Here is a 454,264-nt window from a genome sequence, read left to right on the forward strand (position 1 = left end):
CGATGTCGAGGTAGGAGAGGATCTTCTCGTACTGCTGCTGGGAAGCCTGGGCGCCGACCATGGTCTCGGTGTCCAGCGGGTCGCCGCGCTTGATCGCCCTGACCTTTTTCAGCACCTCTTCCATGAACGCCGGGTAGATCGACTCCTGGACCAGCGCGCGGGACGGGCAGGTGCACACCTCGCCCTGGTTGAAGAAGGCCAGCACCAGGCCCTCGGCGGCCTTCTCGATGAACGCCGGCTCGGCCTGCATGATGTCTTCGAAATAGATGTTCGGGCTCTTGCCGCCCAGCTCGACGGTGGAGGGAATGATGTTCTCCGCCGCGCACTTGAGGATGTGCGAGCCGACCGGGGTGGAACCGGTGAAGGCGATCTTGGCGATGCGCTTGCTGGTGGCCAGGGCCTCGCCGGCCTCCCTGCCGAAGCCCTGGACGACGTTGAGCACGCCCGGCGGCAGCAGGTCGCCGATGAGTTCCAGCAGCACGCAGATGCCCAGCGGGGTCTGCTCGGCCGGCTTGAGCACCACGCAGTTGCCGGCGGCCAGCGCCGGGGCCAGCTTCCAGGCGGCCATCAGCAGCGGGAAGTTCCACGGGATGATCTGCCCGACCACGCCCAAGGGCTCGTGGATGTGGTAGGCCACGGTGCTGTCGTTGATCTCGGCGGCGGAGCCTTCCTGGGCGCGGATGCAGCCGGCGAAGTAGCGGAAGTGGTCGGCGGCCAGGGGGATGTCGGCGTTGAGGGTCTCGCGCACGGCCTTGCCGTTGTCCCAGGTCTCGGTGACGGCGAGCAGTTCCAGGTTCTGCTCGATGCGGTCGGCGATCTTCAGCAGGATGTTCGAGCGCTCCTGCACCGAGGTGCGGCCCCAGGCGTCGGCGGCGGCGTGGGCGGCGTCGAGGGCCTTGTCGATGTCCTCGGCGGTGGAACGGGGGAACTCGGCGATCGGCTGGCCGTTCACCGGCGAGGTGTTGGTGAAGTACTGGCCCTTGACCGGAGGCACGAACTCGCCGCCGATGTAGTTGCCGTAGCGGGCCTTGAAGGAAACGATGGCGCCTTCGCTACCGGGATGGGCGTAACGCATGATGGTATCTCCTGGCTCTTGTGCTTATTAGGGGAGGACGCGCTGTCGCGCTTGTCGTAAGCCTGGAGCAAGGGCCGGGCCAGAGTGGCGAAAGGCCCGGAGTAGAGCGTCCTGGAGGTTTCGCAGGGGAGCTTGCGAACGCTCCCTGTCACGCGGGCGGGACGCTCGTGAGTGACACTCTGTACCGTTTTCGGCGCAGCTCATGACTCATCGGTCAGTCCGTCGTTGCATTGCGCCCCGGCCTGTTGGATGCTGCACCGATAGCCGTCCTGAGAGTCGCGGACCGATCCACCGCGCCCAGGCAAGAGACGGCCCGTCCCTCGCGGAGAACCATAACAATGCCTGCCAGTTCCATGAGCCGCCACGCGCGGCAAGTGCTGACCGTCGCCCAGGGCAAGATCCCGCCGGGCGGCCCTGCGACCGATCCGTCCATCGCCCGCTCCTGGCTGCGCTGCCTGGAACAGCACCATCTCGATCCCGGCCAGCCGATGGCGCCGATGGTGCTGGAGCACGCGCGCATGCTCGAACGCCGCGAGCGCCTGCAACAGGTGCTGGAGATCGCCGATGGCGAGATGCACAGCCTCTACCAGCAGCTGTCCGGCAACGACCACGCGGTACTGCTCACCGATGCCCGCGGGGTGATCCTCAATTGCGTCAACGCCGACGCCCAGCGCCAGACCTTCGAACACGCCGGCCTCTGGCTCGGCGCCGACTGGAGCGAGCCCTGCGAAGGCACCAACGGCATCGGCACCTGCGTGGTCGAGCGGCAGGCCCTGACCATCCAGCAGGAAGAGCACTTCCGTAGCCGCCACACCGGCCTGACCTGCTCGGCGAGCCCGGTGTTCGATCCGCAGGGCGAGCTGATGGCGGTGCTCGACGTGTCTTCGGCGCGCCAGGAAGTCTCGCGGCAGAGCCAGTTCCACACCATGGCGCTGGTCAACCTGTCGGCGAAGATCATCGAGGGCTGCTATTTCCTCCGTCGCTTCGAGGGCTCCTGGCTGCTGCGCTTCCATGTCCAGGGCGACTATGTCGGCCTGTTCAGCGAAGGGCTGCTGGCCTTCGAGGAAGACGGGCGGATCCGCGCGGTGAACCAGAGCGCGCTGAACCTGCTCGGTTGTCCGCGCCAGCGCCTGCTCGGCCAGCCGGTGGAGACCTTCTTCGATTGCTGTCTCGACGACCTGCTCGGTCGCGCCTCGCCGCAACCCAGCGCCAGCTGGCCGCTGCGCACCCGCGAGGGACGGACCCTGTACGCCATGCTGCGCGGCGCGCCGCGGGCGATACCCCAGGGCCTGGCGGTGCCCACGGCAGCGAAGCCGGCGCCTGCCGCGCCCGGCCTGTGCCTGGGCGACGCCGAGCTGGCCGCCGATTTCCGCCGGGCGCTGAAGGTCTACGCGCGCGACGTGCCGCTGCTGCTCAACGGCGAGACCGGTTCCGGCAAGGAGGCCTTCGCCAAGGCCGTGCACCTGGCCGGCCCGCGCGCGGAACAGGCGTTCGTCGCGCTGAACTGCGCGGCGATCCCGGAAACCCTGATCGAGAGCGAACTGTTCGGTTATCGCGGCGGCAGCTTCACCGGCGCGCGCAAGGAGGGCATGCGCGGCAAGTTGCAGCAGGCTGACGGCGGCACCCTGTTCCTCGACGAGATCGGCGACATGCCGCTGGCCTTGCAGACCCGCCTGCTGCGGGTGCTGGAAGAGCGTCGGGTAGTACCGCTGGGCGGCGAGCCAGAGGATGTCGACGTGCGCCTGATCAGCGCTACCCACCGCGACCTGGCCGAGCTGGTCGCCGATGGACGCTTCCGCGAGGATCTCTACTACCGCCTCAATGGCATGGTCGTGAGCCTGCCGCCGCTGCGCGAGCGCAGCGACCGCGAGGAGCTGCTGGACTACCTGCTGGCCGAGGAAGCCAGGGGCCAGCGCATCCAGCTCGACGGCGAGGTTCGCCAGGGCCTGCTGGCCTACCGCTGGCCGGGCAACGTCCGGCAGATGCGCACGGTGCTGCGGACCCTGGTGGCACTCTGCGAGGACGGCCGGGTCGGCCTGCGCGACCTGCCCGCGGATATCCGCCAGGCCCTGGCGGCGCTGCCGCCCGCCGCAGCGGCGCCCGCCCCGGCCGCGGGCAACAGCCTGGACGACGCCGAGCGAGCCGCGTTGCTGGCGGCGCTGGACGGCCAGCGCTGGCACGTGAGCCGGGTGGCCGAGCAACTGGGGATCAGCCGCAACACCCTGTATCGCAAGCTGCGCCGGCACGGCCTGGTGCGCGGCCAGGCCTGACGGGCGGGACGGCTCCAGGCGGGCCGCCGCGAGGCCGGCGGGAACCCCGCCGACGCCGCGTCGTCTGATGCCGCGACGCCGGGCGGCCGGCGCCTCCGCTGTGCTAATCTGCCGCCCATTCACAGCGCCTTCGACGGCTTGATCTGCAGGAGTCTGCATGCACATCCACGTACTCGGCATCTGCGGGACCTTCATGGGCTCGCTGGCCGTGCTGGCCAAGGAACTGGGCCACCGGGTGACCGGTTCCGACGCCAACGTCTACCCCCCCATGAGCACCCAACTGCAAGCCCAGGGCATCGAGTTGATGCAGGGCTACGATCCGGCCCACCTGGAGCCGGCGCCGGACCTGGTAGTGATCGGCAACGCCCTGTCGCGCGGCAATCCGGCGGTGGAGCATGTCCTGAACAAGGGCCTGCCCTACGTTTCCGGCCCGCAGTGGCTGGCCGACCACGTGCTGCAAGGACGCTGGGTGCTGGCGGTGGCCGGTACCCACGGCAAGACCACCACCACCAGCATGCTCGCCTGGGTCCTGGAGCACGCCGGCATGAGCCCGGGCTTCCTGATCGGCGGGGTGCCGCAGAACTTCGGGGTTTCGGCGCGCCTGGGCGGTACGCCGTTCTTCGTGGTCGAGGCCGACGAGTACGACAGCGCTTTCTTCGACAAGCGCTCGAAGTTCGTCCATTACCGCCCGCGCACGGCGATCCTGAACAACCTGGAATTCGACCACGCGGATATCTTCCCCGACCTCGCGGCCATCGAGCGGCAGTTCCACCATCTGGTGCGCACCGTGCCGGGCGAGGGCCTGATCATTCGCCCGAGCGCCGAGAAAGCCCTGGAGCGCGTACTCGGGATGGGCTGCTGGACCCCGGTGCAGACCACCGGCGAAGGCGGCCAGTGGCAGGCGCGCCTGCTCGCCGAGGACGGCTCGCGCTTCGAGGTGCTGTTCGACGGCATCGTCCAGGGCGAGGTGGACTGGCCGCTGACCGGCCTGCACAACGTCGCCAACGCCCTCGCCAGCCTGGCGGCGGCGCGCCATGTCGGTGTGGTGCCCAGCCAGGGCGCGGCAGCGCTCAGCGAGTTCCGCAACGTCAAGCGGCGCATGGAGAAGGTCGCGGAGGTCCGGGGCGTGACCCTCTACGACGACTTCGCCCACCATCCGACCGCCATCGCCACCACCCTCGACGGCCTGCGCAAGCAGGTTGGCGCGGATACCCAGGTGATCGCCATCGTCGAGCCGCGTTCCAACTCGATGAAGCTCGGCGCTCATCGCGACGGCCTGCCGGACAGCGTGCGCCAGGCCGACCAGGTGCTCTGGTACGCGCCGCCGAACCTGGGCTGGGACCTGGCCGCCACCGCCGCGCAATGCGCGATACCGTCGCAGGTCTGCGATACCCTGGAGGCGATCATCGAGCAGGTGCGCCAGCAGGCCAGGCCCGGCGCGCAAGTGGTGATCATGAGCAACGGCGGCTTCGGCGGCTTGCACGGCAAGCTGGCCGCGGCGCTGGCCGAGTGAGGGGCGCGATGAGCGGTCCGGAACGCATTACCCTGGCGATGACCGGCGCCTCCGGCGCCCAGTACGGCCTGCGCTTGCTCGATTGCCTGGTGCAGGAAGAGCGCGAGGTGCACTTCCTGATCTCCAAGGCCGCGCAACTGGTGATGGCCACCGAGACCGACGTGGCCTTGCCGGCCAAGCCGCAGGCGATGCAGGCCTTCCTCACCGAATATTGCGGTGCCGCCGCCGGACAGATCCGCGTGTTCGGCCAGAACGACTGGATGGCGCCGCCGGCCTCCGGCTCCAGCGCGCCCAATGCCATGGTGATCTGCCCGTGTTCCACCGGCACCCTGTCGGCGGTCGCCACGGGGGCCTGCAACAACCTCATCGAGCGCGCCGCCGATGTCGCCCTGAAGGAGCGCCGGCCGCTGGTGCTGGTGCCGCGCGAGGCGCCGTTCTCCAGTATCCACCTGGAAAACATGCTCAAGCTGTCCAACCTCGGCGCGGTGATCCTGCCGGCGGCGCCGGGCTTCTACCACCAGCCGCAATCGGTGGAGGACCTGGTGGACTTCGTCGTCGCGCGAATCCTCAACACCCTGGGGATTCCCCAGGATATGCTGCCGCGCTGGGGGGAACAGCACCTTGTCAGCGACGAGTAGGGTGCTGCTGCTGGTCCTGGCGGTGCAGATGGGCGGTTGCGCCACCGTGCGCACCCTGGATGCGGCCAAGCCAGGGGCGCCGGTGGTCTACGCCGGCACCCGGCTGGACTGGTACAGCCTGCACGGCGGCTGCTGCCCGATGGAACGCTTCGGCGCGGAGGCGCCGGCCCATCCGGGGCTCGACCTGCCGGGCAGCGCGCTGCTGGACACCCTGTTGCTGCCGTTCTCGCTGGCCACCGCCATCGGCCTCAACCTCGGCGTCAGCGGCGGCATGTAGGGCGGGATCCGCCCCAGGCTCATTTCCCCAGCTTGCGCAGTTCGTCGGACTCGACGAAGCGCACGCCCTTGCCTTCCTCCAGCGCCAGGCGCCAGAGCGCGCGGGCCAGGTCGCAGGCCTCGATGCCGTGGTACTTGCCGGGAAGGATGCGGGCGATCGGCGCAGCGAGGATCTCGGCCAGGCGGAATTCCTCGCGCGGGCCGAACAGCAGCGATGGCCGGGCGATGGTCAGTTGTGGCCAGCCCTGTTCCTGCAGGGCCTGCTCCAGTTCGCCCTTGACCCGGTTGTAGAAGATCGACGACTTGGCGTCGGCGCCCAGGGCGCTGACCACCAGGTAATGCCGGGCGCCCATCTCCAGCGCGCGCTTGCCCACCGCCAGCGGCAGGTCGAAATCGACCGCGCGGAAGGCCTCCTCCGAGCCGGCTTCCTTGATCGTGGTGCCGAGGCAGCAGAAGGCGGTATCGATGCTGCCGTCGAGTTGCGGCAGCAGCTCGGCCAGCGGGCCGACCGGGTTGTCCAGCCGCGGATGCTCGGCCAGCGCCTTGCGGGCAGGGGCGATGACCTTGGCCAGGGTCGGCTCGCTCAATATCCGATCCAACAGGTGCTCGCCGGTAAGACCGGTCGCGCCGGCGAGCAGAACGCGCTTGGGCGTCGAGTGCATGTGTGTTTCTCCCCTTCCACACCAATGAGCGTAGTGCGCGGCGTATCTATTTGCCCGCCGCGCCCTCGCCGGTTTTTCCTTCCCGGGACGCGAGCGCGCGCTCGGCTTGCTGCCCCCGCAGCGTCCGCCAGTGCGCGAGCACGCGTTCCGGTAACCAGGCTTGCGGTTCCGAAGCTTCGAAACTTTCCTCCTTCTCCCTTTGACGCACTTCCTCTTTCGCCAGTTCGAACGCTTTGGACAGATCGTCGGTGCGGTTCAGCGCATTGGCCAGCAAGGCGCGGCCGAAATAGGTGAAGTCGGCGTCGTCGGAACAGCCGAACGAGACCCGGTCGGCACGCGCGGCGGTCAGGATCAGGGTACGTTCGTCTTTCAGCGGCGGGATGAAGCCCCCGCTGTAGCAGGCCGATACCACCAGCACCTTGTCGCGCTGGCGCAGCGGCGCGAGCAGTTCGGCCAGTTCCGCGGCCGGCAGGTCGCCGAGGTTCAGGCCGGGCATGTCCAGGGCCAACTGGTGGTCGCTGGAGCCGTGGCTGGTCAGGTAGATGAAGACCAGGTCTTCCGGCCCGCTGCGTTCGGCCAGGGTGCGCACGGCGCGGGACAGGCTTTCCCGGGTAGCCAGCGGGCGGTCGCCGAAGTGGTCGCGGTGGTTGACCAGGCGAATCACGCCACGAGCGGCGAAACGCTGGCCGAGCAGGTCACCGGCGTAATCGGCCTCGCGCAGGAACACGCCCTGGCGGCCATCGCCGCCCAGGCTCAGGGCATAGAGTTCGCTGGCCGGCGTCGAGGCCGGGATCTTGCGCAGTTCTTCGTCGAGCAGGCGACCCTGGGCCAACAGGCCGATTTCCAGGGTGTCGGGCAGGGCCTTGCCGGCGGCGTCGCGGATGCGCTTGCCGTCGGCCCAGAGTCCCTGCTCACGGCTGCCGTCGGCGCGGTCCAGGGTGCCTTGGCCGGCATAGGCGCCGGCGGCGAAGCCGCCTTCGTAGCGGGTGCCGTCCAGTTGTTCGAGCAGGCCCTGGCCATGGAAGCGCCAGAACTGGAAACCGCCGCGGTAGCGGCTGCCGTCGGCGCCGAGAAGCTCGCCGGGGCCGTTCAGCGCGCCTTCGCTGAAGCGGCCGATCCAGACATCGCCGCTGGCGCTTTCGTAGCGCCCCTGGCCATGGAACTGGTTGTCCTTGAACTGGCCGACGTAGCGGTCGCCATCGGGCCCGCTCCAGCGCCCCTTGCCGTTCAGTTGCCCGTCGCGGAAGGTACCGGCGTACTGGTTGCCCTGGCTGTCGCTGAAGCTGCCTTCGCCTTCCAGGCGGCCCTGGCGGAAGCTGCCCTGGTAGCGGCTGCCATCGCTGCCGTCCAGCGTGCCCTGGCCGCTGTACAGGCCCTTGCGGAAACCGCCGCGGTAGCGAGTGCCCTGTTGTTCCAGGCTGCCTTCGCCATCGAACAGGCCCTGGCGGAAACCGCCCTGGTAGACGCTGCCATCGGCCATCGCCAGGCGTCCCTGACCGTCGAACAGGCCGGCCGCGAAGCCACCGCTGTAGCGGCTGCCGTCGGCGCCCTGCCAGGTGCCATGGCCGTGCAGCAGGCCATGCTCGAAGCGGCCGGCGTACCAGGCGCCGTTGTCGTAGTCCAGCCGGCCCTGGCCTTCCAGGCGCCCGTCCACCAGCTCGCCGCGATAGCGCGCGCCGTCAGGCAGGCGCGCATCGGCCGGGAGCAGCGGTTCGCCCTCGCCACAGGCGGCGAGCAGGATGACCAGGGCGGAGCAGAGCGAGAGAGACCTGGCGGGGCGAAGCATGCGGCGTTCCCGATGAGTGGTTCGGTCCGAGGGTGGAGGGGAGACAGTGTGGCGGAAAAATCGTTGCCTGGCAGTAGGGTATTTCCCTGCCGGCCCAGAGCGCCCCCGCGAGCGGGGGCTTTTGGAAGGGGGGAGAGGGGCGCGAAGGCGCCTGGCCGTCAAGCGAACGGCAGCGCTCGCTGGGGCGGGCTCAGACGAAGCAGAGGCTGAGGGTCTCGGCGATGTAGGCGGGTTTCTCCTGGCCTTCGATCTCCAGGGTGGCGCGCGCCTTGATCAGCCACTGGCCGGGATTCTTCTCGTTGACGTCGAGCAGGGTCAGGCCCAGGCGGACCCGCGAGCCGACCCGCACCGGCTGGATGAAGCGCACCGTATCGAGGCCGTAGTTGACCGCCATCTTCAGTCCTTCGGGAAGCACCAGCAGGCCTTCCATCAGCTTCGGGATCAGCGACAGGGACAGGAAACCGTGGGCGATGGTGCCGCCGAAGGGCGTCTTCGCCGCCTTCTCCGGATCGACGTGGATGAACTGGTGGTCGCCGGTGCATTCGGCGAACTGGTCGACCCGCTCCTGGTCGATGGTGAGCCATTCGGAATGGCCGAGATCCTTGCCGACATAGTCCTTGAGCGCTGCTACGGGTACGAATGGCATAAGTCCTCCGGGAGGATGGCTGTTGTTCTCATGGTGCAGGAAGATCAGCACGCGTTGGCGACCGGGTCAAGAAACCATCGGCCTGGCGAATATCGCGTCATGCGGTGCCGCGACTGCGACTGATGGATAGGCGAGGAGCGTGCCAATGTCCCGGCGGGCTGGGCATAATGGTCGGCCCTTGCTGGAGGTGCCCATGTTGCTTCGTGGTCTGACCTGGCTGGTGCTGTTCCAGTTGCTCGGCACAGGTCTGAACGTTCTGTTGTTGCCCATGCTGCCCGGTCCGATCATCGGCCTGGTGCTGCTGTTCGGTTATTTCCTGGCGCGTGGCGAGGTCGGCAAGCCGGTCAACGAGGCGGCCGGCTCGTTGCTGCGCTACCTGCCGCTGCTGCTGGTGCCGGCGGCGGTCGGGGTGATGGCCTATGCGCGGGAGATCGCCGCCGACTTCTGGGCCATCGTCGGCGCGCTGGTATTGTCGCTGGTGCTGTCGTTCCTGTTCGCCGGCTGGATGATGCAGAAGCTCATCGATCGCCAGCAACGTCGCCGGGAGGAGTCCTGATGGCCTGGCAGGCCGCCCTCGAGGCGGTGATCCACCATCCGCTGTTCGGCGTCGGCGTGACCCTGGGCGCCTACCAGTTGGCCCTGGCCGCCTATGAACGGACCCGCTGGGTGTTCCTGCAGCCGGTGCTGGTGTCGATGCTGGTGGTGATCGGCGTACTGCTGCTTTGCGGCATCGACTACGACGAATACAGTGCCAGCGCCAAGGTCCTGACCATTCTCCTCGGCCCCGCCACGGTGGCCCTGGCGGTGCCGCTGTTCCTCAACCTGCGGCGTATCCGACAATTGTTCTGGCCGACCCTGCTGACCCTGGTGGTCGCCGGTACGCTGGCGACGGTGCTGGGCATCGCATTCGGCTGGTTGTTCGGTGCCGAGCCGCGGATGCTGATGAGCATGGCGCCGAAGTCGGTGACCTCGCCGATCGCCATGCTGGTGGCCAGCCAGATCGGCGGCGTGGCGGCGCTGGCCGCCGTGTTCGTACTGATCACCGGGGTACTCGGGGCGATCCTCGGGCCGGAGCTGCTGCGCGCCATCGGCGTCCGGCACCCCGCCGCGCAGGGCATGGCGCTGGGCATGACGGCCCACGCGGTAGGCACTTCGCGGGCCTTGCAGGAAGGCGAGGAGTGCGGCGCCTTCGCCGCCCTGGCGATGAGCCTGATGGGCGTTGCCACCGCAGTGCTGCTACCGTTGGCGGTAGCGCTGGTTGCCTGACGATGCCCGAGGAGTCGCGATGAAGTTGCCGTTGTTTCCCCTCAACGCCGTGCTGTTCCCCGGTTGCCGCCTGGACCTGCAGATCTTCGAGGCGCGCTACCTGGACATGATCAGCCGCTGCATGAAGCAGGGCACCGGTTTCGGCGTGGTGACCATCGGCGAAGGGCGGGAGGTCGGCGAAGCGCCGAGCCGCCTGGCGATGGTCGGCTGCGAGGCCTCGGTCCGCGACTGGCAGCAGCGCCCGAACGGCCTGCTGGGCATCCGCGTGGAGGGCGGTCGGCGTTTCCAGGTGCTGTCGGTGGAGGTCCAGGCCGACCAGCTCAGCGTTGGCGAGATCGAGTGGTTCGAAGACCTGCCGGAGCAACCCCTGACCTACGAACACAACGATCTCGCCGCGTTGCTCAGCGTGCTGGCCGAGCATCCGATGGTGGCCGCGCTGGAGATGGGCGGCGAGCCCGGCGGCCAGCAGGACCTGGCCAACCAGTTGGCCTACCTGCTGCCGTTCGATACCGAACGCAAGCTCGAACTGCTCGCCCTGCCCGACGCGCAGATGCAACTGGCGCGGATCCAGGTGCTGCTGGAGCACCTGCAGGGCGAGTTGGGTATCGACTGAGCGCCAACCCTCACAGCGGCCGGTAGCGCGCAATGGCTTCCGGCAGGGCCCAGCCGGCGGCGATCGCCAGGGTCGCCACGCAGACCGGCAACAGCAGCCACCAGACCCGTTGCGGCAGCGCCGGCAGCGACTCGCGGCGCTGGCTCAGCCACAGGCTGGCGGCGCAGACCGTAGTGGCGAGCAGGGCGCCGGCGACGATGTCCGACGGCCAGTGCACGCCAAGGTAGACCCGCGACAGGGCGATGCTCAGCGACGGGATCACCGCCAGCAGTACCCAGGTCAGGCGCCAGCGCGGCGGTTGCTGGCGGCTGGCGAGGACGCCCAGGGTGAGGAAGAAGGCGAAGGACGCCGAGCTGTGTCCGCTGGGGAAGCTGAAGCTGCTCAGCGGTTCGGCCAGCACTTCCGGGCGGGCGCGGGCGAACAGGGTCTTCAGGGTCTGGTTGGCCAGCGCGGTACCCACCAGGGTGCCGATGGCGAAGATGGCCGGACGCCATTGCCGGGTCAGCAGGAGGATACCGCCGAGCAGCGCGCCGGCGATGAACTGGGTGCGGAAATCGCCGAGCCGGGTGACCACCACCATCACCGGGTTCAGGTCGGCGTTGCGATGCTCCTGGACCAGCGTCATCAGGCCCTGGTCGAGGTCCTGGAGGTACGGCCAGGCGACGGTCATCGCCAGCAGCAGGACCAGGCTCAGCGCGGCCGCCACAGCGGTTGCCCAGCGTTTGCGCCGCAGGCTGGCCTGGACTACCACGCCGACCAGCACCGCCAGGCAGGCCGCGACGATCCCGGCTTCGCTCCAGAAGCCTTCCGGCAACGGCAGGCGCAGGGCTGCGCCGGTGGCCCAGCCGGGCAACAGGTAGGCGACCGCCCAGCCGGCGGCGGCGATCAGCGAAACGCCGAGAAAACGGCCGAACGGCATGTCGAGCATGCCGGCGACCATCGGCAGCATCGGTCGCAGGGCGCCGATGAAGCGGCCGACCAGCAGGCTGGCGATACCGTAGCGTTCGAAGTACACCTCGGCGGCGGTGATCCACTGCGGATGGCTGCGCAGGCCGGGCAGGCGGCGGATGTTCTGGTGGAAGCGGCGGCCGATCCAGTACGAGCTGAGGTCGCCCAGCACCCCGCCGGCGTAGGCCAGCAGCAGGGTTTCGCCGAGGCCGAGGGCGCCGCTGCCGGCGATCACCGCGACGCCGAACAGCAGCACCACGCCGGGGAGGACGATACCGACGATGGCCGCGCATTCGAGGAAGGCGATGAGGAAGATGGCCAGCCCCAGCCACTCGGGGTTGGCGGCCATCCAGGCGTTGAAGCTGTCGAGACTCATTGCAGGTGCGGGTCCTGATGTCCGAGTAGATGATAGTCGCGCCCGGCGACCTGGCCGCGGCGCAGTGGGTTGCGGGTGCAGAAGGCGGCGAAGGTGGCATCGACGAAACGGTACGGCAGGTGTTCGTCGCGCCCCTTCGGAATGCCCAGCCGAGCGGCCTGGATCACCTGGCTGGGGCGCTCGCCGACATCGTCGACGAACAGTCGCTGCGGGTCGAAGCGCTGTGCGTCCCACTCCGGCACCTTCAGCCCCATGGCCTTGCACAGCAGGGTCTGGCCGGCGCACAGGCGGCCGATCTCGCGGGGCCGGCCCTGGCTGTCCGGGTTCAGGCTCTGCATCCGCTCCAGCGCCGTGTGGTCGCTGATGCGATCCAGCCAGGGATGGCCGGACTTGATCAGCACCGCATTGCCCGGCCCGCCGGCGCTGAAGTTCAGCGAGTCGCCGCCGCGCGCGTAATACATATAGATGTGCCCGCCGTCGAGGAACAGTGCCTTGCGCTTCTCGGTGTAGCCGAGCGAGGCATGGCTGCCTTTCTCCTCCAGGTAGTAGGCCTCGGTCTCGATGATTCGCGCCGCCAGCCAGAGATTGCCCTGGCGATGGCGGATCACCTTGCCCAGCAGCTCGCGGGCGACCAGCAACGCATCGCGGTCGAAGAAGGTGTCGGGGAGTGGCCGGGCGTCGGGCCAGGGCAAACTAAGGATGGGATCGCGGGACATGGGATTGTCGCTGGGACCATGGCAGTCATAGGCTGGCGAATGATAACAACAAGAGCCTGAATCATGGTTGAACGAGAGCGTGTCGACAGTGCCCACATCACGCCCAGCGCCCATTACACCGGGTACGTCTGGTTCCGCCATCGACTCGCCGAACCGGCCTTCGCCACCGTCTTCGGCCGCTGGGTACACGGCTTCGTCGCGCCGATCAACTGGGGCGCGCAGCTCGGTTTCGGACTGAACATCGAGGATTTCCTGTTACAAAGACACCTCATGATCGACGCGCGCCTGACCCAGGCCGTCGAACGCGAGGGAGTGGTCCAGGTGGTGGAAATGGCCTGCGGGCTCTCGCCGCGTGGGCGACGCTTCCGGCAACGCTATCCACAGTTGCGCTACCTGGAGGCCGACCTGCCGCCGATGGCCGCGCGCAAGGCGGCGTTGCTCCGCGAGCAGGGTTGGCTGGGCCCGGAGCACGCGGTGGCGGCTGTGGATATCCTCGCCGAGGACGGCGAGCGCAGCCTTGCCGCGCTGTTCGCCGGGCTCGATCGCGAGCGCCCGCTGGTGGTGATCACTGAGGGGTTGGTGAACTATTTCCAGCGCCCGGTGATCGAGGCCTTCTGGAGTCGCCTGGCGACCGAACTTAAACGCTTCCCCCAGGGCACCTACCTGACCGACCTCTATCCCGATCTCCGCGAGCACCCGCGTTACCGGCAGATCCGCTGGGGAGTGGGGATCATCGGGCGGCTGACGCGGGGAAGCTATCCGTTGCATTACCGCAATGCCGCGGAAATCGAGGCGGCCTTCGCCCGCTGCGGCTTCGCCTCCACCCTGGTGCTCGACCCGCAGCGCGAAGGCGCCGCCCTGGGCTTGCCGCAGGGACGCCTGCCGAGCCTGGTGCGGGTAATCGAAAGCCGCACGGCATAGCCGCCTCTCAGGCGACCTCCGCTCGCTCCCAGGCGGCGAGGAGGTCGGCCAGTCCGGCGCTGGCCGCCGGATCGGAGTGCGGGAAGATGAAGGCGAAGCCGTCGGCGGTCGAGCGCAGGGGCAGGATGTCCAAGTCCGCCAGGCCGTCGCAGCACAACCGCCAGCCGCGTTGCGGGCGGGATTCGGGCAGCTCGGCGTGCAGCCGCCCGCCGAAATAGCCGAGTTCCATCAGTTCCGCCGCATAGACGCCGAACTGCGGATGTTCCAGCCGAGCGTGCCCTTGGGCTGGCCGATGGCGGACCTCGAAGCGTCGCTCCAGGTCGAGCAGGCGCGTGCGCGGGATCCGCGTGCTGCCCTCGGCGCGCTCCGGCAGTGCCTCGCCGCGCAGGAACGGGCCGTAGAGCCGGGCGCAGGCCTCGCGTCGTTCGAACTGGGCAAGATGGTCGGCGTCGTGGATCAGGGCGAACTCGGCGTTCCCGCAGGCATGGGCGAACACCGCATGTTCCCAGGGCTGGGTGAAATGGTCGTACTCGCCGGCGAGCACCAGGGTCGGGCAGGTCGGGTGCCGCTCGAAGCCGCCGAAGGCCAGCAGGCGCCGGCTATTCTGCCGGTAGCGTTCGATCTCCGCCGCGGTCAGGCGTTGCAACTGGCGCAGCATGGCCTTGCGAAATACCGGGGAGACGCCGGTACGTTCCAGCTGTAGCGGGTTGATCAGGCCGGTCAGTACGCCGTGGGCGAAGGCGCTCTGGTCGCCCTCGTCGAGCCGGGCCAGGGCTTCTTCCAGCAGCAGCCGCGCACCGGGGCGGCCGAATGCGGTGATGCCGGCCAGTAGCAGGCGCGCGCAGCGGCGCGGATGGCGGGCGGCGAACAGCGCGGCCAGGGCCGAGCCGTAGGACAGGCCGATGGGCATCAACGGCGGCAGGCCGAGCTGTTCGGCGAAGGCCGCGATCAGGTCGGCGAGGTCTTCCAGGCTCAGTTCCGCCGCCAGTTGCAGGTTGCCGCCCTGGCTCGGCAGGTCGAGCAGGATCACCGGGTGCTCGGCGAGCAGTTCGCTGACCTCGCCGGTGAACGAGCGGAAGCTCTGGAAGGCGCCGCCCAGCAGGAGCACCGGCGGGCGCGGGTCGTCGGCGCGGGCGGCGAAGGCCTGGTAGCGCAGTTGCCAGCCGTCTAGGAAGAGGATATCCGGTTCGCTGCTCAGCGACTGTGCGCTGTAGTCGGTACGGTAGCGCATGGCGAGGCCCCGCGGTGTGTGCGTCGTTATTGTTGTTCTGCCGAGCGGGTGCCGGTGGGTGGCAGTGGCCAGGCTCGCCTCGAAGGTAAACAGAGGTAGCAATTTTGTTTACCTATCCTTCGGCCGGCGCCTGCGCCCGGGTGTCACCGTCTCGCGCACAGCCCCAGGCGCAGCGGGGCTGCCGCGTTACCGCCGGGGGCGATGGAACGCACTGTCTACCGACCGGCTGTTGCGGCTGGGCGCGCCGGGGCTGGCTCGCTATAATCGCGCATTTCCCTGACGCCAGATGCCGAGACCATGACCGAGTCCGTCCTCGACTATATGAGCCGCCTTGGCCGCGATGCCCGCGCCGCCTCGCGGTTGCTCGCGCGCGCCGCCACCGCGCAGAAGAACCGCGCCCTGCTGGCCGCGGCCGATGCGTTGGACGCCGCCCGCGCGGAGTTGTCCCACGCCAACGAGCAGGACCTCGCCGCCGGCCGCGCCAATGGCCTGGAGCCGGCGATGCTGGACCGCCTGGCGCTGACCCCGGCGCGCATCGACGACATGATCGAGGGCCTGCGCCAGGTCGCCACGCTGCCCGACCCGATCGGCGAGATCCGCGACATGCGCTATGTGCCCTCGGGCATCCAGATCGGCAAGATGCGCGTGCCGCTGGGCGTGGTCGGGATCATCTACGAGTCGCGGCCGAACGTGACCATCGACGCCGCCAGCCTGTGCCTGAAGTCCGGCAACGCGACCATCCTGCGCGGCGGCTCCGAGGCGATCCACTCCAACCAGGCGATCGCCCGCTGCATCCAGCAGGGCCTGGCCGAGGCCGGCCTGCCGGCCGCCGCCGTGCAGGTGGTGGAAACCACCGACCGCGCCGCGGTCGGCGCGCTGATCAGCATGCCCGAATACGTCGACGTGATCGTCCCGCGCGGCGGCAAGGGCCTGATCGAGCGCATCAGCCGCGAGGCCAAGGTGCCGGTGATCAAGCACCTGGACGGCATCTGCCACGTCTACATCGATGTCGCCGCCGACCTGGACAAGGCGATTCGCGTCGCCGACAACGCCAAGACCCAGCGCTATGCACCGTGCAACACCATGGAGACGCTGCTGGTGCATGCCGGCATCGCCGAGCAGATGCTGCCGCCGCTGGCCACGATCTACCGCGAGAAGGGCGTGGAACTGCGCGGCGACGCCGCGACCCGCGCGCTGCTCGGCGCAGACGTGCTGGAGGCTACCGAGGAGGACTGGCGTACCGAGTACAACGCGCCGATCCTGTCGATCCGCATCGTCGACGGGCTGGACGCGGCGATCGAGCACATCAACACCTACGGCTCGCAGCACACCGACGCGATCATTACCGAGAATTTCAGCGATGCGCGGCGTTTCCTCGCCGAAGTGGATTCCGCTTCGGTGATGGTCAACGCCTCGACCCGCTTCGCCGACGGCTTCGAGTACGGCCTCGGCGCCGAGATCGGGATTTCCACCGACAAGCTGCACGCCCGCGGCCCGGTCGGCCTGGAAGGCCTGACCAGCGAGAAGTACGTCGTCTTCGGCGACGGTCACGTGCGCACCTGATGGGCAAACGTATCGGCCTGTTCGGCGGCACTTTCGACCCCGTGCATATCGGACATATGCGCAGCGCCGTGGAAATGGCCGAGCAGTTCGCCCTCGACGAACTGCGCCTGCTGCCCAATGCGCGGCCGCCGCACCGGGAAACCCCGCAGGTGTCGGCCGCGCAGCGGTTGGCGATGGTCGAGCGGGCGGTGGCGGGAGTCGAGCGATTGACGGTCGATCCCCGCGAACTGCAGCGCGACAAGCCGTCCTACACCATCGACACCCTGGAGTCGGTGCGGGCGGAGCTGGCGGCCGACGACCAGTTGTTCATGCTGATCGGCTGGGATGCCTTCTGTGGCTTGCCGACGTGGCACCGCTGGGAGGCGTTGCTGGATCACTGCCACATCGTCGTGTTGCAGCGTCCGGATGCCGACAGCGAGCCGCCGGAGTCGCTGCGCGACCTGCTGGCGGCGCGGAGCGTGGCCGACCCGCAGGCCCTGAAAGGGCCGGGCGGACAGATCACCTTCGTCTGGCAGACGCCGCTGGCGGTGTCCGCCACCCAGATCCGCGCGCTGCTGGGTGCCGGGCGCTCCGTGCGTTTCCTGGTGCCGGACGCGGTATTGAACTACATCGAGGCGCACCACCTGTATCGTGCGCCACACTGATAAAGAAACAGAGACCGACTCAATGCAAACCGAACAACTCGTCCAAGTGGCCATCGATGCCCTGGAAGACCTCAAGGCCCAGGACATCGTGACCCTCGATGTGCGGGACAAGACCAGCGTCACCGACTACATGGTGATCGCCTGCGGCAGTTCCAGCCGCCAGGTCAAGTCGCTGGCCGACAACGTCCTGACCAAGGCCAAGGAAAACGGCGTCAAGCCCCTGGGCAGCGAAGGCCTGGAGTCCGGCGAATGGGCGCTGCTCGACCTGGGCGACGTGGTGGTCCACGTGATGCTCCCGGCGACCCGCCAGTTCTACGACCTGGAGCGCCTGTGGCAGGGCGCCGAGCAGAGCCGCGCCCAGCACCAGCCGGAAGAGTGACGCCGGCATGCGGTTGCGCCTGATCGCGGTTGGCTCGCGCATGCCTCGCTGGGTCGAGGAAGGCTGGCAGGAATACGTCAAGCGCCTGCCGGCCGAGCTGTCCCTCGAACTGGTGGAGATCCCGCTCAACACCCGCGGCAAGAACGCCGATGTGGCGCGCCTGATCCGTCAGGAAGGCGAGGCCATGCTGGCGCGCGTCCAGCCGGGGGAACGGGTGGTGACCCTGGAGGTCGAAGGTCGGCCCTGGAGCACCGAGCAACTGGCTCGCGAACTGGATCGCTGGCGTCTCGACGCACGCACCGTGAATCTCATGGTCGGCGGCCCGGAAGGGCTGGCGCCGGAGGTCTGCGCGCGCAGCGAGCAGCGCTGGTCGCTGTCGCCGTTGACGCTGCCGCACCCGTTGGTGCGGATCCTGGTCGGCGAGCAGATCTACCGGGCCTGGACCGTATTGTCCGGGCACCCCTACCACAAATAGTCCCCAGTCCCGATGCCGCAGCCGATCCACCTGAAAGACCACGAGAAAGACGCCCGCCTGGTGCGTCGGCGCGTCATCGTCGGGGCGGTGGCGGTGGTCTTGCTGACCCTGGTGCTGGTGGCGCGCATGTACCACCTGCAGGTGACCCAGTACGAGTACCATTCGACGCTGTCGGAGAACAACCGGGTCCATGTGCAGCCGATCCCGCCGACCCGCGGGATCATCTTCGACCGCAACGGCGTGATCATCGCCGACAACCGGCCGAGCTTCAGCCTGACCATCACCCGCGAACGCACCGAGGACCTGCAGAAGACCCTCGACACGCTGGTGGAGATCCTCGGCCTGACCGAGGACGACCGGGCCATCTTCGAGAAGCGCATGAAGCAGGGGCGGCGTCCGTTCGAGCCGGTTCCCATCATGTTCGAACTCAACGAGGAACAGATCGCCCGCATCGCGGTGAACCAGTTCCGCCTGCCGGGCGTCGACGTGGCGACCCAGTTCGTCCGCCACTACCCGCTGAAGGAGCACTTCGCCCATTCGGTCGGGTACGTCGGGCGGATCAACGAGCAGGAACTGAAGAACCTCGACCCGATCAACTACAGCGGCACCCACCATATCGGCAAGACCGGCATCGAGCGCTTCTACGAGAGCGAGTTGCACGGCACGGTTGGCTACGAGGAAGTCGAGACCAACGCCCGCGGGCGGGTGCTGCGGGTGCTCAAGCGCACCGACCCGATTCCCGGCAAGGACATCGTCCTGAGCATCGACAGCCGCCTGCAGGAGGCCGCCGAGAACGCCCTGGCCGGGCGGCGGGGCGCCATCGTGGCGATCCAGCCGTCCACCGGCGACGTGCTGGCGATGGTCAGCCAGCCGAGCTACGACCCCAACCTGTTCGTCACCGGCATCAGCTTCAAGGCCTATGCCGAGCTGCGCGACTCCATCGACCGGCCGCTGTACAACCGCGTCCTGCGCGGGCTCTATCCGCCGGGCTCGACGGTGAAGCCGGCGGTGGCGCTGGCCGGCCTCGACGCCGGGGTGGTCACGCCGACCTCGCGGGTCTTCGACCCCGGCTACTACCAGTTGCCCAACTACGACCACAAGTACCGTAACTGGAACCGCTACGGCGATGGCTGGGTGAGCCTGGAGTCGGCGATCTACCGGTCCAACGACACCTATTTCTACGACCTCGCGCACAAGCTGGGGATCGACCGCCTGCACGCCTTCATGAGCCGCTTCGGCTTCGGCCAGAAAGTCGCCCTGGACATGTTCGGCGAAGCCGACGGGCTGATGCCCTCGCGCGAATGGAAGCGCAAGACCCGCCGCCAGGTCTGGTACCCGGGCGAGACCCTGATCCTCGGCATCGGCCAGGGCTACATGCAGGCGACGCCGATCCAACTGGCGCAGATGACCGCGCTGCTGGCCAACAAGGGCCACTGGATCCGCCCGCACCTGGCCAAGACCATCGACGGCCAGCCGCCGGTCGACCCCGACCCGATGCCCGACATCGTGCTGCGCGACCCGGCCAACTGGGACCGCGTCGACTACGGCATGCAGCAGGTGGTGCATGGCGCCCGCGGCACGGCGCGCAAGGTCGGCGCCACCTCGGCCTACCTGATCGCCGGCAAGAGCGGTACCGCCCAAGTGGTGGCGATCAAGCAGAACGAGCGCTACGACCGCTCCAAGCTGCTCGAGCGGCACCGCGACCACGCCCTGTTCGTCGGCTTCGCGCCGGCCAACAACCCGCAGATCGCGGTGGCGGTGATGGTGGAGAACGGCGAGTCCGGCTCCGGCGTCGCCGCCCCGGTGGTCAAGCAGGTGATGGACGCCTGGCTGCTCGACGAGCACGGCAAGCTCAAGGCCGAATACGCGGAACCCGTCGCGCCGCTCGCGGCGGCGGTGGCCAAGCCCGAACCCACGGCAGCCGAGCCGGAGGCGCCCGCCCTTGAACAGTAACTTCGACCGCACCCTGTCCAACGAAGACGTGATGCGCCGGCGCGCCAGCCTGTTGCAGCGCCTGCACATCGACGGGATTCTCCTGCTGCTGTTGCTGATCCTCGGCGCCACCGGCCTGTTCGTCCTCTATTCGGCGAGCGGCAAGAGCTGGGACATGCTGATGAAGCAGGCCACCTCGTTCGGCCTGGGACTGGGCATGATGGTGGTCATCGCCCAGATCGAGCCGCGCTTCATGGCCCGCTGGGTGCCGCTGGGCTACCTGGTGGGGGTCGCGCTGCTGGTGGTGGTCGACGTGATCGGCCACGACGCCAAGGGGGCGACGCGCTGGATCAACATCCCCGGGGTGATCCGCTTCCAGCCCTCGGAGTTCATGAAGCTGCTGATGCCGATGACGGTGGCCTGGTACCTGTCCAAGCGCAACCTGCCGCCGGGGCTCAAGCACATGGTGATCAGCCTGGCGATCATCATCACCCCGTTCGTGCTGATCCTGAAACAACCCGACCTCGGCACCGCCATGCTGATCCTCGCTTCCGGCGGCTTCGTGCTGTTCGTCGGCGGCCTGCGCTGGCGCTGGATCGTCGGCGCGGTGTCGGCGGCGGTGCCGATCGCCGTGGCGATGTGGTTCTTCATCATGCACGACTACCAGAAACAGCGGGTGCTGACCTTCCTCGACCCGGAAAGCGACCCGCTGGGCACCGGCTGGAACATCATCCAGTCTAAGGCGGCCATCGGTTCCGGCGGGGTATTCGGCAAGGGCTGGCTGCTGGGCACCCAGTCGCACCTGGATTTTTTGCCGGAAAGCCACACCGACTTTATCATTGCGGTCCTCGGCGAGGAGTTCGGCCTGGTCGGCGTCTGCCTGCTGCTGGTGCTCTACCTGCTGCTGATCAGTCGTGGCCTGGTGATCACCGCCCAGGCGCAGACGCTCTACGGCAAACTGCTGGCCGGTGGCATCACCATGACGTTTTTCGTTTATGTCTTCGTGAATATCGGTATGGTGAGCGGGTTGTTGCCGGTGGTGGGGGTACCGCTGCCTTTCATTAGTTATGGCGGAACTTCGCTGGTTACCCTGTTGTCAGGGTTCGGGGTTCTGATGTCGATCCATACCCATCGGAAGTGGATCGCCCAGGTTTGAGACCAAGAGTGAAGAACGCAATGCAAGTACTGCGTACATGGGCGGCCAGGGGCGTCCAATGGGTCGGCGTAGCCGGCGTCATTGGCCTGTCCGGGGCGGCCCAGGCGGGGGACTACGACGGCTCGCCGCAAGTGGCCGAGTTCGTCAGCGAAATGACCCGCGACTACGGCTTCGCCGGAGAGCAGCTGATGGGGCTGTTCCGCGACGTGAACCGCAAGCAGTCGATCCTCGATGCGATCTCGCGCCCGGCCGAGCGGGTCAAGCAGTGGAAGGAATACCGGCCGATCTTCATCAGCGACGCGCGCATCAGTCGTGGTGTCGACTTCTGGAACAAGCATGCCGAAGACCTGGCGCGGGCAGAGAAGGAATACGGCGTGCCGGCCGAGATCATCGTCTCGATCATCGGCGTGGAAACCTTCTTCGGCCGCAACACCGGCAGCTACCGGGTGATGGACGCGCTGTCCACCCTCGGCTTCGACTACCCGCCGCGGGCCGACTTCTTCCGCAAGGAGTTGCGCGAGTTCCTCCTGCTCGCCCGCGAACAGCAGGTCGACCCGCTCAGCCTGACCGGCTCCTACGCCGGCGCCATGGGCCTGCCGCAATTCATGCCGAGCAGCTTCCGCGCCTACGCGGTGGACTTCGACGGCGATGGCCACATCAATATCTGGAGCGACCCGACCGACGCCATCGGTAGCGTCGCCAGCTACTTCAAGCAGCACGGCTGGGTCACCGGCGAGCCGGTGGTCTCGGTGGCCGAGATCAACGACGAGAGCGCCGAGAGCGCGGTGACCAGGGGCGTCGACCCGACCATGAGCCTGGGCGAGCTGCGTGCCCGCGGCTGGCGCACCCACGATGCGCTGCGCGACGACCAGAAGGTCACGGCGATGCGTTTCGTCGGCGACAAGGGCATCGAGTATTGGGTCGGTTTGCCGAACTTCTACGTGATCACCCGCTATAATCGCAGCGCCATGTATGCCATGGCGGTTTATCAGCTGGCGGGCGAGATTGCCCGCGCGCGAGGTGCCCATTGAGCAAGCGTGTCCGCTCCTCCCTGATCCTGCCCGCCGTCTGCGGCCTCGGGCTGGCGGCCGTGCTGTTGAGCAGTTGCTCCAGCAAGGCGCCCCAGCAGCCGGCCAGGCAGGCGGGCATTTCCGGGCCGGGCGACTATTCCCGTCCGCATCGCGACGGCGCCCCCTGGTGGGACGTCGACGTGTCGCGGATCCCCGATGCGGTACCGATGCCGCACAACGGTTCGGTGAAGGCCAACCCCTACACCGTGCTGGGCAAGACCTACTACCCGATGAACGATGCGCGGGCCTACCGGATGGTCGGCACCGCGTCCTGGTACGGCACCAAGTTCCACGGCCAGGCCACCGCCAACGGCGAGACCTACGACCTCTACGGCATGACCGCCGCGCACAAGACCCTGCCGTTGCCGAGCTATGTGCGGGTGACCAACCTGGACAACGGCAAGAGCGTGATCGTCCGCGTCAACGACCGCGGCCCGTTCTATTCCGACCGGGTCATCGACCTGTCCTTCGCCGCGGCGAAGAAGCTCGGTTATGCCGAGACCGGCACCGCGCGAGTCAAGGTCGAAGGCATCGACCCGGTGCAGTGGTGGGCCCAGCGCGGCCGGCCGGCACCGATGGTCCTGGCGCAGCCCAAGCAGGCGGTGGCCCAGGCCGCTCCCGCCGCGGCGCAGACGCAGGCGGTGGCGATGGCCCAGCCGATCGAGACCTACACTCCGCCGCCGGCACAGCACGCGGCCGCCGTGCTGCCGGTGCAGATCGACTCAAAAAAAAACGCTTCATTACCAGCCGATGGCCTGTATCTCCAGGTGGGCGCCTTCGCCAACCCGGATGCGGCGGAGCTGCTGAAGGCCAAGCTGAGCGGCGTGACGGCTGCGCCGGTGTTTATCAGCTCGGTCGTGCGCAACCAGCAGATTCTGCACCGGGTGCGGCTGGGACCGATCGGTTCGGCGGACGAGGTTAGCCGCACCCAGGACAGCATCCGCGTGGCCAACCTTGGCCAGCCGACGCTGGTACGCCCCGACTGAGCGCCTACTCACGCAGGGAATTCCCGCAAGGGATTGTTTGACCATTGGTAGAACCAGAGAGACGGATGAACATCACCACTATCGCGAAACGCTTGTCACTGCTTGTCCTGTTCATCGCCCCTACGGCTGGCTGGGCTGCTGAATCCATGGTTCCGGCGCCGCCGCAACTGGCCGCCAAGTCGTACGTCCTGATGGACGGCGAGAGCGGCCAGGTTCTGGTCGAGAACAACGGCGACCAGCGCCTGCCGCCGGCCAGCCTGACCAAACTGATGACCGCCTACATCGCCACCAAGGAGATCGAGGCCGGCCGCATCGGCGAGAACGACCTGGTCACCGTCAGCGAACATGCCTGGCGCACCGGCGGTTCGCGGATGTTCATCAAGGTCGGCAGCCAGGTCTCGGTGAGCGACCTGCTGCATGGCATCATCATCCAGTCCGGCAACGACGCCAGCGTCGCCCTGGCCGAGCATATCGCCGGCAGCGAAGACGCCTTCGCCGACATGATGAACACCACCGCGCAGAAGCTGGGCCTGACCAACTCCCACTTCATGGACGCCACCGGCCTGCCCAACCCGGACCACTATTCCTCCGCCCGCGACATGGCGGTGCTGGCCCGCGCGATCATCTACGGTGAGCCGAGCCACTACGCGATCTACGCGCAGAAGGAATTCCTCTGGAACAACATCAAGCAGCCGAACCGCAACCTGCTGCTGTGGCGCGACAAAACCGTCGACGGCCTGAAGACCGGCCACACCGACGAAGCCGGCTACTGCCTGGTGGCTTCCGCGGTACGCGACGGCCAGCGCATGATCGCCGTGGTGTTCGGCACCAACAGCGAGCAGGCCCGCGCCGCCGAGACCCAGAAGCTGCTGACCTATGGCTTCCGCTTCTTCGAAAGCCGCAACTTCTACAAGAAGGGCACCGAGCTGACCAAGGGCCTGGTCTGGAAGGGTTCCGAGCATGAAGTGAAAGCCGGCCTCGCCGAAGATCTGACCATGACCCTGCCGCGCGGCCAGATGCAGAAGCTGCAGGCCAGCATGGTCCTGGAGCCGCAACTGATGGCGCCGATCCAGCAGGGCCAGGTGATCGGCAAGGTGGAAGTGAAGCTGGACGACAAGGTCATCCGCAGCGCCGACCTGGTCGCCCTCAACGCCGTCGAGGAGGGTGGTTTCTTCCGCCGCCTGTGGGATAGCATCCGCCTGTTCTTCTACGGTTTGTTCAACTGACCGACCGGCGCCCGCCCGCTCACGAGGCCAGCGGGCGCCCGTCCCCGCGGACCACGGGTCCGCCGCCGCCATGACCGATACCCCTGACGTTCAACCCCCGAAAATCGAATTCCCCTGCGAGCGTTATCCGATCAAGGTGATCGGCGACGCCGGCGAAGGTTTCTCCGACCTGGTCGTGGAAATCATCCAGCGCCACGCGCCGGATCTCGACGTCGAGACCCTGGTGGTCCGTGACAGCAGCAAGGGGCGATTCCTCTCGGTGCAGGTGCTGATCACCGCCACCGATGTCGACCAACTGCAAGCCATCCATAACGACCTGCGCGCGACCGGACGCGTGCACATGGTGCTCTGATGGGACTCGAGCTGGGCTTCCGTGAGCTCGGCGAGGTTCCCTACGAACCGACCTGGCATGCCATGCAGCGCTTCGTTGCCGAACGCGACAAATCGGTAATGGACGAAGCCTGGCTGTTGCAGCACCCTGCGGTCTTCACCCAGGGGCAGGCCGGCAAGGCGGAGCATGTGCTGTTCCCCGGCGACATCCCGGTGATCCAGGTAGATCGCGGCGGCCAGGTGACCTACCACGGCCCCGGCCAGTTGGTCACCTACCTGCTGCTCGATGTCCGCCGCCTGGGACTGGGCGTGCGCGAGCTGGTCAGCCGGATCGAGCAGAGCCTGATCGGCCTGCTGGCGTCCTATGACGTGCAGGCCGTGGCCAAGCCGGACGCGCCGGGTGTCTACGTCGACGGGGCGAAGATCGCCTCCCTCGGCCTGCGCATCCGCAACGGCTGTTCCTTCCATGGCCTGGCGCTGAACCTGGACATGGACCTGCGACCGTTCCAACGAATCAATCCCTGCGGCTACGCCGGGATGCCCATGACCCAACTGCGCGACCTGGTTGGGCCGGTGGATTTTGCCGAGGTGTGTACCCGATTGCGCGCTGAGCTCGTCTCACGCCTTGGCTACGCTGAACAGAAGACCCTTACGGGCGGGATCGAACTGACATGAGCACTGTTGTGGAGAAGTCCGGAGAAGCCAAGCCGGGCAAGGTGGAAGTCGGCGTGAAGCTGCGCGGCGCGGAAAAGGTCGCGCGGATTCCGGTGAAGATCATTCCCACCGAGGAACTGCCGAAGAAACCCGACTGGATCCGCGTGCGCATCCCGGTTTCCCCCGAGGTCGACCGCATCAAGCAACTGCTGCGCAAGCACAAGCTGCACAGCGTCTGCGAAGAGGCGTCCTGCCCGAACCTGGGCGAGTGCTTCTCCGGCGGCACCGCGACCTTCATGATCATGGGCGATATCTGCACCCGACGCTGCCCGTTCTGCGACGTCGGTCATGGCCGGCCGAAGCCGCTGGACGTCGACGAGCCGACCAACCTGGCCATCGCCATCGCCGACCTGCGGCTGAAGTACGTGGTGATCACCTCGGTGGACCGCGACGATCTGCGCGACGGCGGCGCCCAGCACTTCGCCGACTGCCTGCGCGAGATCCGCAAGCTGTCGCCGGGGATCCAGCTGGAAACCCTGGTGCCCGACTATCGCGGTCGCATGGACATCGCCCTGGAGATCACCGCCAACGAGCCGCCGGACGTGTTCAACCATAACCTGGAGACGGTACCGCGCCTGTACCGCTCCTCGCGGCCGGGCTCGGACTTCGAGTGGTCGCTGGACCTGCTGCAGAAGTTCAAGCAGATGGTTCCGCACGTACCGACCAAGTCCGGGCTGATGCTCGGCCTGGGCGAGACCGACGATGAGGTCATCGAGGTCATGCAGCGGATGCGCGAGCACGACATCGACATGCTGACCCTCGGCCAGTACCTGCAGCCGTCGCGCAACCACCTGCCGGTGCAGCGCTTCGTGCATCCGGACACCTTCGCCTGGTTCGCCGAGGAAGGCGAGAAGATGGGCTTCAAGAACGTCGCGTCCGGTCCGCTGGTGCGTTCGTCCTACCATGCCGACCAGCAGGCGCACGGCAACAAGATCGGCTGATCGACGCCGCGCCAATGCCTCCGACGCCGCGTCCCTGCACAGGGACGCGGCGTTTTTCTTTGGGCAGCCACGAAGCCTCTTCGGTCGGAGGACGAATAACCGCTTGCGGTTATCCGCCGGCGCGTAGGTGGGTACCGTTTGCTCTCATCCCTGTGCGGTAACGAAGCGACTGCGCTGGCCGAGCTGCCGCACCGCCTCGATCAGTGCATCGGCCGCCAGGCTGGGTTGGCGCGAGAAGGCGTAGAAACGCGCCTCCGGCAGCGTCGGAAAACCCTGTTCCGGGCCCAGTTCGCGCAGCCCCTCGCGCATCTGGCTGCGCGCCATCACCGTCACGGCGAAACCAGCCAGCGCGGCGGACAGGCAGCCGGCCATGCTGGCGCTCTCGAACACCAGGCGCCAGGGACGCGCAGCGGCGCCGAGGGCTGTAATCGCCGCTTCGCGGTAGACGCAGGGTTCGGGGAACAGCGCCAGCGGCAGCGGTTCGCCCGCGGGCAGCTCGATCGCGGTCGCCGCGGCCCAGACCAGCGGTTCCTCCCAGAGCAGTTCGCCGTCGTCTCCTACCCGCCGGCACTGCTTGCCGAACACCACGTCGGTGCGCCCCTGGGCCTGCTGGCGGAGCAGGTCGGTGGTGATACCGACCTTGAGTTCGATGGATGCTTCGGGGTGCCAGCGGCGAAAGCGTTGCAGGACGCGTGGCAGCCAGGCGCTGGCGAAGTCCTCCGAAGCGCCGATGCGCAGGCGGTCGCGGATCGGCGTGCCGTGCAGCCTGGCGCGGGCCTCGCGCTCCAGCTCGACGATGTTGCGGGCATAGGCGTAGAGCGTCTCGCCCGCCTGGGTCAGCTCCAGGCGGCGAGTGGTGCGGCTGAGCAGGCTGACGCCGGCTGTCTGTTCCAGGCGCTTGATATGCCCGCTGACTGCGGAGGGGGTGAGCGCGAGATTGTCCGCGGCGAGGGCGAAACCGCCGCTGTCGACCACTTCGAGAAAGGTACGCAACAACACGATATCCAGGGATTGGGAGGTGGGGACGGCAAGCTCCATGAGGTCTTCCATTCATCTCGTTTCATGAATAGTAGACGCTAACTATTCATGAATCACCCTTGGCAAGCGTCCTAGGATGTCCCTTCTTTCTCTTGGAGAGGTCCGATGAGCCGCTATGCCTTCGTTTCCGCCGATGTCCTGGATATCGCCTACCTGGAGTGGAATCCGCAGGGGGCGCGCAGCGCCGTCTTGTTGCACGGTTGGCCGGACAGCCCGCATACCTGGAAAGACCTGGCGGAGTCCCTGGCGGACGCCGGCTATCGGGTGCTGGCACCAGCCCTCCGGGGATTCGCCCCGACCCGCTTCCGCGATGCGTCTACTCCGCGCAGCGGGCAACTGGCGGCTCTGGCTTGCGATCTGCTGGCATTCGTCGACAGCCTGGCATTGCAACGTCCCCTGCTGGTCGGCCATGACTGGGGGGCTCGCGCGGTGGCTAGTGCCTGCGGACTGCGCGAGGGCGTAGCCTCGCACCTGGTGATGCTCTCGGTGGGGTACGCCAGCAACGATCCGCAGCAAGTTCTTTCCCTGCCGCAGGCCCGTAGCTTCTGGTACCAGTGGTTCATGGCTACGCCACGCGGAGAGCGCGCGCTGCGCGAGGAGGGCGAGGCATTCGCCCGGCAGATGTGGGACACCTGGTCGCCGCCGGGATGGTATGCCGAGCGCGATTTCCAGGAGGCCGCCCAGGCCTTCTCCGGGCCGGACTGGGTCGCCGTGGTGCTGCACTATTACCGGCATCGCTGGGGCTTCGTCGCGGGGGAGCCGCGCTACGGGGCGGCGGAACAGCGCTTGCTCCCGGCACCGCGCCTGGCGCTGCCGACCCTGGTGCTGCACGGCGGCGCGGATGCCTGCACCCACCCCGACGGCACCCGCGGACGCGAGCACTACTTCAGCGGGCGCTACCAGCGGCTGGTGCTGGAGAGCGTCGGCCATTTTCCGCAGCGCGAGGCGGCCGCCCAGGTGGCGGACGCTATCCTGCGGTTCTGCGCGGATGACTAGGTCCTGGACACCGCAGCGGCGGATAACGCCCATGGCGTTATCCGCCCTACGAACCGGTGTGCCGCGAGCGGTCGCGGCGGACGTGGGGTCGTAAGCTCCGCCGGTGGCCCTATGGCGTCCGCAGGCGGTCGAGCAGCGCCGGGGTCGGATAGCCGTCCGCCGGCCAGCCGAACTCCTGCTGGCAGGCGCGGATCGCCTTGCGCGTATTGGCGCCGATGATGCCATCCACCGCGCCCGGATCGTGTCCGCGGGCGGCCAGTTGCCGTTGCAGCTCGATGCGCTGCGAGCGGCTCAGCGGAACATCCTCCAGCGGCCAGGCGCCGACTATCCGGCCGCCGCCCTTGAAGCTGTCGGCGAGCAGGCCGACGGCCAGGGCGTAGGCGCTGGAGTTGTTGTACTTGAGGATGGCGCGGAAGTTGTGCAGCACCAGGAAGGCCGGGCCGCGGTGCCCGGCCGGCAGCAGCAGCGAGGCCTGTTCGCCGGAGAGTCCGGAGGGCAGGGGGCCGCCGTTGACGCCTTGTACGCCCATCCCTTGCCATTCGCCCAGGGGCTTGCGGATGGTGAGTTCCGCCAGGGAATAGTCGAAGCCTGCCGGCAGGCGGACTTCGAAACCCCAGGGTTGTCCGGCGATCCAGCCGGAGGCTTTCAGGTAGTTGGCGGTGGAGGCCAGGGCGTCGCCGGGCGAGCCCCAGATGTCACGCTTGCCGTCGCCGTCGAAGTCCACGGCATACTGGTTGTAGGTGGTCGGGATGAACTGGGTCTGGCCCATGGCGCCGGCCCAGGAGCCGATCATGAAGGAGGCCGGAACGTCGCCGTGCTGGAGAATCTTCAGGGCGGCGAGCAACTGGGCGTGGGCGAATTCCGGGCGGCGTCCTTCATAGGCGAGGGTCGCCAGGGAGCGGATCACGTTCTTGTTGCCCATGTGCGAACCGTAGTTGCTCTCCATGCCCCAGATCGCCACCACCGCATCCGCATCCACCGCATAGCGCGCGTCGACTTCGCCGAGGATGCGCGCATGCTGCGCCAGGCGCGCCTGGCCCTGGCGAACGCGCAGCGGATCGAGGGCGCCTTCCAGGTACTTCCATACCGGTCGGGTGAATTCCGGCTGGCTGCGGTCGGCTTCGACCACGGCGGGATCGGGCTGGACGCCGGCGAAGGCGCGATCGAAGGTCTGCGCATCGATTCCACCGGCCAGCGCCTGTTGACGGAAGGCGTCACGCCACTGTTCGAAGCTTTGCCCAGGCTGGGCCTCGTTCGGCGCGCCAGCGGGCACCGAGGCGGCCGGGCCGGCGCCGGAGAAGGGCGCCTTGGTCTGCAGGGGAGCGGCAGGCTGGTTGTATTCGACTGTCGGATTCTTCTGCGCGCAGGCGCTGGAGAGGCCAAGCCCCATGGCGACGACGGTGCTGCCCAGCAGCCCGCTCACCTTCAGCAGGGCGGATCGTTCGGGGTTACGCATTGCTCTCCTCAGCAGGGTCCTCGGGACGGGCCACCTTAGCACGCCGGCCAGGACGCGTCTGCCGTCGTTGGACGCGCCGGCGGGGCCCCGGGTTCGCCAATGTGGTTCCATCGGCGCGGTGGATATCGTTCGCCATATGTTCGGTCACTGTCGGGCGGCCAATGGTTTCGTCCGTACCGCTCCGCCGCCTGTCGAAGCCTCGCGGCGCACCCGAGTCGGGATCGGCGACGGGGCGCGCGGCATGCTCGAGGCCTTCGACTTCTTCTTCCTGGCCTTCGTTCTGCGCGACATGGCTACCCGCTTCGGCGTCGGCATCGAACGCCCGAGCCTGGTTCGTGCGCTGTAATGGCCAGAGGGTTGCCAGTCGGCCGCGCGGGATGTCGAGGCCGCGGATCATGATGGAGGAACCATTGGCTTTTCGCCCAACCCGATGGGGCCAGGGCTTGCGCGCCGACGATAGTGTGCCCATGGGCGGCAGGCTGGCGGTGGGGTTGGTCTTGTCGACGGGCTTCGGGCGGGGTAGGCGGGGCGCGTGGGTGAGGAGGGCGTTGCGGGAGGATGGACCAGCGGCTGTTTCAGGCCGCCATAACGAAAGAAGCCTCCCAGTTACGGGAGGCTTCGCGGCGGTAGCTGCCTTTGCCTTTCTTCGCCTGTTCCTGGCGGCTGCGGAACAGTGGCTGGGCGACCAGGGATTTGGCCTTGTTCGGCCGCTTGCTTTTCTTTGCCATGGCATAGGTCCTCGAAGGTGATCGGGCTGGCGCTCGCCAGCGCGCGCATCATCTGCCTGTCGCCGCGGATTGTCCAGTGCTGGTTGCGCCTTCAGGCTGCCGGCAGGCCGAGGCGCTGGCCGGCGAGGCTCAGGGCGAGAAGCGAGAGACCGCTCCAGGGGCTGCCGGGTGCCTGTCCCTTGATCTGCGCGTCGATCAACTGGGCATCCCTCAGCATCTGGTTCCAGCGGCTGCTGGAGTGGCGTTGCAGGGCACGGGTCAGCAGCGGACGGCGCTTGTCCCAGACCGGCGGACGCGCCTGGGCGAAGGCTTTCTCCAGCGGGATGCCCTGGCCGTATTGCTGGGACAGGCCAGCCAGCAGGCGGATCTCGCGGGCCAGGCCCCAGAGGATCACCGGCGGCTCGATGCCTTCGCCGCGCAGTCCTTCCAGGATGCGCAGGGCGTGGGCCGCTTCACCGCCAAGGGCAGCGTCGATCAGGCCGAAGACATCGAAGCGTGCGCTGTCGGCGACCGCGGCCTGTACGGTGGCGGCGTCGATCTGGTTGCCCTCGGCGAGCAGCTTGAGCTTTTCGATTTCCTGGGCGGCGGCGAGCAGGTTGCCTTCCACGCGCGCGGCGATCAGCTCCAGGGCTTCGGGGCTGGCGGACAGGCCGGCCTGGGACAGGCGCTGGCGAATCCACTGCGGCAACTGGTGGACGTCGACCGGCCAGACCTGGATGAACTGCGCGGCGTTGCCATCGATCAGGGCCTTGGCCCACTTGGTCTTCTGCGTGCTGCCATCGAGCTTGGGCAGACTGAGCAGGAGCACGGTGTCTTCCGGCGGCCGTTGCAGGTATTCCTGGAGAATCGCCGCGCCTTTGTCGCCGGGCTTGCCGGAGGGCAGGCGCAGTTCGATCAGGCGCTTCTCGGCGAACAGCGACAGGCTGGCGCCGGCCTCCAGCAGCAAGCCCCAATCGAAGTTGGCTTCGGCATTGAATACCTGGCGCTCGCCGAAGTCGCGCTCGCGGCAGGCCTGGCGAATGGCATCGCAGGCTTCCTGGCAGAGCAGCGGTTCATCGCCGCTGACGACATAGACGGGCGCCAGGGGGCCCTGGAGGTGCTTGGCGAGTTGGGCGGGAGTCAGCTTCATAGGAGAAGACGGGGCCGGCGAAACCGGCCCCGGGGCATCACGGGGTGGGGAACTCGATCGGCGACTGCTGCGGCTCGGCGGCGCGGCGCTGGCGCTCCGCCTCGTCGGCGGCGCGCAGGGCTTCGGCTTCCGCCTTGGCCTTGGCTTCTGCCTGGCGCTGGGCTTCGTCGAGTTGCGCCGGGGTCAGCGCCTGGAGGCGCATGGACAACTGCTGGATCAGGTCGCGCCGCATCTCGCTGCGCAGCTGCGCGGCTTCCTGGTCGGAACCGATCAGGTTGTTTTCGTCGTGCACGTAGACCTTCTGCACCTGTACCTGGTTGCTCATCAGGACCAGGTCGTTGGCGCCGACGATCTCGTAGTTGATCGTGTTGGTCAGCTCGAACTCCGCGCCGCGCGCGGAACCGGTGTAGCTGACGGTGCGCTGCTGGTTGTCCTCGCGGACCAGCACCAGGTGGTAGGGCGCGTTGCTGGTGACCTTCACGCCGCTGTTTTCCAGGGTTTCCTTCAGTTCGCGCACGGTCGGGCCGTAGGCGTTGCGCGCGGACACGTCGATTTCCTTGAGCGCGAATTGCGCATCGCCCAGGCCGCGCAGTTGGAAGCCGCAGGCGGCCAGCAGGGTGGTCATACCGATCAGCGCGGCGCTGGTCAGGATACGTTTCATCAAGCTTCCCTCACTCCTGTTGATCAGCGCCCCCGGATGGCCGGGGGCGTCCAATGGAATCGCGTATCAGTTGGCGACGATGTTGACCAGTTTGCCCGGTACCACGATGACCTTGCGGATGCTCAGGCCTTCGGTGAAACGCAGCACGTTCTCGTTGGCGCGCGCGGCGGCCTCGACATCCTCGCGGCTGGCGCTGGCGGCCACGTCGATGTGTCCGCGCAGCTTGCCGTTGACCTGCACCACCAGTTGCAGGGTGTCCTGCACCAGTGCGCTCTCGTCGACGCTCGGCCAGCGCGCATCGATCACCGCTTCGGCATGGCCGAGCTGGCCCCAGAGCACGTGGCAGATGTGCGGAGTGATGGGCGCCAGCAGCAGGACCACGGTTTCCAGGCCTTCCTGGATCAGGGCGCGGTCCTGGGCGTCCTGGTTCGGCGCCTTCTCCAGCACGTTCATCAGGGTCATCACCGCGGCGATGGCGGTGTTGAACTTGTGGTGCTGGCCGACATCCTGGCTGGCCTGCCTGATCGCCAGGTGGATGGCGCGGCGGACCTGCTTCTGCGCGTCGCTCAGGGCGGCGACGTCCAGCGCGCCGGGGAGGCCGGCGCTGACGTGGGCGTGAGCCAGTCGCCAGACGCGGCGGAGGAAGCGGTTGGCGCCCTCGACGCCGGCGTCCGACCACTCCAGGCTCATGTCCGGCGGCGAGGCGAACATCATGAACAGGCGGCAGGTATCGGCACCGTACTGGTCGATCATCGATTGCGGGTCGACGCCGTTGTTCTTCGACTTCGACATCTTCTCGGTGCCGCCGATCTCGACCGGCTGGCCGTCGCTCTTCAGGCGCGCGCCGACGACCTTGGCCTTGGCGTCACGCTCGACCTCGACGTCGGCCGGGTTGAACCAGTCCTTGCCGCCGTTGGCGGTGGTCCGGTAGTAGGTATCGGCGACCACCATGCCCTGGGTCAGCAGGTTCTTGAACGGTTCGTCGCTGCCGACCAGGCCTTCGTCGCGCATCAGCTTGTGGAAGAAGCGCGCATAGAGCAGGTGCAGGATGGCGTGCTCGATGCCGCCGATGTACTGGTCGACCGGCAGCCAGTAGTCGGCCGCCTTCCTGTCCAGCATGCCGCCTTCGAACTGCGGGCAGGCGTAGCGGGCGAAATACCAGGACGACTCGACGAAGGTGTCCATGGTGTCGGTTTCGCGCTTGGCCGGCTGGCCGCATTTCGGGCAGTTGCATTCGTAGAATTCCGGCATCTTCGCCAGCGGCGAACCGGAGCCGTCCGGTACCACGTCTTCCGGCAGCACCACCGGCAACTGGTCGGCCGGCACCGGGACGTCGCCGCAAGCCTCGCAGTGGATGATCGGGATCGGGCAGCCCCAGTAGCGCTGGCGGCTGATGCCCCAGTCGCGCAGGCGGAACTGGGTGCGCGCCTGGCCCAGGCCCTTGGCCTCGAGGTCGGCGCCGATGGCGTCGAAGGCGGCCTGGTAGCCGAGGTTGTCGTACTTGCCGGAGTTGACGGTGAGCACGGACTCGTCCTTGGCGCCGTACCACTCCTTCCAGACGCTGGACTCGAAGTCGTTGTCGCCCTCGACCTTGGCGATCACCTGGCGGATCGGCAGGCCGTACTTGTTGGCGAACTCGAAGTCGCGCTCGTCATGGCCGGGCACCGCCATCACCGCGCCTTCGCCGTAGTTCATCAGCACGTAGTTGGCGACCCATACCGGCAGCTTGTCGCCGGTCAGCGGGTGTTCGACGAACAGGGAAGTGGCCATGCCTTTCTTCTCCTGGGTGGCGATGTCGGCCTCGGCGACGCCGCCGCGCTTGCATTCGTCGATGAACGCCTGCAACTGCGGGTCGTTCTGCGCGGCCTGGGTGGCCAGCGGGTGTTCGGCGGCGACGGCGACGTAGGTGGCGCCCATCAGGGTGTCCGGACGGGTGGTGAACACCTTCAGTTGGCCGGCGTGGCCGATGGAGGCCTGGTCGTAGGGGAAGCCGATCTCCATCCCGCGCGACTTGCCGATCCAGTTGCGCTGCATGGTCTTCACCTGCTCCGGCCAGCCGGGCAGGTTGTCGAGGCTCTCCAGCAGTTCCTCGGCGTAGGCGGTGATCTTGAAGTAGTACATCGGGATCTCGCGCTTCTCGATCAGCGCGCCGGAGCGCCAGCCGCGCCCGTCGATCACCTGCTCGTTGGCGAGTACGGTCTGGTCGACCGGATCCCAATTGACCGTGCCGTTCTTGCGGTAGATCACCCCTTTTTCGAACAGGCGGGTGAACAGCCACTGCTCCCAGCGGTAGTAGTCCGGCTTGCAGGTGGTGACCTCGCGGCTCCAGTCGATCGCCAGGCCGAGGCTGTCCAGCTGCGACTTCATGTAGGCGATGTTGTCGTAGGTCCAGGCCGCCGGGGCGACGTTGTTCTTCATCGCGGCGTTTTCCGCCGGCATGCCGAACGCGTCCCAGCCCATCGGCTGCAGCACGTTGCGGCCCTGCATGCGGTGGTAGCGGCTGATCACGTCGCCGATGGTGTAGTTGCGCACGTGGCCCATGTGCAGCTTGCCGCTCGGATACGGGAACATCGACAGGCAGTAGAACTTCTCCTTGTCGGGTAGCTCCCTGACGAGGAAGGACTGGTGTTCTTTCCAGTAGTTCTGGGCCTGGGTTTCGATCTCGAGTGGCTGATATTGCTCGTGCATGGCGCTACTTAGACGTGACTGTTCGAAAGCCTCGTAGCATACATGACCCCCACTCCTGTCGATAGCCCGCGCCGTTTGTCGCCGGGGGCGGTTCAGCCGAACGGGAACGCTAAGCTTGCCCTATGGGCCGTCGATGGCTGGCTGCCCAGTGGTACCTTCAGAGGTGTTCGATGGCTGAGCTGCAACGCGCGAGTGTGACGGGAGGTGGGCTGTACGAGAGGCTGCTGCAGCGTCTCGCCCTGGCTCTGGATGAAGCGGATACGGCCGAGCGCCTGCGTGACGAGCATCCCACGGAGCTTGAGTTGCGTGGTTTGAGCGAAGCGGAGATGGGGCTGATACGCGCCTATCTCGACCAGGACCTGCACTGGTTGCGCGGCTGGCATGCGGCCGCCGAGGAGCTGGCGCTGCTCGAGCGCCAGCCCGGCAGGACACCCCGGCCGCCCCGGCCGCAACCGCCGGCGCCCCGTCGCCACGTCTCGTTGAAACAGCGGCAACTGCTCTGTGCGCTCTGCGGTGCGCCGGTGCAGTGGAGCAAGGGGCATGGCGTGTTGCCGTGCGGCCATTGCGGCTCGCAACTGTTCCGTTCGGGCAACGGCCGCTAGGGTCTCTTTCCGGGAAGTTTCGCCAGGCGTCGCGCAATCCTTTAGATTGCCTCTTCCGACAGGGAGGGGGCGATGCCGATCCGTTATTTCTTCAAGCAACTTCTGCTGCCGCCGGGCGGCCTGTTGCTGCTGCTGTTTTTCGCTTTCTGGTGGCGCACCAGCCGACCGAGGCTGGCGCGGCTGTGCGGTGTCTGCGGGTTCTTCGGTCTGTGGCTGATGAGCATGCCGCTCAGCGTGGAGTGGATGGCGCGCTGGCTCGAAAGCGAACCGGCCCTGCTGGCGGAGGATCTACCGGGCCTGGCGCAGCGCGCCGACGCCATCGTCATCCTCGGTGCCGGCCGGCAGACCAACGACCCGGCCTGGGGCGACGATGCGCCGAGCCTGCTGGCGGCCGAGCGGCTGCGCTATGCCGCGCGGCTGGCCAAGACCTCGGCGCTGCCGGTACTGATCAGCGGCGGGTTGCATTACGGACGCCCGCCCAGCGAGGCGGCGCTGATGGCCAATGCCCTGTTGCAGGACTTCGGCGTGCCGACGCGCTGGCAGGAAGGTCTCAGCCGTACCACCTGGGAAAACGCCACCCTGAGCGCCCCGCAGTTGCGCGAGGCCGGCGTGCGCCGGGTGGTGCTGGTGACCCAGGCCTGGCACATGCAGCGGGCACGCTGGAGCTTCGAGCGCCAGGGGTTCGAGGTGATCCCGGCGCCGGTCGGCTTCCTCGGCGGGGCCAACCTGCGGCCCTTCGGCGGCTGGCTGCCGGAAGCGCAGGCCTTCTGGCAGAGCGGCATGCTGCTGAACGAGGCGATCGGCCTGGTCGGCTATCGCCTGTTCTACCGCTGAGACGCAACCGGCGCCGCAGGGGCGCCGGTCTTTCCAGGAGGGGCTGGTTTCAGCCGAACAGGCGTCGCTCCTGCGGACGCAACTGGCGGCCGAGCAGAGCCCATAGCAGCAGCACGCCGGCCAACCCGGCCAGCGGCCAGACGCGGTATTGCAGATAGGGCGTCAGGCCCTGCATGGGTATCACCTCGCCGCGCAGGATGCCCTGCTGGAACTGCGGGATCTGCCGGACGATCCGGCCATAGGGATCGATCAGGCCGGTGACGCCGTTGTTGGTCGCGCGGATCATCCAGCGACCGCTTTCCAGGGCGCGCATCTGTGCCATCTGCAGGTGCTGCAACGGGCCTATGGAAGTGCCGAACCAGGTGTCGTTGCTCACTGTCAGCAACACCTGGCTCTGCGCCGCGAGCGCGGCGGCGAACTCCGGGTAGACCACTTCGTAGCAGATGTACGGGGCGATCTGGTAGCCCTTGGCCTTGAGCAGCGGCTGGTCGGCCGGACCGCGAGCGAAGTCGGACATCGGCAGGTCGAAGAAGGCGATCAGGCCGCGCAGCAGGTCCTGCAGCGGCACGTACTCGCCGAACGGCACCAGCTTCTGCTTGAGGTAGGTGCCCGCGCCTTCGCCGACCACGGTGATGCCGTTGAAGTAGCGACTCTTGCCGTCGGCGAGACGTTCACGCACCGGGACCCCGGTGATCAGCGCGGCGTTCTTCTCGTCGGCGACCTGGCCCATGGCGCCGAGGTAGCCGCTGGCCATGTCCTGGAGAATCGGCACCGCGGTTTCCGGCCAGACGATCAGGTCGACGTCCTGCTGCGGCAGGCTCAGGTCGCGGTAGAGGTCGAGTTGCGCGCGGACCTGATTCGGGTCCCATTTCAGCTCCTGGGCGATGTTGCCCTGGATCGCCACTACCCTCAGCGGTTCGCCGGCCGAATGGGTCCAGGCGTGGCCCTTGAGATAGAGGCCGGCCGCCCACGGGCCGAGCAGCAGGACCAGCCCCAGAAGCAGGCTGGCACCGTGCGGGAAGAGGCGCGGCAGGTTCACCAGCAGGGCCGCGCTGAGGGCGATGACGAAGGAGGACAGCCATACTCCGCCCACCGGTACCAGCCCGGCCAGCGGTCCCTGCAACTGGCTATAGCCGGCGTAGAGCCAGGGGAAACCGGTAAGGAACCAACTGCGGAACAGCTCCAGTGCCAGCCACAGGGCGGCGAACGCCAGGGCGTCGCCCAGCGGCGCGTTGTCGCGGCGCAGGCAGCGCGCCCACAGCCAGGCCGGCAGGGCGAAGAAGAAGGCGACGCCGGCGGTGAAGCCGAGCATGAGGAAGCTTGCCAGCGGCACCGAGGCGGCGCCGTAGTCATGGATACTGACGTAGATCCAGCTGGTGCCGGCGCCGAACGCGCCGAAACCGTACCACCAGCCGCGCCACAGGGCGGACTTGCCGGGAAGGCCGCGCAAGCCGAGATAGAGCAGGGCGATCGAGAGGATCGCCAGCGGCCAGTAGTCGAAGGGCGCCAGGGCCAGGGGTGTGAGCGCGCCTGCGGCGAGTGCCAGCAGGTGTCCGGGCCAGCCGGGACGAGAAATCCAACGCATCGAATGTCCTTAGAGCCTGTTCAATGTCCGACTGCGCAGACCGGGGCCGCCTTCGGCTGCCGGACGGCAACGTCCGCGGCGACAGGGGAGTCTGGCGCAAGGCGCAAGAGTAAAGGAGGGGCTGGCGAGACGCCAGAAGGACGGCGCGGGAAGATGCCCCCTCCGCCGCGGCGGAGGGGGCGCGCTCAGTTCTGCAGGGGAGACAGGCGCAGCAGATGGACGCGGCGGCTGTCGGCGTTGAGTACGCGGAAACGGAACTCGCCCAGCTCGACCACTTCGTTGCGCTTGGGCAGGTGGCCGAAGGCGCTCATCACCAGGCCGCCCACGGTATCGAATTCCTCGTCAGAGAATTCCGAGCCGAAGAAGTCGTTGAAGGCGTCCACGGGGGTCAGCGCCTTGACGATGAAATCGCCGCTGGGCAGCGGCTTGATGTAGCTGTCCTCCTCGACGTCGTGCTCGTCCTCGATATCACCGACGATCTGTTCCAGCACGTCCTCGATGGTCACCAGGCCGGCCACGCCGCCGTATTCGTCGATGACGATGGCCATGTGGTTGCGGTTGGCGCGGAATTCGCGGAGCAGCACGTTGAGGCGCTTGGATTCGGGGACGAAGGTAGCCGGACGCAGCAGTTCCTTGATGTCGAAGGGACGCTCGTCGTTGTGCAGGATCAGTGGCAGGAGGTCCTTGGCCAGCAGTACGCCCATGACGTCGTCGAGGCTTTCGCCGACCACCGGGTAGCGCGAGTGGGCGGCTTCGATGATGGCCGGAAGGAATTCCTTCGGCGTCTGGGTCGAGCGGATGCTCATCATCTGCGAGCGCGGCACCATGATGTCGCGCACCTGCAGGTCGGCGACCTGGATCGCCCCCTCGACGATGGACAGCGCCTCGCTGTCCAGCAGCTTGTTGTCGTGGGCATCGCGCAGCAGCTCGAGTAGCTCCTGGCGGTTTCTCGGCTCGTGGGCAAAAGCCTGGGTGATCTTGTCCAGCCAGGACTTGTGCCCGTTGCTCGATCGGTCTTCGCTCATTTTTCCTTGCTCGGTGGCTCTTTGTCGTCGCAGGCGTACGGATCGGGATGACCCAGTTCCGCCAGCAATTCACGTTCCAGTGTTTCCATTTCTTCCGCTTCGGCGTCGTCGATGTGGTCGTAGCCGAGCAGGTGCAGGCAGCCGTGGATCACCAGGTGGGCCCAGTGGGCCTGCAACGGCTTGCGCTGTTCCAGGGCTTCGCGGGCGACCACCGGGGCGCAGATCACCAGGTCGCCGAGCAGCGGGATATCGAGAAGCTCGTCCGGGACATCGGCGGGGAAGGACAGCACGTTGGTCGCGTAGTCCTTGTGCCGGTAGGTGCTGTTCAGTTCCAGGCCTTCGGCCTCGTCCACCAGGCGGATGGTCAGCTCCGACTCCGGACGCTGGCGCAGGGCCAGTTCGCACCAGGCGCGGAACTGCGCTTCGGAGGGCAGGTCCGGGGCGGCGCTGGCGACCTGCAGGTCGAGCTCAAGCGGCATCGTGACCGCCCTTGCCCGTTCCCTCGACCGGCCGCACCTGGCCTTGCTGGCGGCTCTCGTGACGCTCGTAGGCTTCGACGATACGCTGCACCAGCGGGTGGCGGACCACATCCTTGGGCTTGAAGTGGGTGAAGCTGATGCCGGGGACGTCCTGCAGGACCTCGATCACGTGCTTGAGGCCGGAGCGGGTGCCGCGGGGCAGGTCGACCTGGGTGACGTCGCCGGTGATCACCGCGGTGGAGCCGAAGCCGATCCGGGTGAGGAACATCTTCATCTGCTCGACGGTGGTGTTCTGGCTCTCGTCGAGGATGATGAAGCTGTTGTTCAGCGTGCGCCCGCGCATGTAGGCCAGCGGCGCGACCTCGATGACGTTGCGCTCGATCAGCTTGGCCACGTGTTCGAAGCCGAGCATCTCGTAGAGCGCGTCGTAGAGCGGGCGCAGGTAGGGGTCGATCTTCTGCGACAGGTCGCCGGGAAGGAAACCGAGCTTCTCGCCGGCCTCGACCGCCGGGCGCACCAGCAGGATGCGGCGGATCTGCTCGCGCTCCAGGGCGTCGACGGCGCAGGCCACGGCGAGATAGGTCTTGCCGGTGCCGGCCGGGCCGATGCCGAAGTTGATGTCGTGGTCGAGGATCGCCTTGACGTAGCGCTGCTGGTTGGCGCCGCGCGGGCGGATGTGCGCCTTGCGCGACTTCAGGGTGACCTGCGGCGCGCTCTGCAATTCCTCGAGGTCTTCCAGGCCGGACTCCTGCAGGTACAGGTGCACGGTGTCGGGAGTGAGATCGGTGCCGTTCTGCGCCTCGCGGTAGAGACGCTGCAGCAGGCGTTCGGCAACCTTGGTCCGGCGCGGTTCGCCGGCCAGTTCGAACTGGTTGCCGCGGTTGCGGATCTCGATGTCGAGGCGTTTCTCGATCTGGTGGAGATGCTCGTCGAACTGCCCGCAAAGTGTCGCGAAGCTGCGGGCGTCGAACGGCTCGAGGATAAAGCGATGAAGTTCCTGGGGGGCGTTCAAGGTGTTCTGTCGTACTCGCCAGTGGCTGATTGATAGGGAAGAGAATAACCGCTGGATATCGTCGCGCAAAGTTGCCGTATCGCGGCGGCGCTTTCCCGGTTCCCGCTGAAACGTTGGTGCACCGTGGCGGCGGGAAGGTTCAGCGAGCCCGCCGTACGGTCGTCGGCCTCAATGCAGGGTGCTGTCGATCAGGGTGCCGCGCAGCGAGTGCGGCAGCGCGTCGTCGATGTGCACCTGGGCGAACTGGCCGATCAGGCGCGGATTGTCGCAGCGGAAGTTGACGATCCGGTTGTTCTCGGTGCGCCCCTGGAGCATGCCCGGGTCCTTCTTCGAGAAGTCGGTGACCAGGATCCGCTGGGTGCTGCCGACCATGCGCCGGCTGATCTCGTAGCCTTGCTGGTGGATGCGGCTCTGGAGGATCTGCAGGCGCTGTTTCTTCACTTCTTCCGGCAGGTCGTCGGCGAGGTCGGCGGCGGGCGTGCCGGGCCGCGCGCTGTAGATGAAGGAGAAGGAGAAGTCGAAGCCGACGTCCTCCACCAGCTTCATGGTCTGCTCGAAGTCCTTCTCGGTTTCGCCGGGGAAACCGACGATGAAGTCGGAGCTGATGCAGATGTCCGGTACCGCGGCCTTCAGCTTGCGGATACGCGACTTGTATTCCAGCACGGTATGGTTGCGCTTCATCGCCGCCAGCACGCGGTCGGAGCCCGACTGCACCGGCAGGTGGATGAATTTCACCAGCTCCGGCACCTCGGCGTGGGCCTGGATCAGCGCGTCGGAGAATTCCAGCGGGTGCGAGGTGGTATAGCGGATGCGCTCGATACCGTCGACGGCGGCGACCACCCGCAGCAGTTCGGCGAAGTCGGCCAGGCGGCCATCGTGGGTCAGGCCGCGGAAGCCGTTGACGTTCTGTCCCAGCAGGGTGACTTCGCGGACGCCGTTCTCGGCCAGGTGGATCACTTCGGCGATCACGTCGTCGAATGGTCGGCTGACTTCCTCGCCGCGGGTGTAGGGCACCACGCAGAAGCTGCAGTACTTGCTGCAGCCTTCCATCACCGAGACGAAGGCGGTGGGGCCATCGACCCGCGGTTCCGGCAGGCGGTCGAATTTCTCGATTTCCGGGAAGGACACGTCGACCTGCGGCTTGCGCGTGCTGCGCGCGGCGTCGATCATTTCCGGCAGGCGGTGCAGGGTCTGCGGGCCGAAGACCACGTCGACATAGGGCGCGCGCTCACGGATCGCGGCGCCTTCCTGGCTGGCCACGCAGCCGCCGACGCCGATCACCAGGTCGGGATTCTGCTGCTTCAGCTCGCGCCACATGCCGAGCTTGGAAAACACCTTTTCCTGGGCCTTCTCGCGGATCGAGCAGGTATTGAGCAGGATGACGTCGGCCTCGGCGGCGTTTTCGGTCACCTCGAGGGCTTGGTGTTCACCGAGCAGGTCCGCCATTCGCGACGAGTCGTACTCGTTCATCTGGCAGCCGTGGGTTTCGATGAAAAGCTTCTTGGCCATGCGCTTCGTCGGACAGTTCGAAAAGGACCGCGCATTATAGAGGGCGGGGCCCCCGGTTCCTAGCGTTGCTGGCCGAAAGGCTGTGCTATGATTCGCGCCCTTCATTTTCCGGCATTGCTTTCCCCGCCATGAACAAGCGCGAAAACCCCATCTACAAGGTGATTTTCCTCAACCAGGGCCAGGTCTTCGAGATGTATGCCAAGCAGATCTACCAGAGCGATCTGTGGGGCTTCCTGGAAATCGAGGAGTTCGTCTTCGGCGAGCGCACCCAGGTGGTGGTGGACCCCAGCGAGGAGAAGCTCAAGGCGCAGTTCGAAGGCGTTCTGCGCAGCTTCGTGCCGATGCACGCGATCGTCCGCATCGACGAGGTCGAGCGCCTGGGTACGCCGAAGATCAGCGAGGCCAAGGGCGCGGGCAACGTCATGCCGTTCCCCATGCCGATGCCCGGCAAGAGCGACTGATTCGCGAAAGGGACGTCAGGGCAGCGGCGCGAAGGGCGTGACGCCGCCGGCAGTCTGCAGTTCGATCAGGTAGTTGCGGAAGATCTGCCCCAGCACCCGGGTGGCGATGTCCAGTTCGTCGCGGTTCATCTGCTCGGCTACCAGGTCGGCGCTGTCCAGGGCGTCCTCGGCGCCGTTCACCGCTGCCATCTTCAGCACGATGTAGGCCTGTACGTTGTTCGCCGGAACCCCTTCGCCACGGAAGAACATGGTGCCGAGGTGGTACTGGGCCTGGGCATGGCCCTGTAGAGAAGCTTTCTCGAACCAGTTGAGGGCGGCCTGGAGGTCGCGCGGGATGCGCTCGCCGTCGTAGAAGAATTCGCCCAGTTCGTATTGCGCCTCGGCGTCGCCGCCATTGGCGACCTGCTGGCAGGCGGCGAGCGCCTGTTGCAATTCTTCGGGAACGGTGTTCAGCGCGCAGCGGCCGGTCGCTGGAATCAGCAACGAGTTGCCTCCCGCCTGCGCGAGCAGCGGCTGGAGGATCAACAGGCAACCCAGGGCGAGGGTGCGGCCGGTACGGAACATGAGGGGAAGACACCTCCTGGATCGGGGCGGGCAAGGGCTGCCCGGCCAACGAAATGCGCTGACCCTCACATTATGAAATAAGCCGACGCCTCCTTACAAAGTCTTTACTGTCTTTTCGGGAACTTTGTCGGCGCGTTTATGCATTTCGGCTAGGAAGGCGTTCCGGCGGGGTGGAGGGCGGCGCCCGGGAAGGGCGCCGCGAAGAGGGTCATTTCAGCGCGGCGAAGGCTTTTTCGGCGGCGTTCAGCGTGATTTCCAGCTCCTTGTCGCCATGGGCGATGGAGGTGAAGCCGGCCTCGAAGGCGCTAGGCGCAAGGTACACGCCACCGTCGAGCATCAGGTGGAAGAAGCGCTTGAAGCGTTCGACGTCGCTGGCCATCACGTCCTCGAAGGTGACGATGGCGTCGGCGCCGCTGAAGTACAGGCCGAACATGCCGCCCGCCTGGGTGGTGACGAAGGGGATGCCGGCGGCGTCCGCGCGCTGTTGCAGGCCGTCGAGCATGCGCGTGGTGTAGGCGGTCAGTTCGTCGTGGAAACCGGGGCGGCTGATCAGGCGCAGGGTGGTCAGGCCGGCGGCCATTGCCAGCGGGTTGCCCGAGAGCGTGCCGGCCTGGTAGACCGGGCCCAGCGGGGAAATCTGCTGCATGATCTCGCGCTTGCCGCCGAAGGCTCCCACCGGCATGCCGCCGCCGATGATCTTGCCGAAGGTCGACAGGTCCGGGGTGACCCCGTAGTAGGCCTGGGCGCCGCCGAGGGCGACACGGAAGCCGGTCATCACTTCGTCGAAGATCAGCACCACGCCGTGTTCGTCGCAGGCTTCGCGCAGGCCTTCGAGGAAGCCCGGCGCCGGCGGCACACAGTTCATGTTGCCGGCAACCGGCTCGACGATGATGCAGGCGACCTCCTTGCCGACTTCGCCCAGGGTCTTGCGCACCGCCTCGATGTCGTTGAACGGCAGGGTCAGGGTGTGCTTGGCGAAGGCCGCCGGAACGCCCGGGGAGTTCGGCACGCCGAAGGTCAGGGCGCCGGAGCCGACCTTCACCAGCAGGCTGTCGGAGTGACCGTGGTAGCAGCCTTCGAACTTGATGATGCTGTCGCGCCCGGTGTAGCCGCGGGCCAGGCGGATGGCGCTCATGGTCGCCTCGGTGCCGGAGCTGACCATGCGCACCATCTCCATCGACGGCACCATGGAGCAGACCAGGTCGGCCATTTCCACTTCCAGCGCGGTCGGCGCGCCATAGGACAGGCCGTGGTCGAGTTGCCGGCGCACCGCGTCGAGCACGTCCGGATGGCTGTGGCCGAGGATCATCGGGCCCCAGGAGCCGACATAGTCCACGTAGCGCTTGTCGTCCTCGTCCAGTACATAGGCGCCTTCGGCGTGCTTGAAGAACAGCGGGGTGCCGCCGACGCTCTTGAAGGCGCGCACCGGGGAGTTGACCCCGCCGGGAATGTGTTTCTGGGCGTTGTTGAACAGCGTTTCGGAACGGGACATGGCTAGCTCTCTATCTCTCGGGCGAGGCGCGGAGGCGTCAGGCAGGTTCGAACAGGGCGCTGAAGGCGCGGGCGCGGCGTTCCACCTCGGCGGCGGACGCGGCGGCGAACAGCGCATGGATCACGGCGACCAGATCGACGCCGCGGGCGATCAGGCCGGGCGCGGTGTCGAGGCTGATGCCGCCGATGGCGGTGATCGGCAGGTGCAGGCGCGGCCGGGCCTGGTCGAGCAGTTCGACGCTGGCGGCGGGGGCGCCGGGTTTGGTGCTGGAATTGAAGAAGCGGCCGAAGGCGACGTAGCTGGCGCCCTCGGCCACCGCCTGCTCGGCCAGTTCCAGTTGGGCGTGGCAGGTGGCGCCGATGATCGCCTGGCGGCCGAGCAGGGCGCGCGCCGCCGACAGCGAACCGTCGGTCTGGCCGAGGTGCAGGCCGACGCCCAGGCGCGCGGCGAGTTCGGCGTCGTCGTTGACGATCAACTGCGCGCCGTGGCGTTCGCAGAGTTCGCGCAGGCTTTCCGCCTCGCGCAGGCGCCGCGCCTGGTCGCTGGATTTGTCGCGGTATTGCAGCAGGCGCGCGCCGCCGCGGAGCGCGGCTTCGACGTAGGGCAGCAGGCGGCCGTCGTCCAGTAGCTGGCTATCGGTGATGGCGTACAGGCCGCGCAGTTTCATCGGCTGGCTCTCAGTGACAGAAGTCGGTGGGCAGGCGGCGCGGCACGTATTGGCCGTGGCCCGGACTCTCGGCGTCGCGCAGGGTCCGCCAGGTGTAGTCGAGGGCGCTCTGCACGGCGCCGTGCAGCGCTTCGCCGAAGGCGATGCGACCGGCCAGGGCGCTGGCCAGGGTGCAGCCGGAGCCATGGTAGCTGCCGGGCAGGCGCTGGCAGGTGAAGGTGCGGCGGCTGCCGTCGCGGCTGTACAGGCGATTGTGCACTTCGCTTTCGTCGCCGTGTCCGCCGGTGATCAACAGGTGCTCGCAGTGTTCCAGCAGGCGCTCGGCGCACTGGTCGGCGCTGCCCTCGGGCAGGTCGGCGAGCAGGCGCGCTTCCGGCAGGTTCGGCGTGGCGATGGTGGCGCGCGGCAGCAGCCGCTCGCGCATGGCGAAGCCGACGTCGCCCTTGCCCAACGCACCGCCGCCGCCGGCGCGCAGCACCGGATCGCAGACCACCGGCAAGTGCGGGTGGGCGGCGAGGATCTCGGCCACCGTGTCGACCATCTCCAGCGAGCCGAGCATACCCAGCTTGACCGCCGCGACGGGCAGGTCGGCGAGTACGGCGTTGGCCTGGGCCAGCACCCACTCGCGGTCGAGGACGCGGAAGTCGCTGACGTTGACGGTGTCCTGCACGGTCAGCGCGGTGACCGCCGGGGCGGCGTGGCAGCCCTGGGCGAGCAGGGCTTCGATGTCGGCTTGCAGTCCGGCGCCACCACTGGGGTCGTGACCGGACAGGCAGAGCACTACGGGGCGGGAAGTCGGTGTTTTCATGGCGCGTGAGCTTACCACTAAAAGCGCTTCGTGGCGGCTGCGCGGACGACCTTTCGGGCGCCGCGCCCGGGCCCTGCGTGACACGTCCCGGGCCTGACGTGGCGTGGCGTGTGCTAAAGTTCGGCGAATATTCATACAACGCTCGCCAAGGGCGGACCATGACGTGGGAGGTGGGGCTCCCGGTCCGTTCGAGGAGCACTGCGGGGCATCATGCGGCACTGGCTGATTCTCTTTCTTATTGCGTTGCCGTGCCTGGCGGGTGCGGTGAGCTTCAACGAGCAGGTCGAGCGCCTGCCGCTGGGGCAGTCCATCGACGTGTTCGAGGACGTGCGCGGTAGCGCCGATATCAACGACATCACCTCGCGGGCCATCGACAGCAGCTTCCGCCGCCATGACAAGGACGTGCTCAATGCCGGCTATTCGCGCTCGGTGTTCTGGTTGCGCCTGGACCTGGACTACCGGCCGGTCGCCTCCAGCGATCCGCGCACCTGGCTGCTGGAGCTGGCCTATCCGCCGCTGGACAAGCTCGACCTCTACCTGCCCGATGGCCAGGGCGGCTACCGCCTCGCCCAGCGCACCGGCGACACATTGCCGTTCGCCAGTCGGCCGATCCGGCAGAACAACTACCTGTTCGAACTCGGCCTCGAGCCGAACAAGCCGCAGCGTGTCTACCTGCGGCTGGAAAGCCAGGGGTCGATCCAGGCGCCGCTGACCCTGTGGTCGCCCAAGGCCTACCTGGAGGAGCAGCCCGAACGCATCTATGTGCTCGGCATCATCTATGGCGTGCTGCTGGTGATGCTGATCTACAACCTGTTCATCTTCCTCAGCGTCCGCGATACCAGCTATCTCTACTACATCCTCTATATCGCTTCGTTCGGGCTCTACCAGGTCTCGGTGAACGGCGCCGGCATCGAGTACTTCTGGCCCGACAGCCCCTGGTGGGCGAACGCCGCCACGCCATTCCTGATCGGTTCGGCGGCGCTGTTCGGCTGCCAGTTCGCGCGCAGCTTCCTGCATACCCGCGACCACAGCGTGTGGGTCGACCGCGGCCTGCTGGCGCTGATGGCGGTCGGCGCGCTGGTCATGCTGATGGCGCTGACCATGAGCTACGCCGTGGCCCTGCGCCTGGCCACCTACCTGGCGCTGGCCTTCACCGGCCTGATCTTCGCCGCCGGCATCCTCGCCTGGCTGCGCGGCATGCGCGTGGCGCGCTATTTCATCATCGCCTGGACCGCCTTCCTTCTCGGCGGCATCGTCAACACCTTGATGGTCCTCGGCTACCTGCCGAACATGTTCCTCACCATGTATGCCAGCCAGATCGGTTCGGCGCTGGAGGTGGGCTTGCTGTCGCTGGCACTGGCCGACCGGATCAACGCAATGAAGGAGGAGCGCGCGCGAATCCTCCAGGAGTCCAGCCGCAAGCTGGAAGCGCTGAACCAGGAACTGGCCAACAGCAACCGCCTGAAGGACGAGTTCCTCGCCACCGTCACCCACGAACTGCGCACCCCGATGAGCGGGGTGATCGGTTCGCTGGAGCTGATGCAGACGGTGCCGATGGACGTCGAACTCGCCGAGTACCAGCGCACCGCCGCCGGTTCGGCGCGGGACATGATGCGGATGGTCAACGACATCCTCGCCCTCATCGAACTGCAGGCCGGCAAGCTCTACCCGCGCCGCGAGCCGTTCAGCCTGCGCGGCCTGTTCGACAGCCTGCGCGCGCAGTACGCGCCGCGCGCCGAGGAGAAGGGCCTGCGCTTCGCCCTGCAACTGGACGACAGCCTGCCGGATACCCTCGAAGGTGATGCCGGCAAGCTGGCCCAGGCGCTGGGCTACCTGGTCGACAACGCGATCAAGTTCACCGCCAGGGGCAGCGTGACCCTGCGCGTCGCCGCCGGGCGTACCCATGACGGGGTGGCGCTGCGGGTGGAAGTGATCGACACCGGCATCGGTTTCGACATGGCCGCCGGCAGCGACCTCTACCAGCGTTTCGTCCAGGCCGACAGCTCGTTGACCCGTGGCTACGGAGGCCTCGGCATCGGCCTGGCTCTGTGCCGCAAGCTGGTGGAGCTGCTTGGCGGCGAGCTGACCCACGAGTCCCGGCCGGGACAGGGCAGCCGCTTCCTCCTGCGCCTGCAACTGACCCAGCCGGCCCAGGGCCTGGCGCCGCCGCCGCGGCGCGCCGGCGGGCAGGCGGTGCGGCGTCCCGAGGAGTGCACGGTGCTGGTGGTGGAGGACAACGCCATCAACCAGTTGGTGACTCGCGGCATGCTGCTCAAGCTCGGCTACCGGGTGCGCACCGCCGACAACGGCAGCGAGGCCCTGGAGTTGCTGGCGCGCGAGCGGCCGGACGGCGTACTGCTCGACTGCCAGATGCCGGTGATGGACGGCTTCGCCACCTGTCGGGCGATCCGCGCGCTGCCCGGCTGCGCGGAACTGCCGGTGCTGGCGTTGACCGCCCACAGCCACAGCGGCGATCGCGAGCGCTGCCTGGCGGCGGGCATGAGCGACTACATGGCCAAGCCGGTCAAGTTCGAAGAGTTGCAGACCCTGCTGCACGATTGGCTGCTGTGCCAGCCGATCGTCACCAAGTCCGCCTGAAGCCTTTCCGCGGCTGGCTGAAATGCCGGCCTGCGCGACCTGTATGTCTCTTTAGGCAAAGCCTGAAGCGTGATTCACTGGGAAAAAGTGAATCCGGATTCAGTCATGGTCTATCGTGTCACCGAACGCCGCCTGCAACGCGATTCCGCGCTGCGCGAGCGCATCCTCCAGCTAGGCCTGCGGCGTGTCGCGGAGGGCGGTTTCGCCGCGCTGACCATGCAGGCCCTGGCCGACGACGCGGGGATCGCCACCGGCAGCCTGTACCGCCACTTCCGGGGCAAGGGCGAGCTGGCGGCGGAAATCTTCCGCCGCGCCAGCCAGCGTGAGGTCGATGCCCTGGCCGTGGTCCTGCGCGGTCCCGGCGCGCCCGCCTGGCGCCTGGCCGAGGGCTTGCGGCGCTTTGCCGCGCGCGCCTGGAGCAGCCAGCGGCTGGCCTTCGCCCTGATCGCCGAGCCGGTGGATCCTGAAGTCGACGAGCAGCGCCTGCGCTATCGCGAGGCCTACGCCGCACTGTTCGTCGAACTGCTCGAGGAGGGCCGGCGCAGTGGCGCATTCCAGCTTTCCCTGGTGCCGCTTGCCGCGGCCTGCCTGGTCGGGGCCATCGCCGAGGCGCTGGTCGGCCCCTTGTCTCCCCCGGCGCGCGCCGCTCGCGACAGCGGCCAGCCGGAACCGAGTCTGGAGCCGGTGAGTACGGCTCTGGTGAACTTCTGCCTGCGCGCGGTGGGCGCGCCTGTCTGCGAGGAACCCTCATGAACCTGCACCAGTACGCCGAAACCCACGAAGTGACCAACCAGGTACCGTCGCTGGATGGCGCCAACCTCTACCGCCTCGACCTGCCTCTCCAGGAGTGGGTGCGTCGCTACCAGGGCGGCTGGGCCGAGGAGCGCCTGCAGCGCTACGGCGAGCTGACCGGCGGCCCGCTGATGGCGGCCGGCTTCCTGGCCAACCAGCACAAGCCGGAGTTCCATAGCCACGACCGCTACGGCAACCGCGTCGACCTGGTGGAGTTCCATCCCGCCTACCACGAGCTGATGCGTGCCGCCATCGAACACGAACTGCCCTCGCTGCCCTGGACCGACCCGCGCCCCGGCGCCCAGGTGGCGCGGGCCGGGCTGTCCTACCTGCACAGCCAGGCGGAGGCCGGCACCGGTTGCCCGTTGACCATGACCTACGCCAGCGTGCCGGCGATTCGCCTGCAGGCGGACCTGGCCGAGAAATGGCTGCCGAAGATCCTCTCCCGCGAGTACGACCCGCGCAACGTGCCGATGGAGCAGAAGGCGGGCGTCACCATCGGCATGGCGATGACCGAGAAGCAGGGCGGCACCGACGTCCGGGCCAATACCACGCGGGCCTACCCGGTGGGGATTCCCGGGCCGGGGCAGGCCTACGAACTGGTCGGGCACAAGTGGTTCTGCTCGGCGCCGATGTGCGACGCCTTCCTCACCCTGGCCTACACCGACAAGGGCCTGACCTGCTTCCTGCTGCCGCGCCACCGGCCGGACGGCAGCCGCAACCAGTTCTACATCCAGCGCCTGAAGGACAAGCTGGGCAACTGGTCGAACGCCTCCAGCGAAATCGAGTATCGCGGCGCCCTGGCCTGGATGGTCGGCGAGGAGGGCCGTGGCGTGCCGACCATCATCGAGATGGTCGCCATGACCCGCTTCGACTGCATGATCGGCTCCAGCGCACTGATGCGTCAGGCGTTGACCCAGGCCGCCCACCACTGTGCCTACCGCAAGGTCGGCGGGCGGGTGCTGGCCGAGCAACCGCTGATGCAGAACGTGCTCGCCGACCTGGCCCTGGAAAGCGAGGCGGCGCTGGCCCTGACCCTGCGCATGGGGCATGCCCTGGACCGTGCCCACGACGAGCAGGAGGAGAAGTTCGCCCGCCTGGTCACCGCGGTGGGCAAATACTGGATCTGCAAGCGTGCCCCGGCGATGATCAACGAAGCCTCCGAATGCATGGGCGGTGCCGGCTACGTCGAGGAAACCATCCTGCCGCGGCTGTACCGCGAGGCCCCGGTGAACTCGATCTGGGAAGGTTCCGGCAACGTGCAGTGCCTGGACGTGCTGCGTGCCCTGTCGAAGGAGCCGGGGGTGCTCGACGCGTTGTTCGCCGAACTGGGCGACGGCCATGGCGACGCCCGTCTCGCCGCGCACATCGGCAACCTCAAAGCGGCCTTCGCCGACACCGCCGACATCCAGTACCGCGCCCGCCAGCTCACCGAGGACGTGGCGATCGCCCTGCAGGCCAAGCTGTTGCTGGAAGCCGGCAACTCCGCGGTGTCCGACGCCTTCATCGGCAGTCGCCTGGGGGACGGCGGGCGTGTCTACGGCACCCTCCCGCGCGGCGTCGAGGTCGAGGCGCTGTTGGCTCGCGCCACCCCGCACCTGACCTGAGGCGCGTCGCGATGCAGGCGCATCCGCGCTACCGGGAGCTGGTCGAGCAGGGCTTCGCCGCGGCCAGTTTCGTCGGCGACCTCGGCATCCGTCCGCTGGACTGCGGGCCGGGTTGGGTCGAAGCGGGGCTGGACATCCTGCCCCGCCACGCCCAGCAGAACGGCTTCATCCATGCCGGGGTCCAGGCGACCCTGGCCGACCATGCCGCCGGGGCCGCCGCCGCGACCCTGGTGGAGGAGGGGCAGACGGTGCTGACCCTGGAGTTCAAGCTCAACCTGTTGCGCCCGGCGCTTTGCCAGCGCCTGTTGTGTCGCGCCGAGGTGCTCAAGGCCGGGCGCCAGGTGACGGTGGTCGAGGCCGAGGTGTTCGCCGAGCGGGACGGTCGGCGGCACCTGTTCAGCAAGGCCACCGTGACCATGGCGGTGGTGGCGCTGGCCGAATGAGATAACGGGAGAAAAGCGCTGTGTTTTCCTGTCGGTACAGGCAAGATGTTTTCCATGCGAACCGACAGGAAGCCCACCATGAGTATCGATTCCGACGACGGGTTCGTCGTCGCCCGCACGGCCGAGGAGGCCGTCGACCGTCTTGCCGAGCTGCACCGCCAGGCCACCGCGGCGCTGAGCCAGGCGCTCAAGCGCTACATCAAGGAGCGCATCGAGCCAAGCGAGGCCGAGCGGCAGAACTTCCACTACCCGCAACTGCGCATCGGCTACCGCTGCCAGGGCGAGGTGCCGTCCACCACCCGCGCCTACGCCAAGGTCCAGGTGCCGGGCGAATACAGCGTCACCGTCACCCACCCCGACGCCTTCCGCAAGTACCTGCTGGAACAGTTGCGTCCGCTGATGGACGATTTCACCGTGCAGGTGCAGGTCGGCCCGAGCCAACAGGACATCCCCTATCCCTACGTGGTCGAGCAGGGCGACGAGCTGGCCGGCTCCGGGGTGACCGCCGCCGAGCTGGCGCGGGTGTTCCCCAGCACCGACCTGTCCGCCGCTTCCGACGACATCGCCGACGGCCTCTACGAATGGGAACGCGCCGACCAGTTGCCGCTGGCGCTGTTCGACGCCGCGCGGGTGGACTTCTCCCTGCGCCGCCTGGTGCACTACACCGGCAGCGACTGGCGCCACGTGCAGCCGTGGATCCTGCTGACCAACTACCACCGCTACGTCGACCAGTTCATCCGCCTCGGCCTGACCCGCCTGCGCGAGGACCCGCGCTTCGTGCGCATGGTCCTGCCGGGCAACGTGATCATCGAACGCGGGATGGACGAAGGCGAGGCCAACGCCATCGTCGCCGGGGTGGTCTGGCACCGCTACCAGATGCCGGCCTACCACCTGATCGCCGCCGATGGCGACGGCATCACCCTGGTCAACATCGGGGTCGGCCCGTCCAACGCGAAGAACATCACCGACCACCTGGCGGTGTTGCGTCCGCATTGCTGGCTGATGATCGGCCACTGCGGCGGCCTGCGGCAGTCGCAGACCATCGGCGACTACGTACTGGCGCACGCCTACATGCGCCGCGACGGCATCCTCGACCGCGCGCTGCCGCCGCACATCCCGATCCCGGCGCTGGCCGAAGTCCAGGTCGCCTTGCAGGAAGCCGCCGCCGAAGTCACCGGCGAGCGCGGCGAGTCGCTCAAGCGACGCTTGCGCACCGGCACCGTGCTCACCTACGACGACCGCAACTGGGAGCTGCGCTGGGCCCAGGAGCGGCCACTGATCAACCTGGCGCGGGCCATCGCGGTGGACATGGAGAGCGGCACCATCGCCGCCCAGGGCTACCGCCTGCGGGTGCCCTACGGCACGTTGCTGTGCGTCTCGGACAAGCCGCTGCACAGCGAGATCAAGCTGCCCGGCTCGGCCAACGCCTTCTACGAGCGCGCGGTGAACCAGCACCTGCGGATCGGCATCGCCGCCCTCGACCTGTTGCGCAGCCAGCTCAACTCGCTGCACTCGCGCAAGCTGCGGAGTTTCGACGAGCCGCCGTTCCGTTGATCGGACGCGCCGCGGTTTCCGTGCGGAAACCGCGGCGCGCTTCTACGCCTTGCGGCGCCGAGGCCCTACAATGATGGCCCTTCGCCCTGCGTGGAACCGCGGCGCCCTCTGCCGGTCGGAACGACCACGCCTGCCATCGATGTGATCCCCATGCCGTTCAGCGTCCCCACTCATCTCAGCAACCCGCTCCGTCGCTTCGCCCGCCGCCTGGTGCCCGATGCCGCGCCGGAAGTGGCAGCGCCGTTGCCGATGCCGGAAAGCCTGGCCGGCGAACCGTGGTTCTCGGTCGGGCGGGCGGTCGAGGCCCTCGGCGGCGAGCGGGTCGATGGCTGGATCCTGGAAGAATGGCGTGGCTTGGCCCTGCGCGCGCGTTTCAGCGCTTGCTGGCGCGATCCGCGCGGCAACCTGTGGAATGTCCTGCCGCAGGCGGGCGCCATCGCTTTCCTGGCCGACCCGCAGCGGCGCTACGAAGGCGTGCCGCTGGCCGACCAGTACCAGGCGCTCAGCCGCGATGTCCTGCTGGAAGACTATCTCGGCCTGCGGCGCCAACTGGCCCGCGCCGGCCTGGACGACGAGGCCCGCGAGCGCCTGGCCGGGATGGCCGCGCGCCTGGAAAGCTGGCTGGCCCTGGGCGGCCGTGGCGAGCAGGCTTGTCCGTGCGGCAGCGGCAAGCGCTACCGCAACTGCTGCTCCCGCCTGGTGGCCTCGGCCTCCTGAGCGACGTTGCGCGGTGCGACGCGCCACTGCTCGCCGGGTTTCGGCGTGCCGAAGGTCGCCGGGTCCACGCCTTGGCTGCGCAGTGCCGCCTGGAGCGCCTTGGGCGGGTCGTCCTGCTGTTCGTCGGTGAGATTGAAGGTACCGAAGTGGATGGCCATGCTGGTCTGCGCCTGCAGCGTGCGATGGGCCTGCACCGCGTCGTCGGGATTCATGTGGTGGTCGCGCATGAACCAGCGCGGCTCGTAGGCGCCGATCGGCAGGGCGGCGAAACGCATCGCCCCGAAGCGCTGGTTGATCAGCCCGAACTCCGGGCCGAGCCCGGTATCGCCGGGAAACAGCAGCGGGCCATCCGGCGAGTCGATGACGAAGCCGAGCCAGAGCGTGCGGTTGGTGTCGCTGCGGGTGCGCGACGACCAGTGCTGCACCGGTACGCCATGCAGCGTCAGGCCAGCGCCCAGCGGCACGGCCTGCCACCAGTCGATCTCCACGACGTCGGCGAAACCTGTCTGGCGGATCAGCCCGGCGTTGCCCAGGCCGCTGACCACCTTGGCCGTCGGCCAGCGCCGGTGGAGCTGGCGCAGGGTTTCCAGGTCGAGGTGGTCGTAGTGGTTGTGGCTCACCAGCACCAGGTCGATCGGTGGCAACTGGTCGAGCGTCAACCCGGGCGGATGGTGGCGCTTCGGGCCGATGAAGGCGAGCGGGCTGACCCGTTGCGACCAGACCGGGTCGGTGAGGATGTTCAGGCCGCGGTGCTGGATCAGCAGGGTGGCGTGGTTGATGTAGGTGACCCGCAGTTCTTCGCCGCGGGCGCGCTCGTTCACCCTTGGCGGCGTTGCCGTCGGCGGCAGGGCGACCCACGGGCGTTGCGGCGGGCGGTTCCACTGCCACTTGAGCAGGTCGCGCAGGCTCTTGTGCGCGGTCGGCTGGATATTGCGGAAACGTTCGCCGTCGAAATGGTCCGAAGGCGGACCCTGATAGGCGCTGCCAGCGCAGCCGGCCAGGGTCAGCAGGCTGATCAGCCAGGTGGGACGCAGGGAGGGCATGAGGGGATGCTCTTGCGGTCAGGCTCTCGGACAACCTAGCATGCCGCCCGGTACCCCGATCAAGCCAACTCGTTTCCAGTCATGTCCCGTCCCCCGCGTCCTTCCCCGCGTTATCCCGTCCGCCCTGCGCCACGCCGGGTGGCCAAGGCGCCGCCGAGCGAGCCGAAGCTGCTGCTGTTCAACAAGCCGTTCGACGTACTGACCCAGTTCAACGACGAGCAAGGGCGTTCGACCCTCAAGGACTTCATCCCGGTGCCGGGCGTGTATCCGGCCGGGCGCCTGGACCGCGACAGCGAGGGCCTGTTGCTGCTGACCAACGACGGTCGCCTGCAGGCGCGCATCGCCGACCCCCGGCACAAGCTGCCGAAGACCTACTGGGTGCAGGTCGAAGGTACGCCGGACGAGGAGCAATTGTGGCGCCTGCGCGAGGGCGTGACGCTCAACGACGGCCCGACGCTGCCCGCCGAGGCGCGTCTGCTGGATGAGCCGACGTTGTGGGAGCGGGTGCCGCCGGTGCGTTTTCGCAAGTCGGTGCCGACCCACTGGCTGGAATTGGTGATCCGCGAGGGGCGCAATCGCCAGGTGCGGCGGATGACGGCGGCGGTGGGCTTGCCGACGCTGCGGCTGGTGCGGGTGCGGATCGGCCCCTGGAGCCTGGACGGCCTGGGCCTCGGGGAATGGCGGGAAGTGCCGGCGCGGCTGGACTGACGAGAGGGGCGTCGTCCAGCGGGCGCGGAACGATCAGTAGTACGACTTGATCACGGCGATGCCGCGACCCATCACGTCGCGCCAGGCGTCGCGGGTCTCGGCGTCGCAGTCGCGGTCGTGCTCGGCGACCGCCATCAGCAGGGCGTCCAGCCACAGGTCGTAGAGTTCCGGGCGGATATCCAGCGCGGCGCGCGAATGGCTGGCGCCGAGGGCGCGCAGCTTGCTGTCGGACATGCCGCGGGCGTACATCACCAGGTTCATGATCCCGGCACGCAGCAGGTGTTTCTGCGCAGTCATGTCGGTGGTGGCGAACTTGGCGCGAATCTGCGGGGAACTGGCAAGGAAATGCCGGTAGAAATCATCGAAGAATCCGGTGCTGGCACAGCAGCGTCCATAACTCTGCATGACGCGGTCGGCGGCGTTCATGGCGACTCCCTTGTTCTAGGCAATGGCAAGGCGAGCCGGCCCCGTTGGCCGGGGCCGGCGGATGATTACGAGTGGTTGGATGACGCGCGTGGCGCCGGGGTTACATGCCCGCGCCTTCGAGGCTGCCGATGACCAGGCCCTTGATGATGAAGCCCAGTACGCCCAGGCCGAGGGCGAAGAACAGGATCAGGGTTCCGAACTTGCCGGCTTTCGACTTCTTCGCCAGGTCCCACACGATGAAAGCCATGAACAGGATAAGCACGGTCACCAGACCGGTCATCATCCACTCTTCGAACAGTTCGGGATCCATTGGCAACCTCCGGATTTTCAAGCAAACGAAGTCCGGCTCGCGGTCGGACGGAGCGTGCCATGGGGGGCGGGCAAGGCGTTTATCATTCTACGAGCAGGCTGCTCTTTATATGCGGGGGCCACGCGGGCATGACAACTGAAACAGGCTGCCGATTATACGGCATGCCGCCTGTTCCGTGTCATGTCCCAGGTCTCGCTACGATCAATCGCGCAGGTGCTCCAGCGGCAGTTCGGTACTCGCCAGCACCTGGTTGAGGACGAAGCTGGAGCGCACGCTGGAGACCCCCTCGATGCGCGTCAGGGTACCCAGCAGGAGTTTCTGGTAATGGTCCATGTCCGGCACCACGACCTTCAACTGGTAGTCCGCGTCCATCCCGGTGACCAGGCTGCACTCCAGCACTTCCGGGCATTTGCCGATGACTTCCTGGAAATGTTCGAAGCGTTCCGGGGTGTGTCGGTCCATGCCTATGAGGACGAAGGCGGTGAGGCTCAGGCCGAGCTTCTTGCGGTCCAGCAAGGCTACCTGGCGGACGATGTAGCCGTCGTCCTCGAGCTGCTTGACCCGTCGCGAACAGGGCGATGGCGACAGGCCTATCCGTTCTGCCAGTTCCTGGTTGGAGATGCGTGCGTCGCGCTGGAGTTCTTCGAGGATACGCAGGTCGTAGCGATCGAGTTTGTTCATGGCGAGGATTTCTTTCAGGTTGATTGCCATTGGCAAGGTGAATTTGAGTGATTTATTGCGCAATCAAGGTTCTGGTGAGCAATATTAGCAATCATTGGTCGCGCCTGGCGACGTATTCTTTTACCCAGATTCACGGCCCGGACATCTCGTCCATCACGGCTCGCCCAATCAGGCCAGCCGTGGCCGCCGACCCTACAGGGTTGCGCCGGCCTCCGGGTTGCACACCGCCCAGAAGGTGGAGTGAGGTGAGCCGTCGCCAACAGCGCCGAGCCAGGACAGTTACCCCAGAAGGGAGGTCGACGGGCCTCCCTTTTTCTTTGCCCGCGATCCGGCCCGTGCCGCGCTTTTACCCATTCTTTACCCGGCGTTTACCCACCCTTGGCGGAAAACGGCGGAAAGTCGTTCCCGGGATCATTCGAACGTGGCCGGGCGACCAGGCCCGGGGCGAGGCAGACGATGAACGGTGGATGGTGGCGAATGCTCGGGGTGGGCGCTCTCTCGCTGAGCCTGTGCGTCCAGGCGCAGGCCGACGACGGCCGAGGGGGACGCGGCGGACCTGGCGGCGAGCGCGGTGTTGCCCACGGACAACCGGGACATGGCCGCGGCGAAGCGCATGGCGGCAGTTGGGGACCGCATCCCGACTGGCGTCCGGGCCGGGTGGTGGAGGCCTTGCCGCGCGGGCACCTGCGGGTGCCCTATCGCGGCGGCGAGTATTTCTTCGACGACGGCTACTGGTACCGACCCGACGGCCCGCGCTATGTGCTGGTCGTGCCGCCCCGCGGGGTGCGCGTCCGCAGCCTGCCGCCCTATGCGGAGCAGGTCTGGCTGGGCAGCGTGCTGTACTTCCTTGCCGCCGGCACTTACTACCTGTGGCATGCCGACACCCGCGAGTACGAAGTGGTCAGCCCGCCGCCGCGGGCAGCGGGACCCGTTTATCCGGTCAGCGGGCCGGCCGCCAGCTACGACGTGGTGGCCTACCCCGCGCGCGGCCAGGGGCCCGACCAGCAGGGCCGCGACCGCTACGAGTGCCACCGCTGGGCGGTGGGCGAGAGCGGCTTCGACCCGGCGGGGGCGACCTACGCGCCGGCCGCCGAGGTCGCCAACGGCTACCGCCGGGCCATGGCCGCCTGCCTGAGCGGGCGCGGCTACAGCGTCAACTGACGGTTTCCTTGCCGACCACTTCCTGCGGGTCGGCATGGATCAGCACCTCGGCCTTCGGGTATTCGCGCTTGATCGCCAGCACTGCGCGGTCGGTCAGGGCGTGGGCCACCGACAGGCTCAGCTCGCCGGGCAGTTCGAGGTGCAACTGGACGAACCAGTGGTTGCCGGAAATCCGCGTGCGCACGTCGTGCGCGCCGAGCACTCCCGGCACGCTGCAGGCGAGTTCGCGCATGCGCTCGCTGATGTCGGTAGGCAGTTCCCGGTCCATCAGGATCGACACCGACTCGCGAGCGATCTGCAGGGCGCTCCAGAGGATGTACAGGGCGATGCCCAGGCCGAACAGGCCGTCGCTCTGTGGCCAGCCGTAGCGGGCCAGGAGCAGTGCCACGAGGATGCTGGCGTTGAGCAGCAGGTCCGAGCGGTAGTGCAGCGAGTCGGCGCGTATCGCGGTGGAACCGGTGCGGCGGATGACGTGGGTCTGGAAGGCCAGGAGAAGGGCCGTGAGCAGCAGCGACAGCAGCATCACCGCGATGCCCCAGGTGGCCGCGCCGAGGGGCTGCGGGTCGCGCAATTGCTCGACCGCCTGGATAGCCACCAGCACCGCGCTGGCACCGATGAACATGGCCTGGGCCAGGCCGGCCAGGGCCTCGGCCTTGCCGTGGCCGTAGCGGTGGTCGTCGTCGGCCGGGCGTAGCGAATAGTGCACCGCCAGCAGGTTGAGCAGCGAGGCGGCACTGTCCAGCAGGGAGTCGGTGAGGCCGGCGAGCAGGCTCACCGAACCGCTCAGCCACCAGGCAATGGCCTTGCCGATGACCAGGGTGACGGCGACACCGAGCGAGGCCAGGGTGGCCAGGCGCAGCAGGCGGGCGTGGGGGGAATCGGGACTCATGGGGCGCTTCTGTCAGGAGGGACGGCGCCACTGTAAACCAACCGGGCGGCGACCGGGCACTGACGCACGGTCGCGCTCGGAGGGCGGATCAGGCGGCCGGCTTCAGGCCATAGGCCGCCAGTTGCTCGACGCTGCCGCTGTGGCGGATGAGGCGCGGGTCGTCGAGCGGCAGTTCACGGCCGATCTCGCGTTCGAGGATGGCCTTGAGCTTGCGGTTGTCGACCTTGCCGTCCGCGCCGACGGCATCCTTGAGCACTTCCGGGGCGACCGAGTACTTGGCGTCGGGCAGGTAGATGGCGCCGGTGGCGAAGTCGACGCCGAAGGCGATCAGGCCGGGGATGATATAGAACAGCAGGCCGATGGCGTCGAAGGCGACGATGGCCGGATCGATGCGACCGTCGATCTGGCCGCGTCGCTCGGGGTAGAACAGCGTACCGCAGGCCGACAACTGGCTCAGCAGGGCTGCACTGAGAATGGCACAGGAAACGCGGGTGGCAAGGCGCATTTATGACCTCCGGGTGAACATGACGGCGAACTATAGCAATCGACCAGCGTTCGGCAATCTTCTGCCGCGACGATGACGATAAGACCGTCGAAAGCGCCTGCCGGTTCGCCGGTATACTTCGTCGGTCAGTCCGGAGCCAGCATGATTTCCCTACCCATCGACGCCGTTGTTCCCGCCCTGCGCCAGGCCCTTGGCGCACAACACCAGGCCGTCCTGGAAGCCCCGCCGGGTGCCGGCAAGACCACCCGGGTGCCGCTGGCCCTGCTCGACGAGCCCTGGCTCGCCGGCCAACGCATCCTCATGCTCGAACCGCGACGCCTGGCGGCGCGGGCCGCGGCCGAGCGGCTGGCCGCCGAGCTGGGCGAAAAGGTCGGCGAGACCGTCGGCTACCGGATCCGCCTGGAGAGCAGGGTCGGCCCGAAGACCCGCATCGAAGTGGTCACCGAGGGTATCCTTGCCCGTCGCCTGCAAGACGACCCGGTGCTGGACGGTGTCGGCCTGGTGATCTTCGACGAATTCCACGTTTTGCCATTTGCACCGAATTAACCTGCTTTTTTTGTCAAAAAATAGAACATTCTCCTGCCACAACTGACCTCCCTCCAGAACATCTCCCCAGCCTTATTAGTCGCTTGTCGCTCCCTGACCAGCCCAGATGAGATCCACAATCCTAACGCCGGTAGGTGCCAAGGTCTCGAATCTGGTTTACCAGATTAAGTCTTTCACAAAGCCCGAGTTCAACAACGTCGCCTCATACTGACCTGTGTAGACACTCATCAGCGGGCACCACAGCTTCGGCCTTTGGTATGCACCCAAACGGAGTCCTATGTGATGGATCAATTTCGCAGTTCTTAGTCGCAGAAATAACTTTGGTGTCACTATGATGGCGTTGTACCTTGGCCATCCACAAATGCATAAGGATCTGCACATGACGATGATTTCGGGCTATAAGTTGAAGGTGGGTGGTTTCCTTCAGGCTGACATTTTGCTTACCAGCTCAAATAAGAGGATGCGTCCATCGCAGATTCCATCCTTCAAGCCTGATGCCGGAAGCCCTGCATTGCGTGCTCACGCCGTGGCTGGTTTGTGTCAAAAAATTCTCGTGGTGAACGATCACTTCGCTGTAGCTTTCGCCGGGGATGTGCGAACGATTCAGGCGATTGTACGGCTTATCGAGAGGCTAGTAGATGAGCACCCCGTATTGACGGGAAAACGTTTTTCGGATGCAGTACTTGCCGACGATACCATCGATAGTGCAAAGATCAGAATTATCGCTCTAAGTGTTGAGGGGAATGAAATCCACATATCTAATGTTTATGCGGATTGCGGGCATCGCAATGAAAACTTTGAGCTTTGGGTTGGTGGGTCTGGTGCGGGTCATGTAAGGTCGCATTATCAGGATTACCCGCCACATGCGTTTGATGTTCTTGAAGAAGATATTGTGGTGCAGGGTACCTGCATGGCTCTCGATCAATTTGCAAACCATTTAAAGAATGAATTTGAGGGTAAGTATAAGTCGGAGTCGATTGCGAGTCTGTTTGGAGGCGGTTACGAGGTAGTGGCATTTTATGATGGGCGGTTTCAAAAGATTTCTAATATCGTTTATGCCTTTGCGGATGCAGAACTTGATGCTGAGGGAGTGCTGCAAGTCGACTTTCCAAAATGTCTGATTAAGTCCGAATATAAAGGTGAGGACTTAAAAATCAGGAGCGTTGAGTTGCATTTTGATGAGGAGTTCGATGAATATGTCCCTGTTAATGACCGAACCTTCACGATAGCGCCTGTGTCACGCTATGAAGAGACTATGGTTGAAGATGATATCGATGACTTGAGGTTTAGGGGGCATTTCCTTTGCTTCTTGATAAATTACAAGACTGATAAAGGCGCCATGACTATACCTTTTATCAAAAAATACGAAAATGATTTTAATTTTTTGTATAAGGCATTCATGGCCAGCGTGAAACCTGGGTTTGCTCAAATAAACTACTCAGATATATTTCGTGGTGAAGTGAGTGATTACGTGCTGGGGTTCATGGAGCAAGTTGAAGCTAGCTTCAACTCTGAGTAAGTCAAGATTTGGTTTGCCCAGCGTTGGTTTATGCCCCTAAGGCAAGTAGATACAAAAAGCCACCTTGCGGTGGCTTCAAGTGGTAGGGGGGAGCGAATAGGCCTGCGCCACGTTCGGTCTGATTTTATGGGCTTAGCTCAGCTCCCAGTGACCCTCATCTTTCTTTGTTATTCCTGCGCGCTGGTCAGGTTTGTGCCGATGCCGGACGATGTAGAACAGATCCCGGAACACTTTCGTCACGTCGGCTACATAGCTGTGGCCTAAGCCGAACATGTCCCTACCAGCACTGGAGACATCGATAGTCGACAGGTGATCCATGACCAGAGGTGGGTTGGCGCCGCCCGCCCTTGGATTGCTGTGCACAAGCTGAGACGCAGTGATAGCTCGATCGTTGCGGGACGCATAAAGCGTTACTTGCTCGTACAGGTTAAACACCCGCCCAAACTGCTTGAAGCGCTTGGCGTCGACGTCGGGAGCCGCAAGGATGATCTGGCTGATCGGGGTAGCGCCCGGCTTGTTCTCCCAGTTTTCCAGTACAGCGAGAAGAGCCCGATTACCCATGCTGTGGGCGACAATGTGCAACGACGTCAGGCCCAGGTTTTCTGTGACGTTCGTCAGATACTCCTTCAGATGGGCTGCTGACCAATCTACCGTCGCCTCGTCGGCAGGGTAGCCAGTCGTACTGCCAAGCGACGCCCAGGAAAAGCACAGCATTAGACCTGGGAATTTGAGGTCATGGCACAGCTGTGCAGACCGCCACAATGCCGCGTCGAAAGTCACGTTGTACCCGTGGATGAATAGCAAGCCTTCACGGCCAGTGGATGTTTCGCTGATCTTCGCGAGATAGGTCTTGGCGTTGTTGTACCATTCTTCCAGCTCAAAAAGAGCAGACTCGTGGATGACAATATGCTTGTTGGGGTTCCCCTTTGAGGTAGAAGGCCACAACACGGGCCGTTCCAGTTTGCCTTCCTTATGGATGTGAGGGATGGACACCTCTGCGATGCCATAGGACACGACATCATCACTGCGGAACCCGCCAAACCTCACAGTCCTTGGCGATTCCAACAGGCGATCCGTTCCGAAGTAGACGGCGTATTTCGTAAATTTCTGATCGACCGGAGCTCGGCTATAGTGGGTGGGTAACCGTTCGCTGCTGAGCGAGGCTCCAATGCTGTAATCGTCTTGGGCGATTAGTTCTTCGTACTCCACCATATCTTCAGGGACGCTGATCACTAGCTTGACTGCGGCTTTGAAGCTCGGTTGCCGGATCGTCGACAACGTCGACGCGTACCCCTCGCTCAGTAGCCGTTTTGCCTCCACAACGTCTGTCAGTAACTTCAGCTCATCCACTCGTTGGAGGAGCTGCGTAAAGACCATCTTTGCCCTGCTGCCTGAAACTCTGTCGTGCAGGACATCAATGAACATACCCGCCGGCGCCTTTCTCCAGCACAGGAGCAACTGCGATGAACTCAGTATCCGCTTGTGTGAGTTATAGGTGGCGAAGTTGATGTAGAGAATCGCAAGCGCGATCTTGAGGTCGACCGGACTCCGGGCAGGCATATCCATATGTAAGCTCTGTTGAAAAAAGCTTAATCTAGTGCCGCTTTGCCATCATGGCAACCTGGTCTGTCTAGCAGTCATGCTCTGCCGATTGCCCCGAACCACCTGGATCGCCAGTTCGCCTCGGATCGCGCCAATCGGCACTGTGTCTCGGACATGACCTACGTGCAGACGACCCAAGGACGGCTGTATCTGGCCGTCGTGCTCGATCTCTATTCACGCGCTGTCGTCGGCTGGGCGACGCAACATCGTATGCAGCAGGCCCTAGTGCATGCCGCTCTGGAGATGACCGTTGCACGCTGACAGCCGAAAGAACCAGTGCTGCGCACTCGGAACGTGGCAGCCAATACTGGGCGTATGATTACCAGGCCTTGCTTCGGCGATATCGAATTGTGCCCAGCCATTCACGTCCGCGGAATTGCTGGGATAACGCCGCGATGGAGAGCTTCTTCCGTTCGCTGAAGGCTGAGCGGGTGTACCTGACTCGCTACGCCAGCCACCAAGAGGCGAAAACCGACCAGTTCGACTACATCGGCTTTTAATCACCGCCGTCGCCACTCGACGTTGGGCTATCTCAGTCCGATGGAGTTTGAGCAGCGAAATGCGAGCAGTAGCTCTTAACTACCTGTTCCGGGACAGATCAGCCTTGGATCCCTCCTGCGGGGTGAGCAGGGGCGCTCTGAAATTTTGGCGCTTATCCCTCATGCCCCTGGTGCTTGCCGCCTCCGTCTGCGCATATTGGGCAGTGAGCTTACTGAGCCGCTGGAGTAGGAGCTCGTCATTGAAACCGCAGGCGAGGTTGATTCGCTCAACTTCGAACTGACCTGCCCCCAGTTTTAGTACCGCTGCCTAGTTAGTAGGCCCTGGGGTTGATATTAATTTTTCCTGCTTCAGCTGCTGCTGGCGAGTTCGCCAACTTGCAGCAAATTCTGCTGGGGTGAGATTGCCAATCGCGCTGTGCGGTCGGTGTTCGTTGTAATCCCGCCGCCAGGCCGCGATGCGGATTCTCGCTTCGGCCAGCGAACAGAACCAGTGCTCATTGAGGCATTCGTCCCGGAACTTACCGTTGAACGACTCGATGAAGGCATTCTGCGTGGGCTTACCAGGCTGAATCAGCTTCAGCTTGATGTCGCGCTGATAGGCCCATTGATCGAGTGCCTTGCCGGTGAACTCGGGCCCCTGGTCGGTGCGGATCGCTTTCGGGTAGCCGCGAAACCGCGCCATCTCGTCCAGCGCCCGTGTGACGCGAAAGCCGCTGATACCGTGCTCCACCAGGATGCCGACCGACTCCTTGGTGAAGTCATCGACCACCGTCAGGCATTTGATCCACCGCCCGGTGCTCAGTGCATCGAAGACGAAGTCCATCGACCAGACCTGGTTTGGTGCGCTCGGCAAACTCAGACGTTCGCGCTCCACCGCGATGCCATGGCGGCGCCGCCGTTTCACCATCAAGCCGGCAGCGCGGTACAGGCGATAGATCCGCTTGTGGTTGACCTGCACGCCAGCACGCCGCAGCAGGATGTGCAGGCGGCGATAGCCAAAGCGCCGGCGCTCTTGGGCCAGTTCCACCAGTTGGGCTTGCAGCTCGGTGTTTTGCATACTGGCTCGCGGCTGGTAGCGCAACACCGAGCGGGACAGCCCGATCAACTGACAGGCACGACGTTCGGAAATGCCGGTTCGCGCCTGCATCTCCTGCACCGCCTCCCGCCGTGCTGTCGGGCTTACCCTTTTCCCCGGGCGACCACTTTCAGCGACTCGATGTCGAGGTGGGCCTCGGCGAGCAACTTCTTCAATCGGCTATTTTCCAGTTCAAGATCCTTCAACCGTTTGGCGTCCGCCACGGTCATACCGCCAAACTTGGCCCGCCAGGTGTAGAACGAGGCATCACTGAAGCCGTGTCGGCGACACAGTTCCTTCACCGGCACACCGGCCTCCGCCTGCTTGAGGAAGTCGAGAATCTGCTCTTCGGTAAAACGCTTTTTCACTGCCGTCTCCTGCTCGGAAAACGGACTCTACTAAGTTTGACGTGGTACTGAAATCGGGGGCAGGTCACCGATATTGAGTTCTGTGCCTGCCTGGTTATAGAGTCTTAGTGTGAAAGTGGTTTTAAATCCAAAATCATCCCAGTTGTCTGAGAATAAGACAGCCGTATTTCGAAGGCCGCTATTTATGCTGGCTCTATATGAGGCTTTAATAAAGATAAAACTCATGGTCGCGTCCTTTCGTAGGTGTAGGCGTGAGTTTTCGCCTTCAGGTAGATTAGTATGTAACCGAGATTATCTTATTAGCGCTAGCTCTTTCAAAGCTATTGATTGCTGCTTGGTGGGGCGGAGTGATTAGTCAAGGAAAGGTATACTGACTGACTTCGTTAGGAGCCCCCATGATCCAGCTGCCCATCGATGCCGCAATCCCCTCTCTGCGCCAGGCCCTGGCTGACCACGACTCCGTCGTATTACAGGCCCCACCAGGTGCCGGTAAGACCACACGCGTTCCCCTCGCTTTGCTGAACGAGCCATGGTTGGCCGATCAGAGCATCCTAATGCTCCAGCCTCGCCGGGTGGCTGCACGTGCCGCTGCTGAGCGCATGGCCAGTGAGCTGGGCGAGAAGGTGGGTGAGACCGTTGGTTACCGTATTCGCCTGGAGAGTCGGGTCGGCCCGAGTACGCGGATCGAGGTAGTCACTGAAGGGATCCTTGCGCGCCGGCTCCAGGATGACCCTTCGCTGGAGGGTGTCGGTCTCGTCATATTCGATGAGTTCCACCTTCGGAGCTTGGACTCTGATTTGGCCCTTGCGCTATGCCTGAATGGCCGTGAGCTGTTCCGTGATGACCAGCCACTGAAGCTTCTAGTGATGTCGGCGACCTTGGAGGGAGCTCGTCTTTCAAATCTCCTGGGTGATGCTCCGGTCGTGACCAGTGAGGGACGGATGTTCCCCGTCGACACTGTATGGGGTCAGCCCTACCAGACCGGTGAGTACATCGAGCCCAAGGTTGTCCGAGCCTGCCTCGATGCTGTCCATGATCAACAAGGCAGCATTCTGGTCTTCCTGCCCGGCCAGGCCGAAATCCGCCACGTGCATCAGGAGCTCAGCGACAAACTCGCGGGGCGTGATGACCTTCTGTTGTGTGCTCTGCATGGCGAGCTGGATCTGAGTGCCCAGCGCGCGGCTATCGAACCGGCGCCACCGGGCAAGCGCAAGATCGTGCTGGCGACCAACATTGCTGAGACGAGCTTGACCATTGAGGGTGTGCGCGTAGTGATCGACTCCGGTCTGGAGCGGGTGCCACGGTTTGACCCGTCAAGCGGAATGACCCGCCTCGCGACACAACGCATATCCCAGGCCAGTGCCGCTCAGCGTGCCGGCCGCGCAGGGCGCCTGGAGCCGGGCGTATGCTACCGCTTGTGGTCGGAGAGCCAGCATGAGCAGTTGCCTGCCTACGGCACGGCGGAAATCCTCCAGGCCGATCTGGCCGGGCTGGCCCTGCAACTGGCGCGCTGGGGCGTGGCGCCGGAGGAGCTGGCCTGGCTCGACGCGCCGCCCGCGGCGGCCTACGCCCAGGCCCGCGAGCTGCTCGGGCGGCTGGGGGCGCTGTACGCCAGCGGCGCGTTGAGTGCCCATGGCCAGGCGATGGCCGAATTGCCGACCCATCCGCGCATTGCCCACCTGCTGCTGCGCGGCCAGGCCCTCGGCCTTGGCGAACTGGCTTGCGACGTAGCGGCGCTCCTCGGCGAACGTGACATACAGCGTGGCGGCGGCGCCGACCTGCACAGCCGTCTCGCCCTGCTCGCCGGCGAGGCCCGCACTGGCGCCTCGCGCGGCGCGGTACAGCGCGCCCGGCAACTGGCCCGGCAGTTCCGCGGTTACCTGCGCGGCGCCGCCAGCGAGGCGGTCGTCGATCCCGGTCATCCGCGTTGGCTGGGTTGCCTGCTGGCCTTCGCCTATCCCGACCGCATCGCTCGCCAGCGCCGCGCCGGTGGCGGCGACTACCGGCTGGCCAATGGACGCGCTGCGCAGTTCGGCGAACCGGACAGCCTGATGAAGCAGCCCTGGCTGGTGATCGCCGATCTGGGCAGCCGCCAGGGCCAGCGCGAAGAGCGGATCTACCTGGCCGCCGAACTCGATCCGAGGTTGTTCGATACGGTCCTGGCGGAGCAGGTCAGCCAGCGCGACGAGCTGCAGTGGGACGAGCGCGAAGGCGTGCTGCGCGCCGAGCGCCAGCGCCGGGTCGGCGAACTGGTGCTGTCCAGCGAGGCGCTACCCGGCCTCGACGAAGCGGCGCGCAGCCAGGCGCTGCTCGGCCTGGTCCGGCGCAAGGGCCTGGAGTTGTTGCCCTGGACCCCGGAACTGCGCCAGTGGCAGGCGCGCATCGGCTTGCTGCGCCGGCTGGACCTGGAAGACAAGGGCGAGAGCGAGTGGCCGGACGTCAGCGACGCCGCGTTGCTGGAACGGTTGGAGGAATGGTTGCCGGCCTATCTCGGCAAGGTCACCCGCCTGGCTCACTTCGCCAACCTCGACCTGGCTTCGATCCTCGCCGGGCTGTTGCCCTGGCCATTACCGCAGCGTCTCGACGAGTGGGCGCCGAAAACCCTGGAAGTCCCCTCCGGCTCGCGCATCCGCCTGGACTACAGCGAAACCCCGCCGATCCTCGCGGTGCGCCTGCAGGAACTGTTCGGCCTCGGCGACACTCCGCGCATCGCCCAGGGCCGCCTGGCAGTGAAGCTGCACCTGCTGTCTCCCGCGCATCGCCCGGTGCAGGTGACCCAGGACCTGGCGAACTTCTGGCGCAGCACCTATGCGGAAGTCAGGAAGGACCTGAAGGGACGCTATCCGAAGCATTATTGGCCGGACGACCCGCTGGTGGCCGAGGCCACTACCCGGGCCAAGCCACGCAAGTAGTCGACGGCGCTCAGAGCACCCGGGTCAGGTCGTCGTCGAGGAAGTGCCGGAAACTCAGGCGCTGGCCGTCGGCGAAGTCGAAGTGGCTGTCCAGGGTCGGGCCGTTGAGGACGAACTCCAGGGCCAGCAGGCGCACACCGACCAGGCCGCGCTGCCGGCCGAGGTCGTGCAGGCGGTACTCGCCCGGGCCTTCGTCGTTCTCGCAGGGCCGCGGCGCTTCGCCGCTGCGCCAGAACACCGTCTCGCCCTCGAAGTAGAGGCGATACCAGCGTTGCTCGAACTGCAGGTAGACCACGTTCACCGGATCGGCCGGACGGCCTTCCCACCACCATTCCTGGATCAGCAGCGACTGGCAGACCTGTCCGCGCAGGGCGGGCTGTTCGCCGTTGATCGTGCAGCAGGGGATGGCGGTATGCATCGGGCTCCTCCTCCGGGGTCGGTTCACAGCAGGGACAGGTCGGCGCCGTCGCTCCGCAACTGGTCGTAGGCCTGGTCCAGGCGGTCGCGCAGCGCTTCGGCGCCGGGAATGTGGCGCGAGACGATCATCCGCAGCGGCAGGCGGTACAGTTCCTGGCTTGCCAACGCCTGGCGGCTGGCCGCTTCCACCGGCGCCTGGTAGTCGAGCAGGTAGTCGCCGCGCCCGAGTTCGAGCATGCGCAAGGCGGCGTGGTGGGTGCCGGTGCGGTACAGGCGCAGGTGCAGGTTGGGGTCCTGGATGAAGTTGGTGACCGGTTTCCAGTAGCTGTAGCCGCTGATCAGGATCAGCCGGCGTCCGGCCAGGTCCTGGGGAACCCGCGGTGCCGGCTGGTGCGCCGGGTAGTACAGGTTCAGGCTGACGTGGCCGAGCACGCGCCGCGCCTGGAGGGTGTCGGCGGCCAGCTCCGGCTTGGCCGCGCCGGCCCACAGCGCCACGCTGCCATCCTGCAGCCCCAGGTACAGGCGCGCGCTGGGCAGGGCGCGGAACGCCGGACGATAGCCGGCCCGCTCCAGCAGCAGGCGGACCAGGCGGGCGCCGGAACCGGCGGCGTGGCCATCCCGGGCGGTATAGATGTAGGGGGGGAATTCGTAGTAGCCGACGTTCAACGACGGCCTTGCGTCCTGCGCATGGAGCTGCGGGGCGGCCAGCAGGGCGAACGCCAGCAGCGCGAGCAGGGGCGTTGTGGTGCGTAGGGGCATGGTGTGCGGCCTTGCCGTTTTTTGTTGTTATGAATGGGGGCGAAGCATGCGGCGCGCCGGGCCGCTTGTCCAGCCCGGCGCGCGCCCGGTCAATGGGGCAGCAGGAAGCGCGCGGCGAGCGGCAGGTGGTTGGAGATCTGCAGCGTATCGCTGCGCCGGACCCGGGCATCGAGACGGGTCAGCGAGGGGCTGTGGAACAGGTAGTCGAGGGTCCGATCCGGCCCCTGGACCCGTGGGTCGTTGGGGAAGTGCGTGTACCAGCGAACCTGGTCGACGCCACTGGCCTCTTCCAGCGACGGCACCATCGGGAAGCGCCCGCTCAGGATGGCCAGTTCGCTGTCTTCCCGGTAGGGCGCGCGCAGCGGCGCCAGCAGGTAGGGATACTGGCCGGGCGGCAGCAGGTTGAGGTCGCCGCCGAGCAGCCAGGGCGTGCGCCTGGCCTGCAGTTCGTCGAGCAGCGTACGGGTGGTCTCGACCTGGCGCTCGAGGGTGTCGTCGTTCGCCTGCGGGCGGTCGAAGCGGGCGTTGAGCACGGCCAGCTCGCCGCCGCCGTCGATCGGCAGGTGGCTGACCAGGATCGCCGGGCGCGGCCCGAACAGGCGGTCGAACAGCCCGCCATCGCGTGGCGGCAACTGGCGCCGCTCGGCGCTATCGATGCGATAGCGGCTCAGGGTGGCCTGCTTGCGGCCGACGCTGCCGAAGATGTGCGGCGTCGGCACGAAGGCCGACTTCCACTCGTAGGCCTGGGCGCTGCAATGGTAGAGATCGTTGATGCGCTCCTGGATCAGCGCCAGTTGGTCCTGATCGTCGGTGGCGCTGGAGCCATCGTCGATCTCCTGGAGCAGGACCAGGTCCGGCTGCTCGTCGCGGATCACCCGGACCACCTCGTCGAGGGTGAACGCCAGGTCTTCGGCGGTGGGGCGCTGGTCCGGGCCGGTGGCATCCGGCAGGTCGTCCCAGAAGACGTAGCGCTTGCCGGCCAGGTACTGGATGTTCCAGGTCATCACCTTCAGGGCCTGCCCCGGCTTCAGCGCCGGCGCGGCGCCCTGGCAATGCAGGGGCGCGGCTTCGCGATCGGCGGGTTGCCAGCTCAGCAGGTAGCTGGCGAGCAGGGCACCGCCGACCAGCAGGAGCAGGCCGACGAACAGCAGGTTGCGTAGACGGGGCAGTGACATCGCAATCGAGACTATGCTGGAAAGGACCAGAGCATAGAGCTTGCCGCCGCGCATTTCACCCTTGCAGGTCGAATTGACGCAAGGGTTCGCGTTTTTTCGAGCGGGAGGGTACCGCATGCCGCGCAAGGTATTCAGCAGCCAGGCCTACCGCCACAAGGTGGTGCTGGTCAGCGGCGGCTGTTCCGGCATCGGTCGCGCGCTGGCGCTGCGTTTCGCCCGGGCCGGTGCGCGACTGGCGATCCTCGACCTCGACCAGGCGGCGCTGGACAGTTTGGTCCAGCACCTGCGCGACCATCTCGGCGGCGAGGCGCTCGGCCTGCGCTGCGACGTCGCCGACGCCGATGCGGTGGAGCGTGCCGTGGCGCTGGCGGTGGAGCGCTTCGGCGGCATCGACGTGCTGGTCAACAACGCCGGCATCACCCACCGCGGTACCTTCGCCGAAACCGGCCTGGGGGTTTTCCGCAAGGTCATGGCGGTGAACTTCTTCGGCGCCGTGCATTGCACCCGCGCGGCGCTGCCGAGCCTGCTCGAACGGCGCGGGCAGATCGTCGTGCTCGGTTCGCTGACCGGTTTCGCCCCGTTGCTCTACCGCAGCGCCTACAACGCCAGCAAGCATGCCTTGCACGGTCTGTTCGATACCCTGCGGATGGAGCTGGAAGGCACCGGCGTCAGCGTGACCCTGGCCTGCCCGGGATTCACCGCCACCGACCTGCGCAAGAACGCGCTGGTCGGCGATGGCTCGGTGACTCGCCAGCCGGTGCAAGTGCTGGGCAGCCAGGTGGCATCGCCGGTGGAGGTCGCCGAGGCGATCTTCCAGGGCGCCGCGCGGCGCCGGCGCCTGCTGGTGCTGTCCAACGTCAACTGGCGGGCGCGGCTGCTGGCGCGCTTCTTTCCGCGTCTCTTCGAAAAGCTGCTGGTGCCGCGCCTGTCGGGACTCAAGCCGCAACCCTGACGGTGCTCAGTGGGCGTGGTCGTGGGCGTCGAAGCCCTGGCTCATGTCCCAGTAGGAGGCCTCGACCTTGTGCCCGTCGAGGTCGCGGATGAAACACCCGTAGTAGGGCTCGCCGTACAGCGGACGCGGGCCCGGCGCGCCCTCGTCGCGTGCGCCGGCGGCCAGGGCCGCGGCGTGGAAGGCGTCGACCTGGGCCTTGCTGTCGGCGAAGAAGCCGACGTGGCTGCCGTTGCCGACGCTGGCGGGACGGCCGTCGATCGGCGCCTGCACCCAGAACTCCGGATAGAGCTTGCCGTAGGCTACGGCGCCGGGGTATTCGAGGATCACCTTGCAGCCGAGGGCGGCCATCACCGCGTCGTAGAAGGCTCGGGCACGGGGAAAGTCGTTGGTGCCGATGGACAGGTGGGAAATGCAGCTGGGGTTGGCCGATTCGTCGCTCATGGTCCGTTCCTCGAGGCAGGGCTCGTCAAGCATAGGCCAGCGCGGCGAATCGGCGCGCGGCGCCGTTCACATCCCGTTGCGTGGCGCCGGACCGAGGCTGTAGATGCGGAAGGCGACGATGGTCAACAGCAGCTGGAAGAACCCGCTGAGCGTATGCAGGGCGACCCGCAGCACGACGGCGTCGCCGGCCGAATCGGCGAGCCAGGCTTCCAGGCTCCAGACCGGCAGCAGGATCACCAGCGAACAGGCGAGGATCAGGAAGAATCGCCCACGGGTGAACTCGAAGCTTTCCCGCAGCGCCTGCAGCGGACTACGGCCGCGCAGCACCAGGCAGAATTCGGCGAAGGACAGCTTCACCATGACGAAGATGCCCGGCAGGATCAGCAGCGACAGGCCGAGCACGATCAGCAGCGAAGTCAGCGCCGCGAGTAGCGCGAAGGCTGGCCACAGTCGCAGCGCGGCGCTCCACAGCTGGCCGACGCGAGGCCGCTCGTCGCGCCCGCGCGCGTCCATGAACAGGATCAGGGCTGCGGTGTAGAGCGGGTAGAAGAGCAGTCCGGCGACCAGGCTCCAGGCGCCCATCTGCTGGGGGCCGACGGCTTCTTCGATCTGCTGCTGGAGCAGGCTTTCGAGGAATATCCAGGGCAGGCAGAGCGGCACCAGGGTGGTCAGGTGGCGGGTGAAGAAGAACCAGGCGTCACGCAGCGGCAGCAGAGGATTCATCGCGGGTCGGCAGATCGGATACGAGCCCGCGACTCTAACCCAGCCGGCCGCCGAGGCCAACGCCTGGCGGCCGCCGTTGCCGTTCAGGCCGCTTCGCGAGCCTGGGCCTGCTCCAGTTCGCGGACCAGCGGCAACACGTGCTTGCCGAAATACTCCACTTCTTCGTGGAAGTGCAGGAAGGCCGACAGCACCAGGTCGACCCCGGCCGCCTTCAGCGCGACGATGCGCTCGGCGATCTGCCGTGGCGTGCCGATCAGGTTGGTCTTGAAGCCGTCGTTGTATTGCACCAGGTCTTCGAAGGTGGATTTGGCCCAGTTGCCATCGCCCTCCGGCGAGGCCTTGCCGGCCTGTTTCACCGCGTCGCCGAAGGCGTTCACCGCCTCGTAGTCGGCCTTGGCGATGATCTCGTCGAGCACCGCCCGCGCTTCCTCCTCGGTGTCGCGGGCAATGATGAAGGCGTTCACTCCGACCTTGACCGAATGGCCGTTGGCCGCCGCCTTGGCGCGGATGTCCTCGACCTGGGCGCGGATGCCGTCGATGCTGTTGCCGTTGGTGAAGTACCAGTCGGACACGCGCGAGGCCATGTCCCGCGCCGCCCGCGAGCTGCCGCCCTGGAAGATTTCCGGGTGCGGCTGCTGGATCGGCTTGGGTTTCAGGGTGTAGTCGTGGAAACGATAGAAATCGCCCTTGAAGGTGAAGTTTTCCTCGGTCCAGATGCCTTTCAGCACGCGGATGAACTCCTCGGAGCGCCGATAGCGTTCGTCGTGCTCCAGCCAAGGTTCGCCGATGCCGGTGAACTCTCCCTTGAACCAGCCGCTGACGATGTTCACCGCGACCCGGCCATTGGTCAGTTGGTCGATCGTCGCCAGTTGCTTGGCCACCACCGCCGGATGCCAGGGGCCAGGCAGGATCGCCGCGATCACCTTGAGCTTCTCGGTGGCCGCCAGCAGGGCGTGGCTGATGGCCACCGACTCGTGCTGGTACTCGGCGCCGTAGCCGGCGGTGAAGCGGATCTGCGAGAGGGCGTAGTCGAAGCCGTTGCGTTCCGCCAACTGGGCCAGCTTGCGGTTGTAGTCGATGTCCCAGCTGGTGCGTTGCTCGATCTTGCTCACCACCAGGCCGCCGCTGACGTTGGGGACCCAGTAGGCGAAGCGGATCGGCTGTTGCTCTTGGCTCATCGGGGGTATCTCCGGGTAGGGGCGTGGTCCGGTGTCTATGAAGGAACCGTGCCATCCCGGATTCATGTTTTCGAATCAATGGCTTATGGGGGATATGGCGGAACCGGCCTGTCTTCTGCCGGACAGCCCTGTTGTCCCGCTGTTGCCCGGCAGACAGTCAGGCCGGCAAGCGCTGCAACAGTTCGGCGGCGCGCAGTACCACGGCGTACTCGCCGTGCAGGTTGGCCAACGCCATCGCATGCACCTCGTCGGCGCTGCGCGGGGTGCCGTGGAAATCGGGCTTGGCGAAGGTGAAGCAGGCGTCGGCCACTACCCAGGTCTGGAAGCCGAGGTTGCCGGCGCTGCGTGCGCTGGCTTCCACCGAGTTCTCCGTGGCTACCCCGACGAGCGCCACCTGGCGGATGTCGCGGACATGGAGCCAGCGTTGCAGGCCGCTGTTGATGAAGGCGTCGGGAACGTTCTTCTCGAACACCGCCTCGTCGTCGCGCGGCGCCAGCGCTGGCTGGAACTCCACGCCAGGCTGGCCGGGCGCGAAGGGCGAGCCGGGCTGCCGGGATACGTGCCGGACGTGCACCACCGGCCAGCCGGCGGCGCGCCAGGCGGCAAGCAGTTCGACGATGCGCGCCTCGGCGCCGGGATTGTTGCGCGGCGGCAGGTCGTGGCGCTGCATGCCGCGTTGCAGGTCGACGATCAGCAGGGCGACCTGGGACCGTGCGGAGCGCTGGGCATCGTCATTCATCGGGAATTCACCGGAGGAACTTGAGATCGTGCAGGGTGCTCCAATATTTCCCTTTGGTGCAATCCATCCTTCCTTCTCGAAATGCAGTCGAGGCGTGCGATGAAATCCGATGAGAAAACCCTGATCGACGGCCTGTTCAGCCGCCTGCGCGAGGCCGAGGGGCAGTCCGCTCCGCGTGACGCCGAGGCCGAGGCGCAGATCAACCAGCACCTGGTGCGGCAGCCGGCGGCGCCGTACTACATGGCGCAGGTGGTGCTGATCCAGGAAGCCGCGCTGAAGCGCCTCGACCAACGGGTGAAGGAGCTCGAGGCGCAGGTCGCCCAGTTGCAGCAGAGCCGTCCGAGCAGCGGCGGCTTCCTCTCCGGCCTGTTCGGCGGCGGCGCGCGCGACGAGCCGGCGCCGAGCCAATCGGGGCGCCCGGCGGGCTGGGGCGAGACGCGTTTCTCCAATCCGGCGGCGGCCGGCGACATGCGTCCGGGTATGGCGCCCGCCGCGGCGGCCGCGCCTTCGCGGGCCAGCGGCTTTCTCGGCGGTGCGCTGCAGACGGCCGCTGGGGTCGCTGGCGGGATGCTGGTGGCCGACCTGCTCACCGGCATGTTCCGCCACAGCCAGCCGCAGGAAATCGTCGAGGTGATCCAGGACGTCCCGGTGGATAACCTCGACGCCAGCCAGTTTGCCGATCCCGAGCCGGCGACCGAGCGCTTCGCCGATAGCGACTATCCCGCCGACGGCGGTTTCGCCGATGGCGATTTCAGCGACAGCGACTTCAACGACGACTCCAGCTTCCTCGGCGACGACGATTTGTTCACCTGACCGTTAGGGTTGCGGGCCGTGGGCTGCGATAATGGTGGCCCACTGCCGTCGTTCCGGAGTTCCCCTTGAGTCGTCCCGAGTCGCCCGCGGCGAAGAAGATCGCTGTCTTCGCCGATGTGCAGAACCTCTACTACACCGTGCGCCAGGCCTACGGCTGCCATCTCAACTACGCCGCCCTGTGGGCAGACATCGCTCGCGGCGGGAGCATCGTCGAGGCCTATGCCTACGCCATCGACCGCGGCGACCCGCGTCAGCAGCAGTTCCAGCAGATTCTGCGCAACCTCGGTTTCACGGTGAAGCTGAAGCCCTACATCCAGCGTGCCGACGGCTCGGCCAAGGGTGACTGGGATGTCGGCATCACCATCGACGTACTGGATGCCGCGCCACGGGTGGACGAAGTGGTGCTGCTGTCCGGTGACGGCGACTTCGATCTGCTGCTGGAGAAGGTCATCCGCGCCCACGGCGTCGTGGCTACGGCCTACGGGGTGCCTGGCCTGACCGCCAACGCGCTGATCCGAGCGGCGTCGCGCTACGTGCCGATCGAGGGCGGATTGCTACTCAAGGGCTGACCGGCCGCGCTCCAGAGGACGATGGGAGACGGCGAATCCGCTAGAATGCCGTCCGTTTCCTTTTTTCCGAGTCGCTCATGACGTTCGCTTCCCTCGGTCTGCTCGACCCCCTGCTCAAGGCCCTCGAAGGGCTCGGCCACGGCACGCCTACGCCGATCCAGGCCCAAGCCATACCCCCGGCGCTCAAGGGCCGCGACCTGCTCGCCGCAGCACAGACCGGCACCGGCAAGACCGCCGGTTTCGCCCTGCCGTTGCTGCAGCGGCTGACCCTGGAGGGGCCGCAGGTCGCTGCGAACTCGGTGCGTGCACTGGTCCTGGTCCCGACCCGCGAACTGGCCGAGCAGGTCCACGCCAGCGTCCGCGACTACGGCCAGCACCTGCCGCTGCGTACCGCGGTGGCCTACGGTGGGGTCAGCATCAACCCGCAGATGATGAAGCTGCGCAAGGGAGTGGATATCCTCGTCGCCACTCCCGGGCGGCTGCTCGACCTGTATCGGCAGAACGCGGTGAAGTTCGCCCAGCTCCAGGCGTTGGTGCTGGACGAAGCCGATCGCATGCTCGACCTCGGTTTCGCCCGCGAGCTGGACGAACTGTTCGCCGCGCTGCCGCGCAAGCGCCAGACCCTGCTGTTTTCCGCGACCTTCTCCGACGCCATCCGCACGCTGGCCCGTGAACTGCTGCGCGACCCGCTGTCCATCGAGGTCAGTCCGCGCAATACCGCGGCGAAGAGCGTCAGGCAATGGCTGGTGCCGGTGGACAAGAAGCGCAAGGCCGAGCTGTTCTGCCACCTGTTGCAGGCCAATCGCTGGCGCCAGGCGCTGGTCTTCGCCAAGACCCGCAAGAGCGTCGAGGAACTGGTCGGACTGTTGCAGCGGCAGGGTATCGCCGCCGACTCGATCCATGGCGACAAGCCGCAGCCGGCGCGGCTGCGCGCCTTGCAGCGGTTCAAGGCCGGCGAGGTAGACCTGCTGGTAGCCACCGACGTGGCCGCGCGTGGCCTGGATATCGAGGAAATGCCGCTGGTGGTCAACTTCGACCTGCCGATCGTCGCCGAGGACTACGTGCATCGCATCGGCCGTACCGGCCGTGCCGGTGCCTCCGGCCAGGCGGTGTCGCTGGTCTGCGCCGACGAAGTGGAGCTGCTGGCGGCGATCGAAACACTGATCGGGCAGACCCTGCAACGCCGCGAGGAGCCCGACTTCGAGCCGGAGCACCGGGTGCCGCAGACCGCACCGGGCGGCGTGGTGCTGAAGAAACCGAAGAAGCCGAAGAAACCCAAGGCCGCGGAGAGCGTCGGCAAGCCCGGCAAGATCCACTTGGGCAGTTGGTTCGACAGCAGCGCGCCGACGGTCAAGGCGGTGCGCAAGGCACCGGGCTTCGGCGCGGGTGCGGCGGGCAAGCCGAAGAAGCGGCCGTCCGGCAAATAGCGAGGCGCTGGCGTACCGGTCTCTAGCGCCTGCCGCGCAACCAGGCCAGCGCGCCGAGTCCGGCCACGCGCCCGCTGGCGAAGCAGGCGGTCAACAGGTAGCCGCCGGTGGGCGCCTCCCAGTCGAGCATTTCCCCAGCGCAGAACACGCCGGGCAGGCCATCGAGCATCAGGTTGCGGTCGAGCGCCTCGAAGCGTACGCCGCCGGCGCTGCTGATCGCTTCGTCCAGCGGACGCGGGCGCAGCAGCGTCAGCGGCAGGCGCTTGATCGCCGCCGCCAGGCGGGCCGGCTCGGTATAGGTGGCGGCGGGGGTGAGTTCACGCAGGAGGCCGGCCCGAACCCCATCGATGCCCAACTGGCTGCGCAGGTGATTGGCCATCGACCTGGAACCGCGCGGGCGAGCCAGGGCTGCCTCGATCTGCTCGCGACGCCTGTTCGGCAACAGGTCCAGCCATACTTCGGCCGAGCCCCGTGCCTCGATCCGTTCGCGGATGGCGGCGGAGAGGGCATAGACCAGGCTGCCCTCGATACCGTCGCGGGTCACGACGAATTCGCCCTGGCGCGGCGTTTCGCCCGCCAGTCCCATGGCCACCGGTTTGACCGGAGCGCCGGAGAACTTGTCGCGAAACAGCTCGCTCCAGCCGTCGATCTCGAAACCGCAATTGCTTGGCCGCAGGGGCTCGACCTCGATGCCACGGGCGCGCAGCAGGGGCACCCAGGCGCCGTCGGAGCCCAGGCGCTGCCAACTGCCGCCACCGAGCGCCAGGATCACGGCGTCGGCGCGTATCGACAGGCGCTCGGCGGCGCTCTGGATGTCCAGCGTACCGTCCGCGTTCCAGCCCAGCCAACGGCAGCGGGTGTGGATGAGCACGCCTTGCTCGCGCAGGCGCTTGAGCCAGGCACGGAGCAACGGCGCGGCCTTCATGTCGGAGGGGAACACCCGGCCGGAACTGCCGACGAAGGTGTCGATACCCAGGCCGTGGATCCAGGCGCGCAACGCATCCGCGTCGAATTCGCCGAGCAGTGCGGCGATTTCCTTCTGGCGCCTGCCATAGCGGCCGAGGAATTGTTCCCTGGCCTCGGCATGGGTGATGTTCATGCCGCCGACGCCCGCGAGGAGGAATTTCCGGCCGACCGAGGGCATGGCGTCGAACACTTCCGTGCGTACGCCCGCCTGGCTCAGGACCTCCGCGGCCATCAGGCCTGCGGGACCGCCGCCGACGATGGCGACCTGGGGGGAAGGGGAGGATGCTTGACTGGGCATGTGGACGACGAGCGAGACCTGGGGAAACCGGCGTGCAGTGTAACCGAGGCGAAGACCGCCTCCGAGCCTTGTCGATGCCACCTGGTCCGCTCGCCGTGCGCCTGGTCAGGAACTGATCAACCGTCGCAAGGCCAGGCACGATGCGCTGCGCGAAGCGTTTTTCGCACCTTATCCACAGGCGGTTCCACACGCTTTGTGGAAATCCGCCGACGCTCGTCGTGTGGCAGGAACGGCTTCCGGTCGCGCTTGCCCGAAGGTGCGCTAGGCCTTGGCTTCGACAGCCAAGCGCCAGGTCAGTGGATCAGCGAATTGCGCTTGGCGAACTCTGCGAGGTCGACCAGCGAACCCAGGCCGAGCTTCTGCAGCAGGCGGGTCTTGTAGGTGCTGACGGTCTTGTTGCTGAGGAACAGCTTCTCGCCGATGGCCTTGTTCGAATAGCCCATGGCGAGATGCTGGAGGACGATCATCTCGCGGTCGGAGAGCAGGCCGATAAGCTCGCTTTCGGAAATGCGTTCCGGCGGGGTGCCGAGGGTATCGAACGTGAGCGAAGGAAAGAACGTGTAGCCAGCGGTCACCGCGTTCAGGGCGTTGATCAGGTTGTTCAGGTCTTCTTCCTTGTTGACGAACCCACGGGCACCGACCTGGATGCAGCGCTTGCAGAACGCCTCTGCGGATTGCGAAGTGAGTACCAGCACCTGGCTACGCAGTCCCAGGGACTTGATCCGCGAGATCACGGTCAGGCCATCGAGTTTGGGAATGCCGATGTCGAGAATCACCACGTCCGGTTCGTGCTCCCGGACCAACTGGATGGCATCCACGCCATTGTCCGTCTCGGCGACCACCTGCAGACCATGCTTTTCCAGCAGGACGCGCACGGCGAGACGGATGACGGGGTGGTCGTCGACGATCAGGACGGTATGCATAAATTCGATTTACCTTGAGGGACCGGGACAGGGTCGGGATTCGATTTCCCGGGCGCTGCCGCTGGTGGTCATCCATGTTGGGCGCTAGGCCGAGATCGCCGTCCAGAATAGCCTGTTAAGGCGGGGCGACTCGGTTTTTCATATGGAACCATGCTAATCCAACCGAACCTCCAAATCAGTAGGAAAATTCCCACAAAACATGGGGACTTGTCCCATAGGTCTAGTAAGGGAAACACAGCAGTATATCGCCGGTATTTCCTGGAAACCCTGTGTGGACCGTGATGAATGATTTGAATGTTCTGGTGTTGGAGGATGAGCCTTTTCAGCGCCTGGTAGCCGTCACAGCCCTGAAGAAAGTGGTGCCCGGATCGATCCTCGAGGCGGCGGACGGCAAGGAGGCGGTGGCGATCCTGGAGTCCTGCGGACACGTCGACATCGCCATCTGCGACCTGCAGATGAGCGGCATGGACGGCCTGGCGTTCCTTCGCCACGCAAGCCTGAGCGGCAAGGTCCATTCGGTGATCCTCAGCAGCGAGGTGGATCCCATCCTGCGCCAGGCCACCATTTCGATGATCGAGTGCCTGGGCCTCAATTTTCTCGGCGACCTCGGCAAGCCATTCAGCCTGGAGCGGATCACCGCCCTGTTGACCCGCTACAACGCTCGTCGCCAGGACCTGCCGCGACAGATCGAAGTCGCCGAGCTGCCCTCCGTGGCGGACGTGGTGCGCGGCCTCGACAACGGCGAGTTCGAAGCCTACTACCAGCCCAAGGTGGCCCTGGATGGCGGCGGCCTGATCGGCGCCGAGGTCCTGGCACGCTGGAACCACCCGCATCTCGGCGTATTGCCGCCGTCGCATTTCCTCTATGTGATGGAAACCTACAACCTGGTCGACAAGCTGTTCTGGCAACTGTTCAGCCAGGGGCTGGCGACGCGCAGGAAGCTGGCGCAGTTGGGGCAGCCGATCAACCTGGCGTTCAACGTCCATCCTTCGCAACTGGGTTCGCGTGCCCTGGCCGAGAACATCTCGGCGTTGCTGACCGAGTTCCACCTGCCGCCCAGTTCGGTGATGTTCGAGATCACCGAGACCGGGTTGATCAGCGCTCCTGCCAGCAGCCTGGAGAACCTCGTGCGTCTGCGGATCATGGGCTGCGGCCTGGCGATGGACGATTTCGGCGCCGGCTATTCGTCCCTCGACCGGCTCTGCGAGTTTCCCTTCAGCCAGATCAAGCTGGACAGAACCTTCGTCCAGAAGATGAAGACCCAGCCCAGGAGTTGCGCCGTCATCAGCAGTGTCGTGGCGTTGGCGCAGGCGCTGGGAATTTCCCTGGTGGTGGAAGGGGTGGAGAGCGACGAACAACGGGTACGCCTGATCGAACTCGGTTGCTCCATAGCCCAGGGCTACCTGTTCGCCCGGCCGATGCCGGAACAGCACTTTCTCGACTATTGCTCCGGATCCTGACGCCGCCGCCCTGGCCTCGGCTGCCTCTAGCCGAACGCCGGGCCTCGCGCCGGACGCGTTTCCTTTCCATACAACTGCCGGCCCTGCCGCACAGACCTTTCATGCGATCAAAACTATTCCTGCTGTTCTTCTGCCTGCTGCTGTCGGGCGGACGCCTGTTCGCCGTCGAAGCGCATCCGTCCCTGACGCTGTTCAGCCAGTTGCGCATCGAGCACGAGGACATGGCGATCGCCGAGGACGACTGGGCCTGGCTGCGTCACAAGGGTCACCTGAGGCTCGGCGCGGCGCTGGACGAGACCTCGCCCTTCAACGTCCGGCTCGACGACGAGAACTACGAAGGCATAACGGCGGACGTCGCCACGCTGGTCGGGCAGTTGCTCGGCATGCGCATCAAGGTCGTGAGCTTCGATACCCATGCGGATGCCGTGGCGGCGCTCGCTGCCGGAAAGATCGACCTGCTTGGCAGCCATTACAGCTCGGCGGGTGATTCCTCCCTGGTGCTCAGCCAACCCTATGCCCGTGATCGATTGGCGGTGTTCAAGCGGATGGGGGAAAAGCGCAACTCGCCGGAGGATCTCGCCGGACTCAGCGTGGCGGTGGCCCGGGAGCATGTCGGGGAATTGCGCCAGCGTTTCCCGCGGGCGCGTTTCGTGGTCTTCGGCAGCCATGACGAGGCCGTTGCCGCGGTGGCTTTCGGACATACCGACCTGTATCTCGACGATGTGCTCAGCGCCTACCACCGGATCAATCGGTCCTATTACGGCTACGTGAGGTTCGAGCGGTTTGCCGATGCCCGCCTGGAAGGGGGCTACGGCTTCCTCCTTCGTCGCGGCGACACGAACCTGTTGCGCGTCGTCAACTCGGCCATCGGCGCGATCAACCAGGACCGTCTCGAAAGCATCGCCAGGCGCTGGGTCGGCAGCGGTTCCCTGCCAACGGGCCAGCGTATCGCGCTGACGCCGCAGGAGAGTCGCTGGATCGCTCGCCACCCGGTGGTGCGGTTGGTCATCAACGACGACCTGGCGCCGCTGGCCTTCTTCAATTCCGACGAGACCTTCTCGGGCATCGCCTCCGACCTGCTGGACATGATTTCCCGCCGCACCGGCCTGCATTTCCAGGTCACGCCTCGCAGTGGCGGCTTCCCCGAGCAGATCGGCGTATTGGCCAGGAAGGAGGCGGACCTGGCGATCATGAGCCGCAGCAGCAAGCGCGAGGAAATGCTGCGTTTCACCCGCTCGTTCCTGTCCACCTCGTACGTCCTCGTCACCCGGGCGGACGACAAGGGACGCGCGGAGAGCCCCGGGAGCCTCGACGGCAAGCGCATAGCGATTCCCGCCGGCCATGTGGGCATGCAACAGGTGCGCGAGCGCTATCCGCAGGCCTCGATGGTGGAGGTCGGCGTCGCGCTGGATGCCATGAACCTGGTCTACGAAGGACGGGCCGACGCGGCGGTGGTGCCGCTGGTCACCGCTCGCTACTACATCGTCCGGTTGTTCCGCGAGAGGCTGGCGATCGCCGACCTGGTTCCCATCGGTGCGGCCACCGCCCACTTCGCCGTTCGCCGAGGCGACGCCGAACTCCAGTCGATTCTCGACAAGGCCTTGCTGAGCATCTCGCCGGACGACCTGAGCGATATCGTCAATCGCTGGCGCTCGCCGCCGGGAATGAGCGGCCAGACCTGGGTCGACTACATCCTGGTGATCACCGAGATCCTGGCGATCGCAGCGGCCTTGCTGCTGCTCTGCCTGGGCTGGGTCACTTATCAGCGCCGGCAGATCAGGGTGCGCGCGCGGGTCGAACAGGCGCTCAGCGACCAGTTGCGGTTCGTCGAGGCCCTGACCGACTGCATGCCTCCGCCGCTGTATGTGCGCGATGTCAACGGACGGATGCTGTCCTGCAACCGCAGCTACCTGCAGAGCGTCGGCTTGAGTTCCGAGGAGGTGATGAACCGCACCGTGCTCGAACTGCCCATGGAAAACTTCGAGACCGCTCCGGAGTTCCATCGCAGCTACCTGATGGCCATGCGCGAGGGCAGGACCATCGAGGCGGTCTACCCGGTGGCGCTGGGCGGTCGGGAGCGCTGGATCGACCACTGGATCCAGCCGTTCCGCGATTCCAGCGGGACCATCCGCGGTGTCATCTGTGGCTGGCTGGACATCACCGAGCACCGCCAGTTGATCGATGAGCTGGAAGAGGCAAAGAATCTGGCCGACGAAGCGAGCCGGGCCAAGACCACCTTCCTGGCGACCATGAGCCACGAGATCCGCACGCCGATGAACGCGGTGATCGGTATCCTCGAACTGGCGCTCAAGCGTGCCGAGACCGGTCGGGTGGACCGTTCCAGCATCGAGATCGCCTATGCCTCGGCGAAGAGCCTGCTGGAGCTGATCGGCGATATTCTCGACATCGCCCGCATCGAGTCAGGTCGCCTCAGCCTGTCGCCGAAACGGGCCAACCTGCGCGAGCTGGTGGAATCGGTGGCACGGGTATTCGAAGGCCTGGCCCGGCAAAAGCGCCTGAGCCTGGTGCTGGAGATCGATTCGAGCATCAACGGCGACGTACTGCTGGATGCCATGCGCTTCAAGCAGATCCTCTCCAACCTGGTCAGCAACGCGATCAAGTTCACCGACGAAGGCTCGATCCGCATCCGCATCGATGGCCGCCAGGTGGAGCCGTCGCTGTTGCAGGTCAATCTCTGTGTGGAAGACACCGGCATCGGTATTTCCCTGGGCGACCAGCAGCAGTTGTTCCGGCCTTTCGCCCAGGTCAACCGCAACCTGCAGAACACCGAGGGCACCGGGCTCGGCCTGGTGATCTCGCGCTCGCTGTGCGAAATGATGGGAGGGCGCCTGGTGATGAGCAGCGAGCTGGGGCAGGGTACGCGGATCGACGTCGAGCTGCGCCTGCAGGTGCTGGAACCGATCGTCGAGAACGTGCGGGCGATCCCGCTCGGCAGTCGCCAGGCGCGGCGGTTGCAGGTGCTGGTGGTGGACGATCATGCGGTCAACCGGCAGATCCTCCATCAACAGCTGAGCTTCCTCGGTCATGACGTGGAGGAAGCGGAGAACGGCCTGAGCGCTCTCAACCTCTGGCATGGGCAACCGTTCGACATGGTCATCACCGACTGCCACATGCCGCTGATGAGCGGCTCCGACCTCGCCCGCTCGATCCGCCAGGAGGAGCGCGAGAATGGCGAGGAACCGGTGGTCATCATCGGCCTCACCGCGGACGCCCAGCCGGAGGAGATCGAGCGTTGCATCCAGGCTGGAATGAACGAATGCCTGATCAAGCCCATCGGTCTCGATGTTCTCGAGGAGCGTCTTCTGGCCCTGGGCTTCGCCGACGACGACCTGCCCGTCACCATCGACGCCGAACCCGTCGCGATACCGTCGGACCCCCGTCTCTACGACCTGGATTCCCTGCATGCGCTGACCGGCGGCGAGCCGACGATGCTCAGGCGGCTGCTCGATGAACTGCTGACCAGCAACCGCAAGGACCTGGAGACCCTCGAGGGACTGGTGCAACGCCAGGAGACCGGCGAACTGGCCGAGCTGGCGCATCGGATCAAGGGCGCGGCGAGGGTGGTGCGTGGCGAGCAACTGGTGGAAAGCTGCCGGCGCCTCGAGGATGCCTGCCTCAGCCCGAACGCCTCGTTCGCCTGGGTGGAAGAGTGCGCCGTTGGGGTGAAACTGGCGATCCTCGCCCTGGACGAAAGCCTGGTGGAAGAGTGCACGGATTGACGTGGCCCGCGCCCGTTGCCCGGGCGGTAAACCAATCGTCATCGCTTTGCCCGAGGATCGGGCATGTCCAGGCGCGGAAAAGACTACACTCCGGTTGGGTAGCCTTTTCCGCGAAGCCTGACCAAAGATCGGAATACCGCCCTCGCGGGCACCCCAGCCGATTCCTGCGGTCAGATAGTCCTTCTGGAGTGCGTTGAACGAAAGGAACCAAGCGATGGCCGACCTGACCAGCCTGAGCATCGAGCATCTGCGCTCGCCACGGCTGTATACCCACCGTCTGATCCTGCGGCCCTGGCTGGTGCAGGACCGAGCCAGGTTCGCCGAGCTGAATGCCGACCCGCGGGTGATGGAGTTCTTTCCGTCCTGCCTGGATCGCGCCCAGAGCGACGCGTTGCTGCGCCGCATCGACGCGCACTTCGCCGAGCACGGTTTTGGCTGGTGGGCGCTGCAGGTCAAGGGCGGCGATCCTTTCATCGGCTACGTGGGGCTGGAGGTCGTGGACTTCGATGCGCCCTTCGTACCCGCGGTGGCCATCGGCTGGCGTCTCGCCGCCGAGCATTGGGCGGAGGGCTTCGCCCACGAGGCGGCCGAGGCGGCGCTGAGCTACGCCTTCGATACCCTTGGCCTGGACCAGGTGGTGGCTTTCACCGTACCGGCCAACGAGAACTCCCTGGGACTGATGGAGCGCCTGGGGATGCATCGCGATCCCACCGACGACTTCGAGCATCCCGACCTGCCCCCCGGCCACCGCTTGCGGCATCATGTGCTGTACCGGTTGACGCGCGAGGACTGGCTTCGCAGATGAGTCGGCCGTTTCCGAAAAGGCCTCCCATGAACGCGAACCTTCCCCCTCCCGCCATTTCCGAACTGCATGGCCCGCGCCTGCTGCTGCGCGCCTGGCGCGACAGCGACCGCGAGGCGTTCGCCGAGATGTGCGCCGATCCGCAGGTAATGGAGTTCTTCCCCAGTGTGCTCGACCGCGCGCAGAGCGACGCCTTGGTCGATCGCGTCCAGGCGCATTTTGCCGAGCGTGGCTACGGGCCCTGGGCCCTGGAGCTACCGGGCGAGGCGGCGTTCATCGGATTCACCGGCCTGTTCGACGTGACCATGGACGTGCACTTCGCCCCGACCGTGGAGATCGGCTGGCGCCTGGCGCCCGCCTACTGGGGCCGTGGATTCGCCCGCGAAGCGGCGGAAACCGCCTTGGACTTCGCCTTCGAGCGGCTGCGCCTGCCCGAGGTGGTGGCCTTCACCACGCCGCCCAACCGCCGCTCCTGGGGCTTGATGGAGCGCCTGGGCATGCGTCGCGATCCGGCCGAGGATTTCGACCACCCACTCCTGGCAGCGGATCACCCGATGCGCCGGCATATCCTCTATCGCGTCGACGCGGCCCGCTGGGCGGAGCGGTGAACATGGGCGACGGCGGCGGCGAGGTGCTCTCCTACCATCGCCTCAGCATGCATCGCCCGGAGCGCTACGCTCCCGGTCCCGGCGGACTGGACTGGGCGACCCAGCCGGCGCCGTTCCGCCAGTACCGGGGCTGCCGGCAAGTCGAACTGCTGCATCGGCCGCTGGAGGAGTCGCCACCCTACGACGGGGTGTTTTCCGGGCCGGCGGCCGCGCCCTCCCGGCTCGATCGCCGCAGCCTCTCGCAGATGCTCTACGACGGATTGGCGCTGTCGGCCTGGAAGGAGGCCGGCGGCACTCGCTGGGCGCTACGGGTCAATCCGTCGAGCGGCAACCTGCATCCCACCGAAGCCTACCTGCTGCTTCCCGGCGGTACCCTGGAGCCGGCGCCACTGCTCGCCCACTACCGTCCCGACAAACATGCCCTGGAGGTGCGCGGCGAACTGCCGGCGCCGCTGGCTTCGCTGCTGGATGACTGCTTGCCGGCCGGCGGCTGCCTCCTGGCATTGACCAGCGTGCCCTGGCGCGAGGCCTGGAAATACGGTGAGCGAGCCTATCGCTACTGCCAGCATGACCTCGGCCACGCGCTGGCCTGCCTCTCGATCGCCGCGGCGATCCAGGGCTGGGAGATGCGCCTGCTGCGCGGCGTCGCCGAAAGCGCACTGGACGGCCTGTTCGGCCTTGACCGGGACGGCTTCGCCGAGTGCGAGAGCGTCGACGCACTGTTCTGGATCGGGCCGGCGCTCACGCAGGAGCCTTCCCTTTCGCCGCGCCTGTGCGAAGGGCTGGCGGCCCTGCCATTGGCCGGCGCACCGAACCGGCTGTCGCGGGAGTACCGGGACTGGCCGGAGTTGCAGCGGATACATGGGCTATGCCGGGCGCCGCGCCTGCCGGCACGCCCGTGGAGGGTCGCACCGGGCGAGCCCGGCAACGACAACCCCGGCCTGCCGCTGCGACCGCTGCTGCATCGGCGGCGTAGCGCGCAGCGCATGGACGGGCGCGCCGGCATCGATGTCGAACTGCTGCGGGCCTGGCTGCGCAGGCTGCTGCCGGAGCGCTCGCCGGTGCCTTTCGCGGTCACCGGCGAGGCCGCGCGGGTCGATCTGCTGCTGTTCGTCCATCGCGTCCGGGGCCTGGTGCCGGGGTTGTACTGGCTGGACCGCAGCGGCCTGCGGCGGCCGCCGATGCGCGAGGACTTCCTCTGGCAGCACGTCGATCCGGAGTTGCCGCTGTACCTGTTGCAGGAAGGCGATGCACGCGCGCTGTCGGCGTATCTCTCCTGCCAGCAGGACATCGCCGGCGACGGCTGCGTCGCGCTCGCCATGCTCGCCCATCTCGGCGCGGCGCTCGAAGAAGGTCCCTGGTGCTATCCGCGGCTGTACTGGGAATGCGGGCAGGTCGGCCAGTTGCTCTACCTCGAGGCGGAGGCCGCCGGGCTGTCTGGGACGGGTATCGGCTGCTACTACGACCCCCTGGTGCATGAGCTGCTTGGACTAACGGATGAGTCCATGGCCAGTCTCTACCATTTCACCCTCGGCCGCGCGGTGTGGGACACTCGTCTTTGCAACATGCCCGCGTACCCGGCCATGCGCCGCGACTAGCCCGTCGACAGCCCGAATTCGAGGAAACACCCCATGACCCAGATACTGGACAACCTGGTGGCTTTGCTGAGCCTGGAACCCATCGAGGAGAACCTGTTCCGGGGCATGAGCCAGGATCTCGGCTTCCGCCAGCTCTATGGCGGCCAGGTCCTGGGGCAGGCGCTGTCGGCGGCCAGCCAGACGGTGGAGGACGATCGCCACGTACACTCCATGCACGGCTACTTCCTGCGTCCCGGCGACGCCAGCATGCCGGTGGTGTACCAGGTGGACCGGGTGCGCGACGGCGGCAGCTTCAGCACCCGCCGGGTCACCGCGATCCAGAAAGGCCAGCCGATCTTCACCCTGAGCAGCTCCTTCCAGTACGACGAGGAAGGTTTCCACCACCAGATCGAGATGCCCGAGGTGGTTGGCCCGGATAATCTGCCTTCGGAACTGGAGCTGACCCGCCAGCGCGCCGAGCGGATTCCCGAGCGCATCCGCGACAAGCTGCTGTATCCGAAGCCCATCGAGATTCGTCCGGTCACCCAGCACGACCCCTACGACCCGCAGCCCGACGAACCGGTGAAGTACCTCTGGTTCCGTGCCGACGGCAAGCTGCCGGACGTCCCGGCGCTGCACAAGTACCTGCTGGCCTACGCCTCGGATTTCGGTTTCCTTACCACCTCGATGCAGCCCCATGCCGTTTCGGTGTGGCAGAAGACCATGCAGGTCGCCAGCCTCGACCACGCCCTGTGGTTCCACCGCGACCTGCGCGCGGACGAGTGGCTGCTCTACGCCATCGACAGCCCCTGGGCCGGCAACGCACGCGGTTTCGTGCGCGGCAGCATCTTCAACCAGAGCGGCCAGCTGGTCGCCTCGTCGAGCCAGGAAGGCCTGATCCGCAAGCGTGAGGACTGGGCGTGAGGCTGGCCGACATCCGCCACTGGGTGTTCGACATGGACGGCACCCTGACCCGGGCCGTGCACGACTTCCCGGCGATCCGCCGAGCGCTGGACATCCCCGAGCAGGACGACATCCTGCTGCACCTCGCCGCCCTGCCCGAGGCCGAGGCGGCGGCCAAGCACGCCTGGCTGCTCGAACACGAGCGCGCCCTGGCCGAGGCCGCGCGGCCGGCGCCGGGCGCACTGGAACTGGTGCGCGAGTTGCAGCGGCGCGGCGTGCGCCTGGGCATCCTGACCCGCAACGACCACCAGTTGGCGCTGATCACCCTCGAAGCGATCGGCCTGGGCGGCTGCTTCCCCACCGAGCACATCCTCGGGCGCGGCGAGGCGCGGCCCAAGCCGGACCCTGATGGCTTGCTGCGCATCGCCCGACGCTGGAACGTGACGCCGGCGGAGCTGGTGATGGTCGGCGACTACCGTTTCGACCTCGACTGCGGACGCGCCGCGGGTAGTCGCACGGTGCTGGTCAACCTGCCGGAAAACCCCTGGCCGGAGCTGGCCGACTGGCACGCTGCCGATTGCCATGCGTTGCTCGAGCAACTGCAAACGCCGTAGGAATATCCGGCGGAAAACCTCGAGGGCGGCAGCGCCAGCGGCTCCCCCGAAAACGAAAAAAGCGCAGGAGGCCAGGCTCCTGCGCTTTTTTCCTGCGCATCCGTGCGGGATGCGGCGGCCGTTATCAGCCGTTGATCGCGTCGGTCAGCGCCTTGGCCGGAACGAACTTGGCTACACGCTTGGCAGCGATCTCGATCGCCTTGCCGGTCTGCGGGTTGCGGCCGGTGCGCGCGGGACGCTCGGAGACCTTCAGCTTGCCGATACCCGGCAGGGTGATTTCGCCATCGTTCTCCAGGGCGTCCTTGACGATCTCGGCGAGCTGGTCGAGCGCGCTGCGAACGGTGGTCTTCTGCGCGTCGATGGCTTCGGCGATGTCCTGGATCAGTTGGTCTTTGGTCAGTGCCATGGTGGTGTAGCTCCTTGGTAAAAGACTGCGCGAGGGGCCTCGCACAGAAACGGGCGTGATTTTAAACAGCTTGGCGCGAATAAGGTTCCCTTTTCTCCGCTTATTTGTTTCCTCGCACGACGCGCATGACAGAGCCGTTACAGAGGTTTTCGCGGCTGTCCGGAATGATGCCGGCGTCGGTTGCCCGACGCATCCTCATGGTTCTGCCAGGGGCGCATGCCTCCGGTTCTTAGTTAAGGATTATTGGTTATTTATAGGTTAGGGTTTCATCCATTAGGGTTATAAGCAGGACATCCCGTCCCTTTCCATCACCGGAGCCTGCTTACCTCGCGCCAACGCCTGGCCCTCGCTCCCCGTTCGAGGTGCCGCATGAGCGAAGCCCGGCTCCACTCGCCAGACCCCAGGACACCGCGACCCATGGCCGGTTGGGCGGCAAGCCTGCGCGACAGTGGACTGCTGGCGCTGGCAGTGCCGCGCGTGTTCGCCGGCATGGAGCGGGACTGGGGGGAAATCTTCGCTGGCGTCCGCCACCTGGCCGAGCAGGAACTCGAGCTGGCACGGCGCCTGGCCCTGCATCATCTGCAGATCGCTTCCATTCGCCTGCTGGGTAGTCCTGAACAGCAGCGCCGCCTGTTGCCGGCCAGCGTCGAGCGTCGCTGGCTGTGGAGCGAGGCGGTCGATCTGCGGCGCGCCCAGCCCGAAGCGCAGGAGCACTGGCGGGGCGGTTTCCTGGTGGGTGGGCGGGGTAGCGATTGCTTCGCCGTGGAAGACGTGGATCGCTTGCTGATCTCAGCCTGGCACGCGCCCTCCCGCGCTCACCTGATCGCTGTCGCCGAAACGGGGCGGGCAGGCATCGACATCTCCGGCCTCGCCGATGGCTCGGGGCTGTTCTTGCCCGCCGGGCAGCGGCTGCATTACCAGCGGCTGCGGCTGCATCCCGAGGACATCCTGGTGCCGCCCGGCCTGCCGCCGACCCCGTGCGGGCAACTGCGCGAAGGCTTGACCCGATTGGCCCAGGCCAACCTCGACCTGGGCCAGGCTGCGCGGGTGCCGGGCGAGGTGGCGGGGCAGGGAGAGGCGCCGCGTCTCCTCGCCCTCGCGCTGCGTCTTGTCGAACTGGCGGCGGAGTCCTTCCAGGCGGCATTCGCCCGCGGCGGCGCGCTGACATTCCGCGAAAGCGCGGCGGCGTCGCTGCTGGCGAGCGAGGCGGAGGCGGTGGCCCGCGCCGGGCTGCTCGCCTGCCTGCGCCGACAGGCCCTGGAAGCCCGTCTGCTGGGCGCGGCCCTGTAGGGACGGGGGGCATGGAGCAAGGGCGGAAGGGCATCCGGGTGCGCGTTCGCGCTCATAAACTAATTCCAAAATATTATTTATATCGCTTTTTTTATATCTGTAATCTGCATCGCACCGGACCACCGGACTCGCTGTCGCCACCCATTGCCCGTCCCTGGTCCGTTCTCCTCCGGAGCGCGGCACCGTTGCCTCCGAGGTTCGCCCGATGAAACGCCCGAATTCCCTGCACCGCCTGGTGGCAGCCCTGGCCTTTGCCAGCCTTTCCGTCGCCGCCCAGGCCGCCGACATCACGGTCGGCTACCAGACCGGCATCGACCCGACCAAGGTGCTCCAGGCCGATGGCCTGTACGAGAAAGCCATCGGCGAGAAGATCGACTGGCGCCGCTTCAACAGCGGTCCGGAAGTGATCGCCGCGCTCGCCTCCGGCGACCTGCAACTCGGCAACATCGGGTCCAGCCCGCTGGCAGCGGCGACCTCGCGCAAGCTGCCGATCGTCGCCTTCATCGTTTCCGCGCAGATCAACGCCGCCGAGGCGCTGGTGGTGCGCAATGGAAGCGGGATCGGGAAACCCGAGGACCTGGTCGGCAAGACCATCGCTACCCCGTTCGTTTCAACCTCCCACTACAGCCTGCTCGGCGCCCTCAAGCACTGGCAGATCGATCCGTCCAAGGTGAAGATCGTCAACCTCAACCCGGCCGAGATCGCCGCCGCCTGGCGTCGCGGCGACATCGACGGGGCCTTCGTCTGGTCGCCGGCGCTGGGCGAGATCAAGAAAAGTGGCAAGGTCCTCACCGACGCCGCCGAAGTCGGCCAGTGGGGTGCGCCGACCTTCGAGGTGTGGGTGGCGCGCAAGGACTTCGCCGAGAAGCATCCTGAAATCGTCGCCCGCTTCGCCCGCGTCAGCCTCGATTCCTTCGCCGACTACAACGCGCACAAGGCCGAATGGACCGCCGACTCCGAGCCGGTGAAGAAGATCGCCCGGCTGACCGGCGCCGATCCCAGGGACGTCCCCGAACTGCTGGCCGGCTCGACCTTCCCGGAAAGCCAGGCGCAACTGTCCGCCGACCTGCTCGGCGGCGGCACCGCCAAGGCTATCGCCGGCACTGCCGAATTCCTCAAGGAACAGAAGCGCGTGCCGGCCGTCCTCGGCGACTACTCGCCCTACGTCAGCGCCGACTTCGTGCGCCAGGCGGAGCAGGTCCAGGTCGGCCAGCGCTGAATTCCGCGCCTCCGCTCCGGCCTGTCGGAGCGGAGGCTTTCTTACCCTACGGAGGGCAGAACACATGAGCCGTCTGACGGCCGAGGCGATCAGCCTCTCATTCGAACAGCGCGGCCAGCGCCGCGCCATCCTCCGCGATCTCAGCCTGGGCCTGGCCAAGGGCGAGTCGCTGGTGGTGCTGGGTCCTTCGGGCTGCGGCAAGTCGACACTGCTGAACATCCTCGCCGGTTTCCAGACGCCGGACCAGGGACGCGTGCAGATCGACGGCCGGACACTCGAAGGGCCTGGCGGCGAGCGCGGCGTGGTATTCCAGGACGACGCCCTGATGCCCTGGCTCAACGCCCTCGACAACGTCGCCCTGGGCCTGCGCATCCGTGGCCTGGGCAAGGCCGAGCGCACCGCGCGGGCGCGCCAGGTCCTGCAACTGGTGGGCCTCCAGGAGTACGCCGAGCAGTCCGTCGCCCAGCTCTCCGGCGGCCAGCGGCAACGCCTCGGGCTGGCACGCGCGCTGGCGGTCGAGCCGGACTTCCTGCTGCTCGACGAGCCGTTCGGCGCGCTCGACGCGCTGACCCGCGAGCGCATGCAGGTGCTCCTGCTGGACCTGTGGAAGCAGACCGGCAAGGGCCTCTTCCTGATCACCCACAGCGTCGACGAAGCCCTGTTCCTGGCTACCGACCTGGTGGTGATGGACGGCCCGCCGGCGCGCATCGTCAAGCGCCTGCCGGTGGACTTCGCGCGGCGTTACGCCGCCGGCGAAACGGTGCGTTCGATCAAGGCTGATCCCGAGTTCGGCCGTTTGCGCCAGGCGTTGCTGGACGAATTCCTCGATGTCGCGGAGGCCGAACATGCCCACTGATACCCTCGGACTCGCCGTTGCCAATCCTGTCCCGCGCAAGCGCCGTCTGCCCGGCGACCGTCGGCGCTGGGCCGCCGGTGCCAGCGTGCTGGCCCTGGCCCTGCTGTGGTGGGCGGCGACCCGTTTCGGCTGGGTCGACGTGCTGTTCCTGCCGGCGCCCGAACAGCTCTTCGAAGCCCTGCAACGGCTATGGCAGGAGGGCTACCTCGATGCCAGCCTGCTGCAACACGTCGGCACCAGCCTGCTGCGGGTGCTCCTGGCGCTCGGCGCGGCGGTGCTGACGGCGATCCCGCTGGGCGTGCTGATGGGCCTCAATCCCTTGGCCGGAGCGGCCCTCGATCCGCTGGTGGAGTTCTACCGGCCGATCCCGCCGTTGGCCTACCTGCCGTTGATCGTCATCTGGTTCGGCATCGGCGAGCTGAGCAAGGTGCTGCTGATCTACCTGGCGCTGTTCGCGCCGCTGCTGATCGCTACCGCCGCCGGCGTGCGTCGCGTAGACCGATCGCGGGTGCAGGCGGTGCGCTGCCTGGGGGCCAGCCGCTGGCAGGTGGTGCGCTACGTGATCCTGCCGAGTGCCTTGCCGGAGGTCCTCACCGGCCTGCGCATCGCCCTCGGCGTCGGCTGGTCGACCCTGGTCGCCGCCGAGCTGATCGCGGCCAACCGAGGCCTCGGCTTCATGGTCCAGTCCGCCGCGCAATTCCTCGCCACCGACGTGGTGGTGGTCGGCATCCTGCTGATCGCCGCCATCGCCCTGGCCTTCGAACTGGGGCTGCGCTGGGTCCAGCGGCGCTTCGCCGCCTGGGGTTGAGCGCGAGAGTCCCGAGTCATTTCCGAACCGGCCTTCACTCACGCGGCGAAGGCCGGAGCGAGGGCGCGCAGGGCGCGCCCGCAACCTGCCCGACGAGTAGCACGACATGAGCCTGACCATCCAACCCATCAGCCCGGCCCTGGGCGCCATCGTTTCCGGCATCGACCTCGGCGCGCCGCTGGACGACACCGGCCAGCGGGCCATCGAGCAGGCCCTGCTCGAACACCAGGTGCTGTTCTTCCGCGACCAGCCGCTGGAACCCAGGAGCCAGGCGCGCTTCGCCGCCCGCTTCGGCGACCTGCACATCCATCCGATCTACCCCAGCGTGCCGGAGCAGCCGGAGGTCATCGTCCTCGACACCGCGGTCACCGACGTGCGCGACAATGCCATCTGGCACACCGACGTGACCTTCCTCGAGACCCCGGCGCTGGGAGCCGTGCTCGCCGCCAAGCAATTGCCGCCGTACGGCGGCGACACCCTCTGGGCGAGCAGCACGGCGGCCTACGAGGCGCTGTCGGCGCCGCTGCGGCGTCTGCTGGACGGCCTCACGGCGACCCACGACATCGGCAAGTCCTTCCCCCGCGAGCGCTTCGGCGTCACGGAGGCCGACCTGGCGCGCCTGGAGGAGGCCCGCCTGAAGAATCCGCCGCGCTCGCATCCGGTGGTGCGCACCCATCCGGTCACCGGGCGCAAGGGCCTGTTCGTCAGCGATGGCTTCACCACCCGCATCAACGAACTGGAGCCGGCCGAGAGCGATGCGCTGCTGAAGTTCCTCTTCGCCCATGCCACGCGACCTGAATTCACCGTGCGCTGGCGCTGGCAGGAAAACGACGTGGCGTTCTGGGACAACCGCGTGACGCAGCACTACGCGGTGGACGATTACCGGCCACAGCGGCGGGTCATGCATCGCGCCACCATCCTCGGCGACAAGCCCTTCTGACGACGCCGCGCGCGGGCTTCCTCCGGCGGCCCGCGCCGGCAACTGTCCGTTCCGCCAGCTTTTGCTCTCGAAAAGGTCGCCTCTGCGACATTCGCTGTCGTGTCCCGGCGTGCCGCTCTCGCCTAAGCTTGGCGGGTCCAATTGTTTCGAGAGTTTTCATCCATGCAAGAACGCATCCCGGATGAGCTGACCCTGCCAGAGCTCACCCTGCGTGGCCTGATCCTCGGTGCGCTGATCACCGTGGTCTTCACCGCCTCCAACGTCTACCTCGGTCTGAAGGTCGGCCTGACCTTCGCCTCGTCGATCCCGGCGGCGGTGATCTCGATGGCCGTCCTGCGCTACTTCTCCGGCGCCAACATCCTCGAGAACAACATGGTGCAGACCCAGGCCTCGGCGGCCGGCACTCTGTCCTCGATCATCTTCATCCTTCCCGGCCTGCTGATGATCGGCTACTGGAGTGGCTTCCCGTTCTGGCAGACCGCGGCGATCTGCTCCATCGGCGGCATTCTCGGGGTGCTCTATACCATTCCGCTGCGCCGGGTGATGGTGGTGCAGAGCGAACTGCCGTATCCGGAAGGGGTGGCGGCGGCGGAAATCCTCCGGGTCGGCAGCGACGGCGCCGAGGACGAGGAAGACGCCCGCGCGCCGCGTGCCGCCGGTAACGCGCCGGGGCTCTACGACATCCTCGGCGGCGGCCTGGTGGCGGCGCTGTTCAGCCTCTGGAGCAGCGGCTTCAAGGTTCTCGCCGAAGGCTTCAGCGTCTGGCTCAGTGCCGGGCAGGCGGCGTTCCGCCTTTCCACCGGTTTTTCCCTGGCGCTGGTCGGTGCCGGCTACCTGATGGGCATCACCGCCGGCATCGCGATCCTCATCGGCGTGGTGATCTCCTGGGGCGTCGCGGTGCCGCTGCTGACCGTCAACAGCGTGCCGGCCGACGGCCAGAGCCTGTCGGACCTGGCCACCCAACTGTGGAGTTCGCAGGTGCGCTTCCTCGGCGCCGGCACCATCGGCGTGGCCGCGCTGTGGACCCTGGCGACCCTGTTCAAGCCGATGGTGCGGGGCGTCTGGGCCTCCCTCGGGGCAGTGCGCGGCAATAGCCAGGCGAACAGCCTGCGCACCGAGCTGGACATGCCGGCCAAGTGGATCCTGCTGATCGCCGGGATACTGCTGGTCTCGCTGTTCGTGGTCTTCAGCCACTTCCTCGGTGCCGCCGCGCCGGACATGGCCAGCCCGCAGTTCTGGAGTCTGGTGGCGGTATGCGTGGTGTTCGCCTTCTTCTTCGGCTTCCTGATCGCCGCCGCCTGCGGCTACATGGCCGGCCTGGTCGGTTCGTCGAGCAGTCCGATCTCGGGGATCGGAATCATCGCGGTCATCCTGGTGTCGTTGCTGATACTCGGCTTCGGCAGCATCGAGGGCGGCCTGCTGGACCGCCAGAACGGCAAGCTGGCGATCGCCCTGGCGCTGTTTACCACCTCGGTGGTGCTGGCCATCGCGGCGATCTCCAACGACAACCTGCAGGACCTCAAGACCGGCTACCTGGTCGGCGCCACGCCCTGGCGCCAGCAGGTCGCGCTGATCGTCGGCTGCATCGTCGGCGCGCTGGTGATCCCCCCGGTGCTGGAACTGCTCTACAGCGCCTACGGCTTCACCGGGGCCCTGCCGCGCGAGGGAATGGACCCCGGCCAGGCCCTGGCCGCGCCGCAGGCGACCCTGATGACGGCGATCGCCAGCGGGATTTTCCACGACGCGCTGAACTGGAACATGATCCTCATCGGCGTCGCCCTGGGCATCGCCCTGATCCTCGTCGACCTGCTCCTGCGCCGTACCGGCAAGGCCTGCCTGCCGGTGCTGGCGGTGGGCCTGGGGATCTACCTGCCGCCGACCATCGGCATGACCCTGGTGGTCGGTGCGCTGATTTCCTGGCTGCTGGAAAATGCCCTGAAGAAGCGTGCGGCGGCGGCCGGGGTCGACGAAGAGGCTTATGCCGAAGAGCCGAAGCGACGCGGCGTGCTGCTGGCTTCGGGGCTGATCGTCGGCGAGAGCCTGATGGGCATCCTGCTCGCCGGGGTGATCGGCGCCACCGGCGAGGACGCGCCGCTGGCGCTGGCCGGCGCCGGCTTCGCGGGCATCGCCCAGTGGCTGGGACTGGTGGTATTCGTCGCGATCTGCGTGCTGTTCTACCGGCGAGTGCTGGCGCGCTGAGGGATTCGCAGCTGCACGGGGATGGGATGTTGCCGCTAGCGTCATTCCCCGCGGTCAGGGACGGAGGATGAGGGAAGGGGCGCCCTGCGCGCCCCCTTTTCCTGCGCTCAACGCACCAGGTGCAGGAACTGCAGGTGCCGCTCGTACTGGTCGAGCATGTCGTTGATGATCTGCTCCTTGGTGTAGCCCATCAGATCGTAGTCCTGGCTACCTTCGGCGAGATGCACCTCGGCACGGAAGTAGCGGCGATTCTTCAGGTGCAGGCCGCCCATGCCGGCACGCGCGAAGGACGGCGTGAAGTAGCCGCGCATCAGCACCTGGTAGAGGAACCGATGCTGCTCGCCATGACCGATCTCCAGGCTCAGCGAGGCGTTGCCCGGGTCGAGCTGGGCGTCCACCGCCAGGCCCTTCTCGCGGAACACCTCGGAAACCTCGCTGATCGCCGGGCGCACCACGTCGTTCATGAAGCGGTACACCTCGTCCCGCGAGGGGAAGTGCACGGCCTGCGACAGGCGTCGCTTCCAGCCGCCGGAGCGCTTGCCGTTGCCGCTCATCAGCGGCGCCAGGGAGTGGCTCCGCGCCCGCTGGCGCTGCGACTCCATGTAGAAGGCCTTGTGCAGGCCCCACATCATCAATAGCAGGATCAGCGAGAAGGGCAGGGATGTCAGCACCACCGCCGACTTCAGCGCGTCGATGCTGCCGGCGAACAGCAGCCCGCCGGTGACCAGCGCGGTGACCGAGCCCCAGAACACCCGCAGCCACTTCGGCCCGTCGTCGTCGGCGCTGCCGCCGTGGGCGGAGAGGGTGGAGAGGACCACGGTGCCGGAGTCCGCCGAGGTGACGAAGAAGACGAAGCTGACCAGCACCGTGACGGTGATCACCGCGCGGCTCCAGGGGTAGTTCTGGAGCATCTGGTAGAGGGCCATCGACGGCTGCTCGATGGCCACCCGGCCGAGTTCGCTGGCGCCGCCGAGGGCCTGCTCCAGGGCGCTGTTGCCGAAGATCGACATCCACGCCAGGGTGAAGCCGAGCGGGATGAACAGCACGCCGAAGACGAATTCGCGGATCGTCCGGCCGCGCGAGATGCGCGCGATGAACAGGCCGACGAAGGGCGCCCAGGCGATCCACCAGGCCCAGTAGAACACCGTCCACGAGCCCAGCCAGTCGCTGGGGCCGCCGTAGGCGTAGAGGTCGAAGCTCTTGCCCGGCAGGTGGCCGAGGTAGTCGCCGACGTTCTGCACCAGGGTGTTGAGCAGGTGCTGGGTCGGACCGGCGAACAGCACGAACAGCAACAGGCTGCAAGCCAGCAGCATGTTGATGTCGGAGAGGATGCGGATGCCCTTGTCGACCCCGGAGACCGCCACCGAGATCGCCGCGCCCATCATCAGCACGATGAGCACCATCTGCACCGCATGGGTATGCGGTATGGCGTACAGGTAGTCCAGCCCGGAATTGAGCTGGAGCACGCCGAAGCCCATGTCGGCGCCGAGGCCGAACACCGTGGCGATGATGCCGAAGCAGTCCACCGTGTAGCCGATCGGCCCGTTGATACGCTTGCCGATCAACGGGTAGAGCGCCGAACGCAGGGCCAGCGGCAGGTTGTGGCGGTAGGCGAAGTAGGCCAGCGCCATCGCCACCAGGGCGAATACGCCCCAGCCGTGCAGGCCCCAGTGCAGGAACAGCAGTTCCATGGCCTGCCGCGCGGCTTCCTGGGTACCGGCCTCGCCTTGCGGCGGCTGGAGGAAGTGGGTCAGCGGTTCGGATACGCAGAAGAAGAACAGGGTGATGCTGATGCCGGCGGCGAACAGCATGCCGGCCCAGGACAGGTAGCTGAATTCCGGCTCGTCGTGGTCGGCACCGAGCTTGATCTTGCCGTAGCCGGAAAGCGCGGTGACCACCACGAAGATCAGGTACAGCGTCATCGCCAGCAGGTAGTACCAGCCGACGGTCTGCGAGGCCCAGGTCTGCGCGGCCAGCAGCCATTCGCCGGCGCGCTGGGGGAAGCCGATGACCACTGCGGCGAACAGCAGGATCAGGATCGCCGCACCGTAGAACACCGGGGGATTCATGCGGATGGGCGTGGGGGTGGAGGGGGTGGCGGAGGGCGATTGTGCGTCAGTCAAAACAGGCTGGTCTCCTCGTCCTTAATTTGATCAAGCGTTCAATATAAACACGATCAAGGGCCCGGGAGCCAATCCTTCGGACGTATGGAAGCCTTCGGCGCCGCGCTTTTCCCGCACGTTCGCCGAAGGATTCCTTCAGTTCGCCGCCAGTCCCAAGCGCCGCCTTCCCGCCTCCTCGTCGCCGCCTGCCTGCTCGGTGGCCAGTTGCAGGAGCAGGGCCTGTATCTGCTCCAGCGACGGCGCTCCGGCTTGGCCGAGCAGGCGCCGCAGACCGGCCAGCGATGGGTCTGGCGTTGCCCCGCCAAAATTCAGATGCTGCGGCAGGATTTCTTCCTTGTCGCTGACCAGCAGGGCGAAGTGGACGACGTTTTCCAGCTCGCGGATGTTGCCTGGCCAGGGATAGCTCTCGAGGATCCGCTGGGTTTCCACGCCGATGGTCGGCACCGGCAGGTCCAGGCGCTGGGCATAGACGCCGACGAAGTATTCCGCCAGCGGCAGGATGTCTCCCGGACGTTCGCGCAATGGCGGCAGGCTCAGGCGGCCGTCGTGCAGGTATTGTTGCAAGCCGGCCAGGAACTTGCCGGCGCGCACCGCCTGGTCCAGGTCGACGCTGGTGGCGGTGACCAGGCGCACGTCATGGGGAATCGGCTGCTGCGCGCCGACCCGCAGCACCTCGCGTTCCTCCAGCGTCTGTAGCAGCCTGGCCTGCAGCGTCAGCGGCAGGTCGGCGATCTCGTCCAGGTACAGGGTGCCGCCATTGGCCGAACCGAACCAGCCGGCGCGGCTGCCGACCGGGCCGTTATGGGCGCCGGGAGCGTAGCCGAACAGCTCGGCTTCGGCATGGTTGCGACTGAGGGCGCTGCAACTGACCGCAACGAACAGACCGGCGCGTTCGCTGTGGCGGTGGATCTGCCGGGCGAGCAGCTCCTTGCCGGTGCCGGTCTCGCCTTCGATCAGCACCGGCTGGCCCTGTGGCGCGAGGCGCTCGAGTTCTTCGCGGACCCGGTGCGAGCGTGGGTCGAAGAACACCAGGGCCTTGGCGCGGATGCTCAGCGGACTGCGGTCGGCGTCGGGGAAGGTCAGCGGCGCGGGGCGTGGTTTCTCGCTCATGGGTAACTCCTTGACGGCACGGGGCGCCTCCAGCGCCTGCGCCGCGACGACGGCCGGAACGGCTGCGGGCGGGGGCCGTTGCGGAAAAAGAAACGCCGGTGCAAGCCATGCGACACCGGCGTGAACAAGGGGCGCTGCAACGGCGCCCAGCGTGGGAGTCGGGATGGGCTGGGGTCAGAAGGCCGGGACCACCGCGCCGGCATATTTCTTCTCGATGAAGGCTTTCACTTCCGGGCTGGTCAGCGCGGCGGAAAGCTTCTTCAGGGCGTCGCTGTCCTTGTTGTCCGGACGCGCCACCAGGTAGTTCACATAGGGCGAGTCGCGGTCTTCCAGGACCAGCGCGTCCTTGGCCGGGTTGAGCTTGGCCTCCAGCGCGTAGTTGGTGTTGATCAGGTCCAGGTCGACCTGGTCCAGCACGCGCGGCAACAGGGCCGATTCGAGTTCCTTGAATTTCAGGTTCTTCGGGTTCTCGGCGATGTCCTTGGGCGTGGCCAGGGCGTTGTTCGGATCCTTCAACTTGAGCAGGCCGGCCTTCTGCAACAGCAGCAGGGCGCGCCCGCTGTTGCTGCCTTCGTTGGGGATGGCGACGGTGGCGCCGTCGGGCAGCTCGGCCAGCGACTTGTATTTCCTCGAATAACCACCGAAGGGCTCGACGTGTACGCCGACCACGGTGACCAGGTTGGTGCCCTTGCCTTTGTTGAAGTTCTCCAGGTACGGCAGGGTCTGGAAGTAGTTGGCGTCCAGGCGCTTCTCGGCGACCTGCACGTTGGGCTGCACGTAGTCGGTGAACACCTTGATCTGCAGGTCGACGCCTTCCTTCGCCAGGGTCGGCTTGATCAGCTCGAGGATTTCCGCGTGGGGGATCGGCGTGGCGGCGACGAGGAGCTTTTCCGCTGCGTTGGCGGAAACGCTGATGACGGAGGCCAGGGCAGTCAGCAGGAGCAGTTTTTTCATTCTTCGATCCTTGTAGGGCGATGTCCGCCGCTGCGTTCAGGGCGGTGAAGGAGGGGCGCCAACACGCGAGGGGCGGCTTGAAGGGGAGAGTAGCGACTCTTTTTATTCCATAAAAATATTATTTGTTTATTTTTATATTCTATTAATGAATATGAGAGAGCTGAGGCAATTTGTCTCGCGACAACCGACCACAGCAGGACGGTCTAGGCTAACGGGTAAGATTTTCGTACCGAATTGCTCTGCATCAAGGCGGGCGGTCCGGGAATCTGCTTGCGACCCTTCCCGCATTCCTGCCATCCAGGGCTGCGGTCGCTTTCCAATGACAAGAACGATAGCTGAAGGATGTGTTCCAAAACCTTGCGTAGCGTTGCGCGTGAGGAAGCACGGCCGAATCCGCACGTAAGCCGGAAGGGCCGAGAACCTGAAGAGGAGTTGCCATGTTCGGATTGGAGGCTATCGACCTTGCCCGCATCCAGTTCGCGTTCACCGTGTCCTTCCACATCATCTTCCCGGCGATCACCATCGGGTTGGCCAGCTACCTGGCCGTACTGGAAGGCCTCTGGCTGAAAACGAACGAAGAGGTCTACCGCGACCTCTATCATTTCTGGTCGAAGATTTTCGCGGTCAACTTCGGCATGGGCGTGGTGTCCGGGCTGGTCATGGCGTACCAGTTCGGCACCAACTGGAGCCATTTCTCCGACTTCGCCGGGTCCATCACCGGTCCGCTGCTGACCTACGAGGTGCTCACCGCGTTCTTCCTCGAGGCCGGTTTCCTCGGCGTCATGCTGTTCGGCTGGAACCGCGTGGGACCGGGCCTGCATTTCTTCGCCACGGTGATGGTGGCGATCGGCACGCTGATCTCGACGTTCTGGATCCTCGCTTCCAACAGCTGGATGCAGACCCCGCAGGGTTTCGAGATCGTCGACGGCCGGGTGATCCCGGTGGACTGGCTGGCGGTGATCTTCAACCCGTCGTTCCCCTACCGCCTGCTGCACATGTCGGTCGCCGCGTTCCTCGCCACCGCCTTCTTCGTCGGCGCCTCGGCCGCCTGGCACCTGCTGCGCGGGCGCGACAACCCGGCGATCCGCAAGATGCTCTCGATGGCCATGTGGATGGCGCTGATCGTCGCCCCGGTACAGGCGCTGATCGGCGACGCCCATGGCCTCAATACCCTGGAGCACCAGCCGGCGAAGATCGCCGCGATGGAAGGCCACTGGGACAACAGCAGCGGCGAGCCGACCCCGCTGATCCTGTTCGGCTGGCCGGACATGCAGCGCGAGGAAACCCGCTTCAAGGTGGAGATCCCGGTGCTCGGCAGCCTGATCCTCAAGCACAGCCTGACCGAGCCGATCCCGGCGCTGAAGGACTTCCCGCCGGAAGACCGGCCGAACTCCACCGTGGTGTTCTGGTCGTTCCGGATCATGGCCGGCCTCGGCATGCTGATGATCCTGGTCGGCGTCTGGAGCCTGTGGCTGCGCTGGCGCGGCCAGGACAAGCTGTTCAACTCGAAGGCCTTCCTGCGCCTGACCCTGCTGATGGGACCGTCCGGCCTGATCGCGATCCTCGCCGGCTGGTTCACCACCGAGATGGGCCGCCAGCCCTGGGTGGTCTACGGACTGATGCGCACCGCCGACGCCTCCTCGGCGCAGAGCGTGACGCAGATGAGCCTGACCCTGCTGACCTTCGTGGTGGTGTACTTCTCGCTGTTCGGCGTCGGTATCGGCTACATGATGCGCCTGGTGCGCAAGGGCCCGGTCACCCATGAGGGACGCGAGACCAACCCGGGAGGCGCCGGGCAGAAGCGCACGCCGGCACGGCCGTTGTCGGCCGCCGGCGAAGGTTTCGACGAAGAGCACGACGGCCACGCGCAAGCGGCCGACCGCGACCAGGACAAGAGGAACTGAGACATGGGTATCGATCTTCCCCTCATCTGGGCGGTCATCATCATCTTCGGCATCATGATGTACGTGGTGATGGACGGCTTCGACCTGGGCATCGGCATGCTCTATCCGTTCTTCAAGGACAGCGGCGACCGCGATGTGATGATGAACACCGTGGCGCCGGTCTGGGACGGCAACGAGACCTGGCTGGTGCTGGGCGGCGCGGCGTTGTTCGGGGCCTTCCCGCTGGCCTACGCGGTGGTCCTGTCGGCGCTCTACCTGCCGTTGATCTTCATGCTCGTCGGGCTGATCTTCCGCGGCGTCGCCTTCGAGTTCCGCTTCAAGGCCAAGCCGGCCAAGCAGCACATCTGGGACAAGGCGTTCATCGGCGGTTCGCTGGTGGCGACCTTCTTCCAGGGCGTGGCGCTGGGCGCCTTCATCGAAGGCATCCCGGTGGAGAACCGCAGCTTCGCCGGCGGTTCGCTGGACTGGATCGCGCCGTTCCCGCTGTTCTGCGGCCTGGCCCTGATCGTCGCCTACACCCTGCTCGGCTGCACCTGGCTGATCATGAAGACCGAAGGCCGCCTGCAGGAGCGCATGCACGACCTGGCGCGCCCGCTGGCGTTGGTGCTGCTGGCGATCATCGGGGTGGTCAGCCTGTGGACGCCGCTGGCCCATGCCGAGATCGCCGCACGCTGGTTCAGCCTGCCGAACCTGTTCTGGTTCCTGCCGGTGCCGATCCTGGTCCTGGTGACCTTCTATGCGCTGCTGCGCTCGGTGGCCAACAACGACCACGTGAAGCCGTTCGTGCTCACCCTGGTGTTGATCTTCCTCGGCTACAGCGGCCTGGGGATCAGCCTGTGGCCGAACATCATCCCGCCGGCGGTGAGCATCTGGGAGGCCTCGGCGCCGCCGCAGAGCCAGGGCTTCATGCTGGTCGGCGCGCTGTTCATCATTCCCTTCATCCTCGGCTACACCGCCTGGAGCTACTACGTGTTCCGCGGCAAGGTGAAGCACGGCGATGGCTATCACTGAGGAGGCGCCGCATATGGTCCGTACGCCGAGTCATCCCGAACGAGATAGCGCGGCCAAGCCAGCGCTCTGGCGACGCCTGGCCTGGCTGGCGGGTATCTGGACCGCCAGCGTGCTGGCCCTGGGCGTCGCCGCCTGGCTGATGCGCCTGTTCATGAGCGCGGCGGGGCTGGGCGTCCCGCACTGATCGACGATCCCATCCGGGCGCTCCGGCGCCCTTTTCCGAGAGCCCTCCGCTGGAGGGCTTCTTTTTGTCCGCCGATCCGCCAGTGCTCGGTGTTGCGCCGTAGGGCGTCAATCCTCGCGTTCCCGCCTTGCACCATCCAGGCCGGTTCGGCGGATAACCGCGCTGCGGTTATGCGCCCTACGGGAGCGGCGGATGCGCCCTACTGAAGCCTTGGTAGGGCGAATAACGCCGCAGGCGTTATCCGCCGATTCGCCATTGCTTGGCGTTGCGCCGTGGGGCATCAGTCCTCGCGGCCCCTGACCCGTGCCAGTTGCTCCAGTCGCCCCAGGTAGTCGCGCGGGGTTTCGCCGAGCAGGCGGCGGAACATGCTGCTGAAGGCCCGCGTACTGCCGTAGCCGAGGTCGCGGGCGACCACCTGCACGCTGTCGCCGGCCAGCAGGCGCGGCAGGGCTTCGGTCAGGCGCAGTTGCTGGCGCCACTCATGGAAGCTCATCTGCAGTTCCTGGGCGAACAGCCGCGCCAGGGTGCGCGAGCTGGCGCCGACCCGCAGGCCCCAGTCATCGAGGGTCAGCCCCAGTTCCGGCTGTTTCAGCAATGCCTGGCAGATCGCCTGCAAGCGGCGGTCGCGGGGCATCGGCAGGTACAGCGGCATCCGTTCGAGGTTGGCGATCTCGCTGAGGATCAGCCCTTGCAGGCGCTGACGGAAGTCGTCCAGGCGCGGCTGGCTCTCGAGGTGGATGGCGCGCAGGATCATTTCCCGCAGCAGCGGCGTCACCGCCAGTACGCAACAGTCGCTTAGCGGTGTCGGCGTTTCGGGTTGCTCGATGAACAGGGTGCGCATGTGCACCTCGCCGGACATGAATATCTCGTGCTCCACCCGGGGCGGAATCCATACCGCGCGGGTCGGCGGGATCACCCAGGCGCCGTGGTGGGTGGCCAGGCGCATCAGGCCGCGAGCGGCGTAGAGGAACTGCGCCTGCGGGTGGAAATGCCGCCCCAGGTGATGGCCGTCGGGGAAGTCGAGGGAGATGGCGGCCAGCAGGCCGTCCGGGCGGTGCTCGATCAGCATGTCCGTTTCGATGACCTCGCTGTCCTGTCTGCGCTTTTCGGTCAACCTATCATGCCCGGGTCATGACGCCCATTCCTCACCGACCATTCAGACCGCACGCCATGAACCGACCTCGAACCGTTATCCGCTTCATCAACGCCGCGCATGTCATCGACCACATGTTCATGCTGATCTTCCCCGCCGCCGTGCTCGGCATGGCCGGCAGCTTCGACCTCGACTACGCCGGTCTGATCGGCCTGTCGCTGGGCGGTTTCATCGCCTTCGGCGCCTGTTCGCTGCCGGCCGGCTGGCTGGGCGATACCTGGAGCCGGCGGCGGATGATGCTGTTGTTCTTCTTCGGTATCGGCGCCGCCGCACTGCTCACCGGGCTGGCCGGCAGCGTACCGATGCTGGTGACCGGGCTGACCCTGATCGGGGTATTCGCCGCGATCTACCACCCGGTCGGCACCGCGATGCTGGTGGCACACGCGGAGAACCGCGGCCGCGAGATCGGCATCAACGGCATGTGGGGTAACCTCGGGGTCGCCTTCGCCGCGCTGCTTACCGGCTTTCTCACCGCGCACTTCGGTTGGCGTGCGGCGTTCATCCTGCCCGGCGGGGTGGCCATCCTGCTCGGCATCGGCTTTTTCTTCTGCGTGCGCGAGGAGCCATCGCCGCACCTGTCGGCCAAGGCCGCGGCGCGTGGCGAGGACAGCGAGGGCCTGTCGATGCGCCGGGTGTTCGGCGTGCTGGCGCTGGTCACCGCCACCGGCGGGGTGGTGTTCAACGCCAGCACCGTGACCTACCCGAAGCTGTTCCAGGAGCGCCTGAGCGACTTGCTGGCGTCGCCGCAGACCCTCGGCGTGGTGGTCAGCCTGGCCTATGCCTTCGGCGCGGTGGCGCAACTGATCATGGGGCGCCTGATCGATCGCCTGAACCTGAAGTTGCCGTTCGTCTTCCTCACCTTCTGCCAGGTGCCGCTGCTGCTGGCCCTGGCCTACGGCCACGGCAGCGCAGTGGTGCTGTTCGGCGCGCTGTTCATGTTCGCGGTGTTCGGCCAGGTGACGGTGAACGATGCGATGGTCGCCCACTTCGTCGCGCCGCAGTGGCAGGCGCGGGTCTTCGCCCTGCGCTATTTCCTGTCGTTCGGCGCCAGCGCGGCGGCGATCCCGATGATTGCCTACCTGGAACCACGGCAGGGGCTGCTGGGGTTGTACCTGGTACTGGCGGGCTTCGCCGCGCTGACCTTCGCCGCGGCGCTGGTGTTTCCGCGTCCGGCGCGCAGCGCCGCGGTGGGCACCTGAGGAAGAGGGCGCCCGGACAGCGCGAGCCGGCCGGGCGCCGATGGCTCAACGCCGTATCAGAGCAGTTCGAGCGCCACGGCGGTGGCTTCGCCGCCGCCGATGCACAGCGAGGCGACGCCGCGCTTGCCGCCTTTCTGGCGCAGGGCGTTGATCAGGGTGAGGATGATCCGCGAGCCGGTGGAGCCGACCGGATGGCCCTGGGCGCAGGCGCCGCCATAGACATTGACCTTGGCATGATCGAGGCCGTGTTCGCGCATGGCGAGCATGGTGACCATGGCGAAGGCTTCGTTGATCTCGAACAGGTCGACGTCGTCCTTGCTCCAGCCGGTCCTGGCGAACAGGTTGGTCATCGCGCCGATCGGCGCCAGGGTGAACTCGCTCGGGTCCTGGCTCTGGGTGGCATGGCCGACGATTCGCGCCAGCGGCTTCAGGCCACGGCGCTGGGCTTCCTCGGCGGTCATCAGGACCAGCGCGGAGGCGCCGTCGGAGATCGAGCTGGCATTGGCGGCGGTGATGGTACCGTCCTTGCGGAACGCCGGCCTGAGGCTCGGGATCTTCTCCAGGTTGGCGGTCAGCGGTTGCTCGTCGTCCTTCACCACGCTCTCGCCCTTGCGGCTGGTGACGGTGACCGGGACGATTTCCGCCGCCAGCGAGCCATCGGCGATGGCGGCCTGGGCGCGCTTGAGCGATTCGATGGCATAGGCGTCCATCTCCTCGCGGGTCACGCCGTACTTGTCGGCGGTCTCCTGGGCGAACGAACCCATCAAACGGCCGGTACGGGCGTCCTCCAGGCCGTCGAGGAACATGTGGTCCTTGATCTCGCCGTGGCCCATGCGCAGGCCGCTGCGGGCTTTCTCCAGGACATAGGGCGCGTTGGACATGCTTTCCATGCCACCGGCGACCATCACCTGGTTGGTGCCAGCCTTGAGCAGGTCGTGGGCCAGCATCACCGCCTTCATCCCCGAGCCGCACAGCTTGTTGATGGTGGTGCAGCCGGTGGCGGCGGGCAGGCCGGCCGCCAGCGCGGCCTGGCGGGCCGGGCCCTGCTTCAGGCCGGCGGGCAGGACGCAACCCATGATCACTTCCTGTACGTCCTCGGCGGCGATGCCGGCGCGCTGCACCGCTTCGCGGATCACGACGGCACCCAGGTCGACCGCGGAAACGCCGGCCAGGCTGCCCTGGAAGCCGCCCATGGGAGTACGGGCGCCGGCGACGATGACGATATCGGACATGGAACGTTACCTCTTGTTCTGGATAGGGTCTGAACGATTCAGTGGGCGGATTCTATCTTGTGACCGGGAGGCTCCGAAAGGTCACGGGGCAAATCACTCTTTTGACTGATGAACAAAGCCCGCCGACGGCTCTAGAGTCGGCCTCATCCTGACAACGAACCCGCTCCCAGGTGTACGCCCCATGCTGAAGACCCGTCTCATCCCGGCCGCCGCCGGCGCTTATCAGTATCCGTTGCTGATCAAGAGCCTGATGCTTTCCGGCCGTCGTTACGAAAAGAGTCATGAAATCGTCTACCGCGACCAGGTGCGCTACAGCTACGCCACCTTCAACGAGCGCGTCGCGCGCCTGGCCAACGTACTCAGCGAGGCCGGGGTGAAGGCCGGCGACACGGTGGCGGTGATGGACTGGGACAGCCATCGCTACCTGGAATGCATGTTCGCCATCCCGATGATCGGGGCGGTGCTGCATACCATCAACATCCGCCTCTCCCCGGAACAGATCCTCTACACCATGAACCACGCCGAGGATCGCTTCGTGCTGGTGAACAGCGAGTTCGTCCCGCTCTACCAGGCGGTGGCGGGGCAGCTGGCCACGGTGGAGCGGACCATCCTGCTCACCGACGGCGCGGAGAAGAGCGCCGAACTGCCCGGCCTGGTCGGCGAATACGAGTCGCTGCTGGCCGCGGCCAGCCCGCGCTACGACTTCCCCGATTTCGACGAGAACTCCATCGCCACCACCTTCTACACCACCGGCACCACCGGCAATCCGAAAGGTGTGTATTTCAGCCACCGGCAACTGGTCCTGCACACCCTGGCGATGGCTTCGACCATCGGCAGCCTGGACAGCATCCGCCTGCTCGGTACCAGCGACGTGTACATGCCGATCACCCCGATGTTCCATGTCCACGCCTGGGGCACTCCGTACGTGGCGACCATGCTCGGGGTCAAGCAGGTCTATCCCGGGCGTTACGATCCGGAACTGCTGGTCGAACTGTGGAAGCGCGAGAAGGTCACCTTCTCCCACTGCGTGCCGACCATCCTGCAGATGGTGATGAACGCCAGGGCTGCCCAGGGCGTGGACTTCAAGGGCTGGAAGGTGATCATCGGCGGGAGCGCGCTGAACCGCTCGCTCTACGAGGCGGCCAAGGCGCGCGGCATCCAGCTGACCGCCGCCTACGGCATGTCGGAGACCTGTCCGCTGATTTCCTGCGCCTACCTCAACGACGAACTGCTGGCCGGAAGCGAGGACGAGCGCACCACCTACCGGATCAAGGCCGGCGTGCCGGTGCCGCTGGTGGATGCGGCGATCATGGACGAACAGGGCCGCTTCCTCCCGGCCGACGGCGAATCCCAGGGCGAGCTGGTGTTGCGCTCGCCATGGCTGACCCAGGGGTATTTCCGCGAACCCGAGCGCGGCGAGGAGTTGTGGCGCGGCGGCTGGATGCACACCGGCGACGTGGCGACCCTGGACGGCATGGGCTTCATCGAGATCCGCGACCGCATCAAGGACGTGATCAAGACCGGCGGCGAGTGGCTGTCCTCCCTGGAGCTGGAAGACCTGATCAGCCGCCATCCGGCGGTACGCGAAGTGGCGGTGGTCGGGGTGCCCGATCCGCAATGGGGCGAGCGCCCGTTCGCCCTGCTGGTGGTGCGCGAGGGCCAGCAACTGGACGCCCGTGGCCTGAAGGAGCACCTCAAGCCTTTCGTCGAGCAGGGCAACATCAACAAGTGGGCGATCCCCTCGCAGATCGCGGTTGTTACCGATATTCCCAAGACCAGCGTCGGCAAGCTGGACAAGAAGCGCATCCGTATCGAGATCGCCCAGTGGCAGGAAGCCGGCAGCGCCTTCCTGTCGACCGTCTGACGGGGCTTTCCTACACCGCCGAAACGCCCGGAGGCCAAGCAAACGCTTGGTCTCCGCGTTTTCGCGACCGCCCGGTCATTCTCCATCCGCCGCAAAGGCGCGAGCCAGAGTGGTTGCGCCGCGCAAATCACACTTTCGAGGGATCAAGCGGCAGGCAGCGCTAGCTATAGTCCACGCACTCATAACAAAAAACACACATGGAGTAGCGTCGATGACAACCCGTAATCCGTTCTCGCGTCGGGCCCGGTTGCCGTTGGCCGTCAGCCTGGCTTCCTCGCTGGCGGCTCCGGCCTTTGGGGTGACCTTCAACATCGGGGAAATCGAAGGTTCCTTCGACTCGGCGTTGTCGGTCGGGGCCAGTTGGTCGACCGCCAAGCCGAACAAGAACCTGATCGGTGTGAACAACGGCGGCAAGGGACTTTCCCAGACCTCCGACGACAGCCACTTGAACTTCAAGCGTGGGGAAACGTTCTCGAAGGTCTTCAAGGGCATCCATGACCTCGAACTGAAGTACGGCGATACCGGTGTGTTCCTGCGCGGCAAGTACTGGTACGACTTCGAGCTGAAGGACGAGCACCGCGAGTTCAAGGACATCGACGACAGCGGCCGCAAGACCCTGGCCAAGTCCTCCGGCGCCGAACTGCTCGACGCCTTCATCTACCACAACTATGCCATCGGCGACCTGCCGGGCAGCGTGCGTCTGGGCAAGCAGGTGGTGAACTGGGGCGAGAGCACCTTCATCCAGAACGGCATCAGCGCCATCAACCCGATCGACGTCACCGCCTTCCGCCGGCCCGGCTCGGAGATCAAGGAAGGCCTGATCCCGGTGAACATGTTCTACCTGTCGCAGAACCTCACCGACAACCTGTCCGCCGAAGGCTTCTACCAGATCGAGTGGGACCAGACGGTGGTCGACAACTGTGGCACCTTCTTCTCCCAGCCGGACGTGGTGGCCGATGGCTGCGACCAGAACCTGGCGGTGCTGACCAACAACAAGGCGTCCATCAACCTGCTCAACAACGTGCTCGCCGGGGCTGGCCTGAGCGTTACCCCGTCGCCCTGGGACGAGGGCATCCTGGTCCGCCGCGGGCCGGACCGCGACGCTCGCGACAGCGGCCAGTACGGCTTCGCCCTGCGCTACTTCGCCGACGAACTGAACACCGAGTTCGGCGCCTACTACATGAACTACCACAGCCGCCTGCCGATCTTCAGCGGCCAGGGCGCCTCGGCCAGCACCATGGCGGCGATCAACGACCTCGCCACCCGCCTCGCCGCGATCAACCCGGCACTGGCCGCCCAGGCCGCGGCGGCGGCCACCGCCGGCAACTCCAGCTACTTCATCGAGTACCCGGAGGATATCCGCATGTTCGGCCTGAGCTTCTCCACCACGTTGCCCAACGGCACCGCGTGGAGCGGCGAAGTCAGCTACCGGCCCAACGCGCCGGTGCAGTTGAACACCACCGACATCCTCTTCGCCGGCCTCGACCCGGTGAGCATCGGCGGCAACCGCCCCTACGACAACGCCTCGGTGCTGAACGGCCAGGCCGGGCAGGACCTGCACGGCTATCGGCGCAAGGAGATCACCCAACTGCAGACCACCCTGACGCACTTCTTCGACCAGGTGATGGGCGCCGAGCGCCTGACCCTGGTGGGCGAGATCGGCTGGACCCACGTCGGCGGCCTGGAAAGCACCTCCAAGGCACGCTACGGGCGTGACCCGGTCTTCGGACCGGGGCCGCTGCCGGGGACCATCTCCGGCCTGGCCAGCTGCCAGGCGCTGAACGTCAGCACGCTGGGCACCGCCGAAGCGAACAACGTCAGCCGCTACTGCGAGAACGATGGCTATACCACCTCGGACGCCTGGGGTTATCGCGCCCGTGCGATCTGGGACTACAACGACGTGTTCATGGGTGTGAACCTCAAGCCCAGCGTGGCCTGGTCGCACGACGTCGATGGCTATTCGCCCGGCCCCGGCGCCAACTTCGAGGAAGGCCGCAAGGCGGTCAGCCTGGGGGTGGACGCGGAGTACCAGAACACCTACACCGCGAGCCTCTCCTACACCAACTTCTTCGACGGCAAGTACACCACCGTGGACGATCGCGACTTCGTCGCGCTCAGCTTCGGCATGAACTTCTGATGTACGCCGGCCCGGTGCGAACCGGGCCGGCGAGCAGGACTTAACGAGGACGACGAGCGAATGAAAACAACGAAGATTCTTCTGCATACCGGTGTACTGGCCCTGAGCCTGCTGGCCACCCAGGTGATGGCGGCGGTATCCGCCGACGAAGCGGCCAAGCTCGGCACCAGCCTGACTCCGTTGGGGGCGGAGAAGGCCGGCAACGCCGACGGCAGCATCCCCGCCTGGGACGGCGGCCTGGCGACCAACGCCGGCAGCGTCGACAGCCGTGGCTTCCTCGCCAACCCCTATGCCAGCGAGCAACCGCTGTTCACCATCACCGCGCAGAACGTCGACCAGTACAAGGACAAGCTGACTCCCGGCCAACTGGCCATGTTCAAGCGCTACCCGGATACCTACAAGATCCCGGTATACAAGACCCACCGCAGCGCCACCGTCCCGGCGGCGGTGCAGGAGGCGGCCAAGCGCAACGCCACCACCACCAAGCTGGTGGAAGGCGGCAACGGCCTGGAGAACTTCGATACCGCCAACCCGTTCCCGATCCCGCAGAACGGCCTGGAGGTGATCTGGAACCACATCACCCGCTACCGCGGCGGCAGCGTCCGGCGCCTGGTGACCCAGGCCACTCCGCAGGTCAACGGCTCCTACCAGCTGGTCTACTTCCAGGATGCCTTCACCTTCCGTACCAACCTGAAGGACTACAACCCGAACAAGCCGAGCAACGTGCTGTTCTACTTCAAGCAGCGGGTCACCGCGCCCTCGCGCCTGGCCGGTAACGTGCTGCTGGTCCACGAGACCCTCAACCAGGTCAAGGAGCCGCGCCTGGCGTGGCTCTACAACGCCGGCCAGCGCCGCGTGCGGCGGGCTCCGCAGGTGTCCTACGACGGTCCCGGCACCGCCGCCGACGGCCTGCGCACCTCGGACAACTTCGACATGTACAACGGTGCGCCGGACCGCTACGACTGGAAGCTGGAAGGCAAGAAGGAAATCTACATTCCCTACAACAGCTACAAGCTCGACGATCCGAAGATCAAGTACAGCGAAATCGTCAAGGCCGGCCACATCAACCAGGACCTGACCCGCTACGAGCTGCACCGCGTCTGGCATGTGGTCGCGACCCTGAAGCCGGGTGAGCGGCACATCTACGCCAAGCGTGACTTCTACATCGACGAGGACACCTGGCAGGCCGCCGAGATCGACCATTACGACGGTCGCGGCACCCTGTGGCGCGTGGCCGAGGCGCATGCCGAGCAGTACTACGACAAGCAGGTGCCCTGGTACGCGGTGGAAACCCTCTACGACCTGCTCTCCGGCCGCTACCTGGCGCTGGGCATGAAGAACGAGGAGAAACAGGCCTACGACTTCAACTACAGCGCTTCGGAAAGCGACTACACCCCGGCGGCGCTGCGCCAGGAAGGGGTACGCTGAGAAACGGCGTTCCTAGCCACGAAGAAACCGGCCTTGTGCCGGTTTCTTCGTTTTCGCGGGTGGCGCTGCCGCTCCGGCCGTCAATTCATTACAAAGTGTTTTCCCGCCTCCCCCGCGGATTCCGCCGCTGCCATTCTCCCGGCGGGCACCTGTGTGGCCGGGAAACGTTTGCCGCGCCTGGACCGCGCCGGGAAACCGGTCTTTCCTTGGTTATCGAGCTGAAGCGCCGGTGCGCTATTTCGTCCGAGCCGATGGATAGTGCTTCAAATAGCCATCACTTGTGGTTAGTCTCCGGAGCGTTCACGCCCCATACATAAACCAAGAAACCGGGTGATGACTGACTTCTCGCGCACCTTCTCGGGCACTCCATCCGCCGTCCTGCCGACGGCCAACCGCTTTTTCCGCCCCCCGCTGCCGTCGGCCCATGTGGCGCGCCCGCGTCTTTGCCGTCGACTGCGCGACGGACTGGACGGTCGCCTGCTGCTGATCGCCGCGCCCGCCGGATTCGGCAAGAGTTCCCTGGCCATCGAGTTCTGCGAAAGCCTCGATCCGCGCTGGCAGAGCCTCTGGCTGGGACTGAGCAGCCGCGAGAGCGATCCCGGACGTTTCCTCGAACGCCTGCTCGATGGCTTGCGACAGTACCACCCGACCCTGGGCGAAGAGGCCCTCGGCCTGCTGAAGATGCGCCAGCGTCACCAGCCGTTCGCCTTCGAGACCTGGCTCGACGACCTGCTCGACGAACTCGCCCCCTGCCTGGACCCGCAGCGTCCCCTGCTACTGGTGCTGGACGATTACCACCTGGCCCAGGGCGCGGTGCTCGACCGTTGCCTGCAATTCCTCCTCAATCACCTGCCCGAGGGCCTGGTGCTGCTGGTCACCAGCCGGCAGCGGCCGGACTGGCACCTGGCGCGCCTGCGCCTGTCGCGGCAATTGCTCGAACTCAGCGAACAGGACCTGCGCCTGACCGCCGAGGAGAGCGGGGCGCTGATGGCCGCCAGCGGCCTCGAACTCGACGAGGACGCGCTGGACGCGCTGCTCGAGCGCAGCGAAGGCTGGGTCGCCGGGCTACGCCTCTGGCTGCTGGCGCGCGGCGATCCAGAGGAGCAGGTCAGCCCCGGGGTACACGGCGCCGACGAACTGATCCGCGACTACCTGCTGGAGGAGGTGATCGAGCGGCAGCCGCCCGAGGTCCAGGCGTTCCTCGCCCAGACCGCGCGCTTCGAGCGCTTCTGCGCCGAGCTCTGCGATACCGTGCGCGAGGCCGGCGACAGCGCGGCGATCCTCGACCACCTGCAGCAGCACCAGGTCTTCCTCGTGCCGCTGGACGAAAACGGCCAGTGGTTCCGCTACCACCACCTGTTCTCCGACCTGCTGCTGGCGCGTCCCTTGCCCGACTTCGGTCCGTCCGCCGGCTCCCTGCACCTGCGCGCCTGCGGCTGGTTCAGCCGCCATGGCCTGCTCGACCAGGCGGTGGAGCAGGCGCTGCGCGCCGGCCAGCCGGACGTGGCGGCGAGCCTGGTGCAGAACCTGTCGGAAGAGCAACTGCTGGCGGAGCAGAACATCGCCACCCTGCTGCGCTGGAAGATGGACCTGCCGGACAGCCTCCTGGCGAGCACGCCGCGCCTGATCCTGCTGTACGGCTGGGCGCTGGCGCTGGCCTGCCAGCTGGATGCCGCGGAAGAACTGGCCGGCCAACTGGCGCGTTTCCTGCCGGCGCCGGACGAGTCCGCGCAGCGCGACCTGCTGGCCCAGTGGCAGGCCCTGAGCGGGGTGATCGCGCGCGGCCGCGGCGATATCGACAAGGCCGAGGCGCACTGCCGCGAGGCCTTGCAGGACCTCGCCGGGGAGCGCTACGGCACTCGCCTGCAATGCCTGTCGACGCTGAGCAACCTGGCGGTGACCCGTGGCGACTTCTGGCAGGCGCGCAACTACAACCGCGACGCCCTGGAGTTCGCCCAGCGCTACGGCAACCCGCTGTTCGAGGCGCTGGTCCATTACGACCGCGCCCGCGTCCTCCAGGCGCGCGGCGAGGTGGCGCGCGCCGAGGAGGAGGTGCGCCAGGGCCTGGAACGCCTCCAGCACCTGCCGGCGCAACGCCGCTACGCGGTGCGCGGGCGGCTCCTGCTGTACCGCGGCTACCTGCGCAGCCTGGCGCTGCAGCCGGACGAAGCGCGCAAATGGATCAAGCAGGGAATCGAGGAAACCCGCAGTTGCCGGGATGTCAGCCTGGTGATCGGCTATTGCGTCCTGGCCAGCCTGGAAGGGCGCCTGGGCAACTACGCGGCGGCGTTCGCCCGGCTTGGCGACGTCGAGCGGCTGATGCATGCCTGGGATATCCCGCCGATCTACTACCTGGCGGCGATCACCCTGATCAAGTGCGAACTCTGGCTGGCCCAGGGCCAGACCGAACTGGCCGGCGTCTGGCTACAGCGCCTGGGCGGCACCTACGGCGGGCAGGCGGCCACGCCGCCGGAATGCAGTCCGCTGCTGCCGCTGCATGTGGAGTTGCTCCAGGCCGGCCTGGAGCGCCGCGAAGGACGCCCGGAGGAGGCCGCCCGGCGTCTGGATCGGCTGGCCCGCTCGACGCGGGAGAACGGCGCATTGCTGCCGGCTCGCCTGGCCCTCGGCCAACTGGCCGCGCTGCACCTGGAGCAGGGCCGCGAGCGCGAGGCGCTGGCGACCCTGCAACAGGCCATGGAGGGCGCAGTCGGGGGAGCCTTGCTGCCGCTCCACGAATTGCTCGTGCAGCAGCCGGAATGGTTGCGCGAACAGTTGCAGCGCTTCCCTGCCTGTCCCGGCGCCCAGCGCATGCGCGCGCTGTTGCCGGAGCCGCCCGCCGAGCCCGCGGGCGGTGCGGGCGAGGTGCTCAGCGGGCGCGAACTGGCGGTGCTGGAGCTGATCGCCCAGGGGTTATCCAACCAGGAGATCAGCGAGCGGCTGTTCATCTCGCTGCATACGGTGAAGAGCCACGCCCGCCATATCAACGACAAGCTCGGCGTCGAGCGTCGCACCCAGGCGGTGGCGCGGGCCAAGCACATGGGGTTGTTGCGCTAGGCGCGCCACCCTATGTGCCTGGCGTGCTGGCTCAGGGCTTCCAGCGTCGCAGGAGCAGGGCGTTGCCGACCACGCTGACGCTGGAGAAGGCCATCGCTGCGCCCGCCACCATCGGGTTGAGCAGGCCGAAGGCCGCCAGCGGGATGCCGATCACGTTGTAGATGAAGGCCCAGAACAGGTTCTGGCGGATCTTCGCGTAGGTCCGCCGCGAGATGTCCAGCGCCGCCGGCACCAGGCGCGGGTCGCCGCGCATCAGGGTGATGCCGGCGGCGTGCATGGCCACGTCGGTGCCGCCACCCATGGCGATGCCTACGTCGGCAGCGGCCAGCGCCGGGGCGTCGTTGATGCCGTCGCCGACCATCGCCACCACCCGGCCCCGGCCTTTCAGCTCGGCGACCGTGGCGGCCTTGTCCGCCGGCAGCACTTCCGCGTGTACGTCGTCGATGCCCAGGGCCTTGGCCACCACCGCCGCGCTGCCGCGGTTGTCGCCGGTGATCAGGTGGCTGTGGATATCCCGTCCGCGCAGGGCCTCCACCGCTTCGGCGGCGCCGTCCTTGAGGCTGTCGCCGAAGGCGAACAGGCCGAGCACGCGTTTCTCCGGAGCCAGTTCCAGCAGCCAGGACAGGGTGCGGCCCTCGGCCTCCCAGTCCGCGGCGGCACTCGCCAGCGCGCCGGGCTTGAGTTCCTGCTCGTCGAGCAGGCGGCGGTTGCCCAGGGCCAGCCGGCGACCCTCGACCTCGCCCTGGATGCCGCGACCGCTGAGGGCCTGGCTGGCGTTCACCGGCGGAACCTCCAGGTCGCGCTCGGCGCAGCGCTCGAGCACGGCCTTGGCCAGCGGGTGCTCGCTGCCGCGTTGCAGGGCGCCGGCGAGCCTGAGCAGTTGCTCCTGGTCGTCGCCGCCGAGGTGGATGATCTGCGGTCGCCCGGAGGTCAGGGTGCCGGTCTTGTCGAAGGCCACGCTGGTGACCGCATGGGCGACTTCCAGGGACTCGGCGTCCTTGATCAGGATGCCGTGGCGCGCGGCCACGCCGGTGCCGGCCATGATCGCGGTCGGGGTGGCCAGGCCGAGGGCGCAGGGGCAGGCGATCACCAGCACCGCCACGGCGTTAACCAGGGCCTGCTCCAGGCCGACCCCGGCGACCAGCCAGGCGCCGAGGGTGACCAGCGCGATGAGGATCACCACCGGGACGAAGACCTGGCTGACCTTGTCCACCAGCTTCTGGATCGGCGCCTTGGCGGCCTGGGCGTCTTCCACCAGGCGGATGATCTTCGCCAGCACCGTTTCCCCGCCGAGCGCAGTGGTGCGCAGGAGCAGGCGGCCTTCGCCGTTGATCGCGCCGCCGGTGACCTTGTCGCCGGGAGCCTTGGGCACCGGCAGGCTCTCGCCGGTGATCAGCGCCTCGTCGGCGTGGCTGCTGCCGTCGAGCACCTCGCCGTCCACCGGGAAGCGTTCGCCGGGACGCACCACCACCTCGTCGCCGAGGCGCAACTCGGCGATCGCCACCTCTTCCTCGCGACCGTCGCGCAGGCGCACCGCGCGCTCCGGGCGCAACGCCTCGAGGGCGCGGATGGCGCTGGCGGTCTGGCGCTTGGCGCGGCTTTCCAGGTACTTGCCGAGGAGGATCAGGGCGATCACCACGGTGGAGGCTTCGAAGTAGAGGTGCGGCATGTGGCCGGGCGGGGCGGTCAGCCAGAGGTAGACGCTGAGGCCGTAGCCGGCGCTGGTGCCGAGGGCGACCAGCAGGTCCATGTTGCCGGCACCGGCCTTCACCGCGCGCCAGGCGGAGACATAGAAGCGCGCGCCGATGACGAACTGCACCGGGGTCGCCAGGAGGAACTGCGCCCACGGCGGCAGCATCCAGTGCAGGCCGGCCCATTCCACCAGCATCGGCAGCACCAGCGGCAACGCCAGCAACAGCGCGGCGATCACCCACCAGCGTTCGCGGCGCAGGCGGCGCTCGGCATCGTCCTGGCGTGGTTGCCCCGCGTCGAGCAGGCGGGCCTTGTAGCCGGCCTGTTCCACCGCCTGTAGCAAGGCCTGGCTGTCCACGGCGCCGAGCAGCTCGAGGTGGGCGCGCTCGCTGGCCAGGTTGACGCTGACCTCGCGTACGCCGGGCACCTTCTTCAGCGCCCGCTCGACCCGGCCGACGCAACTGGCGCAGGTCATGCCCTCGATGGACAGTTCCAGGCTGCGCGCCGGAACCTGGTAGCCGGCCTGCTCGACCGCCGCCACCAGGGCCGGCAGGCTGTCCGCCGGGGCCTGTACGCGGGCCTGCTCGCTGGCCAGGTTGACCGAGGCGGCCGCGACCCCGGGCACTTTCTTCAGGGCTCGTTCGACACGGCCGGCGCAGGACGCGCAAGTCATGCCGCTGACCGGCAGATCGAGCTCGGTTAGCGTGGCGCTGTTCATGAGTCCTCCTTGGAATGGACAGAAGTGGCACCGCAGGCGCCCTGGGAGGCGCCGGTGAGATCTGTCGCCAGGTTCAGCCTTGACATCGTGTCAAGGTCAAGCCCCGGATTCATACAGGAAGGCGGCGCAGGGCGCAGTGGCGGCTTTATGTCGCAGGAGCAGGGGGGAGGGGGAATGGCGCTGGAAAACCGTTGCGGCACGGAAAAGCGGAGGGTTTTCACAGGGGTGGGACCGATAACACTAGACCTCGCGAAGGGCTGCGCCAAGGTATTTCGTCGCTTGCGGAAAAAAAACCTGCTGATGACGAAAAGTACTTTTTACCGTCATATTTTTTGCGGTATTTGTGGAACCGTAGACCGCCGAACCCTGCAGCACAGGTGGCGGCCCCGGCCCTCACCTCTGCTGTCAGGCTCTCCCCACCGGAAGAGAGAAGGCGGCTCGCCCCCCGGCGGAGCGCCGACCCGGCATTCCGTCGCCAGGCCCTTAGCAGAAGGTGATCGCGTATGGATGACCACGGACGTTCCCGCCCCACCCAGCCCACCCTGTACGTCCTCGATACCAATGTCCTGATCCACGATCCGAATGCCCTGTTGAACTTCCAGGAACACCGCGTCGCGATCCCGATGACGGTGCTCGAAGAGCTGGACAAGCTGAAGACCGGAAAGCACACCATCGCCGCCGAGTGCCGCCAGGCCATCCGCCTGATCGACCAGGTACTCGGCGAGGCCACGCCCGAGCAGGTAGAGGGAGGGGTACCGATCCAGCGTGGCAAGAACGGCCCCAGCGGCAGCCTGTCGATCCTCATGAGCAAGCGTGCCGAGCCCATCACCTGGCTGCCGGAGCACCTCAACGACAACAAGATCATCAACCAGTTGGTCGAGCTGAAGAGCCGCCACAGCGGCGTGCGCGTGGTGCTGGTGACCAAGGACATCAACATGCGCCTGAAGGCGCGCGCCTGCGGGGTGGACGCGGAGGACTACCACACCGACCAGTTGATCGACGACGTGGCCCTGCTGTCGCGCGGCTACCATTCCCTCGCCGGCTCTTTCTGGGACCGCGTGAGCAAGGTCGAGACCCGCCAGGACCACGGCCGTACCTGGCATCGCGTGCAGCTCACCGACAACCTGCCGGCGGTGCACATCAACGAGTTCATCGTCGACGAACAGGGCTTCGTCGGCTGGATCAAGGGCATCCAGCAGGACGAGCTGACCATCCTCGACCTGCACCAGGAGCCGCTCCTGCACCAGGAAGCCTGGGGCCTGCGGCCACGCGACGTGTACCAGTCGCTGGCGCTGTACGCGCTGCTCGACCCGGACATCCACCTGGTCAACCTGTCCGGTGCCGCCGGTTCCGGCAAGACCATCCTGGCGCTCGCCGCGGCCATCGAGCAGACCATGGTCAGCAAGCGCTACCGGCGCATCATCGCCACCCGCAGCGTGCAGGGCCTGGACGAGGACATCGGCTTCCTGCCCGGCACCGAGGCGGAAAAGATGGAGCCCTGGCTCGGCGCCATCACCGACAACCTCGAAGCGCTGCACATGGACGACGAATGCACCCATGGCAGCGTCGACTACATCCTCAGCAAGGTGCCGTTGCAGTTCAAGTCGCTGAACTACATCCGCGGGCGCAGCTTCCAGCAGAGCCTGATCCTCATCGACGAATGCCAGAACCTCACGCCGCACCAGATGAAGACCATCATCACCCGCGCCGGCAGCGGTTCGAAGGTGATCTGCCTGGGCAACCTGGCGCAGATCGACACGCCCTACCTGTCCGCCACCAGCTCCGGCCTGACCTACCTCACCGAACGCTTCAAGGACTTCCCCCACGGCGTGCACGTGACCCTGCAAGGGGTGCCGCGCTCGGTGCTGGCGGAGTACGCCGAGGCGCACATGTGAAGTAGCCGGCGGCAATCGCCGGCCGATATCCCGCCCGGTTGAAAAAGCCGGGCGGGATATACATCCTGCCAGGCCCGGTCCGGGGACCGGGCCCGCATCGTTACCCGATCGGGATGAGGCGCCTTGCGCCGGCCTGCCCTACCTCTTTATGTATACAATCATCCCCCTTCCGAACCTCCCCCAGGCATCGCGTCATGCCCTCCAGGGCTTACAATGACTGGCCAGTATCCTCTTCCAGGAGCACCCACGTGCTGACCCATCTCGATTCCCAGGGCCGCGCCAACATGGTCGACGTCACGGAAAAGGCCGTGACCTCCCGTGAAGCCACGGCCGAGGCCGTGGTGCGCATGCGCCCGGAAACCCTGCAACTGATCCAGGACGGCGGCCATCCCAAGGGCGACGTCTTCGCCGTGGCGCGGATCGCCGGCATCCAGGCGGCCAAGCGCACCCACGAACTGATCCCGCTGTGCCATCCGCTGCTGCTCACCAGCGTCAAGCTCGAACTGCAGGCCGAGGCGCCGGACGCCGTGCGCATCCGCGCGCGTTGCCGGCTGGCCGGGCAGACCGGCGTGGAGATGGAGGCGCTCACCGCCGCCAGCGTCGCGGCCCTGACCATCTACGACATGTGCAAGGCGGTGGACCGCGGGATGGTCATCGAGCAGGTCCAGTTGCTGGAGAAGCTCGGCGGCAAGAGCGGCCACTACCGCAAAGAGGAGGAAGGGCAGGCATGATCCGCGTGCAGTATTTCGCCCGTTACCGCGAAGCCCTAGGCATCGACGGCGAGCAGTTGAACTGGGACGCCGGGCTGGCGACCCTCGGCGCCTTGCGCCAGCTCCTGGTGGAGCGCGGCGGGGCCTGGGAGCGTACCCTCGGCGAGCAGAACCTGATGTGTGCGCGCAATCAGGAACTGTGCGGCCTCGACGAGCCGTTGCAGGACGGCGACGAAGTCGCCTTCTTCCCCACCGTCACCGGAGGTTGAACCCATGGCCATCCGCGTCCAGCAGGCCGCTTTCGATCCGGGGCAGGAGCTTAACGCCCTGCATGCGCAGAACGTCGGCATCGGCGCGGTGGTCGGCTTCGTCGGCTACGTGCGCGACTTCAACGACGGTCGCGAGGTCGGCGGGATGTTCCTCGAACATTATCCGGGCATGACCGAGAAGGCCCTCGGCAAGATCGCCGCCGAGGCCGGGCAGCGCTGGCCGCTGCTGCGCCTGGAGATCCTCCACCGCATCGGCCGCCTGGAGCCGGGCGAGCCGATCGTCTTCGTCGGTTGCGCCAGCGCCCACCGGCAGGCGGCGTTCGACGCCTGCAACTTCGTCATGGACTACCTGAAGACCCGCGCGCCGTTCTGGAAGAAGGAAGACACCGCCGAAGGCCCGCGCTGGGTCGAAGGCCGCTGCAGCGACCAGGCCGCCGCGCAGCGCTGGGAGGAGTGACGTCTACCTCCTCGCGCCGCCGGCTTACCTCTTCGGAGGAATAGCCAGCCGGGGGCCCGCGGTTCAGGCTGAGGCATCGCCCGTTCCTAGGACTCCCTTCCATGAGCCACCTGGCCACCTCCACCTTCCAGCCGCTGAACATCGCCATCCTCACCGTCAGCGACACCCGTACCCTGGAAACCGATACTTCCGGCCAGACCCTCGCCGACGCGCTGCTGGCCGCCGGTCATCGCCTGCACCAGCGGAGCCTGAAGTCCGATGACATCTACCAGATCCGCGCGGTGGTCTCGGCCTGGATCGCCGACCCCGAGGTACAGGTCGGCCTGATCACCGGCGGCACCGGCTTCACCGCGCGGGACAACACCCCGCAGGCGGTCGGGCCGCTGTTCGAGCGCGATGTCGAGGGCTTCGGCGAACTGTTCCGCCAGGTCTCGCAGCGCGAGATCGGCACTTCCACCATCCAGTCGCGGGCGCTGGCCGGGCTCAGCAACGGTACCCTGGTGTGCTGCCTGCCCGGCTCGCCGGGCGCCTGTCGCACCGCCTGGAACGAGATTCTCCTGGCGCAACTGGACAGCCGCACCCGCCCGTGCAATTTCGTCCCGCACCTGAAGACCCCGCCAGCCGTGGCGCCGGTGGCCGGCTGCGGGTGCCGCTCGTGAGCGCTTGCGCCTGCGATGGCAGCCAACTGCGCCCGCTCGACGAGGCGCTGGCCGAACTGCTGGCGCGCGCGCCGCGCCCGCCAGCCTGCGAGAGCCTGGCCCTGGAGCGGGCGCTGGGACGAGTGCTCGGCGAGGACCTGCTGGCGCCGATGGACCTGCCGCATTGGGACAACAGTGCGATGGACGGCTACGCCTTGTGCTCCGCCGACCTGCCGCGCAGCGGCGGCAGCCTGACGGTCGGCGCGCGGATCGCCGCCGGCGACACCCGCGGCATGAGCCTGCCGCTGGGCCAGGCGGCGCGGATCTTCACCGGCGCGCCGCTGCCGACCGGCGCCGACTGCGTGGTGCCGCAGGAACTCTGCGTGGTCGACGGCGAGCGCGTGCAGTTGCCGCCGGTGAGCGCCGGCCAGCATGTGCGCCGGCGCGGCGAGGAGTTGCGTCGCGGCGCGCCGGTGCTGCGTGCCGGACAGCGCTTGCGCCCGCAGGAACTCGGCCTGCTGGCGAGTCTCGGCGTCGCCACGGTCTCGGTGCGTCGGCGCTTGCGCATCGGCCTGCTGAGCAGCGGCGACGAATTGCGCGAGCCCGGCCAGACACTGTTGGCCGGGCAGATCTACAACGCCAACCGTTACTGCATCGGCGCCTTGCTGCGCGGTCTCGGCTTCGAGGTGCACGACGAGGAAGTGCTCGCCGACGAACTGGTGGCCAGCCGCGATGCGCTCAGCCTGGCGGCCTCCGAATGGGACGCGCTGGTCACCAGCGGCGGTGTCTCGGTAGGCGAGGAAGACCACCTCAAGCGCGCCATCGCCGAGCTTGGCGAGGTCAACCTGTGGCGCCTGGCGATCCAGCCGGGCAAGCCGTTCGCCTTCGGCTCCGTGGCCGGCAAGCCCTGGCTGGGGCTGCCCGGCAACCCTGCGGCGGCGCTGGTCACCGCATTGCTGGTGGCGCGTCCGTTCCTGCTTCGCCAGCAGGGACTGTTCGACGTAGTGCCGCGGCCGCTGGCGCTGCCGGCGGCCTTCGACTGGCCGCAACCGCGGGCGCGTCGCCAGTACCTGCGGGCGCGGCTCGATGAACGGGGGCGGGTGGAAATCCACCCGCAGCAGGGCTCGGCGATGCTGCTTGCCGCCAGTTGGGCGGACGGGCTGGCGGTGATCGAGCGCGGCGCCACCCTGGGCGTGGGTGATGCGATCGACTTTCTGCCGTTCTCCGCACTGATGGCCTGAGGCCTTCTTGATCCCGGTCAAGCGCCGACCGGGAGCGTCTTTCTAGAGTGTGGCGCCTGTGCCCCGGGGTTGCCCACTGCCGCGGAGCGCGTTTTTCGCCAGAGGAGCAACCCCATGCAACTGGTCTGTCCGGCGGGCAGCCTGCCCGCCTTGAAGTCGGCCCTGCGACAGGGCGCCGATGCCATCTACGTCGGTTTCCGCGACGACACCAACGCCCGCCATTTCGCCGGCCTCAACCTTGACGAACGCCAGTTGCAGGAAGGCCTGCGGCGAGTCCACGAGGCCGGGCGGCAGCTCTACGTAGCGGTCAACACCTATTCCAGCGCGCAGGGCTGGGAGCGCTGGCAGCGCGCGGTGGACCAGGCCGCCGACCTCGGCGTCGATGCGTTGATCGCCGCCGACGTGGCGGTGCTCGGCTATGCCGCGAAGCGTCATCCGCGGCTCAACCTGCATCTGTCGGTGCAGGGCTCGGCAACCAATGCCGCGGCCCTGGCCCTCTATCACGAACGCTACGGCATCCGTCGCGCGGTCCTGCCCCGCGTGCTATCGCTGGCGCAGGTACGCCAGGTGGCGGCCGGTAGCCCGGTGCCGGTGGAGGTGTTCGCCTTCGGCAGCCTGTGCATCATGGCCGAGGGCCGCTGCCACCTGTCCTCCTACGTCACCGGCGAGTCGCCGAACCTCTGCGGCGTCTGTTCGCCGGCCAGGGCGGTGCGCTGGAGCGAGGAACCGGAGGGGTTGACCTCGCGCCTCAACGAAGTGCTCATCGACCGCTACGCCGCCGGCGAGGCGGCCGGCTACCCGACCCTCTGCAAGGGCCGTTTCCTGGTCAATGGCCAGCGCTTCCATGCGCTGGAGGAACCGACCAGCCTGAACACCCTGGACCTGGTCCCGCAACTGGCGGAAATCGGCGTGGCGGCGGTGAAGATCGAAGGCCGCCAGCGCAGCCCGGCCTACGTCGAGCAGGTCACCCGGGTCTGGCGCCAGGCGCTGGACAGCTACGCCAGCGCGCCGGGCGCCTATAGCGTGCAGCCGCAATGGCAGCGCGCGCTGGCCGGACTTTCCGAAGGGCACCAGACCACCCTGGGCGCCTATCACCGTTCCTGGCAGTGAGGACCGCCGCGATGAAACTGAGCCTGGGACCGCTGCTGTTCTACTGGGACAAGCGGCAGATATTCGATTTCTACGCCGAGATGGCCAGCCAGCCGCTCGACGTCATCTACCTCGGCGAGACCGTCTGCGCCAAGCGCCGGGCGCTGTCCCTGAATGACTGGCAGGCGCTGGCCCGCGAGCTGGCGCAGGCGACCCGTGCCGAGCTGGTGCTCTCCGGGCTGGCGCTGATCGAGGCCGCTTCGGAGCTGTCCAGCCTGCGCCGGCTATGCGAGAACGGCGAACTCCGGGTCGAGGCCAACGACATGGCCGCCGTCTATTACCTCAGCCAGCGCGGCGTGCCCTTTGTCGGCGGTCCGGCGCTGAACCTCTACAACGGTCATGCCCTGGCCGAACTGTATTCCTGGGGCATGCGCCGCTGGATTCCGCCGGTGGAAGTCTCCGGCAAGCTGCTGCGCGGGGTGCTCGACCAGGCTGCGCAGCTGGGCCTGGAGCAATTGCAGACCGAGGTCTTCGCCTACGGTCACCTGCCGCTGGCCTACTCGGCGCGCTGCTTCACCGCGCGGGCGGAGAACCGGCCCAAGGACGACTGTCAGTTCTGCTGCCAGCAGTATCCCGAAGGTATCCCGCTGCTCAGCCAGGAGGGCGAGGCGCTGTTCACCCTCAACGGCATCCAGACCATGTCCGGCAAGGTCAGCAACCTGCTGGCCGACTACCGCTCGCTGGAACATAGCGGCGCCGACCTGCTACGCCTGAGCCCTCGGGCGCAGGGCATGGCCGAGGTGATCGCGGCCTTCGACCGGGTACGCCAGGGTGCCGCTCCGCCGCTCGCCGTGGAAGGCTGCAACGGCTACTGGCACGGCCGGCCGGGGATGCTGCGGGCAGAGGAGGCGGGGCTATGCTGAACCGCCAACGCCTGCTCCTCGGCGTCGCCGGACGCCTGTTGCCGCTGGCGGCGAGGGTTCCGCGCGGGCTCCAGCACCTGGTCCTGCAACGGGTCGCCAACCGGCTGTTCGCCCAGCCGCTGGAGGAGGGCGCCTTCGACCTGCTGGAAGGTCGCTGGCTGCGCCTGGAAGTCAGGGACCTCGGCGTCGGCTGGTGCGTCACCCGGGTGCCCGGCGGCCTGCGCCTGGTCGAACGGCCACGGGCCAGCGTGACCATCCGCGGCGACTGGCGCGACTTCCTGCTGCTGGCCAGCCGGCATGAGGACCCGGATACCCTGTTCTTCCGCCGCCGCCTGGTGATCGAGGGCGACACCGAGCTGGGCCTGGCGGTCAAGAACCTCCTCGACAGCCTCGACCCGGAGCACCTGCCGCCCTGGTTGTGGAACGCCGTGGAACGGGCCGGGCGGGCAGTGCAGGAGGAGCGCGGCGAGGCGCTCCAGGGGCCGGTCTAGGGGGCGCGGGGCGGCTGAGGTCGGTGGAAAGGGGCGTATAGCGACGCCAATGTCGCTGGGCGCGCCCCTCCGATTGGGTGTATTCCCTGAAGCCTGAAACTCACTGAGGCTCTTTTCAGCGAGGCAACGCCCGGTTCGTTGCCGCATGGGCGGCGCGGAGCGAATGGACGTTTCCCCTGACCAAACGGATAGCCTGTCTGTCCCCGTAACGCCCCTGTCAACTTGCCCCGGTAAACCGGACCTTCGTGAAGCCTGCGGAGAACTCCGGTATGAGTGGGATGGACCTCAAGCGCCGTCGCGTCGTGCAAGGCCTGGGCGCTGGACTGCTGTTGCCGGCGCTGGGCGCGCCGGCGGTGATCGCCTCGCCCAGGGCGCGGCCGAAGCTGACCGATGGCGTGCAATCCGGCGATGTGCAGGGCGACCGCGCGCTGGTCTGGAGCCGCACCGACCGCCCGGCGCGGATGATCGTCGAATGGGACACCCGTAGCGTCTTCAGCGAGCCGCGTCGGCTGGTCTCGCCGGTCACCGACGAGCGCCTCGACTACACCGCGCGCATCGACCTGCGTGGCCTGCCGGCCGACCAGTCGATCTTCTACCGGGTGCGCTTCGAGGATGCCCGCGACGGCAGCCTGAGCAAGCCCTGGTTCGGCCACCTGCGCAGTGCGCCGAGCGAGGCGCGCAATATCCGTTTCGTCTGGAGCGGCGACACCTGCGGGCAAGGTTTCGGGATCAATCCGGATATCGGCGGCATGCGTATCTACGAAGCCATGCGCCGGCGCCAGCCGGATTTCTTCCTGCACAGCGGCGACACCATCTATGCCGATGGGCCGATCCCCGAACGCATCGAGACCGAGAGCGGGCGCATCTGGCGCAACCGGGTGACCGAGGCCAAGAGCAAGGTCGCCGAGACCCTCGACGAGTTCCGCGGCAACTACCGCTACAACCTGCTCGACGACAACCTGCGCCGCTTCAACGCCGAGGTGCCGCAGATCTGGCAATGGGACGACCACGAGACCACCAACAACTGGTCCTCCAGCAAGCAGCTCGACGAGCGCTACCAGGTGAAGGACATCGACGTGCTGGCGGCCCGTGCACGCCAGGCGTTCCTCGAATACGCGCCGCTGCGCTTCCAGCGCCAGGGGCGCGACGGGCGGATCTACCGCAAGGTCGCCTACGGCCCTTTGCTCGACGTGTTCGTCCTCGACATGCGCAGCTACCGCGGCGGCAACAGCGCCAACCTGCAGGCGCGGCGCAGCGCCGCCACCGATTTCCTCGGCCGTGAGCAGTTGCAATGGCTCAAGCGCGAGTTGCGCGGTTCGCGTGCGCAGTGGAAGGTGATCGCCGCCGACATGCCGATCGGCCTCTGCGTGCCCGATGGCAAGGACGCCCAGGGTCGCGACCGCTGGGAGGCCATCGCCAACGGCAACGACGGCGCCGCCCTCGGCCGCGAGCTGGAGATCGCCGACCTGCTGCGCTTCGTCCAGCGCGCCGAGGTGCGCAACACCGTCTGGCTGACCGCCGACGTGCATTACTGCGCAGCCCACCACTACAGCCCGGAGCGTGCCGCGTTCAAGGACTTCGCGCCGTTCTGGGAGTTCGTCGCCGGGCCTCTCAATGCCGGTAGTTTCGGACCCAACGCGCTGGATGGCACGTTCGGCCCGCAGGTGATGTTCCAGAAGGCCCCGCTGGTCCAGAACAGTTCCCCCTTCGCCGGCTACCAGTTCTTCGGCGAGGTGGAGATCGATGCGCAAAGCCGCGCGCTCACCGTCACCCTGCGCGACCTCGACGGCGAGCCGGTGTTTTCCCAGGAACTGCAGCCCGACGGCGCCTGAGCCGCGGCGACCCCATTCCGATAAAGGAGTATCCCGATGCACCCCTTGCGTAACGCCGCCCTGCTGGGCGGCCTGGCCCTGCTGGGCCTGCCGGTGGCCAACGCCGCCGAGCTGATCATCTCCGAGTATGTCGAAGGCAGCGGCAACAACAAGGCGCTGGAGTTCTACAACAGCGGCAGCCAGGTCCTCGACCTCTCCGCCTACCGCGTCGAGTTCTATTTCAACGGCGCCAGCGCGGCGGGCCGCAGCATCGACCTGAGCGGCAGCCTGGCGCCGGGCAAGACCTTCGTCCTCGCCAACGGCGTGGCCGACCCGGCGTTGCTGGCGCTGGCCAGCCAGCGGGTGGAAGGCAGCTGGTTCAATGGCAACGATGCGGTGCTGCTGCGCCGGCGCGGCGGCGAGATCCTCGACAGCCTCGGCCAGGTCGGCTTCAACCCCGGCACGACCTGGGGCAGCGGCGATGTGCAGACCCTCGACCGGAGCCTGGTGCGCAAGGCCGACATCCGCGACGGCGACAGCGATCCCAGCGACGCCTTCGACCCGGCGGCGCAATGGCTGGGCTACCCGCGCGACACCTTCGCCAACCTCGGCCAGCATGGCGCTGGTGAGCCCGGCGGCGGCGAGGAGGCCGGCCTGCGACCGATCCACGAGGTGCAGGGCGCCGGCGCCGAAAGTCCGCTGGTGAACCAGCGGGTCGCCATCGAGGGCGTGGTGGTCGGCGACTTCCAGAACGCCAGCGAGCTGAAGGGCTTCTACGTGCAGCAGGAAGATGCCACGGTGGACGGCGACCCGGCGACCTCCGAAGGCATCTTCGTCTACGACGGCGGCAACGGCAGCGACGTCAAGCTCGGCGACCGCGTCCGGGTGACCGGCCAGGTCCGCGAGTTCAACGGCCTCACCGAACTGGTCGGGCCGCTGCAGGTCAGCGTCCTGGCGAGCGGCGTGGCCTTGCCGACGCCGGCCGGCATCAGCCTGCCGCTGGCCAGCGCCGATGCGCTGGAGCGCTACGAAGGCATGCGCGTGCAGCTCCGCCAGACGCTGACCGTCAACGAGGTCTACAACCTCGGCCGCTACGGCGAGGTCCTGCTGTCCTCCGGCGGCCGCCAGATGACTCCGACCAACGTGGTGGCTCCCGGCGAACAGGCCAAGGCCATGCAGGCGCGCAACGACCTCGACCGGATTCTCCTCGACGACGGCCGCAGCGGGCAGAACCCCGACCCGATCCGCTACCCGGCACCGGAACTGAGCGCCTACAACAGCCTGCGCGTCGGCGACCGTACCAGCGCCATCGACGGCGTGCTCGACTACTCGGCCGGCAGCTACCGTATCCAGCCGTTGCAGACGCCGACCTTCGAGGCGGCCAATCCGCGTCCGGCCCAGCCGGCGGTGGAAGGGCGCCTGCGGGTGGCCAGCTTCAACGTGCTCAACTACTTCAACGGCGATGGCAAGGGCGGCGGTTTCCCCACCTCGCGCGGAGCCAACACGGCCGAGGAGTTCCAACGGCAGAAAGCGAAGATCGTCGCGGCGATCCTCGCCTCGAAGGCGGACATTGTCGGCCTGATGGAGATCGAGAACGACGGCTACGGCGAGTTCAGCGCCATCGCCGACCTGGTCAACGGCCTCAACGCCAGCCTGCCCCAGGGCCAGCGCTATGCCTTCGTCAACCCGAACCGGGCGAAGCTGGGCAGCGACGAAATTGCCGTGGGGCTGATCTATCGCGGCGACAAGGTCCGCACCTATCGATCCGCGGCGGTGCTCGACAGTTCGGTGAACCCGGAGTTCGACGACACCCGCAACCGTCCGACCCTGGCCCAGACCTTCCAGGAGATCAATGGCGGCGAACGCCTGACCATCGCGGTGAACCACCTGAAGTCGAAGGGCTCGGCCTGCGACGGCGACCCGGACACCGGCGACGGCCAGGGCAACTGCAACCTGACCCGGGCGCGCGCCGCCCAGGCCCTGGTGGACTGGCTGGCGGGCGATCCGACGGGCGCCAAGGAGCCTGATCGCCTGATCATCGGCGACCTCAATTCCTATGCCAAGGAAGACCCGGTGAACGTCATCCGCAGCGCCGGCTACACCGACCTGGTGGCGCGTCAGGCGGGCGCAGGAAAGGGCTATTCCTACGTGTTCTCCGGGCAGTCCGGCTACCTTGACCACGCCCTCGCCAACGCCAGCCTGGCGCGCCAGGTACGTGGCGCGGTGGAGTGGCACATCAACGCCGACGAGCCCCGGGTGCTGGACTACAACGTCGAGTTCAAGACCCCTCGGCAGCAGGACAGCCTGTACAACGCCGAGCCGTACCGGGCCTCCGACCACGACCCGGTGGTGATCGGTATCGACCTGCGCCGGGTGGCGATGAAGAAGCACCGCAGGTAGGCAGCGGATAGCGCCCGTGGCGTTGGTCGCCATGCAGAAAGGCCACCCTCGGGTGGCCTTTCTGCATGGCACGTGGGCCTGTAGGGCGAATAACCGCTTGCGGTTATCCGCCGTTGCGGCGGGATGCCGGCGGATAACGCCGGTGGCGTTATTCGCCCTACGGAACGGAGCCCCCTCCAGGGTGGCCTTCCAGTGTGGCACGTGGGCCTGGTGGGGCGAATAACCGCTTGCGGCTATCCGCCGTTGCGGCGGGATATCGGCGGATAACGCCGGTGGCGTATTCGTCCCACGGAACGGAGGTCACTCCAGGGTGGCCTTGCTGCGTGGCACGTGGGCCTGGTAGGGCGAATAACCGCCTGCGGTTATCCGCCGTTGCGGCGGGAGGTCGGGGATAACGCCGGTGGCGTATTCGCCCCACGGAACGGAGGCCCCACCAGGTTCGTACGTCGTCAGCCGCGCAGCGGCGGCAGGTAGCCCAGTTCCATCAGCTTGATGTCCGCTTCGCCGACGCACTCGAAATGTTCGCGACGGGTTTCGTCCATCGGTTCGCGGCCGTTCAGCAGCAGGGTGCCACGGCCGGGAATGTCGACCAGCTCCGTAGCCGCCGGGAAGTCCGTGGCCCTTAGCGGATGCGGGCAGAAGCCGATCCAGCCGATGCTGCGGCGGTCCGGGAAGGTCCGCTGGTGTATGAAGTACGCATGCGGAGCGAGCATGCCCCAGGTCGTTTCGGGCCAGATTTCCAGCGCCGCGAGGAAGATCGCGACGAAGGAGGACGCCGGTGCGTCGAACACCTGCAGCAGGCTGCCGGCATCTTCCAACTGGAGCCTGGACGAGACGGCCCTGCCGCTGGCCTCGTAGTCCAGCGACAACCCGCCCTTGAGCGGATCCTCCTCGCCGTTCCATAGCACCAGTTCCACCGCCCGGGTGCGTCGGTCACGCGACAGGGCCTTGGCGAGATCCTGGCGGTGCTCGGTGACGTTGTGGCTGAGGGCATCGCGCAGGGAGTCGCCGCACAGGTACCAGTTCTCCAGCACCGGATGGAGGGGCGCGAGGGCATCGAGGAAGCGTTCTATCCGTTGCAGGTGCTGGTCGTCGTCCAGTTCGAGGAGCCGTGCCGGATCGAAGTACAGCTCGAATATGTAGCGCCTGAAAGCCTTGGCGTCCGTCATGCGCAATACCCCGGGTTCTCTTCGCAAAACCTTTTCATCTCTTCCTGTTCCTTCGCGCGGGTTTCCTGGTAGTCGTCGTGCTCGTCCGTTCCCGGCATCGGATTCCAGAATGCCTTCAGGTTGGCCAGTCCCATGCGCAGGTACTCCGCGGCGCAGTACTCGTAGACGATCCGCTGCAGGAAGTGCCATTCGACGAACACCGGCGGGGTCGGTCGGGCCTTGTCGCTGTGGACCTCGGCCTTCTGCAGCAGGTCCGACCTCACCTTGGCCCGTGCCCAGGGCCTGGGCACGCCGAGCAGCGGGACGAACAGGAAGGCGTAGTTGGCCTTCGCCTCCAGCAGGGTGCAGCGCGGCTCGTCGAAGCCGTCCCACCAGGTGCCGCTCCAGAACCATTCGTGGGGAAACGGGAAATTGGTCACCCACTGCTGGTAGCGCGCGGACAGGTCCGACATGCTGTGGCCCTTGCCGTTATTGGCGATGGCCATTTCGCCCCGGGACGGCGGGCACTCCACGCAGTCCTTGTCGCGGCCCTGGCTCTTGCTGCAATCGCGCTCGGCTTCCCGGGTCCGGTCGCGGCTCAGCGTGCCGGTCTCGGTCCTGGGCAGGGTCTGCGGAACCGGCATCGGACGCGGTACCGGCCTGGGCATCGGCAAGTGCGGCCGGGGCGGCGCGGGTAGTTCGAAGGGCAGCCGCGGACCCATGCGGGGCAGCGGTCGGAAAAGCGCGCCTATGCCGCTCATGCCGGTCTCCCCGAGGTTTCGTACGCGCGCCATTTCTGGCTGGCCAGGCGAAACTCGACGATCCGTTCGTAGTCCTGGAAGCGTTGTTCCGGGCTGTCCGCCAGCGGCCGGCGCATGTGTGCGAGAAACGCCGGCGTGTCCTGGAAAGCGGGGAAGGCCAGGCCGTGCAGAAGAAAGCGTTCGATCGTCCCGGGCTCTTCGATACCCAGTTCCAGCGCCGTCGCGCGCAGCTCGCCGAGTTGCCGGATGGCGGGCAGCAGGCCGCGTCGTTCGAGCCAGGCGGGAGCCTCCCGGCGTACCTCCAGCAGGACCCGCTCGATGACTTCGTCGTCGCGGACCCGCTGCAGGCGATCCAGTTGGCCGGCATCCAGTTCAAGCATCGGCGGTCCGCTCCGTTTCCCGGTCATAGACGAGGTAGCCGCCCTGCAGGGGCTGCCAGACCTGCCAACGCTCCAGCGGCGCCATCACTTGCGTCCATTGCCGCGCGGTCATGACCTGTTCCAGCGCCCGGCGCACTTCCGGGCTGTAGTAGCGCAACAGCGCCCGGCGGCCGTCGGGCATGCGGGTGAAGAGCAGCCCGGCGAAGTGTTTCGCGAGGTTTTCGAAGGACGCCCGGCTCCACAGCCAGGAGGCCATGGGCGAGCGGCGGTCCCAGTCGCGCAGCCAGCCGAGGAACTCGCCCGATGACGAAAGCGGGGCGCTGTCCATGAATTCGATCAGGACCGGCCCGGCATGGGCGATTTCGTCCAGCTCGCTCCCGGCCAGCAGCCAGCGCGAGCGGATTTCCCCCGCGGCCTTTTCCAGGCGGGTGTCCAGGGTCAGGTAGCGGGCGCCGTCCGCCAGGGCGAACAGGCGGCTGTCCGGCGTAGGCGCCGCGAGCGCCGGCTGGAGCCGGCTCACGGTGCGCCGCCGAGGCTTTCCAGGGGCACCAGGGCCTGGTTGCGGCGTGCCGCCAGCAGCAGGCATTGCAGGCACAGCTTCGGTGGGGCGAGGGCGAGAGCGGGTGCGCCGCCGCCGCTGTTGCCGATCAGCACCGTGCCCGCCCCGCCGACCACCAGGTTGCCGTGGGTGCCGACGCTACCTACCACGGTGGCGGGCTTGCCGTTGATCAGTACGTTGGCGATGACGTTGGCGCTGAGGGTGGCGCCGCAGGCGGTGGCGTCGCCCTGGCGGGCAGCGGACAGATGGTCGAAGAAGACGTCGGGCGAGCCGCCGACGATCGGGTTGCTGCCGTGGCCCGGCAGCGGACACGCGGTCGGATCGCCCAGGCGCGCAGCGGGTTTGCCGCTCATGCTCAAGTCCCTATGAGATAAACCCTGGCACTCTGCCGTGCCACTCGGGGGCGGACAACCTATCTGAACTGCTCAGGAGGCACCTTCGGAAACGGCTTGGGCAACCGCGTCCTTGCCTGGTTGCGCTTGAAGGGATTTCCTACCTGGAAGTCTCGTCACCCGCCTGCGAAAGGCGCAGGCGTACGGAGCGATGGCGCGATGGGGAGGGGAGCCTGGGAGGAGGGAAGGAGGCGTTTCGCGCAGCGTCGCGTTCGCTTTGCCTGCGCAGGGACTGTCCGCCGATATCGCGCTGGAGCGACGGATAGCCGCGATAGGGTTATCCGCCCTGCGCCGAGACCGCCGGGGGAGGAGCCAGGGAGGCTGTCCCTGGCTCCTCCCGTGCGATCAGTGATGCTCGCGCGTCGCGCGGAAGCGGATGTCCGGCCAGCGTTCTTCCATCAGGCTGAGGTTGACGCGGGTCGGCGCCAGGTAGGTGAGGTGCCCGCCGCCGTCCACGGAGAGGTTCTCGAAGGCCTTGTCCTTGAACTCCTTGAGCTTCTTCTCGTCGTCGCACTCGATCCAGCGTGCCGACCAGACGTTGATCGCCTCGTAGGCGCACTCGACCTTGTATTCCTCCTTCAGGCGGCTGGCGACCACGTCGAACTGCAGCACGCCCACCGCACCGAGGATGATGTCGTTGTTGCGCTCGGGGAAGAACACCTGGGTCGCACCTTCCTCGGCCAGTTCCTGCAGGCCCTGGCGCAACTGCTTGGATTTCAGCGGGTCTTTCAGGCGCACGCGGCGGAACAGTTCCGGGGCGAAGTGCGGGATGCCGGTGAAACCGAAGTTCTCGCCTTCGCTGAAGGTGTCGCCGATCTGGATGGTGCCGTGGTTGTGCAGGCCGATGATGTCGCCGGCATAGGCCTCTTCCAGTTGCTCGCGCTCGGAGGAGAAGAAGGTCAGCGCGTCGGCGATCTTCACGTCCTTGCCCAGGCGCACGTGGCGCATCTTCATGCCTTTCTCGTACTTGCCCGAGCAGATGCGCATGAAGGCGATGCGGTCGCGGTGCTTGGGATCCATGTTCGCCTGGATCTTGAACACGAAGCCGGAAAACTTCTCCTCGGTCGGCTCCACGCTGCGTTCGTGGGTGGCGCGCGACAGCGGCTGCGGCGCCCAGTCGACGATGCAGTCGAGGACCTGGTCGACGCCGAAGTTGCCCAGCGCGGTGCCGAAGAACACCGGGGTCATCTCGCCCTTGAGGAAGGCGTCCTTGTCGAATTCGTGGCAGGCGCCTTGCACCAGCTCCAGCTCCTCGACGAAATTGTCGTAGAGATCGCCGAGGTGGGCGCGGGCTTCGTCGGAGTCGAGCTTTTCGATGACCTTGGTCTCGATGCGCTCGTGGCCGTGGCCCGGGACGTAGACGATGATCCTGTCGTCGGCCAGGTGGTAGACGCCCTTGAAGTCCTTGTAGCAGCCGATCGGCCAGGTGATCGGCGCGGCCTTGATCTTCAGCACCGCCTCGATCTCGTCGAGCAGCTCGATGGGGTCGCGGATGTCGCGGTCGAGCTTGTTGATGAAGCTGACGATGGGCGTGTCGCGCAGCCGGCAGACTTCCATCAGGGCGATGGTCCGCGGTTCGACGCCCTTGCCGCCGTCGAGCACCATCAGCGCCGAGTCCACCGCGGTCAGGGTGCGGTAGGTGTCTTCGGAGAAGTCTTCGTGGCCGGGGGTGTCGAGCAGGTTGATCATGTGCTCGCGGTAGGGGAACTGCATCACCGAGGTGGTGATGGAGATGCCGCGCTGCTTTTCCATCTCCATCCAGTCGGACGTGGCGTGGCGGTCGGACTTGCGCGACTTCACGGTACCGGCGACGGCGATCGCCTTGCCCATCAGCAGGAGCTTCTCGGTGATGGTGGTCTTACCGGCGTCGGGGTGGGAAATGATCGCGAAGGTACGGCGCTTCGCGACTTCGGCGGCCTGAGTGGTCATGGATGCGTGCCTGCTGGAATCCGTTGGCGTGGGCGCGGGACGGCCCGGAAAAACGCGGGATTATAGCGGTAAAACGCGGCGCGTCGGGATGCCTGTCATCCGGCGATCGATGGAATTGCCGGTGGACAGCGAACTTGTCGCAGTCGTGCCGTTCCAAGCAGCCAGCGGCGGCCACCGCCGGATAGACTGCTTTCATTTCACCCGATCGAAGGAAATCACCATGAACGGAGTATCCAGACTGCTCTCCCTGGCGTTGCTGGGCGCGGCGCTGCACTGGGCGCCGGCCCAGGCCGAGGAGCAGCCGCGGCTGTTCGAACTGCTCGGCCAGCCCGGCTACAAGGCCACCTGGCACGCCATGTTCAAGGGCGAGAGCGACGTGCCGAAATGGGTTTCCGACGCCAGCGGCCCGAGTTCCCCGTCCACCAGCCTGAGCCTGGAGGGCCAGCCCTACGTCCTGGCCAACAGTTGCAAACCCCACGATTGCGGCAACAACCGCCTGCTGGTGGCGTTCCGCGGCGACAAGAGTGCCGCCTACGGGCTGCAGGTGAGCCTGCCGGACGAGCCCGCCGAAGTCATGCAGACGCCGAGCAAGTACGCCACCTATCGCTGGTACGGCGAACCCTCCAGGCAGGTCCGCGAGCTGCTGATGAAACAGTTGGAGAGCGATCCGAACTGGAAGTGACGCCGGGCCTGAGGGTAACCAGGCCCGGCGGCGGGGAGGGCGGATGATCGCTGGCGATCGTCCGCCGTTGCGCCATGCGCTCCCGCGGTCTTTCTTCAGAAACCGACCGAGGCCTGTACGTACAGGGTGCGCGGCTGGCCGACGTAGAGGCCCTTGTTGTTGTCGTCGAACGAGCGGGTGTAGTAGCGGCGATCGAACAGGTTCTTCACCCCCAGGCCGAGCTTGAGGTCGTTCAGTTGCGGGCCGAAGTCGTAGGTGCCGCGCGCGCTCCAGACCATCCAGCCGGCGATCCGCCCGGTGCTGCCGTCGGCGCTTTCGCTCTCGGTGTTGGCGTTGTCGGCGTACTGGCTGGTCTGGAAGCTGCCGTCGAGGTTGTAGCTCCAGGCGCCGGTGCGGTAGTTGGCGCCAAGGGTGCCCTTGTGCTTCGAGGAGAACGGCACCTGGTTGCCCTTGTTCGGCCCGTCTTCGCGAATGCTCGCGTCGACGTAGGCGTAGCTGGCATAGACGTCGAAGCCGGAGAGCAGCGGGTCGAGGTCGGCCAGGTCGTAGGCGATCGCCGCCTCGATGCCCTTGTGCCGGGTCTTGCCGCGGGCGGTCACGCTGTCGGTCTGCTGGTTGCTCTCGTACTGGTTGTCGAAGTTGATCAGGAAGGCGCCCAGTTCGGCGCGCAGGATGCCGTCGTCGTAGCGGCTGCCGAGTTCCCAGGTGCGGGCCTTCTCCGGCTCGATGTCGCCGCTGCGCACCGCCTTGCCCATCTGGCTGTACTGCACGGTGCCGAACGAGCCCTCGGTGTTGGCGTAGAGGTTCCAGCTCGGCGTGAGGTGGTAGATCACGTTGAGCGCCGGCAGCGAGGCGTTGTAGCGGCCGCTGTCCTTGCTGTTCTTCAGCAGGTTCTTCTGTTCGGAATCGATCTTCTCGTAGCGGATGCCGGGGGTGATGGTCCAGTTGCCGATGTCGATGCGATCGTCGATGTAGAACGCGTTGGCTTCGGTGCTGCCGCGGGTGTCGCGGTCGTTGCGGCTGCCGGTGCTGGGTAGCTGGCCGCTGTCGGCGCGGGTCCAGTAGCGCAGCTCGTGGCTGGCTTCGTTGACGTAGCGGTGGCCGATGCCCACTTCGTGGCGACTTTCGCCCAGCTCGAAGCCCTGGCTGAAGCGGGTTTCCAGGCCTCGCACCCAGTATTCGCGCGGCGACAGGGTGAGGTTGCGGCCCTGGTCGAGGTAGCCGCTGCGCAGGGTCTTGGTGAAGAAGCCGGTGACGTTGAGCTTCTGGCTGGCGTTGGGGGTGTATTCGTAGCTGGCGCTGGCCAGGGTACGGCGGCCCCAGAACTTGTCGTAGGGACGGGTCGACTGGTACGGGTCGTCGCGGTAGGCCGCGGTGCCGAGGCCGCCGGGCATGTCGGCCTCGCCGTCGTAGTACTGGGTCATCGCCGAAAACGCGTGTTCGTCGCTGGGCTGGAAGCGGCCCTTGAGGATCAGGTCGTCGATCCGCGTATCGCTGTGCTCGCGCCAATCGCCGCCGCGGGTGCCGGAGTAGAGCAGGGCGCCGCCGAGGCCGTTGGCGCCGGTGCCGCCGATCAGCACGTTGTGGGTGGTCTTCAGGCCGTCCTGGCTGGAGCTGGGGCTGAGTTCGCTGTGCACGTCGAGCTTGGTGGCGAAGTCCTCGGGGATCGCCCGGGTCACGAAGTTGACGATGCCGCCGACGTTCTGCGGCCCGTAGCGCACCGCGCCGCCGCCGCGGACCACGTCCACCGCGTCCATGTTGCCGATGGACACCGGCGCCAGCGACAACTGTGGCTGGCCGTAGGGGGCGAAGGGCACCGGGATGCCGTCCATCAGCACCGTCGAGCGCGACGCCAGGCGCGGGTTGAGGCCGCGAATGCCGAAGTTCAATGCCAGGTCGTGGCTGCCGGTGCCGTTGTTGAGCGGCGCGCTGACCCCGGGAATGCGCTCCAGCACTTCGCGGGTGCTGGCCGCGCCTTGGGCCTGGAACTGCTCGCGGCGGACCACGTCGCGCGCACCGGGATGCTCGAAGACGTCGGCGGCGCTGGCGTCGGCCAGCCAGTCGCCGACCACGGTGAGCGCCTGCAGGTTGGCCGGGTCTTCCACCGGCAGCGCTTCCAGGGTGTAGGCGCCGTCGCCGCGGGCGCGCGCCTCCAGGCCGGAGCCGGCGAGCAGGGCGGCCAGGGCTTCCTCCAGGGTGTACTCGCCGTCCAGCGCCTGGCTGCGTCGCGCGGCGGTCTGTTCCGGGCTGAAGGCGATCAGCACGCCGGCCTGGCGGCCTAGGTGGTTCAACGCCTGCTCCAGTGGCTCGGCAGGCAGGCGGTAGTACTGGCGGGCATCGGTGCGGATCTCGGCGGCGCAGGCGCTGCCGGCGGAAACCAGGACGGGACCGCCGAGGCAGGCGAGGAGCAGGGCGCGGCTGAGCGGCGACAGGGCGCGTGACGGGGACATGAGGGACACTCCAGTGGATCTTTCGAGGTTGGCTTTCCTCCTCTGTCACGCGAGGTGGGGAAAAAGGCTCAGGTGCGCGGAAATATCTTTCCGCTCATTCGCGCGGGTGCACGCCGACCCAGTAGCGGGTGACGCGCCGTACCTCCACAGGTAGCACCGCCGGCAGGGTGGCGAGGATCCGCTCGCTATCGTCCAGCGGATAGCTGCCGGAAATCCGCAGGCCGCCGATGCGCGGGTCGCAGCCCAGCCGGCCGGGGCGGTAGCGCGCGACTTCGGCGAGGAATTCGTCCAGGCGCATGCCGGCGGCCACCAGCATGCCGTCGGTCCAGGCGCCGCTGCCGACCGGCAGCGGCTGCGGAGCGCCGAGTCGCTCGCGGTCGAAGTCCAGTTGCCGGCCGCTGGGCAACAGCAGGCCCTGGCCGGCGCGGTTCTCCACCTGTACCGCGCCTTCGTGGACGGCGACGCGGGTGCGTCCGGCGAACTGGCGCACGTCGAACCGGGTGCCCACCGGTCGCAGCCGGCCTTCCGCGCTGTACACGTGCAGCGGGCGCGGGTCGTGGCCGGTGCTGAGCTGGATTTCCCCGCGCAGCAGGAGCAGGCGCCGTTCGCCGGCATCGAAGCGGACATCCACCGCCGTGTCGCTGTTCAGCTCGAGGCGACTGCCGTCGGCCAGGGCCAGGCGCCGGCGTTCGCCGACGCCGGTGGCATAGTCGGCGCTCCAGCGCTGCAGGCTGCCGCTCTCGCGCAGGCCCCAGGCGCTGCCGCCGGCGGCCAGGACCAGCAGCAGGGTCTTCAGCGCGCGCCGGCGTTGCGGCGAATGCGGTGCGTTGATGGCGGCCAGGGCCAGTGGCGTGCCTATCCCGGCCAGGCGCTGGTTGACCGCCTCGATGTGGCGCCAGGCCTGCTCGTGTTCCGGGGCCGCCTGGCGCCAGCACTGCCAGGCCTGGCGCAGGCGTTCGTCGTCGGCGCCGCCCTGCAGCTCGACCAGCCAGCGCACGGCCTGTTCGGCCACCTGCGGCGGCACCTTGGGCGCGGCGGGCAGGCTCATGGCAGCTCGGCGAAGTAGCAGCGTTGCGCAGCCTTGAGCATGTAGCGCTTGACGCTGCTCAGGGAGATGCCCAGCTGCGTGGCGATCTCGGCGTAGCCCAGGCCGTCGAGTTGGGCCAGCAGGAAGGTCTCCTTGGCCAGCGGCGGCAGACCGTCGAGCAGACGGTCCAGCTCGACCAGGGTCTCCAGGACGATGGCGCGGGTCTCTTCGCTGGGGACTTCCCGCTCGGGCAGGCTGGCCAGGGCTTCCAGGTAGGCGCGCTCGACGTCCTGGCGGCGGTAGTGGTTGCACAGCACGCGGCGGGCGATGGTGGTGAGGAAGGCGCGCGGTTCGTCGATGCGCGCGGCTTGGCGCGAAACCAGGACCTTGACGAAGGTGTCCTGGGCCAGGTCGGCGGCGTTCTGCGGGCAGCCGAGGCGGCGCCGCAGCCAGCCCGTGAGCCAGTGGTGGTGGTCGCTGTAGAGGGTATGCAACGCGGCCGCATGGGCGAGGTCGGCGCTCGACACCTGGACATTCCCGGAGCAGAAGGATTAACGAATGATAATAGTTATCATTTTATGCTGCGGGAATGCCTGCCTACAACCGCAGGCTGTCGGCGCCTGGCTTTCAGGAGGCTTTCAGGGCGGCGCGGTACTGCCCCGGGGTGGCGCCATGGGCTTCGCGGAAGCGCCGGTTGAAATGGCTCGGACTGGCGAAGCCGCAGGCCAGCGAGACCTCCTGGAGCGGCTGCGCGGAGTACGCCAGCAGGTCGCGGGCCCGCGCCAGGCGTCGTTCCAGCACGTAGCGGTGCGGCGGCAGGCCGAAGGATACGCGGAACATGCGCGCGAAGTGGTACTCGGAGAGCGCCGCCAGCTCCGCCAGCGACCCCAGTTCCAGCGGGTGCTCCAGGTGGCTTTCGATGTAGTCGGCCAGGCGCCGCCGCACGTGCGCGGCCAGCCCGCCCTGCCAGCGTACGTCGGTACGCCTGCCGCACCCGGTGAGCAGCAGGTGGTCCACCGCCTGGTGGGCGAGGCTGGTGCATAGCAGGCGCTCGCCGGGTTCGTTCCAGTCCTGTCGTTCCAGGGTCCGGCACAGGGCGGCCAGCGGCTCGTCCTGGATGTAGGTGCGCTCCTCCAGTTGCAGGCTGCGTGGTTCGCAATCGAGGGTGCGTACCGCCGCGCCGGCCAGGCGTTCCGGGCTGATGTACAGGTGCATGAAGCCCAGGCCGCGTGTCACCGCCCAGTCGGAGTGGTGTTCGGCCGGCATCACGCAAAAGCGGTCGGGGCCGCCATAGAGCCCGGGACGATCGCGGCGGAAGGTCTGCCAGCCGCCCTGCAGGTAGAGCGACAGGGTGTGATGGCCGGGGTCGCTGTAGCCGAGGATCTCCGCTTCGTCGCGGTACCAATGGGCGAGCGCCAGGCCGTCGCTGAGCGTGCTGCTGCGCAGCAGGCGCGCATTGGAGGTCCGGTCGAGGGTGCGGAATACCTGGAAATCACTGGGTTGGTGCATGCCGGCCATGCTACCCGCGCCCGGACGCTGCCGCGAGAGGCGGCGGATGAAAAGCGCAAGAATGGACAATGGTCGCGCCCGGCCTCGCCCGCAGACTGACGGCATCCTGTCGTTGCGGAGTCGCCATGAATCTTTCGCTGTACCTGCTCACCGTGCTCATCTGGGGCACCACCTGGATCGCCATCAAGCTGCAGATGGGCCCGGTGGCGATCACCCTGTCGATCGCCTACCGCTTCGCCCTGGCGGCGCTGGTGCTGTTCGCCGTGCTGCTGCTCGGCCGCCGCCTGCAAAGGCTGGACGCACGGGGCCAACGCCTGTGCATGGCCCAGGGCGTATGCCTGTTCTGCCTGAATTTCATCTGCTTCTATACCGCCAGCCAGTGGATTCCCAGCGGCCTGGTGGCCGTGGTGTTCTCCACCGCCACCCTGTGGAATGCGCTGAACGCCCGCCTGTGGTTCGGCCAGCGCATCGCGTCGAACGTGATGGCCGGTGGCGGTCTCGGCCTGCTCGGACTGGGGCTGCTGTTCTGGCCGGAATTGGTGGGTCACCAGGCCACCCCGGAAACCTTCTACGGCCTCGGCCTGGCCCTGCTAGGCACGCTGTGCTTCTCCACCGGCAACATGCTTTCCAGCCTGCAACAGAAGGCCGGCATCCGCCCGCTCACCGGCAATGCCTGGAGCATGCTCTACGGCACCCTGATCCTCCTGGCGCTGTGCCTGTTCCAGGGCGTGCCGCTGAATTTCGACTGGAGCGCGCGCTACGTCGGCTCGCTGCTGTACCTGGCGATCCCCGGCTCGGTGATCGGCTTCACCGCCTACCTGACCCTGGTCGGGCGCATGGGCCCGGATCGCGCCGCCTACTGCACCGTGCTGTTCCCGGTGGTGGCGCTGAACATCTCGGCCTTCGCCGAGGGCTACCGCTGGACCGCACCGGCGCTGGCCGGGCTGGTCCTGGTGATGCTCGGCAACGTCTTGGTGTTCCGCAAGCCGAAGGCGCCGGCGCTGGCCGGGCCGGCGCGCTCGACCTAGCGGAGAGGGAGGCGCGCTCAGCCGCGTCGCCACACCTGTGGATTGACCAGGTCCAAAGGCCGCTCGCCGCGCAGGGCCGCCTCGAAGTTCTGCAGCGCCCGCTCGGCCATGGCCCGGCGGGTCTCGTGGGTGGCCGAGCCGATGTGCGGCAGGGTCACCACGTTGTCCAGGGCGAACAGCGGCGATTCGGCCAGCGGTTCCTTCTCGTAGACATCCAGGCCGGCGCCGAGGATGCGCTTCTCCCGCAGGGCGGCGACCAGCGCGGCCTCGTCGACCACCTGGCCGCGGGCGACGTTGACCAGGATCGCCGAGGGTTTCATCAGGCCCAGTTCGCGCGCACCGATCAACTGCCGGGTCTGCGCTCCCAGCGGCACCACCACGCAGACGAAGTCGGCCTCGCCGAGCAGTTCGTCGAAGCCGAGGAAGCGCGCGCCGAGTTCCTGTTCCAGTTCCGGCTTGCGGTTGTTGCCGTGGTAGAGCACCTGCATGCCGAAGCCGAAACGGCCGCGCCGGGCGATGGCCGCGCCGATCCGGCCGAGGCCGAGGATGCCGAGTTTCTTGCCATGCACGTCGGTGCCGAACTGCGGGGCGTCGACGGTGCGCTTCCAGTTCCCGGCCTTGACCCAGGCGTCCAGCTCGGCGACCCGTCGCGCGGCGCTGATCAGCAGGGCGAAGCCGAGGTCGGCGGTGGTCTCGGTGAGGACGTCGGGCGTGTTGGTGAGAGCGATGCCGCGGCGGTTCAGGTAGTCCAGGTCATAGTTGTCGTAGCCGACCGAGACGCTGGAGATGACTTCCAGCTGCATCGCCTGTTCCAGTTGCCTGGCGCCGAGCGGCCGGCCGACGCCGATCATGCCGTGGGTATCGGGCAGGGCGGCGGCGTACTGGGCGTCGATGTCGCCCTGTTTCGGTTCGAGCACGCGGACGTTGAACTGGCATTGCAGGCGTTCGAGATGCTCGGGGGCGAGGCGACTGAAGACGAAGACGTTCTTTTTCATGACGGGACTCTGCAAGCGGGAGCGAAAGCGCCGACCATACCACCGCCATCGAAGCGGCGGGCAGGGGCCCGCCACTGGGCGGGCGATTATCGGCTCAGGAGGGTCTTCCGAGTTCCAGGCCCAGCTCCACCAGCGCCGCTTCGTCGCGCTGGAGCAGGCCGGGCAGGCTTTCCTTGAGGTATTCCACCCAGGTCTTGATCTTCGCGTCGAGATACTGCCGCGAAGGGTACAGCGCATAGACGTTGAGCTGTTGCAGGCGGTGTTGCGGCAGGACCCGCACCAGGGTGCCCTTGCCCAGGTCCTCGATGGCCGAATACACCGGCAGGATACCGATGCCCAGCCCGGAGCGGATCGCCTCGGTCATGGCGTCGCCGACATTGACCTGGAACGGCGAGGCGCCGATGGAGACCATTTCCTGGCCGTTGGGACCGTCGAACAGCCAGCGATCCAGCGGCACCACCGGGCTGACCAGGCGCAGGCAGTCGTGGCTGGCCAGCTCCGAAGGCTCGCTCGGCGTGCCGTTCAGGCGCAGGTACTCCGGCGAGGCGCAAAGAATGCTGTAGGTCTCGCCGATGCGCTGGGAAATGAAGCCGGAATCGGGCAGCTCGGAGGCCACCACGATGGCCACGTCGAAGCCCTCGTCGAGCAGGTCCGGCACGCGGTTGGCCATGGTCAGATCGAAGGTCACGTCGCGGTACTGCTGGCGGTAGCCGGCGATGGCACGGATCACGTAGTGCTGGCCGATGCCGGTCATCGAATGCAGCTTCAGCTTGCCGGCGGGACGGGCATGGGCATCGCTGGCTTCGGCCTCGGCTTCCTCGACGTAGGCGAGGATCTGCTCGCAGCGCAGCAGGTAGCGCTGACCGGCCTCGGTGAGGGCGATGCGACGAGTGGTACGGTTGAGCAGGCGGGTGCGCAGGTGCGTCTCGAGGTTGGCCACCGCCCGCGAAACATAGGCGGTGGTGGTGTTGAGCTGCTGGGACGCCGCGGTGAAGCTTCCGGTTTCCGCCACGCAGACGAAGGCTCGCATGTTTTGCAGGGTGTCCATCGACGGGGCCTCCTAGGCACGCGCAGAAGTGTGTCAGATTGTTGCGAGGGCGGATTATTTCACATTACGCAATAAACAATCGCACTTGAGCCAGCTTATCAGCAGCCGCCAGCCTCTTAAAATTCATCGGCCCCCGAGCGCACGAACGCTCGAGCGGGTTGAACGGCGCCCGTACCGTTCAAATTCCGTGCTTCGCCCCTCCAGGATCAGACAACGTGCCGCGTGCTCTCAGGAAGGAACTGACCTTGGTCGGCTCCTTCGTCGGTTTTCTCGTCGTTTTCTCCGCAATATCCGGTTGTGTCAGTACAGGCGATATCGCCCCCGAGGCCGCCACGCTCGACGCCAACGCCCTGGCCACCGACCATGCGATCCAGGCTGCCGCCCGCGAGGCCGGCTGGCCGCAGGCGCAGTGGTGGAAGGTGTATGCCGATCCGCAGCTGGACGCCTGGATCGAGAAGGCGCTGGACGGCAATCCAGGCCTGGCGGTAGCCCATGCGCGGGTACGCCAGGCGAAGTCCATGGCCGGGCTGGTGGAGTCCATCGAGTCGCCGCAGATCGAGGGCAAGGGCTCGCTGGTCCGCCACCGCTGGCCGGACGACTATTTCTACGGCCCCGGCGACCTGGCGCGGACCACTTCCTGGAACAACTCCACCGAGATCGGCCTGAACTACAAGCTCGATCTCTGGGGGCGCGACCGCAGCGACAGCGAGCGCGCCGTCGACCTGGCCCACATGGCCGCCGCCGAGGCGCGCCAGGCGCAGCTCGAGCTGGAGGGCAACATCGTCCGCGCCTACGTCCAGCTCTCGTTGCAGTACGCCGAGATGGACATCGCCAAGGCCATGCTGCAACAGCAGCGCGACATCCTCGCCCTGGCCCAGCGTCGCCTGCGCGGCGGCATCGGCACGCATTTCGAGGTCAGCCAGGCGGAAGTGCCGCTGCCCGAGACCGAGCGCCGCATCGAGGTGATCGACGAAGAAATCCAGCTCACCCGCAACCTGCTCGCCGCCCTGGCCGGCAAGGGCCCGGGCGAAGGCCGCACGATCCGCCGGCCAAGCCTGAACCTGGCGGCGCAGCCGAGCCTGCCCAGCGCCTTGCCGGCCGAACTGCTCGGTCGCCGCCCGGATGTGGTCGCCCGCCGCTGGCAGGTCGCCGCCCTGGCCAAGGGCGTGGACGTGGCGCGCGCCGACTTCTACCCCAACGTCGACCTGATGGCCTCGGTCGGCTTCAGTGCCGTCGGCGGCGGCATGCTGGAGTTCTTCCGCAGCGCCAAGTACACCTACAGCGCCGGCCCGGCGGTGACCCTGCCGATCTTCGACGGCGGCCGCCTGCGTTCGCAGTTGGGCGAGGCGGCGGCCGGCTACGACGCGGCGGTGGAGCAATACAACCAAACCCTGGTGGATGCGCTGAAGAACATTTCCGACCAGTTGATCCGCCTGCATTCGGTGGACATCCAGAAGGACTTCGCCGCGCAATCGGTGGCTTCCGCGCAGAAGACCTACGATATCGCCACCCTGGCCTACCAGCGCGGCCTCACCGATTACCTCAACGTGCTCAACGCGCAGACCCGGCTGTTCCAGCAGCAACTGGTCCAGGAGCAGGTGCAGGCCGCCCGGCTGGCCGCCCATGCCAGCCTGCTCACCGCCCTCGGCGGCGGCGTCGGGGCCGGCGCCGATACGCCGGTGCAGCGGAAGCTGGCGCCGGAGAACGTCCCGGTCAGAGCGGTGTCTTCGCGATGAGCGGCCGCTCCGCTGGTTTCGCCCTGCCCAGCCGCGACGAGTGGCGGCGCGCGCTGGCCGAGTGGGCGCGCAGCGACGGGGCGACCTGGATCTACGTGTTCAAGGTGCTCTGCGCGGCCTTCCTGACCCTCTGGCTGGCGATGCGCCTGGAATTGCCGCAGCCGAGCACGGCGACCATCACCGTGTTCATCGTCATGCAGCCGCAGAGCGGCCAGGTGTTCGCCAAGAGCTTCTACCGCATCCTCGGCACCCTGGTCGGCCTCAGCGTGATGGTCACCCTGATCGCCCTGTTCGCCCAGGAGCGAGTGCTGTTCCTGCTCAGCTCGGCGATCTGGATCGGCCTCTGCACCGCCGGGGCCGCCCGCTACCGTGACTTCCGCTCCTACGCCTGCGTGCTCGCCGGCTACACCGCGACGCTGATCGGCATCCCCGCCACCAGCCATCCGGAAGGCGCCTTCATGCAGGCGATCTGGCGGGTCCTGGAAATCAGCCTGGCGATCCTCTGCTCGGGGGTGGTCAGCGCGGTGATCATGCCGCAGACCACCAGCGCGGCGATGCGCAATGCGCTGTACGTGCGCTTCGGCCTGTTCGCCGCGTTCGTCCTCGACAGCCTGCGCGGGGTCGGCGGGCGCGAGCGCTTCGAAAGCAGCAACGTGGCCTTCGCCGCCCAGGCGGTGGGCCTGGAGACGATGCGCGCGGCGAGCGCCTTCGAGGATCCGCACATGCGCCTGCGCAATGGCCGGCTGATTCGCCTGAGCAGCGAGTTCATGGCCATGAATACCCGTTTCCACGCCCTCCACCAGTTGCTCGAACGCTTGCGCGCGCAGGGCTCCACCCAGGTGCTGGATGCGTTCGAGCCGTGCCTGGAGGAAATCACCGGGCTGCTCGAGGAGATCCGTGGCCGCGCCGTCACCGACCATGACGCCGAGCGCTTCGCCCAGCGCCTCGCCGACTGCCGCGAACGCCTGATGGCGCGTATCCGCCAGGCGCGCGGCGAGCTGCTGGCGCGGGAGCCGGGCGAAGAGGCGCGGCTGGACTTCAATACCGCCGCCGAGCTGCTCTACCGTTTCGCCGAGGAAATGCACGACTACGCCCTGACCCATGCCTCGCTGGCCGCCCACCGCCACGAGCGCGAGCAGTGGAAGGACGCCTTCACCGCCAAGGCCAACGCGGTGGCGGCGGCAGTGGCGGGGATGCGCACCGGGTTGATGATCCTGCTGTTCGGCTGTTTCTGGATCTACAGCACCTGGCCCAGCGGCGGCACCTTCGCCCTCAACGCGGTGGCGGTCTCGGCGCTGGCCTCGGCGGCGCCGAACCCGAAGAAGGTCGCCATGCAGATGGCCATCGGCACCATGGCGGCGGCGCTGCTCGGCTTCAGCGAGATGTTCTTCGTCTACCCGCATATCGACGGTTTCCCGCTGCTATGCCTGGTACTGGCGCCGGTGTTCGCCCTCGGCGCGTTCATCTCCTCGCGGCCGCAGTGGGCCGGCTACGGTCTCGGCCTGCTGGTGTTCTTCTGCTTCGGTTCGGTGCCGGCGAACCTGTCCGTCTACGACCCGGCCCACGTGATCAACGAGTACATCGCCCTGATCCTCTCGATGCTGCTCTCGGCCGCGGCCGCCGCGGTCATTCTGCCGCCCAACAGCGCCTGGCTGTGGAAGCGCCTCGAGCGCGACCTGCGGATGCGCGTGGTGTTCGCCATCAGCGGCAGGAGCAGGGGGCTTGGCTCGGCCTTCGAAAGCGGTACCCGCGACCTGCTGAACCAGGCCTATGGCGTCGCCGCCGGGCGCCCGGACGTGCAGCGCGGGCTGCTGCGCTGGATGTTCCTGGTGCTCGAGGTCGGCCACGCGATCATCGAGCTGCGTCGCGAGCAGGAGCGCCTGCCGGACGAACCCTGCTACGCCGAGGCCATGCCCTGGCGCCAGGCGATCCGCGCCATGGGGCGGGCCCTGATCCGGCTGTTCGTGCGCCCCGGTGCGGAGAACCTGGAGCGCGCCCTGGCGGCTGTCGACCAGGCCATCCACGCGGCCAGGAACACCGACGAACCCTGCGCGCCGCACTTCGACAGCTCGCCGCTACGGCGGGTGCGCAGCTACCTGCACTTCATCCGTTCTTCCCTGCTCGCGCCGACCTCGCCACTGACCGAACTGGCCGGCCGGACGAGCGGCCAAGGTACCGTCCATGCCTCGTGAAATCGCCATCCATGGGGTCTACATGCCGACCCTGACGCTGTTGTTCGTGATCGCCGCGGCGCTCACCTGGGGGCTCGACCGGATCTTCGCCTCGGTTGGCCTGTATCGCTTCACCTGGCACCCGGCGCTGTTCCGGGTCAGCCTGTTCGCCTGCCTGTACGGCGGCCTGTCCCTGACCATCTACCGCTGAGGCGGTAGCGCACCTCTTCGTTATCGTGAGCCGACCATGACCTTGAAATCCGTAATCAGCCTGCTGGCGACCCTGCTGATCCTGCTGGTCGCCGTATTCATCGGGCGGACCCTGTGGGTCAACTACATGGACACCCCCTGGACCCGTGACGGTCGCGTGCGCGCCGACGTGATCAATGTCGCCGCCGACGTTTCCGGGATCGTCGTCGACGTCCCGGTGCGCGACAACCAGTTGGTGAAGAAAGGCGACCTGCTGATGCAGATCGACCCCGACCACTACCGTATTGCGGTGAAGCAGGCCGAGTCGCTGGTTGCCTCGCGCAAGGCGACCCTGGAGATGCGCCAGTTGAACGCCCGGCGGCGCGCGGAAATGGATGAGATGGTGGTCTCCCGCGAAAGCCGCGACGACGCCCACAACACCGCCGCCGCGGCGATGGCCGACTACGAGCAGGCCAAGGCCCAGCTCGACGCCGCGCGCCTGAACCTGGAGCGCACCCGGGTGGTGGCGCAGGTCGACGGCTACGTCACCAACCTCAACGTGCACCGTGGCGACTACGCGCGGGTCGGCGAGGCGAAGATGGCGGTGATCGACAAGAACTCCTACTGGGTCTACGGCTACTTCGAGGAAACCAAGCTGCCGTACATCCGCGAAGGCGACCCGGTGGACATGCAGCTGATGAGCGGCGAACACCTCAAGGGCCACGTGGAAAGCATCGCCCGCGGCATCTACGACCGCGACAACCCGGAAAGCCGCGAGCTGACCGCCGACGTCAACCCCACTTTCAACTGGGTGCGCCTGGCCCAGCGCGTGCCGGTGCGGGTACACATCGACGAAGTGCCGGACGGCGTGCTGCTCTCGGCGGGGATCACCTGCACGGTGATCGTCAAGCCGCAAGGGCGCGACGACCAGGCCTCGGCGGCGCAGGCGCCGGGGCGGGCCGGTTGAGTGGAAGGGGCAGGGAGAAGCCCGGCGGATGCCGGGCTTTTTCGTTTCGGCGGGGCGGAAGAGGGCGCCACTCGCCAGGAATACGCTGCGGTTGGCGGCTGCCGGCGGTGAATATCCACCCGGCGGCCTAGGCTCCGACCTGTTCGGCCGGCGACACGATCAGGCCCTTGCCGCCGCGCGAGCGGCCGGAGCTGAGGTAGTCGGCGATGGATTCCTGGGTGACCTCGCCGAGGAACTGCTGGTCGGGGTCGAGCACCGGCAGCCAGGAGCTGTTGAACTCGTACATCCGCGACAACAGGATGCGCAGGTGCTCGTCGTGGCTGGCGGTGACCCGGAACGGGGTGACGAACGGCGCGCAGGTGCCCTCCTGGCGGCGCAGGTCCTTGCGTCGCACGTAGCCCAGGCCCTTGCCCTGGTCATCCACCACGATCAGGTAGCGCCGGTCGTTCTCGTCCATCAGTTCCAGCGCCTCGGCCACCGGGGTCTGCGGCCGGGCGGTGACCAGGCTGCTGTCGGCGGCGTCTTCGGCGCGCACCAGGAGCAGGCGCTTGAGCGTGCTGTCCTGGCCGGTGAAGGCGCTGACGAACTCGTCCGCCGGGTGCGCCAGCAGGGTGTCCGGGTGGTCGTACTGGAGCAGCCGGCCGCTCTTGAACACCGCCACCTTGTCACCCAGCTTGATGGCTTCGTCGATGTCGTGGCTGACCATGATCACGGTCATGCCGAGCTTGCGCTGCATTTCGAAGAACTCGTTCTGGATCGACTCGCGGTTGATCGGATCGACCGCGCCGAACGGCTCGTCCATCAGCAGCAGCGGCGCGTCCGCCGCCAGCGCGCGGATCACCCCGACGCGCTGCTGCTGGCCGCCGGAGAGTTCGCGCGGGTAGCGTTGCAGGTACTGCTTGGGCTCCAGCTTGACCATGCTCATCAGCTCGCGGGCCTTCTCCTTGCAGCGCGCCTTGTCCCAGCCGAGCAGGCGCGGCACGACCATGATGTTTTCCTCGATGGTCATGTTCGGGAACAGGCCGATCTGCTGGATTACGTAGCCGATGTGGCGGCGCAGGGTGACTTCGTCGAGGTCCGCGGTGTCCTGGCCGTCGATCAGCACGCGGCCGGAGGTCGGCGGGATGATCCGGTTGATCATCTTCAGGGTGGTGGTCTTGCCGCAGCCGGAGGGGCCGAGGAAGACGCAGATCTCGCCTTTCTCCACGGTCAGGCTGACGGAATCGACGGCGCGGAACTCCTTGCCGTTCTTCTGGGTGAAGGTCTTGCTGAGCTTGTCCAGTTCGATCATGTTCGGCTCCTGTCAGTGCGCGCTGGCGCGCAGTCCCTTGGGGGTGAGGATGCGTTGCAGCCATTGCAGCAGCAGGTCGGCGGCGATGGCCAGGAGGCTGACCAGTACCGCGCCGACCACCAGCATCGGCATGTTGCTCTGGCTGATGGAAGTGAGGATCAGCACGCCCAGGCCGCCGGCGCCGATCACCGCGGCGATGGTCATCACGCCGATGTTCATCACCACGGCGGTGCGTACGCCGGCGAGGATCACCGGCACCGCGAGGGGAATGTCGACCATCCGCAGGCGTTGCCAGAAGGTCATGCCGATGCCCTTGCCGGCCTCGCGGATGCCCGCTTCGACGCCGGTCAGGGCGAGGTAGGTGTTGCGCAGGATCGGCAGCAGCGAATAGAGGAACACCGCGGTGATCGCCGGCAGCGGCCCGAGGCCCTGGCCGAATACCGAGTAGACCGGCATCAGCAGGCCGAACAGGGCGATCGAGGGGATGGTCAGCATCACCGTGGCGGCGCCCTGCAACGGGCCGGCCAGCCACGTGAAGCGGGTCATCAGCACGCCCAGCGGCACGCCGACGAGGATCGCCAGGCCTACGGCGACCAGTACCAGCAGCAGGTGCTGGAGGGTGAGCTGGCCGACCTGGGACCAGTCGAGATGGGAAAGCACGCTGAAGAAGTCCATTACTGGCTACCTCCCTGGCCGGCCTGGCCGTCGTCGAGCAGGTGGTGTTCGCGGAGGAAGTCGGCGGCGACCTTCTGTGGCGTCTGCTGCTCGATATCGACCCGTGCGTTGAGCGCCTGCATGGTGGCGTCGTCGAGCCGCTCGATGATCGGATCGAACAGCGTGGCGAACTCCGGATGGCGCTGCATGACCTCCTTACGCACCACCGGGGCGGCGTTGTAGAAGGGGAAGTACTGCTTGTCGTCCTTCAGCACGCGCAGCTTGAAATCCTTCAGGCGGCCGTCGGTGGTGTAGACGAGGCCGAGGAACACCTGGCGGTTCTTCAGCGCGGTGTAGACCAGCCCGGCGTCCATCTGGCGGATGTCGTTGCGGGTGAAGTGCAGGCCGTACAGCTCGCTCATGGGGCCGAGGCCGTCGGGGCGGCCGGCGAACTCCGGGTCCATGGCGAACAGGTGGGTGCTCCCGGGCTCGGCCTCCTGCTGTTCGGCGAGCACCCGCGCGAGATCGCTGACGCTCTGGATGCCCAGGTGCTCGGCCTGTTCCTCGGGCATGGCCAGGGCATAGGTGTTGTTGAAGCGGGTCGGCTTCAGCCAGACCAGGCCCTGGGCTTCGTCGAGTTGCTTGACCCGGCGGTAGGAAGCCGCGGCGTCGAGCTTCTCGTCGATGTGGTTGTAGACGATCAGCGACGAGCCGGTGTACTCCCAGACGATATCCAGTTGGCCGCTTTCCTGGGCGGCGCGGGCCAGGGTGCTGCCCAGGCCGGTGGTGACCGTCACGTCGTAGCCGCGCTTCTGCAGGAACTGCGCGGTGATGGCGGTGAGGATGCGCTGCTCGGTGAAGGTCTTGCCGCCGATGCGCAGGGTTTCCGCCTGCGCCAGGCCGGCGGCGAACAGGCCGGCGCAGGCCAGGCAGAGTGAGCGGATCAGTCGGTTCATCAGGCCTCCTTGGCGGTCAGGCCGCGTTCCAGGAACATGCGGCTGAACAGCACCACCAGGGCGTCCAGCAGCAGGGCGAGGAGCGCCGTGCAGGCGGCGCCGAGCAGCAGTTGCTGGTGGTTGTTCAGGTAGATGCCGGGGAAGATCAGGCTGCCCAGGCTGTTGGCGCCGATCAGGAACGCCAGCGGCGCGGAGCCGACGTTCAGCGCCAGGGCCACGCGCACGCCGCCGACGATGATCGGCACCGCGTTCGGCAGTTCCACCCGCAGCAGCACCTGGTTGGGCGTCATGCCGATGCCGGTGGCGGCTTCCTTCAGCGCCGGCGAGACATTGCGCAGGCCCTCGTAGGTGTTGCGCACGATCGGCAGCAGCGAGGCGAGGAACAGGGCGAGGATTGCCGGGCCGTTGCCGATGCCGATGATCGCCAGGGCGATGGCCAGCACCGCCAGCGGCGGGATGGTGTTGCCGACGTTGAACACCTGCATCAGGCGTTCGGCCTGGGCCTGCATGCCGGGACGGCTGAGCAGGATGCCGGCCGGCACGCCGACCAGCAGGGCGGCCGCCATCGAACTGAAGACCAGCACCAGGTGGGCCTGCAAGTAGAACAGCAGGTCCTCGCGGTAGTGGAGGATGGTCGCGGGGGTGATCCAGTGGATCAGCAAGGCCAGTACGGCGGCTGCGGCGCAGAGGCCGAGCAGGGCCTTGCCACAGGTTTTCACCATGGTCGGGACTCCCTTCGGAATGAGCGTTGGCTACGCTGTCGGGCGCTTCGTCGAAGCGCGGAAACAGGCCGGAAATCAAAGGCTTCGGATGGGCACCGAATTCCCGACCCTGAAAGGGTTGACCGTTCGTCGTTCGCGGAGGTTCAACGAAACGGCCATGCTTGTGCCATGGCCGGGCCTGGGCAAGCGGCCGCAGCCGCCGTCTCGCCTGGGCTGGCGGCGAACGAAGAAATTTTCCCCGGGGAAGCGGTCGATAATGGCGCTGCCGCGTCGGCGGCGCGCCATGCACCGTATCGGTGCGCTGGACGTCCAGGGCTTTTCTGCGGTTATGATGCGGGTTCCGAAATTTTCTCGGGCTTTTCCAGACATTCGCACCCCACGGTTCACGGATCGGCCTTTTGGGGTAGGTGTTTTACCTTCTGCTAAGGGAGTACCCCGCGTCATGCTCGATCTCGTCGCGGCATTCATTGCCTTGACCACCTTGCTCACCTACGTGAACTACCGCTTCATCCGCCTGCCGCCGACCATCGGCGTGATGGCCACGGCGCTGGTGTTCTCGCTGATCGTCCAGGGGCTGTCGGAACTGGGCTATCCGATCCTCGAGGTGGAGATGCAGGAAATCATCCGCCGCATCGACTTCTCCGAAGTGCTGATGACCTGGTTCCTGCCCGCGCTGCTGTTCGCCGGCGCACTGCACGTCGACCTCTCCGACCTGCGCAGCTACAAGTGGCCGATCGGCCTGCTGGCCACCGCCGGGGTGCTGATCGCCACCTTCGTCATCGGTGGCCTGGCCTACTACACCTTCCCGCTGTTCGGCTGGCAGGTGGATTTCATCTACTGCCTGCTGTTCGGCGCGCTGATCTCGCCGACCGACCCCATTGCCGTGCTCGGCATCCTCAAGTCCGCCGGCGCGCCGAAACCGCTGGCGACCACCATCGTCGGCGAGTCGCTGTTCAACGACGGCACCGCGGTGGTGGTGTTCGCCATCATCCTCGGCATCCTCCAGCTCGGCGAGGCGCCCACGGTCAGCGCCACGGCGATCCTCTTCGTCCAGGAAGCCATCGGCGGCGTGGTCTTCGGTGCGGTGCTCGGCTACGGGGTGTTCGTGATGATGCGCGGCATCGACCAGTACCAGGTGGAGGTCATGCTGACCCTCGCCCTGGTCATCGGCGGTGCCGCGCTGGCCGCGCGCCTGCACGTATCGGCGCCGATCGCGATGGTGGTGGCCGGGCTGATCATCGGCAACCACGGACGCCACTACGCGATGTCGGACGAGACCCGGCGCTACGTGGACAAGTTCTGGGAACTGATCGACGAGATCCTCAACGCCCTGCTGTTCGCCCTGATCGGCCTGGAGCTGCTGCTGTTGCCGTTCTCCTGGCTGCACGTGGCGGCGGCCTTCGCCCTAGGCGGCGCGGTGCTGGTCTCGCGCCTGCTCACGGTGGGCCCGGCGATCCTGGTCCTGCGCCGTTTCCGTGGCGCCAACCGGCAGGTACCGGCGGGCACCATCCGCATCCTGGTCTGGGGTGGGCTGCGCGGCGGCGTCTCGGTGGCGCTGGCGCTGTCCCTGCCGTTGGGGCCGGAGCGCGACCTGATCCTCAGCCTGACCTACATCGTGGTGCTGGTATCGATCCTGCTCCAGGGGCTTTCCATCGGCCCGCTGGTGCGTCGTATCTACGCCGGCCAGCCGCTGGAGAAAAGCGAGGGGGCGCACTGAGCGCAGCCTTCGCAAAGCGAGCGCCCGCCGTCATGGCGGGCGTTTTCGTTGGCGGCCATCAGGCGCTGTCCTGTGGCGCTTCGTTGCGATGGGTGCCGCGCAGGTTCATCGCCGCCAGGCAGACCTGCAGCAGGATCAGCGCATAGGCCTGGGCGTACAGGCCCCAGGCGATCCACAGCAGGTTGCTGGCGAGGAACACCCAGAAGCCGACCTTGCGTCTTCGCCGATGCGCCGACGCCACCAGCCAGGCGGCCACCACTGTGACCAGCATGGCGGGCCATTGCAGGTAGTCCAGCCAGTGCATGCGTGCATCCTTTTTCCGACCTTTGAGGGTCAGACCAGCCCTGGCGCGGCAAAGTGCGGTCGGATCGGATAGCCGTGCAGCAGCGACCTGACCCGCTCCTCGTCGAGTGCTCCGTTGAACTCGGCGCCCAGGGCTTCGCGGTGGATGCCGGTGGCGCCCAGCCAGAGCGTATCGATGCGCGCGGCGAGGGCGCCGGGGACGTCGGTCACCAGCGAGTCGCCGACGAACAGGATGTGCCGCGCGCCGCGCGCTTCCAGTTGCCGCTGGGCGATGCGGAAGGCCGCCGGGTCGGGCTTGCCGTACCAGCTGACCTGGCCGCCTTCCTCGCTGAACAGCTCGGCGAGCATGCCCGCGCCGTATACCGTGCGGCCGCCGGAAACCACCACGCGGTCCGGGTTGGCGCAGAGGAACGGCAGGTCGGTGGCGCCGCGCAGGGGCGCGAAGCGCTGTTCCAGTTCATCCTGGGGAAAGCTGCCGACGCCGACGATCAGCGCCGCCTGGGCGATGTCCTCGACGAAGCGCTCGCGGATTTCCGCCGGCCAGCTCTGCTGGGCCAGGCCGACGCCGGCCAGGTAGATACCGCCACGCCGGTATTCGGCGGTTTGCAGCAGGGCGTCGATGGTCAACTGGCCGGACGTGGTGATGCCGGCGAACCAGTCGCGCCGGATGCCCAGGCGCTCGAGCCCGGCGCTCATTTCCGCCACGCTGCTGGACGAGTTGCTGAGGAACCAGACCGGGCGGCCTTCGGCGTGCCGCCGGGCGAGCCAGGCAAGGGCGCCGGGGAACGCCTCGGCGCCGTCCATCACTACGCCCCAGAGATCGAGAAGGAAGCCGTCATAGTCGGCGCAGAGCGCCTCCAGTTGCGCATGGTCGAGCAGGCGGGTGCTGGTGGCGGCGCTGAAGCGCGGGGAGGTCGGGGCATCGCTCATGGGAGTCTCGTCGCGGCTGTCGAAGTGGGCCGCCGCGTGCGGCGGCGAGTCCCAAGGGTGCCAAACTTGCGTGACGGGACCAAGCCTTTCGGCCCTGCGCGTGTTTACGGCCGGTCGAGCGCCTGGGCCATCCACTCGCGCACATGGCAGACGGCGAAGCGCGACGGGCTGCATTCGCCGTTGGCCATCGCCAGGCGCAGGCCGTCGACGTCGGCGCCGCGCACATAGGCGCTGGCGTCGCGCATGTCGTCCTCGTCGCCGAAACCGCCGTGCTGCATTTCCTCCAGCGCGGCCTGCTTGTCCCAGCCCTGCACGACGATGCGGTACATGGCGGCGAACAGTCCGGTGCGGTTGTTGCCGTGCTTGCAGTGCATCAGTACCGGGCCTTCGCGCTCGGCGGCCTGCAACTGGCGGAGGACGCTGAGCACCTCGGCGTCGTCGACCCGGTCGGCGTGGGTCGGCAGGCTGAGCACCCGCACCGGAGCCTGGCCCAGCCAGGCGCGGTCGTCGTCCTTGATGAAGCTGACCACCGTCTTCACCTGCAGGCGTTGCAGCAGCGCGACGCTCTGTGCGTTGGGCAGCGCGCTGCGATAGAGGGTGGGGCTCATGCGGTAGAGGTTGATCGACGGGTCGACCGCTTGCGCCCAGGCTGGCGAACGCGTGGCGGCAGTCTCGGCGGCATGCAGCGGGCCGCCGAGCAGGAAGGCGCCGAGCACGGCGGCGAGGAGCAGGCGGAGCCAGGCGAGCGGTGAACGGTGCATGTCGGCCTCGTGCGGTGGGTGGCCAACACTAGGCGAGGGCGGGTCAAGCCGAGCTGAAGAGAATGTGAAGAATTCGTTGAGGCAGCCTCACCTGTCAGCGCAGGAAGAATCCATAGACCCTGCCGGAGAAGAACACCAGCAACAGCGCCGGATAGCACAGGTAGTGCAGCACCACGATGAGCAGTGCCGCCGGGCTGGGATCGCCTTTCAGCGAGGCGAGGCCGACCAGCAGCAGGTAAAGGACCCCGAGCACTCCGCCATACAGGGCGACCAGGCGCAAGCGCTCGCCCCAGGTCGGCCAGCGCCGCTGCGCGCGGGCGAACCACCAGGCCAGGCCGCCGGCGACCAGCGCGGCGATCAGCAGGCTGGCCGGCAGGCCGCCGAAGCGGACCACCCCGCGCAGCAGCACGTTGAGCAGGATCGCCGCGGCGATCCCGGCCAGGGCGTAGTAGCGGATGGGTACGGCAAGGCGGTCGCCCATGGCGGTATCTCCTGGCGGTTTCAGAGGCGCGTGTCGAGACCGAAGCGCTTCTTCAGCAGCCGCTCCAGCAGGCCGCGCGGTAGCCAGCGGGCCAGCGCCGGCAGGGCCCGGCTGCCATTGCCGATGCGCACCAGCGGCGGGCGCGGACGGCGCTGCACGGCGGCTAGCAACTGGCGGGCGAAGTCTTCGGCGGACGTGGGATTGTCCTGGGATGCCGCGGCGCGCGCCTGGATCTGCCGGCGCAACGGCCACCAGGGCGAGCGTTCGTCGACCACGCTGTCCAGCTCGCGGCTGGCGCTGGCGCCGAAGTTCGAGGCGATGGCGCCCGGCTGCACTTCCAGCACCTCGACGCCGAACGGTGCCAGCTCCAGGCGCAGGGCATCGCTCAGCGCATGCACCGCGGCCTTGGAGGCGCAGTAGGCGCCGGCGAAGGGCGTGACCAGCACGCCGGAGACGCTGCCGACGTTCACCACCAGGCCGGACTTGCGCCTCAGTAGCGGGAACAGCGCGCGGGTCACGCCGACCACGGCGAACACGTTGGTCTCGAACTGCCGGCGCATGGCTTCGACGCCGCCGTCCAGCAGCGGACCCATGGCGCCGTAGCCGGCGTTGTTGACCAGCACGTCGAGGCCGGCGGCTTCGACTTCCAGTTCCTCGGCCAGACGGGCCAGCGCGGCGGCGTCGTTGACGTCCAGTTGCACCGCCTGGAAGCCGGCCTCGGCCAGGGCACGCACGTCGTCCTCCTTGCGCGCGCTGGCCCAGACCCGGTAGCCGGCGCGCTGGAAGGCGTCGGCGAGGGCGCGGCCGATGCCGCTGGAGCAGCCGGTGACGAAGGCGACGGGTTGGCTCATGGGCAGCGTTCCTTGGCTGGGAGTTGGAAGGAGGGCGGCCTACCGTACTGGATTCGCCGGCCGCGGAAAACCGCTCGAAGGCTCGGTCAGGCGTCCTTGCGCGCGATCCGCAGCGCCAGCGGCATGCGAACCCTGCGTGTCGAGGTCGGCTCGCCCCAGAGCGCGGCGACCCGTTGCAGGGCCTGGCGCACGAAAGCGTTGCCCTGCGCCTCGCGGCACAGGCGGCTGGCCGACCAGGTGGCCATGTAGTCGAACAACCGGGCCAGGCTCCATTGTTGCTCGATGACGAAGGCCGGCGCGGGGAGTTCGCCCAGCGGCAGCTCGACATCCCGGTAGGCGTTCCACAGCAGGCGGTTCTGTTGCGCCCAGTACGGGCCGATCGGGCGCAGGTATTCCTCGTCGATGGCGGCATCGATCTGCGCGTCGATGCTGAACCAGCCGTAGCCCCAGGCGGCGAACACGCCGCCGGGACGCAGCACGCGCAGCAGCTCGCGGTTGAAGCGCGAATGGTCGAACCAGTGCCAGGCCTGGGCTACGCAGACCAGGTCGAAGGCGGCGTCGGGATAGTCGGTGGCTTCGGCGTCCTGCACGCTGTAGCGGATACCCGTATGGACAACGGCGTGTTCGATCTGCTGCGCGCTGGTGTCGCTGGCGAGGACTTCGCCGAAGTACTGCGCCAGGCCGAGCGCGGCCTGGCCGGTACCGGTGGCGCAGTCCCAGGCGCGCCGGCGCTGGCCGCAGAGCCCGGCGAGATGGCGGTAGAGCGCATCGGGATAACGCGGGCGGGCGCTGGCGTAGGCAGCGGAGCCCTGGTCGAACAGACGGCGGGTTTCCATCGGGTCCTCCCTCGGTCAGTTGCCGAAACGCCCGTCCAGGCGTTCGGCGCGGAATTCCAGGGTGCTGGCGCGATAGCCCGGACGCAGCGGCGGCAGCGGCAGGCAATCGTGCCAGCTGTCGCCGCCGAGCAGGGCGTTCGGCGCCCGGTAGCGCGGGCTGTCGAAGCTGGTGTCGGCCAGGTTGACGCTGTCGCCGGGGCGGTAGGCGGCGATCCTCCAGCGTAGCTCCAGCAACGGTCGGTCGCTGCCGTTCTTCAGTTCGACCGCCAGCGGCCGGTCCACCGGACAGCGTTCCGGCGCATAGCTCAGGCGCAGTTCCTGGCGTTGCAGGTGGCGGCTTTCGTCGTTGTCCTGCCAGATCACCCAGGCCGCCACCAGGCCCAGCCCGACGAGAGCCGCCAGGGAGACCGGCAGGGCCTTGGCCGGGTATCGGACGAGGAGGATGACCCAGGTGAGAACCAGCAGCGCACCGATCAGCATTGAAATGTCCTTTCTTCGAAGCCGAGGGGACATCCTAGCGCACTGCTGCGTATCGCAGGCGGTACGGGCACGCTTACGCGGCGGAGGCGCCGCGATATGCGCGAGGGAGGCCGAAAGGCGGGGATGCGGGTTTCGGCAGGCTGGGGATAGCCGCCGCCCCCGGCCTCGCCGTCATTCGCAGCGGCGCTTGCCGCCCGGCGTCAGCAGACGCTCCAGCTCGACGAACAGGCGCTCGGCGTCCTGCGCCTCGCAGTCCTCGCCGTAGCGCTTCTTCAGGCCGTGTTCGCTGAGGGTCAGGTGCAGGGTCGGGACTACCTCGTGGCGCGCCAGGCAGCCTTTCACGCAATGCAGCGGGCAACCGTCGAGGGCCAGGATCGGTCGCCCGGAGCGGGCCCGGCGGACCAGCAGCGGGACGTCGCCGCCGACTCCGGCGATGCAGGACATCTCCGCCAGCCGGGCGCGATCCAGGCGCAGCGCGAGATCGTTGGCCAGTTGCGCCACGTTGGAGCAGCCGGAGCAGGCGTAGACCAGGGGAAGGGGATCGTCGGGGCTGCGTTCGAACATCATGACGGGCGCCTCGTGGAAGGAAGCCGCCAGTATCGACGCAGCGCCGCGGTGGATTTCTTGACCGGAATCAAGCCCGCGCGCGGCTCACACCAGGTCGTTCTCCACCGCCCACACCGCGGCCTCGACCCGCGAACGCATGCCGAGCTTGTGCAGCACCCGCTTGACATGGACCTTCACCGTGCCTTCGGTGATGTCCAGCTTTCGCGCGATCATCTTGTTGCTGTAGCCGTGGGCGATCTGGCGGAGGATCTGCCGTTCGCGCTCGGTCAGCTCGTCGAGGCTCTTCGAGCGGTCGTCGCCCCGCAGGGCCTGGGCGAGGATCTGGGTCAACTGCGGGCTGAGGGTCATCTGTCCGGTGGCGGCCTGGCGGATGTGCTCGAGCAGGCGCTCCGGCTCCATGTCCTTGAGCAGGTAGCCGTCGGCGCCGGCGCGCAGGACGTTGACCACGTCGCCCTTGTCGTCGGACACGGTGAACACCACGATGCGCGCGTCGACTCCGGCCTCGCGCAACGCGCGCAGGGTGTCCAGGCCGTTCATGCCCTTCATGTTCAGGTCCAGCAGGATCATGTCCGGGTCCAGCTCGGCGGCCAGGCGCAGGGCTTCCTCGCCGCTGCCGGCCTCGCCGACCACGCTGAGGTCGTCTTCCAGTTCGAGCAACTGGGCGACGCCCTTGCGCATCATCGGATGGTCGTCCACCAGCAGCAGGCGAACCGGTTCGTCGGCGGTGGCTGGCATGTCCGTCATGGGGTCGGCTCCTTGGCGGCGGAGGGTTGCAGGGCGGTCGGCACGAAGCTGAAGAGCACTCGCGTGCCGTGAGGTGCGCGCGCTTCGAAGCGCAACTGGCTGCCGAGGGTCTGGCCGCGCTCCTGCATGATGGTAAGCCCATAATGGCCGCTACGGTTCTGCTGCGGATCAAAGCCGACGCCATCGTCCTCGACGGCGATGCTCACCTGGCCGTCGGCCTGGCTGCTCAGGCGCACCCAGGCCCGTTGCGCCTGCGAATGGCGAACCACGTTGGAGAGCGCCTCGCGGACGATCTGCAGGACGTGGATTTCCTCGTTGGGGCTCAGCGGCACGTGTTGCAGGCGGTTGTCCAGTTCGATCGTCACCTCGCCGCGCTCGCCGAACTCGGCCACGGCGTTCCCCAGCGCGGCTTCCAGGCTCGGCTCGTCGAGGCTGAGGCGGAAGGTGGTGAGCAGTTCGCGCAGTTGCCGGTAGGCGCCGTTGAGGCCTTCGCGCAGTTCGTCGAGGGTGTCCTCGATCTTCTCCGCCGGCGCCTCGCGCTTGAGCAGGGTGCCCAGGCGGCTGACCTGGATCTTCAGGTAGGACAGCGACTGTGCCAGCGAGTCGTGCAGTTCGCGGGCGATGGTGCCGCGCTCGGCGAACAGGGCCAGGCGGCTTTCCTGTTCCTGTTGCAGGGACAGGGCGAAGGTGCGGGCGATGTTGTCGCAGAAGGTCTCGATCAGTTGCTGCTGCCAGTTCTCCAGGCGGCCGCTGCGGCTTTCGATGAACAGTTCGCCGAAACGGTGGCCGGCGATGGACAAGGGCTGCATCAGCAATGGCTGGGCCAGGGACGAGGGTTGGTCGCAGGCGCTGGCCTGCTCGCGGCAGCTACCGCAGTCGCCCTGCAGGCAGAAGTCCGCCGGGCGCTCGGTGGTGGTCAGCGAACTGTAGGCGCGCTCGACCCCGTCCTTGTTCAGGCAGAGGGTCACGCGGCCGGCGTCGAGCACTTTCTCCAACTGGTTCAGCAGCGGTTGCAGGGTGCGGCTGTCGTAGGGGTTCTCGCCCAGCCGGCGGGCGCTGGCGTAGAGCAGTTCGAGGCGCTGGTGGCTCTGCGAGAGGGCGCGGGTCTTGTCCTCCACGCGCTCTTCCAGGTCGCCGTAGATGCTCTTCAGCTCGCCGGCCATCTGGTTGAAGCGCTCGCCCAGTTGCGCCAGTTCGTCCTCGCCGCTGTAGGTGACCCGCGCGTCCAGCTCGCCGCGGCCCAGGCGGCGGGCGGTGCTGGTGAGTTCGCGCAGCGGGCCGATGACGTGATAGCTGAGGTCGTAGAGGGTGACGAACACCACCAGCAGGCTGAGGAACAGGCACAGGCCCTGCACCGTGCTGAGCAGTTGCGAGCGGCGCTCGGCCTTGGCCTGGAGGATGCCGACGAAACGGTCGATGTCGCCGACGTAGGCGTCCAGCACGGCGCGTCCGGGCAGCGCGCGCGGGTCCAGGCGCGCGAGGCCCTCGCGCAGCTCCTGGTGCAACTGGCGGATCGGGTCGTCGGCGTCCTGGCGTTGCAGCAGGCGGCGGATGTCGCCGCTGTCGAGGCGTTCGCCGAGGGTCCCGAGCAGCGCCTGGCGGCCTTCCAGGCTGGGCTCCAGGGCGACCCGGTAGGTGAGCATGCGCAACGAGCCGGCGTGGTTGATCACCGCGGCGTCCTGGTGCGTGTAGTCGGCGAAGAGCAGGGCGCTGAACATCCCGATCAGCGCCAGCGATACCAGCAGGGTGAGGTAGCAGCCGAAGCGGACTACCAGGGAGCGGCGCAGGATCGGCTTTCCGGCCCTGTCACTACCTCCAAAGAATCTGTCCCGCTGGTCAGCGTCCGGCGCGGTCGCCTTGTTCATGAGAAAAGCCTTTTAAAACAGTGAGTTGCGCAATAATTTCAGCCGTACCTCTTTCGAGGTAGGGGCGCGCATCTAGGCACGGAACGGCCGGTATTTCATTGATTCCTATCAAATTTGCATAGGAACACCTTCCCTAGGCTCTCGCTGAACGCTGTCCGTGCAGAGAGTTTAGCCATGGCTTCCCTACGTCAGAAACAGTACTCCGTCCTCGGCATGAGTACCTTGTCCTTCGCGGTGAATTTCGCCGTGTGGACGATGTTTTCGATCATCGGCATCCGCATCAAGGACGAGCTCGGCCTGAGCGAATCCCAGTTCGGCCTGATGGTCGCCCTGCCGATCCTCACCGGCTCCCTGGTGCGCCTGCCGCTGGGCCTGATCACCGACCGCTTCGGCGGCCGCATCGTGTTCTTCATCCACATGCTGCTGGTGGCCATCCCGATCTACGGCCTGGCCTTCGCCAGCCAGTACTGGCACTACCTGGTGCTCGGCCTGTTCGTCGGCCTGGCCGGCGGCTCCTTCGCGGTCGGCATCGCCTACACCTCGGCCTGGTTCGAGAAGGAGCGCCAGGGCACCGCGATGGGCATCTTCGGTGCTGGCAATGCCGGCGCGGCGATCACCAACCTGGTGGCGCCGATGATCGTGGTCGCCTTCGGCTGGCGCATGGTGCCGCAGGTCTACTCGGTGGCCATGCTGGTCACCGCCGTGCTGTTCTGGCTGTTCACCTGGACCGATCCGGCGCACCTCAAGGGCGCCGCCGAGGCCAGCCAGCGGCCGACCCTGGCCAAGCAACTGGCGCCGCTCGCCGAGCTGCGCGTCTGGCGCTTCGGCCTGTACTACTTCTTCGTCTTCGGCGGCTTCGTCGCCCTGGCCCTGTGGCTGCCGAAGTACTACATCGCCGAATACGGCCTGGACCTGAAGACCGCGTCCTTCATCACCATGCTGTTCACCCTGCCGTCCGGCCTGATCCGCGCCCTCGGTGGTTGGTTCAGCGACCACTACGGCGCGCGCTCGGTGAACTGGGGCGTGTTCTGGGTCTGCCTGGTGTGCCTGTTCTTCCTCTCCTACCCGCAGACCACCATGACCATCCACGGCATCCAGGGCGACCTCAGCCTGGGCATCGGCCTGAACGTCTGGCTGTTCACCTTCCTGGTGTTCGTCGTCGGCATTGCCCAGGGCTTCGGCAAGGCCAGCGTGTACCGGATCATCCACGACTACTACCCGAGCAACATGGGCACCGTCGGCGGCATGGTCGGGGTGATCGGCGGCCTCGGCGGCTTCTGCCTGCCGATCCTGTTCGGCTACGCCGCCGACCACATCGGCGTGCGCTCCTCCTGCTTCATGTTGCTGTTCGGCCTGACCGTGGTCTGCATGGTCTGGATGCACTACGCGATCAAGCAGCAACGCCGCATCGACGGCCAGGCCGCCTCGGCCGACGTCGACCTTCCTCCCACCCTTCCCACCCACTCCTGAGGAATGCCGTCATGGGCATGATCGCCAATACCCAACTGAAAGCCGCACGGGGACCGCTGCTGCTCGACTGGCGCCCCGAGGACCCCGAGTTCTGGGCGCGCAACGGCAAGCGCATCGCCAGCCGCAACCTGTGGATCTCGATCCCCGCGCTGCTGCTCGCCTTCGCCGTGTGGATGATCTGGAGCACGGTGACTGTGCGCCTGAACAGCGCCGGCTTCGCCTTCAGCAACGACCAGCTGTTCCTGCTCGCGGCGCTGCCGTCGATCTCCGGCGCCACCCTGCGGGTGTTCTATTCGTTCATGGTGCCGATCTTCGGCGGTCGTCGCTGGACCGCCCTGAGCACCGCCTCGATGCTGATCCCGTGCATCTGGCTGGGCTTCGCCGTGCAGGACCCGAGTACCCCGTACTGGGTGTTCGCCCTGATCGCGCTGCTCTGCGGCTTCGGCGGCGGCAACTTCGCCTCGAGCATGTCCAATATCAGCTTCTTCTATCCGAAGAGCCAGCAGGGCACCGCCCTCGGCCTGAATGCCGGGCTCGGCAACCTTGGCGTCTCGGTGATGCAGTTCGCCGTGCCGCTGGCGGTGGCCGGCGGCCTGTTCGGCGCCTTCGGCGGCGAGCCGCAGCAGCTCGGCGACGGCGGTCGCCTGTGGCTGCAGAACGCCGGCTGGATCTGGGTGCCGTTCATCGCCGTGGTATCGGTCGCGGCCTGGTTCGGGATGAACGACATCGCCGACGCCAAGGCCTCGTTCCGCGACCAGGCGGTGATCTTCAAGCGCAAGCACAACTGGCTGATGTGCTGGCTGTACGTGGCCACCTTCGGCTCGTTCATCGGCTTCTCGGCCGGCTTCGCGATGCTCAGCAAGACCCAGTTCCCCGACGTCAACCCGCTGCAATACGCCTTCCTCGGTCCGCTGGTGGGCGCCCTCAGCCGGCCCCTGGGCGGCTGGCTGGCGGACAAGTTCGGCGGCGCGCGGATCACCCTGTGGAACTACGCGCTGATGATCGGCGGGGTGTTCGCGGTGATCGCCTTCCTGCCGGGCGACGGCGGCCAGGGCAACTTCTTCGGCTTCCTTGGCGCCTTCATCCTGCTGTTCTTCTTCGCCGGCATCGGCAACGGCTCCACCTTCCGCATGATCCCGGTGATCTTCCGCAACGAGTGGGCCCGGCGGGTGCGCGACGGCCAGGCCGACGAAGCCGGCGCGGCGCGCAACGCGAGCATGGAGTCGGCCGCGGTGATCGGCTTCTCCGCCGCCATCGGCGCCTTCGGCGGGTTCTTCATCCCGAAGGCGTTCGGCACCTCGCTGCACATGACCGGCAGCGCCGAGGGCGCCCTCTACGTGTTCATCGCCTACTACCTGAGCTGCATCGTCGCCACCTGGTGGTGGTACGCGCGCAAGGGTGCGGAGAGTCCCTGTTGAGTCCGTCGGCAGCAGCCCGCGGCAACCCCTGATTAGCGTTGTAACGCCCGGCACAGACCGGGTGAGGAGATCAAGATGAGTCACCTGCTCGACCGCCTGCAGTTCTTCAAGAAGAAGCAGGGCGAATTCGCCGATGGCCACGGCGAGACCAGCAACGAGAGCCGCGCCTGGGAAGGTGCCTACCGGCAGCGCTGGCAGCACGACAAGATCGTGCGCTCCACCCACGGGGTGAACTGCACCGGCTCCTGCTCCTGGAAGATCTACGTGAAGAACGGCCTGATCACCTGGGAAACCCAGCAGACCGACTACCCGCGCACCCGTCCGGACCTGCCCAACCACGAGCCGCGCGGCTGCCCGCGCGGGGCCAGCTATTCCTGGTACATCTACAGCGCCAACCGCCTGAAGTACCCGAAGGTGCGCAAGCCGTTGCTCAAGCTCTGGCGCGAGGCGCGGGCGCAGCACGGCGACCCGGTGAACGCCTGGGCCAGCATCGTCGAGGACGCCGCCAAGGCGAAGAGCTACAAGAGCCAGCGCGGCCTGGGCGGCTTCGTCCGTTCCAGCTGGGACGAGGTCACCGAGATCATCGCCGCGGCCAACGTCTACACCACCAAGACCTACGGTCCGGACCGGGTGATCGGCTTCTCGCCGATCCCGGCCATGTCGATGGTCAGCTACGCCGCCGGCGCCCGCTACCTGTCGCTGATCGGCGGGGTCTGCCTGAGCTTCTACGACTGGTACTGCGACCTGCCGCCGGCCAGCCCGCAGATCTGGGGCGAGCAGACCGACGTGCCGGAGTCGGCCGACTGGTACAACTCCAGCTACATCATCGCCTGGGGCTCCAACGTGCCGCAGACGCGGACCCCGGACGCGCACTTCTTCACCGAGGTGCGCTACAAGGGCACCAAGACCGTCTCCATCACCCCGGACTATTCCGAGGTGGCCAAGCTCACCGACCTCTGGCTCAACCCCAAGCAGGGCACCGACGCCGCGCTGGGCATGGCCTTCGGTCACGTGATCCTGAAGGAGTTCCACCTCGACCGGCCGAGCGCCTACTTCGTCGACTACTGCCGCCAGTACACCGACATGCCGATGCTGGTGTTGCTGGAAGAACACGCCGGCGGCGCGTTCAAGCCGACCCGCTACCTGCGCGCCGCCGACCTGGCGGACAACCTCGGCCAGGACAACAACCCCGAGTGGAAGACCATCGCCTACGACGAGCGCAGCGGCGGGCTGGTCTCGCCCACCGGCGCCATCGGCTACCGCTGGGGCGAGTCTGGCAAGTGGAACATCGCCGAGCTGGACGGCAGGAGCGGTGACCAGACGCGCCTGCAACTGTCGCTGCTCGATGGCCCGGAACATGCCTGCGAGGTGGCCTTCCCGTACTTCGCCGGGCAGGAGCACCCGCACTTCAAGGGCGTCGCCAACGACGAGGTACTGCTGCGCCGGGTGCCGTTCCGCGAGATCGTCGCGGCGGACGGCAAGCGCCTGCGGGTGGCCACCGTCTATGACCTGCAGATGGCCAACTACAGCATCGACCGCGGCCTGGGCGGCGACAACGTGGCGACCTCCTACGAGGACGCCGACACGCCCTATACCCCGGCCTGGCAGGAGCGCATCACCGGCGTCCCGGCGGCGCGCGCGACGCAGGTCGCCCGCGAGTTCGCCGACAGCGCCGACAAGACCCGCGGCAAGGCGATGGTGATCATCGGCGCGGCGATGAACCACTGGTACCACATGGACATGAACTACCGCGCGGTCATCAACATGCTGATGATGTGCGGCTGCATCGGCCAGAGCGGCGGCGGCTGGGCGCACTATGTCGGCCAGGAGAAGCTGCGCCCGCAGACCGGCTGGGCGCCGCTGGCCTTCGGCCTGGACTGGAGCCGGCCGCCGCGGCAGATGAACGGCACCAGCTTCTTCTACCTGCACAGCTCGCAATGGCGCCACGAGAAGCTGTCGATGCACGAGGTGCTGTCGCCGCTGGCCGACGCCAGCCGCTTCGCCGAACACGCCCTGGACTACAACATCCAGGCCGAACGCCTCGGCTGGCTGCCGTCGGCGCCGCAACTGAACCGCAACCCGCTGCGCATCGCCGCCGAGGCCGAGGCCGCCGGCCTGCCGGTCGCCGACTATGTGGTGCGCGAACTGAAGAGCGGCGGCCTGCGCTTCGCCAGCGAATCGCCGGACGATCCGCAGAACTTCCCGCGCAACATGTTCATCTGGCGCTCCAACCTGCTGGGCTCCTCCGGCAAGGGGCACGAGTACATGCTCAAGTACCTGCTCGGGGCGAAGAACGGGGTGATGAACGATGACCTCGGCAAGGCCGGCGGTCCGCGTCCCACCGAGGTCGACTGGGTCGACGACGGTGCCGAGGGCAAGCTCGACCTGGTCACCACCCTGGACTTCCGCATGTCCTCCACCTGCATGTACTCGGACATCGTCCTGCCGACCGCTACCTGGTACGAGAAGGACGACCTCAACACCTCCGACATGCACCCCTTCATCCATCCGCTGTCGGCGGCCACCGATCCGGCCTGGGAAGCCAAGAGCGACTGGGAGATCTACAAGGCCATCGCCAAGAAGTTCTCCGCCGTCGCCGAAGGCCACCTCGGCGTGGAGCAGGACCTGGTCACGGTGCCGCTGCTGCATGACACCCCCACCGAGCTGGCGCAGCCGTTCGGCGGCGACGGCCATGACTGGAAGAAGGGCGAGTGCGAGCCGGTGCCGGGACGCAACCTGCCGACGCTGCACCTGGTCGAGCGCGACTACCCGAACGTCTACCGCAAGTTCACCTCGCTCGGTCCGCTGCTGGACAAGCTGGGCAACGGCGGCAAGGGCATCGGCTGGAACACCGAGAAGGAAGTGAAGCTGGTCGGCGACCTCAACCATCGCGTGGTCGAGAGCGGCGTCAGCCAGGGCCGGCCGCGTATCGACAGCGCCATCGACGCCGCCGAGGTGGTCCTCGCCCTGGCTCCGGAAACCAACGGCCAGGTCGCGGTCAAGGCCTGGGAAGCGCTGTCGAAGATCACCGGCCGCGAGCACGCCCACCTGGCGCTGCCCAAGGAAGACGAGAAGATCCGCTTCCGCGACATCCAGGTGCAGCCGCGCAAGATCATCTCCAGCCCGACCTGGTCCGGCCTCGAGGACGAGCACGTCAGCTACAACGCCGGCTACACCAACGTCCACGAGCTGATCCCGTGGCGCACCATCACCGGTCGCCAGCAGTTCTACCAGGATCACCCGTGGATGCAGGCGTTCGGCGAAGGCTTCGTCAGCTACCGGCCGCCGGTCAACACCCGGACCACCGAGAAACTGTTGAACAGGAAGCCCAACGGCAACCCGGAGATCACCCTGAACTGGATCACCCCGCACCAGAAATGGGGCATCCACTCCACCTACAGCGACAACCTGCTGATGCTCACCCTGTCGCGCGGCGGTCCGATCATCTGGCTCAGCGAGCACGACGCGGCCAAGGCCGGGATCGTCGATAACGACTGGGTCGAGGTGTTCAACGCCAACGGCGCGGCGACCTGCCGCGCGGTGGTCAGCCAGCGGGTCAAGGACGGCATGGTGATGATGTACCACGCCCAGGAACGCATCGTGAACGTACCCGGCAGCGAGACCACCGGCACCCGTGGCGGCCACCACAACTCGGTGACCCGCGTGGTGCTCAAACCGACCCACATGATCGGCGGCTACGCCCAGCAGGCCTGGGGCTTCAACTACTACGGCACGGTCGGCTGCAACCGCGACGAGTTCGTCGTGGTGCGCAAGATGAGCAAGGTCGACTGGCTGGACGAACCCCGCCACGGCGGACTCGGCGGCGACGCCCTGCCGCAACCGCTGCCCCAGGACATTTGAGGAGAGACGCCATGAAAATTCGTTCGCAAGTCGGCATGGTGCTGAACCTCGACAAGTGCATTGGTTGCCACACCTGCTCGATCACCTGCAAGAACGTCTGGACCAGCCGCGAAGGCATGGAGTACGCCTGGTTCAACAACGTCGAGACCAAGCCCGGGATCGGCTACCCGAAGGAATGGGAAAACCAGGAGAAGTGGAAGGGCGGCTGGGTGCGCGCGGCGGACGGTTCGATCCGCCCGCGCATCGGCGGCAAGTTCCGCGTGCTGGCGAACATCTTCGCCAACCCGGACCTGCCCGAGATCGACGACTACTACGAACCGTTCGACTTCGACTACCAGCACCTGCATACCGCGCCCAAGGCCGAGCACCAGCCGGTGGCGCGCCCGCGCTCGCTGGTCTCCGGGCAGCGCATGGAGAAGATCGAGTGGGGCCCGAACTGGGAGGAGATCCTCGGCACCGAGTTCGCCAAGCGGCGCAAGGACAAGAACTTCGACCAGGTCCAGGCGGACATCTACGGTGAGTACGAGAACACCTTCATGATGTACCTGCCGCGCCTCTGCGAGCACTGCCTGAACCCGGCGTGCGTGGCGTCCTGCCCGAGCGGGGCGATCTACAAGCGCGAGGAGGACGGCATCGTCCTGATCGACCAGGACAAGTGCCGCGGCTGGCGGATGTGCATCTCCGGCTGCCCGTACAAGAAGATCTACTTCAACTGGAAGAGCGGCAAGTCCGAGAAGTGCATCTTCTGCTACCCGCGCATCGAGGCCGGCCAGCCCACCGTCTGCTCGGAGACCTGCGTCGGGCGCATCCGCTACCTCGGCGTGCTGCTCTACGACGCCGACCGCATCCACGAAGTGGCCAGTTGCGAGAACGAGCGCGAGCTGTACGAGAAGCAACTGGAGATCTTCCTCGATCCGTTCGACCCGGCGGTGATCGCCCAGGCGCGCAAGGACGGGGTGGCCGACAGCGTCATCGAGGCGGCGCAGAAGTCGCCGGTGTACAAGCTGGCGATGGACTGGAAGCTGGCCCTGCCGCTGCACCCGGAATACCGCACGCTGCCGATGGTCTGGTACGTGCCGCCGCTGTCGCCGATCCAGAACGCAGCCGCCGAGGGGCACATCGGCAGCGACGGGGTGATCCCGGACGTCGAGTCGCTGCGCATCCCCGTGCAGTACCTGGCCAACCTGCTCACCGCCGGCGACACCGCGCCGGTGCTGCTGGCGCTCAAGCGCCTGCTGGCGATGCGCGCCTACAAGCGCGCCGAGCACGTCGAAGGCCGCCAGGACCTGGAGGTGCTGGCCAAGGTCGGGTTGAGCGTGGAGCAGGTGGAGGAGATGTACCGCTACCTGGCCATCGCCAACTACGAGGATCGCTTCGTGATCCCCAGCGCGCACCGCGAGGAAGCGCTTTCCGATGCCTTCGCCGAGCGTTCCGGCTGTGGCTTCAGCTTCGGCAACGGCTGTTCCGGCGGCAGCAACTCCGCCGTCAACCTGTTCGGCGGCAAGCCGACCAACCGCCGCGACGTGATCCAGGTCGTGCAGATCCAGGAGTGAGCGCCATGAACGATCACAGCCAACTGTTCCGCCTGCTCGCCCTGCTACTCGACTATCCACGCGCCGAGCTGCGCGAGGAGAGCCTCGGCCTGCATGCGCTGATCCGCACCTGCGAACTGCCGGAAGCGCTGCGCGACGGCCTCGCGGCGCTGCTCAACGAGCTCTGCCAGGGCGACCTGCTGGACGTCCAGGCGCGCTACGACGGTCTCTTCGAGCGCGGCCGCTCGGTCTCGCTGCTGCTCTTCGAGCACGTCCACGGCGAGAGCCGCGACCGTGGCCAGGCGATGGTCGACCTGCTCGACCGCTATACCGGGGCCGGCCTGCAAATCGACGTACCGGAGCTGCCGGACTACCTGCCGCTGTACCTCGAATACCTGTCGCTGCTGCCGTTCGCGGCGGCCAGCGAAGGGCTCGCCGAAGTGGCGCACATCCTCGGCCTGCTGGCGCTGCGCCTGGAGGAACGCGGCAGCGCCTATGCGGCGATTTTCGAGGCGTTGCTGGAACTCGGCGGCGAGCGCCCGGACCTCGGCGCGTTGCGTCGCGACCAGGCCCAGGAACAGCGCGACGACAGCCTGGAGGCCATCGACCGGGCCTGGGAGGAAACCCCGGTGAGCTTCACCGACCCCGCCGGCGGTTGCCCGTCGAGCAGCGGCCGCCGTCCAACGGCGTCCACCGAACAACCATTGCAATGGGTCGCCCAGCCGGTACCGCAGATGCAGTACCGCGCGGCCCGCGAAGGAGTCTGAGCATGTCGACCAATCTTCTGTTCTTCGGGATCTATCCCTATGTCGCGCTGCTGATCTGCCTGGTCGGCAGCTGGGCGCGCTTCGACCTCTCGCAGTACACCTGGAAGGCCGGTTCCAGCCAGATGCTCAGCAAGAAGGGCATGCGGGTATACAGCAACCTGTTCCACGTCGGCGTGCTGTTCATCCTCGCCGGCCACTTCGTCGGCCTGCTGACCCCGGCCTCGGTCTACCACCACCTGATCAGCACCGAGAACAAGCAACTGCTGGCGATGGTCTCCGGCGGCTTCTTCGGCGTGCTCTGCTTCATCGGCCTGAGCGGACTGATCCTGCGCCGCCTGACCGACGCGCGGGTGCGCGCCACCGGCAACGCCTCCGACCTGATGATCCTGCTGGTGCTCTACGCCCAGCTGATCCTCGGCCTCTCCACCATCGTCGCCTCGACCCATCACATGGATGGCTCGGTGATGGTGATGCTCGCCGACTGGGCCCAGGCCATCGTCACCCTGCGTCCGCTGGCGGCGGCCGAAGCCATCGCGCCGGTGGGCCTGGTCTACAAGCTGCACGTCGGCCTGGGCCTGACCCTGTTCGTGCTGTTCCCCTTCACCCGCCTGGTGCACATCGTCAGCGCGCCGGTGTGGTACCTGGGCCGGCGCTACCAGATCGTGCGCCAGAAACGTCCTGCCTGAACCCTGGGCGGCCGGCGCATCCGGCGCCGGCCCGCCGAACCGAGGTGATCGATCATGAGTTGCTCCCACTACGAAGAACGCGTCGAGAAGGTCGAACTGCCGCAACTGAAGGTCAACGGCGTGGCCATCGGCGAAGACCTGCTGGCCCGCGAACTGCAATACCACCCGGCGGACAGCTACGCGCTGGCGCTGGAGGCCGCCTGCCGTGCGCTGATCGTCCGCCAGTTGCTCCTGCAACGGGCCGACGCGCTGGGCATCGAGGCCCGCTGCGAAGACGGCGAGACGCCGGAGGAAGCGCGCATCCGCCAATTGCTGGAGGAAGAGGTGCAGGTCCCGGAAGCCGACGAAGACGCCTGCCGGACCTGGTACGCGGCCAATCCTGGACGCCTGCTCGGCCCCTGGCGCCTGCAATTGCGCCATGTGCTGCTGGCTTGCGCGCCGGACGACCTGGAAGGCCGCGAGACGGCGCGCAAGCAGGCCGCGGAGCTGCTCGACGAGTTGCGCGGGCATCCCGAGCGCTTCGTCGACCTGGCCCGGCGTTTCTCCGCCTGTCCGTCGAAGGAGTCGGGTGGCGACCTTGGCTGGATCGAGCCGGGGCAGACCGTCCCCGAATTCGAGAAGCGCCTGCTGCGCCGCGCGCCCGGGCTGCTCGAGCATCCGCTGGAAAGCCGCTATGGCCTGCATGTGGTGGAACTGCTGGCGCGCGAAGGCGGCGAGCCGCTCGACTTCGACGCGGCCCGCGCACAGATCGCCGCGCACCTGCAAGCGCAAGTGTTGCAGCGGGCCGTGGGGCAGTACATCGGCGTGCTGGCGGGAGACGCCTGCATCGAGGGCTTCGCCTTCGAGGGCGCGGATGGGGCGCTGGTGCAATAGGTTTCGGCGCCGTTGTTTCCCTCTTCCTCCCGAAGATCAAACGGAGTACCCAGGACATGACCGACTGGATCGATGGCCAAGGCCGACAGATCGACTACCTGCGCCTGTCGGTCACCGACCGTTGCGACTTCCGCTGTGTCTACTGCATGGCCGAGGACATGCGCTTCCTGCCGCGCCAGCAGGTGCTGACCCTGGAGGAGATCGAGCGGGTCGCCCGGCTGTTCGTCGCCGGCGGTGTGCGCAAGCTGCGCCTGACCGGCGGCGAGCCGCTGGTGCGGCCCGGCATCGTCGGCCTGTGCGAGCGCCTGGCGGCACTGCCGGGGCTGCGCGAACTGTGCATGACCAGCAACGGCTCGCAACTGGTGCGCTACGCCCGGCCGTTGTACGACGCCGGCCTGTCGCGTCTCAACATCAGCCTCGACACCCTCGATCCGCTGCGCTTCCGGGCGATCACCCGCAACGGCGAGCTGGACAAGGTGCTGGCCGGCATCGACGCCGCCCAGGCCGCCGGTTTCCGCCGGATCAAGCTGAACGCGGTGGTGATGAAGGGGCGCAACGCCGATGAGGTGCCGGCGCTGGTGGACTTCGCCATCGCCCGCGGCCTGGATATCAGCTTCATCGAGGAGATGCCGCTTGGCCAGGTCGGCCGCGAACGTGGCGAGAGCTTCTGCTCCAGCGACGAAGTACGCGCGCTGATCGCCCAGCGCCACGCCTTGCTCGACAGCGCCGAGCAGAGCGGAGGGCCGGCGCGCTACGTGCGCCTGGTCGAGCATCCGCAGACACGCATCGGCTTCATCTCGCCGCACTCGCACAACTTCTGCGCCACCTGCAACCGCCTGCGCCTGACCGTCGAGGGCCGCCTGCTGCTGTGCCTCGGCCACGAGCATTCGCTCGACCTGCGCGCGCTGCTGCGCCGCCACCCGCTGCACGACGGGCCGTTGCTGGAAGCGATCGGCGAGGCGCTCCAGCGCAAGCCGGCGCGCCATGAATTCAGCGCCGCCGGCGAGGTGCAGGTGCTGCGCTTCATGAACATGAGCGGCGGCTGAGGCGACTCGGGGCGCCTCCAGCGGGCCTTCGCCAGCGGCCAGGGCGAGGCCGCTCTTCTGGTAGGCCAGCAGGGTCTCGTCGCCGGTCTCGCTGCTGTACAGCTCGCCCCCGGAAAACATCACGGCATAACCGTCGCAGGAACTGCGTGCGATCACCTAGCTGCGCCGCGCGTCCGGGTGGCCGGGCATGTCCAGCCCGACCGGGTCCCGTACGTCGCTCAGGCACCCTTCGGTACTCGCGCTCGGCGCCGACCTGGGCGCGCTAGCTGGCGGAGCGCGGCTTGCGACGGGTAGCGAAGCCTCTCAAGGGCGTTGACGAAACGAAAAAATCCCCGCGGCATGAGCGTGACGCGGGGATCCAGGCGTAAATAGAGCCTTAACCGTGATAGCTGAAATGGAGCAAGGGGTGATGTCTGCGTAGCGGAACACCTCGCGGGGTGGCTGTGTATGGCTCAAGACTAAGTCCCGCGGGCCGGCGGGCCTATTCCTCGAAGGAGGTAAGGAGGGGTAGCGGAGGAGGGACGGCGATTGACGATGTATACTTTTTGGTCCAGATTGGACGAAAAGTATAAAGGCGGATCACCGTCTGTTTCCTGCCCGGGCCGCGGGCGCACCTTCGTCACCCCTGGAGTCGTCCATGATCAAGTCGCTGAACACCAAGAACCTGCTGGGAGGCCTGCTGCTCGGCGTGCTCGCCAGCGGATCCGCCGTCGCCGCCGATGGCAACCTGCGGATCGGCATCGAGGCCGCCTACCCGCCGTTTTCCTTCAAGACCGCCGAAGGCGAACTGGCCGGCTTCGACTACGACATCGGCAACGCGCTGTGCGCGCAGATGCAGGTGAAGTGCCAGTGGATCGAGCAGGAGTACGATGGCCTGATTCCCTCGCTGAAAGTTCGCAAGATAGACGCCGCGCTGTCCTCCATCACCATCACCGAGGAACGCCGGCGCTCGGTGGACTTCACCCACAAGTACTACTTCACGCCGGGCCGCCTGGTGATGAAGGAAGGCGCCCAGCTCGACGACAGCTTCAGCCAGTTGGCCGGCAAGCGCATCGGCGTGCAGCGCGGCGCTACCGCCGACCGCTTCGCCAGTGCGGTGCTGGCCAAGGCCGGTGCCGAAGTGGTGCGCTACACCAGCCAGGACGAGATCTACCTGGACCTGGTGGCCGGCCGCCTCGACGCCACCTTCGCCGACTCCATCCCGCTGCAGACCGGCTTCCTCGATACCCCGCGCGGCAAGGGCTACGCCTTCGTCGGGCCGGAGTTCAAGGACCCGAAATACTTCGGCGAGGGCGCCGGGATCGCGGTGCGCAAGGGGGACGCCGAGCTGGTCGGCAAGCTCAACGCGGCGATCGACGCGATTCGTGCCGACGGGACCTACAAGCGCATCGAGGGCAAGTACTTCAAGAGCGACATCTACGGCGACTGACCGCTCGCCGGCGGCGGCTGCCGTCAGTCGCCGCCTTCCTTCAGCTCCTTGAGGTGCTTGTAGACTGTGGCCCGGCCCATGTTCAGCACGTTGGCCACATAGTTGGCCGCGCTCTTGCCCTTGAACGCGCCCTCGGCGTGCAGGGCCAGGACCAGTTCGCGCTTGTGCTCGCGGGTCAGCAGGTTCAAGCCGAGCTGGCGCTGCCGCAGCCAGCCGTGCAGGAAGGTGTTGATGCGCTCCTGCCAGTCGTCGCGGAACAGCGCGTCCGGTTGCGGGATCAGCTTGCTCGGCGAGAGGAACAGGTCGAGTGCCGCCTTGGCGCTCTCGAACAGGCTGATGTTCAGGTTGATGCACAGCACCGCCAGCGGCTGGCCGGCGGAGTCGCGCAGCACGGTGCTGACCGAGCGGATCTTCTGCCCGTCCCAGTTGAGCTTCTCGTAGGGACCGATGTTGCGCTCGTCGCTATCGCCTTCGAGCATGTCTTCCAGCGCCGAGTCGTCGCCGACCTCGCGCTTGGACAGGTTGTTGGCGATGTAGTCGACCCGCTGGCTGCGCAGGTCGTGCAGGACCACTTCGGCGTGGGGGAAGAACAGGGTGGCGATGCCGTCGGCGATCGCCCGGTAGTTCTCCAGGCTGGGGTCTTGGCTCGGGCTCATGCGCAGGAACTCTCGTGGGACGGCGGGCGAGGCGAGTGTGCCGCAAACCCGCCGCCGGGTCATCAGGGGGACAGGCGGCGCGGCGACAGCATCGCCTCGTCCAGGCCGTGCTCGCGCAGGTGCGCCGGCAGCGGCTGGTGGCGGATCAGCGCGGCGCTGGCCTCGCCCATCGCCGCCGAGGTCTGGATACCGTAGCCGCCCTGGGCGGCGACCCAGAAGAAGCCTTCCGCATCGGCGGCGTAGCCGGCCACCAGGTCGCCGTCGGCGACGAACGAGCGCAGCCCTGCCCAGGTGTGTTCCGGGCGGCGAATGGTGAGGGTGGTGGCTTCTTCGATCAGGTACATGCCGGTGGCGATGTCCAGTTGCTCGGGCTGCACGTCGTGGGCTTCGACCGGATCGGCGTTGGCCGGCGAGCCGAGCAACATGCCGGCGTCCGGCTTCAGGTAGAAGGATTCGTCGAGGCTGACCAGCATCGGCCAGTCGTGGCAGTCGATGCCCGGCGGCGGGGCGAAGATGAAGGCTGAGCGGCGCTTGGGCTGCAGGCCCAGCGGGCGGACGCCGGCCAGCCCGGCGATGGCGTCGCACCAGGCGCCTGCGGCGTTGACCAGCACCGCCGCGCGGTAGCTGCCGGCGTCGCAGCGGACTTCCCAGGCGCCGTCGACCCGGCGGATCTCCAGCGCTTCGTGGTTGCATAGGACCTGCCCCTGGTTGCGGCGGATGCCGCGCAGGTAGCCCTGGTGCAGGGCGTCGGTATCGATGTCGGCGCCGGTGGGGTCGTAGGTGGCGCCGAAGACCTTGTCGCGACGCAGCACCGGCACGATCGAGCAGGCCTGTTCCGCGTCCAGCAGGCGCATCTGCGGCACCAGCGCCTTGCCGCTTTCGTATTGACGGCGGAGTTCTTCCGGATCGTCGCTGAAGTCGACCACCATTTCCGGACGCGGGCTGAGCAGCGGATGCTCGCAGAAGCCGGCCGGCGGGTTGTCGAAGAAGGCCCGGCTGGCGGCGGTGAGCGCGCGCACCTGGGGTGTGCCGTAGGCCACCGTGTAGTGCGCGGCGGAGCGGCCGGTGGAGTGGTAGCCGGGCTGCGCCTCGCGCTCCAGCACCACGACCCGGCCGTGGGCCGACAGCCAGTAGCCGGTGGATGCGCCGGCGATGCCGGCACCGATGACGAGGTAATCCGCTTCGATCATGCTGCTCTCCTGCATCGCGCGATCAGCCTGCCTGGCGCAGGCGGTAGAGGGCGTTGGCCAGGGCTACGTCTTCCAGGCCCAGGCCGATCGAGCGGAAGAACGCCGGGCGCCGGTATTCCGGACGTGGCGCCTGGCCGCTGAGCAGTTCGGCGAGGTCGCCGCGGATCGCCTCGGGGCTCCAGCCATGCTGTTCGGCGGCGATCAGCATCTCGCCGGCGGAGCCTGGGGTGGTGTGCCGGTAGTCGCAATAGACGTCCATGGCCGCCAGGCTTTCCGCCGGTACCTCATGGGCGCGGGGCGCGTTGGTGCTGATCGAGGTGACCAGCGCCGGGCGCTTGAGTTGGCGCGGGTCGATCACTGCTCGGGCCGAGGAGGTGCAGAGCAGGATCACATCGGCTTCGTCCAGCGCTTCCTCCAGGCTGCCGGCGGCTTCGGCGCGCGGGTCGATGGCGCGCAGGCTTTGCAGGCGGCGCTCGTCCAGGCACGGCGAATGGACTCGCACGCCCTGCCAGTCACGCAGGCCCTTCACGTATTGCAGGTGGGCATGGGCTACCGGTCCGCTGCCGATCAGCGCCAGGCGGCCGGCTTCGGCCGGAGCCAGGGCATCCACCGCCACCGCGGTGGTGGCGGCGGTGCGCGCGGTGGTCAGCCGGGCGGCATCGCAGAGCAGCAAGGGCTGGCCGGTCTGCATCGACATCAGCAGGGTCCAGGCGGTGACCAACGGGCCCTGTTCGCGGACGATGTAGGGCGAAGTCTTGACCCCGTAGACCTGTTCCTGGGCGAGCACGCCGAGGTAGTTGATGAAGTCGCCGCGACCGGCGGGGAACTCCACCAGTTGCTGGGCCGGCTGGAGCGCCTGGCCGGCGGCCAGGTCGAGGAACAGCTGGCGCATGGCCTGGAGGACGTCGATACGGGCGAGCAGTTGCTCGGCTTCGGCCTGCTGGACGATCAGGGGAGTGGCGGCGCTCATGCGATCTCCGGAATGGATGTAAACAATTTGTCCATTCTGGACTTTAAGGTATTGCCGGGCAAGCGCCGACCCGCCTCGATGACCGACGGCGGCACCTGCGTGTCGCAGAAACGAAAAAGGCGAAGCCGGATGGCTTCGCCTTTTTTCTCCACGCCTGCGTTCAGTGCTTGCGCGGTACCGGCTTGAGCAGTTCGGCCGGCGGCATCTCGCAGGTGATCTTGCGGCCCAGCAGTTCTTCGATCGGCGGCAGGGCGAAGGCATCGTCCTCGCCGGCGAAGCTGATCGAGGTGCCCGAGGCGCCGGCGCGGCCGGTACGACCGATACGGTGCACGTAGTCGTCCGGGTCCTCCGGCAGGGTGAAGTTGATCACATGGCTGATGCCGTCGATGTGGATGCCGCGGCCGGCCACGTCGGTTGCCACCAGGACGCGGATCTTGCCTTCGCGGAAGCCTTCCAGGGTGCGGATGCGCTTGTGCTGCGGTACGTCGCCGGACATCTGGGCGGCGCTGATGCCGTCCTTGGTCAGGCGTTCCTCGATGCGGCGGACTTCGTCCTTGCGGTTGGCGAAGACCATCACCCGTTCCCAGTTGTTCTGCGCCACCAGGTTGTACAGCAGCTTGTACTTGTCGCTGCCGGCCACGGCGTAGACATGCTGCTCGACGGTGTCGCTGGCGACGTTCTCCGGCTCGATCTCGACGATCGCCGGATCGACGGTCCACTGCTTGGCGAGGTTCATCACGTCGTCGGTGAAGGTCGCCGAGAACAGCAGGGTCTGGCGTTCGCCCTTGTGCGGGGTCTGCCGGATGATCTGCCGGACCTGCGGGATGAAACCCATGTCGAGCATGCGGTCGGCTTCGTCGAGGACCATCACCTCGACCATGTCCAGGTGCACCTCGCCGCGCTGGTTGAAGTCCAGCAGACGGCCTGGGGTGGCTACCAGGATGTCGCAGAAGCGCGCTTCCAGCTGCTTGAGTTGCTTGTCGAAGTCCATGCCGCCGACGAAGGTCATCACGTTCAGCCCGGTGTACTTGGTCAGCGCCGCGGCGTCCTTGGCGATCTGTACCACCAGTTCGCGGGTCGGGGCGATGATCAGCGCGCGCGGCTCGCCCATGTAGCGCTCTTTCGGCGGCGGGGTCTGCAGCAATTGGGTGATGATCGAGATGAGGAACGCGGCGGTCTTGCCGGTGCCGGTCTGTGCGCGGCCGATGGCGTCCTGGCCGCGCAGGGTGAAGCCCAGTACCTGCGCCTGGATCGGGGTGCAGTAGGGGAAGCCGAGGTCATGGATGGCGTGCATCAGGCTCGGGGCGAGGTTGAAGTCGTGGAAGCGGGTCTTGCCTTCCTGCGGTTCGACCACGAAGTCTTCCAGCTTCCAGTTGTCCACCGGCTTCGGCTTGCGTTCGCGGCGCGGCTTGTCGCTGCGCGGCTTGGCGTCCCGGCCTTCTTTGGCGGCGGGTTTGGCGGGCTTTTCGCCTTTCTCGGCCTTTTCAGCGGCGCGCGGGGCGCCGGACTCGTTGTCGGCGCGCGGGGGGCGCGGTTTGCGTGGGCGTTTCTCGGTCGGCTTTTCGCCGGTGGGGGCGGTACCTTTCGCGGTAGCGCCGGCAGGGCCTTGCGGGACCGGGGAGGAACCGCTCTGCGGCTGGGTTCCGTCGGCCTTGCCGAAGATTTTCTTGAGTGCTTTGAGCACGGCGATCTCGTAGTGGTTAAGGAATGAACGGGCGCCAGTGTAAAGCATGTTGCCAGCGGGGAGAAATCCATGCTTGGCCGGCGCCCTCCAGCCCTGGCCGGACGGGGCCTGGAGGGGGCTGCGCGAAGCTCCCGGGGCAGCCTTCGGGAGGACTCGTGCGCGCGACCGGTGGCGCGCTACAAAAAGACAACGGTAGGGCGACGACGGGGGTGGCATCTTCGGGACGGTGCCGGAGCGATCCGGCGAGTGTCCGCCCACTCACCAACGGAAGAACAAGAAAACCATGAATCCGTCCCCATCGATCGCCGGGCTGAGCGATATCGAAGCCCTGGAACGCGTGCCGCTGGAACAGCGTGACCTGCCGTCCAGCACCTACGAACTGTTGCAACGCTCGGCCCAGCGCCACGGCCAGCGTATCGCCCTGAGCTGCCTGCTGCATGGCAGCGCCGCCGAAGAACCGCTGCGGATCAGCTATGCCGAGCTGTTCGCCCGCGTCACCCAGACCGCCAACGCCTTGCACCGGCTGGGCCTGGAAAGCCACCAGGCGGTGTCCTTCCTGCTGCCCAACCTGCCGCAGACCCACTACGTGATCTGGGGCGGCGAGGCTGCCGGGATCGTCAATGCGATCAACCCGCTGCTGGAGCCGGAGCACATCGCCGAGCTGATCCGCGCCTCCAACACCCGGGTGCTGGTGACCCTGGCGCCGTTCCCCGGCACCGACCTGTGGCAGAAGGTCGCCGGCCTGCGCGCGCAGCTGCCGGAGCTGTACGCGATCGTCGTGGTCGATCCGGCCAACCTGTTGCCGGCGCCGCAGCGCGAGGCGCTCAAGGCCCAGCGCGGGCCGCTGCCGGAGGGCGTGCTGGACTTCGATACGCTGATCGCCGACTGCCCGGCAGACCGCCTGGAGAGCGGACGGGCGATCCATCCGGACGACGTCGCTTCCTATTTCCACACCGGCGGCACCACCGGCACGCCGAAGCTGGCGCCGCACAGCCACTTCAACGAGGTGGCGATGGCCGAGATCATGGGCCTGAACGCCGACTACGGGGTGGACGACGTGCTGCTCTGCGGCCTGCCGCTGTTCCACGTCAACGGCGTGATGGTTACCGGCCTGGCGCCCTTCCATCGCGGCGCCCAGGTGCTCCTGGCCGGGCCCCAGGGCTACCGCAATCCGACCCTGATCCAGGACTTCTGGAAGCTGGTGGAACGCTACCGGGTCACCAGCTTCAGTGGCGTGCCGACCATCTACGCGGCGTTGCTGCAGGTCCCCAGCGATGGCCGCGACCTGTCCAGCCTGCGTTTCGCCCTGTGCGGCGCGGCGCCGATGCCGGTGGAGCTGATCCGCCAGTTCGAGGCGCGTACCGGGCTCAAGGTGATCGAGGGCTACGGCCTCACCGAAGGTACCTGCGGCACCAGTTGCAACCCGCGTGGCGGCGAGCGCCGGCCGGGTTCGATCGGCCTGCGCCTGCCGTACTGCCAGGTGAAGGTCGCGGTGCTCGACGGCGAGGGCAATTACCTGCGCGATGCCGCGCCGAACGAGGTGGGCAACCTCTGCCTGAAGGGCCCGACGGTGTTCAAGGGCTACCTGCAACAGGACCGGAACCGCGATATCTGGATCGGCGATGGCTGGTTCAATACCGGCGACCTCGGTCGTATCGACGAGGACGGCTACATCTGGCTCACCGGGCGCAGCAAGGACCTGATCATTCGCGGTGGCCACAACATCGACCCACAGATGATCGAAGAAGCGCTGCACCGGCATCCGGCCGTGGCCCTGGCGGCGGCGGTGGGCAAGCCGGACGCCAAGGCCGGCGAGCTGCCGGTGGCGTATATCCAGCTCAAGCCCGGCGCCAGCGCCAGCGAGGAAGAGCTGCTGGAGCACGCCAGCCGCCACGTACCGGAGCGCGCGGCGGTGCCCAAGGATATCTGGCTGATCGAGAGCATGCCGGTCACCGCGGTGGGCAAGACCTTCAAGCCGGCGCTGCGCCTGGACGCGATCCGCCGGGTGCTGGAGGAGGAAAGCCGGAGGATCGCCGAGGATATCCGCGTGGAGGTGGTCGCCGACGAGCGCCACGGCCAGCTCGCCCACCTGCACGTTCCCGCGCTTGACGAAAGACGCCAGGCGGCGCTGGAAGAGCTGCTCGGCGGCTACGCGCTGAACTACCGGCTGCACGCCGTCTGAGAGAAGCTCCGGGCGTCAGAGGCGCTTGCGCAGCCAGGCGCCGATGTCGTGGATTTCCTCCAGGGACACCTCGTGGCCCATCGGGTAGTCGTGCCAGCCCACCTCCACGCCCTGCGCCTGCAAGGCGTCATGGGCCGCGCGGCCAAGCGCCGGGTCGACCACGTCGTCCTGGCTGCCGTGCAGGTGCAGGACCGGAATCCGCTTGTGGCGCTCGTCCAGCGCCAGGTCGTCGAAGGTCGGCGCGTAGGTGGATAGCGCCAGCACCCCGCCGAGCGGCTGGGCGTAGCGGCGGAAGGCGGTATGCAGGACCACCGCGCCGCCCTGCGAGAAACCGGCGAGGATGATCCGCTCGGCGGCGATGCCCTTGGCGCGCTGTTCATCGATGAGAGCGATGACCTGGTCGGCGGAGGCGTTCAACTGGTCTTCGTCGATGGCCCGCGCCGGACTGAAGGCAAGGATGTCGTACCAGCTCGGCATGACCCAGCCGCCATTGACCGTCACCGCCTGGCTCGGCGCCTGGGGGAGGATGAAGCGGGTGCTCGGCAGGACCATCTGCAGGGCTTCGGCCACCGGTTTGAAGTCGGTACGGTCGGCGCCCAGGCCGTGCAGCCAGATGATACAGGCGTCGGCATTCGGGGCATCGAGGATCAGGGGTTCGCTCATGACGGCTCCAGGCAGGGGGCATATGCGTTCGGAATGGGAGGACCATTCGACAACAGGCGCTTTCCCGCTCGCAAGTCGGCCAGATTGTCGCAGATCATGCATTCGCCAATTTCCCGCGGATGCGCTTTGCTAAGGGAAGTGCGCCGGGTACGCCGTTCGTCGCCCGCCGCCGTCGCGCCGCCGGCTGCCTCTGCCGGTGCCGCGGCGCTTGCGGTTACAGTGCGGCGACCGGCCCGGGAAGCGACCGGCGCGGGGCCGGCGGTTCACCCAGGGGCGGCGAAGGGAGTGGCGAACAGATGACAATAATGAAAGGTACCTGGCTGCTGCTGGCCGCTGTCTGCCTCGGCGCCAGCGCCACGGCCGAGGCCGGTGCGACGCTGGATGCGGTGAAGCGCAAGGGCTACGTGCAGTGCGGCGTCAGCGACGGCCTGCCGGGGTTCTCCTACGCCGACGCCAAGGGCCGTTTCAAGGGGCTCGACGTCGACATCTGCCGGGCGCTGGCCGCCGCGCTGTTCGGCGATGCCGAGAAGGTGCGCTTCACCCCGCTGTCCGCCACCGAGCGGTTTTCGGCGTTGCAGTCCGGCACGGTCGATCTGCTGTCGCGCAACACCTCATGGACCAGCTCGCGGGATACCGCGCTGGGCATCCACTTCACCGGCGTCACCTATTTCGACGGCCAGGGCTTCCTGGTCAATCGCAAGCTCGGCGTGTCCAGCGCCCGCGAACTGAAGGACGCGACGGTGTGCATCCAGTCCGGCACCACCAACGAGCTGAACGTGGCGGACTACTTCCGGGCCCACGGCATCCGCTACAAGGCGGTGCTCGACGACAGCTACGAGAAGAGCGCCCGTGCACTGGAGGCGGGGCAGTGCGACGTGCTCAGCTCCGACCAGTCGCAGCTCTACGCCCAGCGCCTGAAGCTGGCCAAGCCGGAGCAGTACGTGGTGCTGCCGGAAGTGATCTCCAAGGAGCCGCTCGGCCCGGCCGTGCGGCAGGGCGACGAAGCCTGGTTCAACATCGTCCGCTGGACCCTGTACGGCCTGCTCAACGCGGAGGAGCTGGGGGTCACCTCGAGCAACGTCGAGCGCCAGGCCAGGGACAGCCGCAACCCGGACGTCGCCCGCCTGCTCGGCAGCGAGGGCGACGCCGGCAAGGACTTGCAACTGCCGCGCGACTGGGTGGTGCAGATGGTGCGCCAGGTCGGCAACTATGGCGAGATCTTCGCCCGCAACGTCGGCGACGGCAGCCCGCTGAAGATGCCGCGCGGCCTCAACGCGCAATGGAATCTCGGCGGCCTGCACTATGCGCCGCCGATTCGCTGACCGGCGGGGCTGGCTGAACTCTCGCCAGCACCGACAATCCGATAACAGACAGACGCACCGGTGCCGGTGCACTATAGAGCGACGCGTCATGCCGAACACCGAACAAGAGAAATGCCCGTGAACCTATCGATGACTCCCATCAACAAAGCCAAGGCCTGGGGCGTCCACGCCGTCACCGCCAGTGGCGTGATCCTGGCCTTGCTGGCCCTGCTCGCGCTGGTCGACAACAAACCCCAGGCCTGTCTGCTCTGGCTCGGCCTGGCCCTGCTGGTGGACGGCCTCGACGGCACCCTGGCGCGCAAGTACGAAGTCAAGGAAATGCTGCCGCATTTCGACGGCTCGGTGCTCGACCTGGTGATCGACTACCTGACCTACGTGTTCATCCCGGCCATCTTCATCTACCGCTACATCCCCCTGCCGGAGCATTTCGAGCTGCTGGCGGTGGGCGTGATCCTGGTTTCATCGCTGTTCTGCTTCTGCAACGTCAACATGAAGAGCACCGATAACTACTTCGTCGGCTTCCCGGCCGCCTGGAACGTGGTGGCGGTGTACTTCTACGTGCTCGACCTGCACCCCTGGGTCAACCTCGCCACGGTGCTGGTGCTGGCTGCCCTGACCCTGACCCGGATGAAGTTCCTCCACCCGTTCCGCGTGCGCCAGTTCATGCCGCTGAACATCGCCGTGACTTTCGTCTGGCTGATCAGCAGCGGTCTGCTGATCGTTCAGCAGCCGGCCGACCTGCCGATCCTGCTCGGCCTGTGGTTCGCCGCCTCGGCCTATTTCGTCGGTATCTGCCTCTGGCGCAGCGCCCGCGAGTGGTTCGGCTGAAACGACCCGGCACGACGGCGTTCCCGCCTGGGGACGCCTGGCAAGTCCCTATCATCGCAAGGAACCCCGCATGGCCCACCCCAACGCCGAATTGATCGAGCGCTTCTACCAGGCCTTCCAGCGCCTCGACGGCGAGGCCATGGCGGCCTGCTACGCTCCCCAGGCGACCTTCCACGACCCGGCCTTCGGCGAACTGCGCGGGCGCGAGGTGGGCGACATGTGGCGCCTGCTGACCAGCCGGGCGCGGGACTTCCGCCTGGACTACGCGAACGTCCGCGCCGACGAGAACGAGGGGCGTGCGCAATGGGTGGCCCACTACCTGTTCACCCAGACCGGGCGCAGGGTGGAGAATCGCATCGAGGCCCGTTTCCGCTTCGCCGGCGGTTTGATCGTCGAGCATCGCGACCAGTTCGACCTGTGGCGCTGGAGCCGCCAGGCGCTTGGCGCCAAGGGCCTGCTGCTGGGCTGGGCGCCGCCGGTGCAGCGGGCGATCCGCGGGCAGGCGCGCAAGGGCCTGGCCGCCTACCAGGCTGCCCATCCGGCGGCCGGCTGAGGCTGTCGGTGGCCGAAGCGCGGATAATCTCCTAAGCTCGCCGCGGACAACCCGCAGGACGCCGCGATGATCACGCTCTTCCAGTTTCCCGCCGCATTCAACGTACCCAATGCCAGTCCCTACTGCCTGAAACTGGAAACCTGGTTGCGCCTGGCCGGCCTGGAGTATCAGGTGAAGGTCGTCAGCGACCCGCGCAAGGCGCCCAAGGGCAAGCTGCCCTACGTGCGTATCGAGGGCGAGGCGATCGGTGACAGCGAGATCGTCATCCGTACCCTCGGCGAGCGCTACGGGGTCACTCTCGACGCCGGCCTGGATGCCCGGGGCAAGGGTTGGGCACGGGCGATCACGCGCCTGTGCGACGAACACCTGTACTACCTGATGCTGTATTTCCGCTGGTTCGACGAGGACAGCTGGCGCGTGCTCAAGCCGGTGTTCTTCGGCTCGCTGCCATTCGGCGTGCGCGACGCGGTGGCCTGGGCCATGCGCCGCAAGGTCCGCGCTACCCTCAGGGCGCAGGGACTCGGGGTCCACGGCAGGGACGAACTGCTGGCCTTCGCCCGCGACGACCTCGATGCCCTCGACGGCCTGCTTGGCCAGGTCCCGTACTACGGCGGCGAACATCCGTGCAGCGCCGATGCCGCCGCTTACGGTATCCTCGCCAACCTCATCGAGGCGACCCTGGATACCCCACTCAGCCATGTGGCGCGAGGCTATCCGCGCCAGGTGGCGTATTGCGAGCGGATGCGGGAGCGGGTCTGGAGTGAGTGAGGCGACGGCCGCCACGGCGGCGATCGGGAAGTGTTGGTCGGTCTACCTGGTGAGGGCGGAAAACGGCGCGTTGTACTGCGGCATCAGCGACGATCCGCTGCGCCGCTTCGACACTCATTGCAGCGGCAAGGGCGCGCGGTTCTTCCATTCCAGCCCCGCCCGCGCGCTGGTCTACGTCGAGGCCTGCGCCAGCAAGGGCGACGCCCTGCGCCGCGAGCGGGCGATCAAGGCCCTGAGCAAGCGCGCCAAGGAGCGCCTGTTGGTCGGCGTACCGGTGTTGCGCGAGGTCGGCGAGCCGGCAATCTAGGACGTTCATCTGCGGTCATGGGGTATTCGTGGGTTACCTGAAGAATCATTGGTGGAAACGCTGGATCCGCCGCCGCGGCTGCAAGCTGGCCGGCGGCCCGGCCAGTGTCGGCAAGCGCACCACGCTGGTGCTCGAGGAGCAGGTCGAACTCGGCCACCTGCGCATCGTCCCACCGAGGCTGGAGATCGGCGCCTACAGCTATGTGCGCAGCGGCACCGACCTGTCCCTGGTGGCGTCCATCGGGCGTTTCTGCTCGATCGGCTCGGACTGTTTCATCGGCCAGGAAAAACACACCCATCCCAGCGACTGGGTGAGCAGCCACCCCTTCCAGCACACCGGCACCGCGCTGCGCTACGAGCCGGCGCTGAGCTACGCGGAAATCGGCCACGACGTCTGGATCGGGCACAGCGCGATGGTGATGGAAGGGGTCAAGGTCGGGACCGGGGCGATCATCGCCACGCGCGCCGTGGTCACTCGCGACGTGCCGCCCTACGCCATCGTCGCCGGCACCCCGGCGCAGGTGATCCGCTACCGGCATCCGCCGGAGATCATCGAGGGTCTGCTCGCCTCGCGCTGGTGGGAGCTGGATAGCGCCTTCCTCACCGGCCTGCCGCTGGACCGTCCCCGGGAGTTCCTCGCCGCCCTGGAGGCGCGCGAGGCGCCGCGTGCGGCGTACCGGCGGATGACCATCACCCGCCAGGGGTGCCGGCTGGATTGAGCGCGCCCATCGCCAGGCCCATCGGGCCAGGCGATGGGGCGCCCTTCATGTCCCGGATTGTCATAGGCGTGTTTTCCCAGCCGCGCTAAGCTGGTGCCTCACATCCGCCCGGAGGCGCCCATGTCAGAGCTGATCCTGCATCACTATCCCACTTCGCCCTTCGCCGAGAAGGCGCGCCTGCTGCTCGGTTTCAAGCAACTGTCCTGGCGTTCGGTGATGATTCCGCCGGTGATGCCCAAGCCGGACCTGGTGGCGCTGACCGGCGGCTATCGGAAGACCCCGGTGTTGCAGGTCGGCGCCGATGTGTATTGCGATACCGCGTTGATCGCCCGTCGCCTGGAGCAGGAAAAGGCGGTTCCGGCGCTGTTTCCCGAAGGCCAGGAGATGGTCGCCGCGAGCTTCGCCCAGTGGGCCGACGCGGTGCTGTTCCAGCACGCGGTAAGCCTGGCGTTCGCCCCGGAGTCCATCGCCGTGCGTTTCGGCAAGCTGCCGCCGGAATTCCTCAAGGCCTTCATGGCCGATCGCAGCCAGCTATTCAGCGGCGGCAGCGCCGGCCGCCTGCCGCTGGAACAGGCGCGCCACCAGTGGCCGGCATTCATGGCGCGACTGGAGCGCCAGTTGTCGCGCGAGGACGGCGATTTCCTGTTCGGCGAAGCGTCCGTCGCCGACTTCGCCGTGGCGCACTGCCTGTGGTTCCTCAAGGGCACGCCGGTCACCGCGCCGCTGGTCGACGATTACCCGCAGGTGCAGGCCTGGTTGGGACGGGTGCTCGGCTTCGGCCATGGCGCGCCAGCCGAGATGAGTGCGGAGGAAGCCCTGGAGGTGGCTCGCGGCAGCCAGCCCGCGGCATTGCCGGACGAATCCTTCAGCGACCCCAACGGTTTCCTGCCCGGCCAGGCGGTCGCCATCGCCGCCACCGACTACGGTGTCGACGCGGTACAGGGCGAACTGCTCTTCGCCGGCAGCGAGGAACTCATCCTGCGCCGCGAAGACCCGCGGGCGGGTACCGTGCATGTGCATTTCCCGCGCCTGGGCTTTCGCATCGAGGCGCGTTGAGGCATGCCGGCGGAGACCCCGCCGCTGCGGCCGGACGCCGATCCGCCGCAGTGCGCGTTGCCCGAGGCGAGGCCGGACCGCGACGCCGGCACCAAGCTGCGCGCCGCGGTGCTCGGTGCCAACGATGGCCTGGTGTCGAACCTGTGCCTGGTGATGGGCGTGGCGGGTGCGAGCATGGCGCATTCGTCCATCGTCCTCACCGGGATGGCCGGACTGGTGTCCGGGGCCTGCTCGATGGCCCTCGGCGAGTGGCTGTCGGTGACCAACGCCCGCGAGATGGCGAGCAAGCGCATCGCCGAGGAAGAACGCCTGCTCAGGCTCTGCCCGGACACCGAGACCCAGGAACTGATCGATATCTTCACCGCCAAGGGGCTGAGCGAGGTATCCGCCCGGCGCGTGGCCCTGCAACTGATGAACGACGGTCGTGGCGCGCTGGACACCTTGTCCCGCGAGGCCCTCGGCATCGATCCGACGGAGTTGGGCGGCAACCCGTGGAACGCGGCGGGCACGTCGTTCCTGCTGTTTTCCCTTGGCGCCCTGGTGCCGGTGGCGCCGTTCCTGTTCCTCGACGGCGCCGCGGCGCTGGTCGCAAGCCTGCTGTTCAGCCTGCTTGCGCTGCTGTTCAGCGGCGCGGTCACCGCCCGTTTCACCGGGCGGCCGCTGGCGTTCTCGGCGTTGCGCCAGGTGCTGGTCGGTACCCTTGCCGCGGCCTTCACCTATGGGTTGGGTACCGCGCTCGGCGTGGGCCTGGGCTGAAAGTCCTTCGCCTGCGGGGGACTCCGTTTTACACTGAGACACCCGGCCGGCGTGGCCGGGAACAGGAAAAACCGACCAGGGAGTGGCCATGAAAGCCTACGACATCGAAATCGTCAACGACGCCGCGCACGCCGGCGAAGCCAACCACGGCTGGTGCTTCGGCCTGCCGCCGGGCATCCGTCCGGAGCAGTGGCCGCTGGATCCGGACACCGGCTATCCGCTGATGCACGGCTTCACCCTGCTGCTGCCGGAGGACTACCGGGTGCATGGCCCGGAGATCGTCGCGCTGAGCTTCTTCTCCCTCGCCCCGGACCAGAACGACGGTGGACCGACCAGCGTCGACGGCATTCGCGAGATGCTCATCGATCCGCCCGCGCAACCGCCGGCCGACGCGGAACTGCGGCCGTTCTGGGAGGCCGGGCGCAATAGCCATCCGCGTCTGCACCGGATGGAGGACATCCTCGGCGGTGCCTATGCGTTGATCCTGCTCGACGCCGCTGAATTCAGCGGCGCGCCCTGCCAGCCGCCGGCGCTGCCGGCGGGCAACCCGCTGCTGGCGCAGACCGAGCCGCCGCAGTGGCTGGAGGCTGGTTCGGCGGCCAGCTTCGTGCCGGACTGGGCGGAGGACGACTACTACCTGCTGCGCGCCCTCGGTGGTCGCCCGGCGGCCGGCCACCAGCAGCGCTACCCCCTGCGCTGGACGGCGCGGGCGCAAGACCCCAACGCCGGGGTGGTGCCCAGCGAATACGGCGACGGCGGCTACCAGCTGCCGCACTACTGGCTGGACGGCAAGATCGAGCGCGACAACTACCGCGAGCATCCCTGGGTGGAAGGGCTCCTGCCGAACCATATCGGCGGCACCATGCGTCCGGTGCAGGGCGTGCCGGAGATGAGTCCCTTCTACGTAGAGTTCGAGGAATACCTGGGCGGCTACAACTTCGGCGGCGGCAACGCCCAGCTCGATTTCCGCGACATGCGCTTCGACTGGGCCTGCGGCTGAGGAGGGAAAGGGAGCGCCGGCGGCGCTCCGGGGCGGCGCGGGTCAGTCCTTGCGCCGCTTGAGCTGGTCCTTCAACTGGGTCGGCAACTGGCGGATGATCAGCATGTCGCGCTCTTCGTCGTATTCCACCTTGGAGCCCAGCAGGTGCGCCTCGAAGCTGATCGACAGGCCTTCGGCGCGGCCGGTGAAGCGGCGGAACTGGTTGAGGGTGCGCTTGTCCGCCGGGATTTCCGGCGACAGGCCGTAGTCCTTGTTACGGATGTAGTCGTAGAACGCCCGCGGTTGCTGGTCGTCCATCAGTTCCGAAAGCGCGTCGAGGGTCATCGGCTCGCCGATGCGCGCCTGGGAGGTGGCGTAGTCGACCAGCGTCTCGGTCTTCTCGCGGGCCTGTTCCTCGGCCATGTCCTCGCTTTCCACGAAATCGCTGAAGGCTTTCAGCAGGGTGCGCGTCTCGCTCGGCGAATCCACCCCTTCCTGGCAGCCGATGAAGTCGCGGAAATAGTCGGAGACCTTCTTCCCGCCCTTGCCCTTGATGAACGAGATGTACTGCTTCGACTGCTTGTTGTTGCGCCATTCGGAGATATTGATCCGCGCGGCCAGGTGCAACTGGCCGAGGTCCAGGTGGCGCGACGGGGTGACCTCCAGCGACTCGTTCACCGCCACGCCTTCGCTGTGGTGCAGCAGGGCGATCGCCAGGTAGTCGGTCATGCCTTGCTGGTAGTGGGCGAACAGGATGTGGCCGCCGGTGGAGAGATTGGACTCCTCCATCAGCTTCTGCAGGTGTTCGACCGCTTCGCGGCTGAAGCCGACGAAGTCGCGATCGCCCTCCAGGTACTCACCGAGCCAGCCGCTGAACGGGTAGGCCCCGGACTCGCCCTGGAAGAAGCCCCAGGCCTTGTTCTTGGCGTTGTAGCTTTCGTTGAGGTCGGCCAGCAGGTTCTCGATGGCCTGGGAGTCGCCCAACTCGGCGTCGCGCGCGTGGAGCACGGCCGGGGTGCCGTCGGGCTTCTTCTCGATCAGGTGGACGATGGCGTGATGGATCGGCATGTCAGGTTCGACCTTTCAGGTAATCGGCGGCGCCGCGCAGGTTTCCGCGACGCTGCGGGACACGCCGCTGGCGCGCCCGCGGATCGGCCAGTTTACCCGAGGTTGCCGGCTTCTGCCTGCGTCGCCTGGCGTTCCTGCAGACCGTGCAGGCGCTTGATCACGAAGTTCAGGTGCAGGTGCAGCTCGTACAGCTCGTGGTAGTAGGAGAGCGGCACCTCCACGGTGTTCAGCTCGCTCTCCAGTTTCTCCAGCCGCTCGATCTCGCTTCTCAGTTGCTCGGCGTCGGTACCGCTGTCGAGCTTGCGGTCGATGTCGCGGATGTAGCGGTACCAGCGGTAGATGCGCGCGCGGATGCGCCAGCGATACAGCGGGCCGATGGACTTCATCAGCGGGATGAGGATGGCGATGAACGGGATCAGCAGGATGATGTAGCGGTCCGCCAGGGAGGCGATGCGGAACGGCAGGTAGCGCTGCAGCAGCGGCAGGCCGCTCTTGTAGTAGCGCTCGGCGTCCTCGTGCAGGCGCAGGGTGCGCGGCTCGGCGCTGGGGAAGGCGCCGGGCTTGTCGAGCAGGCTGCCGTCCTTCATCACCTCGCGCGCGGCTTCCAGCACCAGCGGGATCAGCGCCGGGTGGAAGCGTTCGTTGATCACCAGGGTGGCCACCGGCGACAGGGTGCTGATGTTTCGTTCCGGCACGTTGCGCGGCAGGTTGAGCAGGCCCTCGCCGACCTCGACCCGCTTGAGGAACGGCAGGCGCGCCTCGTAGGCGGCGCTGCGGCGGAAGTTGACCAGGCGAAGCTGGTCGTTGTCGGCCAATTTCTGGATCGCCGGGTTCTCCGCCGGGCCGACGATGAACGCCGCGTCCAGCTTGCCGGCCAGCAGGTCGTCGACCACCGCGTTGCCGCCGCGGGCTTCCCAGGTGATCGGATAGTGTCCCGGGGCGATGTCGTTGGCCTGCAGGATCGCCTCGGTGGCGGCGCGGGTGCCGCTGCCGTCGCTGCCGATGGCCAGGCGCAGGTGCAGCAGGTCGCTGAGCTGGTCGATGTGCACGTTGCTGCGGTGGAACAGCCAGAGCGGTTCCTGGTAGACCGCGCCGAGGGTCTGCAACTGGCGCGCCTGCCCGGCTTCGAGCTGGCGCTCCTGGCCGCTCTGGACCAGGGCGATGTCGACCTCGCCGGTGCCGAGCAGGCGCTCCAGGTTGTCGCGCGAGCCGGCGCTGGGCACCAGCTTCAGTTCGAAGCCCTGCTCCTTGAGCTTTTCCCGGAGCTTGCCGGCGAACACGGCGTAGCCGCCGCCCTCGGCGCCGGTGGCCATGGTCGCGCTCATCGGCGGCGGCGGGGCGACGAAATAGAACACCGCGGCGACCAGGGCGGCGATCACCGGGATCAGCCAGAGGTTGGCGCGGATCAGGATGGCGAGGTCCTTGAGCAGGTGCTTGATGCGATTCATGAGCGGTCCTTGTGCTGCTCTCCAGAAGGGTATGACGGATGCGGGCGGGCGCACTCCTCAGCGTAGCCGAGGGTCACCGGCGGTCCGTGCGGAACTGCCGGCAGAGCACCCGGTGGCGATGCCGGAAGATGCGGGTGAGGAACCAGCGTACCAGTCCGGCGGCGAATAGCGGGCGCACGGTCAACTGGTCGACCAGCAGGCATTCCCCGGCCTCGCCCGGTGTCGGCAGGATGCGTCGCTCGTGGCGCCAGAGGCGCATGCCGGTCATCGGCGACTGTTCGATGAAGCCGTGGCCGGGCGTCAACTCCAGCAGGGTCAGTTGCGAAGTGCCCAGCGGCAGCAAGCCGAACAGGCGCATGTGGCTGCGGAACAGCGGGCGCCGGGGCACCACCTCCAGGTCTTCGAGGCTGCGGATACCGGGCGGTACGCTCATGCTCAGCAACGGGCGTATCTCGCGGAGTATCCCGTCCACCGAGGTGATCCACCGCCAGAGCTGTTCGGGGCTGGCCTGCAGGCGCGATTCGAAATGCAGGCTGATATTCATCGCAGGCTCCTGCTAGGGTTGTGGGAGGACGCGCTGTCCATGGCGCCCGTGCCGTGCAAGCCTAAGCCAGACGAACCGAGACGTCGAACCGAAGGAGGACGCCATGCTGATCCGCGCCGCAACCTCGACCCTGCTGGTGGTCGATATCCAGGAACGCCTGCTGCCGGCCATCGACGACGGTCCGGCGCTGGTCGAGTACAGCCAGTGGTTGTTGCGCGTGGCCCGCGCACTGGACGTGCCGGTGCTGGCCAGCGAGCAGTACAGCAAGGGCCTGGGGCCGACGGTGGCGGCCCTGCGCGATGAGCTGGAGCCCACGCAGATCCTCGAGAAGCTGGACTTCTCGGCCGCCGCCGACGGCGCCCTGCTGCGCGCGCCCGGCGGCGACCGCCGGCAGTTCGTGGTTTGCGGCAGCGAGGCGCACGTCTGCGTGCTGCAGACCGTGCTCGACCTGCTTGGCCGTGGTCGCGAAGTGTTCGTCGTGGAGGAGGCGATCGGCTCGCGGCGGCCGAGCGACAAGGCGCTGGCCGTGGAGCGGATGCGCCAGGCCGGGGCGATGATCGTGTCGCGGGAGATGGTCGCCTTCGAATGGATGGAACGCGCCGGCAGCGACCGCTTCCGCGAGATCAGCCGCAACTTCATTCGCTGAGCGGCGGTTGCTCGGCCTGGTAGCGCCGGGCCTCCTCGCGCAGCCAGTCGGCGAAGGCCTGGTGGCGGTCGCTCGGCGGCTCGCGCTGCGGCCAGACCAGCCAGTAGGGATAGGGGTAGGGCACGCGGATGTCGCCCAGTTGCACCAGGCGGCCCTCGGCGAGGGCGCCGGCGACCAGGCTGCGACGCTCGAGGGCGATGCCCTGGCCCAGGCGCACGGCTTCCAGCAGCAGGTTCGAGTCATTGATCAGCAGTCCGTGCTGCGGTTCCGCCACGCCGGCACGCTGGCACCAGAGCGCCCAGGATTCGGTGGAGCGCAGTGTAGGGCAGGCGACGATCTCGCTCGGCGTGCGCGGCAGGCGGCCGCCGTTGAAGTCGGGCGCGGCGACCATCAGCAACTCGTCGTCGAACAGGCGTTCCCGACCGACCCCTTCCCAGTCGCCCTTGCCGATGCGTACGCCGAGGTCGGCCAGGCCCTGGCGCAGGTTCTGCACGTCAAGACTGGCCACCAGCCGCACGCGACAGTGCGGATGGCGCTCGCGAAAGCGCGGCAGGCGCGGCAGCAGCCAGTTCAGGCCGAAGGACGGCATCACCGTGACCACCAGCTCACCCTCCCGTGGACGCGCCCGCACCACCCGCGTGGCGTCGGCGATCTCGCCCAGAGAGGCGCGTACCTGCAGGGCGTAGAACCGGCCGTTCTCGCTCAGGCGCAGGCCTCGCCCCTCGCGGACGAACAGGGCCAGGCCGAGGAGGTTTTCCAGCAGCTTGATCTGCTGGCTGATCGCTGAGTGGGTGACGTGCAGCTCGCTGGCGGCCTGGCTGATGCTGCCGAGCCGGGCGACCGCTTCGAAGCTGCGCAGGGCGGTGAGGGGAGGGAGGTCGCTCATGTAAGTTTTTCTAAAGGATTCGCTGAATTTATCTCGATATTTTTCGCGTTGTGCAACGACTAGAGTGATTTTCCCAGGCGTCGCCCTCTTAGCGGCGCTTAATCATCGACAAAGGATGCCGCGATGCAACTGATCGGTATGCTGGATTCGCCTTTTGTGCGCCGGGTCGCCATCGCCCTGCGCCTGCTGGACCTGCCCTACGAGCACCGGCCGCTGTCGGTGTTCCGCAATTTCCAGGCGTTCAGCCTGTTCAACCCGATGGTCAAGGCGCCCACGCTGGTGCTGGACGATGGCACCGTGCTGATGGACTCCAGCCTGATCCTCGATTACCTGGAGTGCCTGGCCGGCCGCGAACGCAGTCTGCTGCCGCAACGGCCGCAGGCCCGTGCACGGGCGTTGAGTCTGATCGGCGCGGCGCTGGTGGCCTGCGAGAAATCCGTGCAGATCTACTACGAACTGAACCTGCGTCCCGAGGAACGCCGCCACGGCCCCTGGCTGGAGCGGGTGGAGGGGCAGTTGCTGGCGGCCTACGACTGGCTGGAGGCAGCGCTGCGCCAGGAGCCGCTGGCACGCGACGGTGGCATCGAGCTGGTCGGGGTGACCGTCGCGGTGGCCTGGCGCTTCAGCCAACTGGTGGTCGCGGAGCGGGTCGCCGCCAGCGAATACCCGGAACTGGCAAGCTATTCGGATTATGCGGAGGGGTTGCCGGTGTTCCTCGAGACGCCGCCGGTCTGAGCCCGCGAGGCGCCAGGCTGGCGCCCCTCGAACGGCTCGATTCCGCCTGCGCCCGGCCTCGGTTCGCTGTAGGTCGCTGCCGTCGTCACGGCCCGGACCGGTTGTTGCGAACTGCTGTTCGGCGCCGGCCTGGAGGCGGCCCGGCCCTGGCTCAGCCTGGTCCTGAGCGCGGCCCTCGGCTTGCTCTTCGGCATGCTGCTGAGCGGGCTCTGGTTCGGCTACTGGATCCGCCAGGAGGGATTGCAACTGACCCACCTGCTGCTGGTGGTCTGGGTGCTGGCGAACTTCTTCGTGCTCAACGTCCGCTGGAACTGATGGGGACTGCCGGTACGAGGAGCAGGACGCGAGGACGGCGACAGTGGAGCGAGCCGGACGCCCGTCGATAGCGCGAAGTCGCATCTCGCTCCTGCCACCCGATCCCTCGGCTCCCCTCTGTTCGCACGCGCTGCATGGGCTGACGCAGTTGGAACTGCCCCCGGGCAGTGGCAGCCGGCTGCCTCGAGGGCAGGTGCTCCGGCTGGCTCGGCATGGTCAATGGAGTTAAGCCCCGGGGGCTTCGAGGAAAGCAGAACCTGCGGCATCGGCTCCTTTCGCCCGACTGGGCTCAGCGTAGCTCTTCGGCGGCGGCGACCAGTTGTTCGAGTTGATGGTGGATCTGGGCCCTGTCCAGCAACTGCAAGGGCTGGCGGTTCCAGAGCAGCCGTTCGCCGCTTTCGGGGTCACGGCCCAGGATCGGCTTGCAAGGGTCCTGGCTGAACAGGTTCTGCTCGTTGGCCGTAGCGTCTCCTTGTCCTTCCAGGCGGGTGAACATCAACAGGTGATCGGTCGGATGTTCTGCCAGATGGCAGAGATGCGGGCCCACCTGCAGGCTGAGTACGCTCTCCTCGTCGTTGGGCGTCGGGAGATCGAGAGCGAGAAAAAGCTGGTGGATGGCGGCGCGGTAGAGTGGATTCATGGCGTGTTCCGAGTCACTGGAGGCAGCCATTAGAGCAGTGCCAGCCCGGAGAGACTGTTAATCGTGGTTCTCTTTTTTTAGGTTTTGCCGCTGCCGATTCCAGTGAAAAAACGGCGGCCAATCCTGATAGGCGATGGGGTTTCCCGTTCCTAGACTGGCGGAGAAACATCAGGAGAAGGCAACCATCATGCATATTCAATCGCTTCAGCAGAGTCCGTCTTTCGCCGTCGAATTGCACCAGGCCGCCAGTGGGCGTTTGGGACAGATTGAGGCCCGCCAGGTCGCCACCCCCAGTGAAGCGCAGCAGTTGGCCCAGCGCCAGGACGCGCCGAAGGGTGAGGGGCTGCTCGCTCGCTTGGGTGCGGCACTCGTGCGTCCCTTCGTGGCGATCATGGACTGGCTGGGCAAGCTGTTGGGCTCCCACGCCCGCACCGGCCCGCAGCCCAGTCAGGACGCGCAGCCTGCGGTCATGTCCTCGGCCGTCGTGTTCAAGCAGATGGTGCTGCAGCAGGCATTGCCCATGACCTTGAAGGGACTCGACAAGGCGAGCGAGCTGGCGACCCTGACACCGGAAGGACTGGCCCGGGAGCACTCCCGCCTGGCCAGCGGAGATGGGGCGCTGCGTTCGCTGAGCACCGCCTTGGCCGGCATTCGTGCCGGCAGCCAGGTCGAGGAGTCCCGTATCCAGGCTGGCCGCCTGCTCGAACGGAGCATCGGCGGGATCGCGCTGCAGCAGTGGGGCACCACCGGCGGTGCCGCGAGTCAACTGGTGCTCGACGCAAGCCCGGAACTGCGGCGCGAAATCACCGACCAGTTGCATCAGGTAATGAGCGAGGTCGCACTGTTGCGCCAAGCGGTAGAGAGCGAGGTCAGCAGAGTATCGGCCGACAAGGCGCTGGCGGATGGCCTGGTGAAGCGGTTCGGGGCGGATGCGGAAAAGTACCTGAGCAGACAGCCTGGTGGCATCCACAGTGACGCCGAAGTGATGGCGCTTGGTCTCTACACCGGCATTCACTACGCGGACCTGAATCGCGCTCTGCGTCAGGGGCAGGAGCTGGATGCGGGACAAAAGCTGATCGACCAAGGTATGTCCGCGGCCTTCGAGAAGAGCGGACAGGCTGAACAGGTAGTGAAGACTTTCCGTGGCACCCGTGGCGGGGATGCCTTCAACGCCGTGGAAGAGGGCAAGGTTGGCCACGACGACGGCTATCTCTCCACCTCCCTGAACCCCGGTGTCGCGAGGAGCTTCGGGCAGGGCACGATATCCACCGTGTTCGGCAGGTCCGGAATCGATGTCAGCGGGATATCGAACTACAAGAATGAAAAAGAGATTCTCTATAACAAAGAGACCGACATGCGCGTGCTGCTGAGCGCCAGCGATGAGCAGGGAGTGACCCGCCGGGTCCTCGAAGAGGCGGCCCTGGGGGAGCAGAGTGGCCATAGCCAGGGACTGCTCGATGCTCTCGACCTGGCAAGCAAACCGGAACGTTCAGGCGAGGTCCAGGAACAGGATGTACGCCTGAGGATGCGCGGCCTTGATCTGGCCTGACCGGTCGTAAAAGAAAGACGTCACGAACGGACACCTTGGGGTGTCCGATTCTTGGCTCGGCAGCGGATCCGGGTGGAGAGGCGTGCTGGCTATTCGCCCAGTGGTTCCAGGAGGGCTGCTGTCCAACGCTCCTTGCGCCAGGCCCGGCGCTGCTTCTTGTCGAGGTAGGTCCAGGCGACGAAGCGGCTCTGCTTCTGTCCCTGGGCCATGTCCACCACGCGGATATCGCTGGCGCCCAACGTCTTCAGGCGCTCCTGGAGGTTCGGCAGGTTGCTCGCCTTGGATACCAGGGTGGTGAACCAGAACACCTGCGTGGCGAACGCCCGGCTTTCCTCGGCCATGCCGGCCAGGAAGGCCGCTTCGCCGCCCTCGCAGTACAGCTCGGCGCCCTGGCCGCCAAAGTTCAGTAGCGGCAGGGTACGGGTCGGGTCGAGCTTGCCGAGGTTCTTCCACTTGCGCCGGCTGCCGCGCGTGGCTTCGTCCAGCGAGGCGTGGAAGGGCGGGTTGCAGAGGGTCATGTCGAAGCGCTCATCGACGCCGATCAGGCCCTGGAATATCTGCCTGCGATCAGGCTGCCGGCGCAACTCGATGGCAGCGGCGAAGCGTGGGTTGGCGGCGAGGATCGCAGCGGCCGAGGCCAGCGATTGCGGGTCGATGTCGGCGCCGACGAAGCGCCAGCCGTATTCGTGGTGGCCGAGCAGCGGGTAGATGCAGTTGGCTCCGGTTCCGACGTCCAGCGCACGCAGGCCGGGACCGCGTGGAATCAGGCCATCGTGGCTGGCGCCGAGCAGGTCGGCCAGGTAGTGCAGGTAGTCGGCGCGACCGGGAATGGGCGGGCACAGGTAACCATCGGGTATATCCCACTCGCGTACGTCGTAGAACTGTTGCAGCAGCGCGCGGTTGAAGGCTTTCACCGCCGCCGGATCAGCGAAGTCGATGCTCTGCCTGCCGTACGGATTGAGGATGACGAAGCGCTCCAGTTCCGGGCTGCCGGCGATCAGGCGCGGAAAGTCGTAGCGTCCCAGGTGGCGATTGCGCGGGTGCAGCGGGCTGGCGCTCTTGCGCTCGGCGTCGGGATGCGGGCTGGTCGGGCGGGGCATGTTCTCGGTTTCCGTGACGGCGAGGCGGGCATTATTCACATCCGCCGGAGGCTGGCCAGTGTTTCTGCCGAGCGGCGCGCTCCTAGCCCGGTCACAATGGAAACAGCCACGGAATCACCAGCACGCAGACGAACATCACCAGCAGGGTAAATGGCACGCCGATCCGGACGAAGTCGCCGAAGCGGTATTGGCCAGGGCCCAGCACCAGGGTGTTCACCGGCGAGGAAATCGGCGTCATGAAGGCTGCCGAGGCCGCCACCGCCACCACCATGGCGAAGGGGTAGGGCGAGGCGCCGATCTGCTTGGCGGTGGCGATGGCGATCGGCGCCATCAGCACCGCGGTAGCGGTGTTGGAGATGAACAGGCCGATGGCCGCGGTGAGCAGGAACAGGCTGGCCAGCAGCACGCGCGGGCCGGCGTCGCCGAGGGCGTCGACCAGCAGCGAGACCACCAGGTCGATACCGCCGGTCTTCTGCAGGGCCAGGGCGAAGGGCAGCATGCCGACGATCAGGACCAGGCTTTGCCAATGGATGGCGCGGTAGGCGCCGTCCATGTCGATGCAACGGAACAGGCCCATCAACAGGCAGCCGACCAGTGCCGCGACCACGTTGGGCACCACCCCGCTGACCATCAGCGCCACCATCACGGCCAGGCTGAGCAGGGCGTGCGGCGCCTTGCTCAGGGCCGGCGCCACCTCGTCGATCTCCGCCGGCAGGCTGAGCACCAGGAAATCGCGGTTGCGTCCCTGCAACTGGCGGATCGCCTTCCAGGCGCCGATCACCAGCAGGGTATCGCCCAGGCGCAGCTTCTCTTCCAGCATGCCGTCGGTGAGCGCTTCGTGGTCGCGACGCAGGCCGACCACGTTGAGCCCGTACTGCGAACGGAAGCCCAGTTCCAGGACGCTCTTGCCGAGCAGGGTGGAGTCCGGCGGCAGAGTCACCTCGGCCATGCCGACCTCCCGCGACTGGTCGATGAAGTAGCTGGCGCGGAACGGCAGGCGCACCAGGTTCAGCTCGGCGCAGCGCCGGTCCATGTCCTCCGGAGGGGCGAAGACGTCCAGCAGCAACACGTCGCCCGCCTTCAGCTCGGTGCTGCCGCCGACCTTGACCACCTCGCTGTGGAACTTGCGTACCCGCTCCAGGCCGACCACGTTGGCGCCCAGGCGGGTGCGCAGTTGCAGTTCTTCCAGGGTGCTGCCGATCAACGGCGAGCCGAGCTGGACCTGCAGGCGCCGTTCGCGGCCGGCCAGGCGATAGTCGCGGATCAGGTCGCGCAGGGTCCGCCGTGCCTTCGGCGCGCCGACTTCCGCCGGGCTGGCGGCGTTCAGCCAGTTGCGCGTGAGCAGCATGTAGGCCACGCCGATGGCGAGCACCATGAGGCCTATCGGGGTGAAGGCGAAGAAGCCGAAGCCGGCATGACCCTCGCGCGCCAGCTCGCTGTTGACCACCATGTTCGGTGGCGTGGCGACCAGGGTCATCATGCCGCTGATCAGTCCGGCGAAGGCCAGCGGCATCATCAGCCGGCCCGGAGGGATCTTCAGCTTGGCGGCGATGCTCAGGACCACCGGGATGAAGATCGCCACCACCCCGGTGGAACTCATCACCGAGCCCAACCCGGCCACCGCCAGCATCAGCAGTACCAGCAGGCGCGCTTCGCTGCTGCCGGCGCGGGCGATCAGCCAGTCGCCGACCTGGTAGGCCACCCCGGTACGCACCAGGCCTTCGCCGATCACGAACAGCGCGGCGATCAGTATCACGCTGGGATCGCTGAAGCCGGCCAGGGCTTCGTTGAGGGTAAGGGTTCCGCTGACGCTGAAGGCCATGATCACCAGCAGGGCGATCACGTCCAGGCGCAGGCGGTTGTGGATGAAGAGGGCGACGGTGGTGGCGAGCAGGCCGACCACCCAGAGCAGTTCGAGGTTCATGCGGGCATCTGAGCGGGAGGATGCCTGCGAGTGTGGCAGACGGACGCGGATCGCGCCTTGATCTGCTGCAGGTCGACGGCGCCTCCCCGCTTCGCAGCGAAGAGGCGCCGCGGCCCTGTCAGCCGAGGAGGAGGGCGTCGTCGGCGAGCTTCTCGCCGCGCACCTTCTCGAACATCGCCAGCAGGTCCGGTACGTCGAGGCCCTTGCGTTGCTCGCCGGAGACGTCCAGCACCACCTGGCCCTGGTGCAGCATCACCGTGCGCTCGCCCACGTCCAGCGCCTGGCGCATGCTGTGGGTGACCATCATGGTGGTGAGTTTCTTCTCGGCGACGATCCGTGCGGTGAGATGCAGGACGAAGTCGGCGGTGCGCGGGTCGAGCGCCGCGGTGTGTTCGTCGAGCAACAGGATACGCGACGGCTGCAGCGCCGCCATCAGCAGGCTGACGGCCTGGCGCTGGCCGCCGGAGAGCAGGCCGATGCGGTCGCCGAGGCGGTTCTCCAGGCCGAGGCCGAGGGTCGCCAGGCTTTCCCGGAAACCGTCGCGCATCGATGCCTGCACCGCCCTGCCGAGGCCGCGACCGGCACCGCGACGCTGCGCCAGGGCCATGTTCTCCTCGATGGTGAGGTCCTCGCAGGTACCCGCCATGGGGTCCTGGAACACCCGCGCGACGCGGTTGGCGCGGGCCCAGACCGGCTTGCGGGTGACGTCTTCGTCGTCGATCAGGATCTGTCCGCTGTCGATCGGCAGGTCGCCGGAGACTGCGTTGAGGAAGGTCGACTTGCCGGCGCCGTTGGAGCCGATCACGGTGACGAACTGGCCGGCCGGGATGTCCAGCGACAGGCCGCGCAGGGCGCGGGTCTCGATGGGGGTGCCGGGGTTGAAGGTGATCTTCAGGTTCTTCGCGCTGAGCATGGTCAGGCTCCCTTCTTGCCGAGCAGGCGTTTCTTCATCATCGGAATCACCAGGGCGACGGTGACCAGCACCGCGGTGACCAGGTTCAGGTCCTGGGCCTGCAAGCCGATGAAATCGCTGTTCAGCGCCAGGGCGATGAAGAAGCGGTAGACGATGGCACCGAGGATCACCGCGAGGGTCGCCAGGATCAGCCGGCGCGAGGGCAGGATGCTCTCGCCGACGATCACCGCGGCCAGGCCGATGACGATGGTGCCGATACCCATGGAGATATCGGCGCCGCCCTGGGTCTGCGCGAACAGCGCGCCGGCCAACGCCACCAGCGCGTTGGAGATGGCCATGCCGAGCAGGATCATGCCGCCGGTGTTGACCCCCTGGGCACGGGCCATCCGCGGGTTGGAGCCGGTGGCGCGGATCGCCAGGCCTTTCTGGGTGGTGAAGAACCAGTCCAGCAGCAGCTTCGCGGCGATCACGATGAACACCAGCAGCAGCGGCCGGAACACGTAGTCGCTGAGCCATTCCGGCTGCAGCAGGGTGAACAATGTCGGCTCGGCGATCAGCGGTACGTTGGGCTTGCCCATGATGCGCAGGTTGATCGAGTAGAGCGCGATCATCATCAGGATGCTGGCGAGCAGGTCCATGATCTTCAGCTTGACGTTGAGCAGGCCGGTGGCCAGCCCGGCCAGTGCGCCGGCTGCGGTGGCCGCCAGGGTCGCGCTGTACGGGTCCCAGCCGAGGGCGATGAGGGTCGCGCAGACCGCGCCGCCGAGCGGGAAGCTGCCGTCCACCGTGAGGTCGGGGAAGCGCAGCAGGCGGAAGGAGATGAACACGCCGAGTGCCACGAGGCTGAAGATCAGGCCGATCTCCAGGGCACCGAACAGGGAAAACAGAGACATGACTTCGTAACCGAGTGCGTGAAGGCAGGATTATCGTGCCGTCCGGCCACGGGCGGGAGGCCCGCGGCCGGCGGCCGCTTTTTTTACTTGATGACTTCCGCGGCTGACTTGAGCAGTTCGTCGGACAGGGTCACGCCTTGCTTCTGCGCGGCCCCGGGATTGACGAACAGCTGCAGGTTGTCGCTGGTCTCCGGCTTGATCTCGCCCGGCTTCTCGCCCTTGAGGATGCGCACCACCATGCGGCCGGTCTGCTTGCCCATCTCCTTGTAGTTGATGCCGAGGGCGGCGATGGCGCCGCGCTTGACGCTGTCGGTGTCGGAGGCGATCAGCGGGATCTTCGCATCGTTGCCGACCTTGACCAGCGCCTCGTAGGCGGACACCACGTTGTTGTCGGTGTTGGTGTAGATCGCGTCGACCTTGCCGACCAGGCTGCGCGCCGCCGAGCTGACGTCCACCGAACGCGGTGCCGAGGCTTCGACCAGGCTCAGGCCCATCTTCGGCAGCAGTTCCTTCAGCTCCTTGACCACCACCACGGAGTTGGCTTCGCCCGGGTTGTAGACCATGCCGATGCGCTTGGCGCCCGGCACCACTTTCTTGATCAGCTCGATCTGCTTGTCCAGCGCGAGCATGTCGGAAACCCCGGTGACGTTGGTGCCGGAGGCTTCCCAGCTCGGCGTCAGGTGCGCGCCGACCGGGTCGGTGACGGTGCTGAAGACGATCGGGATGCTCTTGGTCGCGGCCACCAGCGCCTGGGCCGACGGAGTGGCGATGCCGACGATCACGTCGGGCTTGTCGCCGATGAACTTGCGGGCGATCTGCGCGGCGGTGCCGGTGTTGCCCTGGGCGCTCTGGTACTGCCACTTGAGGTTCTTGCCGTCTTCGTAGCCGGCCTCCTGGAGGGCCTCCTTGACCCCGTCGCGAGCGGCGTCCAGCGCCGGGTGCTCGACGATGGCGGTCACGGCCACCGACTTCTGCTCTTCGGCGTTGGCGCCGAAGGACAGGGCCATGCCAAGGGCCAGGGCACTGAGGGGCAACCATTTATTCTTATAGGCCTGCATCATGCGGCGATCTCCTGATTGTATTGGCGCGCTGTAGCGAATTGTTCTGATTGGGCGGTGCGGGTACAGCGTGGCCGAAACATCGCATTTTTCGCGCAAGTCGTCAGCAGGTTTGATGTTTTTTCTTGCGGTGGGATTACCGCTGGGGGGGCAAGGGGGAGTGCCTGCCTTTGCGAAAATTCGATGAGGGCCCGCGTGGCCTCCGAACAGAAGGTCATCGGTTTCGAGCCCAACCAAAGATATGTGGCCAATTGATGGCCTTGTGGTACACGTCTCCCGAGTTGCAAGGACGCGTACCGCACCGCCTGCCTGGGAGCGGTGCTTTGCGCCCGGTCTGCGTGCCTGCCATGGGGGTGGGCTCTGGGGGATGCATGGTGGGGCGTTGGAGTGCGTGGATCGTCGCCGTGGCGATCTGTCTCATGGTCGGGGACGCGACCGCCGCTGGCTGGCGTTCGGCAAACTTCCGTGTCTATAGCGGCGACTACAATGGCGACGGTCAGCCGGACCTCTACCTGAAGGCGGTCACTTCGGTGGTCGTGGTGGGAGGCGAAGTGGCTACGCCGATTCCGCTCCTGCCACCGTTGAAGAATGTCGTCCTGCTGCGCAATGGTGCCAGCTACAGCGCCCTCTACGATCCACCGGCGGCGGATCTGAACGCCGTGGCCTGGACGGCGGCGCCCTACCAGAGCTTCATCGGCGACCTGAATCGCGATGGCATCCTCGACCTGATCCTGCAGCCGAACGATTCCAGCGACTCGCTGCTGATCGTCAGCGGCAACCCTTCCGCGCACGGCGTACTGCAGGTAGCCAGCGGTACCGGGCTGGGCACCGAGATCGGCTATGACGCCGGCGCTCGTTTCGCCCTTGGCGATTGGCTGGGCAACGGCGGTACCAGCATTCGAGTCAGCCATCCGACCCAGGGGCAGAGCACGTTGTTCATCGATGCCGGTGGACAACTGGTGGCTCGCTACCTGAGCGTACCCACTCCGCTTCCCGGCGTGGTACTGGGCAAGGCAGCGGAAGCCTTCACAGCCTTGAACCTGCTGGCTCCCCAGGCAGGTGTGAGAGGCGACGGTGGGGTGGACTACCGCTATCCCCTTGAGCTGCCGCCAGGCATTGCTGGGCTGCAACCCGAGCTGGCGCTGGTCCAGGGCGGTGGGGGCGGCGTGCTGGGCGAAGGTTGGAGCCTGGCTGGGCTGTCGTCGATCGAGCGTTGTCCGGCGAGCATCGCCCAGGATGGGCAGAACCGCCAGGTCGGCCTGTTGGAGTCGGATCGCCTATGCCTGGATGGCATGCGCCTGCAGTTGCTGTCCGGCGAGTACTTCAAGCCGGGCAGCGTCTATCGTACCGAGATCGACAGCTTCTCCCGAGTCCAGGCCACCGGCAGCGCCGCCTCGCTCGGTTTCGAAGTACGCACTCGGGACGGTCGGATCCTGACCTATGGCGGCGCGGCTGCGATTAAGGCGCAAGGAGCGGCGGTTCCCTATCAATGGGGCATCAGTTCGGCGACGGACCGCTTCGGTAATACCATCGAGTACCGCTACCTGGCCGCCAACAGTCTGGTCCCCAGCGAAATACTCTATGCCGGTAACCGGGTTTCCTTCGAGTACGCAGGCGCCTTGCGCAGCGTGCCGCGCTATTTCGCCGGTGGCTATACCAGCGCCACCCATGTGTTGACCGCGGTCGCCGTGCGAGGGCCTGCCGCGCAGCAGTTGTTTCGTACCGAGCTTGCCTACGAGCGCACCCAGGGGGACGCCAGCAAGGTGCGTTTGAAGCAGGTGCAACGGTGCGCCTGGGGGAGCGCCGGCAAGGAGTGTCTGAGTCCGGTTGCCTTCGACTACCTGGCGGGCGTCTATGGTTATACCGGGACGGCTGAATCCGCTGGCTTGGACAAGTTCGACTATGTGCTGATCAGCCAGGCCAGCTTCGTCACCGCCGATCTGAATGGCGACGGCCGCCACGCCCTGGTCAACGCCACCATGGGCAAGCTGAAGGCGGTGACCTACGACGGCGGCAGCCTGGTCGAGCGGCTATTGTACGACGCCGATAATACGCCGTTGTTTTCCCTGACGCGGATGGATTTCAACGGCGACGGCAAGGACGAGATCCTCTTCCTGCGCATGAGGAAGGATCCGAATTCCGCGAACGCCGACATGCAGTGGATGCTGTATACGGCCAATGGCGTGGTTGCCCTGGGCGATACCTGGACCGCCCCGCCGGCCGGCCCCAACGGCATCGTCTATTCCCTGGCCGGCGGTTCCACCGGCTTCGCCACCTACGCGCCGCTGGTGGCTGATCTGGACCAGAACGGCTCGCTTGACCTGTTCCTGCCCATCAATGGCAGTTGGGTGGCTTACCTCAATCGTTCCGGAGCCATCCCCTCCTTCGCTCGTAGTGCCCTGCTCAGCGGCTTCAAGACCATCGACTATGGCTGGTTCTCCTACTGGGGCAGTGATCCCGGCGGCGGCGTGCGCCTGGCCAGCGGCAAGGCCGGCAAGCTGTCTGCAGGTATCTGGCGCAGTGGCAGCGGCATGGCGCCGGCGGCGATGGTCGACCTTGGCATCGAGCTGGCGCGGGCGCTGACCGCCGATGTCAATGGCGATGGGCAGATGGACTACCTGGTACCCAACGCCTCCGACAAGGTCGATCTGTTGCTGAATACCGGCGGCCCCCTGTCGGCGGGTTTGTTCCAGCGCCTGGGGACTTCGTTGTCGGCTGCCCAGTTGCTGCCAGAGTACAGGTTTCGCGCCTCGCTCCAGGACTACGCGGCCAAGGCCGTCGACTACGATGGAGACGGCCGCGAGGAAATCCTCTATCCCCGCGCTTCCGGCACTTTCGGTCTGCTCCGCTTTACCGGCAACGGCTTCGAGGAACTGGACTCCGGGGTTCCGCTGAGCCGCCGTTTGGCAACCTCGACGACGTAACTGGACAAGAGTTGCCAGGATGCCCTGGCGGTCTGGAAGCGGATCATGGACACCGCGCCGGATGCCGCCGGGCGCGAGTCGGCGAGTTGGCTGTACTACCAGACCGCCGCCAACTGCGGCTTCAGCCCGGAAGGCCTGCTGGTAGACCCCTACGAGATGTTCGTCGCGGACGTCAACGGCGACGGTTTCCAGGATGTGCTGGTCGGCGGCAGCCTGGTCGTCGAGCCGCTCAGGCGCAGCATCCATTGGCGGGCGTTCCTGCACAACCGACGCTCGCCGGAACTGCTCAGTCGGATCGACGCCGGCAGCGGCAACAGCCTCGGCATCGAATACGCCCGGCTCAACGATCCCGCCGTGCATACGCCGCAGGTCAGCGCCTTCCCCCAGGTTTCGCTGAATATTCCCAGACCGGTGGTCAGCCGCCTGCGGGTCGCCGACGGTATCGGCGGCACGCGCGACTACCAGTATCTCTATCAGGGGGCGCGGCTGGACCTGCTCGGCCGCGGCTTCCTCGGTTTCCGCCAGATGGAGGTTCGCGATCTGGCACGCGGGCGCACCCAGGTGAGGATGTTGCGCCAGGACTTCCCCTTCGTCGGGCGCCTGGACAAAGAGGAAACCAGCCTCGCCGGAAAACTCCTGGCGCGTCAGCAGAACCAGTGGAAGTCCGCCGCGACCATCGCCGGCAAGTCTTTCTTCGTCTACCCGGCCCAGTTCAACGAGGAACGCTTCGACCAGGGCGCGCCGGTCAGCGCCACGCGGCGCAAGGTGGTGATGGACGAAAGCTACGGCAATCCCACCCAGGTAACCGATGAAACCGCCGCCAGCCTGGCCGGTGGGGCCTTGCACAGCCGGGTGGTGCAACGCCAGTACAGCAATGACGGCGCCTCCTGGCTGATCGGCTTCGTCACCCGCGAGACCGAAAGCACCAGCGGCGACGGCGACAGCAAGTCGCGGGTGCAGGCGCGCAGCGCGAAACCGGGAACCCTGGCGCCGGCCAGTGAAACGTCCTTCAGTGGCGCACCGGGCGCGGAGATCACCCGTCAATACAGCTACGATGGCAACGGCCGGATCGTCCGGATTACCACCAGCGGCGCCGGACTGGCGGCGCGCAGCGAACAGTTCGGCGCCTACCAGGGGCCCTGGCCGGGCACTCGGTCCAATGCCCTCGGCCATGTCGAGCGCTTCGCCTACGAGGCGGCCCGCGGCCAACCGACCAGCAAGGTCGACGCCAACGGCCTGGCCGAGAGTTATCTCTACGACGCTTTCGGCCGGGAAACCCTGCGCCGCTTCGCCGACGGTAGCCTGCTCGCCACCGACTATCTGGTTTGCGGCAGCCGGGCGATCTGTGCCAGCGGCGCCAAGGTAGCCGTGCGCACGCGTACCGTCAGGGGCAGCCAGCAGGGCGCAGCGGAACGCTGGCAGTACCTGGATGGCTTCGGTCGGGTCCTGCGCGACCGTCGCCAGGCCTTCGACGGTCGTTGGATCAATGTCGACAACAGTTACGACGCGCTGGGCCGGCAGCGTTCGACTACCGAGCCTTACATCGAGGCGGCGACCGTCCTGCAGACCACCTGGGACGCCCAGGACCGGCCGCTGACCCGGCAGTTGCCCAGCGGTGCGCGGATCAGCTACAGCTACGGCGCTCGCGCCGCCGGTGGCAGTTGGAAGCAATATAGCCTCGGCTACGACGGAAGAAGCCTGACCGAGCGCCGCGAATACGATGCGCGCGGCAAGCTGGTGCTCAGTACCAATGCCCTGGGCAGCGCCGGCGAGGTGTCCGTTCGCTACCGCTACGACGCCGACGGCAACCTGGCCTGGACCCAGGTCGCCGGCGACAGCCGCAGCGAGATCCGCATGAGCTACGACGCGGCGGGTCGTCGCACCGGCCTTTTCGACCCGAACAGCGGCCAGGAAAGCGTGCAGTACGATGCCCTGGGTCAGGCCCTGGTGCGTACCGCCAGCGACGGCAGTCGCACCGAGCGCAAGTACGACCTGCTCGGCCGGGTGCTCGAGCAGACCGACCGCCTGGGCGGCCAGGCCAACATTTCGCGCTGGCAGTACGACACGGGAACGAAAAGCCTGGGCAAGCTGGTCGGCGTGGCCGGGCCGGGCTATCGCCAGGCGCTGCTCTACGACGATCTCGCGCGGTTGAAGGCGAGAGGCTGGGATATCGAAGTCGACGGTGTCACCCGCAGCTACCAGGAGTCGTATGGCTACGACGGTTTCAGCCGCCTGGCGAGCACCACCCTGGCCAACGGCCAGGTGCTGCGCCATCTCTACAATGGATACGGCTTCGCCGCTGGGGAGCAGGACGGCGCCGGGACGACGCTGCGGCAGATCCAGGCTCGCGACGCCCGCGACCAGATCGTTCGCGAAAGCTACGGCAACGGTGTGCTAAGCCAGCGCGACTACCAGCCCGCCACCGGCTGGTTGACGCGCATCCAGGCGAGCAAGGGCGGCAGTGTCCTGCAGAGCCTGAGCTACCGCTACGATGGCCTCGGCAACCTGCTGGAGCGCAGCGACGCCCGCGGCTACAGCGAAGTGCTGAGCTACGATGACCTCAATCGACTGTTGCGCAGCGCGCGGACCCTGGATGGCACACAGGTGGTCCAGGACTTTACCTACGACGCCCTGGGCAACCTGACCGGCAAGAGCGGTGTCGGCGCCTATCGCTACGGCAGCTATTCGAGCGCCGAGCAGCAGCTCTGTGCTGGTCGCGGCGGGGTGGCCCAGCCCGGACCGCACGCCGTGCGCGGCACCAGCGCCGGGACGTATTGCTATGACGCTCGCGGCAACCAGCTCAGCGGGCCGGGGCGACAAGTCAAGTACGCATCGTTCGATAAACCCGTGGAAATTTCCGCAGGTTCCAGCCTCAGCCGCTTCTCCTACGATCCCGAGCGCAAGCGCTACCTGCAGACGGTGGATGGGCGCACCTCCGTCTACCTGGACGAGGGGCGTTTCGAGGAGGTCAACGACGGCGGGCGCAGTTGGCAGGACGCCTACGTCGGCGACTACCTGATCCTGCGCAAGGAAGGGGGCGCCGTCAAAAAGCTCTACCTGCTGCGCGATGCGCTCGGCTCGGTGGAAATCCTGCTCGACGCCAACGGTGCCGTCAGCGAACGCCAGTCTTTCGCCGCGTTCGGCGAACACCGTGGCGCTGACTGGAAGGACAACGGCAACCAACCCACCGCCACCTCCACCCGGCGTGGCTTCACCGGCCACGAGCACCTGGAGGAGTCCGGGCTCGTCCATATGAACGGGCGGGTCTATGACCCGGTGATCGGGCGGTTCCTCAGCGCCGATATCGTCTATCAGGATACGGCCAATGCGCAGGCCTACAACCGTTACTCCTATGGCTGGAATAATCCGATCGCCAGTGTGGATCCGACGGGGTATGCGTTGGAGGAAATTTCGTCTGGCAATAGTTGGTACTCACCGTTTATAAGTAATAGTTGGCTGGTTTTGGGGAATGCCTTTAAAGGTAATCTTCCAGATAGTTACTGGGACTTAGGGGTGGGGGCGTTCAAGCAGAATCTTAACTTTGCGGCGACTACCCTTGCTGGAAATCCATTTTCTATTTATGGGTTTTCGCGGGTAAGTGAAAGTTTTGATAATTTACTTTCCCCTAAAGGTGTAGATCAGAGGGCAGGAGCTGGAGTGTATGAGCTTGGCAGTCTATTTTTCCCAACTGCAGGAGATAAAGTATCTGGATGGGTTGCAGGTTTTGCGAGTCGCCTCAGATTTGCTCCAGCCTTAAGAGGAGGGATAGGAGTTTCTAGTCCTGCTTGGAAAGGTTCTGGGCCGACTCCTGGGGTTTTAGGGGTAGAGCCAGGTTCACTATCCTCTAAATCGTTGAGGAATTATTATCCGAGCACTGATAGTGGTTCTATAGAGTATGTGTTTGATCCGATAAGTAAAAGCTTTGCGGTGGGAAGACCTAAAGATTTTCGTCCAATGTTGAGTCAGCATCAGCAATTGGCTGATTCAATTGGGGCTGCTGATGCTACAGTTGTCGGTGGAAAATTTTGGCGTGGCCCAAATGGTGAATTCTTTACCAATGAATATAGTGGGCACTACTGGAGGAATTGGTCGGAAGAAAATCGCAAAGTGTTTGTTGATGTGATGAATAAATATGGTGTGAAGGTTGAGCACCGGAGAGGGATGTGATGGCTGATTTTGAATATTATATTAAAGGTGATATGGCGCTACGGTGTAATTCAGAAGGGTTGTGGTATTTGTCCGTGGGGGATCAGGTTTTTTTTCTCCAGGAGGAAGAGAGTTTTTGGAGGGTTCTGGTTTTATTGGAGAAACCTTACGAAGAGGTTAGGGAAAAGCTTGGGGGGGGATTTTGTTACTTAAATGTTGTTTTGGCGGGACTAGCTAGTGAGTCTGACTACTGGATTGGTTTGGCACTTTCTTGGATAGAGCAAGGAGGAGCAGAAGCCAGTGATCTACTACTAGCACGCTTGAAGGGGGTGGTTGAGGGGCGGAGCGCCAATCAAAAAAACAGGCATAAAGCTTTTTCAGTATTGAGAAAAATAGGTGGGTAACTACTTGGATATTGGTTTTTCTAAAAGCATAGTTGCTTTAGTTGGTTGATAGAGCGGGTTTTGAAGTTTTTGCAGCGGGTGTTGTTGTGTTTTTTTGTTATGGCTGGTTTGAAATTTTTTGTTGGTGTTTTCTGTTTCTAGATTTAAGACGGTTTCTATGGCCAGAGTACTGATTTTTTTGTGGGGTGGTGAAGAAATGCTTTGTATATCGTTGAAAAATGGCATTTAGGAGGTTATATGGGCAAGAGAGTGGTTGTATTGCTATGGCTGCTATTCACATCAATGTCAGCCCACGCCATCGATAAAAAAGTCAACAACGTCACCATCATGCGTGTGGGCTTCATGGTAGACGCGAATTCTCCGGGTGGAGGCTGGGGCTTCATCGTCAGCAAGCCGGGAGCGGCGGATTGCGGCTTTGGCCTGATGCGCCTGCCGCCGATGAATACCGATGCCGGCAAGGCCATGCTGTCGCTGATGCTGAGCGCCCAGGCCACACAGAACAAACTGCCGGAGATCGCCTATTCGGCCAGCGCCACGGTGAACGCGGTATGCCAGATCACTTCGGCGCAGATAGACAGCGGCGCCTGAGGGGAGAAAGGTACGAGGCCGCAGCCCCGTACCTTGGCGAGAGTGCTTAGAGCGCGGCGATCTTCTGCCGTTGCTCGGCCAGCTTGGCCAGGGCCTGTTCGGCCTCGGCGAGCTTGGCGCGTTCCTTCTCGATCACGTCGGCCGGGGCCTTGGCGACGAAGCCTTCGTTGGACAGCTTGCCGCCGACGCGCTTGACCTCGCCTTCCAGGCGCTGGATCTCCTTGTCCAGGCGCCCCAGTTCGGCGCTCTTGTCGATCAGGCCGGCCATCGGCACCAATACTTCCATGTCGCCGACCAGGGCGGTGGCGGACATCGGCGCTTCCTCGCCGGCTTCCAGCACGCGGATGCTTTCCAGCTTGGCCAGTTTCATCAGCAGCGGCTCGTTGTCGGCCAGGCGGCGGTGGTCGCTGGGCGAGGCGTTCCTGAGGATGATGTCGATGCGCTTGGCCATGGAGATGTTCATCTCGCCGCGGATCTGCCGCACGCCGAGCATCAGCGCCTTGACCCACTCGATGTCGCCTTCGGCGGCGGCGTCGATCCTGCCTTCGTCGGCCACCGGCCAGGGTTGCAGCATCAGGGTCGGACCTTCCTTGCCGGCCTGGCCCTTGATGCGCTGCCAGATTTCCTCGGTGATGAACGGCATGAACGGGTGCGCCAGGCGCAGGGCCGTCTCCAGCACGCGGATCAGGGTGCGACGAGTGCCGCGCTGGCGCTCGATGGGGGCGTTCTCATCCCACAGCACCGGCTTGACCAGCTCCAGGTACCAGGCGCAGTACTCGTCCCAGATGAACTCATAGAGGGCCTGGGCGGCCAGGTCGAAGCGGAAGGCGTCGAGCTGGCGGGTGACTTCCTGCTCGGTGCGCTGCAACTGGGAGATGATCCAGCGGTCGACCGAGGACAGCTCGACCGGCTCGCCGTTGACCCCGGTGTCCTGGCCATCGGTGTTCTCGATGACGAAGTTGGCGGCGTTCCAGATCTTGTTGCAGAAGTTGCGGAAGCCTTCGACGCGGCCCATGTCGAACTTGATGTCGCGGCCGGTGGAGGCCAGCGAGCAGAAGGTGAAGCGCAGGGCGTCGGTGCCGTAGCTGGCGATGCCTTCGGGGAATTCGGCGCGGGTCTGCTTGGCGATCTTCTCCGCCAGCTTCGGCTGCATCATGCCGCTGGTGCGCTTTTGCAGCAGGGTATCGAGGTCGATGCCGTCGACGATGTCCAGCGGGTCGAGCACGTTGCCCTTGGACTTGGACATCTTCTGGCCCTGGCCGTCGCGCACCAGGCCGTGGACATAGACGGTCTTGAACGGGATCTGCGGGGTGCCGTCGGGGTTCTTCACCAGGTGCATGGTGAGCATGATCATCCGCGCGACCCAGAAGAAGATGATGTCGAAGCCGGTGACCAGTACGTCGGTGGGGTGGAAGGTCTTGAGGAACTCGGTCTGCTGCGGCCAGCCGAGGGTGGAGAAGGTCCACAGGCCGGAGCTGAACCAGGTGTCGAGAACGTCTTCGTCCTGGCGCAACTCGACCTCGTTGCCGAGCTTGTGCTTGGTGCGCACCTCGACCTCGTCGCGGCCGACGTAGACGTTGCCGGCCTCGTCGTACCAGGCCGGGATGCGGTGGCCCCACCAGAGCTGGCGGCTGATGCACCAGTCCTGGATGTCGCGCATCCAGGAGAAGTACATGTTCTCGTACTGCTTGGGCACGAACTGGATACGGCCGTCTTCCACGGCGGCGATGGCGTCTTCGGCCAGCGGCTTGGTGCTGACGTACCACTGGTCGGTCAGCCAGGGCTCGATGACGGTGCCGGAGCGGTCGCCCTTCGGTACTTTCAGCGCGTGGTCGTCGACCTTCTCGAGCAAGCCCATGGCCTCGAACTCGGCGACGATGGCCTTGCGCGCGGCGAAGCGGTCCATGCCGGCGTAGCTCTGCGGCAGGCTGGGGTCGAGGTTCGGGTTGACGCTGCCGTCGAGGTGGAACACCTGGGCCTGGGCCAGCACCGCGGCGTTCTTGTCGAAGATGTTGATCAGCGGCAGGTCGTGGCGCTTGCCCACTTCGTAGTCGTTGAAGTCGTGGGCCGGGGTGATCTTCACGCAGCCGGTGCCGAATTCGCGGTCGACGTACTCGTCGGCGATGATCGGGATGTGCCGGCCGACGATCGGCAGTTCGGCGAACTGGCCGATCAGCTTGGCGTAGCGCTCGTCTTCCGGGTGCACCGCGACCGCGGCGTCGCCCAGCAGGGTTTCCGGACGGGTGGTGGCGACCACCAGGTAATCCAGGCCTTCGCTGGTCTTCGCGCCGTTCACCAGCGGGTAGCGCAGGTGCCAGAGGTGGCCCTTCTCGTCGTGGTTTTCCACTTCCAGGTCGGAAATCGCGGTGTGCAGCTTGGTGTCCCAGTTCACCAGGCGTTTGCCGCGGTAGATCAGGCCGTCTTCATGCAGGCGCACGAAGGCTTCCTTGACCGCTTCGGAGAGGCCGTCGTCCATGGTGAAGCGCTCGCGCGACCAGTCCACCGAGGAGCCCAGGCGACGAATCTGCCGGGTGATGTTGCCGCCGGACTGTTCCTTCCATTCCCAGACTTTCTCCAGGAACTTCTCCCGGCCGAGGTCGTGGCGGCTCACGCCCTGGGCGCCGAGCTGGCGCTCGACCACCATCTGGGTGGCGATGCCGGCGTGATCGGTGCCCGGCTGCCACAGGGTGTTGCGGCCCTGCATGCGGCGGTAGCGGATCAGCGCGTCCATGATCGCGTTGTTGAAGCCATGGCCCATGTGCAGGCTGCCGGTCACGTTCGGCGGCGGGATCATGATGGTGTAGGGCTGGCCTTCGCCGCTCGGAGCGAAGTAGTCGTTGGACTCCCAGGTCTCGTACCAGGAAGTCTCGATGGCGTGCGGCTGGTAAGTCTTGTCCATGCGAAAGGGGACCAAAGCTGAATATGGCTGGGGAAAATGCGAAGAAAGTCCGGGAGTATAGCGGGGATGGCAGCCCGGGGGTAAGGCCGCGGGCCGCGGCGGGCGCCCGCCGCGTCCGGATCAGCCGTTGCGTTGGCCGAGCAGGCGACCCAGGCGGGCTTGCAGGCGGCGGCGCAGTTCGGCTTCGATCTGCGGGGCGAAGTCGTCGATGACTTCCTGCAGGATCAGTTCGGCGGACGCTCGCAACTCGTCGTCCAGGCGCTCCTGTTCGGCGGGCGCCAACCCTGCCGTGGTGGCTGCTGCGGCCTGCGGCTCTGGCGCGCGCGGTGCGGTACCGGGGGAGACGACGTCGGAAAGCAGGGGAATGTTGTCCGGCTCGAAGGATTCGGTCAGCAAGGGCGGCTCGTTCCGTTCGTAGAGCAGGTCGTGGATCGACTCCAGATCATCGAGCAACTGCTCCGGAGGTTGTGTCGGTTTGTGGCTGTCCATGGTCGTGCACTTCAGATACGCGGCAGGCGATGGTCCTGTAGAGGATAGCCCTGCTCCCGGTAGAAGCGGAATTTATCCCGTGCCGCCTGGCGGATCGCCGGCTCCTCGACCACCAGTTCGGCCACCCGCGAAAAGTTCGGGACGAAGCCGGGGGCCTCGAGGGTCAGGTTGATCAGCAGGTCGCGATGGTTCCCCGGGGGCTCGCCCAGGCCCAGGGCGACGGGCGCCTCGGCGTCTTCCTCGGCCAGGCTGTGAGGAATGAAGGCCTCGCCGCGGAAGCTCCACAGGCGGCCGTCCAACTCGCTGCGCTGCGCCTCGTCGGCGCAATGCAGGTAGACATGCATGCCCTGCCGCCAGGCCTTCTCGGCCAGGCGGCAGGCGACCTGCAGGCGCGCCGACGGATCGGCGCTGGGGATCACGTAGAAATCGACCCGGGTCACTTGGCCCGTTCCAGCAGGTACTGGGTCAACAACGGAACCGGGCGGCCGGTGGCGCCTTTGTCCTTGCCGCCGCTGATCCAGGCGGTGCCGGCGATGTCCAGGTGCGCCCAGTGGTATTTCTTGGCGAAGCGCGAGAGGAAGCAGCCGGCGGTGATGGTGCCGGCCTTCGGCCCGCCGATGTTGGCGATGTCGGCGAACGGGCTGTCCAGCTGTTCCTGGTATTCGTCGAACAGCGGCAATTGCCAGGCGCGGTCGTCGGCGAACTCGCCGGCCTTGAGCAGTTGCCTGACCAGCGCTTCGTTGTTGCCCATAAGGCCCGAGGTGTTGCTGCCCAGGGCGACGATGCAGGCGCCGGTAAGGGTGGCGATGTCGATCACCGACTGAGGCTTGAAGCGCTCGGCGTAGGTCAGTGCGTCGCACAGCACCAGGCGCCCTTCGGCGTCGGTGTTGAGGATCTCGACGGTCTGCCCGCTCATGGTGGTGACGATGTCGCCCGGACGGGTGGCTCCGCCGCTGGGCATGTTCTCGGCGCAGGCGAGCAGGCCGACCAGGTTGATCGGCAACTGCAGTTCGAGCACCGCGCGGAAGGTGCCGAAGACGCTGGCGGCGCCGCACATGTCGAACTTCATCTCGTCCATGCCCTGGCCCGGCTTGAGGCTGATGCCGCCGGTGTCGAAGGTGATGCCCTTGCCGACCAGCACGTGCGGGGCCTGGTCCTTCTTCGCGCCGTTGTATTGCAGGACGATCAGCCGCGGCGGCTGGTCGCTGCCCTGGGCGACGGCGAGGAACGAGCCCATGCCCAGCTCGCGCAGTTTCTTCTCGTCGAGGACCTCGACCTTCAGGCCCTTGAACTCCTTGGCCAGGCCCTTGGCCTGCTCGCCGAGGAACGTCGGATGGCAGACGTTCGGCGGAAGGTTGCCGAGATCGCGGGTCAGGGCCATGCCATTGGCGATGGCCTGAGCTTCCTTGCTGCCTTGCTCGACGGCGGCGCTGTCGGCCTTGTCGGCGAGCAGGGTCAGCTTCTTCAGTTTCAGCGGCTCGGCTTTCTGGCTCTTGTAGCGATCGAACACGTACAGGCCATCGGCCAGGGTTTCCACCAGCAGACGCGCCTTCGCGTGGGCATCGCGGCCTTTCACCGCGAGATCGCCGAGGGCCAGCACGGCATCGGCGCCGGCCAGGCCCTTGAGGGTCGACAGCACGGCGGAGGCCAGCTTGCGGTACTGGCGGTCGCCCAGTTCGCGCTCCTTGCCGGCGCCGACCAGCAGCACGCGCTCGGCCTTGAGATTGGGCAGGCTCTGCAGGAGCAGGGTCTGGCCGACCTTGCCGGCCAGGTCGCCACGCTTGAGCACTGCGCTGATGGCGCCGCCGGTGGCGTCGTCGACCGCCTTGGCGCTGGCGCCGAGCTTGCGGCCTTCGCCTACGGCGAGCACCAGGGTGGCGGTTTTCAGGGTTTCCGGGCGTACGCTTTTAACAAGGAATTCCATGGAAGAGGTCCCCAATACAGACAGTCGGGATGGCGCAAGGGGCGGCATCCGTTAGCGGTAAGCGATTGTTCCGAGCACGATTCGTCCCGAGGACTGACGGTCGCCGCCGGGGCGGTGACGCAGGCAGCGACAGCTTAGTCGTTGCGGCGGGGGTCGTTCCATGCCGAGGATGGCAACCGAGGTTCTACAGCGCCGGAGCCGGGTTGGCGGTGCCTCCCGGCCGTTGCCGCACATGGTCGCACAACTGCGGTGTGTCTGGCACGACTGTGTACGCATGGGAACCCGCGGCCATGCCGCGTCCCTATAATGAACGTTTCGTTCCGCAGGAGTCGCACCGTGCCCGCCAGCAAACCAGTCGCGGATCCCGCCCGGAGTACCGATCCGCGCGATTACCAGCGAGTCGGCCGGCCGCTCGGGGTCATGGCCAAGACCTTCCCGGCGGGGTTCGTGGTCGCCGAGCACCGGCACGAGCGGGCGCAGTTGATCCATGCCCTGTCGGGCGTGATCGAACTGCATGTCGGTCGCACGCTATGGCTGGTCCCGCCGCAGCGCGCGGTATGGATGCCGGCGGGGATGGCGCACGCGATGCTGGCGCGCGGCGAGGTCCGCTTGCACACCGTCTATGCCCGGCCGCAGTCCTGCCCGCCGGAATTCCCCCGGGTGCCGCGCGGAGTGATGGTCAGCCCATTGTTGCGCGAGTTGATCGTGCGCGCCGCCGGCCTGCCGTTGTTGTACGACGAGCGCGGCCGGGAGGGGCGGTTGATGGCGGTGCTGCTGGACGAACTGGAGTGGTCGCGGGAACAGCCCCTGGCCTTGCCCGACCCCGCGGACCGACGCCTGGGAAGAATCTGCCAGGCGCTGCTGGAGAACCCGGCCGACCCTCGCGGGCTGGAGGAGTGGGCGCGCTACGTGGGGGCGTCCTCGCGGACCCTGGCACGGCTGTTTCTCTCCGAACTGGGAGTGACCTTCGTCCATTGGCGCCACCAGGTGCGCCTGGCCGCCGCCCTGCCACGCCTGGCGGCTGGCGAAGCGGTGGCGCGGATCGCCGTGGATCTCGGCTACCAGACGCCCAGCGCATTCAGTGCCATGTTCCGACGCCTGACCGGGAGCACGCCGAGCCGCTACTTCGCCTTGTCCGATTCGGCGTAGCCTTCGTCCGTTGGCGGACGGCGCCGACGCGGCAGGATTCCTATGCTGGGCCCGTTTCCAGACGACCGCCCCGGGAGGCAAGCATGCAACGACTGAACGTGGAATTCCGCTCCGAGGGTGTCGCCCTGCGCGGCTGGCTGTATTTGCCGGAAGCGCGTGCCGAGCGGCCGGCGATCGTCATGACGCACGGTTTTTCCGGGGTGAAGGAGCAGTACCTGGACCGTTACGCCGAGGTATTCGCCGCCGCCGGCTTCGTCGTGCTCCTCTACGATCATCCGAACTTCGGCGACAGCGACGGCGAGCCGCGCCAGGAAATCGATCCGGTGATGCAGCGTCGCGGCTATCGCGACGCGATCACCTGGTTGGGCGCCCAGGCACGGGTCGACGCGAGGCGCATCGGCATCTGGGGAACCAGCTACAGCGGCGGACATGTGCTGGAAGTGGCCGCACTGGATCGGCGGGTGAAATGCGTGGTGGCGCAGGTGCCGACCGTCAGCGGCCATGCCTCGGCGTTGCGCCGGACCCGCGCCGAGCAGTTGCCGGCATTGCTGGCAAGCTTCGACGCGGACCGCCAGCGGCGCTTCGAGGGCTTGCCGCCGGCGCTGTTGCCGGCGGTCGCCGCGAGCCCCGACGAGCCTTGCGCGATGGCCGGCGCGGACGCCCACCGGTTCTTCACCGACAGCGCGGCGCTGGCACCGAACTGGTGCAACCGGGTGACCCTGCGTAGCGCCGAGCTGGCGCGAGAGAACGAGCCGGGCATTCACATTGGGCGGATCAGCCCCACGCCGCTGCTGATGATCGTCGCCGACCGGGACCTGCTTACGCCCACGGACCTTTGCCTGGAGGCCTACCAGCGGGCGTTGCCGCCCAAGCGGCTGCTGATGCTCGCCGGCGGCCATTTCACGCCGTACATCGAGCATTTCGACGCCACCAGCCAGGCTGCGGCAGACTGGTTCGTCCGTCATCTCGGAGAGGGCGGCGAGCAGCCAGCGACAGTCGTCGAATAAATCGGCAAGCGCTGAACGAGCGTTCGCCTCGACGGTCTATCGGGCTCTTGGTTCGGCCTGCGCAGTGACAGGCCCGCCGAATCGCAGGATAATGCCGGCTATTTTCTCCGCGCCATGCCGCCATGGCCGGAAACGCGTGATGACGGGGCCGACGGGCCCCGTCAGAGCCTGGCAACCCAGGAGTGTCCGGATTGATCGTTTTCCGTTATTTGTCCCGTGAAGTGCTGGTCACCATGAGCGCCGTCAGCGCCGTGCTGCTGGTGATCATCATGAGTGGCCGTTTCATCAAGTACCTGGCGCAAGCGGCGCAGGGGTTGCTCGACCCCGGTTCGCTGTTCCTGATCATGGCGTTCCGGATTCCCGGCTTCCTGCAGCTGATCCTGCCGCTTGGCCTGTTCCTCGGCATCCTGCTGGCCTACGGGCGACTCTATCTGGAAAGCGAGATGACCGTGCTCTCGGCGACCGGCATGAGCCAGAAGCGCCTGCTCGGCTATACCATGGCGCCGGCGCTGCTGGTGGCGATCCTGGTGGCCTGGCTGAGCCTGTTCCTGGCGCCCCAGGGCATCAACCAGTTCGCCCTGCTGTTGAACAAGCAGGATACCCTGACCGAGTTCGACACCCTGGTCCCGGGCCGTTTCCAGGCAATGCGCGACGGTACCCGGGTGACCTATACCGAGGAACTGTCGAAGGATCGCGGCGAACTGGCCGGCATCTTCATTTCGCAGAAGGACCTCAACAGCAGCAACCAGGAACGCGGCATCTCCATCCTGGTGGCGGAGAAGGGCACCCAGAACATCCAGGCGGATGGCAGCCGTTACCTGATCCTGCACAACGGCTACCGCTACGACGGCAATCCCGGGCAGGCCAACTACCGGGCGATCCAGTACGACACCTATGGCGTGATGCTGCCCAAGCCCGAGGCCAGCAGCGAGGTGAGCGAGCGTGACGCGGTGCCCACCGCCGACCTGTTCGGCAGCGACAACCCACGCTACCAGGCCGAATTGCAGTGGCGCCTGTCGACCCCGCTGCTGGTGTTCGTGGTGACCCTGCTGGCGGTGCCGCTGTCGCGGGTCAACCCACGCCAGGGGCGCTTCCTCAAGCTGCTGCCGGCGATCCTCCTTTATATGGGCTACCTGGCCCTGCTGATCGCTGTCCGTGGCCAGCTGGACAAAGGCAAGATCCCCATGGCCATCGGCCTGTGGTGGGTCCACGGACTATTCCTGGCGATCGGTCTTCTTCTGTTCTATTGGGAACCCTTGCGCCTGAAGCTGGCGTCCTCCCGTGCCGGTCGCGAGGTGGCGCATGGTTAAGCTCGATCGTTACATCGGTGTCACCGTCTTCGTCGCGATCCTCGCGGTGCTCGGGGTGATCCTCGGCCTGGCGCTGCTGTTCGCCTTCATCGACGAACTCAACGACATCAGCGCCAGCTACGGCATCGGCGACGCCCTGCGCTTCATCTTCCTCACCGCGCCACGGCGGGCCTACGACATGCTGCCGATGGCGGCGCTGATCGGCTGCCTGGTCGGCCTCGGCACCCTGGCCAGCAACAGCGAACTGACCATCATGCGCGCGGCCGGGGTATCCCTGTCGCGGATCGTCTGGGCGGTGATGAAACCGATGCTGGTGCTGATGCTGGCCGGCATCCTGGTTGGCGAGTACGTCGCGCCCTGGACCGAGAACATCGCCCAGAGCGGCCGCGCCCTGGCCCAGGGCGGCGGCGATTCGCAAAGCTCCAAGCGCGGTCTGTGGCATCGCCAGGGGCGCGAGTACATCCACATCAACGCGGTGCAGCCCAATGGCGTGCTGTACGGCGTGACCCGCTACCGCTTCGACGAGCAGCGTGGCCTGGAATCGGCCAGTTTCGCCAAGCGCGCGCGCTTCGAGACCGATCACTGGCAACTGGAAGAGGTCACCACCACCTTGCTGCATCCGAGGGAAAAGCGTTCCGAGGTGGTCAAGCTACCGACCGAACGCTGGGATGCCCAGCTCAGCCCGCAACTGCTGAACACTGTGGTGATGGAGCCCGAGGCGCTGTCTATCAGCGGTCTCTGGCAGTACATCCACTATCTCGCCGACCAGGGCCTGAACAACAACCGCTACTGGCTGGCGTTCTGGACCAAGGTCCTGCAACCGCTGGTGACCGCCGCGCTGGTGCTGATGGCGATTTCCTTCATCTTCGGTCCGTTGCGCTCGGTGACCCTGGGCCAGCGGATCTTCACCGGCGTGCTGGTGGGCTTCGTCTTCCGCATCGCCCAGGACCTGCTCGGACCCTCCAGCCTGGTGTTCGACTTCCCGCCGCTGCTGGCGGTGGTGATCCCCGCCTCGATCTGCGCACTGGCGGGTGTCTGGCTGCTACGCCGGGCGGGCTGACAGGCCCGGCAGGCCGGGTATGAAAAAAGGCCACCCACGGGTGGCCTTTGTGCTTCCTTGTCGCGTCGGGCTGGAGCCTGGCCGCCGGCGCGACAAAGGCCAAAACAGCGCGTTCTGCGGACCTGTTTCGCTCACTTCTTGTGAGTGTTCTTCGGCAGCCTGACCACCTGGCTCTCCGAATAGCGGTCGTGCCACGTACGCTTGTCCTTGTCCCAGAGCATCCAGAGGAAGCCGAGGCCGAGGCACAGCCAGGAGGCGATGGCGATCATGAAGCGCAGCAGCGCCTGGAGCAGGCTGATGGCGCTGCCGTCGCGGTTCTGCACGCGCAGTCCCCAGACCTGCATGCCCAGGGTCTGGCCGTTGTGGGTCCAGAATTTGGCGAAGAAGCCGAACAGGGCGAACACCAGCAAGGTCGAGAGCAGCGGGTCGCCGATCAGCGCGCCGCGGTCGGCCAGTTCGCGCAGATGGTCGCTGCCGTAGATCAGTCGAAGGATGCCTTGCTGGTAGACCAGGGTGACCACCATCATCAGCGCCACGCAGAGCAGGAAGTCATAGAACATCGCCGCCAGGCGGCGGATCAGACCGGCAGAGGCATAGTCGCCCTGGGGAGAAAGCATGTGTTTCGGCATCGGCGTGTTCCGTGCGGGGCAAAGCCGGGGATTATACGTCCATCCGCAGCTTGCGCCGCCCACCCGGGCAACGCTTTTCCCCGGCTGTTCTAGTCTTTGCGCAGACCCCAATCATTACGAGTCTTTTCTATGCCGATTCCGGTGAAGCGAGCCAGGAGAAAGGCGCTCCGGCTGTCGTTGTCCGTGCTGGTCGGGGTGATGCCGATCGTCCTGGGGCTGCTCATCCTCTACTGGCAGGCCGAGCGAAGCCTCCAGGAGACGTCCGAGCAGGCAGCCGGGAATGCGGTGCGGCAGTTCGAACGGATGCTCGACAACGCTGCGTTGGCGGCGCGCAAGGTCATGCCGGTGGCGGGGCGCCCTTGTCCCGAGGCCGAACTGGCGCTGCGCGAGCAAGTGGCGATCATGCCGTTCGTGCGCTCGGTCAATTTGACGCGCGACAATACGATCTATTGCACGTCGTTGTTCGGCGGCTTCGACGAGCCGGTGCGGATCGAGAACTATGTCGACGGACGCCTCCTGCTGATGCCCGGCAACCAGGTCACGCCGGACGCCGCGCTGCTGGTCCTGCGGGACTTCGACGGCAAGCGCGGGGTATTGGCGGCGATCGACGGGCGCTACTTGAGCTACGTGCTGGACCTCGTTGACCGACGCAGCCGCCAGATGCTGGTGGTCGGTCCCAATTGGCTGGATGCCGAGGGCCGCACTCACCGCGACGCGCCGCCCACCTATGAGGTCGCCGCCGTATCGCTCGCTTCGCAGCGTTATCCGTTGCGGGTGCTGTCGGGCTTCCCCGAGGGCGAGGAATGGCGATCGATCCGCTCGCAGAACCCAGCGATGTTCGGCCTGCTACTGTTCTTCGGACTGCTGGCCGGCACTCTGTGCTACTGGCTATCCAGGCGGGTCGCCTCGCCCAGCAGCGAACTGCGCCGGGCCCTGGAGGCCAACGAGTTCATTCCCTACTACCAGCCGCTGAGTCCCGGCCAGGGTGGACGCTGGATAGGCGTCGAGGTGCTCATGCGCTGGCGTCATCCGCGCGAGGGACTGATCCGGCCCGACCTGTTCATACCTTTCGCCGAGCGCTCGGGACTGATCGTACCGATGACGCGCGCGCTGATGCGCCAGGTCGCGGAAGACCTGGGCGGGCATGCCGGGAAGCTGGAGCCAGGCTTCCACATCGGTTTCAACATCAGTGCCACCCATTGCCACGAACTGGCCTTGGTGGACGACTGTCGCGAGCTGTTGGCGGCGTTTCCGCCCGGGCACATCACCCTGGTCCTGGAACTGACCGAGCGCGAGCTGATCGAGTCGAGCGAAGTCACCGACCGCCTGTTCGACGAATTGCATGCCCTGGGAGTGAAGATCGCCATCGACGATTTCGGCACTGGACATTCCAGCCTGGCCTACCTGCGCAAGTTCCAGGTGGACTGCCTGAAGATCGACCAGAGCTTCGTCGCCCGCATCGGCATCGATACCCTTTCCGGGCATATTCTCGACAGCATCGTCGAGCTGTCCGCCAAGCTCGACCTGGATATCGTCGCCGAAGGCGTGGAGACCCCCGAGCAGCGTGACTACCTGGCCGCCCGCGGGGTGGATTACCTGCAGGGCTACCTGATCGGCCGGCCGATGCCGCTGGAGAGTCTGCTTTCCAGCCTGACTGTGCAGGAAGGGCAGGGGGCTTCCGTCGTCGCACTTCCGGCGGACCGAGGCTAGCGGCTGAAAGTCCCGCGCCAGGGGCGAGCTGCCAGCTTATTCGTCACGGATGAGCAAAAGACCCGCAGACCGAACAGGTGCAAACCGCCCCTGGCGCGACAAGAAGCCCGCATCCGCGGGGCTTCTTTTTGGCGTTGGCTGTGGTAGATTTTTTTTCGCCGAGCTGGGAAGACAGCAGCTCGGGTAAAAGGCAGCGTCTCGACTCCAGCGCTGCCTTTTTTTATTTGCAGGCCGGATCAGCCAGATCGCGGACAACAAAAAACCGGCGCGAAGGCCGGTTTCTCTGCTGTCCTGGGCTCCCCTGGAAACGCTTGGGAAGTCAGGATGGTGCCTCGGGAGAGACTCGAACTCTCACTCTGTCGCCAGAAACGGATTTTGAATCCGCCGCGTCTACCGATTCCGCCACCGAGGCAATGGCGGCGCAGTATAGGGAGGCGCCTACCGTTGGTCAATCGGGTTCGTGGCGGGGAAAACACATTTCCGGTAAGCTACGCGGCCTTTCGAGAGTCTCCCCATGCGTGTCGCCGATTTTCATTTCGACTTGCCCGAGGCCCTGATCGCCCGTCATCCCCTGCCTGAACGCCGCGCAAGCCGCCTGTTGGCGCTGGATGGCCCGACGGGAACCCTCGCTCACAGACAATTCGCCGATCTCCTGGACTACCTGCGTCCGGGCGACCTGATGGTGTTCAACAATACCCGGGTGATCCCGGCGCGCCTGTTCGGCCAGAAGGAATCCGGCGGCAAGCTGGAAGTCCTGGTCGAGCGCGTGCTCGACCAGCACCGGGTGCTTGCCCATATACGCGCCAGCAAGGCGCCCAAGCCCGGTACGCGGATCCTCGTCGAAGGCGGTGGCAGCGCGGAGATGCTGCAGCGCCACGACGCTCTGTTCGAACTCGCTTTCGCCGAGCCTGTGTTGCCTTTGCTGGAGCGGGTCGGGCACATGCCGTTGCCTCCCTATATCGACCGACCGGACGATGCGGCCGACCGCGAGCGCTACCAGACCGTCTACGCCCAGCGCGCCGGTGCGGTGGCGGCCCCGACCGCCGGCCTGCACTTCGACGAGGCGCTGCTCGAGGCGATCCGCGCGAAGGGGGTGGATACCGCCTTCGTTACCCTGCATGTCGGCGCCGGTACCTTCCAGCCGGTGCGTGTCGAGCGCATCGAGGACCATGTGATGCACCGCGAATGGCTGGAGGTCGGCCAGGACGTGGTGGACGCGGTTTCCGCCTGCCGGGCTCGCGGGGGCCGGGTAGTCGCCGTCGGCACCACCAGCGTGCGCTCGCTGGAAAGCGCGGCACGCGACGGTGAGCTGAAGCCCTTCAGCGGCGACACCGACATCTTCATCTACCCGGGCCGGCCGTTCCATGTGGTCGATGCCCTGGTCACCAACTTCCACCTGCCCGAATCCACCCTGCTGATGCTGGTCTCGGCCTTCGCCGGCTACCCGGAGACCATGGCCGCCTACGCCGCGGCGGTGGCGCAGGGCTATCGCTTCTTCAGTTACGGTGATGCCATGTTCATCACCCGCAATCCCGCGCCCCGCGGACCCGAGGACTGATCCATGAGCTTCATGAACTTCGAGCTGCTGGCGACCGACGGCAAGGCCCGTCGCGGCCGCCTGACCTTCCCCCGCGGCGTGGTCGAGACCCCGGCCTTCATGCCGGTGGGCACCTACGGCACGGTGAAGGGCATGTTGCCGCGCGACATCGAGGACATCGGCGCGCAGATCATCCTCGGCAACACCTTCCATCTCTGGTTGCGCCCGGGCACCGAGGTGATCCAGCGCCACGGCGACCTGCACGACTTCATGCAGTGGAAAGGCCCGATCCTCACCGATTCCGGCGGTTTCCAGGTGTTCAGCCTGGGAGCCATGCGCAAGATCAAGGAGGAGGGCGTGACCTTCGCCTCGCCGGTGGACGGCGCCAAGGTCTTCATGGGGCCGGAGGAGTCCATGGCGGTGCAACGCGCCCTGGGCTCGGACATCGTGATGATCTTCGACGAATGCACGCCGTACCCGGCCGACCATGACGTCGCCAAGCGCTCCATGGAGCTGTCGCTGCGCTGGGCCAAGCGCTCGAAGATCGCCCATGGCGATAGCCCGTCGGCGCTGTTCGGCATCGTCCAGGGCGGTATGCACGAGGACCTGCGCCTGCGCTCGCTGGATGGCTTGCAGGAGATCGGCTTCGACGGCCTGGCCATCGGTGGTTTGTCGGTGGGCGAGCCGAAGGAAGAGATGATCCGCGTGCTCGATTTCCTGCCGCCGCAGATGCCGGCCGACAAGCCGCGCTACCTGATGGGCGTGGGCAAGCCGGAAGACCTGGTGGAAGGCGTGCGCCGCGGCGTGGACATGTTCGACTGTGTGATGCCGACGCGCAATGCGCGCAACGGCCACCTGTTCGTCGACAGCGGGGTGATCAAGATCCGCAACTCGGTACACAAGCACGACGACTCCACGCTCGACCCGACCTGCGACTGTTACACCTGCAAACATTTTTCCCGCGCCTATCTGCACCACTTGGACAAGTGCGGGGAAATGCTCGGTAGCATGCTCAATACCATCCACAACTTGCGGCATTATCAGCGGGTTATGGCTGGTTTGCGCGAGGCAATCCAACAGGGTACATTGGCCGCCTTTGTCGATGCCTTCTATGCCAAGCGCGGCCTTCCCACGCCGCCGCTGGATGCCTGACTTTCCTTTATCCAACTCTATTGCTTTGTGACAGGAGTGCTACATGAGCTTTCTAATTCCCGCTGCCTACGCCGACGCAGCCGCTCCGGCAGCCGCTGGCCCGGCCGGCACCGGTTTCGAGTGGGTCTTCCTGGTTGGTTTCCTGGTCATCTTCTACCTGATGATCTGGCGTCCCCAGGCCAAGCGCGCCAAGGAACACAAGAACCTGCTGGGCAACCTGCAAAAAGGTGACGAAGTCGTCACTTCCGGCGGTATCGCCGGCAAGGTGACCAAGGTCGCCGACGATTTCGTCGTCGTCGAGGTCTCCGACAACGTCGAGCTGAAGTTCCAGAAGGCCGCGATTGCCGCGACCCTGCCGAAAGGCACCCTGAAAGCGATCTGATTTTCACCTAAACACATGACGGGGCGCGCAAGGCGCCCCGCGTCATAACGGGCGGTGTCATGCTCAACAAGTATCCTCTGTGGAAATATCTGCTGATCCTGGCGGTCCTCGCCGTCGGGTTCATCTATTCCGCACCCAACCTCTACCCGGACGACCCGGCGGTGCAGATCAGCGGCGCCAGCACGGCGCTGCAGGTCACCCAGGCCGACGTCGACCGCGCTGCCAAGGCGCTGACCGACGCCGGTATCGCGGTGAAGGCCAACAGCCTGTCGAAGAAGGGCGGCCTGATCCGCCTGGTCAAGCAGGACGACCAGCTTCCCGCCAAGGAAGTGGTGCGCCGGACCCTGGGCGACGACTACGTGGTGGCGCTGAACCTGGCCCAGACCACTCCCGAGTGGCTGCGCAAGCTGGGCGGCAGCCCAATGAAGCTCGGCCTGGACCTGTCCGGCGGCGTGCACTTCCTGCTGGAAGTGGACATGGACAAGGCGGTCGATGCCCGCCTGAAGGTCTATGAAAGCGAAGTGAAGAGCCTGCTGCGCAAGGAGCGCGTGCGCTACCGCAGCCTGCCGATCCAGGATCGCGCGATCCAGCTCGGTTTCACCGACAGCGAATCCCTGGACAAGGCGCGCAGCCTGATCGCCAAGGACTTCCGCGATTTCGAGGTCGTGCCCGAAGAGCGCAACGGCCTGCAGGTCCTGCGCGTCGCCCTGACCCAGGCCAAACTGGCGGAAATCCGCGAATACTCCATCAAGCAGAACCTCACCACCGTCCGCAACCGGGTCAACGAGCTGGGCGTATCCGAGCCGCTGGTGCAGCGCCAGGGCGCCAATCGCATCGTGGTCGAGCTGCCGGGCGTGCAGGACACCGCGGAAGCCAAGCGGATCCTCGGCAAGACCGCCAACCTAGAATTCCGCCTGGCCGCCGAGCCGGACGCCCTGAAGTCCGCCACCGAGACCTTCGAGTTCCGCGAGCCGCGCCGGCCGCCGGTGCCGCTGGAGCGCGGGGTGATCATCACCGGCGACCAGGTCACCGACGCCAGCGCCAGTTTCGACGAGAACGGCCGCCCGCAGGTGAACATCCGTCTGGATGGCCATGGCGGCGAGCTGATGAACCGCGCCACCCGCAACAACGTCGGCCGCAGCATGGCGGTGGTGTTCATCGAGCAGAAGCCGGTGACCCGCTACACCAAGCAGATGGTCGATGGCGTCGAGAAGGAGGTCGCGGTTCCGGCGTTCAAGGAAGAGAAGCAGATCATCAGCCTGGCGACCATCCAGTCGCCGCTGGGCAACCAGTTCCGTATCACCGGCCTCGATGGCCCGGGCGAGTCCTCCGAGCTGGCCCTGCTGCTGCGTGCCGGCGGCCTGGCTGCGCCGATGTACTTCGCCGAAGAACGCACCATCGGCCCGAGCCTGGGGGCGGACAACATCGCCAAGGGTGTCGATGCGTCGCTCTGGGGCATGCTCTTCGTATCGCTGTTCATCATCGTCATCTACCGTTTCTTCGGCATGATCGCCACCGTTGCGCTGGCCTTCAACATGGTCATGCTGGTAGCGCTGATGTCGATCCTCGGCGCGACCCTGACCCTGCCGGGCATCGCCGGTATCGTGCTGACCATGGGCATGGCGGTGGACGCCAACGTGCTGATCTTCTCGCGGATACGCGAGGAACTGGCCAATGGCATGTCGGTCCAGAGGGCGATCCACGAAGGCTTCAACCGTGCCTTCACCGCGATCCTCGACGCCAACCTGACCTCGCTGCTGGTCGGCGGCATCCTCTACGCCATGGGCACCGGCCCGGTGAAAGGATTTGCCGTGACCATGTCGCTCGGCATCATCACCTCGATGTTCACGGCCATCATGGTCACCCGCGCAATGGTCAACCTGATCTTCGGCGGGCGTGACTTCAAGAAGCTGTGGATCTAAGGGGACTGAGATGAATATCAAGATCGGTACCATCAACTTCATGGGCATCCGCAACGTCGCGTTTGCCGTCACCCTGATCCTGACCGTCATCGCCCTGGGCAGCTGGTTCACCAAGGGCATCAACTTCGGCCTCGACTTCACCGGCGGTACGCTGATCGAGCTGACCTACGAACAACCGGCCGATCTCGGCAAGGTGCGTGGTCAACTGGTCGGCGCCGGCTACGAGGACGCCGTGGTGCAGAGCTTCGGCGACGCCCGCGACGTGCTGGTGCGGATGCCCAGCGAGGACCCGGAACTGGGCAAGAAGGTCGCTACCGCCTTGCAGCAGGCCGATGCCGGCAACCCGGCGAACCTGAAGCGGGTCGAGTACGTCGGCCCGCAGGTGGGTGAAGAACTGCGCGACCAGGGCGGCCTCGGCATGCTCCTGGCGCTGGGCGGCATCCTGCTGTACGTCGGCTTCCGCTTCCAGTGGAAGTTCGCCCTCGGGGCGATCCTCTCGCTGGTGCACGATGCGATCATCGTGATGGGCGTGCTGTCGTTCTTCCAGGTGACCTTCGACCTGACCGTCCTCGCCGCGGTGCTGGCGGTGGTCGGTTACTCGCTGAACGACACCATCGTGATCTTCGACCGGGTGCGCGAGAACTTCCGCGTGCTGCGCAAGGCCAGTCTGATCGAGAACCTGAACATCTCCACCAGCCAGACCCTGTTGCGCACCATCGCCACCTCGGTCTCCACGCTGCTGGCCATCGCCGCGCTGCTGTTCTTCGGCGGCGACAACCTGTTCGGTTTCTCCATCGCCCTGTTCGTCGGTGTAATGGCGGGTACCTACTCGTCGATCTACATCGCCAACGTGGTCTTGATCTGGCTGAACCTGACCAGTGAGGACCTGATCCCGCCGCAGGCCAAGGACACCGTCGACGATCGCCCCTGAGGCGCTCTGGTTCGGCACTCCGGCGCCTGCCGGTCACTCGAGGACTCCCGCTTTTGGCGGGAGTTTTCGTATCTGCGCCAACGAAACGTTTGTCGGGAGCCTGGAACTTGGTGGTTTTTGCCCAGTCCTAGGCAAGGCAAAGGGCGAACATAGCCCGCATTGGATGAAAGCCAGGAGGTACATGTGAACAAGTCGATGCTCGTCGGGGCCGTTCTGGGTGCCGTAGGCGTGACCGCAGGTGGCGCGGTAGCCACCTATAGCCTGGTGGATCGCGGTCCCGACTACGCCGAGGTCGTCGCTGTCCAGCCGGTCAAGGAAACCATCAAGACGCCGCGCCAGGTCTGCAAGGACGTGGCCGTGACCCGCCAGCGTCCGGTCAAGGACCAGCACCAGATCGCCGGTACCGCCATCGGTGCGGTGGTCGGCGGCTTGCTGGGCAACCAGATCGGCGGCGGTACCGGCAAGAAGATCGCCACCGTGGCCGGCGCCGTCGGCGGCGGCTACGCCGGCAACAAGGTGCAGGAAGGCATGCAGGAGCGTGACACCTACACCACCACCGAAACCCGCTGCAGCACCGTGCACGACAGCAGCGAGAAGGTCGTCGGCTATGACGTGAAGTACATGCTCGACGGTAAGGCCGGGCAGATCCGCATGGAGCGCGATCCGGGCAGCCAGATCCCGGTCGACAAGAACGGCCGGCTGATCCTCAGCCAGGGCGAAACGCTGCGCTGAGCCTGACTGTCGCAATGATGCACAAGGGCGCCCGCGGGCGCCCTTGTGCATTTTTATGGAGATGAAAAACCCGGCGCCAGGCCGGGTTCTTCGTCAGCGGCGGATCAGCGCTTCAGCGACGGCGGCAGGTGCGGCTGGATGGTGGTCAGCAGTGCCTTGAAGCATTTGGTGTTGCCGGCGACGATGTGACCCTTCTCGAGGAATTCGTGGCTGCCGGTGAAGTCGCTCACCAGGCCGCCGGCTTCCTGTACCAGCAGGGCGCCTGCCGCCATGTCCCATTCGGACAGGCCGAATTCCCAGAAGGCGTCGTAGCGTCCGGCGGCGACGTAGGCCAGGTCCAGACTGGCGGCGCCGGCGCGGCGGATGCCGGCGGTCTGGCCGACCAGGCTGCGGAACATGTTCAGGTAGTTGTCGAGATTGTCGATCTGGTTGTCGCGGAACGGGAACCCGGTGCCGAGCAGGGCGCCTTCCAGGCTCTTGCGGCCGCTGACGCGCAGGCGGCGACCGTTGAGGGCGGCGCCGCGACCGCGGCTGGCGGTGAATTCTTCCTGGCGTACCGGGTCGAGGACCACGGCGTGCTCCAGGCGGCCCTTGTACTTGCAGGCGATGCTCACGGCGAAGTGCGGTACGCCATGGATGAAGTTGGTGGTGCCGTCCAGCGGATCGATCACCCAGAGGTAATCGGCGCCCTCGCCGCTGCCTTCGATGAAGCCGCCTTCCTCGCCCATGATCGCGTGAGTCGGATAGGCCTTGCGCAGCGCGGCGACGATGGTCTGCTCGGCGGCGCGATCGACTTCGGTCACGTAGTCCTTGGCATCCTTCTCGTTGACCGAGATGACATCCAGGCGTTCGATGGAGCGGAAAATCAGTTCACCGGCGCTGCGAGCGGCGCGCAGGGCGATATTCAGCATAGGCTGCATGGAGAGGTCACCTGGGTCGTTAAAGAAAGCCGGCCATTCTAGCAGAAACCGATGGCGTTTGAAGGGCGACCTGTCGGCCGCATGGTATAAAGCTGACCTCTGCTGTAGGATTTCACACCCTTCAGTAACTTGGCGTTGGAGAGCATCGGCGTTGCTCGACCGTATTCGTGTGGTGTTGGTCAACACCAGTCATCCCGGCAACATCGGCGGGGCGGCCCGTGCCATGAAGAACATGGGCCTGTCGCAACTGGTGCTGGTGCAGCCGGAAAGCTTTCCCCACGGCGACGCGGTGGCGCGGGCTTCCGGCGCCACCGACATCCTCGACGCCGCAAGGGTGGTGGACACCCTGGAAGAGGCCCTGAGCGGCTGCAGCGTGGTGCTCGGCACCAGCGCCCGCGACCGGCGGATTCCCTGGCCGCTGCTGGATCCGCGCGAGTGCGCGACGACCTGCCTGGAGCACCTGGAGGCGAATGGCGAGGTGGCCCTGGTATTCGGGCGCGAATATGCGGGTTTGACCAACGAAGAATTGCAGCGCTGCCAGTTCCATGTGCATATCCCCTCCGATCCCGAGTTCGGCTCGCTGAACCTGGCGGCCGCGGTCCAGGTGCTCACCTACGAGGTGCGCATGGCGTGGCTGGCGGCCCAGGGCAAGCCGACCAAGATGGAAAAGTTCGAGTCCACCTCGATGCTCAACACCGAGCTGGTGACGGCCGACGAGCTGGAACTCTATTACGCGCATCTGGAGAGGACGCTGATCGATATCGGCTTCCTCGATCCGGAGAAGCCGCGCCACCTGATGTCGCGGTTGCGGCGCCTGTATGGGCGCAGCGCGATCAGCAAGCTGGAAATGAATATCCTGCGCGGGATCCTGACCGAAACCCAGAAGGTGGCCCGAGGCCTGTCCTACAAGCGGAGTGACGACTGATGTTCGAACGTGTGCGTGAAGATATCCAAAGCGTATTCCACCGTGATCCGGCGGCTCGCAACGCACTCGAGGTCCTCACCTGTTATCCGGGCCTGCACGCCGTCTGGCTGCATCGGCTGGCCCACGGCTTGTGGACGTCCGGCTGGAAGTGGCTGGCGCGCCTGGTGTCCAATTTCGGCCGCTGGATGACCGGCATCGAGATCCACCCGGGGGCCAGGATCGGCCGGCGCTTCTTCATCGACCACGGCATGGGCATCGTCATCGGCGAAACCGCCGAGATCGGCGACGACGTCACCCTCTACCAGGGCGTCACCCTGGGCGGTACCACCTGGAACAAGGGCAAGCGCCACCCCACCCTCGGCAACAACGTGGTGGTCGGTGCCGGTGCCAAGGTGCTCGGCCCGTTCACCGTCGGCGAGGGCGCCAAGGTCGGCTCCAATGCCGTGGTGACCAAGGAGGTCCCGCCGGGTGCCACCGTGGTCGGCATTCCTGGGCGGATCATCATGCGCGAGGATACCGAGCAGCAGGCCAAGCGCCAGGCGATGGCGGAGAAACTCGGCTTCGATGCCTACGGAGTCAGCCAGGACATGCCGGACCCGGTGGCGCGTGCCATTGGTCAGTTGCTCGATCACCTGCAGGCCGTCGACGGCCGGCTCGAGGGCATGTGCCAGGCGCTCACCGCCCTGGGGAGCGACTATTGCGCGAAGGATCTGCCGGTATTGCGCGAGGAGGATTTCGCCGGGGTCAAGGACGAGGATGGCAATCCGGCCGCGTAATGCGCGGCCGGCGGCTTTCTGCTAGCATGTAGCGCCCTGAATTTGCCTAATCCTGAGTAATTTGATCGGTCTTATAGTTGACCTAATTACTCGGATAAGAGCATAATCCGCGTCAACCCCGAATGATCCCGATGGGAAAAGCCCATGCGTCTGACCACCAAAGGCCGCTACGCCGTAACCGCCATGCTCGACCTGGCGCTGCATGCTCAGCAAGGTCCGGTCTCGCTGGCCGATATCTCCGAACGCCAAGGCATTTCCCTGTCCTATCTCGAACAGCTGTTCGCCAAGTTGCGCCGTGGCAACCTGGTGACCAGCGTGCGCGGCCCGGGCGGCGGCTACCAGCTGTCCCGCCATATGTCGGGCATCCATGTGGCGCAGGTGATCGACGCGGTCAACGAATCCGTCGACGCGACCCGCTGCCAGGGGCAGGGCGATTGCCACTCCGGCGATACCTGTCTGACCCACCACCTGTGGTGCGACCTCAGTTTGCAGATCCATGAGTTCCTCAGCGGCATCAGCCTGGCCGATCTGGTCAGCCGCCAGGAGGTCCAGGAGGTCGCGCTGCGCCAGGACGAACGCCGTTGCTCAGGCAAGACGCCTCGTCTCGACAAGATTGAAGCGTCCGCCATCGACTGAGCAGGGCGCCAGCCTGTAGGAGTTACCTGATGAAATTGCCGATCTACCTCGATTACTCCGCGACCACTCCCGTCGATCCCCGCGTCGCCCAGAAAATGAGCGAATGCCTGCTGATGGACGGCAACTTCGGCAACCCGGCTTCGCGTTCCCACGTGTTCGGCTGGAAAGCCGAGGAGGCCGTGGAGAACGCCCGTCGCCAGGTGGCCGAACTGGTCAACGCCGATCCCCGCGAGATCGTCTGGACCTCCGGCGCCACCGAGTCCGACAACCTGGCGATCAAGGGCGTCGCGCACTTCTACTCGGGCAAGGGCAAGCACATCATCACCTCGAAGATCGAGCACAAGGCGGTCCTCGACACCTGCCGCCAGCTGGAGCGCGAAGGTTTCGAAGTGACCTACCTGGAGCCGGGCGAAGATGGCCTGATCACTCCGGCACTGGTCGAGGCGGCGCTGCGTGACGACACCATCCTGGTCTCGGTCATGCACGTGAACAACGAGATCGGCACCGTCAACGACATCGCCGCCATCGGCGAGCTGACCCGCTCCCGCGGCGTGCTGTTCCACGTCGACGCCGCACAGTCGACCGGCAAGGTCGAGATCGACCTGGACAAGCTCAAGGTCGACCTGATGTCCTTCTCCGCGCACAAGACCTACGGCCCGAAAGGCATTGGCGCGCTCTACGTCCGGCGCAAGCCGCGCGTCCGCATCGAGGGCCAGATGCACGGCGGCGGCCATGAGCGCGGCATGCGTTCCGGCACCCTGGCCACCCACCAGATCGTCGGCATGGGCGAGGCGTTCCGCATCGCCAAGGAAGAAATGGCCCAGGAGAACGCCCGCGTGCTGGCGCTCCGCGACCGCTTCTTCGCGCAGATCGACGGCCTGGAAGAGCTCTACATCAACGGCAGCATGACCTCCCGCGTCCCGCACAACCTCAACGTCAGCTTCAACTACGTCGAGGGCGAGTCGCTGATCATGGCGCTCAAGGACCTCGCGGTCTCCTCCGGTTCGGCCTGTACCTCGGCGTCCCTGGAACCGTCCTACGTATTGCGCGCCCTGGGCCGCAACGACGAACTGGCGCATAGCTCCATCCGCTTCACCTTCGGTCGCTTCACCACCGAGGAAGAGATCGACTATGCCGCGAAGAAGGTGGTCGAGGCCGTTTCCAAGCTGCGCGAACTGTCGCCGCTGTGGGATATGTACAAAGAGGGCGTCGACCTGTCCCAGGTCGAATGGCAGGCGCACTGAGCGCCTCGTGCCCCGGAAAACGTGAGGATTAGCCATGGCATATAGCGAAAAGGTCATCGACCACTACGAAAACCCGCGCAACGTCGGCAAGCTCGACGCTGCCGATCCCAACGTCGGCACCGGCATGGTCGGCGCGCCGGCCTGCGGCGACGTGATGCGCCTGCAGATCAAGGTCAACGAGCAGGGCGTGATCGAAGACGCCAAGTTCAAGACCTACGGTTGCGGTTCCGCGATCGCCTCCAGCTCCCTCGCCACCGAGTGGATGAAGGGCAAGACCCTGGACGAGGCGGAAACCATCAAGAACACCACCATCGCCGAAGAGCTGGCCCTACCGCCGGTGAAGATCCACTGCTCCGTTCTCGCCGAAGACGCCATCAAGGCCGCCGTTCGCGACTACAAGCAGAAGAAGGGTTTGCTCTAAGCCGCTCGTGACGAGTAAGGAGTTGCAATGGCCATCAGCATGACCGAAGCCGCCGCCAAACACGTGCAGCGCTCCCTCGAGGGGCGCGGCAAGGGCGAGGGTATCCGTCTTGGCGTGCGCACCACTGGCTGTTCCGGGCTTGCCTATGTCCTCGAATTCGTCGATGAACTGGCGGCCGAGGACCTGGTCTTCGAGAGCCATGGCGTGAAGGTCATCATCGACCCGAAAAGCCTGGTCTATCTCGATGGCACCGAGCTGGACTTCACTCGCGAAGGGCTCAACGAAGGCTTCAAGTTCAACAATCCCAACGTTCGTGGCGAATGCGGCTGCGGCGAAAGCTTCAACGTCTGAGGCCGGCGTGGGTAAACCCTGTCATTTCGCCCAGTTCGACCTGCAACCGGCTTTCCTGGTCGATCTCGACGAGCTCGGCCAGCGCTATCGCGAGTTGGTGCGCAGCGTCCATCCTGACCGTTTCGCCGACGCTCCCGAGCGCGAGCAGCGTCTCGCCCTGGAACGCGCGGCGCAACTGAACGAGGCCTACCAGACCCTGAAGAGCGCTCCGCGCCGGGCCCTGTACCTGTTGACCCTGAGTGGTCACGAGTTGCCCTTGGAGGCTACGGTGCAGGATCCGGAGTTTCTCCTGCAGCAGATGCAGCTGCGCGAGGAACTGGAGGAGTTGCAGGACAGCGCCGACCTGGCCGGCGTGGCGACCTTCAAGCGTCGGCTCAAGGCCGCCCAGGCCGAGCTGGAGCGTGAGTTCGCCGCGTGCTGGGACGATGCGCAGCGCCGCGAAGAGGCCGAACGCCTGGTCCGTCGCATGCAGTTCCTCGACAAGCTCGCGCAGGAAGTGCGCCAGCTGGAAGAGCGACTCGACGATTAATCCCTGCGGCCCCCGGGCCGCACCCCATAGTTAAGACAGAGCATGGCCCTACTGCAGATCGCCGAGCCCGGTCAGAGTCCCAAGCCCCATGAGCGTCGCCTGGCGGTTGGGATCGACCTGGGTACCACCAATTCGCTGGTCGCCGCGGTGCGTAGCGGCGTCGCCGAGCCCTTGCCGGATGCGCAGGGGCGCCTGATCCTGCCTTCCGCGGTGCGTTATCACGCCGAGCGGGCGGAAGTGGGCGAGAGCGCCCGCGCGGCCGCCGCGGAGGATCCCTTCAATACCGTCATTTCGGTCAAGCGCCTGATGGGGCGCGGCCTGGAGGACGTCAAGCAACTGGGCGAGCAATTGCCCTACCGCTTCCGCCAGGGCGAGTCGCACATGCCCTTCATCGAGACCGTACAGGGGTTGAAGAGTCCTGTGGAAGTCTCGGCGGACATCCTGCGTGAGCTGCGCCAGCGCGCCGAAACCACCCTCGGTGGCGAGCTGGTGGGTGCGGTGATCACTGTGCCGGCCTATTTCGACGACGCCCAGCGCCAGGCTACCAAGGATGCCGCGCGCCTGGCCGGACTGAACGTCCTGCGCCTGCTCAACGAGCCGACCGCCGCCGCCGTGGCCTACGGCCTGGACAAGGGCGCGGAAGGCCTGGTGGCCATCTATGACCTGGGTGGTGGAACCTTCGACATTTCCATCCTGCGCCTGACCCGCGGTGTCTTCGAAGTCCTGGCCACCGGCGGCGATACGGCCCTGGGCGGCGACGACTTCGACCATGCCATCGCTGGCTGGGTGATCGAGGAGGCTGGCCTTTCTGCCGATCTGGACCCGGGCAGCCAGCGGCAGTTGCTGCAAATCGCCTGTGCGGCCAAGGAGCGTCTTACCGACGAGGCGTCGGTCCGGGTCGCCTACGGCGACTGGAGCGGCGAGCTGAGCCGGGCGACGCTCGACGAGTTGATCGAGCCGTTCGTCGCTCGCAGCCTGAAGTCCTGCCGCCGAGCGGTGCGCGACTCCGGTGTCGATCTGGAAGAAATCCGCTCGGTGGTGATGGTCGGTGGCTCGACCCGCGTGCCCCGTGTGCGCACGGCGGTTGGCGAGTTGTTCGGCTGCGAGCCGCTGACCGATATCGATCCGGACCAGGTGGTCGCCATCGGCGCGGCCATCCAGGCCGATGCCCTGGCCGGCAACAAGCGCGGCGAGGAATTGCTGCTGCTGGACGTCATTCCGCTGTCGCTCGGCCTGGAAACCATGGGCGGGCTGATGGAGAAGGTGATTCCGCGCAATACCACCATCCCGGTGGCGCGCGCCCAGGAGTTCACCACCTACAAGGACGGCCAGACGGCCATGATGATCCACGTGCTGCAGGGCGAGCGCGAGCTGGTGAAGGATTGTCGTTCGCTGGCGCGCTTCGAGCTGCGCGGCATTCCGCCGATGGTGGCGGGCGCGGCGAAAATCCGGGTGACCTTCCAGGTCGACGCCGACGGCTTGCTCGGCGTGTCCGCACGCGAACTGAGTTCCGGCGTCGAGGCCAGCATCCAGGTCAAGCCGTCCTATGGGCTGACCGACGGCGAGATCGCGCGGATGCTCAAGGACTCCTTCGACTACGCCGGCGACGACAAGGCTGCCCGCGCCCTGCGCGAACAGCAGGTCGAGGCGCAGCGGCTGCTGGAGGCCGTGCAGTCGGCGCTGGACGTCGACGGAGAGCGGCTCCTGGACGAAGAGGAGCGCCTGGCCATCACGGCGCAGATGGACACCTTGCGTGAACTGGCCGGTGGTAGCGACACCGCGGCCATCGAGAACCAGATCAAGCGCCTGTCCCAGGTGACCGACGCTTTCGCCGCACGGCGGATGGACGCGACCGTCAAGGCCGCGCTCTCCGGCCGCCGGCTCAACGAAATCGAGGAATAAGCGAAGATGCCGCAGATCGTGATTCTGCCCCATGCCGACCACTGCCCCGAGGGGGCGGTATTCGAGGCGAAGCCCGGCGAAACCATCCTGGATGCCGCGTTGCGCAATGGCATCGAGATCGAGCATGCCTGTGAGAAATCCTGCGCCTGCACGACCTGCCACGTAATCGTCCGCGAAGGCCTCGATTCCATGGAGCCGTCCGACGAACTCGAAGACGACATGCTGGACAAGGCCTGGGGCCTGGAGCCCGATTCGCGGCTATCCTGCCAGGCAGTGGTGGCCGACGAAGACCTGGTGGTCGAGATTCCCAAGTACACCATCAACCAGGTGTCGGAAGGCCACTGAGCCCGGCGGTAGAGAGGAGCGTGCAATGAGCCTGAAATGGACCGATGTGCTGGAAATCGCCATCCAGCTCGACGAAAGCAAGCCGGAGGTCGATCCGCGATATGTCAACTTCGTCGATCTGCGGCGCTGGGTGGTGGAACTTCCAGAGTTCTCCGACGATCCTCAGCGTAGCGGGGAGAAAGTCCTGGAGGCCATCCAGGCCGCCTGGATCGAGGAACGGGACTAGCCATAGGCCCGCCCTACGCATTTGCCGGGAACCCGCGTATAATTCGCGGGTTTTATTTTAGGTAAGGCCTGAAATCGCCCGCGGGCGCATTCCAGGCTAGGCGCGCCGGGCCCGATGCCAGGCGCAGCCACGCTGATTCCGGCCCTTTCGGGCCGTTTTCGTCAGCGTCCTGAACGAATCACGGCGTCCCGCCCCGCTGGCGGGGCCGCCCATGCTAGACAACCTTGTTTCGGAGTTTTACCAATGGCACTGCAACGCACCCTGTCCATCATCAAGCCGGACGCCGTTTCCAAGAACGTGATCGGCGAAATCCTGACCCGCTTCGAGAAAGCCGGCCTGCGCGTCGTCGCCGCTAAAATGGTTCAGCTGTCCGAGCGTGAAGCCGGTGGCTTCTATGCCGAGCACAAAGAGCGTCCGTTCTTCAAGGACCTGGTTTCCTTCATGACTTCCGGTCCGGTTGTAGTCCAGGTCCTGGAAGGCGAGGACGCCATCGCCAAGAACCGCGAGCTGATGGGCGCCACCGATCCGAAGAAAGCCGACGCCGGTACCATCCGCGCCGACTTCGCCGTCTCCATCGACGAGAACGCCGTCCACGGTTCCGATTCCGAAGCTTCCGCCGCTCGCGAGATCGCCTACTTCTTCGCGGCTACCGAAGTCTGCGAGCGCATTCGCTGATCGAGCGTGGGTGAGGGTGAAACCATGACAACGACCACCGCCGGCAAGGTGAACCTGCTGGGCCTGTCCCAGCCGCAGCTGGAACAGTTCTTCGAGTCCATCGGCGAGAAGCGTTTCCGGGCCGGCCAGGTCATGAAGTGGATTCACCACTTTGGCGTCGACGATTTCGACGCCATGACCAACGTCGGCAAGGCCTTGCGCGAAAAGCTCAAGGCCTCAGCCGAGATACGCGGTCCCGAGATCGTCAGCCAGGATATTTCCGCCGACGGCACCCGCAAGTGGGTGGTCCGGGTGGCGTCCGGCAGTTGCGTCGAGACCGTGTACATCCCCCAGGGCGGACGCGGCACCCTGTGCGTGTCCTCCCAGGCGGGCTGCGCCCTGGATTGCAGTTTCTGCTCCACCGGCAAGCAGGGTTTCAACAGCGACCTCACCGCCGCCGAGGTGATCGGCCAGGTGTGGATCGCCAACAAGTCGTTCGGTACCGTTCCGGCCAAGATCGACCGCGCCATCACCAATGTCGTGATGATGGGCATGGGCGAGCCGCTGCTGAACTTCGACAACGTGGTCGCCGCCATGAACATCATGATGGACGACCTCGGCTACGGTATTTCCAAGCGCAAGGTGACCCTGTCCACCTCCGGCGTGGTGCCGATGATCGACAAGCTCGGCGAGGTGATCGACGTGTCCCTGGCCCTGTCGCTGCACGCACCGAACGACGAGTTGCGCAACAAGCTGGTGCCGATCAACAAGAAATATCCGCTGGGCATGCTGCTGGATGCCTGCCGCCGGTATATTTCCCGGCTCGGCGAGAAGCGCGTGCTGACCGTCGAATACACCCTGCTCAAGGATGTCAACGATCAGCCCGAGCATGCTGAGCAGATGATCGCATTGCTGAAAGACACGCCTTGCAAGATCAACCTGATTCCGTTTAATCCATTCCCGCACTCCGGCTACGAGCGCCCGAGCAACAATGCCATCCGGCGTTTCCAGGACATGTTGCACAAGGGCGGCTTCAACGTGACCGTGCGTACCACCCGCGGCGACGACATCGACGCGGCCTGTGGCCAACTGGTTGGTCAGGTCATGGATCGTACCCGCCGGAGCGAACGTTATATTGCCGTGCGCCAACTGGCCGAGTCCGAGTCGGCGGCGAATCGAAATTGAGTGAGAGGAGGGTTCCGATGACTGTACGCGCCGCGCTGGTGTTCCTGTTGGCAGTTGGGCTGACAGGCTGCGTGACGAGCGGAGATCAGAATCCCCTGAAAACCGACAAGGGCCGTGACGAGGCGCGCGACGCCTATATCCAGCTTGGCCTCGGCTATCTCCAGCGGGGGAACACCGAGCAGGCCAAGGTGCCGCTGCGCAAGGCCCTCGAGATCGACCCTTCCAGCGCCGACGCGCACGCCGCGCTGGCGGTGGTGTTCCAGACCGAGATGGAGCCCAAGCTGGCCGACGAGGAGTACCGCAAGGCGCTCGCCAGCGATAGCCGCAATGCCCGGGTACTGAACAACTACGGCGGTTTCCTCTACGAGCAGAAGCGCTACGAGGAGGCCTACCAGCGTCTCCTGGAGGCCAGCCAGGACACCCTCTATCCCGAGCGCTCGCGGGTCTTCGAGAACCTCGGCCTGGTTTCGCTGCAAATGAAGAAACCGGCCCAGGCCAAGGAGTACTTCGAGAAATCCCTGCGTCTGAACCGTAACCAGCCCAGCGTCGCGCTGGAGATGGCCGACCTGCTCTACAAGGAGCGCGAGTACGTGCCGGCTCGCCAGTACTATGATCTCTTTGCCCAGGGCGGCGGGCAGAACGCCCGCAGTCTGTTGCTGGGCATTCGTCTCGCGAAGGTCTTCGAAGACCGCGACACGGCCGCCAGCTATGGCCTGCAGTTGAAACGCCTGTACCCAGGCTCTCCCGAATATCAGGAATTCCAGGCGGAAAAATGATGAAAGCGCCGCAGCCCGAAGTCGTAGCCACCGCTTCCCGTCAGAACCCCGGGGAAACCCTGCGCCAGGCGCGCGAGCAGAAGGGCCTGTCGCTGTCGCAGGTGGCCGGGCAACTGAACCTGACCGAGAATTCGCTGCGTCAGCTGGAAAACGGCGCGTTCGACAAGCTGCCGGGACACACCTTCTCGCGCGGCTACATCCGCGCCTACGCCAAGCTCATGGGCCTCGACCAGGCCGAGCTGGTCAACAGCTTCGACCATTTCACCGGCACCAATGCCAGCGGCAGCACCGTACAGAGCTTGGGACGGGTCGCCGAGCCGGTGCGCCTGTCGCGCAACGTGCTGCGTATCGTCAGTCTGTTACTGCTCGCCCTGCTGATCGGCTTCGGCTACTTCTGGTGGCAGGAGCATTCCGCGCGCACGCCGGAAACCGCCGGTCTGAGCCTTGAGCATGTCGAAGTGGAAAGCGCCGACGGCACCACCGAGATCCATACCCTGGACGAGCCTGAAGACCAGGCGGTGATCGAAGCGCAGAAGGAAGGCGAGCAAGCGCCCGCCGAGGTTTCTCCGGAAGTCGCTGCCCAGGCTGAGGGAGCGCCGCCGGTGGCGAGCGAGGGCGCGCAGGTTCTCGCCGCTCCGGCCCAGGGCACCCCCGCCGCACCCCAGCAGCCCGTTACCGCCGCGCCTGCCGGCACGGCTCCCGCTCCCGCTCCCGGTACTGCTCCAGCCGTTCCAGCGACGGCCAGTCCGGCCGCCCCGCCAGCGCCGAGCGAACCTGCCGCCGCGCCCGTGGTGGCCGGCGAGGGCCAGGGGGTGGTCAAGGTACAGTTCGTCGCCGATTGCTGGACCCAGGTCACCGACGCCAACGGCAAGGTCCTGGTCAGCGCGCTGAAGCGCAAGGGCGACAGCCTGGAATTGGCCGGCAAGGCCCCGCTGGAGCTGCGCCTCGGTTTCGCTCGCGGCGCCCAGGTCAGCTACAACGGCCAGCCGGTGGACGTGACCCCCTTCGTCCGCGGCGAAACGGCCCGTCTGAAGGTAGGACAATGAGCATTCATAGCGCTTCTCCGATCATTCGCCGCAAGTCTCGGAAAATCTGGGTCGGCAACGTCCCGGTGGGCGGCGATGCGCCGATCGCCGTGCAGAGCATGACCAACACCGAGACCTGCGACGTCGCTGCCACCGTCGCGCAGATCCGCCGCCTGGAAGATGCCGGCGCGGACATCGTGCGGGTTTCCGTCCCCGACATGGACGCCGCCGAGGCATTCGGCAAGATCAAGCAGCAGGTCAACGTGCCGCTGGTCGCCGACATCCACTTCGACTATCGCATCGCCCTGCGCGTCGCCGAGCTGGGAGTGGACTGCCTGCGCATCAATCCGGGCAACATCGGTCGCGAGGACCGGGTCAAGGCCGTGGTCGATGCCGCGCGCGAGCGCAACATCCCGATCCGTATCGGCGTCAATGCCGGCTCGCTGGAAAAGGACCTGCAGAAGAAATACGGCGAACCGACCCCGGAAGCCCTGCTCGAATCGGCCATGCGCCACGTCGATCATCTCGACAAGCTGGACTTCCAGAACTTCAAGGTCAGCGTCAAGGCCTCCGACGTCTTCATGGCCGTCGCCGCCTATCGCCTGCTGGCCAGGCAGATCGAGCAGCCCCTGCACCTGGGCATCACCGAGGCCGGCGGCCTGCGCTCCGGCACGGTGAAGTCGGCGGTGGGGCTGGGCATGCTCCTGGCCGAGGGAATCGGCGACACCATCCGGATTTCCCTGGCTGCCGATCCGGTCGAGGAGATCAAGGTCGGTTTCGACATCCTCAAGTCCCTGCACCTGCGCTCCCGTGGCATCAACTTCATCGCCTGCCCGAGCTGTTCGCGGCAGAACTTCGACGTGGTGAAGACCATGAACGAGCTGGAAGGGCGCCTGGAGGACCTGCTGGTGCCGATGGACGTGGCCGTGATCGGTTGCGTCGTCAACGGTCCGGGCGAAGCCAAGGAGGCCCATGTCGGCCTCACCGGCGGCACTCCGAACCTGGTGTATATCGACGGCAAGCCGTCGCAGAAACTGACCAACGACAACCTGGTGGACGAGCTGGAACGGCTGATCCGCCAGAAGGCGGCCGAGAAGGCCGAGGCCGATGCGAGCCTGATCGCCCGCGGCTGACCCGTTTAAGGACCCTACGTGAGCAAGTCCCTGCAAGCCATTCGTGGCATGAACGACATCCTGCCGGAGCAGACTCCGGCCTGGCGCTATCTGGAACGCACCTTCGCCGGCCTGCTGGACGGCTACGGCTACAGCGAGATCCGCCTGCCCATCCTCGAGTTCACCGAACTCTTCGCCCGCGGCATCGGCGAAGGCACCGATGTGGTCGACAAGGAGATGTACACCTTCCTCGACCGCAACGGCGAATCCCTGACCATGCGTCCGGAAGGTACCGCCGGTTGCGTGCGCGCCGTGCTGGAGCACGGCCTGAGCGGCGGTGGCCAGGTGCAGAAGCTCTGGTACACCGGGCCGATGTTCCGTTACGAGAAACCGCAGAAAGGTCGCTACCGGCAGTTCCACCAGATCGGCGTGGAAGTCTTCAACCTGCCCGGTCCGGACATCGACGCCGAGTTGATCATCCTCACCTGGCGCCTGTGGCAGAAGCTCGGCATGGCCGACGCGGTGACCCTGCAGCTCAACACCCTCGGCTCCAGCGAGGCCCGCGCACGCTATCGCGAGGCCCTGGTGGCCTATCTGCAGGAGCGCTTCGAGCAACTCGACGAAGACAGCCAGCGGCGCATGACCACCAATCCGCTGCGAATCCTCGACAGCAAGGTGGAGAGCACCCAGGCGTTGCTGGTTGGCGCGCCGACCCTGCACGACTATCTCGACGAAGAATCGATCGCCCACTTCGAGGGTCTCAAGGCCCGCCTGGATGCTGTCGGACTGCGCTACGAAATCAACCAGAAGCTGGTGCGCGGCCTGGACTATTACTGCCGCACGGCTTTCGAATGGGTCACCGACAAGCTTGGCGCCCAGGGCACCGTTTGCGGCGGTGGCCGCTACGACGGGCTGGTCAGCCAGTTCGGCGGCAAGCCGACCCCGGGCGTCGGTTTCGCCATGGGCGTGGAACGCCTGGTGCTGCTGCTGGAAACCTTGGGGGTGATCCCCGCCGAACTGAACCGTCCGGCCGACCTCTACGTCTGCGCCTTCGGCGAACCGGCCGAGCTGGCCGCCCTGACCCTGGCCGAACAGTTGCGCAGCGCCATTCCCGGCATACGCCTGCTGGTCAATGCCGGCGCCGGTAGCTTCAAGAGCCAGTTCAAGAAGGCCGACAAGAGCGGCGCGCGCTTTGCCCTGATCCTCGGGGAGGACGAGGTGGCCAATCGCGTGGTAGGTTTCAAGCCCCTGCGTGACGAGGGCGAGCAACAAAGCATTGCCTGGGATGCTCTGCCCGAGCACCTGGCAGCCTGTCTGGCACAGGCTTGAGAACATAAAGAATAGGAGTGATTGGGGTGACATCGCGTACCGAAGACGAAGACCTGGCGCAGATCAAGGACTGGTGGCAGCGCAACGGCAAGCCCCTGGTCACCGGCGGCATCCTCGCGCTGGCAGTGGTATTCGGCTGGCAGGCCTGGCAGAAGTACCAGACCAACCAGGCGCAGGGCGCCTCGATCGTCTACCAGCAACTGATCGAAACCGCGCTGAATCCGGCCGGCCAGCCGGATCCGGCGAAGGTGGCGGAGCTGGCTGGCAAGCTGAAGAGCGAGTTCGGCGGCACCCATTATGCCCAGTACGGCAGCCTGTTCGTGGCCAAGGTCGCGGTCGACAGCGGCAAGCTGGATGACGCCGTTGCCGAGCTGAAGGCGGTCATGGACAAGCCGGCCGACGCCACCCTCGGCGAACTGGCGCGGCAGCGCCTGGCCCGGGTCCTGGCGGCCCAGGGCAAGGTCGAGGAAGGCCTGAAGCTGCTCGATGGCGATGCCGACAAGGCCTACGTCTCGACCCGCGAGGAGCTCAGGGGCGACCTGCTGGTGCAGCTCAAGCGCACCGACGAGGCGCGCGCGGCCTACGAGAAAGCCAAGCAGTCGCTGCCCGAAGACGGTGCCGGCGATGCCCTGCAGATCAAGCTCGACGACCTGTCCAAGGGAGAGGCCTGAGATGGTGCAATGGAAACACGCGGCGCTGCTCGCCCTGGCCCTGGCGGTCGTGGGTTGCAGCAGCAACAGCAAGAAGGAACTCCCGCCCGCCGAACTGACCGACTTCAAAGAGGAAGTCGTGTTGAGCAAGCAGTGGAGCCGCTCGGTCGGTGATGGCCAGGGTGACCTGTACAACCTGCTCGAACCGGCCGTCGATGGTTCCACCATCTACGCCGCGTCCGCCGAAGGGCGGGTGATGGCGATCCAGCGCGAGACCGGCGACGTGCTCTGGAAGAAGGACCTGGAACGTCCGGTTTCCGGCGGTGTCGGCGTTGGCTACGGCCTGGTGCTGGTGGGTACCCTGCGCGGTGACGTGATCGCCCTCGACGAAGCCACCGGCAAGAAGAAGTGGACCAAGCGAGTCAACAGCGAAGTGCTGTCGGCGCCGGCCACCAACGGCGACGTGGTGGTGGTGCAGACCCAGGACGACAAGCTGATCGGCCTCGATGCGGCCAGCGGCGACCAGCGCTGGATCTACGAAAGCACCGTGCCGGTGCTGACCCTGCGCGGCACCGGCGCGCCGCTGATCGCCGGCAACATGGCCCTGGCCGGCCTGGCCAGCGGCAAGGTGGTGGCGGTCGACGTACAGCGCGGCCTGCCGATCTGGGAGCAGCGGGTAGCGATTCCCCAGGGGCGTTCCGAACTGGATCGCGTGGTGGACATCGACGGCGGCCTCCTGCTGTCCGGCGACACCCTCTACGTGGTCAGCTACCAGGGCCGTGCCGCGGCGCTGGACGTGAACAGCGGCCGCCTGCTCTGGCAGCGCGAAGCGTCGAGCTACGTCGGCGTCGCCGAAGGCTTCGGCAATATCTACGTCAGCCAGGCCAGCGGTTCGGTGGAAGGCCTGGACTCGCGCGGTGCCTCTTCGCTGTGGAACAACGACGCCCTGGCGCGTCGCCAACTGTCGGCTCCGGCGGTGTTCTCCAGCAACGTGGTGGTCGGCGACCTGGAAGGCTACGTGCATCTGCTGAGCCAGGTGGACGGTCGCTTCGTCGGTCGCGAGCGGGTCGACAGCGATGGCGTGCGGGTTCGTCCGCTGGTGGTCGGGAGCTGGATGTACGTGTTCGGCAACGGTGGCAAGCTCGTCGCCTACACCATCCGCTAGACTGGGTTTCAAGTGTCCGGCCGCTGCCGTCCGACGTCAGCGGCCTTTGTGTTTTCTGAATTCTCGTGGAGAGCCGCATGGTTCCCGTTATTGCCCTGGTGGGTCGCCCGAACGTCGGCAAGTCCACTCTGTTCAACCGCCTGACCAAGTCGCGCGACGCCATCGTGGCGGAGTACGCAGGCCTGACTCGCGATCGCCAGTACGGCGAGGCGCGCTGGCAGGGCCGCACCTATATCGTCATCGATACCGGAGGCATCTCCGGCGATGAGGAAGGCATTGATGCGAAAATGGCCGAGCAATCGTTGCAGGCCATCGAGGAGGCGGATGCCGTCCTGTTCCTGGTCGATTCGCGCGCCGGCATGACCGCCGCCGACCAGATGATCGCCGAGCACCTGCGCAAGCGGAACAAGCGCAGCTTCCTGATCGCCAACAAGGTCGACACCATCGATCCCGATCTCGCTCGCGCCGAGTTCAGCCCGCTGGGCCTGGGCGATGCGCTGCCGATCGCCGCCGCCCACGGTCGCGGCATCAACCATATGCTGCAGGAAGCCCTGGGGATCTTCCCCAAGGACAACGCGGAGGAAGAGGGCGAGGGCGAGCCGGCGAGCGAAGAGGTCGCCGAAGGCGAGGAACCGACCCGGATTCCCGGTCCCAGCGAGAAGGACGGGATCAAGATTGCCATCATCGGCCGGCCCAACGTGGGCAAGTCGACCCTGGTCAACCGCATGCTCGGCGAAGAGCGGGTGATCGTCTACGACCAGGCCGGCACCACCCGCGACAGCATCTACATCCCGTTCGAGCGCAACGAGGAGAAGTACACCCTGATCGACACCGCTGGCGTGCGGCGTCGCGGCAAGATCTTCGAGGCGGTGGAAAAGTTCTCGGTGGTGAAGACCCTCCAGGCGATCCAGGACGCCAACGTGGTGATCTTCGTCATGGACGCCCGCGAAGGGGTGGTCGAGCACGACCTCAACCTGCTCGGCTTCGTCCTCGAGACCGGCCGTGCCCTGGTCATCGCCCTGAACAAATGGGATGGCATGGAGGTGGCCGAGCGTGACTACGTGAAGACCGAACTGGAGCGGCGCCTGCTGTTCGTCGACTTCGCCGACATCCATTTCATTTCGGCCCTGCATGGCACCGGCGTCGGCCATCTCTACAAGTCGGTCCAGGAGTCCTTCCGTTCGGCGGTGACCCGCTGGCCGACCAGCCGCCTGACCAGCATCCTCGAGGACGCCGTGCAGGTGCACCAGCCGCCGATGGTCAACGGTCGCCGGATCAAGCTGCGCTACGCCCACCTGGGCGGCGCCAATCCGCCGCTGATCGTGATCCACGGCAACCAGGTGGACGCGGTGCCGAAGGCCTATACCCGCTACCTGGAGAAGACCTACCGGCGGGTATTGAAGCTGGTCGGTACGCCGATCCGCATCGAGTACAAGGGCGGCGAGAACCCCTACGAGGGCAAGAAGAACTCGCTCACCGCGCGCCAGGTCAACAAGAAGCGCCGGCTGATGTCGCACCACAAGAAAGCCGAGAAGAAGAAGAAGGACAAGCGCCGCTGAGGGTGGTGTTTCCTTCGTCGAAAGGCCCGGCAGGTATCCCTGTCGGGCCTTTTTCATTGGCCGCGGCTGTAGCCCGCGGGACGAACCAGGCCGCCGGCGTTGACCGCCGATTCCCTGTCGTGGCGACGAATGATCGCGAGGTGGTTATTCGTCCTGCGCCATCGCCTGGCGCATATTCCCCTCTGACCTGAAGCGGTCACGGTTTTTTCTAAGGCGTGCCCCTGCAGCGTCGCTCCCGGATCGGCTATCCTGCCCTGCCACCCGTCTGGCCGGGCTGTCGTCCGGCGAGTCTCTGCAGGAAGTCCCGATGATTCAGAGCAAGCTGCCGAATGTCGGCACCACCATCTTCACCCGCATGTCGCAACTGGCCGCCGAGTGTGGCGCGATCAACCTCTCCCAGGGCTTTCCCGATTTCGACGGCCCGCCGGAGTTGCGCGAGGCGGTAGGCAGGCATATCGCCGCCGGGCACAACCAGTACGCGCCGATGACCGGCTTGCCGGCCCTGCGCGAGCAGGTGGCGAAGAAGATCGAGCAGTTCTATGGACGCCGGGTGAGCGCCGACAGCGAGGTGACCATCACGCCGGGGGCGACCGAGGCGATCTTCAGCGCGATCCAGGCGCTGGTCCATCCGGGCGACGAAGTGGTGGTACTCGACCCGTCCTACGACAGCTACGAACCCTCCGTGCAACTCGCCGGCGGGCGTTGCGTGCACGTGCCGCTGGTGCTGCCGGACTTCTCCATCGACTGGCAGCGCATGGCCGAGGCCATCGGGCCGCGTACCCGGCTGGTCATCATCAATACCCCGCACAACCCCAGCGGCGCGCTGATCAGCCGCGAGGAACTGGACCGCCTGGCCGCGCTGATCCGCGACCGGGATATCTATCTGATCAGCGACGAGGTCTACGAGCACCTGGTGTTCGATGGTGTCGCCCATACCAGCGTGCTGTCCCACGACGAGTTGTATCCGCGTTCCTTCGTGGTCAGTTCGTTCGGCAAGACCTACCACGTCACCGGCTGGAAGACCGGCTACGTGGTCGCGCCGCCGGCGCTCAGCGCGGAGCTGCGCAAGGTTCACCAGTACGTCAACTTCTGTGGCGTCACGCCGCTGCAATGGGCATTGGCGGACTACATGGCCGGCCATCCGGAGCACTTGCGGCAATTGCCCGGCTTCTACCAGGCCAAGCGCGACCTGTTCTGCGACCTGCTGCTGGACTCTCGCTTCCGTTTTACCCGTGCGCCGGGCACCTACTTCCAGTGCGTGGACTATTCGGCCATCCGTCCGGACCTGGACGACGTGGCCATGGCCGAGTGGCTGACCCGCGAACACGGAGTGGCGGCGATCCCGGTTTCGGTGTTTTATGAAAAGGCTCCGGACGCCATGCGGCTGGTCCGGTTCTGTTACGCCAAACGCGAGGAGACGCTGCGTCAGGCAGCGGAAAAGCTATGCGCGATCTGACGGTTCTGCCGGACCTGGACATCGCCCTGGTCCAATCCTCCCTGGTCTGGCACGACGCCCAGGCCAACCGCGAGCATTTCGCCGCCCTGCTGGAGAGCGCCGCCGGTGCCGACCTGGTGGTCCTCCCGGAGATGTTCACCACGGGTTTCAGCATGGCTTCGGCCGAGCAGGCCGAGCCCGAACTGGGGCCGACCCATGCCTGGCTGCTGGAGCAGGCCCGGCGCCTTGGCGCGGTGGTCACCGGCAGCCTGATCGTCCAGCTCGCCGACGGCAGCCATCGCAACCGCCTGCTCTGGGCGCGTCCGGACGGCGAGATGCTGCACTACGACAAGCGCCATCTGTTCCGCATGGCCGGCGAACACGAGCACTACAGTCCCGGCGAACGCCAGGAACTGTTCGAACTCAAGGGCTGGCGGGTGCGCCCGCTGATCTGCTACGACCTGCGTTTCCCGGTGTGGAGCCGCGACCCGCACGACACCGACCTGTTGCTCTACACCGCCAACTGGCCCGCGCCTCGTCGACAGCACTGGAACCGCCTGCTGCCGGCGCGGGCGATCGAGAACCTTTGCTACGTGGTGGCGGTGAACCGTATCGGCGAAGACGGCAACGCCTTGCGCTACGCTGGGGATAGCCAGGTCCTGGACTTCCAGGGCGACAGCCTGTTCAACGCGGCGGACGCCGACGGCGTGTTCCGCGTCCGGCTGGACGCGGCGGCACTGGCGGCCTATCGCCAGCGTTTCCCGGCCTACATGGACGCGGATCGCTTCGAAATCCATCCTTGAGTGCCGGAACGTCCGCTTCCGGTCGATGTCCGAGGCCATGACCCGGCGCTGCGCATGATGGCGCAGTGCCGGGAATGGAGTTACCCGTATCCCGCGGCGCCGCGCCGTGGGCATCAGATCAGGAGGAAGACCAATGGGACTGCTCGATTCGATTCTCGGTTCGGCGCTGGGTGGCTCTGAAGGACAGGGAGGTGCTCGCGATCCGAAAGTGGCCCTGTTGATCGGGCTGGTGACCATGCTGATGTCGCGCCAGGGCGGTGCGGCACAGGGCGGTGGCGATGGCGGTGGTCTGCTCGGTTCGCTGGGCAGCATCCTTGGTGGTGCCGGCGGCGGGGCCGCGAGCGGCGGGCTGGGTGGCGTCCTCGGCGATCTGCTCGGTGGCGCCGCGGGCGGTGCCGGGCAGGCGGCGCCGGGCGTGGAGGCCGGCTCACTGGGCGGACTCGGCGGGTTGTTCCAGATGCTCCAGAACGCAGGCCTGGGCGATGCCCTGAATTCCTGGATCGGCGGTGGGCCGAACCAGTCGGTGTCGGCGGCGGACATTTCCCGGGTCTTCGGCGACGGTCAATTGCAGCAACTGGCGGACTCCGCCGGAGTCAGCCAGGGCGAGGCGGCCGAACACCTGAGCAGCCTGCTGCCGGAACTGGTCAACAAGCTGACGCCGGACGGCCAGGCGCCGCAGGGCGACCTGGACATCGGTTCGCTGCTGGCGCGCTTCAGCTAAGGCTTTCCCGTCGATGCGGAGCGGATAGCCGCGATACGGTTATCCGCTCCACTCAACGGGGCGAGGCCGCCCTCGACGGCAGGTCGGTCAATAGGCGCTGGCGCTGTCCAGGCGGTGGATCGCCTGTTCGTCGAGCTTCAGGTGGGTGGCGGCGATCAGGTCGTCGAGCTGTTCCAGGCTGGTGGCGCTGGCGATCGGCGCGGTCACCGTCGGACGAGCGATGAGCCAGGCCAGGGCGACCTGGGTCGGGTTGGCGTTGTACTGCTCGGCCACTTCGTCGAGCGCCGCGAGGATGGCCACGCCGCGCTCGTTGAGATAACCCTTCACCTTCTCTCCCCGGGCTCGCCCGGCGGTGTCGGCCTGGTTGCGGTACTTGCCGCTGAGGAAGCCGCTGGCCAGCGAGTAGTAGCTGATCACCCCGATACCGAGTTCTTCCACCGTCGGCTCCAGGTTGGTCTCGTAGTCGGCACGATCGTACAGGTTGTATTCGGGTTGCAGGCTCTGGTAGCTCGGCAGGTTAAGCCGGGCGCTGACCTGGCGCGCTTCGAGGAGGCGCCGGGCGTCGTAGTTGGAGGCGCCGATGACCCGTACCTTGCCTTTCTTGATCAGTTCGCCATAGGTGGAAAGGGTTTCCTCCAGGTCGGTGTGGGGATCGTCGGTGTGCGACTGGTAGAGGTCCAGGTAGTCGGTCTGCAGGCGTCGTAGCGAGCGCTCCAGGGCCTGCTCGATATAGGCGGCGGAGAGGCCTTTGTGGCCATTGCCCATGTCCATCCCGACCTTGCTGGCGATCACCATGCGGTCGCGTTTGCCGGTGCGTTTCAGCCACTTGCCGATGAGGGTTTCCGACTCGCCGCCCTGGTGCCCGGGAACCCAGCGCGAATAGACGTCGGCGGTGTCGATGCAGTTCAGGCCGGCGTCGAGCAGGGCGTCCAGCAGCCTGAAGGAGGTGCTTTCGTCGGCAGTCCAGCCGAAGACGTTGCCGCCGAATACCAGTGCCGGTATCTCCAGGCCGGAGTTGCCGAGTTTGCGTGTGGTCATGCGTCATCCCTCCTGAGTGCGGTCCTGTGTGGGCGCTTTCGTTCGCACGTCTTGCTGTGACTCCCGGCGGGCGCGGAATGTTCAGCCGGCGCGCAGCGTCCTATAGACTCTGCCGGTTGCCGGGATTTTCCAATGCCGGCCCTGGTAAAGCTTCAGTAAATATCCGCAGGGAGCACACGCATGAACAGCGACACCGAGAATCCGTTCCGCCCACCGGAGGCCCGCCTGGACGAGCCTGACGCCACCCATGGCGAGCCGCTGTACAGGCTTTCCGCGATCGGTCTGGGTACCTTCATCGGCACGCCCCTGGCCGGTGCCTTCCTCGCGGCGGTGAATCTCCGTCGCCTGGGACGGGCGCAGGAAGTCGGGAAAACCTGGCTGGTCGGCCTCTGCCTGTTTGTCCTGCTGCCAGTTCTGGGCGCGATACTGCCGGAGAACATCCCCTCGATCGGCTTCACGGTGGCGCAGATATTCGGCATGGTCTACTACGCCAAATCAGCCTTCGGTCCGGCCCTGGACAGCCACAAGGCAGCGGGCGGAGCGTTCATTTCCAACTGGCGGGCGGCGGGGATCGGCCTGCTGTTCATGTTGGTGGTCCTGTCGGTAGCGATCCCGGTGGTGATGCTGGTGGTGTGAGGGGCAGCCCGCGCTTTGCCTTATCATGAGTTCTTTATCCGCGATGACTGGCCATGACTACACAACGCTACCTGCTCGATGAACTGGAAACCGCCGACATGCTCGAGATCGACGGTCTGCACGCCTGGCGCTTCGAACTCAACGAGAACCTGCTGGACCAGGCGGACCTGGCGGCGGAAGCCGACCAGCCGTTCGCCAGCGAAGACTGGGTGCTGGCGGTGGAAAGCCTGGATGGACGCACCCGTCGCGAGTGGCGTTTTTCCTACAACGCGGTGATGGAAGCCGAGCCCCAGGCCGATGGCGAGTCCTGGCGCCTGACCACAGGGGAGGGGGCGTACCAGCTCCGTTGCCTGGGAGCGGTCAGCGCCAGCGGCGAGGATGAGTGAAGCGACTCAGCTGAAAGATGCCCATGAAAAAAGGGAGCCGCCTGGCTCCCTTTTTCCCTTCCGTGCCGGTCAGGCCGCCTTGGCCTCGGCCTGGGTCACCGCGCGGTTCAGCGCGCTGAACAGGGCGCGGAAGCTGGCGGTGGTAATGTTCTCGTCGATGCCGATGCCGTGCAGCGGGCGCTGGCCCTCCAGGCGGATCTCGATATAGGCCGCGGCCTTGGCATTGGCGCCGGCGCCGATGGCGTGCTCATGGTAGTCCATGATTTCCGCCTTGACCGGCAGGGCGGCCACCAAGGCTTCCAGCGGTCCCTTGCCGATCCCGCGCCAGTGCTGCTTCTCGCCGTCGAAGGAGACTTCCAGGTCGACGGCGCTGGTGCCGTTCTCTTCCTGCAGGCGATGGCTGGCGAGGACGTAGGGCGAGGTCGCCTTGAGGTATTCGTTTTCCAGCAGCGAGTAGATCTGTTGTGCGGTCATTTCCAGGCCGAGACGGTCGGTCTCGCCTTGCACTACCTGGCTGAACTCGATCTGCATGCGCCGCGGCAGGCTGATGCCGTACTCCTGTTCGAGCAGGAAGGTGATGCCGCCCTTGCCGGACTGGCTGTTGACCCGGATCACCGCTTCGTAGTCGCGGCCGATGTCGGCCGGATCGATCGGCAGGTACGGCACTTCCCAGATCGCGTCTTCCTTCTGCTGGGCGAAGCCCTTGCGAATGGCATCCTGGTGCGAGCCGGAGAAAGCGGTATGGACCAGGTCGCCGACATATGGATGGCGCGGGTGGACCGGCAACTGGTTGCATTCTTCGACCACCTTGCGCACCGCGTCGATGTCGGAGAAGTCCAGTTGCGGATGCAGGCCCTGGGTGTACATGTTCAAGGCCAGGGTCACCAGGTCGACGTTGCCGGTGCGCTCGCCGTTGCCGAACAGGCAACCTTCGACGCGGTCGGCGCCGGCCATCAGGCCCAGCTCGGTGGCGGCCACGCCGGTGCCACGGTCGTTGTGGGTGTGCAGGCTGATGATCACGCTGTCACGCTTGTCGACGTGGCGGCCGAACCATTCGATCTGGTCGGCGTAGACGTTCGGCGTGGCGCACTCCACGGTGGCCGGCAGGTTGAGGATGATCTTGTTGTCCGGGGTCGGTTGCCAGACGTCGATCACCGCGTTGCAGACCTCCACCGAGAACTCCAGCTCGGTAGAGCTGAAGATTTCCGGCGAGTACTGGAACGACCACTGGGTATCCGGTTGCTCGGCGGCCAGCTTCTTGATCAGTTTCGCGGCGTTGGTGGCGATGTCCACGACGCCCTGCTTGTCCTGGTTGAAGACGATGCGGCGGAACGACGGGGCGGTGGCGTTGTAGACGTGGACGATGGCCTTCTTCGCCCCGCGCAGGGATTCGAAGGTGCGGGTGATCAGGTCTTCGCGGGCCTGGGTCAGCACCTGGATGGTGACGTCGTCCGGGATGTGGTTGCCTTCGATCAACTCGCGGACGAAGTTGAAGTCGGTATCGGAAGCCGACGGGAAGGCCACTTCGATCTGCTTCAGGCCGACCTGCACCAGGGTCTTGAAGAATCGCATCTTCTTCGCCGCGTCCATCGGTTCGATCAGCGACTGGTTGCCGTCGCGCAGGTCGGAACTGCACCAGATCGGCACCTCGGTGATGGTCTTCGACGGCCAGGTGCGGTCGGGCAGATTGATGGCCGGGAATGGGCGGTATTTCTGCGAAGGGTCTTTCAACATGCTCATGGGGCTAATCCTTTGGAGTCGGTTCCTGGGCCGGCGGGGCCAGGCGAACGCAGTGACGAGATGAAGAGAAGCGTCGCTCAGCCACGCAGTCGCGGGCTGACCAGGCACAGGCAGGCGTGTTGGCGGAGCAGGATGAGGGTGTGTGGTGTTTTCATGCGTACCACACTAGTGAGACTGCATTTGAATGGCAAGCATTAAAGGAAAATTAGTAGAATTTCCCATTTGTGCGGCTTTTGTGGGTTTTTATTCTTTCTCTGCGGCGAAAGCTTGTCCTCGATTGCGCCGCCGGCACGCTCTCCGCAACGGAAAATTCTGCGGCCCCATGCCGCAGAAGAGGCAGCCGCCCTTGTGCGATCATTTCGTTCCCTGTGCCTGGGGCGTATAACGACAGGCGCATTCTTCTTTTCGGCATGACCCGGCGCGAGCGGCCATCCGGCCCGCTACGCGGTGGTCTTCATTCAAGACGGCGGGAGTCGCAGGTGGCGACCACTCTGAAACGACAAGGCATCGGTGCATGGCTGGCTCTGTTCGCCATGCTGATGATCTTCGTCGGGCCGCTGATCTCCCAGTCGATGCCGATGGACCACCCGATGCCGATGGGCGTGGGGATGGGCCACGAAGGCATGTCCCACGAGAGCATGGACCATGGCGACATGGCCCATGCCGGCTGTTCCGATGCCCAGCGCTCCGTCGTCCATGCCGGCATGCCGGGGATGGGCGGCGAGGAAGGCAATCGCCTGGCCAGCGACGTGCTCTGGGAGAAGTGCGGTTATTGCAGCCTGTTGTTCCACAGCCCGCCGCTCACCGAAGACGCCTGCCTGGCGCTGTTCTCCGTTCCCTTCGCGACGGCGCCCGCCGTCGCTTTCCTGAACGAGGCGTTCGTCGCCTCGCCGGTGTTTCCCGGCGCCCGTACCCGTGCGCCGCCGTTCCTGATCGCCTGACCTCTTTCAATCCGATAGCCGCCGCTTCCTGGGGGCACCGGCGCGTCTTCGCCGCGCCGGTGACGCGAGCCTGGCCGGGTGCCTGCTCGCCGTGGGGGCGGGGCGGAAGTCACATAGATCATGGAAAAACGTATGTCTACTCAACAACGAGCGGCCGGCAACGCCTGCCCGACCGCCGCTTTCAGCTTCGACCCTGCCCGTCTCGCACAACGCCGCCGCTGGGCGGGAGCCTTCGCCGCACTGTGCGGCCTGGCCCTGTCTCCGTCGGCGCTCCTGGCCGAGGAACACTCACAGCACCAGGATCACGCCGTGGAGCTGGCGCCGAGCGTGGTCACCGGAGTCGCCCAGAGTTCGCCGCTGACCATCGTCACCAATCCCAAGGAGCCGCGCCAACCGGTGCCGGCCAGCGATGGGGCCGACTACCTGAAGACCATTCCCGGCTTCGCGGTGATCCGCAACGGCGGCAGCAACGGCGACCCGGTGCTGCGCGGGATGTTCGGTTCGCGCCTGAACATCCTCACCAACGGCGGCATGATGCTCGGTGCCTGTCCGAACCGGATGGACGCGCCGACCTCCTACATCTCGCCGGAAACCTACGACAAGCTCACCGTGATCAAGGGCCCGCAGACGGTGCTCTGGGGGCCGGGCGCGTCGGCCGGGACGATCCTCTTCGAGCGTGAGCCGGAGCGCTTCGGCGAACTCGGCTCGCGGGTCAACGCCAGCCTGCTGGCCGGCTCCAATGGCCGCTTCGACAAGGTGCTGGACGCCGCCGCCGGCAACCGGCTCGGCTACCTGCGCTTCACCGGCAACCACGCGCAGTCCGACGATTACGAGGACGGCGCCGGGAATACCGTGCCGTCGCGCTGGAAGAAGTGGAACGGCGACGTCGCGGTCGGCTGGACCCCCGACGAGGACACCCTGATCGAACTCACCGCCGGCAAGGGCGACGGCGAGGCACGCTACGCCGGGCGCGGCATGGACGGCTCGCAGTTCAAGCGCGAGAGCCTGGGCCTGCGCTTCGTCAAATCGAACGTCAGCGATGTGCTGGAGAAGGTCGAGGCACAGGTCTACTACAACTACGCCGACCACATCATGGACAACTTCCGCCTGCGCACTCCCGACCCATCCAGCATGATGCCCATGCCGATGGCGTCCCAGGTGGACCGACGCACCCTCGGCGGTCGCCTGGCGGCCACCTGGCGCTGGGACGACTTCAAGCTGGTCACCGGGGTCGACGCCATGCGCAACGAGCACCGCGCGCGCGGCTCCAAGTACGACATGATGACCGACTACTACACCGACGCCGACCAGTTCCCCTGGAACAAGGACGCGGTGTTCCACAACTACGGGGCCTTCGGCGAACTGACCTGGTTCGCCGCCGAGCGCGACCGGCTGATCGGCGGGTTGCGCCTGGACCGCGCCTCGGTCAAGGACTACCGGCAGACCCTGAAGTCCGGGCACATGGGCCACGCCATGGCCAACCCGACGGCCAACGACACCCGCGCCGATACCCTGCCCAGCGGCTTCGTGCGCTACGAGCACGACCTCGCCGACTCGCCGACCACCCTCTACGCCGGCCTCGGCCATGCCGAGCGCTTCCCCGACTACTGGGAGCTGTTCTCGCCCAAGCGCGGGCCGAACGGGTCGGTCAACGCCTTCGACAAGATCAAGCCGGAAAAGACCACCCAGCTCGACTTCGGCCTCCAGTACAACGGCGACAAGCTGCAGGCCTGGGCCTCCGGCTACGTCGGGGTGGTCCAGGACTTCATCCTGTTCAGCTATCGCGAGGGCATGATGGGTTCCTCGACCCAGGCGACCAACGTCGACGCGCGGATCATGGGCGGCGAGCTGGGCGCTTCCTACCAGCTCACCGGCAACTGGAAGACCGACGCCAGCCTGGCCTATGCCTGGGGCAAGAACAGCTCCGACGACCGCGCGCTGCCGCAGATCCCGCCGCTGGAAGCGCGCTTCGGCCTGACCTACGAGGAAGGCGACTGGAGTGCCGGCAGCCTGTGGCGGGTGGTCGCGCCGCAGAATCGCATCGCCAGGGACCAGGGCAACGTGGTCGGCAAGGACTTCGACAAGAGCGCCGGCTTCGGCGTCTTCTCGCTCAACGGCGCCTACCGGGTGACTCGCAACGTCAAGCTGAGCGCCGGTGTCGATAACCTGTTCGACAAGGATTACACCGAGCACCTGAACAAGGCCGGCGACGCCGGCTTCGGTTTCTCCGCCAACGAAACGGTTCCCGAGCCGGGCCGGACCTTCTGGACCAAGGTCGACTTCAGCTTCTGAACCTTCAACGAGGCCCCGTCCAGCGGGGCCCGCCTTGCCTGTGTGCGCTCCGATGAGGTGATCCATGCAATCGAACGAAAAGAACGGCCGTGACTTCTACGCGCTGGCCTGGCGCTGGCATTTCTACGCTGGCCTGTTCGTCGCGCCCTTCATGATCCTGCTGGCGCTGACCGGAATCGTCTACCTGTTCAAGCCGCAACTGGATGCGCTGCTCTATCCGCAACTGCTGCGGGTCGAGGCCGGTGCGCAGATGCGCAGCGCCGACCAGTTGCTCGCCGGGGTGCGCCAGGCGCACCCGCAGGCCGCCGTCAGCCAGTACCTGCCGCCGAGCGAGGCGGGGCGCAGCGCGCAATTCGTGATTGGCGAAGAGGGCAGGCAATGGAACCTCTTCGTCGATCCCTACAGCGGGCGCGAACTCGGCCGCCAGGATGCGCAGCTGAATCTCCAGGCGGTGGCCCGGGCACTGCATGGCGAGCTGATGGTCGGGACCGTCGGCGACCGGCTGATCGAGCTGGCCGCCGGCTGGGGCATCGTCCTGGTGGTCTCCGGTCTCTATCTGTGGTGGCCGCGCGGGCGGGCGGCGAGCGCGCTGTTCTGGCCGCGCCTGCACCTGCGCGGACGACCGCTGTGGCGCGAGCTACATGTGCTCGCCGGTTTCTGGGGCAGCCTGCTGTTGCTGTTCATGCTGCTCAGCGGGATGACCTGGACCGGCTACTGGGGCAAGCAGTTCGCCGATGTCTGGAACCGCTTCCCGGCGGCGATGTGGAACGATGTGCCGACCTCCGACATGCAGGCCGGTAGCCTCAACAGCGCGTCGCGCCAGCAGGTGCCCTGGCCGCTGGAGAACACTCCGCTGCCGCGCTCGCAGCCGCCGGCGGCCGACGCCCATGCCGAGCATCGCGGGCATTCCGCCCAGGCCGGGCACGCGATGCCGATGGACATGCCGATGCCGGCGGGCATCCCTCTGCAAAGGGTGGTGGATATCGCCCGCGAGCGCGGCGTGGCGGCGGGCTACGGGATCGCCCTGCCGAGCGGGATGGAGGGGGTCTACACGATTTCCGTGTTCCCCGACGATCCGCGCCACGACGCCACCCTGCACATCGACCAGTACAGCGGCAAGGTTCTCGCCGACGTGCGTTGGCAGGACTACAACGCGGTGGCGAGGAGCGTGCAGATGGGCGTCGTGCTGCACGAAGGCAAGCTCTTCGGCCTCGGCAACCAGTTGCTGATGCTCGCGGTCTGCCTGGCGATCCTGCTCAGCTCGGCGAGCGGCCTGTGGATCTGGTGGAAGCGCAAGCCGGCCGGACGCCTTGGCGTGCCGCCGCTGCGCCACGAGCTGCCGCGCTGGAAGAGCGGCATCGCCATCATGCTGGCGCTGGGCGTGGCCTTCCCGTTGGTGGGGGCCTCGCTCCTGCTGGTCTGGGCGCTGGACTGGCTGGTGCTGTCGCGGCTGCCGGCGGTTCGCCGGGTCCTGGCTTGAGACCTGCTGCCCGGCGCTCAGTCGAGGTCGAGCTGGCGGGTCTTCCAGAGTGCCGCCAGCAACAGCACGCAGAGCAGCGCCTCGGCGCCGAGCCAGAGGAAGGTGGTTAGCGCCGGCGAGGCGTCGATCAGCACACCGTAGAGACGCGCCGCGCCGCCGCTGGCGATCACCGCCAGGGCGGCGAGCAGGCCGAGCACCAGGTAGCGGGGGCGCAGGGCGGCATAGCCGAGCAGCAGGCCGATGCCGAAGCTGGTGCCGCCGTAGCTGGCGCGCAGGTCGGTGAGGGCGGCGGGGGTGAGCGGTTCGCCGCTGGTGAGCAGGGAGGCGAGCGGGCCGGGGAAGAAGACGAAGCCCAGGCCGAGGACCACGAACAGTGCCGAGCACAGCCAGAGCAGGCGAAGCGGGTGAGTCATGCGGTGTCTCCCTTGGTCATGAAAGGGGCGCATCGACGCGCCCCCTGTTCCTTCTGACCTCAGCCGGTGCCGCGTTGCTCACTTCTCAGGGCTGGAAGGCACCGATGAAGATTGCCGGGTCGACTCGCGCGTCGTTCAGGCTGACGTTCCAGTGCATGTGCGGTCCGGTGGCCCTGCCGGTGGCGCCGACCTTGCCGAGTACGCCGCCGCGCGGCACCTGCTGGCCGAGCTTCACGTCGATCTTCGACAGGTGGCAGAACATGCTGATGAAGCCCTGGCCATGGTCGACGAACACCGTCTTGCCATTGAAGAAGTAGTCGCCGATGAGGATCACCTTGCCGGCCGCCGGCGCCTTGATCGGCGTACCGGCCGGTACCGCGAAGTCTAGACCGGAATGCGGGTTGCGCTCTTCGCCGTTGAAGAAGCGGCGCAGGCCGAAGGGGCTGGAGAGCGGACCGTCGACCGGCTTGTCGAGCATCAGGTTGCTGGGCAGGCCGGGACTGAAGCGGCGGTAGGCGGTGGTCTGCTCGGCGAGTTCGCGCTCGATGCGCTTGAGGTCTTCCGGCAGCGGATTGACCTGGCGCTTGTTCTTCAGGGTGATGCGCTGCTCGCGGTAGTGCTTGCTGCCGACGCTGAAGCGTTCCTCGTGGTTGCCGGTCGCCGCCCGCACTTCCAGCTTCTGCGGGCCGGGCTTGGTGCTCAGCGGGATGCCGACCACGGCGATCCAGCGGCGGCCTTCCTCGCGCACCACCAGCACCGGCTTGCCCTGGTAGAAGGCCCGCGGCGGCGGGCCTTCCTCGCCGAGGTCGACCACCGCCACCCCGCCGGGCACCGGCTTGTTCAGCAGGCGCATGATGAAGCTGTCGGCTTGGGCGGGCAGGGCGCAGAAAGCGGCGAGCAACAGCGTGGAAACGAAGGCTAGGGTGCGGGGCATCGGCTTCTCGACTCGTCGGGCGTCAAAGCCGTCTATGCTGGCGGAAGAGCGCGGCGGGGGAAAGCCCGCAAGGGTTGCAAACGTTTTCACCTGCGGCACTCTGTCGCGCCTGGCGTTTTTACTTTTGCCCCGCGCTCAGGCATAAAGGGCCCATTCTCCGGAGAACCGACGATGCCCCTGTCACGGCGCCCCGTGGCCTGGCTGGCCAGCCTGGCCGTGCTGATGAACCTGTTCGTGGTGCCGCTTTCGCAGGCGCTGACGACGCAGGAGCGCGCCTCGTTGCTGCTCGGCGGCTTCTGCAGCACCTCGTCCGATTCGCTGCTGCGCCTGAAGCTGAGCGCCGCGCTCAAGGACATCGATCTTCCCGACGACCACGAGAGCCTGGCCCCGCACCTCTGCTGCTGCGCCGGCGCCGCCGGCACGCCCGGACTGGTCGCCTCCTGGCCGGCATTGCCGCTGGCGCCGCTGGCCAGCCCGGCCCGTAACGCCTTCTCCGCCACCGACCTGCCTCCCCTGCGCTATTGGCGCCTCGCCAATCCGCGCGCCTCTCCTGTCGCCTGACTCCTCCCCCGCGCCTTCGACAACCTGGACCTTCGGGTCGGGGCAGGTCGCGGCGCAATACCCTAGCTTCCCCATGGAATCGCCGGTCCGACGGAAAAAGACCGGTCATACGCTACTGGAGAGTCACCATGCGCACATCCTTCTTCGCTGCCGCGGCCCTGCTGGCCGTTTCCGCTTTCGCCCAGGCCCACGAGTACAGCGCCGGCCAACTGCACATCGAGCATCCCTGGGCGCTGGCCCTGCCGCCGACCTCGCCGAACGGCGCGGCCTACTTCGTGGTGCAGAACCACGGCAAGGAAAACGACACCCTGCTTGGCGCCGACACGCCGCGCGCGGCTTCCGCCGAGGTGCACGAGCATGTGCACAAGAACGGCATGATGAGCATGCAGAAAGTCGACAGCGTCGACGTCGCACCAGGCAAGGACCTGCGCTTCGCTCCCGGCGGCTACCACCTGATGCTGATGGGCCTGAAGCAGCCACTGGTGGCCGGCGAGCGCTTCCCGCTGACGCTGCATTTCCGCAAGGCCGGCGACGTGCCGGTGGAAATCGTCGTCGAGTCCAAGGCGCCGGCCGAACAGGGCGGGCACGAGCAGCACGGCCACTGAGCGCCGTGTCGAGCAGGGGCGCCCGGCGCCCCGCCTTTGCGTGCGAGGTTCAGAGCATGAACAGCAACAGATATCCCTTGCCGGCGCAGACCGGCCTGGTGGTGGCTCCCGGCCTGCCGCCGAAGAACTCCACCCTGCGTCCGGACCAGCTCAACAAGCGCCTGAGCAGCGCCTGGCACCATCTCTACGACCTTTGCCCGGAACTGCTGAAGATCGATCCGCCGGATGGCCTGACCATCCTCCGTGGTTTCCTGCAATGGGCGGCCGAGCAGAAGGCCGCCTGGAACTGGGCGATGCACCTGCGCCTGTACTGCTGGCTGTTGCAGTCGCCGTTCGGCGCCAAGGTGACCGACGAGCATCTGGAGGTGCTGATGGACGCCTCCGCCGCGCGCTGGACGGTGGACGACACCAGCGCCAACCGCGGCATCCTCCTGGCCAGCCAGGGCGGCGCGCACATCACCCAGGACTGGAAGGCGCCGCAGGCCGGCGCCGGCACGCGTGTGCCGCTGGAGCGCCTGGACCTGCCGGCGCCGAACTGGACATTCGCCTATTGCGCGGTGCCCGACACGCGGCTGCGCGAGTTCCCGGGCTGGAAGCCGTTGCCGGCGCGCGGCTCGCTGGTCGGCTGAGCGCTCGCCGCCCCGCGTGGGGGGCGGCGCCGTTTCAGCGGTTGGCCAGGGCTCGCTGGTTGGAGTCGTAGATGTTGTCGCGTTCCGGAACGTGCCGGCCGGCGAGGCTTTCCAGCCACTCCTCGGTGCTGAGCACGGCGGCGAAGGAGGACTGCAGGACGATGCCGAAGATCCGGTGGATCTCTTCCGCGCTGGCCTGGCCGGCGCGGTTGCGGTAGGGCACCGAGCCGCTGGCGTCGTGCAGGTATTCCACCTGCCAGCCTTCGTGGATCGCCTGGCGGATGGTCGAGTCGTCGCAGTGCTGGGTCATGTAGCCGACCACGGCGAGGGTGTCGATGTCGCGCTCGCGCAGCCAGTCGGCCAGCCCGGTGCCGACGAAGGAACTGGCCAGTTGCTTTTCCACCTTGTGCTGGTAGGGCCGCGAGGCGACCACCTCGTGCAGCTCGGCCTGCCGGCTGCCGCGCGCGAACAACGGCGAGTCCGCCGGTGCCAGGTGCTGCACCACGACGATCGGGATGCCCGCCGCGTGGGCGGCATCCATGGCGGCGCCGATGCGTTCCAGCGACGATTGGATGGCGGGAAATTTGATACGCAGGTTGCCGCTGACGTATTCGTTCTGTACGTCGATGACCAGCAAGGCGCGTTTGGGTTGACGTGCGGACATGGCGTTTCCTCCTGAGTGGGTGAGGCAGATTCTGGTCCCGGCGCGGCGTAGCGAGTGAGTGGCCTGAGAGACAACTTTCGCTAGAATCGGGCCAACCCGCTCATACCCACCGAGGTGCGCATGTCCCGCCAGTCCGTGGCCGTGGTGGCCTTCGACCGCATCAGTCCGTTCCACCTGTCGGTGCCCTGCCTGGTGTTCGGCCAGGAGTGCTACGACCCCTGCGCGCAGGCCTTCGACCTGCGTGTCTGCGCCGCCGAGCCGGGCCGGCTGCGAACCACGGTGGGGTTCACCATCGAGGCCGAGGCCGGGCTGGAAGCGCTGGCCGAGGCGCAGACCGTGATCGTGCCGAGCTGGCGCGATCCACACGAGCGTCCGCCACAAGCGCTGCTGGATGCGTTGATCGCGGCCCGTGCACGCGGTGCGCAACTGGTGGGCTTGTGCCTGGGGGCCTTCGTGCTGGCCGAGGCCGGGTTGCTCGACGGTCGCCGCGCCACCACCCACTGGATGTGGGCGGAGGATTTCGCCGGGCGCTTCCCTGCGGTGCGGGTGGAGCCCGACGTGCTGTACATCGAGGACGACGGCCTGCTGACCTCGGCAGGCACCGTCGCCGGCATCGACTGCTGTCTGCACCTGGTCCGCCAGCGGCTCGGTGCGCAGACTACCAATCACCTGGCCCGGCGCCTGGTGGTGGCGCCGCATCGACAGGGCGGCCAGGCCCAGTTCATCGAGCAGCCGCTGCCGGACAGTGCCCAGGACGGCCGTCTCGGCGAGCTGCTGGTGTGGCTGCGGCAGAACCTCGACCAGGCGCACAGCCTGGACAGCCTGGCACAGCGGGTGCTGATGAGCCGGCGGACCTTCACCCGGCATTTCCGCCAGCTCACCGGCACCACCGTCAACCAGTGGCTGCAGGCCGAACGCCTGGCCCTGGCCCAGCGCCTGCTGGAAACCACCGAGCATTCGGTGCAGGCGATCGCCGGGCTGGCCGGCTTCGGTTCGGCGGTGTCGTTGCGCCAGCAGTTCTCCGCCGCGTTCGGCCTGCCGCCGCTGGGCTACCGGCGCGCCTTCGCCTCCTAGTCCGCCGGAGGGCGCTTCTGCAACTGCTGGCGCCAGAGCGCGTCCATCGCCTGCAACTGCACCGGGCCGAACAGCGCCTGCGTCGCGCCGGTGTGCCAGGCCCAGAGCTGGTCGCCGAAATCGTAGTGCCACCATTCGCTGGGCAGGTTGCTGAAACCGGCGTCGAGCATCGCGTGATAGAGCAGGCGACGGTGATCGCGGACGCGTCGCTGGCGCGTGTCGGGCTCCGCCAGGCGTTCGAAGTAGGCGGTGTAGGAGGCCGGCACAGCTTCGTCGAAGGCGCTGCCCATGTCCAGCCAGCGGCCCTGGGCGTCGCACAGGGTGACGTCCACCGCGCCGCCGGTGAGATGCGGGCTGGGCGCCTCGCGGCTGCTGCTCGGCGGCGAGACGAACTGGCGGGTGAGCCGTTCCAGCTCGGCCTCGCCGGCCCGTGGGTAGTGCGCGGCCAGGGCGCTGGACAGGCTGTCGTAGAGATACTGCTGCACGGCGAACGGCCGCCAGGCGTCCAGCACCACCAGGCGCACGCCGCCGGGGAGGGCGGCGGCGACCCGCAGGAGACGCTCGAAGACCTCGCCGCGAGCGTGGCACTCCGGGATCGCGTGAGGAATGCCGAGCTTGTGGTAGGCCGGCCAGACGCTGAACTCGCGGCTCAGCCCGAGCGCCTCCAGCGGCGTGCCGGCATCGACGATGGGGATGCCGGCCACGGCGTGCCAGTCGGGCTCCGGGAGAACGGGGATGGCTTGGGTGAAGTCGGTCATGGCGTCAATTGAGCAGGTGTGGCAGCCACAGGGTCAGGGACGGGAACAGGATCAGCAGCGACAGCACCCCCAGGGCCACGAGGATGAACGGCCAGATACCCTTGAACATTTCCAGGATATCGAGGCGGCTGATGGTCGCCACGATGAACAGGCAGGCGCCCATTGGCGGGGTGATCAGGGCGATGGTGATGTTCAGGGTGAAGATCAGCCCCAGGTGCACCGGATCCACGCCGGCGGCCAGCGCCACCGGAGCGACTATCGGCGTCAGCAGCATCAGTACCGAGACTTCTTCCATGAGCATGCCGCAGACGAAGATCACTGCGCTGATGATGAACAGCATCAGGGTCGGCGAGTGGCCGAACGGCTCCAGCAACTGGGCGAACTCGCTGGCGACCTGGGCGTAGTTGAGCAACCAGTTGACCACCGAAGCGGCGGCGATGATCACGTAGATGCTGGCGGTCAGGCGTACCGTCTCGCGCAGCGAGTTCCACAGCCCGACCAGGCTCAGTTGGCGCTGGAGCAGACCGACCAGCGCCACGTAGAGAGCGATCAAGGCGCCCGACTCGGTGGGCGTGACCAGTCCCAGGACGATTCCGGCGACGATGATCACCGGCGCGATCAGCGCGGTCAGGGCGCCGGACAGCGCCGCCAGGATCTCGCCCCAGGCCGGCGCCGCATGGCGCGCCTGCAGCCCGTTGCGGTAGGCGTACACCGCGTTCAGCAGCATGAAGGCGGCGGCCAGCAGCAGGCCGGGAATCACCCCGGCGAGGAACAGCTCGCCCACCGAGGTGTTGGTCAGCGAGGAATAGAGGATCATGAAGATGCTCGGCGGGATGATCGGACCGATCAGCGAGCTGCCCGCGGTCAGCCCGGCGGCGAAGCGCCGCGAGTAGCCTTCCTTTTCCATGGCCGGCACCAGCAGGGTGCTGAGTGCCGAAGCGTCGGCCGCGGCGGACCCGTTGACCCCGGCGAAGAACACCCCGGCGACCACGTTGACGTGGCCGAGGCCGCCGCGGAAGTGGCCGACCAGGGCGTTGGCCAGGCGCATCAGGCGCGGGGTCATGCCGGAATGGTTCATCAGGTTGCCGGCCAGCACGAACAGCGGGATCGCCATCAGCGAGAAGATGTCCATGCCGCCGAAGAAGCGCTGCGGCAGGGTGTTGGCGAACAGCGCCGGGTCGACGAAGAGGAACCCCACCAGCGCGGTGAGCAGCAGGCAGAGGAACAGCGGCAGGCCGAGCAGGAGGTTGACCACGAAGGCTGCGATCATGGCGATGGCCATCATGCCTGCGACCCTCCCTCGACGGTGGTGCTGGCCGGCTGCCGCGGCCAGGGCCCCTGGAGCAACAGCATGAGGGTCAGCAGGCCGAAGCCGAGCGGCAGGCTGAGCAACGGCCAGGTGCGGCTGATGCCCAGGCCGAGGCTGCGGAAGCGCCCGGCGTTCAGCGCGTAGCGGGTGCTGACCCAGGCGGCGAAGGCGAAGAAGGCCAGCGCCAGCAGCCACTGGTAGAGCCTGAGGGCCTGCGCCAGGCGCGGCGGCAGGCGTTGTTCCAACAGGTTGACGCGCATGTGCCCGCCTTCCATCCATACCGCGCCGAGCGCCAGCATTACTGCGCCGATGATGAGGTAGCGGGCCAGTTCGTCCATCCAGATCGGCGAGCTGCCGAGCAGGTAGCGGGCGAACACGCCGTAGATGAGCAGGACCAGGTCGAGCAGCAACAGCAGCGTGGCGAGGTTCAGCAACGCGGCGCGCATGCCCTTGAGCAATGACGGCATGGGAGGCACTCCGGAAAGTCGGACAGGCGCGCCCGGCCGACGGCAGCGGCCGTCGGGGGGCAACGCGCGAAGGTCAGGGGGCGGTGGCGAGACCGGCGTCGCGGAAGGCCATCTCGGTCCAGCGCGGCTCGATGTCCTGGGTCTTCAGCCAGGCCAGGTAGGACGGCTGGCCTTTCTCGCGGAAGGCGGCGAGGTCATCGGCGGACGGCTGGATGATCTGCATGCCCTTTTCCTTGAGGAACGCGAGGTCGCGCTCCTGCTGGGCAGCGACCGCCTCGCGGTTCAGCCGGGTGGCTTCGGCGGCGGCGTCGAGCAGGGCCTGGCGCTCCTTTGCCGGGAGGCTGGCGAGCAGATCGCCGTTGGCCACCAGGAACTGGTCGGAGTACTGGATGTTGGCCAGGGTCAGGTACTTCTGCACCTGGTAGAGGCTGCCGAGGATGATGTAGGAGGTCGGGTTCATCTGGCCGTCGGCGACGCCGGTGCGCAGGCCCATGTACAACTCGGTCCAGGGGATCGGCGTGCCGGAGGCGCCGAAGGCTTCGTAGAGCGCCACCTGGCTGGGATCCATGGCGCGGAAGCGCAGGCCCTGGAAGTCCGCCGGGCCGTGGATCGGCTTCTTGCCGTTGGTGAAGTTGAGGAAGCCGCCTTCCTCGACCACCGCCAGCAGCTCGGTGCCGGTGCGCTCGCGGAAGGCCTCGCGGGCGGCCTGCCAGTAGCTGCCGCTGTCGAAGAAGGCGTGGGCCGCGGCGGCGTCCTTGAACATGAAGGGCGTGGCGCTGACGTAGATCTCCGGGAACAGCGGGGCGATCCCGGCGAACGAGGCGATGTTCAGGCCGGGGCCGGTCATCACCTGTTCCATGCGCTGCTCCTCTTCGCCGAGCATGCTGTTGGGGTAGAGCTTGAACTGCAGTTCGCCGCCGCTCTTTTCCTCGGCCAGGCGCTTGAGGTTGCTGGCGAACAGGTGCACCAGGTTCTTCTCGCTGTCGGCGGCGCCGTTATAGCTCAGGTTGAGGGTGGTGGCGGCCTGGGCGAGGCTGCCGCCCAGGCCCAGGGCGGCGGCCAGCAGTCCGGCGGCGAAGCGGCGGGCGAGGCCGTGGCGCGGATTCGTGTGCATGTTGTTTTCCTTATGGCAGTCCGAACGGTCGGGGGATCGGCGGCACTTCTTGTCGGGGCGCGGGGCCGGGTGCTCGCACGAAAGCGAAGCAACGCTAGCCGTTGTCTCGTTGACTATTCAAGTCCGGACGTGATGCGAAAAAGACAACGCCTCAGCGCTGCGAGAGCCCGGGCGCGTCGCCACTGAAGAAGCGCATGCCGCGGCGCAGGTGTTCCAGGCAGGCGATCGCCGCCACGGTCAGCTCGCGGCCCTTGTGGCTGACGATCCGCGCGCGGGCGTCGCGCAGCGCCGGGTGGGCCAGCGGCAGGCAACGGATATGCCCGGCCTCGATCTCGTGGCTGACCGTCAACTCCGGCATGAAGGCCACGCCGATGCCGGACTTGACGAAATTGGTCAGCACCGCCACCGAGTTGGTGCGCAGCTTCGGCCTTAGCTCGATGCGCTCCAGTTGGGCGGCGATCACCGCCAGTTGGCCCATGCCGGTGCTGTTGTGGATCAACGCCAGCGACTCGTTGCGCAGCGCGCGCATCGGCACCGCACCGCGGTGTCCGGCGAGGGCATGGTTGGCGGGGATGATCAGGTCGAGGGGCTGGCGGGTGTCGACGTGCACGTCCAGTTCGCCGTCCTCGACCGGGGCGTAGACCAGGGCCAGGTCGACGGCGTCTTCCTTGACCAGCGCCACGCCTTCGTTGGCCCCGGCCATGCGGACCTCCAGCTCGATGCCGGGGTAGCGCAGGATGAAGCTCTGCAATGGCTGGGAGATCAGGTCGGCGATGAAGCCCTCGCCGACCGCCAGGCGCACCTTGCCCTGGCGCAGCCCCTGCAGGGCCGACAGACGCGACAGCACGCCCTCTTCGTTGGCCCGTTGCTGGCGGTAGTGCGCCACCAGCAGTTCGCCGGCCTCGGTAGGCGCCACGCCCTGCGGGGTGCGTTGCAGGAGGCGCACGCCGAGATGTTCCTCCAGGCTGGCGAGCTGCCGGCTGATGGCCGAGGGGTCGATGTTCAGGTGCTGGGCGGCGCGGCGAAGAGAACCGTGGTGGATCACCTCGTTGAGGTAGGCCAGGGCCCGTTGGCTGAGGCGGATCATCGCGGCTCAGTCCAGCAGCGACAGGGTCACCGGCGTCCGGTGGTTGTCCTCGACCCGCACCTCCAGTTCGCCTTCCGCGAGGCGCGCCTTCAGGCGCTGTCCCGGCTGGGTCTGGCCGGCATCGCGGATCGCCCGGCCACGCTCGTCGAGGAGGATGCTGTAGCCGCGGCCCAGGGTCGCCAGCGGGCTGACCACGTTGAGCGTCTGCGCCAGTCCTTCGAGGCGCTGACGACGATCCTTCAGTACCTCGCGGGCGGCGCGCGGCAGGCGCGCGGCGAGGCTGTCGAGCTTCTGCCGGAGCAGCGCCAGGGTGCGGCCCGGATGCTGTGCGGCGAGACGCGTCTCCAGGCGGACCAGGCGTTCGTGGCGGACCGCCAGCTGGCGCTCGAAGGCACGGCGCAGGCGCATGTCCAGGTCGTCCAGGCGCTGTGCCTGCTGGCGCAGGCGTTCGCCGGGATGGCGCAGGCGGCGGGCGACGCCTTCCAGGCGCAGGCGTTCGCGCAGCAACTGGTCGCGCATGCGCAGCACCAGGCGCCGGCGCAGGCCGTCGAGACGCTGCTGCAGGTCGCCGGCGTTGGGCGCCAGCAGTTCGGCGGCGGCCGAAGGCGTCGGCGCGCGCACGTCGGCGACGAAGTCGCTGATCGATACGTCGGTCTCGTGGCCGACCGCGCTGACGATCGGCGTGGCGCAGGCCGCCACGGCGCGCGCCACCGCTTCTTCGTTGAAGCACCAGAGGTCTTCCAGGGAACCGCCGCCACGGGCCAGGATCAGCGCGTCGAAGCCCTGCCGGTCGGCCAGTTGTAGCGCGCGGACGATCTGTGCGACGGCCTCGCGGCCCTGCACTGCGGTGGGCACCAGGGTCAGCTCGACCTGCGGTGCGCGGCGGCGAAACACGCTGATGATGTCGCGGATCACCGCCCCGCTGGGCGAACTGACGATACCGATGCGGCGCGGATGGGCGGGCAGCGGACGCTTGCGTTCGCTGGCGAACAGGCCTTCGCCGGCGAGTTTTTCCTTCAATGCCTCGAAGGCCAGGCGCAGGGCGCCGTCGCCGGCCGGCTCGACGGTATCGGCGATCAGCTGGTAGTCGCCGCGTCCCTCGAACAGCGAGATCTTCCCGCGCACCTTTACCGCCAGCCCGTCGCGCAAGGCCTGGCGTACGCGCAGGGCGTTCTGCCGGAACAGCGCGCAGCGGATCTGCGCGTTGCTGTCCTTGAGGGTGAAGTAGACATGGCCGGAGGCCGGCCGGGCGAGGTTGGACAGCTCGCCCTCGACCCAGACCTGCGGGAACACGTCTTCCAGCAGCAGGCGGGCGCGCTGGTTCAGTTGGCTGACGGTCAGCACCTCGCGATCGAGGCCGAGCCGTTGGAAGGGATCGTTACGCATGGGCGGCATGATAAGGCGGCGCACCGGGATGTGCGATCAATCCTTGGCTTCGTTCGGCAGATTCTCCAGGAAATATTCGACGAAGCCTTCCACCAGGGGGCTATCGTCGCGTCGCCAGGCCAGCGCCACCTCGCTGTATGCCTCGGCCTCGGCCAGAGACATGAAGCGCACGGCGGGCGGTGCGATGGCGCGCATCGAGGCGGGCACCAGGGCGACGCCGAAGCCGGCCTCGATCAGTTGCAACTGGCTGGTCTTGCGCGACAGCGCGCGCGCCGGGCGTGGGTAGAAACCGGCGCCGAGGCAGAGTTCGGCGGCGCGATAGCTGAGGCCGCCGCGTTGCAGGTGGGGAATGGAGACGAAGGTTTCTCCGGCCAGGGCGGCCAGGGCCACGGGGGCTTCACGGCGGGCCAGCGGATGGTCGGCGGCGAGAGCCAGGAGCAACGGCTCGCGGTACAGGGCGCGCAGGTGCAGCCGGGGATGCTGGCGCAGCACCGGCAGGCGCAGCAGGCCAAGGTCCAGGCGTCCTTCGGCGAGATCGGCGAGTTGCTGCTCGGAGGATTGCTGGGTCAGTTCCAGGCGGACGCCGCTCTGCGCCGCGAGGTAGCCGCGCAGCGCCGCTTGCAGGCCGCCCACCAGCGGCACCGAGCTGGAGTGCCCCAGGCGCAGCAGGCCATGGCCGCCTTCGCCGACCTCGCGAGCCAGGCGCCGGGCGGCCTCCAGGTCGCCGAGCAGGCGCTGCGCGCGTGGCAGGAAGGCGCGACCGGCCGGCGTCAGCTCGACCTGGCGCGGACCGCGGCGGAGCAGTGGGGTGCCGATGCTGTCCTCCAGTTCGCGCACCTGCCGGCTGAGCGCCGACTGGGCGACGAACAGGCGTTCGGCGGCACGGCTGAAGCCGCCGGACTCGACGATTTCGACGAAGTAATGGAGTTGCCGCAAAGAGATCATCGGAAGATTCCCCATGCCTTTTCGAGATGGCTACAGGGCTCGGATTGTATTGGCTGGCGCGCCGTTGCGCTCGCTAGAGTGCGCAGGTCGTCGTTCCGGGAGTCGCCATGTCCTCGCTCGATCCGTCAGTCCTGTTCGCCGCCCTGCCGTTCAGCCTATGGCAATGGCTGCTGGTCGAACTGGCCATCGTCCTCGCCTATGTGGTGTTCGGCATCGCCGGCTTCGGCACCGCGCTGGTCGCCGGCCCGTTGCTGGCCGGGGTGCTGCCGCTGTCGCAGATCATTCCGCTGCTGGTCCTGCTGGATTTCAGCGCGTCGTTCGGCAACTGGCTGCCGGCGCGGCGGCAGATCGCTGTCACTGAGCTCAAGCGTCTGCTGCCCTGCATGCTGCTGGGCTGTGCGCTCGGGGCGTACGGACTTCTGGCGCTACGCGCGGAGCTGCTGATGCTGGCCCTCGGCGTGTTCGTCAGTTTCTATGCGCTCTACGCGCTGTTCCTCCAGCCACGCGGCCAGCCGCGCTGGCGGGCGACCTGGGCGTTGCCCTTCGGTGTCTTCGGCGGGCTGTTCGGCGCGTTGTTCGGCAGCGGCGGCTTCCTTTATTCGCTGTACCTGAACGGACGCCTGGCGAGCAAGGAGCAGATGCGCGCCACCCAGAGCGCGCTGATCGGTTGTAGCACCTTCGTCCGCCTGGGGCTGTTCCTGCTCGCCGGGCTGTATGCCGCGCGCGAGCCCTGGCTGCTCGCCGCCTGCCTGCTGCCGGGCATGGCGCTGGGCCTGTGGATCGGCCGTCGGGTGACCCTGCGTCTGTCGCGTGAAGCCTTCGTCCGCCTGGTCACCTGGCTGGTGCTGTGCAGCGGCCTGGCGCTGGTCGGGCGCTACCTGGCCGCTTGAAGCGGCTGCGCCGGGCACAGGCCGAACTGTGCGGCCAGCTCTTCGAGGCGCTGGCGCTGGAAGTCGCGGAACGCCGCGTTGGGCTGCTGCAACTCGATGAAGTCGCGCAGCGGGTCGCGCACCGCGCTGCGCACGCCGCTGAGTTCTTCGATCACAGCCAAGCCGCAGAACGGCACGTAGGCTTCCGAGTAGCCGCCTTCGTGGACCACCACCAGGCGTCCGCCGGCATGCCGCTCGGCCGCGTCGCGGACCATCGCGGTCATCGCCCGGAAGCTGTCGCTGTGCAGTTGCATGCGTGCCAGCGGGTCCACCGCGTTGGCGTCGAAGCCACTGGCGACCACGATCAATTGCGGGCGGAAGCGCTCCAGCGCTGGCAACACGATGCGTTGCATGGCCTGCATGTAGGCGTCGTGACCGCCGCCGGGAAGCAGCGGCACGTTGAGGTTGAAGCCACGACCGCGATCCTCGCCGATGTCTTCGGCGCCACCGTAGCCAGGCGGGAAGCAGCCGTCCTGGTGCAGGGAAATGCTCAACACGTCGTCGCGCCGGTAGTAGATCGCCTGGGTGCCGTTGCCGTGGTGTACGTCCCAGTCCAGCACTGCGACCCGCTCGACGCCGTGGCGAGCCTTGGCCGCCTCGATGGCCACGGCGATGTTGGCGAAGAAGCAGAAGCCCATTGCCTGGTCCGGCAGGCAGTGGTGACCCGGCGGCCGCGACAGCGAGTAGGCGTTGTCCACCTCGCCGGCGAGCACCGCGTCCAGCGCGGCGATGGCCAGGCCGGCGGAGAGCCGGGCGATCTCGTAGCTGCCCGGGCCGATCGGCGCGTCCTGGCCGAGGCTGCCGCCGCCGGCGTCGCTCAACGCCTTGAAGCGTTCCAGATAGTGCGCCGGATGCACGCGCAGCAGGTCCTCGTCGCTCGCCGGCGGTGCGCTGCGCAGTTGCAGGCGGGCGGTCAGGCCGGACACGTCGAGCAGGCTTTTCAGCCGGCGCTTGGTTTCTGGTGATTCGGCGTGTCCGGCGGCGGCAGGCGGTTGCACCCAGCCGCCGACCGGCAGGGTCAGCGCGTGCGGGCCGGCGGCGTGCCAGAGGCAGAGTTCGTCGAAGAAGAAAGCGGTACGTCGGGTCATGGCGGGTATCCGTGGTTCGGGAAAGGGTTTCAGCGTGGCCGGCAGGCCAGGGCCAGCAGCAGCGAGAGGGCGGCCAGGCCGGCGGCGATCGGCAGCAGCGGGAGGAAACCGCCGCTGCCTTCGATGAGTCGTCCGGCCAGCGCCGGGCCGATGGCCAGCCCGCCGCCGATGACCAGGTTGGAGGCGTTCATCAGGCGGCCGGAGCGGTCCAGGTCGGCGAGGCAGGCGAGGATGAACGGCAGGGCGAAGGTCCAGGTGAACTTGAACAGCAGCGCGGCCAGGGCGAAGCGCGCCAGCGGTGGCTGGCCGATCAGCAGGAGGATCGCCGCGGCCATCGCCAGGTAGCCGCCGAGCAGCATCAGGTCGCGCGGCAGGCGGTTGCCGATGAAGGAGGCGCAGGCCGCCCCGGCGATGCCCATCAGGGTGGCGACGGCGAGTACCTCGCCGCTGGCGCCGGCACCGATCCCCGCGCCTTCGGCGATGGCGCCGATGAAGGTCCAGACGCCGCTGAGGCTGATATAGAAGGTGAGCACGGCGAGGATACCCAGCCCGACCCGCAGTCGCGAGTGAACCGCGCCGGTACTGGCGCGGGCTTCCGCTGGCGGGCTGCCACTGGGGAAGGCCCGCGACAACGGTAGGGCGAGGCCCATCAGGCCGGCCAGCAACAGGTAGCAGGCGGCCAGGCCGAAGCGTTCGAACAGCGCCGGCAGCAGTGCCAGGCCGACGGCGCCGACCACCAGTTGGCCCATCACCCAGAGCCCGTAGACCCGGCTCGGGGTGGCGGTGCTGGCGGCGCTGGACAGGCAGAGGATCATCAGCGAGCCGCCGGCGAGGGCGCTGCAGAAACGCAGGGCGAGCAGCAGCGGGTAGCTGCCGGCCAGCGCCGAGGCCAGGTTGGCGGCGATGAACAGCAGGCCGGCGAGCAGCGCCGCGTGGCGCCAATCGACGCGTTTCAGCCAATGGAAGGCCGGCAGCGTCGCCAGGCTCATGGCGCCTAGCTCCACCGAAAACAGGTCGCCGACCCGCGCCGGGCTCAGTTGCCACTGGGCCGCCAGTTGCGCGGCGACGGCGGGGGCGGTCATCAGGATGGTCGGGGTGATCGCGGCGAACACCACGATGGCCGCGAGCAGCGCGAGGTTGCCGGACGCCGGAGAGGCGCTGGCGAGGGTCTTGTCGGAAGCGCTCATGGCTGCGCCTCCTCAGAACACATGGACCAGGCGCAACAGGGCCTGGCTGCCATGGAACGCATTGTCGGTGGCGACGTTGCGCGAGAGACCGAACATCAGGCTGTTGCGCCGGTCCAGCCAGTGGCCTAGCTCGAAGCCGAGTTGGGTGTAGCGCTGGTGGGTGTCGTCGAGGGTATGGCCCTGCAGCTTCAGTTCGCCGCCATCGGCGTGCACCAGCTTGAGGGCGCCGTAGGTGCTCTGGCTGAAGTCGTAGGAGGCGAAGGCCTGCAGGCGATAGAGCGGTTTCTGTTCCAGGTCGCTGCCGAAGTAGTCGTCGTTCTTCGCGTAGAACTGCGCTTCCAGGTTGGCTTCCAGCACCCAGTCGCGGCCGATGCCCTGGGTGTAGTTGTAGACGAAGGTGGCGCCCCAGCGGTTGGCGCCGGGCGAGACATCGGGGTTCTTCGCGTGGTACTCGCCCAGCGGCAGGGTGATCAGGGTCAGCAGGCCGCTGTAGCGGCGCCGTTCCGGGTCGTTGACGAAAAACAGGGTGCCGCCGACCTGGGGATCGCCGAAACCGGTCTCGCCGGTATGCCCGGCGCTGCCGGGCAGGCGCGCATCGATGTCGACGAAGGGAATGATGAACTGCGGCGTGCAGAGAGTGCCGCAGATGTCGCTGAAGAACACCTGGCGGTAGGCCATCGCGTTGGTCTTGAGTTCGGCCTTGCCGTTGCGATCGGCCGGCCCGTGGAACTCATGGGCGCGGGTCGCCGGCAGGTAGAGCACGCCGAGCGTGGTGCCTGCTGGGGCGCCGAAGAAGTCGCGGGCGTTGAGGTCGGCGGCGCCGGCTTCGGCGCCCAGCAGGAGCTGGATGCCGAGCAGCGCGAGGGCGCTGGCGGTCGGTGCGGCCATCGAGGCGGTGCGGTGGGTCATGTGTCGGTCTCCCCGGTCGTTGTGTGCCCGGCGTTCGTCGCGCCGGTGGTGGTTGCGCCTTTTCGCAGGCGAAAGGGCGCCCATGCCGCCCATGGCGGGGCGGGCGAAGCGGTGATGGCAGGGGTGGAGGGCTGTCAGCCAGGCGGGAACTGATGCAGCAGGTGGGCGATGCTCGCCTTGTCGTTGACGCCGAGCTTGGAATAGATGGTGCGTATGTGATGGCGCACGGTGTTCGGCGCCAGGCCGAGGTCGCGGGCGATCTGCTTGTAGGTCTTGCCTTCGCTGAACAGCAGGGCGACGTCGCCTTCGCGATTGCTCAACTGTTCGATCGCGCTCGGTTGCCGCGCGGTGAGCAGGTAGAGGTCGCCGACCTGCCGCGAGTCGATCACCAGACGCGCATCGCGATAGCCCTGCGGGCTGGTTTCCTCCGGCAACTGCGGACCGGTCCAGCCCGGCCAGGCGCCGAGCAGCAGGTCGACGAAGCCGCGTTCGGCGCAATGCAGCACGCCGTAGCGGTCGCATACCGCCATGGCCAGAGCCTGGCGTTCGAGGGATTCGCGCAGGGCCACCAGGGTACGGATCTGGTTGGCCGAGACGGCCGCGGCCAGGTGCGCCGAGAGTTGCCCGAGGAGCAGCTTCTCCTGGTCCGCGAAGGGCGGGCCGCCAGGCGTGCGATAGAGGGCGACATGGTCGCTGAGGCGGGTGATCGGATCGACGTGGATCACGCAGAGCAGCTCACCGATGTCGTGACGTGCGCCAAGCCAGCGCAGCCCGGCGGTGGCCTGCATGTCGACGGCCACGGCGGTGCCCGGGCGGGCGTGTACCAGTCCGACGGTGATGTCGTCGTGGCTGATCGATTTCCAGTCCTCGACATAGTGCTCTTCGAGGTTGAACAGGTGTGCGCTGTGCTCCACCGGCACGCCGTCGATCAGCGCCGCGCGGCCCCACCAGGCACGCTGGAACGGCACCAGTTGCTGCAGACGTTCCAGCGCGGTGCGATGGAAACGCTCCAGGGTCTTGTCGCGCGCCAGCCGGTTGATATCCAGCACGGCGGCGCCGAACGCCGCGAGCAAGGCTGCGGATGACGAATGCGGGTCAGTGCTCCCTTTCATTCTCTCCCCCGTCCCACTTTTATAGTTCTTGGAATCGGCGTCCCGCCGCCTGGGCGGTCGCTGGGTGACGTACGCAGTATCCGGCCATCCGCCGCCGCGCTGCCATCCTGCAAATGCGGGATAGGACAGGCGGAACGGGGCCTGGCGGGCGCCTTGCAAGATATTTGCCCATTCGCCGTTTTCGGCGATCAACTGCGTTGAGCGGAAGCGCGTGGCTGGGTATAATGTCGCGCTTCCATTTTTCCCGTCTGGGAGCGCCCGCCATGCTGCGAATCAGTCAAGAAGCCCTGACTTTCGACGACGTCCTTCTGATCCCCGGTTATTCCGAAGTCCTGCCCAAGGACGTGAGTTTGAAAACTCGCCTGACCCGCGGCATCGAACTGAACATCCCGCTGGTATCCGCCGCGATGGATACCGTGACCGAAGCCCGCCTGGCCATCGCCATGGCCCAGGAAGGCGGCATCGGCATCATCCACAAGAACATGGGCATCGAGCAGCAGGCCGCGGAAGTCCGCAAGGTCAAGAAGCACGAAACGGCCATCGTCCGCGACCCGGTCACCGTGACCCCCTCGACCAAGATCATCGAACTGCTGCAGATGGCCCGCGAGTACGGCTTCTCCGGTTTCCCGGTGGTGGAGCAGGGCGAGCTGGTCGGTATCGTCACCGGTCGCGACCTGCGGGTGAAGCCGAACGCCGGCGATACCGTCGCCGCGATCATGACCCCGAAGGACAAGCTGGTCACCGCCCGCGAAGGCACCCCGCTGGAAGAGATGAAGGCCAAGCTCTACGAGAACCGCATCGAGAAGATGCTGGTGGTCGACGAGAACTTCTACCTGCGTGGCCTGGTGACCTTCCGTGACATCGAGAAGGCCAAGACCTACCCGCTGGCGTCCAAGGACGAGCAGGGCCGCCTGCGCGTCGGCGCCGCCGTCGGCACCGGCGCCGATACCGGCGAGCGCGTTGCCGCGCTGGTCGCCGCCGGGGTCGACGTGGTGGTGGTGGACACCGCCCACGGCCACTCCAAGGGCGTGATCGAGCGTGTGCGCTGGGTCAAGCAGACCTTCCCGGACGTCCAGGTGATCGGCGGCAACATCGCCACCGCCGAGGCCGCCAAGGCCCTCGCCGAGGCTGGCGCCGACGCGGTCAAGGTCGGCATCGGCCCGGGCTCGATCTGCACCACCCGCATCGTCGCCGGTGTCGGCGTGCCGCAGATCTCCGCCATCGCCAACGTTGCCGCCGCCCTCGAAGGCACCGGCGTACCGCTGATCGCCGACGGCGGCATCCGCTTCTCCGGCGACCTGGCCAAGGCCATGGTCGCCGGCGCCTACTGCGTGATGATGGGCTCGATGTTCGCCGGTACCGAGGAAGCGCCGGGCGAGATCGAGCTGTTCCAGGGCCGTTCCTACAAGTCCTACCGCGGCATGGGTTCGCTGGGCGCCATGTCCGGCTCCCAGGGCTCGTCCGACCGCTACTTCCAGGACGCCTCCGCCGGCGCCGAGAAGCTGGTGCCGGAAGGCATCGAGGGTCGCGTGCCGTACAAGGGTGCCCTGTCCGCCATCGTCCACCAGCTGATGGGCGGCCTGCGCGCCGCCATGGGCTACACCGGCAGCGCCGACATCCAGCAGATGCGCACGCAGCCGCAGTTCGTCCGGATCACCGGCGCGGGCATGGCCGAGTCCCATGTCCACGACGTCCAGATCACCAAGGAAGCCCCCAACTACCGGGTTGGTTGAGGCTGATTGAAATGAGTGCTGCACGGGGCTGTTCGATTCAGCCCCGTGTCGTTTTCGAATTCCGTAGCGAGAGATGGCCATGTCCCAAGACATTCACGCCCACCGTATCCTGATCCTCGATTTCGGCTCCCAGTACACCCAACTGATCGCCCGCCGCGTGCGCGAGATCGGCGTGTATTGCGAAATCCATCCCTTCGACATGAGCAACGAGGCGATCATCGCCTTCGCGCCGCGCGGCATCATCCTCGCCGGTGGCCCCGAGTCGGTACACGAAGCCGACAGCCCGCGCGCGCCGCAGGCGGTGTTCGACCTGAAGGTGCCGCTGTTCGGCATCTGCTACGGCATGCAGACCATGGCCGAGCAGATGGGCGGCAAGGTGCAGGGCTCCGACCTGCGCGAGTTCGGCTACGCCCGCGTCGACGTGGTCGGCAAGGCGCGCCTGCTGGACGGCATCGAGGACCACGTGGACGACGACGGCGTGCTCGGCCTCGACGTGTGGATGAGCCACGGCGACAAGGTCACCGAGATGCCGGCCGGCTTCCACATCCTGGCCAGCACCCCGAGCTGCCCGATCGCCGCCATGGCCGACGATGCCCGCGCCTACTACGGCGTGCAATTCCACCCGGAAGTCACCCACACCAAGCAGGGCCTGCGCATTCTCTCGCGCTTCGTCCTCGACATCTGCGGTTGCGCCGCGCTGTGGACCCCCTCGAACATCGTCGACGACGCCATCGCCACCGTGCGCGCCCAGGTCGGTTCCTCCAAGGTCCTGCTAGGCCTCTCCGGCGGCGTGGACTCCTCGGTGGTCGCCGCGCTGCTGCACAAGGCCATCGGCGACCAACTGACCTGCGTGTTCGTCGACAACGGCCTGCTGCGCCTGCACGAAGGCGACCAGGTGATGGCCATGTTCGCCGAGAACATGGGCGTGAAGGTGATCCGCGCCAACGCCGAGGACAAGTTCCTCGGCCGCCTGGCCGGCGTCGCCGACCCGGAAGAGAAGCGCAAGATCATCGGCCGCACCTTCATCGAAGTTTTCGACGAAGAAGCCACCAAGCTGCAGGACGTGAAGTTCCTCGCCCAGGGCACCATCTACCCCGACGTGATCGAGTCGGCCGGCGCCAAGACCGGCAAGGCCCACGTGATCAAGTCGCACCACAACGTCGGCGGCCTGCCGGAGGACATGCAGTTCGAACTGGTCGAGCCGCTGCGCGAACTGTTCAAGGACGAAGTGCGCAAGATCGGCCTGGAGCTGGGCCTGCCCTACGACATGGTCTACCGCCACCCGTTCCCCGGCCCGGGCCTGGGCGTGCGCATCCTCGGCGAGGTGAAGAAGGAGTACGCCGACCTGCTGCGCCAGGCCGACCACATCTTCATCGAGGAACTGCGCGCCTTCGACTGGTACCACAAGACCAGCCAGGCGTTCGTGGTGTTCCAGCCAGTGAAATCGGTCGGCGTGGTCGGCGACGGCCGTCGCTACGCCTGGGTCGTCGCCCTGCGCGCGGTGGAGACCATCGACTTCATGACCGCGCGCTGGGCGCACCTGCCCTACGAACTGCTGGAGAAGGTCTCGAACCGCATCATCAACGAGATCGCCGGTATCTCCCGGGTCACCTACGACGTGTCGAGCAAGCCGCCGGCGACTATCGAGTGGGAGTGAGGTCACTTCCCTAAAGCATATGTGACAAACGACGGCCGGCAGGCCGTCGTTTTTTATGCGAGGTCCCGGGCATCCAGGCAAACTTTGTCGGGCTACCCATCGACTTTCTCCGATTGGAAGTGAAAGCTTCCGTTCGCTCCTTGCCTTCCTTTGCACGAGCGAGGGAGGGGTCACCATCAGAAAGAACAGCCAGGCCCATGTCGAACGGTTATCCATATCCCAAATATCGCGCGGATATCGATGGATTACGTGCGGTGGCGGTACTTTCCGTCGTCGCTTTCCATGCCTTTCCCGAATGGTTTCAGGGGGGCTTCATCGGTGTAGACGTATTTTTCGTCATTTCCGGCTTCCTGATTTCCAGCATCATTTTCAAAGGACTGGAAAGGGGGACGTTCCGCTTCGTCGATTTCTATGTGCGTCGAATCAGAAGGATCTTCCCCGCCTTATTGCTGGTGCTGGCTGCCAGCGGTGTGATGGGATGGGCAGTGCTACTTCCTGATGAGTACGCACAACTAGGCAAGCACATCGCGGCGGGTGCTGGATTCGTTTCCAACCTCGTGCTATGGGCGGAGGCTAGCTATTTCGACAGTGCGGCGGAGTTGAAGCCGCTGCTGCATCTATGGAGCCTGGGCGTCGAGGAGCAATTCTACATCCTCTGGCCGTTGCTGGCCTGGATAGCATGGAGGGTCCGTATCGGTTTCCTCTGGCCTGTCGTGCTGTTGGCCGGAGCTTCCTTCGGACTATGCGTCTATCGGCTGGACGGCGATCCGGTCGGCGCGTTCTATTCTCCGTTGACGCGTTTCTGGGAACTGCTCGCGGGCTCCGCTCTGGCCTGGTTAACTCTGCGCAACGAGCGAGCAGAGTGTGTTCTGGATGTATTCGGCAATGACGTTCTAGGTCGTGCTTTGCTTTCGGCGAGCGGTATTTTGCTGTTGGCTTGCGGTTTCGTTCTGATCGATCGGCGCTCCGCGTTTCCCGGCATCTTGGCACTGCTTCCGGTACTTGGTGCTGTTCTGCTTATCGCAGCGGGTGAGCGTGCTTGGTTCAACAGGGTCGTACTGAGCAATCCGTTACTGGTCTGGATCGGTTTGATCAGCTACCCCCTATATCTCTGGCATTGGCCGCTACTGGCGTTCGCTCGGATTGCAGAGGGGAATGTGCCGAGCCTTGAGGTGCGCGCATCGTTGGCGGTGCTTTCAATTGTGCTGGCATGGCTCACCTATCGGTTGATCGAGAGACCTGTTCGACGCGCTGATCCGGTATTCGGTAGCGCTCTCCTACCGTTGGCGGTCATGGCGATAGCTGGTGTCTGTGGTTACAAGATTCACTTGCTGGAAGGCGTTGCGGAGCGTTTCCCCAGACTCGTCCAGGATCTGGCGAAATACAGGTTTCCTTATGCTGTCAGCTATCGAGAGGGGAGTTGCTTCCTCAAGCCGGAACAGGCGTACCAGAGCTTCCAGAAGTGCCCGCCAGTCAGCGTAGGTAAGCAGGGTAATCTCTTGTTGTGGGGGGACTCTCATGCCGCGCACCTGTATCCGGGCTACAAGGCGGTTTATGGAGGGGAGTTCGGCATCACGCAACGAACCGCGAGTGGTTGTCCGCCGTTGCTGGGACTTGAAATCGCAAGCCGGCCCCATTGTCGCTCCATCAACGATGAAGTCATGAGGTACGTGACGACGGCACATCCGAACAAGGTCGTACTTTCAGCCATCTGGACCAATTATGATCTGTCCGCTCTCAAGGGGACTATCGATCGGCTGCGCGCGGCGGGAGTCATCGATATCGATCTCATCGGCCCTGTGCCGCAGTGGCTAGACAGCTTGCCCAAGCAACTGTATTTCCGGTTTCGGGAAAGCATGCCGCACAATGTGCCCGCTCGGATGACCAGCGGTCTGGACGAGCGTTTCATTGGAGTCGACGACATCCTTAGGGAAAGAGCTAGGGAACTGGGTGTCAACTACATATCTCCGCGAAGAATTCTCTGTGACAGCGGGGGATGTCTAACTCGCCTGGGAGATACCGGGGACCAGCTTGTTGCCTGGGACTATGGCCATCTCACCGATGCTGGCTCGGCGTTTCTCGTTGGTAAGTTTGCGGCGCATTGAGCCTGTGGGGCGGTCGAGCAGTTGCCGGTGTTCGCCAGTGCTGCGGCATTTTGTGCAAACGCATGTCTCGCTATGTGGTCTTCGAAATGAGAAAATCTATCATTTCCCAGCCGCAGTACCCGCGAAGGTGAAGGCTCCATGACATTTACCCGTAGACAAGTGCTCGGCGGCCTCGCCGGGCTGGCGGTGGTCGGCCTCGGCGCCGGCGGCGCGCGCCTCTGGCTGGCGCGTCCGCAGGTGGCGCAGGAGTACGACTACGAACTGATCGCCGCGCCGCTGGACCTGGAGATCGTCCCGGGCTTCAGCAGTCCGGCGCTGGCCTATGGCGGCCAGTGCCCCGGCGTGGAGTTGCGGGCGAAGCAGGGCGAGTGGCTGCGGGTGCGCTTCACCAACAGGCTGGACGAACCGACCACCATCCACTGGCACGGCATCCGCCTGCCGATCGAGATGGACGGCGTGCCGTACATTTCCCAGCCGCCGGTGCAGCCGGGCGAGAGCTTCATCTACCAGTTCAAGACCCAGGACGCCGGCAGCTACTGGTACCACCCGCACCTGATGAGCAGCGAGCAGCTCGGCCGCGGACTGGTCGGCCCGCTGATCATCGAGGAGCGTGAACCCACCGGGTTCCGCCACGAGAAGGTTCTCTGCCTGAAGACCTGGCACGTGGACGAGCAGGGCGCCTTCACCCCCTTCAGCGTGCCGCGCCAGGCCGCGCGCGAAGGCACCCGCGGGCGCTATTCGACGATCAACGGCAAGCATGTGCCGACCATCGACCTGCCGGCCGGGCAGATCGTCCGGGTGCGCCTGCTGAACGTCGACAACACCGTCACCTACCGTCTCAACCTGCCCAACGGCGAGGCGAGGATCTATGCCATCGATGGCCATCCGGTGGAACCACGCGGCTTCGAGGGGCAGTACTGGATCGGTCCCGGGATGCGCCTGGAGCTGGCGCTGAAGGTGCCGGAAGCGGGCACCGAGCTGTCCCTGCGCGACGGGCCGGTACGCCTGGCGACGATCCGCAGCGTGGCCAGCGCCGAGGCACCTGCCGGCGACTGGCCGAAGCCGTTGCCGGCGAATCCGGTGAGCGAACCGGACCTGGCCAATGCCGAGAAGATCGGTTTCCGTTTCGAGTGGGTCGGGGCGATGTCCGATACCAGCGGCAAGAATCCCTATCCGTCGTTCTGGCAGATCAACGGCAAGGCCTGGGAAGGCGGCGAGGAGCACAAGCACAACGCGCCGCCGCTGGCCAAGCTCAAGGAAGGCCAGAGCTACATCTTCGAGCTGCGCAACATGGCGCAGTACCAGCACCCGATCCACCTGCATGGGATGGCCTTCAAGGTGCTGGATTCGGATCGCCGGGAGATCATCCCGTACTTCACCGACACCTACCTGCTGGGCAAGAACGAGACTGCCCGCGTGGCGCTGGTGGCGGACAATCCGGGCCTGTGGATGTTCCACTGCCACGTCATCGACCATATGGAGACCGGCCTGATGGGGACCATCGCGGTCGGCGAGGCCTGGTGCGGGTGACTAAGCTGATCAGCAACGGCAAGGGCTACCCGACGGTAAAAGGCGTGCGTCCGATCATCGATCGCAGCCGGGACCCGCATTTCATGCGCGAGGCCCTGGCAGAGGCGGAAAAGGCCGCGGCCCTCGGCGAAGTGCCGGTGGGCGCGGTCCTGGTGCGCGAGGGCGAGATCATCGGGCGGGGCTTCAACCGGCCGATCAGTAGCCACGATCCCAGTGCCCACGCCGAAATGCTGGCGATCCGCATGGCAGCGGCGGAGGCGGGCAACTACCGGCTGCCAGGCAGCACCCTGTATGTGACCCTGGAACCCTGCAGCATGTGTTCCGGACTGCTGGTGCACGCACGCATCCAGCGCCTGGTGTACGGCACGGTCGAGCCCAAGTCGGGCGCAGTGGAAAGCCGTGGGCGATTCTTCGAGCAGGAGCATCTCAACCATAGGGTCATGGTCGAGGGTGGCGTGCTGGCGGAAGAATGCAGCCAGGCGCTCTCGGCGTTCTTCCGCGCGCGGCGCGAAGCGGCGAAGAAGCCTCGCGAAGACTGACGGATGTTTCTCTTTTCGAACGCTCCGGCTGAAACGTTAAAGCACGTCCTTGCCCCTTCCTCTCCTTCAAAAGCCATCTGCATCAATTATTTATCCGGATATTTCGGACGATCGGCATAGGCGTAAAGTCGTAGTCGCCGCGCGCTTCCTTCGTCGAATTGTGTGATATTTTGCACGGCCGCTTGAGCAAGCGGCCCGCAGGCAATGGCTTCAGGTGAGAGCGAGCCCGCCTGCGGATACCCCCGCCGGACCGCGCAGCCGAAAAGCGCGGCCGGTCCGGAGGCGTCCGCGATTCCCGGCCCTGCATTGTCCTCGAAGAAGGCCATCGGTACGGCGGTCCTGGCCGCCTCCCGCACAATGCCAATTCGAAATGCAGGGAGTTGTTGTCATGAGTGATACCCGGGTCCAGCAGTATCAGGATCACGCCGGGGCGGAAGCCGTCGATTCCTCGGGACTGGAGGTCAAGCGCCTGACGTTCCTCGAGGCGGTGGCGATGATCGTCGGAACCAACATCGGCGCAGGCGTGCTGTCCATGGCCTACGCCAGCCGCAAGGCCGGCTTCATGCCATTGCTGCTCTGGCTGGCGGTGGCCGGCCTGTTCACCACCATTTCCATGCTCTACGTCTCGGAAACCGCCCTGCGCACGCGCACCCACAACCAGTTGAGCGGCCTTGCCCAGCGCTATGTCGGCTCCTTCGGCGCCTGGGCGATCTTCCTGTCCGTAGCGGTCAACAGCATCGGCGCGCTGATCGCCTACATGAGCGGCAGCGGCAAGATCCTCAGCGCCTTCTTCGGTATCAGCCCGGCCCTGGGCAGCGTGCTGTTCTTCATTCCGGCCGCCGGCGTGCTGTACCTGGGGCTGAGCGCCATCGGCAAGGGCGAGAAGTTCATCAGCATCGGCATGGTCAGCATGATCCTGATCCTGGTGGCGGCCACCCTGCTCAACGACAATACCGAGTTCGCCCGTCTGCTCGACGGCGACTGGATCTACATGGTGCCGGTATTCAACATCGCGGTGTTCTGCTTCTCCGCCCAGTACATCGTCCCGGAGATGGCCCGTGGTTTCAGCCACGCCCCGGAGCGCCTGCCGAAGGCGGTGATCACCGGGATGCTGACCACCTTCGTCCTGCTCAGCATCGTGCCGCTCTCGGTGATCGCCCTGACCGGCCTGGAGAACCAGTCCGAAGTCGCCACCCTGGCCTGGGGCAAGGCGCTCGGCGAATGGGCCTTCTTCACCGCCAACACCTTCGCCCTGTGCGCCATGCTGACGTCCTACTGGGGCCTGGGCGGTAGCTTCCTGACCAACATCTTCGACAAGTTCCACAAGCTCGGTCCGGAGAACCGGCCGAAGACCCGCCTGCTGGTGCTGGCGATCGTCGCGCTGCCGCCGTTCGTCCTGGCCTACAGCGGGCTGGTCGGCTTCGTCAACGCGTTGTACTTCGCCGGGGCCTTCAGCGGGGTGATTCTCTCGATCATGCCGATCCTGATGCTGCGCTCGGCGCGTAGGAACGGCGACTTCGAGCCGGCCTGGAAATGCGGCTGGATCGCCCATCCGGCGATCCAGGCGGTGATCGTGACGATCTACCTGGCCAGCGCCGCCTACGCCATTTGTAGCGCCATGAACCTGCTGCCGGCCGGCTGGTAGGTCATCGCTGCCGGAAGAGGCCGCCATAGGGCGGCCTTTTTCATGGGATTTATTTTATCCGGATAATATTGTTGCTCTATTTATATCCGGGTATTATTCGGGCGTTCCATCCATGGGAGCCTGTCATGGCCAATGATCCATACATCCAATCCTTCACCTGCTTCGACGGCACGCGCCGGCTGCTGACGGCGGCGCTGCCGGAGGTCGCGCTGGCCTTGAAGCAAGCGGTCGCCGGCGGTGCAGCCGGACCGCTGCTGGTATTCGACAATGCCACTGGGCGCTCCGTCGATCTCGATATCCGTGGTTCCAGCGAGGACCTGCTGGCGCGCCTGGTCGTCGCAGGCGAGCGGCAACCGGCGGAGGAGGCCGCGCCGCGCGGGCGCGGGCGGCCGAAGCTGGGCGTGGTGGCGCGCGAGGTGACCTTGTTGCCGCGCCACTGGGAATGGCTCGCCGCGCAGCCCGGGGGCGCCTCGGTGGCGCTGCGCAAGCTGGTCGAGGAGGCGCGCCGCAGCCAGTCCGGGCGTGCGCGGCAGGCGCAGGAGCGCGCCTACCATTTCATGAATGCGATGGCCGGCGACCTGCCGGGCTTCGAGGAGGCGACGCGTGCGCTGTTCGCCGGGGATCGCGAGGGCTTCGCCGAGCGGATCGCCGGCTGGCCGACCGATGTGCGCGAGCACGCCGCCTGGCTGGCAAGCGACGGAGAATCCTGAGGGGAGGGGGCGGCTAGAGTTTCTCGTCGCCGCTGTCTTCTTCCGGGCGCGTCTTGTTCACGCCGGGCAGGTGCAACCCGCTCTCGGCGATCTGGCTGCCTTCCATCTGCGGCTGGGTCACCCAGGTGAGGATGTCGTAGTAGCGCCGCACGTTCTGTACGAAGTGCACGGTCTCGCCGCCGCGCGCATAGCCGTAGCGGGTCTTGGCGTACCACTGCTTCTGCGCCAGGCGCGGCAGCATCTTCTTCACGTCCAGCCACTTGTTCGGGTTGAGGCCTTCCTTCTCGGCCATCTTGCGCGCGTCTTCCAGGTGCGCGCCGCCGATGTTGTAGGCGGCCAGGGCGAACCAGCTGCGGTCCGGTTCCTTGATGCTCTCGGGCAGTTCGCTGCGGATCTGCACGAAATACTTGCTGCCGCCCTGGATGCTCTGCTTCGGGTCGAGCCGGTTGGACACGCCCATCGCCTGGGCGGTCCGGTTGGTCAGCATCATCAGGCCGCGCACGCCGGTCTTGGAGGTGGCGCCGGGCTGCCACAGCGATTCCTGGTAGCCGATGGCGGCGAGCAGGCGCCAGTCGGTATCCAGCTGCTTGCCGCTCTGCTTGAAGTGGCTTTCGTAGCGCGGCAGGCGTTGCTGCAGGTGCTGGGCGAAGGTGTAGGCGCCGACGTAGCCGAGTACGTCGACATGCCCGTAGTAACGGTCCTTCAGGCGTTGCAGCAGGCCTTCCTTCTTGGCCTGGTCGAGGAACGCGTTGACCTCGTTCATCAGGCTGTCGTCGTCGCCCCCCGGCAAGGCCCAGGCCAGCCCGCGGGCTTCGCCGAAGTCGAAGGCGACGCGGACGTTGGGGAAGTACACCTGGTTCATCGCCAGTTCGTTGGAGTCGACCAGGGTCAGGTCGATGTCGCCGACGTCGACCATGCGCAACAGGTCGACCACTTCGACAGCATCGGATTCTTCGTACTTCAGTTCGGGATACTGCTTCTTCAGCTCGGCGAGCTGCTCCGCGTGGCTGCTGCCCTTGAGCACCATGATGCGCTTGCCGACCAGGTCTTCCGGGCGGGTCGGGCGCTGCTGGCCGTTGCGGTAGATGATCTGCGGGGTGACGTCGAGGTAGGTGTGCGAGTAGCGCACGCTGGCGTCGTCTTCGCGTCCCGGGGTCAGGCCGGCCGCGGCGAGCGCCGGGCCGCCCTCGCGGGAAAGCTGGGCATAGAGGTCGTCGAGGTTGTCGGCGGTCTCGATCTTCAGCTCGACGCCGAGACGCTCGGCGAAGCGCTTGGCCAGTTCGTATTCGAAACCGGTTTCGCCGTTGCGGTCCTGGAAGTAGGTGGCCGGGCTGTTGCGGGTGATCACGCGCAGTACGCCCTCCTTCTGCACGCGCTCCAGGGCGGTAGGGGCTTTCGCCTCGCTACAGCCCGCAAGCAGCAGAAAGATGCCGGTCGCCAACAGCCAGGCGGCGCAACGTAAGCGGTACGCGGTCAGGGCAAACATCGGCGCAGTATACGCAAAGGCGAGACGGCGCCATATCTCGACAGCCGGGACCTTCTCTGCTATCGCCGGGATACCGTTCGTCCGCCGTTTCGCTTGCCCCGTCGCAGAGCGCTGCGGCGCCGTTCTCGAAGTGCTTCGAAGCGGGCCGCCGCGGATCCGATGGAGGGCTATGCGATAGCCATCGGCGCGGGTGCCGCCGGACGGTGCTTTACGGTAGAATGCACGGCCTCTGCGGGCCGGCCCGGCCGGCCCCCACACCTTCCCGTCTCCAGAGGCTGTTCCGACAATGCTGATCCTGCGCGGCGCTCCCGCCCTTTCCGCTTTCCGCCACGGCAAACTGCTCGAGCAACTGACCCAGCACGTACCTGCCGTTACCGGGCTGTACGCTGAGTTCGCGCATTTCGCCGACGTCACCGGCGCGCTCACCGCCGACGAGGAGCAGGTGCTGGCGCGGCTGCTGAAATACGGCCCGAGCGTGCCGGTGCAGGAGCCCAGCGGACGGCTGTTCCTGGTGGTGCCGCGCTTCGGCACCATCTCGCCGTGGTCGAGCAAGGCCTCCGACATCGCCCGCAACTGCGGCCTGGCGAAGATCGACCGGCTGGAGCGCGGCATTGCCTACTATGTGCAGGGCGAACTGTCCGAGAGCGATGCCCAACAGGTCGCCGCCCGCCTGCATGACCGCATGACCCAACTGGTGCTGGACCGCCTGGAAGGCGCCGCCGAGCTGTTCAGCCATGCGCAGCCCCGCCCGCTCACCGCCGTCGACGTGCTTGGCGGCGGTCGCGCCGCGCTGGAGAAGGCCAACGTCGAGTTGGGCCTGGCCCTGGCCGAGGACGAGATCGACTACCTGCTGAAGAGCTTCGGCGAACTGGGGCGCAACCCGCACGACGTCGAGCTGATGATGTTCGCCCAGGCCAACTCCGAGCATTGCCGGCACAAGATCTTCAATGCCAGTTGGGACATCGACGGGCAGGCCCAGGACAAGAGCCTGTTCGGCATGATCAAGAACACCTACGAGATGAACCGCGAAGGCGTGCTGTCCGCATACAAGGACAACGCCGCGGTCATCGTCGGCCATGTCGCCGGGCGTTTCTTCCCCGATCCGCAGACCCGCGAATACGCCGCCAGCCGCGAGCCGGTGCAGATCCTGATGAAGGTGGAGACCCACAACCACCCGACCGCCATCGCGCCGTTCCCCGGTGCCTCCACCGGTTCCGGCGGCGAGATCCGCGACGAGGGCGCCACCGGCCGCGGCGCCAAGCCGAAGGCCGGCCTGGCCGGCTTCACCGTGTCCAACCTGCAGATCCCCGGTTTCGAACAGCCCTGGGAAGTGCCCTACGGCAAGCCCGAGCGCATCGTCACCGCGCTGGACATCATGATCGAGGGCCCGCTGGGCGGCGCCGCGTTCAACAACGAGTTCGGCCGTCCGGCGCTGACCGGCTACTTCCGTACCTTCGAGCAGAAGATCGCTACCCCTCACGGCGAGGAAGTGCGCGGCTACCACAAGCCGATCATGCTCGCCGGCGGCATGGGCAACATTCGCGACGAACACGTGCAGAAGGGCGAGATCAGCGTCGGCGCCAAGCTCATCGTCCTTGGCGGCCCGGCCATGCTGATCGGCCTGGGCGGCGGCGCCGCCTCTTCGATGGCCACCGGCGCCAGCTCCGCCGACCTCGACTTCGCCTCGGTGCAGCGCGACAACCCGGAAATGGAGCGACGTTGCCAGGAAGTGATCGACCGCTGCTGGCAGCTCGGCGAGCGCAACCCGATCAGCTTCATCCATGACGTCGGTGCCGGCGGCCTGTCCAACGCCCTGCCGGAACTGATCAACGACGGCGGCCGCGGCGGTCGCTTCGAGCTGCGCGCGGTGCCCAACGACGAGCCGGGCATGAGCCCGCTGGAAATCTGGTGCAACGAGTCGCAGGAGCGCTACGTGCTGTCGGTGGACGCCGCCGACTTCGAGACCTTCAAGGCCATCTGCGAGCGCGAGCGCTGCCCGTTCGCGGTGGTCGGCGAGGCCATCGAGCAGCGCCAGCTGACCGTCGCCGACAGCCATTTCGACAACAAGCCGGTGGACATGCCGCTGGAAGTCCTGCTCGGCAAGGCGCCGCGCATGCACCGCGCGGTTACCCGCGAGGCCGAGCTGGGCGACGATTTCGACGCCGCCGGGCTGGAGCTGCAGGAAAGCGTCGAGCGCGTCCTGCGCCATCCCGCCGTGGCCAGCAAGAGCTTCCTGATCACCATCGGCGACCGCACCATCACCGGGCTGGTGGCCCGCGACCAGATGGTCGGGCCCTGGCAGGTGCCGGTGGCCGACTGCGCCGTCACCGCCACCAGCTTCGACGTCTACACCGGCGAGGCCATGGCGATGGGCGAACGTACCCCGCTGGCGCTGCTGGACGCCCCGGCTTCCGGACGCATGGCCATCGGCGAGACGGTCACCAACCTGGCTGCCGCGCGTATCGGCAAGCTGTCCGACATCAAGCTTTCCGCCAACTGGATGGCCGCCGCCGGCCACCCCGGCGAGGACGCGCGCCTGTATGACACGGTCAAGGCCGTGGGCATGGAACTGTGCCCGGAACTGGGCATCACCATCCCGGTGGGCAAGGACTCGATGTCCATGAAGACCCGCTGGCAGGACAATGGCGAGGACAAGAGCGTCACTTCTCCGGTCTCGCTGATCGTCACCGGCTTCGCCCCGGTCGCCGACGTGCGCCAGAGCCTGACCCCGCAACTGCGCCTGGACAAGGGCGAGACCGACCTGATCCTGATCGATCTCGGCCGCGGCAAGAACCGTCTCGGCGGCTCGATCCTGGCCCAGGTCCACGGCAAGCTCGGCCGCGCCGTGCCGGACGTCGACGACGCCGAGGACCTGAAAGCCTTCTTCGCGGTGATCCAGGGACTCAATGCCGACGGCCATATCCTCGCCTACCACGACCGTTCCGACGGCGGCCTGATCACCAGCGTGCTGGAGATGGCCTTCGCCGGTCACTGCGGCGTCGAGCTGAACCTCGATGCCCTGGCCGATAGCCGCGAAGAGCTGGCGGCCGTGTTGTTCAGCGAGGAACTGGGCGCGGTGATCCAGGTTCGCGAGGGCGCCACTCCGGAAGTCCTCGCGCAGTTCAGCGCCGCCGGTCTCGACGACTGCGTGGCGGTGATCGGCCAGCCGGTCAACGGCTACGAGATCAACCTGAACTACAACGGCGAGACCGTCTACAGCGCCCAGCGCCGCATCCTGCAACGCATCTGGAGCGAGACCAGCTACCAGATCCAGCGTCTGCGCGACAACGCCGACTGCGCCGAGCAGGAGTTCGACGCGCTGCTGGACGAAGACAACCCCGGGCTGTCGATCAAGCTCAGCTACGACGTCAACGACGACATCGCCGCGCCCTACATCAAGAAGGGCGTGCGGCCGAAAGTGGCGATCCTCCGCGAGCAGGGCGTCAACGGCCAGGTGGAGATGGCCGCGGCGTTCGACCGCGCCGGCTTCGCCGCGATCGACGTGCACATGAGCGACATCCTCGCCGGGCGGGTCGACCTGGACGCCTTCAAGGGCCTGGTGGCCTGCGGTGGCTTCTCCTACGGCGACGTGCTCGGCGCCGGCGAGGGCTGGGCCAAGTCGATCCTCTTCAACGCCCGCGCCCGCGACGGCTTCCAGGCGTTCTTCGCGCGCAAGGACAGCTTCGCCCTCGGCGTCTGCAACGGCTGCCAGATGATGTCCAACCTGCACGAGCTGATTCCCGGCACCGAGTTCTGGCCGCACTTCGTGCGCAACCGTTCCGAGCAGTTCGAGGCGCGGGTGGCGATGGTCCAGGTGCAGGAGTCGTCGTCGATCTTCCTGCAGGGCATGGCCGGTTCGCGCCTGCCGATCGCCATCGCCCATGGCGAAGGCCATGCGGAGTTCGAGTCGGAGGAAGCGTTGCTCGAGGCCGACCTTTCCGGCTGCGTGTCGCTGCGTTTCGTCGACAACCACGGCAAGGTCACCGAAGCCTACCCGGCCAACCCCAACGGGTCGCCGCGCGGCATCACCGGGCTGAGCAGCCGCGACGGCCGGGTCACCATCATGATGCCGCACCCCGAGCGGGTGTTCCGCGCCGTGCAGAATTCCTGGCGTCCGGACGACTGGCAGGAAGACGGCGGCTGGCTGCGCATGTTCCGCAACGCCCGGGTCTGGGTGGACTGATCCGGCATGGCGGGCGATGCGGACTCCAACTCGTCGCCCGACCTTCTTCCCGAGGTTCGCCGGGTCTCTCCCGGCGACACCTTGCGGCTCTGTACCTGCGGGGCTTCGGCTTCGCTTCCCGATTGTCCCGCCGACTGCCGCAACGGCCTGACGCTCCACGCGACCCGCGAGCGCCTGTTGCTGTTGTGCCGCTGCGGGCGCTCCGCCGACCTGCCGTATTGCGACGGCAGCCATGCGCCTTCCGCCTCCGGGCTGAAGGCCAGGTGGCGGCGTTTCCGCGGCTGAACGTAAATCTGTGAACGCCCGCACGAAGGTGTTGTGACGAGCGAACAAATGTTGCGCTTATCTGTCGTAAAGGCAGCGTCAAATATTCATCATGTCAAGGCAAAGTGCCATTATTTGGCGTCGGCAGTCGCACAACCACCGACCGCCTGGTGCAGCATTCGATTCGTGCGGAGAAAACGATGTACAAGCTGTGTTTCTATGTGCCTGAGAGCCATCTGGATGTCGTCAAGCAAGCGGTGTTCGCCGCGGGTGGCGGGCGCATCGGGGCGTACGACAGTTGCTGCTGGCAGTCCCTTGGCCAGGGCCAGTTCCGGCCCCTGGACGGTAGCCAACCCTACCTGGGCCAGGTCGGCCAGGTCGAGCACGTGGCGGAGTGGAAAGTGGAGCTGGTGGTGGCCGACGAGCTCATCCACGCCAGCGTCAAGGCGCTGAAGGCGGCGCATCCCTATGAGACCCCGGCCTACGAAGTCTGGCGCCTGACCGACATGGTCTTCTGAGTTTTCCTCGGACAAGCAAGAAGGGCGGCCAGTGGCCGCCCTTTTCGTTATCCGCCTCACGGGGAGAGCCCGACCCGGGGCTGTGGCGTGGCGCGAACAACCGCTTCGCGATTATCGAACCCGAACGGGGGAGCTGTGGCGTGGGGCGAATAACCGCTTGGCGGTTATCCGCCGATTGGCCGAGGTCCAGCCCTCCTGCCGTCAGCGCCGCAGCAGCGGTTGCAGGGCCTGGCTCAGGGCCGCGGCGCGGGGGCCCACCAGGATATGGCAGATGCCGCCGGCGAGGGAACTGACGCCCTGTCCGCCGAGACGACGCAGTTGCTCGGTGGCCAGCTTGCGTTCGTCCGCCACGCTGACCCGCAGGCGGGTCAGTGCGACGTCCCGTACCTCGCGCAGGTTGCCGGCGCCGCCGAGGGCGCCGAGCCAGGCCTGGGCTTCGGCGGCGTCGACGGTGGCCTGCATCGCCACCACCTCTTCGGCTGTGTGCGGACTGCCCAGCGGCGGTACGGCTTCGCCCGGTTGCGTATCGAAGGGCAGGGCGCGGCGGATCTCGTCGGCGATGCTGTCGGCCTGTGGGCCGACCACCACCTGCAGGCTGCCGGCCTTGCCCGGACGTACCACGGCCATCGCACCGAGGGCCTTGAGTTGGGCGTCCGAGGCCTTGTTGCGGTCGACCAGGCGCAGACGCAGGCGCGTGGTGCAGGCGTCCACCACTTCGAGGTTGGCTGCGCCACCCAAGGCGCGGATGAATGCCGGGGCGCGCTCGGCTTCGGCGTTGTCGCCCGATTCGCTGCTCGCGTCGTCTTCGCGGCCCGGGGTCTTCAGGTTGAAGCGGCGGATGCAGAAGTCGAACACCAGGTAATAGATGCCGGCATAGAGCAGGCCCAGCGGCCAGAGCATCCAGCCGTGGGTGGAACGGCCCCAGCCCAGGGCGAGGTCGATGGCGCCACCGGAGAAGGTGAAGCCGAGGCGGATATCGAGCAGGTCGGTGAGGGCCATGGACAGGCCGGTGAGCAGCGCATGCAGCAGGTAGAGCAGCGGCGCGAGGAACATGAAGGCGAACTCCACCGGCTCGGTGACGCCGGTGAGGAAGGCGGTCAAGGCCATCGACAGGAGCAGCCCGCCGATCAGCTTGCGCCGCTCCGGACGGGCGTTGCGGTACATCGCCAGGCAGGCGGCGGGCAGGCCGAACATCATCACCGGGAACATCCCGGCCATGAACTGGCCGCCCTTCGGGTCGCCGGCGAAATAGCGCGCCAGGTCGCCGGTGACGACGCGCCCGGTTTCCGGGTCGGTGAAGCTACCGAAGACGAACCACACCAGGTTGTTGAGGATGTGGTGCAACCCGGTGACGATCAGCAGGCGGTTCAGCACGCCGAAGGCGAAGGCGCCGAAGCTGCCGCTTTCCAGCATGAGTTGGCCGAGGCCGTTGATGCCCTGTTGCAGCGGTGGCCAGATCACCCCGAACAGCAGGCCCAGGCAGACCGCGCTGATCCCGGTGGCGATCGGCACGAAGCGGCGGCCGCCGAAGAACGCCAGGTATTCCGGCAGCTTCACGTCCTTGAAGCGGTTATACAGGGCGCCAGCCACCAGGCCGCTGATGATGCCGGAGAGCACGCCCATGTCGATGCCCGGATCGATCACCTTGAGCACCGAGATCATCACCAGGTAGCCGATGGCGCCGGCGAGGCCGGCGGTGCCATTGTTGTCGCGAGCGAAACCGACGGCGATGCCGATGGCGAAGATCAGCGCCAGGTTGGCGAAGATCGCCTTGCCGGCGTCGTGGACCAGCGGAATGTCGAGCAGGTCGACGTCGCCCAGGCGCAGCAGCAGGCCGGCGATCGGCAGGATCGCGATCGGCAGCATCAGGGCGCGGCCCAGGCGTTGCAGGCTTTCGATCAGGAACGGGGGCATGGCGGTGGTCTCCGATTGTTCTTGTCAGGCCAGCGGCCAGTGTTGCAGGCAGGCGTCGCGCACCGCCCGGGCGCTGCCCAGGTCCAGTAGCGCCTGGGCGTGGCGGCGGCATTCAGCGGCGTCGAGCTGGCGCACCCGGGTCTTGATCTCGCCGACCAGGTTCGGCCCGACGGACAATTCCTCGACCCCGAGGCCGACCAGTACCGGTGTCGCCAGCGGGTCCGAGGCCAGCGCACCGCAGACGCCGACCCAGCGGCCGTGGCGGGCTGCTCCGGCGCAGGTCTGGGCGATCAGTCGCAGCAGCGCCGGGTGGAGGGCGTCGATGCGGTCGGCCAGGCCGGCGTGGCAACGGTCCATGGCCAGGGCGTACTGCGACAGGTCGTTGGTGCCGATGGAGAGGAAGTCGGCGTGTTCGGCCAGTTGATCGGCGAGCAGGGCGGCGGAGGGCACCTCGATCATCACCCCGAGTTCGGGCAGGCGCTCGATCCCCAACTGCGTGGCCAGCTCGCCGAGGCGGCCACGGATGGCGCGCAGTTCATCGACCTCGCTGACCATCGGCAGCAGTATCCGGCAGCGTTCCAGTGGTTCGACCCTCAGCAGCGCGCGCAACTGCTGGTCGAGCAGCTCCGGGCGCGCCTGGCCGAGGCGGATGCCGCGCAGGCCCAGTGCTGGGTTTTCTTCCACCGGCAGCGGCAGGTAGTCGAGGTGCTTGTCGCCGCCGACATCGATGGTGCGGATGATCACCTTGCGCTGGCCCATGGCGTCCAGGACCTCCTGGTAGGCGTTGCGCTGCTCCTCTTCGTCGGGCGCGGCGCGGCGCTCGAGAAAGAGAAACTCGGTGCGTAGCAGGCCGACCCCGTCGGCACCGTTGGCGAAGGCTTCGGCGGCCTCGCGCGGCGAGGCGACGTTGGCGCCGATCTCGATGCGCCGGCCGTCGCGGGTGAGCGCCTCGCGCTGCGCATCGGCCTGCTGGCGGCGGCGTTGTTCCTCGCGCTGCGCCACTTGCAAGGCGACCTGCTCCAGGCGTCGAGCGTCGGGGCTGAGTTCCAGCCGGCCCTGGCCGGCGTCCAGCACCACCTGCCGGCCTTCCTCCAGCTCCAGCAGCCCGGCGCCGAGCGCCACCAGGCACGGCAGGCCCTTGCTGCGGGCGAGGATGGCCACGTGGGAGGTGGCGCCGCCTTCGGCCATGCACAGGCCAGCCGCGCCGGCATCCACCAGCGGCGCGAGGTCGGAGGGAGTGATCTCCCGGGCGGCGACGATGGCGCCAGCAGGCACCCGCAATGGCGCGGTGTCGCCGAGCAGTACCCGCAGCACGCGTTTTTCCAGGTCGCGCAGGTCGTTGGCGCGCTCGGCCAGCAGCAGGTTGCCCAGCGCCTGGAGAATCTCGCACTGGGCCTGGATCGCCCGGTGCCAGGCGTGGGCGGCGCCGACGCCCTGGTCGATCAGCATGTCGGCGGCGTCCAGCAGACCCGGGTCTTCCAGCAGCGCGAGATGCGCGGAAAAGATCGCCGCTTCGTTCTCGTCGCCGCCGAGCCTGGCCTGCTGCAGGCTCCCCTGTACGTCGTCGCGCACCCGTTGCAGGGCCTGGTCCAGGGCGAGGTGCTGTTCCTCGGGACGATGCCGGCCGTCATCCGCCGGTAGGCTGATGGCGCCGAGCCGCGCCAGGGGACCGCTGGCCAGGCCGGGCGAAGCGCAGACGCCGGCCAGGGTACCGGCGACAGCCGCAGGTCGCGCCGGCTCGCCCGGGGCGATGGCGCGCGGGGCATCCTTCGGAGCCCCCGCGGTGGCGCTGGCGAGGGCCGCGAGCAGGGCGCCGAGGGCCGCCTCGCTGTCTTCGCCGCGACAGATCACCTCTACCTCGTCCTGTTCGGCGACCCCCAGGCCCATGATGCCGACCAGGCTGTCGACGCTGGCCACCTGCCCGGCGAAGTGCAGTTCGGCCTGGCTGGAAAAGCCCTGCGCGGTCTTGCGTAGCAGCGCTGCCGGGCGTGCGTGCAGACCGCCATGATGGGCGACCCGCGCCCGCCCGCGGACCTGGCGCTGCGCGGAGCCTTCGCCAGGCGCGGGATTGGCCGGACGTTGCTCGGCCTTCTCCGGACTCAGTTGCAGGAGCGGCGCGCCGACCTCCACCGGGTTGGTGGTCAGCGGGCGTACCTGGAAGCCGTCGCCGTTGGTCAGGATCATCACCGTGATCAGACTGCGGCTGCCGCGGGCGACGCGGTCCAGGTCGAAGCGCAGCAGCGGCTGGCCCTCGATCACCCGCGCACCTTCCTCGACCAGCGCCTCGAAGCCTTCGCCTTGCAGCTGTACGGTATCGAGGCCGACGTGCAGCAGCAGCTCGGCACCGTTGTCGGCGCGCAGGCTGAGCGCGTGGCGGGTTCGCGCCAGGTGGCTGACCAGCCCGGCGCAGGGCGCGTGCAGGCAGTCGTTGAGTGGGTCGATGGCGATGCCTTCGCCCAGGGTGCCGCTGGAAAACACCGGGTCGGGTACTCGGTTGAGCGGCATCACGGGGCCGCTCAGGGGCGCTTTGAGGGCGAGATTCTTGTTGTTCATGGGCGCGCGCTCAGGCTCAGTGGGTTCGGGTGACTTTGCTCAGGTGCCGTGGCTGGTCCGGGTCCATGCCGCGGGCTTCGGCCAGGCCGGCGGCCATGACGTAGAAGCTCTGGATCGCCAGGATCGGATCGAGCGCCGGATGCGCGGCGCGCTGCAGCGGCAGGTCGCGTTCGGCGATGTCGTCCGGGGCAGCGAGCAATACCTGCGCACCGCGTTGGCGCATATCCTCGGCGAGCGCCAGCAGGCCTTCCTGCTCCGGGCCGCGGGGAGCGAACACCAGCAGCGGATAGCGCTCCTCGACCAGCGCCATCGGTCCATGGCGGACCTCGGCGCTGCTGAAGGCCTCGGCCTGGATCGCCGAGGTTTCCTTGAATTTCAGCGCGGCCTCCTGGGCGATGGCGTAGCCGGCGCCGCGACCGATCACCATCAGCCGCTGGCAGTCGCGCAGGGCCTCGATGGCCGGCGACCAGTCGAGCCTGGCGGCCTGCTCCAGCCCGGCCGCCAGGCCCTGGCCGGCGGCCAGCAGGGCATTGTCTCGCTGCCAGTGGGCGAGCAGGCGGGCGCTGGCGCTGAGCGTGGCGATGAAGCTCTTGGTCGCTGCGACGCTGCGCTCGGTGCCGGCGCAGAGCGGCACGACGAATTCGCTGGCGGCTTCCAGCGGCGAATCTTCGGCATTCACCAGGGCGATGCCCAGGGCGCCGCGTTCGCGCAGGATGCGCAGGCTGTCCACGAGATCGGGGCTCTGCCCGGACTGCGAGAAAGCGAAGACGGCCTGCCCGGCGACACGCAGTGGCGAGCGGTTCAGGGTCACTACCGACATGGGCAGCGAGGCCACCGGCAAGCCGGCGTGCTGCATGGCCAGGTAGGCGAAGTAGCTGGCGGCATGGTCGGAGCTGCCGCGCGCGACAGTCAGTGCCAGGTTCGGATCGACCTCCCGCAGACGCTGGCCAAGCGCCGGCAGGCAGGCGTCGAGCACGGCCAGTTGACGGCTCGCCACCGTGGCGGCGGAGAGCGCTTCCTCGAGCATCAGCGAAGTCATTCGAGTTCTCCTTCCACCATCACGGCGTCGAGTTCCAGGGAGCGATCCAGGCGCACCACATCGGCCCAGGCTGCGGGCGCCAGGCGGCCGCGCTCGGCGAGGCCGAGGTAATCGGCGGGGAATTGCGAAAGGCGTTGCGAGGCTTCGGCCAGGGGCAGGCCGATCTTCACCAGGTTGCGCAGCGCCTGGTCCATGGTCAGGGTGCTGCCGGCCAGAGTGCCGTCGGGCAGGCGCACGCCGCCCAGGCACTTGGTCACCGTGTGGCTGCCGAGCTTGTACTGGCCGTCGGGCATGCCGGCGGCGGCGGTGGAGTCGGTCACGCAGTACAGGCACGGGATCGAACGCAGGGCCACCCTGATGGCGCCGGGATGGACATGCAGCAGGTCGGGGATCAGCTCGGCGTAGCGTGCGTGGGCCAGGGCCGCGCCGACGATACCCGGTTCGCGGTGGTGCAGGCCGGTCATCGCGTTGTAGAGGTGGGTGAAGCTGCTGGCGCCGGCTTCCAGTGCGGCCACGCCATCCTCGTAGCTGCCCAGTGTATGGCCGATCTGCAGGCGTACGCCGCGCTCGGCGAGGGCGCGGATCAGCGGCCGGTGTCCGGCGATCTCGGGGGCGATGGTGATCACCCGGATCGGCGCGCGGCGCAGGTAGTCCTCGACTTCCTCGAGCACCGCGGCATGGGCGAAGTTGGGCTGCGCGCCGAGCTTGCCGGAGTTGATGTAGGGGCCTTCCAGGTGCACGCCGAGTATCCGTGAACCGCCCTCCAGCGAGCGGCGGCAGTAAGCGCCGAGCTGGCTGAGGATGTCGGCGATCTCCTCGCGCGGTGCGGTCATGGTGGTGGCCAGCAGCGAGGTCGTGCCGAAGCGCCGGTGGGTGCGGGCGATGGTGGCGAAGGCGTCGCCGCCTTCCATGATGTCGCGGCCGCCGCCGCCGTGCACATGCAGGTCGATGAAGCCTGGCAGCAGGTACGGATCGGCGTTGCCGGCCGGATCGCAGGGCTTGCCTTCGATCCGCTGGATACGCCCGTCCTGGATGTGTAGGCGGCCGAGGACCCAGCCTTGCGGGGTGAGAATGTTGCCTTCGAGCATGGCGGCTCCGTGTCGGTCAGCGTCGCAGTTCGGCGACGAAGTCGTAGTAGTCGTTGCGGCAGTAGGTGTCGGTCAGCTCGATCGGGGTGTTGTCCTCGAGGTAGCCGATCCGGGTCATCAGCAGCATCGCGGTGCCCGGCGCGATGCCGACCAGCGCGGCATCGGACGCGGACGCGTTGATCGCGCGCACGTGCTGGAGGGCGCGGACCACTGGGCGACCGATGCCGTCCAGGTATTCGTAGAGGGAATCGCCGACCGCTGTCGGGTCCGGCAGCAGGCGCGCCGGCAGGGTGCTGTTCTCGATCGCCATCACCGTGCCGTCGGCCTTGCGCAGGCGCTTCATGCGCGTGACCTTCTCGGTCGGCGAGAGGCCGAGGCGGATCAGTTCGTCGTGGGTGGGCAGGGCGATGCCGCGCTCCAGCCAGGTGGAGCCGGGGGTGAAGCCTTTCAGGCGGAGCATCTCGCTGAAGCTGGAGAGACGCGACAACGGTTGTTCGAGACGCGGCGTAATGAAGGTGCCGGAGCCCTGGTTGCGGCGGATCAGGCCCTGCTCGAAGAGTACTTCGAGGGCCTTGCGCGCGGTGACGCGGGAAATGTTCAGGGTTTCGCTGAGGTTGCGTTCGGAGGGCAGCGCTTCCTCCGCTTTCCACTGGCCGGCATGGATCGCGCTCTCGAGATTGCGCGCCAGCTGCAGATAGAGGGGGGTGGGTTGCGCCTCGTCGGGACGCAGGGCCAGGAGCAGGTCGTGGGCTGTCTTCATGAGAGGTTCCGATGCGGATTGTGTTGTTGTCGCCCGGTAATGCTGGGAAAACTAATACCACTTGAATACCACGTCAATGCCAGTTGTGCGTCGCGCACGCGTCAGCCAGCCGTCCCGTCGATTGACTCGGCCTGAGTAAGGGATGCAAGGGTTTGACGGATAAAAGAAAACGCCGCCGGAAAATCTCGCGGCGGCGTTCCTGGCGTGGCTGACGGCTGACGAGTGGTATCAGCCTGGTTCTGTCAGGGGCGGATCTCGATCAGCGTGCCGTCTTTCACCACGCTCCAGACTTCGCGCATGTCGGTGTTGTTCATGGCGATACAGCCATTGGTCCAGTCCAGGGTGGAGAAGTACCACTCCGGGTATTCGTCATCCAGCGGGGTGCCGTGGATCATGATCATGCCACCGGCCGGCAGGCCCTTTTCCCGGGCCTTGGCCACGTCGCGGGCGTTGGGGTAGGAAATGTGCATGGAGAGGTTGTAGTTGTTGCTGGTCTTGCGCCAGTCGATCCAGTAGAAGCCTTCCGGGGTGCGGTTGTCGCCTTCGGCCAGCTTCGGGCCGGTCGGGCGCTTGCCCAGCGAGACACGGTAGCTTTTCAGGACGTTGCCTTTGTTGAGGAGCAGCAGTTTTCGCTCGGACTTGAGCACCAGGACCTTGTCCACCTTGCCTTCCAGGCTCGGCGCGGCATTGGCCTGGGTCAGACTGGCGAAGGTCAAGCACAGCAAAGCAAGCAACCAGCGCATGGAAGTGAAATCCCCGATGTTCCCTTGAGCCGCAACGGCGGCGGTGTTCGAGTGTTTGGCGTTCAGTCTTTCTTATAGGAAGCCAGCATAGGTGCAATGGCTTCGTTGCGCACCGGGAAGCAGCCTTCGCGGCGGTCGCTGAAGTAGCATTCTAAGGTACGGCCGATGGTCGGAAAAGCCAGCTCCGACCAGGGAATCTCCGCTTCGTCGAAAAGCCGCACCTCCAGGCTTTCATCGCCGGCGGAGAAATCCAGGTCGAGCAGCTCGGCGCGGAAGAACAGGTAGACCTGGCTGATGTGCGGCAGGTCGAAAAGGGTATAGAGCTGCAGGTCGCCGATCCGCGCGTTGGCTTCTTCCTCTGTCTCGCGGGCCGCCGCCTGGGCGAGGGTCTCGCCGTTCTCCATGAAGCCGGCCGGCAGCGTCCAGTAGCCCAGGCGCGGCGCAATGGCGCGACGGCAGAGCAGGACCTGGCCGTCCCACACCGGCAGGCTGCCGGCGACGATACGCGGGTTCTGGTAGTGCACGGTGTGGCAGGCGTCGCAGACGTAGCGCAGGCGGTTGTCGCCGTCCGGGATGCGCTGGACCACCGTGGCGCCGCACAGGCTGCAGAATTTCATGCCAGGTTCTTCTTCGGGGAAAGGCCTATCTTGCTCGGCTGGCCGGGAGGCGACAAGGCCCCGTGCGGGAGGGGTGGGCTGGCCGGGGCTTTCGTGCCATGATCTCGGGGAAACGACAAGACCTCGGAAACCCCGGCAGTATGAACTGCACGCTCGACGAGCTGCGCCAACGCATCGAGGCGCACCGCCCCCGCCAACTGGATACCGACCAGCGCTTCCCCCAAGCGGCCGTGCTGGTGCCCATCACCCGCAGCGACGATCCGGAGCTGGTGCTGACCCTGCGCGCCGCCGGTTTGTCCACCCATGGCGGCGAGGTCGCCTTCCCCGGCGGGCGGCGCGACCCGGAAGACGCCGACCTGGTGCGCACCGCCCTGCGCGAGGCGGAGGAGGAGATCGCCTTGCCGCCGGGCCTGGTGGAAGTGGTCGGGCCGCTGAGCACCCTGGTCTCGCGGCATGGCATCGAGGTCACTCCCTATGTCGCCTTCATTCCCGACTTCGTCGAGTACCAGCCCAACGACGGTGAGATCGCCGCGGTGTTCAACGTGCCGCTGAGTTTCTTTCGCGACGACCCGCGCGAGGTCACCCACCGTATCGACTACTTCGGCCGCAGCTGGTACGTGCCCAGCTATCGCTTCGGCGAGTTCAAGATCTGGGGCCTGACGGCCATCATGGTGGTGGAGCTGGTCAACCTGCTGTACGACGACCCCATCGACCTGCACACGCCGCCGGCTTCGTTCATCAAACTGAGTTGACCGACGGGGCGCAGACCCCGGCCATGAGGAGATCGCGATGAAATACCGCCTGGGCGATGCCCGCGTCGAAGCCCATCCCGACAGCTGGATCGCGCCCAGCGCAGCGGTGATCGGCAAGGTTCGCCTGGATGCCGGCGCCAGCGTCTGGTTTGGCGCGGTGCTGCGCGGCGACAACGAGCTGATCTATATCGGCGAGCACAGCAACGTCCAGGACGGCTCGGTGATGCACACCGACATGGGCTATCCGCTGACCCTCGGCAAGGGCGTCACCGTCGGCCACAACGCCATGCTGCATGGTTGCAGCGTGGGCGACTACAGCCTGGTGGGGATCAACGCGGTGATCCTCAATGGGGCGAAGATCGGCAAGTACTGCATCATCGGTGCCAACGCGCTGATTCCCGAGGGCAAGGAGATTCCCGACGGCTCGCTGGTGATGGGCTCGCCGGGCAAGGTAGTGCGCGAGCTGAGCGAGCCGCAGAAGAAGATGCTCGAGGCCAGCGCCGCCCACTATGTGCACAATGCCCGCCGTTACGCCTGCGACCTCGTCGAGGACCCGGCGTGAACGAGCGACCGGTGGCTTCGCCCTGCGTGCATGTCTGCGCGCTGGACGAGCAGGACATCTGCATCGGCTGCCAGCGCACGGCGGCCGAGATCACCCGCTGGGGCCTGATGAGCAACGACGAGCGCCGCGAGGTGCTCGGTCGCTGTTTCGAGCGCGCCAAGGCGCAAGGGCTGGTCAGCGGTTCCGCCTGAAGCGGATTCCGTTTTCTTTCATTTCCGAGGTTCTTCCATGACCCGTATCGGTACCCCCCTGTCGCCGAGCGCGACCCGCGTCCTTCTCTGTGGCTCCGGCGAGCTGGGCAAGGAAGTCGCCATCGAGCTGCAACGCCTGGGTTGCGAAGTGATCGCCGTCGATCGCTATGGCAACGCGCCGGCCATGCAGGTGGCACATCGCAGCCACGTGATCAGCATGCTCGACGGCGCCGCCCTGCGCGCGGTGATCGAGCAGGAGAAGCCGCACTACATCGTGCCCGAGATCGAGGCCATCGCCACCGCGACCCTGGTCGAGCTGGAGGCCGAAGGCTACACCGTGGTGCCCACCGCCCGCGCCGCGCAACTGACCATGAACCGCGAGGGTATCCGCCGGCTGGCTGCCGAGGAACTCGGCTTGCCGACCTCGCCCTATCACTTCGCCGATACCTTCGAGGACTACCGCCGTGGCGTCGAGCGCGTCGGCTACCCCTGCGTGGTGAAGCCGATCATGAGTTCGTCGGGCAAGGGCCAGAGCGTCCTGAAAGGCCCCGACGACCTGCAGGCGGCCTGGGACTATGCCCAGGAAGGCGGGCGCGCCGGCAAGGGCCGGGTGATCGTCGAGGGCTTCATCGATTTCGACTACGAAATCACCCTGCTCACCGTGCGCCACGTCGACGGCACCACTTTCTGCGCGCCGATCGGTCACCGCCAGGTCAAGGGCGACTACCACGAGTCCTGGCAGCCGCAGGCGATGAGCGCGCAGGCCCTGGCCGAGTCCGAGCGGGTCGCCCGGGCAGTGACCGAGGCCCTCGGCGGACGCGGGCTGTTCGGCGTCGAACTGTTCGTCAAGGGCGACCAGGTGTGGTTCAGCGAGGTGTCGCCGCGTCCGCACGATACCGGCCTGGTGACCCTGATTTCCCAGGATCTTTCCGAGTTCGCGCTGCACGCGCGGGCGATCCTCGGCCTGCCGATCCCGGTGATCCGCCAGCTCGGCCCGTCGGCCTCGGCGGTGATCCTGGTGGAAGGCAAGTCCCGGCAGGTCGCTTTCGCCAACCTCGGCGCCGCGCTGAGCGAGGCGGATACGGCGCTACGCCTGTTCGGCAAGCCGGAAGTGGATGGCCAGCGGCGGATGGGCGTGGCCCTGGCGCGCGACGAGTCGATCGACGCCGCCTGCGCCAAGGCGACCCGGGCCGCCCAGGCGGTTCGCGTCGAACTCTGAGATGCGCCGGCTGGCAACGCTGGCCTGGTGGGCGGCGGCTCTGCCGTTGCTGCCGCTGGCGGTGCCGCTGGCTATCCGCACCCGCCGCCGAGCCTTGCGCCTGGCGCCCGCGGCGGGACCTCGCGAAGGGCTGGTCGGTGGGGCCGGTGCCGAAGAGCCGCTGCGCTTGCTGTTGTTCGGTGAGTCGACAGTGGCCGGGGTCGGCGCCAGTTGCCTGGACTACGCCCTGGCCGGCCGCCTGGCCGCGGCGCTGGGCGAGCGTCTGCGGCGCCCGGTGGCCTGGCAGGCGCTGGGCGAGAACGGTATCACCAGCGGCGAGGCGCGCGAACGCCTGCTACCGCAGGTGGCGGGACGTTTCTTCGACCAGGTGATCCTGGTCTTCGGCGTCAATGACACCACCAGCCTGCGCTCCCTCGAACGCTGGCGCGCCGACTGCGCGGCCCTGATCGACGGCTTCCAGGCGGCCGGCGCGCAGGTGACCTGCACCGCGGTGCCGCCGCTGCAGCATTTTTCCGCCTTGCCCGGGTTGCTGCGGGCCCTGCTGGGGTGGCGCGGGCGGCTGCTCGACGAGGCGCTGTGCGATCTCGCTGGCGCGACCGGCGCCGGCTACTGCCCGATCTCGCTGGACCTGCTTCCGGGCTACCTGGCCATCGACGGCTTTCATCCGTCGCAGCTGGGCTACCAGGTCTGGGCCGGGGCCCTCGCCGACTGGTTGGCGGCGAGGGAGAAGGGCGGCGTCGCGGTAGTCTGAGCGAGACTCAGGACACTGCGCCGAGGTCGTTGTCGCGGGTTTCCTTCAGGCACAGCACCGCCAGCAGGCTGAGCAGCGCCGCTGCGGAGACGTAGCCGCCGACCCAGCCCAGGCCGCCGATGCCGACCAGCTTCTGGGCGATATAGGGCGCCACCGAGGCGCCGAGAATGCCGCCCAGGTTGTAGGCCGCCGACGCGCCGGTGTAGCGCACGTGGGTGGGGAATATTTCCGGCAGCAGCGCGCCCATCGGGGCGAAGGTGACCCCCATCAGGAACAGCTCGATGCAGAGGAACAGGGCGACGCTGAATGTCGAGCCCTGGCTGAGCAGCGGCTCCATGGCGAAGCCGGAGGCGATCGCCGCCAGGCTGCCGAGCAGCAGTACCGGCTTGCGTCCGAAGCGGTCGCTGAGCCAGGCCGACAGCGGCGTGGCGGCGGCCATGAAGAGCACCGCGAGGCACAGCAGACCAAGGAACTCCTCGCGGCTGAAGCCGAGGCTGGCCACCCCGTAGCTCAGCGAGAACACCGTGGAGATATAGAACAGCGCATAACACACCACCATCGCCAGGGCGCCGAGCAGGGTCGGCCGCCAGTGCTGGGCGAACAGCTCGGCGATCGGCAGGCGGACCCTCTCGTGCTTGGCCATGGCCTTGGCGAACACCGGGGTTTCCGCCAGCTTCAGGCGTACGTAGAGGCCGACCACGACCAGCGCCGCGCTGAGCAGGAACGGGATCCGCCAGCCCCACTCACGGAACTGCTCCTCGCTGAGCAGCATCGCCAGGGCCAGGAACAGGCCGTTGGCGGCGAGGAAGCCGATCGACGGGCCGAGCTGGGGAAACATGCCGAACCAGGCGCGCTTGCCGGCCGGCGCGTTCTCCGTGGCCAGCAGCGCGGCGCCGCCCCACTCGCCGCCGAGGCCGAGGCCCTGGCCGAAGCGCAGCACGCAGAGCAGCAACGGCGCCCAGTAGCCGATGCTGTCGTAGCCGGGGAGGACGCCGATCAGGGTGGTGGATACCCCCATCAGCAGCAGCGAGGCGACCAGGGTCGACTTGCGCCCGATGCGGTCGCCGAAGTGGCCGAACAGCGCCGAGCCCAGCGGACGGGCGAGGAAGGCGATGCCGAAGGTGAGGAAGGCGCTGAGCATCTGCGCGGTGCCGGATGTCTGCGGGAAGAATACCGGACCGATCACCAGGGCGGCGGCAGTGGCATAGACGTAGAAATCGTAGAACTCGATGGCGGTGCCGATGAAGCTGGCGACTGCGACCCGGGTGGTCGAGTTGGCCGGTTCCGGAGCGGCGTCGGCGGCGAGGGTGGCGGCGGTCATGGTGGGAAGGTCCCTGGCAGTCGGGGCACGACGGAGTGCTTCCGTGCGGCCGGATGGTTATGGCCAGTGCGCCGATGCGGCGGCGCGGCGCCCGGGTGGGGCGGACGAGATCGGTCGCGCAGGGAGGATGGGGCTGCGCGCCGTGCGCCGGCTGGTACCGTCGGCATCGGGGCCGGGCGGGCAGGCGGGACTGGCGGGTGACTGGCCGGGGCTCGGGCTGCGGGTAGCGGCGGAACCGGCGGCAGGGCTGGATAAGCTGGGGTCGATTATAGAGCGCCGCGGGGCCGGTTCGGCAATCCCGGATCAGACGCTGGCGTCGCTTTCGACCAGCGGGGTCAGCGCGCGGGGATGCCAGGCGCGCACGCTTTTCACACGGTTTTCCGCCGACTGCTGGATTTCCAGGCAGTAGGGGCCGATGCGCAGGCACACCGCGCAATCGGGGATCTGCTCCAGGGCTTCGGTGACCAGGCCGTTGAGGGTCTTCGGGCCGTCGCAGGGCAATTGCCAGCCAAGCGACTTGTTCAGCTCGCGCAGGTTGGCGCTGCCGTCGATGACGAAGCTGCCGTCCTCCTGGGCCTGGATATCCGGGTTGTCGAGGCTGTCGAGGTCGTTGAAGTCGCCGACGATCTCTTCGAGGATGTCCTCCAGCGTGACGATGCCGATCACCTCGCCATATTCGTCGACCACCACGCCGATACGGCGCTTCTCCTTCTGGAAGTTCACCAACTGGGTCGACAGCGGCGTGCTTTCCGGCACGAAATACGGCTCCATGCAGGCCTGGCGGAGATTCTCCTTGGTCAGGCGGCCCTGGGTCAGCAGGCGCGCGATCTGGCGCATGTGCACGACCCCTTCGATCTGGTTGACGTCGTCGCGGTAGACCGGCAGGCGGGTGTGGCTGGTGGTGCGCAACTGCTCGACGATGACCTCGAGTTCGTCGTCGAGGTCGATGCCTTCGATTTCGTTGCGCGGGATCATCAGGTCGTTGACCGTGACCTTCTCCAGGTCCAGCAGGCCGAGCAGCATGTCATGCCGGTTGACCTCGCTGGCCTGGGGATTGTCGGCCGGATGCAGGGCCTCTTCGTCGCGGCTGCGTCCGCTGTCGTCCTGTTCCGCCGCGGCGACGCCGAGCAGGCGCAGCAGCGCGTTGCTCAGCAGGGTCAGCAGCCACAGCAGGGGCCAGCACAGGCGCTGCAGGATCAGGAGCGGCAGGCTGAGCGGCAGGGCGACGCGTTCCGAGCGAAGGGCGCCGTAGCGGCGCGGCAGCAGGGCGCCGAACAGCAGCAGGAGCAGGGTCATGCCGGGGATGGCGACGGCCAGGCCGATGACGCCCCAGTGGTGCAGCGCGGCCCAACTGGCCAGGGCGGCGGCGCTGACGTTGACCAGGGTGCGGCCGAACAACAGGGTGCCGCGCAGGCGGTCGTCGTGCAGCAGCAGCCAACTGCTGCGCCGGGCCCCGCGCAGGCCTTGCTTGGCCTGTAGGCGCAGGCGGTAACGGTCGAGGTTGAGCAGGGCGGTCTCGACGCAGGAGAAGAACGCCGAGCAGGCGACCAGGAGAACCAGCAGGCCGACCAGGTACCCGGGGTGCAGTTCATCCATGAAGGAGGCCCATCAGATGTGCAGGATGAATTCCCGCACCAGCTTGCTGCCGAAGTACGCCAACATCAACAGGCAGAAACCGGCCAGGGTCCAGCGGATCGCCTTGTGGCCCCGCCAGCCGAGCTGGTGGCGACCCCAGAGGAGCACGGCGAAGACCACCCAGGCGAAGCAGGACAGGATGGTCTTGTGCGCCAGGTGCTGGGCGAACAGGTTGTCGACGAACAGCCATCCGGACAGCAGCGACAGCGAAAGCAGCGACCAGCCGCCCCAGAGGAAGCCGAACAGCAGGCTTTCCATGGTTTGCAGGGGCGGGAAGTTGCGGATCAGCCCGGACGGATGCTTGTGCTTGAGGCGGTAGTCCTGGAGCAGCAGCAAGAGCGCCTGGAACACCGCGATGGTGAGCAGGCCGTAGGCCAGGATCGAGAGCAGGATGTGGGCCAGGATGCCCGGCTGTTCGTTGATCGGCTCGACGGTGCCGTGGGGGATGAGTACCGCCAGCAGGGTGGTGAGGGCGCCCAGCGGGAATAGAAGGAGGAGCAGGTTCTCCACCGGTATCCGCAAGGTCGCCAGCAGGGTCAGGAGAATTACCGCGGCGGCGATCAGGCTGGCGGCGTTGAAGAAGTCCAGCACCAGGCCGGCCGGGGTCAGCAATTGCTGGTAGAGGCTGAAGGCGTGGGCGACCAGTGCCAGGAGTCCGAACAGGAGCAGCAGGGGTTTGCCCGGCGCGGTGCGCTTGGACACACAGGCACCCTGGTAGGCGGCGGTGCCGAGATAGAGAACAGCAGCGATGAGGCTGGGCAGCAGGGGATGCATAAGTCCTTGTAATCGCGGGCCCGAAAGGAAGGGAGTTTGGCATAGATCGAGCGTCGCGAGAAAGCCGTTGCGAACAGTTCTCTCGTACCTGTGGCCGGGTTGGCGGGCCGCCTGCCGCGGGCGCCGCAACCTCCTGGCCCGGCAGTCGCTTCGGCAAAGACGGAACGCATCGGCAAATCAAGGACTTGAGGCTGGCCTCCGGTCGTCGCCGGACACACACTCCGTCTTTCATCGCGTGTCCCGCGACGCGCTCTTGGTTATAATCCGCCGCTTGCCGCAACCCCCGTGGAAGGATCGCGCATGTTCGAAAACCTTACAGACCGCCTCTCGCAGACGCTTCGCCATGTCACCGGCAAGGCCAAGCTGACCGAGGACAACATCAAGGACACTCTGCGCGAAGTGCGCATGGCCCTGCTCGAGGCCGACGTGGCCCTGCCGGTGGTCAAGGACTTCGTCAACAAGGTCAAGGAGCGCGCCGTCGGTACCGAGGTCTCGAAGAGCCTGACCCCGGGACAGGCGTTCGTGAAGATCGTCCGCGCCGAGCTCGAGGAGCTGATGGGGGCGGCCAACGAGGACCTGGCGCTGAGCGTCGCGCCGCCGGCGGTGATCCTGATGGCCGGCCTGCAGGGCGCGGGCAAGACCACCACCGCGGGCAAGCTGGCGCGCTTCCTTAAGGAACGCAAGAAGAAGTCGGTGATGGTGGTTTCCGCCGACGTCTACCGACCCGCCGCTATCAAGCAGCTGGAAACCCTGGCGGGCGAGGTCGGCGTAACCTTCTTCCCTTCCGACGTCAGCCAGAAGCCGGTGGCCATCGCCGAGGCGGCGATCCGCGAGGCGAGGCTGAAGTTCATCGACGTGGTGATCGTCGATACCGCAGGCCGCCTGCACATCGATGCCGACATGATGGACGAGATCAAGCAGGTGCACGCGGCGATCAAGCCGGCGGAAACCCTGTTCGTGGTCGATGCCATGACCGGCCAGGATGCCGCCAACACCGCCAAGGCCTTCAATGACGCCTTGCCGCTGACCGGCGTGGTCCTGACCAAGGTCGACGGCGACGCGCGTGGTGGTGCCGCGCTCTCGGTGCGGGCGATCACCGGCAAGCCGATCAAGTTCCTCGGCATGGGCGAAAAGAGCGAAGCGCTCGATCCGTTCCATCCCGACCGCGTGGCCTCGCGCATCCTCGGCATGGGCGACGTGCTCAGCCTGATCGAACAGGCCGAGCAGAACCTCGACCGCGACAAGGCCGAGAAGCTGGCGAAGAAGATCAAGAAGGGCAAGGGCTTCGACCTGGAAGACTTCCGCGACCAGTTGCAACAGATGAAGAACATGGGCGGCCTCGGCGGGCTCATGGACAAGCTGCCGATGCTCGGCGGGGTCAACCTGGCGCAGATGGGCAATGCCCAGGGTGCTGCGGAGAAACAGTTCAAGCAGATGGAGGCGATCATCAACTCGATGACGCCCGGCGAACGGCGCGATCCGGAAATGATCAGCGGCTCGCGCAAGCGCCGCATCGCCCTTGGCTCCGGTACCCAGGTGCAGGACGTCGGCCGGCTGATCAAGCAGCACAAGCAGATGCAGAAGATGATGAAGAAGGTCACCGCCAAGGGCGGCATGGCCAAGATGATGCGAGGCATGGGCAGTATGTTCCCGGGGGGCATGCCCAAGCTTTGATCGGACGCGCGGCCGCTGGCCACGCCGGCGGTTTCGCTCCGTCGGCCGGCGGGCGGACCGTGTGCTTCCCGCGCTCTCTGCGCCGGCCGATGGGTGGCCGAAAAAGAGATTTGCAAATTCCCCGATAATCCTTAGAATATGCGGCCTTTCGGGCCGTGGGCCCAGCGTGCATTCATTTTGCAAGCACCGACTACAGGAACGAAGTTCACATGGTAACCATCCGTCTTGCTCGTGGCGGCTCCAAAAAGCGCCCCTTCTACCACCTGACCGTGACCAACAGCCGCAATGCGCGCGATGGTCGCTTCGTCGAGCGCATCGGTTTCTTCAACCCGGTTGCGACTGGTGGCGAAGTGCGTCTGTCCGTCGACCAGGAGCGTGCTACCTACTGGCTCGGCCAGGGTGCACAGCCGTCTGAGCGCGTTGCTCAGCTGCTCAAGGACGCTGCCAAGGCAAACGCCTAAGCCGTCATGAGTGAAATGCCGACACCCGCCGACGACCTGGTCGTGATCGGCAAGATCGTTTCGGTGTACGGCATCCGCGGTGAGGTGAAGGTGTATTCCTTTACCGACCCGTTGGACAACCTGCTGGACTATCGCCGCTGGACGCTCCGGCGCGACGGCGAGATTCGGCAGGCCGAGCTGGTCAGGGGGCGCCTGCATGGCAAGGTCCTGGCCGCCAAGCTCAAGGGGCTCGACGATCGCGAAGAGGCCCGCACCTTCACCGGTTACGAGATCTGCATCCCGCGTAGCGAGTTGCCCTCTCTCGAGGAAGGTGAGTACTACTGGCACCAGCTGGAAGGCCTGAAGGTGATCGACCAGGGTGGGCAGTTGCTCGGCGTGATCGACCATCTGCTGGAAACCGGTGCCAACGATGTCATGGTGGTCAAGCCCTGCGCGGGCAGCCTGGACGACCGCGAGCGCCTGTTGCCCTACACCGGGCAGTGCGTGCTGTCGATCGACCTGGCCGCTGGCGAGATGCGGGTGGACTGGGACGCGGACTTCTGATCATCCATGGACAAGCGTTTGTGGGTGGGCGTCGTCAGCATCTTTCCGGAGATGTTCCGCGCGATCAGTGACTATGGCATCACCAGCCGTGCGGTAAAGCAGGGGTTGCTCACGCTGACCTGCTGGAATCCACGGGACTACACCGAGGACCGCCACCAGACGGTGGACGACCGGCCCTTCGGCGGTGGCCCTGGCATGGTGATGAAGATCAAGCCTCTGGAGGGCGCGCTGGCGGATGCCAGGCAAGCCGCCGGGGGCAGGAAGGCGAAGGTGATCTACCTTTCGCCGCAAGGCCGCCAGCTGACGCAGGCGGGCGTACGCGAACTGGCCGAAGAGGAAGCGTTGATCCTCATCGCCGGGCGCTACGAAGGCATCGACGAGCGCTTCATCGAAGAGCACGTCGATGAAGAATGGTCGATCGGCGATTATGTCCTGTCCGGCGGTGAGTTGCCGGCCATGGTGCTGGTCGATGCAGTGACGCGGTTGCTGCCCGGTGCATTGGGTCATGCAGATTCCGCCGAGGAGGACTCCTTCACGGATGGCCTGCTCGACTGCCCGCACTACACCCGACCCGAGGTGTACGCGGACAAACGTGTTCCTGAAGTGTTGCTCAGTGGCAACCATGAACACATCCGGCGTTGGCGTTTGCAGCAGGCCCTTGGGCGGACCTGGGAACGACGCGCCGATCTTCTGGATAGCCGCTCGCTTTCTGGAGAAGAGCAGAAGCTGCTGGCGGAATATATCCGTCAGCGGGACGATAGTTAACGTATCGATGGCTGGCCGATTGCCGGTCTTAGGAGCACAGCATGACCAACAAGATCATTCAGCAGATCGAAGCTGAACAGATGAACAAAGAGATCCCGGCGTTCGCCCCCGGCGATACCGTGATCGTCCAGGTCAAGGTGAAGGAAGGCGACCGTCAGCGTCTGCAGGCCTTCGAAGGCGTCGTTATCGCCAAGCGCAACCGTGGCCTGAACAGCGCCTTCACCGTGCGCAAGATCTCCAACGGCGTGGGCGTGGAACGTACCTTCCAGACCTACAGCCCGATCGTCGACAGCCTGAGCGTCAAGCGTCGCGGCGACGTGCGCAAGGCCAAGCTGTACTACCTCCGCGCCCTGTCCGGCAAGGCCGCGCGCATCAAGGAAAAACTGGTCTAATCCGGTTCTTCTCCGAGAAAAGCAGCCCGAGGGCTGCTTTTTTCATGTCTGGCGTTCGCCTTTCCGGCGGCGCTTCCTACTGCCCACGGCAGCGCATAACCAGTACAACATCCGCGGCACCCAGGCAGCCACTCCATCCGGTATTCGTGGCATGACCCCCAGAGAGCAAGAAATCCTGCGTCGCACCGAGCTTTCCGAAACCCGTGTGACCAAGGCGGTATTCCCGCCCACCACCAATCACCACAACACCCTGTTCGGCGGGACTGCGCTGGCCTGGATGGACGAGGTCTCGTTCATCACCGCGACCCGTTTCTGCCGCCTGCCGCTGGTGACCGTTTCCACCGATCGCATCGACTTCAACCACCCGATCCCGGCGGGCTCGATCGTCGAACTGGTCGGACGGGTGGTCAAGGTCGGCAACACCAGCCTCAAGGTGGAGGTCGAGGTGTACCTGGAAAGCATGTACGCCGACGGTCGCGAGAAGGCCATACACGGCCTGTTCAGCTTCGTTGCCATCGACGACGAAAAGCGGCCGGTTCCGGTCCTGCCGGGGTTCCCGGCCAGCCAGGCGGCTTGATACAGGCAGAAAGAAGGCACCCACGGGTGCCTTTTCCATATCCCCGGACGATCCGGCCCTGGGTTGGGATCAGGGCCGCAGGCTGATCTTCAGGGAGGCCTGGGACAGGTCGATCTGTTGCAGGCTGACGCTGCCGAACGTCTGCTCGCGCGGCGCGCCGGCAATGCGGATATTGTCGAAGCGCACCTCGCCGATACTGCTCGGCAGGCGCAGGTTGACCGAGCCGTCGGGGTTGAGCGTGCTTTGCGTCTTGCCGGTTTCGTAGCGAACGTCGCTCATCGAGGTTTCCGCCTCCAGGCTGTCGAGCATCGGCATCACCAGCTTCGCCAGTTGCTTCACCGCGGCCAGTCCGTCGCCGCCCTCGGCCTTCAGGAACAGGCCCTCGAGGCTTTCGTTGAGGCCCTGGGCGTTGACGTTGCTCATCTCGACGTCGGTCAGCGGACGCAGGTTCTTCGGCAGTTCCTGGCGGCTCATGGCCGCTGGCGGCTGCATGCGCTGGATGTCGGCGCTGGCCATCTGGAACGGACTGAGCAGGGCGGCGACCAGGGTCGCGGCCAGGCGCAGGTTGGTCTGCTTCTTCAGCGCCTTCTTCAGTTGCCGTTCGCTCAGCAGGCCCTGCTCGATCAGGGTTTCGCCCAGGCGCTTGTGGTTGCTCAACTGCGCCTGGATCGCGGCGTCCAGTTGGGCGGCGCTAATCAGCCCCTTGTTGATCAGGATCTGGCCCAGGCGGGAATGTTGTTGATTGGACATGGTCATGGCCTGATGAAAAAAGAGGATGATGGCTAGATGCAATCATCCTCTTCGTGGGCTTCGTTTGTCACCCAACCTTGGATAGGGTGACGACGGTCTTTCGTCGGTTCGTTGAAGTCTAGTCGGCGATTTCCGTGGCCTGCGACTTGCTGACTGACGGTTCCGCGTCGATCAGCGACAGCAGCGTCCAGCCGGTGCCCGGCGCCAGCGTGGACTGTGGCGTGGCGACGTGCATCCTGCCGTTCGGATCGCGGGCGAACAGCAGGATCGCGGACTCGCCGTGCAGCGCCTGGTAGTCGTTCCAGCCGAAGGTGTCGGTGAGCAGGGTGGTGCGGATTTCGGCGCCGCGCGACAGCAGGCTGGCGAACTGCGCGTAGGTCAGCGGTCGCTGGCCAAGCGGACGGCCACGGTGTTCGTCGCTGGAGCGGTGCTTGTCGGTACGCTTGGCTTCCTGGCTGGTCGGCAGGCCGAACAGCTGGCGATGGCCGAACTCGTGGCGGAAGCGCATGGCCGCCAGGGTATTCAGCTCGCCGGCTGGAGAAACCCCCAGCAAATGCCCGATGCCGACCAGGTCGAGGTGGGCTTCGGCGTGCTGCGAGGTGGGATTGCCGAAATAGGTGGGCAGGTTGTCCATGCGGGCGGCGCGGATGTTTTCCCAGCTCGAATCAGTCAGCAGCACGCGGCTGCCGAGGCTCTTCAGGGCCTTGCCGATGGCGCGCCCGACCGGATTGGCGCCGACGATCAGGTAGCCGCTGGGCGAGGGCTCGGCGACCTTCAGCAGGCGCGCCAGGGGGCGGGCGGTGGCGCTTTGCAGGACCACCGTGCCGATGATCACCAGAAAGGTCAGCGGCACCAGCAGCGCCGCCTGGGCATGGCCTTCGGCGCTCAGGCGGATGGCGAAGATCGCCGAGACCGCCGCGGCGACGATCCCGCGCGGGGCGATCCAGCTGAGCAGGGCGCGCTCGCGCCAGCTCAGCGGCGAACCCCAGGTCGACAGCGCCACGTTCAGCGGCCGGGCGACGAACTGGATCAGCAGCAGCACCAGCAGCGCCGCCGGGCCCAGGCCGAGCAGGGCATTGATGTCCAGGCGCGCGGCCAGGAGGATGAACAGGCCGGAAATCAGCAGGACGCTGAGGTTTTCCTTGAAGTGCAGGATCTGCCGTACGTCGACGCCCTTCATGTTGGCCAGGCCCATGCCCATCAGGGTGACGGCGAGCAGCCCGGATTCGTGCATCACCCGGTTCGAGGCGATGAATACGCCCAGCACCGCGGCCAGCGTCGCCAGGTTGTGCAGGTAGTCCGGCAGCCAGTGGCGGCGCAGGACGATGCCCAGCGCCCAGCCGCCGAGGATGCCGAACAGGCTGCCGCAGAGGATCACTCCACCGAAGGTCTGCAGGCTGTGTAGCCAGCCATCGCCTTCGCCGCTGGAGATGATGAAGCTGTACACCACTACCGCCAGCAGGGCGCCGATGGGATCGATGACGATACCTTCCCAGCGCAGGATGTTCGCCACCGCGGCCTTGGGCCGGACCACCCGCAGCATCGGAACGATCACCGTGGGCCCGGTGACCAGGGTCAGGGTGCCGAACAGCAGGGCCATTTCCCAGCTGAAGTCGAGCAGGTAGTGGGCGGCCAGGGCGATCACGCCCCAGGTCGAGAGCGCGCCGATGGTCACCATTCGGTGCACCACGGTGCCGATTTCCTTCCATTCGCTGAAATGCAGGGTCAGGCTGCCCTCGAAGAGGATCAGCGCCACTGCCAGGGATACCAGTGGGAGCAGCAGGGGGCCGAACATCTCGTCCGGATCGAGCCAGCCGAGTAGCGGGCCGGCGACGATCCCGGACAGCAGCAGGAAAAGAATGGCTGGCAGGCGCAGGCGCCAGGCCAGCCATTGACTGAGCAGGGCGGCGGCACCGATGCCGCCGAGGGCGAGCAGGATAGCGTTCTGGTCCATCGAGGATTCCTTGTCAGCGTCGCTCCGCTCGTCCTGAGCCGGGGCGAACCATCGAGCCACATGGCTCCGCTTTTTCCCGCGGGCACGGGAAGCCGGCCGACCTCCTGTCGACCGGCCTGACTAACCATTACGTGGCGATGACGGCCAACGCTCGCGATAGCGCCCAGGCTATGAAAGACTAGCCGCGCTTTCATTTGGTTCGCAGCCTTCATCCATGAGTACCCTCGAACATCCCCTGATCGACCGTTTCCTCGATGCCCTGTGGCTGGAAAAAGGCCTTGCCGACAACACCCGCGAGGCTTATCGCAACGACCTCCAGCAGTTCAACGCCTGGCTCGATGGCCGCGGGCTGCGCCTGGAGGGCATCGGCCGCGACGCCATCCTCGATCACCTGGCCTGGCGCCTGGAACAGGGCTACAAGGCCCGCTCGACCGCGCGCTTCCTCTCCGGCCTGCGTGGCTTCTATCGCTATTGCCTGCGCGACGGCCTGATCGCCGAGGATCCCACCTTGCAGGTGGACCTGCCGCAACTGGGCAAGCCGTTGCCGAAATCCCTCTCCGAAGCGGACGTCGAGGCATTGCTGGCGGCGCCGGAAGTCGACGACCCGCTGGGCCTGCGCGATCGCACCATGCTCGAAGTGCTGTATGCCTGCGGCCTGCGGGTCAGCGAACTGGTCGGCCTGACCCTGGAGCAGGTCAACCTGCGCCAGGGCGTGGTCAAGGTGTTCGGCAAGGGCAGCAAGGAGCGCCTGGTGCCGCTCGGCGAGGAAGCCATCGGCTGGCTCGAACGCTACCTGCGCGAGGCCCGCGGCGACCTGCTTGGCGGGCGGCCCAGCGACGTGCTGTTCCCCAGCCTGCGCGGCGAACAGATGACCCGCCAGACCTTCTGGCATCGCATCAAGCATCACGCGCAGGTGGCGGCGATCGGCACGTCGATTTCGCCGCACACCCTGCGCCACGCCTTCGCCACCCACCTGCTCAACCATGGCGCCGACCTGCGGGTGGTGCAGATGCTGCTCGGCCACAGCGACCTGTCGACCACCCAGATCTATACCCATATCGCCCGGGCCCGCCTCCAGGATCTGCACGCACGCCACCACCCGCGAGGCTGACGCTTTGTCCGAAAAATCCGTACCTACCCGAAAAGAGGCGCTTTCGTAGCGTTCTGCGACAAGCGTCGGGCCCGTCGGGATAGCGGTCTATGGTAGGCTTCGCCGATCGCACGACAGGAGTGACACATGCGCGTGACCCGTTTTCTGGCTGCTGCCGCCCTCGGCCTGATGAGTACCCTGGCCCTGGCAGACAATGCCGATCAGAACATCCGCAAGACCCTGCAGGCCCTGCAACCGGACCTGCCCATCGACTCCATCGCCAGCAGCCCGCTGCAGGGGCTCTACCAGGTGCAGCTGAAGGGCGGCCGGGTGCTCTACGCCAGCGCCGACGGCCAGTTCGTCATGCAGGGCTACCTCTACCAGGTGAAGGACGGCAAGCCGGTCAACCTGACCGAGAAGGCCGAGAGCCAGGCGATCGCCAAGGCGATCAACGGCGTGCCCGCCAGCGAGATGGTGGTGTATCCGGCCAAGGGCCAGGCCAAGGCGCACATCACGGTGTTCACCGATACCACCTGCCCGTACTGCCAGAAGCTGCATGCCGAGGTGCCGGACCTGACCGAGCAGGGGATCGAGGTGCGCTACATGGCGTTCCCGCGCCAGGGGCCGCAGTCGGCGGGCGACAAGCAACTGCAGGCGGTCTGGTGTGCGAAGGAGCCGACCAAGGCGATGGACGCCATGATGAACGGCAAGGAGATCAAGTCTTCCGAGTGCAAGAACCCGGTAGACAAGCAGTTCCAGATGGGCCAGATGGTTGGGGTGCAGGGAACGCCGGCGATCGTCCTCGCCAATGGCCAGTTGCTCCCCGGCTACCAGCCGGCCAAGCAATTGGCCAAGCTGGCGCTGGAGGCCAAATAGCGCCGGGTCTGCCGAACAATTGACTAATAAAGAGCCGCTTCGTAATGTGCGGCTCTTTTGTTTTCATCATTGGCGATTTCCGCCGCCCGCTGGCGGAATCCATCGCCAGGATGTGTCGTGGCCCGTACAGTGGTCGCGTCAACCTCGATTCGCTCGGGGAACCATAGCAGGCCGGCGCGTCCGGCCGTCGTAGGTGAGATGGGGAGTTCCAGCGTGAAACCGGTCAAAGTAGGCATCTGTGGGTTGGGGACCGTCGGTGGCGGTACCTTCAATGTACTCGAACGCAACGCCGAGGAGATTGCCCGCCGTGCCGGGCGCGGTATCGAGGTTGCGCAGATCGCCGCCCGCCGGCCGAACCCGAAGTGCGATACCGGTGCGACCCCCATCACCGCCGATATCTTCGACGTAGCGTGCAATCCCGAGATCGACGTGGTCGTCGAGTTGATCGGCGGCTACACCCTGGCCCACGAGCTGGTGCTCAAGGCCATCGAGAACGGCAAGCACGTGGTCACCGCGAACAAGGCGCTGATCGCCGTGCACGGCAACGAGATCTTCGCCAAGGCTCGCGAGAAGGGCGTGATCGTCGCCTTCGAGGCCGCTGTCGCCGGCGGCATCCCGGTGATCAAGGCGATCCGCGAGGGGCTGTCGGCCAACCGCATCAACTGGCTGGCCGGGATCATCAACGGTACCGGCAACTTCATCCTCAGCGAAATGCGCGAGAAGGGCCGTACCTTCCCCGACGTGCTCGCCGAGGCCCAGGCCCTGGGCTATGCCGAGGCCGACCCGACCTTCGACGTGGAAGGCATCGACGCCGCCCACAAGCTGACCATCCTCGCCTCGATCGCCTTCGGCATTCCGCTGCAGTTCGACAAGGCCTACACCGAAGGCATCTCGAAACTGACCAGCGCCGACGTCAACTACGCCGACGCCCTCGGCTATCGCATCAAGCACCTGGGCGTGGCGCGTCGCACCGAGAGCGGCTTCGAGCTGCGCGTGCACCCGACCCTGATTCCCTCGGATCGCCTGATCGCCAACGTCAACGGCGTGATGAACGCGGTGATGGTCAACGGCGACGCCGTCGGCTCGACCCTCTACTACGGCGCCGGTGCCGGCATGGAGCCGACCGCTTCCTCGGTGGTGGCCGACCTCGTCGACGTGGTCCGCGCCATGACCTCCGATCCGGAGAACCGCGTACCGCACCTGGCATTCCAGCCGGACGCGCTGTCCGACCACCCGATCCTGCCGATCGAAGCCTGCGAAAGCGCCTACTACCTGCGCATCCAGGCCAAGGACCACCCGGGCGTACTGGCCCAGGTGGCCACCATCCTGTCCGAGCGCGGCATCAACATCGAATCGATCATGCAGAAGGAGGCCGAGGAACAGGACGGCCTGGTGCCGATGATCCTGGTTACCCACCGGGTCATCGAACAACGCATCAACGATGCCATCGCCGCCCTGGAAGCGCTGGAAGGCGTGTCCGGGCCGGTGGTCCGCATCCGTGTCGAACAACTGAATTGATCGAACGCCGGGCGCCGTTCGCGGGCCCGCGTCAACAGCGAAGGTTTTGAACATGCGTTACATCAGCACCCGCGGCCAAGCGCCCGCCCTGAACTTCGAAGATGTCCTCCTCGCCGGCCTGGCCAGCGACGGCGGCCTCTACGTCCCGGAAAACCTGCCGCGTTTCACCCTCGAGGAGATCGCCTCCTGGGTCGGCCTGCCCTACCACGAGCTGGCCTTCCGGGTGATGCGCCCGTTCGTCGCCGGCAGCATCGCCGATGCCGACTTCAAGAAGATCCTCGAGGAAACCTATGGCGTCTTCGCCCATGACGCAGTGGCGCCGCTGCGCCAGTTGAACGGCAACGAATGGGTACTGGAGCTGTTCCACGGCCCGACCTTGGCCTTCAAGGACTTCGCCCTGCAACTGCTCGGCCGCCTGCTCGACCATGTGCTGGCCAAGCGCGGCGAGCGCGTGGTGATCATGGGTGCCACCTCCGGCGATACCGGCTCCGCGGCCATCGAAGGCTGCCGCCGTTGCGACAACGTCGACATCTTCATCATGCACCCGCACAACCGCGTGTCCGAGGTGCAGCGCCGGCAGATGACCACCATCCTCGGCGACAACATCCACAACATCGCCATCGAAGGCAACTTCGACGACTGCCAGGAGATGGTCAAGGCCAGCTTCGCCGACCAGGGCTTCCTCAAGGGTACCCGCCTGGTAGCGGTGAACTCGATCAACTGGGCGCGGATCATGGCCCAGATCGTCTACTACTTCCATGCCGCGCTGCAGCTCGGCGCGCCGCATCGCTCGGTGGCGTTCTCGGTGCCGACCGGCAACTTCGGCGACATCTTCGCCGGCTACCTGGCGCGCAACATGGGCCTGCCGGTCAGCCAACTGATCGTCGCGACCAACCGCAACGACATCCTGCACCGCTTCATGAGCGGCAACCGCTACGACAAGGACACCCTGCATCCCTCGCTGTCGCCGTCGATGGATATCATGGTCTCGTCCAACTTCGAACGCCTGCTGTTCGACCTGCACGGCCGCAACGGCAAGGCCGTCGCCGAACTGCTGGATGCCTTCAAGGCCAGCGGCAAGCTGTCGGTGGAAGACCAGCGCTGGACCGAGGCGCGCAAGCTGTTCGACTCCCTGGCGGTCAGCGACGAGCAGACCTGCGAGACCATCGCCGAGGTATACCGCTCCTGTGGCGAGTTGCTCGACCCGCACACCGCCATCGGCGTGCGTGCCGCCCGCGAATGCCGGCGCAGCCTGAGCGTGCCGATGGTGACCCTGGGCACTGCGCACCCGGTCAAGTTCCCCGAAGCGGTGGAGAAGGCCGGCATCGGCCAGGCGCCGGCGCTGCCTGCGCACCTCGCCGACCTGTTCGAGCGCGAGGAGCGCTGCACCGTATTGCCGAACGAGCTGGCCAAGGTGCAGGCCTTCGTCAGCCAGCACGGCAATCGCGGCAAGCCGCTCTGAGCCTGTCGTGAAAGGAAGAAGCCCGCCTTGATGGCGGGCTTTTTCATGTCTTCTCAAAGGGCGGCGGCGAGTTTGTTGCGCGAGGGGCGGAGCAGTCTCAGCGGGTCGTTGAACTGGATGTCGCTGGCCAGCTTGTAGTAGCGCCCGACGAAATAGTCGCGGGCCTGGGCATCGTTCTTTCCCTGGTACAGCGCCCAGGCGACGCTGATGCCGGCGAACTCGTTGTACTCGATCTGTCGCAGCGGGCTGAAGTGGGTCGCCGTGGTGGCCGTGGCGCCCCAGGCGGGCACGTCGCGGATCAACGGGCCCTGCCAGAGGATCGGCCAACTGAGCGGCGGTACGACCACATCGGCCAGTCCGGTCAGCAGCAGGGTCGGGGTCTTTACCGTGGAGCCGATGGCCAGGGGGCCTGGCTCGATCGGCAGGGCGCCGACCAGCTTCAACCGTGGCTCGATGAGTTGCAGGGCTTGTGCAGAGAGGCTGGCGCTTTGCAGCGTGGCCTGGCCGCCGGCGGAGTGCCCGGCGACCAGCGTCCGGGAAAAGTCGGCCCGGCCATGCAGGGCCGAGGCCGGGTCCCTGTCCAGTTTCGCGACCTCGAGGATGCCGAGGGCGTGCATCAGCGGGAAGGAGTTGATGAAGTCGGAAGAGATCACCACGATGAAGCCGTGGCTGGCCCATAGCTTCATCAGTTCGTGATAGTTGCCGGCGTTGGAAAGTATGCCGCCGACGAAGGTGATGACCGGAAGCTTGGCGTCGGACGCGGCGATGTCCGCCGGATAGTAGACGCTGGTACTGATCGGGCTGGCGAAGCCATAGGGGAAAGCCTCGTTGCAGCGGATCGAGCCGTCCAGCAGGACGATCCTGGCGATGGTCCCGACGAAGCCACGGCAATCGGCGAGCACGGCGGTGCTGGCGATCTCGGTGTCGGCGACCGGACGCGCGTACTGGTCGTTGGCCAGGCCGACGGCGCCGAACAGCAGTGAGCCCTGTGCCGTGCCGGCGGCGAATGCCAGCGCGAGGATGAAGGCGCGCCAGGCGCCGCGGGGGGATGCGAAGGCAGTCATGAGATCCTCGCTGTTCGACACGCAGGGGGAAGTCTCGTTGTTACTGCCTGACGGACGCGCCGGATACTGCAATTTCAAGCAGGTGAAGGCGTTGCGCGAGGGTGGGATGGTTGGAGTTTTTCCCGGTGCTTTCCTTATAGCGGGCTGATCGTTGCGTTGGCCTGGCTCAGCTCGAATGGCTATTTGCGCCGGCTCGTGGCCTTTCGCCAGATGCTGCCGTTAGTCCGGTAAATGCTTGCATCGACGAACCCTATTCGCGTTTTTTCGGTCTTTGACGAGTCTTATCGTCGAAACAGGAGACCTGATTTGGACAGCCTGAAGCAACGACTGGCCGATGCCTTCGCTCCCCATCCCTTCACCCTCAGCCAGCCCCGGCCCGATGGCGGAAGGGTGGTCACGCTGGTCGATCCGCAGGGGGAAACCCTGTTGCAGCGGGTCATCGCCAAGGTGCAGTTGAACGACGAAAGCTATCTCGAGGATGCCGTGCAGACCATTCGCCGGGAATTGCAGGTGCTGGTCGGGCGGATGGAGGAAGACGTGCTGGCGACCTTCCGCGAGCGGGATCACGTGCTGCTGTATTCGTCGCGCTAGCGCCGTCTCGTTCGAGGGCGCGTTGCGCATCGGGCGGTCAGGCCGAAGGCGCGCGTCGGTGCAGCGGCTCTTGCCGGATGGCGCCATGCTCGTGGAAGCGTGCGGATAACCCCTTCTCCCTTGCTGGATAGGGGGAGAGGGGGCCGCCCTGTCCGCGGAGCACCGATGAAGGGCTCCGCGTACCGTTCAGATGGCGCCTTCCCGGCGCAGGGCGGCGATGCCCTCGCTGTCGTAGCCCAGCTCGGCGAGCAGGGCATCGGTATGCTCGCCCAGTTCCGGGCCTACCCAATCCGCCGAGCCTGGCGTGGCGGACAGCTTGGGTACGATGCCAGGCATGCGGAATGGCTTGCCGTCCGGCAAGCGTGCCGAGAGGAACATCTCGCGGGCAAGGAATTGCGGATCGCGGAACATGTCTTCGGCGGAGTAGATGCGGCTGGCCGGGACTTCGGCTCGCGCCAGCACCGCCAGCACTTCCTCCAGGGGCTGCGAGGCGACCCAGCGGTCGATAACCCCATAGAGTTCGTCGCGGCGCGCATCGCGCCCGTCGTTGCTGGCCAGTCGCGGGTCGCTGGCCAGGTCGTCGCGGCCGATGGCCTGCATGAAGCGGCGGAAGATCGCGTCGCCGTTGGCGCCGATCTGTACGTGGCGGCCATCGGCGCTGGTGTGGATGGAGGAGGGGGTGATGCCCGGCATGATGTTGCCGGTGCGCTCGCGGATGAAACCGAACACGTCGAATTCCGGAACCATGCTTTCCATCATGGCGAAGATCGCCTCGTAGAGGGCGACGTCGACCATCTGTCCCTCGCCGCCGTTGACCTCGCGGTGTCGCAGCGCCATCAGCGCGCCGATCACGCCCCACAGGGCGGCGATCGAGTCGCCGATGGAAATCCCGGTGCGAACCGGCGGGCGGTCCTCGAAGCCGGTAATGTAGCGCAGTCCGCCCATCGACTCGCCGACCGCGCCGAAGCCCGGCTGGTCCTTGTAGGGGCCGGTCTGGCCGAAGCCCGACAGGCGCACCATCACCAGGCGCGGGTTCAGCGCGTGGAGGACATCCCAGCCCAGGCCGAGCTTTTCCAGTACGCCGGGGCGGAAGTTCTCGATCAGGATGTCGGCATCGCCGAGCAGGCGTTTCAGGATCGCCTGGCCTTCGGCGTGCTTGAGATTGAGGGTCAGGGATTTCTTGTTGCGTGCCTGAACGAACCACCACAGCGAGGTGCCTTCGTAGAGCTTGCGCCACTTGCGCAGTGGATCGCCGCCGTCGGGCGACTCGATCTTGATCACTTCGGCGCCGAACTCGGCGCAGATCCGCGAGGCGAAAGGGCCGGCGATCAGGGTGCCGAGCTCGACCACCTTCAGGCCGGCCAGCGGTTTGGGCGAATGTTCCATGCGGTGTCCGTCAGGCTGCAGTGTGCGCATAGCCTAGAGCATTTGCCGGCGGTGCGGGCGGGTGCCGCGGTAGGGTGAGACGTTTCCCGTTTTTTCCCGATATGCCCGGCGGTCCTTCAATTCCTTTTGCATAGAGGGTTTAATGCGGGAGTCGATACAGGATGTAGCGCGCCAGACACCGAGCCAGGGAGGCCCCTCGTGCCATTTCTTTCTCTCTTTCCTCCCCGTGTTTCTTTTCCATGCTCCGGCCGGCCCGGCGTAGATATGCGCGTGCGTTGGTTTTTATTACATGTGATCTGTTGAAATCTTACATGTGATCTCGTAGTGTGAGTCCATGCAACGGAAATCATCGGCCCATTATCAGCGTGTCTTTCGCCAGCGCCTGCGCGAGCAGGGCCTGGTGAAGAAGGAAGTCTGGATCTTGCCGGAGAACGCCGCGGCGCTCGCCGGCATCGAGCGGATGCTGCGTCGCCCGGCTGCCGGAGCGGCTCATTTGGAGAAGGAGGAAGACATGACGGAAGCCCGGGTATGGAACGCTCGCTCGCTGGCCGAGGCCCTGAGCGGCACCGAGCTGTTCAGCAGCGGCGAGGCCCAGATCGAGCTGATCGAGGGGGCGGAAGCGAGTCTCTACGTGATCATGCGCGAATACGGCGACCTGCCGGTGTTCGTCGCGCCCCAGGGCGAGCAGATCATCGTCGAGGCGCTGCTCTGGCCGGAAAGCGACGTTACCGACGCGACCGCCTTCAACGAAGAGGTCCTGCTCAGCCGGCAACTGTTCCCGCTGTCGAGCATCGGCCTGCTCAACCTGCCGGGCGAGGAGCGCTGCTACAGCATGTTCGGCGCGTTGAGCACGACTTCGTCGCTGGCCAGCGTGCTGCACGAAATCGAAACCCTGGCCGGCAACGTGATCCGCGCCACGGAAGTCTACGCCGGCTACCTGAAAGCCCGGGCCTGAGGGAGGACACCATCATGACGGTATGGAGCAAGCTGCTGAGCGCCCTGCGCGGCGGAGCCAACGAGGTTGGCGAGGCGATCGTCGACAGCCAGGCGCTGCGCATCCTCGACCAGGAGATCCGCGACGCCGACGTCGAACTGCGCAAGTCGCGGGAAGCGCTGGCCTCGATCATGGCCCGCCACCGCCTGGCCCAGGAGCGCGTCGAGAAGGGCGCGGCCCAGGTCGCCGAGTACGAGCAATACGCGATCAAGGCACTGGAGGCCGGCAACGAGGAGCTGGCCCGGGAGGTCGCGGAGAAGATCGCGACCCTGGAGAACCAGCTCGAGGGCGAGCGTGCCCAGGTCGCGGAATTCGCCGCCAGCGTAGCCCAGTTGCGCAAGTCGGTGAGCCAGGCCGAGGGCAACATCCGCCAGCTCAAGCAACAGGTGGATACGGTCAAGGCCACCGAGAGCGTGCAGAAGGCGCAGATGGCCGTTGCCCAGCGCTACGGCAACTCGAAGAGCAAGCTGCAGACCGCGGTGGACTCCCTGGAGCGGATCAAGCAGCGCCAGGCCGAACGCGCGGCGACCATGGATGCCGCGGCCGAACTGGCCAGCGCGGCGGCGCCGGACGATGCGCTGGACGCCAAGCTGCGCGCGGCTGGGATCAAGGCCTCGGGCAACAGCGTGGATGGCGTGCTGGCGCGCCTGAAGGAAAAGGGCAAGGCCTGATAGGCCCGCGGCCCGGCGAAGGCGTCCGGGCCCGTTTTTCAGGGATAGAGCGACAATGGAAGGTTTCCTGCAGACGGCGCTGTCGTTCCCGACCGTGCTGTTCAGCTTTCTTCTGATCCTAGCGATCATCTACTGGGGCATCGTCGCCCTGGGCATGGTCGAGATCGATGTGCTCGATCTCGACGCCGAGTCGGTCGTCGATGGCGCCGGCCAGGCCGAAGGCCTCGCCGCGCTGCTGGCGAAGCTGAAACTCAACGGCGTACCGGTCACCCTGGTGCTGACCCTGCTGTCCTTCTTCGCCTGGTTCCTCTGCTACTTCGTCCAGCTGTGGCTGCTCAGCGCATTGCCGCTCGGCTGGCTGCGCTACCCGTTGGGCGCCGTGGTGGCGGTGGGCGCGCTGTTCCTGGCGGCGCCGCTGGCGGCCACGCTGTGCCGGCCGTTGCGGCCGCTGTTCCGCAAGCTGGAAAGCACCAGCAGCAAGTCGGTGCTGGGCCAGGTCGCGGTGGTGCGCAGCGGGCGGGTCACCCTGCAACATGGCGAGGCGTTGCTGGAAGACGGCGGCGCCGGGCTGATCCTGAAAGTTCGTGCGGAAGAAAACAAAGGCTTCAAGCGCGGCGATCGCGTCGTGCTGCTGGAGTACCTGGAGGCGGAGCACGCCTATCGGGTCGTTACCGAGGAAGAGTTCCGCGGTATCTGACCCGGGCTCGGTGAGAATCAAGGAGAACTGCTGCTATGGATATGACGTCGCTGATGCCCCTCCTGCTGGGAGTGGGCCTGGTTGTTCTGCTGGTCGTGGGCCTGCTGGCCCTGTTCAAGGCCTTCTACATCAAGGTCCCGCAAGGCACCGCGCTGATCGTCAACGACATGTCGTCGACGCCCAAGGTGCATTTCACCGGTGCGCTGGTCTATCCGGTGATCCACCTGAAGGAGTTCATGCGCATCTCGCTGATCACCCTGGAGGTCGACCGGCGCGGCAAGGACGGCCTGATCTGCCGCGACAACATGCGCGCGGACATCACCGTTGCCTTCTACCTGCGGGTCAACGAGACCCAGGACGACGTGCTCAAGGTGGCCAAGGCCATCGGCGTCGACCGTGCTTCCGACCGTTCGGCGGTGAACGAGCTGTTCAATGCCAAGTTCTCCGAGGCGCTGAAGACCGTCGGCAAGCAGTTCGACTTCGTCCAGCTGTTCGAGAATCGCCAGGACTTCCGTGACCGCATCATCGAGGTGATCGGCAACGACCTGAACGGCTACGTCCTGGAAGACGTCGCCATCGACTACCTGGAGCAGACCGCGAAGAACTCGCTGGACCCGAGCAACATCCTTGATGCCGAGGGCATCCGCAAGATCACCGAGCTGACCGCCACCCAGAACGTCATCACCAACGAACTGGAGCGCAACGAAGAGCTGGCGATCAAGAAGAAGAACGTCGAGACCCGCGAGGCGGCCCTGGCCCTGGAGCGCCAGCAGGCTGACGCCGAGGCCCGGCAGAAGCGCGAGATCGAGACCATCCGTGCCCGCGAGGAAGCGGAAACCGCGCGGGTCAAGGAAGAGGAGCGGCTGAAGGCCGAGCAGGCGCGGATCCAGGCGCAGCAGGAAATCGACGTGCGCACCGAGAACCACCAGCGCGAGGTCGAGGTGGCGCAGCAGAACCGCCAGCGCGCGGTGGTCATCGAGGTGGAGAAGGTCACCCGCGCCAAGGACCTGGAGATCGTCGCCCGCGAGCGTGAGGTGGAGCTGCAGAAGATCGAGAAGGAAAAGGCGCTGGAAGAGCAGCGCAAGAACATTGCCAATGTGATTCGCGAGCGCGTCGCGGTGGAAAAGACCGTGGCCCAGGAGGAGGAGCGGATCAAGGAGGTGCGCGAGGTTTCCGAGGCCGAGCGGGTCAAGCAGGTGATACTGCTGCAGGCCCAGGCGGAAGCCGAGCAGGAGCTGGTACGCCAGGTCAAGCAGGCGGAAGCCGACGAGGCCCGCTCCAAGCACAAGGCGGTGGAAATCAACACCATGGCGCAGGCCGAGCTGGAGGCGGCGTCGAAGCAGGCCGAGGCGAAGAAGCGTCTGGCCGAGGGCATCGAGGCCGAGCGCGCAGCGCCGGGCCTGGCCGATGCGCGGGTGCTGGAAGTCACCGCCGCGGCGAAGGAAAAGGATGGCTTGGCAGCGGCGCGGGTACGTGCCGAACAACTGATCGCCGAAGCCAGGGGCGACGAAGAGCGCGGCCTGGCCGACGCCCGGGTGCTCGAGGCGCAGGCCGCGGCCAAGGAGAAGGACGGCCTGGCCGAAGCCAAGGTGCTGGCCGAGAAGCTCGGCGCCCAGGCGCGCGGCGAGGAGCAGCTCGGCGCGGCCAAGGCCAAGGCCACCAAGGACCAGGGCAGCGCGGAAGCGGAAGTACTGCTGCAGCGCCTGAATGCCGAGGCCGAGGGGCTTGGCAAGAAGTTCGGCGCCCTGGATGCCCTCAGCGACAGCGCTCGCCAGCACGAAGAGTTCCGCATGCAGCTGGAGAAGAGCTTCGAGGAGGCCATGGCGGCCATCGCCGCGAACAAGGACATCGCCAAGGACCAGGCCGAGGTGCTCGCCACCGCGCTGGGCAAGGCGAACATCGAGATCGTCGGCGGCGAGGGCGACTTCTTCAACTCCTTCGCCAAGTCGCTGTCGGTGGGCAAGGCCATCGAAGGTGTGGTCGGCAAGAGCCCGGTGGTGCAGGACGTCCTCGCCCGCCTGCTCAACGGCCGTGGCGCAGCCGCTGCGGTGATGCCGGAACGCAAGAGCGGCCACGAGAACGAGCCGGCGGCGGAAGTCTGAGTCGACCCGCAGCCTCCTCCGCCAACTGCGGAGGCGTTCCGCCCGCGCCCTGAGCGGCGCAGCCCCTGGCGTGGCCTGTTGGCTGCGCCCGGGGCAGGCCGCTCGGGCCGGTTTCCATCGATGACCGCCGTAGACCCAGGAAGACCAGGATGTCGGACACTCAAGCCGCAACTCCCGCGCAGGACGTATTGGACAAGGCCGTTGCCGAGGGCGGCGCCTACGAGGTGCTGCACAAGCGCCTGCTGGAGCAGGGCCAGCGCCTGCGGCAGACCGCCGAAAGGCTCAACGCCAGTCGCCTGGAGGAGTTCGGCGACAGCCAGATGGATGTGATCGGCCGGGTCCGCATCCGTACCGAGAACAACTGCATCGCCCGCGATATCGTCCAGGTCGGCGATTGCCTGCTGTTCGGCTACAACGTGTTCATCGGCCTGCGCAAGGAAACCGGCGTGGCCGACGTGTTCTCCCTCTACCGCCTGGTGGAGGGCAGCGAAGGCTACGAGGCGGAGCCTGTGCCACTGGGGGACAGCTTTCTCGCCGCGCCGGGCTTCGTCAACGACTTCAACGAGCTTTACACCTACTACAAGAACACCCGCCTGCTGCAACTGGCGATCCGCGACGGCAAGCTGCTGGCCAGCTTCCAGATCGGCGAGCGGATCACCGACATCCGCGTGTTCCGCTGGTCGATCTCCAGCGACGGCAGCGAAGTCCGCTACATCGACAACCGCGGCGAGCGCGACATCGCCTTGCCGGCACCGTTCGACTTCGAATGGCAGCGGGCTACCCGCGAGATGGTGGTGGAGGGCCGCTTCCCGCACCTGAACATCCTCGACACCCTGTTCGTCGAGACCATTGGCGGCGACCTGACCATCAAGGTCGAGAACAACACCGAGGTCGGCCTGGGCATCTATCGCGAAGAGGTGATGGACAAGACCCAGTCGCTGGACGACGCGCAAGTTGAGTTCGCCCGCCTCGGCAGCCTGCTGCTGCTCAAGGTCCTGCCCTATCGCGAGGAGCAGTGGCGCTACCTGGTGTTCAACAGCCTGACCGGCAAGGTCGAGCGCATCGACGCCATCGGCCTGGCCTGCATCCAGTTGCCGGAGGACCACGGGATCATCTTCCCCGGCGGCTACTACCTGCAGAACGGCGAGTACCGCACCTTCGAGCAATCCATGGAAGGCATGCGCTTCAAGCGCTCGGTACGCTCGCCCAACGGCGAGGACGTGCAGTACGTTTTCTACCATCCCGAGCAGGGGCGGAACGTGCTGCTCACCTACAACCTGATCAACCGCCAGTTGCAGAATCCGCTGTTCGGCCACGGCTACGCGCGCCTGGAGGACGGGCGCATGGTGATCTTCGCCGCCGAAGGCGAGGAACCGACCCGCATCCATCCGATGCAGGTCTGGCAGACGCCGTTCTGCACCGAGGAGTACGCGGCCCGCCAACCGGCGCGTAGCGGTTTTCTCGGGCGGATCGGCAATGCCGAGCTGGTGCGCGGCGTCTCCGACCTCTACGACTTGTGCCGGGAGATCGAGACCCCGGCGGTTTCGATCCAGCGCTACTCGCTGCTGTGCCAGAACACCCAGCGCCTGTTCGACGTCTACCACTGGCTCGGCAGCGACCAACTGGACGGCTTGGCGCCGCTGTTGCGCGAAGTGGCGGCGACCGCCGAGCTGGTGCTCGACGAGTACGAGAAGGTCGAAAGTATCCGCCGCCAGTCGGCCCAGGCGATGGTCGACGCGGAGGAGCGGCACAAGGCGCTGCTCTCCGGCTTGCTGCCCGACGGCTGGGACCGGGTGCAGCAGTTCGTCGACGGGCTCAACGGCATCACCGCCCAGCGTGGGTTGCTGCTGACCATCCGCGAGTACCGCTACATCGACGTGGCGCGACTCGACGCCATGGAGGCCGAACTGCTCGCGGCCCACGAGCGGGTGGCCGCCGCCACCGCGACCTTCCTCGCCAGCGAACAGGCCCTGCAGCCCTTGCTGGAGCGCCTGCAGAGCCTCGATGGCGAGGCGCAGAAAGCCGAGACCGTGGCCCAGCTCGGCGAGCCGCTGGCGGCCCTGGAGGCGATGGCCGGCGACCTCGACATGCTGTCCTCGCTGATGGCTTCGCTGCGCATCGACGACGCGACCCAGCGGACCCGCATCATCGAGTCGATCTCGGAGATCTACGCCCGCCTGAACCAGGCCAAGGCGCGCGCCGAGCAGCGGCGCAAGGGACTCGGTTCGAGCGAGACCGTGGCCCAGTTCGGCGCCCAGTTCAAACTCTTCGGCCAGGGCATCACCAACGCCCTGGCCCAGGCCCAGGACCCCGAGCGCTGCGACGAGCAACTGTCGCGCCTGCTGGTGCAACTGGAGGAACTGGAAAGCCAGTTCGGCGACCATGAGCAGTTCCTCGGCGACATCCTGGCCAAGCGCGAGGAGCTGCTGGAAACCTTCGAAGCGCACAAGCAGACCCTGCTCGACGAGCGCCAGCGCAAGGCCCAGGGACTGCTCGACGCCGCCCGGCGAATTCTCGACAGCCTGCAACGACGCACCGCGCGCTTCACCCAGGCGGAGGAACTGAACGCGTTCTTCGCCGCCGACCCGCTGATCCTCAAGTTGCGCGAACTGGCCGAACGTCTTCGCGAATTGAAGGACAGCGTCAAGGCCGACGACGTCGAGGCGCGCCTGAAGGCCGCGCGCGACCAGGCGGTCCGCGCATTGCGCGACAAGAGCGAGCTGTTCGAGGAGGGCGGCGACGTCATCCGCCTGGGCCCGCGCCACCGCTTCAGCGTCAACACCCAGGAACTCGACCTGACCCTGATGCCGCGCGGCGACGCGCTGTACCTGCACCTGACCGGCACCGATTTCCTCGAACCGCTGCAGGACCCGCGGCTCGATGAGTTGCGCGAGTTCTGGCAGGTGAACCTGGAATCCGAATCGGAGACGCTGTACCGCGCCGAATATCTCGCCGGCGAAGTGCTCGCCGCCGCCGACGCGGGCCGCGATGGCTTCAGCCTGGAGCGCTTGCAGGCGCTGCTGGCGCAGCCGGACGAGCTGGCGCGGGCGATCCGCGATTTCGCCGCACCGCGCTACAAGGAGGGCTACGAGAAAGGCATTCACGACCACGATGCGGCGGCGATCCTGGTTCGCCTGCTGCCGTTGCGCGAGAGCGCCGGACTGCTACGCTACGCACCCTCGGCGCGGGCCTTCGCCAGCCTGTTCTGGAGCCGCCGGCGCGAGGAGCGGGAAGTCGCCGGCTGGCCCGAGCGGGCACGCAGCAGCCGCAGCATCCAGCAGATGTTCGGTCGTGACGACGGCCTGCTCGCCCTTCGCGGCGAAGTGGCCGCGGCGATGCGTGCGCTGCTCGCCGAACAGCCCATCGCGCTGGACCCGCAGCATATCGACGAGGCGGCCGAGTACCTGGTCTGGGAATTGTCCGCCGAGCGTCCCGAATTCACCTTCAGCAAATATGCCCGGCAATTGCAGGAAGGACTCAAGCTGCGCCTGCAAGGCGCGCGTCTATGGGACGACTACCGGCAGACCCTGGAGCGTCTCGGCGAGCGGCCCGCCGCCCAGTGGGAACTGGCCGGCAACTGGCTGCGCGGACTATGTGGCGACGCCGAGTTCCAGCCGCTGGCGGCCTACCTGGACGAGGCGGTGGCGCTCTCGTTGCTGGACGAGGAGATGCCACGACGGATCACCGAGGTCGACCTGCGCTTCCAGGTCGACGGCCTGATGGGCGAGCATCCGCGCATCTTCGAACGCGGCCTGGCGCTGGCGGTGGACGACTTCTTCGGCCGCCTGCGTCGCCATCGCCAGCAATTCCTGCCGGGGCTGCGGCGCTACCAGGCGCTGCGCCAGGAGATCGTCGAACGCGAGCGCGAGGCATTGCGCCTGGCCGAGTTCAAGCCGCGACCGCTGTCCTCGTTCGTTCGCAACAAGCTGATCAATGACGTCTACCTGGGTGTCATCGGCGACAACCTGGCCAAGCAGATGGGGACGGTGGGCGAGAACAAGCGCACCGACCTGATGGGCCTGCTGATGCTGATCTCCCCGCCAGGCTACGGCAAGACCACCCTGATGGAGTACGTGGCGCATCGCCTGGGGCTGATCTTCATGAAGATCAACGGTCCTGCCCTCGGCCACGAGGTGCGCTCGCTCGACCCCGGGCAGGCGCCGGACGCGACTTCGCGGCAGGAACTGGAGAAGCTCAACCTGGCGCTGGAGATGGGCAACAACGTGATGCTCTATGTCGACGACATCCAGCACACCCATCCGGAGTTCCTGCAGAAGTTCATCTCCCTCTGCGACGGCACGCGCCGGGTGGAAGGGGTGTGGAAGGGCCGGACCAAGACCTACGACATGCGTGGGCGGAAGTTCTGCGTGGTGATGGCGGGCAACCCCTACACCGAGTCCGGCGAGGTCTTCCGCATTCCCGACATGCTCGCCAACCGCGCCGACATCTACAACCTCGGCGACACCCTCAGCGGCATGCAGGAGGCGTTCTCCCTCAGCTACATCGAGAACGCCCTGACCTCCAACCCGGTTCTCGCGCCGCTGGCCACCCGCGACATGGCCGACGTCTATCGCTTCGTCGCCAAGGCCGAGGGCAAGCCGTTCTCCAGCAACGAGCTGGCCCACGGCTACAGCGGTGCCGAGATCAACGAGATCAGCAGCACCCTGCAACGCCTCATGCAGGTGCGCGACGTGGTGCTCAAGGTCAACCAGCAGTACATCGCCAGCGCCGCCCAGGCCGACCAGTACCGCAGCGAGCCGCCGTTCAAGCTGCAGGGCAGCTACCGCAACATGAACAAGATGGCGGAGAAGATCTCCGCGGTGATGAACGATGCCGAGCTGCTGCAACTGATCGCCGACCACTACCAGGGCGAGTCGCAACTGCTGACCACCGGAGCCGAGGAGAACCTGCTGAAGCTCGCCGAACTGCGCGGCAACCAGAGCCCCGAGCAGGCCGAGCGCTGGGCGCAGATCAAGCGTGACTTCCTGCGCAACAAGTCCATGGGCGGCAGCGACGCCGACGTCGGCGGACGGCTGGTTGCGCAGCTCAACGACCTTGTGGAAAGCGTCCGTGGCCTGGCTCGCGAACCCCAGCCGGTACAACCGGCGCCCTGGGACGAGTTGTTGGCTGGATTGCGCCAGCTCGGCCAGGGCGCGCCGGCGCTGAACGTCGAGGTGACGGCGCCTGCGCAGCCGGGCGTGCAGCAGGTGCTGGAGAGCCTTGCCGCCTGCCTGCAGGACAGTTTCCTGCCGCTGATCAAGGTGATGGACCGCAAGATCGACGTCGACCTGCGCACGCACAACCGCATCAACGAGATATCCAGCCGCCTCGACGAACTGGGCCGGTTGCTGGGCGGCGAGCAGAGGCCGCTGGAGAACGATCAACCCTGAGGACACGAGGAGCGGGAAATGGACTTCGACGGATTGGACCGCCAGCTGCGCGACAGCCTGGCCGACCTGAAGCTGAGCAACGAGGAACGGGACGAACTACGCCAACTGGGCAGCGAGCTGGCGCCCGACCAGGTGCGTTTCCTGCGCAACCGTGCCTTCGACCTGGTGCGTGAGCTGGTCCTCGTGGAGGAGCAGGGCGAACGGATAGCCGCCCTGAAGTGGCTGGAGCAGGTGGTGCGCACCCTGGAGGTTACCGCGGCGCCGCCGCGCAGCCGCGCCAGCGCCTATTTCAGTCCCGGCGAGGAGTGTCGGCGGAAGATCCGCGAGCTGTGCCGGCAGGCCAGGCAGAGCCTGGACATCTGCGTGTTCACCATCTCCGACGACCAGCTCAGTGCGGAAATCCTGGCCTGCCATCGGCGCGGTGTTCCGGTGCGGATCATCAGCGACGATGACAAGCAGTTCGACGAAGGCAGCGACATCCATGCGCTGCGCGAGGCCGGCGTACCGCTGCGAATCGACGACAGTCCCTTCCACATGCACCACAAGTTCGCCCTGGTGGATGGCGCCTGGCTGCTCAACGGCAGTTTCAACTGGACCCGCAGCGCCAGCGTCAACAACGAAGAGAACCTGCTGGTAACCGACGACGCCGTGCTGATCGGCGCCTATCGGCGAGAGTTCGAGGAACTCTGGGGCCGCTACGCCCCGCGCTGAGCGGCAGCGACGCGAGAAAGGCAGGGCAGGCGGTCGGCCGGCGGACCGCACGCGGGCGGGTTTCAGGTTAGACTTGCGCCCTTTCGCTTCCCACGCCGGTATTCCCATGGCCCTGCAATCCACGCCCTATAAAGCCGATATTTCCCTCACCGACCTGGACCGCGGGGTCTACGAGACGTTGCGCCTGACCGTGGCCCGGCACCCCTCCGAGACCGAGGAGCGCCTGGCCGTGCGCTTGCTGGCCTACGTGCTCTGGTACGGCGAGCAGATCGCCTTCGGGCGTGGCCTGTCGGACGTGGACGAACCGGCGCTCTGGGAAAAGAGCCTGGACGGCCGGGTCCTGCACTGGATCGAAGTCGGCCAGCCGGACGCCGAGCGCATCACCTGGTGCTCGCGTCGCTGCGAGCGCTTCAGCCTGCTCGCCTATGGCAACCTGCGGGTCTGGCAGACCAAGGTGCTGGACAGCGTGCGCAGCCTGAAGAACATCAACGTCGCGGCAGTGCCCCAGGAACCCCTGGAGAGCCTGTCCCGCGACCTGCCGCGTTCGATCAACTGGACCGTGATGATCAGCGAGGGCACCCTGTTCGTCACCGACGAGAACGGCCAGCACGAGTTGCAGCTGGAGTGGCTGCAGGGCGAGCGTTGATCGCCGCCGCCGTTTCCTTCCGTCGAGCCGAACGAGTGACCTGATGCGTATCGAACCCCGCCCCCTGCCCGAAACCCTGCCCGATCTCGGCGACCTTCCGCCATTGCTGGCGCGCCTGTACGCGGCTCGTGGCGTGCGTTGCGCCGAGGAGCTGGACAAGGGCCTGGCGCGGCTGATTCCCTACCAGCGGCTGAAAGGCATCGAGGAGGGCGTGGCGCTGCTGGTGGACGCCCTGGAGGGCGGCCAGCGGATTCTCATCGTCGGCGACTTCGACGCCGACGGCGCCACCGCCAGCAGCGTCGGCGTGCTGGCCCTGCGCATGCTCGGCGCGGCCTGGGTCGATTACCTGGTGCCGAACCGCTTCGAGTACGGCTACGGCCTGACCCCGGAGATCGTCGGCGTGGCCCTGGAGAAGCGTCCCGACCTGCTGGTGACGGTGGACAACGGCATCTCCAGCGTGGACGGCGTCCAGGCGGCGAAAGCCGCGGGGCTCAAGGTGCTGGTCACCGACCACCACCTGCCTGGCCCGGAACTGCCGGCGGCGGATGCGATCATCAACCCCAACCAGCCGGGCTGCGAATTCCCCAGCAAGGCCATGGCCGGGGTCGGGGTGATCTTCTATGTGATGCTGGCGTTGCGGGCGCGCCTGCGCGAGTTGGACTGGTTCGCCCGGCGCGGGCTGAAGGAACCGAACCTCGCCGAGCTGCTCGACCTGGTGGCGCTGGGCAGCGTCGCCGATGTGGTGCCGCTCGATGCCAACAACCGCATCCTGGTCCACCAGGGCCTCGCGCGCATCCGCGCCGGCCGCGCCCGGCCGGGCTTGCGCGCGCTGCTGGAGGTGGCCGGGCGGCCTCCGGTACGGATCACCTCCACCGACCTGGGTTTCATCCTCGGTCCGCGCCTGAACGCGGCGGGTCGGCTCGACGACATGTCCCTCGGCATCGAATGCCTGCTCTGCGACGACGAAGCGCTGGCCCGCGACATGGCGGTGCAGCTCGACCAGTTGAACCAGGACCGCAAGGCCATCGAGCAGGGTATGCAGCGCGAGGCGCTGGCGCAGCTCAAGGAGCTGAGCCTGGAGCAACTGCCGTTCGGCTTGTGCCTGTTCGACGCCGACTGGCACCAGGGCGTGATCGGAATCCTCGCCTCGCGCCTGAAGGAGCGTTACCACCGGCCGACCATCGCCTTCGCCGATGCCGGCGACGGCAGCCTGAAAGGCTCGGCACGGTCGATTCCCGGCTTCCACATCCGCGACGCGCTGGACGCGGTAGCCGCCCGTCATCCCGGGCTGATCAGCAAGTTCGGCGGCCACGCGATGGCTGCCGGACTATCGTTGCCGCAGGAAAACTTCGGCGCTTTCTCCGCCGCCTTCGATGCCGAAGTACGCCGCCAACTGGCCGAGGAGGACCTGGCCGGGCGCCTGCTCTCCGATGGCCAGTTGAGCATCCAGGAGTTCCACCTGGAGCTGGCGCGCGCGTTGCGCCAGGCCGGTCCCTGGGGCCAGCACTTTCCCGAGCCGATGTTCCACGGGGTGTTCCAGCTGGTGCAGCAGCGGATCGTCGGCGAGCGTCACCTGAAGCTGGTGCTGAAAAGCGAATGCGGCTCGCTGCAACTGGATGGCATTGCCTTCAACATCGACCGCGAGCAGTGGCCCAACCCTACCGTGCGCTGGGCCGAGCTGGCCTACAAGCTCGACGTCAACGAATTCCGCGGCCAGGAAAGCGTGCAACTGATGATCGTCCACATGGCTCCTCGCTGAACGCGCCACGGGGCCACGGGCAACCTAGCTGCCCCCTGCTTTTCTGTTAGCTATTCCAGCGAAAACATACAGATTTCCGGCGAAATCAAGGCTACCTGCCAGTTCTGGCAGGTTTGGCCGCGGGTTCTTTTTGGTACACGAAAGCACCGTCGAAAACGGGACCGAGCCAGGGGAGTGCAGTTCCTTCTACCCGAAGGACTGATACGGCTGTTCCGATCAGCCCACAAGGCGGCGGTAAGCGTCGGCCGAGTACTTCGGCCTGAAAAAACCAGGAGAACTGAACAAGATGAAGAAGGTTTCTACGCTTGACCTGTTGTTCGTTGCGATCATGGGTGTTTCGCCGGCCGCTTTTGCCGCCGACCTGATCGACGTGTCCAAACTCCCCAGCAAGGCTGCCCAGGGCGCGCCCGGCCCAGTCACCTTGCAAGCCGCGGTCGGCGCTGGCGGTGCCGACGAACTGAAAGCGATCCGCAGCACGACCCTGCCCAACGGCAAGCAGGTCACCCGCTACGAGCAATTCCACAACGGCGTACGGGTGGTCGGCGAAGCCATCACCGAAGTCAAGGGTCCCGGCAAGAGCGTGGCGGCGCAGCGCAGCGGCCATTTCGTCGCCAACATCGCCGCCGACCTGCCGGGCAGCACCACCGCGGCGGTATCCGCCGAGCAGGTGCTGGCCCAGGCCAAGAGCCTGAAGGCCCAGGGCCGCAAGACCGAGAATGACAAAGTGGAACTGGTGATCCGCCTGGGCGAGAACAACATCGCCCAACTGGTCTACAACGTCTCCTACCTGATTCCCGGCGAGGGACTGTCGCGGCCGCATTTCGTCATCGACGCCAAGACCGGCGAAGTGCTCGATCAGTGGGAAGGCCTGGCCCACGCCGAGGCGGGCGGCCCCGGCGGCAACCAGAAGATCGGCAAGTACACCTACGGTAGCGACTACGGTCCGCTGATCGTCAACGACCGCTGCGAGATGGACGACGGCAACGTCATCACCGTCGACATGAACAGCAGCACCGACGACAGCAAGACCACGCCGTTCCGCTTCGCCTGCCCGACCAACACCTACAAGCAGGTCAACGGCGCCTATTCGCCGCTGAACGACGCGCATTTCTTCGGCGGCGTGGTGTTCAAACTGTACCGGGACTGGTTCGGCACCAGCCCGCTGACCCACAAGCTGTACATGAAGGTGCACTACGGGCGCAGCGTGGAGAACGCCTACTGGGACGGCACGGCGATGCTCTTCGGCGACGGCGCCACCATGTTCTATCCGCTGGTGTCGCTGGACGTGGCGGCCCACGAGGTCAGCCACGGCTTCACCGAGCAGAACTCCGGGCTGATCTACCGCGGGCAATCAGGCGGAATGAACGAAGCTTTCTCCGACATGGCCGGCGAGGCTGCCGAGTTCTATATGCGCGGCAAGAACGACTTCCTGATCGGCTACGACATCAAGAAGGGCAGCGGTGCGCTGCGCTACATGGACCAGCCCAGCCGCGACGGGCGATCCATCGACAACGCGTCGCAGTACTACAACGGCATCGACGTGCACCACTCCAGCGGCGTGTACAACCGTGCGTTCTACCTGTTGGCCAATTCGCCGGGCTGGGATACCCGCAAGGCCTTCGAGGTGTTCGTCGACGCCAACCGCTACTACTGGACCGCCACCAGCAACTACAACAGCGGCGCCTGCGGGGTGATTCGCTCGGCGCAGAACCGCAACTACTCGGCGGCTGACGTCACCCGGGCGTTCAGCACCGTCGGCGTGACCTGCCCGAGCGCGTTGTAAGCTCGGTGGTCCCGGCTGGCACTCCAGGAAGGAATGCCGGTCGGGGTCGCTCAAGCCGTCTTCCGCCAGGAGGGCGGCTGCTTTATGTCGCTTGGGCCGTTGGCCTCCGCGAACCCGGTCTAAAGTTCAGGTGTGAGCTTTATTCCAAGACCGACCGGGAGTCCTGCCATGAGTCTGCTGTTCGAGCCTCTTAGCCTGCGTCAAATCACCTTGCCCAACCGCATCGCCGTATCGCCCATGTGCCAGTACTCGGCGCAGGAGGGCCTGGCCAACGACTGGCATCTCGTGCACCTGGGCAGCCGCGCGGTGGGCGGCGCCGGCCTGGTGATAGTCGAAGCCACCGCGGTGTTGCCCGAGGGGCGCATCACCGCTGACGACCTCGGCATCTGGAGCGACGCGCATGTCGAGCCGTTGCATCGCATCACCCGTTTCATCGAGTCCCAGGGCGCGGTCGCCGGGGTCCAGCTGGCCCACGCCGGGCGCAAGGCGAGTACCTGGCGGCCGTGGCTGGGCAAGCACGGCAGCGTGCCGATCGGCGACGGCGGCTGGATACCGGTGGCGCCGTCGGCGATCCCGTTCGATCCCCAGCACACGACCCCCGAGGCCCTGAGCGAGGCGCAGATCGAGGCGCTGGTGCAGGCCTTCGTACGCGCCGCCGAGCGCTCCCTGGCTGCCGGCTTCAAGGTCGCGGAGGTGCATGCGGCCCACGGCTACCTGTTGCATCAGTTCCTCTCGCCGCTGTCGAACCAGCGTCGCGACCAGTACGGCGGCTGCTTCGAGAACCGCATCCGCCTGCTTCTGCAGGTCACCGCCGCGGTGCGCAAGGCCTGGCCGCAAGAGTTGCCGCTATTCGTGCGGCTGTCCGCCACCGACTGGGTGGAGGATGGCTGGAACCCCGACGAGACCGTGGAACTGGCCCGGCGCCTGAAGGACCTAGGCGTGGACCTGATCGACGTGTCTTCCGGCGGTACCGCGGCGAATGCGGAAATCCCGGTAGGACCGGGCTACCAGACCGAGTTCGCCGAACGGGTGAAGAAGGAGGCCGGCATCGCCAGCGGCACGGTGGGCATGATCACCGAGCCTGTGCAGGCCGAGCATATCCTGCGCACCGGTCAGGCCGACCTGATCCTGCTTGCCCGTGAACTGCTGCGCGATCCGTACTGGCCGTTGCACGCCGCCGACGAACTGCGCAACGAGCAGATGCCCTGGCCGCCGCAGTACCTGCGAGCCGCTCATCGCAGCACGCCGCCGCGCAAATCCCTGGAAATGCAGTGAGCCGTCGGGGCCGTCGGCGCGGCGAGGCGCTGGCGGCCCACCTGATGGAAACCTTTGCCGACCTTGGCGGTCTGCCTGGCATCAGGAAATCAACCTGAGCGTTTCGTGGGAGATATTGCGTAATGGCAATATGATGTTATTCTCCCGCGACGTTCGCTCCGGACCGCACTTCGAGAAAGGATGCTCGCATGCACGCCAACGCCGGTTCTCCCCACGCCTCCCTGCCTGACAGCGATGTCGCCCTGCTGGCCAATATCCTGGTCCTGGCGACACGCAACATGAACAACATGACCACCATGCTGGCGCACCTTTCGGTGGAGCTCAGCCAGAGCGAAGAGCCACGCCTGCAACGGGTCGGTCATCGGGTCCTGAACGAACTCTCGGAGCTGGGGGCCGCCCTGGAGACCCAGTGGGACCTGATCGGCGCGCTGGCGCGTTTCTCACCCCTGCTCGAACGTACCCTGCCGCGCCAGGAACCCCTGGTCACCGAGATCCACCTCACCGAACTGCCGGGCCAGGCGCTGCCGCCCTCCGCCTGATCGGCGCGTCGCTCAGCCCTGCGCGGGGCGCTGCGACAGGTGTTCCAGGTAGCAGGCGATGATGTCCACCGACAGCTTGAGGCGGGTTTCCAGCAGCGCCATGGTCGGCTGGAAGTCGGCCACGCTGAGGGCCTTGAGGAACAGGTCGGCCTTGAGCATCTCGAGAAACTGGCAGGCCACCGCGTAGAGCGTTTCCTCGTCCATGTGAGGAGCGACCGCGGCCAGTCGCTCGCTGAGCAGCAGATAGCTCTGCTGCGGCCCCTGCTCGTAGAAGGACTTGCCGATCGCCGGAAACCGCGGGGATTCCGCCACCACCAGGCGATAGAGGCTCTGGCAGCGGGGATCGAGCAGGCTGGTGAGAAAGCGCCGGCCGAAATGCTCGAGGGTGGCGCTCAGCGTGGCGGCGGGGCGCGGCTGATCGGCGCTGTCGTCGAAGATTTCCTCGATCATGTGGGCGATCACCGCGGCGAACAGGCCCTCCTTGCCGCCGAAGGAGCTGTACAGGGTCCCCCGTGAACCACCGGCCCGTTCTATCACCATGTCCAGGGTGGTGCCTTCGAAACCGTGTTCGAGAAAGGCCTGGGTAGCGGCGTCGAGCATGGCGCGGCGGCGTTGCCTGCCGCGTTCGGTCAGACGGGGAGAAGCATCGTTCATGAGCGGTATCGGGCCTCGCGGGGTGGCGGTCGGAAGGTGCGCATGGTGGGCCGTCGGGACGGTCCGTTCAAGCCTCCAGGCGGTTTGCTGAGAGCGTTTCTCGTTAGGGTTGACGCTGGTCATTTAAGAACTGTATCGTACAGTACTGTTTTGGCAAGCACTTCCGCTCATTCCTCCGCCTTGCCTCCCCGCAGGAGTCCCCCCATGAATGCCCCCGCTAAGAGCCTGTTGGATATCGATGCCTTTCCCTTGGTCCAGGTCCGCGAGATGCCCCGCGAGCTGGCCGATGTCGAGCGCTGGTTGGAGGAGGTCGAAGCGCTGCTGGCCGTCGAGCGCGATTTCGCCCTGGTCTATCCGCCGCTCCCGCAGGAAGAAGCTGAAGGCGACCAGCAGGCGCGCAAGCGCCTGGTGTTGTGGCTCAAGGAAAATCGCCAGCGCTTCGTCGAGCATTGCCGGGGCATCCTGCTCAGTGCCAACGGCCAGCCGGACAACCTCGCCGACCTGCAGCAACTGGCGCCGGTGCTGCAGGCTGTCTACGGCCCGCCGGTGAGCGTGGCGCCGGACCTGGCGTCCGCCCGCGGCATGGCGAAGGCACTGCTGAGCGGGCCGGCGACGGGGATGAACTGGTGACGCCGCCATGTCCCTGAACACTCCGCGCAACAAACCGTCCCGCACCGAGACCGAAGCTGTCGCTGCCAGCTCGGGACGATCCGCCGTCGGCCGGCGGGATTACACCGAGCAGCTGCGCCGGGCAGCCCGGCGCAATGCCTGGGACCTCTACGGCGAGCACTTCTACTGAGCGGGCGTGCCGGATTGCCATTGGTGCGGGCGATGGAACACATCGTTTGATTCCTGGGCTCTTTACCTCAAGTTAACTTGAGCTATCAGAATCCGCGCAGAGCGTCTGGCGATCTTGCCGGGCGCCACTCCATGCCCGGAGGCAACGATGGATAGCCCGTCCACTCTCGCTCGTCCGCACCCCCAGGCCAGCCCGCGATGGCTGGCAGTTGCCAATGTGATCTTCGCCGGCATCGCCGCTGCCCTGCATGTCGGCAAGGCGACCATCGCCCTGCCGTCGCTGCAACGGAGCTTCGGCGGCGACCTCGCCGCGCTGAGCTGGATCATGTCCGCCTTTCCGTTCGTCGGCGTATTCGGCGGCATCGCCGCCGGCCTCCTGGTGCGTTGTTGGGGAGATCGCCGGCTGCTGACCGTTGGGCTGGCGATTCTCGGCGGGGCGAGCCTGCTCGGTGCGTCGATGCAGGACTTCGCCTGGTTGCTTGCCACTCGCTTCGTCGAAGGGCTCGGTTTCCTCATCGTGGTAGTGGCGGCGCCCGCCGTGTTGCACAGGATCACCAGCGAGACGCGGCGCAGCGTGGTGTTCGGTCTGTGGAGCACCTTCATGGCAGGCGGAATCGCCCTCTCGATGCTGTTCGGGCCGCTGCTCGCGGACTGGCGTGCCGACTGGCAACTGAGCGCACTGCTGGTACTGGTCGCGGCGCTGCTGCTGCCGCTCAGCGTCCCTGCCGACGATGGGTGCAGGGCGGCAGGCGTGAGGCCGGCCGGTCTTGGCGCGTTGCTCAAGGTTCCGGCGATCACCCTGCTGGCGCTCGGCTTCACCACCTACAACCTGCAGTTCTTCGCCCTGATGACGTTCCTCCCCGTGTTCCTCATGCAGCGCCTGGGCGTCGCCCTGGAGACTGCGGGACTCATCGGCGCGGCCATCGTCGCGGCGAACGCCCTGGGCAATGTCGCGGCGGGCTTCATCCTTTCCCGCGGCATACGTCCCGGCGCCTTGCTGGCGAGCACCGCGATCCTGATGGGACTCACCGGTGCGGCGTTCTTCCATGCCGCGACGCCGGGACTCCTGGCGATTGCGCTGGGGTTCGTCTTCTCGGCGGTCGCCGGCATGCTTCCCACCACCGTGCTGGCGACCGCGCCGCTGGCCTCGCCCGCGCCTTCGCTGACGCCACTGGCCATCGGCTGGGTAATGCAGGGCAACTACCTGGGGCAGGTGATCGGCCCCTTGCTGATCGGCCTGATCGTCAGCCGTTTCGACTGGTCGGGCGCGATCGGCCTGATGCTGGTCGCGGGCGCGGCGGGGGCCGTCCTGGGGTTCTGCCTGCTGCGTGCGCTGGACGGCCTGCCTCGCGCCATTGCCACGGGTTCCGCGGCTCGCCCCGCGGATTAGAAGAGAAACCGGCTTCGTGCAGGGCGGGTAGCCGAGCGACTATTCGTCCTGCGCATTGGTTCGGCACGGGCGGCCAGAGGCCGCCGCCGTCCCTCGGCTCAGTCGTCGCGGGTGAGCACTTCCAGCAGTTCGATCTCGAACAGCAGGTTGGAGTGGGGCTTGATGTGCGCGCCGACCTGCCGTTCGCCGTAGGCCAGGTGGGAAGGGACGAACAGCCGTCGCTTGCCACCGACCTTCATGCCCATCAGGCCCTGGTCCCAACCCTTGATCACTCGTCCGGTGCCGATCACGCACTGGAATGGCCGGCCGCGCTCGTAGGAGGAGTCGAACAGCGTGCCGTCTTCCAGGGTGCCCTTGTACTGGGTGGTGATCAGCGCACCCTTCTCTACCTCCTTGCCGTCGCCCAGGAGGAGGTCTTCGATCTGCAGTCGGTCGTTCATGGGGCGGTACCTGCGCGGTTTGCGGAAAGCCGCGATTCTGCCAGCAAGCGCGCCGCCTGTCGCCGAGCCGACGGATCAGGGCATTGCCAGGCGGTCCGCGGCACGGGCATCATGCCCGCGCCTTTCCGTCGGGAAGGCTACCGCGTTCCGCGATGTCGCGCGCATCGCGGCTGGACACATATCTCAGGGATCATACGAGAACATATCCGCATGCAAAGACTGTCGCGTATCGGCCGCAACACCCTCGCCGTCTCCGTTTCCACCTTGCTCCTCAGCGCCTGCAACCAGGGCGACGATGCGCCGAAGCCTGCGGCGGTCGCGCCGCAACCGGCCGCACCGAGCATGGCTGCACTGAGCATCCCGCTATGCCTCAACGGCCAGTGCGCGGTGATCGACCAGGACGCCAAGCTGCTCGTGCCGTTCGACAACGACTACGACAATATCGTCGCCAGCGCCTACCAGGGCACCCTGATGGCGGCGCGCGAGGAGCGCTGGAACCTGATCCAGGCGAAGGACGGCAAGGTGTTGCGCGACGATATCGGCGAAGCCCTGTCGCTGCTCACCCCCAACCTCTATGGCTTCGTCCGCGATGGCAAGTACGGCGTGGTCGACGGCCAGGGCAAGGAAGTCCAGGCGCCGCGTTTCGACGACATCTACCCCAACAGTGCCAACGAATTCATCATCTACGAGATCGATGGCAAGCGCGGCATCCTCGATGCCAAGGGCAAGCAGCTCACCGAGGCGCTCTACGACACCACCCTGGTCAACGGCAGCGTCGCCGAACACGGCGGCTTGATCAGCGCCGAGCGTGGCGAGGAGAAGTGGATCATCAACCTCGCTACCGGCGAACAGAAGGCCGTGGCCTACGAGAGCCTGGGCGACCTCCACGACGGCGTGATGAGCGCCAGCGTCATCGGCAAGGGCTCCCAACTGGTGGATGCCAAGGGCGACGTGGTCGGTGACGGCAAGAGCTACGATTACCTGGGCACCCCGGCCAACGGCCTGGTCGCGTTCCGCGAGAAGTACGACAGCCCCTGTGGCTACCTCGACTACCAGGGCAAGGTGGCGATCGCCGCCCAGTTCGCCGGTTGCGGCGCCTTCGGCAAGCAGGGCGGGCTGGCCCAGCAGCGCATGGAAGATGGCTCGTCGGGCAAGTACGGCCTGATCGATCGCAGCGGCGCCTGGAAGGTGCAGCCGCAGTACGATTCGGCCGACAGCGCCGGCCTCACCGCGCTTGGCTACACCGTCGACGTGCCCGGCCTGGCTGCCGTCGGCGTGAGCACCGGCCTGTTCAGCGCCGACTTCGGCATCTTCAACCTCGACGAAGGCAGCGAGTGGGTGAAGCCGGGTTATGCGCAGATCGGCGCGCTGGGCAACGACCTGTTCGTCGTGGCGAAGAAGGGCGGGCCGCAGAAGACCGTCAGCTTCATGGGTTCGGAAAGCCAGGTGCCGGTGGTGGGCCTGATGGACCGCAGCGGCAAGATGCTGCTGGAGCCGGGCGAACTGATCAGCATCCAGTCTGCGTATGACGGTCGTTTCCTGGAAGGTCTCGACGGTATGGACAACGCTGCCCACACCGTGTTGCTCGATCGCCAGGGACGCACGCTGGTTCCAGCGCTCTGGCAGAAGCTGGAGGTGAATCCGCAGCAGGGTTACATCCTGGGCTACGAAGTCAGCGGCACTGGCGACGAGGCGACGGAAACCTTGCGCGCACTGTACGACCTGAACGGCAAGCCGCGCTTCACCGTGGCCACCACCGATTGCGGCGCCGAACAGTTGCTCGACGGCAATGGCAAGGCGATCTGGCCGCAGGACCCGACCCCGTATTGCCAGTCGGACGACGAGCAGGACGACGAAGGCGAGCCGGAGCAGGAGCCGGCGCCCGTCGAAGAGAGCGAGGAAACCAGCGAGAGCTGAGTTCCCCGAGCGCGTCCGTCCCTTGCGGCGGGCGCGCGGTTCCGCTGTTTCGCCGTGGCTGCTGGCCACGGTCTCCCCTCACTGGCGGTGCCAGAAGTCCGAATACTCCTCTAACGGGTAGCGCTCGCCGTCATAGCGCAGCGTGCGCTTCACCGTGCGCAAGGGTTTGCCGTTCTCCGTTTCGCCGTCGCTGACCCGCGAGGTGATGACCAGGTCGGCAAAGCCGTTGGAGCGTCCGCGGCCGAGTTCCAGGGTCAGGTGCGAGACTTCCTGTTCGAACCCGGGCTCGGCGGAGCAGACCGAGCCTTTCAGCGTCCTCCACTGGTCCAGGTAGGTATTGAGCACCGGCCGCAGCTTGCCTTCGCCGGCCGGCACCACCAGGGTCAGCAGGTTGTCGAAGCCGGCTTCCGGACAACTGGCGCCACGCGCCACGCTATGGAATACCACGCCGAAGGCGCGCACCGTCGGGCTCAGGCGATAGCGCGCGGTGTCCAGCCAGAGGCTGTCGCTGCCGACGGCGACGGAGGCGTCTTCTTCGAAGTCGCTGTCGTAGCGTTCGAGCAGCCTGCCGCTGCGGCTGTCGGCCTTGGCCAATAGCAGATGCGGGTGGCGTTCGCCTTCCACGGCGGTGTCGCCCGGATCCAGGTAGGCCATGGCGATCACCGTCTGCGCGGGGTCGTCCGGCCAGGGCTTGCAGGCCACGGCGAGGAACGGACCGGAAGATTCGTACGAAGGGGCTATCCAGCCATCGTGGCCGACCTGCCTGGCTACGGCGTCAAGCAGTCGCGACGCGCAGGGCTGCGGTTCGCGGGCTTCGGCCTGGCTGGCGAGTCCCAGCAGCAGGAGGTAGAGTCGGGCGGAGAGGCGGCGGTTACGGTCCATGTGAAAAGAGTCCTTTGGTGGAGGCGGGCACGGAAGACGCCCGGCGCTGCGGGACATTCTAGCGGCTGCGCGGACCTTGCGAAGCGGGCTGGCGGGGCGGACATATCGCGGCCGCGCTGCTCAGGCCAGGCCGTTTTCCCGGATGTAGATAAAGAGTCCGGCATTGCTGTCCAGGCCAAGCTTGCGCATGGCGCTGCTCTTTTGCGCGCTGATGGTCTGCTTGCTGCGGCACAGTCGGATGGCGATTTCCCCGACCGCCAGGCCGCTGCCGTACAGGCGCAGCACTTCCACTTCGCGCGGGGTGAGTTGTTCGAGGCTGGCCAGCGGCTTGCCGTGCTCGGCTTCGCCCACTTCCAGCAGGTGTGCGATGGAGCGCGAGATGAATGGTCGACGGCCGGCGTGGCGGATTGCCTTGGGCAGATCGTCGAGCATGCCGCGTTTGCTCACCAGGCCGTGAATGCCCAGCTTGAGCAGGGATGAAACGAGTGCCGGGTTGCCGAGCATGGTGACGACGATGATCGGCAGGTCCGGATAGCGCCGCCGGACCTTCTGCACCAGGCGCAAGCCGTCGGCCTGCTGGCTGCCGGGCATCATCAGGTCGGTGATCAGCAGGTCGCAGGGGTGCGCTTCGAGCTGCGCCAGCAAGCCATCGGCGTCCTGGGCCTGGGCGACGATCCGCAGGTCGTCGTACGCACTCAGCAGATAGCGCATGCCGATCAGGGTGAGGGCGTGGTCGTCGACGAGGATGACGCGTGTTTTCATGAAATCGAACCCGATCGAGGTGGGGGTTTCCGCAGCGGCTACCGGCAACGCCGGCAGGCGGATAATCCGCCAGGAGGCAGCTCCGGACGGGCTCGAATTCTAGCGATGGTGTCTGTCGGTTTAATCAGGACTTTTCTGAATGCTAGTAGGAAATTTCCTATGTGTTTTCCCTAGGTTATTTCGAGGGGAGGCCGAGAAACATAGGGTCTTTGAACGGCTTTCGTGGAGTAGGGGTTGAAATCGCTGTCAGTACATTTCTGTCAGTCTTGCTGGACATCGGAAGGGCGCGACGGCAGCGCGGGTTCCGCTGCCGTCGCCGTCCTTCAACCCAGTTCGCGGACTGCCCGCACCGCCTGGTCGATGGCGGCATGGGCGTAGGCATCCCAGGCCGCATCCGAGTTGGCGATGGCGACATTGCCGACCTTGCTTCGCGCCAGTTCCATCAGCGCTTCGCTTTCCGCCTCGTCGTCGTAGAGGGTATTCATGAAGTAGGAGTAGCCGTGCGACCAGCGGTTCACGGTGATGCCGGTGATGTCGCGGCGGTGGTCGAAGCCCGCCGGGCCGAGCATGGCCTGGAGCTGGTCGCGGATGTCCTTTTCCAGTTGCTCGAAGCTCATCGCGTAGAGCTTGCTGCGGCCTACGCGAGCCTGGGTGCGGGCGTCCATGCCGGCGTTCGGGGTGGTCGGCACGTAGACCATGTGCACGCCGATCGGCTGCCGCGGGTCGCGTGGATGCCGGTAGCTGCCGAGGTCGACCGGGAAGTCCAGCTTGATCCGCGAGTAGGGCAGGGTCGGCGCGTAGATCTCGTGGATGCCGAGGGTCTTCCAGGCCTGCCAGTTGCGCAGCAATACCTTGGTGTACACCAGCGGGAACTTGACGTTCTGGCTCAGCGCGTGGGCCTGCTCCTCGGAGAGGTCGCGCAGCAGGTACGGCACCATCATGTTGTAGCAGGCCATCACGCAGTGCTTGCCGCGTACCCGGTGCAGGCGGCCGGCGCGGCTGTAGCCGACATCGACGCCGCCGGCGCGGTTGCGCACGCTGACGGCGGTGCTGTTCAGGCGCAGGCGCACCGGGTGCCCGGCGAGGTCCAGCTTCGAGTAGTCGAAGCGGGCCATGACGATGTCCTCCATGCCTCGGCCTGGCGCCACCGCGGGGATCAGGTCGCGCACCATGAGCCGAGCCAGCGAGGCGTTGCCGTCGGGGAAATGGTAGATGTACGGCTCGTCCATTTCCGCCTGGGCCTCCTCGCTGGGTTGCGGCAGGCCGAGGGCGTCGAAGCCGGGGAAGCCGGCGGCGTATGCGTCGGCCGCCGGCAGGGCGTCGGCGCCGAGGGCAGAGAAGTCGTTGCTGCGGCCCTGGAAGTACTTCACCGAGGTTTCCGAGAGCCCGACGTTCTTGAGCAGGTAGTCGCGGTAGCTGGTCTTCGCCAGGTAGGTTTCCTTCTCTTCCACGCTCTTGCCGGCAAGATAGTCGCGAGGTGACTCGTACAGCGCGATGAGCGCCTCCCGGTCTTCGCGGCTCAGCGGGAAGTCGCCGATGAAGGCGCGCCAGGAGCGGGCATTGAGACGATCGCGGGGGACCTCGTCGGCAACCATCGGCGTCGGGTCGCCGCTGACCAGCTTGTCCACGCCGAAGCTGGCCTTGTCGAAGAACACCGCGCGGGACAGGCCCAGGCCGGGGTAGAAGTCGGTGTCGAAGGCTGTCTCGAAGCGCTTGAGCTCGACGCCCAGGCGTTTCAGCAGGTGTTTGGCGTCTTCGCTATAGAGGGCGTTCGGCGATTGCAGCGACTCGCTGCCGCCGTAGCCGAGGATAGTGCGCCCGCCGGCCTGGAATTCGTTGCGCTTGGCATGGCCGCCGAAGTCGTCGTGGTTCTCGATGACCAGGATGCGCGCCGCGGGGTGCCGTTCGCGATAGAACCAGGCGGCGGCGAGGCCGCTGATGCCGCCGCCGACCACCACCAGGTCGTATTCCTCTTCGATCGGCAGGTGGTCGACATCGAAGGTCTTCTTCTCCCAGCCCATCTGGTGTGCGACTTCGAAGGCGCCCGGATGGCTACCGCGCAGGCCGGTGAGCGCGGGCGGATAGTAGCGGCCGCCGGGGGCGGCGCGGAGGATCTCGGCGGGGGTCAGGCCTGCGGCGATGGTCAGGGCTACGCCGTTCAGGAAGTCGCGGCGGGAGATGGTCATGGGAAGTCCTTTGCGAGGCAGTGGGTGGCTCGGGGGAGCCATGTTCACAGATTGCTGTTGCGAATGCGCGCGGAGCGGCTGGCGTCGGACGCCGACCCGCAGTCGCGGGCGGGCGCGGAGTTTAGAGGGCCATGCCGGCGCGTCGAAGGGCTTTCTGCTGGCACTAGGCCTCTATCTGGAGAAATGTGACATGTGTCGCGCTTTGCCACGGTGTCCGGGGAGGCCGGCAATATCTCGAAGCAAACTCCCGGCGGGCAGCGCGGACGCGAAGGGCTAGAGTCGGTCGAATCCGGTTGTTACCGAACGTCCTGGAGGTTCCTCATGAATACCCGTGGTTTGCTCGACCAATTGCTCAAGTCCGGGCAGGAAATGTTGCAGAACAAGTCCGGCGGCAAGCCTGGCGCCAGCGGCGGCGGACAGCTCGGCAGCCTGCTTTCCGGCGCCGGCGGCGGAGCCCTGGCGGCCGGCGCCATCGGCCTGCTGCTGGGAAACAAGAAGGCGCGCAAGTTCGGCGGCAAGGCGATCACCTACGGCGGCCTCGCCGCGCTCGGGGTGATCGCCTACAAGGCCTACAACAACTGGCAGCAGCAACAGAACGGCGCCGCGCCGCAGGCGCAGCCGCAGACCGTCGACCGCCTGCCGGAAGCCCAGGCCGAAGTGCATAGCCACGCGATCCTCCAGGCCATCGTCGGTGCGGCCAAGGCCGACGGCCACATCGACGAGCGCGAACGGCAGATGATCGAAGGCGAGGTGGCCAAGCTGACCAGCGACCGCGAGGTGCAGGGCTGGCTGGAGCGCGAGCTGAACAAGCCGCTGGACCCGGCCGAGATCGCCCGTGCCGCGAGCACCCCGGAGATCGCCGCCGAGATGTACCTGGCCAGCCTGCTGATGGTCGACGAGGAAAGCTTCATGGAGCGCTCCTACCTCGAGGAGCTGGCGCGGCAGCTGCGCCTGGAGCCCTCGTTCAAGCTGGAGCTGGAGAACCAGGCCAGACAGGCGCTGCAACGCCTGGCCTGAGACGGCGGAGTGTCGTTCCGCGGATAACCGCCGCCATCAGGGCGGCGGCGTTGCCGAAGGGCCGAGCAGAACCTCTCGCTCGCGCTGGCACAGCTCCAGCAGGAAGTCCCAGACCACCCGCAGGCGCACCGAGCGGTGCAGCTCCCGCCGAGTGCTCATCCAGTACTCGCGCTGGATGCTTTCCTCGGGCAGCACCGGTACCAGCAACGGATCGCGGCTACCCATGAAGTGCGGCAGGATCGCCAGGCCGATGCCGGCCTGTGCCGCCTGCTGCTGGGCGACCACGCTGGTGCTGCGGAACACGACCTGCGGGTGGCGGCAGAAACTGTGGTGGAACATCAGTTCCTGGCTGAACAGCAGGTCGTCGACGTAGCCGATCCACTGGTGCCTGCCGAGGTCGTCGCGGTCGCGCAGCGGCGGCGCCTGTTCCAGGTAGGCGGGGCTGGCGAACAACGCCAGGCGATAGCGGGTCAGCAGGCGGGTGATCACCAGGTCGGCGCTCGGCCGGTCGAGGGAGATGGCGATGTCCGCTTCGCGGTTGGTGATGCTGACGAAGCGCGGCACCGAGACCAGCTCGACCTCCAGGCCCGGGTAGTGGCGCATCAATTGCGCCAGGCGCGGAGCGAGGAAGACGCTGCCGAGGCCTTCGGTGACGCCGATGCGGATCTGCCCCAGCGGCGAGATGCTCTGGCTCATTTCTTCCTGGGCGAGCAGCGCGGTGTTCTCCATCGCCTCGGCGTGCTTGAGCAGCGCCTGGCCGGCCGGAGTCAACTGGTAGCCGCCGGTGTGCTGGGCGAACAGTTGGGTGCCGAGGTCGCGCTCGATGTTCTCGATGTGCCGGGCCACCGTGGCGTGAGTGGTGCCGAGACGCTTGGCGGCGGTCAGCAGGCGACCGCTGCGCTGCAACTCGAGGAAGAAACGCAGGTCATTCCAGTCGAACATGGGGAGCGCCTTCTGCCGGGCCGAGGGGGGGCTGTTAGAAAACGAACAATAGCTGCCCCGAAACGTTTGTTTTTTTATCGCGAATGAACGACTAGCCTCAAGCCGTTCGAGACTTGCCGGTCATCCGCAGGTCCGACGGCCCATCACAAGAACGACAAGACGAGGCTCGCCATGCCCGAGGTACTGGATACCTACGACTACCTCATCGTTGGCGCCGGACCTGCCGGCTGCCTGCTGGCCAACCGGCTTTCCGCCGACCCTGCCAACCGTGTCCTGCTGCTGGAAGCCGGCGGCCCGGACAACTATCCCTGGATCCACATTCCCGTCGGCTACCTCTACTGCATCGGCAACCCGCGTACCGACTGGTGCTTCGACACCGACGAGGTCCCCGGGCTCAACGGTCGTTCCCTGAAGTACCCGCGCGGCAAGGTGCTCGGAGGATGCTCCTCGATCAATGGCATGATCTACATGCGTGGCCAGGCCCGCGACTACGACCAGTGGGTGGCCGAAGGCAATCCGGGCTGGAGCTGGAGAGAGCTGCTGCCGCTGTTCCGCAGGATGGAGGACCATTTCGCCGGGACCAGCGAAATGCACGGCGCCGGCGGCGAATGGCGGGTAGAACGCCAGCGGCTCTCCTGGAAGCTGCTCGATGCCTTCCAGCAGGCGGCGGCGCAGACCGGCATCGCCAGCGTCGAGGATTTCAACGGTGGCGACAACGAAGGCTGCGGCTACTTCCAGGTCAACCAGCGCGGCGGGGTGCGCTGGAATGCCTCGAAAGGCTTCCTGCGCGGCATCGCCCAGCGCGCCAACCTGACGGTTCTGACCCATGCCGAAGTCCAGCGAGTGCTCCTCGAGGACGGCCGCGCCAGGGCCCTGTCGGTCCGTTGGCAGGGCCGCGAGCAGCGCTTCGAGGCGCGCCGCGAGATCGTCCTGAGCGCCGGCGCGATCGGTTCGCCGTGCCTGCTGCAACGCTCCGGGATCGGCCCGCGGGACCTGCTGGAGCGGCTCGGCGCCGGGGTCGTCCACGAGTTGCCCGGGGTCGGTGGCAATCTCCAGGATCACCTGCAGCTGCGCATGATCTACAAGGTCGACGGCGTTCCCACCCTCAACCAGATCGCCGGCAGCCTATGGGGCAAGCTGGGCATGGGCCTGCGCTACCTGGCGAGCCGCAGCGGGCCGTTGTCGATGGCGCCGAGCCAACTGGGCGCCTTCGCCCGCTCCGATCCGCAGCAGCCCTCGGCCAACCTCGAATACCATGTCCAGCCGCTCTCGCTGGATCGCTTCGGCGAGCCGCTGCATGCCTTCCCTGCGTTCACCGCGTCGGTCTGCGACCTGCGCCCGCACAGCCGGGGGACGGTGCGCATCCGCTCGCTCGACCCGGGCGAGGCGCCGTCGATCCAGCCCAACTACCTGAGCGATCCGCGCGACCTGAAGGTCGCCGCCGACGCCATACGCCTGACCCGCCGCATCGCCGCCGCACCGGCGCTGGCCGCCTTCCGTCCGCAGGAATACAAGCCCGGCCCGGAATACCGCAGCGAAGAGGATCTGCAGCGCGCTGCGGCGGAGATCGGCACCACCATCTTCCACCCTGCCGGCACCTGCCGCATGGGCCAGGGGCCGCAAGCGGTGGTGGATGCGCAATTGAGGGTGCACGGAATCCCCGGCCTGCGCATCGCCGATGCCTCGATCATGCCCAGCCTGACCTCCGGCAACACCTGTTCGCCGGTGCTGGTGATCGCCGAGAAGGCGGCGCAGATGATTCTCGCCGAGCGCCGCCGCGAGGCCGCGCCGCAGGTCGTCGAAAGCGCCATGGCGGCCGGCGGCAAGGAGGCGGTGGAGGCCTGAGGATCGCTACACCCCGTATCGCGTGGCGCCCGGCGCCGCAGCGGTCGACGCTGAAAACGGAAATGGCAGACAACAATAAGAGCCCCCACAAGGGGCGGGAGAGCCGCAATGACCGAGTACGCAACGACCCCTTCCTACACAGTGCCTGCGACCACGCCCCAGGAGGAGCGCAAGGTGATCTTCGCCTCCTCGCTGGGCACGGTCTTCGAGTGGTACGACTTCTTCCTCTACGGCGCCCTGGCGGCGGTGATCAGCAAGCAGTTCTTCGCCGGCGTCAACGACACCACGGCCTTCATCTTCGCCCTGATGGCCTTCGCCGCCGGCTTCCTGGTGCGGCCCTTCGGCGCGCTGGTGTTCGGCCGCCTGGGCGACATGATCGGGCGCAAGTACACCTTCCTGGTGACCATCCTGTTGATGGGGTTGTCGACCTTCGCTGTCGGCCTGCTGCCCACCTATGCCTCGATCGGGGTCGCCGCGCCGATCATCCTGGTCACCTTGCGCATGCTCCAGGGCCTGGCCCTGGGCGGCGAGTACGGCGGCGCGGCGATCTATGTCGCCGAGCACGCCCCGGCGAACAAGCGCGGTAGCTACACCAGTTGGATCCAGTCCACCGCGACCCTCGGCCTGTTGCTCTCGCTGCTGGTGATCCTGGCCTGTCGCCAGTTGACCGGCGACGAGTTCGAGACCTGGGGCTGGCGCCTGCCATTCCTGCTGTCCATCGTCCTGCTGGGCATCTCCACCTGGATCCGCCTGTCCATGCGCGAGTCGCCAGCGTTCCTCAAGATGAAGGCCGAGGGCAAGGTCAGCAAGGCGCCGCTGCGCGAGTCCTTCACCCAGTGGGGCAACCTGAAGGTGGTGCTGACCGCGCTGTTCAGCATCAATGCCGGCCAGGCGGTGACCTTCTACACGGCGCAGTTCTACGTGCTGTTCTTCCTTACCCAGGTGCTCAAGGTCGATGGCGGCACCGCCAACGGTCTGCTGATCGTCGCCCTGGTGCTTGGCGCGCCGTTCTTCATCGTCGCCGGCTGGCTGTCCGACCGCATCGGCCGCAAGCCGGTGCTGCTGGCCGGCCTGTTGCTCGCCACGCTGTTCTACTTCCCGCTGTTCAAGGGCCTGACCCACTACGCCAACCCGGCCATCGACCAGGCCAGCCGGCAGTCGCCGATCAGCGTGGTGGCCGACCCGGCGACCTGCACTTTCCAGTTCGACCCGGTAGGCAAGGCGACCTTCGACAGCCCCTGCGACAAGGTCAAGACCTTCCTGGTCAAGGCCGGCCTGCCCTACTCGACGGTGGCGGCGCCCGCCGGCAGCGACGTCAGGGTGCGGATCGGCGAGACCGAGATCGCCGGCTTCGACGCCGAAGCGATGGCGGCCGCGGTGAAGACGGCAGGCTATCCGCAGCAGGCCGACGGCAGCCAGGTGAACAAGCCGATGGTGATCGCCATCATCTTCGCCCTGGTACTGATCTCCACCCTCTGCTATGGCCCGCTGGCGGCGCTGATGGTCGAACTGTTCCCGACCCGCATCCGCTATTCCTCGCTGTCCCTGCCGTACCATATCGGCAACGGCTGGTTCGGCGGCTTCCTGCCCACGGTCTCGTTCGCCCTGGTGGTGTACACCGGCGACATCTTCTACGGCCTCTGGTATCCGGTGCTGATCACCGGCGGTAGCCTGGTCTGCGCCTTGCTGTTCCTCCGCGAAACCCGCCATACCGACATCCACCGGTGAAATCGCGCCCCGTTCCCGGCATGGGGACGGGGCGCACATTCCCTCCGTGATGAGCCTGTCTTCTCAGAAAAGTCTGGCTTGCCAGTTTTCTTTCTTTCTCTTTCTGCCACACTTCTGGCGTCAAAAAACGCCTTTCCAGCGCCTACAATAGCGGGAAAACCCTATGGCGCTGCTTGCCGGTGCCGGGGACGGCCTATACAGTCCGCGCGATTGACGGGCCGTTGTGGCGGCAGGAACGAATCCGGACTCGAGTCTTGGGGAAAAATGTGAAGAACTGGACTGTTCGCCAGCGAATCCTGGCAAGTTTCGCCGTGATCATCGCGATCATGCTGCTGATGGCCGCTACTGCGTACGTGAAGATGTTGACGGTGGAAAAGGGCGCCTACCGTGTCCAGGACGACGCCATGCCGGGGATGTACTTCATCACGCTGGTACGCAGTTCGTGGACCGACAACTACTTGCAGACCCAGGAACTGTTCGGCATCACCGACGACCACGAGCTGAGCAAGGCCGAGGCCGACAGTATCCTCGCCAGCGAGGAGCGCCTGGACCAGCAGATCGCCTCCTACCAGAAGACCATGAACCCGGACGAGGCCCGCGACCACGAGTTGCTCGCCGGTTTCCAGGCCGTGCGCAAGAACTACCTGGAGCAGCACGACAAGGTGCTCGAGCTTTACCGCGAGAAGCGCTTCGAGGAAGCCGGCAAGCTCGTCGCCGGCCCGTTGACCGAGCACTGGCGCGAGGGCCGCAAGTACCTCAACGAGATGATCGAGCTGAACAAGGACATCGCCGATCGCGCCTCGGACAACATCGTAAACGCGGTGGACGATGCCGAACTGAGCATGCTGGTGACCCTGCTGCTGGCGGTGGTGGTAGCCGGCATCTGCGGTTTCCTGCTGTTGCGGGCGATCACCCAGCCGATCCAGAAGATCGTCCGCAGCCTCGACCTGATGGCCGGTGGCGACCTCACCGCACGCCTGAACCTCGGCCGGCGTGACGAATTCGGCGCCATCGAGACCGGTTTCAACGGCATGGCCGAAGAGCTCAAGGGCCTGGTGTCGCAGGCCCAGCGTTCTTCGGTGCAGGTCACCACCTCAGTCACCGAGATCGCCGCGACCTCCAAGCAGCAGCAGGCCACCGCCACCGAAACCGCCGCGACCACCACGGAGATCGGCGCCACTTCTCGCGAGATCGCCGCCACCTCGCGCGACCTGGTGCGGACCATGAGCGAAGTCTCCGGCGCCGCCGAGCAGACGTCGACCCTGGCCGGTTCCGGCCAGTTGGGCCTGGCGCGCATGGAGGAAACCATGCACCACGTGATGGGCGCGGCCGACCTGGTCAACGCCAAGCTGGCGATCCTCAACGAGAAGGCCGGCAACATCAACCAGGTGGTCACCACCATCGTCAAGGTCGCCGACCAGACCAACCTGCTCTCGCTGAACGCCGCCATCGAGGCGGAGAAAGCCGGCGAGTACGGCCGCGGGTTCGCCGTGGTGGCCACCGAGGTGCGCCGGCTGGCGGACCAGACCGCGGTCGCCACCTACGACATCGAGCAGATGGTGCGCGAGATCCAGTCGGCGGTATCGGCCGGGGTGATGGGCATGGACAAGTTCTCCGAGGAGGTCCGCCGCGGTATCGCCGAGGTCGGCCAGGTCGGCGAGCAACTGTCGCAGATCATTCAGCAGGTGCAGGCGCTGGCGCCGCGGGTGCAGATGGTCAACGAGGGTATGCAGGCCCAGGCTACCGGTGCCGAGCAGATCAACCAGGCGCTGGTGCAACTGGGCGAGGCCACCGGGCAGACCGTGGAGTCGCTGCGCCAGGCCAGCTTCGCCATCGATGAGCTGAACCTGGTGGCGAACGGGCTGCGCAACGGCGTATCCCGCTTCAAAGTCTGAGGCTGTGACCGTGTCCCGCTCCACCGGCGATCATCGACGCACCAGCAAGCTGTTCCTGCTGTTCCGCATGGAAGGCGACCGCTATGCCCTGGATGCCCGCGAAGTGGTCGAAGTGCTGCCGCTGCTGCGCCTGAAGCGCATTCCGGAGGCGCCGGAATGGGTCGCCGGGGTGTTCTCCCATCGCGGCGTCCTGGTCCCGGTGCTCGACCTCTGCGCAATGGCCTTCGGCCGCGCGGCGCTGGCCCGCACCAGCACGCGCATCGTGCTGGTCGAATACCGCGCCCGCCAGGACCGGGAGCCGGTCTGGCTCGGACTGATCCTCGAACAGGCCACCGATACCCTGCGCTGCGAACCGTCGGCGTTCCGCGACTATGGCCTGGACAACGGCGGGGCCCGCTATCTCGGTCCGGTCTATGAAGGACCACGGGGACTGGTGCAATGGGTGCGGGTCGAGGCATTGCTGCCCGACGAAGTGCGCGCCCTGCTGTTCCCGCCGGAGTGCGGCGAGGGGACGGCATGAACGATCGCTTCGAACGCCTGCTCAAGAGCAGGATCGGCCTGGATGCCAGCTCGGTGGGCAGCGCGGTGATCGAGCGCGCGGTACGCCAGCGCATGAGCGGCCTCGCGCTGCACGACGAGGACGAATACTGGATGCGCCTGAACGGCTCGCCGGGCGAGGTGCAGGCGCTGATCGAAGCGGTGGTGGTGCCGGAGACCTGGTTCTTCCGCTACCCGGAGTCGTTCACCACCCTCGCCAGGCTGGCCTTCGAGCGCCTGCCGAGCCTGGGCGGCGGACGCGCGCTAAGGATCCTCAGCCTGCCCTGTTCCACCGGCGAGGAGCCGTATTCCATCGTCATGGCCTTGCTCGATGCCGGGCTCTCCGAGTACCTGTTCGAGGTCGACGCCCTCGACGTCAGCGCTCGGGTGATCGAGCGCGCCAGCCTCGGGGTGTACGGCAGGAATTCCTTCCGCGGCGACGAACTGGGGTTTCGCGACCGCCATTTCAGCGAGGTCGCCGAGGGCTACCAGTTGGCCGAGCAGGTTCGCCGCAAGGTGCGCTTCCGCTGCGGCAATTTGCTCGATCCCGGGCTACTGGCGGGCGAGGCACCCTACGATTTCGTGTTCTGTCGCAACCTGCTGATCTATTTCGACCGCCCGACCCAGAGCGAGGTGGTCGAGGTGCTCAAGCGCCTGTTGCGGTCGGACGGCGCGATGTTCATCGGTCCGGCCGAGGCGAGCCTGCTCAGCCAGCACGGCATGCAGCCGATCGGCGTGCCGCTGTCTTTCGTGTTCCGCCGGACCAGCGAGGCGCCCCGCGGCGCGCGGCCCAAAGCGGTGAGCGACGGAGCGCGCCCGGTCGTTGCCGCCGCCGTGGAGCGTGCGAGTATTCGGCCTTCGCCGCCGCCACCGGCGAAACCGCGCCAGCGGCTATCCAGCCTGGTTCCGCCAGCCAGCGGCCAGCCCCTCGCCAGTCCCGTCGGCGAGTTCGACGAAATCGCCCGCCTGGCGGATGCCGGCCAGCACCGCGAGGCGCGCGCCGCCTGCGAGCGCCAACTGGCCGCGCGTGGGCCGTCGGCCACGGTCTTCTACTGGCTCGGGCTGCTCAGCGATGTCGCCGGGCAGGAGCAGGAAGCCCAGGATTTCTACCGCAAGGCCCTGTACCTGGAGCCGCAGCACGCCGAGGCGCTGGCGCACCTGGCGGCGCTGCTCGCCGCTCGCGGCGACCATGCCGGCGCCCGGCGCCTGCAGCAACGTGCGGCCCGTGGAGTGAACAAAGATGGTTGAGGCGAGCCTGACCTTGCTCGATACCCAACAGGTGGATGACTGCTGGAACCGCATCGGCGTGCATGGCGACAAGTCCTGCGAACGCCTGGCCGAGCATGTCCATTGCCGCAACTGCGAGGTTTACGCTGCCGCGGCGACCTACTTGCTGGACCGCATCGCCCTGCGCCAGGACCAGCTCGACAGCGCCGAAACGATGGACAGTCAGCGCGAACAGAGCGACCTCGGCGAGACGCGTTCGATCCTGGTGTTCCGCCTGGGCGAAGAGTGGTTCGGCCTGGCCACCGGGAGCCTGGTGGAAGTGGCGCCGATGAATCCTATCCATTCCCTGCCGCACCAGCGCTCGCGCGCCCTGCAAGGGGTGACCAACGTGCGCGGCGCGCTGGTCGCCTGCCTTTCCCTCGGCGAACTGCTGGATCTCGAACCCGGCGCCGCGCCGGTCAGCGAGCGCCGGGTGGTTCCGCGCATGCTGATCATTTCCGCCGCCGGCGGTCCGGTGGTGGCGCCGGTGGAGGAAGTCGACGGCATCCATGCGATTCCGCTGGCGCGGATACTGCCGCCCAACCACACCGACGGCCAGGCCTCGCGCCGGCACGTGGCCGGCGTGCTGCAATGGCGCGAGCGGAGCATCACCCTGCTCGACGAAGGCCCTCTCCTGCAAGCCGTAGCGCGGAGCCTGGCATGACCCCGGACCAGATGAGAGACGCGTCGCTGCTCGAGCTGTTCCGGCTCGAGGCGGAGGCCCAGACCCAGGTGCTCAACGCCGGCCTGATGGCGCTGGAGCGCAGCCCGACCCAGGCCGACCAACTGGAAGCCTGCATGCGCGCCGCGCACTCGCTGAAAGGCGCGGCGCGGATCGTCGGGCTGGACGCCGGCGTGCGCGTGGCGCACGTCATGGAGGATTGCCTGGTGGAGGCGCAGGACGGACGCCTGCTCCTGCAATCGGAACATATCGATGCGTTGCTCCAGGGCTGCGACCTGTTGCTGCGTATCGGCACCCCGCCAGCCGGCGACGCAGGCTGGGCCGAAGGCGCCGGGCGGGAAGAGATCGACGGCCTGGTGCTGCGCCTCGAAGGCCTGGTGCGCAGCGGCCTGCCGCTGGCCCGCGCGGAGCTGCCGGCGACGACTCCCGGTCTGCCGGAAGCGGTCCCCGAGGCGCCGCCAGCGGCGTCAGCGGCCGCCAGCGACGACAACGACGAGGAGCCCGCCGGGCAGGCGGGCGGCGAACAGGCCGAGGAGCGCCGCAGCCGGGTCCTGCGGGTCACCGCCGAACGCCTGGACCGGCTGCTGGATATCTCCAGCAAGTCGCTGGTGGAGTTCCAGCGCATCAAGCCGCTGGCCGATTCCCTGCAACGCCTGCGTCGCCTGCAGTCCAGCGCCAGCCGCGCGCTCGACGTGGTACGCGAGACGGTCCAGGAAACCGCCCTCGACCCGCAGGCCCAGGCCATGCTCGGCGAGGCGCGGCAACTGATTGGCGAATGCCAGCAGATGCTGGTGCAGCACATCGCCGATCTCGACGAGTTCGCCTGGCAGGGCGGCCAGCGTGCCCAGGTGCTCTACGACGCGGCGCTGGCCTCGCGGATGCGGCCATTCGCCGACGTCCTTAGCGGCCAGGCGCGGATGGTTCGCGACCTGGGCCGCTCGCTGGGCAAGCAGGTGCGCCTGCTGGTCGAGGGCGAAAGCACCCAGGTCGACCGGGATGTCCTGGAAAAACTCGAAGCGCCGCTCACCCACCTGCTACGCAATGCCGTCGATCACGGTATCGAGGCGCCGGAAACCCGCCTCGCCGCCGGCAAGCCGGCCGAGGGCAGGATCACCATCCGCGCCCGCCACCACGCCGGCATGCTGGTCCTGGAACTGAGCGACGACGGCGGCGGCATCGATCTGCAGCGCCTGCGCGAGACCGTGCTCAATCGCCAGTTCGCCACCGCCGAGACCGTGGCGCAACTGAGCGAGGAGGAACTCCTGGCGTTTCTCTTCCTGCCCGGCTTCAGCATGCGCGAGCAGGTCACCGAGGTGTCCGGTCGCGGCGTCGGACTGGACGCCGTGCAGCACATGGTCCGCCAGTTGCGCGGCGGCGTGCGCATGGAGCAACGCCAGGGGCAGGGAGCGCTGTTTCACGTCGAGGTGCCGCTGACCCTGTCCGTGGTGCGCAGCCTGGTGGTGGAGATCGGCGAGGAGGCCTACGCCTTCCCGCTGGCGCACATCGAGCGCATGTGCGAGCTGGAAGCGGAGGAGATCGTCCAGCTCGAAGGTCGCCAGCACTTCTGGTACGAGGGTCGCCATGTCGGCCTGGTCTCGGCTGCGCAACTGCTGCAGCGGCCCGAGAGCAGCCGCACCGAAGGGGCCATCCCGGTAGTGGTGGTGCGCGACCGCGATGCGGTCTACGGCGTCGCCGTGGAGCGTTTCGTCGGCGAGCGTACCCTGGTGGTGATGCCTCTCGATCCGCGCCTGGGCAAGGTGCGCGACGTTTCCGCCGGCGCCTTGCTGGACGACGGTTCGCCGGTGCTGATCCTGGACGTCGAGGACCTCCTGCATTCGGTCGGCAAGCTGCTCAGCAGCGGCCGCCTGGAGCGCATCGATCGCAGCCGGCGGCAGGCCGGCGGGGCGCAACGCAAGCGCATCCTGGTGGTCGACGACTCGCTCACGGTGCGTGAGCTGGAACGCAAGCTCCTGCTCGGCCGCGGCTACGACGTGGCAGTGGCGGTGGATGGCATGGACGGCTGGAACGCCCTGCGCTCGGAGCATTTCGACCTGCTCATCACCGATATCGACATGCCGCGCATGGACGGTATCGAACTGGTCACCCTGGTGCGTCGCGACAGCCGCCTGCAGTCGCTGCCGGTGATGGTGGTGTCGTACAAGGATCGTGAGGAGGACCGTCGGCGCGGTCTCGACGCCGGCGCCGACTATTATCTGGCGAAGGCCAGTTTCCACGATGAGGCCTTGCTGGATGCCGTCGTCGTCCTGATCGGAGAAGCACAGGGTTGAGGATCGGAATCGTCAATGACATGCCGTTGGCCGTCGAGGCGCTGCGCCGCGCGCTGGCCTTCGAGCCGCAGCACCAGATCGTCTGGGTCGCCAGCAACGGTGCCGAGGCGGTGACCCAGTGCGCCGCCGATACGCCCGACGTGGTGCTGATGGACCTGCTCATGCCGGTGATGGACGGCGTCGAGGCAACTCGTCGGATCATGGCGGAAAGTCCTTGCGCGATCGTGATTGTTACCGTCGATATCGAGCAGAATGTGCACCGGGTTTTCGAAGCGATGGGATATGGGGCGCTCGATGCGGTGAACACGCCGGCGCTGGGCATCGGCAACCCGCAAACGGCGGCGGCGCCGTTGTTGCGCAAGATTCAGAACGTCGGCTGGCTGATCGGCCAGCGCGATAACCGTGGCAAGGTCCAGGTGGTGCCGCCGAAGGCCGGCGGGGCGCGCCAGCGTCTGGTGGCGATCGGCGCCTCGGCTGGCGGTCCGGCGTCGCTCGCGGTGTTGCTCAAGCAACTGCCGGCCAGTTTCAATGCCGCGGTGGTGCTGGTGCAGCATGTCGACGAGGTATTCGCCGCCGGCATGGCCGAATGGCTGGCCAGCGAATCGAAGCTGCCGGTGCGCCTGGCGCGCGATGGCGAGCCGCCGATACCGGGGCAGATCCTGCTGGCGGGGACCAACAATCACATCCGCCTGCTGCGCAACGGTTCGCTGGTGTACACCGCCGAACCGCGTTCTTTCGTCTACCGGCCGTCCATCGACGTGTTTTTCGAGAGCGTGGCGAATTATTGGCGTGGCGATGCCGTGGGCGTGCTGCTGACCGGCATGGGCCGCGACGGCGCCCAGGGCCTCAAGCAGATGCGCGAGCGCGGTTTCCTCACCATCGCCCAGGACCAGGCCAGTTGCGCAGTCTACGGGATGCCGAAGGCCGCGGCGGCGATCGATGCCGCGGTGCAGATCCTTTCCCTGGAAAAGATCGCCCCGCGCCTGGCGGAGGTATTCGATTAGCCGGGTTCGACTCCGGCCAGGCGCCAGGGTAGGCGCCGGCGCCCGCCGCGGCGGTGCGTGGAACAGCATTCAATTTGATACGAGGGGCCCCGGTCCCGGAGAGAAACATGCACAACCCTCATGAGAGCAAGACCGACCTGGGCGCCCCTCTGGACGGCGCGGTCATGGTACTGCTTGTCGATGATCAGGCCATGATCGGAGAGGCTGTGCGTCGCTCACTGGCGAGCGAGGCGGGCATCGACTTCCATTTCTGTTCCGATCCGCAGCAGGCGGTGGCGGTGGCCAACCAGATCAAGCCGACGGTGATCCTCCAGGACCTGGTGATGCCCGGCGTCGACGGCCTCACGCTGCTCGCTGCCTACCGCAGCAACCCGGCGACCCGCGACATCCCGATCATCGTCCTGTCGACCAAGGAAGAGCCGACGGTGAAGAGCGCGGCGTTCGCCGCCGGCGCCAACGACTACCTGGTCAAGCTGCCTGACGCCATCGAGCTGGTGGCGCGTATCCGCTACCACTCGCGTTCGTACATCGCCCTGCAGCAACGCGACGAGGCCTATCGGGCGCTGCGCGAGAGCCAGCAGCAGTTGCTGGAGACCAACCTGGTGCTGCAGCGGCTGATGAACTCCGACGGCCTGACCGGGCTCTCCAACCGTCGTCACTTCGACGAATACCTGGAGATGGAGTGGCGCCGCTCGCTGCGCGAGCAGTCGCAACTGTCGCTGCTGATGATCGACGTGGACTATTTCAAGAGCTACAACGACACCTTCGGCCACGTCGCCGGCGACGAGGCCCTGCGCCAGGTCGCCGGGGCCATCCGCGAGGGCTGCAGTCGCTCCTCGGACCTGGCGGCTCGGTACGGCGGCGAGGAGTTCGCCATGGTCCTCCCGGGCACCTCGCCGGGCGGCGCACGGTTGCTGGCGGAGAAGGTCCGGCGCACGGTGGAGAGCCTGCAGATCAGCCACGACCAGCCACGCCCGGGCTCGCACCTGACCGTCAGCATCGGCGTCAGCACCCTGGTGCCGGGCGGCGGCGGGCAAACCTTCCGGGTTCTCATCGAGATGGCCGACCAGGCGCTCTACCAGGCCAAGAACAATGGCCGCAACCAGGTCGGCCTGATGGAACAGCCGGTGCCGCCGGCCCCGGCGGGCTGAGCGGCGCGCGGCGGCCATGCGTCGCCGGCCGGCATTAAATAGAGGCCGGCGTACTGCCTGTGGGGCGCAAGTGCAGTATACTTCGCAGCTTTTCGACGTTTTCCCGCGAGTGAGCGCCAGCCATGGAAATCAACCCGATCCTCAACAGCATCAAGGACCTCTCCGAGCGCACCCAGACCATTCGGGGGTATCTTTGACTACGATCAGAAGCATGATCGCCTGGTCGAAGTAAACCGCGAGCTCGAAGACCCCAACGTCTGGAACAACCCTGAATACGCCCAGAACCTCGGCCGCGAGCGCGCCCAGCTGGCGCAGGTGGTGGAAACCCTGGACGACCTGACCAGCGGCCTGGCCGACTCCCGCGACCTGCTGGACATGGCGGTCGAGGAAGACGACGAGGGCGCCGTCGACGACGTTGCCAACGAAGTCGAGCGTCTGCGCGAGATCCTCGAGAAGCTGGAGTTCCGCCGCATGTTCAGCGGCGAGATGGACCCGAACAACGCCTACCTGGACATCCAGGCCGGCTCCGGCGGCACCGAGGCCCAGGACTGGGCCAACATGCTGCTGCGCATGTACCTGCGCTGGGCCGACAAGCACGGCTTCGACGCCACTATCATCGAGCTGTCCGAGGGCGAGGTCGCCGGCATCAAGGGCGCCACCGTGCACATCAAGGGCGAGTACGCCTTCGGCTGGCTGCGCACCGAGATCGGCGTGCACCGCCTGGTGCGCAAGAGTCCGTTCGACTCCGGCAACCGTCGCCACACCTCGTTCACCGCGGTGTTCGTATCGCCGGAAATCGACGACAACATCGAGATCGAGATCAACCCGGCCGACCTGCGCATCGATACCTACCGCTCCTCCGGCGCGGGCGGTCAGCACGTGAACACCACCGATTCGGCGGTGCGGATCACCCACGTGCCGACCAATACCGTGGTGGCGTGCCAGAACGAACGCTCCCAGCACGCCAACAAGGACACCGCGATGAAGATGCTGCGGGCCAAGTTGTACGAGCTGGAAATGCAGAAGCGTACCGCCGCGTCCCAGGCCCTGGAGGACTCCAAGTCCGACATCGGCTGGGGCCACCAGATCCGCTCCTACGTGCTCGACCAGTCGCGGATCAAGGACCTGCGTACCGGTATCGAGCGCAGCGACTGCGACAAGGTGCTCGACGGCGATCTAGACGAATACCTCGAAGCCAGCCTCAAACAGGGGCTGTAAAGCTGCTGCGCCTGGCCAGGCCGCGTTGGAAAATGGTTCGGACTGCTCGTTTTTTACGATCGTGAACTCCGTGTCCTCGCCATTTCCCGCCTTGCCTGGCCGGCGTTCGCTACGCTTTTCGCCCCTGTTGCGCAATCCGTTTCCACAGGCAAGAGAGCCTAACCAGGAACCACCAAGACCATGAGCGACCAACAACTCGACCAGCACGAACTGCAACAGGAAGAAAACAAGCTGATCGCCCAGCGCAAGGAAAAACTTGCCGCCGTGCGCGAAGCCCGGGCCATCGCCTTCCCCAACGACTTCCGCCGCGACGCCTACTTCGCGGACCTGCAGAAACAGTACGCCGACAAGACCAAGGAAGAGCTGGAAGCCGCAGCGATCCCGGTCAAGGTGGCCGGTCGGATCATGCTCAACCGCGGTTCCTTCATCGTCCTCCAGGACAGCAGCGAGCGCCTGCAGGTCTACGTCAACCGCAAGACCCTGCCGGAAGAAACCCTGGCCGAGATCAAGACCTGGGACCTGGGCGACATCATCGGCGCCGAAGGCGTGCTGGCCCGCTCGGGCAAGGGCGACCTGTACGTCGACATGACCAGCGTGCGCCTGCTGACCAAGTCGCTGCGTCCGCTGCCGGACAAGCACCATGGCCTGACCGACACCGAGCAGCGCTACCGCCAGCGCTACGTCGACCTGATGGTCAACGAGGAAACCCGCCACACCTTCCGCGTGCGTTCCCAGGTCATCGCCCACATCCGCCGTTTCCTCAGCGAGCGCGGTTTCCTCGAAGTGGAGACCCCGATGCTGCAGACCATCCCCGGCGGCGCCGCGGCCAAGCCGTTCGAGACCCATCACAACGCGCTGGACATGGCCATGTTCCTGCGCATCGCCCCGGAGCTGTACCTCAAGCGCCTGGTGGTCGGCGGTTTCGAGAAGGTCTTCGAGATCAACCGCAACTTCCGTAACGAAGGCGTCTCGACCCGGCACAACCCCGAGTTCACCATGCTCGAGTTCTACCAGGCCTACGCCGACTACGAAGACAACATGGACCTGACCGAGGAACTGTTCCGCGAACTGGCCCAGGCGGTACTCGGTACCACCGACGTGCCCTACGGCGACAAGGTCTTCCACTTCGGCGAGCCGTTCGTGCGCCTGTCGGTGTTCGATTCGATCCTCAAGTACAACCCGGAGATCACCGCCGCCGACCTCAACGACGTCGAGAAGGCGCGGGCCATCGCCAAGAAGGCCGGCGCCAAGGTCCTCGGCCACGAAGGCCTGGGCAAGCTGCAGGTGATGATTTTCGAGGAACTGGTGGAGCACAAGCTGGAGCAGCCGCACTTCATCACCCGCTACCCCTTCGAGGTTTCGCCGCTGGCCCGCCGCAACGACGAAGACCCGAGCGTCACCGACCGCTTCGAGCTGTTCATCGGCGGCCGCGAGATCGCCAATGCCTATTCCGAGCTGAACGACGCCGAGGACCAGGCCGAGCGCTTCATGTTGCAGGTCAAGGAGAAGGACGCCGGCGACGACGAGGCGATGCACTACGACGCCGACTTCATCAATGCCCTGGAATACGGCATGCCGCCGACCGCCGGCGAAGGCATCGGCATCGACCGCCTGGTGATGCTGCTGACCAACTCGCCGTCGATCCGCGACGTGATCCTGTTCCCGCACATGCGCCCGCAGGCCTGAGCGCCGCAACAGTCCATGGAAAAGCCGCCTTCGGGCGGTTTTTTCATGGCCGCGCGGTGTCCCGGCCGCCGGGCCAGGGGCCGATAACCGCCGATCCGCCGGCTGACCACGGAAGGTGCGGGTGGGATCGGAGCTTCCCCGATAGCGGCCGATTGATTCCACGCGAAAAAGTCCGAACAATGCCCCATCGTCCGCGAGCGGAGGAAACACCGTGTCCCGAGTAGCTCCCAGAGACAGCGCCGCGCAGGCCGCCAGCGCGGTAGCCGAAAGCGTTCGTTACCAGGGCCGCAAGGCCAGCCGCCAGGGCAGCGAGCAGCGGCGCCAGGCGATTCTCGATGCCGCCATGCGCCTGATCGTCCGCGACGGCGTACGGGCCGTGCGCCACCGCGCGGTGGCCGCCGAGGCCCAGGTGCCGTTGTCGGCCACCACCTACTACTTCAAGGACATCGACGATCTCATCACCGACACCTTCGCCCTCTTCGTCGAGCGCAACGCAGAGGCGCTGTCGGCGTTCTGGAGCAGCGTGGAGGGCGACCTCCAGGAGATGGCCGCGGTGCTGGCCGACGACCCCGGCGCCCGTGGCTCGCTGGTGGAACGGATCGTCGAGCTGGCCGTGCAGTATGTCCAGGTCCAGCTCACCGAGCGCCGCGAGCACCTGCTGGCCGAACAGGCCTTCCGCCAGGAGGCGTTGCTCAACCCGCGCCTGCGCGAACTGGCCGATGCCCACCAGCGGATTCTCTCCCTCGGCGCCGTGCATTTCTTCCAGGTGCTCGGTTCCGGGCAGCCCGAGCAGGACGCCAAGGTGTTGACGTCGATTATTCTGCAGATGGAATATCAGGGCCTCGTGGACGGGGTCGAGCAACTGGCCGTGGACGAAATGCGCGCCATACTCAGACGGTACCTGAATCTGGTCATGGGCCTGTGACCTGAGCGTCAACCCCGCCATGGCGGGGTTTTTCATACCCGAACCTTCCCTCGGCCAGCCGGTCGCAGGTTGCGGAGGGTTCCTAAGGAGCGTGTGATGAAAGCCTGGCGTTGCCTGGTGGTCCTGAGTTTCCTGCTGTTGGGCGGTTGCCTGGTCACCTTCAAGGAGCCGATACCGCCGCGCGAGGCGGCGCCGAGCCATCTGCTCGGGACCTGGAGCCGCGAGAACGAGTGGAAGGAAGAACAATTCCTGGAGATCACCCGTTCCGGCAGCAATGTCTACCGTGCGCTCAGCTACGTGGACAGCAAGGACAATACCGAGAGCCTGGAAGACTACGGCTTCACCGTCTCCCACCAGGGCAAGCGCTGGTACCTGTCGGCCGGCCTGCCGAAGAGCCTGGGCGGCAACTTCATCATCGCCGGCTTCGAGATCACCGACGGTGACGAGCTGGTGATCTACAACCTCGACGTCGAGCGCATCGTCGAGGACCTCGGCGCCGGCCAGCTCGACGGCGAGACCGTCGACAGCGATCAGGGCAAGGGCGCGCTGGTGCGCAGCCCGTTGGCGAAGGTCTTCGCCTATCTGAACGATCCCGCCAATTCCGACGTGTTCGTCGAGGCCGCCCGCTTCCAGCGGGTCACCCAATGAGATTGCCGATGAGCCAGCGCAAGGCGCAGAACGACTACCAGAAGATCATCCGCTCCCTGTCCGATCGCATCGTCGAGGCGCAGACGCCGATCCGCGTGCTGGATGCGATCAAATGGGACGACGGGATCCGCCAGGACTTCCTCAAGGGCCGCGGCAAGCATGCGCCGAAGGTCGATCGCGGCTACTACGACAGCCGCCCGCTGGCCTTCGACGCCAGCGCCAAGAAGCAGGAATTCCAGAACATCGAGCGCGACATCACCCGCCAGTTGGGCCAGTTCAACCCGGTCGGGCAGATCATGCGGCGGATGTGCAAGGAATACCGGATGGTCATTCGCATGCTCGAGGCGCGCGGCACCCCGGACCTCGGGCTGATCTCCCAGGAACTCTACGGCTCGGCCTCGGACGCCTTCCATGCCGGCGATCCGACCCTGGCCGACCTCGGCCTGATGCTCTCCGACTACCTGAACAACATCGCCGACCGCGGCGATCTCAAGGACGAACCCAAGACCCTGACCGCCAAGGAGGTCGTACCGATCCTCCAGGCGCGGCTGAACACCGTGTTCGGCGAGGAGGAGGGCACCATCCGCGTGTTCGAGTCCGACGGCATCGTCGCCGACGCGGCGGCCGGCGCCGACTACATCAAGGTACGCGCCGACGCCCTGTTCAACGAGCGCGACGTGCGCGCGCTGGAGGTCCACGAGGGTCTGGTGCACGTCGGCACCACCCTGAACGGCCTGAGCCAGCCGATCTGCACCTTCCTCGCCAAGGGACCGCCGTCCTCCACCGTGACCCAGGAAGGCCTGGCGATCCTGATGGAGGTGATCGCCTTCGCCTCCTACCCGACCCGCCTGCGCAAGTTGACCAATCGCACCCGGGCGATCCACATGGCCGAGGAGGGCGCCGATTTCCTCGACGTGTTCCACTTCTACCGCGAGCAAGGCTACAGCCTGGAGGACAGCTACCAGAACGCCAGCCGGGTCTTCCGCGGCTCGACCCCGGATGGCCTGCCGTTCACCAAGGACCTGTCCTACCTGAAGGGCTTCATCCTCATCTACAACTACATCCAGCTCGCCGTGCGCAAGGGCAAGCTCGAACAGATCCCCCTGCTGTTCTGCGGCAAGACCACCCTGGAAGACATGCGCACCCTGCGCCAACTGGTGGACGAGGGCCTGGTGGCGCCGCCGAAGTACCTGCCGCCGCAGTTCCGCGACCTCAACGCGCTGTCGGCCTGGATGTGCTTCTCGAACTTCCTCAACCACCTCAGCCTGGACCGCATCGAAGCGGACTACGCGAACATCCTCTGACCGTTCCCCGCCGTGCCGGTCTTTCCCGGTGCGCGCGGGCGGTCGGCCGGCAAGCAAGGAGAACGGCGATGGCCAGCCACGAACTCGACTACCGCATCCTCGGCGAATCCATGCAGACCGTGGAGATCGAACTCGACCCCGGGGAAACCGTGATCGCCGAGGCCGGGGCGATGAACTACATGACCGGCGACATCCGCTTCACCGCGCGGATGGGCGACGGCTCCGACGGCAGCCTGCTGGGCAAGCTGTGGAGCGCCGGCAAGCGCAAGCTCGGTGGCGAGTCGGTGTTCATGACCCACTTCACCAACGAAGGCCAGGGCAAGCAGCACGTGGCCTTTGCCGCGCCCTATCCGGGCAGCGTGGTGGCGGTGGACCTGGACGATGTCGGCGGGTGCCTGTTCTGCCAGAAGGACTCGTTCCTCTGCGCAGCCTATGGCACCCGGGTCGGCATCGCCTTCACCAAGCGCCTGGGCGCCGGTTTCTTCGGCGGCGAGGGCTTCATCCTGCAGAAGCTCGAGGGCGATGGCCTGGTCTTCGTCCACGCCGGCGGCACGCTGATCCGCCGCCAGTTGAATGGCGAGACGCTGCGGGTCGACACCGGTTGCCTGGTGGCCTTCACCGACGGCATCGACTACGACGTGCAACTGGCCGGCGGCCTGAAGAGCATGCTGTTCGGCGGCGAAGGATTGCTGCTGACCACCCTCAAGGGCAGCGGCACCGTCTGGCTGCAGAGCCTGCCGTTCTCGCGCCTGGCCGGGCGCATCTACGACGCCACCTTTCGCGCCCGCGAAGAGGTAAGGACCAACAACGGATGAAGCGCCTGCTGATCCCGCTGCTGGTACTCGGCGCGCTGTTCCTCGGTGGCTGCAGTTCGCTGCTGTTCTATCCCGAGCCGGTGGTGCAGATCACTCCGGCGCGCGCCGGGCTGGAGTACCGCGACGTCACCCTGACCACCGCCGACGGCGTGCGCCTGCGCGCCTGGTGGCTGCCGGCGAAGAAAGGCGTGCCGGTGAAAGGCACCGTGCTCTACCTGCACGGCAACGGCGGCAACCTGTCCTGGCACCTCGGCGGCACGTGGTGGCTGCCCGCCGAGGGCTACCAGGTGCTGATGCTCGACTATCGCGGCTACGGCCAGTCGGAGGGCCAGCCGGGACTGCCGGAGGTCTACCGCGACATCGACGCGGCGTTCGCCTGGCTCGACCAGGCGCCGGAGGTGAAGGGCACCGAGCGCGTGCTGCTGGGGCAGAGTCTCGGCGGCGCGCTGGCGATCCACTACCTGGCCGAGCATCCGCAGCGCCAGGGCCAGTTCAAGGCGCTGGTGTTCGACGGGGTACCGGCGAGCTACCGCGGCATCGCCCGGCACATGCTGGACGGTTCCTGGCTGACCTGGCCACTGCAGGTGCCGCTGTCCTGGCTGGTGCCCGACGACGACAGCGCCATCCATTCGGTGGCGCGGCTTTCTGGCGCACCCATGCTGTTCTTTCACAGCATCGACGATACCATTGTGCCCCTCGAGAACGGCATCGCCCTGTACCGCCAGGCGCGGCCGCCGAAGGTCCTGCAACTGACCCGAGGCGGCCACGTGCAGACCTTCGCCGAAGCGACCTGGCAGGAAGTGATGCTGCGCTTCCTCGACGATCCCCATGGCTTCACCGGCCTGCGCCGGCTGGCCGAAATCCCGAACCGCGAATCCGCGAAACCCGAAGGCAATCCATGAGCGACCGTAACGTACTCCCCTGCATCCTGACCGGCATCGGTACCATCTTCGTCACCGTCGGCGTGCTCTGGTACTACGGCTACCTGCATTTCGCCAAGCCGCAGGACGCCCTGTTGCTGGCCGACTTCACCATGCTGAAGAGCCTGCCCGGCGAAGATGTGAAGCTGTCCCTGGAGCCGGCCAAGCAGGTCGCGCAGTGCATCGATGGCGTCCTGGTGCTGTTCGACACCGAGCAGAAGGGCCTTTCCGGCGTGCTGGTGGACAACAGGAAGCACGCCGTGCGCTGCGCCGGACAGGAAGTCCCGCAGGAAGTGAAATGACCGAGGTCCGCGTCTGGCAGGGAGACATCACCCGTCTTGCGGTGGATGCCATCGTCAACGCGGCGAACTCCTCGCTGCTCGGTGGGGGCGGTGTCGACGGCGCCATCCACCGCGCCGCCGGTGCCGAACTGGTGGCGGCCTGCCGCCTGCTGCACGGTTGCAAGACCGGCGAGGCGAAGATCACCCGTGGGTTCCGTCTGCCGGCGGCCCACGTGATCCACACCGTCGGCCCGGTCTGGCGCGGCGGCGACAACGGCGAAGCGGAGCTGCTGGCCAGCTGCTACCGGCGCAGCCTGGCGCTGGCCGAGCAGGCCGGGGCGGCCAGCGTCGCGTTCCCCGCCATCAGCTGCGGCATCTACGGCTATCCCTTGGAGCAGGCCGCGGCCATTGCCGTCGAAGAGGTCTGCCGGCAACGCCCGGCGCACAGCAGCCTGGAGGAAATCGTCCTGGTTGCCTTCGATAGCTCGATGGCCGAGCGCTACCAGCGCTTGCTCGGCGAGCGGCCTGTGGCCCGCTGATACCTGGAAAGCTCAAGCCCCACCCATGAAAAAGCCCCGCCGGATGGCGGGGCTTTTGGGCTTCCGTAGGGCTTATCAGCCGCTGACGGAGGAGCGTGGCGCGACCGGCTTGGCGTCGTTGGAAATGGTGACTTCCACCCGACGGTTCATGGCACGGCCGGAGCTGGTGCCGTTGCTGGCCACCGGATATTCCTTGCCGTAGCCACGGGTGGCTACGCGTTCCGGGCTGATGCCGCGGCTGAGCAGGGCCATGCGCACCGAGTCGGCACGACGCTCGGACAGGCGCTGGTTGTAGTTGGCGGAACCGGTGCTATCGGTGTAGCCCTCTACGATCACCTGGCGCTCCGGGTTCTGCTGGAGGAACTCGGCCAGTTGCTGGATGTTGCGCATGGCGCCGGGCTTCAGGTCGGACTTGTCGAGATCGAACAGAACGTCGCCGAAGGTCACCATGGTGCCGCGCGAGGTCTGCTTGGCATTCAGTTGGCTACGCAGCTTGTCCAGTTGCGCGGTGCGCGCGTCGAGGCGGGCCTGGGCGCGCTGGGCGGAGGCGTTCTGCAACTGCGCCTCGGCATTGCGCAGGACGATGGTCTGCTTGGCCAGTTCGATGCGCTGGTTGGTCAGGTAGGCCAGTTGGTCCACGTCGCGCTGGTCTTCGCCATCCTGGTAGGCCTTGTCGGCCTTGGCCAGCCAGTCGCCGGCGTCCTTGGTTTCCAGGGCCGCGACCTTGGTCGCGTCGGGCTGCGACTGCAGCGCGGAGAAGTTGCTGCGGGCCTGTTCCAGGTTGGCGTTCGGCGGCGTGGAGCAGGCGGCCAGCGCCAGGGCCAGCAGGGATACGGCGGGGAGGGCAATGTACTTACGCATAGGGGTCATCCTTAATCACGAATCGACGAAAGAAGGGCGGAATCCGGCTTAGTGCTGCGTATCGCGCATGCCTTCCTCACGCAGTTCCATGACGCCCTGCTGGGCATCCTTCACGGCTTTCTGCGCCTTGGCGGCCTGGGTCTTGCGCTCGGCGACCCGGGCGTCCCACTCGGCCTGCTGCGCCAGGCGCTTGGCCTGGTCGTATTCCTTGTCGTTCATGGCGATGCGCGCCTGGCTCAGCTTGTCCTGAGCGGACTTCATCTCGACCGGGGCATATTCCGGACCGCCGGCGCTCACCGCGTTATTCACCGCGGATTCGGTCACGGCGAACTGCTCGGTCGGCGGGTTGCCGGCGCAGCCGGCCAGGACCAGGCTGCTGCCTACGGCCAGCAGGGCCAGCTTGAGGCCACGCAGGGAACCGGTGTGTTGCTTGCTCATCGCTTTTTGCTCCATGGGAAATTTCCTCTGACAGGGATGCTGATTCCTTGGCTTTCATCTCTGGCCATTACCGTGGGCGCGTTTCCGGCCCTCCGGTCTTTTCTTCCTGCTCACTGAGCAAGCCTCTGCCAGGCCTCTGTTTCAGGGGCTTGGCGATTGGCCATGTACTTTTAGTGACTCCCCCGCTGGTTCAGGGGTTCAAAAAAAAATCTGAAATTTTCTGACTGAACAGTCGGCTTCCGGCGTGGTCGCAGAACGCCACCTCTGCTCACTAAAGCCCGTCCTACAGGGCTCTAGTCCACGAAACGCACAACTGCCGCAGCGCTCCAGGACGGAACACTCGGGCAGAAAAAAGCCCCACCTGAGTGGGGCTGGAGGAGGCCAGTGGGGCCTTTTAGAAACGCTTGCGCAACAGTCGCAGACCGTTGAACACCACCAGCAGGCTGGCGCCCATGTCGGCGAATACCGCCATCCACAGGGTGCCTTCGCCTGCCAGGGTAAGGGCGAGGAACACCGCCTTGATGCCCAGGGCCAGGGTGATGTTCTGGACCAGGATCGCGTGGGTGGTGCGCGACAGCCGGACGAATTGCGGCAACTTGCGCAGGTCGTCGTCCATCAGCGCGACGCCGGCGGTCTCGATGGCCGTGTCGGTGCCCGCCGCGCCCATGGCGAAGCCGATGTCGGCGCGGGCCAGGGCCGGCGCGTCGTTGATCCCGTCGCCGACCATGCCGACCCGCGAGCCGTCGGCCTGGCGCGCTTCCACTTCACGCAGCTTGTCCTCCGGCAGGAGGTTGCCGCGAGCTGCGTCGATGCCTACCTGGGCAGCGATGGCGGCTGCGGTGTGCGGGTTGTCGCCGGTGAGCATCAGGGTCTTCACGTCCAGCGCGTGCAGCTCGCGGATCGCCTCGCGGCTGCTGTCCTTGACCCCGTCGGCGACGGCGAAGAGGGCCCGCACGCGCTGCGGATCGCACAGCGCGATGACCGTCTTGCCCTGGCGTTCCAGGGCGTCCAGGCGCTCTTCCAGGGCCGGCGAGCAGAGGCCCAGTTCCTCCACCAGGCGATGGTTGCCGAGGTGGTAGAGGACGCCGTCGATGCGTCCGCTGACGCCTCGTCCCGGCAAGGCGGCGAGGTCCTCGACCACGCCCAGGGCAAGGCCGTCCTCTTCCGCTGCGTTGGCCACGGCGCGCGATACCGGGTGGTCGGAACGCGCGGCCAGGCTGGCGGCGAGCAGGCGCGCATCCGTCCCGTCAGCCTCCGCGATCGGCAGGTAGTCGGTCTGTTGCGGTTTGCCATGGGTGATGGTGCCGGTCTTGTCGAGGGCGACCCAGGACAGCTTGCGCCCGAGTTCGAGGAACACCCCGCCCTTGATCAGGATGCCCAGGCGCGCCGCGGCGGAAAGGCCGCTGACGATGGTCACCGGGGTGGAGATCACCAGCGCGCAGGGACAGGCGATCACCAGCAGCACCAGGGCGCGGTAGATCCAGTCCAGCCAGGCGCCGCCGAACAGCAGCGGCGGCAGCACCGCGGTGGCGAGGGCGATGAGGAATACCACCGGGGTGTAGACGCGGGCGAAACTGTCGACGAAACGCTGGGTCGGTGCGCGGGAACCCTGGGCTTCCTCCACGGCGTGGATGATCCGGGCCAGGGTGCTGTCGTCGGCGCGGCGGGTGACGCGGTACTCCAGCGCGCCCTCGCCGTTGATGCTGCCGGCGAACACCGGCTCGCCGACCTCCTTCTCCACCGGCAGGCTTTCGCCGGTGATCGGCGCCTGGTTGACGCTGGAGCGGCCGCTGGTCACCTCGCCGTCGAGTGCGATGCGTTCGCCGGGCTTCACGCGCACGGTGGCTTCCAGTCCCACTTGCTTGGCCGGCAGTTCCTTCCATTCGCCGCCGACCAGCACGGTGGCCTGTTCCGGAGCCAGTTGCAGCAGGCCGCGGATGGCGTTGCGCGCGCGATCCAGGGACTTCGCCTCGATCAACTCGGCGATGGCGAACAGCACGCTGACCATCGCCGCTTCCGGCCACTGGCCGATAAGCACGGCGCCGGTCACGGCGATACTCATCAGGGCGTTGATGTTCAGGTTACGGTTCTTCAGTGCGATCCAGCCCTTGCGGTAGGTCGGCAGGCCGGCGCCGAGGATGGCCAGCAGGGCGAGGCCGGCGACCACCCAGTCCGGCGCCAGGCCGAACCATTCGACGATCTCCGAGGCCAGCGCCATCGCGCCGGCCAGGGCCAGCGGCCACCAGGGCTTCGCCGGCGCTTGCGAGGGGCCGTCGGTATTTTCGCCGGCATCCAGCGGCACCGCCTGCATGCCGAGGCCGGCGATCAGCTTCTGCAGCGGCTCGACGCTGTCGAAGCGATGCTGGACGCGCAGCAGGCGCTGCATCAGATTGAATTCCAGCGACTCCACTGCCGGCTGGCGACCGAGGGCGTCGCGGATCAGGCGTTCCTCGGTCGGGCAGTCCATCGCTTCGATGCGCAGGTCGCTCCAGCGCAACTCGGCGTTGCCGGCCAGGGTTCCGATGGCGGCCACCGCCGGGCGAGGCGCGTGGCGGTGCCCATGATCATGACCGTGACCCTGACCGTGACAGCAAGTGTCGGCGTGTTCGTGGCTCATGGAAACAATTCCCGTTTGACGTGTTGGGTGCGATTGCACACCCTGTAGCAACTACAGAGTCAAGCGGTACTGCCAATTCGGGTAGCCGCGTCGGCGATTGGAGGAGGGTTGGCATGAAGATCGGTGAGCTGGCGAAGAGAACCGGTTGCCCGGTGGAGACCATCCGCTACTACGAGCGCGAAGGCCTGTTGCCCGAGCCTGCGCGTAGCGAAGGCAACTATCGGCAATACACCCTGGCGCATGTCGAGCGCCTGTCGTTCATCCGTCACTGCCGCTCGCTGGACATGACCCAGGAGGAAATCCGTACCCTGCTGGCGTTGCGCGACCGTCCCGAGGCGGATTGCGGCACCGCCAACCGGCTGATCGACGAGCACCTGCATCACGTCGAGGTGCGCATCGCCGAACTCCAGGCATTGCGCGAGCAACTGCGGGATCTCGGTTCGCGCTGCACGGTCGCCGGCAACAGCCAGGCCTGCGGCATCCTCCGCGAACTGGAGCAGCCCGCGCCGCTGTCGCCAATCGCCGAGGAATGCGCCGAGGCCGGGCACATGCACGTCCCCGGCGTGCACCGCCGGCATGGCTGAAGCCGCGCTCAGTGACTGGAGGTGTCCTGTTGCGCGACCAGTTCGTGCAGGTACTTGCGCGAGAGCGACAGGAAGCGTGGGGTAGGGCCGACATCCTCATAGAGCGGATCGCCCTGTTCGTCGGTGGCCACCACCTGACTCCCCTTCACGTAGGGAAAGCTCGCCTCCAGTTCTTCCAGGGCGGCGCCGACCAGCTCGCCCAGTAGTTCCTCGACGCTGCGCCGCGGATACATCTCGTGCAGCGCGGCGAGGCGCGCGGCGCTTTCGACGTCCAGCGGGATGCTGTAGTGGTTGCGGGCCATGCGGCCCTTGGCGGTGTGTTCCCAATGGCGGACAAGCTCACGGATCTTCATGCTGACCTCTTCAGCCCGGTCGTGGCGGGCGTGCTGGGGGGCCCTCGTGGGGCCGTGCCTCGGTGCGGGCACTTCCTTCAGACTAGACCCGATCGGCGCCGGCAGCCTCGCTTCCGGCCCGGCGGCGCCGTACTGGCACCCTGCGGGCTTGTAAGCGCGGGGGCGCCTGAGCCAAGCTGGTTTCCCACCCGCAGTGGAGACAGGTCATGCCGGAGATCGATGCGCGCCTGCGCGAGGACGTCCACCAACTGGGCGAATTGCTCGGCGACACCATCCGCGAGCAGTACGGCCCGCGGTTCCTCGACAAGATCGAGCTGATCCGCAAGGGCGCCAAGGCTGCCCGCCGCGGTTCCGCGGAGGGCGCCCAGCAGCTCACCGCCACCCTCGACGGGCTCGAGGAAGACGAACTGCTGCCGGTGGCGCGGGCCTTCAACCAGTTCCTCAACCTGGCCAATATCGCCGAGCAATACCACCGTATCCGCCGGCGCCGGCCGAACGAGCCGGAACCCTTCGAGAACCTGGTGCTGGAAGAGCTGCTGGGGCGTCTCAAGGACGCCGGGCATGCCCCCGGGCAACTGGCTCGCCAGCTCGCCGGGCTGGAGATCGAACTGGTGCTGACCGCCCATCCCACCGAGGTGGCGCGGCGCACGCTGATCCAGAAATACGATGCGATCACCGCGCAGCTGGCGGCCAAGGACCATGCCGACCTGCTGCCGGAGGAGCGCAGTCGCATCCAGCAGCGCTTGCAGCGGCTGGTGGCCGAGGCCTGGCATACCGACGAGATCCGCAAGGTCCGGCCGACCCCGGTGGACGAGGCGAAATGGGGCTTCGCGGTGATCGAACATTCTCTCTGGCAGGCCTTGCCGAACGTCCTTCGGCACGTCGACGAGGTACTCCTGCGCAGCACCGGCGAACGCCTGCCGTTGACCGCCGCGCCGCTGCGCTTCGCGTCCTGGATGGGGGGCGACCGCGACGGCAATCCCAACGTCACCGCCAGCGTGACCCGCGAGGTCCTGCTGCTGGCGCGCTGGATGGCCGCCGACCTGTACCTGCGCGATATCGACCGACTGGCCGCCGAGCTGTCCATGCAGCAGGCCTCGCCGCAGCTGCTGGCGCGGGTCGGCGATAGCGCCGAGCCCTATCGCGCCCTGCTCAAGCAATTGCGCGAGCGCCTGCGCGTGACCCGCAACTGGACCCACCAGGCCCTGGCCGGCGAGGTGCCGGCCGCGGAGGGCGTCCTGGAGCACAACCGCGACCTGGTCGAGCCGCTGCAACTGTGCCACGAGTCGCTGCACGCCTGCGGCATGGGCGCGATCGCCGATGGCGCGTTGCTCGACTGCCTGCGCCGCGCCGCCACCTTCGGCCTGTTCCTGGTACGCCTGGACGTGCGCCAGGACTCGGCCCGCCATGCCGCCGCGCTGAGCGAGATCACCGAGTACCTGGAGCTGGGCAGCTACGACGAGTGGGACGAGAAGACCCGCCTGGAATTCCTTCTCGAGGAACTGAACAGCCGCCGCCCCCTGCTGCCGGCGCACTACCAGCCTTCGGCGGATACCGCCGAGGTGCTCGCCACCTGCCGGGCGATCGCCGCCGCACCACCGGCGTCGCTGGGGTCCTACGTGATCTCGATGGCCGGCCAGCCGTCCGACGTGCTGGCGGTGCAACTGCTGCTAAAGGAAAGCGGCGTCGACTGGCCGATGCGCGTGGTGCCGCTGTTCGAGACCCTCGACGACCTGGACAACGCCGGCCCCTGCATGGAGCGCCTGCTGACGCTGCCGGGCTACCGTTCGCGGCTGTCCGGGGTGCAGGAAGTGATGATCGGCTACTCCGATTCGGCCAAGGACGCCGGTACCCTCACGGCGGCCTGGGCGCAGTACCGGGCGCAGGAGAAACTGGTGGAGATCTGCCGCCAGCACGAGGTCGAGTTGCTGCTCTTCCACGGCCGCGGCGGTACCGTCGGCCGCGGCGGCGGGCCGGCCCACGCGGCGATCCTGTCGCAGCCGCCGGGTTCGGTGGCCGGGCGCTTCCGGGTCACCGAACAGGGCGAGATGATCCGCTTCAAGTTCGGTCTGCCGGACATCGCCGAACAGAACCTCAATCTCTACCTCGCCGCAGTGCTGGAAGCGACCCTGATGCCGCCGCCGGCTCCGGAGCCGGCCTGGCGCGCGCAGATGGACCGCCTGGCGAAGGACGCGCTGCTGGCCTACCGCAGGGTGGTGCGCGACGATCCGCAGTTCGTCGAGTATTTCCGCCTGGCCACGCCCGAGCAGGAACTGGGCCGTCTGCCGCTGGGCAGCCGCCCGGCCAAGCGCCGCGAAGGCGGGGTGGAGAGCCTGCGGGCGATTCCCTGGATCTTCGCCTGGACCCAGACGCGCCTGATGCTGCCGGCATGGCTTGGCTGGGAGACCGCCTTGCTGAACGCCATCGAGCGTGGCGAGGGCGCGCTGCTCGGGCAGATGCGCGAGCGATGGCCGTTCTTCACCACCCGCATCGACATGCTGGAAATGGTCCTGGCCAAGGCCGACGCGGATATCGCGCGGCTCTACGACGAACGTCTAGTGCCGCTCGAGCTGCGTCCGCTGGGGCGTCGTTTACGCGACCTATTGTCGCAGGCGGTGCGCGTGGTACTGGGACTGACCGGGCAGTCGCTGCTGCTCGCCCACGCCAGCGAGACCCGCGAGTCGATCAGCGTGCGCAACAGCTATCTAGACCCGCTGCACCTGCTCCAGGCTGAGCTTCTGGCCCGTTCGCGGCGCTGCCGGGGCGACGCCTGCGGCGGCCTGGAGCAGGCGCTGCTGGTGACGGTCGCGGGGGTCGCCGCCGGACTGCGCAACACCGGATGAGGGAAGGCGGGGGGCAACTTTCGGTGTCTTGTGCGGTGGGGGGGCGCTGTGTATCTTGGACAGCCTTTTCGGCGCCATACAGTGCCGTTTCCTGCAAATACGAGATTGGCCCCACGAGGCGGATCCAGACTTTCGCTTACCAATTCTAAGGAGCATATCGATGCGTGTGATTCTGCTCGGGGCACCCGGTGCCGGCAAAGGCACCCAGGCACGGTTCATCACCGAGAAGTTCGGCATTCCGCAGATCTCCACCGGCGACATGCTGCGCGCCGCAGTCAAGGCCGGCAGCCCGCTCGGCCAGCAGGTGAAAGGCGTGATGGACAGCGGCGGCCTGGTATCCGACGACATCATCATCGCCCTGATCAAGGAACGCATCACCGAGGCCGATTGCGCCAAGGGCTTCCTGTTCGACGGCTTCCCGCGGACCATCCCGCAGGCCGAAGCGCTGAAGGACGCCGGCGTGACCATCGACCATGTGGTCGAGATCGCCGTCGACGACGAGGAGATCGTGTCGCGTATCGCCGGTCGTCGCGTGCATCCGGCCTCCGGCCGCGTGTACCACACCGAGCACAACCCGCCGAAGGTCGCCGGCAAGGACGACGTTACCGGCGAAGAGCTGATCCAGCGCGAGGACGACAAGGAAGAGACCGTGCGTCACCGCCTGTCGGTCTACCATTCGCAGACCAAGCCGCTGGTCGACTTCTACCAGAAGCTGTCGGCCGCCGAAGGCACCCCGAAATACCACAGCATCGCCGGCGTCGGCTCGGTCGAGCAGATCACCGCGAAAGTGCTTTCGGCCCTGAGCTGATCCGCAGCGCTGTAGCACCGACGGCCCGCTTGCGGGCCGTCGGCGTTTCCGGGGCGGCGAAGGCTGGTACAATCGGCGTCTTTTTCACCACGCGGAACCGTCGATGTCCACTCTGTTGGCCCTGGATACCTCCACCGAAGCCTGCTCCGTCGCCCTGCTCCACGAGGGGCGGGCGCTCAGTCACTACGAGGTGATCCCGCGCCTGCACGCCCAGCGCCTGCTGCCGATGGTCCGCGACCTGCTCGACGAGGCCGGCGTCGCCCTGTCCGCGGTGGACGCCATCGCCTTCGGGCGCGGTCCGGGCGCCTTCACCGGCGTGCGCATCGCCATCGGCGTGGTCCAGGGCCTGGCCTTCGCCCTGCAGCGCCCGGTACTGGCGGTCTCCGACCTGGCGATCCTGGCCCAGCGGGCCTACCGCGAGCAGGGTGCGGAGCGGGTCGCCGCGGCCATCGACGCGCGGATGGACGAGGTCTACTGGGGTTGCTACCAGTTGCAACAGGGCGAGATGCGCCTGGCCGGCAGCGAAGCGGTACTGCCGCCCGAGCGGGTCGCCGTACCGTGGGACGCCGCTGCCGCGGACTGGTTCGGCGCCGGCACCGGCTGGGGCTACGTCGAGCGCATGCCGCAGCGCCCGGCCGCGCTGGACGCGAGCCTGCTGCCGCATGCCGAGGACTTGCTCAGCCTGGCCGGCTTCGCCTGGGCGCGCGGCGAAGGCGTGGAGGCGGAACAGGCGCTGCCGGTGTACCTGCGCGACAACGTGGCGACGCCGAAAAAAGCGCCCTGAAAATGCCGCGCAGCGGTAATTGCCAAGCCTTTCGGGGCTGGCTAGAGTGTGGAGACTTCCCCGGGTTTTGATCATGCTTATCGACGGACTTTCTTCCTCTTCGTTGTCGCTGGAGCGCAGCGCCCGACCGGGCTCCGCGGTCACGCCGTATCGCGACGTGCAGCGCGAGGTCGAGGCGCGGCGCGAGCAGCCGGCGCCGGTTTCCGGCAGCCAGGGCTTCGAGCAGGCGCCGCAGGCGCGCAAGGTCCAGGCCAGTTCGGCGGGCGGCGACAGCCTGCCGGTCAGCGCCCGCGACCTGCTGGCGTTCCAGCGCCCGGTAAGCAGCCATGCGGCGATGGCCCTGGCCAGCTACAACTCCACCGCCAGCCTCAACATCGACGCCGGCGCCGAGGATGTCCTCGGCCTCGACCTCTACGCCTGAGCGGTTCCCTGCGCTCCCGTGGTTTCCCTTCCTTATTTCCTCGGTTGTCCATCCTGGAACGAGGCGGCCTGGCGCGGCAGCTTCTATCCGCGCGAATTGCGTTCCGCCGACTACCTCGGACACTACGGCGGCATCTTCAACGCGGTCGAGGGCAATACCACCTTCTATGCCCGGCCTTCGGCGGAAACCGTGCGGCGCTGGGCCGAGACGATGCCGGCGGGGTTCCGCTTCTGTGCCAAGTTTCCCCGCGATATCAGTCACGAAGGCGACCTGCGCGAACGGCTCGAGGCCGCCGGCGACTTCCTCGAACTGCTGGCGCCGCTTGGCGAAAGGGTCAGCCCGCTGTGGCTGCAACTGTCGGCGGCGTTCACCCCGCAGCGCCTGGGCGAACTGCTGTATTTCCTCGATGAGCTGAGTCCGCGACGGATTGCCGTGGAAGTACGCCACCCGGCGTTCTTCGACAAAGGCGAGGACGAGCGCCTGCTCAACCGCCACCTGCGCGAGCGTGGCGTGGAGCGCATCTGCCTGGATTCGCGGGCGCTGTTCAGTTGCCGTTCGGACGATCCGGCGGTGCTCCACGCCCAGTCGAAGAAGCCGCGCCTGCCGATCCGTCCGGCGGCCTTCAGCGATACGCCACAGGTGCGTTTCATCGGCGGTCCCGACCTGCCGGCCAACGAGGTGTTCCTTTTGCCCTGGGTCGACAAGGTGGCCGACTGGATCGAGGCCGGCCTGACTCCATACGTATTCCTGCATACCCCCGACAATCACCTGGCGGCCCAGCAGGCCCAGCGTTTCCATGCGCTGCTGGGCCAGCGCCTGCCAGGCTTGCCGGCGCTACCCGAGCCGATCCCGGCCCCGGAAGTGGAGCAACTGGGCCTGCTCTGAGCGCGGCGCTCGACGCTCCGCCGGCCTGCGCCTAGGCTAGGGAGTCCTTTCCCCGCCACGGAGCCCGCCGCCATGACCAGCCAACGCCAACGCGCCGAACGTTTCCGCGACCTGCACCAGGGGCCCGGCATGCTGGTCCTGCCCAATCCCTGGGATGCCGGTTCGGCGAAGATGCTCGCCAGCCTCGGCTTCGATGCCCTTGCCACCACCAGCGCAGGCCTGGCGTTCTCCCTGGGCCGGCGCGACGCGGAAGGCGCGGTGAGCCGGACCGAGGCGCTGGAAAACGCCCGGGCGATCGTCGCCGCCACCGATCTGCCGGTCGCCGCCGACCTGGAAAACGGCTACGGCGATGCTCCGCAAGACTGCGCCACGACCATCCGCCTGGCCGCCGAGGCCGGTCTGGTCGGTGGTTCCATCGAGGATGCCAGCGGGCGCGCCGGACAGCCCATCTATGAGTTCTCCGCCGCGCTGGAGCGGGTCGCTGCCGCGGTCGAGGCTGCCCGTGCGTTGCCATTTCCGTTCACCCTCTGCGCCCGCGCGGAGAACTTCCTGCATGGTCGCGAGGATCTCGACGACACCCTGCGGCGTCTGCGCGCCTACGCCGATGCCGGCGCCGATGTGCTCTACGCGCCCGGTTTGAACCGCCGCGAACAGATCGTCGCGGTGCTCGAAGCGGTGGCGCCGAAGCCGATCAACGTGCTGGTCGGTTCGCCGCGCCTGGAGCTGTCGCTGGACGAGCTGGAAGCCCTCGGCGTCAAGCGCGTGAGCCTGGGCTCGAATCTTGCCCGGGTCGCCTTCGGCGCTTTCCATCAGGCGGCGCAGGCGCTGGCGCGGCGCGACCTGGAAGCGACCCGTGCGGCGATGCCTTTCGACCGCATCAACGACCTGTTCCGCTGAACCCGTGCGCCGCCTGGCCTGGTTGCTGCCATTACTGCTGCTGGCGGGGGCCGTCGGCGCCCTGCGCTACCAGTGGCTCGATCTGCCGGCGCGCTGGAATCCCTGGCTGCCGCTGGACGTGCGCGAACCGCCGAACCTGCTGACCCGCTACAAGCTATGGCGGCTGGCCGACGACCGGAGCCTCTGCGACGCCGCCCTGGCCACCTCGCAACTGCGCTACCAGCGGGTAGCCGACGACCCGCCATCGGCTACCTGCCCGTTGAGCAACAGCCTGCGCGTGCGTGGGGCGGCGCTGGAGTTGAGCAGCAGCTTTCTCGCCAGTTGCCCGCTGGCGGTGAGCTATGCGTTGTTCGAGCGGCACGTGCTGCAACCGGCAGCCCTGGACATCTATGGCCAGCCGCTGGCGCGGGTCGAGCATGTCGGCAGCTTCGCCTGCCGCAACGTCTACAACCGCGAGGACGGTCGGCGCAGCCAGCATGCCTCGGCCAATGCCCTGGACATCAGCGGCTTCCGCCTGGCCGACGGGAGGCGGATCCGCCTGGCCACGGACTGGGCCGGCGAGAGCGCCGACGGGCGCTTCCTGCGCCGCGTGCGGGACGGCGCCTGCGCCAGTTTCAATGCGGTGCTGGGGCCCGACTACAACGCCGCCCACCGGGATCACTTCCACCTCGACATGGGCCTATGGAAGGTCTGCCGGTGAGCGCGTGCGGGTCAACTCTGGCAAAATCCGCGCTTTCCCCGACGATTGCCCGACCATGACCGATTCCGCCGCTCCTCGCCTGCATGTCCAAGCCCTGTCCGCCGATTGCGCCGAGGCTGCGCGGCGCTGGGCGGAGCGGCTCGGCCTGCCGCTGGCGGCGGACGACGAGGCGGAGTTCGCCGTGCAGGTCGGCGAGCAGGGCTTGCAGGTCTTGCAACTGGGGGCGGACTCCCCCGGTCCGGTGCGGGTCGATTTCGTCGAGGGCGCCAGCGCCCACCGGCGCAAGTTCGGCGGCGGCAGCGGACAGATGATCGCCAAGGCGGTCGGCGTCCAGCCAGGCATCCGTCCGCGGGTCCTGGACGCCACGGCCGGCCTGGGCCGGGATGGGTTCGTCCTCGCCAGCCTGGGCTGCGAGGTGACCCTGGTCGAGCGCCAGCCGCTGATCGCCGCCCTGCTCGAGGATGGCCTGGAGCGCGCCCGGCGCGATCCCGACGTGGCGCCGATCGCCGCGCGGATGCGTCTGCTCGGCGGCAACTCGGCGGACCTGATGCGCGCCTGGGATGGCGAGGCGCCGCAGGTGGTCTACCTCGACCCGATGTTTCCCCATCGCGACAAGAGCGCATTGGTGAAGAAGGAAATGCGTCTGTTCCGGCCGCTGGTGGGCGACGATCTCGACGCCCCGGCGCTGTTGCAGGCGGCCCTGGCCCTGGCCAGCCACCGGGTGGTGGTGAAGCGCCCGCGCAAGGCGCCGATCATCGAAGGGCCCAAGCCCGGCTATAGCCTGGAAGGCAAGTCCAGCCGCTACGACATCTATCCGAAGAAAGCCCTGGGCAAGGGCTGAGTGTCGACACCGCAGGGAGGCGGCGAGCATGCAGCAGACCATCGATTGTCCGATTCGCCGGCGCCTGGCGCACCTGCCCTGGGCCAACGACGGGCGTGCCGGCGCCCGCCACTGGCTGGAGATGCAGCGCGATCCGCTGGCCTGGTTGCAGAAGATGCACGTCGCGCAGCCGGACCTCGCGGTCGCCCGCATGGGCCCGCAGCGCCTCTGGTGCCTGTTCCATCCGCAGGCGGTGCAGGAATTGATGGTCGATCGCCGCGATGACCTGCAACGCTGGCAGCCGGCGCTGTGCATGCTGAAACAGTGGAACGGGCGCAGCTTCATGATGCGCGAGGGCGCCCCCGCCCAGGCCCGGCGCAAGGAGGTACGGCCGCACCTGGCGCCGCCGCCGGCCAGCGAGGTTCGCCGCCTGGCCGCGGAGTGGGGCGAGCGGGTGGAGGAGGGGCGCGAATACGACCTCGACCTGGAAATGGCTGCGTTCAGCGTCACCCTCAGCGGTCACGCGCTGTTCGACGTCGACCTGCAACCGTCGGCCTATCGGATCGCCAAGGCGGTGCGCCTGCTGTCGCGGGTGGCATTGCTGGAAATGAGCACCGGCCTGCCGCTGGGCCACTGGTTTCCGAGCAAACTGTGTCCGCGCAAGCGCTGGGCGCTGGGCCAGTTGCGCGAGGCGGTGGGTGAGGTGGCGGAGCGCTCGCCGCGGCCGCTGGCGGACCTGCGCGATGAACTCTGCACCCTGCTCATGGCGTCCCACCAGTCCACCGGCGTGACCCTGACCTGGAGCCTGTTGCTGCTGGCCCAGCGTCCCGAGTTGCTCGCGCGGCTACGCGCCGAGCTGGCGCGAGTGAATTGGACGGCGATCCGCTCGGTCGCCGACCTGCGCGATTGCGCGCTGCTCAGGGCGGTCCTGCAGGAGTGCCTGCGCCTGTACCCGCCGGCCTACGGCCTGGCGCCGCGGCAGGTGACGGCGGACATCGAGGTGTTCGGCCAGCGGCTGAAGCGCGGCGACGTGACCATGGTCTCGAGCTGGATCACCCAGCGCGATCCCCGTTGGTTCGAGGCGCCGCTGGAGTTCCGTCCCGAGCGCTTCCTCGAACCGGCGCGCTGGCCGCGTGGCGCCTACTTCCCCTTCGGCCTCGGTGACCGCGCCTGCCCCGGCACCGCGATGGCGATGATCGATCTGGCGGCGGCGCTGGCCTACTGGGTCGAGCACTGGGACATCATGCACGACGGCGACCTGGCGCCGCGCGGCTGGTTTTCACTGCGTCCGCAGCGAGCGCGGGTGCGTTTCCGCCGTCGCGCCTGAGCCGCGTCAGCCGCCCGCGGCGAAGGCGCGCAGGAACAGCGCCACCACCTCTTCCACGTGCCGCTCGCCTTCGGCCTCGTCCAGCGGTTCGGCGCAGCCGATCAACAGACGGTAATTGGCGCAGCCCTTGACCAGCATGAAGAAGTGTTCGGCGGCGTGGCGCGCGTCCGGGAACGCCAGCTTGCCGCTGCGGCGGGCCTGCTCGAGGAGGCGTTCCATCTCGTCGATCACCTGCTTCGGCCCGGCCTCGAAGAACAGCTCGGAAAGCTTGGGGTTCTGCCCGGCCTGCGCGGCCATCAGGCGGGTCAGGGCGATCGCCTCGTGGCTGTTGATCAGCCGGTGGAAGCCGCGGGCGATATTCAGCAGGACCTTTTCCAGCGGCGCGCCTTCGGCCAGCTGGAAGTACAGGGCGGGAAGCTGCTCGGCGCACTTGGCCTTCACCGCTTCGCTGAACAGGGTTTCCTTGTCGGTGAAGTGGCTGTAGACGGTGAGCTTGGAAACGCCGGCTTCCGAGGCGATGGCTTCCATGCTGCTGCCGTCGTAGCCGTTGCAGAGGAACAGGCGCTTGGCCGCCTCGAGAATGGCTTCCCGTTTGGCCGGGTCCTTGGGCCGGCCGGGACCGACGGAGGAGGTGGGTTCTGACATGCGCTTATACAATTGAAATACTGGACTGATGGGTTCTGTATTTTTACTATACCGCCCAGTATAAGAACTCGAACGCAGTTTGCGGAAGGTGTCACATGTACCGCCATATCCCGCTCGTCGCCCTGTCCCTGCTTTCCTCCCTGTTCCTCGCCGCCTGCGGCAACGGCACGCCGCCGCCAGCCGCGGCGCGTCCGGCGATCGTCGTCCAGCCCCAGCCGGCGGGGGAGGTGAGCCAGGCCTTTCCCGGCGAGATCCGCGCCCGCCACGAGCCGGAGCTGGCCTTCCGCATCGGCGGCAAGGTCATCCGCCGGCTGGTGGAAGTCGGCGAGCGGGTGAAGAAGGACCAGCCCCTGGCCGAACTCGATCCCCAGGACGTGCGCCTGCAACTGGAGGCGGCGCGGGCCCAGGTCAGTGCCGCCGAGGCCAATTTGCAGACCGTGCGCGCCGAGTACCGGCGCTACCGCACCTTGCTCGACCGCAACCTGGTCAGCCATTCCCAGTTCGAGAACATCCAGAACAGCTACCGCGCCGGCGAGGCGCGGTTGAAGCAGATCCGCGCCGAATTCAACGTCGCCGACAACCAGGCCGGCTACGCCGTGCTGCGCTCGCCCCAGGATGGCGTGATCGCCAGCCGGCGCGTCGAGGTGGGCCAGGTGGTGGCGGCCGGGCAGACGGTCTTCAGCCTGGCCGCCGACGGCGAGCGCGAGGTGCTGATCGGCCTGCCGGAACACAGCTTCGAACGTTTCCGCATCGGCCAGCCGGTGTCGGTCGAACTCTGGTCGCAACGCGACAGACGCTTTGCCGGGCATATCCGCGAGCTTTCGCCCGCGGCCGATCCGCAATCGCGTACCTTCGCCGCCCGGGTGGCCTTCGACGACCGCGCGACTCCGGCCGAACTGGGCCAGAGCGCGCGGGTCTACGTCGCCGCCGCCGAGGCGGTGCCGTTATCGGTTCCCTTGTCGGCGCTGACCGCAGAGGCCGGCCAGGCGTTCGTCTGGGTGGTCGAACCGGGCAGCTCGACCCTGCGCCGGCAGCCGGTGCGCACCGGTCCCTATGCCGAGGACCGGGTGCCGGTGCTCGAAGGCCTGAAGTCTGGCGACTGGGTGGTGGCCACCGGGGTCCAGGTGCTTCGCGAAGGGCAGCAGGTGCGTCCGATCGACCGGGCCAACCGCACGGTGAAACTGGCGGCCAAGGAGTAGTCGCATGTCCTTCAACCTTTCCGCCTGGGCGTTGCAGAATCGCCAGATCGTCCTGTACCTGATGATCCTGCTTGGCGCGGTTGGCGCGCTGTCCTACAGCAAGCTGGGGCAGAGCGAAGACCCGCCGTTCACCTTCAAGGCCATGGTGGTGCAGACCAACTGGCCGGGCGCCAGCGCCGAAGAGGTGGCCCGGCAGGTCACCGAGCGTATCGAGAAGAAGCTGATGGAAACCGGCGACTACGATCGCATCGTGTCCTTCTCCCGCCCCGGCGTCTCGCAGGTGACCTTCATGGCCCGCGAGGACATCCATTCCAGCGAGATCCCCGAACTCTGGTACCAGATCCGCAAGAAGATCAGCGACATTCGCGCCACCTTGCCGCAAAGCATCCAGGGCCCGTTCTTCAACGACGAGTTCGGCACCACCTACGGCAACATCTATGCGCTCACCGGCAAGGGCTTCGACTATGCGGTGATGAAGGACTATGCCGACCGCCTGCAACTGCAATTGCAGCGGATCAGGAACGTCGGCAAGGTCGAACTGATCGGCCTGCAGGACGAGAAGATCTGGATCGACCTGTCCAACACCAAGCTGGCCACCCTCGGCCTGCCCCTGGCGGCGGTGCAGAAGGCGCTGGAGGAACAGAACGCGGTGGCCTCCTCCGGGTTCTTCGAGACCGCCAGCGACCGCGTGCAATTGCGCGTTTCCGGGCGTTTCGATTCGGTGGAGGAGATCCGCGACTTCCCCATCCGCGTCGGCGACCGCACCTTCCGCATCGGCGACGTGGCCGAGGTTCGCCGCGGCTTCAACGATCCGCCGGCGCCGCGCATGCGCTTCATGGGCGAGGACGCCATCGGCCTGGCGGTAGCGATGAAGCCGGGCGGCGACATCCTGGTGCTGGGCAAGGCCCTGGAAACCGAGTTCGCCCGCCTGCAGCAGTCGCTGCCGGCCGGACTGGAACTGCGCAAGGTGTCCGACCAGCCGGCGGCGGTACGTACCGGGGTCGGCGAGTTCATCCGGGTGCTGGCCGAGGCGCTGGTGATCGTCCTGCTGGTGAGCTTCTTCTCCCTCGGCCTGCGCACCGGCCTGGTGGTGGCGCTGTCGATCCCGCTGGTGCTGGCGATGACCTTCGCCGCCATGCATTACTTCGGCATCGGCCTGCACAAGATTTCCCTCGGCGCCCTGGTGCTGGCGCTGGGATTGCTGGTGGACGACGCGATCATCGCGGTGGAGATGATGGCGGTGAAGATGGAGCAGGGCTACGACCGCCTCAAGGCGGCCAGCTTCGCCTGGACCAGCACCGCCTTCCCGATGCTCACCGGCACCCTGATCACCGCCGCCGGCTTCCTGCCGATCGCCACCGCGCAGTCCGGCACCGGCGAATACACCCGCTCGCTGTTCCAGGTGGTGACCATCGCCCTGGTGGTCTCCTGGTTCGCCGCGGTGGTCTTCGTTCCCTACCTGGGGGCCAAGCTGCTGCCGGACCTGGCCAGGTTGCACGCGGAGAAGCACGGCGGCAGCGCCGATGGCTACGATCCCTATGCTACGGCCTTCTACCAGCGCTTCCGGCGTCTGGTGGAGTGGTGCGTGCGCTACCGCAAGACGGTGATCGTCCTAACCCTCGCCGCCTTCGTCGGCGCGCTGCTGCTGTTCCGCCTGGTGCCGCAGCAGTTCTTCCCGCCCTCGGCGCGCCTGGAGCTGCTGCTGGACATCAAGCTGGCGGAGGGCGCCTCACTGCGCTCTACCGGCGAGGAAGTCCAGCGCCTGGAAAAAATGCTGCAGGGCCATGACGGCATCGACAACTACGTGGCCTACGTCGGCACTGGCTCGCCCCGCTTCTACCTGCCGCTGGACCAGCAATTGCCGGCGGCCAGCTTCGCCCAGGTGGTGGTGCTGGCCAAGGACCTGGAGAGCCGCGAGGCGCTGCGCAAGTGGCTGATCGAGCGGATGAACGAGGACTTCCCGCACCTGCGCAGCCGCATCAGTCGCCTGGAGAACGGGCCGCCGGTGGGCTATCCGGTGCAGTTCCGGGTTTCCGGCGAGGACATCCCGCAGGTTCGCGAACTGGCGCGCAAGGTCGCCGACAAGATGCGCGAGAACCCGCACGTGGTGAATGTGCACCTGGATTGGGAAGAGCCGAGCAAGGTGGTGTACCTGAGCATCGACCAGGAGCGCGCCCGTGCCCTGGGGGTGAGCACCGCCAGCCTGTCGCAGTTCCTGCAGAGCGCGCTGACCGGCTCGCACGTGAGCTTCTTCCGCGAAGACAACGAGCTGATCGAGATCCTCCTGCGCGGCACCGAGCAGGAGCGTCGTGACCTGTCGTTGCTGCCGAGCCTGGCGGTGCCGACCGAGAATGGCCGGAGCGTGGCGCTGTCGCAGATCGCTACGCTCGAATACGGCTTCGAAGAGGGCATCATCTGGCACCGCAACCGCCTGCCGACGGTCACCGTGCGCGCCGATATCTACGACGATTCGCTGCCGGCGACCCTGGTCGCGCAGATCGCCCCGACCCTGGCACCGATCCGCGCCGAGTTGCCGGACGGCTACCTGCTGGAGGTGGGCGGCACGGTGGAGGACGCGGCGAAGGGCCAGAGTTCGGTGAACGCCGGCGTGCCGCTGTTCATCGTGGTGGTGTTGAGCCTGCTGATGGTGCAGTTGCGCAGCTTCTCGCGGATGGCGATGGTATTCCTCACCGCACCGCTGGGCCTGATCGGCGTGACCCTGTTCCTGCTGCTGTTCCGCCAGCCGTTCGGCTTCGTGGCGATGCTCGGGACCATCGCCCTGGCCGGCATGATCATGCGCAACTCGGTGATCCTGGTGGACCAGATCGAACAGGACATCAGCCATGGACTGGATCGCTGGCACGCCATCATCGAGGCTACCGTGCGGCGTTTCCGGCCCATCGTGCTGACCGCGCTGGCGGCGGTGCTGGCGATGATCCCGCTGTCGCGCAGCGTGTTCTTCGGGCCGATGGCGGTGGCGATCATGGGCGGGCTGATCGTCGCCACCGTGCTCACCCTGCTGTTCCTGCCGGCGCTCTATGCCGCCTGGTTCCGCGTGAAGAAGGACGAGGCGCGGGCCTGACGGGAGAAGGGGACGGGGCGATCGCGCCCCGTCCGTCGACTCACCTGGCCGCGCCGAAGACCTTCTTGGCCAGGCTGGTGGCGGCCGCCGCCGGGTTCTGGCGGATGCTCTTCTCCTGCTTGGCGATCATCTCGAAGAGCCCGTCGAGGGCCTGTTCGGTGACATAGCCCTCGACGTTGGCGCTCTTCGCATCGACCACCCCAAGGGTCGCCGCCTGGCTGGCGAAGGCGTTGTACTGCTTGACCAGGCCGACCTCGTCGGTGGCCTGCTTGACGATCGGCAGGAACTTCGCGCGCAGCTGTTCGCGGCTGGACTTGTCCAGGTATTCGGTGGCGGCGTCGTCACCGCCCTTGAGGATGCCCTTGGCGTCGGCCACGGTCATCTTCTTCACCGCCTCCACCAGCAGGCCCTGGGCCTGCGGCACGGCAGCCTCGGCGGCGCGGTTCATGCTCGCCTCGAGCTGGTCGACCTGGGCGCCCATGCCGAACTGCTTCATCAGCTTCGCCGCCTTGCCCAGCTTGCCGGGCAGTTCGATGCGCACGTCCGGGTTGTTGTTGAAGCCGCCCGGCTGGCCAAGCTGGCGGACGGCGATCTGCGCGCCCTGGGTCAGGGCGTCCTTCAGACCGCTGGAGGCGTCGTTCTGCGACAGGTCGGCGAGGGACAGGGCGAGGGCGTTGGCCGAGAGCAGCAGGCCGGCGCAGAGGGCAGTGAGTCGGAACATGACAGCGTCCTTGATGTGGAACGTACGGGGTATCCGGCCGCTCGTCGTGAGGTGGATCGGCAACCGGTAGCGAATAGGAGGTGGAGTGTACTGGAGGGAACCGCCGGTTCGCACCGGCGGCATGCCGCGGTGTGCTTCAGCGCGCCGATTCGACCTGCACGCGATAGGGCTGCGGGTCGCTGCCGTCGAGTTTCACCGAGTGGCGGGTGGTGTTGATGAACAGCAACTGGCCGTTCAGCTCGATGCGCGCGCTCACCGCATAGCTGTGGCCCGGCTTGACCTGCTTCGGGTCGTACTCCAGGTGGAACGCCAGCGGCACCTGGCTGGTGATCTCGCGGGTCTGGCTGGCCAACTGCACCGAGGGGGCGTCGGCCAGGGACACGTCTTCCAGGCTCACGCTCAGGCGCGCCGAGGGCGGCAGGGCGATACGCTCGCGGTAGAAGACCTCACCATCGAAGCTGGCGTTCGAAGTCGATTGCTGGGTACCGCAGCCGGCGAGAATGCTGGCGGCGAGCAGCAATGGCAGTTTTTTCATGGGAGCCTCCTTTCAGACGGAACAAAAAAACGAGCGGGCCTCTGACCCGGGAAACCAGCATAGGTTGCCGGGCCGGAACAGGGAAAGGTCGCAGGATATTTCAGCGGAGCGACGCCCGTCCCTCGCGGGGCGGGCGCCGGGCTTCAGTTGGCGGCCGCGTCGTTGCTTTCGGCGGCGGCTTCCTCGGCGGGGCGCTCCAGCGCCACCTGGCGGATCGACAGACGGATCTCCGCCGGCAGCACGCGCTTGGCGGCGCCTTCGGCCAGTTCGCCGAGCAGTTCGTGGTAGCTCAGCTTGCCGGCCTCGTCCTTGCGCAGCACGCGCAGGTCGAGAAGGGTCTGGATGAAGTGGCGGAACAGGCTCTTGTCGAAGAACTCCGGGGCGTTCAGGCCATGCAGGATCGACAGGCGTTGGGCCATCACGGTGCAGAGGTTCTCCAGTTCCTCGGCGGTCAGGGCGTTCTGCCCGGCGTTGAGCAGCAGGGCGATGGCCATGTAGAAGCGCTGCAGGGTCTGGGTCACCGAACGAGCGAGGAGGATCAGCAGCACGTATTGCCGCGAGCTTGGCGCCGGGCGGATGAAGGTGTCGTTCTCCTGGCGCAGCAGGTCCTGTTCCACCAGGGCCGCCAGCCACTGGTCGATCACCGCGTCGAGTTCGTCCAGGCTCCAGCGGATGAACAGTTCCGCCTGCAGGTAGGGATAGAGCGCGCGGGCGAAGCGCAGCAACTGTTCGCGGCTGATCCGCGAGTTGCTCTGGAAGAAGCTGGCGATCAGCGCCGGCAGGGCGAAGACGTGGAGGACGTTGTTGCGGTAGTAGGTCGCCAGCACCGCGTTCTGTTCGTCGAGATAGAGGATGCGGCCCAGCGCGTCCTTCTGCTCGGCCAGCAGGTTCATGCTCTTCACGTATTCGATCAGGGCCTGGCCGTCGCCGTCCGGCAGGGTCGCGCTGGGCGAGTAGGGCACCTTGCGCAGCAACGCCAGGTAGAGGTCGAGGATTCGCGCCAGGGCGCTTTCGTCGAGGGCCTGGCGGCTGGTGGAGAGCAGCGCCAGGGCGACCAGGTTGACCGGGTTGATCGCCGCCGCGTCGTTGAGGTGGCGGGCGACGTCCTTGGCCAGCAGGTTGGTGGTCTGCGGCAGCCAGTCGGGGCGGTATTCCGGGCCGAGGTCCTGGTCCTGCCAGTCGGGCTGGTGGCGGTCGAGGAACTGGTCGAGATGGATCGGCTCGCCGAAGTTCACCCAGACCTGGCCAAAACGCTGCTTCAGGGCGCCGACCACCTTGAACAGGTCGAAGATCGACTCCTTCTTCTTGGTCGCGCCGCGCAGTTCGCCGAGGTAGGTGCGGCCTTCCAGCACGCGCTCGTAGCCGATGTAGACCGGCACGAAGACGATCGGCCGGCGCGAGTCACGGAGGAAGCTGCGCAGGGTGATGGCGAGCATGCCGGTGCGTGGGTGGAGCATGCGCCCGGTGCGCGAACGGCCGCCCTCGACGAAGTACTCGGTGGAGAAGCCGCGGGAGAACAGGGTGTGCAGGTACTCGTTGAACACCGCGGTGTAGAGCTGGTTGCCCTTGAAGCTGCGGCGCATGAAGAAGGCCCCGCCGCGGCGCAGGATCGAGCCGATCACCGGCATGTTCAGGTTGATCCCGGCGGCGATGTGCGGCGGGGTCAGGCCGTTGCGGAACAACAGGTAGGAGAGCAGCAGGTAGTCGATGTGGCTGCGGTGGCAGGGCACGTAGACGATCTCGTTGCCCTGGGCCACGTCCTGCACCCGCTCGATGTGGTTGACCTTGACCCCTTCGTACAGCTTGTTCCAGAACCAACTGAGGATGACTTCGAGGAAGCGGATCACCGGATAGGAGAAGTCCGAGGCGATTTCATTGGCGTAGCGCAGTGCGATGCCTTCGGCCTTTTCCTGGGATATCCGTTCGCTCTCGCATTCCTCGCTGATCGCCTGGCGTACCAGCGGCGCGCGCAGCAGGCCTTTGACCAGGTTGCGGCGGTGCGACAGGTCGGGACCGATCACCGCGGTCTTCAGGTTGCGGAAGTGCACCCGGAGGATACGGTTGACCATGCGCAGCGTGCGTTCGTGGCCCTTGCCCTGTTCCACCAGCTCGCGCAGGTGGATCGGCGCGGAGAACTGCACGCGGGTCTTGCGTCCGAGGATCAGGATGCGCGCCAGCTTGCGCAGGCGCCCGGTGACCGCCCAGTTGTCGGCGAACAGCAGCTTCCAGGGGCTCGATTCGCTGTCCGGCGATTGTCCCCAGAACACGCTGACCGGAATGATCTGCGCGTCGTCGAGACCGTTCTGGCCGACCGCGGCGAGCATGCGCACCAGGGTCGGCGAGGCGCCGCGCTTATCCTGGCGGCCGAGCCAGTCGGGTTCGGGCGTCAGGTAGAAGAACGCCGCCGGCTCGATGGCGTCGCCTACCGCTACCGGCATCACCGGACGCGGCAGCCCGGCCTTGCGGCATTCGGTATCCACTACCGCGAGATCGCTGACCGAAGGCTGTTGCAGCACGTAGAGCACCGGCTTGCTGCGGTCGATCTTCAGGGTGAAGGCCGATTGGTTGATGGTTTCCGAGCGTACCCAGAGGTACAGCAGGCGGCGCAGGGCGCCAAAACCAAAGCGGCGGAAAGGGTAGCGGGGCATACGGTGTCTACTGGCAGTTGATCGGGACCCGGCGTGACGGGCGCGGCTAGTTTGCCGCAATCCCCGGAGGGCCGCAAAAGAACGCAACGCGTCCTACGGCGAACGGCGGCGAACAGGTTGCGAATGTAGAACCTTCGGCAGGCGTTCGGGTTCTGTCACGTTTTGCCAAGGTTCTCCCGATGCCCCGTATTGCCAGGCGGCGGGGCGCTTCGGCTATAGTCCCTGCGCGTTTTTCGCGGCCCTGGCCGGACATGGCGGCGGCCGCCGGAACAGGTAGGGGACCATGATCGAAACAAGAAACCTCGGCAAACGCTTCGGCTCGCGGGTGGCGGTGGACGACCTGTCCTTCCAGGTGGAGACGGGGGAGGTACTGGGCTTCCTCGGTCCGAACGGCGCCGGCAAGTCCACCACCATGAAGATGCTCACCGGCTTCCTGGCGCCCAGCGCCGGCACCGCGAGCATCTTCGGCTTCGACATCCGCAACCGCACGCTGCAGGCGCAGCGGCTGATCGGCTACCTCCCGGAAGGTTCGCCCTGCTACGCGGAAATGACCGTGCAGGGCTTCCTCGATTTCATCGCCGAGATCCGTGGCTACCGTGGTGCCGGCAAGCGCGAGCGGGTCGCCCGGGCACTGGGGCTGCTGGAACTGGACGAGGTGCGCCGGCAGACCATCGAAACCCTCTCCAAGGGCTTCCGCCGGCGTGTCGGCCTGGCCCAGGCGATCCTCCACGAACCGCGGGCGCTGGTGCTCGACGAGCCCACCGACGGGCTCGATCCGAACCAGAAGCACCAGGTCCGCGAACTGATCCGCGGCCTCGCGCAGGAGCGCATCGTGATCATCTCCACCCATATCCTCGAGGAAGTCTCGGCGCTATGCAGCCGCGCCCTGGTGATCGGCGGCGGGCGGCTGCTGGCGGACAGCACGCCGCTGGAACTGGCCAGCCGCTCGCGCTACCACCAGGCGGTGACGCTCTACAGCGACGACCCCCTGGATACCGTGGCGCTGGCGGTGCTGCCGGGCGTGGCGGGCATCGAGGAGAACCCCGCCGAAGGCAGCCTGACCGTCCTGGCGCAGCCGGGCGCGGTGATCTTTCCCCAGGTCAGCGGGCTGGTCGCCGAGCGCGGCTGGCGGATCCGCGAACTGGACGTGGAGCGCGGCCGGCTCGACGAGGTATTCCGCAACCTGACCCGGGGGACGGAGGCATGAAGCAACTGCCGGTGATCTTCAAGCGCGAGCTGGCGAGTTATTTCGCCACGCCGCTGGCCTATGTGTTCATCGTGATCTTCCTGGTCCTGGCGGGCGTGTTCACCTTCTACCTGGGCAACTTCTACGAACGCAACCAGGCCGACCTGGCCTCCTTCTTCGCCTTCCATCCCTGGCTCTACCTGTTCCTGGTTCCCGCGCTGGCCATGCGCCTGTGGGCGGAGGAGCGCAAGTCCGGCTCGATCGAGCTGCTGATGACCCTGCCGCTGACCCGCTTCGAAGCCGTGGCCGGCAAGTTCCTGGCCGCCTGGGCGTTCGCCGGAATCGCGCTGCTGCTGACCTTCCCCATGGTGCTCACGGTGAACTACCTGGGCGAGCCGGACAACGGTGCGATTCTCGCCGGCTATCTGGGCAGTTGGCTGCTGGCCGGCGGCTACCTGGCCATCGGTTCGTGCATGTCGGCCCTGGCGAAGAACCAGGTGATCGCTTTCATCCTCGCCGTGGCCGCCTGCTTCCTGTTCATGCTCAGCGGCTTTCCGCTGGTGCTCGATGCGTTCAGCCAGTGGGCGCCGCAGTGGTTGCTCGATGCGGTGGCCTCGCTGAGCCTGCTGACCCGCTTCGATGCCGTCAGCAAGGGCGTCATCGACCTGCGCGACCTGCTGTATTTCGTCAGCCTGATCGTCGCCTGGCTGGCCGCCACGGCGGTGGCGGTCGACCTGAAGAAAGCCGAATGAGGGGGAGTCGATGAAACGCGTGTTGTCCTCTGGCGCCGGGCTGTTGCTGATCGCGCTGGCGTTCCTGGCCTTCAACATGGTCTCCGGCCTGCTGTTCAGCGGCGCGCGGCTCGACCTGACCGAGCAGAAGCTCTACACCATCAGCCCCGGCACCAAGCGGATCCTGGCCGGCCTCGACGAGCCGATCAACCTGTACTTCTTCTATTCGGATAGCGGTGCCCGGGAACTGGTGCCGCTGCGCAACTACGCCAGGCGCGTCGAGGAACTGCTGCGCGCCTACGAGCGCGAGGCGAACGGCAGGATTCGCCTGCAGGTGATCGATCCCGAGCCGTTCTCCGAGAACGAGGACAAGGCCACCGAGTTCGGCCTGCAAGGAATTCCCCTGCAGCAGGGCGGCGACAACCTGTACTTCGGCCTGGCCGGCAGCAACGCCCTGGACGGAGTCCAGGTCATACCCTTCTTCCCGCTCGATCAGGAGGAGTTCCTCGAATACGACATCAGCCGCCTGGTGCAGACCCTGGCACAGCCGCAGCGGCCGGTGGTCGGCCTGATGTCGTCGCTGCCGCTCAATGGCGGCTTCGACATGGCCAGCCGGCAGCCGACCTCGCCGTGGATGGTCATGGAGGAAATCCGCCAGCAATTCGACCTGCGCAGCCTCAAGAGCGATGCCACGGAAATCCCGCCGGAGGTCTCGGTGCTGCTGCTGGTGCATCCCAAGCAGTTACCCGAGCAGACGCTATACGCCATCGACCAGTTCGTCCTGCGCGGGGGCAAGCTGCTGGCGTTCGTCGACCCCTTCAGCGAGGCCGACAGCGGCAGCGATTTCGCCGCTACGCTGGATGGCGACAAGTCGTCCGACCTCGCGCCGCTGTTCGAGGCCTGGGGGCTGCGCCTGCTGCCGGGCAAGGTGCTCGGCGACGGCGCCTATGCGATGTCCATCAGTCTTGGCCGGGACCAGCGTCCGGCCCGGCATCCGGCCTGGCTCAGCTTGCCGCGCGAGGCGCTGGACCAGGACGACATCGCCACTGCCGGCCTGGAAAGCCTGACCCTGGCGACGCCCGGCATCCTCGAAAGGCTCCCCGGAGCGAGCACCAGCTTCACGCCTTTGCTGCAAAGCTCGGCCCAGGCGATGCCGTTCGATGCCTCGCGCTTCGGCCTGCTGCGCGACCCCGGCGATCTGATGCGCGAGCTGCGCCCGAGCGGCCGGCGGCATACTCTCGCCGCCCGTATCCAGGGGCCGGCGAAGAGTGCCTTCGCGGAGGGCATCGAGGGGCATCGCGAAGGCCTGAAGGAGGCGCGCAACATCAATGTCATCGTCGTGGCCGATACCGACCTGCTCAGCGATCGCATGTGGGTCCAGGTGCAGGACTTCTTCGGCCAGCGCGTGCCGCAGCCCTGGGCCGACAACGGCGCGCTGGTGGTCAACGCGCTGGACAACCTGTCGGGCACCGACGCGCTGATCAGCGTGCGCTCCCGCGGCCGGTTCAGCCGGCCGTTCGTGGTGGTCGAGCGCCTGCAGCGCGAGGCCGAGACGAGCTTCCGGCAAAAGGAGGACCAGCTCAAGCAGCGCCTCGCCGATACCGAGCAGCAACTCGCCGCCCTCCAGCAGGGCGCCGCCCCGGAGAAGGCCGTCGAACTGACGCCCGAACAGCAGGCCACGGTGCGCCAGTACATGCAGGAGAAGCTGCGCATCCGCAAGGAGCTGCGCGAGGTGCAGTACCAGTTGAACGCCGATATCGACGCACTGGGCCGCACCCTGAAGCTGGTCAATATCGCCCTGGTTCCCTCGTTGCTCACGGTCGGCGTGCTGCTCGGCTGGCTCTGGCGGCGCCGGCGCATGGCCCGGGGAGGGCATTGACGCATGCGGCGCAATACGCTGATCGTCCTGCTGGCGCTGGTGGCGGCGCTGGCCGGAACCTTCGCCTGGCTGCAGCGCGAGCGCGCAACCGAGGTACCTGCCTTGCCGGCGGCAGAGCGCTGGCTGCCGGAACTGGACAGCGCGACGCTGAGTGGCCTGCACATGCAGTTTGCCGACGGTTCGCCGGATATCCGGGTCGAGCGGCGTGCGGGCGCGTGGGTCCTGCCGGCCAAGGCCGACTATCCGGCCGACCGGCTACGCTTGTCGGCGCTGCTCGAGGCGTTGGCAGAGGCGCGCAAGCTCGAGGCGAAGAGCGCCAACCCGAAGAACCACGCGCTGCTTGGCCTGGCGGAGCGTGGCGAGGGGCAGGCGCTACGCCTGAGCCTGCATTGGCAGTCCGGCGAGCCTCTGGTGCTGCTGGTGGGCAAGGATGCGCAGCATGGCGGTAGCTTCGTACGACGATTGGGCGACCCGCAGGCCTGGCTGATCGACAAGCGCCTGCCGTTGCCGAACAACGAGCTGGAGTGGCTCGACCGGCGGATCGCCACGCTGCCCTTCGCCCGGGTGCGCGAACTGCAACTGCGCTATCCGAAGGGCGAACGCCTGGATCTCTATCGCGACGACGCCGGGCAGCCGAACCTGCAGGTTCGGCAATTGCCCACAGGGCGCAAGCTGGCCTATGAGGCAGCGGCCAACGGCGCGGCGACGCTGTTCGCCGACCTGCGTTTCGCCGATGTAGCGCCGCTGGCGCAGGTGGGATTCAGGCAGGCGCCATTGCTCCTGGCGTTCAGCCTGCGGACGTTTTCCGGCGCGCGCCTGGATGGCGATATTCGGCGCCAGGGCGAGCAATACTGGTTGTTGCCGAAGAGCGTCGAGGGCTTCGCCGAGGGCGAGGTCGCCGCCCATCCTGACTGGGCCTATCGGATCGAAGAGGACCGCTACCGCGCCCTGGCCCGGCACCTGCCGGAACTGCTGGCGCGCTGAGCGGGCTCAGCCGGCGGTCTGGCCGGCCAGTTCGCGCATGCGTTGCAGCACGGCGTTCAGGCCGTTGCTGCGCGAGGGCGACAGTTGGCGGGAAAGACCCAGGCAGGTGAACCAGTCGTTGAGGTCCAGGCGCGCCAGTTCGCGGGTCTCGATGCCGTCGACCCGTGCCAGCAGCACCGCCAGCAGGCCGCGGATCAGGCGCGCGTCGCTGTCGGCACGGAAGCGCCAGTGGCCGTCGCGCTGCTCGCCGAGCAGCCAGACCAGGCTTTCGCAACCGTGCACGCGATGCTCTTCCTGGCGTTCGTGTTCCGCGAGCGGCGCCAGGCGCTCGCCCCATTGCAGCAGCAGACGCGCACGCTGTTCCCAACTGGCGGTGTGACCGAAGGCGTCCAGTGCCTCCTGGGCCTGTTCGGGGAGAACCGGGTTCATCGCAGCAACTCCAGTGAGCGGTCGAGGGCCAGGAAGAAGCGCTCCAGGTCGTCGGCATCGTTGTACAAGCCCAGCGAGACACGCAGGGCGCCGGGTACCTCGAGGCGTTGCAGCAGCGGCATCGCGCAATGGTGGCCGGCGCGCACCGCGATGCCCTGTTCGCCGAGCAGGTGGGCGAGATCGGCGACGTGCACGCCGTCGACGCAGAAGCTGGCCAGCGCCGCCTGGGGTTCGCCGAGCAGGCTGACGCCGTCGCGCGCCAGCAGGCCGGCGAGCAGGCGGGCGTGGAGGGCGCCTTCGTGGGCGGCGACTTCGGCTTCGTCCAGGGTGGCCAGCCAGTCGATGGTCGCGCCTAGGCCGATCGCCGCGGAAACCGCCGGGGTGCCCGCCTCGAAGCCGAGCGGAGCGGCATGGAAGCTGGCTTCGTGGAAGCCGGTGTGGCGTACCATCTCGCCGCCGAACTGCCAGTGCGCCAGTTGCTCCAGGGCCTGTGGGCGACCCCAGAGCACGCCGATGCCGTCGGGGCCGTAGAGCTTGTGGCCGGAGAATGCGTAGAAGTCGCAGCCCAGGCCCGGCAGGTCGTGGCGTCCGTGGACGCTGCCCTGGGCGCCGTCGACCAGGGTCCAGGCACCGCGCTCGCGGGCCAGCTGGATCAACTCCACCACCGGTTGCCAGGTGCCGAGAACGTTGGACAACTGGCTGATCGCCAGCAGGCGGGTACGCTCGCCGATGATATGGCGGGCCTGCTCCAGGTCGATCACCCCGCGCTCGTCCAGCGGCAACACGCGCAGGACCAGGCCGCGGCGCAGGGCCAACTGCTGCCAGGGAAGCAGGTTGGCATGGTGTTCCAGGGCACTGACCAGCAGTTCGTCGCCAGGCCGGAAATGCCGCTCCAGGCCATAGGCCACCAGGTTGATCGCCTCTGTGGTGCCGCGGGTGAACAGTACCTCGGCCGGGTTGCCGGCGTGCAGCCAGTGGGCGACGCGGCTGCGCGCGGCCTCGAAGGCCCGGGTGGCGCGCTCGCCGGGGACATGTTGGGCGCGGTGGACGTTGGCGGCGCCGCCGAGGTAGTAGCCGTTCAGGGCGTCGAGTACGGCCTGTGGCTTCTGGGCGGTGGCGGCGCTGTCGAGGTAGGTCAGGCCTTCCGCGGCGAAGGCGGAAAAGGCCGGAAAGTCGGCGCGCCAGGGAGACGGCAGGGACATGGCGGACACTGTGCGAGGACGGTTACAGGGGAAAGGGTAGCGCACCCGGCGGCGCTGGCGAGCACCGTCGGGCGAGCGGGGAGGCGAGCTGGGCTCAGTTGTGCGCGTGCAGCGCTTCGTTCAGCTCGATGGCGGTCTTGTTGGTCTTGCACTCCACCGCACCGTTCTGCGAGTTGCGGCGGAACAGCAGGTCGGGCTGACCGGCCAGGTCGCGGGCCTTGACCACTTTCACCAGGGCGTTCTGCTCGTCGAGCAGGGCGACCTTGGTGCCGGCGGTGATGTACAGGCCGGCCTCGACGATGTTGCGATCGCCCAGCGGGATGCCGATGCCGGCGTTGGCGCCGATCAGGCAGCCTTCGCCGACGCTGATGACGATGTTGCCGCCACCGGAAAGGGTGCCCATGGTCGAGCAGCCGCCGCCCAGGTCCGACCCCTTGCCGACGAACACGCCGGCGGATACGCGGCCTTCGATCATGCCCGGGCCTTCGGTGCCGGCGTTGAAGTTGACGAAACCTTCGTGCATCACCGTGGTGCCTTCACCGATGTAGGCGCCCAGGCGCACGCGGGCGGTGTCGGCGATGCGTACGCCGGCCGGGACCACGTAGTCGGTCATCTTCGGGAACTTGTCGACGGAGAAGACTTCCAGCAGCTTGCCCTTCAGTCGCGCTTCCAGTTGCAGTTCGGCCAGTTCGGCCAGGTCCACCGCGCCGATGTTGGTCCAGGCCACGTTCGGCAGGAGCGGGAAGATGCCGCTCAGGTTCACAGCGTGCGGCTTGACCAGGCGGTGGGAGAGCAGGTGCAGCTTGAGGTAGGCCTCCGGGGTGGAGGACGGCGCGGCGTCTTCCGCCAACAGGGTGGCGACCAGCGGCTTCTGGCTTTCCGCCAGGCGCGAGAGCAGGGCCGACTGAGCGGCGTCGATACCCTTCAGGGCGTCGGCCAACTGGTAGGCCTGCTGCGAAGTGAAGGTCAGCGCCTGGTTGCCGGCTGCGTAGCCAAGGATCGGTGCGACGGCGGCGACGATTTCGCTCGAAGGCTTGAGCAGCGGCAGCGCGTAGAACACTTCCAGCCAGGCTTCCTGGCGGTTCTGGGTGCCGACGCCGAAGGCCAGGCTGAACAGGGATTGCGACATGTGGGTTTCCTCGAAACGGAGTGGAACGGTCAGGCCGGACGGCGGCTGAGCAGCAGGCCCAGTCCCGCGCTGCCGAGCAGCGCGGCGCAACCGCGGTTGAACAGACGCCGGGCCCGCTGGCCGGCGAGCAGCCGGCCGAGGTGGAGCCCGGCATAGGAATAAAGAGCGATGGCCAGCCATTCGAGCAGCAGGAATGCCGCTCCGAGCTGGGCGAACTGGGCGCCCAGCGGTTGGCCGGGATCGACGAACTGCGGCAGGAAGGCGGTGAAAATCAGGATCGCCTTCGGGTTGCCCGCCGCCACCAGGAACTCCTGGCGCCCCAGGCGCCAGAGGCTGGGACGCGCCGGGCTGGCTTCGTTCGCCAGTGGCTGCGCATCGGTCCGCCACAATTGCACCGCAAGCCACAACAGGTAGGCAGCGCCGAGCACCTTGATCGCCAGGAACAGCCAGGCCGAGGTGTGCAGCACCAGCGCCAGCCCGGAGGCGGCCAGGGCGAGCATGCCGGCGAATGCCAGCAGGCGCCCGCCGCCGGCCAGCGAGGCGGTGGCGAAACCGTGCCGGGCGGCGTTGTTCAGCGACAGCAGGTTGTTCGGCCCCGGCGCCAGGTTGAGGGCGAAGCAGGCGGGTACGAACAGGGCCCAGGCGACACTCATGCGGCCTCCCGCTCAGGCCAGGGCGGCGGCGTAGGCGTCGGGCTTGAAGCCGACCAGCGTCCTGCCGCCCAGCTCCAGCACCGGGCGCTTGATCATCGACGGCTGGGCCAGCATCAGCTCGATCGCCTTGGCTTCGTCGAGATCGGCCTTCTGCGCTTCGTCGAGCTTGCGGAAGGTGGTGCCGGCGCGGTTGAGGACGGTTTGCCAGCCGTGCTCCGCGCACCAGCGCCGCAGGTGTTCGCGGTCGATGCCGACGGCCTTGTAGTCGTGGAAGTCGTAGGCGACCTTGTGCTCGTCGAGCCAGGTCCGAGCCTTCTTCATGGTGTCGCAGGCTTTGATGCCGTAGAGAACGTAGGTCATTGCTTCTCCCGAGGCCCGGGTCTTCCCGGGCCCTGCCGATAGGTCGCCGAAAGGTGATCGCCGGATTATGCCACGTCGTTCCGCCCCTGTGCGGTCTCGGGGCTACCGCGCTCGGGAGCGGCGTGACGGCAGATAGCCGTGGACGGGCGGGCGGACAGGGAGCCGGGCTGTTTCCCTGGCCGGGAACGGAGAGAGCGCAGGTTGAACAGGTCGATTCGGCTCGCTGGAGAGCATCCTTACCGGTACTTTCGGAATGCTCCGGTCCGCGCTGTACAATCCTTCCCCCGCCGAGGAGATTTCCCATGAGTTGCATCGGTCGCCAGATAGACCAATTACGCCTGCAGATACCGGGCTTCGCCTGCAAGCCCGGCTGCCACGATTGCTGCGGGCCGGTTACCGCCTCGTCGGAAGAGATGGCCCGCCTGCCGGTGAAGAGCGAGGCCGAACACGACGCCGCCCTGGCCGAGTGGAACTGCGTCCATCTCGGACCGAACGGCTGCGAGGCCTATGAGGAACGTCCGCTGATCTGCCGGCTGTTCGGCACCACGCCGAACCTGCCCTGCCCGGAGGGGCGGGGGCCCGAAGTGCCGGTGGCGGAGCAGGTGGAGCGACAGGTGCATGCGCTGATCGCCAGCACTCGCCAGGTGCTGGTGTAGCGGCCTGCCCGCCGCTAGGTTTCCGCGGTCTCGGTGGCGCGGGACTGCAGGGCCGGTTCGAAGGCTGGTTCGGGCGGCGTTTCCTCTAGGGGCATCGGCTCGTCCGCAGAGAGTTTCTGGAGAACCGCGGCGATCCGCTCGATGCTCTCTTCGAGCTCGAGCACCCGGTTGACCATGTACAGGATCATCTCCGGCGAACTCAGGTGCGCCAGCCGCATGGTCGCCTGCAAGTCGTCGTGGCGGTTGTCCCGGTCGGCCATCAGTGTCTCAGCCAGGCTCTTCAGCAACAGCATCTCGGCGCGCCTCATGGGCCGCTGCTCCGCGATTCCGCGGTAGGGGAAAAAGCTCGTTCCATCTCGCGACCTACCCGAAACGACTACATCCAAAGGTGTAATTCTACATTGCCATCACTTCGATCGTCGGACAATAGTCGCGTTCCAGACGCCTTGCACAGGTGACGAACGGGACTCGAAGCGGCCTGGTCTGCATGGCCGGGTGATGGGCGAGTTCCTTGATGCGGGGCGGCGGCTGTTTGGCGCAGGACAAAAAAAGCCCCGCCGGGTAGGCGAGGCTCAGGGGGAGAACAGCGTGCGGGGGCTCGCTGTCCGGGATGAATCGTCGTGGTGCGCTTAGCCGCAGGGCTGCTGCGGACCGCCGGTCATGCTCTCGACGCTGTCCAGTACGGCATGGCCCTTGCCGACCTTCTGCACGTCGTCGACGTCGCGCATGATGCTGCCGCCGTCGCTCATCTGGTTGCGGGTCTTGATCAGGTTGGTGGTGATGTCCAGCAGGCTGCGACCGGTAGCGATCAGGTCATTGGTGGCGCTGGGGGTGCAAGGGGTGTTGGCGGAGGCGACCTGAGCCTGGCCGGGTTGCCCGGGCTGGGTGGTGCGGTAGCCCTGGGTCAGTGCGTTCTGCTGGAGGCAGCCGGAGGTGGCGGCGAACATCGAGGCGAGCAGCAGTGCGGAAGTAAGTCCCTTGCTTGTCATGGCGGCATTCCTTTGTCTGAGTGGGCGCTGCACCCCGTACTCCTTCGGGGCGTCGTCCTGGCCGACGCTACGGCGGGCCTGGACTGAAGGGGAGTGTAGGAGCGTCTCGCACCGCTATGAAATAGCTCGGATGTACTAGTGCGGGAACCTTGGCCGGGCGCCCCGGTCGTCGCCGCGGAGGGGGCGGACGCGCGGGGTAGAGCGGCGGGGCTAGGAAAGACCGTACGGATTGTGCGAATGTCGGATAGCTGCCTACCGATCGCGATGGTGCAATCGGCGCAGTCGCATCGTCCAGGGACGAAGCCGGAGATCCCCGCCCTCATGCAAACCGTGTACACCGTTCTGACCCTGCTGCTGGTCGTCGGCGCCACCCGCCTGGCTGCCCAGTTGCTGCCCTTGCCGCTACCATTGATCCAGATCGCCGCCGGGGCCCTGCTGGCCTTGCCCTCCCTCGGGCTGCACATTGCCCTCGACCCGGAGCTGTTCCTCTTCCTGTTCATTCCGCCGCTGCTGTTCGTCGATGGCTGGCGTATTCCCAAGCGGGAAGTCTGGCGGATGCGCTGGCCGATCCTGATGATGGCGTTCGGCCTGGTGTTCTTCACCGTGGTCGGCGCCGGCTATTTCATCCATCTGCTGATCCCGGAAGTTCCCCTGGCGGCTTCCTTCGCCCTCGCCGCCGTGCTGTCGCCCACGGACGCCCTGGCGGTCTCGGCGATCACCCAGGGGCGGCTGCCCAAGCGCCTGATGCACCTGCTGGAGGGCGAGGCGCTGATGAACGATGCCTCTGGCCTGGTGGCATTCAAGTTCGCCATCGCCGCGGCGATGACCGGCGTGTTCTCGCTGGTGGACGCCAGCCTCAACTTCCTCCTGGTCGCGGTCGGCGGCCTGGCCATCGGGGTGTTCCTCAGCTGGTCGCTGGGCCGCATCCGCGCCTGGATGATCTCCCGTGGCTGGGACGACCCGGCGACCCACGTGGTACTGATGCTGTTGCTGCCGTTCGCCTCCTACATGGTGGCGGAACACCTGGGCGTCTCCGGGATTCTCTCGGCGGTGGCGGCCGGCATGATGCAGAGCTGGGTCGACCTGCTGCCGCGGCAGACTTCCACGCGCCTGCTCAACCGCAGCGTCTGGTCGATGCTGGAGTTCGCCTTCAACGGCGTGGTGTTCCTGCTGCTCGGCCTGCAGTTGCCGGACATCATGAAGTCGGTGGCCAACCACCACGGCGACCTGCTCTGGCGTTCCTCGCTGCTGCTGGCCTACGTGGCGGCGATCACCGCCGTGCTGATGCTGATCCGCTACGGCTGGGTCTATGGCTACTGGAAGCTGTCGCTGCGCATCGATCGCTGGCGCGGCAAAAGCCCGCCCGGGCTGAGCGGCATCTCCCTGCGCCGTCTCTCCGCCCTCAGTGCATTGAGCGGCGTGCGTGGTGCGGTGACCCTGGCGGCGGTGCTGTCGGTACCGATGAGCCTGATGGATGGCAGCGCCTTCCCGCAGCGCGACCTGATCATCTTCATCGCCACCAGCGTGATCCTGATTTCCCTGATCGGCGCGACCATCGGCCTGCCGCTGCTGCTGCGCGGGCTGCCGGCGAGCAACAATGGCGCCCACGAGCGCGAGCGGCGCGAGGCCTGGCGCAAGACCGCGGAGGCGGCGATCCGGGCCCTGGAGAGCGAGGAACTGCCGCAGGTGGAAGGCAACGATGCGGCGAATACTTCGCGGGTCGCCGAGGCGCGTGCGCAGATCATGGCCGAATACCGCCAGTCGCTGGATACCGCACCGACCACCGATGAGGCCCGCGACCAGGCCCAAGCCCTGGAGATCGCCGACAAGGCCTTGCGCCTGAAGGCGTTGCGCGCGCAGCGCCTGGAACTGTACCGGCAGCGGCGTAACAACGAGATCGACGACGAGACCCTGGGCGACATCCTGCGCGAGCTGGACCAGCAGGAAAGCTGGCTGACCAATCGCTTCGCCCGCTGGGTGTGAACGAAAAGGGATCGCCGCGGCGATCCCTTTTCGTTTCTCCGCGCAGGCTTCAGCGCGCCCGCAGGTAGTCGCGGATGCGCTCGGCGGCTTCGACGCACTCGGCCAGTGGTGCCACCAGGGCCATGCGCACGCGGTTGGCGCCGGGGTTCTCGCCGTCCACCTCGCGCGACAGGTAGGAACCCGGCACCACCGTCACGTGCTGCTGCTCGAACAGTTCGCGGGTGAATACGGTGTCGTCCACCGGGGTACGTGCCCACAGGTAGAAACTGCCGTCCGGGCGCTGTACGTCGAGCACGCCGTCGAGGATCGCCAGCACGGCGTCGAATTTCTCGCGGTAGAGGCTGCGGTTGGCGCGCACATGGACCTCGTCGTTCCAGGCGGCGATGCTCGCCAACTGGGTCTGCACCGGCATGGCGCAGCCGTGGTAGGTGCGGTAGAGGAGGAATTTCTTCAGGATCTCCGCGTCGCCGGCGACGAAGCCCGAGCGCAGGCCGGGCAGGTTGGAGCGCTTGGACAGGCTGTGGAACACCACGCAGCGGCTGAAGTCCGTGCGGCCCAGCTCGGCGCAAGCGTTGAGCAGGCCGGGCGGCGGGGCGTTTTCGTCGAAGTAGAGTTCGCTGTAGCACTCGTCGGCGGCGATCACGAAGTCGTAGCGGTCGGCCAGGGCGATCAGCTTCTTCAGGGTCTCCAGCGGTACCAGGGCCCCGGTAGGGTTGCCCGGCGAGCAGAGGAAGAGAATCTGGCAGCGCTGCCAGGTCGCCTCGTCGACCGCGTCGAAATCGGGGTTGAAGCCGTTTTCCTCGCGGCAGGGCAGGTAGTGCGGCACGGCTCCGGCGAGCAGCGCCGCGCCTTCGTAGATCTGGTAGAACGGGTTCGGGCTGACCACCAGGCCGGGCGCCTCGCCGGGCTCGCTGCGGCGGACCACGGTCTGGGTGAAGGCGAACAGCGCCTCGCGGGTACCGTTCACCGGCAGTACGTGGCGCGCCGCATCCAGCCAGCCGGCCGGTACCGAGAAGCGCCGCTCGCACCAGCGCGCGATGGCTTCGCGCAGGGCCGGCAGGCCGAGGGTGGTCGGGTAGACCGCGAGCTGGTCCAGGTTCTCCGCCAGGGTTTCGGCGACGAAGCTCGGCGAGCGGTGCTTGGGCTCGCCGATGGACAGTGCGATCGGCTTCAGCGTCGCGGGCGGCCGGGTGCCGCCGAGCAGGGCGCGGAGCTTCTCGAAGGGGTAGGGCTGCAGGTTGTCGAGTGCGGTATTCATGGCGTTGGCAAGGCTTCTCAGAAGTTTATCCGGGTAGGCAGGGTGTCCCGTCCGTTGTCTTGTGACAGCTGCTCGACCAGGGCGGCCTGCAGGCGTTTGCACAGGTCGGGGTCGGCGAGCGGCTGGTTGCGCGCATCGGTGATGTAGAAGACGTCCTCCACGCGCTCGCCGAGGGTGGCGATCTTGGCGTTCTGCACCGACAGGTCGAAATCCAGGAAAATGCCGCCGATCCGCGCCAGCAGGCCTGGGCGGTCGGGGGCGATGACTTCGAGCACCGAGACCTGGCGCAACGCGTCGGTGGAAATGGTCACCTGCGGGGCGAAGGCGAAGTGCTTGAGCTGGCGCGGCACCCGGCGCTGGATGATGGTCGGGTAGTCGTCGGGGTTCTTCAGCGCGTCGATAAGCCCCTCGCGGATCTCGGCGATGCGCTCCGGGTTGTTGCCGATGGAGTCGCCGTCGGCGTCGAGCACGATATAGGTATCGAGGGTGAACTGGCTGGTGGAGGTGATGATCCGCGCGTCCTGGATGCTCAGGTTGAGCTGGTCCATGGCGGCCACGGTGACCGCGAAGAAATCGTGCTGGTCGGCGGCGTAGATGAAGATCTGCGAACCGCTCTCGAACTCGCGCTGGGTGGTTTCCTTGATCAGCACCAGCGGCGTGCCGTCGTCCGGGTGCTGGAGGATCGCCTCGGTGTGCCAGGCCACGTCGCCGGCGGTGTGGCGCAGGAAGTAGTCGTCGCCGAGCTGGCTCCATAACTGCTCGGCATCGTCCTGGTCGATGCCGTTGCGTACCAGTTGGTCGAGGGCCGCGGTCTGCGTCTGGCGGATCTGCTCCTCGCGGTCCACCGGGTTCTCCAGGCCGCGGCGCAGGGCGCGCTTGGTCTCGGTGTAGAGCTGCCGGAGCAGGCTGGCGCGCCAGGAGTTCCAGAGCGTCGGGTTGGTGGCGTTGATGTCGGCCACGGTGAGCACGTACAGGTAGTCGAGGTGGGTCTGGTCGCCGACCAGTTGGGCGAAATCGAAGATCACCTGCGGGTCGGAGAGGTCCTTGCGTTGCGCGGTGGTCGACATCACCAGATGGTTCTGCACCAGCCAGGACACCAGTTGGGTGTCCCAGAGCGGCAACTGGTGGCTCTGGCAGAAGGCCTCGGCGTCCACCGCACCGAGTTCCGAGTGGTCGCCGCCACGGCCCTTGGCGATGTCGTGGTAGAGGCCAGCGATGTAGATCAGTTCCGGCTTGGGCAGACGATCGATGATCTTGCTCGCCAGCGGATATTTCTCGGCCATCTCCGGCCGATTCAGCTTGCGCAGGTGCTTGATCAGGTTGAGGGTGTGGGCGTCCACCGTATAGATATGGAACAGGTCGTGCTGCATCTGCCCGATGATATGGCCGAACTCCGGCAGGTAGCGACCGAGGATGCCGTAGCGGTTCATCCGCCGCAGGTTGCGGTGGATACCCTGGCTGCTCTTGAACAGCTCGATGAACAGGCTGGTGTTGCGGATGTCGTGGCGGAACTCGTCGTCGATCAGGTGTCGGCTGTCGCGCAGCAGGCGAATGGTGTCGGCGCGCACGCCCTTGATTTCCGGGTGCTGGGCCATCAGCACGAAGATTTCCAGGAGGGCGAACGGGGTGCGCTTGAAGACGTTCGGGTGCGTCACCTCGATGTAGCCATCGCGCAACTGGAAGCGACTGTTCAGCGGTTGGATCTGCACCGGCTGCTCGCAGGGCAGGATGACTTCCTCGAAGTGCTGGATGATCAGGTCGTTCAGCTCGGAGATCGCCATCACCACCCGGTAGTACTTCTGCATGAAGCGTTCGACCGCCAGTTTGACGTCGTTGTCTTCGTAGCCGAACAGACGGGCGATGCTGCGCTGGTGATCGAACAGCAGGCGATCCTCGGCGCGCCCGGCGAGCATGTGCAGGGCATAGCGGACCCGCCAGAGGAACTCCTGGCTGGAAGCCAGCATGCTGCACTCGCTTTCCACCAGGAAGCCTTCGCGCACCAGGGCGTGCAGGTTGAGGCTGCCGAACTGGCGGCGGGCCATCCAGAGGATGGTCTGGATGTCGCGCAGGCCGCCGGGGGAGCCCTTGACGTTGGGCTCGAGGTTGTACTCGGTGTCGTTGTACTTGGCGTGGCGGCGCTGCTGTTCGTGGCGTTTGGCCAGGAAGAACTCCTTGCTCGGCCACATGTGCGCGCTGCCGGTAACCTGCAGCATGCGCTGGCGCAGGCTGTCGGGGCCGCAGATGGTGCGGCACTCCATGAGGGTGGTGATCACCGTCAGGTCGGCGCGCGCTTCCTCCGCGCACTGCTGCACCGAGCGCACGCTCTGGCCGACTTCCAGGCCGATGTCCCAGAGCAGGGTGAGGAAGCCTTCGATCGGTTCGCGGAAGCTCTCCTGGTCCTCGCTGTCGAGGAGGATCAGCAGGTCGACGTCGGAGTAGGGGTGGAGTTCGCCGCGGCCGTAGCCGCCCACGGCGACCAGGGCGATGTCGGCGTCGTCTCCCCAGTCGAAGCGCTGCCAGGCCTGTTGCAGGATCTGGTCGACGCACCAGGCGCGGTCTTCGATCAGGCGGCGGATGTCGCGGCCGCTGTTGAAGCGGTTGTCGAGCACTTCGCGGAATTGCCGGATGGCCTTCTTGAAGGCCGCGATCGGGCTGGACTTCAAGGCCAGTTCCGCCTGGAACTGCCCGCGATCGAACAATTCGGGATCCACCTGCGGCATGCGGCCTTCCTTTATCTGCTAGCGGTTGGGTTCGATACGCGAGCGCCCCGTTTTGGTGCGTTTATGCGCTGTATTGGTGCGCGCGCTGCGCCGAATCGGGGCGTCGGCCCCGCCGGAATGGGGCGGGGCGTCGAGGCGCACGGCTGGCAGCAAAAGCCGGGCCGGATCAGGCTGCCGAGGTGCGCGGGAAGGTTTCGTCGTTGCGCAGGGTGAGGATCTCGTAGCCATCGGCGGTGACCAGCACGGTGTGCTCCCATTGCGCGGACAGCTTGCGGTCCTTGGTGATCGCGGTCCAGCCGTCGCCGAGCAGGCGGGTCTCCGGGCGGCCCTGGTTGATCATCGGCTCGATGGTGAAGATCATGCCTTCCTTCAGCTCGATGCCGGTACCCGCACGACCGTAGTGGAGGACCTGCGGCTCCTCGTGGAACACCTTGCCGATGCCATGGCCGCAGTATTCGCGGACCACCGAGAAGCCGTTCTTTTCCGCGTGCTTCTGGATGATTTCGCCGATATCGCCCAGGTGCGCGCCCGGACGCACCACGGAAATGCCCTTGTACATGCATTCCTGGGTGATCTGGCAGAGGCGGTCGGCCCATTCCGGGGTCTTGCCGACCAGGAACATCTTGCTGGTGTCGCCGTGGTAGCCGTCCTTGATGACGGTGATGTCGACGTTGAGGATGTCGCCTTCCTTCAGCGGCTTCTCGTTGGGGATGCCATGGCAGACCACATGGTTGATCGAGGTGCAGATCGACTTGGGAAAGCCCTTGTAGTTCAGCGGGGCGGGAATCGCCTTCTGCTCGTTGACGATATAGTCGTGGCAGATGCGATCCAGCTCCTCGGTGGTCACGCCGGGCTTGATGTGTTCGCCGATCATTTCCAGCACTTCGGCGGCCAGGCGGCCGGCGATGCGCATCTTCTCGATATCGTCGGGCGTCTTGATGGTGACGGTCATGCGAATTCTCTTCGGGCGTGCAAGCACGCATGAATAATAAGGAATACGCGATTCTAGCAGACCTGACCGACCGATCTACTCCCGCCCGGCCATCCGCGGCGGGTTTCACTGCGTCCACGGTTATGGTATAAAGCGCCCCGCTCCGAGGCTGCGGCCTTTTCCGGAGCACAAACCCACACATGCATCGACACGATGGCCTGGGTGCCCGCAAGGGTTGGTCATTGGGATGCGTGGAGGCCTAACCCGACTTATCGAGGAACTATCATGTCCCAAGTCAACATGCGCGATATGCTGAAGGCCGGTGTGCACTTCGGCCACCAGACCCGTTACTGGAACCCGAAAATGGGCAAGTTCATTTTCGGCGCGCGCAACAAGATCCATATCATCAACCTCGAAAAGACCCTGCCGATGTTCAACGAGGCCCTGACCTTCGTTGAGCGCCTGGCCGCTGGCAAGAACAAGATCCTGTTCGTCGGCACCAAGCGTTCCGCCGGCAAGATCGTTCGCGAGGAAGCCGCTCGTTGCGGCATGCCGTACGTCGACCATCGCTGGCTGGGCGGCATGCTCACCAACTACAAGACCATCCGTCAGTCGATCAAGCGCCTGCGCGACCTGGAAACCCAGTCCCAGGACGGCACCTTCGACAAGCTGACCAAGAAAGAAGCCCTGATGCGCAGCCGTGACCTCGAGAAGCTCGAGCGCAGCCTGGGCGGCATCAAGGACATGGGCGGCCTGCCGGACGCTCTGTTCGTGATCGACGTCGACCACGAGCGCATCGCCATCACCGAAGCCAACAAGCTGGGCATCCCGGTCATCGGCGTTGTCGATACCAACAGCAGCCCGGAAGGCGTCGACTATGTAATTCCCGGTAACGATGATGCCATCCGCGCCGTGCAACTCTACCTGAACTCGATGGCCGAAGCGGTAATCCGCGGCAAGCAGGGCGCTGCCACCAGCGCCGACGAGTTCGTCGAGGAAGCGCCGGCCGAATCCGCCGAAGGCTGATTCCGGGACGTTCAGACGTCCGACGGTGCGCAGGAAGGGGGCTAGGCCCCCTTTTTGCCACCTTTGAGTTTCTGCCCGGCAGGCCGGGCACAAAGGTTTTTTGAGAGCTACCACTCAAGAGGATTTCGAAATGGCAGAAATTACTGCAGCCATGGTTAAAGAACTGCGCGAGCGTACCGGCTTGGGCATGATGGAGTGCAAGAAGGCGCTGACCGCCGCTGGCGGCGACATCGAGAAGGCCATCGACGACATGCGCGCTGCCGGTGCGATCAAGGCTGCCAAGAAGGCCGGTAACATTGCCGCCGAAGGCTCGATCGCCGTCAAGATCGCTGCCGACAACAAGGCCGCCGTGATCATCGAAGTCAACTCCCAGACCGACTTCCTGGCCCTCCAGGACGACTTCAAGGGCTTCGTCGCCGAGAGCCTGGAAAAGGCCTTCAACGAGAAGCTGACCGACGCCGCTCCGCTGGTCGAAGCACGTGAGGAAGCTCGTCTGGCCCTGGTCGCCAAGACCGGCGAGAACGTCAACATCCGCCGCCTGACCCGCGTCGAGGGCGACGTGGTCGGCGCCTACCTGCACGGCCACCGCATCGGTGTCGTGGTCAACCTGAAAGGCGGCAACCCGGAACTGGCCAAGGACATCGCCATGCATGTCGCCGCCAGCAACCCGCAGTTCCTGAGCGCTTCGGAAGTTTCCGAAGAAGCGATCGCGAAAGAGAAGGAAATCTTCCTGGCGCTGAACGCCGACAAGATCGCCGGCAAGCCGGAGAACATCGTCGAGAACATGGTCAAGGGCCGCATCAGCAAGTTCCTCGCCGAAGCGAGCCTGGTCGAGCAGCCTTTCGTGAAGAACCCGGAAGTGAAGGTCGGCGACTTGGCCAAGCAGGCTGGCGCCGAAATCGTTTCCTTCGTTCGTTACGAAGTGGGCGAAGGCATCGAGAAGGCCGAAGTGGACTTCGCTGCCGAAGTTGCCGCTCAAGTAGCCGCCACCAAGCAGTAACAAAGACGGTTTCGACTGTCGCCCCGGAAGAGGCTGCCCGCTGATGCGTGCGGCCTCTTCGTCAAATGGGGAAGCGTTCGGGGCAGCTTCCGCGTTGCCGGCCCGCTCGGCGGGCTCGCACGCAACGCAGGCGCAAAGTCGTCTCCGCCCACGACGGCCCGGCCGTCACGTATTTTTATCGCCGCAGGAGAAAAGGTCATGGCTCAGCAACTGAGCGCTCGTCAACCTCGCTATAAACGCATTCTTCTAAAGTTGAGCGGCGAAGCCCTGATGGGCTCGGAGGAGTTCGGCATCGATCCCAAGGTGCTGGACCGCATGGCGCTGGAAATCGGCCAGTTGGTCGGGATCGGCGTGCAGGTCGGCCTGGTCATCGGCGGCGGCAACCTGTTCCGCGGCGCGGCCCTGTCCGCGGCCGGCATGGACCGGGTGACCGGCGACCACATGGGGATGCTGGCCACCGTGATGAACGGCCTGGCGATGCGCGATGCGCTGGAGCGCTCGAACATCCCCGCGCTGGTGATGTCGGCGATCTCCATGGTCGGTGTGACCGACCACTACGACCGCCGCAAGGCCATGCGCCACCTCGGCGGTGGCGAGGTGGTGATCTTCTCCGCCGGTACCGGCAACCCGTTCTTCACCACCGACTCGGCGGCTTGCCTGCGCGCCATCGAGATCGACGCCGACGTGGTCCTTAAGGCTACCAAGGTCGATGGCGTGTACACTGCCGACCCGTTCAAGGACCCGAATGCCGAGAAGTTCGAGCGCCTGACCTATGATGAAGTGCTCGACCGCAAGCTCGGCGTGATGGACCTGACCGCCATCTGCCTGTGCCGTGACCAGAACATGCCGCTGCGGGTGTTCAACATGAACAAGCCGGGCGCATTGCTGAATATTGTTGTTGGTGGTGCCGAAGGCACCCTGATCGAGGAGGGTTGAGAATGATCAACGAGATCAAGAAGGAAGCGCAGGAGCGCATGGGCAAGACCCTGGAAGCGCTGGGCCATGCCTTCGCGAAGATTCGTACCGGTCGCGCGCATCCGAGCATCCTGGATAGCGTGATGGTTTCCTATTACGGGGCCGATACGCCGCTGCGCCAGGTCGCCAACGTCACCGTGGAAGACTCCCGTACCCTGGCTCTGGCCGTGTTCGACAAGAGCATGATCCAGGCGGTCGAGAAGGCCATCATGACCTCCGACCTGGGGCTCAACCCGGCCACCGCCGGCACCACCATCCGCGTACCGATGCCGGCCCTGACCGAGGAGACCCGCAAGGGCTACACCAAGCAGGCGCGTGCCGAGGCCGAGCAGGCGCGGGTTTCCGTGCGCAACATCCGTCGCGATGCGCTGGCCCAGTTGAAGGACCTGCAGAAGGAAAAGGAAATCAGCGAGGACGAAGAGCGCCGCGCCGGCGACGACGTGCAGAAGCTGACCGACAAGTTCATCGGTGAGATCGAGAAGGCACTGGAAGCCAAAGAAGCGGACCTCATGGCTGTCTGAGGCCGGGCTGACGTCATGGAAAAGACCCGGAAGGATGTGTGCGTGCCACGCCACGTGGCCATTATCATGGACGGTAACAATCGCTGGGCGAAGAAGCGTCTTCTGCCCGGCGTTGCCGGCCACAAGGCCGGTGTCGATGCCGTCAGGGCGGTGATCGAGGTCTGCGCCGAGGCAGGGGTCGAGGTCCTCACCCTGTTCGCGTTCTCCAGCGAGAACTGGCAGCGTCCGGCGGACGAAGTCAGCGCGCTGATGGAGCTGTTTCTCGTGGCCCTGCGCCGCGAGGTGCGCAAGCTCGACGAGAACGGCATCCGCCTGCGCATCATCGGCGATCGCACGCGTTTCCATCCGGAGTTGCAGGCGGCCATGCGCGAAGCGGAAGCCGCCACTGCCGGCAATACCCGTTTCCTCCTCCAGGTCGCCGCCAACTACGGCGGCCAGTGGGACATCGTCCAGGCCGCACAGCGCCTGGCGCGTGAGGTCCAGGGCGGGCACCTGGCGGCGGACGATATCTCCGCCGAGCTGCTCCAGGGCTGCCTGGTGACCGGCGACCAGCCGCTGCCCGACCTGTGCATCCGCACCGGCGGCGAGCATCGCATCAGCAATTTCCTTCTCTGGCAGCTGGCCTACGCCGAGCTGTATTTCTCCGACCTGTTCTGGCCCGACTTCAAGCACGCGGCGATGCGGGCTGCCCTGGCGGATTTCTCCAAGCGCCAGCGCCGCTTCGGCAAGACCAGCGAGCAAGTCGAGGCCGAGGCCCGTCCGTCATGCTGAAACAACGGATCATCACGGCGCTGGTGCTTTTGCCCATCGCGCTGGGTGGTTTTTTCCTTCTCGAAGGGGCGTTCTTCGCCCTGTTCATCGGCGCGGTGGTGAGCCTGGGGGCCTGGGAATGGGCGCGCCTGGCCGGCTATGAACAACAGTTCGGCCGCGTTGCCTACGCGGCGACGGTCGCCGTGCTGATGGTCGCTCTCTACCATCTGCCGCAGCTTGCCGGAGCCGTGCTGCTGCTGGCGCTGGTCTGGTGGGCGCTGGCCACCGTGCTGGTGCTCACCTACCCGGAAAGCGTCGGCTACTGGGGCGGCCGCTGGCGCCGCCTGGGCATGGGCCTGCTGATCCTGTTGCCGGCCTGGCAGGGGCTGGTCCTGCTCAAGCAGTGGCCGCTGGCCAATGGCCTGATCATCGCCGTGATGGTGCTGGTCTGGGGCGCGGATATCGGCGCCTACTTCTCCGGCAAGGCCTTCGGCAAGCGCAAGCTGGCGCCGCGGGTCAGCCCCGGCAAGAGCTGGGAAGGCGTTTACGGCGGCCTGGCGGCCAGCCTGGCGATCACCCTGGCGGTCGGCCTCTACCGCGGCTGGTCCCTCGGCGCGCTGCTCCTGGCCCTGCTCGGCGCGGCGCTGGTTGTGTTCGTCTCGATCGTCGGCGACCTCACCGAAAGCATGTTCAAGCGCCAGTCCGGAATCAAGGACAGCAGCAACCTGCTGCCCGGCCACGGTGGCGTGCTGGATCGCATCGACAGCCTGACGGCAGCCATCCCGGTGTTCGCGGCCCTGCTCTGGGCCGCCGGCTGGGGTGCGCCATGAGTCGACCGCAGCGGATCAGCGTGCTCGGCGCGACCGGCTCGATCGGCCTGAGCACCCTGGACGTCGTCCAGCGTCATCCCGATCGTTACGAAGCCTTCGCCCTGACTGGCTTCAGCCGCCTGGCCGAACTCGAGGCGCTGTGCCTCAGGCACCGCCCCGTCTATGCGGTGGTGCCGGAGCAGGCCGCGGCGATTGCCTTGCAGGGCTCGCTCGCCGCGGCGGGTGTCCGCACCCGGGTGCTGTTCGGCGAGCAGGCGTTGTGCGAAGTGGCCAGCGCGCCCGAAGTGGACATGGTAATGGCGGCCATCGTCGGCGCCGCCGGGCTGCCGTCGACCCTGGCGGCCGTCGAGGCCGGCAAGCGCGTACTGCTGGCCAACAAGGAGGCGCTGGTGATGTCCGGCGCGCTGTTCATGCAGGCGGTCAAGCGCAGCGGCGCGGTGCTCCTGCCGATCGACAGCGAGCACAACGCGATCTTCCAGTCGCTGCCGCGCAATTATGCCGATGGCCTGGAGCGGGTCGGCGTGCGCCGGATCCTCTTGACCGCCTCCGGCGGCCCGTTCCGTGAGACGCCGCTGGAGCAGCTTGCTTCGGTGACGCCGGAGCAGGCTTGTGCGCACCCGAACTGGTCGATGGGGCGGAAGATTTCCGTCGATTCCGCCAGCATGATGAACAAGGGGCTCGAACTGATCGAGGCGTGCTGGCTGTTCGACGCCCAGCCGAGCCAGGTCGAGGTGGTGATCCACCCGCAGAGCGTGATCCACTCGATGGTGGACTACGTCGACGGTTCGGTGATCGCCCAGCTCGGCAATCCGGACATGCGCACGCCGATTTCCTATGCCATGGCCTGGCCGGAGCGAATCGATTCCGGCGTTTCGCCGCTGGATATGTTCGCCGTCGGTCGCCTGGATTTCCAGCGCCCCGACGAGCAGCGCTTCCCCTGCCTGCGCCTGGCGAGCCAGGCCGCGGAAACCGGCGGCAGCGCCCCGGCCATGCTGAATGCCGCGAACGAGGTGGCCGTGGCCGCATTTCTCGAGCGGCACATCCGCTTCAGCGACATCGCGGTTATCATCGAGGACGTGCTGAACCGCGAGGCGGTGACCGCAGTCGAATCGCTCGATCAGGTCCTGGCTGCCGATCGCCGCGCGCGTTCGGTCGCCGGGCAATGGTTGACCCGGCACGCCGGCTAGTCTTCGGACGGCCTGGAGGTAGGAGATGAGTGCGCTTTACATGATCGTCGGCACCCTGGTAGCCCTGGGTGTGCTGGTGACGTTCCACGAATTCGGCCACTTCTGGGTCGCGCGACGCTGCGGGGTGAAGGTCCTGCGCTTCTCCGTCGGCTTCGGCACGCCGCTGGTGCGCTGGCACGACCGGCACGGCACCGAGTTCGTGGTGGCGGCCATTCCGCTGGGCGGCTACGTCAAGATGCTCGACGAGCGCGAGGCGGAAGTACCGGCCCATCTGCTCGAACAGTCCTTCAATCGCAAGACGGTCCGTCAGCGGATCGCCATCGTCGCGGCTGGTCCCATCGCCAATTTCCTACTGGCGATTCTGTTCTTCTGGGTCGTCGCCCTGCTCGGTAGCCAGCAGGTACGCCCGGTCATCGGTTCCGTGGCGCCGGAGAGCCTGGCCGCCCAGGCCGGCCTGGAGGCCGGGCAGGAGCTGCTGGCGGTGGATGGCGAGCCCGTCACCGGCTGGAACGGGGTCAACCTGCAGCTGGTTCGCCGTCTCGGCGAGAGCGGTACGCTGGAAGTGCGGGTGCAGGAAAAAGGCTCGAATGTCGATTCCACCCACCAGGTGCGTCTGGATGGCTGGCTGAAGGGCGAGGACAATCCCGATCCCATCGCCTCGCTGGGCATCCGGCCCTGGCGGCCGGCCTTGCCGCCGGTGCTGGCCGAACTCGACCCCAAGGGGCCGGCGCAGGCCGCCGGGCTGAAGCTCGGCGACCGCTTGCAGAGCATCGATGGCATCGCCGTCGACGACTGGCAGCAGGTGGTGGACAGCGTCCGTGCCCGTCCCGGGCAGCGCGTCCAGCTCAAGGTGCTGCGCGACGGCGAAGTGCTGGATGTTGCCCTGGAGCTGGCGGTGCGCGGCGAGGGCAAGGCCCGGACCGGCTACATGGGGGCGGGGGTCGCCGGTATCGGATGGCCGGCGGAAATGCTCCGCGAAGTGAGCTACGGACCGCTGGAGGCGGTGGGTCAGGCGCTTTCCCGAACGTGGACCATGAGCCTGCTAACGCTCGACTCCATAAAGAAAATGTTGCTCGGCGAGCTCTCGGTAAAAAACTTGAGCGGGCCGATAACCATTGCTAAAGTGGCGGGCGCTTCAGCCCAGTCTGGCGTGGGGGATTTTCTCAATTTCCTGGCCTATCTGAGCATTAGCTTGGGGGTTCTCAACCTGCTGCCGATCCCTGTCCTCGATGGCGGGCATCTGCTGTTCTATCTGGTTGAGTGGGTGCGCGGGCGCCCATTATCCGAACGGGTACAGGCTTGGGGGATGCAGATCGGCATCAGTCTGGTCGTTGGCGTGATGTTGCTCGCTCTGGTCAACGATCTGAGTCGTCTGTAGTCATGTTGAATTCGAATCTGCCGCCCTTTGCGGCAGATTCTCTATTTGTCAGTTGGAAAAAAAGGACTCCATGAAACGCTTTCTGCTACCCGCGCTGCTGTCAGCGCTGATGATCGCCGAGGTTCACGCCGAGTCCTTCACTGTTTCCGATATCCGGGTCAATGGCCTGCAGCGCGTGTCCGCCGGTAGCGTGTTCGCCGCCCTGCCGCTGAACGTCGGCGAGACCATCGACGACCAGGCCCTGGTCCAGGCCACCCGCTCCCTGTTCAAGACCGGCTTCTTCCAGGACATCCAGCTCGGCCGTGATGGCAACGTGCTGGTGGTCACTGTAGTCGAGCGCCCGTCGATCTCCAGCATCGAGATCGAGGGCAACAAGGCGATTTCCAAGGAAGACCTGCTCAAGGGCCTGAAACAGTCCGGCCTGGCCGAGGGCGAGATCTTCCAGCGCGCCACCCTCGAAGGCGTGCGCAACGAGCTGCAACGCCAGTACGTGGCCCAGGGCCGCTACTCGGCCGAGATCAACGCGGAAGTGATCCCGCAGCCGCGCAACCGCGTCGCGCTGAAGATCAACATCAACGAAGGCACGGTCGCCGCGATTTCCCACATCAACGTGGTGGGCAACACCGTCTTCTCCGAAGAAGACCTGACCGACCTGTTCGAACTGAAGACCACCAACTGGCTGTCGTTCTTCAAGAACGACGACAAGTACGCCCGCGAAAAGCTCTCCGGCGACCTCGAGCGCCTGCGCTCCTATTACCTGGACCGCGGCTACATCAACATGGATATCGCCTCCACCCAGGTATCCATCACCCCGGACAAGAAGCACGTCTACATCACCGTCAACATCAACGAGGGTGAGAAGTACACCATCCGCGACGTGAAGCTGACCGGCGACCTGAAGGTGCCGGAAGAGGAAGTGAAGCGCCTGCTGCTGGTACAGAAGGGCCAGGTGTTCTCGCGCAAGGTGATGACCACCACCTCCGACCTGATCACCCGTCGCCTGGGCAACGAGGGCTACACCTTCGCCAACGTCAACGGCGTGCCGGAAGCCCATGACGACGACAAGACCGTCTCGGTGACCTTCGTCGTCGACCCGGGCAAGCGCGCCTACGTCAACCGCATCAACTTCCGCGGCAACACCAAGACCGAAGACGAAGTGCTGCGCCGCGAAATGCGCCAGATGGAAGGCGGCTGGGCCTCCACCTACCTGATCGACCAGTCCAAGGCCCGTCTGGAGCGCCTCGGCTACTTCAAGGAAGTCAACGTCGAGACCCCCGCGGTTCCCGGCACCGACGACCAGGTCGACGTCAACTACAGCGTCGAAGAGCAACCGTCCGGCTCGATCACCGCCAGCGTCGGCTTCGCCCAGAGCGCCGGCCTGATCCTCGGCGGCTCGATCAGCCAGAACAACTTCCTGGGTACCGGCAACAAGGTCAGCATCGGCCTGACCCGCAGCGAATACCAGACCCGCTACAACTTCGGCTTCGTCGACCCCTACTGGACCGTCGACGGCGTCAGCCTCGGCTACAACGCCTTCTACCGGAAGACCGACTACGACGAACTCGACGTCGACGTCGCCAGCTACTCGGTGAACAGCCTGGGCGCCGGCATGAGCATCGGCTACCCGATCAGCGAGACCTCGCGCCTGACCTATGGCCTGAGCGTGCAGCGCGACCAGATCGACACCGGCCGCTACACCGTGGACGAGATCTACGACTTCCTCGACAAGGAAGGCGACAACTTCACCAACTTCAAGGCTTCCATCGGCTGGTCCGAATCGACCCTGAACAAGGGCGTGCTGGCCACCCGTGGTCACTCGCAGAGCCTGACCCTGGAAACCACCCTGCCGGGCAGCGACCTGTCGTTCTACAAGATCGACTACCGTGGCCAGGTCTTCGCCCCGCTGACCGACAACTACACCATGCGCTTCCACACCGAGCTGGGCTATGGCGACGGCTACGGATCCACCGAGCGCCTGCCGTTCTACGAGAACTACTACGCCGGCGGCTTCAACTCGGTGCGGGGCTTCAAGGACAGTACGCTGGGGCCTCGTAGTACCCCCTCTAGGGCTTACAAGGATGGGAAGATCATTCCTGGGCCTGATGAGCGTGGTCGCTACACCGACCCGGACCAGGATCCCGAAGCCTTCGGTGGTAACATCCTGATCACCGGCGGCGCCGAGCTGCTGTTCCCGCTGCCGTTCGTCAAGGACCAGCGCCAGTTGCGTACCGTGCTGTTCTGGGACGTGGGTAGCACCTTCGATACCGACTGCCCGACCAAGACCACCACCAACTGCGACGGCATCAAGACCGACAACCTCGCCAGTTCCGTGGGCGTCGGCCTGACCTGGATCACCGCGCTGGGCCCGCTGAGCTTCAGCCTGGCGACGCCGATCAAGAAGCCGGACAACGCGGAAACCCAGGTCTTCCAGTTCTCCCTGGGCCAGACCTTCTGATTTGTACGTAGTACCGAGTAACGAAACCATGCTTTGTGCAGGAGTGCATCGTGCGTAAGTTCACCCAGTTCGTCCTGATCACCGCAGCCATCATGGCGGCTCCTTCGGCGTTCGCTGAAATGAAGATCGCGGTGCTCAACTACCAGATGGCGCTGCTCGAGTCCGATGCCGCCAAGCAATACGCCGTGGATGCCGAGAAGAAGTTCGGCCCCCAGCTGAACAAGCTGAAGAACCTCGAGCGCGACGCCAAGGCGCTGCAGGACAAGCTGGTTTCCAACGGCAGCAAGATGTCCCAGGGCGACCGCGAGAAGGCCGAGCTGGACTTCAAGCAGAAGGCCCGTGACTTCCAGTTCCAGTCCAAGGAATTGAACGAGTCGAAGGCCGCCGCCGACCGCGACATGCTGAAGAAACTCAAGCCGAAGCTGGACCAGGCCGTCGAGGAGACCATCAAGAAAGGTGGTTACGACATGGTCATCGAACGTGGCGCCGTGGTCGACGTCAAGCCGCAATACGACATCACCCGCCAGGTGATCGAGCGGATGAACCAGCTGCGTTGATGATGAGTACCTTGTCCTACACCCTGGGCCAGCTGGCCGCGCATGTCGGCGCGGAAGTCCGTGGCGACGCGGACCTGCCGATCCAGGGCCTGGCGACCTTGCAGGAGGCCGGACCGGCTCAGCTGAGCTTCCTGGCCAACCCGCAGTATCGCAAGTACCTGCCCGAAAGCCGTGCCGGCGCCGTCCTGCTGACGGCTGCCGACGCCGACGGGTTCGCCGGTACCGCGCTGGTGGTGGCCAACCCCTACCTGGCCTATGCCAGCCTGTCGCACCTGTTCGATCGCAAACCGAAGGCGGCCGCCGGTATCCATCCTACCGCCATCGTCGCGGCGGACGCCGAGGTCGATCCGAGCGCCAGCGTCGGCGCCTATGCGGTGATCGAGAGTGGCGCCCGCATCGGCGCTGGCGTCAGCATCGGCGCGCACTGCGTGATCGGAGCCCGTAGCGTGATCGGCGAAGGCGGCTGGCTGGCGCCGCGAGTCACGCTCTACCACGACGTCACCATCGGCGCGCGGGTGAGTATCCAGTCGGGCGCGGTGATCGGCGGCGAAGGTTTCGGTTTCGCCAACGAGAAGGGCGTCTGGCAGAAGATCGCCCAGATCGGCGGGGTGACCATCGGTGACGACGTCGAGATCGGCGCGAACACCACCATCGACCGTGGAGCACTGTCCGATACGCTGATCGGCAACGGTGTGAAGCTGGACAACCAGATCATGATCGCGCACAACGTGCAGATCGGCGATCATACCGCCATGGCCGCTTGCGTCGGCATTTCCGGCAGCGCCAAGATCGGCAGGCATTGCATGCTCGCCGGCGGCGTTGGCCTGGTCGGCCATATCGAGATCTGCGACAACGTTTTCGTGACCGGCATGACCATGGTGACCCGCTCGATCACCGAGCCGGGATCGTATTCCTCCGGTACCGCCATGCAACCGGCGGCCGAATGGAAAAAAAGCGCCGCGCGCATTCGTCAACTGGACGACATGGCGCGTCGACTTCAGCAGCTGGAAAAACGCCTGGCTGCCGTGACCTCAAGCGGTGACGCTTCATCTGATGCGTAATTGACGTTTTTTGCGTCACCCTTTTCTGAACAGGCTCCCCCTAACATGATGGACATCAACGAGATTCGCGAATACCTGCCTCATCGCTATCCTTTCCTGCTGGTGGATCGGGTGGTAGAGCTGGACATCGAGGGCAAGCGCATTCGCGCCTACAAGAATGTCAGTATCAATGAGCCGTTCTTCAACGGACATTTCCCCGAGCACCCGATCATGCCGGGCGTGCTGATCATCGAGGCGATGGCCCAGGCGGCCGGTATCCTCGGTTTCAAGATGCTCGACGTGAAGCCCGCCGACGGCACCCTTTACTACTTCGTCGGTTCGGACAAGCTGCGCTTCCGCCAGCCGGTCCTGCCGGGCGACCAACTGCAACTGCACGCCAAGTTCATCAGCGTGAAGCGCAGCATCTGGAAATTCGACTGCCACGCTACCGTCGACGACAAGCCGGTATGCTCGGCTGAAATCATCTGTGCGGAACGCAAACTATGAGTTTGATCGATCCTCGCGCCATCATCGATCCGAGCGCCAGGCTGGCGGCTGACGTCCAGGTGGGCCCGTGGTCCATCGTCGGGGCGGAAGTGGAGATCGGTGAAGGGACGGTGATCGGTCCGCACGTGGTGCTCAAGGGCCCCACGAAGATCGGCAAGCACAACCGCATCTACCAGTTTTCCAGCGTCGGCGAGGATACTCCCGACCTGAAATACAAGGGCGAGCCGACGCGCCTGGTGATCGGTGACCACAACGTGATCCGCGAAGGCGTGACCATCCATCGCGGAACCGTCCAGGATCGCGCGGAAACCACCATTGGCGACCACAACCTGATCATGGCCTATGCGCACATCGGCCATGACAGCGTGATCGGCAACCATTGCATCCTGGTGAACAACACGGCGCTGGCCGGGCATGTCCACGTGGACGACTGGGCGATCCTGTCCGGCTACACCCTGGTGCACCAGTACTGCCGGATCGGCGCGCACAGCTTTTCCGGCATGGGCAGCGCCATCGGCAAGGACGTCCCGGCCTACGTGACGGTCTTCGGCAACCCGGCCGAAGCCCGCAGCATGAACTTCGAAGGCATGCGTCGGCGCGGCTTCAGCAGCGAGGCCATCCATGCCCTGCGGCGTGCCTACAAGGTGGTCTATCGCCAGGGACATACCGTCGAGGAAGCCCTGGCCGAGCTGGCCGAAAGCGCTGCCCAGTTCCCCGAGGTCGCGGTGTTCCGTGATTCCATCCAGAGCGCAACCCGCGGCATCACCCGCTGAGCCATGGCTGACGGATTGCGCGTAGCCCTGGTCGCCGGCGAGGCCTCCGGCGACATCCTCGGGTCCGGACTGATGCAGGCGCTGCGGGCGCGGCACCCGGATATCGAGTTCATCGGCGTCGGTGGGCCGCGCATGGAGGCCGAAGGGCTGTCCAGCTATTTCCCCATGGAGCGCCTGTCGGTGATGGGCCTGGTCGAAGTACTGGGCCGGCTGCCGGAATTGTTGCGACGGCGCAAGCGCCTGATCCGCACGCTCATCGAGGCCCGCCCGGATGTGATGATCGGCATCGACGCTCCCGACTTCACCCTCGGCGTCGAACACAAGCTGCGCCAGGCTGGCCTGCGCACCGTGCATTACGTCAGCCCTTCGGTGTGGGCCTGGCGGCAGAAGCGGGTGCTGAAGATTCGCGAAGCCTGCGACCTGATGCTGGCATTGTTCCCCTTCGAAGCACGTTTCTACGAAGAGCATGGGGTGCCCGTGCGTTTCGTCGGCCACCCCCTGGCCAACACCATTCCCCTGCAGGCGGATCGCGCTGCGGCCCGCGCGCGGCTCGGATTGCCGGCGGACGGACAGGTGGTGGCGCTGATGCCGGGCAGTCGCGGCGGCGAGGTCGGCAAGCTCGGCGCGTTGTTCCTCGACACCGCCCAGCGCCTGCTCGTCGAACGGCCGGGCCTGCGTTTCGTGCTGCCCTGCGCCAGCGCTGCACGGCGCGAACAGATCGAGCAGATGCTCCAGGGCCGCGAGCCTCTGCCGCTGACGCTGCTCGACGGCGCTTCCCATGAAGCGCTTGCCGCCTGCGATGCGGTTCTGATCGCCTCCGGTACCGCGACCCTCGAGGCGCTGCTCTACAAGCGGCCCATGGTGGTGGCTTATCGGGTCGCCGGGCTGACGTACCGGATTCTCAAGCGCCTGGTGAAAAGCCCGTACATCTCCCTGCCGAACCTGCTGGCCGGGCGCCTGTTGGTGCCGGAACTGATCCAGGACGCCGCCACCCCGCAAGCGCTGGCCGCAACCCTCTCGCCGCTGCTGGACGACGGCTCGCAGCAGGTGGAATTCTTCGATGCCATCCATCGGGCCTTGCGCCAGGATGCTTCGGCACAGGCGGCGGAAGCCGTCCTGCAACTGGTGGAGCGCCGCTGATGCAACTGGGCCTGGATTTCAATCTGGTGGAGGATCTGGTCGCGGGCGTCGACGAGGTTGGTCGCGGTCCGTTGTGCGGTCCGGTGGTCACCGCCGCGGTGATTCTCGACCCGAGCCGCCCGATCCTCGGCCTGAACGACTCGAAGAAGCTCAGCGAAGCCCGCCGCGAGGCGCTGTTCGAAGAGATCCGCGAGAAGGCCCTGGCCTGGTGCATTGCCCGCGCCGAGGTCGAGGAGATCGACCGGCTGAACATTCTGCATGCCACCATGCTCGCCATGCAGCGAGCGGTCGAAGGCCTCAGTGTGACTCCGCGGCTGGCCCTGATCGACGGCAATCGCTGTCCGAAACTGGCGGTGCCCAGCGCGCCGATGGTCAAGGGCGACAGCCAGGTACCGGCGATCGCCGCGGCGTCGATCCTGGCCAAGGTCAGTCGCGACCGGGAAATGGTCGAGCTGGACCGGGTCTATCCGGGCTATGGCATGGCCGGGCACAAGGGCTATCCGACCGCTGTCCATCTCGAGGCGCTTTCCCGTCTCGGCCCGACGCCGATCCATCGACGCTCGTTTGCGCCGGTTCGCGAATTGCTGGATGTCCCTGTTCAATAATTGAGCGGATGTCGCGTGACTGACCGTATCTGTCGCCTGGTGACAAGCGGCGAGCGACGTCAATAGCGGAAAGTCCTGCCCCTTCCTGCCAAGTGCCATTCACAGCGAAATTTCCTTCGGCTCGCACGTCATTCCGTGTGTGTCCGAAACACGCGGCCTTCTACCCGGGAGGTCGGCTGACAACAATCCGCCATAAGCGGAACAGGGGAGTTATCCATGCAAGAATTCGCCACTCAGGTCGTCGACCTGCTCAACGGCCTTATCTGGGGCAAGATCCTCATCTGGCTGCTGGTCGGTTGCGGCCTGTACTTCACTGTGCGCCTGGGATTGATCCAGTTCCGCCACTTCGGCCATACCTTCAGCGTGCTCAAGGGCAGCCGCCAGTCGGACGACTCGGGAATCTCCTCGTTCCAGGCGCTCTGCACCTCTCTGGCGGCGCGGGTCGGTACCGGCAACGTCGCCGGTGTGGCGGTAGCGATCACGCTCGGCGGTCCCGGCGCAGTGTTCTGGATGTGGGCGATCGCCCTGGTGGGGATGGCGACCGGCTTCGTCGAGGCGACCCTGGCCCAGTTGTTCAAGATTCGCGACGACAAGGGCCAGTTCCGTGGCGGCCCGGCCTACTACATGGAGAAGGGCCTGGGCGCGCGCTGGATGGGCATCCTGTTCTCGATCTTCCTGATCATCGCCTTCGGTTTCGTCTTCAACTCGGTGCAGGCCAATACCATCACCGGTGCCATGCAGGGCGCCTTCGGCGTGCCGACCTGGATCAGCGGCATCGCCGTGGTGATCCTCACCGCGTTGATCATCTTCGGCGGCCTGCGTTCCATCGCGCGCTTCTCCGAACTGGCGGTACCCTTCATGGCGGTGGCCTACCTGCTGCTGGCGGTGGGCATCATCCTGTTCAACCTCAGCGAACTGCCGGGCGTCCTGGCGATGGTGGTGAAGAGTGCCTTCGGCTGGCACGAGGCCGCCGCCGGCGGCATCGGCGCGGCGATCCTCAACGGCTTCAAGCGCGGCCTGTTCTCCAACGAAGCAGGCATGGGCTCGGCGCCCAACGCCGCCGCCTCGGCCACGCCCTATCCGCCGCACCCGGCGTCCCAGGGCTACGTGCAGATGGCCGGCGTGTTCATCGATACCCTGCTGATCTGTACCGCTTCCGCCGCCATCATCCTGCTGGCCGGACCGCAGGAAGGCGAGGGCATCATGCTGGTGCAGAATGCCCTGACCAGCCAGGTCGGCGACTGGGGCCGCTATTTCCTGGCGGTGATCATCCTGTTCTTCGCCTTCACCTCGATCGTCGCCAACTACTTCTATGCAGAGAACTGCCTGGTATTCCTCGAGCACAACCACCTGGCGGGCCTGTTGATCTTCCGTCTGATCGTGCTGGCGATGGTGATGTTCGGCGCGCTGGCTTCGCTGCCGTTCGTCTGGAACCTTGCCGACGTGTCGATGGGCCTGATGGCGATCACCAACCTGATCGCCATCCTGCTGCTGTCCAACCTCGCGATCAAGCTGGCCAAGGACTACAACGCCCAGCGCAAGGCCGGCAAGCTGCCGACCTTCGACGCCAGCCAGTTCCCGGAAGTCCAGCAGAAGCTCGAGCCGGGCATCTGGGACGACCGCCGCGCCTGAGCGCGGGGCGGGCGAGGCTTCTCGGCGCAGCCGAGGCGCATCGTCCGCTCTTGAACCTGTAGCTTTGCCACCGGGCCCGGTACAATCCGGGCCTTGTCGTTTTTGCGTTATTTCTGCTCCGGGGCCTTCATGACCGTATCCTTCGTTCACCTGCGTCTGCATACCGAATTCTCCCTGGTCGACGGCCTGGTCCGGGTCAAGCCCCTGGCCAAGGCAGTGGCAGGGCTGGGCATGCCGGCGGTGGCGGTCACCGACCAGAGCAACATGTGCTCGCTGGTGAAGTTCTACAAGACCGCCATGGGCGCCGGCATCAAGCCGATCTGCGGGGCCGACATCTGGCTCGCCAGCCGCGAGGAAGATGGCCCGCTCAGTCGCCTGAGCCTGCTGGCGATGAACGCGAAGGGTTATCGCAACCTCACCGAGCTGATTTCCCGCGGTTGGAGCGAAGGCCAGCGCAACGGCGAGATCATCATCGAACGCGACTGGGTCAAGGAGGCGGCGGAAGGCCTGATCGCGCTGTCCGCGGCCAAGGAGGGCGAGATCGGCCACGCTCTGCTCGACGGCGAGGAAGCCAAGGCCGAGGCGCTGTTGCGCGAGTGGATGGAGGTGTTCCCCGAGCGCTTCTACGTCGAAGTGCAACGTACCAGCCGGGTCAACGACGAGGAGCACCTCCACGCGGCGGTGGCTTTGGCGTCACGCTGCAACGCGCCGCTGGTGGCGACCAACGACGTGCGCTTCATCAAGCAGGAAGACTTCGAGGCCCACGAGACCCGCGTCTGCATCGGCGAGGGGCGGACCCTCGACGATCCGCGGCGGCCGCGTACCTATTCGGACCAGCAATACCTGAAGTCGCCGGCGGAAATGGCCGAGCTGTTCAGCGACCTGCCGGAAGCGTTGGAAAACACCGTCGAGATCGCCAAACGCTGCAACATCGAGGTGCAGCTGGGCAAGTACTTCCTGCCGGACTTCCCCACGCCCAATGGCATGGGCATCGACGACTACCTGCGGCACGCCTCCTTCGAAGGTCTCGAGGAGCGCCTGGAGGTGCTGTTGCCGAAGGACACCCCGGACTACGAGGCCAAGCGCCAGGTCTATGTCGATCGCCTGAACTTCGAACTCGATATCATCATCCAGATGGGTTTCCCCGGTTACTTCCTCATCGTGATGGACTTCATCAAGTGGGCGAAGAACAACGGCGTACCAGTAGGCCCCGGGCGGGGCTCGGGCGCCGGCTCGCTGGTGGCCTACGTGCTGAAGATCACCGACCTCGATCCGCTGGCCTATGACCTGCTGTTCGAACGTTTCCTCAACCCGGAACGGATCTCCATGCCCGACTTCGACGTCGACTTCTGCATGGAGGGCCGCGACCGGGTGATCGACTACGTGGCCGACGCCTACGGGCGCAACGCGGTGAGCCAGATCATCACCTTCGGCACCATGGCGGCGAAGGCGGTGGTACGCGACGTGGCGCGGGTCCAGGGCAAGTCCTACGGTCTCGCCGACCGGCTGTCGAAGATGATCCCGTTCGAAGTCGGCATGACCCTGGATAAGGCCTACGAGCAGGAAGAAATGCTCCGCGACTTCCTCAAGAGCGACGAGGAAGCCGCCGAGATCTGGGAGATGGCCCTCAAGCTGGAAGGCATCACCCGCGGTACCGGCAAGCACGCCGGTGGCGTGGTGATCGCGCCGACCAAGCTGACCGACTTCTCGCCGATCGCCTGCGACGAGGAAGGCGGCGGCCTGGTGACCCAGTTCGACAAGGACGACGTGGAGGCGGCCGGCCTGGTGAAGTTCGACTTCCTCGGCCTGCGGACCCTGACCATCATCAAGTGGGCGATGGAGATCATCAACCGCGAGCAGGCCAAGAAGGGCCTGGAGCCGGTGAACATCGACTTCATCCCGCTGGACGACAAGCCGACCTATTCGCTGCTGCAGAAGGCCGAGACCACTGCGGTGTTCCAACTCGAATCGCGCGGCATGAAGGAGCTGATCAAGAAGCTCAAGCCGGACTGCCTGGAAGACCTCATCGCACTGGTGGCGCTGTTCCGCCCGGGTCCTCTGCAGTCGGGCATGGTGGACGACTTCATCAACCGCAAGCACGGTCGCGCCGAGCTGTCCTATCCGCACCCCGATTACCAGTACGCCGGCCTGGAGCCGGTGCTCAAGCCCACCTACGGCATCATCCTGTACCAGGAACAGGTGATGCAGATCGCCCAGGTCATGGCCGGCTATACCCTCGGTGGCGCGGACATGCTGCGCCGGGCGATGGGCAAGAAGAAGCCCGAGGAAATGGCCAAGCAGCGCGGCGGTTTCATCGAGGGTTGCAAGAACAACGGCATCGATGCCGACCTCGCGGGCAACATCTTCGACCTGGTGGAAAAATTCGCCGGCTACGGCTTCAACAAGTCGCACTCGGCAGCCTACGGCCTGGTCTCCTACCAGACCGCCTGGCTGAAGACCCACTTCCCGGCGCCGTTCATGGCCGCGGTACTCACCGCGGATATGCAGAACACCGACAAGGTGGTGACGCTGATCGAAGAATGCCGGCACATGAAGCTGCGCATCGTGGCGCCGGACGTGAACAACTCCGAGTTCCGCTTCACCGTCGACGACGATGGCCGGATCGTCTATGGCCTGGGCGCGATCAAGGGCGTCGGCGAGGGGCCGGTGGAGGCGATCACCGAGTGCCGCGCCGAAGGCGGGCCGTTCAACACCCTGTTCGACTTCTGCGACCGCGTCGACCTGAAACGCATCAACAAGCGCACCCTGGAAGCGCTGATCCGCGCCGGTGCGCTGGATCGCCTGGGGCCGCACTACCACGACGAGCTAAAGGCCTACCAGGCTACTGTCGACCTCAACCGCGCCGTGCTGCTGGCGGCGATGGAGGAAGCGATCCAGGCCGCCGAGCAGACCGCGCGCAGCCACGACAGCGGGCACATGGACCTGTTCGGCGGAGTCTTCGCCGAGCCGGAGGCGGATGTCTACGCCAACCACCGCAAGGTCAAGGAGCTGACCCTCAAGGAACGCCTGAAGGGCGAGAAGGACACCCTCGGCCTGTACCTGACCGGCCATCCGATCGACGAGTACGAAGGCGAGGTGCGGCGCTTCGCCCGCCAGCGCATCGTCGAGCTGAAGCCGGCGCGCGATACCCAGACGGTGGCCGGGCTGATCGTCAACCTGCGGGTGATGAAGAACAAGAAGGGCGACAAGATGGGCTTCGTCACCCTCGACGACCGCTCCGGACGGATCGAGGCCTCGCTGTTCTCCGAAGCCTTCGCCGCGGCCCAGTCGCTGCTGCAGACCGACGCGCTGGTGGTGGTCGAGGGCGAGGTCAGCCAGGACGACTTCTCCGGCGGACTGCGCCTGCGCGCCAAGCGCGTGATGAGCCTGGAGGAGGCGCGTACCGGCCTGGCGGAGAGCCTGCGGATGAAGCTGCACGCCGACCTGTTGAAGGGCGATCGCCTGCGCTGGCTGGGCGAGCTGTTCAACCGCCATCGCGGTTCCTGCCCGATCACCCTGGACTACACCAGCGCCGACGCCAAGGCCCTGCTGCAGTTCGGCGAGAGCTGGCGGGTGGATCCGGCGGACGATCTGATCCAGGCATTGCGTGACCAGTTCGGGCGCGACAACGTCTTCCTCAATTATCGTTAATCGCGATGGGCGATAACGCCGTTGTTCCGCGCTCTGCGGCGGGAAAACGCGGATCGCCCTTGCTCCCGGCTCGACCCCTGGCGCCCGATCCCGTAAGGTAGGGCGCCAAACGGAAACGGCCCACTAGAATCTGCGCACGACGGAAGCCTATGAACCCGAACTTTCTTGATTTCGAACAGCCGATCGCCGACCTGCAAGCCAAGATCGAAGAGCTGCGCCTGGTGGGCAACGACAATGCGCTGAACATCAGCGACGAAATCTCGCGTCTGCAGGACAAGAGCAAGGCGCTCACCGAAAACATCTTCGGCAATCTGTCCAGTTGGCAGATCGCCCAGCTCGCGCGCCATCCCAAGCGTCCCTATACCCTCGACTACATCGGCTACCTGTTCAGCGATTTCGAGGAACTGCACGGCGACCGGCATTTCGCCGACGACCCGGCGATCGTCGGTGGCGTTGCCCGCCTCGACGGTTCCCCGGTGATGGTCATCGGCCACCAGAAAGGCCGCGAAGTCCGTGAGAAGGTCCGGCGCAACTTCGGCATGCCGCGTCCGGAAGGCTATCGCAAGGCCTGCCGCCTGATGGAAATGGCCGAACGCTTCAAGATGCCGATCCTCACCTTCATCGACACGCCCGGCGCCTACCCGGGCATCGATGCCGAGGAACGCGGCCAGAGCGAGGCGATCGCCTGGAACCTGCGGGTGATGGCGCGACTGAAGACGCCGATCATCGCCACCGTGATCGGCGAGGGCGGTTCCGGCGGCGCGCTGGCCATCGGTGTCTGCGACCAGTTGAACATGCTGCAATACTCCACCTATTCGGTGATCTCGCCGGAAGGCTGCGCCTCCATCCTCTGGAAGACCGCCGAGAAGGCGCCGGAAGCCGCCGAGGCCATGGGCATCACCGCCGAGCGCCTGAAAGGCCTGGGCATCGTCGACAAGGTCATCGACGAACCGCTGGGCGGCGCCCATCGCGATCCGGCGAGCATGGCCGAATCGATCCGTGGCGAACTGCTGACGCAACTGAAGATGCTCCAGGGCCTGGAAATGGGTGAGTTGCTGGAGCGTCGTTACGACCGCCTGATGAGCTACGGCGCGCCGTAAGCCATCCGGCGCACTGGTACGATCGACAAGCCCGGCATTCGCCGGGCTTGTCGCATGAGGAGCGCAAGCATGCCGGCGGTGCCGCTCGAATCCCGTCTGTTACAGGCCCTGGCGCCCTGGCGCGAAGCGGGGGGCTGGTGCGTGGCGTTTTCCGGCGGGCTGGATTCCACGGTGTTGCTGCATCTGCTCGCCCAACTGGCCCGGAGCGAAGCCTTGCCGGCGCTGTCGGCGCTGCATGTCCACCATGGCTTGCAGGCTGCGGCGGACGGTTGGCCGGCGCACTGCCAGGTGGTCTGCCGGTCGCTGGGTATCCCGCTGCGGGTCGAGCGGGTGCAGGTCGCCGTTGGCGGCAGCATCGAGCAGGCGGCGCGCGACGCCCGCTATCGCGCATTCCAGGCGAACCTGGGCGAGGGACAGGTGCTGCTCACCGCGCAGCACCTCGACGACCAGGCCGAGACCCTGCTGTTCCGCCTGTTGCGTGGAGCGGGCCTGCGCGGCCTGGCGGCGATGCCGGCGAGCCGGCCGCTGGGCGGCGGCCGCCTGTGCCGACCCTTGCTCGGGGTTTCCCGCGCCGAACTGGAAGCCTATGCGCAGACGCACCGGCTGGACTGGGTGGAGGATCCTTCCAACCAGGATCCGCGCTTCTCGCGCAACTACCTGCGCCGGGAGATCATGCCGCGTCTCGCCTCCCACTGGCCGCAGGCCGTCGCCGGCATGGCGCGCTGCGCGGCGCATCTGCGCGAGGCCGAAGACCTGCTGGCTGAACTGGCCGCCATCGACCTCCGGGCCTGCCGCCAACCCTCGGAACTGGATTGGCCGGACTGGCTGGATCTGCCCCGGATCGCCCTGGAGCCTCTGCGCCGCCTCAGCGCTGCGCGCCAGCGCAACCTGCTGCGGGCCTGGCTGGGGCAGCTGACGCGGTTGCCGGACAGTGACCACTGGGCCGGCTGGGAGTCGTTGCGCGATGCCGGCGACGATGCCGACCCGATCTGGCGCCTGGAGAGCGGCGAGCTGCGTCGCGGCGCGGGGCGGATCTGGTGGTTGCCGGCGGACTGGCGGGCGGCGGCGGGACCGTTCGTCTGGGAGCGTCCCGCTCATCCATTGCTTCTTCCCGGCAATGGTCGGCTGGCGTTGCTCGGCGAGGTTCCGGCGGGGCCGTTGCGCGTCGACTACCGGCGGGGTGGGGAGGTGCTGGCCCTGGCCGGGCGCGGTCGCCGCGACCTCAAGCGATTGCTCAACGAAGCGGGCGTACCGAGCTTCCTGCGCGGTCGTTTGCCGCTGCTCTTCCGAGCCGACGAACTGCTCGCGGTGGCCAACATTCCTGGCCTGGACAGTCCCCGCGAGGGGGGCTGGCGACTGTCCTGGAGCCCGCCGACGAACGACCCGGGTTTGAGCTAGTAAGCCGTTTCCAGTAGACTACGCTCCCGTCTTGTACTGCTCCCGCCGATTCCCTCCGGAATCAGCAGGAGTTTGCTTTGCCCACGGATTTGTCCGTGGCGGGAGCTGGCCTCCCTTCTCCGAATCCCCGGCGGTTGATCCCGCCTAAACGCTGACTTCTAGGGTTTTTCATGACGCGCTACATCTTCGTCACGGGTGGTGTTGTTTCTTCATTGGGGAAAGGCATCGCTTCGGCTTCTCTGGCTGCGATCTTGGAAGCGCGTGGCCTGAAGATCACGATGCTCAAGCTGGACCCTTACATCAACGTGGACCCGGGCACCATGAGCCCGTTCCAGCACGGTGAGGTCTTCGTGACCCAGGACGGCGCCGAGACCGACCTGGACCTGGGCCATTACGAGCGCTTCGTTCGTACCACCATGACCCAGAACAACAACTTCACCACCGGCCGCGTCTACATGGACGTGTTGCGCAAGGAACGCCGCGGCGACTACCTGGGCGCCACCGTGCAGGTGATCCCGCACATCACCGACGAGATCAAGCGGCGCATCATCAAGGGCGCCGGCGATGCCGACGTCGCCCTGGTGGAGATCGGTGGCACCGTCGGCGACATCGAGTCGCAGCCGTTCCTCGAGGCGATCCGCCAACTGCGCGTCGAGATCGGCGCCAAGCGCGCGATGCTGATGCACCTGACCCTGGTCCCGTACATCGCCACCGCCGGCGAGACCAAGACCAAGCCGACCCAGCACTCGGTCAAGGAGCTGCGCTCCATCGGCCTGCAACCGGACGTGCTGGTCTGCCGTTCCGACCACCCGATCGACGTCTCCTCGCGGCGCAAGATCGCGCTCTTCACCAACGTCGAGGAGCGCGCGGTGATCGCCCTGGAAGACGTCGACACCATCTACCGCATCCCGTCGGTGCTGCATGCCCAGGGCCTGGACGACATCGTCGTCGAGCGCTTCGGCCTGGAGTGCGGGCAGGCCGACCTGTCCGAATGGGACCGGGTGGTCGATGCCAAGCTCAACCCCGAGCGTGAAGTCACCATCGCCATGGTCGGCAAGTACATGGAACTGCTGGACGCGTACAAGTCGCTGATCGAGGCGATGACCCACGCCGGCATCCAGAGCCGCACCAAGGTCAACCTGCGCTACATCGACTCCGAAGACATCGAGCAGCAGGGCACCAGCCTGCTGGAAGGTGTCGACGCCATCCTGGTCCCGGGCGGCTTCGGCCTGCGCGGCGTGGAAGGCAAGATCAGCACCGTGCAGTACGCCCGCGAGAACAAGATCCCCTACCTGGGCATCTGCCTGGGCATGCAGGTCGCGGTCATCGAATACGCCCGCAACGTGCTCGGCTGGAGCGACGCCAACTCCACCGAGTTCGACAAGTCCAGCGGCCATCCGGTGGTCGGCCTGATCACCGAATGGCAGGACGCGACCGGCGCCACCGAGATCCGCACCGAAGCTTCCGACCTGGGCGGCACCATGCGCCTGGGCGCCCAGGAGTGCCAGCTGCAGACCGGCACCCTGGTGCACGACTGCTATGCCAAGGACGTGATCGTCGAGCGCCATCGTCATCGCTACGAAGTGAACAACAACCTGCTGCCGCAACTGGAACAGGCCGGCCTGAAGATTTCCGGCCGCTCCGGCGACGGCGCCCTGGTGGAAGTGGTCGAGGCCCCGGAGCATCCGTGGTTCGTCGCCTGCCAGTTCCACCCGGAGTTCACCTCCACACCGCGTGATGGCCACCCGCTGTTCAGCGGTTTCGTCAACGCCGCGCTGAAATATTCCGGGAAGGCCTGAGCATGGCACAGAAGATCGTTCGCGTCGGCGATATCCAGATCGGCAACGACCTGCCGTTCGTGCTGTTCGGCGGCATGAACGTGCTGGAGTCGCGCGACCTGGCCATGCAGGTCTGCGAAGAATACGTACGGGTTACCGAGAAACTCGGTATCCCCTATGTGTTCAAGGCCAGCTTCGACAAGGCCAACCGTTCCTCGATCCACTCGTTCCGTGGTCCGGGCCTGGAAGAGGGAATGAAGATCTTCGAAGAGATCAAGAAGACCTTCAAGGTACCGGTCATCACCGATGTCCACGAGCCGTTCCAGGCCCAGCCGGTGGCCGAGGTCTGCGACATCATCCAGCTGCCGGCCTTCCTCTCGCGACAGACCGACCTGGTGGTGGCGATGGCCAGGACCAACGCGGTGATCAATATCAAGAAGGCCCAGTTCCTCGCGCCCCAGGAGATGAAGCACATCCTGACCAAGTGCGAGGAAGCCGGTAACGACCGCCTGATCCTCTGCGAGCGCGGCTCCTCCTTCGGTTACAACAACCTGGTGGTCGACATGCTCGGCTTCGGCATCATGAAGCAGTTCGAGTACCCGGTATTCTTCGACGTCACCCACGCCCTGCAGATGCCTGGCGGTCGCGCGGACTCCGCCGGCGGCCGGCGCGCCCAGGTCACCGACCTGGCCAAGGCCGGGCTCAGCCAGAAGCTCGCCGGGCTGTTCCTCGAGGCCCATCCGGACCCCGAGCACGCCAAGTGCGACGGTCCGTGCGCGCTGCGCCTGAACAAACTCGAAGCCTTCCTGTCCCAGCTCAAGCAACTGGACGAGCTGATCAAGAGCTTTCCTGCAATCGAGACTGCCTAGTCTCCTCAGACCGCCCCGTTCATTCACTTCGGAGTGTTAACAAGAATGGCAAAGATCGTCGACATCAAGGGCCGTGAGGTCCTGGACTCCCGCGGCAACCCTACCGTTGAAGCGGACGTGATCCTGGACAACGGCATCGTCGGCAGCGCCTGCGCGCCTTCCGGTGCTTCCACCGGTTCCCGCGAGGCCCTCGAGCTGCGCGATGGCGACAAGAGCCGTTACCTGGGCAAGGGCGTGCTGAAAGCCGTGGCCAACATCAACGGCCCGATCCGCGACCTGCTGCTGGGCAAGGACGCGGCCGACCAGAAAGCCCTCGACCACGCGATGATCGAGCTGGACGGCACCGAGAACAAGGCCAAGCTGGGCGCCAACGCGATCCTCGCGGTGTCCCTGGCTGCCGCCAAGGCCGCCGCACAGGCCAAGGGCGTACCGCTGTACGCGCACATCGCCGACCTCAACGGCACTCCCGGCCAGTACTCCATGCCGGTGCCGATGATGAACATCATCAACGGCGGCGAGCATGCGGACAACAACGTCGATATCCAGGAATTCATGGTCCAGCCGGTCGGCGCGAAGAACTTCGCCGAGGCGCTGCGCATGGGCGCCGAGATCTTCCATCACCTCAAGGCCGTGCTGAAGGCCCGTGGCCTGAACACCGCCGTCGGTGATGAAGGCGGCTTCGCGCCGAACCTGTCGTCCAACGAAGACGCCCTGGCCGCCATCGCCGAGGCCGTCGAGAAGGCCGGCTACAAGCTGGGCGACGACGTGACCCTGGCCCTGGACTGCGCCTCCAGCGAGTTCTTCAAGGACGGCAAGTACGACCTGGAAGGCGAAGGCAAGGTATTCGACGCCGCCGGTTTCGCCGACTACCTGGCCGGCCTGACCCAGCGCTACCCGATCATCTCCATCGAGGACGGCATGGACGAGTCCGACTGGGCCGGCTGGAAAGGCCTGACCGACAAGATCGGCGCCAAGGTCCAACTGGTCGGCGACGACCTGTTCGTGACCAACACCAAGATCCTCAAGGAAGGCATCGAGAAGGGCATCGGCAATTCGATCCTGATCAAGTTCAACCAGATCGGTTCGCTCACCGAGACCCTGGAGGCCATCCAGATGGCCAAGGCCGCCGGCTATACCGCGGTGATCTCGCACCGCTCCGGCGAAACCGAGGACTCGACCATCGCCGACCTGGCCGTGGGTACCGCCGCCGGTCAGATCAAGACCGGTTCGCTGTGCCGCTCCGACCGCGTGTCCAAGTACAACCAGTTGCTGCGCATCGAAGAGCAACTGGGCGCCAAGGCGCCGTACCGTGGTCGCGCGGAATTCCGCGGCTGAGCCTAGTCTGGTACGGTGAAGGGGTGGCAAGAGCCACCCCTTTTCTTCTCAAGGAGTTCGAGGCTTGAGGTTACGTAGCCCCTACTGGCTGTTCGTGGTGCTGATCCTGGCGCTGGCGGGCCTGCAATATCGCCTGTGGGTCGGCGATGGCAGCCTGGCGCAGGTGCGCGACCTGCAGAAGCAGATCGCCGACCAGCATGGCGAGAACGAGCGCCTGCTGGAGCGCAACCGGATTCTCGAAGCCGAAGTCGCCGAGCTGAAGAAAGGCACCGAGACCGTCGAGGAGCGTGCGCGGCACGAGCTCGGCATGGTCAAGGACGGCGAAACCCTCTACCAGCTCGCCAAGTGAGCTGACGACCCTTCTCCCGATGACGACTTCCGACCTTCCCGCCTTCTGGACGGTGATCCCCGCCGCCGGCGTGGGTTCGCGCATGCGCGCCGACCGCCCGAAGCAATATCTCGATCTTGCCGGTCGCACCGTGATCGAGCGCACCCTCGATTGTTTCCTCGAACACCCGATGCTCAGGGGCCTGGTGGTCTGCCTGGCCGAGGACGATCCCTACTGGCCCGGGCTGGACTGCGCCGCCAGCCGGCATGTGCAGCGCGCCGCCGGGGGCGCCGAGCGCGCCGGCTCGGTGTTGAACGGCTTGCTGCGCCTGCTGGAGTTGGGGGCACAGGCCGACGACTGGGTGCTGGTGCATGACGCCGCGCGGCCGAACCTGACCCGCGGCGACCTCGACCGCCTGCTCGAAGAACTCGCCGAAGATCCGGTCGGCGGGCTGCTGGCGGTGCCGGCGAGGGACACTCTCAAGCGCTCCGACCGCGACGGCCGGGTCAGCGAAACCATCGACCGCTCGGTGGTCTGGCTGGCCTATACGCCGCAGATGTTCCGCCTCGGCGCCCTGCACCGGGCGCTGGCCGATGCGTTGGTGGCCGGCGTGGCGATCACCGACGAGGCTTCGGCGATGGAGTGGGCCGGCTATGCGCCGAAGCTGGTGGAAGGGCGCGCCGACAACCTGAAGATCACCACCCCGGAAGACCTGCTGCGCCTGCAGCGCAGTTTTCCGCACTGAACCCTGGCACAAGAAAGCCGACCCGAGGGTCGGCTTTCTTGTCGTTGCAGGCTCGCTCGTTCAGCTTTCCAGCGGCACCTCTATGAGGAAGCGGAACAGCGCGCCATGCTGCTCCACCGCCAGGCATTTGTAGCCCTGGCGCTGGGTATCTTCGGGAATCCCGTGGACCGATTGCGAGCAGTCGGTGACCACTTCCAGGCGTTCGCCCGGCTGCATGGTCGCCAGGGTTTCCAGGGTGGCGATGGCGTTGTACGGGCAATGTTCGCCGCGCAGGTCAAGCGACAGGGTCGGTTTGTCGGTCTGGCTCATGGTTCGGTTTCCGCGGTCGGGTGAATCGGGAGGCGTTCAGTTGCACCAGCAGCAGGCACAGGGCCAGGCCGGCGAAGGTCAATAGCAGGCCGTTGCCGGGCCCGAAGCTTTCCAGCAGGTTGAGCTTGGGATAGGGCAGGGCGAGGCGGGTGCCCAACTGGTCCCAAAAGATCGCCACCAGGGTTCCGCCGATGACGTTGCCGATGCCGACCACCCAGAAGTGCACCTGGCCCTCCATCGAGCGGTACATCCAGCCGGTCTCGCAACCGCCGGCGAGGACGATGCCGATGCCGAAGAGAATGCCGCCGATGATCGCATTCGGGCCCATCCAGAAGATCTTCGGCGCGACGCCCAGGCGGATCGCGGCGAAGGTACCGATGCAGGCGGCCGCCATGCCGAGCAGGATGCCGAAGGCGGCGCGGGTCCGGCCGGTGGTCCAGAGGTCCCGTGCGGCACTGGTGAAGCAGATCTGCGCGCGCTCGATCAGGCCGCCGAACAGCAGGCCGAACAGGCAGGCCATGCCCAGCACCAGCGATACCTCGAAGCGCCAGGCGGCGAACAGCGCGGCGAGCGCCAGCACCGCCAGGCCCAGGCGGGCCTGCAGGCGTGCGCGTCGGGCCAGGCTTTCGGCGCTGGGCAGGGCGCTGGCCGTGGCGCCGACTTTCAGCGGTGTGCGCAGGAACGGCAGCAGGCTGATCTTCACGCCGATCCAGGCGCCGCCGACGGTGGCGAACATGAAGGCCCAGGCGTGCAGGGAAAACATCGGGATACCGGTGAAGAACGCCGCCAGGTTGCAGCCCATCGCCAGGCGCGCGCCGAAGCCGGCGACGATACCGCCGACCAGGCCCTGCAGCAGGCGACGTTTGCTGGTCGGCCAGCGCAGGCTGACGTTGCCGGCCCAGAGGGCGCAGCACAGGGCGCCGAGGAACATGCCGATGATCATCACTCCGTCGATCCGGTCCAGCGGCGTGCCTTGAAGGCCGATCAGCCTGAAGTAGCTCCAGTCCTGTGGCTGGTAGCCGAACCAGGACAGCACGTGGCCGCCCCAGCGGGTGAATTCGCCGGTCACCGCCCAGAAGGTGCCGGTGAGCGCGAAGTAGTAGGCGGAGGCGACGCCGAGGGCGACCAGCGCCGGCAGCGGCGACCAGAACCTCACCAGGTAGCGTTGGCGAAACGCATTGAAGGCAGACATGCGACTTCCTTGAATCGATAGCGGGTGGAACGGGAAACCGCCAAGTCTATCGCAGCGGTGAATCGCCTTACTGCTTCAGCGCAGGTTTTTCTCCCCGGCGAGTCCCGGATGGGATTGCGCCAGGCCTTCCTTGAGATAGTCCACCAGTTGCCTGACTTTCGGCGACAGGTGCCGCTGCTGCGGGTACAGCGCCCATACCGCGGTATTCGGCGGCTGGTGGCCTTCCAGCAGGGAGACCAGGCGGCCGCTGCGCAGATGCTCGATCACATAGTAGTCGGGCAGCTGGCACAGGCCGAAGCCGCGCAGGGCGGCGTCGAGCACCGCCTGGCCGCTGTTGCAGCGCCAGTTGCCCTGGACCCGGTGCTGGGTTTCCCGGCCGTCCTCGAGGAAGCTCCACAGGTCGCTGCTGCCGATCAGGCAGTTGAACTGGCCGAGTTCCGCCGGCGACTGCGGAGTGCCGTGGCGGCGCAGGTATTCCGGGGTGGCGCAGAGGTACATGACGCGTGGTGCCAACCGTGTGGCGACCAATCGCGAATCGCTCAGGCGGCCGAGGCGGATGGCCAGGTCGAAGCCCTCGTGGAGCAGGTCCAACTGGCGGTTGGACAGCTCGATGTCGACCCGCAGTTGCGGATAGTCGGCCATGAAGGCATTCACCAGCGGCACGATGAAACGTTCGCCGTAGGCTACCGCGCAGGTCATGCGCAGCAGGCCCTTGGGCTCCGCGGAGAGGTCGCTGACCGCGCGCAGGGCTTCGTCGCGGGCGTCCTGCAGGCGCTGGCAATGTTGCAGGAAGGTCTGTCCGGCTTCGCTCAGCGATACTCGCCGGGTGCTGCGGTAGAGCAGGCGGGTCTGCAGGCGCTCCTCCAGGCGGGCGACCTGGCGGCTGATGTGCGACGAGGAAACGCCCATGCGTTCGGCTGCCGCGGTGAACTGCCCGGTTTCGGCGACAGCGACGAATTCGTCGAGTCCTTCCCAGCGATTCATCTGGATTGTCCCTGTATGGCAATAATGTTTTGATTATTGCCTGATTATTCCTTGAAACGCGGTTTTCTACACTTTCCGTTTCAGTGGGTCGCTTAGCGGCCCGCCGGCTTCCATCGTTCAGGAGTTCCCAGATGATCAAGTCCCGTGCCGCCGTCGCCTTCGCCCCCAACAAGCCGTTGGAAATCGTCGAGGTGGATGTGGCGCCGCCGCAGAAGGGCGAGGTACTGGTGCGCATCGTCGCCACCGGCGTCTGCCATACCGACGCGTACACCCTGTCCGGCCAGGATTCCGAGGGGGTGTTCCCGTGCATCCTGGGCCACGAAGGTGGCGGCATCGTCGAAGCGGTGGGCGAGGGCGTGACCTCCCTGCAGGTGGGCGACCATGTCATCCCGCTCTACACCGCCGAGTGCGGCAAGTGCAAATTCTGCCTGTCCGGCAAGACCAACCTCTGCCAGGCCGTGCGCGCCACCCAGGGCAAGGGCCTGATGCCCGACGGCACCAGCCGTTTCTCCTACAAGGGCGAGCCGGTCTTCCACTACATGGGCTGCTCGACCTTCTCCGAATACACCGTGCTGCCGGAAATCTCCCTGGCGAAGATTCCCAAGGACGCGCCGCTGGATAAGGTCTGCCTGCTTGGTTGCGGCGTCACCACCGGGATCGGCGCCGTGCTGAATACCGCCAAGGTGGAAGAGGGCGCTACCGTCGCCATCTTCGGCCTGGGCGGTATCGGCCTGGCGGCGATCATCGGGGCGAAGATGGCCAAGGCCGCGCGCATCATCGCGGTCGACATCAACCCGGGCAAGTTCGACATCGCCAGGGAGCTGGGCGCCACCGACTTCATCAATCCGAAGGACTACGACAAGCCGATCCAGGACGTCATCGTCGAACTGACCGATGGCGGCGTCGACTACTCCTTCGAGTGCGTCGGCAACGTGCAGTTGATGCGCGCCGCGCTGGAATGCTGCCACAAGGGCTGGGGCGAGTCGGTGATCATCGGTGTCGCCGGCGCCGGCCAGGAAATCAGCACCCGGCCGTTCCAACTGGTCACCGGCCGCGTCTGGCGCGGTTCGGCGTTCGGCGGGGTGCGCGGGCGCAGCGAGCTGCCGAGCTATGTCGAGAAGGCGCAGAAGGGCGAGATCCCGCTGGATACCTTCATCACCCACACCATGGGGCTGGAGGACATCAACGAGGCCTTCGAGCTGATGCACGAAGGCAAGAGCATCCGCACCGTCATTCATTACTGACAAGCCGTCGCGGCGGGCCCTGCGGCTCGCCACGACCGTTTCACGGAGGTCACGTGAAGGATTCCCTCGAACTGATCGGCAGCCAGAAGACCTTCGGCGGCTGGCACCAGCGTTACCGTCATTTTTCCCGGACCCTGAACTGCGAGATGGTCTTCGCCATCTACCTGCCGCCCCAGGCCGAGCCGGAGGCGGCGCTGCCGGCCCTGTACTGGCTGTCCGGGCTGACCTGTACCGACGAGAACTTCATGCAGAAGGCCGGCGCCCAGCGGGTCGCCGCCGAACTGGGATTGGTACTGGTGGCGCCGGATACCAGCCCGCGCGGCAGCGGTGTCCCCGGCGATCCCGACGGCGCCTGGGACTTCGGCCTGGGCGCAGGCTTCTACCTGAACGCCACGCAGGAGCCCTGGGCCGCGCACTACCGCATGCACGACTACGTGGTGCACGAGTTGCCGGCGCTGATCGAGGCGCATTTCCCGGTGTCCCGGCGGCGCGGCATCAGCGGGCACTCGATGGGTGGGCATGGCGCGCTGGTTTGCGCGCTGCGCAACCCGGGGCTCTACCTGTCGCTGTCGGCCTTCGCGCCGATCTGCCATCCGAGCGATTGTCCCTGGGGCCATAAGGCGTTCTCCCGCTACCTGGGCGAGGACCCGGCGGCCTGGCGCGAGTGGGATGCCTGTGCGTTGCTCGAGGGTGCGTCCGAACGCTTGCCGATCCTGGTCGACCAGGGCGAGCGCGACGACTTCCTCGCCGTCCAGCTCAAGCCGGAAGCGCTACGCAATGCGGCGGACAAGGCCGGCCACCCGCTGGAGCTGCGTCTGCAACCAGGTTACGACCACAGCTACTACTTCATCGCCAGTTTCATCGAGGATCACCTGCGCCATCATGCCGGGGTTCTCAACGGTTGATCCGCGATACCTGAAGCCTGTCCCGATCCGGGGTAGAATCACGCCCTGATTCCAACCAGGGCGTTTTTTCATGCGAATTGGCCATGGCTACGACGTGCATCGCTTCGGCGAGGGCGACTTCATCACCCTCGGCGGCGTGCGCATTCCCCACAAACATGGGCTGGTCGCCCACTCCGACGGCGACGTGCTGCTGCACGCCTTGTCCGATGCGCTGCTCGGCGCGGCGGCGCTGGGCGACATCGGCAAGCACTTCCCGGACACCGACCCGCGGTTCAAGGGCGCCGACAGTCGCGCGCTGCTGCGACACGTGGTCGCCATCGTCGCCGAGAAGGGCTGGAAGGTCGGCAACGTCGACGCCACCATCGTCGCCCAGGCGCCGAAGATGGCGCCGCACATCGAGACCATGCGCGGGTTGATCGCCGAGGACCTCGGCGTCGCGGTCGACCAGGTCAACGTCAAGGCCACCACTACCGAGCGGCTAGGTTTCACCGGACGCGAAGAGGGCATTGCTGTACATGCGGTCGCTTTGCTGATGGCCCGATGAGCGTTCTCGGCGAACTCGACCTGCTCGGGCCGCGCGCCCATGGGGCAGCCTGCGGCGAGGCGGTGCTCAAGGCCGTGGCCGAGGACTTCCAGGTCGACGAGGTGCTGGACATTCCCCTCAGCGGTGAAGGCGAGCACCTCTGGTTGTGGGTGGAAAAGCGCGGATTGAACACCGAGGAGGCGGCCCGTCGCCTCGGCCGCGCCGCCGGCGTGCAGCAGAAGAACGTCAGCTACGCCGGGTTGAAGGACCGCCAGGCCCTGACCCGGCAATGGTTCAGCCTGCACCTGCCGGGCAAGGCCGATCCCGACCTGGGCGCAGCCGAGGGCGCGGACCTGCGGATTCTTCGCCGCACCCGTCATTCGCGCAAGTTGCAGCGAGGCGCGCATGCCGCCAACGGCTTCACCCTGCGTCTGACCGGGCTGCGGGCGGAGCGTGCCGTTCTCGACGCGCGCTTGGAACGTATCGCCGCGGACGGCGTGCCCAACTATTTCGGCCTGCAACGCTTCGGCCACGGCGGCGGCAACCTGGTCGACGCGCGCAGTTGCGCGGAACAGGACCTGCTGCCGGCAAACCGCAACCTGCGTTCGCGCTTCCTTTCCGCCGGGCGCAGCTACCTGTTCAATCGCCTGCTCGCCGAGCGGGTCGCGGAGGGTAGCTGGAACCGGGCAGCGGTCGGCGACCTGCTGGCCTTCACCGACAGCCGCAGCTTTTTCCTCGCTGGCGAGGAAGAATGCCGCGATGCCCGTCTGGCCGCCCTCGACCTGCACCCCACCGGACCGCTCTGGGGCGAGGGCGATCCGCCGAGCGGCGCCGGCGTCCTCGAACGCGAGCTGGCCCTGGCCGGGAGCGAGCCGGCGCTCTGCCGCTGGCTGGCGAAGGCGGGCATGGCGCACGAACGGCGCATCCTGCGGCTCCCCATCCAGGGGCTGGCGTGGCATTATCCCGAACCTGATGTTCTGCAACTGGAATTCGTCCTGCCGGCCGGTTGTTTCGCCACCGTAGTGGTGCGTGAAATCCTCGACCTGGTACCGACAGGGCAGACGGAAAACCCATGCGCATACTGATTGCCAACGACGACGGGGTGACCGCACCCGGTATCGCCGCGCTTTACGACGCGCTGGCGGATCATGCCGATTGCGTAGTGATCGCCCCCGACCAGGACAAGAGCGGCGCCAGCAGTTCCCTGACGCTGGACCGCCCGCTGCACCCGCAGCGCCTGGACAACGGATTCATCAGCCTCAACGGCACGCCGACCGACTGCGTGCACCTGGGCCTGAACGGCTTGCTGGAGGAATTGCCGGACATGGTGGTCTCGGGTATCAACCTGGGCGCCAACCTCGGCGATGACGTCCTCTATTCCGGTACCGTGGCGGCGGCCATCGAAGGGCGCTTCCTGAAGGGGCCGGCCTTCGCCTTCTCGCTGGTCTCGCGGTTGACGGACAACCTGCCCACCGCCATGCACTTCGCCCGCCTGCTGGTCTCCGCCCACGAGCGCCTGGCCGTGCCGCCGCGTACCGTGCTCAACGTCAATATCCCGAACCTGCCGCTGGATCGCGTACGTGGTATCCAACTGACCCGCCTCGGGCACCGCGCCCGTGCCGCCGCACCGGTGAAGGTGGTCAATCCGCGCGGCAAGGAAGGCTACTGGATCGCCGCGGCCGGCGATGCCGAGGATGGCGGGCCGGGGACGGATTTCCACGCGGTCATGCAAGGCTACGTGTCGATCACTCCGTTGCAGCTGGACCGTACCTTCCACGAAGCCTTCGGCGGCCTCGACGAGTGGCTGGGAGGACTGACGTGATGTCCGAAGACCTGCATCGCCGGGGTATCGGCATGACCTCCCAGCGTACCCGAGAGCGCCTGATCCAGCGCCTGTACGAAGAAGGCCTTTCCAACGCCCACGTGCTCGAGGTGATCCGCCGCACGCCGCGTCATCTGTTCGTCGACGAGGCGCTCTCGCATCGCGCCTACGAAGACACCGCCCTGCCGATCGGCCACAACCAGACCATTTCCCAGCCGTTCATGGTGGCGCGGATGACCGAGTTGCTGCTGGCGGCCGGCCCGCTGGACAAGGTCATGGAGATCGGCACCGGGTCCGGCTACCAGACCGCGGTGCTGGCGCAACTGGTCGAGCGGGTCTTCTCCGTCGAGCGGATCCAGGCGTTGCAGGACAAGGCCAAGGAGCGTCTTGCGGAGCTAAACCTGCGTAATGTTGTCTTTCGTTGGGGCGATGGCTGGGAGGGTTGGTCGGCGTTGGCTCCCTACAATGGAATCATCGTCACCGCGGCGGCCACGGAAGTCCCGCAGTCGTTGCTGGACCAGTTGGCGCCTGGGGGGCGCCTGGTGATCCCGGTCGGTGGCGGCGAGGTCCAGCAACTGATGCTGATCGTCCGCACCGAGGACGGGTTCAGCCGCCAGGTACTCGACTCGGTACGTTTCGTCCCGCTGCTCAACGGCCCGATCGCCTGAGCCGGCGGCCGGCGTCGCCGGCCCGATTGAACGAAAGCGAAGAAGATGGATAAGGGGGAAGGATTGAGGCTAGCAGCGACCCTGCGGCAATGGACTCGGCTCTACGGTGGCTGCCACCTGTTGCTCGGGGCCGTCGTCTGTTCCCTTCTCGCCGCCTGTTCGTCGTCGCCTCCCGGCGGGGTCAAGGTCGTCGATCGCAACGGTTCCGCGCCTGCCGCTGCGCGGCGTACGCCGGTCACCAGCGGGCAGTACATCGTGCGCCGCGGCGACACCCTGTATTCCATTGCCTTCCGCTTCGGCTGGGACTGGAAAGCCCTGGCCGCGCGCAATGGCATCGCGCCGCCCTATACCATCCAGGTCGGTCAAGCTATCCAATTTGGTGGGCGGGCATCGACGCAACCGTCCGTCGCGAAAAACACGCCGGTCGTCGCTGCGCCCGTGGCGACCAAGCCTACCCCGGTTCCACCCGCAGTTAGTACGTCGGTACCTGCCAAGCCCGCACCGGCTCCGGCCTCGACCACGACCCCACCCAGCAGCGGCGCGACTCCCGTCGTCGCGGGGCCTGCGGTGGGGGGGTGGGCATGGCCTGCGAGCGGTACTCTGATCGGCCGTTTTGCCTCAAACGGAAGTTTGAATAAAGGGATTGATATAGCCGGTCAATTGGGCCAGCCTGTCCTGGCTGCGTCTGGTGGGACCGTTGTATACGCCGGTAGTGGTTTGCGGGGCTACGGCGAGTTGGTCATCATCAAACACAACGAGACCTACGTGAGTGCCTACGGTCACAACCGCAGGCTGCTGGTGCGGGAAGGGCAACAGGTCAAGGTAGGGCAATCGATTGCCGAGATGGGCTCCACAGGAACCGATCGGGTGAAGCTGCACTTCGAGATTCGCCGCCAGGGTAAGCCTGTCGATCCACTGCAATATTTGCCACGTCGCTGACCGGGAGTTCGCCCGCCCACATCATGTAGGTGAGCGGGTCCGGGCGTGTCCAGCGGGAAAGGAATCGCCCGGGCTTGAGTCGAACTCATGCAAGGGATAACGACATGGCACTCAAAAAAGAAGGGCCGGAGTTTGACCACGATGATGAAGTGCTCCTCCTGGAGCCCGGCATCATGCTGGACGAGTCGTCTGCCGACGAGCAGCCTTCTCCCCGGGCAACTCCAAAAGCCACCACTTCCTTCTCTTCCAAACAACACAAGCACATCGACTACACGCGCGCGTTGGACGCAACGCAGCTGTATCTCAACGAAATCGGTTTCTCGCCCCTGTTGACGCCCGAAGAGGAAGTCCACTTCGCTCGTCTGGCGCAGAAGGGCGATCCCGCTGGTCGGAAGCGGATGATCGAGAGCAACCTGCGGTTGGTGGTGAAGATCGCCCGGCGCTATGTCAATCGCGGACTGTCCCTGCTCGACCTGATCGAGGAAGGCAACCTAGGCCTGATCCGCGCCGTGGAGAAGTTCGATCCGGAGCGCGGATTCCGGTTCTCGACCTACGCCACCTGGTGGATCCGCCAGACCATCGAGCGGGCCATCATGAACCAGACCCGGACCATTCGCTTGCCGATCCATGTGGTCAAGGAGCTCAACGTCTACCTGCGTGCGGCGCGGGAACTGACCCACAAGCTCGACCACGAACCTTCACCCGAAGAAATCGCCAACCTGCTGGAGAAGCCGGTCGCCGAGGTCAAGCGCATGCTCGGCCTGAACGAACGGGTGACTTCGGTGGACGTCTCTCTTGGTCCGGACTCGGACAAGACCCTGCTGGATACGCTCACCGACGATCGCCCCACCGATCCGTGCGAGCTGCTGCAGGATGACGATCTCAGCGAAAGCATCGACCAGTGGCTGACGGAACTCACCGACAAGCAGCGTGAGGTGGTGATTCGCCGCTTCGGCTTGCGCGGTCACGAAAGCAGCACGCTGGAAGAGGTCGGCCAGGAAATCGGCCTGACCCGCGAGCGGGTTCGTCAGATCCAGGTCGAGGCGCTGAAGCGCCTGCGGGAGATCCTGGAGAAGAATGGCCTGTCGAGTGACGCGCTGTTCCAGTGACGGAAAACCTTAGACCCACTGAAGACCCGGCGTTCGCCGGGTTTTTTGTGTCTGCTCTTGTAAGCATTAACTTACACGGCGTGTGAGCCTAAGTAGATAAATGCCCGGGAGGTTTGCCAAAAACGCTCGGTGAATTTAAGTAACTTATTGAAATTAAAGGAATATATTTTTCTAAAATGGCTGCCGAAGAAGCTTCGCTGGGTTTTCTGGCAGGTTGCGGGAGCACTGGGAATCGCTAATATCACTCCTGCGTACAGGGAACACGCAACCCCGAAGGATCGGGGAAGGGACGTCGCCAGGGAGGCGATTCATCAGGATGATGACGAGGGACTGAAGAGTGGGCGGGGTAATACCCCGCCCCTTTTTTTTGCCTGCCGTTTTACTCGTCGCCAAAGAAAAGGCCCGCTGATTGCGGGCCTTGGCGTATCAGCGCTCCAGATGCTGGAGCTTGCCGGCGACGCCGTCCCATTCCTCGGCGTCGGGCAGGGCATCCTTCTTCTCGGTGATGTTCGGCCAGACTTCCGCCAGCTCGCTGTTCAGCTCGATGAATTCCTGCATGTTCTCCGGCACTTCGTCTTCGGAGAAAATCGCCTGGGCCGGACATTCGGGCTCGCACAGGGCGCAGTCGATGCACTCGTCCGGATGGATGACCAGGAAGTTGGGTCCTTCGTAGAAGCAGTCTACCGGGCAGACTTCCACGCAGTCGGTGTATTTGCACTTGATGCAGTTGTCGGTGACGACGAAGGTCATTTTCTAGTTCTCTCCTCAGGCGGGCGGCTAAGCGCGCGCGATTCTAGCAGCTTGTGCGGTAGTCCGTCAGACCCGCATCTTCCATGCATATAACAGATCGAGAGCTTGCCGCGGGCTGATATCGTCGGGATTGATCCTCGACAATTCATCGATCACCGGGTGCGGCAGGCTGGCGAACAGGTCGCTCTGCATCGGCGAGGCGGGCTTGCCGCTCTGCTGGCTCGGCATCTCGTGCGGCAGGCTGGTGGTTTCCAGGCGCTTGAGGTGTTCGCGGGCGCGCTGGATTACCGGGGCCGGCACGCCGGCCAACTGGGCCACCGCGAGGCCGTAGCTCTGGCTCGCCGGTCCCGGCAGTACATGGTGCAGGAACACGATGCGTTCATTGTGCTCGGTCGCGTTCAGGTGCACGTTGGCTACCGCGGGCTGGCTTTCCGGCAGTACGGTCAGTTCGAAATAGTGGGTGGCGAACAGGGTGAAGGCGCGAGTCCGGGCCAGGTCCTCGGCCGCTGCCCAGGCCAGCGACAGGCCGTCGAAGGTGCTGGTGCCGCGGCCGACCTCATCCATCAGCACCAGGCTCTTGTCGGTGGCGTTGTGCAGGATGTTGGCGGTTTCGCTCATCTCCACCATGAAGGTCGAGCGGCCGCCGGCAAGGTCGTCGGACGAGCCGATGCGGGTGAAGATGCGGTCCACCAGGGACAGCTCGCAGCGTGCAGCCGGAACGAAGCTGCCGATGTGCGCAAGCAGCACGATCAGCGCGGTTTGCCGCATGTAGGTGGATTTACCGCCCATGTTCGGACCGGTGATCACCAGCATCCGGGTGTCGGCATCCAGCGCCAGGTCGTTGGCCACGAACGGTGTCTCCAGCACCTGCTCGACCACCGGATGGCGGCCTTGCTCGACGTGCAGGCAGGTGTGTTCGACGAACCGCGGGCGATTCAGGTCGAGGTTCAGCGCGCGTTCGGCGAGATTCGCCAGCACGTCCAGTTCCGCCAGCGCCGAGGCGCTGTCCTGGAGCGGAGCGAGGTGGCCGATCAGGCGTTCCAGCAGCTCTTCGTAGAGCGCCTTCTCGCGGGCCAGGGCGCGGCTCTGGGCCGAGAGCGCCTTGTCCTCGAAGGCCTTCAGTTCCGGCGTGATGAAGCGCTCGGCGCCTTTCAGGGTCTGCCGGCGGATGTAGTCGGCCGGCGCCTGTTCGGCCTGCACCCGTGGCAGCTCGATGAAGTAGCCATGGATGCGGTTGTAGCCGACCTTCAGGTTGGGCAGGCCGGTGCGGGCCTTCTCGCGCGCTTCCAGGTCCATCAGGAATTGCCCGGCGTTTTCGCTCAGCGCCTGCAGCTCGTCCAGCTCGGCGTCATAGCCGGTCTTGATCACGCCACCGTCGCGGATCACCGCTGGCGGGTTGTCGATGATCGCCTTGGCCAGCAGTTCGGCGAGTTCGGGATAGGTGCCGATGGTGGTGGCCAGCGCCTGCAGGTGCGGCGCTTCCAGTTCGGTCATGGCGTTCTGCAGGTCCGGCAGCGCCGCCAGCGCGTCGCGCAGGCGCGCCAGGTCGCGAGGGCGGGCGTTGCGCAGGCCGATGCGGGCGAGGATGCGTTCGAGGTCGCCGATTTCCTTGAGCTGCGGTTGCAGGTTCTCGAAGCGGTAGCGTTCCAGCAGGCAGGCGATGGACTCCTGGCGGGCTTCCAGTACCGCGCGGTCACGCAACGGACGGTTCAGCCAGCGGCTCATCAGGCGGCTGGCCATGGCGGTCTGGCAGCGGTCGACCACCGATTGCAGGGTGTTCTCGCGGCCACCGCTGAGGTTGATATCCAGCTCCAGGTTGCGGCGGCTGGCACCGTCGAGGATCACCGTGTCATCGAGGCGGTCGTGGCGCAGGCTGCGCAGGTGCGGCAGGGCGGTACGCTGGGTTTCCTTGGCGTAGGCGAGCAGGCAGCCGGCGGCGCCGATGGCCAGGGTCAGGTTCTGGCAGCCGAAGCCTTTCAGGTCCTGGGTGCCGAATTGCTGGCAGAGGCTCTTGTGCGCCGAGTCGCGATCGAAGTCCCACGGCGCGCGGCGACGTACGCCGCGGCGCTTCTCCGCCGGCAGGCCCTGTGGCCAGTCGTCGGGAATCAGCAGCTCGGCCGGGTTGAGGCGCTCCAGTTCGGCCAGCAGGGTTTCCCAGCCTTTTATCTCCTGGACGCTGAAGCGGCCGCTGGTGATGTCCAGCACGGCGAGGCCGAACAGGCGCTCGTCGCCGAGGATTGCCGCCAGCAGGTTGTCGCGGCGTTCGTCGAGCAGCGCCTCGTCGCTCACCGTGCCGGGGGTGATGATCCGCACCACCTGGCGCTCCACCGGCCCCTTGCTGGTGGCCGGGTCGCCGATCTGCTCGCAGATCGCCACCGACTCGCCGAGCTTGACCAGCTTGGCCAGGTAGCCCTCCGCCGAATGGAAGGGAATGCCTGCCATCGGGATCGCCTTGCCGCCGGACTGGCCGCGCGCGGTCAGGGTGATGTCGAGCAGCTTGGCGGCCTTCTTCGCGTCCTCGTAGAACAGCTCGTAGAAGTCGCCCATGCGATAGAACATCAATTGGTCGGGGTGCTGATGCTTCAGTTTGAAGTACTGCTGCATCATTGGCGTGTGCTGAGAGAGGTCGGTCATACGGGCCTTCGGAAGCGGGCTTTGGACGGTGCAAAAGAGGGCAATGTTAACCCGATTCACCGGCCTGTGTCGGGTCCGTTCGGAACCGGCGCGGACCCTCAGGTCCGCGCCTGTGCGGGCTGCTTTCAGCGTGCCGCGGTATAGCTGGCGCCGAGCTTCTGCCGACCGTCGGGCAGGTTGATCTGCGCCGGGTCGAGACGCCAGACCCGCGCCGCGGCGATGTCACCGAGGAGCAGGCTGTAGGTCGGGTCGAACGAAGTGCTGGAGAAGATCAGGTAGTCCTCGTTCACCGGCGCGGCATCGGAA

At 66.6% G+C, this 454,264-nt stretch carries 415 protein-coding genes, 1 tRNA gene and 2 pseudogenes (1 of these 418 cut by a window edge); 262 read left to right on the forward strand and 156 right to left on the reverse strand.

Features of this window, described 5'->3' with window-relative positions; all coding sequences use genetic code 11:
* On the reverse strand, positions 1–1,075 hold a 1,075-nt coding region (locus tag LJF27_RS03495; RefSeq protein WP_195799178.1), incomplete at its 3' end, for an aldehyde dehydrogenase family protein.
* Positions 1,076–1,413: 338 nt separating this feature from the next.
* On the opposite strand from LJF27_RS03495, the gene eatR reads away from it, so the two are divergent.
* From eatR to LJF27_RS03515, 4 genes are all read left to right on the forward strand, one after another.
* Positions 1,414–3,345: a sigma-54-dependent transcriptional regulator EatR gene (eatR, locus tag LJF27_RS03500; protein WP_023102856.1), complete on the forward strand. Its 1,932-nt coding sequence runs from the start codon at positions 1,414–1,416 to the stop codon at positions 3,343–3,345.
* Positions 3,346–3,502: 157 nt separating this feature from the next.
* Positions 3,503–4,858, forward strand: coding sequence for a UDP-N-acetylmuramate:L-alanyl-gamma-D-glutamyl-meso-diaminopimelate ligase (mpl, locus tag LJF27_RS03505; RefSeq protein WP_003124067.1), 1,356 nt, complete (start codon positions 3,503–3,505; stop codon positions 4,856–4,858).
* Between the two features lie 8 nt (positions 4,859–4,866).
* Positions 4,867–5,496 carry a flavin prenyltransferase UbiX gene (gene ubiX / locus LJF27_RS03510; protein ID WP_003093227.1) on the forward strand — a complete coding sequence of 210 codons (630 nt, stop codon included), beginning with the start codon at positions 4,867–4,869 and terminating at the stop codon, positions 5,494–5,496.
* Between the two features lie 28 nt (positions 5,497–5,524).
* Complete coding sequence (locus tag LJF27_RS03515) at positions 5,525–5,773, forward strand: YceK/YidQ family lipoprotein (RefSeq protein WP_042159398.1); 249 nt, start codon at positions 5,525–5,527, stop codon at positions 5,771–5,773.
* 19 nt (positions 5,774–5,792) lie between these two features.
* Here LJF27_RS03515 and LJF27_RS03520 read toward each other — a convergent pair whose 3' ends face one another.
* The 3 genes from LJF27_RS03520 to LJF27_RS03530 all read right to left on the reverse strand — a co-directional run bounded on the left by LJF27_RS03520 (position 5,793) and on the right by LJF27_RS03530 (position 8,866).
* The gene (locus tag LJF27_RS03520; protein ID WP_003100290.1) at positions 5,793–6,434 is read right to left on the reverse strand and encodes an oxidoreductase; all 642 of its coding nucleotides are present in this window, start codon (positions 6,432–6,434) and stop codon (positions 5,793–5,795) included.
* A gap of 46 nt (positions 6,435–6,480) precedes the next feature.
* Positions 6,481–8,220, reverse strand: coding sequence for a C13 family peptidase (locus tag LJF27_RS03525; protein WP_023117170.1), 1,740 nt, complete (start codon positions 8,218–8,220; stop codon positions 6,481–6,483).
* A gap of 190 nt (positions 8,221–8,410) precedes the next feature.
* Complete coding sequence (locus tag LJF27_RS03530) at positions 8,411–8,866, reverse strand: MaoC family dehydratase (protein WP_003093220.1); 456 nt, start codon at positions 8,864–8,866, stop codon at positions 8,411–8,413.
* A 193-nt stretch (positions 8,867–9,059) separates the two neighbouring features.
* Between LJF27_RS03530 and LJF27_RS03535 the strand changes: the two genes are divergently transcribed.
* The 3 genes from LJF27_RS03535 to LJF27_RS03545 are packed head-to-tail and all read left to right on the forward strand — an operon-like array spanning position 9,060 to position 10,745.
* Complete coding sequence (locus LJF27_RS03535; RefSeq protein ID WP_003100294.1) at positions 9,060–9,422, forward strand: CidA/LrgA family protein; 363 nt, start codon at positions 9,060–9,062, stop codon at positions 9,420–9,422.
* Positions 9,422–10,132 carry an LrgB family protein gene (locus tag LJF27_RS03540; protein WP_003093214.1) on the forward strand — a complete coding sequence of 237 codons (711 nt, stop codon included), beginning with the start codon at positions 9,422–9,424 and terminating at the stop codon, positions 10,130–10,132. The genes LJF27_RS03535 and LJF27_RS03540 overlap by 1 nt, the downstream gene beginning before the upstream one ends.
* Positions 10,133–10,151: 19 nt before the next feature.
* The gene (locus LJF27_RS03545; protein WP_003093212.1) at positions 10,152–10,745 is read left to right on the forward strand and encodes an LON peptidase substrate-binding domain-containing protein; all 594 of its coding nucleotides are present in this window, start codon (positions 10,152–10,154) and stop codon (positions 10,743–10,745) included.
* Between the two features lie 10 nt (positions 10,746–10,755).
* Here the strand turns inward: LJF27_RS03545 and LJF27_RS03550 are convergent, their stop codons facing one another.
* Together LJF27_RS03550 and LJF27_RS03555 are read right to left on the reverse strand one after the other, a co-directional pair.
* On the reverse strand, positions 10,756–12,069 hold the full coding sequence (locus LJF27_RS03550; RefSeq protein WP_003100297.1) for a bifunctional DedA family/phosphatase PAP2 family protein: 1,314 nt from the start codon (positions 12,067–12,069) through the stop codon (positions 10,756–10,758).
* Positions 12,066–12,785 carry a DNA-3-methyladenine glycosylase gene (locus tag LJF27_RS03555; RefSeq protein ID WP_003100299.1) on the reverse strand — a complete coding sequence of 240 codons (720 nt, stop codon included), beginning with the start codon at positions 12,783–12,785 and terminating at the stop codon, positions 12,066–12,068. The genes LJF27_RS03550 and LJF27_RS03555 overlap by 4 nt, the downstream gene beginning before the upstream one ends.
* A gap of 63 nt (positions 12,786–12,848) precedes the next feature.
* On the opposite strand from LJF27_RS03555, the gene LJF27_RS03560 reads away from it, so the two are divergent.
* A complete protein-coding gene (locus LJF27_RS03560) occupies positions 12,849–13,706 on the forward strand; it encodes a class I SAM-dependent methyltransferase (protein WP_003093206.1) in 858 nt (285 codons plus the stop codon).
* Positions 13,707–13,713: 7 nt separating this feature from the next.
* Here LJF27_RS03560 and LJF27_RS03565 read toward each other — a convergent pair whose 3' ends face one another.
* On the reverse strand, positions 13,714–14,937 hold the full coding sequence (locus LJF27_RS03565; RefSeq protein ID WP_003100301.1) for an alpha/beta fold hydrolase: 1,224 nt from the start codon (positions 14,935–14,937) through the stop codon (positions 13,714–13,716).
* 297 nt (positions 14,938–15,234) lie between these two features.
* On the opposite strand from LJF27_RS03565, the gene LJF27_RS03570 reads away from it, so the two are divergent.
* The 12 genes from LJF27_RS03570 to lipA all read left to right on the forward strand — a co-directional run bounded on the left by LJF27_RS03570 (position 15,235) and on the right by lipA (position 26,353).
* The gene (locus LJF27_RS03570) at positions 15,235–16,500 is read left to right on the forward strand and encodes a glutamate-5-semialdehyde dehydrogenase (RefSeq protein ID WP_023117168.1); all 1,266 of its coding nucleotides are present in this window, start codon (positions 15,235–15,237) and stop codon (positions 16,498–16,500) included.
* Entirely contained in the window at positions 16,500–17,144 is a 645-nt protein-coding gene (nadD, locus tag LJF27_RS03575) for a nicotinate-nucleotide adenylyltransferase (protein WP_003093199.1), read from the forward strand. The genes LJF27_RS03570 and nadD overlap by 1 nt, the downstream gene beginning before the upstream one ends.
* Before the next feature lie 22 nt (positions 17,145–17,166).
* Positions 17,167–17,523 carry a ribosome silencing factor gene (gene rsfS, locus LJF27_RS03580; RefSeq protein ID WP_003100305.1) on the forward strand — a complete coding sequence of 119 codons (357 nt, stop codon included), beginning with the start codon at positions 17,167–17,169 and terminating at the stop codon, positions 17,521–17,523.
* Between the two features lie 7 nt (positions 17,524–17,530).
* Positions 17,531–17,998, forward strand: coding sequence for a 23S rRNA (pseudouridine(1915)-N(3))-methyltransferase RlmH (gene rlmH, locus LJF27_RS03585; protein WP_003093193.1), 468 nt, complete (start codon positions 17,531–17,533; stop codon positions 17,996–17,998).
* Between the two features lie 12 nt (positions 17,999–18,010).
* Positions 18,011–19,951: a penicillin-binding protein 2 gene (gene mrdA, locus LJF27_RS03590; RefSeq protein WP_003093191.1), complete on the forward strand. Its 1,941-nt coding sequence runs from the start codon at positions 18,011–18,013 to the stop codon at positions 19,949–19,951.
* 31 nt (positions 19,952–19,982) lie between these two features.
* Positions 19,983–21,086: a rod shape-determining protein RodA gene (gene rodA, locus LJF27_RS03595; RefSeq protein ID WP_003114090.1), complete on the forward strand. Its 1,104-nt coding sequence runs from the start codon at positions 19,983–19,985 to the stop codon at positions 21,084–21,086.
* An 8-nt stretch (positions 21,087–21,094) separates the two neighbouring features.
* Positions 21,095–22,117, forward strand: coding sequence for a lytic murein transglycosylase B (mltB, locus tag LJF27_RS03600; RefSeq protein WP_003132500.1), 1,023 nt, complete (start codon positions 21,095–21,097; stop codon positions 22,115–22,117).
* Complete coding sequence (rlpA, locus tag LJF27_RS03605) at positions 22,114–23,142, forward strand: septal ring lytic transglycosylase RlpA (RefSeq protein WP_003100310.1); 1,029 nt, start codon at positions 22,114–22,116, stop codon at positions 23,140–23,142. Before mltB ends, rlpA begins: the two co-directional genes overlap by 4 nt.
* Before the next feature lie 65 nt (positions 23,143–23,207).
* Positions 23,208–24,368: a D-alanyl-D-alanine carboxypeptidase family protein gene (locus LJF27_RS03610; protein WP_003093182.1), complete on the forward strand. Its 1,161-nt coding sequence runs from the start codon at positions 23,208–23,210 to the stop codon at positions 24,366–24,368.
* 70 nt (positions 24,369–24,438) lie between these two features.
* Positions 24,439–24,720, forward strand: a complete 282-nt coding sequence (locus LJF27_RS03615) for a DUF493 domain-containing protein (RefSeq protein ID WP_003100311.1) — start codon at positions 24,439–24,441, stop codon at positions 24,718–24,720.
* Positions 24,720–25,373 carry a lipoyl(octanoyl) transferase LipB gene (lipB, locus tag LJF27_RS03620; RefSeq protein WP_003093177.1) on the forward strand — a complete coding sequence of 218 codons (654 nt, stop codon included), beginning with the start codon at positions 24,720–24,722 and terminating at the stop codon, positions 25,371–25,373. Before LJF27_RS03615 ends, lipB begins: the two co-directional genes overlap by 1 nt.
* Complete coding sequence (lipA, locus tag LJF27_RS03625) at positions 25,370–26,353, forward strand: lipoyl synthase (protein WP_003119196.1); 984 nt, start codon at positions 25,370–25,372, stop codon at positions 26,351–26,353. The genes lipB and lipA overlap by 4 nt, the downstream gene beginning before the upstream one ends.
* Before the next feature lie 144 nt (positions 26,354–26,497).
* On the opposite strand, the gene LJF27_RS03630 is transcribed toward lipA, so the two are convergent.
* The gene (locus tag LJF27_RS03630) at positions 26,498–27,391 is read right to left on the reverse strand and encodes a LysR family transcriptional regulator (RefSeq protein ID WP_016263112.1); all 894 of its coding nucleotides are present in this window, start codon (positions 27,389–27,391) and stop codon (positions 26,498–26,500) included.
* 105 nt (positions 27,392–27,496) lie between these two features.
* On the opposite strand from LJF27_RS03630, the gene LJF27_RS03635 reads away from it, so the two are divergent.
* On the forward strand, positions 27,497–28,387 hold the full coding sequence (locus LJF27_RS03635; RefSeq protein ID WP_016263113.1) for an alpha/beta fold hydrolase: 891 nt from the start codon (positions 27,497–27,499) through the stop codon (positions 28,385–28,387).
* 109 nt (positions 28,388–28,496) lie between these two features.
* Here LJF27_RS03635 and LJF27_RS03640 read toward each other — a convergent pair whose 3' ends face one another.
* Positions 28,497–29,843: a lytic murein transglycosylase gene (locus tag LJF27_RS03640; RefSeq protein WP_003118255.1), complete on the reverse strand. Its 1,347-nt coding sequence runs from the start codon at positions 29,841–29,843 to the stop codon at positions 28,497–28,499.
* Between the two features lie 136 nt (positions 29,844–29,979).
* Between LJF27_RS03640 and LJF27_RS03645 the strand changes: the two genes are divergently transcribed.
* Positions 29,980–30,189 carry a hypothetical protein gene (locus LJF27_RS03645; protein WP_015649546.1) on the forward strand — a complete coding sequence of 70 codons (210 nt, stop codon included), beginning with the start codon at positions 29,980–29,982 and terminating at the stop codon, positions 30,187–30,189.
* Between the two features lie 229 nt (positions 30,190–30,418).
* On the opposite strand, the gene arfA is transcribed toward LJF27_RS03645, so the two are convergent.
* From arfA to leuS, 4 genes are all read right to left on the reverse strand, one after another.
* Positions 30,419–30,571: an alternative ribosome-rescue factor A gene (arfA, locus tag LJF27_RS03650; RefSeq protein ID WP_003093169.1), complete on the reverse strand. Its 153-nt coding sequence runs from the start codon at positions 30,569–30,571 to the stop codon at positions 30,419–30,421.
* A gap of 91 nt (positions 30,572–30,662) precedes the next feature.
* Positions 30,663–31,700: a DNA polymerase III subunit delta gene (gene holA / locus LJF27_RS03655; protein ID WP_003093168.1), complete on the reverse strand. Its 1,038-nt coding sequence runs from the start codon at positions 31,698–31,700 to the stop codon at positions 30,663–30,665.
* Positions 31,701–31,737: 37 nt separating this feature from the next.
* A complete protein-coding gene (gene lptE, locus LJF27_RS03660; RefSeq protein WP_003100322.1) occupies positions 31,738–32,361 on the reverse strand; it encodes an LPS assembly lipoprotein LptE in 624 nt (207 codons plus the stop codon).
* Positions 32,362–32,427: 66 nt separating this feature from the next.
* Entirely contained in the window at positions 32,428–35,049 is a 2,622-nt protein-coding gene (leuS, locus tag LJF27_RS03665; protein ID WP_003100324.1) for a leucine--tRNA ligase, read from the reverse strand.
* Positions 35,050–35,219: 170 nt separating this feature from the next.
* Here leuS and LJF27_RS03670 point away from each other — a divergent pair, with 170 nt between their 5' ends.
* Together LJF27_RS03670 and LJF27_RS03675 are read left to right on the forward strand one after the other, a co-directional pair.
* Complete coding sequence (locus tag LJF27_RS03670; protein WP_003114329.1) at positions 35,220–35,651, forward strand: hypothetical protein; 432 nt, start codon at positions 35,220–35,222, stop codon at positions 35,649–35,651.
* 72 nt (positions 35,652–35,723) lie between these two features.
* On the forward strand, positions 35,724–36,485 hold the full coding sequence (locus LJF27_RS03675) for a YdcF family protein (RefSeq protein WP_003100328.1): 762 nt from the start codon (positions 35,724–35,726) through the stop codon (positions 36,483–36,485).
* Between the two features lie 49 nt (positions 36,486–36,534).
* On the opposite strand, the gene lnt is transcribed toward LJF27_RS03675, so the two are convergent.
* From lnt to miaB, 5 genes are all read right to left on the reverse strand, one after another.
* Positions 36,535–38,070 (reverse strand): apolipoprotein N-acyltransferase, encoded by a 1,536-nt coding sequence (lnt, locus tag LJF27_RS03680; protein WP_003100330.1) that lies wholly within the window; start codon positions 38,068–38,070, stop codon positions 36,535–36,537.
* A gap of 185 nt (positions 38,071–38,255) precedes the next feature.
* Positions 38,256–39,095 carry an HlyC/CorC family transporter gene (locus LJF27_RS03685; protein WP_003093161.1) on the reverse strand — a complete coding sequence of 280 codons (840 nt, stop codon included), beginning with the start codon at positions 39,093–39,095 and terminating at the stop codon, positions 38,256–38,258.
* Positions 39,092–39,574, reverse strand: a complete 483-nt coding sequence (gene ybeY, locus LJF27_RS03690; protein ID WP_023115086.1) for an rRNA maturation RNase YbeY — start codon at positions 39,572–39,574, stop codon at positions 39,092–39,094. Before ybeY ends, LJF27_RS03685 begins: the two co-directional genes overlap by 4 nt.
* Positions 39,564–40,586: a PhoH family protein gene (locus LJF27_RS03695; protein WP_003093159.1), complete on the reverse strand. Its 1,023-nt coding sequence runs from the start codon at positions 40,584–40,586 to the stop codon at positions 39,564–39,566. Before LJF27_RS03695 ends, ybeY begins: the two co-directional genes overlap by 11 nt.
* A 168-nt stretch (positions 40,587–40,754) precedes the next feature.
* Positions 40,755–42,095, reverse strand: coding sequence for a tRNA (N6-isopentenyl adenosine(37)-C2)-methylthiotransferase MiaB (miaB, locus tag LJF27_RS03700; RefSeq protein ID WP_003093158.1), 1,341 nt, complete (start codon positions 42,093–42,095; stop codon positions 40,755–40,757).
* Positions 42,096–42,223: 128 nt separating this feature from the next.
* Between miaB and LJF27_RS03705 the strand changes: the two genes are divergently transcribed.
* Positions 42,224–42,556: a DUF1820 family protein gene (locus LJF27_RS03705; RefSeq protein ID WP_003093157.1), complete on the forward strand. Its 333-nt coding sequence runs from the start codon at positions 42,224–42,226 to the stop codon at positions 42,554–42,556.
* Between the two features lie 15 nt (positions 42,557–42,571).
* Here the strand turns inward: LJF27_RS03705 and LJF27_RS03710 are convergent, their stop codons facing one another.
* From LJF27_RS03710 to LJF27_RS03725, 4 genes are all read right to left on the reverse strand, one after another.
* A complete protein-coding gene (locus LJF27_RS03710) occupies positions 42,572–43,120 on the reverse strand; it encodes a tetratricopeptide repeat protein (RefSeq protein WP_003093155.1) in 549 nt (182 codons plus the stop codon).
* A 208-nt stretch (positions 43,121–43,328) separates the two neighbouring features.
* Positions 43,329–44,612: a glutamate-1-semialdehyde 2,1-aminomutase gene (gene hemL / locus LJF27_RS03715; protein ID WP_229601844.1), complete on the reverse strand. Its 1,284-nt coding sequence runs from the start codon at positions 44,610–44,612 to the stop codon at positions 43,329–43,331.
* Between the two features lie 37 nt (positions 44,613–44,649).
* On the reverse strand, positions 44,650–45,279 hold the full coding sequence (gene thiE / locus LJF27_RS03720) for a thiamine phosphate synthase (protein ID WP_003093148.1): 630 nt from the start codon (positions 45,277–45,279) through the stop codon (positions 44,650–44,652).
* A 10-nt stretch (positions 45,280–45,289) separates the two neighbouring features.
* Positions 45,290–46,087 (reverse strand): hydroxymethylpyrimidine/phosphomethylpyrimidine kinase, encoded by a 798-nt coding sequence (locus tag LJF27_RS03725; RefSeq protein ID WP_016253014.1) that lies wholly within the window; start codon positions 46,085–46,087, stop codon positions 45,290–45,292.
* Positions 46,088–46,297: 210 nt separating this feature from the next.
* Between LJF27_RS03725 and ladS the strand changes: the two genes are divergently transcribed.
* The 6 genes from ladS (at position 46,298) to LJF27_RS03755 (ending at position 53,798) form a co-directional block, all read left to right on the forward strand.
* Positions 46,298–48,685 carry a hybrid sensor histidine kinase/response regulator LadS gene (ladS, locus tag LJF27_RS03730; protein WP_023082764.1) on the forward strand — a complete coding sequence of 796 codons (2,388 nt, stop codon included), beginning with the start codon at positions 46,298–46,300 and terminating at the stop codon, positions 48,683–48,685.
* Between the two features lie 105 nt (positions 48,686–48,790).
* Complete coding sequence (locus tag LJF27_RS03735) at positions 48,791–49,438, forward strand: TetR/AcrR family transcriptional regulator (protein WP_003093144.1); 648 nt, start codon at positions 48,791–48,793, stop codon at positions 49,436–49,438.
* On the forward strand, positions 49,435–51,084 hold the full coding sequence (locus LJF27_RS03740; protein WP_003143003.1) for an acyl-CoA dehydrogenase family protein: 1,650 nt from the start codon (positions 49,435–49,437) through the stop codon (positions 51,082–51,084). Before LJF27_RS03735 ends, LJF27_RS03740 begins: the two co-directional genes overlap by 4 nt.
* Before the next feature lie 11 nt (positions 51,085–51,095).
* Positions 51,096–51,527 (forward strand): PaaI family thioesterase, encoded by a 432-nt coding sequence (locus LJF27_RS03745; protein WP_003093139.1) that lies wholly within the window; start codon positions 51,096–51,098, stop codon positions 51,525–51,527.
* A gap of 54 nt (positions 51,528–51,581) precedes the next feature.
* Entirely contained in the window at positions 51,582–53,081 is a 1,500-nt protein-coding gene (gene amn, locus LJF27_RS03750) for an AMP nucleosidase (protein WP_003119204.1), read from the forward strand.
* Positions 53,082–53,231: 150 nt separating this feature from the next.
* Positions 53,232–53,798 carry an SEC-C metal-binding domain-containing protein gene (locus LJF27_RS03755; RefSeq protein ID WP_023102861.1) on the forward strand — a complete coding sequence of 189 codons (567 nt, stop codon included), beginning with the start codon at positions 53,232–53,234 and terminating at the stop codon, positions 53,796–53,798.
* Here the strand turns inward: LJF27_RS03755 and LJF27_RS03760 are convergent.
* On the reverse strand, positions 53,756–54,841 hold the full coding sequence (locus tag LJF27_RS03760; protein ID WP_003106059.1) for an MBL fold metallo-hydrolase: 1,086 nt from the start codon (positions 54,839–54,841) through the stop codon (positions 53,756–53,758). The genes LJF27_RS03755 and LJF27_RS03760 overlap by 43 nt on opposite strands.
* A 138-nt stretch (positions 54,842–54,979) precedes the next feature.
* Here LJF27_RS03760 and LJF27_RS03765 point away from each other — a divergent pair, with 138 nt between their 5' ends.
* Complete coding sequence (locus LJF27_RS03765) at positions 54,980–55,549, forward strand: pseudouridine synthase (RefSeq protein ID WP_016852477.1); 570 nt, start codon at positions 54,980–54,982, stop codon at positions 55,547–55,549.
* A 33-nt stretch (positions 55,550–55,582) separates the two neighbouring features.
* On the opposite strand, the gene LJF27_RS03770 is transcribed toward LJF27_RS03765, so the two are convergent.
* The 3 genes from LJF27_RS03770 to LJF27_RS03780 form a co-directional block, all read right to left on the reverse strand.
* Positions 55,583–55,975: a globin gene (locus tag LJF27_RS03770; protein ID WP_003093127.1), complete on the reverse strand. Its 393-nt coding sequence runs from the start codon at positions 55,973–55,975 to the stop codon at positions 55,583–55,585.
* 100 nt (positions 55,976–56,075) lie between these two features.
* Positions 56,076–56,285: a DUF2788 domain-containing protein gene (locus LJF27_RS03775; protein WP_003093125.1), complete on the reverse strand. Its 210-nt coding sequence runs from the start codon at positions 56,283–56,285 to the stop codon at positions 56,076–56,078.
* A 201-nt stretch (positions 56,286–56,486) separates the two neighbouring features.
* Positions 56,487–56,996, reverse strand: coding sequence for an Lrp/AsnC family transcriptional regulator (locus LJF27_RS03780; RefSeq protein WP_003119210.1), 510 nt, complete (start codon positions 56,994–56,996; stop codon positions 56,487–56,489).
* 447 nt (positions 56,997–57,443) lie between these two features.
* Between LJF27_RS03780 and LJF27_RS03785 the strand changes: the two genes are divergently transcribed.
* On the forward strand, positions 57,444–58,127 hold the full coding sequence (locus LJF27_RS03785; RefSeq protein ID WP_017001315.1) for a DUF6515 family protein: 684 nt from the start codon (positions 57,444–57,446) through the stop codon (positions 58,125–58,127).
* Here LJF27_RS03785 and fieF read toward each other — a convergent pair.
* Together fieF and LJF27_RS03795 are read right to left on the reverse strand one after the other, a co-directional pair.
* Positions 58,120–59,016, reverse strand: a complete 897-nt coding sequence (gene fieF / locus LJF27_RS03790; RefSeq protein WP_003093118.1) for a CDF family cation-efflux transporter FieF — start codon at positions 59,014–59,016, stop codon at positions 58,120–58,122. The genes LJF27_RS03785 and fieF overlap by 8 nt on opposite strands.
* An 88-nt stretch (positions 59,017–59,104) precedes the next feature.
* Positions 59,105–59,521, reverse strand: a complete 417-nt coding sequence (locus LJF27_RS03795) for a hypothetical protein (protein ID WP_023102862.1) — start codon at positions 59,519–59,521, stop codon at positions 59,105–59,107.
* 141 nt (positions 59,522–59,662) lie between these two features.
* Between LJF27_RS03795 and LJF27_RS03800 the strand changes: the two are divergent.
* Both LJF27_RS03800 and LJF27_RS03805 read left to right on the forward strand, forming a co-directional pair.
* Positions 59,663–60,043: pseudogene (locus LJF27_RS03800) on the forward strand (DEAD/DEAH box helicase); the annotation flags it as partial.
* A gap of 403 nt (positions 60,044–60,446) precedes the next feature.
* Complete coding sequence (locus LJF27_RS03805; protein ID WP_017001313.1) at positions 60,447–61,586, forward strand: hypothetical protein; 1,140 nt, start codon at positions 60,447–60,449, stop codon at positions 61,584–61,586.
* 132 nt (positions 61,587–61,718) lie between these two features.
* On the opposite strand, the gene LJF27_RS03810 is transcribed toward LJF27_RS03805, so the two are convergent.
* Entirely contained in the window at positions 61,719–63,152 is a 1,434-nt protein-coding gene (locus tag LJF27_RS03810; RefSeq protein ID WP_003453945.1) for an alpha/beta hydrolase, read from the reverse strand.
* Positions 63,153–63,191: 39 nt separating this feature from the next.
* Between LJF27_RS03810 and LJF27_RS30355 the strand changes: the two genes are divergently transcribed.
* The 3 genes from LJF27_RS30355 to LJF27_RS30515 all read left to right on the forward strand — a co-directional run bounded on the left by LJF27_RS30355 (position 63,192) and on the right by LJF27_RS30515 (position 63,767).
* Positions 63,192–63,449 carry a DDE-type integrase/transposase/recombinase gene (locus LJF27_RS30355; RefSeq protein WP_223699428.1) on the forward strand — a complete coding sequence of 86 codons (258 nt, stop codon included), beginning with the start codon at positions 63,192–63,194 and terminating at the stop codon, positions 63,447–63,449.
* 134 nt (positions 63,450–63,583) lie between these two features.
* Complete coding sequence (locus tag LJF27_RS30430) at positions 63,584–63,688, forward strand: IS3 family transposase (protein WP_003453944.1); 105 nt, start codon at positions 63,584–63,586, stop codon at positions 63,686–63,688.
* 22 nt (positions 63,689–63,710) lie between these two features.
* Complete coding sequence (locus tag LJF27_RS30515) at positions 63,711–63,767, forward strand: hypothetical protein (RefSeq protein ID WP_350324006.1); 57 nt, start codon at positions 63,711–63,713, stop codon at positions 63,765–63,767.
* A 228-nt stretch (positions 63,768–63,995) separates the two neighbouring features.
* On the opposite strand, the gene LJF27_RS03825 is transcribed toward LJF27_RS30515, so the two are convergent.
* Positions 63,996–65,131 (reverse strand): IS3-like element ISPa32 family transposase gene (locus LJF27_RS03825; protein ID WP_086005504.1). Its coding sequence is split into 2 segments (ribosomal slippage): positions 63,996–64,882 and positions 64,882–65,131, totalling 1,137 coding nucleotides; the frame shifts between segments, so codons are not numbered across the junction.
* Positions 65,132–65,526: 395 nt separating this feature from the next.
* Here LJF27_RS03825 and hrpB point away from each other — a divergent pair.
* Positions 65,527–68,043 (forward strand): ATP-dependent helicase HrpB, encoded by a 2,517-nt coding sequence (gene hrpB / locus LJF27_RS03830; RefSeq protein ID WP_023117166.1) that lies wholly within the window; start codon positions 65,527–65,529, stop codon positions 68,041–68,043.
* A 10-nt stretch (positions 68,044–68,053) separates the two neighbouring features.
* On the opposite strand, the gene LJF27_RS03835 is transcribed toward hrpB, so the two are convergent.
* From LJF27_RS03835 to LJF27_RS03845, 3 genes are all read right to left on the reverse strand, one after another.
* Positions 68,054–68,461, reverse strand: a complete 408-nt coding sequence (locus LJF27_RS03835; RefSeq protein WP_003093113.1) for a hypothetical protein — start codon at positions 68,459–68,461, stop codon at positions 68,054–68,056.
* A gap of 23 nt (positions 68,462–68,484) precedes the next feature.
* Positions 68,485–69,219 (reverse strand): substrate-binding periplasmic protein, encoded by a 735-nt coding sequence (locus LJF27_RS03840; RefSeq protein WP_003093112.1) that lies wholly within the window; start codon positions 69,217–69,219, stop codon positions 68,485–68,487.
* 89 nt (positions 69,220–69,308) lie between these two features.
* Positions 69,309–70,448, reverse strand: coding sequence for an endonuclease/exonuclease/phosphatase family protein (locus LJF27_RS03845; protein WP_003106827.1), 1,140 nt, complete (start codon positions 70,446–70,448; stop codon positions 69,309–69,311).
* A gap of 61 nt (positions 70,449–70,509) precedes the next feature.
* Here LJF27_RS03845 and LJF27_RS03850 point away from each other — a divergent pair, with 61 nt between their 5' ends.
* The gene (locus tag LJF27_RS03850; protein WP_003106828.1) at positions 70,510–71,346 is read left to right on the forward strand and encodes an SDR family oxidoreductase; all 837 of its coding nucleotides are present in this window, start codon (positions 70,510–70,512) and stop codon (positions 71,344–71,346) included.
* Between the two features lie 6 nt (positions 71,347–71,352).
* Here LJF27_RS03850 and LJF27_RS03855 read toward each other — a convergent pair whose 3' ends face one another.
* The 4 genes from LJF27_RS03855 to LJF27_RS03870 all read right to left on the reverse strand — a co-directional run bounded on the left by LJF27_RS03855 (position 71,353) and on the right by LJF27_RS03870 (position 74,427).
* A complete protein-coding gene (locus tag LJF27_RS03855; RefSeq protein WP_003106829.1) occupies positions 71,353–71,787 on the reverse strand; it encodes a VOC family protein in 435 nt (144 codons plus the stop codon).
* Between the two features lie 66 nt (positions 71,788–71,853).
* Positions 71,854–72,510, reverse strand: a complete 657-nt coding sequence (locus tag LJF27_RS03860) for a hypothetical protein (protein WP_023117165.1) — start codon at positions 72,508–72,510, stop codon at positions 71,854–71,856.
* An 83-nt stretch (positions 72,511–72,593) separates the two neighbouring features.
* Positions 72,594–73,688, reverse strand: a complete 1,095-nt coding sequence (gene sfnG, locus LJF27_RS03865) for a dimethylsulfone monooxygenase SfnG (protein WP_003093107.1) — start codon at positions 73,686–73,688, stop codon at positions 72,594–72,596.
* Positions 73,689–73,845: 157 nt separating this feature from the next.
* Entirely contained in the window at positions 73,846–74,427 is a 582-nt protein-coding gene (locus tag LJF27_RS03870) for a cysteine hydrolase family protein (protein WP_003106834.1), read from the reverse strand.
* 99 nt (positions 74,428–74,526) lie between these two features.
* On the opposite strand from LJF27_RS03870, the gene LJF27_RS03875 reads away from it, so the two are divergent.
* The 3 genes from LJF27_RS03875 (at position 74,527) to LJF27_RS03885 (ending at position 77,236) form a co-directional block, all read left to right on the forward strand.
* Complete coding sequence (locus tag LJF27_RS03875) at positions 74,527–75,240, forward strand: DUF2076 domain-containing protein (RefSeq protein ID WP_019726682.1); 714 nt, start codon at positions 74,527–74,529, stop codon at positions 75,238–75,240.
* Positions 75,241–75,305: 65 nt separating this feature from the next.
* Entirely contained in the window at positions 75,306–75,809 is a 504-nt protein-coding gene (locus tag LJF27_RS03880) for an NYN domain-containing protein (RefSeq protein ID WP_003093104.1), read from the forward strand.
* A 77-nt stretch (positions 75,810–75,886) separates the two neighbouring features.
* On the forward strand, positions 75,887–77,236 hold the full coding sequence (locus tag LJF27_RS03885) for a DEAD/DEAH box helicase (protein WP_003114319.1): 1,350 nt from the start codon (positions 75,887–75,889) through the stop codon (positions 77,234–77,236).
* Between the two features lie 22 nt (positions 77,237–77,258).
* Here the strand turns inward: LJF27_RS03885 and LJF27_RS03890 are convergent, their stop codons facing one another.
* Complete coding sequence (locus tag LJF27_RS03890; protein ID WP_003106008.1) at positions 77,259–78,500, reverse strand: TIGR03862 family flavoprotein; 1,242 nt, start codon at positions 78,498–78,500, stop codon at positions 77,259–77,261.
* Positions 78,501–78,793: 293 nt separating this feature from the next.
* The gene (locus LJF27_RS03895) at positions 78,794–79,423 is read right to left on the reverse strand and encodes a response regulator transcription factor (RefSeq protein WP_003106011.1); all 630 of its coding nucleotides are present in this window, start codon (positions 79,421–79,423) and stop codon (positions 78,794–78,796) included.
* A gap of 281 nt (positions 79,424–79,704) precedes the next feature.
* Here LJF27_RS03895 and rocR point away from each other — a divergent pair, with 281 nt between their 5' ends.
* The 7 genes from rocR (at position 79,705) to LJF27_RS03930 (ending at position 89,127) form a co-directional block, all read left to right on the forward strand.
* Positions 79,705–80,883, forward strand: coding sequence for a two-component system response regulator cyclic di-GMP-specific phosphodiesterase RocR (rocR, locus tag LJF27_RS03900; RefSeq protein WP_003106013.1), 1,179 nt, complete (start codon positions 79,705–79,707; stop codon positions 80,881–80,883).
* 101 nt (positions 80,884–80,984) lie between these two features.
* The gene (locus tag LJF27_RS03905; protein ID WP_023117164.1) at positions 80,985–84,623 is read left to right on the forward strand and encodes a transporter substrate-binding domain-containing protein; all 3,639 of its coding nucleotides are present in this window, start codon (positions 80,985–80,987) and stop codon (positions 84,621–84,623) included.
* Between the two features lie 214 nt (positions 84,624–84,837).
* Entirely contained in the window at positions 84,838–85,428 is a 591-nt protein-coding gene (locus tag LJF27_RS03910) for a GNAT family N-acetyltransferase (protein WP_003110394.1), read from the forward strand.
* 26 nt (positions 85,429–85,454) lie between these two features.
* Positions 85,455–86,033 (forward strand): GNAT family N-acetyltransferase, encoded by a 579-nt coding sequence (locus LJF27_RS03915; protein ID WP_023117163.1) that lies wholly within the window; start codon positions 85,455–85,457, stop codon positions 86,031–86,033.
* 2 nt (positions 86,034–86,035) lie between these two features.
* Complete coding sequence (locus tag LJF27_RS03920) at positions 86,036–87,631, forward strand: SagB/ThcOx family dehydrogenase (RefSeq protein WP_017148441.1); 1,596 nt, start codon at positions 86,036–86,038, stop codon at positions 87,629–87,631.
* Between the two features lie 33 nt (positions 87,632–87,664).
* Positions 87,665–88,534, forward strand: coding sequence for an acyl-CoA thioesterase II (tesB, locus tag LJF27_RS03925; protein WP_003093084.1), 870 nt, complete (start codon positions 87,665–87,667; stop codon positions 88,532–88,534).
* On the forward strand, positions 88,531–89,127 hold the full coding sequence (locus LJF27_RS03930; protein ID WP_003107576.1) for an HAD family hydrolase: 597 nt from the start codon (positions 88,531–88,533) through the stop codon (positions 89,125–89,127). The genes tesB and LJF27_RS03930 overlap by 4 nt, the downstream gene beginning before the upstream one ends.
* Before the next feature lie 124 nt (positions 89,128–89,251).
* On the opposite strand, the gene LJF27_RS03935 is transcribed toward LJF27_RS03930, so the two are convergent.
* A complete protein-coding gene (locus LJF27_RS03935; protein ID WP_223198316.1) occupies positions 89,252–89,578 on the reverse strand; it encodes an HU family DNA-binding protein in 327 nt (108 codons plus the stop codon).
* Positions 89,579–89,902: 324 nt separating this feature from the next.
* Here LJF27_RS03935 and LJF27_RS03940 point away from each other — a divergent pair, with 324 nt between their 5' ends.
* The 6 genes from LJF27_RS03940 (at position 89,903) to LJF27_RS03965 (ending at position 96,845) form a co-directional block, all read left to right on the forward strand.
* Positions 89,903–90,823 carry an acyl-CoA dehydrogenase family protein gene (locus tag LJF27_RS03940; protein WP_003132609.1) on the forward strand — a complete coding sequence of 307 codons (921 nt, stop codon included), beginning with the start codon at positions 89,903–89,905 and terminating at the stop codon, positions 90,821–90,823.
* Positions 90,824–91,028: 205 nt separating this feature from the next.
* The gene (gene tauA, locus LJF27_RS03945) at positions 91,029–92,042 is read left to right on the forward strand and encodes a taurine ABC transporter substrate-binding protein (RefSeq protein ID WP_023117161.1); all 1,014 of its coding nucleotides are present in this window, start codon (positions 91,029–91,031) and stop codon (positions 92,040–92,042) included.
* 64 nt (positions 92,043–92,106) lie between these two features.
* Positions 92,107–92,898: a taurine ABC transporter ATP-binding protein gene (locus LJF27_RS03950; protein ID WP_003093072.1), complete on the forward strand. Its 792-nt coding sequence runs from the start codon at positions 92,107–92,109 to the stop codon at positions 92,896–92,898.
* Positions 92,888–93,706: an ABC transporter permease subunit gene (locus LJF27_RS03955; RefSeq protein ID WP_003114312.1), complete on the forward strand. Its 819-nt coding sequence runs from the start codon at positions 92,888–92,890 to the stop codon at positions 93,704–93,706. The genes LJF27_RS03950 and LJF27_RS03955 overlap by 11 nt, the downstream gene beginning before the upstream one ends.
* A 106-nt stretch (positions 93,707–93,812) precedes the next feature.
* Positions 93,813–94,646, forward strand: coding sequence for a taurine dioxygenase (gene tauD / locus LJF27_RS03960; protein WP_023117160.1), 834 nt, complete (start codon positions 93,813–93,815; stop codon positions 94,644–94,646).
* Positions 94,647–94,808: 162 nt separating this feature from the next.
* Positions 94,809–96,845: an OPT family oligopeptide transporter gene (locus LJF27_RS03965; RefSeq protein ID WP_003114310.1), complete on the forward strand. Its 2,037-nt coding sequence runs from the start codon at positions 94,809–94,811 to the stop codon at positions 96,843–96,845.
* Between the two features lie 107 nt (positions 96,846–96,952).
* On the opposite strand, the gene betT is transcribed toward LJF27_RS03965, so the two are convergent.
* The 3 genes from betT to LJF27_RS03980 all read right to left on the reverse strand — a co-directional run bounded on the left by betT (position 96,953) and on the right by LJF27_RS03980 (position 101,032).
* Complete coding sequence (gene betT / locus LJF27_RS03970; protein WP_016852485.1) at positions 96,953–98,914, reverse strand: choline BCCT transporter BetT; 1,962 nt, start codon at positions 98,912–98,914, stop codon at positions 96,953–96,955.
* Positions 98,915–99,103: 189 nt separating this feature from the next.
* The gene (locus LJF27_RS03975; protein ID WP_023117159.1) at positions 99,104–100,078 is read right to left on the reverse strand and encodes a sigma 54-interacting transcriptional regulator; all 975 of its coding nucleotides are present in this window, start codon (positions 100,076–100,078) and stop codon (positions 99,104–99,106) included.
* 174 nt (positions 100,079–100,252) lie between these two features.
* Positions 100,253–101,032: a MetQ/NlpA family ABC transporter substrate-binding protein gene (locus LJF27_RS03980; protein WP_003118275.1), complete on the reverse strand. Its 780-nt coding sequence runs from the start codon at positions 101,030–101,032 to the stop codon at positions 100,253–100,255.
* Positions 101,033–101,469: 437 nt separating this feature from the next.
* Here LJF27_RS03980 and cioA point away from each other — a divergent pair, with 437 nt between their 5' ends.
* Genes cioA through LJF27_RS03995 form a run of 3 tightly spaced genes read left to right on the forward strand, consistent with a single transcriptional unit; the run spans position 101,470 to position 104,131 of the window.
* Entirely contained in the window at positions 101,470–102,936 is a 1,467-nt protein-coding gene (gene cioA, locus LJF27_RS03985; RefSeq protein WP_003103027.1) for a cyanide-insensitive cytochrome bd quinol oxidase subunit I, read from the forward strand.
* 3 nt (positions 102,937–102,939) lie between these two features.
* Entirely contained in the window at positions 102,940–103,947 is a 1,008-nt protein-coding gene (cioB, locus tag LJF27_RS03990) for a cyanide-insensitive cytochrome bd quinol oxidase subunit II (RefSeq protein ID WP_003093053.1), read from the forward strand.
* A gap of 13 nt (positions 103,948–103,960) precedes the next feature.
* Complete coding sequence (locus LJF27_RS03995) at positions 103,961–104,131, forward strand: DUF2474 domain-containing protein (protein WP_003103026.1); 171 nt, start codon at positions 103,961–103,963, stop codon at positions 104,129–104,131.
* Positions 104,132–104,411: 280 nt separating this feature from the next.
* Here LJF27_RS03995 and LJF27_RS04000 read toward each other — a convergent pair whose 3' ends face one another.
* Entirely contained in the window at positions 104,412–105,200 is a 789-nt protein-coding gene (locus tag LJF27_RS04000; RefSeq protein WP_004345774.1) for an AraC family transcriptional regulator, read from the reverse strand.
* Between the two features lie 101 nt (positions 105,201–105,301).
* On the opposite strand from LJF27_RS04000, the gene LJF27_RS04005 reads away from it, so the two are divergent.
* Complete coding sequence (locus LJF27_RS04005) at positions 105,302–106,483, forward strand: MFS transporter (RefSeq protein WP_003093049.1); 1,182 nt, start codon at positions 105,302–105,304, stop codon at positions 106,481–106,483.
* 56 nt (positions 106,484–106,539) lie between these two features.
* On the opposite strand, the gene LJF27_RS04010 is transcribed toward LJF27_RS04005, so the two are convergent.
* Entirely contained in the window at positions 106,540–107,715 is a 1,176-nt protein-coding gene (locus LJF27_RS04010) for an acetyl-CoA C-acyltransferase (RefSeq protein ID WP_003118278.1), read from the reverse strand.
* 181 nt (positions 107,716–107,896) lie between these two features.
* Between LJF27_RS04010 and LJF27_RS04015 the strand changes: the two genes are divergently transcribed.
* The 4 genes from LJF27_RS04015 (at position 107,897) to LJF27_RS04030 (ending at position 116,198) form a co-directional block, all read left to right on the forward strand.
* On the forward strand, positions 107,897–109,579 hold the full coding sequence (locus LJF27_RS04015; protein WP_003103012.1) for a fatty acid--CoA ligase: 1,683 nt from the start codon (positions 107,897–107,899) through the stop codon (positions 109,577–109,579).
* 211 nt (positions 109,580–109,790) lie between these two features.
* Positions 109,791–111,716, forward strand: a complete 1,926-nt coding sequence (locus LJF27_RS04020) for a DUF1302 domain-containing protein (RefSeq protein WP_003093045.1) — start codon at positions 109,791–109,793, stop codon at positions 111,714–111,716.
* 60 nt (positions 111,717–111,776) lie between these two features.
* Positions 111,777–113,144: a DUF1329 domain-containing protein gene (locus tag LJF27_RS04025; RefSeq protein ID WP_003103009.1), complete on the forward strand. Its 1,368-nt coding sequence runs from the start codon at positions 111,777–111,779 to the stop codon at positions 113,142–113,144.
* Positions 113,145–113,477: 333 nt separating this feature from the next.
* Positions 113,478–116,198 carry a LuxR C-terminal-related transcriptional regulator gene (locus tag LJF27_RS04030; protein ID WP_003124089.1) on the forward strand — a complete coding sequence of 907 codons (2,721 nt, stop codon included), beginning with the start codon at positions 113,478–113,480 and terminating at the stop codon, positions 116,196–116,198.
* Between the two features lie 31 nt (positions 116,199–116,229).
* Here the strand turns inward: LJF27_RS04030 and copA1 are convergent, their stop codons facing one another.
* Positions 116,230–118,608: a copper-translocating P-type ATPase CopA1 gene (gene copA1, locus LJF27_RS04035; protein WP_003093042.1), complete on the reverse strand. Its 2,379-nt coding sequence runs from the start codon at positions 118,606–118,608 to the stop codon at positions 116,230–116,232.
* A gap of 503 nt (positions 118,609–119,111) precedes the next feature.
* Here copA1 and LJF27_RS04040 point away from each other — a divergent pair.
* The 11 genes from LJF27_RS04040 to LJF27_RS04090 all read left to right on the forward strand — a co-directional run bounded on the left by LJF27_RS04040 (position 119,112) and on the right by LJF27_RS04090 (position 130,532).
* Positions 119,112–120,503: a PhoH family protein gene (locus tag LJF27_RS04040; RefSeq protein ID WP_003093038.1), complete on the forward strand. Its 1,392-nt coding sequence runs from the start codon at positions 119,112–119,114 to the stop codon at positions 120,501–120,503.
* Positions 120,504–120,751: 248 nt separating this feature from the next.
* Complete coding sequence (gene moaC, locus LJF27_RS04045) at positions 120,752–121,234, forward strand: cyclic pyranopterin monophosphate synthase MoaC (protein WP_003093030.1); 483 nt, start codon at positions 120,752–120,754, stop codon at positions 121,232–121,234.
* Complete coding sequence (gene moaD, locus LJF27_RS04050) at positions 121,231–121,482, forward strand: molybdopterin converting factor subunit 1 (RefSeq protein WP_003093027.1); 252 nt, start codon at positions 121,231–121,233, stop codon at positions 121,480–121,482. The genes moaC and moaD overlap by 4 nt, the downstream gene beginning before the upstream one ends.
* A gap of 4 nt (positions 121,483–121,486) precedes the next feature.
* The gene (gene moaE / locus LJF27_RS04055) at positions 121,487–121,939 is read left to right on the forward strand and encodes a molybdopterin synthase catalytic subunit MoaE (RefSeq protein WP_003093025.1); all 453 of its coding nucleotides are present in this window, start codon (positions 121,487–121,489) and stop codon (positions 121,937–121,939) included.
* 101 nt (positions 121,940–122,040) lie between these two features.
* Positions 122,041–122,598, forward strand: coding sequence for a molybdenum cofactor biosynthesis protein B (gene moaB, locus LJF27_RS04060; protein WP_003137743.1), 558 nt, complete (start codon positions 122,041–122,043; stop codon positions 122,596–122,598).
* Positions 122,595–123,818, forward strand: a complete 1,224-nt coding sequence (gene glp / locus LJF27_RS04065; protein ID WP_023117158.1) for a gephyrin-like molybdotransferase Glp — start codon at positions 122,595–122,597, stop codon at positions 123,816–123,818. The genes moaB and glp overlap by 4 nt, the downstream gene beginning before the upstream one ends.
* 114 nt (positions 123,819–123,932) lie before the next feature.
* A complete protein-coding gene (ubiU, locus tag LJF27_RS04070; RefSeq protein WP_003093020.1) occupies positions 123,933–124,928 on the forward strand; it encodes a ubiquinone anaerobic biosynthesis protein UbiU in 996 nt (331 codons plus the stop codon).
* Positions 124,929–124,939: 11 nt separating this feature from the next.
* Complete coding sequence (locus LJF27_RS04075; protein WP_003137748.1) at positions 124,940–125,830, forward strand: U32 family peptidase; 891 nt, start codon at positions 124,940–124,942, stop codon at positions 125,828–125,830.
* Entirely contained in the window at positions 125,824–126,321 is a 498-nt protein-coding gene (gene ubiT, locus LJF27_RS04080; RefSeq protein ID WP_003453900.1) for a ubiquinone anaerobic biosynthesis accessory factor UbiT, read from the forward strand. Before LJF27_RS04075 ends, ubiT begins: the two co-directional genes overlap by 7 nt.
* A 269-nt stretch (positions 126,322–126,590) precedes the next feature.
* Positions 126,591–128,153 (forward strand): alkaline phosphatase D family protein, encoded by a 1,563-nt coding sequence (locus tag LJF27_RS04085; protein WP_003104245.1) that lies wholly within the window; start codon positions 126,591–126,593, stop codon positions 128,151–128,153.
* Between the two features lie 36 nt (positions 128,154–128,189).
* The gene (locus LJF27_RS04090; protein ID WP_003453898.1) at positions 128,190–130,532 is read left to right on the forward strand and encodes an endonuclease/exonuclease/phosphatase family protein; all 2,343 of its coding nucleotides are present in this window, start codon (positions 128,190–128,192) and stop codon (positions 130,530–130,532) included.
* 449 nt (positions 130,533–130,981) lie between these two features.
* Here the strand turns inward: LJF27_RS04090 and tsiT are convergent, their stop codons facing one another.
* The 6 genes from tsiT to LJF27_RS04120 form a co-directional block, all read right to left on the reverse strand.
* Positions 130,982–131,701, reverse strand: coding sequence for a type VI secretion system immunity protein TsiT (tsiT, locus tag LJF27_RS04095; RefSeq protein ID WP_003453896.1), 720 nt, complete (start codon positions 131,699–131,701; stop codon positions 130,982–130,984).
* The gene (gene tseT, locus LJF27_RS04100; RefSeq protein ID WP_023117156.1) at positions 131,698–132,441 is read right to left on the reverse strand and encodes a type VI secretion system effector protein TseT; all 744 of its coding nucleotides are present in this window, start codon (positions 132,439–132,441) and stop codon (positions 131,698–131,700) included. The genes tsiT and tseT overlap by 4 nt, the downstream gene beginning before the upstream one ends.
* Positions 132,438–132,821 carry a hypothetical protein gene (locus LJF27_RS04105; RefSeq protein WP_003104238.1) on the reverse strand — a complete coding sequence of 128 codons (384 nt, stop codon included), beginning with the start codon at positions 132,819–132,821 and terminating at the stop codon, positions 132,438–132,440. The genes tseT and LJF27_RS04105 overlap by 4 nt, the downstream gene beginning before the upstream one ends.
* On the reverse strand, positions 132,814–133,341 hold the full coding sequence (locus LJF27_RS04110) for a DUF4123 domain-containing protein (protein WP_003104236.1): 528 nt from the start codon (positions 133,339–133,341) through the stop codon (positions 132,814–132,816). The genes LJF27_RS04105 and LJF27_RS04110 overlap by 8 nt, the downstream gene beginning before the upstream one ends.
* Complete coding sequence (locus LJF27_RS04115) at positions 133,338–133,733, reverse strand: PAAR domain-containing protein (RefSeq protein ID WP_003104235.1); 396 nt, start codon at positions 133,731–133,733, stop codon at positions 133,338–133,340. Before LJF27_RS04115 ends, LJF27_RS04110 begins: the two co-directional genes overlap by 4 nt.
* A gap of 384 nt (positions 133,734–134,117) precedes the next feature.
* Positions 134,118–135,701 (reverse strand): peptide chain release factor 3, encoded by a 1,584-nt coding sequence (locus LJF27_RS04120; RefSeq protein WP_003093004.1) that lies wholly within the window; start codon positions 135,699–135,701, stop codon positions 134,118–134,120.
* A gap of 220 nt (positions 135,702–135,921) precedes the next feature.
* On the opposite strand from LJF27_RS04120, the gene ivy reads away from it, so the two are divergent.
* On the forward strand, positions 135,922–136,383 hold the full coding sequence (gene ivy / locus LJF27_RS04125) for a lysozyme inhibitor Ivy (protein WP_003093002.1): 462 nt from the start codon (positions 135,922–135,924) through the stop codon (positions 136,381–136,383).
* Between the two features lie 95 nt (positions 136,384–136,478).
* On the opposite strand, the gene fecA is transcribed toward ivy, so the two are convergent.
* From fecA to mdrR1, 4 genes are all read right to left on the reverse strand, one after another.
* Entirely contained in the window at positions 136,479–138,833 is a 2,355-nt protein-coding gene (fecA, locus tag LJF27_RS04130; RefSeq protein WP_012613633.1) for a TonB-dependent Fe(3+) dicitrate receptor FecA, read from the reverse strand.
* Between the two features lie 94 nt (positions 138,834–138,927).
* Entirely contained in the window at positions 138,928–139,881 is a 954-nt protein-coding gene (locus LJF27_RS04135) for a FecR domain-containing protein (protein ID WP_023117155.1), read from the reverse strand.
* Positions 139,878–140,387 carry a sigma-70 family RNA polymerase sigma factor gene (locus LJF27_RS04140; RefSeq protein WP_003092999.1) on the reverse strand — a complete coding sequence of 170 codons (510 nt, stop codon included), beginning with the start codon at positions 140,385–140,387 and terminating at the stop codon, positions 139,878–139,880. Before LJF27_RS04140 ends, LJF27_RS04135 begins: the two co-directional genes overlap by 4 nt.
* 100 nt (positions 140,388–140,487) lie before the next feature.
* The gene (gene mdrR1, locus LJF27_RS04145; RefSeq protein WP_031643266.1) at positions 140,488–141,369 is read right to left on the reverse strand and encodes a transcriptional regulator MdrR1; all 882 of its coding nucleotides are present in this window, start codon (positions 141,367–141,369) and stop codon (positions 140,488–140,490) included.
* Between the two features lie 125 nt (positions 141,370–141,494).
* On the opposite strand from mdrR1, the gene LJF27_RS04150 reads away from it, so the two are divergent.
* Positions 141,495–142,397, forward strand: a complete 903-nt coding sequence (locus tag LJF27_RS04150; RefSeq protein WP_003092997.1) for a DMT family transporter — start codon at positions 141,495–141,497, stop codon at positions 142,395–142,397.
* Positions 142,398–142,414: 17 nt separating this feature from the next.
* On the opposite strand, the gene LJF27_RS04155 is transcribed toward LJF27_RS04150, so the two are convergent.
* Complete coding sequence (locus tag LJF27_RS04155) at positions 142,415–143,392, reverse strand: 2-hydroxyacid dehydrogenase (RefSeq protein WP_003119251.1); 978 nt, start codon at positions 143,390–143,392, stop codon at positions 142,415–142,417.
* Positions 143,393–143,486: 94 nt separating this feature from the next.
* A complete protein-coding gene (locus LJF27_RS04160; protein WP_003092994.1) occupies positions 143,487–144,440 on the reverse strand; it encodes a LysR family transcriptional regulator in 954 nt (317 codons plus the stop codon).
* Between the two features lie 245 nt (positions 144,441–144,685).
* Between LJF27_RS04160 and LJF27_RS04165 the strand changes: the two genes are divergently transcribed.
* From LJF27_RS04165 to LJF27_RS04180, 4 genes are read left to right on the forward strand one after another with little or no spacing between them, the layout of a single operon-like run.
* Positions 144,686–146,176 carry an efflux transporter outer membrane subunit gene (locus LJF27_RS04165; protein WP_003143071.1) on the forward strand — a complete coding sequence of 497 codons (1,491 nt, stop codon included), beginning with the start codon at positions 144,686–144,688 and terminating at the stop codon, positions 146,174–146,176.
* Positions 146,173–148,368 carry an FUSC family protein gene (locus LJF27_RS04170; protein WP_023117153.1) on the forward strand — a complete coding sequence of 732 codons (2,196 nt, stop codon included), beginning with the start codon at positions 146,173–146,175 and terminating at the stop codon, positions 148,366–148,368. Before LJF27_RS04165 ends, LJF27_RS04170 begins: the two co-directional genes overlap by 4 nt.
* Entirely contained in the window at positions 148,358–148,558 is a 201-nt protein-coding gene (locus LJF27_RS04175; RefSeq protein WP_003082823.1) for a DUF1656 domain-containing protein, read from the forward strand. The genes LJF27_RS04170 and LJF27_RS04175 overlap by 11 nt, the downstream gene beginning before the upstream one ends.
* 36 nt (positions 148,559–148,594) lie before the next feature.
* Positions 148,595–149,503 (forward strand): HlyD family secretion protein, encoded by a 909-nt coding sequence (locus LJF27_RS04180; protein ID WP_003113767.1) that lies wholly within the window; start codon positions 148,595–148,597, stop codon positions 149,501–149,503.
* A 127-nt stretch (positions 149,504–149,630) separates the two neighbouring features.
* On the opposite strand, the gene LJF27_RS04185 is transcribed toward LJF27_RS04180, so the two are convergent.
* The 4 genes from LJF27_RS04185 to LJF27_RS04200 are packed head-to-tail and all read right to left on the reverse strand — an operon-like array spanning position 149,631 to position 153,126.
* A complete protein-coding gene (locus tag LJF27_RS04185; RefSeq protein WP_003113768.1) occupies positions 149,631–150,794 on the reverse strand; it encodes a betaine/proline/choline family ABC transporter ATP-binding protein in 1,164 nt (387 codons plus the stop codon).
* 12 nt (positions 150,795–150,806) lie between these two features.
* Entirely contained in the window at positions 150,807–151,469 is a 663-nt protein-coding gene (locus LJF27_RS04190) for an ABC transporter permease (protein WP_003119254.1), read from the reverse strand.
* Entirely contained in the window at positions 151,469–152,404 is a 936-nt protein-coding gene (locus LJF27_RS04195; protein WP_003113769.1) for a glycine betaine ABC transporter substrate-binding protein, read from the reverse strand. Before LJF27_RS04195 ends, LJF27_RS04190 begins: the two co-directional genes overlap by 1 nt.
* Positions 152,404–153,126 carry an ABC transporter permease gene (locus tag LJF27_RS04200; RefSeq protein WP_003092982.1) on the reverse strand — a complete coding sequence of 241 codons (723 nt, stop codon included), beginning with the start codon at positions 153,124–153,126 and terminating at the stop codon, positions 152,404–152,406. Before LJF27_RS04200 ends, LJF27_RS04195 begins: the two co-directional genes overlap by 1 nt.
* A gap of 442 nt (positions 153,127–153,568) precedes the next feature.
* Between LJF27_RS04200 and LJF27_RS04205 the strand changes: the two genes are divergently transcribed.
* Positions 153,569–154,843: a cation:proton antiporter gene (locus LJF27_RS04205; RefSeq protein WP_003105667.1), complete on the forward strand. Its 1,275-nt coding sequence runs from the start codon at positions 153,569–153,571 to the stop codon at positions 154,841–154,843.
* A gap of 58 nt (positions 154,844–154,901) precedes the next feature.
* Here the strand turns inward: LJF27_RS04205 and LJF27_RS04210 are convergent, their stop codons facing one another.
* The 10 genes from LJF27_RS04210 to narX form a co-directional block, all read right to left on the reverse strand.
* On the reverse strand, positions 154,902–155,147 hold the full coding sequence (locus LJF27_RS04210; protein WP_003092978.1) for a YgjV family protein: 246 nt from the start codon (positions 155,145–155,147) through the stop codon (positions 154,902–154,904).
* Positions 155,148–155,176: 29 nt separating this feature from the next.
* A complete protein-coding gene (locus LJF27_RS04215) occupies positions 155,177–156,076 on the reverse strand; it encodes a TIGR01459 family HAD-type hydrolase (protein WP_003118288.1) in 900 nt (299 codons plus the stop codon).
* 104 nt (positions 156,077–156,180) lie between these two features.
* Positions 156,181–156,837: a tyrosine phosphatase TpbA gene (gene tpbA / locus LJF27_RS04220; protein ID WP_003105672.1), complete on the reverse strand. Its 657-nt coding sequence runs from the start codon at positions 156,835–156,837 to the stop codon at positions 156,181–156,183.
* Positions 156,838–156,931: 94 nt separating this feature from the next.
* Entirely contained in the window at positions 156,932–157,318 is a 387-nt protein-coding gene (locus tag LJF27_RS04225) for a hypothetical protein (protein WP_003113771.1), read from the reverse strand.
* A 20-nt stretch (positions 157,319–157,338) separates the two neighbouring features.
* On the reverse strand, positions 157,339–158,169 hold the full coding sequence (locus LJF27_RS04230; protein ID WP_004351549.1) for an SDR family oxidoreductase: 831 nt from the start codon (positions 158,167–158,169) through the stop codon (positions 157,339–157,341).
* An 86-nt stretch (positions 158,170–158,255) separates the two neighbouring features.
* Entirely contained in the window at positions 158,256–159,005 is a 750-nt protein-coding gene (locus tag LJF27_RS04235) for a class I SAM-dependent methyltransferase (protein ID WP_023117152.1), read from the reverse strand.
* Positions 159,006–159,020: 15 nt separating this feature from the next.
* Positions 159,021–159,485, reverse strand: coding sequence for a hypothetical protein (locus tag LJF27_RS04240; protein WP_023117151.1), 465 nt, complete (start codon positions 159,483–159,485; stop codon positions 159,021–159,023).
* A 171-nt stretch (positions 159,486–159,656) separates the two neighbouring features.
* The gene (anvM, locus tag LJF27_RS04245; RefSeq protein ID WP_003092971.1) at positions 159,657–160,052 is read right to left on the reverse strand and encodes an anaerobic/virulence modulator AnvM; all 396 of its coding nucleotides are present in this window, start codon (positions 160,050–160,052) and stop codon (positions 159,657–159,659) included.
* Positions 160,053–160,136: 84 nt separating this feature from the next.
* Positions 160,137–160,796 (reverse strand): two-component system response regulator NarL, encoded by a 660-nt coding sequence (gene narL, locus LJF27_RS04250; protein ID WP_003092968.1) that lies wholly within the window; start codon positions 160,794–160,796, stop codon positions 160,137–160,139.
* On the reverse strand, positions 160,793–162,661 hold the full coding sequence (gene narX, locus LJF27_RS04255; RefSeq protein ID WP_003105296.1) for a two-component system sensor histidine kinase NarX: 1,869 nt from the start codon (positions 162,659–162,661) through the stop codon (positions 160,793–160,795). Before narX ends, narL begins: the two co-directional genes overlap by 4 nt.
* Before the next feature lie 174 nt (positions 162,662–162,835).
* Here narX and LJF27_RS04260 point away from each other — a divergent pair, with 174 nt between their 5' ends.
* The 9 genes from LJF27_RS04260 (at position 162,836) to LJF27_RS04300 (ending at position 175,743) form a co-directional block, all read left to right on the forward strand.
* Positions 162,836–164,131 (forward strand): nitrate/nitrite transporter, encoded by a 1,296-nt coding sequence (locus LJF27_RS04260; RefSeq protein ID WP_003105298.1) that lies wholly within the window; start codon positions 162,836–162,838, stop codon positions 164,129–164,131.
* 11 nt (positions 164,132–164,142) lie between these two features.
* Complete coding sequence (gene narK2 / locus LJF27_RS04265) at positions 164,143–165,549, forward strand: nitrate/nitrite transporter NarK2 (RefSeq protein WP_003105301.1); 1,407 nt, start codon at positions 164,143–164,145, stop codon at positions 165,547–165,549.
* Positions 165,550–165,624: 75 nt separating this feature from the next.
* Positions 165,625–169,410, forward strand: a complete 3,786-nt coding sequence (locus LJF27_RS04270) for a nitrate reductase subunit alpha (RefSeq protein ID WP_003122056.1) — start codon at positions 165,625–165,627, stop codon at positions 169,408–169,410.
* Between the two features lie 11 nt (positions 169,411–169,421).
* A complete protein-coding gene (gene narH, locus LJF27_RS04275; RefSeq protein ID WP_003092958.1) occupies positions 169,422–170,963 on the forward strand; it encodes a nitrate reductase subunit beta in 1,542 nt (513 codons plus the stop codon).
* A gap of 5 nt (positions 170,964–170,968) precedes the next feature.
* Positions 170,969–171,709 (forward strand): nitrate reductase molybdenum cofactor assembly chaperone, encoded by a 741-nt coding sequence (narJ, locus tag LJF27_RS04280; protein ID WP_003092956.1) that lies wholly within the window; start codon positions 170,969–170,971, stop codon positions 171,707–171,709.
* A 2-nt stretch (positions 171,710–171,711) separates the two neighbouring features.
* Positions 171,712–172,395, forward strand: a complete 684-nt coding sequence (narI, locus tag LJF27_RS04285) for a respiratory nitrate reductase subunit gamma (RefSeq protein ID WP_003092953.1) — start codon at positions 171,712–171,714, stop codon at positions 172,393–172,395.
* A gap of 54 nt (positions 172,396–172,449) precedes the next feature.
* Positions 172,450–173,268 (forward strand): peptidylprolyl isomerase, encoded by an 819-nt coding sequence (locus tag LJF27_RS04290; protein WP_010793396.1) that lies wholly within the window; start codon positions 172,450–172,452, stop codon positions 173,266–173,268.
* A 56-nt stretch (positions 173,269–173,324) separates the two neighbouring features.
* A complete protein-coding gene (gene moaA, locus LJF27_RS04295; protein WP_003092949.1) occupies positions 173,325–174,314 on the forward strand; it encodes a GTP 3',8-cyclase MoaA in 990 nt (329 codons plus the stop codon).
* Positions 174,315–174,951: 637 nt separating this feature from the next.
* Positions 174,952–175,743, forward strand: a complete 792-nt coding sequence (locus tag LJF27_RS04300; protein WP_003118292.1) for an ABC transporter substrate-binding protein — start codon at positions 174,952–174,954, stop codon at positions 175,741–175,743.
* A 23-nt stretch (positions 175,744–175,766) separates the two neighbouring features.
* On the opposite strand, the gene dauR is transcribed toward LJF27_RS04300, so the two are convergent.
* The 4 genes from dauR to rhlB all read right to left on the reverse strand — a co-directional run bounded on the left by dauR (position 175,767) and on the right by rhlB (position 180,243).
* Complete coding sequence (dauR, locus tag LJF27_RS04305; RefSeq protein WP_003113779.1) at positions 175,767–176,399, reverse strand: transcriptional regulator DauR; 633 nt, start codon at positions 176,397–176,399, stop codon at positions 175,767–175,769.
* A 62-nt stretch (positions 176,400–176,461) separates the two neighbouring features.
* Positions 176,462–177,589, reverse strand: coding sequence for an FAD-dependent catabolic D-arginine dehydrogenase DauA (dauA, locus tag LJF27_RS04310; RefSeq protein WP_003122058.1), 1,128 nt, complete (start codon positions 177,587–177,589; stop codon positions 176,462–176,464).
* Between the two features lie 22 nt (positions 177,590–177,611).
* The gene (gene dauB / locus LJF27_RS04315) at positions 177,612–178,559 is read right to left on the reverse strand and encodes an NAD(P)H-dependent anabolic L-arginine dehydrogenase DauB (RefSeq protein WP_003119268.1); all 948 of its coding nucleotides are present in this window, start codon (positions 178,557–178,559) and stop codon (positions 177,612–177,614) included.
* 160 nt (positions 178,560–178,719) lie between these two features.
* Positions 178,720–180,243, reverse strand: coding sequence for an ATP-dependent RNA helicase RhlB (gene rhlB, locus LJF27_RS04320; protein ID WP_003158777.1), 1,524 nt, complete (start codon positions 180,241–180,243; stop codon positions 178,720–178,722).
* A gap of 283 nt (positions 180,244–180,526) precedes the next feature.
* Here rhlB and LJF27_RS04325 point away from each other — a divergent pair, with 283 nt between their 5' ends.
* Entirely contained in the window at positions 180,527–182,425 is a 1,899-nt protein-coding gene (locus LJF27_RS04325; protein WP_015649496.1) for an acyl-CoA synthetase, read from the forward strand.
* A 15-nt stretch (positions 182,426–182,440) separates the two neighbouring features.
* Here LJF27_RS04325 and LJF27_RS04330 read toward each other — a convergent pair whose 3' ends face one another.
* A complete protein-coding gene (locus LJF27_RS04330; RefSeq protein ID WP_003105021.1) occupies positions 182,441–183,088 on the reverse strand; it encodes an alpha/beta hydrolase in 648 nt (215 codons plus the stop codon).
* A gap of 296 nt (positions 183,089–183,384) precedes the next feature.
* Between LJF27_RS04330 and LJF27_RS04335 the strand changes: the two genes are divergently transcribed.
* The 9 genes from LJF27_RS04335 to LJF27_RS04375 all read left to right on the forward strand — a co-directional run bounded on the left by LJF27_RS04335 (position 183,385) and on the right by LJF27_RS04375 (position 190,396).
* A complete protein-coding gene (locus LJF27_RS04335) occupies positions 183,385–184,410 on the forward strand; it encodes an amino acid ABC transporter substrate-binding protein (protein WP_003119272.1) in 1,026 nt (341 codons plus the stop codon).
* A 111-nt stretch (positions 184,411–184,521) separates the two neighbouring features.
* Positions 184,522–185,238 carry a phosphatidylcholine synthase gene (pcsA, locus tag LJF27_RS04340; protein WP_003105024.1) on the forward strand — a complete coding sequence of 239 codons (717 nt, stop codon included), beginning with the start codon at positions 184,522–184,524 and terminating at the stop codon, positions 185,236–185,238.
* A 70-nt stretch (positions 185,239–185,308) separates the two neighbouring features.
* A complete protein-coding gene (locus LJF27_RS04345) occupies positions 185,309–185,791 on the forward strand; it encodes a nuclear transport factor 2 family protein (protein WP_003118297.1) in 483 nt (160 codons plus the stop codon).
* Positions 185,792–185,857: 66 nt separating this feature from the next.
* A complete protein-coding gene (locus LJF27_RS04350; protein WP_229601845.1) occupies positions 185,858–186,559 on the forward strand; it encodes a glutathione S-transferase C-terminal domain-containing protein in 702 nt (233 codons plus the stop codon).
* Positions 186,552–186,866 (forward strand): GIY-YIG nuclease family protein, encoded by a 315-nt coding sequence (locus LJF27_RS04355; RefSeq protein WP_003119275.1) that lies wholly within the window; start codon positions 186,552–186,554, stop codon positions 186,864–186,866. The genes LJF27_RS04350 and LJF27_RS04355 overlap by 8 nt, the downstream gene beginning before the upstream one ends.
* Positions 186,867–186,894: 28 nt before the next feature.
* Positions 186,895–187,584 (forward strand): CatB-related O-acetyltransferase, encoded by a 690-nt coding sequence (locus tag LJF27_RS04360; protein ID WP_003092917.1) that lies wholly within the window; start codon positions 186,895–186,897, stop codon positions 187,582–187,584.
* Positions 187,585–187,704: 120 nt separating this feature from the next.
* Positions 187,705–188,640 (forward strand): glutathione S-transferase family protein, encoded by a 936-nt coding sequence (locus LJF27_RS04365; protein ID WP_003092916.1) that lies wholly within the window; start codon positions 187,705–187,707, stop codon positions 188,638–188,640.
* Between the two features lie 3 nt (positions 188,641–188,643).
* Entirely contained in the window at positions 188,644–189,396 is a 753-nt protein-coding gene (locus tag LJF27_RS04370) for a VIT1/CCC1 transporter family protein (protein ID WP_023117150.1), read from the forward strand.
* 88 nt (positions 189,397–189,484) lie between these two features.
* Positions 189,485–190,396, forward strand: a complete 912-nt coding sequence (locus LJF27_RS04375) for a hypothetical protein (protein WP_023117149.1) — start codon at positions 189,485–189,487, stop codon at positions 190,394–190,396.
* 42 nt (positions 190,397–190,438) lie between these two features.
* On the opposite strand, the gene yejK is transcribed toward LJF27_RS04375, so the two are convergent.
* From yejK to LJF27_RS04390, 3 genes are all read right to left on the reverse strand, one after another.
* On the reverse strand, positions 190,439–191,443 hold the full coding sequence (gene yejK, locus LJF27_RS04380) for a nucleoid-associated protein YejK (protein ID WP_003113787.1): 1,005 nt from the start codon (positions 191,441–191,443) through the stop codon (positions 190,439–190,441).
* 92 nt (positions 191,444–191,535) lie between these two features.
* The gene (locus LJF27_RS04385) at positions 191,536–192,891 is read right to left on the reverse strand and encodes a TAXI family TRAP transporter solute-binding subunit (RefSeq protein WP_003111143.1); all 1,356 of its coding nucleotides are present in this window, start codon (positions 192,889–192,891) and stop codon (positions 191,536–191,538) included.
* A gap of 73 nt (positions 192,892–192,964) precedes the next feature.
* Positions 192,965–193,435: a hypothetical protein gene (locus LJF27_RS04390; protein ID WP_003100569.1), complete on the reverse strand. Its 471-nt coding sequence runs from the start codon at positions 193,433–193,435 to the stop codon at positions 192,965–192,967.
* A gap of 103 nt (positions 193,436–193,538) precedes the next feature.
* Between LJF27_RS04390 and LJF27_RS04395 the strand changes: the two genes are divergently transcribed.
* Positions 193,539–194,081 carry a hydrolase gene (locus LJF27_RS04395; RefSeq protein ID WP_003100571.1) on the forward strand — a complete coding sequence of 181 codons (543 nt, stop codon included), beginning with the start codon at positions 193,539–193,541 and terminating at the stop codon, positions 194,079–194,081.
* On the opposite strand, the gene LJF27_RS04400 is transcribed toward LJF27_RS04395, so the two are convergent.
* Positions 194,071–194,967, reverse strand: a complete 897-nt coding sequence (locus LJF27_RS04400; RefSeq protein WP_003100573.1) for a LysR substrate-binding domain-containing protein — start codon at positions 194,965–194,967, stop codon at positions 194,071–194,073. The genes LJF27_RS04395 and LJF27_RS04400 overlap by 11 nt on opposite strands.
* Before the next feature lie 123 nt (positions 194,968–195,090).
* On the opposite strand from LJF27_RS04400, the gene LJF27_RS04405 reads away from it, so the two are divergent.
* Together LJF27_RS04405 and LJF27_RS30435 are read left to right on the forward strand one after the other, a co-directional pair.
* Positions 195,091–195,702, forward strand: coding sequence for a glutathione S-transferase (locus LJF27_RS04405; protein ID WP_003113789.1), 612 nt, complete (start codon positions 195,091–195,093; stop codon positions 195,700–195,702).
* 75 nt (positions 195,703–195,777) lie between these two features.
* A pseudogene (locus LJF27_RS30435) lies at positions 195,778–196,017 on the forward strand (DUF2165 family protein); the annotation flags it as partial.
* Between the two features lie 289 nt (positions 196,018–196,306).
* Here the strand turns inward: LJF27_RS30435 and LJF27_RS04415 are convergent.
* Positions 196,307–196,657 (reverse strand): CesT family type III secretion system chaperone, encoded by a 351-nt coding sequence (locus LJF27_RS04415; protein WP_003113790.1) that lies wholly within the window; start codon positions 196,655–196,657, stop codon positions 196,307–196,309.
* 187 nt (positions 196,658–196,844) lie between these two features.
* Here LJF27_RS04415 and exoS point away from each other — a divergent pair, with 187 nt between their 5' ends.
* The gene (exoS, locus tag LJF27_RS04420) at positions 196,845–198,206 is read left to right on the forward strand and encodes a T3SS effector bifunctional cytotoxin exoenzyme S (protein WP_023117148.1); all 1,362 of its coding nucleotides are present in this window, start codon (positions 196,845–196,847) and stop codon (positions 198,204–198,206) included.
* A gap of 89 nt (positions 198,207–198,295) precedes the next feature.
* Here the strand turns inward: exoS and rlmF are convergent, their stop codons facing one another.
* From rlmF to LJF27_RS04445, 5 genes are all read right to left on the reverse strand, one after another.
* Complete coding sequence (gene rlmF / locus LJF27_RS04425) at positions 198,296–199,306, reverse strand: 23S rRNA (adenine(1618)-N(6))-methyltransferase RlmF (RefSeq protein ID WP_003092887.1); 1,011 nt, start codon at positions 199,304–199,306, stop codon at positions 198,296–198,298.
* Between the two features lie 91 nt (positions 199,307–199,397).
* Complete coding sequence (locus LJF27_RS04430; RefSeq protein WP_003100585.1) at positions 199,398–201,230, reverse strand: SLC13 family permease; 1,833 nt, start codon at positions 201,228–201,230, stop codon at positions 199,398–199,400.
* Between the two features lie 118 nt (positions 201,231–201,348).
* Positions 201,349–202,143, reverse strand: coding sequence for an ABC transporter ATP-binding protein (locus tag LJF27_RS04435; RefSeq protein WP_003092883.1), 795 nt, complete (start codon positions 202,141–202,143; stop codon positions 201,349–201,351).
* Positions 202,144–202,145: 2 nt separating this feature from the next.
* Positions 202,146–203,036 carry an ABC transporter permease gene (locus tag LJF27_RS04440; protein WP_003092881.1) on the reverse strand — a complete coding sequence of 297 codons (891 nt, stop codon included), beginning with the start codon at positions 203,034–203,036 and terminating at the stop codon, positions 202,146–202,148.
* A gap of 83 nt (positions 203,037–203,119) precedes the next feature.
* Positions 203,120–204,097, reverse strand: coding sequence for an ABC transporter substrate-binding protein (locus LJF27_RS04445; RefSeq protein ID WP_003092876.1), 978 nt, complete (start codon positions 204,095–204,097; stop codon positions 203,120–203,122).
* Positions 204,098–204,498: 401 nt separating this feature from the next.
* On the opposite strand from LJF27_RS04445, the gene LJF27_RS30440 reads away from it, so the two are divergent.
* From LJF27_RS30440 to LJF27_RS04465, 4 genes are all read left to right on the forward strand, one after another.
* A complete protein-coding gene (locus tag LJF27_RS30440; RefSeq protein WP_228381961.1) occupies positions 204,499–207,018 on the forward strand; it encodes an FG-GAP repeat domain-containing protein in 2,520 nt (839 codons plus the stop codon).
* A 45-nt stretch (positions 207,019–207,063) separates the two neighbouring features.
* On the forward strand, positions 207,064–211,185 hold the full coding sequence (locus LJF27_RS04455) for an RHS repeat-associated core domain-containing protein (protein ID WP_023117146.1): 4,122 nt from the start codon (positions 207,064–207,066) through the stop codon (positions 211,183–211,185).
* Entirely contained in the window at positions 211,185–211,568 is a 384-nt protein-coding gene (locus tag LJF27_RS04460; RefSeq protein WP_123823007.1) for a hypothetical protein, read from the forward strand. Before LJF27_RS04455 ends, LJF27_RS04460 begins: the two co-directional genes overlap by 1 nt.
* A gap of 237 nt (positions 211,569–211,805) precedes the next feature.
* A complete protein-coding gene (locus LJF27_RS04465; protein ID WP_003143111.1) occupies positions 211,806–212,156 on the forward strand; it encodes a hypothetical protein in 351 nt (116 codons plus the stop codon).
* A 46-nt stretch (positions 212,157–212,202) separates the two neighbouring features.
* Here the strand turns inward: LJF27_RS04465 and LJF27_RS04470 are convergent, their stop codons facing one another.
* The 4 genes from LJF27_RS04470 to LJF27_RS04485 all read right to left on the reverse strand — a co-directional run bounded on the left by LJF27_RS04470 (position 212,203) and on the right by LJF27_RS04485 (position 217,468).
* The gene (locus LJF27_RS04470; protein WP_003092872.1) at positions 212,203–215,055 is read right to left on the reverse strand and encodes a valine--tRNA ligase; all 2,853 of its coding nucleotides are present in this window, start codon (positions 215,053–215,055) and stop codon (positions 212,203–212,205) included.
* Between the two features lie 120 nt (positions 215,056–215,175).
* A complete protein-coding gene (locus tag LJF27_RS04475) occupies positions 215,176–215,544 on the reverse strand; it encodes a hypothetical protein (protein ID WP_003112023.1) in 369 nt (122 codons plus the stop codon).
* Between the two features lie 11 nt (positions 215,545–215,555).
* Positions 215,556–215,984, reverse strand: a complete 429-nt coding sequence (holC, locus tag LJF27_RS04480) for a DNA polymerase III subunit chi (RefSeq protein ID WP_023116387.1) — start codon at positions 215,982–215,984, stop codon at positions 215,556–215,558.
* Positions 215,981–217,468: a leucyl aminopeptidase gene (locus LJF27_RS04485; RefSeq protein WP_023117145.1), complete on the reverse strand. Its 1,488-nt coding sequence runs from the start codon at positions 217,466–217,468 to the stop codon at positions 215,981–215,983. The genes holC and LJF27_RS04485 overlap by 4 nt, the downstream gene beginning before the upstream one ends.
* Positions 217,469–217,804: 336 nt before the next feature.
* Here LJF27_RS04485 and LJF27_RS04490 point away from each other — a divergent pair, with 336 nt between their 5' ends.
* The 4 genes from LJF27_RS04490 (at position 217,805) to lptG (ending at position 221,994) form a co-directional block, all read left to right on the forward strand.
* Positions 217,805–218,617 (forward strand): AraC family transcriptional regulator, encoded by an 813-nt coding sequence (locus tag LJF27_RS04490; RefSeq protein WP_003122092.1) that lies wholly within the window; start codon positions 217,805–217,807, stop codon positions 218,615–218,617.
* 83 nt (positions 218,618–218,700) lie between these two features.
* Positions 218,701–219,624, forward strand: coding sequence for an alpha/beta hydrolase (locus LJF27_RS04495; protein WP_003122093.1), 924 nt, complete (start codon positions 218,701–218,703; stop codon positions 219,622–219,624).
* A gap of 191 nt (positions 219,625–219,815) precedes the next feature.
* Positions 219,816–220,934 carry an LPS export ABC transporter permease LptF gene (gene lptF / locus LJF27_RS04500; RefSeq protein ID WP_003092864.1) on the forward strand — a complete coding sequence of 373 codons (1,119 nt, stop codon included), beginning with the start codon at positions 219,816–219,818 and terminating at the stop codon, positions 220,932–220,934.
* The gene (gene lptG, locus LJF27_RS04505) at positions 220,927–221,994 is read left to right on the forward strand and encodes an LPS export ABC transporter permease LptG (protein WP_003092863.1); all 1,068 of its coding nucleotides are present in this window, start codon (positions 220,927–220,929) and stop codon (positions 221,992–221,994) included. Before lptF ends, lptG begins: the two co-directional genes overlap by 8 nt.
* A 131-nt stretch (positions 221,995–222,125) precedes the next feature.
* Here lptG and LJF27_RS04510 read toward each other — a convergent pair whose 3' ends face one another.
* Positions 222,126–222,623: an RDD family protein gene (locus tag LJF27_RS04510; protein ID WP_023117144.1), complete on the reverse strand. Its 498-nt coding sequence runs from the start codon at positions 222,621–222,623 to the stop codon at positions 222,126–222,128.
* A gap of 129 nt (positions 222,624–222,752) precedes the next feature.
* Here LJF27_RS04510 and LJF27_RS04515 point away from each other — a divergent pair, with 129 nt between their 5' ends.
* Positions 222,753–224,333, forward strand: a complete 1,581-nt coding sequence (locus LJF27_RS04515; protein WP_023117143.1) for an EAL domain-containing protein — start codon at positions 222,753–222,755, stop codon at positions 224,331–224,333.
* A gap of 325 nt (positions 224,334–224,658) precedes the next feature.
* Here LJF27_RS04515 and LJF27_RS04520 read toward each other — a convergent pair.
* A tRNA-Leu gene (locus LJF27_RS04520) sits at positions 224,659–224,745 on the reverse strand.
* A gap of 102 nt (positions 224,746–224,847) precedes the next feature.
* Between LJF27_RS04520 and queA the strand changes: the two genes are divergently transcribed.
* The 6 genes from queA (at position 224,848) to LJF27_RS04550 (ending at position 230,989) form a co-directional block, all read left to right on the forward strand.
* Complete coding sequence (gene queA, locus LJF27_RS04525; protein WP_003137849.1) at positions 224,848–225,891, forward strand: tRNA preQ1(34) S-adenosylmethionine ribosyltransferase-isomerase QueA; 1,044 nt, start codon at positions 224,848–224,850, stop codon at positions 225,889–225,891.
* A 12-nt stretch (positions 225,892–225,903) separates the two neighbouring features.
* Entirely contained in the window at positions 225,904–227,022 is a 1,119-nt protein-coding gene (gene tgt / locus LJF27_RS04530; RefSeq protein WP_003100607.1) for a tRNA guanosine(34) transglycosylase Tgt, read from the forward strand.
* A gap of 43 nt (positions 227,023–227,065) precedes the next feature.
* The gene (yajC, locus tag LJF27_RS04535) at positions 227,066–227,404 is read left to right on the forward strand and encodes a preprotein translocase subunit YajC (RefSeq protein WP_003092856.1); all 339 of its coding nucleotides are present in this window, start codon (positions 227,066–227,068) and stop codon (positions 227,402–227,404) included.
* Positions 227,405–227,463: 59 nt separating this feature from the next.
* A complete protein-coding gene (secD, locus tag LJF27_RS04540) occupies positions 227,464–229,326 on the forward strand; it encodes a protein translocase subunit SecD (RefSeq protein ID WP_023117142.1) in 1,863 nt (620 codons plus the stop codon).
* Between the two features lie 10 nt (positions 229,327–229,336).
* Positions 229,337–230,257 (forward strand): protein translocase subunit SecF, encoded by a 921-nt coding sequence (gene secF, locus LJF27_RS04545; RefSeq protein WP_023117141.1) that lies wholly within the window; start codon positions 229,337–229,339, stop codon positions 230,255–230,257.
* 183 nt (positions 230,258–230,440) lie between these two features.
* On the forward strand, positions 230,441–230,989 hold the full coding sequence (locus LJF27_RS04550; protein ID WP_003092848.1) for a glycine zipper 2TM domain-containing protein: 549 nt from the start codon (positions 230,441–230,443) through the stop codon (positions 230,987–230,989).
* 104 nt (positions 230,990–231,093) lie between these two features.
* Here LJF27_RS04550 and suhB read toward each other — a convergent pair whose 3' ends face one another.
* Positions 231,094–231,909, reverse strand: coding sequence for an inositol-phosphate phosphatase (gene suhB / locus LJF27_RS04555; protein ID WP_003092845.1), 816 nt, complete (start codon positions 231,907–231,909; stop codon positions 231,094–231,096).
* A 151-nt stretch (positions 231,910–232,060) separates the two neighbouring features.
* Between suhB and trmJ the strand changes: the two genes are divergently transcribed.
* The 22 genes from trmJ (at position 232,061) to LJF27_RS04665 (ending at position 251,678) form a co-directional block, all read left to right on the forward strand.
* Entirely contained in the window at positions 232,061–232,834 is a 774-nt protein-coding gene (gene trmJ, locus LJF27_RS04560) for a tRNA (cytosine(32)/uridine(32)-2'-O)-methyltransferase TrmJ (RefSeq protein ID WP_003092842.1), read from the forward strand.
* Positions 232,834–233,610 (forward strand): serine O-acetyltransferase, encoded by a 777-nt coding sequence (cysE, locus tag LJF27_RS04565; RefSeq protein ID WP_003092839.1) that lies wholly within the window; start codon positions 232,834–232,836, stop codon positions 233,608–233,610. Before trmJ ends, cysE begins: the two co-directional genes overlap by 1 nt.
* 144 nt (positions 233,611–233,754) lie before the next feature.
* Entirely contained in the window at positions 233,755–234,246 is a 492-nt protein-coding gene (iscR, locus tag LJF27_RS04570; RefSeq protein WP_003092836.1) for a Fe-S cluster assembly transcriptional regulator IscR, read from the forward strand.
* Between the two features lie 29 nt (positions 234,247–234,275).
* Positions 234,276–235,490, forward strand: coding sequence for an IscS subfamily cysteine desulfurase (locus LJF27_RS04575; RefSeq protein WP_003092832.1), 1,215 nt, complete (start codon positions 234,276–234,278; stop codon positions 235,488–235,490).
* A gap of 34 nt (positions 235,491–235,524) precedes the next feature.
* The gene (gene iscU / locus LJF27_RS04580) at positions 235,525–235,911 is read left to right on the forward strand and encodes a Fe-S cluster assembly scaffold IscU (RefSeq protein WP_003092829.1); all 387 of its coding nucleotides are present in this window, start codon (positions 235,525–235,527) and stop codon (positions 235,909–235,911) included.
* 27 nt (positions 235,912–235,938) lie between these two features.
* A complete protein-coding gene (gene iscA / locus LJF27_RS04585; RefSeq protein WP_003100617.1) occupies positions 235,939–236,262 on the forward strand; it encodes an iron-sulfur cluster assembly protein IscA in 324 nt (107 codons plus the stop codon).
* 7 nt (positions 236,263–236,269) lie between these two features.
* A complete protein-coding gene (hscB, locus tag LJF27_RS04590) occupies positions 236,270–236,791 on the forward strand; it encodes a co-chaperone HscB (RefSeq protein WP_003092824.1) in 522 nt (173 codons plus the stop codon).
* Positions 236,792–236,833: 42 nt separating this feature from the next.
* Positions 236,834–238,693, forward strand: a complete 1,860-nt coding sequence (gene hscA, locus LJF27_RS04595) for a Fe-S protein assembly chaperone HscA (protein WP_023117140.1) — start codon at positions 236,834–236,836, stop codon at positions 238,691–238,693.
* A gap of 6 nt (positions 238,694–238,699) precedes the next feature.
* Complete coding sequence (gene fdx, locus LJF27_RS04600) at positions 238,700–239,038, forward strand: ISC system 2Fe-2S type ferredoxin (protein ID WP_003092818.1); 339 nt, start codon at positions 238,700–238,702, stop codon at positions 239,036–239,038.
* A gap of 25 nt (positions 239,039–239,063) precedes the next feature.
* Positions 239,064–239,264 carry a Fe-S cluster assembly protein IscX gene (gene iscX, locus LJF27_RS04605; protein ID WP_003092814.1) on the forward strand — a complete coding sequence of 67 codons (201 nt, stop codon included), beginning with the start codon at positions 239,064–239,066 and terminating at the stop codon, positions 239,262–239,264.
* A 243-nt stretch (positions 239,265–239,507) separates the two neighbouring features.
* Complete coding sequence (gene ndk / locus LJF27_RS04610) at positions 239,508–239,939, forward strand: nucleoside-diphosphate kinase (protein WP_003092811.1); 432 nt, start codon at positions 239,508–239,510, stop codon at positions 239,937–239,939.
* A gap of 24 nt (positions 239,940–239,963) precedes the next feature.
* Positions 239,964–241,103 (forward strand): 23S rRNA (adenine(2503)-C(2))-methyltransferase RlmN, encoded by a 1,140-nt coding sequence (gene rlmN, locus LJF27_RS04615; protein WP_023117139.1) that lies wholly within the window; start codon positions 239,964–239,966, stop codon positions 241,101–241,103.
* 17 nt (positions 241,104–241,120) lie between these two features.
* On the forward strand, positions 241,121–241,879 hold the full coding sequence (pilF, locus tag LJF27_RS04620; RefSeq protein ID WP_003092804.1) for a type 4a pilus biogenesis protein PilF: 759 nt from the start codon (positions 241,121–241,123) through the stop codon (positions 241,877–241,879).
* Positions 241,876–242,925, forward strand: coding sequence for a RodZ domain-containing protein (locus LJF27_RS04625; RefSeq protein WP_017002205.1), 1,050 nt, complete (start codon positions 241,876–241,878; stop codon positions 242,923–242,925). The genes pilF and LJF27_RS04625 overlap by 4 nt, the downstream gene beginning before the upstream one ends.
* A complete protein-coding gene (ispG, locus tag LJF27_RS04630) occupies positions 242,922–244,037 on the forward strand; it encodes a flavodoxin-dependent (E)-4-hydroxy-3-methylbut-2-enyl-diphosphate synthase (RefSeq protein WP_003092800.1) in 1,116 nt (371 codons plus the stop codon). The genes LJF27_RS04625 and ispG overlap by 4 nt, the downstream gene beginning before the upstream one ends.
* An 18-nt stretch (positions 244,038–244,055) precedes the next feature.
* A complete protein-coding gene (gene hisS / locus LJF27_RS04635; protein ID WP_003092797.1) occupies positions 244,056–245,345 on the forward strand; it encodes a histidine--tRNA ligase in 1,290 nt (429 codons plus the stop codon).
* Between the two features lie 26 nt (positions 245,346–245,371).
* Positions 245,372–246,016 carry a YfgM family protein gene (locus LJF27_RS04640; protein WP_003106650.1) on the forward strand — a complete coding sequence of 215 codons (645 nt, stop codon included), beginning with the start codon at positions 245,372–245,374 and terminating at the stop codon, positions 246,014–246,016.
* 1 nt (position 246,017) lies between these two features.
* The gene (bamB, locus tag LJF27_RS04645) at positions 246,018–247,160 is read left to right on the forward strand and encodes an outer membrane protein assembly factor BamB (protein ID WP_003092789.1); all 1,143 of its coding nucleotides are present in this window, start codon (positions 246,018–246,020) and stop codon (positions 247,158–247,160) included.
* Between the two features lie 77 nt (positions 247,161–247,237).
* On the forward strand, positions 247,238–248,719 hold the full coding sequence (gene der / locus LJF27_RS04650; RefSeq protein WP_023117138.1) for a ribosome biogenesis GTPase Der: 1,482 nt from the start codon (positions 247,238–247,240) through the stop codon (positions 248,717–248,719).
* Positions 248,720–249,026: 307 nt separating this feature from the next.
* Positions 249,027–250,175: a pyridoxal phosphate-dependent aminotransferase gene (locus LJF27_RS04655; protein ID WP_003119292.1), complete on the forward strand. Its 1,149-nt coding sequence runs from the start codon at positions 249,027–249,029 to the stop codon at positions 250,173–250,175.
* Complete coding sequence (locus tag LJF27_RS04660) at positions 250,163–250,957, forward strand: amidohydrolase (protein ID WP_003106646.1); 795 nt, start codon at positions 250,163–250,165, stop codon at positions 250,955–250,957. The genes LJF27_RS04655 and LJF27_RS04660 overlap by 13 nt, the downstream gene beginning before the upstream one ends.
* Positions 250,958–251,090: 133 nt before the next feature.
* Positions 251,091–251,678 (forward strand): YidB family protein, encoded by a 588-nt coding sequence (locus LJF27_RS04665; protein WP_003113804.1) that lies wholly within the window; start codon positions 251,091–251,093, stop codon positions 251,676–251,678.
* A gap of 87 nt (positions 251,679–251,765) precedes the next feature.
* Here the strand turns inward: LJF27_RS04665 and LJF27_RS04670 are convergent, their stop codons facing one another.
* A complete protein-coding gene (locus LJF27_RS04670; protein WP_003107361.1) occupies positions 251,766–252,716 on the reverse strand; it encodes an aldo/keto reductase in 951 nt (316 codons plus the stop codon).
* A 180-nt stretch (positions 252,717–252,896) separates the two neighbouring features.
* On the opposite strand from LJF27_RS04670, the gene LJF27_RS04675 reads away from it, so the two are divergent.
* Positions 252,897–253,352, forward strand: a complete 456-nt coding sequence (locus LJF27_RS04675) for a hypothetical protein (protein ID WP_003107363.1) — start codon at positions 252,897–252,899, stop codon at positions 253,350–253,352.
* 53 nt (positions 253,353–253,405) lie between these two features.
* Positions 253,406–253,738, forward strand: a complete 333-nt coding sequence (locus tag LJF27_RS04680) for a DUF5629 family protein (RefSeq protein ID WP_003092770.1) — start codon at positions 253,406–253,408, stop codon at positions 253,736–253,738.
* Positions 253,739–253,807: 69 nt separating this feature from the next.
* Here LJF27_RS04680 and leuA read toward each other — a convergent pair whose 3' ends face one another.
* A complete protein-coding gene (gene leuA / locus LJF27_RS04685) occupies positions 253,808–255,478 on the reverse strand; it encodes a 2-isopropylmalate synthase (protein WP_003092766.1) in 1,671 nt (556 codons plus the stop codon).
* Positions 255,479–255,957: 479 nt separating this feature from the next.
* Here leuA and LJF27_RS04690 point away from each other — a divergent pair, with 479 nt between their 5' ends.
* The 3 genes from LJF27_RS04690 to LJF27_RS04700 all read left to right on the forward strand — a co-directional run bounded on the left by LJF27_RS04690 (position 255,958) and on the right by LJF27_RS04700 (position 260,191).
* On the forward strand, positions 255,958–256,419 hold the full coding sequence (locus LJF27_RS04690) for a DUF2946 domain-containing protein (protein WP_023117137.1): 462 nt from the start codon (positions 255,958–255,960) through the stop codon (positions 256,417–256,419).
* A 120-nt stretch (positions 256,420–256,539) separates the two neighbouring features.
* A complete protein-coding gene (locus tag LJF27_RS04695; RefSeq protein WP_003122105.1) occupies positions 256,540–258,711 on the forward strand; it encodes a TonB-dependent copper receptor in 2,172 nt (723 codons plus the stop codon).
* 64 nt (positions 258,712–258,775) lie between these two features.
* A complete protein-coding gene (locus LJF27_RS04700) occupies positions 258,776–260,191 on the forward strand; it encodes a PepSY-associated TM helix domain-containing protein (protein WP_003105378.1) in 1,416 nt (471 codons plus the stop codon).
* Positions 260,192–260,208: 17 nt separating this feature from the next.
* On the opposite strand, the gene LJF27_RS04705 is transcribed toward LJF27_RS04700, so the two are convergent.
* Together LJF27_RS04705 and LJF27_RS04710 are read right to left on the reverse strand one after the other, a co-directional pair.
* Positions 260,209–260,604 carry a DUF4345 domain-containing protein gene (locus LJF27_RS04705; RefSeq protein WP_003092748.1) on the reverse strand — a complete coding sequence of 132 codons (396 nt, stop codon included), beginning with the start codon at positions 260,602–260,604 and terminating at the stop codon, positions 260,209–260,211.
* 85 nt (positions 260,605–260,689) lie between these two features.
* A complete protein-coding gene (locus tag LJF27_RS04710; RefSeq protein WP_023117136.1) occupies positions 260,690–261,538 on the reverse strand; it encodes a M23 family metallopeptidase in 849 nt (282 codons plus the stop codon).
* 171 nt (positions 261,539–261,709) lie between these two features.
* Here LJF27_RS04710 and LJF27_RS04715 point away from each other — a divergent pair, with 171 nt between their 5' ends.
* The 3 genes from LJF27_RS04715 to LJF27_RS04725 all read left to right on the forward strand — a co-directional run bounded on the left by LJF27_RS04715 (position 261,710) and on the right by LJF27_RS04725 (position 263,333).
* Positions 261,710–262,099, forward strand: coding sequence for a DUF2946 family protein (locus LJF27_RS04715; RefSeq protein ID WP_015502430.1), 390 nt, complete (start codon positions 261,710–261,712; stop codon positions 262,097–262,099).
* A 128-nt stretch (positions 262,100–262,227) separates the two neighbouring features.
* Positions 262,228–262,704 (forward strand): copper chaperone PCu(A)C, encoded by a 477-nt coding sequence (locus LJF27_RS04720; protein ID WP_003109794.1) that lies wholly within the window; start codon positions 262,228–262,230, stop codon positions 262,702–262,704.
* A gap of 56 nt (positions 262,705–262,760) precedes the next feature.
* Positions 262,761–263,333 carry a putative natural product biosynthesis protein gene (locus tag LJF27_RS04725; protein ID WP_016253048.1) on the forward strand — a complete coding sequence of 191 codons (573 nt, stop codon included), beginning with the start codon at positions 262,761–262,763 and terminating at the stop codon, positions 263,331–263,333.
* Between the two features lie 34 nt (positions 263,334–263,367).
* On the opposite strand, the gene LJF27_RS04730 is transcribed toward LJF27_RS04725, so the two are convergent.
* Entirely contained in the window at positions 263,368–263,997 is a 630-nt protein-coding gene (locus LJF27_RS04730) for a cysteine hydrolase family protein (protein WP_023117135.1), read from the reverse strand.
* Positions 263,998–264,117: 120 nt separating this feature from the next.
* On the opposite strand from LJF27_RS04730, the gene LJF27_RS04735 reads away from it, so the two are divergent.
* The gene (locus LJF27_RS04735; protein ID WP_003092735.1) at positions 264,118–265,071 is read left to right on the forward strand and encodes a GlxA family transcriptional regulator; all 954 of its coding nucleotides are present in this window, start codon (positions 264,118–264,120) and stop codon (positions 265,069–265,071) included.
* On the opposite strand, the gene LJF27_RS04740 is transcribed toward LJF27_RS04735, so the two are convergent.
* The 7 genes from LJF27_RS04740 to LJF27_RS04770 all read right to left on the reverse strand — a co-directional run bounded on the left by LJF27_RS04740 (position 265,068) and on the right by LJF27_RS04770 (position 272,137).
* A complete protein-coding gene (locus LJF27_RS04740) occupies positions 265,068–265,829 on the reverse strand; it encodes a M15 family metallopeptidase (RefSeq protein ID WP_003105392.1) in 762 nt (253 codons plus the stop codon). The genes LJF27_RS04735 and LJF27_RS04740 overlap by 4 nt on opposite strands.
* 4 nt (positions 265,830–265,833) lie before the next feature.
* On the reverse strand, positions 265,834–267,114 hold the full coding sequence (locus LJF27_RS04745) for a TRAP transporter large permease (protein ID WP_023117134.1): 1,281 nt from the start codon (positions 267,112–267,114) through the stop codon (positions 265,834–265,836).
* Positions 267,111–267,605, reverse strand: a complete 495-nt coding sequence (locus LJF27_RS04750) for a TRAP transporter small permease (RefSeq protein ID WP_003162603.1) — start codon at positions 267,603–267,605, stop codon at positions 267,111–267,113. Before LJF27_RS04750 ends, LJF27_RS04745 begins: the two co-directional genes overlap by 4 nt.
* Before the next feature lie 73 nt (positions 267,606–267,678).
* A complete protein-coding gene (dctP, locus tag LJF27_RS04755; protein WP_003118314.1) occupies positions 267,679–268,719 on the reverse strand; it encodes a TRAP transporter substrate-binding protein DctP in 1,041 nt (346 codons plus the stop codon).
* Positions 268,720–268,870: 151 nt separating this feature from the next.
* A complete protein-coding gene (locus LJF27_RS04760) occupies positions 268,871–269,806 on the reverse strand; it encodes a LysR family transcriptional regulator (protein WP_003092728.1) in 936 nt (311 codons plus the stop codon).
* Between the two features lie 6 nt (positions 269,807–269,812).
* Entirely contained in the window at positions 269,813–271,192 is a 1,380-nt protein-coding gene (gene xseA, locus LJF27_RS04765; RefSeq protein ID WP_003113813.1) for an exodeoxyribonuclease VII large subunit, read from the reverse strand.
* Between the two features lie 36 nt (positions 271,193–271,228).
* On the reverse strand, positions 271,229–272,137 hold the full coding sequence (locus LJF27_RS04770; protein WP_003137872.1) for a LysR family transcriptional regulator: 909 nt from the start codon (positions 272,135–272,137) through the stop codon (positions 271,229–271,231).
* A gap of 107 nt (positions 272,138–272,244) precedes the next feature.
* On the opposite strand from LJF27_RS04770, the gene LJF27_RS04775 reads away from it, so the two are divergent.
* A complete protein-coding gene (locus LJF27_RS04775) occupies positions 272,245–273,027 on the forward strand; it encodes a sulfite exporter TauE/SafE family protein (protein WP_003118316.1) in 783 nt (260 codons plus the stop codon).
* Here LJF27_RS04775 and LJF27_RS04780 read toward each other — a convergent pair.
* From LJF27_RS04780 to LJF27_RS04795, 4 genes are all read right to left on the reverse strand, one after another.
* On the reverse strand, positions 273,012–274,154 hold the full coding sequence (locus LJF27_RS04780) for a class II histone deacetylase (protein WP_004345616.1): 1,143 nt from the start codon (positions 274,152–274,154) through the stop codon (positions 273,012–273,014). The genes LJF27_RS04775 and LJF27_RS04780 overlap by 16 nt on opposite strands.
* Before the next feature lie 29 nt (positions 274,155–274,183).
* The gene (locus tag LJF27_RS04785) at positions 274,184–275,341 is read right to left on the reverse strand and encodes an MFS transporter (protein ID WP_004345613.1); all 1,158 of its coding nucleotides are present in this window, start codon (positions 275,339–275,341) and stop codon (positions 274,184–274,186) included.
* Between the two features lie 12 nt (positions 275,342–275,353).
* Positions 275,354–276,250 (reverse strand): transporter, encoded by an 897-nt coding sequence (locus tag LJF27_RS04790; RefSeq protein WP_023117133.1) that lies wholly within the window; start codon positions 276,248–276,250, stop codon positions 275,354–275,356.
* A 134-nt stretch (positions 276,251–276,384) separates the two neighbouring features.
* The gene (locus tag LJF27_RS04795; RefSeq protein WP_003119304.1) at positions 276,385–277,362 is read right to left on the reverse strand and encodes a helix-turn-helix transcriptional regulator; all 978 of its coding nucleotides are present in this window, start codon (positions 277,360–277,362) and stop codon (positions 276,385–276,387) included.
* A gap of 263 nt (positions 277,363–277,625) precedes the next feature.
* Here LJF27_RS04795 and guaB point away from each other — a divergent pair, with 263 nt between their 5' ends.
* From guaB to tadA, 5 genes are all read left to right on the forward strand, one after another.
* Positions 277,626–279,095 carry an IMP dehydrogenase gene (guaB, locus tag LJF27_RS04800; protein WP_003092702.1) on the forward strand — a complete coding sequence of 490 codons (1,470 nt, stop codon included), beginning with the start codon at positions 277,626–277,628 and terminating at the stop codon, positions 279,093–279,095.
* Between the two features lie 79 nt (positions 279,096–279,174).
* Entirely contained in the window at positions 279,175–280,752 is a 1,578-nt protein-coding gene (guaA, locus tag LJF27_RS04805) for a glutamine-hydrolyzing GMP synthase (protein WP_003105901.1), read from the forward strand.
* A gap of 197 nt (positions 280,753–280,949) precedes the next feature.
* Positions 280,950–282,857: an acyltransferase family protein gene (locus LJF27_RS04810; RefSeq protein ID WP_023102885.1), complete on the forward strand. Its 1,908-nt coding sequence runs from the start codon at positions 280,950–280,952 to the stop codon at positions 282,855–282,857.
* Between the two features lie 138 nt (positions 282,858–282,995).
* Positions 282,996–284,387, forward strand: a complete 1,392-nt coding sequence (locus LJF27_RS04815; protein WP_003137910.1) for a multicopper oxidase family protein — start codon at positions 282,996–282,998, stop codon at positions 284,385–284,387.
* A complete protein-coding gene (gene tadA, locus LJF27_RS04820) occupies positions 284,378–284,926 on the forward strand; it encodes a tRNA adenosine(34) deaminase TadA (RefSeq protein ID WP_003092697.1) in 549 nt (182 codons plus the stop codon). The genes LJF27_RS04815 and tadA overlap by 10 nt, the downstream gene beginning before the upstream one ends.
* An 86-nt stretch (positions 284,927–285,012) precedes the next feature.
* Here tadA and LJF27_RS04825 read toward each other — a convergent pair whose 3' ends face one another.
* The gene (locus tag LJF27_RS04825; protein WP_152959661.1) at positions 285,013–285,252 is read right to left on the reverse strand and encodes a hypothetical protein; all 240 of its coding nucleotides are present in this window, start codon (positions 285,250–285,252) and stop codon (positions 285,013–285,015) included.
* 62 nt (positions 285,253–285,314) lie between these two features.
* On the opposite strand from LJF27_RS04825, the gene LJF27_RS04830 reads away from it, so the two are divergent.
* Both LJF27_RS04830 and LJF27_RS04835 read left to right on the forward strand, forming a co-directional pair.
* Positions 285,315–286,571: an aromatic amino acid transport family protein gene (locus LJF27_RS04830; protein WP_003105913.1), complete on the forward strand. Its 1,257-nt coding sequence runs from the start codon at positions 285,315–285,317 to the stop codon at positions 286,569–286,571.
* 125 nt (positions 286,572–286,696) lie between these two features.
* Positions 286,697–287,281, forward strand: coding sequence for a DUF2239 family protein (locus LJF27_RS04835; RefSeq protein WP_003113820.1), 585 nt, complete (start codon positions 286,697–286,699; stop codon positions 287,279–287,281).
* Between the two features lie 13 nt (positions 287,282–287,294).
* Here the strand turns inward: LJF27_RS04835 and mltF are convergent, their stop codons facing one another.
* Positions 287,295–288,767 (reverse strand): membrane-bound lytic murein transglycosylase MltF, encoded by a 1,473-nt coding sequence (mltF, locus tag LJF27_RS04840; protein ID WP_003104806.1) that lies wholly within the window; start codon positions 288,765–288,767, stop codon positions 287,295–287,297.
* Between the two features lie 286 nt (positions 288,768–289,053).
* Here mltF and purL point away from each other — a divergent pair, with 286 nt between their 5' ends.
* From purL to LJF27_RS04855, 3 genes are all read left to right on the forward strand, one after another.
* Entirely contained in the window at positions 289,054–292,950 is a 3,897-nt protein-coding gene (gene purL / locus LJF27_RS04845) for a phosphoribosylformylglycinamidine synthase (RefSeq protein WP_023117132.1), read from the forward strand.
* Positions 292,951–292,956: 6 nt separating this feature from the next.
* Positions 292,957–293,235, forward strand: a complete 279-nt coding sequence (locus LJF27_RS04850; protein WP_003113822.1) for a CDGSH iron-sulfur domain-containing protein — start codon at positions 292,957–292,959, stop codon at positions 293,233–293,235.
* Positions 293,236–293,414: 179 nt separating this feature from the next.
* A complete protein-coding gene (locus LJF27_RS04855) occupies positions 293,415–293,732 on the forward strand; it encodes a YqfO family protein (RefSeq protein WP_003092679.1) in 318 nt (105 codons plus the stop codon).
* A 201-nt stretch (positions 293,733–293,933) separates the two neighbouring features.
* On the opposite strand, the gene nagE is transcribed toward LJF27_RS04855, so the two are convergent.
* The 7 genes from nagE to LJF27_RS04890 form a co-directional block, all read right to left on the reverse strand.
* Entirely contained in the window at positions 293,934–295,646 is a 1,713-nt protein-coding gene (gene nagE, locus LJF27_RS04860; protein WP_003113823.1) for an N-acetylglucosamine-specific PTS transporter subunit IIBC, read from the reverse strand.
* A gap of 24 nt (positions 295,647–295,670) precedes the next feature.
* A complete protein-coding gene (gene ptsP, locus LJF27_RS04865) occupies positions 295,671–298,199 on the reverse strand; it encodes a phosphoenolpyruvate--protein phosphotransferase (RefSeq protein WP_003129848.1) in 2,529 nt (842 codons plus the stop codon).
* Between the two features lie 16 nt (positions 298,200–298,215).
* Positions 298,216–299,238 carry an SIS domain-containing protein gene (locus tag LJF27_RS04870; protein WP_023117131.1) on the reverse strand — a complete coding sequence of 341 codons (1,023 nt, stop codon included), beginning with the start codon at positions 299,236–299,238 and terminating at the stop codon, positions 298,216–298,218.
* Positions 299,235–300,326, reverse strand: coding sequence for an N-acetylglucosamine-6-phosphate deacetylase (gene nagA, locus LJF27_RS04875; protein ID WP_023117130.1), 1,092 nt, complete (start codon positions 300,324–300,326; stop codon positions 299,235–299,237). The genes LJF27_RS04870 and nagA overlap by 4 nt, the downstream gene beginning before the upstream one ends.
* A 16-nt stretch (positions 300,327–300,342) precedes the next feature.
* Positions 300,343–301,086 (reverse strand): GntR family transcriptional regulator, encoded by a 744-nt coding sequence (locus tag LJF27_RS04880; protein WP_003117452.1) that lies wholly within the window; start codon positions 301,084–301,086, stop codon positions 300,343–300,345.
* Between the two features lie 242 nt (positions 301,087–301,328).
* Complete coding sequence (locus tag LJF27_RS04885) at positions 301,329–301,829, reverse strand: L,D-transpeptidase family protein (protein WP_003092667.1); 501 nt, start codon at positions 301,827–301,829, stop codon at positions 301,329–301,331.
* Positions 301,830–301,891: 62 nt separating this feature from the next.
* Complete coding sequence (locus LJF27_RS04890) at positions 301,892–302,446, reverse strand: NUDIX hydrolase (protein ID WP_003092665.1); 555 nt, start codon at positions 302,444–302,446, stop codon at positions 301,892–301,894.
* A 140-nt stretch (positions 302,447–302,586) separates the two neighbouring features.
* On the opposite strand from LJF27_RS04890, the gene LJF27_RS04895 reads away from it, so the two are divergent.
* The 5 genes from LJF27_RS04895 to LJF27_RS04915 are packed head-to-tail and all read left to right on the forward strand — an operon-like array spanning position 302,587 to position 305,921.
* Complete coding sequence (locus tag LJF27_RS04895; RefSeq protein ID WP_003092664.1) at positions 302,587–303,198, forward strand: CoA pyrophosphatase; 612 nt, start codon at positions 302,587–302,589, stop codon at positions 303,196–303,198.
* 37 nt (positions 303,199–303,235) lie between these two features.
* Positions 303,236–303,760, forward strand: a complete 525-nt coding sequence (locus LJF27_RS04900; RefSeq protein WP_023117129.1) for a gamma carbonic anhydrase family protein — start codon at positions 303,236–303,238, stop codon at positions 303,758–303,760.
* Positions 303,757–303,951 carry a DUF1289 domain-containing protein gene (locus LJF27_RS04905; RefSeq protein WP_003092660.1) on the forward strand — a complete coding sequence of 65 codons (195 nt, stop codon included), beginning with the start codon at positions 303,757–303,759 and terminating at the stop codon, positions 303,949–303,951. The genes LJF27_RS04900 and LJF27_RS04905 overlap by 4 nt, the downstream gene beginning before the upstream one ends.
* Positions 303,952–303,988: 37 nt before the next feature.
* The gene (purT, locus tag LJF27_RS04910) at positions 303,989–305,170 is read left to right on the forward strand and encodes a formate-dependent phosphoribosylglycinamide formyltransferase (protein WP_003143178.1); all 1,182 of its coding nucleotides are present in this window, start codon (positions 303,989–303,991) and stop codon (positions 305,168–305,170) included.
* 1 nt (position 305,171) lies between these two features.
* Entirely contained in the window at positions 305,172–305,921 is a 750-nt protein-coding gene (locus LJF27_RS04915) for an SGNH/GDSL hydrolase family protein (protein ID WP_023117128.1), read from the forward strand.
* 7 nt (positions 305,922–305,928) lie between these two features.
* Here the strand turns inward: LJF27_RS04915 and LJF27_RS04920 are convergent, their stop codons facing one another.
* The 3 genes from LJF27_RS04920 to LJF27_RS04930 form a co-directional block, all read right to left on the reverse strand.
* The gene (locus LJF27_RS04920; RefSeq protein ID WP_003113829.1) at positions 305,929–307,242 is read right to left on the reverse strand and encodes an MFS transporter; all 1,314 of its coding nucleotides are present in this window, start codon (positions 307,240–307,242) and stop codon (positions 305,929–305,931) included.
* 303 nt (positions 307,243–307,545) lie between these two features.
* Entirely contained in the window at positions 307,546–308,838 is a 1,293-nt protein-coding gene (locus tag LJF27_RS04925; protein WP_003453700.1) for an HlyC/CorC family transporter, read from the reverse strand.
* 12 nt (positions 308,839–308,850) lie between these two features.
* A complete protein-coding gene (locus LJF27_RS04930; protein WP_003092649.1) occupies positions 308,851–309,651 on the reverse strand; it encodes a cytochrome C assembly family protein in 801 nt (266 codons plus the stop codon).
* Positions 309,652–309,951: 300 nt separating this feature from the next.
* On the opposite strand from LJF27_RS04930, the gene ffh reads away from it, so the two are divergent.
* From ffh to LJF27_RS04960, 6 genes are all read left to right on the forward strand, one after another.
* On the forward strand, positions 309,952–311,325 hold the full coding sequence (gene ffh, locus LJF27_RS04935; protein WP_003092645.1) for a signal recognition particle protein: 1,374 nt from the start codon (positions 309,952–309,954) through the stop codon (positions 311,323–311,325).
* A 209-nt stretch (positions 311,326–311,534) separates the two neighbouring features.
* Positions 311,535–311,786 carry a 30S ribosomal protein S16 gene (rpsP, locus tag LJF27_RS04940; RefSeq protein ID WP_003092643.1) on the forward strand — a complete coding sequence of 84 codons (252 nt, stop codon included), beginning with the start codon at positions 311,535–311,537 and terminating at the stop codon, positions 311,784–311,786.
* A 15-nt stretch (positions 311,787–311,801) separates the two neighbouring features.
* On the forward strand, positions 311,802–312,329 hold the full coding sequence (rimM, locus tag LJF27_RS04945) for a ribosome maturation factor RimM (protein WP_003092640.1): 528 nt from the start codon (positions 311,802–311,804) through the stop codon (positions 312,327–312,329).
* A gap of 6 nt (positions 312,330–312,335) precedes the next feature.
* On the forward strand, positions 312,336–313,094 hold the full coding sequence (gene trmD, locus LJF27_RS04950) for a tRNA (guanosine(37)-N1)-methyltransferase TrmD (protein WP_003119312.1): 759 nt from the start codon (positions 312,336–312,338) through the stop codon (positions 313,092–313,094).
* 41 nt (positions 313,095–313,135) lie between these two features.
* Complete coding sequence (rplS, locus tag LJF27_RS04955; protein WP_003092637.1) at positions 313,136–313,486, forward strand: 50S ribosomal protein L19; 351 nt, start codon at positions 313,136–313,138, stop codon at positions 313,484–313,486.
* Positions 313,487–313,637: 151 nt separating this feature from the next.
* Positions 313,638–314,063 carry an acyl-CoA thioesterase gene (locus LJF27_RS04960; RefSeq protein ID WP_003092635.1) on the forward strand — a complete coding sequence of 142 codons (426 nt, stop codon included), beginning with the start codon at positions 313,638–313,640 and terminating at the stop codon, positions 314,061–314,063.
* Between the two features lie 69 nt (positions 314,064–314,132).
* Here LJF27_RS04960 and LJF27_RS04965 read toward each other — a convergent pair whose 3' ends face one another.
* Both LJF27_RS04965 and LJF27_RS04970 read right to left on the reverse strand, forming a co-directional pair.
* Positions 314,133–314,819 carry a hypothetical protein gene (locus LJF27_RS04965; protein ID WP_003119314.1) on the reverse strand — a complete coding sequence of 229 codons (687 nt, stop codon included), beginning with the start codon at positions 314,817–314,819 and terminating at the stop codon, positions 314,133–314,135.
* A 112-nt stretch (positions 314,820–314,931) separates the two neighbouring features.
* Positions 314,932–316,767 carry a cation:proton antiporter gene (locus tag LJF27_RS04970; RefSeq protein WP_023117127.1) on the reverse strand — a complete coding sequence of 612 codons (1,836 nt, stop codon included), beginning with the start codon at positions 316,765–316,767 and terminating at the stop codon, positions 314,932–314,934.
* 214 nt (positions 316,768–316,981) lie between these two features.
* Between LJF27_RS04970 and xerD the strand changes: the two genes are divergently transcribed.
* The 4 genes from xerD to thrC all read left to right on the forward strand — a co-directional run bounded on the left by xerD (position 316,982) and on the right by thrC (position 321,713).
* On the forward strand, positions 316,982–317,878 hold the full coding sequence (xerD, locus tag LJF27_RS04975) for a site-specific tyrosine recombinase XerD (RefSeq protein ID WP_003092629.1): 897 nt from the start codon (positions 316,982–316,984) through the stop codon (positions 317,876–317,878).
* 126 nt (positions 317,879–318,004) lie between these two features.
* Entirely contained in the window at positions 318,005–318,733 is a 729-nt protein-coding gene (dsbC, locus tag LJF27_RS04980; protein ID WP_003092626.1) for a bifunctional protein-disulfide isomerase/oxidoreductase DsbC, read from the forward strand.
* 213 nt (positions 318,734–318,946) lie between these two features.
* Entirely contained in the window at positions 318,947–320,251 is a 1,305-nt protein-coding gene (locus tag LJF27_RS04985; protein ID WP_003109642.1) for a homoserine dehydrogenase, read from the forward strand.
* A gap of 52 nt (positions 320,252–320,303) precedes the next feature.
* The gene (gene thrC, locus LJF27_RS04990; protein ID WP_003092622.1) at positions 320,304–321,713 is read left to right on the forward strand and encodes a threonine synthase; all 1,410 of its coding nucleotides are present in this window, start codon (positions 320,304–320,306) and stop codon (positions 321,711–321,713) included.
* Positions 321,714–321,766: 53 nt separating this feature from the next.
* Here thrC and LJF27_RS04995 read toward each other — a convergent pair whose 3' ends face one another.
* Positions 321,767–322,777 (reverse strand): alpha/beta hydrolase, encoded by a 1,011-nt coding sequence (locus LJF27_RS04995; RefSeq protein WP_016254282.1) that lies wholly within the window; start codon positions 322,775–322,777, stop codon positions 321,767–321,769.
* 306 nt (positions 322,778–323,083) lie between these two features.
* On the opposite strand from LJF27_RS04995, the gene LJF27_RS05000 reads away from it, so the two are divergent.
* Positions 323,084–323,368 (forward strand): DUF3509 domain-containing protein, encoded by a 285-nt coding sequence (locus tag LJF27_RS05000; RefSeq protein ID WP_003092618.1) that lies wholly within the window; start codon positions 323,084–323,086, stop codon positions 323,366–323,368.
* A gap of 186 nt (positions 323,369–323,554) precedes the next feature.
* On the opposite strand, the gene LJF27_RS05005 is transcribed toward LJF27_RS05000, so the two are convergent.
* Complete coding sequence (locus tag LJF27_RS05005; RefSeq protein WP_003129868.1) at positions 323,555–324,784, reverse strand: CaiB/BaiF CoA transferase family protein; 1,230 nt, start codon at positions 324,782–324,784, stop codon at positions 323,555–323,557.
* Positions 324,785–325,088: 304 nt separating this feature from the next.
* Here LJF27_RS05005 and LJF27_RS05010 point away from each other — a divergent pair, with 304 nt between their 5' ends.
* The 11 genes from LJF27_RS05010 (at position 325,089) to LJF27_RS05060 (ending at position 341,321) form a co-directional block, all read left to right on the forward strand.
* Positions 325,089–325,709, forward strand: a complete 621-nt coding sequence (locus LJF27_RS05010) for a YjfI family protein (RefSeq protein ID WP_003092612.1) — start codon at positions 325,089–325,091, stop codon at positions 325,707–325,709.
* Positions 325,710–325,723: 14 nt separating this feature from the next.
* Entirely contained in the window at positions 325,724–326,419 is a 696-nt protein-coding gene (locus tag LJF27_RS05015) for a PspA/IM30 family protein (RefSeq protein ID WP_003092609.1), read from the forward strand.
* A gap of 55 nt (positions 326,420–326,474) precedes the next feature.
* Positions 326,475–327,116 (forward strand): hypothetical protein, encoded by a 642-nt coding sequence (locus LJF27_RS05020; RefSeq protein ID WP_003100672.1) that lies wholly within the window; start codon positions 326,475–326,477, stop codon positions 327,114–327,116.
* 35 nt (positions 327,117–327,151) lie between these two features.
* Positions 327,152–329,218 carry a flotillin family protein gene (locus tag LJF27_RS05025; RefSeq protein WP_003113833.1) on the forward strand — a complete coding sequence of 689 codons (2,067 nt, stop codon included), beginning with the start codon at positions 327,152–327,154 and terminating at the stop codon, positions 329,216–329,218.
* Positions 329,219–329,367: 149 nt separating this feature from the next.
* On the forward strand, positions 329,368–334,608 hold the full coding sequence (locus LJF27_RS05030) for a DNA repair ATPase (RefSeq protein ID WP_003143198.1): 5,241 nt from the start codon (positions 329,368–329,370) through the stop codon (positions 334,606–334,608).
* Between the two features lie 18 nt (positions 334,609–334,626).
* Positions 334,627–335,319 carry a phospholipase D-like domain-containing protein gene (locus tag LJF27_RS05035; protein WP_023090384.1) on the forward strand — a complete coding sequence of 231 codons (693 nt, stop codon included), beginning with the start codon at positions 334,627–334,629 and terminating at the stop codon, positions 335,317–335,319.
* Positions 335,320–335,425: 106 nt separating this feature from the next.
* A complete protein-coding gene (locus tag LJF27_RS05040) occupies positions 335,426–335,965 on the forward strand; it encodes a YaeQ family protein (protein ID WP_003092594.1) in 540 nt (179 codons plus the stop codon).
* A 43-nt stretch (positions 335,966–336,008) separates the two neighbouring features.
* Positions 336,009–337,724 (forward strand): single-stranded-DNA-specific exonuclease RecJ, encoded by a 1,716-nt coding sequence (gene recJ, locus LJF27_RS05045; protein WP_003100681.1) that lies wholly within the window; start codon positions 336,009–336,011, stop codon positions 337,722–337,724.
* A gap of 286 nt (positions 337,725–338,010) precedes the next feature.
* Positions 338,011–339,507: a M4 family elastase LasB gene (gene lasB / locus LJF27_RS05050; protein WP_003113835.1), complete on the forward strand. Its 1,497-nt coding sequence runs from the start codon at positions 338,011–338,013 to the stop codon at positions 339,505–339,507.
* Between the two features lie 168 nt (positions 339,508–339,675).
* Positions 339,676–340,782, forward strand: coding sequence for an NADH:flavin oxidoreductase/NADH oxidase (locus tag LJF27_RS05055; RefSeq protein WP_003100683.1), 1,107 nt, complete (start codon positions 339,676–339,678; stop codon positions 340,780–340,782).
* A gap of 188 nt (positions 340,783–340,970) precedes the next feature.
* Positions 340,971–341,321 carry a hypothetical protein gene (locus LJF27_RS05060; RefSeq protein ID WP_003100685.1) on the forward strand — a complete coding sequence of 117 codons (351 nt, stop codon included), beginning with the start codon at positions 340,971–340,973 and terminating at the stop codon, positions 341,319–341,321.
* Positions 341,322–341,333: 12 nt separating this feature from the next.
* Here the strand turns inward: LJF27_RS05060 and nalC are convergent, their stop codons facing one another.
* Complete coding sequence (nalC, locus tag LJF27_RS05065; protein ID WP_003109635.1) at positions 341,334–341,975, reverse strand: efflux system transcriptional repressor NalC; 642 nt, start codon at positions 341,973–341,975, stop codon at positions 341,334–341,336.
* Positions 341,976–342,179: 204 nt separating this feature from the next.
* Between nalC and LJF27_RS05070 the strand changes: the two genes are divergently transcribed.
* The 3 genes from LJF27_RS05070 (at position 342,180) to LJF27_RS05080 (ending at position 344,163) form a co-directional block, all read left to right on the forward strand.
* Entirely contained in the window at positions 342,180–342,605 is a 426-nt protein-coding gene (locus tag LJF27_RS05070) for a hypothetical protein (RefSeq protein ID WP_003143203.1), read from the forward strand.
* Positions 342,606–342,612: 7 nt separating this feature from the next.
* Positions 342,613–342,774 (forward strand): MexR antirepressor ArmR, encoded by a 162-nt coding sequence (gene armR / locus LJF27_RS05075; RefSeq protein ID WP_003100689.1) that lies wholly within the window; start codon positions 342,613–342,615, stop codon positions 342,772–342,774.
* Between the two features lie 147 nt (positions 342,775–342,921).
* Positions 342,922–344,163 (forward strand): CynX/NimT family MFS transporter, encoded by a 1,242-nt coding sequence (locus LJF27_RS05080; RefSeq protein ID WP_003143206.1) that lies wholly within the window; start codon positions 342,922–342,924, stop codon positions 344,161–344,163.
* 98 nt (positions 344,164–344,261) lie between these two features.
* Here LJF27_RS05080 and LJF27_RS05085 read toward each other — a convergent pair whose 3' ends face one another.
* Positions 344,262–344,603 (reverse strand): FKBP-type peptidyl-prolyl cis-trans isomerase, encoded by a 342-nt coding sequence (locus LJF27_RS05085; RefSeq protein ID WP_003119325.1) that lies wholly within the window; start codon positions 344,601–344,603, stop codon positions 344,262–344,264.
* Positions 344,604–344,813: 210 nt separating this feature from the next.
* Between LJF27_RS05085 and LJF27_RS05090 the strand changes: the two genes are divergently transcribed.
* On the forward strand, positions 344,814–346,520 hold the full coding sequence (locus tag LJF27_RS05090) for a WG repeat-containing protein (protein WP_003100693.1): 1,707 nt from the start codon (positions 344,814–344,816) through the stop codon (positions 346,518–346,520).
* Between the two features lie 78 nt (positions 346,521–346,598).
* Here LJF27_RS05090 and LJF27_RS05095 read toward each other — a convergent pair whose 3' ends face one another.
* From LJF27_RS05095 to LJF27_RS05105, 3 genes are all read right to left on the reverse strand, one after another.
* Entirely contained in the window at positions 346,599–347,402 is an 804-nt protein-coding gene (locus tag LJF27_RS05095) for a hypothetical protein (RefSeq protein ID WP_023117126.1), read from the reverse strand.
* A gap of 120 nt (positions 347,403–347,522) precedes the next feature.
* Entirely contained in the window at positions 347,523–348,164 is a 642-nt protein-coding gene (locus LJF27_RS05100; RefSeq protein WP_003092560.1) for a response regulator transcription factor, read from the reverse strand.
* Between the two features lie 323 nt (positions 348,165–348,487).
* Positions 348,488–350,350: an NAD(P)/FAD-dependent oxidoreductase gene (locus LJF27_RS05105; RefSeq protein ID WP_003113842.1), complete on the reverse strand. Its 1,863-nt coding sequence runs from the start codon at positions 350,348–350,350 to the stop codon at positions 348,488–348,490.
* A 321-nt stretch (positions 350,351–350,671) separates the two neighbouring features.
* Between LJF27_RS05105 and LJF27_RS05110 the strand changes: the two genes are divergently transcribed.
* On the forward strand, positions 350,672–351,367 hold the full coding sequence (locus LJF27_RS05110; protein ID WP_003106298.1) for a tellurite resistance TerB family protein: 696 nt from the start codon (positions 350,672–350,674) through the stop codon (positions 351,365–351,367).
* A 36-nt stretch (positions 351,368–351,403) separates the two neighbouring features.
* Here LJF27_RS05110 and LJF27_RS05115 read toward each other — a convergent pair whose 3' ends face one another.
* Positions 351,404–352,309: a LysR family transcriptional regulator gene (locus LJF27_RS05115; protein ID WP_003092552.1), complete on the reverse strand. Its 906-nt coding sequence runs from the start codon at positions 352,307–352,309 to the stop codon at positions 351,404–351,406.
* Positions 352,310–352,480: 171 nt separating this feature from the next.
* Between LJF27_RS05115 and LJF27_RS05120 the strand changes: the two genes are divergently transcribed.
* From LJF27_RS05120 to LJF27_RS05205, 18 genes are all read left to right on the forward strand, one after another.
* Entirely contained in the window at positions 352,481–354,154 is a 1,674-nt protein-coding gene (locus LJF27_RS05120; protein WP_003159433.1) for a GMC family oxidoreductase, read from the forward strand.
* A 108-nt stretch (positions 354,155–354,262) separates the two neighbouring features.
* Positions 354,263–355,882 (forward strand): MFS transporter, encoded by a 1,620-nt coding sequence (locus tag LJF27_RS05125; protein ID WP_003106293.1) that lies wholly within the window; start codon positions 354,263–354,265, stop codon positions 355,880–355,882.
* A 266-nt stretch (positions 355,883–356,148) separates the two neighbouring features.
* Entirely contained in the window at positions 356,149–357,777 is a 1,629-nt protein-coding gene (wspA, locus tag LJF27_RS05130) for a Wsp signal transduction system chemoreceptor WspA (protein ID WP_003106291.1), read from the forward strand.
* A gap of 4 nt (positions 357,778–357,781) precedes the next feature.
* A complete protein-coding gene (locus tag LJF27_RS05135; RefSeq protein ID WP_003106290.1) occupies positions 357,782–358,297 on the forward strand; it encodes a chemotaxis protein CheW in 516 nt (171 codons plus the stop codon).
* Positions 358,294–359,562 (forward strand): CheR family methyltransferase, encoded by a 1,269-nt coding sequence (locus LJF27_RS05140; RefSeq protein WP_003122132.1) that lies wholly within the window; start codon positions 358,294–358,296, stop codon positions 359,560–359,562. Before LJF27_RS05135 ends, LJF27_RS05140 begins: the two co-directional genes overlap by 4 nt.
* The gene (locus LJF27_RS05145; RefSeq protein WP_023088104.1) at positions 359,555–360,244 is read left to right on the forward strand and encodes a chemotaxis protein CheW; all 690 of its coding nucleotides are present in this window, start codon (positions 359,555–359,557) and stop codon (positions 360,242–360,244) included. The genes LJF27_RS05140 and LJF27_RS05145 overlap by 8 nt, the downstream gene beginning before the upstream one ends.
* The gene (gene wspE, locus LJF27_RS05150; RefSeq protein WP_003103736.1) at positions 360,241–362,550 is read left to right on the forward strand and encodes a Wsp signal transduction system sensor histidine kinase WspE; all 2,310 of its coding nucleotides are present in this window, start codon (positions 360,241–360,243) and stop codon (positions 362,548–362,550) included. Before LJF27_RS05145 ends, wspE begins: the two co-directional genes overlap by 4 nt.
* Positions 362,547–363,554 carry a Wsp signal transduction system protein-glutamate methylesterase WspF gene (gene wspF / locus LJF27_RS05155; RefSeq protein WP_003092534.1) on the forward strand — a complete coding sequence of 336 codons (1,008 nt, stop codon included), beginning with the start codon at positions 362,547–362,549 and terminating at the stop codon, positions 363,552–363,554. The genes wspE and wspF overlap by 4 nt, the downstream gene beginning before the upstream one ends.
* A 107-nt stretch (positions 363,555–363,661) precedes the next feature.
* On the forward strand, positions 363,662–364,705 hold the full coding sequence (gene wspR, locus LJF27_RS05160) for a Wsp signal transduction system regulator diguanylate cyclase WspR (protein ID WP_003453677.1): 1,044 nt from the start codon (positions 363,662–363,664) through the stop codon (positions 364,703–364,705).
* A gap of 122 nt (positions 364,706–364,827) precedes the next feature.
* Positions 364,828–365,923, forward strand: a protein-coding gene (prfB, locus tag LJF27_RS05165; RefSeq protein WP_010895661.1) for a peptide chain release factor 2 whose coding sequence is annotated in 2 segments (ribosomal slippage) — positions 364,828–364,899 and positions 364,901–365,923 — 1,095 coding nt in all. Because the reading frame shifts where the segments join, the coding sequence is not laid out codon by codon here.
* 180 nt (positions 365,924–366,103) lie between these two features.
* On the forward strand, positions 366,104–367,609 hold the full coding sequence (gene lysS, locus LJF27_RS05170; protein ID WP_003103728.1) for a lysine--tRNA ligase: 1,506 nt from the start codon (positions 366,104–366,106) through the stop codon (positions 367,607–367,609).
* Between the two features lie 211 nt (positions 367,610–367,820).
* A complete protein-coding gene (locus tag LJF27_RS05175; RefSeq protein WP_003092520.1) occupies positions 367,821–368,534 on the forward strand; it encodes a TetR/AcrR family transcriptional regulator in 714 nt (237 codons plus the stop codon).
* Between the two features lie 96 nt (positions 368,535–368,630).
* On the forward strand, positions 368,631–369,182 hold the full coding sequence (locus tag LJF27_RS05180; protein WP_003103725.1) for a hypothetical protein: 552 nt from the start codon (positions 368,631–368,633) through the stop codon (positions 369,180–369,182).
* An 8-nt stretch (positions 369,183–369,190) separates the two neighbouring features.
* Complete coding sequence (locus LJF27_RS05185; RefSeq protein ID WP_003092515.1) at positions 369,191–370,486, forward strand: flavohemoglobin expression-modulating QEGLA motif protein; 1,296 nt, start codon at positions 369,191–369,193, stop codon at positions 370,484–370,486.
* A 68-nt stretch (positions 370,487–370,554) separates the two neighbouring features.
* Positions 370,555–371,301, forward strand: coding sequence for a TIGR00266 family protein (locus LJF27_RS05190; protein WP_023088105.1), 747 nt, complete (start codon positions 370,555–370,557; stop codon positions 371,299–371,301).
* Positions 371,298–372,203: an alpha/beta hydrolase gene (locus LJF27_RS05195; protein WP_003103721.1), complete on the forward strand. Its 906-nt coding sequence runs from the start codon at positions 371,298–371,300 to the stop codon at positions 372,201–372,203. Before LJF27_RS05190 ends, LJF27_RS05195 begins: the two co-directional genes overlap by 4 nt.
* On the forward strand, positions 372,200–372,523 hold the full coding sequence (locus tag LJF27_RS05200; protein ID WP_003092509.1) for a hypothetical protein: 324 nt from the start codon (positions 372,200–372,202) through the stop codon (positions 372,521–372,523). Before LJF27_RS05195 ends, LJF27_RS05200 begins: the two co-directional genes overlap by 4 nt.
* Positions 372,520–373,041 carry an O-acetyl-ADP-ribose deacetylase gene (locus LJF27_RS05205; protein ID WP_003092502.1) on the forward strand — a complete coding sequence of 174 codons (522 nt, stop codon included), beginning with the start codon at positions 372,520–372,522 and terminating at the stop codon, positions 373,039–373,041. Before LJF27_RS05200 ends, LJF27_RS05205 begins: the two co-directional genes overlap by 4 nt.
* A 75-nt stretch (positions 373,042–373,116) precedes the next feature.
* Here LJF27_RS05205 and LJF27_RS05210 read toward each other — a convergent pair whose 3' ends face one another.
* From LJF27_RS05210 to LJF27_RS05220, 3 genes are all read right to left on the reverse strand, one after another.
* Positions 373,117–373,902, reverse strand: coding sequence for an OmpA family protein (locus LJF27_RS05210; protein WP_003092499.1), 786 nt, complete (start codon positions 373,900–373,902; stop codon positions 373,117–373,119).
* A 48-nt stretch (positions 373,903–373,950) separates the two neighbouring features.
* Complete coding sequence (locus LJF27_RS05215) at positions 373,951–374,355, reverse strand: DUF4398 domain-containing protein (RefSeq protein ID WP_003092495.1); 405 nt, start codon at positions 374,353–374,355, stop codon at positions 373,951–373,953.
* Between the two features lie 379 nt (positions 374,356–374,734).
* A complete protein-coding gene (locus LJF27_RS05220; protein ID WP_023117125.1) occupies positions 374,735–376,957 on the reverse strand; it encodes a heavy metal translocating P-type ATPase in 2,223 nt (740 codons plus the stop codon).
* A gap of 113 nt (positions 376,958–377,070) precedes the next feature.
* Here LJF27_RS05220 and cadR point away from each other — a divergent pair, with 113 nt between their 5' ends.
* Positions 377,071–377,541, forward strand: a complete 471-nt coding sequence (cadR, locus tag LJF27_RS05225) for a Cd(II)/Pb(II)-responsive transcriptional regulator (RefSeq protein WP_003103716.1) — start codon at positions 377,071–377,073, stop codon at positions 377,539–377,541.
* A gap of 8 nt (positions 377,542–377,549) precedes the next feature.
* Here cadR and LJF27_RS05230 read toward each other — a convergent pair whose 3' ends face one another.
* Positions 377,550–377,894 carry a hypothetical protein gene (locus tag LJF27_RS05230; RefSeq protein ID WP_003092488.1) on the reverse strand — a complete coding sequence of 115 codons (345 nt, stop codon included), beginning with the start codon at positions 377,892–377,894 and terminating at the stop codon, positions 377,550–377,552.
* 206 nt (positions 377,895–378,100) lie between these two features.
* Here LJF27_RS05230 and ppc point away from each other — a divergent pair, with 206 nt between their 5' ends.
* The 9 genes from ppc to LJF27_RS05275 all read left to right on the forward strand — a co-directional run bounded on the left by ppc (position 378,101) and on the right by LJF27_RS05275 (position 387,379).
* On the forward strand, positions 378,101–380,737 hold the full coding sequence (gene ppc, locus LJF27_RS05235; protein WP_023117124.1) for a phosphoenolpyruvate carboxylase: 2,637 nt from the start codon (positions 378,101–378,103) through the stop codon (positions 380,735–380,737).
* A 160-nt stretch (positions 380,738–380,897) separates the two neighbouring features.
* Positions 380,898–381,545, forward strand: coding sequence for an adenylate kinase (adk, locus tag LJF27_RS05240; protein ID WP_003092485.1), 648 nt, complete (start codon positions 380,898–380,900; stop codon positions 381,543–381,545).
* Between the two features lie 103 nt (positions 381,546–381,648).
* Positions 381,649–382,329, forward strand: a complete 681-nt coding sequence (gene tsaB, locus LJF27_RS05245; protein WP_003092483.1) for a tRNA (adenosine(37)-N6)-threonylcarbamoyltransferase complex dimerization subunit type 1 TsaB — start codon at positions 381,649–381,651, stop codon at positions 382,327–382,329.
* A 73-nt stretch (positions 382,330–382,402) separates the two neighbouring features.
* Positions 382,403–382,750 (forward strand): hypothetical protein, encoded by a 348-nt coding sequence (locus tag LJF27_RS05250; protein ID WP_023102897.1) that lies wholly within the window; start codon positions 382,403–382,405, stop codon positions 382,748–382,750.
* Between the two features lie 18 nt (positions 382,751–382,768).
* Complete coding sequence (locus tag LJF27_RS05255) at positions 382,769–383,635, forward strand: DUF72 domain-containing protein (RefSeq protein ID WP_003098658.1); 867 nt, start codon at positions 382,769–382,771, stop codon at positions 383,633–383,635.
* A gap of 72 nt (positions 383,636–383,707) precedes the next feature.
* Positions 383,708–384,532, forward strand: coding sequence for an isocitrate lyase/PEP mutase family protein (locus LJF27_RS05260; protein ID WP_003098657.1), 825 nt, complete (start codon positions 383,708–383,710; stop codon positions 384,530–384,532).
* 4 nt (positions 384,533–384,536) lie between these two features.
* Positions 384,537–385,232, forward strand: coding sequence for an extensin family protein (locus tag LJF27_RS05265; protein ID WP_003113852.1), 696 nt, complete (start codon positions 384,537–384,539; stop codon positions 385,230–385,232).
* Between the two features lie 55 nt (positions 385,233–385,287).
* Entirely contained in the window at positions 385,288–386,073 is a 786-nt protein-coding gene (locus LJF27_RS05270; protein WP_003113853.1) for a class I SAM-dependent methyltransferase, read from the forward strand.
* 28 nt (positions 386,074–386,101) lie between these two features.
* Positions 386,102–387,379, forward strand: a complete 1,278-nt coding sequence (locus LJF27_RS05275) for a cytochrome P450 (RefSeq protein ID WP_017148395.1) — start codon at positions 386,102–386,104, stop codon at positions 387,377–387,379.
* Between the two features lie 6 nt (positions 387,380–387,385).
* Here LJF27_RS05275 and mexL read toward each other — a convergent pair whose 3' ends face one another.
* Positions 387,386–388,024 carry an efflux system transcriptional repressor MexL gene (gene mexL / locus LJF27_RS05280; protein WP_003098648.1) on the reverse strand — a complete coding sequence of 213 codons (639 nt, stop codon included), beginning with the start codon at positions 388,022–388,024 and terminating at the stop codon, positions 387,386–387,388.
* A gap of 95 nt (positions 388,025–388,119) precedes the next feature.
* Here mexL and mexJ point away from each other — a divergent pair, with 95 nt between their 5' ends.
* Positions 388,120–389,223, forward strand: coding sequence for a multidrug efflux RND transporter periplasmic adaptor subunit MexJ (mexJ, locus tag LJF27_RS05285; RefSeq protein ID WP_023117123.1), 1,104 nt, complete (start codon positions 388,120–388,122; stop codon positions 389,221–389,223).
* 4 nt (positions 389,224–389,227) lie between these two features.
* Complete coding sequence (gene mexK, locus LJF27_RS05290; RefSeq protein ID WP_023117122.1) at positions 389,228–392,305, forward strand: multidrug efflux RND transporter permease subunit MexK; 3,078 nt, start codon at positions 389,228–389,230, stop codon at positions 392,303–392,305.
* Between the two features lie 40 nt (positions 392,306–392,345).
* Here mexK and LJF27_RS05295 read toward each other — a convergent pair whose 3' ends face one another.
* The 3 genes from LJF27_RS05295 to plsB all read right to left on the reverse strand — a co-directional run bounded on the left by LJF27_RS05295 (position 392,346) and on the right by plsB (position 396,209).
* Positions 392,346–393,026, reverse strand: coding sequence for a DUF4197 domain-containing protein (locus tag LJF27_RS05295; protein ID WP_003111961.1), 681 nt, complete (start codon positions 393,024–393,026; stop codon positions 392,346–392,348).
* 136 nt (positions 393,027–393,162) lie between these two features.
* On the reverse strand, positions 393,163–393,561 hold the full coding sequence (locus LJF27_RS05300) for a YbaY family lipoprotein (protein ID WP_003098642.1): 399 nt from the start codon (positions 393,559–393,561) through the stop codon (positions 393,163–393,165).
* A 143-nt stretch (positions 393,562–393,704) separates the two neighbouring features.
* A complete protein-coding gene (gene plsB, locus LJF27_RS05305) occupies positions 393,705–396,209 on the reverse strand; it encodes a glycerol-3-phosphate 1-O-acyltransferase PlsB (RefSeq protein ID WP_003113856.1) in 2,505 nt (834 codons plus the stop codon).
* Positions 396,210–396,492: 283 nt separating this feature from the next.
* On the opposite strand from plsB, the gene LJF27_RS05310 reads away from it, so the two are divergent.
* From LJF27_RS05310 to LJF27_RS05325, 4 genes are read left to right on the forward strand one after another with little or no spacing between them, the layout of a single operon-like run.
* Positions 396,493–397,416 (forward strand): ABC transporter ATP-binding protein, encoded by a 924-nt coding sequence (locus LJF27_RS05310; protein WP_023117121.1) that lies wholly within the window; start codon positions 396,493–396,495, stop codon positions 397,414–397,416.
* Positions 397,413–398,147: an ABC transporter permease gene (locus tag LJF27_RS05315; RefSeq protein WP_003092451.1), complete on the forward strand. Its 735-nt coding sequence runs from the start codon at positions 397,413–397,415 to the stop codon at positions 398,145–398,147. The genes LJF27_RS05310 and LJF27_RS05315 overlap by 4 nt, the downstream gene beginning before the upstream one ends.
* Before the next feature lie 10 nt (positions 398,148–398,157).
* On the forward strand, positions 398,158–400,005 hold the full coding sequence (locus tag LJF27_RS05320) for a GldG family protein (RefSeq protein ID WP_003119340.1): 1,848 nt from the start codon (positions 398,158–398,160) through the stop codon (positions 400,003–400,005).
* Between the two features lie 3 nt (positions 400,006–400,008).
* On the forward strand, positions 400,009–400,989 hold the full coding sequence (locus LJF27_RS05325; RefSeq protein ID WP_017148393.1) for a DUF4340 domain-containing protein: 981 nt from the start codon (positions 400,009–400,011) through the stop codon (positions 400,987–400,989).
* Between the two features lie 6 nt (positions 400,990–400,995).
* Here the strand turns inward: LJF27_RS05325 and LJF27_RS05330 are convergent, their stop codons facing one another.
* From LJF27_RS05330 to LJF27_RS05350, 5 genes are all read right to left on the reverse strand, one after another.
* Entirely contained in the window at positions 400,996–401,418 is a 423-nt protein-coding gene (locus LJF27_RS05330) for a SufE family protein (protein WP_003092439.1), read from the reverse strand.
* The gene (locus LJF27_RS05335) at positions 401,415–402,620 is read right to left on the reverse strand and encodes a cysteine desulfurase (protein ID WP_003098634.1); all 1,206 of its coding nucleotides are present in this window, start codon (positions 402,618–402,620) and stop codon (positions 401,415–401,417) included. The genes LJF27_RS05330 and LJF27_RS05335 overlap by 4 nt, the downstream gene beginning before the upstream one ends.
* A gap of 94 nt (positions 402,621–402,714) precedes the next feature.
* Complete coding sequence (gene dapD / locus LJF27_RS05340; RefSeq protein ID WP_003092431.1) at positions 402,715–403,749, reverse strand: 2,3,4,5-tetrahydropyridine-2,6-dicarboxylate N-succinyltransferase; 1,035 nt, start codon at positions 403,747–403,749, stop codon at positions 402,715–402,717.
* A 29-nt stretch (positions 403,750–403,778) separates the two neighbouring features.
* A complete protein-coding gene (locus LJF27_RS05345) occupies positions 403,779–404,402 on the reverse strand; it encodes a LysE family translocator (protein WP_004345492.1) in 624 nt (207 codons plus the stop codon).
* Positions 404,403–404,414: 12 nt separating this feature from the next.
* A complete protein-coding gene (locus LJF27_RS05350) occupies positions 404,415–404,762 on the reverse strand; it encodes an ArsC family reductase (RefSeq protein ID WP_003098619.1) in 348 nt (115 codons plus the stop codon).
* Between the two features lie 302 nt (positions 404,763–405,064).
* On the opposite strand from LJF27_RS05350, the gene LJF27_RS05355 reads away from it, so the two are divergent.
* Positions 405,065–405,418 (forward strand): YkgJ family cysteine cluster protein, encoded by a 354-nt coding sequence (locus LJF27_RS05355; protein ID WP_003098616.1) that lies wholly within the window; start codon positions 405,065–405,067, stop codon positions 405,416–405,418.
* 14 nt (positions 405,419–405,432) lie between these two features.
* On the opposite strand, the gene LJF27_RS05360 is transcribed toward LJF27_RS05355, so the two are convergent.
* Together LJF27_RS05360 and LJF27_RS05365 are read right to left on the reverse strand one after the other, a co-directional pair.
* Positions 405,433–405,726, reverse strand: coding sequence for a hypothetical protein (locus tag LJF27_RS05360; RefSeq protein ID WP_003098613.1), 294 nt, complete (start codon positions 405,724–405,726; stop codon positions 405,433–405,435).
* A 321-nt stretch (positions 405,727–406,047) separates the two neighbouring features.
* Positions 406,048–406,407: a hypothetical protein gene (locus tag LJF27_RS05365; protein ID WP_003092416.1), complete on the reverse strand. Its 360-nt coding sequence runs from the start codon at positions 406,405–406,407 to the stop codon at positions 406,048–406,050.
* Between the two features lie 237 nt (positions 406,408–406,644).
* Between LJF27_RS05365 and LJF27_RS05370 the strand changes: the two genes are divergently transcribed.
* Positions 406,645–408,390, forward strand: a complete 1,746-nt coding sequence (locus tag LJF27_RS05370) for a Na+/H+ antiporter (protein ID WP_004345486.1) — start codon at positions 406,645–406,647, stop codon at positions 408,388–408,390.
* 49 nt (positions 408,391–408,439) lie between these two features.
* Here the strand turns inward: LJF27_RS05370 and dapC are convergent, their stop codons facing one another.
* The 3 genes from dapC to map form a co-directional block, all read right to left on the reverse strand.
* Positions 408,440–409,648: a succinyldiaminopimelate transaminase gene (gene dapC / locus LJF27_RS05375; RefSeq protein WP_023117120.1), complete on the reverse strand. Its 1,209-nt coding sequence runs from the start codon at positions 409,646–409,648 to the stop codon at positions 408,440–408,442.
* Positions 409,649–409,665: 17 nt separating this feature from the next.
* Entirely contained in the window at positions 409,666–412,368 is a 2,703-nt protein-coding gene (locus LJF27_RS05380; protein WP_003113862.1) for a [protein-PII] uridylyltransferase, read from the reverse strand.
* A gap of 166 nt (positions 412,369–412,534) precedes the next feature.
* Positions 412,535–413,320: a type I methionyl aminopeptidase gene (gene map, locus LJF27_RS05385; protein ID WP_003092395.1), complete on the reverse strand. Its 786-nt coding sequence runs from the start codon at positions 413,318–413,320 to the stop codon at positions 412,535–412,537.
* 264 nt (positions 413,321–413,584) lie between these two features.
* On the opposite strand from map, the gene rpsB reads away from it, so the two are divergent.
* The 24 genes from rpsB to ispD all read left to right on the forward strand — a co-directional run bounded on the left by rpsB (position 413,585) and on the right by ispD (position 440,879).
* A complete protein-coding gene (rpsB, locus tag LJF27_RS05390) occupies positions 413,585–414,325 on the forward strand; it encodes a 30S ribosomal protein S2 (protein ID WP_003092394.1) in 741 nt (246 codons plus the stop codon).
* A 130-nt stretch (positions 414,326–414,455) separates the two neighbouring features.
* Positions 414,456–415,325: a translation elongation factor Ts gene (gene tsf / locus LJF27_RS05395; protein WP_003092393.1), complete on the forward strand. Its 870-nt coding sequence runs from the start codon at positions 414,456–414,458 to the stop codon at positions 415,323–415,325.
* 198 nt (positions 415,326–415,523) lie between these two features.
* On the forward strand, positions 415,524–416,261 hold the full coding sequence (gene pyrH / locus LJF27_RS05400) for a UMP kinase (RefSeq protein ID WP_003092391.1): 738 nt from the start codon (positions 415,524–415,526) through the stop codon (positions 416,259–416,261).
* 2 nt (positions 416,262–416,263) lie between these two features.
* Positions 416,264–416,821 (forward strand): ribosome recycling factor, encoded by a 558-nt coding sequence (gene frr / locus LJF27_RS05405; RefSeq protein WP_003092390.1) that lies wholly within the window; start codon positions 416,264–416,266, stop codon positions 416,819–416,821.
* 15 nt (positions 416,822–416,836) lie between these two features.
* The gene (gene uppS, locus LJF27_RS05410) at positions 416,837–417,592 is read left to right on the forward strand and encodes a polyprenyl diphosphate synthase (protein ID WP_003113863.1); all 756 of its coding nucleotides are present in this window, start codon (positions 416,837–416,839) and stop codon (positions 417,590–417,592) included.
* Positions 417,586–418,401: a phosphatidate cytidylyltransferase gene (gene cdsA, locus LJF27_RS05415; RefSeq protein WP_023090396.1), complete on the forward strand. Its 816-nt coding sequence runs from the start codon at positions 417,586–417,588 to the stop codon at positions 418,399–418,401. The genes uppS and cdsA overlap by 7 nt, the downstream gene beginning before the upstream one ends.
* Positions 418,398–419,588, forward strand: coding sequence for a 1-deoxy-D-xylulose-5-phosphate reductoisomerase (ispC, locus tag LJF27_RS05420; RefSeq protein WP_003158292.1), 1,191 nt, complete (start codon positions 418,398–418,400; stop codon positions 419,586–419,588). Before cdsA ends, ispC begins: the two co-directional genes overlap by 4 nt.
* A 25-nt stretch (positions 419,589–419,613) precedes the next feature.
* On the forward strand, positions 419,614–420,966 hold the full coding sequence (gene rseP, locus LJF27_RS05425; protein ID WP_019371537.1) for a sigma E protease regulator RseP: 1,353 nt from the start codon (positions 419,614–419,616) through the stop codon (positions 420,964–420,966).
* A gap of 70 nt (positions 420,967–421,036) precedes the next feature.
* A complete protein-coding gene (gene bamA, locus LJF27_RS05430; protein WP_003098590.1) occupies positions 421,037–423,421 on the forward strand; it encodes an outer membrane protein assembly factor BamA in 2,385 nt (794 codons plus the stop codon).
* 50 nt (positions 423,422–423,471) lie between these two features.
* Positions 423,472–423,978, forward strand: a complete 507-nt coding sequence (locus LJF27_RS05435) for an OmpH family outer membrane protein (RefSeq protein ID WP_003098586.1) — start codon at positions 423,472–423,474, stop codon at positions 423,976–423,978.
* Positions 423,978–425,039, forward strand: a complete 1,062-nt coding sequence (gene lpxD / locus LJF27_RS05440; protein WP_003098585.1) for a UDP-3-O-(3-hydroxymyristoyl)glucosamine N-acyltransferase — start codon at positions 423,978–423,980, stop codon at positions 425,037–425,039. The genes LJF27_RS05435 and lpxD overlap by 1 nt, the downstream gene beginning before the upstream one ends.
* Positions 425,040–425,084: 45 nt before the next feature.
* A complete protein-coding gene (gene fabZ / locus LJF27_RS05445) occupies positions 425,085–425,525 on the forward strand; it encodes a 3-hydroxyacyl-ACP dehydratase FabZ (protein WP_003092375.1) in 441 nt (146 codons plus the stop codon).
* Positions 425,522–426,298, forward strand: a complete 777-nt coding sequence (gene lpxA, locus LJF27_RS05450) for an acyl-ACP--UDP-N-acetylglucosamine O-acyltransferase (RefSeq protein WP_003092373.1) — start codon at positions 425,522–425,524, stop codon at positions 426,296–426,298. Before fabZ ends, lpxA begins: the two co-directional genes overlap by 4 nt.
* Positions 426,299–426,301: 3 nt before the next feature.
* On the forward strand, positions 426,302–427,438 hold the full coding sequence (gene lpxB / locus LJF27_RS05455) for a lipid-A-disaccharide synthase (RefSeq protein ID WP_003109334.1): 1,137 nt from the start codon (positions 426,302–426,304) through the stop codon (positions 427,436–427,438).
* Complete coding sequence (gene rnhB, locus LJF27_RS05460) at positions 427,438–428,043, forward strand: ribonuclease HII (protein ID WP_023117119.1); 606 nt, start codon at positions 427,438–427,440, stop codon at positions 428,041–428,043. The genes lpxB and rnhB overlap by 1 nt, the downstream gene beginning before the upstream one ends.
* Positions 428,044–428,259: 216 nt before the next feature.
* Complete coding sequence (locus tag LJF27_RS05465; protein WP_003092370.1) at positions 428,260–429,675, forward strand: alanine/glycine:cation symporter family protein; 1,416 nt, start codon at positions 428,260–428,262, stop codon at positions 429,673–429,675.
* Between the two features lie 129 nt (positions 429,676–429,804).
* A complete protein-coding gene (gene dnaE, locus LJF27_RS05470; protein ID WP_003098578.1) occupies positions 429,805–433,326 on the forward strand; it encodes a DNA polymerase III subunit alpha in 3,522 nt (1,173 codons plus the stop codon).
* A gap of 149 nt (positions 433,327–433,475) precedes the next feature.
* Positions 433,476–434,426, forward strand: a complete 951-nt coding sequence (gene accA, locus LJF27_RS05475; RefSeq protein WP_003098575.1) for an acetyl-CoA carboxylase carboxyl transferase subunit alpha — start codon at positions 433,476–433,478, stop codon at positions 434,424–434,426.
* A 69-nt stretch (positions 434,427–434,495) separates the two neighbouring features.
* Positions 434,496–435,824, forward strand: a complete 1,329-nt coding sequence (tilS, locus tag LJF27_RS05480) for a tRNA lysidine(34) synthetase TilS (RefSeq protein WP_003122145.1) — start codon at positions 434,496–434,498, stop codon at positions 435,822–435,824.
* Between the two features lie 170 nt (positions 435,825–435,994).
* Positions 435,995–437,623 carry a CTP synthase gene (locus tag LJF27_RS05485; protein WP_003092366.1) on the forward strand — a complete coding sequence of 543 codons (1,629 nt, stop codon included), beginning with the start codon at positions 435,995–435,997 and terminating at the stop codon, positions 437,621–437,623.
* A 2-nt stretch (positions 437,624–437,625) separates the two neighbouring features.
* On the forward strand, positions 437,626–438,471 hold the full coding sequence (gene kdsA / locus LJF27_RS05490; protein WP_003092365.1) for a 3-deoxy-8-phosphooctulonate synthase: 846 nt from the start codon (positions 437,626–437,628) through the stop codon (positions 438,469–438,471).
* 45 nt (positions 438,472–438,516) lie between these two features.
* Complete coding sequence (gene eno / locus LJF27_RS05495; protein WP_003092364.1) at positions 438,517–439,806, forward strand: phosphopyruvate hydratase; 1,290 nt, start codon at positions 438,517–438,519, stop codon at positions 439,804–439,806.
* 64 nt (positions 439,807–439,870) lie between these two features.
* Positions 439,871–440,155 (forward strand): cell division protein FtsB, encoded by a 285-nt coding sequence (gene ftsB, locus LJF27_RS05500; protein WP_003098569.1) that lies wholly within the window; start codon positions 439,871–439,873, stop codon positions 440,153–440,155.
* Positions 440,156–440,174: 19 nt separating this feature from the next.
* A complete protein-coding gene (ispD, locus tag LJF27_RS05505) occupies positions 440,175–440,879 on the forward strand; it encodes a 2-C-methyl-D-erythritol 4-phosphate cytidylyltransferase (RefSeq protein ID WP_003092359.1) in 705 nt (234 codons plus the stop codon).
* A gap of 60 nt (positions 440,880–440,939) precedes the next feature.
* On the opposite strand, the gene yedF is transcribed toward ispD, so the two are convergent.
* The 3 genes from yedF to gfnR form a co-directional block, all read right to left on the reverse strand.
* Positions 440,940–441,188 carry a sulfurtransferase-like selenium metabolism protein YedF gene (gene yedF / locus LJF27_RS05510; protein ID WP_003092358.1) on the reverse strand — a complete coding sequence of 83 codons (249 nt, stop codon included), beginning with the start codon at positions 441,186–441,188 and terminating at the stop codon, positions 440,940–440,942.
* Positions 441,154–442,380, reverse strand: a complete 1,227-nt coding sequence (gene yedE, locus LJF27_RS05515) for a selenium metabolism membrane protein YedE/FdhT (RefSeq protein ID WP_003098565.1) — start codon at positions 442,378–442,380, stop codon at positions 441,154–441,156. Before yedE ends, yedF begins: the two co-directional genes overlap by 35 nt.
* Positions 442,381–442,455: 75 nt before the next feature.
* Positions 442,456–443,364 (reverse strand): glutathione-dependent formaldehyde neutralization regulator, encoded by a 909-nt coding sequence (gene gfnR / locus LJF27_RS05520; RefSeq protein ID WP_003098564.1) that lies wholly within the window; start codon positions 443,362–443,364, stop codon positions 442,456–442,458.
* 131 nt (positions 443,365–443,495) lie between these two features.
* Between gfnR and LJF27_RS05525 the strand changes: the two genes are divergently transcribed.
* The 8 genes from LJF27_RS05525 to rpoS all read left to right on the forward strand — a co-directional run bounded on the left by LJF27_RS05525 (position 443,496) and on the right by rpoS (position 450,574).
* Positions 443,496–444,608, forward strand: coding sequence for an S-(hydroxymethyl)glutathione dehydrogenase/class III alcohol dehydrogenase (locus tag LJF27_RS05525; RefSeq protein WP_003124150.1), 1,113 nt, complete (start codon positions 443,496–443,498; stop codon positions 444,606–444,608).
* 53 nt (positions 444,609–444,661) lie between these two features.
* Complete coding sequence (gene fghA, locus LJF27_RS05530) at positions 444,662–445,513, forward strand: S-formylglutathione hydrolase (RefSeq protein ID WP_023117118.1); 852 nt, start codon at positions 444,662–444,664, stop codon at positions 445,511–445,513.
* Positions 445,514–445,583: 70 nt separating this feature from the next.
* Positions 445,584–446,057, forward strand: coding sequence for a 2-C-methyl-D-erythritol 2,4-cyclodiphosphate synthase (ispF, locus tag LJF27_RS05535; protein ID WP_003098560.1), 474 nt, complete (start codon positions 445,584–445,586; stop codon positions 446,055–446,057).
* Positions 446,054–447,121, forward strand: a complete 1,068-nt coding sequence (gene truD, locus LJF27_RS05540) for a tRNA pseudouridine(13) synthase TruD (RefSeq protein ID WP_004345456.1) — start codon at positions 446,054–446,056, stop codon at positions 447,119–447,121. The genes ispF and truD overlap by 4 nt, the downstream gene beginning before the upstream one ends.
* On the forward strand, positions 447,109–447,858 hold the full coding sequence (gene surE, locus LJF27_RS05545) for a 5'/3'-nucleotidase SurE (RefSeq protein WP_003092341.1): 750 nt from the start codon (positions 447,109–447,111) through the stop codon (positions 447,856–447,858). Before truD ends, surE begins: the two co-directional genes overlap by 13 nt.
* 32 nt (positions 447,859–447,890) lie before the next feature.
* Positions 447,891–448,526, forward strand: coding sequence for a protein-L-isoaspartate(D-aspartate) O-methyltransferase (locus LJF27_RS05550; RefSeq protein ID WP_003098558.1), 636 nt, complete (start codon positions 447,891–447,893; stop codon positions 448,524–448,526).
* A gap of 45 nt (positions 448,527–448,571) precedes the next feature.
* On the forward strand, positions 448,572–449,465 hold the full coding sequence (locus LJF27_RS05555) for a peptidoglycan DD-metalloendopeptidase family protein (protein ID WP_003115226.1): 894 nt from the start codon (positions 448,572–448,574) through the stop codon (positions 449,463–449,465).
* Between the two features lie 104 nt (positions 449,466–449,569).
* Positions 449,570–450,574, forward strand: a complete 1,005-nt coding sequence (gene rpoS / locus LJF27_RS05560) for an RNA polymerase sigma factor RpoS (protein ID WP_003113871.1) — start codon at positions 449,570–449,572, stop codon at positions 450,572–450,574.
* A 426-nt stretch (positions 450,575–451,000) separates the two neighbouring features.
* Here rpoS and fdxA read toward each other — a convergent pair whose 3' ends face one another.
* The 3 genes from fdxA to LJF27_RS05575 all read right to left on the reverse strand — a co-directional run.
* Entirely contained in the window at positions 451,001–451,324 is a 324-nt protein-coding gene (fdxA, locus tag LJF27_RS05565; RefSeq protein WP_003092272.1) for a ferredoxin FdxA, read from the reverse strand.
* A 66-nt stretch (positions 451,325–451,390) separates the two neighbouring features.
* On the reverse strand, positions 451,391–453,958 hold the full coding sequence (gene mutS, locus LJF27_RS05570; protein WP_023102903.1) for a DNA mismatch repair protein MutS: 2,568 nt from the start codon (positions 453,956–453,958) through the stop codon (positions 451,391–451,393).
* Between the two features lie 125 nt (positions 453,959–454,083).
* Positions 454,084–454,264 carry the final stretch of a TolB family protein gene (locus LJF27_RS05575; protein WP_023102904.1) on the reverse strand. 827 nt of this gene lie beyond the right edge of the window, so the window shows 181 of its 1,008 coding nt (coding positions 828–1,008); its start codon lies off the right edge, out of view; it ends in the stop codon at positions 454,084–454,086.

This window comes from Pseudomonas sp. 203-8, assembly GCF_020708595.1.
In the GTDB taxonomy this organism is placed as follows: domain Bacteria; phylum Pseudomonadota; class Gammaproteobacteria; order Pseudomonadales; family Pseudomonadaceae; genus Pseudomonas; species Pseudomonas aeruginosa.

Coding starts and splice junctions, on each gene's coding strand:
- eatR (WP_023102856.1), top strand. CDS start 1,414: ATGCCTGCCAGTTCCATGAGCCGCCACGCGCGGCAAGTGCTGACCGTC.
- mpl (WP_003124067.1), top strand. CDS start 3,503: ATGCACATCCACGTACTCGGCATCTGCGGGACCTTCATGGGCTCGCTG.
- ubiX (WP_003093227.1), top strand. CDS start 4,867: ATGAGCGGTCCGGAACGCATTACCCTGGCGATGACCGGCGCCTCCGGC.
- LJF27_RS03515 (WP_042159398.1), top strand. CDS start 5,525: ATGGGCGGTTGCGCCACCGTGCGCACCCTGGATGCGGCCAAGCCAGGG.
- LJF27_RS03520 (WP_003100290.1), bottom strand. CDS start 6,434: ATGCACTCGACGCCCAAGCGCGTTCTGCTCGCCGGCGCGACCGGTCTT.
- LJF27_RS03525 (WP_023117170.1), bottom strand. CDS start 8,220: ATGCTTCGCCCCGCCAGGTCTCTCTCGCTCTGCTCCGCCCTGGTCATC.
- LJF27_RS03530 (WP_003093220.1), bottom strand. CDS start 8,866: ATGCCATTCGTACCCGTAGCAGCGCTCAAGGACTATGTCGGCAAGGAT.
- LJF27_RS03535 (WP_003100294.1), top strand. CDS start 9,060: ATGTTGCTTCGTGGTCTGACCTGGCTGGTGCTGTTCCAGTTGCTCGGC.
- LJF27_RS03540 (WP_003093214.1), top strand. CDS start 9,422: ATGGCCTGGCAGGCCGCCCTCGAGGCGGTGATCCACCATCCGCTGTTC.
- LJF27_RS03545 (WP_003093212.1), top strand. CDS start 10,152: ATGAAGTTGCCGTTGTTTCCCCTCAACGCCGTGCTGTTCCCCGGTTGC.
- LJF27_RS03550 (WP_003100297.1), bottom strand. CDS start 12,069: ATGAGTCTCGACAGCTTCAACGCCTGGATGGCCGCCAACCCCGAGTGG.
- LJF27_RS03555 (WP_003100299.1), bottom strand. CDS start 12,785: ATGTCCCGCGATCCCATCCTTAGTTTGCCCTGGCCCGACGCCCGGCCA.
- LJF27_RS03560 (WP_003093206.1), top strand. CDS start 12,849: ATGGTTGAACGAGAGCGTGTCGACAGTGCCCACATCACGCCCAGCGCC.
- LJF27_RS03565 (WP_003100301.1), bottom strand. CDS start 14,937: ATGCGCTACCGTACCGACTACAGCGCACAGTCGCTGAGCAGCGAACCG.
- LJF27_RS03570 (WP_023117168.1), top strand. CDS start 15,235: ATGACCGAGTCCGTCCTCGACTATATGAGCCGCCTTGGCCGCGATGCC.
- nadD (WP_003093199.1), top strand. CDS start 16,500: ATGGGCAAACGTATCGGCCTGTTCGGCGGCACTTTCGACCCCGTGCAT.
- rsfS (WP_003100305.1), top strand. CDS start 17,167: ATGCAAACCGAACAACTCGTCCAAGTGGCCATCGATGCCCTGGAAGAC.
- rlmH (WP_003093193.1), top strand. CDS start 17,531: ATGCGGTTGCGCCTGATCGCGGTTGGCTCGCGCATGCCTCGCTGGGTC.
- mrdA (WP_003093191.1), top strand. CDS start 18,011: ATGCCGCAGCCGATCCACCTGAAAGACCACGAGAAAGACGCCCGCCTG.
- rodA (WP_003114090.1), top strand. CDS start 19,983: ATGCGCCGGCGCGCCAGCCTGTTGCAGCGCCTGCACATCGACGGGATT.
- LJF27_RS03610 (WP_003093182.1), top strand. CDS start 23,208: ATGAACATCACCACTATCGCGAAACGCTTGTCACTGCTTGTCCTGTTC.
- LJF27_RS03615 (WP_003100311.1), top strand. CDS start 24,439: ATGACCGATACCCCTGACGTTCAACCCCCGAAAATCGAATTCCCCTGC.
- lipB (WP_003093177.1), top strand. CDS start 24,720: ATGGGACTCGAGCTGGGCTTCCGTGAGCTCGGCGAGGTTCCCTACGAA.
- lipA (WP_003119196.1), top strand. CDS start 25,370: ATGAGCACTGTTGTGGAGAAGTCCGGAGAAGCCAAGCCGGGCAAGGTG.
- LJF27_RS03630 (WP_016263112.1), bottom strand. CDS start 27,391: ATGGAGCTTGCCGTCCCCACCTCCCAATCCCTGGATATCGTGTTGTTG.
- LJF27_RS03635 (WP_016263113.1), top strand. CDS start 27,497: ATGAGCCGCTATGCCTTCGTTTCCGCCGATGTCCTGGATATCGCCTAC.
- LJF27_RS03640 (WP_003118255.1), bottom strand. CDS start 29,843: ATGCGTAACCCCGAACGATCCGCCCTGCTGAAGGTGAGCGGGCTGCTG.
- LJF27_RS03645 (WP_015649546.1), top strand. CDS start 29,980: ATGTTCGGTCACTGTCGGGCGGCCAATGGTTTCGTCCGTACCGCTCCG.
- arfA (WP_003093169.1), bottom strand. CDS start 30,571: ATGGCAAAGAAAAGCAAGCGGCCGAACAAGGCCAAATCCCTGGTCGCC.
- holA (WP_003093168.1), bottom strand. CDS start 31,700: ATGAAGCTGACTCCCGCCCAACTCGCCAAGCACCTCCAGGGCCCCCTG.
- lptE (WP_003100322.1), bottom strand. CDS start 32,361: ATGAAACGTATCCTGACCAGCGCCGCGCTGATCGGTATGACCACCCTG.
- leuS (WP_003100324.1), bottom strand. CDS start 35,049: ATGCACGAGCAATATCAGCCACTCGAGATCGAAACCCAGGCCCAGAAC.
- LJF27_RS03670 (WP_003114329.1), top strand. CDS start 35,220: ATGGCTGAGCTGCAACGCGCGAGTGTGACGGGAGGTGGGCTGTACGAG.
- LJF27_RS03675 (WP_003100328.1), top strand. CDS start 35,724: ATGCCGATCCGTTATTTCTTCAAGCAACTTCTGCTGCCGCCGGGCGGC.
- lnt (WP_003100330.1), bottom strand. CDS start 38,070: ATGCGTTGGATTTCTCGTCCCGGCTGGCCCGGACACCTGCTGGCACTC.
- LJF27_RS03685 (WP_003093161.1), bottom strand. CDS start 39,095: ATGAGCGAAGACCGATCGAGCAACGGGCACAAGTCCTGGCTGGACAAG.
- ybeY (WP_023115086.1), bottom strand. CDS start 39,574: ATGCCGCTTGAGCTCGACCTGCAGGTCGCCAGCGCCGCCCCGGACCTG.
- miaB (WP_003093158.1), bottom strand. CDS start 42,095: ATGGCCAAGAAGCTTTTCATCGAAACCCACGGCTGCCAGATGAACGAG.
- LJF27_RS03705 (WP_003093157.1), top strand. CDS start 42,224: ATGAACAAGCGCGAAAACCCCATCTACAAGGTGATTTTCCTCAACCAG.
- LJF27_RS03710 (WP_003093155.1), bottom strand. CDS start 43,120: ATGTTCCGTACCGGCCGCACCCTCGCCCTGGGTTGCCTGTTGATCCTC.
- hemL (WP_229601844.1), bottom strand. CDS start 44,612: ATGTCCCGTTCCGAAACGCTGTTCAACAACGCCCAGAAACACATTCCC.
- thiE (WP_003093148.1), bottom strand. CDS start 45,279: ATGAAACTGCGCGGCCTGTACGCCATCACCGATAGCCAGCTACTGGAC.
- LJF27_RS03725 (WP_016253014.1), bottom strand. CDS start 46,087: ATGAAAACACCGACTTCCCGCCCCGTAGTGCTCTGCCTGTCCGGTCAC.
- ladS (WP_023082764.1), top strand. CDS start 46,298: ATGCGGCACTGGCTGATTCTCTTTCTTATTGCGTTGCCGTGCCTGGCG.
- LJF27_RS03735 (WP_003093144.1), top strand. CDS start 48,791: ATGGTCTATCGTGTCACCGAACGCCGCCTGCAACGCGATTCCGCGCTG.
- LJF27_RS03740 (WP_003143003.1), top strand. CDS start 49,435: ATGAACCTGCACCAGTACGCCGAAACCCACGAAGTGACCAACCAGGTA.
- LJF27_RS03745 (WP_003093139.1), top strand. CDS start 51,096: ATGCAGGCGCATCCGCGCTACCGGGAGCTGGTCGAGCAGGGCTTCGCC.
- amn (WP_003119204.1), top strand. CDS start 51,582: ATGCGAACCGACAGGAAGCCCACCATGAGTATCGATTCCGACGACGGG.
- LJF27_RS03755 (WP_023102861.1), top strand. CDS start 53,232: ATGCCGTTCAGCGTCCCCACTCATCTCAGCAACCCGCTCCGTCGCTTC.
- LJF27_RS03760 (WP_003106059.1), bottom strand. CDS start 54,841: ATGCCCTCCCTGCGTCCCACCTGGCTGATCAGCCTGCTGACCCTGGCC.
- LJF27_RS03770 (WP_003093127.1), bottom strand. CDS start 55,975: ATGAACGCCGCCGACCGCGTCATGCAGAGTTATGGACGCTGCTGTGCC.
- LJF27_RS03775 (WP_003093125.1), bottom strand. CDS start 56,285: ATGGATCCCGAACTGTTCGAAGAGTGGATGATGACCGGTCTGGTGACC.
- LJF27_RS03780 (WP_003119210.1), bottom strand. CDS start 56,996: ATGGCAATCAACCTGAAAGAAATCCTCGCCATGAACAAACTCGATCGC.
- LJF27_RS03785 (WP_017001315.1), top strand. CDS start 57,444: ATGCTCGGGGTGGGCGCTCTCTCGCTGAGCCTGTGCGTCCAGGCGCAG.
- fieF (WP_003093118.1), bottom strand. CDS start 59,016: ATGAGTCCCGATTCCCCCCACGCCCGCCTGCTGCGCCTGGCCACCCTG.
- LJF27_RS03795 (WP_023102862.1), bottom strand. CDS start 59,521: ATGCGCCTTGCCACCCGCGTTTCCTGTGCCATTCTCAGTGCAGCCCTG.
- LJF27_RS03805 (WP_017001313.1), top strand. CDS start 60,447: ATGACGATGATTTCGGGCTATAAGTTGAAGGTGGGTGGTTTCCTTCAG.
- LJF27_RS03810 (WP_003453945.1), bottom strand. CDS start 63,152: ATGGATATGCCTGCCCGGAGTCCGGTCGACCTCAAGATCGCGCTTGCG.
- LJF27_RS30430 (WP_003453944.1), top strand. CDS start 63,584: ATGGAGAGCTTCTTCCGTTCGCTGAAGGCTGAGCGGGTGTACCTGACT.
- hrpB (WP_023117166.1), top strand. CDS start 65,527: ATGATCCAGCTGCCCATCGATGCCGCAATCCCCTCTCTGCGCCAGGCC.
- LJF27_RS03835 (WP_003093113.1), bottom strand. CDS start 68,461: ATGCATACCGCCATCCCCTGCTGCACGATCAACGGCGAACAGCCCGCC.
- LJF27_RS03840 (WP_003093112.1), bottom strand. CDS start 69,219: ATGCCCCTACGCACCACAACGCCCCTGCTCGCGCTGCTGGCGTTCGCC.
- LJF27_RS03845 (WP_003106827.1), bottom strand. CDS start 70,448: ATGCGCGGCGGCAAGCTCTATGCTCTGGTCCTTTCCAGCATAGTCTCG.
- LJF27_RS03850 (WP_003106828.1), top strand. CDS start 70,510: ATGCCGCGCAAGGTATTCAGCAGCCAGGCCTACCGCCACAAGGTGGTG.
- LJF27_RS03855 (WP_003106829.1), bottom strand. CDS start 71,787: ATGAGCGACGAATCGGCCAACCCCAGCTGCATTTCCCACCTGTCCATC.
- LJF27_RS03860 (WP_023117165.1), bottom strand. CDS start 72,510: ATGAATCCTCTGCTGCCGCTGCGTGACGCCTGGTTCTTCTTCACCCGC.
- sfnG (WP_003093107.1), bottom strand. CDS start 73,688: ATGAGCCAAGAGCAACAGCCGATCCGCTTCGCCTACTGGGTCCCCAAC.
- LJF27_RS03870 (WP_003106834.1), bottom strand. CDS start 74,427: ATGAATGACGATGCCCAGCGCTCCGCACGGTCCCAGGTCGCCCTGCTG.
- LJF27_RS03875 (WP_019726682.1), top strand. CDS start 74,527: ATGAAATCCGATGAGAAAACCCTGATCGACGGCCTGTTCAGCCGCCTG.
- LJF27_RS03885 (WP_003114319.1), top strand. CDS start 75,887: ATGACGTTCGCTTCCCTCGGTCTGCTCGACCCCCTGCTCAAGGCCCTC.
- LJF27_RS03890 (WP_003106008.1), bottom strand. CDS start 78,500: ATGCCCAGTCAAGCATCCTCCCCTTCCCCCCAGGTCGCCATCGTCGGC.
- LJF27_RS03895 (WP_003106011.1), bottom strand. CDS start 79,423: ATGCATACCGTCCTGATCGTCGACGACCACCCCGTCATCCGTCTCGCC.
- rocR (WP_003106013.1), top strand. CDS start 79,705: ATGAATGATTTGAATGTTCTGGTGTTGGAGGATGAGCCTTTTCAGCGC.
- LJF27_RS03905 (WP_023117164.1), top strand. CDS start 80,985: ATGCGATCAAAACTATTCCTGCTGTTCTTCTGCCTGCTGCTGTCGGGC.
- LJF27_RS03910 (WP_003110394.1), top strand. CDS start 84,838: ATGGCCGACCTGACCAGCCTGAGCATCGAGCATCTGCGCTCGCCACGG.
- LJF27_RS03915 (WP_023117163.1), top strand. CDS start 85,455: ATGAACGCGAACCTTCCCCCTCCCGCCATTTCCGAACTGCATGGCCCG.
- LJF27_RS03920 (WP_017148441.1), top strand. CDS start 86,036: ATGGGCGACGGCGGCGGCGAGGTGCTCTCCTACCATCGCCTCAGCATG.
- tesB (WP_003093084.1), top strand. CDS start 87,665: ATGACCCAGATACTGGACAACCTGGTGGCTTTGCTGAGCCTGGAACCC.
- LJF27_RS03940 (WP_003132609.1), top strand. CDS start 89,903: ATGAGCGAAGCCCGGCTCCACTCGCCAGACCCCAGGACACCGCGACCC.
- tauA (WP_023117161.1), top strand. CDS start 91,029: ATGAAACGCCCGAATTCCCTGCACCGCCTGGTGGCAGCCCTGGCCTTT.
- LJF27_RS03950 (WP_003093072.1), top strand. CDS start 92,107: ATGAGCCGTCTGACGGCCGAGGCGATCAGCCTCTCATTCGAACAGCGC.
- LJF27_RS03955 (WP_003114312.1), top strand. CDS start 92,888: ATGCCCACTGATACCCTCGGACTCGCCGTTGCCAATCCTGTCCCGCGC.
- tauD (WP_023117160.1), top strand. CDS start 93,813: ATGAGCCTGACCATCCAACCCATCAGCCCGGCCCTGGGCGCCATCGTT.
- LJF27_RS03965 (WP_003114310.1), top strand. CDS start 94,809: ATGCAAGAACGCATCCCGGATGAGCTGACCCTGCCAGAGCTCACCCTG.
- betT (WP_016852485.1), bottom strand. CDS start 98,914: ATGAATCCCCCGGTGTTCTACGGTGCGGCGATCCTGATCCTGCTGTTC.
- LJF27_RS03975 (WP_023117159.1), bottom strand. CDS start 100,078: ATGAGCGAGAAACCACGCCCCGCGCCGCTGACCTTCCCCGACGCCGAC.
- LJF27_RS03980 (WP_003118275.1), bottom strand. CDS start 101,032: ATGAAAAAACTGCTCCTGCTGACTGCCCTGGCCTCCGTCATCAGCGTT.
- cioA (WP_003103027.1), top strand. CDS start 101,470: ATGTTCGGATTGGAGGCTATCGACCTTGCCCGCATCCAGTTCGCGTTC.
- cioB (WP_003093053.1), top strand. CDS start 102,940: ATGGGTATCGATCTTCCCCTCATCTGGGCGGTCATCATCATCTTCGGC.
- LJF27_RS03995 (WP_003103026.1), top strand. CDS start 103,961: ATGGTCCGTACGCCGAGTCATCCCGAACGAGATAGCGCGGCCAAGCCA.
- LJF27_RS04000 (WP_004345774.1), bottom strand. CDS start 105,200: ATGCTGATCGAGCACCGCCCGGACGGCCTGCTGGCCGCCATCTCCCTC.
- LJF27_RS04005 (WP_003093049.1), top strand. CDS start 105,302: ATGAACCGACCTCGAACCGTTATCCGCTTCATCAACGCCGCGCATGTC.
- LJF27_RS04010 (WP_003118278.1), bottom strand. CDS start 107,715: ATGTCCGATATCGTCATCGTCGCCGGCGCCCGTACTCCCATGGGCGGC.
- LJF27_RS04015 (WP_003103012.1), top strand. CDS start 107,897: ATGCTGAAGACCCGTCTCATCCCGGCCGCCGCCGGCGCTTATCAGTAT.
- LJF27_RS04020 (WP_003093045.1), top strand. CDS start 109,791: ATGACAACCCGTAATCCGTTCTCGCGTCGGGCCCGGTTGCCGTTGGCC.
- LJF27_RS04025 (WP_003103009.1), top strand. CDS start 111,777: ATGAAAACAACGAAGATTCTTCTGCATACCGGTGTACTGGCCCTGAGC.
- LJF27_RS04030 (WP_003124089.1), top strand. CDS start 113,478: ATGACTGACTTCTCGCGCACCTTCTCGGGCACTCCATCCGCCGTCCTG.
- copA1 (WP_003093042.1), bottom strand. CDS start 118,608: ATGAACAGCGCCACGCTAACCGAGCTCGATCTGCCGGTCAGCGGCATG.
- LJF27_RS04040 (WP_003093038.1), top strand. CDS start 119,112: ATGGATGACCACGGACGTTCCCGCCCCACCCAGCCCACCCTGTACGTC.
- moaD (WP_003093027.1), top strand. CDS start 121,231: ATGATCCGCGTGCAGTATTTCGCCCGTTACCGCGAAGCCCTAGGCATC.
- moaE (WP_003093025.1), top strand. CDS start 121,487: ATGGCCATCCGCGTCCAGCAGGCCGCTTTCGATCCGGGGCAGGAGCTT.
- moaB (WP_003137743.1), top strand. CDS start 122,041: ATGAGCCACCTGGCCACCTCCACCTTCCAGCCGCTGAACATCGCCATC.
- ubiU (WP_003093020.1), top strand. CDS start 123,933: ATGCAACTGGTCTGTCCGGCGGGCAGCCTGCCCGCCTTGAAGTCGGCC.
- LJF27_RS04075 (WP_003137748.1), top strand. CDS start 124,940: ATGAAACTGAGCCTGGGACCGCTGCTGTTCTACTGGGACAAGCGGCAG.
- ubiT (WP_003453900.1), top strand. CDS start 125,824: ATGCTGAACCGCCAACGCCTGCTCCTCGGCGTCGCCGGACGCCTGTTG.
- LJF27_RS04085 (WP_003104245.1), top strand. CDS start 126,591: ATGAGTGGGATGGACCTCAAGCGCCGTCGCGTCGTGCAAGGCCTGGGC.
- LJF27_RS04090 (WP_003453898.1), top strand. CDS start 128,190: ATGCACCCCTTGCGTAACGCCGCCCTGCTGGGCGGCCTGGCCCTGCTG.
- tsiT (WP_003453896.1), bottom strand. CDS start 131,701: ATGACGGACGCCAAGGCTTTCAGGCGCTACATATTCGAGCTGTACTTC.
- tseT (WP_023117156.1), bottom strand. CDS start 132,441: ATGAGCGGCATAGGCGCGCTTTTCCGACCGCTGCCCCGCATGGGTCCG.
- LJF27_RS04105 (WP_003104238.1), bottom strand. CDS start 132,821: ATGCTTGAACTGGATGCCGGCCAACTGGATCGCCTGCAGCGGGTCCGC.
- LJF27_RS04115 (WP_003104235.1), bottom strand. CDS start 133,733: ATGAGCGGCAAACCCGCTGCGCGCCTGGGCGATCCGACCGCGTGTCCG.
- LJF27_RS04120 (WP_003093004.1), bottom strand. CDS start 135,701: ATGACCACTCAGGCCGCCGAAGTCGCGAAGCGCCGTACCTTCGCGATC.
- ivy (WP_003093002.1), top strand. CDS start 135,922: ATGAACGGAGTATCCAGACTGCTCTCCCTGGCGTTGCTGGGCGCGGCG.
- fecA (WP_012613633.1), bottom strand. CDS start 138,833: ATGTCCCCGTCACGCGCCCTGTCGCCGCTCAGCCGCGCCCTGCTCCTC.
- LJF27_RS04135 (WP_023117155.1), bottom strand. CDS start 139,881: ATGAGCCTGCCCGCCGCGCCCAAGGTGCCGCCGCAGGTGGCCGAACAG.
- mdrR1 (WP_031643266.1), bottom strand. CDS start 141,369: ATGCACCAACCCAGTGATTTCCAGGTATTCCGCACCCTCGACCGGACC.
- LJF27_RS04150 (WP_003092997.1), top strand. CDS start 141,495: ATGAATCTTTCGCTGTACCTGCTCACCGTGCTCATCTGGGGCACCACC.
- LJF27_RS04155 (WP_003119251.1), bottom strand. CDS start 143,392: ATGAAAAAGAACGTCTTCGTCTTCAGTCGCCTCGCCCCCGAGCATCTC.
- LJF27_RS04160 (WP_003092994.1), bottom strand. CDS start 144,440: ATGGACACCCTGCAAAACATGCGAGCCTTCGTCTGCGTGGCGGAAACC.
- LJF27_RS04170 (WP_023117153.1), top strand. CDS start 146,173: ATGAGCGGCCGCTCCGCTGGTTTCGCCCTGCCCAGCCGCGACGAGTGG.
- LJF27_RS04175 (WP_003082823.1), top strand. CDS start 148,358: ATGCCTCGTGAAATCGCCATCCATGGGGTCTACATGCCGACCCTGACG.
- LJF27_RS04180 (WP_003113767.1), top strand. CDS start 148,595: ATGACCTTGAAATCCGTAATCAGCCTGCTGGCGACCCTGCTGATCCTG.
- LJF27_RS04185 (WP_003113768.1), bottom strand. CDS start 150,794: ATGATCGAACTGGACAAGCTCAGCAAGACCTTCACCCAGAAGAACGGC.
- LJF27_RS04190 (WP_003119254.1), bottom strand. CDS start 151,469: ATGGACTTCTTCAGCGTGCTTTCCCATCTCGACTGGTCCCAGGTCGGC.
- LJF27_RS04195 (WP_003113769.1), bottom strand. CDS start 152,404: ATGAACCGACTGATCCGCTCACTCTGCCTGGCCTGCGCCGGCCTGTTC.
- LJF27_RS04200 (WP_003092982.1), bottom strand. CDS start 153,126: ATGGTGAAAACCTGTGGCAAGGCCCTGCTCGGCCTCTGCGCCGCAGCC.
- LJF27_RS04205 (WP_003105667.1), top strand. CDS start 153,569: ATGCTCGATCTCGTCGCGGCATTCATTGCCTTGACCACCTTGCTCACC.
- LJF27_RS04210 (WP_003092978.1), bottom strand. CDS start 155,147: ATGCACTGGCTGGACTACCTGCAATGGCCCGCCATGCTGGTCACAGTG.
- LJF27_RS04215 (WP_003118288.1), bottom strand. CDS start 156,076: ATGAGCGATGCCCCGACCTCCCCGCGCTTCAGCGCCGCCACCAGCACC.
- tpbA (WP_003105672.1), bottom strand. CDS start 156,837: ATGCACCGTTCACCGCTCGCCTGGCTCCGCCTGCTCCTCGCCGCCGTG.
- LJF27_RS04225 (WP_003113771.1), bottom strand. CDS start 157,318: ATGGGCGACCGCCTTGCCGTACCCATCCGCTACTACGCCCTGGCCGGG.
- LJF27_RS04230 (WP_004351549.1), bottom strand. CDS start 158,169: ATGAGCCAACCCGTCGCCTTCGTCACCGGCTGCTCCAGCGGCATCGGC.
- LJF27_RS04235 (WP_023117152.1), bottom strand. CDS start 159,005: ATGGAAACCCGCCGTCTGTTCGACCAGGGCTCCGCTGCCTACGCCAGC.
- LJF27_RS04240 (WP_023117151.1), bottom strand. CDS start 159,485: ATGCTGATCGGTGCGCTGCTGGTTCTCACCTGGGTCATCCTCCTCGTC.
- anvM (WP_003092971.1), bottom strand. CDS start 160,052: ATGATGTTCGAACGCAGCCCCGACGATCCCCTTCCCCTGGTCTACGCC.
- narL (WP_003092968.1), bottom strand. CDS start 160,796: ATGACGGACATGCCAGCCACCGCCGACGAACCGGTTCGCCTGCTGCTG.
- narX (WP_003105296.1), bottom strand. CDS start 162,661: ATGAACAAGGCGACCGCGCCGGACGCTGACCAGCGGGACAGATTCTTT.
- LJF27_RS04260 (WP_003105298.1), top strand. CDS start 162,836: ATGGCTTCCCTACGTCAGAAACAGTACTCCGTCCTCGGCATGAGTACC.
- narK2 (WP_003105301.1), top strand. CDS start 164,143: ATGGGCATGATCGCCAATACCCAACTGAAAGCCGCACGGGGACCGCTG.
- LJF27_RS04270 (WP_003122056.1), top strand. CDS start 165,625: ATGAGTCACCTGCTCGACCGCCTGCAGTTCTTCAAGAAGAAGCAGGGC.
- narH (WP_003092958.1), top strand. CDS start 169,422: ATGAAAATTCGTTCGCAAGTCGGCATGGTGCTGAACCTCGACAAGTGC.
- narJ (WP_003092956.1), top strand. CDS start 170,969: ATGAACGATCACAGCCAACTGTTCCGCCTGCTCGCCCTGCTACTCGAC.
- narI (WP_003092953.1), top strand. CDS start 171,712: ATGTCGACCAATCTTCTGTTCTTCGGGATCTATCCCTATGTCGCGCTG.
- LJF27_RS04290 (WP_010793396.1), top strand. CDS start 172,450: ATGAGTTGCTCCCACTACGAAGAACGCGTCGAGAAGGTCGAACTGCCG.
- moaA (WP_003092949.1), top strand. CDS start 173,325: ATGACCGACTGGATCGATGGCCAAGGCCGACAGATCGACTACCTGCGC.
- LJF27_RS04300 (WP_003118292.1), top strand. CDS start 174,952: ATGATCAAGTCGCTGAACACCAAGAACCTGCTGGGAGGCCTGCTGCTC.
- dauR (WP_003113779.1), bottom strand. CDS start 176,399: ATGAGCCCGAGCCAAGACCCCAGCCTGGAGAACTACCGGGCGATCGCC.
- dauA (WP_003122058.1), bottom strand. CDS start 177,589: ATGATCGAAGCGGATTACCTCGTCATCGGTGCCGGCATCGCCGGCGCA.
- dauB (WP_003119268.1), bottom strand. CDS start 178,559: ATGAGCGCCGCCACTCCCCTGATCGTCCAGCAGGCCGAAGCCGAGCAA.
- LJF27_RS04325 (WP_015649496.1), top strand. CDS start 180,527: ATGAATCCGTCCCCATCGATCGCCGGGCTGAGCGATATCGAAGCCCTG.
- LJF27_RS04330 (WP_003105021.1), bottom strand. CDS start 183,088: ATGAGCGAACCCCTGATCCTCGATGCCCCGAATGCCGACGCCTGTATC.
- LJF27_RS04335 (WP_003119272.1), top strand. CDS start 183,385: ATGACAATAATGAAAGGTACCTGGCTGCTGCTGGCCGCTGTCTGCCTC.
- pcsA (WP_003105024.1), top strand. CDS start 184,522: ATGCCCGTGAACCTATCGATGACTCCCATCAACAAAGCCAAGGCCTGG.
- LJF27_RS04345 (WP_003118297.1), top strand. CDS start 185,309: ATGGCCCACCCCAACGCCGAATTGATCGAGCGCTTCTACCAGGCCTTC.
- LJF27_RS04350 (WP_229601845.1), top strand. CDS start 185,858: ATGATCACGCTCTTCCAGTTTCCCGCCGCATTCAACGTACCCAATGCC.
- LJF27_RS04365 (WP_003092916.1), top strand. CDS start 187,705: ATGTCAGAGCTGATCCTGCATCACTATCCCACTTCGCCCTTCGCCGAG.
- LJF27_RS04370 (WP_023117150.1), top strand. CDS start 188,644: ATGCCGGCGGAGACCCCGCCGCTGCGGCCGGACGCCGATCCGCCGCAG.
- LJF27_RS04375 (WP_023117149.1), top strand. CDS start 189,485: ATGAAAGCCTACGACATCGAAATCGTCAACGACGCCGCGCACGCCGGC.
- yejK (WP_003113787.1), bottom strand. CDS start 191,443: ATGCCGATCCATCACGCCATCGTCCACCTGATCGAGAAGAAGCCCGAC.
- LJF27_RS04385 (WP_003111143.1), bottom strand. CDS start 192,891: ATGAATCGCATCAAGCACCTGCTCAAGGACCTCGCCATCCTGATCCGC.
- LJF27_RS04390 (WP_003100569.1), bottom strand. CDS start 193,435: ATGAATATCAGCCTGCATTTCGAATCGCGCCTGCAGGCCAGCCCCGAA.
- LJF27_RS04395 (WP_003100571.1), top strand. CDS start 193,539: ATGCTGATCCGCGCCGCAACCTCGACCCTGCTGGTGGTCGATATCCAG.
- LJF27_RS04400 (WP_003100573.1), bottom strand. CDS start 194,967: ATGAGCGACCTCCCTCCCCTCACCGCCCTGCGCAGCTTCGAAGCGGTC.
- LJF27_RS04405 (WP_003113789.1), top strand. CDS start 195,091: ATGCAACTGATCGGTATGCTGGATTCGCCTTTTGTGCGCCGGGTCGCC.
- LJF27_RS04415 (WP_003113790.1), bottom strand. CDS start 196,657: ATGAATCCACTCTACCGCGCCGCCATCCACCAGCTTTTTCTCGCTCTC.
- exoS (WP_023117148.1), top strand. CDS start 196,845: ATGCATATTCAATCGCTTCAGCAGAGTCCGTCTTTCGCCGTCGAATTG.
- rlmF (WP_003092887.1), bottom strand. CDS start 199,306: ATGCCCCGCCCGACCAGCCCGCATCCCGACGCCGAGCGCAAGAGCGCC.
- LJF27_RS04430 (WP_003100585.1), bottom strand. CDS start 201,230: ATGAACCTCGAACTGCTCTGGGTGGTCGGCCTGCTCGCCACCACCGTC.
- LJF27_RS04435 (WP_003092883.1), bottom strand. CDS start 202,143: ATGCTCAGCGCGAAGAACCTGAAGATCACCTTCAACCCCGGCACCCCC.
- LJF27_RS04440 (WP_003092881.1), bottom strand. CDS start 203,036: ATGTCTCTGTTTTCCCTGTTCGGTGCCCTGGAGATCGGCCTGATCTTC.
- LJF27_RS04445 (WP_003092876.1), bottom strand. CDS start 204,097: ATGATGCAGGCCTATAAGAATAAATGGTTGCCCCTCAGTGCCCTGGCC.
- LJF27_RS04455 (WP_023117146.1), top strand. CDS start 207,064: ATGGACACCGCGCCGGATGCCGCCGGGCGCGAGTCGGCGAGTTGGCTG.
- LJF27_RS04460 (WP_123823007.1), top strand. CDS start 211,185: ATGGCTGATTTTGAATATTATATTAAAGGTGATATGGCGCTACGGTGT.
- LJF27_RS04465 (WP_003143111.1), top strand. CDS start 211,806: ATGGGCAAGAGAGTGGTTGTATTGCTATGGCTGCTATTCACATCAATG.
- LJF27_RS04470 (WP_003092872.1), bottom strand. CDS start 215,055: ATGGACAAGACTTACCAGCCGCACGCCATCGAGACTTCCTGGTACGAG.
- LJF27_RS04475 (WP_003112023.1), bottom strand. CDS start 215,544: ATGGACAGCCACAAACCGACACAACCTCCGGAGCAGTTGCTCGATGAT.
- LJF27_RS04485 (WP_023117145.1), bottom strand. CDS start 217,468: ATGGAATTCCTTGTTAAAAGCGTACGCCCGGAAACCCTGAAAACCGCC.
- LJF27_RS04495 (WP_003122093.1), top strand. CDS start 218,701: ATGCAACGACTGAACGTGGAATTCCGCTCCGAGGGTGTCGCCCTGCGC.
- lptG (WP_003092863.1), top strand. CDS start 220,927: ATGGTTAAGCTCGATCGTTACATCGGTGTCACCGTCTTCGTCGCGATC.
- LJF27_RS04510 (WP_023117144.1), bottom strand. CDS start 222,623: ATGCCGAAACACATGCTTTCTCCCCAGGGCGACTATGCCTCTGCCGGT.
- LJF27_RS04515 (WP_023117143.1), top strand. CDS start 222,753: ATGCCGATTCCGGTGAAGCGAGCCAGGAGAAAGGCGCTCCGGCTGTCG.
- queA (WP_003137849.1), top strand. CDS start 224,848: ATGCGTGTCGCCGATTTTCATTTCGACTTGCCCGAGGCCCTGATCGCC.
- tgt (WP_003100607.1), top strand. CDS start 225,904: ATGAACTTCGAGCTGCTGGCGACCGACGGCAAGGCCCGTCGCGGCCGC.
- yajC (WP_003092856.1), top strand. CDS start 227,066: ATGAGCTTTCTAATTCCCGCTGCCTACGCCGACGCAGCCGCTCCGGCA.
- secD (WP_023117142.1), top strand. CDS start 227,464: ATGCTCAACAAGTATCCTCTGTGGAAATATCTGCTGATCCTGGCGGTC.
- secF (WP_023117141.1), top strand. CDS start 229,337: ATGAATATCAAGATCGGTACCATCAACTTCATGGGCATCCGCAACGTC.
- suhB (WP_003092845.1), bottom strand. CDS start 231,909: ATGCAGCCTATGCTGAATATCGCCCTGCGCGCCGCTCGCAGCGCCGGT.
- cysE (WP_003092839.1), top strand. CDS start 232,834: ATGTTCGAACGTGTGCGTGAAGATATCCAAAGCGTATTCCACCGTGAT.
- iscR (WP_003092836.1), top strand. CDS start 233,755: ATGCGTCTGACCACCAAAGGCCGCTACGCCGTAACCGCCATGCTCGAC.
- LJF27_RS04575 (WP_003092832.1), top strand. CDS start 234,276: ATGAAATTGCCGATCTACCTCGATTACTCCGCGACCACTCCCGTCGAT.
- iscU (WP_003092829.1), top strand. CDS start 235,525: ATGGCATATAGCGAAAAGGTCATCGACCACTACGAAAACCCGCGCAAC.
- iscA (WP_003100617.1), top strand. CDS start 235,939: ATGGCCATCAGCATGACCGAAGCCGCCGCCAAACACGTGCAGCGCTCC.
- hscA (WP_023117140.1), top strand. CDS start 236,834: ATGGCCCTACTGCAGATCGCCGAGCCCGGTCAGAGTCCCAAGCCCCAT.
- fdx (WP_003092818.1), top strand. CDS start 238,700: ATGCCGCAGATCGTGATTCTGCCCCATGCCGACCACTGCCCCGAGGGG.
- iscX (WP_003092814.1), top strand. CDS start 239,064: ATGAGCCTGAAATGGACCGATGTGCTGGAAATCGCCATCCAGCTCGAC.
- ndk (WP_003092811.1), top strand. CDS start 239,508: ATGGCACTGCAACGCACCCTGTCCATCATCAAGCCGGACGCCGTTTCC.
- rlmN (WP_023117139.1), top strand. CDS start 239,964: ATGACAACGACCACCGCCGGCAAGGTGAACCTGCTGGGCCTGTCCCAG.
- pilF (WP_003092804.1), top strand. CDS start 241,121: ATGACTGTACGCGCCGCGCTGGTGTTCCTGTTGGCAGTTGGGCTGACA.
- LJF27_RS04625 (WP_017002205.1), top strand. CDS start 241,876: ATGATGAAAGCGCCGCAGCCCGAAGTCGTAGCCACCGCTTCCCGTCAG.
- ispG (WP_003092800.1), top strand. CDS start 242,922: ATGAGCATTCATAGCGCTTCTCCGATCATTCGCCGCAAGTCTCGGAAA.
- bamB (WP_003092789.1), top strand. CDS start 246,018: ATGGTGCAATGGAAACACGCGGCGCTGCTCGCCCTGGCCCTGGCGGTC.
- der (WP_023117138.1), top strand. CDS start 247,238: ATGGTTCCCGTTATTGCCCTGGTGGGTCGCCCGAACGTCGGCAAGTCC.
- LJF27_RS04655 (WP_003119292.1), top strand. CDS start 249,027: ATGATTCAGAGCAAGCTGCCGAATGTCGGCACCACCATCTTCACCCGC.
- LJF27_RS04660 (WP_003106646.1), top strand. CDS start 250,163: ATGCGCGATCTGACGGTTCTGCCGGACCTGGACATCGCCCTGGTCCAA.
- LJF27_RS04665 (WP_003113804.1), top strand. CDS start 251,091: ATGGGACTGCTCGATTCGATTCTCGGTTCGGCGCTGGGTGGCTCTGAA.
- LJF27_RS04670 (WP_003107361.1), bottom strand. CDS start 252,716: ATGACCACACGCAAACTCGGCAACTCCGGCCTGGAGATACCGGCACTG.
- LJF27_RS04675 (WP_003107363.1), top strand. CDS start 252,897: ATGAACAGCGACACCGAGAATCCGTTCCGCCCACCGGAGGCCCGCCTG.
- LJF27_RS04680 (WP_003092770.1), top strand. CDS start 253,406: ATGACTACACAACGCTACCTGCTCGATGAACTGGAAACCGCCGACATG.
- leuA (WP_003092766.1), bottom strand. CDS start 255,478: ATGAGCATGTTGAAAGACCCTTCGCAGAAATACCGCCCATTCCCGGCC.
- LJF27_RS04695 (WP_003122105.1), top strand. CDS start 256,540: ATGGAAAAACGTATGTCTACTCAACAACGAGCGGCCGGCAACGCCTGC.
- LJF27_RS04700 (WP_003105378.1), top strand. CDS start 258,776: ATGCAATCGAACGAAAAGAACGGCCGTGACTTCTACGCGCTGGCCTGG.
- LJF27_RS04705 (WP_003092748.1), bottom strand. CDS start 260,604: ATGACTCACCCGCTTCGCCTGCTCTGGCTGTGCTCGGCACTGTTCGTG.
- LJF27_RS04710 (WP_023117136.1), bottom strand. CDS start 261,538: ATGCCCCGCACCCTAGCCTTCGTTTCCACGCTGTTGCTCGCCGCTTTC.
- LJF27_RS04715 (WP_015502430.1), top strand. CDS start 261,710: ATGCCCCTGTCACGGCGCCCCGTGGCCTGGCTGGCCAGCCTGGCCGTG.
- LJF27_RS04720 (WP_003109794.1), top strand. CDS start 262,228: ATGCGCACATCCTTCTTCGCTGCCGCGGCCCTGCTGGCCGTTTCCGCT.
- LJF27_RS04725 (WP_016253048.1), top strand. CDS start 262,761: ATGAACAGCAACAGATATCCCTTGCCGGCGCAGACCGGCCTGGTGGTG.
- LJF27_RS04730 (WP_023117135.1), bottom strand. CDS start 263,997: ATGTCCGCACGTCAACCCAAACGCGCCTTGCTGGTCATCGACGTACAG.
- LJF27_RS04735 (WP_003092735.1), top strand. CDS start 264,118: ATGTCCCGCCAGTCCGTGGCCGTGGTGGCCTTCGACCGCATCAGTCCG.
- LJF27_RS04740 (WP_003105392.1), bottom strand. CDS start 265,829: ATGACCGACTTCACCCAAGCCATCCCCGTTCTCCCGGAGCCCGACTGG.
- LJF27_RS04745 (WP_023117134.1), bottom strand. CDS start 267,114: ATGATGGCCATCGCCATGATCGCAGCCTTCGTGGTCAACCTCCTGCTC.
- LJF27_RS04750 (WP_003162603.1), bottom strand. CDS start 267,605: ATGCCGTCATTGCTCAAGGGCATGCGCGCCGCGTTGCTGAACCTCGCC.
- dctP (WP_003118314.1), bottom strand. CDS start 268,719: ATGCACACGAATCCGCGCCACGGCCTCGCCCGCCGCTTCGCCGCCGGA.
- LJF27_RS04760 (WP_003092728.1), bottom strand. CDS start 269,806: ATGATCCGCCTCAGCCAACGGGCCCTGGCCTACCTCAACGAGGTGATC.
- xseA (WP_003113813.1), bottom strand. CDS start 271,192: ATGCGTAACGATCCCTTCCAACGGCTCGGCCTCGATCGCGAGGTGCTG.
- LJF27_RS04770 (WP_003137872.1), bottom strand. CDS start 272,137: ATGATCTCTTTGCGGCAACTCCATTACTTCGTCGAAATCGTCGAGTCC.
- LJF27_RS04775 (WP_003118316.1), top strand. CDS start 272,245: ATGTCCTCGCTCGATCCGTCAGTCCTGTTCGCCGCCCTGCCGTTCAGC.
- LJF27_RS04780 (WP_004345616.1), bottom strand. CDS start 274,154: ATGACCCGACGTACCGCTTTCTTCTTCGACGAACTCTGCCTCTGGCAC.
- LJF27_RS04785 (WP_004345613.1), bottom strand. CDS start 275,341: ATGAGCGCTTCCGACAAGACCCTCGCCAGCGCCTCTCCGGCGTCCGGC.
- LJF27_RS04790 (WP_023117133.1), bottom strand. CDS start 276,250: ATGACCCACCGCACCGCCTCGATGGCCGCACCGACCGCCAGCGCCCTC.
- LJF27_RS04795 (WP_003119304.1), bottom strand. CDS start 277,362: ATGAAAGGGAGCACTGACCCGCATTCGTCATCCGCAGCCTTGCTCGCG.
- guaB (WP_003092702.1), top strand. CDS start 277,626: ATGCTGCGAATCAGTCAAGAAGCCCTGACTTTCGACGACGTCCTTCTG.
- guaA (WP_003105901.1), top strand. CDS start 279,175: ATGTCCCAAGACATTCACGCCCACCGTATCCTGATCCTCGATTTCGGC.
- LJF27_RS04810 (WP_023102885.1), top strand. CDS start 280,950: ATGTCGAACGGTTATCCATATCCCAAATATCGCGCGGATATCGATGGA.
- LJF27_RS04815 (WP_003137910.1), top strand. CDS start 282,996: ATGACATTTACCCGTAGACAAGTGCTCGGCGGCCTCGCCGGGCTGGCG.
- LJF27_RS04825 (WP_152959661.1), bottom strand. CDS start 285,252: ATGGCCTTCTTCGAGGACAATGCAGGGCCGGGAATCGCGGACGCCTCC.
- LJF27_RS04830 (WP_003105913.1), top strand. CDS start 285,315: ATGAGTGATACCCGGGTCCAGCAGTATCAGGATCACGCCGGGGCGGAA.
- LJF27_RS04835 (WP_003113820.1), top strand. CDS start 286,697: ATGGCCAATGATCCATACATCCAATCCTTCACCTGCTTCGACGGCACG.
- mltF (WP_003104806.1), bottom strand. CDS start 288,767: ATGTTTGCCCTGACCGCGTACCGCTTACGTTGCGCCGCCTGGCTGTTG.
- purL (WP_023117132.1), top strand. CDS start 289,054: ATGCTGATCCTGCGCGGCGCTCCCGCCCTTTCCGCTTTCCGCCACGGC.
- LJF27_RS04850 (WP_003113822.1), top strand. CDS start 292,957: ATGGCGGGCGATGCGGACTCCAACTCGTCGCCCGACCTTCTTCCCGAG.
- LJF27_RS04855 (WP_003092679.1), top strand. CDS start 293,415: ATGTACAAGCTGTGTTTCTATGTGCCTGAGAGCCATCTGGATGTCGTC.
- nagE (WP_003113823.1), bottom strand. CDS start 295,646: ATGCCCCCGTTCCTGATCGAAAGCCTGCAACGCCTGGGCCGCGCCCTG.
- ptsP (WP_003129848.1), bottom strand. CDS start 298,199: ATGAACAACAAGAATCTCGCCCTCAAAGCGCCCCTGAGCGGCCCCGTG.
- LJF27_RS04870 (WP_023117131.1), bottom strand. CDS start 299,238: ATGACTTCGCTGATGCTCGAGGAAGCGCTCTCCGCCGCCACGGTGGCG.
- nagA (WP_023117130.1), bottom strand. CDS start 300,326: ATGCTCGAAGGCAACATTCTCACCCCGCAAGGCTGGGTCCTCGGCCGC.
- LJF27_RS04880 (WP_003117452.1), bottom strand. CDS start 301,086: ATGAAGACAGCCCACGACCTGCTCCTGGCCCTGCGTCCCGACGAGGCG.
- LJF27_RS04885 (WP_003092667.1), bottom strand. CDS start 301,829: ATGCGCTGGTTGCTTGCTTTGCTGTGCTTGACCTTCGCCAGTCTGACC.
- LJF27_RS04890 (WP_003092665.1), bottom strand. CDS start 302,446: ATGAAATTCTGCAGCCTGTGCGGCGCCACGGTGGTCCAGCGCATCCCG.
- LJF27_RS04895 (WP_003092664.1), top strand. CDS start 302,587: ATGAACTGCACGCTCGACGAGCTGCGCCAACGCATCGAGGCGCACCGC.
- LJF27_RS04900 (WP_023117129.1), top strand. CDS start 303,236: ATGAAATACCGCCTGGGCGATGCCCGCGTCGAAGCCCATCCCGACAGC.
- purT (WP_003143178.1), top strand. CDS start 303,989: ATGACCCGTATCGGTACCCCCCTGTCGCCGAGCGCGACCCGCGTCCTT.
- LJF27_RS04915 (WP_023117128.1), top strand. CDS start 305,172: ATGCGCCGGCTGGCAACGCTGGCCTGGTGGGCGGCGGCTCTGCCGTTG.
- LJF27_RS04920 (WP_003113829.1), bottom strand. CDS start 307,242: ATGACCGCCGCCACCCTCGCCGCCGACGCCGCTCCGGAACCGGCCAAC.
- LJF27_RS04925 (WP_003453700.1), bottom strand. CDS start 308,838: ATGGATGAACTGCACCCCGGGTACCTGGTCGGCCTGCTGGTTCTCCTG.
- LJF27_RS04930 (WP_003092649.1), bottom strand. CDS start 309,651: ATGCATCCCCTGCTGCCCAGCCTCATCGCTGCTGTTCTCTATCTCGGC.
- ffh (WP_003092645.1), top strand. CDS start 309,952: ATGTTCGAAAACCTTACAGACCGCCTCTCGCAGACGCTTCGCCATGTC.
- rpsP (WP_003092643.1), top strand. CDS start 311,535: ATGGTAACCATCCGTCTTGCTCGTGGCGGCTCCAAAAAGCGCCCCTTC.
- rimM (WP_003092640.1), top strand. CDS start 311,802: ATGCCGACACCCGCCGACGACCTGGTCGTGATCGGCAAGATCGTTTCG.
- trmD (WP_003119312.1), top strand. CDS start 312,336: ATGGACAAGCGTTTGTGGGTGGGCGTCGTCAGCATCTTTCCGGAGATG.
- rplS (WP_003092637.1), top strand. CDS start 313,136: ATGACCAACAAGATCATTCAGCAGATCGAAGCTGAACAGATGAACAAA.
- LJF27_RS04960 (WP_003092635.1), top strand. CDS start 313,638: ATGACCCCCAGAGAGCAAGAAATCCTGCGTCGCACCGAGCTTTCCGAA.
- LJF27_RS04965 (WP_003119314.1), bottom strand. CDS start 314,819: ATGACCATGTCCAATCAACAACATTCCCGCCTGGGCCAGATCCTGATC.
- LJF27_RS04970 (WP_023117127.1), bottom strand. CDS start 316,767: ATGGACCAGAACGCTATCCTGCTCGCCCTCGGCGGCATCGGTGCCGCC.
- xerD (WP_003092629.1), top strand. CDS start 316,982: ATGAGTACCCTCGAACATCCCCTGATCGACCGTTTCCTCGATGCCCTG.
- dsbC (WP_003092626.1), top strand. CDS start 318,005: ATGCGCGTGACCCGTTTTCTGGCTGCTGCCGCCCTCGGCCTGATGAGT.
- thrC (WP_003092622.1), top strand. CDS start 320,304: ATGCGTTACATCAGCACCCGCGGCCAAGCGCCCGCCCTGAACTTCGAA.
- LJF27_RS04995 (WP_016254282.1), bottom strand. CDS start 322,777: ATGACTGCCTTCGCATCCCCCCGCGGCGCCTGGCGCGCCTTCATCCTC.
- LJF27_RS05005 (WP_003129868.1), bottom strand. CDS start 324,784: ATGCGCACACTGCAGCCTGACGGACACCGCATGGAACATTCGCCCAAA.
- LJF27_RS05010 (WP_003092612.1), top strand. CDS start 325,089: ATGCAACGGAAATCATCGGCCCATTATCAGCGTGTCTTTCGCCAGCGC.
- LJF27_RS05015 (WP_003092609.1), top strand. CDS start 325,724: ATGACGGTATGGAGCAAGCTGCTGAGCGCCCTGCGCGGCGGAGCCAAC.
- LJF27_RS05020 (WP_003100672.1), top strand. CDS start 326,475: ATGGAAGGTTTCCTGCAGACGGCGCTGTCGTTCCCGACCGTGCTGTTC.
- LJF27_RS05025 (WP_003113833.1), top strand. CDS start 327,152: ATGGATATGACGTCGCTGATGCCCCTCCTGCTGGGAGTGGGCCTGGTT.
- LJF27_RS05030 (WP_003143198.1), top strand. CDS start 329,368: ATGTCGGACACTCAAGCCGCAACTCCCGCGCAGGACGTATTGGACAAG.
- LJF27_RS05035 (WP_023090384.1), top strand. CDS start 334,627: ATGGACTTCGACGGATTGGACCGCCAGCTGCGCGACAGCCTGGCCGAC.
- LJF27_RS05040 (WP_003092594.1), top strand. CDS start 335,426: ATGGCCCTGCAATCCACGCCCTATAAAGCCGATATTTCCCTCACCGAC.
- recJ (WP_003100681.1), top strand. CDS start 336,009: ATGCGTATCGAACCCCGCCCCCTGCCCGAAACCCTGCCCGATCTCGGC.
- lasB (WP_003113835.1), top strand. CDS start 338,011: ATGAAGAAGGTTTCTACGCTTGACCTGTTGTTCGTTGCGATCATGGGT.
- LJF27_RS05055 (WP_003100683.1), top strand. CDS start 339,676: ATGAGTCTGCTGTTCGAGCCTCTTAGCCTGCGTCAAATCACCTTGCCC.
- LJF27_RS05060 (WP_003100685.1), top strand. CDS start 340,971: ATGCACGCCAACGCCGGTTCTCCCCACGCCTCCCTGCCTGACAGCGAT.
- nalC (WP_003109635.1), bottom strand. CDS start 341,975: ATGAACGATGCTTCTCCCCGTCTGACCGAACGCGGCAGGCAACGCCGC.
- LJF27_RS05070 (WP_003143203.1), top strand. CDS start 342,180: ATGAATGCCCCCGCTAAGAGCCTGTTGGATATCGATGCCTTTCCCTTG.
- armR (WP_003100689.1), top strand. CDS start 342,613: ATGTCCCTGAACACTCCGCGCAACAAACCGTCCCGCACCGAGACCGAA.
- LJF27_RS05080 (WP_003143206.1), top strand. CDS start 342,922: ATGGATAGCCCGTCCACTCTCGCTCGTCCGCACCCCCAGGCCAGCCCG.
- LJF27_RS05085 (WP_003119325.1), bottom strand. CDS start 344,603: ATGAACGACCGACTGCAGATCGAAGACCTCCTCCTGGGCGACGGCAAG.
- LJF27_RS05090 (WP_003100693.1), top strand. CDS start 344,814: ATGCAAAGACTGTCGCGTATCGGCCGCAACACCCTCGCCGTCTCCGTT.
- LJF27_RS05095 (WP_023117126.1), bottom strand. CDS start 347,402: ATGGACCGTAACCGCCGCCTCTCCGCCCGACTCTACCTCCTGCTGCTG.
- LJF27_RS05100 (WP_003092560.1), bottom strand. CDS start 348,164: ATGAAAACACGCGTCATCCTCGTCGACGACCACGCCCTCACCCTGATC.
- LJF27_RS05105 (WP_003113842.1), bottom strand. CDS start 350,350: ATGACCATCTCCCGCCGCGACTTCCTGAACGGCGTAGCCCTGACCATC.
- LJF27_RS05110 (WP_003106298.1), top strand. CDS start 350,672: ATGAATACCCGTGGTTTGCTCGACCAATTGCTCAAGTCCGGGCAGGAA.
- LJF27_RS05115 (WP_003092552.1), bottom strand. CDS start 352,309: ATGTTCGACTGGAATGACCTGCGTTTCTTCCTCGAGTTGCAGCGCAGC.
- LJF27_RS05120 (WP_003159433.1), top strand. CDS start 352,481: ATGCCCGAGGTACTGGATACCTACGACTACCTCATCGTTGGCGCCGGA.
- LJF27_RS05125 (WP_003106293.1), top strand. CDS start 354,263: ATGACCGAGTACGCAACGACCCCTTCCTACACAGTGCCTGCGACCACG.
- LJF27_RS05140 (WP_003122132.1), top strand. CDS start 358,294: ATGAACGATCGCTTCGAACGCCTGCTCAAGAGCAGGATCGGCCTGGAT.
- LJF27_RS05145 (WP_023088104.1), top strand. CDS start 359,555: ATGGTTGAGGCGAGCCTGACCTTGCTCGATACCCAACAGGTGGATGAC.
- wspE (WP_003103736.1), top strand. CDS start 360,241: ATGACCCCGGACCAGATGAGAGACGCGTCGCTGCTCGAGCTGTTCCGG.
- wspR (WP_003453677.1), top strand. CDS start 363,662: ATGCACAACCCTCATGAGAGCAAGACCGACCTGGGCGCCCCTCTGGAC.
- lysS (WP_003103728.1), top strand. CDS start 366,104: ATGAGCGACCAACAACTCGACCAGCACGAACTGCAACAGGAAGAAAAC.
- LJF27_RS05180 (WP_003103725.1), top strand. CDS start 368,631: ATGAAAGCCTGGCGTTGCCTGGTGGTCCTGAGTTTCCTGCTGTTGGGC.
- LJF27_RS05185 (WP_003092515.1), top strand. CDS start 369,191: ATGAGCCAGCGCAAGGCGCAGAACGACTACCAGAAGATCATCCGCTCC.
- LJF27_RS05190 (WP_023088105.1), top strand. CDS start 370,555: ATGGCCAGCCACGAACTCGACTACCGCATCCTCGGCGAATCCATGCAG.
- LJF27_RS05195 (WP_003103721.1), top strand. CDS start 371,298: ATGAAGCGCCTGCTGATCCCGCTGCTGGTACTCGGCGCGCTGTTCCTC.
- LJF27_RS05200 (WP_003092509.1), top strand. CDS start 372,200: ATGAGCGACCGTAACGTACTCCCCTGCATCCTGACCGGCATCGGTACC.
- LJF27_RS05205 (WP_003092502.1), top strand. CDS start 372,520: ATGACCGAGGTCCGCGTCTGGCAGGGAGACATCACCCGTCTTGCGGTG.
- LJF27_RS05210 (WP_003092499.1), bottom strand. CDS start 373,902: ATGCGTAAGTACATTGCCCTCCCCGCCGTATCCCTGCTGGCCCTGGCG.
- LJF27_RS05215 (WP_003092495.1), bottom strand. CDS start 374,355: ATGGAGCAAAAAGCGATGAGCAAGCAACACACCGGTTCCCTGCGTGGC.
- LJF27_RS05220 (WP_023117125.1), bottom strand. CDS start 376,957: ATGAGCCACGAACACGCCGACACTTGCTGTCACGGTCAGGGTCACGGT.
- cadR (WP_003103716.1), top strand. CDS start 377,071: ATGAAGATCGGTGAGCTGGCGAAGAGAACCGGTTGCCCGGTGGAGACC.
- LJF27_RS05230 (WP_003092488.1), bottom strand. CDS start 377,894: ATGAAGATCCGTGAGCTTGTCCGCCATTGGGAACACACCGCCAAGGGC.
- ppc (WP_023117124.1), top strand. CDS start 378,101: ATGCCGGAGATCGATGCGCGCCTGCGCGAGGACGTCCACCAACTGGGC.
- adk (WP_003092485.1), top strand. CDS start 380,898: ATGCGTGTGATTCTGCTCGGGGCACCCGGTGCCGGCAAAGGCACCCAG.
- tsaB (WP_003092483.1), top strand. CDS start 381,649: ATGTCCACTCTGTTGGCCCTGGATACCTCCACCGAAGCCTGCTCCGTC.
- LJF27_RS05250 (WP_023102897.1), top strand. CDS start 382,403: ATGCTTATCGACGGACTTTCTTCCTCTTCGTTGTCGCTGGAGCGCAGC.
- LJF27_RS05260 (WP_003098657.1), top strand. CDS start 383,708: ATGACCAGCCAACGCCAACGCGCCGAACGTTTCCGCGACCTGCACCAG.
- LJF27_RS05270 (WP_003113853.1), top strand. CDS start 385,288: ATGACCGATTCCGCCGCTCCTCGCCTGCATGTCCAAGCCCTGTCCGCC.
- LJF27_RS05275 (WP_017148395.1), top strand. CDS start 386,102: ATGCAGCAGACCATCGATTGTCCGATTCGCCGGCGCCTGGCGCACCTG.
- mexL (WP_003098648.1), bottom strand. CDS start 388,024: ATGTCAGAACCCACCTCCTCCGTCGGTCCCGGCCGGCCCAAGGACCCG.
- mexJ (WP_023117123.1), top strand. CDS start 388,120: ATGTACCGCCATATCCCGCTCGTCGCCCTGTCCCTGCTTTCCTCCCTG.
- mexK (WP_023117122.1), top strand. CDS start 389,228: ATGTCCTTCAACCTTTCCGCCTGGGCGTTGCAGAATCGCCAGATCGTC.
- LJF27_RS05295 (WP_003111961.1), bottom strand. CDS start 393,026: ATGTTCCGACTCACTGCCCTCTGCGCCGGCCTGCTGCTCTCGGCCAAC.
- LJF27_RS05300 (WP_003098642.1), bottom strand. CDS start 393,561: ATGAAAAAACTGCCATTGCTGCTCGCCGCCAGCATTCTCGCCGGCTGC.
- plsB (WP_003113856.1), bottom strand. CDS start 396,209: ATGCCCCGCTACCCTTTCCGCCGCTTTGGTTTTGGCGCCCTGCGCCGC.
- LJF27_RS05310 (WP_023117121.1), top strand. CDS start 396,493: ATGATCGAAACAAGAAACCTCGGCAAACGCTTCGGCTCGCGGGTGGCG.
- LJF27_RS05315 (WP_003092451.1), top strand. CDS start 397,413: ATGAAGCAACTGCCGGTGATCTTCAAGCGCGAGCTGGCGAGTTATTTC.
- LJF27_RS05320 (WP_003119340.1), top strand. CDS start 398,158: ATGAAACGCGTGTTGTCCTCTGGCGCCGGGCTGTTGCTGATCGCGCTG.
- LJF27_RS05325 (WP_017148393.1), top strand. CDS start 400,009: ATGCGGCGCAATACGCTGATCGTCCTGCTGGCGCTGGTGGCGGCGCTG.
- LJF27_RS05330 (WP_003092439.1), bottom strand. CDS start 401,418: ATGAACCCGGTTCTCCCCGAACAGGCCCAGGAGGCACTGGACGCCTTC.
- LJF27_RS05335 (WP_003098634.1), bottom strand. CDS start 402,620: ATGTCCCTGCCGTCTCCCTGGCGCGCCGACTTTCCGGCCTTTTCCGCC.
- dapD (WP_003092431.1), bottom strand. CDS start 403,749: ATGTCGCAATCCCTGTTCAGCCTGGCCTTCGGCGTCGGCACCCAGAAC.
- LJF27_RS05345 (WP_004345492.1), bottom strand. CDS start 404,402: ATGAGTGTCGCCTGGGCCCTGTTCGTACCCGCCTGCTTCGCCCTCAAC.
- LJF27_RS05350 (WP_003098619.1), bottom strand. CDS start 404,762: ATGACCTACGTTCTCTACGGCATCAAAGCCTGCGACACCATGAAGAAG.
- LJF27_RS05355 (WP_003098616.1), top strand. CDS start 405,065: ATGAGTTGCATCGGTCGCCAGATAGACCAATTACGCCTGCAGATACCG.
- LJF27_RS05360 (WP_003098613.1), bottom strand. CDS start 405,726: ATGAGGCGCGCCGAGATGCTGTTGCTGAAGAGCCTGGCTGAGACACTG.
- LJF27_RS05365 (WP_003092416.1), bottom strand. CDS start 406,407: ATGACAAGCAAGGGACTTACTTCCGCACTGCTGCTCGCCTCGATGTTC.
- LJF27_RS05370 (WP_004345486.1), top strand. CDS start 406,645: ATGTCGGATAGCTGCCTACCGATCGCGATGGTGCAATCGGCGCAGTCG.
- dapC (WP_023117120.1), bottom strand. CDS start 409,648: ATGAATACCGCACTCGACAACCTGCAGCCCTACCCCTTCGAGAAGCTC.
- LJF27_RS05380 (WP_003113862.1), bottom strand. CDS start 412,368: ATGCCGCAGGTGGATCCCGAATTGTTCGATCGCGGGCAGTTCCAGGCG.
- map (WP_003092395.1), bottom strand. CDS start 413,320: ATGACCGTCACCATCAAGACGCCCGACGATATCGAGAAGATGCGCATC.
- rpsB (WP_003092394.1), top strand. CDS start 413,585: ATGTCCCAAGTCAACATGCGCGATATGCTGAAGGCCGGTGTGCACTTC.
- tsf (WP_003092393.1), top strand. CDS start 414,456: ATGGCAGAAATTACTGCAGCCATGGTTAAAGAACTGCGCGAGCGTACC.
- pyrH (WP_003092391.1), top strand. CDS start 415,524: ATGGCTCAGCAACTGAGCGCTCGTCAACCTCGCTATAAACGCATTCTT.
- frr (WP_003092390.1), top strand. CDS start 416,264: ATGATCAACGAGATCAAGAAGGAAGCGCAGGAGCGCATGGGCAAGACC.
- uppS (WP_003113863.1), top strand. CDS start 416,837: ATGGAAAAGACCCGGAAGGATGTGTGCGTGCCACGCCACGTGGCCATT.
- cdsA (WP_023090396.1), top strand. CDS start 417,586: ATGCTGAAACAACGGATCATCACGGCGCTGGTGCTTTTGCCCATCGCG.
- ispC (WP_003158292.1), top strand. CDS start 418,398: ATGAGTCGACCGCAGCGGATCAGCGTGCTCGGCGCGACCGGCTCGATC.
- rseP (WP_019371537.1), top strand. CDS start 419,614: ATGAGTGCGCTTTACATGATCGTCGGCACCCTGGTAGCCCTGGGTGTG.
- bamA (WP_003098590.1), top strand. CDS start 421,037: ATGAAACGCTTTCTGCTACCCGCGCTGCTGTCAGCGCTGATGATCGCC.
- lpxD (WP_003098585.1), top strand. CDS start 423,978: ATGATGAGTACCTTGTCCTACACCCTGGGCCAGCTGGCCGCGCATGTC.
- fabZ (WP_003092375.1), top strand. CDS start 425,085: ATGATGGACATCAACGAGATTCGCGAATACCTGCCTCATCGCTATCCT.
- lpxA (WP_003092373.1), top strand. CDS start 425,522: ATGAGTTTGATCGATCCTCGCGCCATCATCGATCCGAGCGCCAGGCTG.
- lpxB (WP_003109334.1), top strand. CDS start 426,302: ATGGCTGACGGATTGCGCGTAGCCCTGGTCGCCGGCGAGGCCTCCGGC.
- rnhB (WP_023117119.1), top strand. CDS start 427,438: ATGCAACTGGGCCTGGATTTCAATCTGGTGGAGGATCTGGTCGCGGGC.
- LJF27_RS05465 (WP_003092370.1), top strand. CDS start 428,260: ATGCAAGAATTCGCCACTCAGGTCGTCGACCTGCTCAACGGCCTTATC.
- dnaE (WP_003098578.1), top strand. CDS start 429,805: ATGACCGTATCCTTCGTTCACCTGCGTCTGCATACCGAATTCTCCCTG.
- accA (WP_003098575.1), top strand. CDS start 433,476: ATGAACCCGAACTTTCTTGATTTCGAACAGCCGATCGCCGACCTGCAA.
- tilS (WP_003122145.1), top strand. CDS start 434,496: ATGCCGGCGGTGCCGCTCGAATCCCGTCTGTTACAGGCCCTGGCGCCC.
- LJF27_RS05485 (WP_003092366.1), top strand. CDS start 435,995: ATGACGCGCTACATCTTCGTCACGGGTGGTGTTGTTTCTTCATTGGGG.
- kdsA (WP_003092365.1), top strand. CDS start 437,626: ATGGCACAGAAGATCGTTCGCGTCGGCGATATCCAGATCGGCAACGAC.
- eno (WP_003092364.1), top strand. CDS start 438,517: ATGGCAAAGATCGTCGACATCAAGGGCCGTGAGGTCCTGGACTCCCGC.
- ispD (WP_003092359.1), top strand. CDS start 440,175: ATGACGACTTCCGACCTTCCCGCCTTCTGGACGGTGATCCCCGCCGCC.
- yedF (WP_003092358.1), bottom strand. CDS start 441,188: ATGAGCCAGACCGACAAACCGACCCTGTCGCTTGACCTGCGCGGCGAA.
- yedE (WP_003098565.1), bottom strand. CDS start 442,380: ATGTCTGCCTTCAATGCGTTTCGCCAACGCTACCTGGTGAGGTTCTGG.
- gfnR (WP_003098564.1), bottom strand. CDS start 443,364: ATGAATCGCTGGGAAGGACTCGACGAATTCGTCGCTGTCGCCGAAACC.
- LJF27_RS05525 (WP_003124150.1), top strand. CDS start 443,496: ATGATCAAGTCCCGTGCCGCCGTCGCCTTCGCCCCCAACAAGCCGTTG.
- ispF (WP_003098560.1), top strand. CDS start 445,584: ATGCGAATTGGCCATGGCTACGACGTGCATCGCTTCGGCGAGGGCGAC.
- truD (WP_004345456.1), top strand. CDS start 446,054: ATGAGCGTTCTCGGCGAACTCGACCTGCTCGGGCCGCGCGCCCATGGG.
- surE (WP_003092341.1), top strand. CDS start 447,109: ATGCGCATACTGATTGCCAACGACGACGGGGTGACCGCACCCGGTATC.
- LJF27_RS05550 (WP_003098558.1), top strand. CDS start 447,891: ATGACCTCCCAGCGTACCCGAGAGCGCCTGATCCAGCGCCTGTACGAA.
- LJF27_RS05555 (WP_003115226.1), top strand. CDS start 448,572: ATGGATAAGGGGGAAGGATTGAGGCTAGCAGCGACCCTGCGGCAATGG.
- rpoS (WP_003113871.1), top strand. CDS start 449,570: ATGGCACTCAAAAAAGAAGGGCCGGAGTTTGACCACGATGATGAAGTG.
- fdxA (WP_003092272.1), bottom strand. CDS start 451,324: ATGACCTTCGTCGTCACCGACAACTGCATCAAGTGCAAATACACCGAC.
- mutS (WP_023102903.1), bottom strand. CDS start 453,958: ATGACCGACCTCTCTCAGCACACGCCAATGATGCAGCAGTACTTCAAA.